This window comes from Streptomyces sp. IBSNAI002 (genome assembly GCF_052244475.1).
Lineage (GTDB): Bacteria > Actinomycetota > Actinomycetes > Streptomycetales > Streptomycetaceae > Streptomyces.
This window is the reverse complement of record NZ_JBQPXG010000002.1, coordinates 1799220-2253593: the sequence shown is the minus strand read 5'-3', so window position 1 is coordinate 2253593 and position 454374 is coordinate 1799220. Positions and strand designations below refer to the sequence as shown.

The following is a 454374-nucleotide window of genomic DNA, read 5'->3' as shown; positions in this document are numbered from 1 at the left end:
TCTCCAGCGAGCACTTCACGTACACGGTGGCCGAGCGGCCGCGCGCGGACGTGCTGGTGATCGCGGAGGAGGGCGCCAAGGCCCAGCACGCCGCCGGCTACGTCGACGCCCTGCGCGCCAACGGCAGGTCGGCGGCGGTCTGGGACGTGGCCACCCAGGGCGCGCCGCACCACCTCGGGGTGCTGTCCCACTTCCGTACGGCCGTCCACTACACCGGGGCCAAGACCCCGGGCGGGGACACCCAGCTGGCGGTCCGCGACTTCCTGAACGAGGGCGGCAAGCTGATCGAGGCCGGTGAGCTGGCGGGCGGAAACGCCCAGGTCGGCCGCGCCGTGACCAACGACTTCAGCCAGTACTGGCTCGGCGCCTACGGACGTACGAGCGTCAGCGGCGCCACCGGGTTCACCGGAGCCGGATTCCTGAACGGCGCCAAGGGCGGCCTCGGCGACGCCGCGGGCAACCCGCTCAACGCCCCCGGCTCCTACACGGTGACCTCCGACACCCTGGCACCCGCGCAGTTCCCGCAGTTCAAGAGCGCGCAGGCCGGCCAGTTCGGCGGGGTCGTCAACCCGTACGCCCCCTACGCCGGCAGCCAGATGGCCTCCGCCCTCCACACGGACGACGACTGGAAGCGGCTGACCCGCACGATCGACCTCACCAAGGTCACCGCCGCGGACCAGCCGCAGCTGAAGCTCGCGATGAGCTGGAACGTCGAGGAGGGCTACGACCACGCCGCGCTGGAGGCCCGCACCGCCGGCGGGGACGACTGGACCACCCTGCCCGACACGGGCGGTCTGAGCAGCAGCACCGTTCCCGAGGAGTGCGGCGCCGGGTTCTTCGTGAACGGCCACCCGTTCCTGCGCCGCTACCTCACCCTCGAGGGCGGCGGCTGCGCCGCCCACGGCACCAGCGGGGCGTGGAACAGCTTCACGGCGTCCTCGGGGGGCTGGAAGCAGGTCTCCTTCGACCTGAGCGCCTACGCGGGCAGGACCGTCGAGGTCTCGCTCTCCTACATCACCGACGGGGCCTCGGGCGGCCGCGGCGTCTTCGCGGACCAGGCGCGCCTGAACGTCGGCGGCGCGGACCAGGCGGTCGAGGGCTTCGAGACCTCCTTCGGCGACTGGACCGCCCAGGGGGCACCTGCCGGAAGCCCTGAAGTTCCGGGCGATTGGTCCCGGTCGGGCGAGCTGTTCAAGTCCTACGCGGCGGTGACTACGCGTGACACCGTCCTGCTGGGCTTCGGCCTGGAGCACGTGCCGGCGGCGGCTGACCGTGCCGTACTCGTCGGTAAGGCCCTCCGGGCACTGAACCGCTGATCAGCGGCCCTCCGGGGACTCACGCTGAGTAACGGGGGAGAAAGTCCCCGAGGTCCCGTGCCGGGCAACCGGTACGGGGCCTCGGGGCGTGTCAGGCTCCGGCCGATGTCACTCAAAAGCTCACGGAGAGGTAGGGTCGTAAGCGGTCGGGGACATCCCATACAGCTCGCCGGCGCACTTACCGGCGCACCAACGAGGAGATCGGTTCGTGACGATCCGCGTAGGCATCAACGGTTTTGGCCGAATTGGCCGCAACTACTTCCGGGCGCTCCTGGAGCAGGGAGCGGACATCGAGATCGTCGGTGTCAACGACCTGACTGACAACGCCACCCTGGTGCACCTTCTCAAGTACGACACCATCCTGGGCCGCCTCAAGGCCGAGGTTTCCCACACCGCCGACACCATCACCGTGGGCGGCAACACCTTCAAGACCTTCGCCGAGCGCGACCCCGCGAACCTGCCCTGGGGCGAGCTGGGCGCCGATATCGTCATCGAGTCGACCGGCATCTTCACGAAGAAGGCCGACGCCGCCAAGCACATCGCGGCCGGCGCGAAGAAGGTCCTCATCTCGGCTCCGGCCAAGGACGAGGACATCACCATCGTGATGGGCGTTAACCAGGACAAGTACGACGCGGCCAACCACCACGTCATCTCCAACGCCTCCTGCACCACCAACTGCGTGGCGCCGATGGCCAAGGTTCTCCTCGAGAACTTCGGCATCGTCAAGGGCATGATGACCACGGTCCACGCGTACACGAACGACCAGCGCATCCTGGACTTCCCGCACTCGGACCTGCGCCGCGCCCGCGCCGCCGCCGAGAACATCATCCCGACCACCACCGGTGCCGCCAAGGCCACCGCGCTGGTGATCCCGGAGCTGGCGGGCAAGCTCGACGGCATCGCGATGCGCGTCCCGGTCCCCACCGGCTCCGTGACCGACCTGGTCATCGAGCTGGAGCGCGAGGTGACCAAGGACGAGGTCAACACCGCGTTCCAGAAGGCCGCCGAGGGCCAGCTGAAGGGCATCCTCGACTACACCGAGGACGCGATCGTCTCTTCCGACATCGTGAACTGGCCGGCGTCCTGCACCTTCGACTCCTCCCTGACCATGGTCCAGGGCAAGAACGTCAAGGTCATCGGCTGGTACGACAATGAGTGGGGCTACTCCAACCGTCTCGTGGACCTCACGGTCTTCGTCGGTGGCCAGCTCTGAGGTCACCCGGTTCTAAGGTAGGCACCACGATGTGAGCAACAGGGTCCGGGCTGCGCGACGAAGCGCCGCACGGGCCCTGTCGCTTGTCTCGTTCTCCCTTCCTCGCCCTTCGCGAGAAGGGCCCAAAGGAGTAGAAACACATGAAGACGATCGACGAACTGCTCGCCGAGGGCGTCAAGGGCAAGCGGGTCTTCGTCCGCGCCGACCTCAACGTCCCGCTGGACCAGGGCCGCATCACCGACGACGGCCGCATCCGCGCCGTCCAGCCCACGATCGCGAAGCTCGCCGCCTCCGGCGCCCGCGTCATCGTGGCCTCGCACCTGGGCCGCCCCAAGGGCGCCCCGGACCCGGCCTTCTCGCTCGCCCCGGCCGCCGCGCGCCTCGGCGAACTGCTCGGTGCGGACGTCGCGTTCGCCACCGACACCGTCGGCGCCTCCGCCAAGGAGACCGTCGCGGCCCTCACCGACGGCCAGGTGGCCGTCATCGAGAACCTGCGCTTCAACCCCGGTGAGACGGCGAAGGACGACGCCGAGCGCGGCGCCTTCGCCGACCAGCTCGCGGAGCTCGCCGACGTCTATGTCGGCGACGGCTTCGGCGCCGTCCACCGCAAGCACGCCTCGGTCTTCGACCTCCCCGCGCGCCTCCCGCACGCGGCCGGCTACCTCATCGCCACCGAGGTCGGCGTCCTGAAGAAGCTGACCGACGAGGTCAAGCGCCCCTACGTCGTGGTCCTCGGCGGCGCCAAGGTCTCCGACAAGCTCGCCGTCATCGACGAGCTGCTCGGCAAGGCCGACCGCATCCTCATCGGCGGCGGCATGGCCTACACCTTCCTCAAGGCCCTCGGCCACGAGGTCGGCATCTCCCTCCTCCAGGAGGACCAGATCCCGAAGGTGACCGAGTACATGCAGCGCGCGAAGGACACCGGCGTCGAGCTGGTCCTCCCGGTCGACGTGCTGGTCTCCAAGGAATTCCCCGACCTCAAGGGCAAGACCCCGGCCGACTTCGAGACCGTCGCCGCGGACAAGATCCCCGCGGACAAGGAGGGCCTGGACATCGGCCCCAAGACGCGTGAGCTGTACGCGTCGAAGATCACCGATGCCGAGACCGTGTTCTGGAACGGCCCGGTCGGCGTCTTCGAGCACCCCGACTACGCGGGCGGCACCACCGCCATCGCGCAGGCCCTCGTCGACAGCAACGCCTTCACCGTGGTCGGCGGTGGCGACAGCGCCGCCGCGGTCCGCATCCTGGGCTTCGACGAGAATGCCTTCGGCCACATTTCCACCGGTGGCGGCGCCTCCCTCGAATACCTCGAGGGCAAGACGCTCCCCGGTCTCGCCGCCCTGGAGGGCTGACCCGTAATGACCGCAGTCGAAAACGGCCGTACCCCGCTGATGGCGGGCAACTGGAAGATGAACCTCAACCACCTCGAGGCCATCGCCCACGTCCAGAAGCTCGCCTTCGCACTCGCCGACAAGGACTACGACGCCGTCGAGGTCGCGGTCCTGCCGCCCTTCGTCGACCTCCGCTCGGTCCAGACCCTGGTCGACGGCGACAAGCTGAAGATCAAGTACGGCGCCCAGGACATCTCCGCGCAGGACTCCGGTGCCTACACCGGCGAGATCTCCGGCTCGATGCTCTCGAAGCTGAAGTGCGCGTACGTGGCCGTCGGCCACAGCGAGCGTCGCCAGTACCACGCCGAGAGCGACGAGGTCTGCAACGCCAAGGTCAAGGCCGCCTACCGGCACGGGATCACCCCGATCCTCTGCGTCGGCGAGGGCCTGGAGATCCGCAAGGCCGGCCAGCAGGTCCAGTACACCCTGGCCCAGGTCGACGGCGGCCTCAAGGACGTCCCGGCCGAGCAGGTCGAGTCCATCGTGATCGCGTACGAGCCCGTCTGGGCCATCGGCACCGGCGAGGTCGCCACCCCCGAGGACGCCCAGGAGGTCTGCGGGGCGATCCGCGGCCGCCTCGCGGAGCTGTACTCGCAGGAGCTGGCCGACAAGGTCCGCATCCAGTACGGCGGCTCGGTGAAGTCCGGGAACATCGCGGCGATCATGGCCCAGCCCGACGTCGACGGCGCCCTCATCGGCGGCGCGGCGCTGGACGCGGACGAGTTCGTCAAGATCGTCCGGTTCCGCGACCAGTAGACCGGCAGCGAGTATGCGGTAGGACGGATCCGTCGTACCCTTGCGGGGGCCAGCAGGCTGTACACAGCCACTGGCCCCCGCGCGCACATCCCGCACAGCCGGAAAGCCAGAAAAGCCAGAAAGTAGGAATCAGCCGTGATTATGGGGTTCTCGATCGCCCTGATCGTCTTCAGCGGCCTGCTGATGCTGCTCGTGCTGATGCACAAGGGCAAGGGCGGCGGCCTTTCCGACATGTTCGGCGGCGGTATGCAGTCGTCGGTCGGCGGCTCCTCCGTCGCGGAGCGCAACCTGGACCGCATCACGGTCGTGGTCGGTCTGCTGTGGTTCGCCTGCATCCTCACGCTCGGCCTCCTGATGAAGTCGAGCGGCTGACCGTTCTGGCCATCCGGCAGTCCGGTCGGCGGAGCCCGGCCTATCATGAGGCTCTGCACCCTGGTTACGGAACGAGTTATTCTGCTCCCCGCACCTGACGGGGATGGTCCCTCCGCACGCTGGACGTGAGTTGGGCTTTTACGTACCGGGGTGCCTTGAGCAGACAGACCTCATGCTTGGCGGCACCATCACGCAGGGGAGTTACGACCGTGGCAAGTGGCAACGCGATCCGTGGTAGCCGGGTCGGAGCGGGGCCGATGGGTGAGGCCGAGCGCGGCGAGTCCGCGCCCCGCCTGCGCATCTCCTTCTGGTGCTCGAACGGGCACGAGACGCAGCCGAGCTTCGCCAGCGACGCACAGGTGCCGGACACCTGGGACTGCCCGCGCTGCGGGTTCCCGGCCGGCCAGGACCGGGACAACCCGCCCGCGCCGCCGCGCACCGAGCCGTACAAGACGCACCTGGCGTACGTACGGGAGCGGCGCACGGACGCCGACGGCGAGGCGATCCTCGCCGAGGCCCTCGCCAAGCTCCGCGGCGAGATCTGAACGACGCGCACGACATGTGACACGAGGCCCGGCCCCGTTGGAGACATCTCCGGCGGGGCCGGGCCTCTTTGTGTGCGTTGGTCCGCTTCGGATCCCTTAAGTTGGAGCTCGGCGGGGCACGACAGGACGGAAGAAGTGGGTTGATGTCCGAGATGAACGCAGACAGTCGCACGAAGCTCAACCGGATGCCGGAGTGGCTGGCACTCGGCAAGCACCGGGAGGAGTTCGGCCAGACGCATCTGCGGGAGCTGTTCGAGGAGAATCCGGGCCGGGGCGCCGGCTACACCCTGCGGGTCGGGGACCTGCACATCGACTACTCGAAGCACCTCGTGACGGACGAGACGCTGACGCTGCTGCGCGAACTGGCCGCGGCGACGGGCGTGGCCGAGCTGCGTGAGGCGATGTTCCGCGGCGAGAAGATCAACACGACCGAGGACCGGGCGGTCCTGCACACCGCGCTGCGCGCGCCGGCGGACGCCGTCGTCGAGGTCGACGGCGAGAACGTCGTCCCCGCGGTGCACGCGGTCCTGGACAAGATGGCGGACTTCTCCGGCCGGGTCAGGTCGGGGGAGTGGACCGGTTCCACCGGACAGCGCATCAGGAACGTCGTCAACATCGGCATCGGCGGCTCCGACCTGGGTCCCGCGATGGCCTACGAGGCCCTGCGGGCCTTCACCGACCGCGGTCTGACGGTGCGCTTCGTGTCCAACGTGGACGGCGCGGACCTGCACGAGGCCGTGCACGGCCTGGACCCGGCCGAGACGCTGTTCATCATCGCCTCCAAGACCTTCACCACCATCGAGACCATCACCAACGCGACCTCGGCGCGCGAGTGGCTGCTGGCGGGACTCGGCGGCGACGCGGCGGCCGTGGCACGGCACTTCGTGGCGCTGTCGACCAACGCCGAGAAGGTCACGGAGTTCGGCATCGATCCCGCCAACATGTTCGAGTTCTGGGACTGGGTCGGCGGCCGGTACTCCTTCGACTCGGCCATCGGGCTCTCGCTGATGATCGCGATCGGCCCGGACGCCTTCCGCGAGATGCTCGGCGGCTTCCACGCCATGGACACGCACTTCCGGACCGCGCCGCCCGAGGAGAACGCCCCGCTGCTGCTGGGGCTGTTGGGCATCTGGTACGGAGCGTTCTTCGACGCGCAGTCGCACGCGGTGCTCCCGTACAGCCACTACCTCTCCCGGTTCACCGCCTACTTGCAGCAGCTGGACATGGAGTCCAACGGCAAGTCGGTGGACCGCGACGGGAATCCGGTGGAGTGGCAGACCGGTCCGGTGGTGTGGGGCACGCCCGGCACCAACGGGCAGCACGCCTACTACCAGCTGATCCACCAGGGCACGAAGCTGATCCCCGCGGACTTCATCGGCTTCGCGCGGCCGGTGGCGGAGCTGGAGCCCTCCTTCGCGGCCCAGCACGACCTGCTGATGGCGAACTTCTTCGCGCAGACCCAGGCGCTGGCCTTCGGCAAGACGGCGCAGGAGGTGCGGGCGGAGGGCGCGCCCGAATCGCTGGTCCCGCACAAGACGTTCCACGGCAACCACCCGACGACCACGATCCTGGCGCCCGAGCTGACCCCGGCGGTGCTGGGACAGCTGATCGCCCTGTACGAGCACAAGGTGTTCGTACAGGGCGCGGTGTGGAACATCGACTCGTTCGACCAGTGGGGCGTGGAGCTCGGCAAGGTCCTCGCCAAGCGGGTCGAGCCCGCCCTGACGCAGGGCGCGGACGTGCCCGGTCTGGACGCCTCCACCAAGGCCCTGGTGGCCGCCTACCGCGAGCTGCGCGGGCGCGGCTGAGCCGCGCCGGCCGGGGTGTGCCCGCCGGCCCGCTCAGGAGGCGGGCGGGTACATCCCGGACGGCAGGTGCGCGGCAGCCGCGCGGTCGAGGAGCCACAGGGTGCGGGAACGGCCGTAGGCCGCCGCCGCCGGGGCCTGGACCTCGCCGGCGCCGCCCAGGGCGATGGACACGGCACTGGCCTTGTCCTCGCCCGCCGCGAGCAGCCAGACCTCGCGGGCCGCGCGGATCGCCGGGAGGGTGAGCGAGATCCGGGTGGGCGGGGGCTTCGGGGCGCCGTGCACCCCGACCACCGTGCGCTCGGTCTCGCGGGTCGCCGGGTGCTCCGGGAAGAGCGAGGCCACGTGGGTGTCGGGGCCCACGCCCAGCATCAGCACGTCGAAGGTGGGGACCGGGCCGTGGTCCTCCGGGCCGGCGGCCTTGGCCAGCTCGGAGGCGTACGACGCGGCCGCCGCGTCCACGTCGGCCCCGTACGGGCCGTCCGAGGCGGGCATGACGTGCACGCGGGCGGGGTCCACCGGGACGGAGTCCAGCAGCGCCTCGCGGGCCTGGGTGTGGTTGCGCTCGGGGTCGTCGGCGGGGACGTAGCGCTCGTCGCCCCACCACAGGTCCAGCCGGGACCAGTCGACGGCGTCCTTGGCCGGGGCGGCGGCCAGCGCCGCGAGCAGGCCGTTGCCGTTGCGGCCGCCGGTGAGGACCACGGAGGCCGTGCCGCGGGCCGCCTGTGCGTCCACGATCCTGGTGATGAGCCGGGCCGCCGTGGCCTGGGCCATCAGGTCCTTGTCCCGGTGGACGACGACCTGGGGAGTCGTCATACCCATGTGCTGCCGCCTTGTCGGTTGTGCGGGTGGGTCTGCGTCTGCCGGGGCCCGGTCCCGGACCTCCAGCCCCGAACGCCGGCCGGGCTGAGGATTCAGCCCGGCCGGCGTTCGAGGACCGGGGGTGTTACTTGGCCGCGGGCTTCTTCGACGGCTTGCCCGCCGGTTTGGCCGCCCGCTTCGGTTCCGCCTTGGCCGGCGCCTCGGCCTCGGCGGGGGCGGCCGCCTTGGCCGGGGCCCCGGACTTGGCAGGCGCCTCGGCCGGGGGAGCCGACGAGTCCAGCTTCGCCACGCCGAACTTCAGCGAGGCCTCGTACGTGTTGTCCGGGTCCAGCCGGCGCAGCTCCTCCGCCAGGAGCTCGGCCGTGTCGCGGCGCTTGAGCGCCACCGCACGGTCGGGCTGCCCCGGCATGCACAGCGTGGCCAGCGCCCCGTCCGCCCGGTCCAGGACGATCGCGCCGTCCTTGGTCTCCAGACGTACGGCCGTCAGGCCCGGCCCCGCCGACGGCGTGCGCCGGACGGGGACCCCCAGCCGGTCCGCCAGCCACATGGCCAGCAGTTCGCAGCTCGGGTTGTCCGACTCGCCCTCGACGGTCGCCGAGCCGACCGACAGGACCTGCTGGTCCAGGGCGGCCGCCAGCATCGAGCGCCACGGGGTGACCCGGGTCCACGAGAGGTCCGTGTCCCCGGGCGCGTAGGCCGCGGCCCGGGTGCCGAGCGCCCCGATCGGGTCCTCGCTGGAGTACGTGTCCGTGATCCGGCGCTGCCCCAGCGCCCCCAGCGGGTCGCCCGCCAGGTCCGCGGGTGCGCCCTCCGGCCACCAGACGACCACGGGGGCGTCGGGCAGCAGGAGCGGCAGCACCACGGACTGGGCGTGGTCGACCAGTTCGCCGTGCAGGCGGAGGACGACCGTCTCGCCGGTGCCGGAGTCCGCCCCGACGCGGACTTCCGCGTCGAGACGGGCGCCCTGGCGGCTGCGCGGCGAGCGGCTGACCCGCTTGATGACGACGACGATCCGCGAGGGGTGTTCGTGGGACGCGTCGTTCGCCGACTTGAGCGCGTCGTACGCGTTCTCCTCGTCGGTCACGATCACCAGCGTGAGGACCATGCCGATGGCGGGCGTGCCGATGTCCCGGCGTGCCTTGACCAGTGCGGCATTGATCTTGCTGGAGTTGGTCTCCGTGAGGTCGATCTTCATGGCCGGCGCCAGCTCCGTCCGTCTCGTGCGAGCATCTCGTCCGCCTCGACCGGCCCCCAGGTGCCCGCCGGGTACTGCGCGGGCTTGCCGTGCTTGTCCCAGTACTCCTCGATCGGGTCGAGGATGTTCCAGGACAGTTCGACCTCCTGGTGGCGCGGGAAGAGGTTCGCGTCGCCCAGCAGGACGTCGAGGATGAGCCGCTCGTACGCCTCGGGGCTCGACTCCGTGAAGGACTCGCCGTACGCGAAGTCCATCGTCACGTCCCGGACCTCCATGGAGGTGCCCGGAACCTTGGAGCCGAAGCGGACCGTGACGCCCTCGTCCGGCTGGACCCGGATGACCAGGGCGTTCTGCCCCAGCTCCTCGGTCGCGCCCGACTCGAACGGCAGGTAGGGGGCCCGCTTGAAGACCACCGCGATCTCGGTCACCCGGCGGCCCAGGCGCTTGCCGGTCCGCAGGTAGAACGGGACGCCCGCCCACCGGCGGTTGTTGATCTCCAGACGGACGGCCGCGTAGGTGTCGGTCTTCGACTTGGGGTCGATACCGTCCTCTTCGAGGTACCCGACGACCTTCTCGCCACCCTGCCACGCGGCCGAGTACTGGCCGCGCACGGTGTGCTTGCCCAGGTCCTCGGGGAGCTCGACGGCCGTGAGGACCTTGAGCTTCTCCGCCACCAGCGCCTTGGGGTGGAAGGAGCCGGGCTCCTCCATCGCGGTCAGCGCGAGCAGCTGGAGCAGGTGGTTCTGGATGACGTCGCGGGCCGCGCCGATGCCGTCGTAGTACCCGGCCCGGCCGCCGATGCCGATGTCCTCGGCCATGGTGATCTGCACGTGGTCGACGTACGACCGGTTCCAGATCGGCTCGAACATCGTGTTGGCGAAGCGGAGCGCCAGGATGTTCTGGACGGTCTCCTTGCCGAGGTAGTGGTCGATCCGGAAGACCTCGTCCCGCGGGAAGACCTCGTGGACGACCTTGTTGAGCTCCTCGGCACTCTTCAGGTCGTGACCGAAGGGCTTCTCGATGACGGCGCGCCGCCAGGAGCCTTCCTTCTGCGCCAGATTGTGGTCCTTGAGCTGCTGGACCACCTTGGGGAAGAACTTCGGCGGGACGGACAGGTAGAAGGCGAAGTTGCCGCCCGTGCCCTGCGCCTTGTCGAGCTCGTCGATCGTCGCCTTCAGGGTCTCGAAGGCCGCGTCGTCGTCGAAGTCGCCCTGGACGAAGCGGCAGCCCTGCACCAGCTGCTGCCAGACCTCCTCCCGGAACGGGGTGCGCGAGTGCTCCTTGACGGCCTCGTACACCTCCTGGGCGAAGTCCTCGTGCTCCCATTCCCTGCGGGCGAAGCCGATGAGGGAGAAGCCCGGCGGGAGCAGGCCGCGGTTGGCCAGGTCGTAGACGGCAGGCATCAGCTTCTTGCGCGACAGGTCACCCGTAACGCCGAAAATGACCAGACCCGACGGCCCCGCGATGCGCGGGAGCCGCCGGTCCTGTGCGTCACGAAGCGGGTTCGCTCCGTTCACAGACAAAGTGTTCAGGCCTCCGTGGGGGCGAGGCGCGCGAGCTCCGCCTCGGTCGACTTCAGCAGGTCGTTCCAGGACACCGCGAACTTCTCGACGCCCTGGTCCTCAAGCAGCTGGACCACATCGTCGTACGAAATGCCCAGCTTCGCGACCGCGTCGAGCTCGGCACGGGCCTGCTCGTAGGTGCCGCGCACCGTGTCACCGGTGATCTGCCCGTGGTCGGCCGTGGCCTCCAGGGTGGCCTCCGGCATGGTGTTCACCGTGTTCGGGGCGACCAGCTCGTCCACGTACAGGGTGTCCTTGTACGCCGGGTCCTTGACGCCCGTCGAGGCCCACAGCGCACGCTGCTTGTTGGCTCCGACGCGCTCCAGGGCGGTCCAGCGGTCCGAGGAGAAGACCTCCTCGTAGGCCTGGTAGGCCAGACGGGCGTTGGCGAGCGCCGCCTTGCCCTTGAGGGCCTTGGCCTCGTCGGTGCCGACGGCGTCCAGGCGCTTGTCGATCTCGCTGTCCACGCGGGACACGAAGAAGGAGGCGACCGAGTGGATCAGGGAGATGTCCAGGCCGGCGGCCTTGGCCTTCTCCAGACCCGCCAGGTACGCGTCCATGACCTCGCGGTAGCGCTCCAGCGAGAAGATCAGCGTGACGTTGACGCTGATGCCCTTGCCGATGACCTCGGTGATCGCCGGCAGGCCGGCCTTGGTCGCCGGGATCTTGATGAGCGTGTTCGGCCGGTCCACCAGCCAGGCCAGCTGCTTGGCCTCGGCGATCGTCGCCGGGGTGTTGTGGGCCAGACGGGGGTCGACCTCGATCGACACGCGGCCGTCCTGGCCATCGGTGCGGTCGTAGACCGGGCGCAGGATGTCGGCGGCGTCGCGGACGTCCGCCGTCGTGATCATGCGCAGGGCCTCCTCCACGGTCACCTTGCGGGTGGCGAGGTCGGTGAGCTGCTGCTCGTAGCCCTCGCCGCCGCTGATGGCCTTCTGGAAGATCGCCGGGTTGGTGGTGACACCGACCACGTGCGACTGGTCGATCAGCTCGGCCAGGTTGCCGGACGTGATGCGCTTGCGGGACAGGTCGTCCAGCCAGATCGCCACGCCCTCGTCGGAGAGGCGCTTGAGTGCGTCTGTCATGGGAATTGCATCTCCTACTGTCTTGTACCGGCGTCAGCGCGCGGCGTCGGCGAGGGACTCGTGGGCGGCGGCCGCGACACGCTCGGGGGTGAATCCGAACTCGCGGAACAGCACCTTCGCGTCGGCCGAGGCACCGAAGTGCTCCAGCGACACGATCCGGCCCGCGTCGCCGACGTAGCGGTGCCAGGTCAGGCCGATGCCCGCCTCGACCGCGACGCGCGCCTTGACGGAGGGCGGCAGGACGCTGTCCTTGTACGCCTGGTCCTGCTCCTCGAACCACTCGACGGACGGCATCGAGACGACGCGGGTGGGGATGCCCTCGGCCTGGAGCCGCTCGCGCGCCTCCACGGCCAGGTGCACCTCGGAGCCGGTGCCGATGAGGACGACCTGCGGTTCGCCGCCGGTGGCCTCGAACATCACGTAACCGCCCTTGGCGGCGTCCTCGTTGCGCTCGTAGGTCGGCACGCCCTGGCGGGTGAGCGCCAGACCGTGCGGGGCGCCCTTGCCGAACACCTTGGTGTGCCGGCGCAGGATCTCGCGCCAGGCGATGGCGGTCTCGTTGGCGTCGGCCGGGCGGACCACGTTCAGGCCCGGGATGGCGCGCAGCGAGGCCAGGTGCTCGACCGGCTGGTGGGTCGGGCCGTCCTCGCCGAGGCCGATGGAGTCGTGCGTCCACACGTAGGTGACCGGCACGTGCATCAGCGCGGAGAGGCGGACGGCGTTGCGCATGTAGTCGGAGAACACCAGGAAGGTGCCGCCGTAGATGCGGGTGTGGCCGTGCAGGGCGATGCCGTTCATGGCCGCGGCCATGGCGTGCTCGCGGATGCCGAAGTGGATGGTGCGGCCGTACGGGTCGGCCTCCGGCAGCGGGTTGCCCACCGGCAGGAACGAGGAGTCCTTGTCGATGGTGGTGTTGTTGGAGCCGGCGAGGTCGGCCGAGCCGCCCCACAGCTCCGGGATGACCGCGCCGAGGGCCTGGAGCACCTTGCCGGAGGCGGCGCGGGTGGCGACGCCCTTGCCGGTCTCGAAGGAGGGGAGCCGGTCCTCCCAGCCCGCGGGCAGCTCGTTGGCCTGGATGCGGTCGAACTCGGCGGCGCGCTCCGGGTTGGCCGTGCGCCAGGCGGAGAAGTCCTTCTCCCACTCGGCCTTGGCCTCGCGGCCGCGGTCCAGTGCCTTGCGGGTGTGGGCGATGACCTCGTCGGAGACCTCGAAGGTCTGCTCCGGGTCGAAGCCGAGCACGCGCTTGGTGGCCGCGACCTCGTCGTCGCCGAGCGCCGAGCCGTGCGCGGCCTCGGTGTTCTGGGCGTGCGGGGCGGGCCAGGCGATGATCGAGCGGGCCGCGATGAAGGACGGCTTGCCGGTCTCGGCCTTGGCGGCCTGGAGGGCCGCGTACAGCGCCTTCGGGTCGAGGTCGCCGTTCTCCTGCTGCTCGACGCGCTGGACGTGCCAGCCGTACGCCGCGTAGCGCTCGAGGGTGTTCTCGGAGACGGCCGTCTCGGTGTCGCCCTCGATGGAGATGTGGTTGTCGTCCCACAGCAGCACCAGGTTGCCGAGCTTCTGGTGGCCCGCCAGCGCGGACGCCTCGTGGGAGATGCCCTCCTGGAGGCAGCCGTCGCCCGCGATCGCGTAGACCATGTGGTCGAACGGGGAGGCGCCCTGGGCGGCCTCCGGGTCGAACAGGCCGCGCTCGTAGCGGGAGGCCATGGCCATGCCCACCGCGTTGGCGATGCCCTGGCCGAGGGGGCCGGTCGTGGTCTCGACGCCGGCCGTGTGGCCGTACTCCGGGTGGCCCGGGGTCTTGGAGCCCCAGGTGCGGAACGCCTTCAGGTCGTCCAGCTCGAGGCCGAAGCCGCCCAGGTACAGCTGCGTGTACAGGGTGAGGGACGAGTGCCCCGCGGAGAGCACGAAGCGGTCGCGGCCCACCCACTCGGGGTCCGCCGGATCGTGCCGCATCACCTTCTGGAAGAGGGTGTACGCGGCGGGGGCCAGGCTCATCGCCGTACCGGGGTGGCCGTTTCCGACCTTCTGGACCGCGTCAGCGGCCAGAACGCGGGCGGTGTCGACGGCCCGCTGGTCCAGTTCGGTCCACTCGAGCTCTGTGGTGGTCGGCTTGGTGCTCACCGTGGGTCAGGGCTCCTCTCCACATGTCTGTTCCCGGTGACGGACGGTCGCACCGGCGCGATTCCGAGCCTACCCCCGCAACGGCGTGCAGCTATTCGAGTGTCCGCACACCGTCACCGTGCCGTCACCGGGATGTCAGCTCCGTTCGGACCAACACGACGCGACCCCCGCGCAGGGCGACGTATGACCAACGTCTACAGTGGCGTGGTACGTGCAAGCCCTTGTGGTGCTTGCTGGTTTCTTTCTCAGGGGTGTGCGTGACGGCCGTCGAATCCCGTCCAGCGGGGGTGCTCGGGGCGAGCGCCGGTCACCGGCCGTTCGGGGCCCGGGCCATGGCTTTCGTGGCATTGACCAAGCCGCGGATCATCGAACTTCTGCTGATCACCACAGTGCCGGTCATGTTCCTCGCGGAGCAGGGCGTGCCCTCGCTCTGGCTGGTCCTCGCCACCTGCTTCGGCGGCTACCTGTCCGCGGGCGGCGCCAACGCGCTGAACATGTACATCGACCGCGACATCGACGCGCTGATGGACCGGACCTCCCAGCGCCCGCTGGTGACCGGCATGGTCAGCCCGCGCGAGTGCCTGGTCTTCGGCATCACCCTCGGCGTGGTCTCGACCCTGTTCTTCGGCCTGCTGATCAACTGGCTGTCGGCCGCCCTCGCGCTCGGCGCGCTCCTCTTCTACGTCGTGGTCTACACGATGCTGCTGAAGCGGCGCACCACCCAGAACATCGTCTGGGGCGGCATCGCGGGCTGCATGCCGGTGCTCATCGGCTGGTCCGCCGTCAAGAACGAGGTCTCCTGGGCCGCGGTCATCCTCTTCCTCGTCATCTTCTTCTGGACGCCGCCGCACTACTGGCCGCTGTCGATGAAGGTGAAGGACGACTACGCGCGCGTCGGCGTGCCGATGCTCCCCGTCGTGGCGGGCAACAGGGTCGTGGCCCGTCAGATCGTCCTCTACAGCTGGGTGATGGTGGCGGTCTCGCTGCTGCTCACCCCGCTGGGGTACACCGGGTGGTTCTACACGGCGGTCGCGCTGGTGTCGGGCGGCTGGTGGCTGTGGGAGGCGCACGCGCTGCACGCGCGGGCCAAGGCCGGGGTGACGGGCGCGAAGCTCAAGGAGATGCGCCTGTTCCACTGGTCGATCACCTACGTGTCGCTGCTGTTCGTGGCGGTGGCCGTGGATCCCTTCCTCCGCTGATGCTTCCTCCGTTCATTACCCGCCGGTAGCATGCCGTCCATGGCAGACACCGCAGACACCACCGCAGCGATCGCGGACAAGAAGCAGGACCGTACGGCGGCGAAGCTCGCCAAGCAGATCGGCGCGTTCGCCAGGCAGCACGGCGGCGCCGAGGGCCACCTCGCCCACATCGGCCAGGCCGGCACCCGCATCGTTCTCGTGGGCACGGACGGCGAGTGGGGCGACCTGGTGGCCCCGGCCCACGCGGTGGCGGAGCTGGCCGTCGAGAAGGCCGGGCTGACCCTTCACGAGGAGTTCGACGGGGAGTTCGCGGCGCGCGTGCGCACCGGCCCGTACGAGTGGTCCCGGATGGCGGGCATCCAGCTGGGCGGTCCCGCCAACCCGGCGGCCTGATCCTCCACCGGACTCCGTCCGGGGGACACCGGGCGGAGTGCGGTGTGGCCGCTCGGTCAACAGCGCGAGCAACACCTCACACCCCGCTCACCCGTTAGGACGTGTGGAAGCCGCTTCCTCACGTCCGCAACGGGATGCCCGGATGATCGAAACGCCGCCCCTGGTGGACCAGTACTGCCACGGAGTACTCCGTACGGAGCTGGGCCTGGGCACCTTCGAGGCCGAGCTGATCCGCTCGGCCGGCCCGCCCGCCGCGGGCACCACCTTCTTCGACACGCAGACCGGCTTCGCGGTGCGCCGCTGGTGCCCGCCCCTGCTCGGGCTGGAGCCGTACGCCGCCCCCGCCCGCTATCTGGCCCGCCGGCGGGAGCTGGGCGCGGCCGAGTCCGCGCGGCTGCTGCTGCGGGGCTCCGGGGTCGCGGCCTACGTGGTCGCCGCCGGTGAGGCCGGGGACCTGACCGGCCCCAAGGAGCTGGCCCTCGCGGGGGACGCCGAGGCCTTCGAGGCGGTGCGGCTGGAGCCGCTGGCCGAACAGGTCGCCGACACCTCCGGGACCGTGGCCGCCTTCCTCGCCAATCTCGCCGGGGCCGTGCACCACTCCGCCACCGGGGCCGTGGCCTTCAGCTGCGGTGCGGCCGCCGGTCATCCGGCCGTGCTGGCCGGCGCGCCGGAGCCGCCCGGTCCCGGCGAGGTGCGCGGAGCGGCCGGGCGGTGGCTGGAGCGGCGCGGCAGGGGCGGGACCGTGCGCGACCCCGTGCTGCTGCGGCACCTGGTGTGGAGCGCGGTCGCCTCCGGGCTGCCCCTGCAACTGCACACCGGAGCCGCGGACCCGGCGCCGCTGACCGGGTTCGTACGGGCCACCGCGGGCCTGGGCACCCGGCTGGTCCTGCTCGGCGGATACCCGTACCACCGGCAGGCGGCGCAGCTGGCCGCGGCCTTCCCGCACGTCTACGCGGACGCCGGCGCGGCCCTCGGGCAGACCGGGGCGCGGGCCGCGGCGGTCCTGGCCGAGCTGCTCGAGGTCGCGCCGTTCGGGAAGGTGCTCTTCTCCAGCGGCGCGCGGCGCCTGCCCGAGCTGCACGCGGTGGGCGCCCTGGTGTTCCGGGAGGCGCTGGGCCGGGTGCTGGGCGGCTGGGTCGCCGACGGGTCCTGGTCCTGGACGGACGCGGGCCGGGTGGCGGCCATGGTCGCGGCGGGCAACGCCCGCCGCGTCTACCGGCTGGACGAGCGGGGCTGAGCCCCCGGTCTCAGACGGAGGAGAGCTGCGGGTCGCCCTGGGCCGGGATCTCCGCCTGCGCCAGAGGCCGCTCGCGCAGGCTCAGCGCGACCCGGAGCACCGCGATCCACACCAGACATGAGCCGAGCATGTGGGCGGCGACGAGCAGCTCGGGCAGCTCGGTGAAGAACTGCACGTAGCCGATGCCGCCCTGCGCGAGGAGCACGATCAGCAGGTCACGGGCGCGCGCCCGGGTGTCGGTGGGGGCGTCGACCACGCGCAGCACCAGCCACATCGCGACGGCCAGCGCGCACACCAGCCAGGCGGCGATCGCGTGCACGTGGGCGGTGGCGGCCCAGTCGAAGGGCATCCGCCGGATCTCGCTGCTGTCGCCGGCGTGCGGGCCGGAACCGGTGACGACGGTGCCCGCCGCGATCAGCACGAGGGTCGTCGCGATCAGCGCCCACGACAGCTTGCGCACCGGGCCGGGCACGCGGGGCCGGGGGGCGGTGTCGCCCTCGGCGGTGCGCTGCCAGCTGACGGTGGTCACCGCGATCAGCGAGGTGGCGAGCAGGAAGTGCCCGGCGACGCTGTACGGGTTGAGGCCGGTCATGACGGTGATGCCGCCGAGTACGGCGTTGGCCATCACGATGAAGAACTGGACCCAGCCGAGCCGGGTCAGCGAGCGCCGCCAGGGCTTCGCCGAGCGGGCCGCGAGGATGTACCAGCCGACGGCCCCGGAGAGCACGTACGTCAGCATCCGGTTGCCGAACTCGATGGCTCCGTGGAAGCCCTGCGCCTGCGTCGCGATCAGGCTGTCGTCCGTGCACTTGGGCCAGGTGTCGCAGCCGAGTCCGGAACCGGTGAGCCGCACCGCGCCGCCGGTGACGACGATGGCCACGCTCATGACGAGCGCGGCGAGCGCGGCGCGCCGGACGATCCGGGGTGACGGAGTCCAGCGACGGGCGATGAAGGCGAATGGGTTCAACACGGCCCCTATCGTAGGCGGAGCCTTGTGCAAAGTTTCACGAGGGGGTGCCCGGTGGTGCGTCGAGCCCGGCGGCCAGCCGGAACCTGGCGCCCGCCGGGTCGCCCTCCTCGTGCCACCACACGTGGATGCGCCACGGGACGCCGGCGCCGGGATGGTCCGCCGAGGCCTCGAACCCCCGTACCAGTTCAGCCCCTATGTCCTCTGCTGTCCTGTTCCTCACCTCTGTGGCGCTGTGCCAGGGATGGTCGAGTACGTTCCACAGTCCGTCAGGACCGCGCACCTCGACCCGCCACACGGCGAGCCAGTGGGTGACCTCCAGCATCGTGCGCACCTGTTCGGCGTCCAGGCCCAGCCGGGCCGCGATCCCGGACTCCGGCACTCCCTGGACGCGGGCGGCCACCACGGCCTGGGGCAGCAGCCGTTCGGGCAGCAGCCCCTTGGCGCGCAGACCCGCCAGCGAAGCGAACGACAGGTAGCGCAGGCGCAGTTCCAGCTGGTGGCCGATGTGGTCCAGGGCCGCCTCGGCCTCCGCGGACTCCTCCGAGCCGTGGTCCGCGAGCAGCAGCTGCCGGAAGTCCGACTCGGCGTCCACGGCCCAGGCCACCGCGTCCTCGGCCGAACCGAGCTCCGCCAGGCGGTCCCCGAGGAACACCTTCGCCTGGGCCAGCCCGCGGCGGTTGACCGGGTCCCGCTGGTCCAGGCCCGCCCACACCGCGACCGCGGCCCGGGTCAGATCACGGGCCCGCTCCCCGGCGGCCCGCTCCATGGCGGACGGCCCCCGCTCGGCGCCCGGTCCCAGCGGATGCCTCGGCAGCCGGTCGCCGTCGCTCAGCGGCCAGGCCAGCCACACCCCGTGGTTGATCAGCCCGCGGGCGTACCAGCGGGCGTACTCGGGTGCGTACGGCGCCGCGCGCTCGGAGCTGCGCAGCCCCTCCTCGATCAGCGCGAGAGCGGAGGCGCGGTCCCCTTCGGCGAAGCGCAGCGTGGCGCGGTCGGAGAGGCGAAGGCCCAGCAGCGCGACGCACTCGGGGTCGTCCGGGTGGGTCCGCAGGGCCCCGATCAGCTCGTCGAGCAGCCGCTCGCGCTCCCGGGGTTCCGCGTGCGCCGCCCCCGACCGCACCCGCGCCCACTGCTCGTCCAGCCGTAGAACGGCCTCCCGCTGCACCATGTCCGCCCCCCGGCTTCATGTGTGGAGGCGTCCATCCTCCCGGGAATGCCGCCGGGAGGGGAAGGGATTCACTCCCAGCGGAACCACCGTGCGGCCGCCCCGAGGCCCAGCACGGCCCAGGCCGCCAGCACGGCCGCGTCGCCCCACGGCAGCGCGGCTCCGTGCTGGAGCACCGCGCGCAGACCGTCGGACAGGGCCGCGATGGGCAGCAGGCCCAGGACCGACTGGACGGCGTCCGGGAACTTGTCCAGCGGCACGATCACTCCGCCGCCGACCAGCAGCAGCAGGAACACCAGGTTGGCGGCGGCCAGGGTCATCTCGGCCTTGAGGGTGCCCGCCATCAGCAGGCCGAGCCCGGAGAACGCGGCGGTGCCCAGCAGGATCAGCGCGGCCACCGACAGCGGGTTCCCGTGCGGGGACCAGCCCAGCGCGAAGGCGATCGCCGTCAGCAGGGCGATCTGGAGCACCTCGGTGACCAGCACGGACAGGGTCTTGGCGGCCATCAGGGCCCAGCGCGGCAGCGGCGAGGCGCCGAGCCGCTTGAGGACCCCGTACCTGCGGTCGAAGCCGGTGGCGATGGCCTGGCCTGTGAAGGCGGTGGACATCACGGCGAGCGCCAGGATGCCGGGGGCGAGGAAGTCCACGGACTTCCCGGAGCCCCCCTCTTGAACAGGCACGGTGACGATGTCCACGGCGGAGAACAGGGTCAGCAGCAACGCCGGGATGATCACGGTCAGCAGCAGCTGCTCCCCGTTGCGCAGCAGCATCCGGGTCTCCAGTGCCGTCTGCGCGAGGATCATCCGGGAGACGGGCGCCGCGCCCGGGTTGGGGGTGAACGTGCCGGCGCTCATGAACGCAGCTCCTTGCCCGTGAGCTCGAGGAAGACGTCCTCCAGGGTGTGCCGCTCCACCGAGAGGCTGTCCGGCATGACGCCGTGCTGCGCGCACCAGGAGGCGACGGTGGCGAGCAGCTGGGGGTGGACCTCGCCGGTGACCCGGTAGACGCCGGGGGTGAGCTCGGCGGCCTGGGTGCCGTCGGGCAGCGCCTTCAGCAGGGAGGCGAGGTCGAGGGAGGGGCGGCCGGTGAAGCGCAGGGTGTTCTCGGCGCCGCCCCGGCACAGCAGCTCGGGGCTGCCGTGGGCGATGACCCGGCCCGCGTCCACGATGGCGACCTCGTCGGCGAGCTGCTCCGCCTCGTCCATGTGGTGGGTGGTGAGGACGACGGTGACCCCGTCGGCGCGCAGCTCCCGTACGAGGTCCCAGGTCGCCCGCCGGGCCTGCGGGTCGAGGCCGGCGGTGGGTTCGTCGAGGAAGACCAGCTCGGGGCGGCCGACGACGGCCATGGCGAGGGCGAGGCGCTGCTGCTGGCCGCCGGAGAGCCGGCGGTAGGGGGTGCGGCCGCAGCCGCCGAGGCCGAGGCGCTCCACCAGGGGGCCGATCTCGAGCGGGTCGGCGTAGAGCTTGGCCATGTGGCTGAGCATCTCGACGGCGCGGGCTCCGGAGTAGACGCCTCCGGACTGGAGCATCACGCCGGTCCGCGGGCGCAGCGCCTCGGCCTGGGCGACCGGGTCGAGGCCGAGGACGCGGACGGTTCCGGCGTCGGGGCGGCGGTAGCCCTCGCAGGTTTCCACAGTGGTCGTCTTGCCCGCGCCGTTGGGACCGAGGACCGCGGTGACGGAGGCCCCGGGGACGGTGAGGTCCAGGCCGTCCACCGCGCGCTTGGCGCCGTACCTTTTCACCAGTCCGCGGATCTCCACGGCGGGGTCGTTGCTCATGGGGGGTGAGTCTACGGAGCCCGGGGAGGGGTCCTAGGTCCCGGGGTCGGGGGGTGACGGGCCCGCGCATTCATGACTTTTTCGCGGCGTCCGGGGCCCGTCGGCGGCCTAGCGTCGAATGGTGAACAGCATCGCTGAGAACGTCGAAGCCACCTCGGGGCAGGCCGAGCACAAGGCCCACGACCTGGGGCATCCGCCGCGCTACTTCGTCTCGGCGATGCTCGCGGGGGCGTACATCGGGGTCGGCGAGGTGCTGCTGCTCGTGGCGATCTCGCCGTTCGTGGCCCGGGGCTCGGCGGCGGTGAAGCTGCTGGAGGGTGCGGTCTTCCCGATCGCGCTGACCATCGTGATGTTCGCCGGTGCCCAGCTGTTCACCAGCAACGTCATGGTGATGCTGGTCGGCGCGCTGTCCGGCCGGACCGGCGTGCGGGACCTGGTCTCGTCCTGGTGCCTCTCGCTGGGCGGGAACCTGGCCGGGGCCTTCGCCTTCGGCGGCATGGTGCACGCGTCGGGCGTGACCTCCTCGCCGTCCGCGCGGGCGATGCTCACCGAGATGGTGCACGGGAAGACGGCGCTGGGTGGCGGGCAGCTGTTCTGGCGGGCGGTGCTGTGCAACATGCTCGTCTGCCTGGCGATCTGGATGTTCACGCGGGCGCGCGGCGACGCGGCGAAAATATTCGTCCTGTGGCTGCCGGTGGCGGTTTTCGTCGCCGTCGGATTCGAACACTGTGTTGCGAACATGGCTGTTTTCAGCTTGGCGATCCTGGATGGCTCAGCGTCGTTCAGTGATCTTTTCCGAAATCTGATGTTCACGGTTCCCGGCAACGTCGTGGGCGGGGGATTGCTGGTGGGAGCCGTGTACTGGTTCGCCGGAGGGGCCCGGAGGGACCGCGGAGCGTCCCCCTCCGAATAACTCTGCGTCGACAAATTAGGTAACCCTTAGTGATGGAGGCCACCAGGAGTGGCCTCCATCACGGCTTGTCCGCGCTCGGTTAATTACGCAACAATGGCGTTGTGAAAAACGGCGAACGGCAGAACGAGGCCCCCCAGGGGGAGCTCGCGACCGGGGAGCGGTCCACCCGCAACCGGGTGGCGCGGTCCATCCTGGACCACGGCCCGTCCACCGTCGCCGACCTCGCCCAGCGCCTGGGCCTCACCCAGGCCGCCGTCCGCCGCCACCTCGACACGCTCGTCGCCGACGACGTGGTCGAAGCCCGTGAGCAGCGCGTGTACGGCGCACGGACCCGGGGCCGGCCCGCCAAGGTCTTCGCGCTCACCGACTGCGGGCGCGACGCCTTCGACCAGTCCTACGACGCCCTCGCCGCGGACGCCCTGCGCTGGATCGCGCAGTCCGTCGGCGGCGGGGAACAAGGCGAGGCGGCCATCGCCGCCTTCGCCCGGGCACGGATGGAAGCGCAGGCACAGACTTACCGGGAAGCCGTCGAGGCGGTGGCCCCGGAGGGCCGGGCGGAGGCCCTTGCGAGGGCATTGACCGCAGACGGGTACGCTGCTACGGCGAAGAGCGCTCCCGGTCCGCACAGCGGTGAACAGCTCTGCCAGCACCACTGCCCGGTCGCCCATGTAGCCGAGCAGTTCCCGCAGCTCTGCGAGGCGGAGACCGAGGTCTTCTCCCGCCTGCTCGGGACGCATGTGCAGCGCCTCGCCACGATCGCCCACGGCGACGGAGTGTGCACGACGTTCATTCCGCGCAGCGCGAGCGCCACACAGACCGACACATCAGTATCTGCAAGTACGGCCGGGAGGAACCCCGCATGACCACGGAGACTGCTCACCCTGAGCTCGATGGCCTGGGCACCTACGAATACGGCTGGGCCGACTCCGACGCGGCCGGCGCCGCCGCCAAGCGGGGTCTGTCCGAGGAAGTCGTCCGCGACATCTCGGCGAAGAAGTCCGAGCCGGAGTGGATGCTGAACCTCCGCCTCAAGGGCCTCAAGCTGTTCGACCGCAAGCCCATGCCGAACTGGGGTTCCGACCTCTCGGGCATCGACTTCAACAACATCAAGTACTTCGTGCGTTCCACCGAGAAGCAGGCCGCTTCCTGGGAGGACCTGCCCGAGGACATCAAGAACACGTACGACAAGCTCGGCATCCCGGAGGCGGAGAAGCAGCGCCTCGTCGCCGGTGTCGCGGCCCAGTACGAGTCCGAGGTCGTCTACCACCAGATCCGTGAGGACCTGGAGGAGCAGGGCGTGATCTTCCTCGACACGGACACCGCGCTCAAGGAGCACCCGGAGCTCTTCCAGGAGTACTTCGGCACGGTCATCCCGGTCGGCGACAACAAGTTCGCGTCGCTGAACACCGCGGTGTGGTCCGGCGGCTCCTTCATCTACGTCCCCAAGGGCGTGAAGGTCGACATCCCGCTCCAGGCCTACTTCCGTATCAACACGGAGAACATGGGCCAGTTCGAGCGGACGCTGATCATCGTCGACGAGGACGCCTACGTCCACTACGTCGAGGGCTGCACCGCCCCGATCTACTCCTCGGACTCGCTGCACAGCGCCGTGGTCGAGATCATCGTGAAGAAGGGCGGCCGCTGCCGCTACACGACCATCCAGAACTGGTCGAACAACGTCTACAACCTGGTCACCAAGCGCGCCGTGGCGTACGAGGGCGCGACCATGGAGTGGATCGACGGCAACATCGGTTCCAAGGTCACCATGAAGTACCCGGCCGTCTACCTGATGGGCGAGCACGCCAAGGGCGAGACCCTGTCCATCGCCTTCGCGGGCGAGGGCCAGCACCAGGACGCCGGATCCAAGATGGTCCACATGGCGCCGCACACCTCCTCCAACATCGTCTCCAAGTCGGTGGCACGAGGCGGCGGCCGCACCTCCTACCGCGGCCTGGTCGAGATCGGCGAGGGTGCCCACGGCTCGAAGTCCAACGTGCTGTGCGACGCGCTCCTGGTCGACACGATCTCCCGCTCCGACACGTACCCCTACGTGGACGTCCGCGAGGACGACGTGTCCATGGGCCACGAGGCGACCGTCTCCAAGGTCTCCGACGACCAGCTCTTCTACCTGATGAGCCGCGGTCTGACCGAGTTCGAGGCCATGGCCATGATCGTGCGCGGCTTCGTCGAGCCGATCGCGCGCGAGCTGCCGATGGAGTACGCGCTGGAGCTGAACCGGCTGATCGAGCTGCAGATGGAGGGCTCGGTCGGTTAGTCCCGGCCGCCCGAGTCCCGCAGACATTCTTCGACGTAGACGTGTGTTTCAAAGAGAGTGAGCACGAAGACAGCCATGGCTGAGGCTCAGAACATTCCGGCGGGTTCGACCACCGCCGGCGCGATCGCGGTGGCCGCCGAGTCGACCGTCGCCACCCGGATGAGTGCCCCCCCGTCCTTCGACGTGGCGGACTTCCCCGTGCCCCACGGCCGCGAGGAGGAGTGGCGCTTCACGCCGCTCGCCCGCCTCAAGGGCCTGCACGACGGCACCGCGGTCGCCAACGGCACCATGAAGGCCCAGATCGACGCGCCCGAGGGCGTCACCGTCGAGTCGGTGGAGCGCGGCGACGCGCGCATCGGCAAGGCCGGCACCCCGGTGGACCGGATCGCCGCCCAGGCGTTCTCGTCCTTCGCCAAGGCCACGGTCGTGACCGTGCCCAAGGAGGCCGTCCTGACCGAGCCGGTGCGCGTCTCGCTGCACGGCGAGGGCGGCACCACCTTCGGCCACACCGTCTTCGACGTGCAGGCCTTCGCCGAGGCCGTCATCGTCATCGACCACACCGGCGACGGCGTGCGCGCGGCCAACGTCGACTTCGTCGTCGGCGACGGCGCCAAGCTCACCGTCGTGTCGGTGCAGGACTGGGACGACACCGCCGTCCACGTCTCCCAGCACAACGCGCTGGTCGGCCGCGACGCGAGCTTCAAGTCGATCGTCGTCACCTTCGGCGGCGACCTCGTACGCCTGCACCCCCGCGTGACCTACGCGGGCCCCGGCGGCGAGGCCGAGCTGCTCGGCCTGTACTTCACGGACGCCGGCCAGCACCAGGAGCACCGCCTCCTGGTCGACCACAAGGCCCCGCACTGCAAGTCGAACGTGGTCTACAAGGGCGCGCTGCAGGGCCAGGACGCCCACGCCGTCTGGATCGGTGACGTCCTCATCGAGAAGACCGCCGAGGGTACCGACACCTACGAGATGAACCGCAACCTCGTCCTCACGGACGGCGCGCGGGTCGACTCGGTGCCGAACCTGGAGATCGAGACCGGCGAGATCGTCGGCGCCGGCCACGCCTCCGCGACCGGCCGTTTCGACGACGAGCAGCTCTTCTACCTGCAGGCCCGCGGCATCCCCGCCGACGAGGCCCGCCGGCTGGTCGTGCGCGGCTTCTTCGCCGAGCTCGTCCAGCAGATCGGTGTCCCGGACATCGAGGAGCGCCTGCTCGCCAAGATCGAGACCGAGCTCCAGGGTTCCGTCTGATGAATTACGTCAAGGCCTGCACGCTGAGCGAGCTGGAAGAGAACACCCCCAAGCGGGTGGAACTCGACGGCACGCCGGTGTCCATCGTCTCCACCGAGGGCGAGGTGTTCGCGATCAACGACATCTGCTCGCACGCGAACGTCTCGCTCTCGGAGGGCGAGGTCGAGGACTGCATGATCGAGTGCTGGCTGCACGGGTCGGCCTTCGACCTGCGGACCGGCAAGCCCTCGGGTCTGCCCGCGACGCGTCCTGTACCCGTATACCCCGTAAAGATCGAAGGGGACGACGTGCTCGTCTCCCTCACCCAGGAGTCCTGAGGTATCCATGGCAACGCTTGAAATCCACGACCTGCACGTCTCCGTCGAGACCGGCGACTCGGCGAGTGGCTCCCGCGAGATCCTCAAGGGCGTCGACCTCACCGTCAAGCAGGGTGAGACGCACGCCATCATGGGTCCGAACGGCTCCGGCAAGTCCACCCTGGCGTACTCGCTCGCCGGTCACCCGAAGTACACCATCACCGGTGGCACCGTGACCCTCGACGGCGAAGACGTCCTGGAGATGTCCGTCGACGAGCGCGCCCGCGCCGGCGTCTTCCTCGCCATGCAGTACCCGGTCGAGGTCCCCGGCGTCTCGGTCTCCAACTTCCTGCGCACCTCCGCCACCGCCATCCGCGGCGAGGCCCCGAAGCTGCGCACCTGGGTGAAGGAGGTCAAGTCCGCGATGGAGCAGCTCCAGATGGACCCGGCCTTCGCCGAGCGCAACGTCAACGAGGGCTTCTCCGGCGGTGAGAAGAAGCGCCACGAGATCCTCCAGCTGGAGCTCCTCAAGCCGAAGATCGCGATCCTCGACGAGACCGACTCCGGCCTCGACGTCGACGCCCTGCGCATCGTCTCCGAGGGCGTCAACCGCGTCCGCGAGACGGGTGAGGTCGGCACCCTGCTGATCACGCACTACACCCGCATCCTGCGCTACATCAAGCCCGACTTCGTGCACGTGTTCGCCAACGGCCGCATCGCCGAGTCCGGCGGCGCCGAGCTGGCCGACCAGCTGGAGGCCGAGGGTTACGACAAGTACGTGAAGGGTGGCGCGACCGCGTGACACAGCTGCCTGGCCTCCTCGACATCGAGGCGATCCGCAAGGACTTCCCCCTGCTGGATCGTGTGGTCCACGACGGGAAGAAGATCGTTTACCTGGACAACGCGGCGACTTCGCAGAAGCCGCGCCAGGTGCTCGACGCGCTGAGCGAGTACTACGAGCAGCACAACGCCAACGTCCACCGCGGCGTGCACGTGCTCGCCGAGGAGGCCACGGCGCTGTACGAGGGTGCCCGCGACAAGGTCGCCACCTTCATCAACGCACCGAGCCGCGACGAGGTGATCTTCACCAAGAACGCCTCGGAGTCGCTCAACCTGGTCGCGAACATGCTCGGCTGGGCGGACGAGCCCTACCGGGTCGACCGCGAGACCGAGATCGCCATCACGGAGATGGAGCACCACTCCAACATCGTGCCGTGGCAGCTGCTCTCGCAGCGAACCGGTGCGAAGCTGAAGTGGTTCGGCCTCACCGACGACGGCCGGCTCGACCTGTCCAACATCGAAGAGATCATCACGGAGAAGACGAAGATCGTCTCCTTCACGCTGGTCTCCAACATCATGGGCACGGTCAACCCGGTCGAGGCGATCGTCCGGCGCGCCCAGGACGTCGGCGCGCTCGTGCTGATCGACGCCTCCCAGGCCGCTCCGCACATGCCGCTGGACGTCCAGGCGCTCGGCGCCGACTTCGTGGCCTTCACCGGCCACAAGATGTGCGGCCCGACCGGCATCGGCGTCCTCTGGGGCCGCCAGGAGCTGCTGGAGGACCTGCCCCCGTTCCTCGGCGGCGGCGAGATGATCGAGACCGTGTCGATGCACGCCTCGACTTACGCCCCGGCGCCGCACAAGTTCGAGGCGGGTACGCCCCCGATCGCCCAGGCCGTCGGCCTCGGCGCGGCCGTGGACTACCTGACCGCGATCGGCATGGACAAGATCGCCGCGCACGAGCACGCGATCACCGAGTACGCGATCAAGCGCCTCGCCGAGGTGCCCGACCTGCGGATCATCGGCCCCACCACGGCCGAGGACCGCGGCGCCGCGATCTCCTTCGTGCTCGGCGACATCCACCCGCACGACGTCGGCCAGGTGCTGGACGAGCAGGGCATCGCGGTCCGCGTGGGACACCACTGCGCGCGCCCGGTGTGCCTGCGGTACGGAATTCCTGCCACCACCAGGGCGTCTTTCTACCTGTACTCCTCTCCGGCCGACGTCGACGCACTAGTCGACGGGCTGGAGCACGTACGGAACTTCTTCGGCTGAGCCAGGGCGACGAGGACGAGGACGCTGTGAAGCTGGATTCGATGTACCAGGAACTGATCCTGGACCACTACAAGCACCCGCACGGGCGTGGCCTGCGCGACGGCGACGCCGAGGTGCACCACGTCAACCCGACGTGCGGGGACGAGATCACGCTGCGCGTGAAGTACGACGGCGAGACGCTCACCGACGTCTCGTACGAGGGCCAGGGCTGCTCCATCAGCCAGGCCAGCGCGTCCGTACTGAACGAGCTGCTCGTCGGCAAGCAGCTGGCCGAGGCGCAGAAGATCCAGGGCGTGTTCCTGGAGCTGATGCAGTCCAAGGGCAAGCTGGAGCCGACCGAGGAGATGGAGGAGGTGCTGGAGGACGCGGTCGCGTTCGTCGGCGTCTCCAAGTACCCGGCGCGTGTGAAATGTGCTCTGCTGAGCTGGATGGCGTGGAAGGACGCGACGGCCCAGGCACTGGGCGACGCGGAGAGGAAGACGGCATGACCGAGAACGCGACGCCCGAGGCGTCGACCAAGCCGGCCACCGAGGCGTCGACCAAGCCGGCCACCGAGGTGTCGACCAAGCCGGCCACCGAGGTGTCGACCAAGCCGGCCACCGAGGAAGAGGTCCGCGAGGCCCTCTACGACGTGGTCGACCCCGAGCTGGGCATCGACGTCGTCAACCTGGGCCTGATCTACGGCATCCACATCGACGACGCGAACATCGCCACCCTCGACATGACGCTCACCTCGGCGGCCTGCCCGCTGACGGACGTTATCGAGGACCAGGCGAAGTCGGCGACGGACGGCATCGTCAACGAACTGCGCATCAACTGGGTCTGGATGCCCCCGTGGGGCCCCGACAAGATCACGGACGATGGCCGCGAGCAGCTGCGCGCGCTCGGCTTCAACGTCTGATCGCCCGCGTGTGAGGGCCCCCGGCACGGTCGTGCCGGGGGCCCTCCCTGTTTTCCGGGGTTCTCCGGGCGGACGGGTGACGTGCACGTGGAGTTGGCCGCCGTGCCCGAGCCTTCTCGACGGCCGTCACGCCGTGACGCAGCAGCACCCGAGGAGACACTCCGTGACCGTTCGTTTCGCCGCCGGGACCGCCGGCGCCGCCGCCCTGCTCCTCGCCGGGCTGACCGCTCCCGCCCAGGCGGTGACGTACGGGACGCCCACCATCGCGCTCTCCGCCTCCTATCTGTCCGGCGCCGTCGGCGCGGTCGGGGACCCGGTCGTGAACGTGACCGTCGGGCAGAGCGGGGCCGACGTGTCCGCGCTGACGGTCGCGGCCTCGGCGTCGAGCAAGGCCTCCGTCGCCGGGACCGGGGACGTGACCGTCACCGGCGCCGGGGCGGTACGACAGCTCGCGGTCACCGCGCGGGGCCGCGGCTACACCAACCTCACCGTCAAGGTGACCGGGCTCGGCGGCAAGACCGCCACCAAGACCCTGTACTACGCGGCTTCGGCCGCCGTGCAGAACCCGGCCGACGCGCGCTACCTCACCGGCTCCGCGGACGCCTCGGCGGCCGTGGACGTGGGCGGCGGCTACGCGGTCGTCGCCGACGACGAGTCGAACGTGCTGCGCCTGTACGACCGTTCCCGCTCGGGCGCCCCGGTGAAGACATGGGACTTCAGCTCCCAGCTCGGTGTCAGCAAGGAGGTGGACATCGAGGGGGCGACCCGGATCGGCAACACCATCTACTGGACCGGTTCGCTGGGCAACAACAAGGACGGCGAGTACAAGGCTCCCCGGAACACGGTCTTCACCACCACCGTGAGCGGCTCCGGCTCGGGCGCGCAGCTGGCGTACGGGCGCTCGTACAAGAAGCTCCGTGACGACCTGGTGGCCTGGGACAAGGCGAACGGGAACAAGTACGGCTTCGCGGCGGGCACCGCGGAGGGGGAGGCGCCGAAGCAGATCGACGGGTTCAACGTGGAGGGGCTGGAGTTCGCGCCCGGCTCCACGACCACCACCGCCTACCTGGGCTTCCGGGCCCCGCTGGCGCCCGTGGTGCCCGGCGGCAAGGCGCTGGTCGTGCCGGTCACCAACTTCGACCGGGTGCTGGCGAGCGGGGCCAAGGCGGTCTTCGGCGCGGGCATCGAGCTGGACCTGGGCGGGCTGTCCGTCCGCGACCTCCGAAGGAACGCGGCCGGGCAGTACCTGATCCTGGCCGGGTCCTGGGCCGCCGACGACAACTCCGACCCGTACGCGCTCTACCAGTGGGACGGCGTCGCGGGCCACGCGCCGGTCAAGCGGGCCGACCTGCCGACCACCGACCCGGGCGGCTGGGAGGCCATCGTGGAGGTGCCGGACCTGTCGGCGCCGGGCGCGCGCGTACAGCTGGTGACGGACAGCGGGTCGGCGGACCTGTACGGGGACGGGGCCGAGGCCAAGGACCTGACGCACCCGGAGTGGAAGAAGGCCCGGGCGGCCTGGTTCACCCTCGGCTGACCCCGGGGCGGGTCGCGAAGACCCCGGCACGGTGCTCGCGGCGCAGCCGCCGGTCCGCGTAGAGCAGGCCGGTGGCCAGCCGGGGCACGGGCAGCAGCAGGGCCGGGGCGAGCAGCGCACCCGGCAGGCCGAAGCCCGGGTAGAGGGCGTACGCGGCCACCGGCAGCAGGACTCCGGCCGGCGCGGTGACCGCGAACGTCTGCCACCAGGCGCCGCGCACCAGCGCGGCCGACCGGCGCAGCGCCGCCGGCGGGGCGAGCCCCTCGTAGCCGGCGGCGGTGGGAGCCAGCGCGAACAGCACGCCCAGCCAGAGCGCGACCGGGGCGAGGGGGAGCAGGGCGAGCGGCGGCAGGCCCGAGGCGAGCGCGGCCGCACCCGGACCGGCGGCGGCCGTCAGGGCCAGCAGCCGGGCGCCCAGCACCGCCGGGATCCGGGGCACGGCGGCTCGCAGCAGCCCGGGCACGGTCACGGCCCGGCCGAGCAGGGCGGGCCGCAGCAGCGCCGTGGCCAGGGCGGTCGCCAGGGCGCCCGCGAACAGCAGGAACAGCACGGCGGCGGGGACGAGGGTGTGGACGAACACCCGGCTCCCGGCGGTGCGGGTGACCGAGGCCAGGGTGGCCGCCCCGGCCACGGCGGCGACCGGCAGCAGCCCGGCCGAGAGACCGAGGAACAGGGCGCCGAGCAGCCGGCCGCCGTACCGGCCCAGGGTCGTGAGGACCCCGCCGAGGAGCTCGCGCCGCCCCAGCGGGCGCAGGGGCACCACGCCGGGCCGCGGCGAGCGAGGGGGCAGCCAGCCGCCGCCCCGGTGGGTCCAGTGCTGCGCCATGCGAGAGCCCCCAGTCGCCGAAGGCGGACAGGGTAGCGCCGCGGGCCGCAGGAGTCCCGGGTGCTGCACGCCGCGGCTGTGTGCGGGGCCTGGATGTGTACGCCCGTACGCATCGCTGTGTACCCTTGTACACATGCCATACGTACTGCTCGCCGCGGCCATCGCCGCCGAGGTCGCCGGGACCACCGCCATGAAGTACAGCGAAGGCTTCACCCGGCTGTGGCCCTCGCTGGGCACGCTGCTGGGCTACGTCATCGCCTTCACCCTGCTCGCGCAGACGCTGAAGTCGATGTCGGTGGGCACGGCGTACGCGATATGGGCCGGGGTGGGGACCGCCGCGATCGCCGCCATAGGCATGGTCTTCCTGGGGGAGGCGGCCACCGCCGCGAAGATCGCCGGCATCGTGCTGGTGATCGCGGGTGTGGTGCTGCTGAATCTGGGCGGTGCGCACTGATGGCCCCCGGCGTGCGCAGGTACGACCCCGAACGGCGCCAGCGGATCATCGACGCGGCGATCCGGGTGGTGGGGGCCAAGGGCATCGCGGGGCTGAGCCACCGCAGCGCCGCCGCCGAGGCCGACGTACCGCTCGGGTCGACCACGTACCACTTCAAGACCCTGGACGACCTGCTGGTCGCGGCCCTGCGGCAGGCCAACGAGGGCTTCGCGCGGGCAGTGTCCCGCTCGCCGGCGCTGGCCGATCCGGAGGCGGACCTCGCGGGGGCGCTGGCCCGGCTGCTGGGGGAGTTCCTGGCGGTGGACCGGGCGCGGGTGGAGCTGGAGTACGAGCTCTACCTCGCCGCTCTGCGGCGCCCGCCGCTGCGGGCGGTGGCGGCCGAGTGGGGCGAGGCGATGGCGGCGGCCCTGATCCCGCGCACGGACCCGGTGACGGCCCGCGCGCTGGTCGCGGTCATGGACGGCGTGAGCCTCCAGGTCCTGCTGACGGACGCGGAGTACGACGAACCGTACGCGCGCGAGATCCTCGGCCGGGTGCTGCGGCCGGCCCGTCCGGCCTAGGCCGGACGTTCGGAGCCGTCGGAGCCGTCGGAGCCGTCGGAGCCGTCGGAGCCGTCGGGCCCGGCCGAGCGGACGGCGGTCAGGGCCGCCCGGACGCTCGCCTCGATGTCCTGGACCGGGTAGAACACCTCGCGCACCGTGCGGTCCCGGTCGAGGACCAGGGTCAGCCGCTTGAGCCGGGTCACGCCCGCCGCGCGGAACGTCGGCAGCCGCAGCGCCGCCGTCAGGGCCAGCTCCGCGTCCGACAGGAGCGGGAAGCGCAGCCGCTCCTGCTCCGCGAACTCCCGCTGCTCGTCCGGGCGCTGGGTCGACACCCCGTGCACGGTGGCGCCCGCCGCGGTGAACTCCGCGAGCTGGTCCCGGTAGGTGCACGACTCGAAGGTGCAGCCCTTGGCGCCCGGGATCCCGGCCCAGCCCGGCGGATAGGACTCGGCGCGCGCGTAGGCGCCCGGGAAGCAGTACAGGACCGTGGCCGCGGTGTCCGCCACCGGGTCGCGCAGCTCACCGAAACGGTCCGGCAGCAGCAGCTCCGGCAGCCGGGTGCCGCGCAGTGCGTGGACCCGTTCCGCCTCCCGCGAGGCCTCGGTGGTCGTCGCCGTCATCTCTCCCTCACCCAGGATCCAGCTGTCCCCCCAGTCCTGGAGGGCCACCAGCACCGGCAGCAGCCCCCGGCCGCGCGGGGTCAGCCGGTACTCGTGCCGCACCGGGCGTTCCCGGTACGGCTCGCGCGTCAGCACCCCGGCCTCGACCAGCAGCTTCAGCCGCTCCGCCAGCACCTTGCGGGACATCCCCAGCTCGCGCTGGAGCTCGTCGAAGCGGTGCAGACCGCGCGCGGTGTCGCGCACGATCAGCAGCGTCCACCAGTCGCCCACCACGTCGAGGGCCTGGGCGATCGAGCAGTCCGCGTCGCCGAGCTGTGTGCGCTGGGCCATGGCACTCCTTTGTCCGTTGACCCAAGGCTGTCATGCTGACATAGTCCGTTCCCAAAAGGAACTCACTAGTTCGGGGTGCGGGGGACACGGGTGTGCCGCAGGGATTCAGGGACCTACCGAGAACCGTGTGGCTGCTGGCCGCGGGGGTCTTCGTCAACGCAGTCGTCAGCTGCACGTTCGTCTTCGTCTTCGTCTGGCTGACCGGCCCGCGCGGCCTCGGGGCCGCGCAGGCGGGCCTGATCGTCGGCATCGGCGGAATCGGCCTGGTCGCCGGGAACTTCACCGGCGGCTGGTACGGCGACCGCTTCGGCCACCGCCGGGTGCTGCTCACCGCGTCCGCCCTCGGCGGACTCGTCCTCGTGACGCTTCCGGTGCTCTCCACCGCGCTGCTCTGCGCGGCCCTGCCGGCCGCCCAGTACGCCTCGGGGGTGGTCCGGGCCGCCAACTCCGCGCTGGTCGCCGTCACCGTGCCCGACGGATCCCGGCGCCAGGCCTTCGCCGTCATCCGCTGCCTCTCCAACGGCGGCTTCACGCTGGGCACTCCGCTCGGGGCCCTGGTCGCCACCGGGCTCTCGTACGACTGGCTCTTCGTCGCGGAGGGCCTCGGCACGCTGTTCTTCGCCCTCTGGACCGCCCGGGTCGTTCCTGCCCGGGCCGGCGCGGCCCCCTCCGCGGCCCTCTCCGGGGAACCCTCCGCGGCCCCGGACGGGGGCCGGGGCCGCGGAGGGCTGTGGCGGGAGCTGCGCGCGCGGCCCGCCCTGCTCGTCCTGCTCGGCGCGATCGCCGTCGCCGACGTCGTCTACCGGCAGCACTACACGACCTTCCCCGCCGCCCTCGCCGACCACGGCCTGGACACCCGCGCGTACGGACTGCTCATCGCGATCAACGGCGGCGTCATCCTCCTCCTGGAGATCCCCGCCGCCCTCGCCCTGCGCCGGCGCTCGCCGCTGCACCTCGTCGGCACCGGGCTGGTGCTGGTGGGCGGCGGGTACGCGGTGCTCATGCTCGGCGTGGGCCTCGCCGCCGCCGTCGCCATGATGGTGCTGCTCACCCTCGGGGAGATCCTCTACAAGACCACGGCCACCGCGTACGTGGCGGACGAGGCGCCGGCGCACGCCGTCGGCCGGTTCCAGAGCCTGTACGCGGGCGTCTCCGTCAGCGGTGTGGTGCTCGCCGGTCCGCTCGGCGGAGCCCTGTACGCGGCCGCGCCGGGCCTGCTGTGGCCGCTGTGCGCGGTGCTCGCGGCGGGGGCGGGCGGGGCGGTGCTGTGGACGGGCCGACACGCGGTGAGACCGGCACATGAGACCGGTTCGCACCCTCGGGCCGTCGCCGGTTAGGTTTCTGGCATGACTGCTACGCGTACCACCGGCGCCGTCGCCGCCGGACTTGCCACCATCACCGCTGACGGCACCGTCCTCGACACCTGGTTCCCCGCCCCCGAGCTGGTCGCCGAACCCGGCCCGGCCGGCACCGAGCGCCTCACCGCCGACCAGGCCGTGGAGCTCCTCGGCGCGGCCGCGGCGAAGGCCATCCGCTCGGACGCGGTCCGTGGCGTCGAGGTCGTAGCCGTCCGCACCGCCATCGCCTCCCTGGAGGACAAGCCGCTGGACGCGCACGACGCGTACCTGCGCCTGCACCTGCTCAGCCACCGCCTGGTCAAGCCGCACGGCCAGAACCTGGACGGCGTCTTCGGCCTGCTGACGAACGTCGCCTGGACCTCCCTGGGCCCGGTCGCCGTCGACCAGGTCGAGACCGTCCGCCTGAACGCCCGCGCCGAGGGCCTGCACCTCCAGGTCACCTCGATCGACAAGTTCCCCCGGATGACGGACTACGTCGCCCCCAAGGGCGTGCGCATCGCCGACGCGGACCGCGTCCGCCTCGGCGCGCACCTCGCCGAGGGCACCACCGTCATGCACGAGGGCTTCGTCAACTTCAACGCCGGCACCCTGGGCACCTCCATGGTCGAGGGCCGCATCTCCGCGGGCGTCGTGGTCGGCGACGGCTCCGACATCGGCGGCGGCGCCTCCACGATGGGCACCCTCTCGGGCGGCGGCAAGCAGATCATCTCGATCGGCGCGCGCACCCTGATCGGCGCCGAGGCGGGCGTGGGCATCGCGCTCGGCGACGAGTGCGTCGTCGAGGCCGGCCTCTACGTCACCGCGGGCACCCGCGTCACCCTCCCGGACGGCCAGATCGTCAAGGCCCTGGAGCTCTCCGGCGCCAACAACATCCTCTTCCGCCGCAACTCGGTCACCGGCGCCGTCGAGGCCCGCCCGTACAAGGCGACCTGGGGCGGCCTGAACGAGGTCCTCCACAGCCACAACTGACCCGCACCGGGCCGGTACGCCAAGACGCCCTCCACCCCCCCGGCCGGGGGGGAGGGCGTCTTCGTGCGGTCGGGGCCGGTGCGGGGCCGCGGTCGGGGCCGGGGCCGTCGGCCGGGTCAGTGCAGGGGGATCGTGCGGACCAGGCCCGCGAAGGCCTGCTGCTCCGCCTCGGTCAGCTCCACCGACTCCAGCGGGTGCGAGGCCGCGCTGCGCTGGGCCGGGATCACCGGGAGGCCTTCGAAGGCCGCCGGCTCCGGGTGGTGGAAGCGGCTGTCCCACAGCATGTGGCCGAGGCCGGTCACCCAGACGAGCGCGGCCACGAACAGGACGGCGAGGCCGATTTCCTGGGCGAGGGTGATGGAGGGGAACACGCGGTCCTCCAGGAGTGCGGGGTACAAGGCGGTACAAGATCGGGCGTGTGGACACTCAACACCACGGGCGCTCGATTCGGTAGAGATGTGTCGAGCGTCACGCCAGGGCCGAAAGTCCCCCACTTGTCCGGCCGTGGTCCTCCCGGGACCGGGTCCGGAGCGTGGCAGAGGGCCCGGACGGGACGGCGTCCGGGCCCTCTGCGGTCGTGGGGGCTACGGCTTGAAGCGCAGCACCTGCGGGTCGTGGTCGCTGTTCTGGGCCGCGAACTCCGCGTTGATGTGCACGCTGTCGTACGTGAACTTCTTGATCGCCGGGCTGGTCAGGATCTGGTCCAGCACCTGGGCGTTGCCCTGGAAGACGTACGAGTAGCGCTCCGCCTTCGGCAGCGACTTGATCGCCGGGTACAGCGCCCCGCCGTCGGCCAGCGCGTCCGTCGTCGCCGAGAACTCGAAGTCGTTGATGTCGCCGAGGACCAGGACGTTGGCGTTCTTGTCCGCCGCGAGGATCTCCTTGACGAAGCCGTTCACGGCCTGCGCCTGGAGCAGCCGCTTGGCCTCCGAGGAGCGCACCGGCGGCTGGTGGTGCGAGGTCAGGCCCTCGTCGCCGCCCTTGGAGCCGAAGTGGTTGGCGATCACGAAGACGGTCTTGCCGCGGAAGGCGAACTCGCCCGCCAGGGGCTTGCGGCTGTCGGCCCACGCCGGGTTCGCCGGGTCGACGCGGCCCGGGGAGTGCGTCAGGGCGGCCTTGCCGTTCTCCTTGACCACGCCGGTCGCCGTCACCGCGTCACCCGGGGCGCGCTCGGTGAAGGAGACCCGCGCCGGGTTGAAGAGGAACACCTGGCGGATGTTGCCGCCGGGCTCGCCGCCGTCCTTCTTGTCCTCCGGGTTGACGGTCCGCCACTGGTAGGCCGGGCCGCCCGCCGCCGCGATCGCGGCCGCGAACTTCGTCAGGGTCTGCTCGGCCGAGACGGTGCCGTCGTTCTTGGCGCCGTTGTCGTCCTGGATCTCCTCCAGGGCGAGGACGTCGGGGGAGGCCAGGTTCTCGACGACCGCCTTGGCGAGGGCGTCGAACTTCTCCTGCGGGTCGGTCGGGTCGAGGTTCTCGACGTTGTACGTGGCCACCGCGAGCTCGTGGTCGGCCTGCGCCTTGGTCTTCTCGGGGGCGAGGGTGCCCGCCTTGACGGTGCCGAGGGTGCGCGCCACCAGGGTGTAGCCGCCGAACTGGTTGAAGTCCAGCGGGCCCTCGGTGGTGCCCGTCAGCTTGTCGCCGACGTTGGCCACCGGGAAGGGCTGCTGCGCGATGGGCGCGAGCTGCTGGATCTGGAGGCGGCCGGTGTTCTGGGACTCGTAGGAGCCGTACAGCGTGCCGCCGCGCTTGGTGGGGTTCTCCCAGCCCTTCACGCTGACCCACAGCTCGGAGTACGGGTCGGTGGCGCCGACCACGCGCGAGGTGCCGATCTTGACGTTCATGCCCTCGAGGGACTCGTAGTAGTCCAGGGCGTAGCGCGAGGGCTCCAGGGCCAGGCCGTTGATGCTGCCGGCGGCGGCCGGGTCGCCGGCCGGGGCGTACTCGGCGGGCACCGAGTACTCGTTGATCGCGGTGGCCTCGGGCAGCGCGTTGCCCGAGGAGACGACCGTGACGACCGGCTTGGATATCTGGGTCACCGACTGGTTGCCCGAGCCGGTGCCGCCGGGGATGTACTCGCCGACCAGGCCGGAGACCTTGACCGCGTCGCCGACGGCGACGGTCGGGACCGAGTTCGTGAAGACGAACACGCCTTCGCTGGTGGCCTCGTTGTCGTCGGCGTCCGGGTCCTGGATCCAGAAGCCGCGCGAACCGTACGTCCGCACGCCCGTCACGATGCCCTCGACGTCGGTGACCTGCTGGCCGGCGAGGGGGGATATCCGGGTGGTGCCCTGGATGTCGTGAACGCGTACCGGGCCTTCGGCCGCGGAGCCTTCGGCCGCGCCGGCGGAGCCCGCCAGCAGGCCGGTGGCCAGGGCGGTGGCGACGAGGGCCGCGACGGCGGCTGAGCGGGGATGCGAGGAGCGCATGAGCGGGAACTCCGGGTGTGGGATGAGGGAGACGGCAGGGATGGACGGACGGATTGCGGCAGGAGGTCTGCGGGAGGTTTGCGCTCCCGAAACATCTACGCGCGTCAATTTCCTGTGTGGCCAGCAAAGTTGTCAAGGGCTCCAGGGAATACGGCAGCTGACTGTGGGATGAACCAAAGGGGATGACCCGCCGGAGCCGCCCGAATTGCGTCTACGCTGGGGCGCCGGGCAGGCCGTTCGGCACCCGTCCCACCGCGTCCGCGATCCGCGAGGAGAAACGCCCCATGTCCGCAGAGCCGCACTCCACGTTGCCGCCGGCACGGCTGCACTCCGATGCGGAACTGGCCCGCGACGCCCTCGTCGCCCCGCTGTTCGCCCGCGCCGTACGGCTCGCCCGCTGGGCCGGGCCCGCCACCCGTGTCGACACCGGCGGCGAACTCGTCGCCGAGCAGCTCCCCGAGGCGGCCGAGGCGCTGGGCCTCGACACGGCCGACGAGGATTCCGTCGTGTACGTGAGCCAGGCCTGGCGGGTCGCCGTGGACACCGGCCTGGTGGACGTCACCGAGCCGGAGGAGGACGGAGCCGCGGGAGGCGGGGCCGAAACCGCGGCGGGCGGCGGCGCGGAGGGCGGGGCGGACCGGGTGGACGGGGCGGACGGGGCGCAGTTCGGCACCGCCGCGCCCGGTGAGGACCTCGCGCTGGTGACGGGCGGTGCGCCCGGTGACGTACTCGACCTGTGGCTGGCGGCCCTGGACACCGTACTGGCCGACGCGGCCGTGCCCGACCTGGGCGACCTCGTCGACGCGCTGGACGCGGGCGGGGACATCGACTTCGACCAGCTGGACTGGAACCCGCGGCGCGAGGCGGACTTCCTGGACGGGGTCCTCGCCAACCTCTACCTGCTCACCGTCACCGAGGGCGGGGCGGCGGACCGGCCGGTTCCGCTGCCCGTGCTCGCCGCCTCCATGGTGGTGCCCGAGGACATGGGAGAGCCGACCGACGCCGTGCTGGAGCAGGTCTCGGACGCGATGATGCGCCTCGACGACCAGTTCCGGCAGCTGGAGCCCATCGGGCTGGTCGAGTTCCGGCCCGTCGACGAGGAGCTGATGGCGGAGGCGGACGACGAGCAGATCGCCTCCGGCGGCGCCGACGACGACGAGGACGTCTCCCGCTACGGCATGGTCCGCCTGACCCCGCTCGGCCTGTACGGGATCCGCGCCCGGCTGCTGGAGGCGGGGGTCGAGGCGCCCGCCGTGGGCGAACTGGCCGGCAAGGGCGCGGACGCGCTGCTCGACGCCGTCTCCCACTACCCCGAGAGCGCCGCCCAGGCCGAGATCGAGGCCTGGCTGGCCGGCCGGGAAGTGCCCGTGGCCGTCGCCGAACTGCTCGCGGCCGCCCGCGGTGACGACGAGGGCGCCCCGCTGCGCCGGCTGCGCTGCCAGCAGGCCCTCGCACCGGCCGGTCCGGAGGCCGAGCCCGCGGTCCGCGCGGTGCTCGACGACGGGGAGCTGGGCGGGCTCGCCCGGGTCTGGCTGGCCGAGCGCGGTGCGGCCGACGTACCGGCGCCGGATGCGACGATGGTGTTCTGGCTGACGGTCGACACGATCGCGGCGCAGCTCGCCGCCGACGGCGAGACCGAGGAGCTGCCGCTGCTGATGGAGACCCTGACCGCCCATCACGCCGGGTTCTTCGAGCAGGTGTGGCGGGTGGAGCACCCGGCGACCGCGTACGTCCTGGAGGCGATGGGGCGGCTGCACCCGGACAAGAAGGCGGCGAAGGAGGCCCGCAAGGCCGCGTTCAAGGCGCGCTCGCGGCAGTCCTGAGCAACCGCGCGCCGCGGGCGGCGGGGGACACGGGGCGGGGGTACGGGGCGGGGGTACGGGCAGCGCGGCGGGCGCGGGATGCCCGGTCCGGGCATCGACAATGCGTCATTTCATGGCCGGAGTTGGCCATTCCTGCCACGAGCAAGGGGTCGGTTCCTCTTACCGGGTAGTTCAGCCGCCGTTCACGTGCGGGCGGGAGCGTGTGCGCCGACGACTGCACGACAGGCGCACCACTCCCCACCCCTGGAGACCCGATGCCGCTCAGCCGCAGAGACTTCACCGCCCGTACCGTCATCGCCGGGGCGGGCGTCGCGCTCACCGGGACGGTCGGCGCCCTCGCCACCGCCCCGGGCGCCCTGGCAGCCGACGACAGCACGGCCCGCGACGAGCACGGACGGCCCTGCGAGCCCGGCTACGGCCCGCTCGTCCCCGACCCGGCCGGCATCCTCGCCCTTCCCGCCGGGTTCAGGTACCGCGTCATCACGCACAGCGGCGTCACCACCCTGGAGTCGGGCGAGAGCACCCCGTCCAACCACGACGGCACGGCCGCCTTCGAGGGGCGCCGCGGGGTCACCCTCCTCGTCAACAACCACGAGCTCAAGGGCATCCGGGACAACTGGGAGCACCCCGTTCCGCTCGCCGAGGGCCTCGTCTACGACCCGGCCGCGGCCGGCGGGTGCACGGTCGTCGAGGTCCGGCGGGGCGGTGAGGTCGCCGAATGGGTGGGCATCGCCGGTACGTCGACCAACTGCGCGGGCGGCTCCACCCCCTGGGACACCTGGCTCACCTGCGAGGAGAACTCCGACCTCGCGGGCAAGAACGGCATGACCAAGGACCACGGCTACGTCTTCGAGGTCGATCCCCACGACCGCCGCGCCAACCGCGACCCGAAGCCGGTGAAGGCCTTCGGGCGGTATGACCACGAGGCCGTGGTCATCGACCCGCGGCAGGGCCACGCCTACCTGACCGAGGACGCCTCCGGCCCCAACGGGCTGCTCTACCGCTGGACCCCGCCCCGCGGCTTCCACCACGGGCGCGGCAGGCTGCGCACGCTCGCGGCCGACGCGGGCGTGCTCCAGGCCGCCAAGTGCATCGACAGCTCGGGCCGGTTCGTCGACGACCTCTCGCGCGCCACGAAGATCGGCACCGTGTACGGGGTCGACTGGGTGGACGTACCGGACCGCGACGCGCGGACCGTGCCCGTGCGCAAGCAGTTCGCCGACGGCGTCGTGACGCGGGGGCGCAAGCTCGAGGGCATGTGGTGGGCCGACGGCGGCGCGTACTTCGTGTCCTCGTACGCCCGCGACGAGAGCCCGGGCGCGGCGCACGACGGGCAGGTGTGGTTCTACAACCCCAAGCGGCGCACGATCCGGCTGACCGTGCTGATCGGGGTCAACGCGGACCCGTCGACGGACGGCGGCTACGACGGCCCGGACAACATCACCGTGTCGCCGTACGGAGGCCTGGTCATCGCCGAGGACGGCTCGGGTCTCCAGCACCTGTTCGGCGCGACCGAGTCGGGCCGCACCTATCCGCTGGCACGCAACGAGCTGAACCTCGGGTCGGCCGAGGAGCCGGAGTACTCCGAGTTCACCGGCGCCTGCTTCTCCCCGGACGGGCGCACGCTGTACGCCAACATCCAGGACCCGGGCATCATGCTGGCCATCACCGGGCCGTGGCGGCGCGCGCACTGACGGCGGCCGCGGGGCGCGCGCGAGCGGCCGCCGGCGGGCCCGGGCCTACGGGGCCGCGGAAACCTCCGCCTGGGAGGCCGCGGCCCACTCGGTGAGCAGGAACTCATACGCCTCCGAGGGCCACTCGCCGTCCACCCGGGTCTCGACAAGGTGCCGTATCGCCTCGTTCGCCTCTGCGGCGGACGGGCGGGCGGGCCCCGCGGGAATGACTGACTTGTGCATGAGTCCAAGGCTACGGGCGGGCACTGACAGCCACCTCCGGATTACGCGTGGCATCCATCACCCGGAAGGGTGCCCCGGGTGGCGCCGGACGGCTTCCTGTGCCCGCCCACCTGCTCAGAGTGCCTGCGAGGCCGGCTTGACCATGCCGCGCACTGTGCGGGACTTCACAAAGTCGCCCATGGCCGTCATCTCCCACTCGCCGCTGAACTGCTTGATGAGCTTCGCCATCATGACCCCGGTCTGCGGTTCGGCGGAGGTGAGGTCGAAGCGCACCAGCTCCTCACCGCTCGCCGCGTCGATCAGACGGCAGTAGGCCTTGGCGACCTCGGTGAACTTCTGGCCGGAGAAGGAATTGACCGTGAAGACCAGGCCGGTGGCGTCGGCGGGGATCCGGCCGAGGTCCACGACGATCACCTCGTCGTCGCCCGCGCCCTCGCCCGTCAGGTTGTCGCCCGAGTGCTTGATGGCCCCGTTGAGGATCGACAGCTTGCCGAAGTAGCAGCTGTCGATGTGGTTGCGCTGGGGGCCGTACACGATGACGGAGGCGTCGAGGTCGATGTCCCGGCCGCGGAACGCGGGCTCCCAGCCGAGGCCCATCTTGACCTGGGAGAGCAGCGGGCGGCCGCCCTTGACCAGGGAGACGGTCTGGTTCTTCTGGAGGCTGACCCGGCCCTTGTCGAGGTTGATCTTTCCGCTGCCGGCGGCCTGCGGGGCCGGGGGCGCGGGGGGTGCGGGCGGAACGGGGGCGACGGGCGTCGTGGGCGCCGTACCGCCGAGCCAGGGGGAGGGCGGGTACGAGACGGGGGCGGCCGGGGGAGCCGGGGGCGCGGGCGGGGCGACGGGGGCGGGGGCGGCCTGAGCGGCGGCGGGCTCCTCGTCAACGGAGACGCCGAAGTCGGTGGCGATGCCGGCGAGGCCGTTCGCGTACCCCTGGCCGACCGCGCGGATCTTCCACACGCCGCCGCGCTGGTACACCTCGACGACGACCAGCGCCGTCTCGGCGCCCAGCTGCGGCGGGGTGAAGCTGGCGATCACCGCTCCGCCGTCCGCGTTGCGCACGGTGGCGGTGGGCTCGACGCCCTGGAAGCTCTGTCCGGCGGCATCCGGGCTGGCCGTGACCACGATCCGCTCGATCCCGGGCGGCAGCGCGGAGGTGTCCACGGTGATCGAGTCAGGCGCCGCTCCACCCCCCGACCGGTAGCTGACACCGGGCCCGGAGGGCTGGTTGTAGAAGATGAAGTCGGCGTCGGAGCGCACCTTGCCGTCCGCCGTCAGGAGCAGTCCGGATACGTCGAGCCGTACCGGCGCGGCCACGTCCACCGTCACACGGACGGCATTGAGCGGCAGGTTGGATCCAGGGGTCATAGCGGTCATGCCCGGAGAACGACCGGAGGTGCTTTGCCGTTCCCTTACCCTCGCGGCAGATTTCAGCGCCGGTTGCGGGGGTGGTTCTTCGCCATGCGCTCGTTGCCGAACTTGTACGCGCCGGTCCAGCGGGCCATCACCAGCTGGGCGTCGCCGGACTCCACCTCGGTCAGGAACTTCTCCGCCCGGTTCCCGCGCAGGGTCGCGGCGGTACGGCCCTGGTGGGTGATGACGACGGAATGGTCACGGTGGCGTTCGTACGAGAATCCCTGCGGTTTCGGCATGCGCCGCAGCCTGCCCCGGCGGGTGCGGGGCAGGCAACGGAATATCGGCGTTCCGGTAGGCCGGGGCGGGGGCCGGATGGGGTCGGGGCAGGCCGGTGCCGGTCCCGGCAGGCCCGTCAGTTTCCGGCGGGTCCCGTCACGCGGCGCGGCAGTCCGAGCGGGTTGGCCTCGCGCAATTCGGGCGGAAGCAGCGCGTCCGGCACCGACTGGTAGGCCACCGGGCGCAGCCAGCGCTCGATGGCCGTGCCGCCGACCGAGGTGGAGTGCGAGGTAGCCGCCGGGTACGGGCCGCCGTGGTGCTGGGCCGGGGCCACGGCCACCCCGGTCGGCCATCCGTTGACCACGATCCGGCCCGCCAGCCCCGTGACCTGCCCGATCAGCTCGGTGGCCGGGCCCGGCGCGCCCTCGCTCTCGGCGGCCGACAACTGGAGGGTCGCGCTCAGGTTGCCGCCCAGCCGGCCGAGCACCGCGCTCGCCTCGCCCTGGTCGGCGTACCGCACGACGACGGTGACGGGACCGAAGCACTCCTCCAGCAGCACGTCGTACTCCCCGCCCGGGGCGCTGCCGAGGAGGCGGGCGGCCGGCACGCTCAGGTAACCGGCGCCGACGGTGTGCTCGCCGCCCGAGCCCGGGGTGACGGGTGCGTCGACACCCGGCAGCGCGGCCCGCTCGCGCACCCCGGCGACGAAGTTCTCCCGCATCCGGTGGTCGAGCAGCACGCCCGGCTCGGTCTCCCCGAGGGCCTTGGTGAGCGCGCCGGTGACGCGGTCGCCCGCCGCGCCCACCGGGACCAGGACGAGGCCCGGCTTCACGCAGAACTGGCCCAAGCCGAGGGTGACCGAGCCGGCGAGCCCGCTGCCGATCTCCTCGGCGCGCTCGCCGGCCGCGGCCGGCGTGACCACGACGGGGTTGAGCGAGCCCAGCTCGCCGTGGAAGGGGATGGGCACGGGCCGGGCGGCGGCCGCGTCGAACAGGGCGCGCCCGCCCCGGATGGAACCGGTGAATCCGGCGGCGGACACCAGCGGGTGGCGGATCAGCGTCAGGCCGGCGTCGAACCCGTGCACCACGGAGACCACTTCGGCCGGGAGCCCCGAGGCCACGGCCGCCCGGCGCAGCAGCGAGGCGCACAGCTCCGAGGTGGCGGGGTGGTCGGGGTGCGCCTTGACGACCACCGGACAGCCGGCCGCGAGCGCGCTCGCGGTGTCCCCGCCGGGGACGGAGAAGGCGAGCGGGAAATTGGAGGCGGCGTAGACCGCGACCACGCCCAGCGGCACCTTGTAGCGGCGCAGTTCGGGGCGCGGAGGGCTGAGGGAGGGGTCGGCGCGGTCGATCCGGACGTCGAGGTGCGAGCCGTCCTCCACGGCGTCGGCGAAGGCGCGCAGCTGGCCGGTGGTGCGGGCGAGCTCGCCCGTGAGCCGGCCCGGGCCCAGCGCGGTCTCGGCGTCGGCCGCCTCGACGACGTGCGCGGCGGCTTCGTCGAGGAGGTCGGCGGCTGCGCGCAGGAAGGCGGCGCGGGCGGCGGTGTCGGCGAGCGCGCCCCGGGCGGCGTGGGCGTTCCGTACGGCTTCGTCCACCTCCCGGGGTGTGGCCTCGACCGCAACCTGTTCGCGCTGCTTCCCGGTGCGGGGGTCCACACTCCAGACTGGTGTCGTTGTCATGGCCCACTGCCTCCTGGATCGTTCAGTATTCTGAACGCCGTTCCGGTGGATGAATGATCACATCTGCCGTGGACTCTATTTCCGCGTCCTCGGCGTGACAAGAGGCGGCCAGAGGGGAAGCAGGCGCATGACGACGACCGAATCGGGAAGCACGGTCCCGGCGTCACCGGTCAAATCGGCGGTACGGACGGTCCTGTTGCTGGAGCACTTCGCGGCGCGGCCGGGGCTGCACAGCCTCGCCGACATCCAGAACGACCTCTCGCTGCCCAAGTCCAGCCTGTACATGCTGCTGCGCACGCTGGTGAACCTGGGGTGGGTGGAGACGGACGCGACGGGCACCCGCTACGGCATCGGCGTCCGGGCACTGCTCGTCGGCAGCTCGTACATCGACGGCGACGAGGTGGTCGCGGCGGCCCGGCCCACGCTGGACCGGCTCTCCGACGACACGACGGAGACCATCCACCTGGCCCGGATGGACGGGACGAGCGTGGTGTACCTCGCGACCCGCCCGTCCCGGCACTACCTGAGGCCCTTCACCCGGGTGGGGCGGCGGCTGCCGGTGCACTCCACGGCGCTGGGCAAGGCGCTGCTCGCCACGCACACGGACGAGGAGGTGCGGGGCCTGCTGCCGCGGCGGCTGGAGGCCGTCACCGAGCACACCGTCACCGACCGGGAACGGCTCATCGAGGAACTGGCGCTGGTGCGGGAGCAGGGCTACGCGGTGGACCGGGAGGAGAACACGCTTGGGCTGCGCTGCTTCGGGGTGGCGGTGCCGTACCGGACGCCCGCGCGGGACGCGGTGAGCTGCTCGGTGCCGGTGGCGCGGCTGACGGCGGAGCACGAGCAGGTCATCAAGGCGGCGCTGTTCGAGGCGCGGGACCGGCTGTCGGTGGTGACGCGGCGGATGTGACGCTGCGGAGGGGCTGGCTCCTCCCCCGGCCGGGGGAGGAGGTTCCCCTGTGAGGGGGAGGTGGCGGGGCGGAGCGGGCGGGACCGTTGGGTCATGAGCACACGAGCCGTTCACGAGACGCACACGCACGAGACGCACAAGACGCACGGGATGTATGCGACGTACGAGATGTATGCGGCGCACGGGACGTACACGACGCACGAGGCGTACGCCACGCCGCCGTCGGCCCCCGGCCTGGGGACCGGACGGCGGATCGTGCGCGTGGTGGCGCTGGCCGCCACCGTGCCCTATCTGGCGCTCAACGGCGCCTGGCTGGCCGGGAGCCGGATCGGCATACCGGCCGGCAGCGTGCTGAACGAGCCCGGGCTGTTCTTCACCGTGACCAACTCCGTCACCCTGGCCGTGGACGCCTGCGTGATCCTGCTCGTGCTGGTGCTCACCCGGCCCTGGGGCATACGGGTGCCGTCCTGGCTGCTGACCGTCCCGGTCTTCTTCGCGACGGGCCTGCTGACCCCGATCCTCCTCGGGTTCACGGGCCAACTGCTCATACGGCTGCTCGGATTCGGGGCCGCGCCGGATGCGGCGGGCGGGCCGGAGCCCTTCCTGGAACCCTGGGTCTTCAACGTCGTATACACCGGCTTCACGGTCCAAGGAATCGCCCTGGCCGGTCTGTTCGTGCCCTACGCGCGCGAGCGCTGGGGCCGAGGTCGGCCGGGCGGGCCGGGCGGGCCGGTCTCCCCGGACGGAGCCCGGGGGAGCGCGCCGTCGTCCACGGGGGTGGCGGCGGCCTCGGTGGCAGCCGGCCTGGCGGTCGCGGCGGCGCACGCGTACTGGGCCTTCGGCGGCACGGCCTGGCTGAGTGCCGAGCAGGCGGCCTCGTACACGGCGGAGGCGGGCGTGGCACCGGCCGTCCATGCGATCTGCGCGCTGGCCGCGGGGGCGGGAGCCGTCCTGCTGGCCCGTGGCGGGCGGGCCCCGGCGAGGTGGCCGCGGTGGGCTCTCGGCGCCGCCTGGACCGGCTCGGGTGCGACGCTGAGCTGGGGGACCTGGATGCTGGTCGCCTCGCTGGGGCCGCAGTTGGACGGGGGGCGAAGGCCCCGGCGGAGCGGCCCTGTTGGCCTACGCTGGGCAGATGATCACCGGACTGCTCTCGGCCGCCGTCCTCATACGGTTCCTCACGGCCCGCCGGGTCACGTGAACCGGCTGTTCGGGGCCCGGGCCAGGCTGCGCTGGGTCCACCAGATACTCGGCGGGGCGCTGCTGATGCCGTACTTCCTCCTCGCTCAGGTGGGGGTCGGCGTGGCGGCCGGCGGGGTCAACGCCCTCAGCTCCTTCCCGCTCGCCCTCGCCGCCTACGGGGCAGCCCTGCCGCTGGCCGCGGTGACCGCCGTGTACGGGCTGGTCCGGCCGCTGTCCGTGGCCGCGGTCCGGTCCATGTGCGCGGTCCCGGGGGAGCGGCTCGCGGAGGGGCCGGCGCGGTCCTGGGCCGCGCGGGGCCGGACCTCGGCCTGGTGGACCCTGCACCTGGGGGCCGGCGCGCTGGTCAGCGGGATGATCCTCGCCGTCCCGCCCATGGCGGTGGTGCTGATCGCGCTGCCGTTCTCGAGCGGGCTGTGGGAGTCCGGGCTCGGGCTGGGCTGGTTCAGCACCGGGGCCGGCCCGTACGTGGCCCCGCTGCTCGGGACCGGCCTGCTCATCGGGCTCGCGCTGTGCGCCGCCGGAGCCGGGGCGCTGGCCCGGCTCCGGCGCCCGTACTGCTCGGCCCGGCTGCGGCGGACCGGCTGGCCGCCGCCGAGGAGGGGGCCGCCGACCTGGCGGTGCGGGGCCGGCTGGCCCGGGAGCTGCACGACGCGGTCGGGCACGCCCTGAGCGCCGTCACCCCCTCAAACGGGCCGACCCCGACGAGCTGATCGGCGCCGTGCGCCTCGTCGCGCGCGGGGACTCGCTGCTCTCCCCGGCCGCCGTCCGCTCCCTCGCCGCCGCGCACAGGGCCGACGCCGCGCCCGACGCGCCCTGGGCGGCCCGGCTCACCGACCGGGAGGCCGGCGTACTGCGGCTGATGGCCTCCGGGCTGTCGAACCACGAGATGAGCGAGCGTCTGGGCGTTGGACCGCAGACGGTCAAGACCCACGTCGCCTCGGTCCTCGCCAAGACCGGAGCCCGCGACCGGACCCAGGCGGTCATCGCCGCGTACGAGGGCGGCTTCATGAAGAAAAGCTGAGAACTCCGCCACAATCGGGGCAGAGCGGAACGGCTGGGGCCGTTGGTGCGTCCTTCTGGGGGATGAACAAGACGATCAGGCGTGCGTCGGTCTTCTGTCTGCTCCTGGTGCTGGCCCTGCTGGTCCGCGTCACCTGGGTGCAGGCGTACCAAGGCCAGGCCCTCGCAGACGACAAGCACAACCGGCGCAACCTCATCGGGCAGTACGAGAACCCGCTGGGCAACATCATCGTGGGCGGGGAGGCGATCACGGGCTCGACGAAGACGGGCGGCAGGGACTTCGGGTACAAGCGGACGTACACCAACGGTCCGCTCTACGCGCCGATCACCGGCTTCAGCTCCCAGGCCTACGGCGTGAGCATGCTGGAGGGTATCTACAAGGGCATCCTCAACGGCTCCGACAGCCGGCTGAAGACCATGATGGACATGCTCACCGACAAGCGGGCCGACCCGGGCAACGTCCTGACCACCATCGACCCGGACGTGCAGAAGGCCGGGTACGACGCGCTCGAGGGCAAGCAGGGCGCCGCCGTCGCCATCGACCCGGCGACGGGCCGGATCCTCGGCGTCGTCAACAACCCCTCCTACGACCCGGGCCGGTTCGCGGGCGCCGACAAGGACGCCGAAGCGGCGTGGAACGAACTCAACGCCGACAAGGGCAAGGCGATGGAGAACACGGCCCTGCGCAAGCCGCAGGCCCCCGGTTCCACCTTCAAGCTGGTCACCCTCGCCGCGGCGATCGAGAACGGTCTGGTCACCGACATCGACCAGCCGACCGGCATCCCCGACCCGTACACGATCCCCGGCACCCGCACCCCGCTGCCCAGCGAGGCGCGCACGCCCGCCTGCGACAACGTTTCTCCCCGCACCGCCCTGCGGCTCTCCTGCAACAACGTCTTCGCGGAGCTGGCGTACAAGCTGGGCCAGGACAAGATGCTCGCGATGGCCGAGAAGCTCGGCTTCAACACGAAGATCGACACCCCGGTCCGCACCAACCCGCCCAGCAAGTACCCCTCGAAGAAGATGTCGATCGACCAGGTCGCGCAGACGGGCATCGGCCAGTTCGACGTACAGGCCACCCTGCTGCAGATGGCGATGGTGACGGCCGCGATCGAGAACGACGGCAAGCTCGTCGCCCCGCACATGGTCTCCGAAGTCACCGACTCCAACGGCAACGTGCTGGAGAGCTTCAAGGACCCCAAGTCCCAGCAGGTGATGAAGGAGAAGACCGCCTCGATGCTCCGCGACGCCATGCGGACGGTCGCCACCGAGGGCGGGGGAAGGGATGCTCGGGTGGACGGGGCCGAGGTGGGCGGCAAGTCCGGTACCGCGCAGCGCGGTGTGAACAACAGCCTGTCCCCGCTGGCCTGGTTCACCTCGTACGGAAAGCTGGGCGGCAAGCAGATCGCCGTGGCGATCGTGGTCGAGAACTCCGACACCGACCGCTCCGAGATCGGAGGCGGCAAGCTGGCCGCCCCCGTCGCGAAGGCGATGATGGCGGCCTGGCTCAAGAAGTAGCCCGGCCGGGCGCGCGGCGCGCGGCCCACGGCGCGCGGCGCGCGGCGCACGGCTGCGCGGCGGACGCGCCGGGAACCGACACGGTTCCCGGCGCGTTTCCCTTCCCATGATCAGGACCGCGCGACCCGCAGACCTCGACGCCATAACCGCCCTCCACACCCGGGCCCGGGCCACCTACTACCGGGGGCGGGTCCCCGAGGAGACGTACGCCGGCGAGCTCCACCTCGCCCACGCCCGCGAGGCCTGGTCCCGTGCCGTCGCGCGCCCCGCCGCCGAGGGCGGGGTGCTGTGCGCGGAACAGGACGGCCGGGTCACCGGTGTCGCCGCCTTCCTCACCGCGGACGGCGAGACCACCCTCACCCAGCTCCACGTCGACCCGGTCCACTGGCGCCGGGGCACCGGCGCCGCCCTCCACGCGGCCTGCCTCGACGCCTGGCGCCGCGCCGGAATCGAGCGCGTACGCCTGGAGGTCTACGTACACAACCTCCGCGCCCAGGCCTTCTACGCCACCCACGGCTGGCTCCCGGACCCCCGCCCCGCCCACTCCGGCTCCCACCTCACCCTCTGGCTCACGGTGTTCGGGGAATGAGACGGGCCCCCGGGTCGTTGAAGGGGAAACTGTCTGTTCACCGACCCGGAGAGAAGAAGGAACATGCGCGTCGAGATCTGGAGCGACATCGCCTGCCCGTGGTGCTACATCGGCAAGGCCCGTTTCGCCGAGGGGCTGGCCGGGTTCGCGCACCGGGACGAGGTGGAGGTCGTCTTCCGGTCCTTCGAGCTCGACCCGAACGGCGCCAAGGGCGTCACCGCGCCGGTCCTGGAGATGCTGGCCAAGAAGTACGGCCGCACCCTCGACGAGGCGCGCGCCATGGAGGAGCACGTCGCGGCCACTGCCCGCGCCGAGGGTCTGGTGTACCGGACCGACGGGCGCGACCACGGGAACACCTTCGACATCCACCGCCTGCTGCACCTGGCCGCCGACCGCGGCCGTCAGGAGGAGCTGCTCGACCTGGCCTACCGGGCCAACTTCGGCGAGGAGCGGTCCGTCTTCGACCCCGAGGTGCTGGTCGACCTCGCCGTGGAGGCCGGGCTGGACGAGGCCGAGGCGCGCGCCGTCCTCGCCGACGACTCCGCCTACGCCGCCGAGGTCCGCGCCGACGAGCGCGAGGCCGCCGAGCTCGGTGCGAACGCCGTGCCCTTCTTCGTGCTGGACCGCCGCTACGGGATCTCGGGCGGCCAGCCGGCCGAGGTGTTCACCCGCGCCCTGGAGCAGGCGTGGGCAGGCCGCGAGATCGAGGAGCCGGCGGCGGGCGCCGAGGCGTGCGAGCCCGACGGGGCGTGCGCCGTCCCGCAGGTATAAGCATTCCTTGAGGGTGGCGTGCAAACCTAGGCAATGGACTTTGGGTCGCTCGCGGCGCAGAGTGGACCCATGGATCTTCCCATCGCCGAAGCGGTCCGGGCGGAGTTCGCCCATTCCACCGTCTACCTCAACACCGCCACCTGCGGGATCCTCCCGCGTTCCGCCGTCGCGGCCGTACGTGAGCTGGCCGACGCGGCGGGCGCCGGAATCCCCTCCGGATTCGGCGACTTCGACCGCGTGAACCGGGTCCGGGCGGCCTTCGCCCGGCTGGTCGGGGTCGACGTCGAGCGGGTGGCCGTCGGCTCGGCCGTGGCCACCCACGTCGGGCTGGTCGCCGCGTCCCTCCCGGCCGGGGCCGAAGTGCTCTGTCCGGAGGGTGAGTTCGCGTCCGTCATCAACCCCTTCGTGGTGCGCGGCGACCTCAAGGTGCGTTTCGCACCGCTGGAGTCCCTCGCCGAGGCCGTCGGTCCGGACACCGCGCTGGCCGCGCTGAGCGTCGTGCAGTCCGCCGACGGGCGGACGGCCGACCTGGCCGCGGTCCGCGCCGCCACCGCCGCGCACGGTGCCCGCATGCTGGTGGACGCGACGCAGGCGGTGGGGTGGCTCCCCTTCGACGCCTCACCGTACGAGTACACGGTCACGGCCAGCTACAAATGGCTGCTCGGCGCCCGCGGGGCCTCGTACCTGACCGTGTCGCACGAGGCCCAGCACACCCTGACCCCGCTGCACGCAGGATGGGTGGCGGCCGAGGCCATGTGGGACGCCACGTACGGCCCGATGCCGGAACTGGCCCACGGAGCCCGGCGGTTCGACGAGTCCCCGGCCTTCCTCGCCTACCACGCGGCCGAGGCCTCGCTGGACCTGCTGGAGCGGATCGGCGTCGGTTCCGTCCACGCCCACAACACGGCCCTGGCCGACCGCTACCGGGCCGGTCTCGCCGCCCTCGGCCACGAGCCCGTGCCCGGCGGGGCCGCCATCGTGTCGGTGCCCGGCCTCGCCGGCCGGCAGGAGGCCCTGCAGGCGGCCGGCGTCGCCACCGCCGCCCGCGCGGGCGCCCTGCGCGCCTCGTTCCACCTCTACAACACCGAGGCGGACGTCGACCGACTGCTGGACGTCCTGTCCTGAGCCCGCGGCGGCGGTCGCCGCGGCGGCGACCGCCCGGGGCCGTCGCCGCCGGGTCAGCCGAGGCTCGCCGCCCAGGCCGCCCCCGCCGCGGCGACCGCCGCCGCAGGCCCGGCGCCCAGGGCCGTCGCGAGGGCCGTGAGCGCGGCCCGGACGACGGGCAGCGAGGCCGCGGTCCCGTAGTGGTTGACCCGGAGCATCTCCCGGGCCAGCGCCCCGCCGCCCGCGGCGAGCGGGGCCGCAGGGTCCGCGGCCAGCGCCTTGGCCACCACCGGCGAGGCGTCCGCGACCCGCAAGGTCGTGGCCACCGGCGCGGCCTCCGCCACCCGGCCCACGTACGGGGCCAGCCCGAGCTCGGCCGCGCCCGCGCGGGTCGCGGCCGCCGCGGCCGTGTGGCGGGCCGTCACCGAGGACAGCCCCTCCTGCGCGATGCGGTCGAGGCAGGCCTCCAGCGCCAGCATCTCCAGCTGAGCCGGAGCGTGCGGCAGGGCCTTGCGCCCGGCGTCGATCCAGCGCTCCTTCCAGTCCAGCAGCGACAGGTAGGAGCGGCGCGGGGCCGCCGGGTTCTCCGCGAACCGGGCCCACGCCCGCTCCGAGACGGACACCGCGGACACGCCCGCCGGGCCGCCCATCGCCTTCTGCGCCCCGATCACGCACAGGTCCACGCCCCACGCGTCCGGCAGCAGCGGCTCCGCGCCCACCGAAGCCACCGCGTCCAGCATGAACAGCGCCCCGTGCGCCCGTACGGCCTCGCCGATCTCCGCGACGGGGTTCGTGTTGCCGGTCGCCGCCTCCGCGTGGACCAGCGAGACGAAGTCGATCTCCGGGCGCCCGGCCAGCGCCCGCGCCACCTGATCGGCCGTCACCGCCGTGTCGAAGGGAACCTCCAGGTCCACCACCGTCGCACCGGAGTCGCGCAGCCAGTTGCCGAAGGTGGTCCCGTACGGTCCGGTGACCACGTTGAGCGCCGTCGACCCGGGCCGCGCGCCCGACCGGATGCACCCCTCCAGCGGCAGCAGCGCCTCGCCCTGCGTGATCACCACGTCCTGCCGGGTGGCGAGGAGGTCCGCGACCCCCCTCTCGATCGACGCGAAACGCGCGGCGGTGAGCGGCGGAAGGTCCAGCAGGGGGTGGGGCGCGGGGTGGGACAGGGGGTGGGTCACGGTGGTGCTCTCTTCGTCCGGGGTTACCGGCAGAGCGTATCCAGCACGCACGTACAGTGCCGACATGAGCGACGTGAGCGATGTGAGCGACGTGACCGCCACGGGCGGCGTGCTGCACGTGAAGGGGCGGGTGCTGGTCGGGCCCCACGAGGTCCGCGACGAACTCTGGGTGGTCGGGGGCCGGATCTCCTACGAGCGCCCGCGCGGCGCCCGGGAGGTCACCACGGTGGCCGGCTGGGCCCTGCCGGGGCTGGTCGACGCGCACTGCCACGTAGGTCTGGACGCCCACGGCCCGGTCGACGCCGAGACCGCCGAACGCCAGGCCCTGACCGACCGCGACGCCGGGACCCTCCTCATCCGCGATGCCGGGTCCCCTTCCGACACCCGCTGGATCGACGACCGCGAGGACCTGCCGAAGATCATCCGGGCGGGCCGGCACATCGCGCGCACCCGCCGCTACATCCGCAACTACGCCCACGAGATCGAGCCCGCCGACCTCGTCGCCTACGTCGGCCGCGAGGCGCTGCGCGGTGACGGCTGGGTCAAGCTCGTCGGCGACTGGATCGACCGCGAGGCCGGGGACCTCGCGGCCTGCTGGCCGCGCGCCGAGGTGGAGGCGGCCATCGCCGAGGCGCACCGGCTGGGCGCCCGGGTCACCGCGCACTGCTTCGCCGAGGACTCGCTGCGCGATCTGGTCGAGGCGGGCATCGACTGCGTCGAGCACGCCACCGGCCTCACCGAGGACACCATCCCGCTGTTCGCGGAGCGCGGGGTCGCGATCGTGCCGACGCTCGTGAACATCGCCACCTTCCCGAAGATGGCGGCGGGCGGCGAGGCGAAGTTCCCGCGCTGGTCGGCGCATATGCGAAGGCTCCACGAGCGGAGGTACGACACCGTCCGCGCCGCCTGGGACGCGGGCATCCAGGTGTACGTCGGCACCGACGCGGGAGGCTCCCTGCCGCACGGCCTCGTCGCGGCGGAGGTCGGGGAGCTGGTGAAGGCCGGGATCCCGGCGCTGGACGCGCTGTCGGCGACCGCCTGGGCGGCACGCGAGTGGCTCGGCCGGCCCGGGCTCACCGAGGGGGCGCCCGCGGACCTCGTGGTCTACGCCGCCGACCCGCGGGCCGACGTACGGGCGCTCGCGCAGCCCCTGCGGGTCGTGGTGAACGGCACGGTCCGGGCCTGAGGGGGAAGTCGGCGGGGTGTTGACGCCGCGTGACGTCTCCGGCCGGGCCGTCGTTGTATGTGCTCGCGCCCGCCGCCCGGCTGCGACAGGAGGGAACTCGCGTTCTTTCTGAGGCGTGGAAATTCGAATGTATGCGTGGAAACCACCCTTTGGGGTGAACTCACGTCAGGTGGCTGCCCGTTCACTCACAGTGCGTAAAGATTCCGGGGACGAGGCCGTCGGCGCGCGCGATGTCCCCCATGGCGGCGCGACGGCACCCATCTCCCCGGGGGTTCCACCACCTTGAACAGCAACACCTTCCGCATGCCCGCGGCCGTCCTGCTCGCCACGGGAGCGGCGGCCCTGCTCACGGCTCCGCCCGCCGCCGCCACGGGAGGCGGCGGAGCCGGGGGCGAGGGCAAGGCCGGCGCGGTCGTCCTGCGCACCGGACTGGACGTGAGCCTGCTCAACAAGACCGCGCACATCCCGATGAAGGCGACCCTCAACGAGGTCAGCGCCCCGGCGACGGCCGAGAAGACGGCGCTGACGGTCACCCTGGACGGCGTCGAGGGCGGCCGGCCGGTCAGTGTGCTCCGCGCCGACGTGGCCACCTCGAAGGCGACGGCCGACAAGACCCGGGCCGAGGCGGAGGCCAACCTAGCCAAGGCCCGGGTGCACGTGCCGGGCCTGCCGGCGCTCTCGCTGATCGAGGTCGAGAAGGTCACCTCCAAGGCCGTCTGCGAGGCGGGCAAGCAGCCGGTGGCCACTTCGAACGTCCTCGGGACGGTCACCGCGCTCGGCAAGAAGGTCACCCTGTCGGCGGGCGGCCCCACCAAGGTCGAGGTGCCGGGCGTGGGCCTGGTCAGCCTGGAGCTGTCCGCCACCAAGACCACCTCTACGACGGCCGCCGCGGCAGCGCTCCGCCTGAAGGTGTCGGTGAACCCGCTGAACCTGAACGTGGCCGAGGTGGAGGGCGAGATCGTGCTCGCCGAGGCCCACTGCGAGTCCCCGGCCCCGGCCGCCGAGCCCGACGCCAAGCCCGACGTCAAGCCGCAGACCGCGACGGGCGCCGGGTCCGGGACCGGGGCGGCCGTCACCACCGACGCCAACCTGGCCGAGACCGGCGGCGGTTCGCTGACCCCGTACGTCACGGGCGGCGCGCTGGTCCTGCTCGCGATCGGCGGGGGCGCGCTCGTCGTGACCCGCCGGGGCCGGGCCTCGTAGCGCGCTGCCGCCGCAGGGCGCGCCGCCCGCGGAGCATCCGGAGGGGAGTGCTCGGCGGGCGGTGCGCTCGGTGGGAGGGATGCCCTGCGGGAGGGATGCCCTGCGGGCGGGCTGCTCAGCGGGTGGCGTGCTCCAGGCCCTGGCCGGCCGCGCCGCGGGACAGCACGGCCTCGGTGACCTGCTCGTCGATCCGGGCGTACTCGCTCCGCTTGGCCGCGGGCAGCGTGGCGTCGGAGGCCGCGCAGGAGGCGCAGACGACGCGGAACGGCGGGCCCATGTCCGAGTACTGGGTGAGGAACTCGGCCTTCACCACCTCCCAGCGGCCCGCGTGGGCCGCCGCCGGGGCGAAGGTGAACCGGGGGACCGACGACTGGTTGCCGCGCAGTTTGCCGGCCGGCACGAAGCTGGCCACCTGGTCGCCCATGCCGAAGACCACCCAGGTGCCGTTGATCTTCTCGTAGGGCTGCGGCACGTGGTTGTGGGTACCGAGGACCAGGTCGATGTCGGGGAGTCCGTCGGGCCCGCGGGAGGCGGTCAGCTCCTGGGCCAGCTCGCGCTGCTGCTCGTCGGGCGCGGCCTGCCACTCGGTGCCCCAGTGGACGCTGAGCACCACCACGTTCGCGCCGCCGGCCCGGGCGGCGCGGGCATCGGCCAGGATCCGGTCCTTGTCGATCAGGTTGACGGCCCAGGGCTTGCCCTCGGGGAGGGGGATGCCGTTCGTGCCGTACGTGTAGTCCAGCTGGGCGACCCTCGCGCCGCCGGCCGACATCAGGGCCGGGGCCTTCGCCTCCTCCGGACCGCGGGCGGAGCCGACGTGCGCTATGCCGACCCGGTCGAGGTGCTCGAGGGTGCGCGCGAGGCCTTCGTAGCCGTCGTCCAGCGTGTGGTTCGAGGCGGTGGAGCAGCTGTCGTACCCGGCGTCCTTCAGGGCGTCGGCCAGTTGGTGCGGGGCCTTGAACAGCGGGTAGCCGGTGTAGGGGCCGCCGGGGCGCCCGTACGGTATCTCGTGGTGGCACACCGCCAGGTCGGCGGCGGAGACCAGCGGTTTGACCCCGGCGAGTATCTTGCGGAAGTCGTACTCGCCGGCCTTGGCGGCATCGTCCGCCGACCGCTGGACTATCGACGGGTACGGGATGATGTCGCCGGTCGCCACCAGCGTGAACGGTCCGTGCCCCGGCCCTGGCCGGGTGGGAGCGGGGGACGTGGCGCCCCTCGCCGGGTCGGGCCGCTCCTGGAGCCGCTGCTCCGGCGCAGCCCTGCCGCCGCCGTCGAGGAGCCGGGGCCCGACGAGGACCCCACCGCCCACGACGGCCAACCCGGCCACGGCAGCGGCCGCGCGCGCGGATGTCCTCATCGCTACCCCCTGTAGGCGAGCGCACCGGGGCGCTCGTGCGGCCGCCCCCGAGGCGCCATCGTAGGTGCGCGGGGCCGTGCGCGCCTTTCGAGCACCCCGCTCGGGACACCCGGCCCGGCCGGATGCCCGCTCAGCGCGCGGCCAGCGCCAGGGCGTGGTCCAGCGCCTGGAGCAGCCGGCCCGTCGTCGCCCGGTCCCTGACCGCCAGCCGCAGCCAGGACCCGTCCAGCCCCGGGAAGGTGTCCCCGCGGCGCACGGCGAAGCCCAGCGCGCGCAGCCGGGTGCGGACCTCCGCGCCGCCCGCCACCCGGATCAGGACGAACGGCCCCTGCGCCGCCCCCACCACCGTGACCTCGTCGAACTCCGCGAGACCGGCCAGCAGATGGGCCCGGTCCACCGCGATCCGCCGCGCGGCCTCCTCCGCCTCGGCCAGCGCCGCCGGAGCCACACAGGCCTCGGCCGCCACCAGCGCGGGCGTCGACACCGGCCACAGCGGCTGCGCCGCGGCCAGCTTCGCGATCACCTCCGGCTCGGCCAGTACGTAGCCGATCCGCAGCCCCGCCAGCCCCCACGTCTTCGTCAGGCTCCGCAGCACCACCAGCCCCGGCAGGTCCGTCCGTCCGGCCAGAGCCTCCCGTTCGCCCGGGACCGCGTCCATGAACGCCTCGTCCACCACCAGGATCCGGCCCGGCCGGGCCAGCGCGGCCAGCGAGGCCGCCGGGTGCAGGACCGACGTCGGGTTGGTCGGGTTGCCGACCACCACCAGGTCCGCCTCCTCGGGCACCGCCGACGGGTCCAGCCGGAACCCGTCCGCCGCGGCCAGCACCACCCGCTCCACCCGGTGGCCCGCGTCCCGCAGCGCCGCCTCCGGCTCGGTGAACTGCGGATGCACCACGACCGGGCGCACGGCGTCCAGCGCCCGCGCGATCAGTACGAACGCCTCTGCGGCCCCGGCCGTCAGCAGCACCCGCTCGACCGGCAGCCCGTGCCGGTCCGCCACCGCCGCGCGCGCGGCCCGGCCGTCGGGGTAGGCGGACAGCTCCCCCAGGGAGGCGGCGAGCCGCTGCTTGAGCCACTCCGGGGGCGTGTCCGCCCGGACGTTGACCGCGAGGTCCACCAGGCCGGAGCCCGCGTCGACGACCTCGGCGTCGCCGTGGTGGCGCAGGTCGTGCGACCGCACCGTGGCCACCGCGCAGGTCGCGGCCACCGACCGGCGCTTGGGCACGAGCAGTTCACCGCCGCCCGCGAGGGCCGCGGCCTCCGCCACCGAGGGAGCGCCGGTCGCGCTGCGCACCGCCTCCGACGGATGCGGCACGGTGATCGCGGCCAGCTGCGCGGCCGGATAGCCGATGAGCGGTACGCCGAAACGTTCCGCCGCGCCCGTCAGCCCCGCCTCCGCCGCCTTCGACTCCACCGTGGCCAGCGCCGTCACCGCCGCCGAGGCCAGCCCGGCCCCCCGCAGCGTCTCCTCGACCAGGGCGCAGACCTCCGCCACGGAAACCCCCGCACGTCCGCCGACCCCGACCACCAGCTGTGTCACGTACTCGCCCACCGGGGCCCTCCCTGCGTAGTCATCGTCAACAGTCCGCCGCCCGCCACCCGGACGCGGAAGTGCGCGCGGGCCCGGGACTCGGTATTCAGGGGCACATGGCCGTGATCGTGGCACTGGGCGCTTTCCTGATGACCCTGGCGGGCGGATGGACGGCGCAGCGCGTCACCGACCGCCGCCACCTCGTGCTGGGACTGGCGGGCGGGCTGATGCTCGGCGTCGTCGGCCTCGACCTGCTCCCCGAGGCCCTGCACGCGGCGGGCCGGGAGGTGTTCGGCGTCCCGCTCGCCCTGCTGCTCTTCGTGGCCGGGTTCCTCGTCGCGCACGTCGTGGAACGCCTCCTCGCCGTACGCCAGGCCGCACACGGGGCGGAGGACGGCGCCCGGGTCCCGCAGGTCGGCCTCACCGCGGCCGCCGCGATGGTCGGCCACAGCCTCGCCGACGGAGTGGCCCTGGGGGCCGCCTTCCAGGTCGGGGGCGGCATGGGCGTGGCCGTGGCGCTGGCCGTCATCACCCACGACTTCGCCGACGGGTTCAACACGTACACACTGACCAGGCTGTACGGGAACGCCCGCCGCAAGGCGCTGATGATGCTCTTCGCGGACGCCGCGGCCCCCGTCGTGGGCGCCGCGTCCACTCTGCTGTTCACCCTTCCGGAGGAACCGCTCGGCGCGTACCTCGGCTTCTTCGGCGGGGTCCTGCTGTACCTGGCGGCGGCCGAGATCCTGCCCGAGGCGCACCACGAACACCCCGCCCTGTCCACGCTGATGTGCACGGTGGGCGGGGTGGCCGGGATCTGGCTCGTGGTGGGCATCGCGGAGTGATCTCACGGCCGGGCAGCCGCCGCCCCGGCGAAGCGCAGGGCTACGGACGGCTCCGCCGCCCAGTGCGTGTGCAGGTAGCTGGCGTGCACGCCCTGCCGTACGAATCCCTCGACGCGGCGCTCCGGGTGCATGAACCCCCACGCGGGCGTCGTACCGGAGCCGGGCTCGACCACCGTCCGGTGGAACTCGTGCCCGCGCAGCCGGGTTCCGGCCGCCGCCAGGGCGCTGTCCGAGACCGCCACCGCCTCGCGGTACCCCAGGGTGAGGCGCTCCGACATCCGGGCTTCGGCGTCGAGCACCCCGCACATGGGCTTCCCGTCCAGCGACCGCGCGAGGTACAGCAGCCCGGCGCACTCCGCTGCCACGGGTCCGCCCCCCGCGGCGAACGCGGCCACGGCCCCGCGCAGCGGCTCGTTCGCCGACAGCTCGGGCGCGTACACCTCGGGGAACCCGCCGCCGATCACCAGGCCGGAGGTTCCCTCGGGCAGGGCCTCGTCCCGCAGCGGGTCGAAGGCGACCACGTCCGCCCCGGCGGCGGTCAGCAGCTCCGCGTGCTCGGCGTAGGAGAACGTGAACGCCGCCCCGCCCGCGACGGCGACGACGGGCCGCCGGCCGGTGGCTGAGCCGAGGCTCCCCGGAGCGAGTGCACCGGCCGTTTCCAGCCCGTCCGGCGTGTGACGGGCGGGGTCCGGGGCGGGGCCCCCGCCGCGCGCCAGCGCGGTCACCGCGGACCACGGCTCGCAGTCCAGGGCCGGGGCCGTGCGGGCCAGGGCCATCAGGGCGTCCAGGTCGCAGCCGGCCCGGACCTGCTCGGCCAGCGCCGCGACCGCGGCCAGCGCGTCGGCCCGCCGCTCGGCGACCGGCACCAGACCCAGGTGCCGCGAGGGAGCGGCCACCTGCGGAGCCCGCCGCAGCACGCCGAGCACCGGCATGCCGGCCTCCTCCAGGGCCTCCCGCAGCATCACCTCGTGCCGGTCGGAGCCGACCTTGTTCAGGATCACGCCGCCCAGCCGCACCTGCGGATCGAAGGAGGCGAAGCCGTGCACCAGAGCCGCCACCGACCGCGACTGCGACGAGGCGTCGACGACCAGCACCACCGGCGCCCGCAGCAGCTTCGCCACCTGCGCGGTCGACGCCAGTTCACCCCGGCCAGCGGCCCCGTCGTAGAGGCCCATCACGCCCTCCACCACCGCCAGGTCGCACCCCGCCGCCCCGTGCGCGAACAGCGGAGCGACCAGCTCCGGCCCGCACATGAAGGCGTCGAGGTTGCGGCCCGGACGGCTGGTGGCCAGCGCGTGGTAGCCGGGGTCGATGTAGTCGGGGCCGGCCTTGTGCGGGGACACGGCGAGGCCGCGCTCCGAGAAGGCCGCCATCAGACCCGTGGCCACGGTGGTCTTGCCGCTGCCGGACGACGGCGCGGCCACGACCAGCCGGGGCACGTTCACGGACGTCACCACTCGATGCCTCTCTGGCCCTTCTGACCGGCGTCCATCGGATGCTTGACCTTCGTCATCTCGGTGACGAGATCCGCGAACTCCAGCAGCTTCTCCGGCGCGTTGCGGCCGGTGATCACCACGTGCTGGGTGCCGGGGCGGCCGCGCAGCACCTCGATGACCTCGTCGACGTCGATCCAGCCCCAGTGCATCGGGTACGCGAACTCGTCGAGCACGTACAGCTTGTGGGTCTCGGCCGCCAGATCCCGCTTGACCTGCTCCCAGCCCTCCTTGGCCGCCTGCTCGTTGTCGAGCTGCGCGTCCCGCTGCACCCAGGACCAGCCCTCGCCCATCTTGTGCCAGACCACGGAGCCGCCCTCGCCGGAGGCGCCGAGCACCTTCAGCGCGTTCTCCTCGCCGACCTTCCACTTCGCCGACTTGACGAACTGGAACACCCCGATCGGCCAGCCCTGGTTCCAGGCGCGCAGCGCCAGCCCGAAGGCCGCCGTGGACTTGCCCTTGCCGGGGCCGGTGTGGACGAAGACGAGCGGACGGTTGCGGCGCTGGCGCGTCGTGAGCCCGTCGTCCGGAACGACGGTCGGCTGTCCCTGCGGCATTACGCGGCCCTCCTGTTGCTGTCGGAAGCGGAAGATGACACTGCGGTACGTACGTTCTTCACGAGCCCGGCCAGCGAGTCGGCCCGCAGCCCGTCGAGGGTCACGGCGGGCCCGCCCAGATCGCCGGCCAGCACCCCCGCCAGCCCCAGCCGGACCGGCCCGGACTCGCAGTCCACGACCACGGACGCCACTCCCGCGGCCCGCAGCAGCCGCGCACTGCGCCCGGACAGCTCGCGCGGATCGCCGCCGACCGCGCCGGCCGAGGTGGCCCGACCGTCGGTGACGACCACGAGCAGCGGCCGTCGCGAGGGATCCCGCAGACGCTCGATCCGCAGCACCTCGTGGGCCTTCAGCAGCCCGGCGGCCAGCGGGGTGCGGCCGCCGGTCGGCAGCTGCTCCAGCCGCGCCGCGGCCGCGTCCACCGAGGAGGTGGGGGGCAGCGCCAGCTCCGCCGTCGCCCCGCGGAAGGTGATCAGGCCGACCTTGTCCCGGCGCTGGTAGGCGTCCAGGAGCAGCGACAGCACGGCGCCCTTGACGGCGCTCATCCGCTGCCGCGCGGCCATCGAGCCCGAGGCGTCGACGACGAAGAGGACGAGGTTGCCCTCGCGGCCCTCCCGCCTGGCCTGGCGCAGGTCGTCCTTGCGGATCACCAGGCCGCGCCCGTCGCGCCCGCGCGCCTTCTGGTGCGGGGCGGCCGCGTGCACCGTGGCCGCCAGGTGCAGCTTGGTGAGCTGACCGGCGGGGCGCTGGGCGCCGGTGGTCCGGCCGTGGGCGGTACGGGCGCGCGAACGCCGCCCGGCGGCGCCCTCGCCGAGGCCGGGCACGCTCAGCATCTTGGTCCGGAACGGCTCCGCGGCCCGTACGGCGGCCTGTTCGGGCCCGCCGGCGTCCTGGGCGGAGGGCTGCGGGGCCTCGGGGGCGTCCGCGGGCGCGCTCTCGGTGGACTCGGGCGGGGCGTCGCCGGAGGTCTGGGGGCCGTTGCCCTGCGGGGGCACCCCGCCGCCGTCGGGGCCGCCGCCGTTGTCGTCCGGGCCGTGGTCGTCCGGGCCGCTGCCGTCCGGACCCTCCGGCTCCGGGTCGGGCTCGTTGTCCGGCTCCTCGTCCTCGAACCGGTCCAGGATCTCGTCCAGCTTGTCCTCGTCCAGGCCCGGCGCGTCGAAGGGGTTGCGCCGCCGCCGGTGCGGGAGCGCCAGCAGCGCGGCCTGCCGCACGTCCTCCTTCAGCACCTCGGTCCGGCCGGCCCAGGCGGCCAGCGCGGTCGCGGTCCGGGCCATCACGATGTCCGCCCGCATGCCGTCGACCTCGAAGCCCGCGCAGGTCGCCGCGATCCGCAGCAGCGCGGTGTCCCCGAGCCGGACCTGCGGGAGCAGGGCCCGCGCCGCCACCACCCGGGCGCGGACCTCGTGTTCGTCATCGGCCCAGCGCGTCGCGAAACCGGCCGGGTCGTCCTCGTACGCCAGCCTGCGGCGCACGACCTCGACGCGCTGGGCCGGCTCGCGGGAGGCGGCGACCTCGACGGTGAGCCCGAAGCGGTCCAGGAGCTGCGGGCGCAGCTCGCCCTCCTCGGGGTTCATGGTGCCGACGAGCAGGAACCGTGCGGCGTGCCGGACGGAGACGCCCTCGCGTTCGACGTACGAGGCCCCCATCGCGGCGGCGTCCAAGAGGACGTCGACCAGATGATCGTGAAGCAGGTTGACCTCGTCGACGTACAGGATGCCGCGGTGCGCGTCGGCGAGCAGGCCGGGCTCGAAGGCCTTCACGCCCTCCGCCAGGGCCCGCTCGATGTCGAGGGCCCCGACGAGGCGGTCCTCGGAGGCCCCGACGGGCAGCTCCACCATGCGGGCGGGCCGCGCCCGGCCGGGGCCGGGGTCGTGCGGGCCGTCCGGGCAGGCCGGGTCGGGCGCGGCCGGCGCGCACGAGAACCGGCAGCCGGGGACCACGTCCACCTGCGGCAGCAGCGCCGACAGCGCGCGCACGGCGGTCGACTTGGCGGTCCCCTTCTCGCCGCGCACCAGTACACCGCCCACAGCCGGGCTCACTGCGTTCAGCAGCAGTGCCAGTCGCAGGTCGTCCTGGCCCACCACGGCCGTGAACGGGAAGTGGGTGGTGCTCATCCGCTGATCACTCCTTCGAGTGGACCGCGCCCGGTGCACGTGGCGCCCGGGCCGTCCTCGGTCATGCTGGTCGTCTGCTCCCCGCCGTGGAGGGGATGGCCCGCTGCTGCACGAGCACGTGATCGAACTGTTCCTCTGCTCCCTGCCCCTGCGGGGATCGACGGGCTCACGGGGCGCCCGGCGGGAGGAAGGGCAGGCCCGCCGGGGCTCCGGTCTCGATCAGCCGCAGCAGGGCGTCCGTGTCCGCGTGTTCCTCGATCAGGTCGCCCAGCAGGTCCAGCTGTGCCTCCCGCAGGGAGGCGAACGAGGTGTCCGGGGCGGGGACGAAGCGCCGCCCGGCCGCGGCGGCCACCTCCCGCAGGAACGCCCGGCGGAAGCCGTCCGACTCCAGCGAGCCGTGCCAGTGGGTGCCCCACACCGATCCGACCCGGCAGCCGTCCAGGAAGGGCGTACCGCCCAGGACTTCCGCCACGCCGTGGTGGATCTCGTACCCCTCCACGGGCTCGCCCAGCGCCGATCCCACCGGCCGCGCCAGGGTCTTCTCCCGCTCGAAGCGGACCCGTACGGGCAGCAGCCCGAGGCCGTCGACCGAGCCCGCCCGCGATTCCACCTCGTCCTCGATGTGCTCGCCCAGCACCTGGAACCCGCCGCAGATCCCGAGCACCGGCCGCCCCTCGGCGGCCCGCCGGACCAGGGCGTCCGCCAGCCCGCGCTCGCGCAGCCAGGCGAGGGCCTTCACCGTGCCCCGGGTGCCCGGCACGACGACCAGGTCCGCGTCGGCCAGTTCCTCGGCCCGGTCCACGAACCGGACCACGACCCCCGGCTCGGCCGCGAGCGCGTCCACGTCCGTGAAGTTCGACATCAGCGGCACCGCGCACACCGCGACGCGCAGCACGTCCGCGCCCACCGGCGGCGCCACCACGGACTCCCGTACCGCTCCCCGCAGGGAGACCCGGAGCCCGTCCTCCTCGTCGATGCCCAGCCCGTGCCGGAAGGGCAGGACCCCGTACGTGGCCCGCCCGGTCAGGCCGCGCAGCATCTCCATGCCCGGCTCCAGCAGCGAGACGTCGCCGCGGAACTTGTTGACCAGGTATCCGGCGATCAGCGACTGGTCCTCCGCCGACAGCAGGGCCGTCGTGCCGAAGAAGGAGGCGAAGACCCCGCCCCGGTCGATGTCCCCGACCACGACCACCGGGAACCGCGCGGCCCGCGCGATGCCCATGTTCACGATGTCGGTCCGGCGCAGGTTGATCTCGGCCGGACTGCCCGCCCCCTCGCAGATCACGGCGTCATACGTGCCCCGCAGCTGCTCCAGGCAGTCCGTGACGATGCCGAGCAGCTGCTCCTGCCTGCCGCCGTGGTAGCCGCGGGCGCTCATCTCGCCCACCGGCTTGCCCAGCAGCACCACCTGGCTGCTGCGGTCGCTGCCGGGCTTGAGCAGGACCGGGTTCATCAGCGCGGTCGGCTCCACGCCGGCCGCCTGCGCCTGCATCGCCTGCGCGCGGCCGATCTCGGCGCCCTCCCGGGTGACGAAGGAGTTCAGCGACATGTTCTGCGCTTTGAAGGGCGCCACCTTCACGCCCTGCCGGGACAGCCAGCGGCAGATGCCCGCCGTGACCACGCTCTTGCCCGCGTCCGATGTGGTTCCGGCGACCAGCAGTCCGCCGCCGCGCTTCGCGCCGTTCATGCGCGCCCCCTCCGTGATGTACGCGAGACCAGCATGCGGGCCGCGACGCAGGTCCCCAGCGCCAGCCAGGTCACCCGCCGCGACAGCCGTACCGCCCGCTCGATGTCCGCGACCTCCACGGGCCGCCCCGCCCCGCCGTTGAGGACCGCCCGGTGCTCGACCCGGCCGCCGTACGCCAGGGTGCCCCCCAGCCGTACGCCGAGCGCCCCCGCGAAGGAGGCCTCCACCGGCCCGGCGTTCGGGCTCGGGTGTCCGGCGGCGTCCGCGCGCCAGGCCCGTACGGCTCCCCGCCGGTCGGGTCCGGCCACCACGGCGGCCAGCGCGGTCAGCCGGGCCCCCGGCCAGCCCGCCAGGTCGTCGAGCCGGGCGGAGGCCCAGCCGTAGCGCAGGTAGCGGGGGGACTTGTGGCCGACCATCGCGTCCAGGGTGTTCACGGCGCGGAAGGCCAGCAGCCCGGGGACGCCGGCGACGGCGCCCCACACCAGGGCCCCGACCACCGCGTCGGAGGTGTTCTCCGCGACCGACTCCACGACGGCTCGGGCCATCTGCTGCTCGTCCAGGGCCTCCGGATCGCGCCCGCACAGGTGCGGCAGCCGCTCGCGGGCCACCTCGGCGTCGCCGGCGGCGAGCGCGCCGCCGATGGCGCGGGCCTCCCGGCCCAGCGAGGTGCCGCCCACGACGGCCCAGGTGGCGGCGGCGGTCAGGGCTATACGGGCCGCCGCGGGCCGGGAGCGCACGGCGCGGGCGCCCAGCGCGCCGACGGCGGCCGCGCCCCCGGCGCAGACCAGGGTGTGCAGGAGGCCCCGGGCGCGGTCGTCGCGCCACAGGGCGCGCTCGACGGCGGCGGCGGCTCGTCCGAAGGCGGCCACGGGGTGCCCTCGGCGCGGATCCCCGAGAATCCGGTCGCCGATCAGGCCCGCCGTGACGCCGTACGCGAAGACGCGATCGGCACGCATGGTGGCAGGTATGTCCTCACTCAGGGTCCGCGCCCTGGTTCGACGTGTCCGGCGGCGAGAGTTCCTGGCTTCCGGGTCGCACTCGGCCGAGTGCCCCGGTGACAGTGGCGGGACCGCGCCGGATTCGCACCGGACTTCCTCTCCATGCCGCCGTATTGGCTCGGGCAGTCCACCACGCACCGCGAAGGCCCGTCAACTCGCCGTTGACCTGCGGCGGGGCAGCGGCGGGGCAGCGGTGGGAAGGGGGGCGGGGGAGGGGGCGGGGGTACACGAAGGCTCCCCCCGGGGAACCCGGGGGGAGCCTTCACACGTGACGTGTCAGACGACGATCAGGTAGATCCCGTAGGACACGGCCGCCGCGCAGAGCGCGAAGCAGGCGTAGGCGCCGCTGCGGGCCAGGGTGGCCGCGCCGCCCCGCTCGGTGGCGGCCTCGTGCTTGGACAGGCCCACCAGGCCGAGGGTGAACAGGGCCACGAGGGCGACGGTGGCGGAGAGGCTGACCCCGAACACGGAGCCGAGTGCTTCCCAGTCGATCTTCATACCGCTGATTCCTCTGTCGTTCTCGGGGTCAGACCGCCGCGGCCGGAGCCGCAGGCGTCGCGGTCGAGGCCGGGATGGTGGCCTTGAGGTCCTCGTCCGTCACCGCGGCGGTGGTACCGGCGGCGGCGGTGGTCGGCGGGACGGTGACGGCCGCGATCGCCGTGGTGACGACACCCGCCTCCGCGGTGGCGTCCGCCGGCGCGTCGTCTACCTCGTTGACGTTGGTGTGGTCGACGACCTGACGGCGCGAGACGAGCCAGATGGCGAGGCAGGAGCCGATCAGGAACACCGTGACGGCGGCGATGCCGATGTCACCGGTGCGCATGACCAGCTCGGCGCCCGCGGAGACGAGGGCCGCGGCCGGCAGGGTCAGGCCCCAGGCGATGAACATGCGGGTCGCGGTGGACCAGCGGACCACACCGCCCTTGCGGCCCAGGCCCGCACCCATGACCGCGCCGGAGCACGAGTGGGTGGTGGAGAGCGAGAAGCCGAGGTTCGAGGAGGCCAGGATGACGGTGGCGGCCGAGGTCTGGGCGGCGAAGCCCTGCTGCGGCTGCAGGTCGGTCAGGCCCTTGCCCATGGTGCGGATGATGCGCCAGCCGCCCAGGTAGGTGCCGAGCGCGATCGCGACACCGGCGGAGAGGATGACCCACACCGGCGGGTTCGCGTCGGGCGCGATCGCGCCGCCGGCGATGAGCGCCAGGGTGATGATGCCCATCGTCTTCTGCGCGTCGTTGGTGCCGTGCGCGAGGGAGACGAGTCCGGCCGAGGCGATCTGGCCGGCGCGGTAGCCCTTGGCCGAGGTCTTCTCGCCGACCTTGTTGCCGAACTTGTAGGTGACCTTCGTGGCCAGCATCGCCGCGAGACCGGCGACGAGCGGGGCCGCGATCGCCGGGATGAGCACCTTGGTGACGAGCGTGTCGCCGTTGACCGCGCCGAGGCCGGCCGAGGCGACCGCGGCACCGATCAGGCCGCCCATCAGGGCGTGCGAGGAGCTGGAGGGCAGGCCGACCAGCCAGGTCAGGAGGTTCCAGAGGATCGCGCCGACCAGGGCGGCGAAGATCACCTCTGGCTGGATGCCTTCCTCGTTGACCAGTCCCTTGGAGATCGTCTTGGCGACCTCCACGGACATGAAAGCGCCGACGAGGTTGAGCACGGCGGACATGGCCACCGCCGTCTTGGGCTTGAGGGCGCCAGTGGAGATGGTGGTGGCCATCGCATTGGCTGTGTCGTGGAAACCGTTCGTGAAGTCGAACACGAGAGCGGTGATGATCACGATCCCGAGGAGAAGCGTTATGTGCTCCATTTACCCAGGCTTCTGTTTGACGTCAGTGGCTCGGCGACCGTAGGCAACCTGGATGAACGGAAGGTGAACTGACGCGGACCTAATGGTGTCCCCGCGCCGGGCATGATCGGGTCATTCATCCCGATTCTGACGTAAGAGTCTCGATAAATGCACGTCAAAGCGGGGTGAACGAACCCCTCCGCGAGGGAGCTCAGGCAGGTCGGCCGACCCGCCCGGGGTGCCGAAAGAGAGCTAGATCACCTCCCTGCCGGTCCCTGCCGGCCGTGGTCGGAACGATCGCCTCCGGTGGCCCGCCGAAGCCCGCGCCTCGACACTGGAGCCGTGCGTACCGCGACAGCGACGGCAGCGGCCGTCACCACGAGCCTCCTGGGCGCCGGCGTGGCCGCGGTCGCGGCCGGCCGGTACGCCGCCGGCGCGGCCCTGCGGCCCGAGCCCGGGCACCCGCTGCCGGGCAGCCCGCGCCTGAGCGTCCACTCCGCCGACGCCGGCCGGGTCGTGCTGACCCTCCCCCGGCCCCCGGCCGGGGGCGCCCCCGGGCTCGGCGCCCTGCGCCCCGGTACGTACGGACTCGACGCCCCCGGCGTGCACGCCGTCGTCGGGTCCGTGCTCCCCGACGCCGAGCACGACCCGGACACCGTCGTACGCCGCCTCCTCGCCGTCACCCACGGCAGCCTCCACCCCGGCACCCGCGTCACCCTGACCCCCCAGGTCCACCTCGGGAACCCGCGCACCGCCCTCGGGCTCGAGCACGCCGACGTGGACGTCCCCGGGGAGCTCGGCGCGCTGCCCGCCTGGTTCGTGCCCGGGGCCCGCGACACCTGGGTCATCACCGTGCACGGGCTCGGCTCCGGCCGGGAGCACCCGATGGTGGTCATGCCCTTCCTGCACCGGCACCGGCTGCCCGTCCTGGACCTCGCCTACCGCGGTGACCTCGGCGCCCCCGCCTCCCCGGACGGCCTCGGCCACCTCGGCGAGTCGGAGTGGCGGGACCTGGACGCCGCCATCCGCTACGCCCTGCGCTACGGCGCCCGCCGCGTGATCCTGCACGGCTGGTCCACCGGGGCCACCATGGCCCTGCGCGCCGCCGAACGCTCGGCGCTGGCCGGCCGGATCTCCGGGCTGGTGCTGGACTCGCCCGTGCTCGACTGGCACGCGACCCTGCGCGCGCTCGCCGCGGCACGCCACACCCCGGGCCCGGTGCTCCCGCTCGCGGTACGGGCCGCCGAGAGCCGCGCGGGACTGCGCGCCGACCACCGGCCGCCCCTGGCCGACCCGGGCGCGCTGCGCGTCCCCGTCCTGGTCTTCCACGGCCCGGACGACACCCTCGCCCCCTGGGAACCCTCGCTGCGGCTCGCCGCCGCCCGTCCCGACCTCGTCACCCTGCACACCGTGCGCGAGGCGGGCCACGGCGCCATGTGGAACGCCGACCAGGCCGGTTACGAGGAGGCCCTGCGCCGCTTCCTCACCCCCCTCATGTGACGCCTCGGGTCACCTCTCATACGACCGCTCGTGTGACCGCTCCTCCGGCCCTTCTTCCGGCCTTTCGCACGGCCGTTCATGTGAAGGGGATGTGGCGACCGGAGACCTGCGGGTGAGTTGCCCCGGTCTGCACCTCGGGGCTGCCTTGGAAACGGCTGGTTCCGTTTGGGCTTTCGGCCAGTGACGGGCGAGACTGCTTCCGTGACGTCCCGAAAGCCTGATGAGCAGTTGGCTCGCGACTCCAGACTCCGCCTCGTCTACCCGAGGTCCGTCAGTACGGCACGCAAGGCGGTGACGGACCGGCGCACCCGGCCCGCCCCGAGGCCCCCGGCGGGCACCCCCGCCACGGCCGACCTCGCGAACCGGGCACGGGCCTCGCTCGCCGACGCCGTACGCCTGACCCGCTGGGCCGAGCTCAACCTCGGCGCCGGCGACGGGGGCAGCCCCGCCCCCACCGGCGCCCTCCGCCCGCAGGACGTGGAACGCGCCGCCGGGGAACTGAACCTGACGCACGGCCAGATCAGGGTCGGCTGGGACCGCGCCCGCCTCGCCGGTCTCGTCGAGGTGCACGGCGGCCACGCCCGGCCCGGCTGGCGCCTGCGCGCCTGGGACCGCGACGACACCGCCGTACTGCGCGGCTGGGTCGCCCTCTTCGACGCCTGGTCCCTCGTGCACCCCGCCCCCGCCGACATCGCCCCCGCGGCCGTCGCCGAGGTCGTCGAGGCGATGCCCCAACTGCTGTCCCTGCTCCAGCTCTCCGCCGGACCGGTGACCGTCCCCGACCTCCTCGACCTCCTCGGGCAGCGCGTCACCGAACTGCGCGACGAGCGGTGCGAGGTCCCCTACGACACGGAGCCCGCGGCCGCCCGGACGGACGAGCCGGGCACCTCCGCCGCCGCTCCCGCCCCGGCCCCGCTGGCCCGGCTGCTGCGCTGGGCGCTCGGCGGACTCGCCGCCGTGGACGCCGTCACCCTCGGACCCGCACGGGCCGCGCTCACCCCGCTCGGCAGCTGGGCGGTCTGGGTCAAGCTGGAGCAGATCTGCGTGGCCGCGCAGAGCCCCGCCGGGAACATCGAGCAGTCCGCCGCCGCGATGCTGCACGGCTGCGCCCGGCTCACCCCGGGCCCGGCCCGCGCCGAGTACCAGGCCTGGCTCGCGGCCCGGCCCGTCCGGCACGCCGTCAGCGAGCTCCTGCACGCCGCCCGCGGCGAGGACGCCCTGCTGCGCGGCCTCGCCTTCGAGGCGCTGCGCGTGGTCGGCGCCCCCGCCGAACCCGAGGTGCGCGCCGCCGTACGGGAGCCCGCCCTGCGCCCCTACGCCCTGCTCTGGCTCGCCGAGCACGACGGGGTCGATCCCGACGAGGCGCAGGACGTCCTCACCGCCGAGGAGTCGACCTGGCTCTGGGTGGACACCGCGGCCGCCATCGCCGACCACGGCGAAGCCGACCTGCTGGCCCGCCACCTCGACTCGGCCGTCCGCACCACCGTGCCCAGGCTGCTGGACGAGGTCCGCGCGGTCGGCCACCCGCGCACCGTGCAGGTCCTGGTCGCACTGGCGGCCGCCCATCCCGACCCCGCCCTCGCCAAGGCGGTCCGCCGGGCCGCCTTCCAGGTCCACACCGGCGGCGCGTAGCCCCGTACGGCCGGGGGGACGTACCCGCCGCGGGTCTCAGACCTGCGGCGCGTACGTCCCGAAGCTCCAGATGTTGCCCCCGCCGTCCCGGGCCATGTAGTCGCGGGAGCCGTAGTCCTGGTCGGTGGGCTCCATCAGGATCTCCGCACCGTGCTCGACGGCCCGGCGGTGGTGGGCGTCCACGTCCTCGACGACGACGTAGACCCCCGAGGGCCCGGCCTCGCCCATGGCCTTGTCGAAGACCCCGCCGGTGCCCTTGCTGCCGAGCATCACGACGCCGTTGCCGTAGGCCAGCTCGGCGTGCACCACGGCGCCGTTCTCACCCTCGTACACCGCGACCTGGCTGAAGCCGAAGGCCTCGGTCAGCAGCTTGATGGCCGCCTTCGCGTCGCGGTAGACCAGCGTGGGGCAGATGGACGGAACGCCTGCCATGACGATCACTCCCTCTCGTGACGGTGACCCACGTCACAGCATGGCAGGCCTCGCCGACAGTCAGCGGAAGGTGTTGCACTGGGCCATGTCGCCGGTGCGGTAGCCCTGGTAGAACCACTGCTGGCGCTGCTCGGCCGACCCGTGCGTCCAGGACTCGGGGGTCACCCGGCCCTGGACCTTCTCCTGGATCCGGTCGTCGCCGACCGCCGCCGCCGCGTCGAGGCCGTCCCGGATGTCCTCGTCGGTGAGCTGGGTGATCAGCGGCCGGCCGGTGGACTCGTCCGGGGTGCGGGTCGCGTTGTGCGCCCACACCCCGGCGTAGCAGTCGGCCTGGAGCTCGACCTTGACGGCGTTGCTGGCCGCGCCCTGCCGCCCGTCCTGGGCCCGCTGGAGCGTCCCGGTCAGGTTCTGGATGTGGTGCCCGTACTCGTGGGCGATCACGTACGCCTGCGCGAAGGGGCCGCCGCTCGCGCCGAACTTCGTCCGCAGGTCGTTGTAGAACGCCAGGTCCAGGTAGACCCGGCGGTCGGCGGGGCAGTAGAAGGGGCCGACGGCCGAGGTCGCCGCCCCGCAGGCGGTGTTCACGCGGTCCTTGAAGAAGAACGTGGTCGCGGGGGTGTAGGTGCCGCCGCGCCGGGTGAACTCCTGCCGCCAGAAGTCCTGGGTGCTGTTGACGACGGCGACCAGCCGGCAGTCCTCCCGGGCGTTCGCGTCCCGCCCCTTCTTGCAGGTCTGCTCCACCTGGCTGACGGAGGACGCGGCGGGCGCCGGCTCCGTATCGCCGGAGGACAGCCCCAGCTGCTCGGGCCCCACCCCGAAAAGGAGGCCCATGACGAGCGCGATCAGCCCGACGATGCCGCCGCCGATCGTGGCCCTCCCGCCCGGGACGCGGCTGCCGCGCACGTCCTTGACCTCGGAAGTGTCCAGATTGGCGTCGTCGTCGAACTGCATGCCGCACCGCCCTCCACTCGTGGGACCAGCCAGCGGGGCCGCGTGGCCTCCCCTGCGGCGAGTATCAACCCATTCATCCCGTTGTGCGTCCCGGCCCGCCGGTGCGCCCCATGGGCCGTACGGGGGACACCGGGGAGGGGGCCCGCGGCGCCCATCGGCCCGGAAACCAGTTGCACAGCCCCGGTAGAATGACTCCCATGGCAAATCTCCTCGCGGATTAGCGGCGTCGAAGTCTCGCGTCCTGCCCCCCTTCCGCCGTCCCGACCGCCCTGGAGCATTTCCGTGATCACCGCCACCGGTATCGAGCTGCGCGCCGGCGCCCGCATCCTCATCGAGTCCGCTTCCTTCCGCATCGCCAAGGGCGACCGCATCGGCCTGGTCGGCCGCAACGGAGCGGGCAAGACCACCCTCACCAAGTGCCTCGCGGGCGAGGGCCAGCCCGCGGCCGGCACCATCACCCGCTCGGGCGAGGTCGGCTACCTCCCGCAGGACCCGCGCACCGGCGACCTCGACGTCCTGGCCCGCGACCGGATCCTGTCCGCCCGCGGTCTCGACGTCCTGATCAAGAAGATGCGCATGAACGAGGAGCGCATCGCCACCGGCGCCGGCGCCACCCGGGAGAAGGCGCTCAAGCAGTACGAGCGCCAGGAGACCGAGTTCCTCACCAAGGGCGGGTACGCCGCCGAGTCCGAGGCCGCGACCATCTCGGCCGCCCTCAGCCTCCCGGACCGGGTCCTCGGCCAGCCGCTGCACACCCTCTCCGGCGGTCAGCGCCGCCGCGTCGAGCTCGCCCGGATCCTCTTCTCGGACGCCGACACCCTGCTCCTCGACGAGCCCACCAACCACCTCGACGCCGACTCGATCGTCTGGCTGCGCGACTACCTGAAGAACTACCGCGGCGGCTTCGTCGTGATCTCCCACGACGTCGACCTGGTCGAGACCGTCGTGAACAAGGTCTTCTACCTGGACGCCAACCGGTCCCAGATCGACGTCTACAACATGGGCTGGAAGCTCTACCAGCAGCAGCGCGAGGCCGACGAGAAGCGCCGCAAGCGCGAGCGCCAGAACGCGGAGAAGAAGGCCGCGGCCCTGAACTCGCAGGCCGACAAGATGCGCGCCAAGGCCACCAAGACCGTCGCCGCGCAGAACATGGCCAAGCGCGCCGACCGGCTGCTCGCGGGCCTGGAGGCCGTCCGCGTCTCCGACAAGGTCGCCAAGCTGCGCTTCCCGGACCCCGCGCCCTGCGGCAAGACCCCGCTGACCGCCGAGGGCCTGTCGAAGTCCTACGGCTCGCTGGAGATCTTCACCGACGTCGACCTGGCCATCGACAAGGGCTCCCGCGTGGTCATCCTCGGCCTCAACGGCGCCGGCAAGACCACCCTGCTGCGCCTGCTGTCGGGCACCGAGAAGCCCGACACCGGCACGGTCGTCCCCGGTCACGGCCTCAAGCTCGGGTACTACGCCCAGGAACACGAGACCCTCGACCCCGAGCGCACGGTCCTGGAGAACATGCGCTCCTCCGCGCCCGACCTCGACCTGGTCGCCGTACGCAAGACCCTCGGCTCCTTCCTCTTCTCCGGGGACGACGTGGACAAGCCCGCCGGGGTGCTCTCCGGCGGTGAGAAGACCCGTCTGGCCCTGGCGACGCTGGTCGTCTCCTCGGCGAACGTGCTGCTGCTCGACGAGCCCACGAACAACCTCGACCCGGCCAGCCGCGAGGAGATCCTGGGCGCGCTGCGCACCTACAAGGGCGCGGTCATCCTGGTCACGCACGACGAGGGCGCCGTCGAGGCGCTGGAGCCGGAGCGGATCATCCTGCTGCCGGACGGCGTCGAGGACCTGTGGGGTCCGGATTACCGGGACCTGGTCGCCCTCGCCTGATCCACCTCGCCTGATCCAATTCCTTATGGATCATTCGGCTCAGGGGTGATCCATCATCTGAGTGAGACGGTCTCGTACCGCTGCGCGTCGTACGACGGCCCCGGCCGCGCTCGCATGAGTGCGCGACCGGGGCCGTTCGTCTGCTCGGCTCCCGCCCCTGACCTGGCGATTCCCCATGAGGGCGGCGGAGTGTGACGGAGGTCATGCGGCGGAAGAGAAGATTCCGTTCTGCTCGGGTGTCCACCCCTCGAGAAATGCGGTCGTACCGACCTTGCGGAATGGGTGGCCAGGAAGCGTGGGAGGGGTGATCATGAGAAGTCCAGAGCGCACTTCCCACGAGGAGGCACGGGTGGCCGAGACTCTGAAGAAGGGCAGCCGGGTAACCGGCGCCGCGCGCGACAAGCTCGCGGCAGACCTGAAGAAGAAGTACGACTCCGGTGCGAGTATCCGGGCGCTGGCCGAAGAGACCGGCCGGTCCTACGGATTCGTCCACCGGATGCTCAGTGAGTCCGGGGTTTCGCTGCGCGGTCGCGGTGGCGCGACGCGGGGCAAGAAGGCGGCTACGGCCTGACCCCGGACCCAACGGTTCCGACGCTCGAACGTTCCACAGGCTCCACATGGTCCGACGTTTCCTCCGGTGACCCCCGGTCGACCGCCCGGTCGACTGGGTGGTTACTGTGCAGTCACTTAGGCCGGCTTTGCGGCCGACTGCACACCGGAGGCATACAGATGACTCTGCTCGACAAGGACGGCGTACGACTCACCGTCGACGACTCGCTCGCCACGGTGACACTGACCAATCCGGCCAAGCGAAACGCCCAGTCCCCCGCGCTCTGGCGGGCTTTGGCGGAGGCCGGAAGGTCGTTGCCGGGCACCGTCCGGGTCGTCGTGCTGCGCGGCGAGGGCAAGTCCTTCTCCGCCGGGCTCGACCGGCAGGCGTTCACCCCCGAGGGTTTCGAGGGCGAGCCGTCCTTCCTCGACCTGGCACGCGGTTCGGACGAACTGCTCGACTCCACGATCGCCGAATACCAGGAGGCGTTCACCTGGTGGCGGCGTAACGACATCATCTCCGTCGCTGCGGTGCAGGGGCACGCGATCGGCGCCGGCTTCCAGCTCGCGCTCGCGTGCGACCTGCGCGTGGTCGCCGACGACGTGCAGTTCGCCATGCGCGAGACCAGCCTGGGTCTGGTGCCCGACCTGGCCGGCACCCAACCGCTGACCTCGCTGGTCGGCTATGCCCGTGCGCTGGAGATCTGCGCCACGGGCCGCTTCGTGCACGCCGAGGAGGCCGAGCGGGTGGGCCTGGCCAACCTCGTGGTCCCCGCCGACGAGCTCGACGCCGCCGTCCAGGACCTCGCCACCGCACTGCTGGCACCGCCGCGGGACGCCGTCATCGAGACCAAGGCGCTGCTCCGCGCCGCCCAGTCCCGGCCGTACGACGACCAGCGCGCCGCCGAGCGCGCCGCCCAGGCCCGCCGGCTGCGCGACCTGGCCGGGCTCTCGGACTGACCGCGCCGCCGTCGCCGGGGGCGCTGCCCCCGGCGCGGGGCGGAGCCCCGGATCCTTGCGCCTCGTCGGCGTCGTCCTGCGGCGGGGGCGGCCCCGCGCGCTTACCGTGGTGCGGAGTGAGTGTCCGTACGCGCGAAGGGACATGCGATGACCGAATCCGCATCGGGCGGCCCCGGCAAGGCTCCCGCCGACCGGGGCCGAACCTCCATCGCCGACGGAGTGGTCGAGAAGATCGCCGGACTGGCCGCGCGCGAGGTGGTCGGCGTACACGCCATGGGCAGCGGCAGCGGGCTCTCCCGTACCTTCGGCGCCGTCCGGGACCGCGTCCCCGGCGGCGCGAAGGCCTCCGTCAGCCGTGGGGTCAAGGCTGAGGTCGGCGAGGTCCAGACCGCCCTCGACCTGGAGATCGTCGTCGACTACGGCGTGTCGATCAGGGACGTCGCCCGGGCGGTCCGGGAGAACGTCATCTCGGCGGTCGAGCGGATGACCGGCCTGGAGGTCGTCGAGGTCAACATCGCGGTCAGCGACGTCAAGCTGCCCGACGAGCCCGACGACGAGCCGGAGTCCCGGCTCCAGTAGCCGAGAGGAGCCACGCAATGAGCATGGCGGTCGCAGGCCTGTTCGCCGGCATGGCCCTGGCCTTCGCCGGGTACTTCGGCGGCTTCGGAGCCTTCCTGCTGGTGGCGGCGCTCGGCACCATCGGCTTCGTCGCCGGCCGGTTCCTCGACGGGGACCTGGAACCCGGGGACCTGTTCCGGCGCCGCGACGACCGGCGCGGGTGAGGCGCCGATGAGCGGCATCCCGCCCAAGGCCGGCCCGCCCGCGCCCGGCCGCCGCGACGCCACCCCGTCCACGGCCGCTCCGCCCACGGCCGCCCCGCCCCGGGCCACCGCGCCCCGGGTGGACCCCGCCGACCGGGGGGCCACGCGCATCGCCGACCGGGTCGTCGCCAAGATCGCGGCCCAGGCCGCCCGGGAGGCACTCGCCGAGCCGCCGCCGGGCCGGGCCGCGGCCCCGCACGCCACCGTCACCGTGCACCACGACATCGCCCGGGTACGGGTGAGCCTGGAGCTGGACTACCCCTCGGACCTCGGCGCCCAGTGCGCGGCCGTACGCCAGCAGGTCGCCCAGCGGATCGAGCAGTGTGCGGCGATGTCCGTACCCGAGGTGGACATCGACATCGAGCACCTGCACTCCACGCACGTCCGGCCCGTCGCCGGACGGGACCGGCGGCTGCGGTGACGGATACCACCTCCCGGGCGCCCGACGCCCCCCGGACCCCGTACGCACCCCGCGCCCGCCGGTTCCGCTCCGCCCGCCGCGTGCCGGCCGCGCTCACCGCGCTCGCCGTCCTGGGGGTGGCGGGGCTCTTCCTGTACGACCTGGCCGCCGTGCGCGCCGGCCGGCCCGGCATGGGCTGGCGGCGCGAGCTCGCCCGGCAGCTGGACCGGCAGACTCCGGCGGACCTGGGCGTGCTGTTGGGCGGCGGGGTCCTGGCCGTCGCCGGGGCGCTGCTCCTGCTGCTGGCGCTCGCTCCCGGACTGCGCGGGATCCTGCCGATGCGGACCCCGGACACGGACAAGGACGCGGACGCGGGCGCCGGCGACGCGGGCGCGGACACCGGGCTGCGCGCCGGCATCGGGCGCAAGGACGCGGCGCAGGTGCTGCGGGACCGGGCCATGGAGGTGTCCGGGGTGCGGTCGGTCCGGGTGAAGGTGGGCCGCTCCCACGTCGGGGTCCGGGCCACCTCGCACTTCCGCGAACTGGACGACGTACGGGCCGACCTGGACGCCGTGCTCGCCGTCGGCATCGGGGAACTCGGCCTCGCGCACCCGCCGCACCGGCGCGTCCGGGTCAGGAGGTGACGGGATGCTCGGGGTGGTGAACCGGATCCTGCTGGCCGTCTCGGGCCTGGTCCTGCTCGCGGCCGGTGCCTCGGTGCTCGCGGCCGCCTGGCCGCTGGCCGGCCGTCACGCGCCGCTGCTCACCGAGGAGGCCCGGCGCAGGTACTGGCACGCCGAGGGCTGGTGGTGGTGGGCGGTGATCGCCGGCCTCGGCCTGGGCGTGCTGCTGTCGCTGTGGTGGCTGCTGTCCCAGCTCAGGCGCGCGAGGCTGCGGGCCGTGGAGGTCGGCACCGGGGACGGGGCGTTCGCCCTGCTGCGGGGGCGGGCCCTGGAGGAGGCGGTGGCCGCGGAGGCCGGCGCCCTGGACGGGGTCGCCCGCTGCCGGGTCGTGCTCCGCGGCCGCCGGGGGTCGCCCGCCCTGCGCATCGCCCTGGAGCTGGAGCCCCACGCCGTCCCGGCCGATGTGCTGGCCGCCCTCGCGGGCCCGGTCCTGACCCACGCCCGGGCCTCGGCGGGCCTCGCCGGACTGCCGGCGGAGGCCCGCCTGAAGGTGACGACCCACAAGGCCCAGCGCGTCACCTAGCCCGGGTAGGCCGAGGAGACCGGGTAGCCCGTGGAGGCCGGGCAGGCCGCGCGTCGCCAGGCCCCCCGGGTCAGAAGCCGTGCCGGGAGCCGCCGTCGACCGGGAGCATGACGCCCGTCAGGTACGAGGCCGCCGGGGAGAGCAGGAAGGCCGCCGTACGGCCGAACTCCTCCGGGGCGCCGTAGCGCCGCAGCGGGATCCGGGACTCGTTCCCGGCGCGGGCCGCCGCCGCGTCCCCGGACAGCGCGTCGAGCTCCCGCACCCGGTCGGTGTCGATCCGCGCCGGGAGCAGACCCACGACCCGGATCCCGCGCGGGCCGAGCTCCACCGAGAGGGACTTCGCGAAGCCGGCCAGGCCCGGGCGCAGGCCGTTGGAGATGGTGAGGCCCGGGATCGGCTCGTGGACCGAGCCCGACAGGACGAAGCCGATGACCCCGCCCTCGCCCAGCTCGGCGGCGGCCGCCCGGGCGAGGCGGACCGCGCCCAGGAAGACCGACTCGAAGGCCGCCGTCCACTGTTCGTCGGTGTTGTCCAGCGCGGAGCCCGGGGCGGGGCCGCCGACGCTGATGAGGATGCCGTCGAGGCGTCCGAAGCGCTCGCGCGCGGTCGCGATGAGCCGTCCGGCCGCCGCCGGGTCGGCGTTGTCGGCGGCCACCGCGACCACGTCCGGGCCGAGTTCGGCCGCGGCGGCGGCCGTCCGCTGCTCGTCGCGGCCCGTCAGGACGACGCGCGCGCCGTCGGCGGTCAGTTCCCGGGCGGCCGCGAAGCCGAGTCCGCGCGTGGCCCCGGTGACGATGTAGACACGGTCCTTCAGTCCAAGATCCATGCCGACACGCTACGCCGTCGCGGGCTCCCGTTCGCCGTCGGATCCGGATACGGATCCGGATCCGGCCGCCTGTTCCTCGCGCTCGCGCTTCTCGCGCCGTACGAGGACCACCCAGCCGACCGGGACCGCGGACGCGAACAGCCACCACTGGACGGCGTACGCCATGTGCGCGCCGATCGAGTCGTGGTCGGGCTCCGCCACCGGCTGGGGGCTGCCGTCGGCCGGGGCCGGTGAGGTGAGTTCCAGGTAGCCGCCGAGTACGGGCCTGCCCAGGTACTGCGCCTGCTGGGTGCTGTTGATCAGCATGACCTGGCGGTCCGGCAGGCCCTTGCGGTCCTTGATGCCGCTGCTGCCGCTGGTCTCGTCGGCCTTCAGGCGGCCGGTGACCGTGACCTCGCCCCCGGGGGCGGCCGGCACCGGCGGGTACGCGCGGGGGTCGTCGCCGCCGGGGACCCAGCCCCGGTTGACGAGCACGGCCCGGCCGTCGCCCAGGACGAGCGGGGTCAGGACGTGGAAGCCGACCTTGTCGTCGTTGTCGGTCCTCATCCGGACGACCACCTCGTGCGCGGTGTCGTACGTGCCGGTCGCGGTGACCGCCCGCCAGAAGTCCGCGCGGGGGACCCGGTGGCCGGGGGAGGTGACCTCCGTCATGGGGACCGGCTTCGCCCGCAGGTTCCGCTCGATCAGCCCGTTCTGCGCGACCCGGTGCTCATGGCGGTGGAACTGCCAGAACCCCAGCTTGATCATCACGGGGATGAGGACGAGGGCGATGAGGGTGAGGCACACCCACTGCCGGGTCAGCACAAAGCGGTACACGCCCACGACGGTACCCCCAGCGGATCGGCCCCGGGCGGCCGGGTGGCCGTCCGGGGCCGGGTGGGCGGCGGGTCCGGGGGCGGAGGGTGCGGGACGCGGTGTCAGACGTGGTCCTTGACGCCCACCTTCCCTTCCGCACGGGCGCAGTGCGCCCCGCAGAACCACTGCCCCTCGACCTCGACGCCCTGTCCGATGATCTGGACCCGGCAGTGCTCGCAGATGGGCGCCATGCGGTGAATGGCGCAGGAGAAGCAGTCGAAGACGTGCACGGCGCCCTGCGCGTGCACCTCGAACGACATGCCGTAATCGTTTCCGCAGACCTCACAACGTGCCATGCGCCGCATGCTGCGCACGGCGGCGGACAGGAACAAGATCCACCGGGGTGAGTCGCCGCGCCGGCACCCGCCCGGAGCAACCGGACTCAGTCCGCGGTGCGGTCCGCCGTGCGGTCCGTGGTGCCGGACGGGGCGCCGTCCTCCGCCGCTGCCGCCACGTCCCGCAGCAGCTGGGTGAAGGCGGCCTCGTCGACGACCGGCGTGCCGAAGGACTTCGCCTTGACCGTCTTGGAGGTCGCCGAGTCCGGGTCGTTCGTCACCAGCAGGCTGGTGAGCCGCGACACGCTCGTCGCGATGTGCAGGCCCGCCTCGACCGCGCGGTCCTCCAGCAGCTCCCGGTCCACGGAGGTGTCGCCCGAGAAGGCGATCCGCATGCCCTGCTTCAGCGGACTGCCGTCCTCGTAGCGCCCCGGGTTCGGGTGCGGGCACGGCGGCCGCTTGCGCGAGGGCCGCCAGCCGCCGCCCCGGTAGGAGGCCTGGTAGCCGACCCGCGGGGTGGCGGGGGAGTCGGACCACTCCGTCAGCGGCCGGCATTCCAGCAGGGGCAGCCGTACGCCGTCCCGCGCGGCCGCGTGCAGCGACGGACGGAACGCCTCCGCCAGCACCCGGGCGTCGTCGAGCGCGTGGTGCGCGCGCTGCTGGACCACGCCGAAGTGCGCGGCGAGCGACTCCAGCTTGTGGTTGGGCAGCGGGAGGTTCAGTTCCTTCGACAGGGCGATGGTGCACAGCCGCTGACGGACCGGCGCGGTCTCGGCGGCCCGCGCGTACTCCCGGGCGATCATCTGCCAGTCGAAGATGGCGTTGTGCGCGACCAGCACCCGGTCGGCGAGCCGGCCCGCGAACTCCTCGGCGATGTCCTTGAACAGCGGTGCGTCGCCGAGCATGTCGCTGGTGATCCCGTGGATCCACACCGGCCCGGGATCGCGCTGCGGGTTGACCAGCGTGTACCAGTGGTCCTCCACATTGCCCTGTGCGTCGAGCCGGTAGACGGCGGCGGAGACTATCCGGTCGTCGCGAGCGAGTCCGGTGGTCTCCACGTCGACGACCGCGTACCCCTGCGGGTAGGCGGTCGGCCACGTCGTCTCTGCGGTCGTACGGTCGTCGAGCATGGTCACAGAGGATATCGGCCCCGACCGACAGCCGTGGCCGCGATGCCCCCGCCCCGACCGGGTCCCTAGCGCGGCGCCCGGCGCGGCACCTCGCGCACCGGCGGTGCGAGCAGGGCGCGGACCAGGGCCTGTACGGAGAAGAGGAACAGCCGTTCCGGGTCGGCCGGGCGGGCCAGCGCGCGGGCGAGCGCCGGATCGTGGGGGGCGTCCACCGGGTCCCAGAGCTCGCTCTCGGCGGGGGACTGGGCCGGTGCGCGCTCGCGATTGCGCTCGACGAGGAGGAAGCCGACGATCTGGAACTGGATCGCGCGCACCGCGTCGGCCGCCCGGGTGCCGCGCAGTCCCGCCGCGTGCACCTCGTGCACCAGGGCCTGCTGCGCCGGCAGGAACATCCGCTCGGTGAGCCCGCGTTCGTGGACCATCGCGATCAGGTGCGGGCGCTCGCGCAGTTCGTGGCGCAGGGTCCGCGCCACCGACAGGATCCGGTCGGCCGGGGTGCGGCCGGCGGGCCGTATCGCGCCCATCTCCTCGACGGTCCGCCGTACGAGGGCGTCGAGCAGCGATTCGCGGTTGCCGACGTGCCAGTAGATGGAGGTCACCGCGGTGCCCAGCTCGGCTGCCAGTTTGCGCATGGTGAGGGCGGCCGGGCCGTGCTGCTTGACCAGGGACGCGGCGGCGTCCAGCACCTCGTCGCGGGTCAGCGTGCTTCTGCCCATGGATCCGGCCACCCATCTGTCGATCCGTCAGTTCTGGTGCGTGCAGGGGTCTTTACCCTTCATCGTCGGCGGTGTAACTGTGTTACAGAACCGAACGAGAGGTGGTGCGGGACATGGCACGCGTACGGTACGGAGCGCGCACCGAGGCCGAGATCGCGGCGTCGCGCGAGAAGAGTTCCAAGCTCCCCGACATCTGGTCCACCGGTGTGGTGGCCGTCTGGGAGAGCGACCCGGACGTGGTGGCGGCGGTCCTGCCCCCGCCGCTCAAGCCGGCCGACCGCCCGCTCGTCCGGGCCAACATCAGCAAGGTCGACCTCCCCGGCTACCCCCTCGGCGCCGGCTCGGTGGCCGTCGCCGCCCGGCACGACGGGGTCCAGGGCTGGTACCCGCTGGTCATGCCGATGACCCACGAGCGCGCCCTGGTCGGCGGCCGCGAGGTCTTCGGGGAACCGAAGAAGCTGGGCGAGGTCACCGTCGAGCGCGAGGGTCTGGTGGTGCGGGCCGCACTCGCCCGGCACGGCATCGCCTTCGTCGAGGTGCGCGGGGCCGTCGACCGGGAACTGCCGCTGCCCGAGCCCACCCGGAAGACCGACTTCTACTTCAAGTTCCTGCCCGCCGTGGACGGTTCGGGGTTCGACGCCGACCCGGTGCTCGTGCACTGCACCCGGAACGAGAAGGTCCGCAAGCTGGAGCACATCACCGGTGACGTGGTGCTCCGCGAGTCCATGTTCGATCCCGTCGCCGACCTCGCCGTCCGCCGGCTCGTGGAGATCACCATCGGCGAGAAGACCACCGATCAGCACGGCCGGGTCGTCGAGCGGGTCAGCGCCCAGGCCCTGCTCCCGTACATCCACCAGCGCTACGACGACCCGATGCAGATCCTGGACGGGCCGCCCGAGGGGAGTGTGTGACATGCGACTCGAACCGGGACAGGTGGCCGTCGTCACCGGAGCCGCCGGCGGGATCGGCCTCGCCATGGCCCGCCGCTTCGCCGCCGAGGGACTGAAGGTCGTCCTCGCCGACGTGGAGGAGGGCGCCCTGCGCAAGGCCGCCGACGACCTCGTCGCGGACGGGGCCGAGGTGCTCGCCAGGCTCGTCGACGTCAGCGACCGCGACTCCGTGGTCTCCCTCGCCGACGCGGCGTACGAGGCCTTCGGCGCGGTCCACGTGCTCTGCAACAACGCGGGCGTCGGCTCGGGCGCCGAGGGCCGGATGTGGGAGCACGAGCCCAACGACTGGAAGTGGGCCTTCTCCGTCAACGTGTGGGGCGTCTTCCACGGCATCCAGGCCTTCGTCCCCCGCATGATCGCCGCCGGCGGGCCGGGACACGTCGTCAACACCTCCTCCGGGGACGGCGGCATCGCCCCGCTCCCCACCGCCTCCGTCTACGCCGTCACCAAGGCGGCCGTGGTCACCATGACCGAGTCCCTGTACGCCCACCTCAGGGCGGAGGGCGCGGCCGTCGGAGCCTCCGTCCTGTTCCCCGGACCGCACATGCTGCGCACCGGACTCTGGGAGTCCCACCGCAACCGGCCCGAGCGGTACGCGAAGCAGCGCCCGCGCAAGACCCCGTACCGCAGCCTCGACCAGTACGAGGCCGCGATGAAGCAGGCCGGCCACGAGGTGAAGTTCACCCCGGTCGAGGAGGTCGCCGAGCACGTCGTCGACGGCATCCGGGCCGACCGCTTCTGGATGCTCCCGGCCGGCGAGCACAGCGACCGGCAGATCCGCGCCCGGTCGCAGTCGATGCTCGACCGCGCCAACCCCGCCTACCTGGAGAGCTTCATCCTCGACTGAGGAGCGTCTGACGTGAGTGACACCCCGTACGAAGACCCGTACCTGATCATCTCCTCCGACTGCCACGCGGGCTTGCCCACCGAGCGGTACCGCCCGTACCTCGACTCCCGCTTCCACCCCCAGTTCGACGAGTTCCTCGGCCAGCGCGACGCGCGCCGCGAGGAGGCCACCCGGCTCGGCGTCCGCAACGAGGCCTTCGCCGAGAAGTGGTTCCACGACCACGAGGAAGGGCTCAAGGGCGGCTGGGACTCCACCCAGCGGCTCAAGGAGCTGGACGGCGACGGCGTGGCCGCCGAGGTCGTCTTCCCCGACGCGGACGCCGTCGACAGCCAGACCGCGGCCCCCTTCGGGGTGGGCCTGGGCCTCTCCGGCGACCAGGACCCCGAACTGGGCATGGCGGGCGCGCAGGCGCACAACCGCTGGCTCGCTGAGTTCGTCGGGCAGAACCCCGAGAGGCACTGCGGGGTCGCGCTCCTCCCCATCACCGGGGAGCCGGACAAGGTCGTCGCCGAGATCCACCGGGCCAAGGAGTCCGGGCTGGGCGCGCTGATGATCCCCTCCATGTGGGTGGACAAGGCTCCCTACCACGACCGCCGCTACGACCCGGTCTGGGCGGCCGCCGCCGAGACGGCGATGCCCATCGTGACCCACTCGGGGGCCGCGCCCCGCCACGAGTACGGCGACCACCTCGGCATCTACGTCTCCGAGGTCACCTGGTGGCCCGCCCGGCCGCTGTGGTTCCTGCTCTGGTCCGGGGTCTTCGAGCGGCACCCGGGCCTGAAGTTCGGCGTGGCCGAGTCGGGCTGCTGGTGGCTGCCGAACCAGCTGTGGTTCATGGACCGCCTCTACCTCGGCGCCCACGGCGGCAAGAAGCTCTCGCCCTTCGCGGAGCTGAAGCGCCCGCCGAGCGAGTACCTGGACCGGCAGGTCTTCGTCTGCGCGACGAACACCAAGCGCCGGGAACTGGCCCAGCGCTACGAGATCGGCGTGGACAACATCCTGTGGGGCTCGGACTTCCCGCACCCCGAGGGCACCTGGCCCGACACCCGGAACTGGCTGCGCAAGACCTTCCACGACATTCCGGTGGCCGAGACCCGCCGGATGCTCGGGCTGGCCGCCGCCGAGGTCTTCGGCTTCGACACGGACAAGCTCGCACCCGTCGCCCGCCGGATCGGCCCCACCCCGGCCGAGCTGGGCCAGTCCCCGGACCAGGCGGCGGTGGAGGCCTCCTGGGCCCGCTCCCGCGAGGTGGGCCGCCACTGGCTGACCGACAACGAGTTCCCGGTGCTGGGGGTGTCGCGGTGACGGAGGACCGCTACACGGTCATCTCGGCGGACTGCCACGCGGGTGCCGACCTGCTCGACTACAAGCCGTACCTCGAGAAGCGCTACCACGACGAGTTCGACGCCTGGGCCGCCACGTACGTGAACCCGTACGAGGACCTCCTCGCGGACACCGCCGACCGGAACTGGAACTCGGCGCGGCGGCTGGCGGAACTGGAGGCCGACGGCATCGTCGCCGAGGTCGTCTTCCCCAACACCATCCCGCCGTTCTTCCCCAAGGCCTCCTTGATGGCCCAGCCTCCGACGGCCGCGGAGTACGAGATGCGCTGGGCGGGCCTCCAGGCCCACAACCGCTGGCTGGCGGACTTCTGCGCGGACGCGCCGGGCCGGCGGGCGGGCGTGGTGCAGATCCTGCTCAACGACGTGGACGCGGCGGTGCGGGAGATCCGCCGCACGAAGGAGGCCGGCCTCACCGGCGGCATCCTGCTGCCCGGCGTCCCGCCCGGCTCCACCGTCCCGGAGCTGTACTCGGCGGTGTACGACCCGATCTGGGCGGTGTGCGCGGAACTGGACGTGCCGGTCAACCACCACGGCGGGTCGGCCTCGCCGCCCCTGGGGGACGAACCGGCCGCCCGCGCGGTGTTCATGGTGGAGACCACCTGGTTCTCGCACCGCGCCCTGTGGCACCTCATCTTCGGCGGCGCCTTCCGCCGCAACCCGGGCCTCAGGCTGGTCCTGACGGAGCAGGGCTCGGGCTGGATCCCCGGGGTGCTGGAGATGCTGGACTACTACCACGGCCGGCTGGTCGCGGCCTCCGCGACGGCCGAGTCCAAGTTCGGGGCGGGCCTGGCCGATTCGATGGGCAAGGGCCCGGGCCAGGTCTGGCGCGACAACTGCTTCGTGGGGGCGAGCTTCATGCGCCCCCACGAGGTCCCGCTGCGGGAGCGGATCGGCCTCGACAAGATCATGTGGGGCGCCGACTACCCCCACGACGAGGGCACCACCCCCTTCTCCCGCGAAGGCCTCCGCATCGCCTACGCGGGCCTCCCGCGGGCCGAGGTCGCCGCGATGGTGGGCGGCAACGCGGCCCGCGTCTACGGCTTCGACCTCCCGCTGCTGGACGCACTGGCGGCGAAGCACGGTCCCCTGGTCACGGAGATCGCCGAGCCCCTGGCCCGGATCCCACCCGAAGCCACCAGCCCGGCCTTCGCCAAGGGGGGATCGGTCCGGGTCTGGTGACGTGTCCCGGCGGGGAGGCTTCGGGTCCGGCCGGACCCGAAGCCTCCCCGCGCCGGCGAACCATCGGTAACCCCGACGGATACCGATCGGTAACAACCCCTAGCGGCATCCCTGAGACCGCCTCTATGGTGCGCACATGCCGAACCTGCCCGATGTCGTGCTGTGGTCCATACCCGCCTTCGTGCTGCTCACCGTCATCGAGGTGGTCAGCTACCGGCTCCATCCCGACGAGGACGCCGCCGGGTACGACACCAAGGACGCCGCCACGAGCATCACCATGGGGCTCGGCAGCATCGGGTTCGACCTGCTCTGGAAGATCCCGGTCGTCGCGGTGTTCACCGCCGTCTACGAACTCACCCCGCTGCGGGTGCCGTTCCTGTGGTGGACCGCCCTGCTGATGCTGCTCGTGCAGGACTTCCTCTACTACTGGCAGCACCGCCTCCACCACGTCATCCGCATCCTGTGGGCCTGCCACGTGGTCCACCACAGCAGCCGGCGGTTCAACCTGACCACCGCCCTGCGCCAGCCCTGGACCAGCGCCACCACCTGGTGGTTCTACCTGCCGATGGTGGCCCTCGGGGTGCATCCCGCGGCGATCCCCTTCTGCTACGGGATCAACCTGCTGTACCAGTTCTGGGTGCACACCGAGCGCATCGGGAAGCTGCCCCGCGCCTACGAGTACGTGTTCAACACCCCCTCCCACCACCGCGTCCACCACGCCTCCCAGGGCGGGTACCTGGACCGCAACTTCGGCGGGATCCTGATCGTCTGGGACCGGATGTTCGGGTCCTGGGTGGGGGAGACGGAACGGCCCGTCTACGGGCTCACCAAGAACATCGGCACGCACAACCCGCTGCGCGTGGCCACCCACGAGTACGCGGCCATCGCGCGCGACGTCCGCGCCGCGAGCAGCTGGCGCGAGCGCGCCGGGCGGGTGTTCCGCGGACCCGGCTGGCAGCCCGCCCCGCAGGCCGCCGCCCCGCAGGCCGCCGCCCCGCAGGCCGCCGCCCCGCAGGCCGCCGCCCCGCAGGCCGCCGCCGCGCCGGCTCCCGCCGCGTCCGCCCCCGCCGCCCCGGAGTCGGAGCACGCCGCGTGAGCGCCGCCGAGTCCCGTACGCCGTCCTGGGCGCGCCCCGTACCCGCGGGGGGCGCCGCCGCCTCCCGGGTGCTGCTGGGCGCCCTCGCCGCGGCGGCCGCCGTCGACCTCGGTTCGCTCCTCGCCGACTGGCACCTCGGGCACGTCCTCGCCAAGCCGCTGCTGATGCCGCTGCTGGTGGCGTACGTGATCACCCGCGGGGCGCCCGGCCTGCTGGTCGCGGCCCTGCTGTTCGGCTGGGGCGGGGACCTCGCCCTGCTCTTCGACGCCGAGGCGGCCTTCCTGGTCGGCATGGGCTCCTTCGCCGTCGGGCACGTCTGCTACCTCGTGCTCTTCGGCCGGCGCGCCGCCAATCCGCTGCTCGGCGGCGCGTACCTGCTCGCGCTCCTCGGCACCGTCGGCCTGATCTGGCCGGACCTCCCCGCCGACCTGCGCATCCCCGTCGCCGGCTACAGCCTGCTCCTCACCGCGATGGCCTTCCGCTCCAGCGCCCTCGGGCTGCGGGCCGGGATCGGCGGAGCGCTGTTCCTGATCTCCGACACGCTCATCGCGACCGGGGTCGCCGACTGGCCGCAGCTGCCCCGGCCCGACTTCTGGATCATGGCGACGTACCTGGCCGCCCAGTACCTGCTGGCCACGGGCGCGCTCGCCGCGGCGCAGGCGTACCGTAGGCAGGTCATACAAGACTGAACGATCTAGCCGGAGGACAGCACCACCATGCGCGTCACCGTCATCCACGCCCCGCACGACATCCGCGTGGAGGAGGTGCCCGACGCTGCGATCCAGCGCCCCGAGGACGCCGTCGTCCGCGTCCTGCGCGCCTGCATCTGCGGCAGCGACCTGTGGGCCTACCGCGGCGAAGCCGCCCGCCAGCCCGGCCAGCGGATCGGCCACGAGTTCCTCGGCGTCGTCGAGGAGACCGGCTCCGCCGTCTCGGGGCTGCGCGCCGGGGACCTGGTCGTCGCGCCCTTCATGTGGTCCGACGGCACCTGCGACTACTGCTCCGAAGGCCTGTACACCTCCTGCGTGCACGGCGGCTTCTGGGGCTCGGTCGGCCACGACGGCGGCCAGGGCGAGGCCGTCCGCGTCCCGCACGCCGACGGCACCCTGGTGAAGCTGCCCGCCGAGGCCGTCTCCGACGACCACCTGCTGACCGGGCTGCTCGCGCTCTCCGACGTGATGGGCACCGGCCACCACGCCGCGCTGGGCGCGGGCGTGCGCAAGGGCTCCACGGTCGCCGTCGTCGGTGACGGCGCCGTCGGGCTGTGCGGAGTCCTCGCCGCCAAGCGCCTCGGGGCCGAGCGGATCATCGCCCTGGGCCGGCACACCGCCCGTACGGACATAGCCAGGCTCTTCGGGGCCACCGACGTCGTCGCCGAGCGCGGGGAGGCCGCCGAGGCGGCCGTCCGCGAGCTCACCGGCGGCCAGGGCGCGCACGCCGTGATCGAGGCGGTCGGCACGGAGCAGTCCATGCGCACCGCCGTGAACATCACCCGCGACGGCGGGGCCGTCGGCTACGTCGGCGTGCCGCACGGCAGCGGCACCGGTCTCGACCTCGGCGTCATGTTCGACCGCAACATCACCCTGCGCGGCGGCGTGGCCCCGGTGCGCGCCTACATCCCGGAGCTGCTCGAGGACGTGCTCAGCGGCGCCATCGACCCGTCGCCGGTCTTCGACCGGGCCGTGTCCCTGGGCGAGGTCCCGGAGGGCTACCGCGCCATGGACGACCGCAGCGCGCTCAAGGTGCTGATCAAGCCCTGACGGCCGGTACGGAGAAGGGCCGGACGGGATGGTCTCCGCCCGGCCCTTCCACGCATCAGCAGCCGGCCTGCCGGCCGGTGTGCCGACCGGTTACTTGACGGCCTTCAGCGCGTCGACCACGCCGTAGCCGTAGTAGCCCGTCTGGCCCCACTTGCTCTCGCAGGTGGTGGCGTCGATCAGGGTGCCCGCGGCGTCGTAGATCTGCGCCGGGCAGGACGCCTTCGTGGCCTGGCTCTTGAGCATCGCCTGGATCTGCGAGGGCGTTGCCGACGGGTGGGCGCTCTTGATCAGCGCCGCGACGCCCGCGACGTGCGGGGCGGCCATCGAGGTGCCCTGCTTGTAGCCGTACCCGCCGCCCGGGACGGTGGACAGCACGCGGCCGTTGGCGTCCGGCGTGGCCGGCACCTGCCACTTGTCGCCGCCCGGTCCGGCGACGTCCACGACGCCGAGGCCGTAGCTGGAGTAGTACGAGCGCAGACCCTGGTCACCGGTGGCCGAGACCGTGACCACGCCCGGCAGCTGGGTGGGCAGGTCCAGGCAGACCTTGGGGTCGATGGTGCGCGGCACCGGGGTGGTGTCGTTCGGGCTGGTGTCGTCCAGGATCGAGTCCCCGGCGAGGTCGTGGTCGGAGTTGCCGGCCGAGGCGATGTGGAGCGTGCCCTTGCGCTCGGCGTACTTGGTGGCCCGCCCGATGGCCTCCACCAGCGCCTTCTGGTCGTCGTCCGCCTTGCAGTTGTAGAGCCAGGGGTCGACGTAGTAGCTGTTGTTGGTCACCTCGATCCCCTTCTCGGCGGCGAACATGAAGCCGCAGACGACCGCCTCGGTGTAGAAGAGGCTGGTCCCGGGCTCGCTCACCTTGATCGCGGCGACCTTGACGCCGGGCGCGACGCCGCTGACGCCGATGCCGTTGCGCGGGGCCGCGATGGTGCCGGCCACGTGCGTGCCGTGGTCGCTGCCGTCCACGTAGGGACGCCAGGCGCCCTCGGAGGTGTCGGCGACGCCGCCGACGCAGTTGGCCGACTGCTCCTTGGAGAAGTTCGGCGCGAGATCGGGGTGAGTGTCGTCGACACCAGTGTCGATGACGCCCACGGTGACGTTCCGGCTGCCATCGTTGATCTTGTGAGCCTGATCGGCCTTGATCGTCCGCAGATCCCACTGGTTGGGTTCCAGCGGTTCCTGACCCTCCTGGGCCACCGCTGCCGCCTTGGCGGCGTCCGCCGCGCTCAGCTGCTGGGTCGCGCCCTCCTCGGTGGTCTGCACCGCCGAGAGGGGGGCCGTACGGGTGGCGCCGACCGAGACGAACAGGCCTCGGTTGGCGCGCAGCTGCTTGGCGAAGTCGGGGTTCTGGGAGTGCGCGACGATGACCCCGATCTGCTCATAGGCCGTCACCACCGTTCCGCCGGCCCGCTCGATGGCCTTCTTCGCCGCCTTCACCGTGGCATAGGCGTTGAGGTTCGCCACGTACGACAGCTTGGGGCCGTTGGTCTCGACCCTCGAAGCCGCGGCCGCGTCCGCCGTGTTGCCGAGCGGAGCGGCTGACGCCGAGACCGCGGGCAGGAAGGCGAGCGACGCGGTGAGCGCCAGGCCGACCGGTACGGCGAGAGCGCGCCGGCGGCCGGATCCCAGATGAGCCATGGGTTCTCCACATCATCCTTGAAAAGAAGCCCGTCCGGACGTGGTCACGGCGGACGGGTTCATGACATGGGGAACCTAGTGCCGGTGTTCCCCATTCCGCCATCAGTTCGAGAAATCAGTTCCCAAAGAAGCGCCAGGTGTTGAACCGTCCCGACGCGCCGGCCGTGCCGTTGACAGGGGGCGTCAGCACCACCGTCCCCCCACACGGAGGCTGTTTTGTCCGTCGTCCCGACCGCACCCGCGTCACAAGGAGAACCCCCCGTGACCACCGAAGCAGCGCCGCCGCCCGGCAGCACGGGAACGCCCCAGGCGACTCCCGGCCCCACGGCCGAAGCGTTCGCAACCGTCCAGCAGAGTGCCGAGTTCGCCGAACTGCGCCGCTCCTACCGGTCCTTCGCCTTCCCCCTCACCGTGGCCTTCGTCGCCTGGTACCTGCTCTACGTACTGCTGTCCAGCTACGCGGGCGGCTTCATGGGGACCAAGCTCTTCGGCAACGTCAACGTCGCCCTCGTGCTCGGGCTCGCCCAGTTCGCGACGACCTTCCTGATCGCCTGGCTGTACTCGCGGCACGCCGCCGCCAAGCTCGACCCCAAGGCCTCGGCCATCAAGGCCCGGATGGAGGCCGGGGAATGAGCGGCACGCTCCACCTGACCACGGTCGCCGCCGGAGCCTCCGAGCACCGCCCGCTGATCATCACCCTGTTCGGCCTGTTCGTCGTCGCCACCCTGATCATCACGATCTGGGCCGGCCGCCAGACCAAGGACGCCGCCGACTTCTACGCCGGCGGCCGCCAGTTCACCGGCTTCCAGAACGGCCTCGCCATCTCCGGCGACTACATGTCCGCCGCGTCCTTCCTCGGCATCGCCGGAGCCATCGCCCTCTTCGGCTACGACGGCTTCCTCTACTCCATCGGCTTCCTCGTCGCCTGGCTGGTCGCGCTGCTGCTCGTCGCCGAACCGCTGCGCAACTCCGGCCGCTACACGATGGGTGACGTCCTCGCCTACCGGATGCGCCAGCGGCCCGTCCGCACCGCCGCGGGCACCTCCACCATCGTGGTCTCGATCTTCTACCTGCTCGCCCAGATGGCCGGCGCCGGCGTGCTCGTCTCGCTGCTCCTCGGCATCACCAGCGACGGCGGCAAGGTCGCGGTCGTCGCGCTGGTCGGCGTCCTGATGATCGTCTACGTGACGATCGGCGGCATGAAGGGCACCACCTGGGTCCAGATGATCAAGGCCGTCCTGCTCATCGCGGGCGCCCTGCTGATCACCCTCCTGGTGCTGGTGAAGTTCAACTTCAACATCTCCGCGCTGCTCGGACAGGCCGCCGAGAACAGCGGCCAGGGCACCAAGTTCCTGGAACCGGGGCTCAAGTACGGCAAGGACTCGCTCAGCAAGCTGGACTTCATCTCGCTGGGCCTGGCCCTGGTGCTCGGCACCGCCGGCCTGCCCCACATCCTGATCCGCTTCTACACCGTGCCCACGGCCAAGGCCGCCCGCAAGTCCGTGAACTGGGCCATCGGCATCATCGGCGCCTTCTACCTGATGACCATCGCCCTCGGCTTCGGCGCCGCCGCGCTGCTCAGCCGGGACGACATCCTGGCCTCGAACAAGGCGGGCAACACCGCGGCCCCGCTGCTCGCCCAGGAGATCGGCGGCGGCGCGGGCTCCACCGGCGGGGCGATCCTGCTCGCCGTGATCTCCGCGGTCGCCTTCGCCACCATCCTCGCCGTGGTCGCGGGCCTGACCCTGGCCTCGTCCTCGTCCTTCGCGCACGACCTGTACGTCAACGTCATCCGCAAGGGCAAGGCCACCGAGAAGGAGGAGGTGCGCGCGGCCCGCTGGTCCACCGTGGTCATCGGCGCCGTCGCCATCGGCCTGGGCGCCCTCGCCCGCGACCTGAACGTCGCCGGCCTCGTCGCCCTCGCGTTCGCGGTCGCCGCGTCCGCCAACCTCCCGACGATCCTCTACAGCCTCTTCTGGAAGCGCTTCAGCACCCAGGGCGCGCTCTGGTCCATCTACGGCGGCCTGATCTCGGCGGTCGGCCTGGTGCTCTTCTCCCCGGTCGTCTCCGGCAAGCCCACCTCGATGTTCAAGGACGCCGACTTCTACTGGTTCCCGCTGGAGAACCCCGGCATCATCTCCATCCCGCTCGGCTTCCTGCTGGGCTGGCTGGGGACGGTCCTGTCGAAGGAGAAGGCGGACCCGCAGAAGTTCGCCGAGCTGGAGGTCCGCTCCCTCACCGGAACAGGCGCTCACTGAGATCGTCCGAACACCCAGCGTGGCCGCGTCGTACTTCCATACGACGCGGCCACGCTGCCTCTCGTCCATTCGGGCACCACTGGATGTAACAGGCGTCGCGTAGGCTCGAAGACATCGAACCTCTACAGATCCGGACAGGGGAGGGGGCCCACAGTGCTTCTCGACACCTACGGCCGCGTGGCCACTGACCTGCGCGTCTCGCTCACCGACCGGTGCAATCTCCGCTGTACCTACTGCATGCCCGAAGAGGGGCTGCAGTGGCTCGGCAAGTCCGATCTGCTCAGCGACGACGAAATCGTCCGGCTGATCCGCATCGCCGTCACCCGGCTCGGCATCACCGAGGTCCGCTTCACCGGCGGCGAACCGCTGCTCCGCCCCGGCCTCGTCGGGATCGTCGAGCAGTGCGCGGCCCTGGAGCCCCGCCCCCAGATGTCCCTGACCACCAACGGCATCGGCCTCAAGCGCACCGCGCAGGCCCTGAAGGCCGCCGGTCTCGACCGAGTGAACGTTTCGCTGGACACCCTGCGGCCCGAGGTCTTCAAGACCCTCACCCGCCGCGACCGGCACAAGGACGTCATCGAGGGCATGGCCGCGGCCCGCGACGCCGGCCTCACCCCCGTCAAGGTCAACGCCGTGCTGATGCCCGGGCTGAACGACGACGAGGCCCCCGACCTGCTGGCCTGGGCCGTGGAGAACGAGTACGAGCTCCGCTTCATCGAGCAGATGCCCCTCGACGCCCAGCACGGCTGGAAGCGCGAGGGCATGATCACCGCCGGCGACATCCTCCAGTCGCTGCGGACCCGCTTCACGCTCACCGAGGAGGGCTCCGACGAACGCGGCTCCGCCCCGGCCGAGCGCTGGGTGGTCGACGGCGGCCCGGCCACCGTCGGCGTCATCGCCTCGGTCACCCGCCCCTTCTGCGGAGCCTGCGACCGTACGCGGCTCACGGCCGACGGCCAGGTCCGCACGTGCCTGTTCGCCACCGAGGAGTCGGACCTGAGGGCCGCGCTGCGCTCGGGCGCCCCGGACGAGGAGATCGCCCGGCTGTGGAAGGTGGCGATGTGGGGCAAGAAGGCCGGATCCGGCCTTGACGACCCGTCCTTCCTCCAGCCCGACCGCCCCATGTCGGCGATCGGCGGCTAGGACCGCGGCCGGGGGCCGGCGCGCGCCCGGCCGCTCAGCGGGCGCGCTCGGAGCCCTCCGGCTGCACCCACTCGCCGAGCTTCACCACGTCCTTGAGGAAGCCGCGGACACCCAGGAACTGGGAGAGGTGTTCGCGGTGCTCCTCGCACGCCAGCCAGGTCTTGCGGCGCTCGGGCGTGTGCAGCGTCGGGTTGTTCCACGCCAGCACCCAGACGGCCGCGTCGCGGCAGCCCTTGGCGGAACAGGTCGGGGTGTCGGTTTCAGGGGAGGTCACGGCTCAACCCTACAAACCGCCGGGGCGGAAAGGCGACGCCGAGCAGCCACGGGGGGAGCTGCCCGGCGTCGGTCCGTCGCTCCGACGGGGGATGCGGAGCGCGTAGGCAGTATGTCACGCAGGACCCGGTACGGTGCACCGGAACTTCACGATTGATCTGAGCTTTTCGTGAGGTTTCCCGCTTCCAGCGCGGGGAGTACGGGCGCCGGGATGAAGTGCGACGGCAGGGAGGGTGCGGACTCGCGCCCCGCGTTCGCGATGACCACGGCGACGTAGGGCAGCAGGGCCCCCGCGACCAGCGTCACGATCGCCACCGGCCGCTGCACGTTCCACAACACCACCGTCGCGATGACCGACAGCGTCCTGATCACCATCGAGATCACGTAGCGGCGCTGACGGCCCCGGACGTCCTCGTCGAGACCCATCCGGGCGCCGGTGATCCGGAAGACCTCGGCACCGTTCCGCTTCTGTCGCTTCGTCCGCTCCACCGCTCCACCACCCGATCACCCGCCGGACGCTCCCCGGTCCGGACCCTCCCACGGTACGCCGCCTCCCGGGCCGCGAGGAGAGGGGGTTCCCCCGAACGGTGCCGCCCGAAATGCGCGGTACGCCGAACGGACCGAGACTGGGCCCACGTGCGCACAACGCGCCAGGAGGAGGCTCGACATGCACTGGTTGTGGGCGATCATCGTCGGTTTCGTGCTGGGCCTGATAGCCAGGGCGATCCTGCCGGGCAAGCAGCACCAGCCCCTCTGGCTGACCACGCTCATGGGCATCGTCGGCGGTGTCCTCGGCAACGCCGTCGCCACCTGGATCGGGGTCGCGGACACCCGGGGCATCGACTGGACCCGCCACCTGCTCCAACTGGTCGGCGCGGTCGTTCTCGTCGCGCTCGGCGAGATGGTCTACAAGGCGATGCGGGGCGGCAAGCGCGAGATGACCTAGCGGCGCGTCCCGGAACGCGGCGGAGGGACCGGCCGGACCACACGTCCGTACCGGCCCCTCCGCCGCGTTCCGTCCCGGGCGTCCGCCCCGGAGCCGTCAGGCTCCGGTGACCTCGACCGCCGCCAGGTTCTTCTTGCCGCGCCGCAGCACCAGCCAGCGACCGTGCAGCAGGTCCTCCTTGGCGGGAACCGCGTCCTCGGCCGTCACCTTCGCGTTGTTCACGTAGGCGCCGCCCTCCTTCACGGTCCGCCGGCCGGCCGACTTGCTCGCGACCAGACCGGTCTCCGCCAGCAGGTCCACCACCTGGCCGAGCTCCGCCACCCGGACGTGCGGCAGCTCCGACAGGGCCGCGGCCAGCGTGGCCTCGTTCAGCTCCGCCAGGTCGCCCTGCCCGAACAGCGCCTTCGACGCGGCGATCACGGCCGCGCACTGGTCGGCGCCGTGCACCAGCGTGGTCAGCTCCTCCGCCAGCGCCCGCTGCGCGGCGCGCGCCTGCGGCCGCTCGGCGGTCTGCGCCTCCAGTGCCTCCAGCTCCTCACGGCTCTGGAAGGACAGGATCCGCATGTAGGTGGAGATGTCCCGGTCGTCCACGTTCAGCCAGAACTGGTAGAACGCGTACGGCGTGGTCATCTCCGGGTCCAGCCAGACGGCCCCGCCCTCGGTCTTGCCGAACTTGGTGCCGTCCGCCTTGACCATCAGCGGGGTCGCCATCGCGTGCACGACCGCACCCGGCTCGACCCGGTGGATCAGGTCGAGGCCGGCCGTCAGGTTGCCCCACTGGTCGGAGCCGCCCTGCTGGAGCACGCAGCCGTGGCGCCGGTACAGCTCCAGGAAGTCCATGCCCTGGAGCAGCTGGTAGCTGAACTCCGTGTAGCTGATGCCCTGGTCCGACTCGAGCCGTTTGGCCACCGAGTCCTTCGTCAGCATCTTGTTGACGCGGAAGTGCTTGCCGATGTCCCGCAGGAACTCGATGGCGGACATGCCCGCCGTCCAGTCCAGGTTGTTGACCAGGACCGCCGCGTTCTCGCCCTCGAAGGACAGGAACGGCTCGATCTGCGACCGCAGCCGGTTCACCCACTCCGCGATCACCGAAGGATCGTTCAGGGTGCGCTCGGCGGTCGGGCGCGGGTCGCCGATCTGGCCGGTGGCCCCGCCGACCAGCGCCAGCGGCCGGTTCCCGGCCAGCTGGAGCCGGCGCATGGTGAGCACCTGGACGAGGTGACCCACGTGCAGCGAGGCCGCGGTCGGGTCGTAGCCGCAATAGAACGTGACGGGACCGTCCGCGAAGGCCTTGCGCAGCGCTTCTTCATCGGTGGACTGGGCGAACAGCCCGCGCCACTTCAGTTCGTCGACGATGTCCGTCACGGTCTCTCGACTCCTTACGTTTTGTGGAAATGCCGTGCCCAGTCTAGGTGGGTCAGACGCCCTTGCTCACCGAACTCATGTTGAAGTCCGGGATGCGGACAGCGGGCATCGCGGCGCGCGTGAACCAGTCGCCCCACTCGCGCGGCAGCGTCTTCTCGGTCCGGCCCGCCTCGGTGGCCCGCGACAGCAGGTCCACGGGCGACTCGTTGAACCGGAAGTTGTTCACCTCGCCCACCACCTGCCCGTCCTCCACCAGGTAGACGCCGTCCCGGGTCAGGCCCGTGAGCAGCAGGGTGGCCGGATCGACCTCGCGGATGTACCAGAGACAGGTCAGCAGCAGGCCCCGCCCGGTACCGGCGACCATCTCCTCCAGCGACTTGTCGCCGCCGCCGTCCAGGATCAGGTTGCCGAAGGCCGGGGACAGCGGCAGCTCCGTCAGCGCGGCGCTGTGCCGGGTCGTGGTCAGCCGGGCCAGCTCGCCGTCGCGGATCCACTCGGTCGCCGGGACCGGCAGGCCGTTGTCGAACACCGAGGCGTCGTCCCCGGAGCTGTGCGCGATGACGAACGGCGCGGACTCCAGGCCCGGCGCGTTCGGGTCGCTGCGCAGCGTCAGCGGCAGCCCGGAGAGCCGCTCGCCGATCCGGGTGCCGCCGCCGGGCTTGGAGAAGACCGTCCGGCCCTCCACCGCGTCCCGGGCCGCCGCCGACCACATCTGGTAGATCAGCAGGTCCGCCACGGCCGTCGGCGGCAGCAGCGTCTCGTACCGCCCGGCCGGCAGCTCGATCTTCCGCTCGGCCCAGCCGAGCCGCACGGCGAGCTCCGCGTCCAGGACGGTCGGGTCCACGTCCTTGAAGTCGCGGGTGGCGCGTCCGGCCCAGGCGGAGCGCTGCCGGTCCGGGGACTTGGCGTTGAGCTCCAGCGTGCCCTTGGGCTGGTCGTGGCGCAGCCGCAGGCCCGTGGAGGTGCCGACGTACGTGGAGACCAGCTCGTGGTTGGCGAAGCCGTACAGCTCGCGGCCGCCCGCGCGGGCCCGGGCGAAGGACTCGCCGAGCGCCGGGGCGAAGTCCGCGAACACCGCCGAGGAGGTCTCGGCGGGGGCGTCGGTGAAGTCCGGCGAGGCCGGGGTCCCGGTCACCAGCGGCTGGGCGTCCTCGGCGGGACCGGCCCCGCGCGCGGCCGCCTCGGCGGCGCGCACCAGCGGCTCCAGGTCCGCGGCGGTGACGGCGGTGCGCGAGACGACCCCCGAGGCCGTCCCCTCCTTGCCGTCGACCGTGGCGATGACCGTCAGGGTCCGGCCGCGGGTGACGCCGTTGGTGGTGAGCGCGTTGCCCGCCCAGCGCAGGTTGGCGGTGGACTGCTCGTCCGCGATGACGACGCACCCGTCGGCGGTGGACAGCTCCAGGGCCCGCTCGACGATCTCGTGGGGCTTGGTCGATCGAATCGATGAGGTCATCGTCCGGCCTCCTGCGTGGTGTTCAGGATGTTCACGTCGCGGAAGAGGGCGGACGGGCAGCCGTGGGAGACCGCCGCGACCTGGCCCGGCTGGGCCTTCCCGCAGTTGAAGGCGCCGCCCAGGACATAGGTCTGCGGGCCGCCGACCTTCTCCATCGAGCCCCAGAAGTCGGTGGTCGTGGCCTGGTAGGCGACGTCGCGCAGCTGCCCGGCCAGCCTGCCGTTCTCGATGCGGAAGAACCGCTGCCCGGTGAACTGGAAGTTGTAGCGCTGCATGTCGATCGACCAGGAGCGGTCGCCGACCACGTAGATCCCGCGCTCCACCCCGCCGATCAGGTCCTCGGTGGACAGGCCGCCGGGATCCGGCTGGAGCGACACGTTCGCCATGCGCTGGACGGGCACGTGCCCGGGGGAGTCGGCGTAGGCGCAGCCGTTGGAGCGGCCGAGGCCGGTCAGCTTCGCGATCCGCCGGTCCAGCTGGTAGCCGACCAGGGTGCCGTCCTTGACCAGGTCCCAGCTCTGCGCCTCGACGCCCTCGTCGTCGAAGCCGATGGTGGCCAGGCCGTGCTCGGCGGTGCGGTCACCCGTCACGTTCATGATCGGGGAGCCGTACCTGAGCTTGCCCAGCTGGTCGAAGGTGGCGAAGGAGGTGCCCGCGTACGCCGCCTCGTAGCCCAGCGCCCGGTCGAGCTCGGTGGCGTGGCCGATGGACTCGTGGATGGTGAGCCACAGGTTGGACGGGTCCACCACCAGGTCGTAGCGACCGGCCCGCACGCTCGGCGCCTTCATCTTCTCGGCGAGCAGGCCGGGGATCTGCTCCAGCTCCGATTCCCAGTCCCAGCCGGTGCCGGTGAGGTACTCCCAGCCGCGGCCGGCGGGCGGGGCGATGGTGCGCATCGAGTCGAACTCGCCGGTGGTGGCGTTGACGGCGACCGCCGTGAACTGCGGGTGGATGCGGACCCGCTGCTGCGTGGTCGTGGTGCCCGCGGTGTCGGCGTAGAACTTGTTCTCGTGCACGGCGAGCAGCGAGGCGTCCACGTGCGCGACCCCGTCGGCCGCCAGCAGCCGTGCGCTCCAGTCGGCGAGCAGCGCCGCCTTCTCCGCGTCCGCGACCTCGAACGGGTTCACGTCGTAGGCGGAGATCCAGGTCCGGTCCGCGTGCACCGGCTCCTCGGCCAGCTCCACCCGCTCGTCGGAACCGGCGGCCTTGATCACCTGGGCGGACAGCTTCGCCATGGCCACGGCCTGCGAGGCCACCTTGGCGGCGGCGTCCATGGTCAGGTCCACACCGGAGGCGAACCCCCAGCTGCCCCCGTGCACCACCCGGACCGCGTAGCCGAGGTCGGTGGTGTCGGAACCTCCGGACGGCTTGGCGTCGCGCAGGCGCCAGGAGGCGCTGCGGATCCGCTCCAGCCGGAAGTCGGCATGGTCGGCGCCCAGCGCGCGGGCCCGGGCGAGGGCCGCGTCGGCGAGCGCCCGCGAGGGAAGCGCGGTGAAGGCCGCGTCGATGGAATGGGGCACGGAATTCCTCCCGAAGTCGGGGCCGGTCTCCCCGATCATGTCGCGACCGGGGCTGTCGTGCCTACACCTTTCTGTAGGGATTCGACAGAGCCCGTCGCAAGGCCCTGTCGGAGCTCGATTCTCCGTACGAGGGGTGCGACCGATAGGTTTTCGGTATTCAGACCGCTAGCGAAAGGGTGATCCGTTGAGCCGCTCGGTTCTCGTCACCGGAGGTAACCGAGGCATCGGCCTCGCCATCGCCCGCGCCTTCGCGGAGGCCGGAGACAAGGTCGCGATCACGTACCGGTCGGGAGAGCCGCCGGAGGCGCTCACCTCCGCCGGCGTTCTGGCGGTCCGCTGCGACATCACCGACTCCGAGCAGGTGGAGCAGGCCTACAAGCAGATCGAGGAAGCGCACGGTCCGGTCGAGGTGCTGGTGGCCAACGCCGGCATCACCAAGGACACGCTGCTGATGCGGATGACGGAGGAGGACTTCTCCTCGGTCGTCGACACCAACCTCACCGGCACCTTCCGCGTGGTCAAGCGCGCGAACCGGGGCATGCTCCGGGCCAAGAAGGGCCGGGTCGTCCTGATCTCCTCGGTCGTCGGACTGCTGGGTTCGGCGGGTCAGGCCAACTACGCCGCCTCCAAGGCCGCGCTGGTCGGCTTCGCCCGGTCGCTCGCCCGCGAGCTCGGCTCCCGCAACATCACCTTCAACGTGGTCGCCCCCGGCTTCGTCGACACGGACATGACCAAGGTCCTCACCGACGAGCAGCGTGCGGGCATCGTGGGCCAGGTGCCGCTCGGCCGCTACGCGCAGCCCGAGGAGATCGCGGCGGCCGTTCGCTTCCTGGCGTCCGACGACGCCGCGTACATCACCGGAGCCGTCATTCCCGTTGACGGCGGATTGGGCATGGGTCACTGATCACCATGAGCGGAATTCTCGAGGGCAAGCGCATCCTCATCACCGGCGTGCTGATGGAGTCCTCCATCGCGTTCCACGCCGCCAAGCTCGCCCAGGAGCAGGGCGCCGAGGTCATCCTCACGGCGTTCCCGCGGCCGACGCTGACCGAGCGCATCGCCCGCAAGCTGCCCAAGCCCGCCAAGGTGATCGAGCTCGACGTCACCAACCAGGAGCACCTGGACCGGCTGGAGACGCTCGTCCGCGACGAGCTCGGCGGCCTCGACGGCGTCGTCCACTCCATCGGCTTCGCGCCGCAGGACGCCCTGGGCGGCAACTTCCTGAACACGCCGTTCGAGTCGGTCGCCACCGCCATGCACGTCTCGGCGTTCTCGCTGAAGTCGCTGACCATGGCCTGCAAGCCGCTCTTCCCGCACGAGGGGGCGGCCGTCGTCGGCCTCACCTTCGACGCGCAGTTCGCCTGGCCGCAGTACGACTGGATGGGCCCGGCCAAGGCCGCACTGGAGGCCACCAGCCGCTACCTCGCCCGTGACCTGGGCAAGGAGAACATCCGCTGCAACCTGGTCTCGGCCGGACCGATCGGCTCCATGGCCGCGAAGTCCATCCCGGGCTTCGGTGAGCTGGCGGACGTCTGGAACTCCCGCTCGATGCTGGAGTGGGACATGAGCGACCCGGAGCCGGCGGGCCGCGGCGTCGTCGCGCTGCTGTCGGACTGGTTCCCGAAGACCACCGGCGAGATCGTCCACGTGGACGGCGGCCTGCACGCGATGGGTGCCTGACGGCACCCGCGTCCGTACGGCGGCGGCCGCGCCTCCCCTCCGGGAGGCGCGGCCGCCGCCGTTTTCGCGCGTTCGACCGGATGTTCACCGGCTGATCGGATCTTCCCGAGTCGAAAACCGGGACAGATGCCTGCAAACTGACCCAGTCGGGATCTTCTCGGCTGCTGTGGGGAGGAGGTAGGGGATTGCGCGCGAGATCGAGCGGAGCGCTATCGCTGCTGGTCACCTCGGTGGTCCTGACCGCACTCCTGGGTCCGGGCGCCCTCGCGCAGACCGCGCCCGACGAGCCCGCCCCCGAGGCCGTCGCCCCCGCCGTCGTGGACCTCGCCGAGATCCCCGCCGAGCCGCCCGCGCAGCCCGCGCGGACCGCGGCCCGGGACCTCTTCGGCGCCGACTGCGACACCGAGATCAGCGGCTCGACCGTGACGGCGTACTGCCACAACCGCTACCCGCAGACCGACCTGGTGCGGCTGCACGTCGAGTGCGACCGCTGGTGGGACGTGGACGGCGACGGCGCCGCCGTGGCCGTCGGCCCGGCCGGGCGGGTCGAGCTCGCCGGCCGCTGCTGGAAAGAGGTGCGGTCGGCCTGGGTCAGCCACCAGCGGCCGTGAACGGATCTCAGCCGGTGCCCTTGCCGAGGCAGGCGAAGGGATAGCCGGCCGCCTCCGAGGCGGCCGCGTCCCCGTCCCCGCGCCGGATCGCCTCGATCAGCCGGGCGTGGTCCATGTGCGCGGAGGGGTGCAGCTCGGTGCCGACGTCCGTCCGCAGCCAGTCCGCGATCAGATCGCCGAGGTCCGCGTACAGCTCGATCAGCACGTCGTTGTGCGAAGCCGTCACCACCGCCATGTGCAGGCTCACGTCCGCCGCCACGAACACCTCCGCGTCCCCGCCCGCCCAGGCCTCCTCGCGCCGCGCGAGGAGCGCGTCCAGCTGTACGAGGTCCCGCCCGGTGCGCCGCTCCGCCGCCAGCCGGGCCGCCGAGGACTCCAGCGTCGAGCGCAGCTCCGCGATGTGCCGCGGCTCCGCCCCCGCGAAGCGACGGTGCATCACACCGGCCAGCTCGCTCGTGGCGATCACATAGGTGCCCGAGCCCTGCCGGATGTCGAGCAGGCCGTTGTGCGCCAGCGCCCGTACGGCCTCGCGCACCGTGTTGCGGGCGACGCCGAGCAGCTCCACCAGCTCCGGCTCGGTCGGGATGCGGGAGCCGACCGGCCACTCGCCGGAGGTGATCTGGTTGCGCAGTTCGGCGATCACCTGGTCGACGAGCGCGGAGCGCCGGGGCGAGGTCAGCGGCATGGGTCTCCCTCGGGAACGACTGGACAACCAATCATCCCATGATTCTATGATGGTCGAATGTCCGACGATGAAATCAAGATCCTCGACCGCCCCGCCGCGGGCCGCAAGCCCGCACGGCCGGCCGCCGGCGGGGCCGCCGCCCTCCCGGCCCCGGGCCCGGGCGCGCAGCCGGCCTGGCTCGGTCCGGTCCTCATCGTCGGCATCGTGCTCGCCGCCCTCAACCTGCGGCCCGCCATCACCAGCCTCGGCGCCCTTTTCGAGGAGACCCGCACCGGCCTCGGCATGAGCGGCACCGTCGCAGGGCTGATCACCTCCGTCCCCGCCCTCTGCTTCGCCGTCTTCGGCGTCACCGCGCCCCGGCTCTCCCGCCGCTTCGGCCCCGCCGCCGTCGTCTGCGCCGGCATGGCCGCCGTCGCCGCGGGCCTGCTGATCCGCCCCTTCGCGGACGGCGCCGCCGCCTTCCTCGCCGCCAGCGCCCTGTCCCTGGCCGGCATAGCCCTGACCAACGTCCTGCTCCCGGTGATCGTCAAGCGCTACTTCCCGGACCGGGTCGGCAGCATGACCGGCCTGTACTCCATGGCGCTGGCCGCCGGCACCTCCCTGGCCGCCGCCGCGACCGTCCCGCTGACCGACGCCCTCGGCGGCAGCTGGCGCACCGGCCTGCTGATCTGGGCCCTGCTCGCCCTGGCCGCCGTACTGCCCTGGCTGCCCATCGCCCGCGCCTCCCGGCGCGCCGCCCGCGCCGCGGCCGCCGCCTCCGGCGAAGGCGCCGGGGCCGGCGCACGGGCCGATACCGGCCCCCGGATCGTCCGCAGCCGTACCGCCTGGGCCCTGGCCTGCTACTTCGGCCTCCAGGCCACCGGTGCGTACATCACCATGGGCTGGCTCCCGCAGATCTTCCGCGACGCCGGGGTCTCCGCCTCCACCGCCGGAGTGCTGCTCGCCGTCACCATGGTCATGGGCGTCCCGCTCGCCTTCGTCATCCCCGGCCTCGCCGGCCGGATGAAGAACCAGGGCCTCATGGCCGCCGTCCTCGGCCTCTTCGGCCTCACCGGCTACCTCGGCCTCTACCTCGCACCCGCCGCCGGCGCCTGGGCCTGGGCGCTCCTGCTCGGCGTCTCCAACTGCGCCTTCCCCCTGGTCATCACCCTGATCGGGCTGCGCGCCAAGTCCCCGGCCGGAGTCGTCAAGCTCTCCGCCTTCGCCCAGAGCACCGGCTACCTCATCTCCATCCCCGGCCCTCTTGTCATCGGCACGCTCTACCAGCACAGCGGCGGCTGGGACCTGCCGCTGGCCCTGATGGCCGGACTGCTCGTCCCGCAGATCGCCCTCGGGATCCTGGCGGGCCGGGACCGCACGATCGAGGACGAATGCGGCATGCGAGACTGACCGGCATGTCGCCCGTACTTGAACCGAACCCGCAGAACGGCCGCAAGAAGCTCGGCCTCGTCTTCGGCGCGATGATCGCCGTGACCGTGATCATCGCCGTCATCGCGACGATCGCCTCCCCCTGACGGACCCCCGGGGCTCCCCGGGGGTGGGGATAACCCCACCACCCCTAGGGGGTCAGGGTCAGGGTGAACTGGGGTGTGACCCCGATGGGAACCGACCCTTCGAATCCATAGATTCAAAGGAGCGAGCCAGTCCCGTCAGCATCCCGGAGGCGGCCATGTCGGCCCCCACGCACACCCGCTCCCTCCCGCCCGGCGCCCGAGCCGCCGGCGGCCCCCGTACCGTCGCCCGGACCCGTGCCGTCACCCGGGCCGCGGCCGGCGCCCGGCACGGCGCCGACGCCCGCCTGCACTGGTGGGCGCTGGCCCTGCCCGCGCTCGCCTTCGGCCTGCTCCTGCTCCTCCTCGCCGGATCCGCCGAGGCCCACGCCGCCGCCGGCGAGGCCACCGGACTGCTCCACGTCACCCAGCAGCTGCTGCGCGCCGTCGGCTGACCGGGCGTGCGCCGGGGTGCGCCGGGCCGTGCCTCACCACCGGACGCGGGCCCTCAACACCCTGCGCCCCGTGGCCCGTTTCATGCGAAGCTGGGAGCCATGAGCGCCGACACACCCCGCAGGATCGCCCTCCTCCGGCACGCCAAGGCCGACTGGCCACAGGTGTCCGACCACGACCGCCCGCTGGCGGAACGCGGCCGCGCGGAGGCGGCGGCCGTCGGTCTGAAGCTGGCCGAAACCGGCATCACCTTCGACCTGGCCCTCTGCTCCACCGCCGCCCGCACCCGCGAGACCTGGAAGGTCGCCGTCCAGGAACTGCCGCACCGGCCGAAGACCCACTACGAAGAGCGGCTCTACGAGGCCTCGCCGGGCGAGCTCATCGCCCTGCTGAACGAGACCCCCGACGAGGTCGACGACCTCCTGCTGATCGGTCACAACCCCGGCATGCACGCCCTCGCCGACATCCTGTCCAGCCGCGCCCAGGACGGCACCCTGGCCCGGATGACCCGGAGCGGCTTCCCGACCGCCGCCCTCGCGGTCGTCTCCTTCGCCGGCCCGTGGAAGTCCCTGGAACCCGGAGCCGGAACCCTGCTCGACTTCTGGACCCCCCAGGAACACTGAGCCTGCCCCCGGAACACCGAGCGGGGAGCGCGTACGGGAGGGCCCCGGCAGCCGATCCGGCCGCCGGGGCCCTCCCACGTCGTACGGACAGGGGCGCTCAGGCCAGGTCGGCGGCCTCGATCTCCTCACGGGTGATCCCGAGCAGGTACAGCACCGCGTCCAGGAACGGCACGTTCACCGCCGTGTGCGCGGCCTCGCGGACCACCGGCTTGGCGTTGAAGGCCACGCCCAGCCCGGCCGCGTTCAGCATGTCCAGGTCGTTCGCACCGTCGCCGATCGCCACCGTCTGGGACAGCGGCACCTCGGCCTCCGCGGCGAAGCGGCGCAGCAGCCGCGCCTTGCCCGCCCGGTCCACGATCTCGCCGGTCACCTTGCCGGTCAGCTTTCCGTCGACGATCTCCAGGGTGTTGGCGGAGGCGAAGTCCAGCCCCAGCCGCTCCCGCAGATCGTCCGTCACCTGGGTGAACCCGCCGGAGACCACGCCCACCTGGTAGCCGAGCCGCTTGAGCGTGCGGATCAGCGTCCGGGCACCCGGGGTCAGCCGCACCTCGGAGCGGACCTTGTCCACGACGGACGCGTCCAGACCCGCCAGCAGCGCCACCCGGGCGTGCAGCGACTGCTCGAAGTCCAGCTCGCCGCGCATGGCCCGCTCGGTGACCTCCGCGACCTCGTCCTCGCACCCGGCGTGCGCCGCGAACAGCTCGATGACCTCGTCCTGGATGAGCGTCGAGTCCACGTCCATGACGACGAGCCGCTGGGCCCGGCGGTGCAGCCCCGCCGAAACGACGGCCACGTCCACGCCGATGTGCGCGGCGGCCGTGGCCAGCGCGGTGCGCAGCGGCTCGGTCTCGCAGCCGGAGACGGCGAACTCCACTGCCGTCACCGGGTACTTGGCGAGCCGGAAGATACGGTCGATGTTGCCGCCGGTCGCGGTGATCCGGGCGGCGATGGCCGCCGTGGACTCGGAGGTGAGCGGGTGCCCGAGCACGGTGACGTGCGACCGGCCGCTGCCGCGCGGACGGTTGTCACCGGTGCCGGACAGGATCTCGGCCTGGAGCTTGAGCGATCCGGCCCAGCTGTGGACGGTGGCCCGCAGCTCGCCCTCGGTGCCGACGGACGGCTTGGTGACGAGGGCGCACAGGACGATGCGGCCACGGGTGACGACCTGCTCGATGTCGACGACGTCGACGGAGTAGGCGGCGAGGGTGTCGAACAGCCCGGCGGTGATCCCGGGACGGTCCTTGCCGAAGATCTTGACGAGGAGGGTGGGGACGTCGGAGGTCTGCGATGCGCTCATGGTGCCCTCACCGTATCTTCCCGTCCCGGAAGGCAGGACCCCCGTCCCACCCTTCAGACGGCGCCGGCGGTCAGCGCGGCTTCGGCGGCGGCGGGCTGCCCGGCGGGGGAGGCGGGGTGAACGGCGGCCGCCGCGGCGGCTTCGGCGGCCGGGGCGGCCGCGGCGGGATGCCGGTCACCGTCACGTCCCAGGACCCGTCCGGCCCCTGGTGCGGATCGGGCCGGCGGCCCGGCGGCGGGACCTGGCCGTACGAGGCCGTCGGCGCGTCGGGGTCGGGCCGGCCCGGGCCGCCGCCCGCCGCCCCGGATCCGCGCCCGGCCCCCGGCCCCTCGCCCCGGCGGGCATCGGGCCACCGGTCACCGGCACCGGCTGCGGGCCACGCGGGCCGGCCGGCCGGGCCGGGTCCGGGGCCGGGTCCGGCCCCCGGGCGGGCCCCGCGCGGGTCGGGCCACCCGGGGCCCGCGGCCGCACCGGGACCCGTCCGCGGCAGCGGGGCGCGGCGGTGGCGGGCCAGGAGGGCGCCGAGGGCGCCGGCCACCGCGCCCCACACCGCCCCCAGCGTCAGGGCCAGCGGAACGGACCCCCGCAGCTCCACCCCGGCGTCGACCACGTCCACCCCCAGCACCGCGAGGGACGCGTCCGCCGACAGGGCCGTCAGCCACACCAGCGCGGCCAGCGCCACCCCGGTCGCCGCCGACAGCCGCGCCGCGCACCCGGTGATCCCACGCCCCGGAGTCCGTACGGCGGCCAGCACGCCCGCGTAGAGCAGCAGCAGCCCGGCCCCCGCCGCCAGCAGCCACACCCGCCCGTCGTACTCCGCGAGGCGCGCCACCGTCACCGGCTCCCGCGCGGCGCCCGTCAGCAGCTCGTCCAGCGGATCCGGCAGCAGCCGGGCCGGCTCACCGCCGACCCGGCCGTCCAGCGGGACGAACAGTCCCAGCAGCACCCCCGCCCAGCTGCCGTTCGGCGCACCCAGCAGGGCCGCGCCCAGTACCCGCCCGGGCCGCTCCTCGCCCAGCGCCGCCCACACCGCCGCGGCCAGTCCCGCCGCGACCGCCGCCAGCAGCATCGCCACCACCGCCGAGGCGGCCGGCCGCAGCCGCGCGAAGGCCGCGGGCCCGCGCCGCGAGACGAGCAGGGCCAGCGCGAGCACCACCGCGGCCCACACCCCCGCGGCCCGCAGGGTCGGCCCCGGTTCCACCGAGAACCCCACCCGGGTCCGCGTCTCGATCAGGTCCCCGATGCGGTCCGGGAGCAGCCCGCCGACGTCCCCGATCCCCGGCACCTCGATCCGGGCCGGGGTCCTCGGCAGCGCCGCCCCGTCGAGGGTGACCACGTCGTGCCCGGCCCACGCCAGCACCCCCGCCGCCGCGACGAACAGCGCCACGACCACCACCGCCCGCGCCAGGAGCTCCGCGACGGGGGCGCCCGCCCGCAGGGAACGCAGGAACAGGTGCGCCAGCACCAGGGCCCCGGCCAGCCCCACCCCCAACGGCATCACGTCCAGCGAGGCTTCGGCACCCGCACCGCCCGCACCGCCCGCGAGCCCCGCCCCGAAGACCGACACGTCACCCGAGGGGGTCACGGTTCCGCCCACGGCCAGGACGACCGCCGCCGCGGTCATCGCCCCCAGCGAGCCCCCCGCCGCGTCGGCCCCCAGCAGGTGCAGCCCGAGCGCGGCGACCCCGGCCATCGCCGCCAGCGACCAGCCCGCGGCGGCGACGGCGGACACCAGGACGTCTCCCCAACGGATGCGGCGCATGAGCGGTCCCCCGATGCGAGCGGAGCGGGAATGCCGGGCGAGAAGTCCCGTATCTCACTCTCCGGGTGACTTTCGCCCCCGTCAACGGGCAGACGTAGACGCCCCGGCACCGCCCCGATTCCACATGTGGCCCCAGGCCTGAAATAGTTCCCCCGGATGTTCGCCATCCCTAGACTCCCTGACGTCATGGGGGATTCTCGGGGGACTTAAGTGGGGCTGGAGTGCCGGAACTCGTACTGGAATTGAATGGAAGGACCTGGACGCTCGATCCGTCCAGGTCGTACTCGCTGGGGCGCGACCCCCAGGGAGACGTGGTGATCGACGATGCCCGGGTGTCGTGGCGACACGCCACCATCAGCTGGAACGGCCGTGGTTGGGGCATCGAGGACCACGGCAGCACCAACGGCACCTACGTGCACGGCGCCCGGGTGCAGCAGGCCGAGCTCGTGCCGGGCACGCCGGTCCACCTGGGCAACGCCACCGACGGGCCGCGGCTGAATCCCGTCGCTGCCGCGGCGCCCCAACCGGCCGTGGCCCAGCAGGCCCCGGCCCAGGCCTACGCCCAGCCGCAGGCCCCGGCCTACCAGGCCCCGCAGCAGCAGCCCCAGCCCGGGGCCTGGGAGCAGCAGCCGCACGTCCCGCAGCCGCACGTCCCGCAGCAGCAGGGCGCCGGCCAGGCCGCGGCCCGCCCGGCGCAGGGGGCCGCTCCCCATCACGGGGGCGACCGCAGCCCGACGACGTTCCACCAGCTCTCGCTGGGGCACGTCATGCGCATCGGCCGTGCGCTGGAGAACGAGCTGGTGGTCTCCGACCTCCAGGTCTCCCGCCATCACGCCGAGTTCCGCTCCATGCCCGGCGGCCGCTTCGAGATCCACGACCTCGGCAGCCACAACGGCACCTACGTCAACGGTCAGCCGCTGGCCAAGTCCGGCACCGCGCTGCTCGGCCCGAACGACATCGTCGGCGTCGGCCACTCGACGTTCCGGATCGTCGGCGACCGCCTCGAGGAGTTCGTCGACACCGGCGAGGTCTCCTTCTCGGCCCGCCACCTGACGGTCACCGTCGACGGCGGCAAGCAGATCCTCAAGGACGTCACCTTCGGCGTCCCGGAGAAGTCGCTGATCGGCGTCATCGGCCCGTCCGGCTCCGGAAAGTCGACCCTCCTCAAGGCGCTGACCGGCTACCGGCCCGCCGACCAGGGCGACGTCCTCTACGACAACCGCAACCTGTACAAGCAGTTCGCGGAGCTCCGCCAGCGCATCGGCCTGGTACCGCAGGACGACATCCTGCACAAGGAGCTGAAGGTCAGCACCGCCCTGAAGTACGCGGCCAAGCTGCGCTTCCCCGGCGACACCGCCGAGTCCGAGCGCGAGGCACGCATCAACGAGGTGCTGCGCGAGCTCAAGCTCGACATCCACAAGGACAAGAAGATCACCTCGCTCTCGGGTGGTCAGCGCAAGCGCGTGTCCGTGGCCCTGGAGCTCCTCACCAAGCCGTCGCTGATCTTCCTGGACGAGCCGACCTCCGGCCTCGACCCGGGCATGGACCGCGACGTCATGCAGCTGCTGCGCGGCCTCGCCGACGACGGCCGTACGGTCCTCGTCGTCACCCACTCCGTCGCCGAGCTGGCCATCTGCGACAAGCTGCTGGTCATGGCCCCGGGCGGGTCGGTCGCGTACTTCGGCCCGCCGGACGAGGCGCTGAACTTCTTCGGCTACACCACGTGGGCCGACGTCTTCTCTTCCTTCGAGAACTACCGCGACTACGACTGGGCCGGCCGCTGGAAGGGCTCGCAGCACTACCAGCTGTACGCCGCCGACATCGACGCGGTCGCCCCGCAGTCCGTCGCGATGCCCCCGGTCCAGCAGATGCGCCCGCCGAAGCCGCAGGGCTGGGGCTCGCAGCTGTGGACGCTGATCCGCCGCTACGTGTCGGTGATCGCCTCCGACCGCGGCTTCCTCGGCCTGATGCTGATCCTGCCCGCGGTCCTCGGCGTCGTCTCGACGGTCATCCCCGCGACCTTCGGCCTCGCGCCGCCGACGCCGCCGTCCCAGTTCAACGGCGACGCGGGCACGATCATGCTGATCCTCGCGGTCGGCATGTGCTTCTCCGGCGCCGCGAACTCGGTCCGCGAGCTGATCAAGGAACGCGTGATCTACGAGCGTGAGCGCGCGACGGGCCTGTCCCGGTCGGCGTACCTCATGTCGAAGGTGATCGTCCTCGGCGTCATCACGGCCGTCCAGGGCGTGATCATCTGCGGGATCGGCTTCGCCCCCCGCGACCTGCCCGTCGAGGGCCTGCTGATGCCGCCGGCCGTCGAGCTCTGCGTATCGGTCATCGCGCTCGGCTTCACCTCGATGATGTTCGGCCTGGTGATCTCCTCGCTGGTGAAGACCTCCGAGAAGACCATGCCGCTGCTCGTCATGTTCGCGATCGTCCAGGTCGTCTTCACCGGCATCCTCTTCCAGGTCTACGACTCCCCGGGCCTGGAGCAGTTCGCCTGGCTGATGCCGTCCCGCTGGGCCGTCGCCGCCGCCGGCACCACGCTGAACCTCGGCCAGCTCATGCCGCCGTGGGACCGCGACAACCCGACCAACACCGACCCGCTCTGGGACGCCACGGTCGGCCAGTGGAGCCTCGACATCACCATCCTGCTGCTCCTCGGCATCGCCTGCGGCTTCGCGGTGCAGCGTCTGCTGCGCCGCCACGAGCCCGAGGTCATGCGCGCCGGCAAGTAGTCCCGGCCCGCGCGCCACGCCAAAACGCCTGAGGGCGGCACCCGGAGATCCGGGTGCCGCCCTCAGGCGCATGGGGGGTCTTGATGCCGTGGGCGTGCGTCGGCGTCCTAGTAGGCGCTGTTGACGTTGTCCATCGAGCCGTAGCGGTCGGCCGCGTAGTTGCAGGCGGCGACGATGTTGGCGACCGGGTCGTACTGGTCGAACTTGGTGCCCTTGACGTGGTACGTCTTGAAGGTCGGGTAGATGACCTGGAGCAGACCCTTGCTGGGGATGCCGTTCTGGGCGTTGATGTCCCAGTTGTTGATCGCCATCGGGTTACCGCTGGACTCGCGCATGATGTTCTTGTGGATTCCGGCGTACGAGCCCGGAATGCCCTCCCGCTTCATGATGAAGAGGGCTTCCTTGATCCAGCCGTCCAGGTTGTTCGCGAAGACGGGGGTGCGGGCGGCGGACCGGCTCGCGGCCTCCTGCTGCTCGCGCTCCTTCTTGGCCTTGGCGGCGGCCTCGGCGTCGGCCTTGGCCTTGGCCGCGTCCTTCGCCGCCTTGTTCGCGACGACCAGCTGGGCGGAGAGGTGCTGCTGCACGGCCTGCGTCTGGGCGCCGTCGACGACCTTGGTCCAGGCGACGGGGGCGGCGGAGACCGTGTCGCCCTCCGCGGCACCGGCCGGGACGAGGGAGAAGGCGAGCGCGGCGGCACCGAGGGTGGCGACACCGGCAAAGGACAGCTTGTGTGCCTTCGTCAGACGACTGTGACCGGGAGTGCTGGAAGCAGACATGGCGGGGCAACCTCTTCGAATCGCGGGAGCCGCAGGAAGGCGTCGCGGGGATCCGGGGATCCGCGGCGCTGTGCGACGGGAGCAATTCTTAGCGGCGGCAAAATCCTGTGGCAAAGGTGTGACGTACGATCCCGCTTAGTGGATCAGGGGCGCGCACCGAGGCCCGGTTTCCGGCCCCGGTGCTACGCACGCCCGTGCTGACAGGGTCTTTACCTGTCCACTAGGGAGCTTCGTAAGTGATGTGGGTCCTATGTGCGGGCTCACATCAGGCACGTAACAGTTTCACCATGCGTTGCTGAAGCAACGCACTCCGTGACCGGTCTCATCCTTGAGTAGCAGATGACCGCCCCCGAACTCCCCCCGGAGGCAGAGCCGGACCGCCGCCTCCGCCTGCCCCGGCCGTACGGGGTCCCGCTCCCGCCCCCGCTGCCGTGCCGGCGCCCGGGCCGCACGACATGGAGGAATGTCCCTTATATACAGTCCCTCCTCCTATATGCAGTCCCGCCGCGAGGCGACCGGCCGCGAGCCCTACCCCCACCCGTCCGCTGGACCTACGACCGCGGCCCGATCCCGCAGGTCACACCCCCGAGTACGGTGAGCGCATGCAGACCGGACCCCGCAGCGGCCTGGCAGCCGTCAGTACGGCGCTGCTCGCCATGAGCCGCCGCCTGGAGGTCCGCGACGTCCTGCGCACGATCGTCGTCTCGGCCCGCGAGCTCCTGGACGCCGAATACGCGGCCCTGGGCGTCCCGGACGACCACGGCGGCTTCGCCCAGTTCGTCGTGGACGGCATCAGCGCCGAACAGTGGCGCAGCATCGGCCCGCTGCCCCGCCAGCACGGCATCCTCGCCGCGATGCTCCACCAGGACGGCCCCGAGCGGCTGGCCGACGTACGCGAGGACCCGCGCTTCGAGGGCTGGCCGGCCGCGCACCCCGAGATGTCCGACTTCCTCGGCCTGCCCGTCCGGGACGGCGAGGAGACCCTCGGCTGCCTCTTCCTCGCCAACAAGCGCGGCGCCCCGGGCCAGGGGCACGGCTTCACCGACGAGGACGAGGAACTCCTCTCCCTCCTCGCCCAGCACGCGGCGATCGCGCTCACCAACGCCCGGCTGTACGAGCGCAGCCGCGAGCTCACCATCGCCGAGGAGCGCTCCCGGCTCGCCCACGAGCTGCACGACGCCGTCAGCCAGAAGCTCTTCTCGCTCCGCCTCACCGCCCAGGCCGCCGCCGCCCTCGTGGACCGCGACCCGGCCCGCGCCAAGGAGGAGCTCCAGCAGGTCGCCGCCCTGGCCGCCGAGGCCGCCGACGAACTGCGCGCCGCCGTCACCGAGCTCCGGCCGGCCGCACTGGACGAGGACGGCCTGGTCGCCACCCTGCGCACACAGGTCCAGGTGCTCGACCGCGCCCACACCGCGCACGTCACCTTCACCTGTGACGGAGTACGGGCACTGCCCGCGACCCAGGAGGAAGCACTCCTGCGGGTGGCCCAGGAAGCCCTCCACAACGCCCTGCGCCACTCGGGCGCCGACCGCGTCGAGGTGACCCTGGCCGCGACCGCGCCGGGGGAGCGGTCCTGAAGGTCGCCGACTCCGGCAAGGGATTCGACCCCGGTACCGTCCGCCGCGCGGGCCGCCACCTGGGACTGGTCTCCATGCGGGACCGGGCGAGCGGCGTCGGAGGCCGGCTCGCCGTGCACTCGGAGCCCGGCAAGGGCACCACGATCGAGATGGAGGTCCCCGGTGGCTGACAGCACCGGCCGGAGCGGCAGCCGCATCCGGGTACTGCTGGTGGACGACCACCAGGTGGTCAGGCGGGGCCTGCGCACCTTCCTGGAGGTCCAGGAGGACATCGAGGTGGTCGGCGAGGCGTCCGAGGGCGAGGAGGGCATCGCCCGCGCCGAGGAGCTGCGGCCCGACGTCATCCTCATGGACATCAAGATGCCGGGCACCGACGGCATCGAGGCGCTGCGCAGGCTGCGCGGGCTGGCGAACCCGGCGCGGGTGCTGATCGTCACCAGCTTCACCGAGCAGCGCACCGTGGTCCCCGCCCTGCGCGCGGGCGCGGCCGGATACGTCTACAAGGACATCGACCCCGACGCCCTGGCCGGAGCCATCCGCTCGGTCCACGCCGGACACGTCCTCCTCCAGCCCGAGGTGGCGGAGGTGCTGCTCGCGCAGGAGGACCAGAGCGCGTCCTCGGGCCGGCCGGGCTCGCTGACCGACCGCGAGCGCGAGGTCCTCGGCCTGGTCGCGGACGGCCGGTCCAACCGGGAGATCGCCCGTGCGCTCGTCCTCTCCGAGAAGACGGTCAAGACGCACGTCTCGAACATCCTGATGAAGCTGGACCTCTCGGACCGGACGCAGGCCGCGTTGTGGGCGGTCAGGCACGGAATCGCCGAGTGACCGGCGAATATCGGATCGTCTCGTTCCGGACTGAGATTCATACGGTCGGGTGTAAGTAGCCCACATGGCGTATCCCGATCGCCGGGTGACCGTTCTCCATGGCGTGCCGCGACGGCTGGTCGCGGTCGACGTACTGGAGGACGAGAACGTGAAGAACATCAAGAAGGCCGCAGCCGTCACCATGATCGCGGGCGGCCTCGTCGCCGCCGGCGCGGGTGTCTCCTCGGCGCACGGCGGTGCGTCGGCGGAGGGCGAGGCCCTGAACTCGCCCGGCGTGGCCTCCGGGAACCTGCTCCAGGTCCCGGTCCACGTCCCCGTGAACGTGGTCGGCAACACCGCCACCGTGATCGGCCTGCTCAACGGCGTCTGGGGCAACACGGGCGTCAACGCCTGACCCCGCTCCCGGGAGCCGACGGCCCCGCTTCCCCCCTCTCCCCGGGAAGCGGGGCCGAGCCGTCCCCAGCCCCGCCGGCGATTGAGGCGCGGGGTCTGGGGCGCGGGGTCTGGGGCGGAGCCCCAGGAGCTCGGGCACAGCCGGCCCGCGCACACCGCCGAGCCCAGGCGCAGCCGCCTAGGCGTTGCGCTCGCGGTCCTCCACCGCCGCGTTGTACGCCGCGACCAGCGCCCGCCGGGCCACCCGCTCCACCGGCCGCAAGGCCTCGGCCCGCGCCGCCATCTCCGAGGCCGCGACCGCGCCCCCGTGCCCCTTCTCGTACGCCAGGGACACCAGCAGGTCCACCCGCTGCGCCAGCGCCAGCACCCGTACCGCCCGCTGCGGGTACCCCGGCGACAGCAGCTCCCGCCCGGCCCCCTCAGCCCGCGCCCGGTACGCCGACACCGCGGCCTCCGCCACCGGCCCCGACCCCGCCACGTCCAGCCGGGTCAGCACCACGGTCGCCTCGCGCAGCGCCTCCGCCAGCTCCCGCTCCGCCTCGCCGAGAGAAGGCACGTCCGCCGGCGGGGCCTCCCGCACCGGCAGGCAGTGCCAGGTCACCGAGACGTGCACGTCACCGGCGGGCCCGGCCTCGGCCACCTCCGGCACCAGGCCCAGCGCAGCGCCCACGCACACCACCGCCTCCTCCGCGTCCAGCGCCCGCGCGTTGAACTCCGCCGGGCCGCTCAGCCCCAGTGGATGCCCCGGCGCCGGCAGCGCCAGCCGCAGCCCGGTCACCCCCAGCGCCCGCAGCCGTCCCAGCGCCAGCGTCAGGCCGACCGGGCCCGGTTCCCCCGGCAGGCCCGACACCCGGTGCACGGCGTCCTCGGCCACGATCGACACAACGGCCTCGTCGGGCGAAACCAGACCGGCCAGCAGAGCGTTCCCCCAGGCGGCCAGCCGCCCTGAACGTGGTTCGAAAAGCATCCCCCAACTCTACGGACCCGCGCCCAGGCCCGGCCCCGGCCCCGCACTCCTTCCCGAGTGGCGTAGGTTTTCCCCTGGGGCTGCGCCTAAAGGCGCACAGACGAACCGACACTGCAAGGGGAGACAACGCGCTCATGAGCGATGTTCTGGAACTGGTGGACGTATCCGTGGTCCGCGAGGGCCGGGCTCTGGTGGACCAGGTCTCCTGGTCGGTGAAGGAGGGGGAGCGCTGGGTGATCCTCGGCCCCAACGGCGCCGGCAAGACCACGCTGCTGAACCTCGCCTCCAGCTACCTCTTCCCCACCAAGGGCGCCGCCTCCATCCTCGGCAGCACCCTCGGCAAGGTGGACGTCTTCGAGCTGCGCCCCCGCATCGGCGTCGCCGGCATCGCCATGGCCGACAAGCTGCCCAAGCGCCAGACCGTCCTGCAGACCGTCCTCACCGCCGCGTACGGCATGACGGCGACCTGGCAGGAGGAGTACGAGGACGTCGACGAGCAGCGCGCCCGCGCCTTCCTCGACCGCCTCGGCATGACGGACTACCTCGACCGGAAGTTCGGCACCCTCTCCGAGGGCGAGCGCAAGCGCACGCTGATCGCCCGCGCCCTGATGACCGACCCCGAGCTGCTGCTCCTCGACGAGCCCGCCGCCGGCCTGGACCTCGGCGGCCGCGAGGACCTCGTACGCCGCCTCGGCCGGCTCGCCCGCGACCCGCTCGCGCCCTCCATGGTCATGGTCACGCACCACGTCGAGGAGATCGCCCCCGGCTTCACCCACGTCCTGATGATCCGTCAGGGCAAGGTCGTCACCGCGGGCCCGATCGACCTCGAACTCACCTCGCGCAACCTCTCGCTCTGCTTCGGCCTGCCGCTGGTGGTCGAGCGCAACGGGAACGACCGCTGGACCGCCCAGGGCCTCCCGCTCGGCTAGGACGGCCCACGCACCACGCACCCTGTCCCGACCGCGCCCACCCGACTTACCATGACCATGTGGACATCGACGCATGGGTGTGGTGGCTCATCGGCGCGGTCGGACTGGGCATCCCCCTCGTCCTCACCGCGATGCCGGAGTTCGGCATGTTCGCCGCCGGGGCGGTGGCGGCAGCCGTCACGGCGGCCCTCGGCGGGGGAGTGGTGGCCCAAGTCCTCGTCTTCGCGGCCGTCTCGGTCGCGCTCATCGCCGTCGTACGGCCGATCGCCAACCGGCACCGCGACCAACGGCCCCAACACCGCAGCGGCATCGACGCGTTGAAGGGCCGCAGCGCCGTCGTCCTCGAACGCGTCGACGGCAGCGGCGGCCGCATCAAGCTCGCCGGCGAGATCTGGTCCGCGCGCACCCTCGACGCGGACACCAGCTTCGAACCAGGCCAGTCGGTCGACGTCGTCGAGATCGACGGGGCGACCGCCGTCGTGATGTGACAAGCAGCCTGCTCGCGGGCCCCGGGTCTGCGAGACTCCGCTCAACGGGGCAGCACAGACAGCCGGAAGGGCACGGGGAACCGCATGCAACCGATCATCATCGTCCTGATCATTCTGGTGGTTCTGGTCTTCATCGCACTGGTCAAGACGATCCAGGTGATCCCGCAGGCCAGCGCCGCCATCGTCGAGCGGTTCGGCCGCTACACCCGCACCCTCAACGCGGGCCTCAACATCGTCGTCCCGTTCATCGACTCGATCCGCAACCGGATCGACCTCCGCGAACAGGTCGTCCCCTTCCCGCCGCAGCCGGTGATCACCCAGGACAACCTGGTCGTCAACATCGACACCGTCATCTACTACCAGGTGACCGACGCCCGCGCCGCGACGTACGAAGTGGCGAGCTACATCCAGGCCATCGAGCAGCTCACCGTGACCACCCTGCGCAACATCATCGGCGGCATGGACCTGGAACGGACCCTCACCTCCCGCGAGGAGATCAACGCCGCCCTGCGCGGGGTCCTCGACGAGGCCACCGGCAAGTGGGGCATCCGCGTCAACCGCGTCGAGCTCAAGGCCATCGAGCCGCCGACCTCCATCCAGGACTCGATGGAGAAGCAGATGCGCGCCGACCGCGACAAGCGCGCCGCCATCCTCCAGGCCGAGGGCGTCCGGCAGTCCGAGATCCTGCGCGCCGAAGGCGAGAAGCAGTCCTCCATCCTCCGCGCCGAGGGCGAGGCAAAGGCCGCAGCCCTGCGCGCCGAGGGCGAGGCCCAGGCCATCCGCACCGTCTTCGAGTCCATCCACGCCGGCGACGCCGACCAGAAGCTCCTCGCCTACCAGTACCTCCAGATGCTCCCCAAGATCGCCGAAGGCGACGCCAACAAGCTCTGGATCGTGCCCAGCGAGATCGGAGACGCACTCAAGGGCCTCTCGGGAGCCATGGGCAACTTCGGCCCGATGGGCGGCGGCTCCGGCTTCAACCCGCAGAACTCCGGCAAGGGCGGCTCCGGTACGGCCGACAAGGCCGGCGCCGACCGCCGCGAACAGCCCCCGATCGACTAGGACGCGCCCGGGGCAGGGCCCGACCGGCCCCGCCCCCTCCACCCCGGCCCGCCTCGTGCTGCATGATCGGTGAGGCCCCTCGACCTTCATGGCGGGGAGGCGACCACCTGATGCAAAGGGAATGGCCCCGTCCATGTCCATGTTCTCGATGTCCGTCTGGGAATCACTCGCGGTCTTCGCCGCCGGCATCGGCGCCGGCACCATCAACACCATCGTCGGTTCCGGCACCCTGATCACCTTCCCGGTGCTGCTCGCCACCGGCCTGCCGCCGGTCACCGCCAACGTGTCCAACACCCTCGGCCTGGTGCCCGGTTCCATCAGCGGAGCCATCGGCTACCGCAAGGAGCTCCAAGGCCAGCGCGCCCGCATCATCCGGCTCGGCGCCGTGTCCCTCGTCGGCGGACTCGCGGGCGCCGTCCTGCTCCTCACCCTGCCGTCCGACTCCTTCGACACGATCGTGCCCGTCCTCATCGGACTGGCCCTCCTGCTCGTCGTCCTCCAGCCCCGGCTCGCCGCGGCCCTCCGCCGCCGCCAGGAGGCCGCGGGAGCAGACCCCGGCCACCCCGACGGCGGCCCCGTACTGCTCTCCGGCATGCTGCTCTCCAGCGCCTACGGGGGCTACTTCGGGGCCGCCCATGGCGTGCTCTACGTCGGCCTGATGGGCCTGCTGCTCCGCGAGGACCTGCAACGGATCAACGCCGCGAAGAACGTCATCGCGGCCATGGTGAACGGCATCGCGGCCGTCGTCTTCCTCTTCGTCGCGACCTTCGACTGGACGGCCGTGCTCCTCATCGCCGTCGGCTCCACCATCGGCGGCCAGATCGGCGCCAAGGTCGGCCGCCGCCTCTCGCCCACCGTGCTGCGCGGAGTCATCGTCACGGTAGGCGTCATCGCCATCGTCCAGCTGCTGCTCCGCTGAGCGACGTAGCAGAGTTACGTCGCCCAGCGGGCCCGACTACGCGGCGGACGGGGCATACGAGGAACCGGAACGCTCCAGCCACTCCGGCAGGGCCTCCCGCCCCGTCACCCCCAGAGCCAGCAGCATCGCGTCCGCCGGAGACGGCACGAACGGCTTCCGCAGCAGCGGCATCCCCGCCTCCTCCGGAGTCCGCGCCGCTTTGCGGTGGTTGTCCTCGGCGCACGAGGCCACCGTGTTCAGCCAGGTGTCCCCGCCCCCCTGCGCCCTGGGCAGCACGTGGTCCACGGTCGTCGCGCGCTTCCCGCAGTACGCGCACCGGTGTTGGTCCCGGACCAACACCCCCCTCCGTGACCAGGGAGCATGTCTTCGGAACGGCACCCGGACGTACCGGCAGAGTCTGATCACACGGGGCATCGGAAGATCCATGGTGGCGGCGCGCACGCGCAGCTCGGGATGCGACTGTTCGACCACGGCCTTGTCCTGGAGCACCAGGACCACGGCCCGGTTCAAGGTCACCGTCGACAGCGGCTCGAAGCTCGCATTCAGCACCAGCGTGTCCCGCATCTCGCCCACCTCCCGTGTGCAGGCCCGCGACCACCTGTGTGGCAGGGCCCGCAACCACTCTGGCCGCGGGCGCCACGCGGGACAACGCAATAAAAATGCCCGGTCCTGGTCGTCTTTAGACCAGGACCGGGCAAACGCTCGGGGAACTGTCAGCCGGCGGGTGCCTCGTACTCACCGATCAGCTGGGCGCGCCCCAGCGTGTGGAAACGCAGATTGAACCCGACCACCGCCGGAGACACGTCGCCGCCGGGCCCGAGCTTCTCCTGATCCACCGCGTACACGGTGAACACGTACCGGTGCCGCTCCCCGGCCGGGGGAGCGGCGCCGCCGAAGTCCTTCGTCCCGTAGTCGTTCCGTACGTGCACGGCCCCCGCGGGCAGCCCCTCGAACTTCCCGCTGCCCGCCCCGGCCGGCAGCTCGGTGACCGAGACCGGCAGGTCGAAGAGCACCCAGTGCCAGAACCCGCTGCCCGTGGGCGCGTCCGGGTCGAAGCACGTCACGGCGAAGCTCTTCGTCCCCTCCGGGAACCCCTCCCACCGCAGCTGCGGCGACACGTTCCCGCCCTCGAGCACCTGGGCGTCACCCAGATCGGCGCCCGGCGAGAGATCCGCACTCGTCACCGTGAAGGCGTGCACCTCGGGGTGGAACTCGTGCGGAAGGGGCGCCCTGCTCTGCTCGGTCACTGCTGTACCTCCTGCTCGGATACGTGTACGGGCCCGAGCCTAGAACCAGTTGCGCTGCGAACCGACCGACGCGATCCACTGGTTCAGGTACGCCGCCCAGTCCGTCTCCTGGTACGACTGCAGCCCCACCTGGAAGCAGCGGTAGGTGTCACTGCCCTCGCTGAACAGCCCCGGCTTCTTGTCCATCTCCAGGACGACGTCCATCTCCCGGCCGTCCGTGACGAAGGTCAGCTCGACCTGGTTCAGCCCCCGGTACTGCGACGGCGGCAGGAACTCGATCTCCTGGTAGAAGGGCAGCGTCTGCCGCGTCCCCCGGATGTGCCCGCGCTCCATGTCCGCACTGCGGAAGGTGAAGCCCAGCTGACGGAAGGCGTCGAGGATCGCCTGCTGCGCCTGAACCGGGTGCACGTTGATCGGGTCGAGGTCGCCCGCGTCGACCGCACGCGCGATCTCCAGCTCGGTGCTCACCCCGATGTTCATCCCGTGCAGGTGCTGGCCCCCGAAGTGGGTGATGGGCGTCTCCCAGGGGATCTCCAGCGCGAAGGGCACCACGTGCACCGCGCCGGCCTGCACCTGGAAGGCACCGCCGAGACGCTGCTTGGTGAAGACGACGTCCTGCTTGTACTCCTGGTCACCGCCCTCGACCTCGACACGCGCCTGCAGCCCGACGGACAGCCCCTCGATCTGCTGCTCCACGGATCCGCCCTGGATCCGGACCTCGCCCTGGACGACCCCGCCCGGTGCCACGTTCGGCTCGGTGATGATCGTGTCCACCGAAGCACCACCGGCACCCAGGCTCGCGAACAGCTTCTTGAACCCCATGCTCTGACTCCCCTTGAAGGCTTGTGCGACTACCCCTTACCAACGCGGAACCTTAGGCCCCGGTTGCAGCGGTACGCGTTCCACTACGCTCGACCGGATGAGCGCGCGCCCCGACCGTACGCCCCTTCCCCGGTCCTTCTTCGACCGCCCGGTCCTCACCGTGGCCCCGGACCTCCTCGGCCGCACCCTGGTCCGCCGCGGCCCGGACGGCCCGATCGAACTGCGCATCACGGAGGTGGAGGCGTACGAGGGCGAGTCCGACCCGGGCTCCCACGCCTACCGCGGCCGCACGGCCCGCAACGCATCGATGTTCGGTCCTCCCGGACACGCGTACGTCTACTTCATCTACGGCATGTGGTTCAGCCTCAACCTGGTGTGCGGCCCGCCGGGCCACGCGAGCGGCGTACTCCTGCGCGCGGGTGAGATCACGGTGGGCGCCGACCTGGCATCCAAACGCCGACTTTCCGCCAGATACCCGAGAGAACTAGCCAAAGGCCCGGCCCGGCTCGCCACCGCACTGGACGTGGACCGCTCCCTCGACGGCACGGACCTCTGCGGCGGCCCCGATTCCGCCCTGTCCCTCCTCGAAGGCACCGCCACCTCACCCGACCTGGTGAGCAGCGGGCCGCGCACCGGAGTCGGCGGCGCCGGCGCGACCCATCCGTACCGCTTCTGGATCACCCACGACCCGACGGTGAGCCCGTACCGCGCCCACGCGCCACGCCGCCGTTCAACTTGACTCGGCTCTGCCGGACGCCTAACGTAGCCCGAGCCGCTTGAACGGGGCACTGCCATCGGCAGACCCCCGGAGCGGCCAACCCACTACCTACGACTTACCCCTGGCGGGGTCCTATTCGGCATGCCCGAATTCCTTCGCCGGTCACTCGATTATGAATGACAAGGGATAAGCGCTAATGTAGCGGAGCGCCGCAAGGCACAGACCCCCAACGGTCACCGAATTCAAATCCAAGCCGGAAACGGCGAAGGAAATGATCTGGTAGAGTTGGAAACGCAAGAACGACAGAACGAAAGCCCGGAGGAAAGCCCCAGTAAGTGTTACTGAGGGTGAGTACAAAGGAAGCGTCCGTTCCTTGAGAACTCAACAGCGTGCCAAAAATCAACGCCAGAAGTTGATACCCCGTTCCACTTCGGTGGATCGAGGTTCCTTTGAAAAAGACCTGTGAGGCTTCCTTGTGGAGTGCTTGCAGGCAATTACACAGCGAGGACGCAGTGGACGGTCGGTCTTATTCCGACATGATCGTCCCGCTCTACGTGATGTGTGCACCCGATTACGGGCTAAACATTCATGGAGAGTTTGATCCTGGCTCAGGACGAACGCTGGCGGCGTGCTTAACACATGCAAGTCGAACGATGAAGCCCTTCGGGGTGGATTAGTGGCGAACGGGTGAGTAACACGTGGGCAATCTGCCCTTCACTCTGGGACAAGCCCTGGAAACGGGGTCTAATACCGGATACCACTCCTGCCTGCATGGGCGGGGGTTGAAAGCTCCGGCGGTGAAGGATGAGCCCGCGGCCTATCAGCTTGTTGGTGGGGTAATGGCCCACCAAGGCGACGACGGGTAGCCGGCCTGAGAGGGCGACCGGCCACACTGGGACTGAGACACGGCCCAGACTCCTACGGGAGGCAGCAGTGGGGAATATTGCACAATGGGCGAAAGCCTGATGCAGCGACGCCGCGTGAGGGATGACGGCCTTCGGGTTGTAAACCTCTTTCAGCAGGGAAGAAGCGAAAGTGACGGTACCTGCAGAAGAAGCGCCGGCTAACTACGTGCCAGCAGCCGCGGTAATACGTAGGGCGCAAGCGTTGTCCGGAATTATTGGGCGTAAAGAGCTCGTAGGCGGCTTGTCACGTCGGATGTGAAAGCCCGAGGCTTAACCTCGGGTCTGCATTCGATACGGGCTAGCTAGAGTGTGGTAGGGGAGATCGGAATTCCTGGTGTAGCGGTGAAATGCGCAGATATCAGGAGGAACACCGGTGGCGAAGGCGGATCTCTGGGCCATTACTGACGCTGAGGAGCGAAAGCGTGGGGAGCGAACAGGATTAGATACCCTGGTAGTCCACGCCGTAAACGTTGGGAACTAGGTGTTGGCGACATTCCACGTCGTCGGTGCCGCAGCTAACGCATTAAGTTCCCCGCCTGGGGAGTACGGCCGCAAGGCTAAAACTCAAAGGAATTGACGGGGGCCCGCACAAGCAGCGGAGCATGTGGCTTAATTCGACGCAACGCGAAGAACCTTACCAAGGCTTGACATATACCGGAAAGCATTAGAGATAGTGCCCCCCTTGTGGTCGGTATACAGGTGGTGCATGGCTGTCGTCAGCTCGTGTCGTGAGATGTTGGGTTAAGTCCCGCAACGAGCGCAACCCTTGTCCTGTGTTGCCAGCATGCCCTTCGGGGTGATGGGGACTCACAGGAGACCGCCGGGGTCAACTCGGAGGAAGGTGGGGACGACGTCAAGTCATCATGCCCCTTATGTCTTGGGCTGCACACGTGCTACAATGGCCGGTACAATGAGCTGCGATACCGCAAGGTGGAGCGAATCTCAAAAAGCCGGTCTCAGTTCGGATTGGGGTCTGCAACTCGACCCCATGAAGTCGGAGTTGCTAGTAATCGCAGATCAGCATTGCTGCGGTGAATACGTTCCCGGGCCTTGTACACACCGCCCGTCACGTCACGAAAGTCGGTAACACCCGAAGCCGGTGGCCCAACCCGTAAGGGAGGGAGCTGTCGAAGGTGGGACTGGCGATTGGGACGAAGTCGTAACAAGGTAGCCGTACCGGAAGGTGCGGCTGGATCACCTCCTTTCTAAGGAGCACAGTACCGATTGCAGGCAAATGTTCTGCACGGTCAGCTCATGGGTGGAACGTTGATTAGTTGGCATCTTCGGCCTGATGGTTCTCGAGTACTGCTTCGGCGTGGAAAGAGGAGATGGACGAACGAAGATGCTTGGCACGTTGTTGGGTCCTGAAGGTACGGCCGTATGGTCATGTCTTCAGTGCCGGCCCCAGTGAACTTGTTCTCTTCGGAGTGCAGGGTGATGGGTGGCTGGTCGTTGTTTGAGAACTACACAGTGGACGCGAGCATCTGTGGCCAAGTTTTTAAGGGCGCACGGTGGATGCCTTGGCACCAGGAACCGATGAAGGACGTGAGAGGCCGCGATAGGCCCCGGGGAGCTGCCAACTGAGCTTTGATCCGGGGGTGTCCGAATGGGGAAACCCGGCAGTCGTCATGGGCTGTCACCCACTGCTGAACACATAGGCAGTGTGGAGGGAACGAGGGGAAGTGAAACATCTCAGTACCCTCAGGAAGAGAAAACAACCGTGATTCCGGGAGTAGTGGCGAGCGAAACCGGATGAGGCCAAACCGTATGCGTGTGATACCCGGCAGGGGTTGCGCATGCGGGGTTGTGGGAATTCTTTTGATCGGTCTGCCGGCCGGTCGGCGAGTCAGAAACCGTTGATGTAGTCGAAGGACATGCGAAAGGTCCGGCGTAGAGGGTAAGACCCCCGTAGACGAAACATCAGCGGCTTGCTTAAGAATCTCCCAAGTAGCACGGGGCCCGAGAAATCCCGTGTGAATCTGGCGGGACCACCCGCTAAGCCTAAATATTCCCTGGTGACCGATAGCGGATAGTACCGTGAGGGAATGGTGAAAAGTACCGCGGGAGCGGAGTGAAATAGTACCTGAAACCGTGTGCCTACAAGCCGTGGGAGCGTCGCGTTGCATGCTTGCATGCAACGTCGTGACTGCGTGCCTTTTGAAGAATGAGCCTGCGAGTTAGCGGTGTGTAGCGAGGTTAACCCGTGTGGGGAAGCCGTAGCGAAAGCGAGTCCGAATAGGGCGATTGAGTTGCACGCTCTAGACCCGAAGCGGAGTGATCTAGCCATGGGCAGGTTGAAGCGGAGGTAAGACTTCGTGGAGGACCGAACCCACCAGGGTTGAAAACCTGGGGGATGACCTGTGGTTAGGGGTGAAAGGCCAATCAAACTCCGTGATAGCTGGTTCTCCCCGAAATGCATTTAGGTGCAGCGTCGTGTGTTTCTTGCCGGAGGTAGAGCACTGGATAGGCGATGGGCCCTACCGGGTTACTGACCTTAGCCAAACTCCGAATGCCGGTAAGTGAGAGCACGGCAGTGAGACTGTGGGGGATAAGCTCCATGGTCGAGAGGGAAACAGCCCAGAGCATCGACTAAGGCCCCTAAGCGTACGCTAAGTGGGAAAGGATGTGGAGTCGCAGAGACAACCAGGAGGTTGGCTTAGAAGCAGCCACCCTTGAAAGAGTGCGTAATAGCTCACTGGTCAAGTGATTCCGCGCCGACAATGTAGCGGGGCTCAAGCGTACCGCCGAAGTCGTGTCATTGCAGCAATAGGGCCAACGCCTGCTGTGATGGGTAGGGGAGCGTCGTGTGCCGGGTGAAGCAGCAGCGGAAGCTAGTTGTGGACGGTTCACGAGTGAGAATGCAGGCATGAGTAGCGATACACACGTGAGAAACGTGTGCGCCGATTGACTAAGGGTTCCTGGGTCAAGCTGATCTGCCCAGGGTAAGTCGGGACCTAAGGCGAGGCCGACAGGCGTAGTCGATGGACAACCGGTTGATATTCCGGTACCCGCTTTGAAACGCCCAATATCGAATCAGGCGATGCTAAGTCCGTGAAGCCGTTCCGGACCCTTCGGGGAAAGGAAAGTGGTGGAGCCGACGAACCAGACTTGTAGTAGGTAAGCGATGGGGTGACGCAGGAAGGTAGTCCAGCCCGGGCGGTGGTTGTCCCGGGGTAAGGGTGTAGGCCGAGGGGTAGGCAAATCCGTCCCTCATATAAGGCTGAGACCTGATGCCGAGCCGATTGTGGTGAAGTGGATGATCCTATGCTGTCGAGAAAAGCCTCTAGCGAGTTTCATGGCGGCCCGTACCCTAAACCGACTCAGGTGGTCAGGTAGAGAATACCGAGGCGTTCGGGTGAACTATGGTTAAGGAACTCGGCAAAATGCCCCCGTAACTTCGGGAGAAGGGGGGCCATCACTGGTGATCGGACTTGCTCCGTGAGCTGGGGGTGGCCGCAGAGACCAGCGAGAAGCGACTGTTTACTAAAAACACAGGTCCGTGCGAAGCCGTAAGGCGATGTATACGGACTGACGCCTGCCCGGTGCTGGAACGTTAAGGGGACCGGTTAGTGCGCTTTCGGGCGTGCGAAGCTGAGAACTTAAGCGCCAGTAAACGGCGGTGGTAACTATAACCATCCTAAGGTAGCGAAATTCCTTGTCGGGTAAGTTCCGACCTGCACGAATGGCGTAACGACTTCTCGACTGTCTCAACCATAGGCCCGGTGAAATTGCACTACGAGTAAAGATGCTCGTTTCGCGCAGCAGGACGGAAAGACCCCGGGACCTTTACTACAGTTTGATATTGGTGTTCGGTTCGGCTTGTGTAGGATAGGTGGGAGACTTTGAAGCAGCCACGCCAGTGGTTGTGGAGTCGCCGTTGAAATACCACTCTGGTCGTGCTGGATGTCTAACCTCGGTCCGTGATCCGGATCAGGGACAGTGTCTGATGGGTAGTTTAACTGGGGCGGTTGCCTCCCAAAGGGTAACGGAGGCGCCCAAAGGTTCCCTCAGCCTGGTTGGCAATCAGGTGTTGAGTGTAAGTGCACAAGGGAGCTTGACTGTGAGACCGACGGGTCGAGCAGGGACGAAAGTCGGGACTAGTGATCCGGCGGTGGCTTGTGGAAGCGCCGTCGCTCAACGGATAAAAGGTACCCCGGGGATAACAGGCTGATCTTCCCCAAGAGTCCATATCGACGGGATGGTTTGGCACCTCGATGTCGGCTCGTCGCATCCTGGGGCTGGAGTCGGTCCCAAGGGTTGGGCTGTTCGCCCATTAAAGCGGTACGCGAGCTGGGTTTAGAACGTCGTGAGACAGTTCGGTCCCTATCCGCTGTGCGCGTAGGAATATTGAGAAGGGCTGTCCCTAGTACGAGAGGACCGGGACGGACGAACCTCTGGTGTGCCAGTTGTCCTGCCAAGGGCATGGCTGGTTGGCTACGTTCGGGAGGGATAACCGCTGAAAGCATCTAAGCGGGAAGCCTGCTTCAAGATGAGTATTCCCACCTCCTTGAGAGGGTAAGGCTCCCAGTAGACGACTGGGTTGATAGGCCAGATGTGGAAGCCCGGTAACGGGTGAAGCTGACTGGTACTAATAGGCCGAGGGCTTGTCCTCAGTTGCTCGCGTCCACTGTGTTAGTTCTGAAGCAACGAACAGTTGCTGGTTTCTAGAGCTAGAACATAACTACAAAGTGTGCTTGTTCGCTCGAAACCGATAGGGTTTCGGTGGTCATAGCGTTAGGGAAACGCCCGGTTACATTCCGAACCCGGAAGCTAAGCCTTTCAGCGCCGATGGTACTGCAGGGGGGACCCTGTGGGAGAGTAGGACGCCGCCGAACAATCTTTCAAAGGACCCTTGGTCCAGCGTTCAACGCTGGACCAAGGGTCCTTTTTGTTTTTCACCTCTTTACGCCGAAGCGCGGCCATGGGTTGGTTGCGCAAGAATGACTAGCGGTACCCCGAAGACAGGAGTCACACCCATGTCCAACTCTCCCGACGATCGTCCGGAGCGCGAGCCTCGGCGCAACGACGGCGGTGACAGGGGCGGCTACCGCGGGGGCCGTGACGACCGTGGTGGCGACCGTCCCCCGTTCCGTCGTGACGACCGTGGTGGCCGGCCGGCCGGCGGTGGCGTCGGCGGCGGTGGCGGTTTCCGGCGTGACGACCGTGGCGGTCGTCCCGCTTCCGGTGGTGGCGGCGGTTTCCGTCGTGACGACCGTGGTGGGGACCGTCCGAGCTACCCCCGTCGTGATGACGACCGCGGTGGGTTCCGCGGCGGCCGCGACGACCGTGGTGGGGACCGCCCGTCCTACCCGCGCCGCGACGACCGCGGTGGCGACCGTCCCACCGGTGGCGGCTTCCGCCGTGACGACCGCGGCGACCGTCCCACCGGCGGTGGCGGCGGCGGTTTCCGTCGGGACAACGACCGTCCCAGCTTCCCGCGCCGCGACGACCGGGGTGGAGACCGTCCCCCGTTCCGCCGCGATGACCGCGGTGACCGTCCCTCGGGCGGTAGCGGCGGTTTCCGTCGTGACGACCGTGGTGGGGACCGTCCGAGCTACCCCCGTCGTGATGACGACCGCGGTGGGTTCCGCGGCGGCCGCGACGACCGTGGTGGCGACCGTCCGTCCTACCCGCGCCGTGATGACGACCGTGGCGGGCGTCCCTCGTACCCGCGCCGGGACGATGACCGTGGTGGGTTCCGTGGCGGCCGTGATGACCGTGGTGGGGACCGTCCGTCCTACCCGCGTCGTGACGACCGGGGCGGCGACCGTCCGGCCGGTGGCGGCTTCCGCCGCGACGACCGCGGTGGCGACCGTCCGTCCTACCCCCGTCGTGATGACGACCGTGGCGGGCGTCCCTCGTACCCGCGCCGGGACGATGACCGTGGTGGGTTCCGTGGCGGCCGTGATGACCGTGGTGGGGACCGTCCGTCCTACCCGCGTCGTGACGACCGGGGCGGCGACCGTCCGGCCGGTGGCGGCTTCCGTCGTGATGACCGCGGTGACCGTCCGTCCTATCCGCGCCGTGATGACGACCGTGGTGGGTTCCGTGGCGGCCGTGATGACCGTGGTGGGGACCGTCCGTCCTACCCCCGTCGTGACGACCGGGGCGGCGACCGTCCGGCCGGTGGCGGCTTCCGTCGTGATGACCGCGGTGACCGTCCGTCCTATCCGCGCCGTGATGACGACCGTGGTGGGTTCCGTGGCGGCCGCGACGACCGTGGTGGCGACCGTCCGTCCTACCCCCGTCGCGACGACCGCGGGGGCGACCGTCCGGCCGGTGGCGGCTTCCGCCGCGACGACCGCGGTGGCGACCGTCCGTCCTACCCCCGTCGTGACGACCGGGGCGGCGACCGTGGCGGGTTCCGCGGTGGCCGTGACGATCGCGGTGGTGACCGCGGTGGCTACCGTGGCCGCGATGACCGCGGCGGCGACCGCGACTACCGCGGGGACCGCGACCGGGACCCGGTCAAGCGCCTTCCGATCGACGAGGACGTCACCGGTCTCGAGATCGACGCCGACGTGCGTCAGGAGCTGCTGAGCCTGCCCAAGGGCCTGGCCGAGGAAGTCTCCAAGAACCTCGTCATGGTCGCCCGGCTGATCGACGAGGACCCCGAGCAGGCGTACGCGTACTCGCGCATCGCCCTGCGACTGGCCTCCCGTGTCGCCGCCGTCCGCGAGGCCGCCGGCTTCGCCGCGTACGCCACGCAGAAGTACAGCGAGGCGCTCGCGGAGTTCCGGGCCGCCAAGCGCATGACCGGTTCCGTCGAGCTGTGGCCCGTGATGGCCGACTGCGAGCGCGGCCTCGGCCGCCCCGAGCGGGCGCTGGCCATGGCCGGCGAGCCCGAGGTGCAGAAGCTGGACAAGGCCGGCCAGGTCGAGATGCGGCTGGTGGCCGCCGGTGCCCGGCGCGACCAGGGGCAGCTCGAAGCCGCCATCGTGACCCTCCAGAGCCCGGAGCTGGCGTCCAACGCCGTCCAGCCCTGGACCGCGCGCCTGCGGTACGCCTACGCCGACGCCCTGCTGGCGGCCGGTCGTGAGGACGAGGCGCGCGAGTGGTTCGCCAAGACCCTCGAGGCGGACAAGGACGGGGCCACCGACGCCTCCGACCGTCTCGCCGAGCTCGACGGCGTCGAGTTCGTCGACGCCTCGGCGGACCTCGCCGACGACCTGGTCGAGGACGAGGCGGACGACATGGACGACGAGGACGACGAACAGGACCCGGCCGAGGTCGCCGCCGCCGAGCGGGCCTCCGACGTCGCCGAGTACTACGACGAGGACGACGAGGAGTACGAGCCGCTCGAGCAGCCCGAGGCCGACTTCGACCCCACCGACGAGATCGTGGACGTCGAGGACGACGAGCGGGACGCGGGCCGCGACAAGGCGTGAGCGCCTCGAAGTGAAGTGAAGAAGGGCGGTACCCCGTTCGGGGTACCGCCCTTCCGCATGTCCGGGGTGGGTCAGTCCAGGCCGCGCAGGACCAGACCGGTGGCCGGCTTCGGGCCGAAGGAGGTGGATTTGCGGGGCATGGTGACGCCCTGGCGGGCCAGGTCGCGTACGACTTCCTCGCGTACCGGGTGCATCAGGACCGCGGTGCCCCCGTGGCGCTCGGCCATGTCCACGGTGGCCGCCGCGTCGTGGATGTAGGTGATCTGGTCGGGGGCGTCCGGGATGCCCCACAGGGCGTCGAGCAGGGTCGCGTGCAGGACCGTGGCGTCCAGCCGGCGCCAGGCCTCGGGGCGGTCGCGGCGGACCGTGCGGTCGAGGAGGGCCAGATCGGGGTCGGTGACCAGGTGGAAGCCGCCGTCGCCGGTGAGGAGGAAGGCGTTGCCGCGTTCCGCGGCGTCCGCGAGGACCTCCAGGGCCAGCGGGAGCGGTCCGTCCACGGGGCGGACATGGAAGTGGCCGTGCAGGGCGGCGAGGGCGTCGCGGACCGGGAGGCGGCGCAGCATCCGGTGGATGGCGCGGACCTGGAGCGGGTAGCGGACGGTGTCCACGAGGAGGACCAGGCCGAAGTCCCAGGGGGTCGGGGAGCCGTGTTCCTCCTGGAGGCGCAGGTACGTCGCCCAGCGGTGGTGGCCGTCGGCGATGAGGGCCTGGCGGTGGCTGAGGTCGGTGGTGACGGTGGCCAGCTCGGCCGGGTCCGTGATGGCCCAGAGGCGGTGCTGGAAGCCGTCCTCGGTGGTCGTCGACAGCAGCGGCACGCGCCGCGCCGTCCGCTCGACGACGGCCGCCGCGCCCGCGCCGGGGTCGTCGCCCTGGTAGGTGAGGAGGAGCGGCTCGAGATTGGCCGAGGTGGCCCGCATCAGACCGGCCCGGTCGGTGACCACGTCGGGCATGACGTCCTCGTGGGGCAGGACGATGCCGGCGTCGGCGGTGGACAGGGCGAGCGCGCCGATGATGCCACGCTGGAGCAGCCCGGCCCGGCGCTGTTCGTAGACGTAGAGCGCGGGTTCCGGGTCGGCGCTGAGGATGCCCTCGGCCAGCCAGTCGTGCAGGGTGCGTGCGGCCTGTTCGTTGCGCGCGGCGGGGGTGCCGGCCTGCGGGAGGATCAGCCGGACGATGTTGTGCGGGTCGGCGGATTCGAGGTGGTCGACTCCGTCGGGGCGCACGACCACGTCGTACGGCGGTGACGTGACGGCGGCGAGGCTGCCGACACGCTCCGGGACATAGCGCAGGCCGTGGAACGGGATCAGGCGCAGCCCTCGGTCCGCGGTACCAGATGTGGTCATTGGTGCATGGTAAGACCCGTCTCGGGATGCGGGATGATCGGGGGAGTTCGGATCCGGACAAGATCGGTCGTGCGAAACGTATGAGGAGCGGACAGATGACCCGGCAGAGCAGGACCAGCCCCGCGTCGAGCGAGCGGAGCCTCCACCAGGCTTACGACACGGCTCTGCTGGACCTCGACGGAGTGGTCTACGCGGGCGGGGAGGCCATCGCGTACGCGGTCGAGTCCCTCGCCGCGGCCCGGGCCGACGGGATGCACCTCGCGTACGTCACGAACAACGCGCTGCGGACTCCGGACGCCGTCGCCGAGCACCTGGGCGAGCTGGGCATCCCGACCGAGGCGGGCGAGGTCATCACTTCGGCGCAGGCGGTGGCGCGGCTGATCGCGGAGCAGGTGGCTCCGGGGTCCAAGGTGCTGGTGATCGGCGGGGAGGGGCTGCGGGTCGCGCTGCGCGAGCGCGGGCTGGTGCCGGTGGACTCGGCCGAGGAGGAGGGGCTCGCGGCGGTCGTCCAGGGGTACGGGGGCCCGGACCTGGCCTGGGGGCGGTTCGCGGAGGCCTCGTACGCGATCAACCGGGGGGTGCCGTGGTACGCCTCCAACACCGACCTGACGATTCCGGGGGCGCGGGGGATCGCGCCGGGCAACGGAGCCGCCGTGGAGGTGGTGCGGATCGCGACGGGAGCCGAGCCGCAGGTCGCGGGCAAGCCGCTGCCCCCGATGCACCGGGAGACGGTGCTGCGGACCGGGGCGGAGCGGCCGCTGGTGGTCGGGGACCGGCTGGACACCGACATCGAGGGCGCCTTCAACGGGGAGGTGGACTCGTTGCTGGTGCTGACCGGGGTGACGGACGCGGAGCAGCTGCTGCGGGCCGAGCCCAGGCACCGGCCGACGTACGTGGACCGGGATCTGCGGGGGCTGCTGACCGGGCAGCCCGAAGTGGCGGCGGACGGGGTGGGGTTCCGCTGCGGGGGGTGGACCGCGGTCGCGCGGGACGGCGTGCTGGAACTGCGCGGCGAGGACGGGGATCCGGTCGACGGGCTGCGGGCGCTGTGCGCGGCGGCGTGGACGGCGGCCGGGGACGGGGTCTGCGGGCTGGACGCGGAGAAGGCGCTGGTCCGGCTGGGGCTGTAGGCCGGTCGGGTGATCCGGGCAGGGGGCAAGGTAGGTTAGCCTAACCTGCGTGTTGGTCGAGAGTCCCGAAAGTCCCCCCGAACAGAGCGCGGCGCCGGTCGCCGCCGCACGTTCACGTCATGGCGCGCGTGCCGCAGGTCTGCTGGGCGCCCTCGTGCTGCTCGCGCTGATCGCGGTGGTGAGCATCGCCGTCGGCGCGAAGCAGATGCCCCTCGACGAGGTCTGGCACGGCCTGTTCGACTACTCGGGGACCCCCTCCGACGTGGTGGTGCGCGACCTGCGGGTGCCGCGCACCCTGCTCGGGCTGCTGGTCGGGCTCGGCCTCGGCCTGTCCGGTGCGGTCATGCAGGCCCTGACGCGCAATCCGCTGGCGGAGCCCGGCATCCTCGGCGTCAACGCCGGTGCCGCGGCCGCCGTGGTCTCCGCGATCAGCTTCCTGGGCGCGAGCTCCCTGAGCGAGTTCGTGTGGTGGGCCTTCCTCGGCGCCGCCGTCGTCTCCGTCGTCGTCTACGTACTCGGCGGCAGCCGCAGCGCGACCCCGGTGCGCCTGGCGCTCGCGGGTACGGCGGCCAGCGCGGCCCTGGTCGGCTACATCAACGCCGTGCAGCTGATGGACAGCAAGGCGCTGGACAAGCTGCGCTTCTGGACGGTCGGCTCGCTGGCCTCCGCCAACATGGACACCGTCCGCCAGGTCGCTCCGTTCCTGCTGATCGGCGCGGTGCTCGCGCTGTCGCTGGGCCGGCCGCTCAATGCGATGGCCATGGGCGACGACACCGCCCGGTCGCTCGGCGCGAACCTGACGCGGACCCGGGTCTGCGCGATGCTCGCCATCACCCTGCTGTGCGGTGCGGCCACCGCCGCCTGCGGGCCCATCGTCTTCATCGGGCTGATGATCCCGCACCTGGTGCGGGCCTTCACCGGACCCGACATGCGCTGGGTGCTCGCGTACTCGGCCGTCCTGTCGCCGGTGCTGCTGCTCGGCGCGGACGTGGTCGGCCGGGTCGTGACGCGGCCCGCCGAGCTCCAGGTCGGCATCGTCACCGCCCTCGTCGGCGGCCCCGTCTTCATCTACCTGGTTCGGCGCAAGAGGATGGCCCAGCTGTGAGCGCGACCGCCACATCACGTCCCGTGCGGCTTCCGGGAGGGATCTCGCTGCGGATCGAGCGGCGCGCCCTGGCCGTCGGCGGGCTGCTCGTCCTCGCCGCGTTCGTCATGGCCGTCCTGCTGGTCGGCACCGGCGATTTCGACATCGCGCCGTGGGACGTCGTACAGACCCTGCTGGGCAACGGCACCCCCGCCAACGCCTTCATCGTCAACGAACTGCGTCTGCCGCGGGTGCTGGTCGCCCTGCTGGTCGGCGCCGCGCTGGGGATGGCCGGAGCCGTCTTCCAGTCGGTGACCCGCAATCCGCTCGGCTCGCCGGACCTGCTCGGCTTCTCGTACGGGTCAGCGGTGGGCGCCCTCACCGTCATCATCCTGCTGAAGGGCTCCGCGACGGAGGTGGCCGTCGGTTCGCTGCTCGGTGGGCTGCTGGCCGGCGCGGGGGTCTACCTGCTGGCGTACAAGCGGGGCATCCACGGCTACCGGCTCGTCCTGGTGGGCATCGGCGCCTCCGCGATGCTGCTGGCCGCCATCCAGTACCTGATCACCAAGGCCCAGCTGGTGGAGGCCTCCCGGGCGATGGTCTGGCTGACGGGCTCGCTGGCGGGGCGGGACTGGGCGCAGGTGTGGCCGCTGCTGGTGACCTGCGCGGTGCTGTTCCCGCTGGTGCTGGGGCAGAGCCGGGCCCTGCGGATGATCGAGATGGGTGACGACGCCGCGTACGCGGTGGGGGTGCGGGTGGAGCGCACGCGGATGCTGCTGATGCTGGCCGCGATCCTGCTCACCACCGCGGCGAGCGCCGCGGCGGGGCCGATCAGCTTCGTCGCGCTGGCCGCGCCGCAGCTGGCGCGGCGGCTGACCCGCTCGCCCGGCGCCAATCTGCTGACGGCGGCCCTCATGGGCTCGTTCGTGCTGCTGCTTTCGGACTGGGCCTCGCAGCGGGCCTTCGGCGCGGACCAGCTGCCGGTGGGCGTGGTGACCGGGCTGGTCGGCGGTGTCTATCTGCTCTGGCTGCTCGTCACCGAGCGCAAGGCGGGACGTATATGAACCTCAGGAGTACCCAAGTGCAGCGGCTGACCGCGGAGAACGTGACCCTCGGCTACGACCAGCGGGTCATCGCCGAGAACCTGTCGGTGGAGATACCCGACAACTCCTTCACGGTGATCGTCGGCCCCAACGCCTGCGGCAAGTCCACCCTGCTGCGGGCCCTGTCGCGGATGCTGAAACCGTCCGCCGGGCGGGTGCTGCTCGACGGGCAGGCCATCGGGTCGATGCCGGCGAAGAAGGTGGCCAAGACGCTCGGCCTGCTCCCGCAGTCCTCGATCGCGCCCGACGGCATCACGGTGGCCGACCTGGTCTCGCGCGGGCGGTACCCGCACCAGGGGCTGCTGCGCCAGTGGTCGTCGGAGGACGAGCGGATCGTCGCGGAGTCGATGGCCGCGACCGGGGTCGCCGAGCTCGCCGACCGGGCCGTGGACGAGCTGTCGGGCGGTCAGCGGCAGCGGGTGTGGATCGCGATGTCGCTGGCGCAGCAGACCCCGCTGCTGCTGCTCGACGAGCCGACGACGTATCTGGACATCCAGCACCAGATCGACGTGCTCGACCTGTGTGCGGAGCTGCACGAGACGCAGGGGCGGACGCTGGTGGCGGTTCTGCACGACCTGAACCACGCGGCCCGTTACGCGACGCACCTGATCGCGATGCGGGACGGGGAGGTCGTGGCGGAGGGGCCGCCGGGGGTGGTGGTCACCGCGGAGTTGGTGGAGCGGGTGTTCGGGCTGCGGTGTCAGGTGATTCCCGATCCGGAGACGGGGACGCCGTTGGTGATCCCGGCCGCGCGGAAGTCCCGTGCGGGGGCCGGCGCGGTGTAGCGGGGCGGGGCCCACGCGCCTCAGGCGCCGGCCGGGCTGGAGCGTGGCTAGAGCAGGCTTTTCAGGCGGAGGAGGTCGCGGAAGCCGGCTTCCAGCCTGACGCGGCCCGAGGCCCAGGCCTTGGCGAATTTGAGCTCGCCCGCCACCAGTGCGAGCAGGTCGTCGCCGGTCATCGCGAGCCTGATCTCGGCCTTCGTCGCGGGCGGGCCCGCCGTGAGGGTGTCCACCCGGATCCGGCCGTCGTCGAGGCGGCCGGTGAAGGTCTGGTCCAGGTCCGTGATGTGGCAGCTGAGCGAGCGGTCGAGCGCGGCCGCGCCGCGCACGCCGCCGTCCGCCCCGGCCAGGTTGTCGGAGAGTCGGTCGAGTGCGTCTCGGCACTCCTGAATCGTAGCCATCGTGATCACGACCGTACCGCAGAGCCGTTGCGTGGTCGCGGGGCGCTTCGGGGTAGCGTCGGGGCATGACCGACGAAGCTGCCGAGCCCACGGCCGAGTCCGCCGCCGGGCCCGCGGCGCTGGGCATCGTACGCACGCCCACCGGGCACGACGCCGTGGACGCGCACCTGGCGCGGCTGGCGGACGCCGACCACCTCGGGGCGGACGGACACGTCGCGGTGTACGAGGATGTCCACCGGGGGCTGCGCGAGGCGCTGACCGCGCTGGACGCACCGCCCGTCCCCGGACCGCACGAAAACAGGAGCTGAACCGAACGTGGCAGGAGTGGCACGCCGCCGCCTGGACGCCGAACTGGTGCGCCGCAGCATGGCCCGCTCGCGCGAGCACGCCGCGCAGCTGATCGCCGCGGGCCGGGTGACCGTGGGCGGTACCACCGCGACCAAGGCCGCCACCCAGGTGGAGACGAGTGCGGCGCTGGTCGTCCTCAAGGACGAGAGCGATCCCGACTACGTCTCGCGGGGCGGCCACAAGCTCGCGGGCGCGCTCGCGGCCTTCCAGCCGCAGGGGCTGCGGGTCGAGGGCCGGCGGGCGCTGGACGCCGGGGCCTCCACGGGCGGGTTCACCGATGTGCTGCTGCGCGCGGGCGTCGCCCACGTGGTGGCCGTCGACGTGGGCTACGGGCAGCTCGCCTGGTCCCTGCAGAGCGACGACCGGGTCACGGTCAAGGACCGTACGAACGTCCGTGAACTCACGGTGGAGCTGATCGACGGGATTCCGGCCGACCTGGTCGTGGGTGACCTTTCCTTCATTTCGATCGGGCTGGTGCTGCCCGCGCTCGTCCGCTGCTGCGCGCCGGACGCGGACCTGGTGCTGATGGTCAAGCCGCAGTTCGAGGTGGGCAAGGACCGGCTGGGCAGCGGCGGCGTGGTGCGCAGTCCCGAGCTGCGGGCCGAGGCGGTGCGCGAGGTGGCGGCGCAGGCGGCGAAGCTGGGGCTGGGGGTCCTCGGGGTGACGGCCAGTCCGCTGCCGGGGCCTTCGGGGAACGTCGAGTACTTTCTGTGGCTGCGGGCGGGGGCACCGGCACTCGACCCGGCGGATGTTGACCGTGCAGTGGCGGAGGGGCCGCAGTGACAGATTCAGCGGGTTCTGGTTCAGGGGCGGGTTCGGGTTCGGCGACGGGGCGAACCGTCTTCCTGCTCGCGCACACCGGACGGCCGGCGGCCATCCGGAGCGCCGAGCTGGTGGTGAAGGGGCTGCTGCGCTGCGGGCTGGGCGTACGGGTCTTCGCGCACGAGGCGGCGGACCTGCCGCTGCCGCCCGAGGTGGAGCTGGTCACCGAGTCCACCCCGGGCGTGCTCGACGGCTGTGAGCTGCTCGTGGTGCTGGGCGGTGACGGGACCCTGCTGCGGGGCGCGGAGCTGGCGCGTGCCTCGGGGGTGCCGATGCTGGGCGTCAACCTGGGGCGGGTGGGGTTCCTCGCCGAGGCGGAGCGCGACGACCTGGACAAGGTCGTCGACCGGGTGGTGACGCGCGAGTACGAGGTCGAGGAGCGGATGACGCTCGATGTGACCGTGCGCACGAACGGCGACGTGGTCCACGAGGACTGGGCGCTGAACGAGGCCGCGGTGCAGAAGGTCTCGCCGGAGCGGATGCTCGAGGTGGTCCTGGAGATCGACGGGCGTCCGGTGACCGGTTTCGGCTGCGACGGGATCGTCTGCGCGACCCCGACCGGTTCGACGGCGTACGCCTTCTCGGCGGGCGGGCCGGTGGTCTGGCCGGAGGTGGAGGCGCTGCTGATGGTGCCGATCAGCGCGCACGCGCTGTTCGCGAAGCCGCTGGTGACCTCGCCGGACTCGGTGCTGGCGGTCGAGGTGCAGAACGGTACCCCGCACGGGGTGCTCTGGTGCGACGGCCGGCGGATGCTGGACCTGCCGTCCGGGGCCCGGGTGGAGGTCCGGCGGGGTGCGGTGCCGGTGCGGCTCGCCCGGCTGCACCACGCCTCGTTCACGGACCGGCTCGTCGCGAAGTTCGCGCTGCCGGTGTCGGGGTGGCGCGGGGCGCCGCACTGAGCCGGTCCCGTACGGACCGACCGTCCGCCTTAATAGCACGTTCGTTCGGAGAACTTCGAGCGGGTGAGGTCACATGGCACAGGTGAAACCTCGGTATCGTCGTCCCGTGCTTGAGGAGATGCGGATACGGTCGCTCGGGGTCATCGACGACGCGGTGGTCGAGCTGTCGCCCGGTTTCACCGCGGTGACCGGCGAGACCGGCGCGGGCAAGACGATGGTCGTCACCAGCCTCGGGCTGCTGCTCGGCGGGCGCGCCGACCCGGCCCTGGTACGGATCGGGGCCAAGGCCGCGGTCGTCGAGGGCCGCATCGTCATGCGCCCGGACGCGCCCGCCGCCGTGCGCGCCGAGGAAGCGGGGGCCGAGCTCGACGACGGCGCCCTGCTGATCAGCCGGACGGTGTCCGCCGAGGGCCGCTCGCGCGCCCACGTCGGCGGCCGCTCCGTGCCCGTCGGCCTGCTCGGCGAGCTCGCCGACGACCTGGTCGCCGTACACGGGCAGACCGACCAGCAGGGCCTGCTGCGCCCCGCCCGGCAACGGCAGGCGCTCGACCGGTACGCCGGGGACGCCGTCGCCGTCCCACTGGAGAAGTACGGCTCGGCCTACCGGCGGCTGCGCGCGGTCGCCGTCGAGCTCGAGGAGATCACCACCCGGGCCCGGGAACGCGCCCAGGAGGCCGATCTGCTGCGCTTCGGGCTGGAGGAGATCGCCGCCGTGGAGCCGGCCGCGGGCGAGGACGCCGAACTGGCGGCGGAGGCCGAGCGGCTCGGGCACGCCGAATCGCTCTCCTCGGCCGCCCAGCTGGCGCACGCCGCGCTGGCCGGCAACCCGGAGGACCCGGAGGGCATCGACGCCAACACCCTCGTCGCGGGCGCCCACCGCGCCCTGGAGTCCGTACGCTCGCACGACCCGGTCCTCGGTGCGCTCGCCGAGCGGATCGGCGAACTGGGCATCCTGCTGGCCGACGTGGCCGGGGAGCTGGCCGGCTACGCCGACGACCTGGACGCCGATCCGCTGCGGCTGGCCGCGGTGGAGGAGCGCCGGGCGGCCCTGACCCAGCTGACCCGCAAGTACGGCTCCGAAGGCACCGTGGACGCGGTGCTGGAGTGGGCCGAGCGGGGCTCCGCACGGCTGCTGGAGCTCGACGGCGACGACGAGCGGATCACCGAGCTGACCGCGGAGCGGGACGGGCTGCGCTCCGAACTGTCGGCCCTGGCACAGGGGCTGACGGACGCGCGCGTGGAGGCGGCGACCCGGTTCGCCTCGGCCGTGACGCAGGAGCTGGCCTCGCTGGCGATGCCGCACGCCCGGGTGACCATCGACGTCCGGCAGACCGAGGACCCCGAAGGGGTGGAGGTGGACGGCCGCCCGGTCGTCTACGGACCCTCGGGCGCGGACGAGGTGGAACTGCTGCTGGCCCCGCACCCCGGGGCCCAGCCGCGGCCGATCGCCAAGGGCGCGTCCGGCGGTGAGCTCTCCCGGGTGATGCTGGCCGTGGAGGTCGTCTTCGCCGGCTCCGACCCGGTGCCCACCTACCTCTTCGACGAGGTCGACGCGGGCGTCGGCGGCAAGGCGGCGGTCGAGGTGGGCCGGCGGCTGGCGAAGCTCGCCAAGTCGGCCCAGGTGGTGGTCGTCACGCACCTGCCGCAGGTGGCCGCGTTCGCCGACCGGCAGCTGCTCGTGGAGAAGACCAACGACGGATCGGTCACGCGCAGCGGTGTCACCGTCCTGGAGGGCGAGGACCGGATCCGCGAGCTGTCGCGCATGCTGGCGGGCCACGAGGACTCCGTCTCGGCGCGTGCGCACGCCGAGGAACTCCTCGCGGCGGCGCGCGCGGACGGCGGCCGGGGTTGACGCGGCACTAGCCCGTGTGGGTGAGGCTGGGGGGTGTCCGGCGGTATCTCTCACGGGATCCGCACCCGTATGGTCCCGGAACGCGCGTGCGGACTGGCATCCTGGGCGACGTCTCTGACTCCCTCACCCTGGAGCTTCGGCCCGTGAGCAGCTCCCCGGTCTCCCCGTCCGCCCCGGCACAGCCCTACGGGCGTCCGCCGCTGCGTACCGTCCAAGTGCTCGGCGGCGGTGCGGGGGCGGGCAGCAGCGCGCACGTACGCTCGCTCGCCACCGGGCTCGCCGCGCGCGGGGTACGGGTCACGGTGTGCGCGCCCGTCGAGGCGGAGGGCGAGTACGACTTCACCGGCGCCGGCGCGCAGTTCTCACCCGACGCGGTGAACGCGCTGCGGGCCGCCTGCGCCGGGGCCGACGTCGTGCACGCGCACGGGGTGCGGGCCGGGATGCGGGCCATGCTGGCCCTGCGGGGGCGGCGGGTGCCGCTGGTCGTGAGCTGGCACGGAGACGGCCCGGCCGCCGCCGGTGCGGCGGGCGCCGCGCTCGGGCGGCTGAGCCGGGTCCTGGAACGGCACGTGGCGCGGGCCGCGGCGGTCGTGCTCGGCGCCTCCTCGGACCTCGTGGACCGGGCCCGGCTGCGGGGTGCGCGGGACGCGCGGCTGGCCCCGGTGGCCGTGCCGGCGGCCGAGCCGGGCACGGAGCCCGGGAAGGTGCGGGCGGAACTGGGGGCGGTGGGAAGGCCGTTGCTGATCGCGGTCGGGAGCCTGGTGGAGCACCGCGGGTACGCCGACCTGCTCGACGCGGCCCGGGAGTGGCGGACGCTGGACCCCCTGCCCCTGCTGGTGATCGCGGGGGAGGGGCCGCTGCGGACGGAACTGGCCCGGCGGATCGTGGAAGAGGGGCTTCCGGTACGGCTGCTGGGGCGGCGCCGGGATGCCGCGCAGCTGCTCGCGGCGGCGGACCTGGCGGTGCTGCCGAGCCGCTGGGAGGAACGGGCCCTGCTGGCGCAGGAGGCACTGCGGGCGGGGGTGCCGCTGGTGGCCACGGCGGTGGGGGGAGTGCCGGAGCTGGTGGGCGCGGGCGCGGTGCTGGTCCCGCCGGGGGACGCGGCGGCCTTCGCCTCGGCCGTGACCGGGCTGCTGGCGGATGCCGGACACCGGGCCGAGCTGGTCGCCGCGGGGCGGGCGCAGGCCGCGACCTGGCCCTCCGAGGACGACACGGTCGCGCAGGTCCTGTCCGTCTACGACGAACTGATGGAACGCCGCCGGGGCTAGGGCCTGTCGTCAAACTCCCGTCTGCCCTCCGGGCGACGACGGGAGTTTGACGACAGGCCCTAGGTATGAAACTGCCGGACGTTGGTTACACATGGGTCTCCGAGTAGACGGAGGTCTGCCGTGCCCCCTTCACCTCAACAGCAGCAGGACCGTCAGGCCCAGCACCGCCTTGCGGTCCTGCGACACGCCGAAGAAGTCACGGGGAACGTCGCGCTGACCTGCCGGTACTACGGCATCAGCCGCACTTGCTTCTATAAGTGGCAGCGCCGTTACCAGGACGAAGGCCTCGACGGCCTGCGGGACCGGTCCAGCAAGCCGCACCACTGTCCTCACGCCACCGAGGCCGACGTCGTGAACAAGATCGTCTACCTGCGGCGGCACTACTACTTCGGTCCGATGAAGATCAAGATGTACCTCAAGCGGTACCACGACATCGACATCGCCTGTTCAGCCGTCTACCGCATCCTCAAGAAGCTCGGGCTGAACCGGCTGCCGGCCTCCCAGCGCTACAAACGCCACGACAAGCGCTACACCCGCTACGAGAAGCAGTTGCCCGGCAACCGCGTCCAGATCGACGTCAAATTCATCGAGCCGATCGGCCTCCCTGCGCAGGCTCCTGCGGCAGCGCCGGTGACCGGGCCCCTTCCGAAACGGCGGCGCCGGGCGAAGTACTACCAGTTCACCGCCATCGACGACTGCACCAGGCTGCGGGTGCTGCGGATCTACCCGCGGTGCGACCAGAAGACCGCCGTCCAGTTCCTCGACTACGTCCTCGAGCGCCTGCCGTTCCGCATCGAGGTCATCCAGACCGACAACGGCGCGGAGTTCCAGTCAGCCTTCCACTGGAACGTTCTCGACAAGGGCATCGCCCACACCTACATCAAACCCGCATCACCGCACCTCAACGGCAAAGTCGAACGCTCCCATCGCATCGACGCCGAGGAGTTCTACCGCATGCTCGACGGCCTCGTCATCGACGACACAGGCGTCTTCAACGACAAGCTGCGAGAGTGGGAGGACTACTACAACTACCACCGCCCCCACGGCGCCCTCGGCGGCCAGACACCCTACGAACGCCTCAAGCAGAAGACCGAGGCCCCGGTGTAATCAAGCACCAGCAGTCGCACACCTAGGCCGTCTCTTCGGACGGGCTAGGAGAGGTCCACCGGGCCGGCCGGGTCACGAGGCGGTGTGGCGGCGGGCTCGGAGGGCCAGGCTGAGGGAGAGGACCGTCTCGGGGTCGTCCAGGTCCGTGCCCAGGAGCTCCGAGATGCGGGCCAGCCGGTTGTACAGGGTCTGGCGGTTCAGGTGCAGCTCGCGGGCCGTCTCCGCCTTGCGGCCCGCGTGGGCCAGGTACGTCTCCAGCGTGGGCAGCAGCGGCGGCCGCGAGGCCGCGTCATGGGTGCGCAGCGGCCCGATCGCACGGTCCACGAACGCCGCCAGGTCGGGATGTTCGCGCAGCCTCCACAGCAGCAGGTCGATGTCGAGGCGCCGGGCGTCGTACCAGGGGCGGGCCGGCAGCCCGTGGGCCGCCGTCGCGGTCTCCGCCGCGTGCCGCAGGCCCGCCGAGGCCGCCGCCCAGCCGCCCGCGACCCCGACCACCACGGCCGGCGGGGCCGAGGCCCGGTCCAGGCCCGCGCGTTCCACGCCCGCGCGCAGCGCCGCGGCCACCCGGTCGGCCACCGCCGTACGCTCGGACTCCGCGCGCAGCGAGACCAGCAGGGGCACCCGCCCCTCCACCGGGCGGACGCCCAGCAGCACCGGGACCCCGACCGACGACAGCTCCTCCAGGACCGCGCGGGCCAGGACGGCCCAGTTGCCGGACGGGCCCAGGTCCGTCGACAGGCGCATCACGATCGGCAGCAGAGGTCCCGCGCCCGGCCGGAAGCCCAGGACGCGGGCCTGCGCGGGGGCGTCCTCGGCGCAGATGCGGCCCTCGGCGAGGTCCGTCAGGAAGTCCCCGCGGCCGCGCGCCGCCAGCTCGTCCTCCTGCCGCGCCTGCATGAGGACGACGGCCAGGACCCCCGCCGTACGCTCCGCCGCCATCCGGTGCACCGGCAGCAGCGGCGCCGAGACGCCGACCAGCACCACCCGGGCCCGGACCGAGCCCGTGCCGTGGCCGCCGCCGGGTACGTCGATCACCACCGTGTTCGCCGACGGTTCGGCCTCGCGCTGGCCCCGCAGGCCCTCCCACACCTGGAGCGGGTCGGCGCCCGCGTCACCGCCCGAGCTGTCGGCCGCGTACAGCAGCTGCCCGTCGGGCGTCTCCAGGAAGACCGGGTTGCCCGTGAAGTCGGCCACGATCCGCAGTACCTGGGGGATGCCACCGCCGCCCAGGAGGGCCTCCGTACATCGCCGGTGGACCTCCTCGGCCCGTTGGAGCAGCGCGTAGTGGTGGTTGACGATCTCGGTGTGGACTTCTTCGGTGACGGTGACGAAGGGGACCTCGCGGTGGAGCTGGACGAGCGGGAGGCCCGCCGCGCGGGCCGTCTCCACGAGGGTCGCGGGGAGCCGGGTGAACCGCGGGCCCAGCTCGACCACCAGCGCGGCGATCCCCCGGTCCGCGAGGCGGCGTACGAAGGCACGCTGCTCGGCGGGCCGGGTGCCGAGGCCCAGCCCCGTGGTCAGCAGCAGCTCGCCGCCCTTGAGCAGCGAGGCGATGTTCGGGACCTCGCCCGCGTGCACCCAGCGGACGGTCCGGCCCAGCCGGTCGGCGCAGGCCACCACCTCCGGGAGCCCGCTGCGCAGCCCCGGAAGTTCCAGTGCCCGCTGAACCGTGATTCCGCCTTGATCGTCCATATCGCGGGACGGTACCGGCCGTCCTGTTCCGATCGCATCACCCGTGGGTCACGAATGCGTCAGGCGGGCCGGATGTTGTGGTTGAAGCGGAAGACGTTGTCGGGGTCGTACTCCCGTTTGACCTGCCCCAGCCGCCGCATGTTGTCCGCTCCGAGCCCCGAGACGACCCGGTCCGAGCCCTCGTCGCCGAGGAAGTTCAGGTACACGGCGCCCGTGCTCCACGGCTGGACGTCCGCGCGGACGTCCTTGACCCACTGGCGGCACCGCTCGTCGTCGGCCGTGTCCTCCCAGATCCCGAACGGGTGCACCGCCCAGGGCGAGTCCCGGTACGGCACCGGGTAGTCGGCCGGGCCCGAGGCGATCGCGCCGCCCTGCGGGAACAGGATGTGCTGCGTGCCGGTCGGCACCGGCATCGAGCCGGCCCGCGCGCAGAACACGTCGACGAAAGCGTCCGGAGCCCCGGTCAGGTACTCCGCCGACCAGTAGTTCCGCAGCCCCGGCGGGTCGTCGATCATGCACTGCAGATCGGCGTACGGGATCGCGGTGACCATCGCCGCCTCGTGCGGCAGCGCCAGCAGCGGGCCGGCCAGCTCGCGCAACCGGTCCTCCGGGCCCGCGTACGTGACCAGCGCCGCGCAGATCAGCCTTCCGGCCAGATGGGGCGGTACGAACTCGTCGTCGGGCGGGCCGGTGAGGTAGATCACGCCCCCGCCCGCCTCCACCGGGCCGCCCTCGATGAGGTCCCGGTAGGTCCGCACCACCTCGGGTCCGTTCTCCGGCAGGTAGAGCAGGAACGCGATCGACATGGCGGGCAGTTCGTGCAGCCGCAGGGTGAGCGCGGTGGCCACGCCGAAGTTCCCCCCGCCGCCGTGCAGGGCCCAGAACAGCTCCGGGTGCTCCTCGGCGGTGGTCTCCACGACCGTGCCGTCGGCCGTCACCAGTTCCACGCCCAGCAGGTTGTCCACGGCCAGCCCGCAGGTGCGGTCCAGCCAGCCGCTGCCGCCGCCCAGGACGAAGCCGCCCACGCCGGTGGTGGAGGCCCGGCCGCCGGTGGTGGCCAGCCCGTAGGGGGCACAGGCCCGGTCCAGGTGGCTCATGGTCGCCCCGCCCTCGACCCGAACGGCGCGGGCTCCCGGGTGGACGGTGACCCCGTGCATCCGCCGCAGGTCCACCACCAGGGCGCCGTCGCCGAGGGCGGAGCCGGAGACGCTGTGGCCGCCGCCGCGGACCGCGATCTTCAGGTCCAGATCGCGGGCGAACCGTACCGCGGTCACCACGTCGGCCGGGCTCGCGCACTGGGCGATGACGGCGGGCCTGCGGTCGATCATCGAGTTGAAGACGGTCCGGGCCTCGTCGTAGCCCGGGTCGTCCGGGGCGAAGACGTCGCCGGCCAGATCCTCGCGGAGCGCGGCGAGCGCCGTGCCCGCCTTCGACAGGGGCGCCATGGCCTCCCCCTTCCGAGAAGGGCATAGGACCCTTCCAGGGTAGGCGGAGGCGATCACCGGGGCGCGGGGGGAGGACGCACGTCCTCGGCGCAGCCTCCTCCCGTACGCCCCCGCCCGCGGCTATCCCCCGTAGGCCCCGCTCGCGGTCAGCCGCAGCGCCGTGTCGATCAGCGGAACGTGGCTGAAGGCCTGCGGGAAGTTCCCGACCTGGCGCTGGAGCCGCGGATCCCACTCCTCCGCCAGCAGCCCGAGGTCGTTGCGCAGGGACAGCAGCCTCTCGAACAGCCGGCGGGCCTCGTCCACCCGCCCGATCATCGCCAGGTCGTCGGCCATCCAGAACGAGCACGCGAGGAAGGCCCCCTCGTCGCCCTCCAGGCCGTCCACACCGGCCTCCTCGCCCGCCGTCGGGTAGCGCAGGATGAAGCCGTCGGGCGTGGACAGCTCGCGCTGGATCGCCTCGATGGTGCCGATGACCCGCTTGTCGTCCGGCGGCAGGAAGCCCATCTGCGGGATCAGCAGCAGGGAGGCGTCCAGCTCCTTCGACCCGTACGACTGGGTGAAGGTGTTGCGCTCCTTGTCGTAGCCCTTCTCGCACACGTCCTGGTGGATCTCGTCGCGCAGCTCGCGCCAGCGCTCCAGCGGCCCGTCCGCGTCCCCGCTCTCGATCAGCTTGATCGTGCGGTCCACGGCCACCCAGGCCATCACCTTCGAGTGCACGAAGTGCCGGCGCGGGCCGCGCACCTCCCAGATGCCCTCGTCGGGCTGGTCCCAGTGGGTCTCCAGGTAGCGGATCAGCTTGAGCTGGAGCAGCGAGGCGTAGTCGCTGCGGGCGAGGCCGGTCATGTGGCCCAGGTGCAGGGCCTCGGTGACCTCGCCGTAGACGTCGAGCTGGAGCTGGCCCGCCGCGCCGTTGCCCACGCGGACCGGGCGGGAGTTCTCGTAGCCCGGCAGCCAGTCCAGCTCGGTCTCGCCGAGCTCCCGCTCGCCGGCGATCCCGTACATGATCTGGAGGTTCTCCGGGTCGCCGGCCACCGCGCGCAGCAGCCACTCGCGCCAGGCGCGGGCCTCCTCGCGGTAGCCGGTGCGCAGCAGCGAGGACAGGGTGATGGCGGCGTCGCGCAGCCAGGTGTAGCGGTAGTCCCAGTTGCGGACCCCGCCGATCTCCTCCGGCAGGGAGGTGGTCGGCGCGGCGACGATCCCGCCGGTGGGGCCGTACGTGAGGGCCTTGAGGGTGATCAGGGAGCGGACCACCGCCTCCCGGTAGGGCCCGTGGTAGGTGCACTGCTCCACCCACTCGCGCCAGAACTCGGTGGTGGAGTCGAGGGCCGCCTCGGCGTCGGGGGCCTCCGGCGCGCCGCGGTGCGAGGGCTGCCAGCTGATGCTGAACGCCATCCGGTCGCCGGGGCCGACGGTGAAGTCGGAGTACGTCGTCAGGTCCTTGCCGTACGTCTGCGCCTCGGTGTCCAGCCAGACGGAGTCGGGTCCGGCGACGGCGACCGTGCGCCCGTCGACCTTGTGCACCCAGGGCACGACCCGCCCGTAGCTGAAGCGCATGCGCAGCGCGGAGCGCATCTTGACGCGTCCGCTGACGCCCTCGACGATCCGGATCAGCTGGGGCGCGTGGCCCTCGCGGGGCGGCATGAAGTCGATCACGCGGACGGTTCCGCGCGGGGTGTCCCACTCCGACTCCAGGACCAGCGAGTCACCGCGGTAGCGGCGCCGGGTGGCCCTCGGCGGTTCGTTGTCGGGAGGGAAGGCGGGCCCGATCCGCCAGAATCCGTGATCCTCGGTGCCGAGAATGCTCGCGAACACGGCATGGGAGTCGAAACGTGGCAGACACAACCAGTCCACTGCCCCGTCCCGGCAGACCAACGCGGCGGTCTGCATGTCCCCGATCAGTGCGTAATCCTCGATGCGCCCGGACACGTTGCATCTCCAGTCGAACGGCCACGTCCGCCCCGAAGGGCGCTTGCATTGCGCGGTTGCGCGGTCTCCTGTGGGTGGGGATCTCCGCGTCGAGCCCATGATTCCGTATATCGGCTCGGTGAGGCCGTGCGACGGACTGCTCGGCGGTGATGTGTGCGGTATCCGAGCAGGATATGACGGCACCCTAGTGATCTCCTTAAGCCGCGGAAGAATGCGACTGGGCCAAACGGGTGACCTGCCGGGACGTCGCCGCCCCGCCCCTCCCGCGCTTGCGTACGGGACCCCCGCGCCGCGTGCCCGGAGGCGGACGGGTCCGGGCGCTGATAGGCTGGTACCCCGTGGACCGGTGGTCTGCCTGTGCGAATCAGGAGCCCCGAAACCGCAGCTTCGGCGCCCCCTGAGAGCCTCCGGTTCGATGGTGGCCGGCGCCGGAAGCACCGCACCTCACTTCGCGACCACGGGAGCCCCCTCTTGGCGAGCACAGCCATGACGACCAAGCACATCTTCGTCACCGGGGGTGTCGCCTCCTCCCTCGGCAAGGGCCTGACGGCCTCCAGCCTGGGTGCGCTGCTGAAGGCGCGCGGTCTCCGGGTCACGATGCAGAAGCTCGACCCGTACCTCAACGTCGACCCCGGCACGATGAACCCGTTCCAGCACGGTGAGGTGTTCGTCACCAACGACGGCGCCGAGACCGACCTCGACATCGGCCACTACGAGCGCTTCCTCGACGTCGACCTCGACGGCTCGGCCAACGTCACCACCGGCCAGGTCTACTCGCAGGTCATCGCCAAGGAGCGGCGCGGCGAGTACCTCGGTGACACCGTGCAGGTCATCCCGCACATCACCAACGAGATCAAGCACCGCATCCGCCGCATGGCGACCGAGGACGTCGACGTCGTCATCACCGAGGTCGGCGGCACGGTCGGCGACATCGAGTCGCTGCCCTTCCTGGAGACCGTCCGCCAGGTCCGCCACGAGGTCGGCCGCGACAACGTCTTCGTCGTGCACATCTCGCTGCTGCCCTACATCGGCCCCTCCGGCGAGCTCAAGACCAAGCCCACCCAGCACTCGGTCGCGGCCCTGCGCAACATCGGCATCCAGCCCGACGCGATCGTGCTGCGCGCCGACCGCGACGTGCCGACGTCCATCAAGCGCAAGATCTCGCTGATGTGCGACGTCGACGAGGCCGCGGTGGTCGCCGCGATCGACGCCAAGTCGATCTACGACATCCCGAAGGTGCTGCACACCGAGGGCCTGGACGCGTACGTCGTGCGCAAGCTCGACCTGCCGTTCCGCGACGTGGACTGGACCGTCTGGGAGGACCTGCTGGACCGGGTCCACAACCCCGACCACGAGGTCAAGGTCGCGCTCGTCGGCAAGTACATCGACCTGCCCGACGCCTACCTGTCGGTGACCGAGGCGCTGCGCGCCGGCGGTTTCGCCAACAAGGCCCGCGTCCAGATCAAGTGGGTCACCTCCGACGACTGCAAGACCCCGGCCGGCGCCGCCGCGGTGCTCGGCGACGTGGACGCGATCTGCGTGCCCGGCGGCTTCGGCGACCGCGGCGTCAACGGCAAGGTCGGCGCGATCACCTACGCCCGCGAGAACAGGATCCCGCTGCTCGGCCTGTGCCTGGGCCTGCAGTGCGTGGTCATCGAGGCCGCGCGCAACCTCGCGGGCATCGAGGACGCCAACTCCACCGAGTTCGACGCCTCCACCCCGCACCCGGTCATCTCGACCATGGAGGAGCAGCTGGCCTTCGTCGAGGGCGCGGGCGACCTGGGCGGCACCATGCGCCTGGGCATGTACCCGGCGAAGCTCGCCGAGGGCTCCATCGTCCGCGAGGTCTACGGCGACCAGGCGTACGTGGACGAGCGCCACCGCCACCGCTACGAGGTCAACAACGCCTACCGCGGCGAGCTGGAGAAGAAGGCGGGCATCGTCTTCTCCGGCACCTCCCCGGACAACAAGCTCGTCGAGTACGTCGAGTACCCGCGCGAGGTGCACCCCTACCTGGTGGCCACCCAGGCCCACCCGGAGCTGCGCTCGCGCCCGACGCGCCCGCACCCGCTGTTCGCCGGTCTGGTCAAGGCGGCCGTGGAGCGGCAGCAGTCCGCGAAGTGATCGCCTGACGGCATAACGTAGACAGCCGGGGTACGGATCTGCCGTACCCCGGCTGTCGCGCGTTGTGGAGGGTCGGGGCATGAACGTCAAGGACACGTGGGAATCCTGGGAGACACGGTCGAGCCGGCGGCCGTTCCAGGGCGCCAAGACGGCGGTGAACTCCGACGAGGTCCGGATGCCGGACGGATCGACGGCCCGCCGCGACTACCAGGTGCACCCGGGCTCGGTGTGCGTGCTGGCCCTGGACGAGGCCGGCCGGGTGCTGGTCCTCAGCCAGTACCGGCACCCGGTGCGGCGCCGGCTGTGGGAGCTGCCGGCCGGGCTGCTCGACGTACCGGGGGAGAACCCGCTGCTCGGCGCCCAGCGCGAGCTGTACGAGGAGGCGCACGTCAAGGCCGAGGACTGGCGGGTGCTGGCCGACTTCTACGCCTCGCCGGGCGGGTCGGACGAGGCGGTCCGCGTCTTCCTCGCGCAGGGAGTCTCCGACGCCGACGGCGAGCGGTACGCCGAGACCGGGTCGGAGGAGGCGGACATGGAGCTGGCGTGGGTGCCGCTGGCCGACCTGGTACGGGGCGTCCTGGCGGGCGAACTGGGCAACGCGGCCCTGGTGACCGGGGTACTCGCCCTGTCCGCCGCGCTGGCCGGCGAGGGCCTCGACGCGCTGCGCCCGGCCACGGCCCCCTGGCTGGCCCGCCCGTACGACGCGTAGCCGCCGCGCCCGCGTCCCGGCGCGCCCGCGTCCCGGCGCGCCCGCGTCCTGGCGGGGCCGGCCGGCCCCGCCAGGACGCAGCGCGGGGCCCCGCGGACCGAAAAGCGGACCATCCGCTGATCCGATCAGGGGATATGCCCGCCGCGCTCCACCCAGGTCGTCGCTCTGCGTGAACTACGCTCGCAATCCGAAGGCAGGGAGAGGAGCGGATCCGTGACGGATTTCGTCGGGCGGCGGCGTGAGCTCAAGGAGCTGCGCGAGGACATCGCACGGACCGGGCTCGACACCCTCTCGGGCCGCAAGGCCAAGGCCCCCCGCGCCCGCGTGCTGCTGGTCGCCGGGCGGCCGGGGTCCGGACGGACCGCACTCGCCGAGGCGTTCGTCCGCGAGATCGCGGACCAGTACCCCGACGGGCTGCTCCGGACCCGCCTGACCGCGCCCGGCGGGGAGACCCTGGCCACCGAGCGCGCCGTCCGCGGCCTGCTGGAGGGGCTCGGACAGGCCACCCCGCCCGGAGCCGGCGAGGACGAGCTCAGCTCGGCCCTGCGCACCGCGCTCGACGGGCGCCGCGTGGTCATCCTGGTCGACGACGCCGCCGACCCGCACCAGGTCGACGCCCTGCTGCCGGACACCCCCGAGTGCCTCGTCGTGGTCACGGCCGAGGGACCGCTCACCGGCATCCCCGACGTGCGGCCCTGCACCCTCGGCGGACTCGACACCCCCGCCGCCGTGGAGATGCTGGCGCAGCGCATCGGCGACACCCGGGTCACCGCCGACCCGCGCGCCGCCGAGACCCTCGCCGAGGAGTGCGGAGGCCAGCCCGCCGCGCTCGCCCTCGTCGGCGGCTGGCTCGCCGCCCACCCCAAGGCCTCCGTCGCCGACGTCGCCAAGCAGCTGCACGACATGCCCGCCGGTGTCGGCGGTCCCCTGCACCGCGGCTTCCGCCTCGTCTACGAGTCGCTGCCGCAGCCCGCCCAGCGCACCCTGCGGCTGCTGCCGCTGGCCCCCGCCGGGATCGTCGACTCGCACACCGCCTCCGCCCTCGCAGGCTGCTCGGTGGCCGCGGCCCAGTCCACGCTGGACGACTTCGCCGGGCTGGGTCTGCTGCACCCCGCCCACAACGGCCTGTTCCTGCTGCCCGGCTGCCTCGCGCCGCTGCTCCAGGCCCTGCTCGAAGCCAAGGAGCGCCCGGCCGAGGTCCAGCTCGCCCGGGCCCGGATGCTGGAGCGCACCGTACGGCTGCTGCATTCCTGCCGGGCCATGGCCGAAACGGACGAGGGCGGCGGGGTCGGCGGGGACGGCCTGCGGGAGAAGCTCGACGGGGTGCCGCGCGCCCTGCGCTTCCCCGACCGGCGGGCCGCCGCCACCTGGCTGGACACCCGGCTGCCCGCCCTCTCGTCGGCCGCGGCCCTGGCCGTGGCCGACGGGGAGCTGGACACCCTGGCCCGGCGGCTGATCGCCGCGCTCGTCCGGGCCCTCGCCGAGCACCGCGGCACAGCCGAGGCGGCGCCCGAGCTGTACGGGCTGCACCGGCTGGTCCTGGACGTGGCCGAGCGGCGCGCGCTGCACCGGGAGCAGGCGGCCGCCCTGCTGAACCTGGCCGACCTGGACGCCGAGACCGGCCGGACCCAGGAGGCCCTCGACCGCTACCGGGCCGCGCTGGACGCGGGACGGGCGGCGAACGATCCGTACGCGACCGGCCGCGCGATGGAATCCGTAGGGGGCGCCTACCAGGAACTGGCGGACTGGCACCGGGCCTCCGACTGGTTCGGCCGGGCGCTCGCGCAGGCCCTGGCGCGCGGGGAGCGCGCGGACGAGGCGCGGCTGTACGGGCGGCTCGGCAACGTCCACACGTACGCGGGCCGGTACGGGGACGCGCTGCGCAGCTGGCGGGCCGCCGCCGGGGGCTACCGGAGGCTGGCCGATGTGCCGGGCCAGGCCAAGGCGTTGAGCGAGATGGCCCGGGTCCAGGAGTACGCCGGCCGCCCCGAGGAATCGCTGCACACCTGCCGGGAGGCGGTGGAGCTGGCGCGCCGTGCCGGGGACCAGCGGCTGCAGGCCGCGCTCCAGGTCCGGCTGGCCGACACGCTCGACCGGCTGGGGGACCCGGCAGCGGCGAGGCTGCACCGGTCAGCGGCCGACAGATTGCTGGGAGACGACCCTGCGGCCTGCGAAATCCGTAGTGGATCCGACTAAGATTATTTGTTTGCAAGGCTAGACACGCGTTAATCCTTCATTAAACTGGCTTCACCACGTCATCCCGTGGTGCATCCCGTTGCGCGTTCTTGTGGGCGGGTATGTATGGAAGTGCCCCGTATTTTCCCCTGAGCCAAGGACCGTGATCGACGATGAAGGTCGGCATCCCCCGCGAGGTCAAGAACAACGAGTTCCGGGTCGCCATCACGCCCGCCGGTGTGCATGAGCTGGTCCGCAACGGCCACCAGGTCTTCATCGAGCAGAACGCCGGTGTCGGCTCCTCGATCACGGACGCGGAGTACGTCGCGGCCGGCGCCGAGATCCTCGGCACCGCGGACGAGGTCTGGGCGACCGCGGACCTGCTGCTGAAGGTCAAGGAGCCCATCGCGGAGGAGTACCACCGCCTCCGCAAGGACCAGACGCTCTTCACCTACCTGCACCTGGCGGCCTCCCGCGAGTGCACGGACGCCCTGCTGGAGTCCGGCACCACCGCCATCGCGTACGAGACGGTCGAGCTCGCCAACCGCGCGCTCCCGCTGCTCGCCCCGATGTCCGAGGTCGCGGGCCGTCTGGCCCCGCAGGTCGGCGCGTACCACCTGATGCGCTCGGCCGGCGGCCGCGGCGTGCTCCCGGGCGGCGTCCCCGGCACCCACGCCGGCGAGTGCGTGGTCATCGGCGGCGGCGTCTCCGGCTGGAACGCGGCGCAGATCGCCATCGGCATGGGCTTCCACGTGACCCTGCTCGACCGCGACATCAACAAGCTCCGCGAGGCCGACAAGATCTTCGGCACGAAGATCAAGACGATCGTCTCCAACGCCTTCGAGCTGGAGAAGGCCGTCGTCGAGGCCGACCTCGTCATCGGCGCCGTGCTGATCCCGGGTGCGAAGGCCCCGAAGCTGGTCACCAACGAGCTCGTCGCCAAGATGAAGCCCGGAAGTGTCCTTGTCGACATTGCGATCGACCAGGGCGGCTGCTTCGAGGACTCCCGTCCGACCACCCACGCCGAGCCGACCTTCCAGGTCCACAACTCGGTCTTCTACTGCGTCGCCAACATGCCGGGCGCGGTGCCGAACACCTCCACCTACGCGCTGACCAACGCCACGCTGCCCTACATCGTGCAGCTCGCGAACCTCGGCTGGGTCGAGGCGCTGCGTCGTGACCCGGCGCTCGGACTGGGCCTCAACACCCATGACGGCCAGGTCGTTTACGGTCCGGTGGCCGAGGCCCACGGCCTCGAGACCCTCGAGCTGAGCACGCTGCTCGGCTGATACGTCAACGACTGACGTCAATCTCACGTATCCGGCCGGACCTTGCCCGCAAGGTCCGGCCGGACGCGTTTGCGGGGTGCGCCGGAGAGCCGCTCAACTCGCCTCGAACGTAACCCTTTAACCCTTTCGCACACCCGCGAAACTTCGCGGTGACAGCTCGTGCGCCCTTGACAGAGTGGTGTTCGGTTGCCGACACATCGTGCCGGGTCCGGCGGATTGTGTTGCCGCTGAGCGGTGACACGCCATAGAGTCGCCAACCGTCGGCATGGTGCCACGCTGACCTATCGATAAGTGTCCTGGTCACGTCCGAGGAGGTAAGACGACTTGTGAATGAGTCGACATTTGCTCCTGGGGGTGGTCGAGCAGGCGTGCCGGAGCGGGGCCAGAACCCCGCCGGGCTCGAGGCTGTCGGCTCCGTCGCAGTCCGCACCTTCGCAAACCACCAGCACATGACGACGCCCCAAAAGAGCATGGACGGCCTAGACGTGAACTCCAGGGCCGGCGACCTGAGCGGCGAAAAGCCCGTGGGTTTCGCCGACTACGAAAACGTGCCCGAAGGGCACTTCTACGACCCCGACGCGGAGTACGAACCGGACCCCGAGTACGCGGCCACCCTCGCCCCCGACGCTGCCCGCCAGCGCCGTGAGCGGATCGGCCCCACCGGACGCCCGCTCCCGTACTTCCCGATCCCGGGTCCGCTGACCGACCACGGTCCGGCGAAGATCATCGCGATGTGCAACCAGAAGGGCGGCGTGGGCAAGACCACGTCGACCATCAACCTGGGTGCCGCCCTCGCCGAGTACGGGCGCCGCGTGCTGCTCGTCGACTTCGACCCGCAGGGCGCGCTGTCCGTGGGCCTCGGCGTGAACCCGATGGAACTCGACCTGACGGTCTACAACCTGCTCATGGAGCGGGGCATGTCGGCCGACGAGGTGCTGCTCAAGACGGCGGTCCCCAACATGGACCTGCTGCCGAGCAACATCGACCTGTCCGCTGCCGAAGTGCAGTTGGTCAGCGAGGTCGCGCGCGAGTCCACCCTGCAGCGGGCCCTGAAGCCCCTGATGGCGGACTACGACTACATCGTGATCGACTGTCAGCCCTCGCTCGGTCTGCTGACCGTGAACGCCCTGACGGCGGCTCACAAGGTCATCGTCCCGCTGGAGTGCGAGTTCTTCGCGCTGCGCGGCGTGGCGCTGCTGACCGAGACCATCGAGAAGGTGCAGGAGCGGCTCAACCCGGAGCTGGAGCTCGACGGCATCCTCGCCACGATGTACGACTCCCGTACGGTGCACAGCCGCGAGGTGCTGGCGCGCGTCGTCGAGGCCTTCGACGACCACGTCTACCACACGGTCATCGGCCGCACGGTGCGCTTCCCGGAGACCACGGTCGCCGGCGAGCCCATCACGACGTACGCCTCCAACTCCGTCGGCGCCGCCGCGTATCGCCAGCTCGCCAGGGAGGTGCTCGCCCGGTGTCACGCCGAGTGAGTCTGCCCGGAGCCGACGAACTGTTCCGTACGACCGGCGGGATGGCCCTCCAGTCCTCCTCGCCGAGGCGGGGCGCCGACGAGGCGCCCGCCGCCGAGCACGCGGCCTCCTCGGCCGAGGGCGCGGCGGGGGAGGGCCGGAGCCGGGAGGCCGAGGCGGGCACGGAATCCGTGGTGGGAGCACCCCGACGGTCGCAGGAAGGTTCTGTCAACGGAGCCCCCGCGGCCCCGGGGGCGGGCGGACGCGGCAAGGGCCAGGGCCGGGGCGCGAACCGGCGGCCCAGCGGGCGCGAGCGGCACGACGAGAAGATCACGGTCTACGTCTCCGCCGAGGAGCTCATGGACCTGGAACACGCGCGGCTGGTGCTGCGCGGGGAGCACGGTCTGGCGGTCGACCGGGGCCGCATCGTCCGCGAGGCGGTGGCGGTCGTCCTGGCCGACCTGGAATCCCGCGGCGACGCCAGCATCCTCGTCCGCCGCCTGCGCGGCCGCTGACCCTCCGGATCCCCCGGCCCCGCGGCGCGGCCCCGCCGCCCGGCGCATCGGCCGCGGGACGCTCCGGGCCGGTCCGGCGGGACGGGAGGGACGCACCCTAGGGTGGGGGCACGCCGTGGCCGGTGGCCGCCGCGTCGTCCCCTCCGTACGACCATGGACCGCGATGCCCCTCCCCGCCGAACCCGGCCGACCCGCCCGCCGCCTCCTGGGACGCGGCCCCGGTGTGCCGGAAGGGGCCCCCGAGGCGCCCGCTGAGGGCCCCGGAGCGTCCGGACCCGGGGACGACCCCGAACACGCCCCCGCACCGCCTGAGGCCCCCGCGGAGGGCCGCGAAGGCCCCTCCGGCCCGGCCCCGGCCCCTCTCGCCGCCCCGGACACGGCCGCGGCCGCCCCCGAAGCCGCGTCCGCCGGCCCCGCCGGAGGCGACGGGCGGTTCACGCTGCGGCTCGCGAACTTCGAGGGGCCGTTCGATCTGCTGCTTCAGTTGATCTCGCGGCACAAGCTCGACGTGACCGAGGTCGCGCTGTCCAAGGTCACCGATGAGTTCATGGCCCACATCCGGGCCATGGGTCCCGACTGGGACCTCGATCAGACGACCGAGTTCCTCGTCGTCGCCGCCACCCTGCTCGACCTCAAGGCCGCCCGGCTGCTGCCCGCCGCCGAGGTGGAGGACGAGGCCGACCTCGCGCTGCTGGAGGCCAGGGACCTGCTGTTCGCCCGGCTCCTCCAATACCGGGCGTACAAGCAGATCGCCACGATCTTCGAGGACCGCGCGGAGGCCGAGGGGCGCCGCTACCCCCGCACCGTCGGCCTGGAGCCGCACCACGCCGACCTGCTGCCCGAGGTCGTCATCACCATCGGCCCGGAGGGCTTCGCCCGCCTCGCCGTCAAGGCCATGCAGCCCAAGGCCAAGCCCCAGGTGTACGTGGAGCACATCCACGCACCGCTGGTCAGCGTGCGCGAGCAGGCGGCGCTCGTCGTGCGGATGCTGAAGGCCCGCGGCGAGGCCACCTTCCAGGAGCTCACCGAGGACGCGGGGGACACCCTGACCGTCGTCGCCCGCTTCCTGGCCCTCCTGGAGCTCTACCGCGAGAAGGCGGTGGTCCTGGACCAGGAGGAGGCCCTGAAGACCCTCACCGTGCGCTGGAGCGGCGGGGACGGCGACGGCATGCCGACCGTGACCGACGAGTTCGACCAGATCGTGGAGGCCAAGGAATGAGGGCCGAGGAATGAGTACCGACGTGGCCGGGCTGGAGCTGAAGCCGGCGCTGGAGGCCGTACTCATGGTCGTGGACGAGCCCGCGACCGAGGCGCACCTCGCCAAGGTGCTGGAGCGCACCCCGCGGGAGGTCGCGGACGCGCTGCGCGAGCTCGCCGACGAGTACACGCTCCAGGGCCGCGGGTTCGAGCTGCGCCTGGTCGCCGGGGGGTGGCGGTTCTACACCCGGGCCGAGTTCGCCCCGGCCGTCGAGGGCTTCGTGCTGGACGGCCAGCAGGCCCGTCTCACCCAGGCGGCGCTGGAGACCCTGGCGGTCGTCGCGTACCGCCAGCCGGTGAGCCGTTCCCGGGTGTCGGCGGTCCGCGGAGTCAACTGCGACGGGGTCATGCGGACCCTCCTCCAGCGGGGTCTGGTGGAGGAGGCGGGGACGGAACCCGAAACAGGTGCGATCCTGTACAGGACGACGAACCACTTTTTGGAGCGGATGGGCCTGCGCGGCCTGGACGAGCTCCCGGAGCTCGCGCCCTTCCTCCCCGAGGCGGACGCGATCGAAGCCGAGACGCAAGAAGGTGTGCCGTCGTTCGATCCGGACGCACCGGACACTGATGAAGACGACGACAAGACGACGGACATTTGATGCGAAGCAACGGCAACGGCGGCGGCAACAGGAACAGCGGCGGCGGCGGTGGTGGCGGACGCGGTAACTCCCGCGGCGGCAGCTCCTCCGGCAGCGGCTCCTCCCGGGGCGGCGGCTCCTCCTCGGGCGGTGGCTACCGCGGTGGCGGCGGCTCCTCCTCCGGCGGTGGCTACCGCGGCGGCAGCGGCTCCTCCTCCGGTGGTGGTGGCTCCTCCTCCGGCGGTGGCTACCGCGGCGGCTCCTCCGGCGGAGGGGGCGGCTACCGCGGCGGCTCCTCCGGCGGCGGCTACCAGGGCGGCGGCTCCGGCCCGCGCGACCGTGACCGCGACCGCGACCAGGCCCCCCAGCGCCCCCGCAACCCCCGCCCCGAGGAGCGTCGCTACGACGTGGGCCCCGAGGGCGAGCGCTCCGGCCGCAGCGGCCCCAAGGCCGGCGGCGGCGGTGCCCGCGGCGCGGCGGCGCGCGGTGGCGCCAAGGGCGGTCCCCGGACCTCCAGGACCCCCGGCATCGGCGGCGCGGGCGGCCCGCGCAGCGGCCCCGGCAGCCGCAGCGGCCAGTCACGTCCGCGAGAGCTGGACGCGCGGATCGAGGAGCGCGTGCGCGACCGGTACGCGGACAAGCCGGTCATCAAGACCCCCAAGACCTTCCCGGGCGCCGAGGAGGAGGGTGAGCGCCTGCAGAAGGTGCTCGCCCGCGCCGGCATGGGTTCGCGCCGCGCCTGCGAGGAGCTCATCGAGCAGGCCCGCGTCGAGGTCAACGGCGAGATCGTGCTGGAACAGGGCAAGCGCGTCCAGCCGAAGGACGAGATCAAGGTCGACGGCCTGACGGTCGCCACCCAGTCGTACCTGTTCTTCGCGCTGAACAAGCCGGCCGGAGTCGTCTCCACCATGGAGGACCCGGACGGCCGCCAGTGCCTCGGCGACTACGTCACCAACCGGGAGACGCGTCTCTTCCACGTCGGCCGGCTCGACACCGAGACCGAGGGCATCATCCTGCTCACCAACCACGGTGAGCTGGCCCACCGCCTCACGCACCCGAAGTACGGCGTGAAGAAGACGTACGTCGCGGCGATCACCGGCCCGCTGCCGCGCGAGATCGGCAAGCGCCTCAAGGACGGCATCGAGCTGGAGGACGGCTACGCCCGCGCCGACCACTTCCGCGTCGTCGACCAGGTCGGCAAGAACTACCTGGTCGAGGTCACCCTCCACGAGGGCCGCAAGCACATCGTCCGCCGCATGATGGCCGAGGCCGGCTTCCCGGTCGAGAAGCTCGTGCGCACCTCCTTCGGGCCGATCGAGCTCGGCGACCAGAAGTCCGGCTGGCTGCGCCGCCTGACCAACACCGAGGTCGGCATGCTGATGCGCGAGGTCGGTCTGTAGCACCCCGCGGTACCCCCGGGTACCCGCAACACCCCGATACCGGGTCGAAGAGCCCGCAGTGCCCCGGCGCTGCGGGCTCTTCGCTTGCCCGGCCACCCCTGCTGCGTTTATAGTCAACCTGACTATTAAGGGAGTGGGGGCTCGTCATGAGCTGGACCGAGGTACTCGGATTCGCCACTGGTGCCCTGTGCGTGTGGCTCGTGGCCCGCCAGCACATCGCCAACTGGCCGATCGGCATCGCCAACAACGTCTTCTTCATCGTTCTCTTCGCCCAGGCCGGCCTCTACGCCGACGCCGGGCTGCAGATCGTCTTCATCGCCCTCGCCGCGTACGGCTGGTGGTCCTGGACCCACGGGGGTGGCCCTGGAACCGCCGACGCCCTGCCGGTGCGCCGCACCACGCGCACCGAATGGGTCCGGCTGGCCGCGGCGGGGGCGGTGGGGGTGCTCGCCCTCACCCTGCTGCTGAGCCGCGCCACCGACTCCACCGTCCCGTTCTGGGACGCCCTGACGACCGGGCTCTCGCTCGCCGCCACGTACGGCCAGTGCCGCAAGCTCCTCGAGTCCTGGTGGCTGTGGATCGCCGCCGACCTCGTGTACATCCCGCTGTACGCCCACAAGGGCCTCTACCTGACCGCCGCCCTCTACGTCGGCTTCCTCGCGCTCTGCGTGGCCGGGCTGGCCGGCTGGCGCCGCACGCTCCCCGCGCCGGGCGCCCGTACGGCCCTGGGGGCGACGGCGTGAAGCGCTACGGGCACGGGCTGGTGCTGGGCAAGTTCTACCCGCCGCACGCCGGGCACCACCACCTGGTGCGCACCGCGCAGGACCGCTGCGACCGGCTGACCGTACTGGTCTGCGCGGCCTCCGTGGAGTCGGTTCCGCTCGCCGACCGGGTCGCCTGGATGCGCGAGGAGCACCCCCGCGCGGACGTCGTCGGCGCGGTCGACGACATCCCGGTCGACCTGACGGACCCCGCGGTCTGGGAGGCCCACATGACGGTCTTCCGGGAAGCGGTCGGCAGGCCCGTCGACGCCGTCTTCACCTCGGAGGCGTACGGGGCCGAACTCGCGCGCAGGTTCGGCGCCGAGGAGGTCTGCGTGGATCCGGCCAGAACGCTGTTCCCGGTCTCCGGGACGGCGGTACGGGCCGACCCCGTGGGCTGCTGGGACTTCCTGGGGCCCGCCGTACGGGCCTCCCTGGTCCGGCGGGTCGTCGTACTCGGCGCCGAGTCCACCGGCACGACCACGCTGTCGCGGGCGCTGGCCGAGCACTACCGGCGGCGCGGCGGCGTCTGGGCCGGGACGGGCTGGGTCGCCGAGTACGGGCGCCGCTACAGCGAGGAGAAGCTGGCGGCCGCGCGCACCGCCGACCCCGCGGCCACCTGGGCGGACATCACCTTCACCTCGGAGGAGTTCCCGGTCATCGCGCGGCGCCAGGACGCGCAGGAGGAGCGGGCCGCCCGGCTGGGCTCGCCGGTGCTGTTCTGCGACACCGACTCCTTCGCCACCGGCATCTGGCACGAGCGGTACACGGGCGGGCGCAGCGAGGAGGTCGAGAAGACCGCCTCCCTCACCACGCGCGACCTGTACCTGCTGACGGACCACGCGGACGTCCCGTTCGAGGACGACGGACTGCGCGACGGCCCGCACCTGCGGCCCTGGATGACCGGGCGGTTCAAGGAGGAACTGGAACGCACCGGCAGACGTTTCCTCCTCGTACGGGGCGACCGCGAGCAGCGGCTGGCGGCCGCGGTGGCGGCCGTCGACGAACTGCTCGCCGAAGGACGGCACTTCGCCGACCCCCTGCCGGAGACCCGATGAGCGGGGTGCCGCCCGAGGGCTACGAACCCTCCGCCTTCGTGCCGTTCGCGGTGACCGTCGACCTCGCCGTCCTCACCGTGCGCGCCGGGCTGCTGCACGTACTGCTGATCCGGCGCGGGCAGCAGCCGTACCAGGGCGACTGGGCGCTCCCCGGCGGCTTCGTCCTGCCGCGGGAGTCCGCGGAGAGCGCCGCCCGGCGCGAGCTGGCCGAGGAGACCGGGCTGGCGCCGGACCTGGTGGCCGCCCTGCACCTGGAGCAGCTGCGCACCTACAGCGAGCCGGACCGGGACCCCCGGATGCGGGTGGTCTCGGTGGCCTTCGCCGCGCTCGTCGCCGACCTGCCGGAACCGGCGGCGGAGGGCGGCGGGGACGCGGCCCACGCCCGCTGGGTGCCCGTGACCGGGGTCGGACCGCTCGCCTTCGACCACGCCGTGATCCTGGCGGACGCGCGCGAACGGGTCGGCTCGAAGCTGGAGTACACCTGCCTGGCCACCGCCTTCTGCCCGCCCGAGTTCACCCTCGGGGAGCTCCAGGCCGTCTACGAGACGGTCTGGGACACCGCCTTGGACCGCCCCAACTTCCGCCGCAAGGTCCTGGCCACCCCCGGCTTCGTCGAGGCCGTACCGGGAGCCGCCCGGCTGACCGGAGGCCGCGGCAAACCCGCCGCGCTGTACCGGCCCGGTCCGGCGACCGCCCTGCACCCGCCCCTGCTCCGCCCCTCGGAAGGACGCACACGATGACGACGCACACGGTGGCGACGAACCCCAAGCGCGCGGCGACCGGCGCGCTGATCGGCCTCGCCCTGGGGGACGCCCTGGGCTTTCCCACCGAGTTCAACGACGTGCCGTCGATCCTCGCCAAGACCGGCCCCTGGCGCGAGATGAAGCTGCCCCGGCCGGCGATCGTCACGGACGACACCCAGATGACGCTCGCCCTGGCGCGGGGCATGCGGACCGCGGCCGACCGGGGCCGGGTGGGCCCGCTGCGCCTCGCCCGGCCGGTCCGGGAGGAGTTCGTCGACTGGTACCACTCGCCCGAGAACAACCGGGCGCCGGGCCGCACCTGCATGACCGCCTGCTCGCTGCTCAACGATCCCGAGCGGGACTGGCGGGACGCCAGCCGGACCGGCTCCAAGGGCTGCGGCGCGAACATGCGGGTGGCGCCCGTGGGGCTGGTCCCCGGCTGGACCGAGGAGGAGCGGGCGGGCGCGGCGCAGCTCCAGTCGGCCCTCACCCACGGCCACCCGACGGCCCTGGCCGCCTCCGACCTCACCGCCCGGGCCGTGTACCTGCTCGCGCAGGGCACCGAGGTGACGGGCCTGGTCGGACGGCTGCGCTCGTACGCCCTGGAGAACCGCACCCGCTACCACGAGCGCTGGCTCGGCGACCTCTGGACGCGCACGGCGGCCGACGCCTCCCCGGAGTCCTACATGGCGCGCGGCTGGGACGACTGCCTGGCGGTCCTGGAGCGGCTCGCGGCGGCCCTGCGCACCCCGTCCCCGGAAACGGACCCCTGCCTGACCACGGGCGAGGGCTGGATCGCCGAAGAGGCCCTCGCCACGGCCCTGCAGTGCTTCCTGCTCTTCCCGCAGGAGCCGCTCCTGGCCCTGCGCCGCGCCGCCTGCACCGCGGGCGACTCGGACTCCCTGGCCTGCCTGGCCGGCGCCTTCGCGGGCGCCCACCTCGGCGCGGACGCCTGGCCCCGCGACTGGGAGGGCCGCATCGAGTACCGCGACGAACTCCTGGCCTTCGGCGCGCTCTGGGACTAGGAGACCGACGAGGCGCGGCGGGTGCGGACGAGGAAGTCCTCGACGCGGGCGCGGTCCGGGTCCTCGGGGAGGCGGGTCGTGGTCAGGGCCGCGTCGGTTTCGGCGGTCAGGCGGGACATCCAGCCGTCGACCTCGGCCCAGCTGAGCTCGCCGCGGCGGACGGCCAGGAGGCGGTCGCGGTGGGGGCCCGCGTCGAGCGTCAGACGGCCCGTGCGCAGCAGGTCGCGGCAGGACAGCAGCAGGCGCAGCAGGTGCATGGCGTGCTTCCAGCGCGGGGCGCCGTGGACGCGGACGTCCGCGAGGAGCTTGCCGTGCTGGGAGGCCGCGTACCGGCTGAAGCTGGTGTGCGCCCGGCGGGAGAGGAAGGCCTCGCGGAGGGAGAGGAGTTCCTCGCCGACCGGGGTGACCTGCTCGACCAGCGGGGAGTGCAGGCACTCCAGGATGTTCGGATTGGCGCGCAGGGCCAGCTCGCAGAAGCGCTCCAGCTCCCACGAGAACTCCTCGTCCCGCGGGCCCTCCACGTGCGTGGGGGGCTTCTCGAACCGCCAGAAGAGCGGCGTCGGGGCGAGGTAGACACCGCGCCGGTCGGTGTCGCTCGCCTCCGTCGCCAGTCCGAAGGCCCGGGATCCCATCACGCACCGGTAGACCGTGTGTTCCCGCACCAGCGTCAGTTCGTCCATCCGGGGAGCCTAGGCACCCGGGCCGCCGCTAGGCGAGCGAGATACCGCCGTCCGCCGCGACCTTGATCTCCTTCTCCGCGAGCCCGCTGGTCGCCGGGCCCTTGGTCGGCGCTCCCCCCGTGGCCTCGAACGTGCTCATGTGGCAGGGGCAGAGAATGCTGTTGTTCTCCACCTTGTTCACGAGGCAGCCCTGGTGGGTGCAGACCGCCGAGAAGCAGCGGAAGGACCCGGCGGTGGGCTGGGTGATCACCAGCTTCTCGTCCTTCAGGATCTTGCCGCCGCCCACCGGCACCTCGGCCGCCATGGCGATGACCTTCTCGGCCGCCGCGGGCTCCTGGGACGTGGCCGGCCGGGACGCGGACGCGGCGGGCTCGGACGCCGATCCGTTCGCCGGCGTCTTGTCGCCGTCACCGCCGCCGCACGCGGTGAGCGCGCCGCCTGCCAGGGCGGCCGCGCCGGCCGTCAGTACCGTACGCCGGGCGGTGTGCGTGGGGTCGCTCATGGTTTCTCCTCGCTTCGGGGCCGGATCGGGCGAGAGCATCCTGGCCTGCGGCGGGCCTCAGGAGAAGCCCGCCGCGCCGTTTCGGTGGCCCGGCTCCCACGGTGCCAGTGAGGCAGGGGTGCCGGGTGTGCGTACGACCTCCCACACGCGAACCACGGCCTCGCGGTTCAACGGGCCGTGGACATGCGGGTAGCGGCCGCCGGATTCACTCTCGCGGCGGACCTCGGCGGTCAGGGCGGCTTCGTCGAGTTCCACCGCGAGCAGGATCCCCGGTACCGCGCGGTAGTGCGCGTCGGCGATCGCGAGGGCCGTGGGCCCGTCGGCCGAACAGTGCACGAAACCCTCCGAGTCGAGCGAGGGCGGGGCGTACGGCCGCTCGGGTGCGGCGGTCCAGTCGGCGAGCGGGACGAGATGGAGGATCATGCCGATCGTTCTACCGCAGCCTCCGGTGGCGTGTGCGCCAAGTGGCGGCCATGCCCGGCTTGGGTGACATTGTCCGTGTCTTGAAGCCGGGTACGCCGCTTTCGTGCGGCCCGGTCCCTCTGCGAAAGGCAGGACCATGGCGGGTAACGACCTCGGCTCCCTTCTCGGCGGCCTCCTCGGCGGCGGCCAAGGCGGCGGTGCCGGCGGCGGAGGAAACATTCTCGGCTCGCTGCTCGGCGCACTCATGGGCGGCGCGGGCGGTGCGCAGGCGGCCGGAGGCGCCGCGAACAACCCGCTCGCCGGCCTGCTGGAGATGCTCACCAAGTCCGGCCTCGTCGACCAGGCGCAGTCCTGGGTGGGCACCGGCACGAACCAGCCGGTCAGCGCCGACCAGATCAAGGAGGCGCTGCCGGACGACACGCTCCAGAAGGTCGCCGAGCAGGCGGGCGTCACCCCCGACGCCGCCGCGGCCGAGATCGCGCACGCGCTGCCGACGGCCGTCGACAAGCTGACGCCCAACGGCTCGGTCCCGTCCGGTTCGCTGGAGGACATCATCAAGGCGCAGCAGCTCTGACACGGCTGCCCGCCGGGGCCCGGCCGCCGTCCCACTGGGCGGGCGCCGGGCCCTCGCGGCGTCCGGGCTGGCTACCCTGGCCCGACAGCCCGTCACCTCGCCGAACGCAACCCTGGAGTGCCCCGTGAGAACCGCCGTCGTCATCGGAACCGGACTGATCGGCACCTCCGCGGCGCTCGCGCTGACCAGCCGCGGCATCACCGTCCACCTCGTCGACCACGACCCGGCCCAGGCCCACACCGCGGCCGCGCTCGGGGCCGGCACGGACGAGGCCCCCGAGGGCAGGGTCGACCTCGCGATCGTCGCCGTGCCCCCGGCCCACGTGGCGGCGACGCTCGCCGACGCGATCGGCCGCGGGGCCGCGCGCGCGTACGTGGACGTGGCCAGCGTCAAGGGCGGGCCGCGCCGGGAGCTGGAGGCGCTCGGCGTCGACGTGACGGAGTACATCGGCACGCACCCGATGGCGGGCAAGGAGAGGTCGGGGCCGCTGGCCGCCACCGCGGACCTCTTCGAGGGCCGCCCCTGGGTGCTGACCCCGACCCGGGACACGGACCACGAGGTGCTGAACCTCGCCCTGGAGCTGGTGTCGCTGTGCCGGGCCGTACCCGTCGTCATGGACGCGGACGCCCACGACCGGGCGGTGGCGCTGGTCTCCCACACCCCGCAGCTGGTGTCGAGCATGGTCGCCGCGCGGCTGGAGGAGGCCGACGAGACGGCCGTCCGGCTGTGCGGGCAGGGCATCCGGGACGTCACCCGCATCGCGGCCTCCGACCCGCGGATGTGGGTGGAGATCCTCTCGGCGAACCCGGGGCCCGTCGCCGACGTCCTGGCCGGGATCGCGGCCGACCTGGAGGAGACCGTCGAGGCGCTGCGCGGGCTCCAGTCGGCCGACGTGGAGAAGCGGCGGGGCGGCGCGGCCGGGATCGAGGACGTGCTGCGGCGCGGGAACGCGGGGCGGGTGCGGGTGCCGGGCAAGCACGGCGCGGCGCCGACGCCGTACGAGACGGTGGCCGTGCTGATCTCGGACCAGCCGGGCGAGCTGGCGCGGATCTTCGCGGACGCGGGGCGGGCCGGGGTCAACATCGAGGACGTGCGGATCGAGCACGCGACGGGGCAGCAGGCCGGTCTGGTGCAGCTGATGGTCGAGCCGCGCGCCGTCGCCGGCCTGACGGCCGAGCTGCGCGAGCGGGGCTGGGCGCTGCGGCAGCAGTAGCCCCTGCGGGCGGGGCCGGATCGACTGGGGCCGGGGGGTCCCGGGGCCCGGTAACCTGGAGGAGGGGCGTTTTCGTGCGCCCGGACACGTACGCGCAACCAGGAAGGTGCCCGCACCGTGGAAACCGCAGCTCCGGCAGCCGTGATCGTCGCCATCGACGGTCCCTCCGGCACGGGCAAGTCCAGCACCTCCAAGGCCGTGGCCGCCAAGCTCGGGCTGCGCTACCTCGACACCGGCGCCCAGTACCGGGCCATCACCTGGTGGATGATCTCCAACGGCGTCGACACCGACGACCCGCACGCCATCGCCGTGGCCGCGGGCAAGCCCTCGATCGTGTCCGGTACCGATCCGGCCGCCCCCACGATCACCGTGGACGGCCTCGACGCCGCCGGTCCCATCCGCACCCAGGAGGTCACCTCCAAGGTCAGCGCCGTCAGCGCCGTCCCCGAGGTGCGCACCCTGATCACCGAGCTGCAGCGGTCCATCGCCGCCACGGCCGCCGCGGAGGCCGACGGCATCGTCGTCGAGGGCCGCGACATCGGCACCACCGTGCTGCCCGACGCGGACCTCAAGGTCTTCCTGACCGCCTCCGCCGAGGCCCGCGCCGCCCGGCGCAGCGGCGAGCTCCGCGGCAAGGACGCCGCCGACCTCGCGGCCACCAAGGCGGCGCTGATCAAGCGCGACGCCGCGGACTCCGGCCGCACGACCTCCCCGCTGGCCAAGGCCGGCGACGCCGTCGAGGTGGACACCACCGAGCTCACGCTCGAGCAGGTCATCGAGTGCGTCGTGACCCTGGTCGAAGAGAAGCGGGCGGTCCGCAAGTGAGCGAAGCGCCCTCCCTCAAGGGTGCGGCGGTCGGCAGGCGCATCGGCATCGGGCTCATGTACGGGCTCTGGAAGCCCCGCGTGCTCGGCGCCTGGAAGGTGCCCGCCTCCGGCCCCGTCATCCTCGCCGTGAACCACTCGCACAACATAGACGGCCCGATGGTCATGGGCACCGCGCCCCGGCCCCTGCACTTCCTGATCAAGAAGGAAGCGTACGTGGGCCCGCTCGGCCCCTTCCTCGAAGGGATCGGGCAGGTCAAGGTCGACCGCTCCGGCACCGACCGGACGGCGATCACCCGTGCCCTCGGCGTGCTCGACAATGGAGGGGCCCTCGGCATCTTCCCCGAGGGCACCCGGGGCGAGGGCGACTTCGCCTCGCTGCGCGCCGGACTCGCGTACTTCGCGGTCCGCAGCGGCGCGCCCATCGTGCCGGTGGCCGTGCTCGGCAGCGGCGACACCAGGGGCCGGCTCGCCAAGGGCCTGCCCGCCCTGGGGAGCCGGGTCGACGTCGTCTTCGGCTCGGCCTTCGACGCCGGGGACGGCAGTGGCCGCCGTACCCGCACCGCGCTGGACGAGGCCACCGTACGCATCCAGGACCGGCTGACCGCCCACCTGGCCGACGCCAAGCGCCTCACCGGGCGCTGAGCGAGACTTGACCTAGTAGTGGAACCGCGCTGCGCGGGCACCACCGATCACCACGAACGACGAGGAACGGACTTCATGAACGACCAGCACGACCACGGAGCACTTGGCGACGCCGAGTACGCGGAGTTCATGGAGCTCGCCGCGGAAGAGGGCTTCGACATCGAGGACGTCGAGGGTGCCCTCGAGGAGGCATCCGCCGGCCCCCTCCCCGTCCTCGCCGTCGTCGGCCGGCCGAATGTCGGCAAGTCGACCCTGGTGAACCGCATCATCGGCCGCCGCGAGGCGGTCGTCGAGGACAAGCCGGGCGTCACCCGCGACCGCGTCACGTACGAGGCCGAGTGGGCCGGCCGCCGCTTCAAGGTCGTCGACACCGGCGGCTGGGAGCAGGACGTCCTCGGCATCGACGCCTCCGTCGCCGCCCAGGCCGAATACGCCATCGAGGCCGCCGACGCGGTCGTCTTCGTCGTCGACGCCAAGGTCGGCGCCACCGACACCGACGAGGCCGTCGTCCGCCTGCTGCGCAAGGCCGGCAAGCCCGTCGTGCTGTGCGCCAACAAGGTCGACGGCCAGAGCGGCGAGTCCGACGCGGCCTCCCTGTGGTCCTTGGGCCTCGGCATGCCGCACCCGGTCTCCTCCCTGCACGGGCGCGGCACCGGCGACATGCTGGACGCGGTGCTCGATGCCCTCCCGGAGGCCCCCGAGCAGACCTTCGGCGGCTCCGCCCCCGGCGGTCCGCGCCGCATCGCGCTGATCGGCCGCCCGAACGTGGGCAAGTCCTCGCTGCTCAACAAGGTGGCGAAGGAGGACCGTGTCGTCGTCAACGAGCTGGCCGGCACCACCCGCGACCCGGTCGACGAGCTGATCGAGCTCGGCGGCATCACCTGGAAGTTCGTCGACACCGCCGGCATCCGCAAGAAGGTCCACCTCCAGCAGGGCGCCGACTACTACGCCTCCCTGCGCACGGCCGCCGCCGTCGAGAAGGCGGAGGTCGCCGTCATCCTGATCGACACCACCGAGACGATCAGCGTCCAGGACCAGCGCATCATCACCATGGCCGTCGAGGCCGGCCGTGCCATCGTCATCGCCTACAACAAGTGGGACGAGCTCGACGAGGAGCGCCGCTACTACCTCGAGCGCGAGATCGAGACCGAGATGCAGCAGGTCTCCTGGGCGCCCCGGGTGAACGTCTCGGCGCTCACCGGCCGCCACATGGAGAAGCTGGTCCCGGCGATCGAGACCGCCCTCGCGGGCTGGGAGACGCGCGTCCCCACCGGCCGCCTGAACGCCTTCCTCGGCGAGGTCGTCGCGGCCCACCCGCACCCGATCCGCGGCGGCAAGCAGCCCCGCATCCTGTTCGGCACCCAGGCGGGCAGCAAGCCGCCGCGGTTCGTCCTCTTCGCCTCCGGCTTCCTGGAGCACGGCTACCGGCGCTTCATCGAGCGCCGGCTGCGCGAGGAGTTCGGATTCGAGGGCACCCCGATCCACATCTCGGTGCGGGTGCGCGAGAAGCGCGGCGCCCAGTACAAGAAGAAGAAGTAGTACGGGCGGTACGGATTCCCGGGGTCAGTAGCCCCGGCGCGGAGCGGGCGGCAGGGCCGCCGGGATGGGCGTCATCCCGGTCTGGCGCGGCCGCCCGTCGGCGTATCCGGAGCCGCCGGCGTACGAGTACGCGGGCTGGGGCAGCGGCTGCGCCACGTACGTGGGCTGCCAGCCGTCGGTGCGCTGCCACGGGGAACCGTTCCAGCCGCTGTCGTACGTGCCGCCCGCGCCCGTGTACCCGCCCCCGTACGAGAAGGCCGTGAACCCGAGGTCCTCCTCGCCCGTACGGTCGCCCGGCAGCGCCCGGAAGGCCCGCAGGTACTCCGAGTACAGGGCGTCGTAGATCGGGGTGTGCGAGACGGGGCTCGTACGGGACGGGGCGCGGGAGGAGTCGTATGGATGCACGTATCAGCCAACGAAACCGGGGCCCTGCGGATGCGGGGTGGCGGGCGGAAAACGCAGATCGCCGCCGGGGCCACCCCGGCGGCGATCGGAGCCGCGTCCGTCAGGCGCCCGGCGTGCCGGCCAGGGGCATCGAGGCCGCCACGAGCTTGCCCGAGGCGGCGGCCTTGTCCAGGGCGTCGCGCAGCAGGTCCTCACGGGGCTGCTGGCCGATGGACCCGACCGGGGCGGCGTAGATGAGCACGCGCTGGGTCTTGTTGACGGCGCTGCGCCAGCCGTCGGTGACCGACAGCGCCTGGTGCGCCTGCCACCAGGCGACCGGGCGGCCGCCGTCGGGGCCCGGCTGGAGGACGGCGTGGAGCTGGCCGGCGGCGAGCAGGACCGACCAGCCGCTCAGCGCGGTGGGGAGCTGGGCGGTGTCCATGACCGGGATGAAGCCCTGCTCGATGAGGAGCGGGAGGAAGTCGTCGCCGGGGCCGTCGCTGCCGGGGCGGGCGATCGGCGCGGTCGGCTCGACCACCAGGGCGGGGTGCAGCTCCCCGCCGATCAGGACCAGGCCGCTGGTGATGCCGAGGACGGCCTGGCCGCCGGGCACGTTCTGCGGGCCCCCGCCGGCGGACGCGGCCGGGCTGTCACCGGTGATGCTGGCGACGGCGCCCTGGAGCTGCTCCTCGGACACCTTCACCACCTGGGAGGGGATGCAGGTGGCGTGGGCGAAGGCGAGGACGGCGGTCTCCTCGCCGACGAACAGCACCGTGCTGGTGCGGTCGTTCTCGGGGTCGCCCGGGGTGCGGCAGGAGGTGCAGTCGTAACTGCGCGGCGCGTCCTCGCCGACGAGCAGCCTGTCGGCTTCTTCGTCACCGATCTCGGCACGTACCTCATCACTGACGTCGAGCATGCGCGGCACGGGGTGGCTCCTCGGCATAGGTGCGGGCCGGGTGGTTCCCGGCTCGCCGGGCTCAACGGGGGAGCGGCGGCCGGGGTCACGCCATTGGAGGGAACGGATTCGAACCGGGCCCCCGTACGAGTGAACCGCCCGGCGGAGGCTTCGTTTCGTGCCAACTGTTTTCTGATTGTGCGCAGTTGATGGCCGTGATTGGCCGTTTGGGGGAGGGGGCGGGGTCGGCCGACCGGGTGGGGCGCGGAACGCGCGGGGCGCGCCGGGCCCGGAGGGCCGTGGGCGCTGCGTAGCGTGACGCGATGCCCAACCTCCGGATCCGTCGCCGGCGGGCCAGGTCCCTTCCGGGCGCCGCTGCCGTCGCCGTCGTGCTGGCTCTCGTACTCCCTGCCGGTGCGGCGGCGGCCCAGGCCCCGCCGCCGCCCGCGCCCGGCCCTGCCGGTGCGGCGCACCCCGGCTCGCCGGGGGTGATCGGCACGGGGCCGGGGGACTGCGGGCCGGGCCAGGAGTGGCCCTGGGACTGCGTCGCCGACTGTGAGAGCGGCGGGCGCTGGGCCGTCAACACCGGGAACGGCTTCTACGGCGGGCTGCAGTTCTGGCAGCCGACCTGGGAGGACCACGGGGGGCTGGTGTTCGCGGCGCGCGCCGACCTGGCGACCCGGGTCCAGCAGATCCGGGTGGCGGAGGACGTGCTGGGCGCGCAGGGCTGGGACGCCTGGCCGACGTGCTCGAAGCGGTACGGGCTGGCCGGGCGGATGCACGTGGTGAGGAGCGGGGACACGCTGGTGTCGATCGCGCGGAAGCACCGGGTCCGGGGCGGGTGGCAGGCGCTGTACGAGGCCAACCGGACGGTGGTGGGGGACCGGCCGGGGGCGCTGGTCGTGGGCACGCTGCTGGTCCTCCCGGAGCGGGAGCCGGCCCGCCCGCCGCGCCCGGTGGACCCGCCGGCCCCGGTATCGCCGCCGGCTCCGGCTCCGGCTCCGGCTCCGGCTCCGGCTCCGGCTCCGGCTCCGGCTCCGGCCCCGGCCCCTGCCCCGGCTCCGACGCCGACGCCGGGTCCGGCGGTCCCGGCGGTTCCGGCCGGTCCGGCGCCTGTTCCGGCCGCGGCTCCGTAGGCTGCTGCGAGGCCCGTGCGCTGAACGTGCCCGCCGCCGCGCGCAGTCCGTGGAGCAGGCCTCCCACGCACAGCAGTGCTCGGGCCGCAACCGCAGGGCCGGGCCGGTGCGTCCGTTTCCGACCCCGATTGCACTCCGCGCCGAAGGCGTCGACCCTGGAAGCATCGAGCCGAACGGCTCTTTCGGACACCGGCGGTGAGCCAGATGGACCTGGGCAGACACCCTCGCATCGGAGTGTGGGCGGCGGCAGCCGTGCTGGCCGCGGTGCCCGCCCTCGGGGCCGGCTCCGCCGCCGCGGGCGAGAACGGGAGCGGTACGACGGCCTCCGCGGGTGCGCCGGCCGTCCCCGGCGCACCCGCCGTCGACGGCCCGGCGGATCCGGCCAAGGCCAAGGCCGAGGTCGAGAAGAACTGGACGGCCTTCTTCGACTCCAAGGTCTCCGTCGAGGAGAAGGCCAAGGTCCTGGAGAACGGCGAGTTCCTCGAGCCGCTGCTCGGCGGCTTCGCGGGCAACACCGACGCCTCCGTCTCCTCGGCCAAGGTCACGGACGTGGCCTTCACCTCGCCCACCGAGGCGGACGTCACCTACGACCTGCAGGTCGGCGGCTTCCCGGTACTGCCGGGCAGCAAGGGCACCGCGATCCTCGAGGACGGGGTCTGGAAGGTGTCGACCAAGACCCTCTGCGCGCTGATCGAGCTCAGCGGCAACCCGGCGCCGATCTGCTGAGCCCCCGCTCCCCCCGCTCCCCGTGATCCCGCCGTCGCCCCCGCCCGCCGCCCGCCGGCACGCTGGCAGACTTCGGCCATGCTCGAGACCTCCGCACGACTGCTGCGCCTGCTGTCCCTGTTGCAGGCCCACCGCGAATGGACCGGGGCGGACCTCGCCGACCGGCTCGGGGTGACGCCGCGCACCGTACGCCGGGACGTGGACCGGCTGCGGGAGCTGGGGTACCCGGTGAACGCCAGTCCCGGGACGGGCGGCGGCTACCAATTGGGGGCCGGGGCCGAGCTGCCGCCGCTGCTGCTGGACGACGACGAGGCAGTGGCCGTCGCGGTCGGCCTGCGGACGGCCGCCGGGAACGGGGTCGAGGGGATCGGGGAGGCCTCCGTACGGGCCCTCGCCAAGCTGGAGCAGGTGCTGCCGTCGAGGCTGCGGCGCAGGGTGTCCGCGCTCAACGAGTTCACCGTGCCGATGCTGCGCGGGGCCGAGCGCTCCACCGTGGACCCGTCGGTGCTCACCGAACTGGCCTCCGTGTGCCGCGACACCGAGCGGCTGCGCTTCGGGTACCGGGACCACGAGGGCAACGTCAGCCGCCGTACCGTCGAGCCGCACCGGCTGGTGTGCACCGAGCGGCGCTGGTACCTGGTGGCGTGGGACCTGGACCGGGAGGACTGGCGGACCTTCCGGGCCGACCGGATCGAGCCCAGGGCGCCGCACGGACCGCGGTTCACGCCGCGCGAGCCGCCCGCCGGGGACCTCGCCGCGTACGTCTCCCAGGGCGTGGCCCAGCGGGTCTACGCGGCCCGGGCGGTGGTGCGGCTGAAGGTGTCCGCGGAGGAGGCGGCCCGGACCGTCGGGCCGAGCGACGGGGTGCTGGAGCCGGTCGACGGGGAGAGCTGTCTGCTGCGCACCGGAGCGGTCAGTCTGGACGTCCTGGTGATTCACATCATGCTGATCGGCTGTGAGTTCGAAGTGGTCGAGCCGCCCGAGCTGACGGATCGGATCAGGGCCGCGAGGGATCTGCTGGGGCGGGCCGTGGAGCCGCCGAGGTGAAGGAAATGTGGCGGACCTGAGGGGGATTCAACTGGTCTGGTCCAGCGGCCTCGTGGCAATCCCTACCGGAATTCCAGAGCTTCCGCAGGGGGCTTCGGAAAAAATTCCAATGCGTCGGAACGGCGGGCGTGTCGCGGGCCGGAAAACAATTGGGGATTGTCGATATTCTGTGACACAAGCGTGACCCGGGATGGACGAACGTCCTGGCGTGGCGCTGACGGCGGGCGGCGCGGCGCCCCGGCGGCGGGCGCGAACGACGAAGGCGGGCCGGGTCAGTGACCCGGCCCGCCTTCGTCGCGCGGGGAGAGGTGGTGCGTACCGTCCCGCGCGGTGTGGTTCAGCCGCCGGCGACCGGGCGGGCCGCGGCGCTCCGGGCGGCCGCCCGGTCGCCGTGGGCCGGCCTGCGGCTCCCGGCCGGGGTCACCGGGGTCCGCTCGGAGCGGATCAGGTGCGGCCGGCCGGTGATGAGGGGCGCGGGCCGCGGCGCCGGGGTGTGCACGGGCGCGGGGGCCGCGGGAGCGGGCTCCGCGGCGGCCTCCCGGGCGGCGGGCTCGAGCCGCCACTTGCCGCCCGCGGAGAGCAGCGGGGTGAGCGCCGATACGACGGGCGCGGGCATCCGGCCGGTCTCCGCACGGCGGCGCAGCAGCTCGCGCAGGTCGAAGACGTAGGCCTCGGTCCGGGCGATGAGCGGCTCGAACCAGGGCAGTGCCAGCAGGATCAGCAGTCCCGCGGACCAGCCGAGCAGTACGTCGCTGACCCAGTGCGTGCCGAGGTACACGGTGGTGGCGCCGACGCTCAGGGAGACGACCGCCGACACCACGGACAGCACCCGCCGGGTGACCACGGTCGACGCCAGGTAGGCGAGGATTCCCCAGGTCACGACGGCGTTGGCGGTGTGGCCGGAAGGAAATATATCGCCGCCCGCGAAGAGCTCGGCCGAACCGATCTCGGTGGCGTAGTGCGGGCCGAGCCGGCCGAGTCCGAGCTTGACGGACCCGACGGTCACGTTGAGCAGGAGCAGCGCCACGCCCAGCGTGATCAGCGGGCGGAGGGTGTGCTGGCGCCAGGAGCGCCAGCCGAGCCAGGCGGCGACCATGACCGCGGTGGGGCCGCGCTGGCCCAGTACGACGAGGTAGTCGAGGAAGGCGTGCAGCTGCGGCCACTGCTCGTAGGGCCGGAAGAACATGATCTGCCAGTCCAGGCGCACGAGCCAGGACGTGGTCAGCACGGCCACGACGATCGCGAGGTAGAAGGCGAGGGTCGATCCGAGGAGCACGACGCGGTGCCGGCTCATCTGCGGGGTTTGCAGATGAGCCGGTCGCTCTGGTTCCCGGTCCAGGCGGGCGAAGACCCGCTCCAGACGGGTCAGGATTTGATCGGTACGCACTCAATCGACGTTACCGCGCGCTGATGGTCGGCCCGTGCGAATCGCGGGCTTTGTGATGACCATGTGATGTGGAGTTGGTCTCACGCGAGACTTAATTCCCAGCATTTCGGCAATGGTTGGAGCGTTCTTGATCGACTGCCCCGGAAATTGTTTCACATACTTACCCGGGCTTTATTGCCGCAACTCGTTATCCTTTGCCGAACGATGGATCGGAATGATCCATTCCGTTACGGTGGGCCCGAGCCGTTCAGCCAGAACGCCCCGTAGACCGCCGAGAGCAGGGCCGCCGCGCCCAGCACCGCGGCCGCCGTGCGGGTCCGCCACCCGGCCAGCGCCACCGCCACCGGCAGCACCAGCGGAAAGGCCGGCAGCAGCAGCCGGGGCTTGGAGCCGAAGTACCCGGAGGCGCACAGCGCCAGCGCCACCACGATCCCGCCGTACACGAGCAGCGGTACCGGCTGCCGCTGCCGCACGCACCGCCCGTACAGCCACAGCACCAGCACGACCCCCGCGATCAGCCCGAGCCCGGCCGCGAAGGCGGACGAGGCGAGCCGCGCCCCGATGAACCGCGCGAAGGCCCAGCCGCCGTCGAAGCCGTTGCCCCAGCCGGCCTGCACGTCCAGGTACCCGAGCGGCCCGCCGCCCGTCCGTGCGCCGACCCACAGCACGTACGCCCCGGCCCCCAGCGGAGCCAGCAGCGCACCGGCCGCCATCCGCCAGGACCGCTCGCCGCCGCGCCAGGCCAGTACGACGGCCACCCACACCGCCGCGACCACCGCGGCCCCGACCGGGCGGGTCAGCCCGGCCCCGGCCGCGAGCAGGCCGGCCGTCAGCCACCGGCCGCGCAGGGCCCCGTACAGCGCCCAGGCGGCCAGCGCCGTGAACAGCGACTCGCTGTACGCCATGGACTGCACGATCCCGACCGGCAGCGCCGCCCAGACGGCGACGGCCAGCACCCCGGCCCGGCGGCCGTGCAGCAGGTCCGCCACCGCGAAGACCCCCCAGGCCGCGGCGAGCCCCGCCAGCGCGGACACCACCAGGCCCGCCGAGCCGTACGGGAGTCCGGCCGCCGCCGACACCAGCCGCTCCAGCCAGGGCAGCAGCGGGAAGAACGCCAGGTTCGAGTGGACGTCCCCGTTCGGGAGGGCCACCTCGTACCCGTAGCCCTCCGCGGCGATCCGGGCGTACCAGAGCGAGTCCCAGCGCGCCGACAGCAGCGTGTGCGGGCTGCTGCCGGCCACCGCACCCCACACCCCGAGCACGGCCAGCCCGAGCAGCCGGACCGCCGCGAACACGGCGAGCGCCGGTCCGGCCGCGGCGAGCGCGGGCGCGGCCCGGTGCAATCCAAGATCTTTCACGGGCATGATTATCGGTGGCGCACACCCGGGCCCCGGCCGAGAACCACGGGCCGTGAGCGCGCGTGTACGCGGGGGAAGGGGCGGGGTGGGAAAAGTGGCGCACACCACAGGGCGGCCATCATCGGGATGAGAGCTTGACCACGTGTCGGACAGGCGAACTCGCGTACGCTGACCGTTCACTCGCGTGTCGATGCCGGACCCCGTTGGACGCCGCACAGCGCACCACCCCCGTGGCTCCGCAAGACGCTGGTCCGCCGAGCGCGAGGGATCACCTGGGAGGTACATGCATGTCGGGGACGAACGCGGCCGGAGTCCGGACCACTGCCCCCTGGCAGCGGCTCCGCGCGGCCTCCGGCGGGGGCAATCGCTGGGTCGTCCTGGCGGTGCTCTGCGTCAGCCTGGTCCTCGTCGCGCTCGACGCGACGATCCTGCACGTCGCCGTCCCCTCCCTCACCGAAGACCTGCGCCCCGGATCCATCGAGCTCCTCTGGATCGTCGACGCCTACCCCCTGGTCTGCGCCGCGCTGCTGATCCTCTTCGGCACCCTCGGCGACCGGGTCGGCCGCCGCCGCATCCTCCTCCTCGGCTACGGGCTCTTCGGCGCGGCCTCCGCGGTGGCGGCCCTCGCCGACAACGCGCAGATCCTCATCGCCGCCCGTGCGCTGCTCGGCATCGGCGGGGCGATGATCATGCCCGCCACGCTGTCGATCCTGCGCCAGGTCTTTCCCGACCGGCGCGAACGGGCCCTGGCCATCGGCATCTGGACCGCCGTCGCCGCGATCGGGGCCGCCAGCGGTCCCGTGCTCGGCGGTTTCCTCGTCCAGCACTTCTGGTGGGGCTCCGTCTTCCTCATCAACATCCCGCTGATGGCGCTGATCCTGCCGCTGGGGCGCTGGCTGCTCCCCGAGTCGAAGGGCTCCTCCGACGGGCCGTGGGACGTGACCGGCGCGCTGATGGCCGCCGCCGGCGTGCTCGGCTCGGTGCTCGGGATCAAGCGGCTGGGCGCCGAGCGGGCCCTCCTCGACCCCGAGGCGCTGGTGCCGCTGGCGCTCGGCGTGGCGCTGCTGGTGCTGTTCGTACGGCGGCAGAAGCGCCGGCCGCACCCCCTGATCGACATGCGGATGTTCTCCCGCGCCGCCTTCTCGGCCTCCGTCGGCTGCATCGTGCTCGCGATGCTGGCCCTCGTCGGCCTGGAACTGATCGCGGTCCAGTACCTCCAGCTGGTGCTGCACCTCAGCCCGCTGGAGACCGGCCTGCGGCTGCTGCCGCTGACCTTCGCCGCGATGGCGGCCGGCGCCACCGGGTCCTACACCCTGGCCCGGATCGGTCCGCGCACCATGGTCTCGCTGGGCTTCCTGCTCACCGCGTTCGCCGTGCTCGTGCTCACGTTCATGGGCCACGACGACCGGCCCGTGCTGCTCACGGTCGGCTTCATCCTGCTCGGCTTCGGGCTCCAGACCACGCTGTTCGCCGCGTACGAGTCGATGCTGAACGAGGCTCCCGCGGCCACCGCGGGCGGCGCGGCCTCCATCGGCGAGACCTCGTACCAGCTGGGTGCCGGTATGGGCATCGCGCTGCTCGGCAGCGTGATGAACGCCGCGTACGCGCCGGGGCTGGCGGAGGTGCCGGGGGTGTCGGCCGCGGAGGCGGCGGGCGCCGCGCACTCGCTGGGCGAGGCCTACCAGATCGCCGCGCACCTCGGCGGCCCGGCGGGGGAGGCGCTGCACGTCGCGGCGCGGAACTCGTTCGTGTACGGGCTGCACGTGACCTTGCTGGTCAGTGCGGGGCTGTTGGTCGCGGGGGCGGTGATGGCGCTGAAGCTGCCGCGGGCGATGGACTGTGAAGCCGAGGCCGAGGCCGAGGCTGACGGGGCCGGCGGGGGCGGGGACGGCGGGGTTCGGCTGCCGGCGCAGGCCTGTGCGGAGCCGGCTGCGCCGGGGCGGGCCGGGAAGGTGCCGGGCCCTTCGGCGGAGCCGGATCCGGCCGTCGGGCGGATGTCCGGGCGGGCGGGCTGATCCTGCCGGTGCGCGGGTGCGGCGCCGTTGCGGGGGCTCCGCCCCCGGACCCCCGCGCCTCGAATCGCCCGGACTCCGTCCGGGGGGGGACCCCCAGGCGGGGCTGGATTCGGGGCGGGAGGGCGGGAGGCGGGAAGGTGGGGGTGGACGGGTCGGGGATTGGGCGTTTAGCTTCGGCGGGGCGTAAAACTTGCGCCGCCAGGTTCTGAACTCAGGCCGCCGGGAGGCCCAGTGTCCGCGTTCCAGCCCCTTGATCCGCTCGGGATCGACGAGCTCCTCGGGCCCGAGGACCTCGCCGTCCGTGCCACCGTCCGTGACTGGGCCGCCGACCGGGTGCTGCCCCACGTCGCCGGCTGGTACGAGAGCGGCGAGCTCCCCGGGATCCGAGAGCTGGCCCGCGAGCTCGGTTCGATCGGCGCGCTCGGCATGTCCCTGGAGGGGTACGGGTGCGCGGGCGCCAGCGCCGTGCAGTACGGGCTGGCCTGCCTGGAGCTGGAGGCGGCCGACTCCGGCATCCGCTCGCTGGTCTCCGTACAGGGCTCGCTGGCCATGTACGCGATCTGGAAGTACGGCTCCGAGGAGCAGAAGCAGCGCTGGCTGCCCGGCATGGCGGCCGGTGAGCTGATCGGCTGCTTCGGTCTGACCGAGCCCGACGTGGGGTCGGACCCCGCCGCGATGCGGACCTACGCCAAGCGGGACGGCACCGACTGGGTGCTGAGCGGGCGCAAGATGTGGATCACCAACGGATCCGTGGCCGCCGTCGCCGTGGTGTGGGCGCAGACCGACGAGGGGATCAGGGGATTCGCCGTCCCCACCGGAACCGCCGGCTTCTCCGCGCCGGAGATCAAGCACAAGTGGTCGCTGCGGGCCAGCGTGACCAGCGAGCTCGTGATGGACGAGGTACGGCTGCCGGCCGACGCGGTGCTGCCGGGCGTCACCGGTCTCAAGGGGCCGCTCGGCTGTCTCAGCCACGCGCGGTACGGGATCATCTGGGGGTCCATGGGCGCGGCACGCGCCAGCTTCGAGGCGGCGCTCGACTACGCGAAGACCCGGGAGCAGTTCGGAAAGCCGATCGGCGGCTTCCAGCTCACCCAGGCCAAGCTGTCCGACATGGCGCTGGAGCTCCACAAGGGCATCCTGCTCGCCCACCACCTGGGCCGGCGCATGGACGCGGGCACCCTGCGGCCGGAGCAGATCAGCTTCGGCAAGCTCAACAACGTCCGCGAGGCCATCGAGATCTGTCGCACCGCGCGGACCATCCTCGGTGCCAACGGGATCTCGCTCGAATACCCCGTCATGCGGCACGCCACCAACCTCGAATCGGTCCTCACCTACGAGGGCACCGTCGAGATGCACCAGCTGGTGCTGGGCAAGGCGCTCACCGGGCTCGACGCCTTCCGGTGAAAGTCCCCCGGCTGCCGCCGGGAGGTGCCCCCCATGCCTAGCTCTGGTTGAAGAAGTCGCGCGAGCGGCCGCCGGGCTCGCCGCTCACGATCTGGGTGTCGGCCGGGGTCAGCAGGAAGACCCTGGTCGCCACCCGCTCGATCGAGCCGCGCAGCCCGAAGGTCAGGCCGGCCGCGAAGTCGACCACGCGCTTCGCGTCGCCCGGGTCCATCGACGACAGGTTCACGATCACCGGGACACCCTCGCGGAACAGCTCGCCGATGCCCCGCGCGTCACGGAACCCGTCGGGGGTCACCGTCGCGATGCGGCGGCCCTGCTCGACGGCGGACTCGGAGGCCACTCTGACGCGGGGGTCGGTGACCCACTGCTCGCCGGGACCGGCCACCGAACCCTGGGCCGCCTCCGCGTAGTCGTCGTCGTAGTAACGCTCGTCGTCGCTGTCCTCCACGAGACCCAGCCAGGCACTCGCCTTGCGCACCGAACCCATGGACGCCTCCTTTCACCGTGGTCAGTCTGTCTTCTCTCCGCTGCCCCTATGGTCGTCCATGATGCTGACAACGCGCCAAGTGGATAGCCGCCGCGCAGGGGTTTCGTGACGGTACTGGTGCAGAACATCCGTTGCACGGTCAAGGTTCCTGGCAGCTACCACTGCTGACTGAGTGAAAATACGACCGGTGCCGCCGTACGGGTGGCAGGCGGGGACGTACGGGTGAAGGACGCGGGTCGATACGATGCCCGGCAGGCACGCGTACGACACACGGGGGAAGCAGTTGTTCGGCATCGTCAGACCTTGCACGCACAGGCTGGGCGAGCGGTTCAAAACGGAGTGGATGGCTCATCTGTGCGGGCTGTGCCTGGCACTTCGGGGGGACCACGGCCAGTTCGCCAGGATCGTCACCAACTACGACGGGCTGCTGGTCTCCGTCCTGACGGAGGCTCAGTCCGGACCGGCCACCGGTGCCCGGCGCACGGCCGGACCCTGTCCGTTGCGCGGGATGCGGACCGCCCCGGTGGCCAACGGCGAGGGCGCGCGGCTCGCCGCCGCCGTCTCGCTCGTCCTGGCCTCCGCGAAGGTCCGGGACCACGTGGCCGACCGGGACGGCCTGTTGGCCCGGGCGCCCATCGCGGCGGCCGCCCGCAAGGTGGCCCGCGGCTGGGACCGGGCCGGCGCCCGCACCGGCGCCTCGCTCGGCTTCGACACGGCGGTGCTCGTCGACGCCGTGGACCGGCAGGCCGGCATCGAGACGCTGGCCGGACCCGGCACGCCGGTGCTCGTGGTGACCGAGCCGACGGAGACCGCCACGGCGGCCGCCTTCGCGCATACCGCGCAGCTCGCCGGACGGCCAGGCAACGCCCCCGCGCTCGCCGAGGCCGGCCGGTACTTCGGGCGGCTCGCGCACCTGCTGGACGCGGTGGAGGACCAGGCGGCCGACGCCGCGGCGGGCGCCTGGAACCCGCTGACCGCCACCGGGACCTCGCGGGCCGAGGCCCGCCGGCTGTGCGACGACGCCCTGCAGGGCATCAGGCTCGCGCTGCGCGAGGCCGAGTTCGCGGACGCCGGGCTCGCCCACCGGCTGCTGGTGCACGAGCTGCGCACCTCGGTGGACCGCGCCTTCGGGACCAGCGGCTGCGGGCACACGGCGACCGCCTCCACCGGCCCGTACGCGAGCAGCCCCCAGGCGAGCAGTCCGTACCCGAACGGCAATCCCTACGGCGGCAATCCCTACGGCGGCAACCCCTACGCCCCGGGCGTCCCCGCCCCGGGCGGGCCGGGGACGCCCCCGCCCCCCATGGGGCCCGGCGGCGGCGGTGGCGGCGGCCGGCCCCCGCAGAAGCCGCGGCGCGGGCTGCTCGCCGGGTGCGCGGTGGCCCTCGGGCTGTTCTGCACCTGCCAGCTGTGCTGCACCGAGCACGAGGGGCCGTGGTCCCGGGAGAAGAAGGAGCCCTGGTGCAACAACTGCGACTGCGGCAACTGTGACTGCGGCTGCGGCGACTGCTGCTGCTGTCCCTGCGACGGCTGCTGAGCCCCCCTCGGGCTGACGCTCTTTCACCGCGCGCACGTCCGGACGGGGTACCCGATGGTTCCCGGCCGGACCTGCGTGGAAGGGTTGAGCGGCATGAGCGATGACGCAGACGATCCGCCCGCCGACTGGCGGAAATGGCACGAGCGACGGGTGGCCTCCGTGTCCGCCCCGTACGGGCCCCTCGCGCTGACGGGTACCCACTGGCTCGCCGATTGCCCGGAAGGTCGAATTCCGGCCGTTCCGGGGCGCTGGTGCGCGACCGAGGCCTCGGTGGTGCTGGACGCGGCCGCGGAGGACTCCGTTCGGCTCGACGGAGAGCCCTTCACCGGTGAGGTGGCGCTCGCCGCCGACGAGGCGCCGCCCGCGCGCTCCCGGCTCTCCGCCGGGGAGCGGCGGCTCGTCCTGATCCGGCGGGAAGGACAGTGGGCGGTCCGCGTCTTCGACCCGGACTCCGAGGCCCGCCGGGCCTTCGCCGGCCTGGAGGCCTCCCCGTACGATCCGGCCTTCAGCCTGCCCGGGCGGTTCCGCCCGTACGGCGGGGACCGGACCGTCCAGGTGGAGAACGCGGACGGGCGGGCGCGGGGGCTCGGCCTCGGCGGGGAGCTCCGCTTCCCCTTCGAGGGCGTGGAGCACACCCTCCAGGTCGCGGTCGACGAGGACGACGGCAGCCTCTGGGCCGTCTTCGGCGATGCCACCGGCGGACGCTCCAGCTACCGATTCCGTTTCCTGAAACCCGGCACCCCCGCCGAAGACGGCTCGATCACGGTGGATTTCAACCGGGCCCTGCTGCCTCCCTGTGCCTTCGCCGACCACTTCATCTGCCCCTTCCCGCCGCCCGGCAACACGCTGCCCTTCGAAGTGGCGGCAGGGGAGCGGCGGCTGAAAGGCGCCCTTGCCGACCGGTAACCGACGCCACCACACTCCCGACAGTGCTTGTCAGGGGCACGGCACAAAGCACGCGCTTACCGTGACCTGACTGCGCCTCACGGGCTCCGGCACCCCCACGACCGCCGGGCCCCCGACCCTCTCGGAGGACGAGAAGTGAGGATCAAGAGCATCACCCGTACCAGGCTGCTCGCGGCGGCCACCGGCCTGGCCGCCGTCGCAGCGTTCGCCGCCCCCACCGTGGCCAACGCGGAACCGCAGGACGGCGGATTCAGCTCCGCGCAGCTGGCCTCGGCCGGCGCATCCGTCCTGCGCGCCGACGTCGCGGGCACCGCCTGGCACACCGACCCCGCCACCGGGACCCTCGTGGTCACCGCGGACTCCACCGTCTCCGCCGCGGACCTCGCCAGAATCAAGCGCGAGGCCGGATCCGACGCCGGGGCCCTGCGCATCGAGCGCACCCCCGGCAAGCTGACCAAGCTGGCCTCCGGCGGCGACGCGATCTACGCGTCGAGCTGGCGCTGTTCCCTGGGCTTCAACGTGCGCAGCGGCAGCAACTACTACGCGCTGACCGCCGGGCACTGCACCGACGGTGCCGGCACCTGGTGGACCAACTCCGCCCGCACCACCGTGCTCGGCTCCACCACCGGATCCAGCTTCCCGAACAATGACTACGGCCTGATCAAGTACGCCAGCAACTCGCCGGTGCCCCCGGGCACCGTCGGCGGCCAGGACATCACCAGCGCGGTCAACGCCACGGTGAACATGCCCGTGACCCGGCGCGGTTCCACCACCGGCACCCACAGCGGCCGGGTGACCGGCCTCAACGCCACCGTCAACTACGGCGGCGGCGACGTCGTCTACGGCATGATCCGCACCAACGTCTGCGCCGAGCCCGGCGACAGCGGCGGCCCGCTCTACTCGGGCACCCGCGCGGTCGGTCTCACCTCCGGAGGCAGCGGCAACTGCTCGTCCGGCGGAACCACCTTCTTCCAGCCCGTGGTCGAGGCCCTCAACGCCTACGGGGTCAGCGTGTACTGACCTTGCCGGCGGGTAGGAGACCCGCCCGGCCAACGGCACAGCGTGAACCCCCGCCCGGACCGCCGGGCGGGGGTTCGTCTTCGGGGGGAGAGACGGGCATGAGCAGTGCACCTTCAGAGCGGGGACGGACCTTCCCCGACACCCAGCGGCGCATCCGGCGCAACCGCTGGCTGTTCACGGCACCCCTGGTGCTGCTGTGCGTACTGGCCGCCGTCCTCGTCTGGGAGGTCGTGCGCGGCAACGTGTCCGAGACGGGGCGCACCGACTGGCCGTGGCGGCTCCAGCTGATCAGCGCCGAGCCCCTGGCGAGCCTGCTGGCCGTCGCGGCGGGAGCGGTCCTGGCGAGGGCCCAGTACGCCCGTACGGTCCGGCCCGCGCTGGGATGGCGGTCCGAGTTCGTGCCCGGCCTGCTGCCCGGCACCGCGAAGTCCTGGAACGTGGGCATACTCAACGGCGGCCAGCACAACGTGGTGCTGGAGCACGTCGACTACCACCTGGTGATGGCCCGGGACGCGGAGCAGGAGCCGGAGTCCGGCGACGGTGACGGGGAGGGCGGCGACGGCGGTGGCGGCGACGTGCGGTGGACCGGCCTCGCGGACGTCGGCGAGCGGCTGGCCGGGGAGGGCCTGCGGGCCGCCGTCGACTTCCGGATCTCCTCCTTCGGCGCCGGGTACCCGCTGGTGGCGACCGGTACCTACGAGACAGTCGGGGTCGGCGTGTTCTCGAAGCGGTTCATCGACGAGGTACAGGCCTTCTACATGCGCATACGCGTGGTGGACAGCGTCGGGGACACGCACGAGCGGATCATCGAGTGCCTCGCGGGCGCCCGGCAGGCGGTGGGCGCCCCCGTCGAGGAGCAGCCGCCGGTCACAACAGCCAGTCCAGGGCCTCCGGCTGCGCGTACTGAGCCGCGAAGTGACCCGCACCGGGCTTGATCACCGCGGTGCTGTGCTCGATGTGCCCGGCCAGCCACCGGAAGTGGCCCAGCGGTGAGAAGGCGTCCTCCGAACCGCGCCACAGCAGGACCCGGCCGGGGATCGAGCCCGGGTCGAAGCCCCAGGGCCGGCAGAACGCCAGGCTGTCGTCCAGCCAGCCGTACACGGAAGTGCGCAGCGCCTCGCGGTAGTTGTCCAGTATCACCTGGTGCACCTGACGGTCCGAGAGGACCGGCAGGTCGGCTTCGTCGAGGTCCGCCCGCAGCTCCTCGAGCAGCCGGCCCGGATCGCGGCAGATCGCCTCCGCGCGGGGCGTGAGCCGCCGCTCCAGCGCCGCGGGATCGCGGACCGCCAGCGCGTAGTGCTCCGCGTTGTGGGGGGTCATACCGGCGAACCAGTCGAGCCCGGCTCCGTCCCACGGCGCCAGGCTGACCAGGGCGGCCGTCCCCGTCACCCGCTCCGGGAGCAGCGCCGCGCAGGCCAGGGCGTGCGGACCGCCGCCGGAGCGGCCGACGACGGCGAAGGTGTCCACGCCCAGGGCGTCCGCGACGGCCGCGGAGTCGTGGGCGGCGTCGGCCACCGTACGCCCCGGACACCGCTCGGAGTCCCCGTAGCCGGGCCGGTCGTACGCGAAGAAGCGGATGTCCGGGTAGTGCTCCGTGATGTCGCGCAGCGCGGTCCCCAGCCTGCTCCCCGGGGTCCCGTGGTGCAGCAGCACCGGAAGCCCGTGCGGCGCTCCCCAGACCTCGGCCACGAGCAAGCGGCCGTCTCCCGCCTTCACCTCGACCCGCACGGCGCCTCCGCGGTCTTTCGGCTGCCTACAGATATCTCTAGTCTCATGACGACAGCTCACCTGATGGAAACACAGCCACGACCCTGAGGGGGGAACCGTGACGACCACCCAGAAGCAGCAGCCCGCCGCCGCACCGGCGCGGCCGGAGCACGGCAGCCGTGCCAGCCTGTCCTCGCTCACCGCCCGCGGGACGGACGCCGACCTGCGCATCGCCCGGGTGCTGCCCGGCGCGGCCGCTCCCGGCGACGTGCGGACGGTCACCTTCAACTCCTCGCTCTGAACACGGGCCCGCCCGCCGCGATGGAGGCCGCCGGAGCCGCTGCCGTACCGCTCGTCCCCTTCCGCGAGTTCGTGGTCAAGGTGCACAGCAGATGCGATCTCGCATGCGACCACTGCTACATCTACGAGCACGCGGACCAGAGCTGGCGGCGCCGGCCCGCGGTCGTCTCCGACGCGGTGGCGGAGCGGTTCGCGCGGCGGCTGGCCGAGCACGCGGCCACCCACCGCCTGCCCTCGGTGACCGTCATCCTGCTCGGCGGCGAGCCGCTGCTGGCCGGACCCGAGCGGCTGCGGACGCTGTGCGCGGCGCTCACCCGGGCCCTCGACGGGGTGAGCGCACTCGACCTGCGCATCCACACCAACGGGCTGCGGCTGAACACCGCCTTCCTCGACCTGTTCGACGCGTACGGGGTCAAGGTCGGGGTGTCCCTCGACGGGGACCGCGCGGCCAACGACCGGCACCGCCGCTTCGCGAACGGCCGGACCAGCCACCCGCGGGTCCTGGCGGCGCTCGCACTGCTCGGGCAGGACCGCTACCGGCACCTCTACCAGGGCCTGCTCTGCACGGTGGACGTGGAGAACGACCCCCTCGCGGTGTTCGACGCGCTCATCGCGCTCGAACCGCCGCGCATCGACTTCCTGCTGCCGCACGCCACCTGGGAGACGCCCCCGGCCAGGCCCGGCGGCCGCCCCGAGGCGTACGCCCGCTGGCTCCTGCGGGTCTTCGACCGGTGGGAGGCCCGGGGCAGGCCGGTGCCCGTCCGGATGTTCGACTCCCTGCTGAGCACCCTGCGGGGCGGGCCGAGCCTGACCGAATCGCTCGGCCTGGCGCCCACGGACCTGGTCGTCGTCGAGACCGACGGCACCCTGGAACAGGCCGACTCGCTGAAGACCGCTCACGAAGGCGCGGCCGCCACCGGCTTCGACCTCTTCACCCACACCTTCGACGAGGTCGCGGCCCATCCCGGCATCCGGGCCCGCCAGGCGGGCCTCGCGGGCGTCAGTGCCGCCTGCCGCCGCTGCCCCGTGGTGCGCTCCTGCGGAGGCGGCCTCTACGCACACCGCTACCGGGCCGGGAGCGGCTTCGACAATCCCTCCGTCTACTGCACCGACCTGCGGGAACTGGTCGACGGGGTCGAGGCGCGCACCGCCCGGACGGCCGTCGCGCCCGAGAGCGCCGACCCCGCCGTGCGGGCGGCCTCCCAGCAGGAGCTGACGCGGGTGCTGCTGGCCCGGCTGCACGCCGACCTCGGCCTGACCGGGGCGGCGGGCGAGGACTGGCACCGCTCGTGGGAGCTGCTCACCGCCGTCGAGGCCGCCGCGCCCGAGGCCCTGGACGCCGTACTCGCGCATCCGTACACCCGCACCTGGCTGCTGTCGGACCTGGACTCCCTGGGCCGGGGGCGGCCCCCGGGCACGGCGCCCGCCCGGCGGCTGTCGGCGCTGGCGGCGGCGGCCCTGGTGCGGGGAGGGGGGAGGCCGGAGGCCGTCGCGACCGTGGTGCACCGGGGCGGCGAGCTGTACCTGCCGACGCTAGGACTGCTGCGCACGGACGGGCTTCGGGACGCGGATGCGGATGCGGATGCGGATACGGAGGGCGGCGCGGGCCGGGCCGAGATCAGGGCCACCGGGACCGGGTTCCGCGTACGGGAAGGCCGCACCGAGCGGGGCTTCGGGCTGTCCGAGGAGGGTCCGCGCTGGCAGCCCGTACGGCGGTGGCCCGGGGGCGGGCAGGGGGCGCCGCCGATGGCCGTCGAGGACCTCGACCCGTTGCGCGACTGCTTCTCCCGGCCGCCCCGGCCGAGGCTGACGGAAGCGGAGGCGGCGCACTGGCAGCGCAGGGTCGGGGCCGCGTGGGAACTGCTCCACCGCACGGTGCCGGGCCTGGCCCGGGAGACCGCGGCCGGCCTGGGCACGCTCACACCGCTCGGGGACGCCGGCGCCGCGGCGGGCGCGGCGGGCGCGGGGGGTGCGGCGGGTGCGGGGAGGTGCGGGCCCGGGGTGCTGGGCGTGCCGTACGCGGCGGACGTACGCGGGACCGCGCTCGCGCTGCTGACCGGGCGGCGGCGCGCTGAGCTGCGCGAGCTGACCGAGGTGGCGGACCTGTACGCGCTGGACGGGGAGTGGCTGCACGCGTCCCCGTGGCGGGAGCGGCCGGTGCCGGTGTCGGAGCTGCTGGCCGAGGTGTACGTGCGGGTGGCGGCCGAGCGGTACCGGCGGTCGGAGGGGCGGGGCGGCGGTGGTGGCGACGGCGCGGGCGACGGCGCGGCGATCGAGCGGGCGCTGGACCGGGTTTCCGGAGCGGCGGAGCTGACGGTGAGCGGGAGGGCGGTCGTGGCCCGAATGCGCCGGGAGTTCGAGTCGGGTTGGTGAATCGGGCCGGCCTGGAGCCGGAATCCGGAATCCGGAATGCGGGAAGGTAAGCGGCGAAATTCTTGTGAAAGTTTTCACAAGCGCGCATAGGTCTTTTGGCCTTCGTTGTTTTCGCAGGTCAGATGGCATTCATCGGAGCAGTGAACGGGTGTGAACGGTCCTTCGGCCTGCCAGGAGAGGGCTTTATCGGCCCGCCGGCTTCCGCCTCCGGGTGTCGAATTGAGGCATCAGGTTCGCGCCAGGTCGAAATGAAGGAGTTCCTGCCATGCAGGCCAACGAGATGGTGGACGGACTGGTCCAGGGGGCGCTCAAGGCGCTCGGCCGGTTCGAATCGTTCAACCAGGAGCAGGTCGACCACATCGTCAAGAAGGCCTCGCTGGCGGCCCTGAGCCGGCACGGTGAACTCGCGAAGCTCGCCGTAGAGGAGACCGGCCGCGGCCTCTTCGAGGACAAGGCCGTCAAGAACCTGTTCGCCTGCGAGCACGTCGTCAACTCGATGCGCGGGCTGAAGACCGCGGGCGTCATCCGCCGCGACGAGCTGAACGGCATCACCGAGATCGCCGAGCCCGTCGGCGTCGTGTGTGCGATGACCCCGGTCACCAACCCGACCTCGACCACGGTCTTCAAGGCGCTGATCGCCCTCAAGACCCGCAACCCGATCATCTTCGCCTTCCACCCCTCCGCGCAGAACTGCTCCGCCGAGGCCGCCCGCATCGTCCGCGACGCCGCCGTCGCCGCCGGAGCCCCCGAGGACTGCGTGCAGTGGGTGACCGTCCCCTCCATGGAGGCCACCGGCGCGCTCATGAACCACCCGGGCGTCTCCACCATCCTGGCCACCGGCGGAAACGCCATGGTCAAGGCCGCCTACTCCTGTGGGAAGCCGGCCCTGGGCGTCGGCGCCGGCAACGTCCCGGCGTACGTCCACAAGAGCGCCAAGCTGGCCCGCGCGATCCACGACATCGTGCTCTCCAAGGCCTTCGACAACGGCATGATCTGCGCCTCCGAGCAGGCCGTCATCCTGGACCAGGAGATCTACGAGCAGGGTCTCGCCGAGTTCAGGCGGCTCGGCGCCCACGTGGTCACCGCCGCCGAGAAGACCAAGCTGGAGCAGTTCGTCTTCGGTACGACGGCTTACGCGGCCGACTGCTCGGGAGCCAAGCTGAACCCGGCGGTCGTCGGCAAGTCCCCGCAGTGGATCGCCGAACAGGCCGGCTTCACCGTCCCCGAGGGCACCTCCATCCTCCTCGCCGAATGCGACGAGGTCGGCGACGGCGAGCCGCTGACCCGCGAGAAGCTCTCCCCGGTGCTGGCCGCCCTGAAGGCCTCCGACACCGAGCACGGCCTCGAACTGGCCGCCGCGATGGTCGAGTTCCACGGACTGGGGCACAGCGCCGCCATCCACGCCGAGGACGAGGCCCTCGTCGAGGAGTTCGGCAGGAAGGTCAAGGCGGTCCGGGTCATCGCCAACTCGCCCTCCACCTTCGGCGGCATCGGCGACGTCTACAACGCGTTCCTCCCCTCACTCACCCTCGGCTGCGGCTCGTACGGCCACAACTCGGTGTCGAACAACGTCACCGCGGTCAACCTGATCAACGTCAAGCGGATCGGACGGCGCAACAACAACATGCAGTGGTTCAAGGTCCCGCCGAAGATCTACTTCGAGCGCAACTCCATCCGGTACCTCGGTGAGATGGAGGGCATCAGCCGCGTCTCGATCGTCACCGACAAGACGATGGTCGCCCTCGGCTTCGTCCAGAAGGTCACCGACATCCTCCAGGCCCGCGAGGGCTCGGTGGCCGTCCAGGTCATCGACAACGTCGAGCCCAACCCGGAGCTGTCGACCGTGCAGGCCGGAGCCGCGATGATGCGCGAGTTCGAGCCCGACACGATCATCGGCCTCGGCGGCGGCTCGCCGATGGACGCCGCGAAGATCATGTGGCTGATGTACGAGCGCCCGGAGGTGGAGTTCGGGGACACGAAGGAGAAGTTCTTCGACGTCCGCAAGCGCGCCTACACGTTCCCCTCGCTCGGCGAGAAGGCGAAGATGGTGGCCATCCCGACCACGTCCGGCACCGGCTCCGAGGTCACCCCGTTCGCCGTCATCTCCGACCCGGCCGCGGCCCAGAAGTACCCGCTCGCCGACTACGCGCTGACCCCGAACGTGGCCATCGTCGACCCGGTCCTGCCGATGGGGCTGCCGGCCACGGTGACCGCGGACTCCGGCTTCGACGCCCTGACGCACGCCACCGAGGCCTACGTCTCCGCGTACGCGAACGACTACACCGACGGCCTCTGCCTCCAGGCGATCAAGCTGATCTTCGAGAACCTCCAGCGCTGTGTCGTCGACGGGCCGAACGACCCCGAGGCCCGCGAGAAGATGCACAACGCCTCCACGGTGGCGGGCATGGCGTTCGCGAACGCCTTCCTCGGCCTGGTGCACGCGATGGCGCACACCCTGGGCAACACCTTCAAGGTGGCCCACGGCCGCACCAACGCGATCCTGCTGCCGCACGTGATCCGGCACAACGGCACGGTCTCGCACAAGGCCACGCCGTGGCCGAAGGCCGAGGTCTACCGGGCCCCGGAGCGCTTCCAGGAGATCGCCAAGATGCTGGGCCTGCCGGCCGCCACCCCGGCCGAGGGCGTCGAGTCCTACGCGGCGGCCGTCGAGGAACTGCGCACCAAGTGCGGCATCCCGGCCTCGTTCGCCGAGGAGGGGGTGGACGAGGCGGCCTTCGTCGAGGCCCTCCCGGTCCAGGCCATGAACGCTTACGCCGACCAGTGCGCCCCCGCCAACCCGCGGATGCCGATGATCGACGACATGCAGCAGCTCATGCGGCAGGCGTACTACGGCAACGCGGAAGGGGCTCCGGCCGGCGGGAACTGACACCCGCGACCGTCCCCGAGGGGGGACGCGCGCACGGCCCGCCCGGGCCACGGGACCCGGGCGGGCCGTTCCGCGTTACGCGGGCGGGACCAGGGCCGCGGCCGCCGAGCGGGCCCGTTCCAGGGCCAGCGGGCGGTCCGAGCCCGGTTGGCCCAGCACCACGCGGGTGCTCAGTCCGTCCAGCAGGGCCAGCAGCTCCGAGGCCCGGCCGGGGACGTCCAGACCGGCGGCGAAGCGGCCCTGGGCGACGCCCTTGGCCAGCAGGCTCTCCAGATCGCGCTGCCAGCCGTCGTCGATCTCCTGCTGGGCGGCGCGCAACGGTTCGTTGGACGCCGTACGGGCCCACAGTTCGATCCACAGGGTCCAGCGCGGGTCGCGCGGGCCGCGCGGCAGGTACAGCTCGACGAAGAGCGCCAGCTTGCGCCCGGCGGTGACCCGGCGGCTCATCAACTCGGACCGTTCCACGGTCAGTTGCGCCTCGCTCCAGCGCAGCGCCTCCAGCAGGAGCCGGTCCTTGCTGCCGAAGTAGTACAGGATGTGGCCGCCGCTGGTGCCGAGCCGCTCGGCGAGCGCGGACATCGTGAGCGCCGCCAGCCCGTCCTCGGCGATCGCCGCCATGGCCTCTTCCAGCATCCGCTCCTGGGCGACCTGCCCGTCGCGCCGCCGCGCCGCTCCCGCCACCGGTCCGCCCTCCTGATCTTCGTGGCCCGACCTTATCCCGGACAGGGTCTTGACGCCGTCCCGGTCCAGCGCGCATCTTGAATGCCATTCAAGAACTTAGAACGGCATTCAAGATTCATTCACGCTTCACCGGTCGAGGATCAGGGGTACGGCGCATGGCACAGCAGGAGACGACGGCCGACGTCGACGAGGTGTTCCGGGTAGAGACCCACGGCATCGACCCCATCCCCGACGCGGAACGCCACGGCAGCGCCAAGGACCTCTTCTGGCTCTGGTTCGGCTCCAACCTCACCTTCACCTACGTGATCAACGGCGCCCTGGCCGTGGCCTTCGGCCTCTCCTTCTGGCAGGCCACCGCCGTGGTCGTGATCAGCGGACTGTCGTTCTTCGCCATCAGCGCCGCCGGACTCGGCGGCATCCGCACCGGCACCGCCACCCTGGTCATCTCCCGCGCCGCCTTCGGGGTCCGCGGCAACTTCCCGGCCGGGGTCCTCAACTGGGTGGTGAGCATCGGCTACACCATCGTCAACACCGTGGTCGGGACGCTCGCGCTGGAGGTCTTCTTCGCCGAGGTAGGCCTGGGCGCCGGGCACCTGGTGCGGGGCCTCGCGCTCGGCATCACCCTCGCGCTCACCTTCGCCGTCGCCATGTGGGGACACGCCACCGTGCAGTTCGCCGAGCGCTGGATGGCCTACGTACTCGCCGCCGGCTTCGGCGTGCTGCTCGTCTTCGTCCTGCCCGGAGCCGACACCTCCGCCCCCGCCGACGCCCCCGGGCTGTCCGGCTGGAGCCTGGCCTTCGTGGTCATGCTCGCCGGACCCTTCTCCTACCTGCCGATGCCCGCCGACTACACCCGCTACCTGCCCCGCACCACCTCCCTGAAGTCGATCACGTGGATGGGCGCCCTCGGCGGCTTCGCCTCCTCAGTGGCCCTCGGCGTCGCGGGCGTCGCCGCCGCCACCCAGACCGACATGACCGACGCGGTCGCGGGGGCCGAGGGCCTGCTGCCCGGCTGGTTCCAGCCGCTGTTCCTGGCCCTCGTACTCGGCGGCTCGGTCACCAACTCGATCATCACGCTCTACTCCTCGAGCCTGAACCTGCAGGTCCTCGGCATCCCGTGGAGCCGCGCCCGGGCCATCGTGATCAGCGCCGCCGTCACCGCGCTCGGCTCGCTCGCCGCGCTCTTCCTCACCGACTTCACCACCTCGCTGCTCTCCTTCCTGTCCCTCCTGATCATCGTGTTCGCGCCCTGGGGCGGGGTCTTCCTCGCCGACATGCTGCTGCGCAGCTGCCGCTACGACTCCGACGCGCTGCACGCCGGGAGCGCGGGCTCCTACTGGTACCGCGCCGGCTACCACCCCGCCGGGATGGCCGCCCTGCTCGCCGGCATGGCCTTCGCCACCCTGACCTGCGACTCCGAGCTGTGGACCGGGCCGCTGGTGGCCCCGCTCGGCGGCGCCGACCTCACCCTCCTCGGCTCGGTCGTCTCCGGGCTCACCTACTGGGCACTGGCCCGGCGGGCGCCGACGCCCGTCCCGGCCGCCGCCACGGCCGCCCCGGTGGCCTGACCGGTTCTCCGTTCCTCGCCTCCCGCCCTCCCGCCCCCCGGCCTCCCGTCCCGCGTCGTAATGGAGCACCTTCACATGGCACGCCGACCCTTCCCCGCCGACCTGCTGCTCACCGGAGCCCGCATCCACACCGTGGACCCGGCGCTGCCCGAGGCCGAAGCCCTGGCCGTGCACGACGGCCGCATCGTCTGGCTCGGCCCGGACGCCGAGGCCGCCGCCTGGGCCGGGCCGGACACCGAGCGGATCGACGCGGGCGGCAAGCTGGTCCTGCCCGGCTTCATCGACGCGCACAACCACGTCCGGCTCGGCTCCGACGACGCCTGTGTGCAGCTCGCCGGGGTGCGGACGCTGGAGGGCATCCACGAGCGGATCCTGGCCTGGCGGCAGGCCAACCCGGACGCCGAGTGGATCGAGGCGGAGGCCTTCGACTACTCGGCCGTCCCGGGCGGCCGGATGCCGGACGCGGCCGACCTCGACCCGGTCACCGGGGACATCCCGGCGCTGGTGCTCTCGTACGACGTGCACACGGCCTGGCTGAACACGGCGGCCATGCGGCGGCTCGGCGTCACCCGGGACCGTACGGACCTGCCCTTCGGGACGGCGGCGGTGGACCCCGAGACCGGCGAGCCCACCGGCTTCGTCAAGGACTTCGCGGTCAAGGGGCTCTCCCGGGACGGCCACCGGGCGCTGCGCGACCTGGGTGTGCCGTGGGCCTCGCCGGACCGGCAGTACGGGCGGCTCGCGAAGAGCCTCGACGACGCGATCGGCTTCGGCATCACCACGGTGGTCGAGCCGCAGAACTCGCTCGACGACCTGGAGCTCTACGAGCGCGCCCGGGCCGAGGGCCGGCTCCGCTCGCGGATCGTCGCGGCGCTGTTCCACCCGCGCGGGACGGGTGAGGCCGACCTGGCCTCGTTCGAGGAGGCGGCCCGCCGGTTCGCCGGGGACCGGCTGCGGGTGGGCCCGCTCAAGCTGTACATCGACGACGTGGTGGAGCCTCGTACGGCCGCGCTGCTGGAGCCGTACGCGGGCTGCGGGCACCACCGGGGCGAGACCTTCTACCCGGCGGAGGAGTTCGCGGAGCTCCTGGCCGGGCTGGACGCGCGGGGCTTCCAGTGCTTCGTGCACGCCACCGGTGACCGGGGCATCCGGACCGTCCTGGACGCGGTGGAGCACGCGCGCTCGGTGAACGGCCCGCGCGACGCACGCCACCAGGTGGTGCACGTGGAGTGCCTGGACCCGGCGGACGTGGCGCGCTTCGCGGAGCTGGGCGTGGTCGCCTGCATGCAGCCGAGGCACTGCGCGCCGGAGATCGCGGGCCCCGGGCAGGACTGGGCCGAGAACGTGGGCCCGGACCGCTGGCACAAGGCCTGGCCGATGCGGAGCCTGCACGAGGCGGGGGCGGTCCTGGCGTTCTCCAGCGACTGGAACGTGGCGGAGATGGACCCGATGGTCGGCATCTACACGGCGGTGACGCGTCGCCCGCTGGGCGGCGGCGAGCCGTGGCAGCCGGGCGAGACGGTGGACGTGGCGACGGCGGTGCACGGCTACACGATGGGCTCGGCGTACGCCAACTTCCTGGAGGACGAGCGGGGCTCCCTGACGGTGGGCAAGGCGGCGGACTTCGTGATCCTGTCCCGGAACATCTTCGAGATCCCGGCCGAGTCCATCCCGGGCACGATCGCCGAAGCGGTGGTGGTGGCGGGCGAAACGGTCCACCGGGCGCGCTGACGCGCGGGCCGGGGCGGAGGGGGCGGCGGGCTCAGCGCTGGGGCCAGTGCCACAGGGGTTCGTCCAGGGGGCCCTCGCGGCCCGCCACCTCCGTGCGGCCGAACTCCTTGAGCAGGGTGATCGTGCGCAGGTCCACCCGGTGGTGGCGGGTGCCCGCCTCCAGGGCGTCCGTCAGGGGGGCCGCGTGGGTGACCACCACCGTCTGGGTGTCGCGGCTCACAGTGAGGATCAGGTCCGCCAGCGGGGCCAGGAGGTCCGGGTGGAGGCTGGTCTCCGGCTCGTTGAGCACCATCAGCGCCGGCGGGCGGGGCGTCAGCAGGGCCGCCGTCCACAGCAGGTAGCGCAGCGTCCCGTCGGAGAGCTCGGCCGCGCCCAGCGGCCGCAGCAGGCCCTGCTGGTGGAGTTCCAGCTCGAACCGGCCGTCCCGGTCGGTGACCGAGACCCGGGTCCCGGGGAAGGCCGCGTCGACGGCGGCGTCCAGCGCGGCGTGGTCGCCGATCTCCCGGATCGTCTGGAGCGCGGCCGGCAGGTCGGAGCCGTCGGCGCCGAGCACCGGCGTGCGGGTGCCTATCCGCGGGATCCGGGCGGGGGCGCCGGCGTCGGTGCGGACGTGGTCGTAGAACCGCCAGGACCGCATCCGCTCCCGCAGGGCCAGCAGGTCGGGGGCCAGCTGGGGGTCCGCGAGCTCGCTGAGCATCGAGTCGTACGGGCGCAGGGCGTTCTGCGTGCGGTGCCAGCCGCCGTCCGCGGTCCGCGTCCGTACGGCGGGCCCCGCACGGTCGGACAGCAGCGCCGCCGGGCGCAGCACCGGGCCGGCCCAGGTGCACTCGCGCTTGATCTCCGGGTCCAGGGCGAAGAGGGAGTCCGGGACCGGCGCCGGATGGCCGAAGTCCACCGCGTAGCCGAACTCGTCCCCGGCGAAGCCCAGCCGGAGGCTGACCGGTTCGGTACGGACCGTGCCCTGGAGCGGATGGTGCCCCTCGCGCACCGCCCGCCCGAGCTTCTCCGGCCCCGCCCACAGCGTCGACGGCAGCCCGCCCTCCCGGGCCAGCGCCGCGATCGCGCCGCCCCGCGCGGAGTCGGCGAGCAGGCGCAGGGAGCGGTAGAGGCTGGACTTGCCCGTGCCGTTCGCGCCGGTGACGACGGTGAGCCGGCCCAGCGGGACGATCAGCTTGCGCAGGGAGCGGTAGTTCTCCACCGCCAGAGTGGTGATCATCCCTCGATGATGCCGCCGTTCACGTCTCCGGGTGGTCCTCGGGGGCCAGGAACCGGCCCATCGGGAGGACCTGGCGGCCCCAGGTGCTGGCCATGATCTGGCCGGCGAGGAGGTACGTCGCGCCGAGCGCGGCCAGCAGCCCGCTCCAGCCGGTGATCCGGTTCCAGACCACCGATCCGGTGAACCCGCTGATGGTCATCGCCACGAAGACGACGAGGACGCAGGTGAAGGTGGACAGCAGCACCAGATGGATCCGGAAGCTGCCGATCCACAGGACGAACACCACGAACACCCAGGGGAGCGTGAACAGCCCGCTGACGTCCCCGCGCAGCGCTGGATCGGTGGCCGGCAGCACCCACTGGAGCAGGCAGGCCTTGGCCATCCAGAAGAGGCCGAAGCCGCCGAAGACGGTGGCGTGCCAGGTGTCGCCGCGCTGGGCCTGGAAGAGCCCGGCGAGCAGCTGGGCCAGCCCGCCGATGAAGAAGCCGACCACCGGCAGCACCGAGTGGCCGAGTTTCTCGGGGAAGATGCCCGCGTCGATGCCGGTGGCGATGACGGTGACCACGATGAAGCCGGTGAGGCCCAGCGCGCCCAGCTGGGCCTGCGCGCTGGGCTCCATCCGCTTGACGGAGACGGCCTGTTCGGCCGGCCCCTGCCGGTTGCGGAAGCCGGGAAGGCCCGGGGTGTTCACCGGGCCTCGGTTCCCTCGCCCGCGAACCGGGGCACCGACGGCGAGTCGTCGGGGAGGCCGCTGCCCACGGCGGCTCCCGGCCGGCCCCCGCGGAAGAGCGCGCAGGCGATCGTGATCGCCGAGCCGGCCACCGCCCAGGCGGCCAGCACCAGCATCGGCCCGGTCGCGCCGTTGCCCTTGAAGTACGCGATGGAGCGCGCGGCGTACGTACCGGCGCCCGGCGGCAGGGCCGGGCCGATCGCCTTCCAGAACGGCGGCAGCAGCGGGTACGGATAGGCGCCGCCCGCACTCGGGTTGCCGAACACCACGACCAGCAGGATCGCGAGACCGATGCCGACCACCCCCGCCAGACCCTGGAAGGCGAGGGTGATCGCGCCCACCGCGAAGACGACCAGGGTGCCCAGCCCCCACAGGCCCATGAGCGAACCGGGCAGCGCGTCCAGGACCGGGCCGGCGATGACCGCGCCGAGCAGTCCGGCGGCGATCGCGTACGCGAGCAGCGCACCGAGCCGGATGACGGCGCGGGCGGAGTTCGCGGGCCGGGCGCCGGCGCTGATGGCGAGGATCGCGGCGCACAGGTAGCCGCCCACGCACCAGCCGATGACCAGGTAGAAGGAGCTCAGGCCGCGGCTGTCGCCCCGGTAGGCCGGAGCCACGTCGGTGACCTGGACGGTCCGGCCCTGGGACCGCTCCACCGCGCCGACGATCTCCTCGAGGGCCTGCGAGAGGGAGGCCCCGGCGCCGGAGGCGACCAGCAGCCTGTCGGTCCGCCCGGCCGGGTCGACGATCAGTGCGCCGTCCACGTCCCGGTTCTCGATCAGGCGGATCGCGGCGGCCTCGTCCTCGGCCGTACGGGGGTCGAGCGGCTTGCCGGGCAGGGCCGCGAGCCGCTGTACGGACTGCTCGGCGACCGGTGCGGCCGGGGCGGCCACGGCGATCGGGATCTCGCTGGGCTTCGGGTGGTGGAAGGCACCGATGTACGAGGTGATGAAAGCGAGCTGGAGGGCCAGCACCCCCAGGACCAGCAGCGCTGCCCGGGTGGTCACGGCGTCCTTGATCTCGGCGAGGAAGCCGCCGGACGGACCTGCGTCGGTGCTCTCGGTGGGCTGGGTCATGCCCCCCACGCTCGGCGCACGGGGGACGGGGCGCAGCAGGGGTGGGCCCAATGGGTGATCGAACAAGTGTTTCGCACGGGCATTCGAATTGCTCTAGAGTGGAGAGGGGGAGACAGAAGGAACGGGGGCAACGAGCGAAGCAGGAGGCCGCGGGTGCCAGGTTTTACGCATCTGCACACCGTGTCGGGGTTCTCCATGCGCTACGGAGGCTCCCACCCGGAACGGCTGGCGGAACGTGCCGCCGACCGGGGCATGGACGCCCTCGCCCTGACCGACCGCGACACCCTGGCGGGCGCGGTGCGGTTCGCGAAGGCCTCCGCGAAGGCCGGGATCCGGCCCCTGTTCGGGGTGGACCTCGCCGTGTCTCCGCCGCCGGGGCCGGCCGGGCCGGGGGGACCGGCCGGCTCCGGCGAGGTCTCGTACCGGCGGCGCAACCCCGTCAAGGGCGGCGCCTTCGTCGACGAGTCCGCCGCGCGGGCCGTCTTCCTGGCCCGCGACGGGGCCGCCGGATGGGCCGAGCTGTGCCGGATGACCACCGCCGCGCACGCGGGCGACACCGCCGGGCGGCAGCCGCTGCTGCCCTGGGACGCCCTGCGCGGAGAGGGCGTCCTCGTCCTGCTCGGGCCCGGCTCCGAGGTGGGCCGGGCGCTCGCCGCGGGCCGCCCCGACCGGGCCGCCCGGCTGCTCGCGCCCTGGCGGGAGGTCTTCGGCGGCTCCCTGCGCCTGGAGGCCGTCCATCACGGCCGGACCGGCACTGGCCCCGGTTCGCTCCGGCTGGCCGCCCGCACCGTCGGCTTCGCCGCCGAGCAGGGCGTCCCGGCGGTGCTGACCAATGCCGTCCGCTACGCCGACCCCGGCCAGGGCCCGGTCGCCGACATCCTCGACGCGGCCCGCCGCCTGGTCCCCATCGACCCCCGCGGCCCCCTCGACAGCGGCGAACGCTGGCTCAAGGACCCGGCCGCCATGGCCGAGGCCGCCGACCGGATCGCCCAGGCCGCCGGCCTGCGCCCCGCCGACGCCCGGCGCCTCCTCGCCGAGACCCGGCACACCGCCGAGGCCTGCGCGGTGGACCCCGAGGACGACCTCGGCATGGGATCCGTGCACTTCCCCGAGGCACGCCTCGTCGGCGCCGCCCACCGCAGCGCCCAGCGGGTCCTCGCCTCGCGCGCCTCGGCGGGCATGGTGCTGCGCGGCTACGCGGACGACCCCGCGTACTGGCGGCGGATGCACCAAGAGCTCGACGTCATCGCCTACCACGGCTACGCCTCGTACTTCCTGACGGTCGCCCGAGTGGTCGACGACGTACGGGAGATGGGCATCCGGGTGGCCGCCCGCGGATCCGGTGCCGGCTCCCTCGTCAACCACCTGCTCGGCATCGCGCACGCCGACCCCGTCGCGCAGGGCCTGCTGATGGAGCGCTTCCTGTCCAAGCGCCGGCGCGTCCTGCCCGACATCGACATCGACGTGGAGTCCGCCCGCCGGCTGGAGGTCTACCGGCGGATCATCGGCCGGTTCGGCACCGAGCGCGTCGCCACCGTCTCCATGCCCGAGACCTACCGGGTCCGGTACGCCATCCGCGATGTCGGCGCCGCCCTGTCCATGGACCCGGCCGTCACCGACCGGCTCGCCAAGGCCTTTCCGCACATCCGGGCCCGCGACGCCCGGGCCGCGCTGCGGGAGCTGCCGGAGCTGCGCGACGTACGCGGGGAGTCGTACGGGCGGCTGTGGGAGCTCGTCGAATCGCTCGACGCGCTGCCGCGCGGGACCGCCATGCACCCGTGCGGGGTGCTGCTCTCCGACGCCTCCCTGCTCGCCCGTACGCCGGTGGTGCCCACCAGTGGCGAGGGGTTCCCGATGTCCCAGTTCGACAAGGACGACGTGGAGGAGCTCGGGCTGCTCAAGCTCGACGTGCTCGGCGTGCGGATGCAGTCCGCGATGGCGCACGCGGTCGCCGAGATCCGGCGCGGCACGGGGCGCGAGCTCGACCTGGACGACCCGGCGCAGGTGCCGCCGGGGGACCGGGCCACCTACGAGCTGATCCGCTCGGCCGAGACGCTCGGCTGCTTCCAGATCGAATCCCCGGGCCAGCGCGACCTGGTGGGGCGGCTCCAGCCGTCGACCTTCCATGACCTGGTGGTCGACATCTCGCTGTTCCGGCCGGGGCCGGTGGCCGCGGACATGGTGCGGCCGTTCATCGAGGCCCGGCACGGGCGGACGCCGGTGCGCTTCCCGCACCCCGACCTGGCGGACGCGCTGCGCGACACGTACGGGGTGGTGGTCTTCCACGAGCAGATCATCGAGATCGTGCACGTCATGACGGGCTGCGGGCGGGACGAGGCGGACCGGGTGCGGCGCGGGCTGTCCGATCCGGAGTCGCAGGGGCGGATCAAGGTCTGGTTCGCGGTGAAGGCGGGCGAGCGCGGCTACCCGGCGGAGGTGATCGCCCGTACCTGGGAGATCGTGGAGGCCTTCGGCTCGTACGGCTTCTGCAAGGCGCACGCCGTGGCCTTCGCGGTGCCCACGTACCAGTCGGCGTGGCTGAAGGCGCACCATCCGGCGGCCTTCTACGCGGGGCTGCTGACCCACGATCCGGGGATGTACCCGAAGCGGCTGCTGCTGGCGGACGCGCGCAGGCGGGGCGTGGCGGTGCTGCCGCTGGACGTGAACCGGTCGGCGGCCGCCCATCGGATCGAACTGGTGTCCGAAGTGGGTGATGTGTGGGGACTGCGGCTCGGGCTGTCCGACGTCCACGGCATCAGCGAGGCCGAGGCGGGCCGCATCGAGACCGGGCAGCCGTACGCCTCCCTGCGCGACTTCTGGGACCGGGCGCATCCGGGCCGCCCGGTCGCCGAACGGCTCGCCCAGGTAGGCGCGTTGGACGCCTTCGGCGCCAACCGGCGCGACCTGCTGCTGCACTTGACGGAGCTGCACGGCGCGCAGCGGGCGGCGGGCGCACGCGGCCCCCAACTCCCCCTGGAGGGCGGCCGGTCCACGGCGTCCGTCGGGCTGCCCGACCTGACCGACGCGGAACGGCTCAGCGCCGAGCTGGGCGTCCTCGGCATGGACGCCTCGCGGCACCTGATGGGCGACCACCACGCCTTCCTGGCCGAACTGGGAGTGATCCCGGCGAGCCGGCTGCGCGGCACCGAGCACGGGCAGACCGTGCTCGTCGCGGGAGCCAAGGCGGCCACCCAGACCCCGCCGATCCGGTCCGGGAAGCGGGTCATCTTCACGACGCTGGACGACGGGACGGGCCTGGTCGACCTGGCCTTCTTCGACGACAGCCACGAGCGGTGCGCGCACACCGTCTTCCACTCCTTCCTGCTGCTGGTGCGCGGCGTCGTGCAGCGGCGGGGCCCGCAGAGCCTGAGCGTGGTCGGGGCGGCGGCGTGGAACCTGGCGGAACTGGTGGAACTGCGGGCGACGGGCGGCCTGGAGGCGGTCGCGACCCGGCTGGCCTCCGGCGACGCGTCCGGCGGGGAGCCGGCCGCGAAGGGGCCCGGGCGCACGATCCGCATGTCCACGGGGTACGAGATGAACCCGTGGGCCGACCTCCAGCCCCCGGGCGCCGGCCCCGCCACCGGACGCAAGCTGTGGCACTCCAGCCCGGGGAGCGCGGGATGAGCGCGGGTACGGGGGCGGGTACGGGTACGGGTGCGGGCTCGGACTCCGGTGCGGTCGTGGTGTGTCTGCGGATGGGTTCCGCCGACGGCGGGCCGCTCGGGGGTGCGGAGTACGCCGGGGTGCTGGCACTGCTCGGCGGCATCACACCGGCCGTGCAGGCCCTGCCGCCCGACGGGGCCCTCGCCGATGTCGGTGCCGCGCTGCGCTACTTCGGCTGCGACGCCGGCCGGCTGGCCGCCGTGATCCGGGTGCGGGCCCTCGCCCTGTACGGCGTGGACTGCACCGCCGGCGTGGCCGGCAACCCCATGCTGGCCCGGGCCGCGGCCCGCGAGGCCCGGCCCGGGGGGACCCTGGTGATCCCCGGCGATCCCGCCGCCGTCCGTGCGTTCCTGGCCGGCAAACCCGTCACCGCCCTGGACGGGGTCGGCCCCAAGGCCGCCCGCACCCTGTGCTCCTACGGCCTCGACTCCGTCGGCCGGGTTGCCGCCGCCCCGCCCGCCGCCCTGCGGCGCATCCTCGGCGCCCGGCTCGGCCGCGAGGTGCGCGAGCGCGCCCTCGGCATCGACCGGACCCCCGTCCGGCCCGGCGCGGCCGCCCACGCCATCGCCGCCGAGCGGGCCTTCGACCGGGACGAGCTGGATCCCGTACGGCACCGGCGGGCGCTGCTCTCGCTGGCCGACGAACTCGGCACGAAGCTCCGTACGGTTCGTACACAAGAGGAGGAGGGCCGGGGCCGGGTCTGCCGCACCCTCTCGCTCACCGTCCGCTGCGCCGACCGCACGACGCTCACCCGGACCCGCACCCTGCCCGAACCCACCGCGCACTGCGCCACCCTGACCGCCACGGCCTACGCCCTCTACGAGGGCCTCGGCCTGCAACGGGCCCGCGTCCGCGCGCTGTCCCTGCGCGCCGAGGGACTGACCCCGGCCGCACGCGCCGCGCGGCAGCTCAGCCTGGACCCCGAGGACGAGAAGGCCCGCCGCCTGGAGGCCGTCACGGACCGCGTCCGCGCCCGGTTCGGGCCGCAGGCCATCGCCCGGGGCACGCTCGCCGCCTGAGCGCGGGTCGAACATCGCAAGACACGCGAGTTTTTACCGACGCGTAACTTCCCTGTCTTGCTACTCACCCGTAATTTAGCGGCAGCAGCGCCCCCATGTGATCCGGATCACGGGACGAATCCCCACGCTCCATCCCCTTGAGTCGACCGCAAGGAGATCACACGATGCTGCCCTGGCGACGCCTGCTCCGTCCGCTGGCCGTCCTCGCCCTCACCGCCGCCGCACTCGTCGCCCCCACCGGCGCCGCACAGGCCGCGTCCGCCCCCAGCAGCGGCTGGAACAACTGGTCCTGCAAGCCGTCCGCCGCCCATCCGCGCCCCGTCGTCCTCGTCCACGGAACCTTCGGCAACTCCGTGGACAACTGGCTGGGCCTCGCGCCGTACCTCGTGCACCGCGGCTACTGCGTCTACTCGCTCGACTACGGGCAACTGCCCGGCGTGCCCTTCTTCCACGGGCTCGGACCCATCGACAAGTCCGCCGAACAGCTCGACGTCTTCGTCGACAAGGTGCTCGCCGCCACCGGCTCCGCCAAGACCGACATCATCGGGCACTCGCAGGGCGGCATGATGCCGCGCTACTACCTGAAGTTCCTCGGCGGCGCCCAGAAGGTCAACGCGCTGGTCGGGCTCGCCCCCGACAACCACGGCACCACCCTGCTCGGCTTCACCAAGCTCCTCCCGTACTTCCCCGGAGCCGAGGACCTGATCAGCACCGCGACCCCGGGCCTCGCCGACCAGATCGCCGGATCCGCCTTCCTGCAGAAGCTGAACGCGGGCGGGGACACCGTGCCCGGGGTGAAGTACACGGTGATCGCCACCAAGTACGACGAGGTGGTCACGCCGTACCGGAGCGGCTTCCTGGACGGGGCGAACGTCAGGAACGTCGTCCTGCAGGACCTGTGCGTCCTGGACCTCTCCGAGCACGTCGCCATCGGGCTCACCGACCGGATCGCCTGGCACGAGGCCCTGAACGCCCTCGACCCGGCCAACGCCGAACGGACCACGTGCGCATCGGTCTTCGACTGACGCACACGCGGCCCGCGACCGCTCCTCCGACCGTAGGGGGGCCGTATGAGGACCGGATGAGCTAGCGGCCGTGCCGGCCGGTCGTCGCACGACGGCGGGCCAGCCCGAACAGCACGGCCGCACCGACGGCCAGCACACCGGCGCCACCGATCGCGATCGCGGGGGTGGCGCTGCTGCCGCCCGTCTCCGCGAGGTTGCCGCCCTGCCCGGCCGCGGCCGGGGCCGAGGACACCGGGGCCGCGGCCGCGTTCCCGTTCGTCTTCGGGTCGTTGTCGCCGTGGCCGTTGTGCTCCACGCTGGACTTGCCGGATCCGTCGGAGATCTGCTGCTCCGTCGGGGCCGAGGGGGCGTCGGACGGCGCCTCGGAGGGCTTGGCGTCGCCGGGCTTGGCACTCGGCTTGGTGCTGGGCTTGCCGCTCGGCTTGGGGGCCGAACCGCCGCTGTCCTTACCGAAGACCACGTCCGAGCAGGTGTAGAAGGCCTCCGGGCTGTCCGAGCGCTGCCAGATGCCGTAGATCAGGTGGCGGCCGGACTTGCCGGGTACGGTCCCGGAGAACACGTAGTCGCCGTTCTGCATCCCCGGGTCCGTGACCTTCGCGAACGGGGCGGGCTCCAGGTCCGACCACGCCAGCGGCTTCGCCGGGTCGTAGCCGTCCTTCGTCACGTACAGCTCGAAGGAACCCTTGTGCGGGGCGGTTCCCTTGTACCGGAAGGTGTGCGCGCCCGCCGTCATCGGGCTCGCGGGCCAGTCGGCGCGCGCCAGGTCCAGGCCCTGGTACTTGTCGTTGCCGGCCGAGCAGAGCTGGCCGTTCGGGATGAGCGCGCGGTGGTTGCCGGCCGCGTTGGCGATGTTCACCGCGTTCCAGTCGTAGAACGCCTGCGCCCCGCTCGCCGCGACCGCCGCCTTGCACGCCGCGGACCGCGGGGACTCCGGACCCTCCGCGTAGCACGTCGCCACCCGGCTGACCGGGTCCGTCATCGAGCCGTGGGCGGCCGCGGGAGCGGCGGCGTACGCGGCCACCGCGAGCGGCGCGAGGGCCGCGGAGGCGATACGGGTCAGCGTCACGGTACGGCGGCGTGCGGACATGGTGGATCTCCTTCGGGCACAAGGCAGGGGTGCGCCAGCGGAACCGGAATCGAGCTCTGCGGCGCCGCCCCCCGGCGGCGCCACACAGGGCCCTTCCTGTCCTGACCACGCCAAGCTAGCCCCCCGGACCACGGGTTTCGCCCGGATCCGGCCCCACGAGGTGATCCTTAGGATCCGCTTAAGGAAGCGCTAAGCGGGGCCTACAGAAACCCCCGTCCGGAGTCCTCGGGACCGGAGTTCTCAGGAGAGGGGTGCTCAGGAGAGGGGTCCTCAGGAGAGGGGTCCTCAGGAGAGGAGGGCCGGGAGGCCCGCCGGGGTCCTGGCCTGGTCGTCCAGGGCGTCGAGGGCGCGTATCGCCTGCGCGGCGGCCTCCGGGTCGCTCGTGGTGAGGCCGCTCTCGGCGAACTCGTCCTCGTCCAGCCGCAGTACGGAGGACCCGTCCGCCGACACCCACAGGTCGAGGTCCAGGTCCTCGACGAGGATCTCCCCGCTGCGCACCAGGGCCGGGCGGGTGACGTCGCAGTACCAGCCCTTCAGGACGCCGTCGCCGCTCCACACCTCCTTGACCGCGTACCAGCGGGTCCGCCAGAAGTGCTCGACGAACACGTCGCCCGGCTCGAAGCGCACGAAGCCGAAGTCGCGCACGCCCTCGGCCGCCCAGGGGGCCCGCACCGAGATGCGGTCTCCGTCGTCGGCGACCCGCGCCGCCGGATAGCGGATCTTGGTCCGGCCGGCCTTGGTCAGGACGACGGTCAGCTGCTCGGTCACGCTGTCTCCAGTTTCCTCGTGTAGCGCGTCTCGCTCGCGCAGATCTCGTACCCGAACCACTCGTTGACGGCGAGCATCGGAGCGTTGCCCGCGTCGTTGCCGGTGAACGCCTCGGTGTACCCGGCCGCGCGGGCCCGGTGCAGGGAAGCCGTCTTGGCGAGCTTGGCCAGGCCGCGGCCGCGGAAGGCCCGGCGGGTGCCGGTCATCGCCGTGGCGTAGCGGGTGCCGCCGTCGGTACGGGCGGCCGTGAAGGCCGCGACCGCGCCGTCGACGAGGACGACGGCGGTCAGCTCCTTGTCGAGGTCCGGGCTGTTCCAGGTGTGGGCGAGCCACTCCTCGTAGTCGTCGAACTCGGCCGCCACGTCCCCCGGTTCGTCGGCGGTCGTCTCCGCGTCGGCCTCGAAGAGCGGACGCGGATCGGCGGCGAAGGCCGTGGCGGGGCGCAGCTCGACCCCCGCCGGGAGGGTCTCCGGGAGCGGGGGCAGGGTGCCCGCCGCCAGGTCCAGGCGCAGGAAGTGCGCGGACCGGCTGGGGCGGTAGCCGCGCCGTTCGGCGAAGGCCCGGTGGGCGGGACCGTCGAGGACCCAGGCGTACGCGTCCACCGCGCCGTGGGCGGCGAGGTGCTCCTCGGCCGTGCGGAGCAGCAGGCTGCCGGCGCCGAGGCCGCGGTGCGCGGGGTCGACGTACGCGTTGACGTACGACTGGCCCGGCTCGGGGCTGTCGTGGACGATGCCGGCCTGGGCGGTGCCGATGACGAGGCCCTCGGCCGTGTGGGCGACCAGGAGGCGGAAGCGGGCGTCGGGGTGGGACGAGCCGGCCTCGAAGGCGACGCCCTCGGGGGTGGCGATCAGGAACGGCAGGGCCGCGCGGCGCACCCGTACGACGGACTCCGCGTCCGAGCGGTCGTTCGGGCGGAGGTCGCGGATGAGAACGGTCATGTGGCCGACGCTACGGGCGGACGCGCGCCCGGCGCCTCCCAATTATCCGGTGACGCGCGGCGATGGGGGACAATCGGGCCCGTGACCTCGACGAACCTGAAGATCACCATCAACGCGGCGGCGGGCTCTGCCGCGCCGTACGAACAGCTCCGCGCGCAGATCGCCGACCGGGCCCGGTCCGGCAGGCTGCCGGCCGGCTTCAAGCTGCCGACGGTGCGGGGGCTGGCCGAGGAGCTGGGGCTCGCGGCCAACACCGTGGCGAAGGCGTACCGGGCGCTGGAGGCGGACGGGGTGATCGAGACGCGCGGCCGGAACGGGACGTTCGTCGCCGCGGGGGAGGGGGAGTCGCGCGAGGCGGTGGCCGCGGCGCAGGCGTTCGCGGACCGGGTGCGGAGGCTGGGGCTGACCGAGGCGGAGGCGGTGGCGGCCGCCACCGAAGCCCTACGGGCCCGCTACGCCGCCACCGACTAGGGGTGTCTAACGGATGCCCGTGGGGTAGGAGTGGCGTCCGGTGCGGCGAGAGTGCGTGCCGGGCGTCGCGACGCCGCGGGCATCCGTCAGACACCCCCTAGGCCGGGCCGCCGTCTACAGGTAGAGGCCCGCCTCCGAGGTGTGCGGCTGCGGCGGCAGGACCGCCGCCGGCCCCGTGCCCCGCCGGAGGGCGAAGAGTTCGGCCAGGCTCGCCCCCTCGCGGGACACGCCCTCGTCGGTGCCCAGCCAGTCCACCGCCTCGCGATGGGTCAGCCGGCCCACCTCGATGCGGGCCAGGCAGCGCCCCGGCCGGACCACCGCCGGGTGGAGCCGCTCGAGGTCCTCGTTCGTCGTCACGCCGACCAGGACGTTGCGGCCCTGCCCCAGCAGACCGTCCGTCAGGTTCAGCAGCCGGGAGAGGGCCTGGCCCGCCGTGTGCCGGGCCTCGCCGCGGATCAGCTCGTCGCAGTCCTCCAGGAGCAGCAGTCGCCAGCGGCCCTTCGCCGTGCCCTCCTCCTCGCCGATCGCGATGTCCATCAGATAGCCCACGTCGTTGAACAGCCGCTCCGGGTCCAGCACGCAGTCCACCTGGCACCAGTCCCGCCAGGACCGGGCCAGCGTGCGCAGCGCCGAGGTCTTGCCCGTGCCCGGCGGGCCGTGCAGCAGGAGCAGCCGGCCCGCGATGTCGTCCGGGGTCACCTTCATCAGCCGGTCCATCGCCGAGGCCACCGGCGCCGTGTAGTTGGGCCGGACCTCCGCCCAGGTCCCGGCCGCGATCTGGCGGGTCGTCCGGTACGGGCCGCGCCGCGGGGAGACGTACCAGAACCCCATCGTGACGTTCTCCGGCTGCGGTTCGGGGTCGTCCTGGGCCCCTTCCGTGGCCCGGCCGAGCACCCCGGCGGCGAGTTCGTCGCTGATGGCCGTCACCGTGACGTCCGCTCCCCGGCTCCAGCGCGAGACGAGCATGGTCCAGCCCTCGCCCTCGGCGAGCGTGGCGCTGCGGTCGCTGTCGCGCGCCGAGCGCAACACGGTGGCCTCGGGCGGCAGCAGGCCGGCGTCCGGCCTGACCCGGTCGATCGACACGCTGTGCGAGAACGGCTGCTCGCCGGACGCGAACCGGCCGAGGAACAGCGCATCGACGACGTCCGAGGGCGAATCGCTGTCGTCGACATTGAGCCGGATCGGCAGCGCGTCATGCGGGTTGGCTGGCATGGCGCCCATGATCCGGCACACAGTGCCCTCGTGCACCCGTGTTTCGCCGGATCGAGTGGCCGGGTTCCCTCTTCAAACACCCCGGTGGTGAAGATTCGGAAGGCAACTCTGCGCCGAAAATTCTTGGCATGAACACTTCCAGCCAACCCCGGCTCCTTGTACCACGGACTCAGGAGTAACCCCCACAAGGAGCCGCACACATGAGCATGAAGATGCCACGTTTCGCCGCGCTCGCCTCCACCCTGTTACTGGCCGCCGGCGCCGCCCTGTTCGGTGCGGGCCAAGCGGCGGCCGCCGCCCAGGCCGACTTCGGCTACGTCGCCCTCGGCGACTCGTACTCCTCCGGCGTCGGCGCCGGCAACTACGACAGCGGGAGCGGGGCCTGCAAGCGCACCCCCCGCGCCTATCCGGCCCTGTGGGCCGCGTCCCACGCCCCGCAGACCTTCTCCTTCGTCGCATGCTCGGGCGCCCGCACCAACGACGTCCTCGCCAACCAGCTCACCCCGCTGAACTCCGGCACCGACCTGGTCAGCATCACCATCGGGGGCAACGACGCCGGATTCTCCGACGTCATGACGACCTGTGTGCTCCAGTCCGAGTCCACCTGCGTCAGCCGCGTCAACGAGGCCAAGGCGTACGTGAACTCCACCCTCCCCGGCCGCCTCGACCAGGTCTACAACGCGATCGACAGCCGCTCCCCGAACGCCCGGGTCGTCGTCCTCGGCTATCCCCGCTTCTACAAGCTGAACGGCACCTGCACCACCGGCCTGACCGAGGGCGAGCGCGCCGCCATCAACGGCGCGGCCGACCACCTCAACGCCGCCATCGCCAAGCGCGCCGCCGACCATGGGTTCGCCTTCGCCTCGGTCGCCGGAGCCTTCACGGGCCACGAGATCTGCTCCGGCAGCGCGTGGCTGCACAGCGTCAACTGGCTCAACATCGGAGAGTCGTACCACCCCACCGCCGCCGGCCAGTCCAGCGGCTACCTGCCCGTCTTCACCAACGCCGCCTGACGGGCCGCGGTTCCGCCGGCCGGCGCGCCGGTGGACGGTTCCGCCGTCGGCTCGGCCTGCGGGCTCGGTGACGCACTCGCGCCAGGGGAGGGGGCCCCGCTCGTCGGGGTCTCCTCCTCGCACGTCACGGACGTGGCGACCCACTGCGTGGCCACCTCGGCCGGCCCCCGCACCTCCAGCCGGACCGCGTCCTCGTACCCCGCGCCCGGCGCGTGCGTCAGCTCGGCGTGGTCCAGCCGTCTGCTCCTCGGCCCGCCCTCCTCGTACGTGAGGGGCCGCCAGTCCGGGCCGGAGGTCTTCCCGCTGCGCGTGGCCCAGCGGTACTCCAGAGTGACCGGAAGCCGCTCCACCTCCACCGTCGCGGTGAACGCGGGCGCGCGCTCCGCGGGCGGCGGGCAGCTGCCGCGGTACGAGGCGCGCACGGTGTCCACGTACACCGAGACGTGCTGCGCCGGGCCGGCGGAAGCCGAAGCCGGGGCGGAGGAAGTGGCCGAGGGAGCCGCCGAGGCGGACGGGGACGCGGAGACCGGGGTGGTGGCGGCGTGGGCGGTGGTCGCCGAGCCCGTCGGGCCGGCTCCGCCGCTGCCGCCCTCCTCGTCCCCGAGGTCCTTCAGCAGCAGCCACCCCAGCAGGGCCAGCGCCACCAGCATCACCAGGATCCCGACGGTGAGCACCGTCCCGGCCCGGCCCTCGCGCGGCGGCTGCCCGGGCCCGGGCGTGGCCGGAGGCGGGATGTGCGCCCCGTACGGCTGCCCGTTCGACGGTCCGGGCGATGCCCCGTACGGGGCGGTCCGCGGCTCCTGCCGGTGGTGCTGCGCGACGGCCGTCGGCGAGTCCGGGCCCGACACCGGCCCGCCGGAGGCCCGTACGGCCCCGCCCGCGCCCACCACCCGCAGCATCCGGGCCGCCTCCGCCGCGGGCAGCCGCTCGGCCGGGTCCTTCCGCAGCAGCCCCTCCAGTACGGGCGTCAGCGCCCCGGCCCGGCGCGGCGGCGGCAACTCCGCGTCCACCACGGCCCGCAGCGTGTCCACCGGGGTCCCCTGCCGGAACGGGGTGGTCCCCTCGACGGCCGCGTACAGCATGATCCCGAGCGACCACAGATCGGACTCGGCTCCCGGGTCCCGTCCCAACGCCCGCTCGGGAGCGAGGAATTCGGGGGAGCCGACCACCTCGCCCGTCATCGTGATCGCCGACGAGCCCTCCAGGCTGGCGATCCCGAAATCGCTCAGTACCACCCGGCCGTCGTTGGCGATCAGCACGTTCCCGGGTTTCACGTCCCGGTGCAGCACCCCCGCCTCGTGCGCCGAGCGCAGCGCCGCCAGCACCTGCTCCCCGAGGTGCGCGGCGTGCTGCGGGGACATCGGCCCCTCGGCCTCCAGTACGTCGGCCAGCGAGAGCCCGCGCACCAGCTCCATCACGATCCAGGGCCGGCCGTCCTCGGAGGCCACGTCGTAGACCGTGACGACCCCGCGGTGCGAGACCCGGGCCGCGGCCCAGGCCTCCCGCTCCAGCCGCCGGTACAGCCGCTGGAGTTCGGCGGGCTCCAGCCCGGCGGGCGCCCGTACCTCCTTGACCGCGACCTCGCGGGCCAGCACCTCGTCCCGGGCCCGCCACACGATGCCCATCCCGCCGCGGCCGAGGGGATCCAGCAGGCGGTACCGGCCCGCGATGACACGATCGGGGTTCGATTCCCCGTCCACATCGGCCACATTACGACTCACACGAGCCCCCATGGGTCACCAGTCGATCACTCCAAGTTAGCGCAGAGTGCCCGAAGTGACCCCTGTCGTGACGTGACGCGCATCGGCGTCCTCCGAAATCGGCGCGCCTGTGCGGAGAGTGACCGTCGGCTCCGCTGAGTAATCGTCAACTCCCCGTACCGATAGGGGTAATTCACACCACCGGGATACCCGGGGGCGACGCGGGGACGATAGGGTTAACCTGCCCGGGCCGGGTGCCCTCGTACGGGTGGGGAGAGAACATGGAACAGATAGCAATGCGCAGCAGGCCGCCTCGCGTGCCTGCCATCACCTGCGGCAGCAGCGCGACCAGCTCGCGCCTCGACCGCCATCTCGCCGTGCTGGGCGGACCTGCCGTCCCGCACCGGGAGACCGCCGAGGCGACGCTGCTGATGCGCGAGCTCACCTCCCGCGACCACACGCACCGCCTGCGGAGCCGGAGCGCGCGCGTCTCGCTCTTCGCGCCGCTGCGCCGTCTGCGTCGCACGCTCTTCGGCAGCCGCCGCTCGTAACGGTCCCCGTACCGCGGCCTTCCCTTCGGCTCGGCTCCGGCTCACCCGGCCCTACGCCACGACACCCTCCCGGCGCAGTTCCGAGATCTGCGCGCCCGTCATCCCCAGGGCGCGCAGCAGGGTCTCGGTGTGTTCACCCAGCGCGGGCACCGCACCCATGTGCGGTGCCGCGCCGCCCGGCAGTCCGATCGGCGGGAGCAGGGCCCGCAGCGGACCGGCCGGTGACCCCACCTCCCGCCAGCGGTCGCGGGCGGCCAGCTGCGGATGGCCCGCCAGCTGGGCCACCGAGTTCAGCCGCGCGCACGCGATGCCCGCCGCCTCCAGCCGCCCGATCGCCTCGTCCGCGCCCAGCCGGCCCAGGGCCTGCGCCACCACGGCGTCGGTCTTCTCCCGGTTGTCCGTGCGCGCCGCGTTCGTCGCGAACCCCGGATCGTCCGCCAGCTCCGGCCGTTCCAGCACCTGTTGCGCGAGGCGCCGCCACTCCCGGTCGTTCTGCACCGACAGCAGCACCCGGTCCCCGTCGGCCGTCGCGTAGGCGTCGTACGGAGCGATCACCGCGTGCGCGAGACCGGTCCGTACGGGCTGCTCGCCGCCGTGCATGGTGTGGTGCAGCGGGTGCCCCATCCACTCGGCCAGCGCGTCCAGCATGGACACTTCCACCCGGCCCCCGCGCCCGGTGACACCGCGGCGCAGCAGGGCCGCGAGCACCCCCGAGAAGGCGTACATGGCCGCGGCGATGTCGGCTGCCGGGATGCCCGCCTTGACGGGCCGCTCCGGGGTGCCGGTCACCGAGACCAGGCCCGCCTCGCACTGCACGAGCATGTCGTAGGCGCGCTTGTGGGCGTACGGTCCCCCGGCGCCGTAGCCGGAGACGTCCACGGCGACCAGGCGCGGGTACCGCGCGCACAGGGCGGCCGAGTCGAGCCCGAGGCGGGCCGCCGCGCCCTGTGCGAGGTTCTGTACGAAGACGTCGGCGCCGGCCAGCAGCCCGTGCAGGACCTCCCGGCCGCGCGGGTCCTTCAGGTCGAGCGCGAGCGACTCCTTGCCGCGGTTGGCCCACACGAAGTGCGAGGCGAGCCCGTGCGCGGTGGTGTCGTAGGCGCGCGCGAAGTCGCCGCCGTCGGGGCGCTCGACCTTGATCACCCGGGCGCCGAGGTCGGCGAGCTGGCGGGTGGCGAAGGGGGCCGAGACGGCCTGTTCGACGGCGACGACGGTGATGCCGGCGAGGGGGAGGGGCTCGGGCTCGGGTGTGGGCGCGGCGCTTTCGGTGTCCATGGCACCGATCCCTATCCCGTCCGGCCCCGTCCTGTCACCCCCCTGCGCCGCGGCGGTCAGCCGGCGAGCCCGCGCGCGAACCGGCGCGTGGCCAGCGGGACGAAGAGCGCGAGCAGGGCGAGCGACCAGACGACGGCCCCGGCGACCGGGTGGGCGGCGGGCCAGGCGGCGCCCGCCGCGGCCTCGGCCCCGGAGTTCCCGCACAGCTCGCGGACGGCGGTGGCCACCGCGCTGATCGGGTTCCACTCGGCGACCGTACGCAGCCACCCGGGGAGCCCGGCGGTCGGCAGGTACGCGCTGGACAGCATCGGCAGGACGAAGGTGGCGCCGCCGAGCTGGCCGGCCGCCTCCTCGTTCCTGCTCAGCAGGCCGAGGTACGTCCCGACCCACGCGGTGGCGAAGCGGAACAGCAGCAGCAGACCGAAGGCCCCCAGCGCGCCCGGCACCCCGTTCTCGACGCGCCAGCCCATCGCCAGCCCCACCAGCATCAGCGGCACCATCGAGACCGCGGTGGTGAGCAGATCCGCGGCGGTCTGCCCGAGCGGGACGGCGCTCCGGCTCATCGGCAGCGTCCGGAACCGGTCCATCACCCCGCGGTGGGCGTCCTGCGCGGCGGTGAACAGCCCGGTCATCAGCCCGTTCGCGGCGGTCGCGGCGAGCAGTCCGGGAACCAGGAACTCCCGGTACTCGGCGCCCGGCATCGCGAGCGCGCTGCCGAAGACGTAGCCGAAGAACAGCAGCATGGTGACCGGCATGGTCTGGGTCAGGATCAGCAGCGCGGGGGCGTGCCGGGCCTTCTGGAGCTGGCGGGTGAGGACGGCTCCGCCGTCGGACAGCAGGGTGCTCATGCCGCGTTCTCCTCGAGGCTCGGGTTCTGCTTCAGGGCCGCCGGGCTCCGGGTGAGGCGCAGGAACACCTCGTCGAGGGTGGGCGGGCGCAGGGTCGCGTCGGTCACCGGGACGCCGCGGGTGTCGAGCTCGCGGATGATCCGGGGCAGGGTCAGACCCGGGTCGAGCACGGTGGCGCCGACCGTCAGCAGCTCCTCGTCGAGCGCCGGCCGGCCGCCGGTGAGCTGGTCCAGTACGACGGCCGCGCCCGCGAGCGCCTCGCGCGCGGGGACGGTGACCTCGGCGTACGCGCCGATCCGGGCCTTGAGGCCGGCGGGGGTGCCGTGCGCGACGGCCCTGCCCCGGTCGACGACCACGATGTCGTCGGCGAGCCGGTCGGCCTCCTCCAGGTACTGGGTGGTCAGCAGCACGGTGGTGCCCTCGTCGGCGAGCGTCCGTACCGCGGTCCAGATGTGCTCCCGGGCGGCCGGATCGAGGCCGGTCGTCGGCTCGTCGAGGAAGAGCACGCGGGGGCCGGTGATCAGCCCCGCGGCGAGGTCCAGCCGCCGCTTCATGCCGCCCGACCAGGTACCCGCGACCCGGTCCGCCGCCTCGTCGAGGCCGAAGCGCTCCAGCAGTCCGTCGGCGCGGTCCCGGGCGGCGGAGCCGCGCAGTCCGGCGAGGCGGGCGAAGAGCCGCAGGTTCTCCCGGCCCGTCAGGTCCCCGTCGACGGAGGCGTACTGGCCGGTGACCCCGATGGCGCGGCGGACGGCCGCGGGCTCGCGGGCGACGTCGTGTCCGGCCACGAGGGCGCGGCCGCCGGTGGGCGCGGTGAGGGTGGTGAGGATCCGGACGGCCGTGGTCTTGCCCGCGCCGTTGGGGCCGAGGAGACCGCAGACCGTGCCCGCGGGTACGGCGAGGTCCAGCCCGCGCAGGGCGGGGACCTGCCCGTAGTTCTTCTCCAGACCTTCACTAAGTACAGCGTACGTAGTCGTCATATGCGACACCGTACCTCACTGCGTACGCCGTACGTAACTAAGATGGTGGCGAGACGACGAGGTGATCTGAGCGATGACAGCCGGCGGGCGACCCGCTGAACCCGAAGTGATCTGGTCCCGCCCCCAGCGGGCGGGCCGCGGACCCAGGCCCGCGCACAGCCGCGATTCGATCGCCGCCGAGGCGGTGCGGATCGCCGACGCGGAGGGGATCGAGGCCGTCTCCATGCGGCGCGTGGCGGCCGGGATCGGCGCGGGGACCATGTCCCTCTACAACTACGTGCCGCGCAAGGAGGACCTGTACGAGCTGATGGTCGACGCGGTCAGCGGCGAGTACGCCCTCTCCGCGCCGGCCGGCGACTGGCGCGCCGACATGCTCGCGCTGGCCCGCCAGACGCGCGACCTGATGCACCGCCACCCGTGGCTGCCGCGCCTGCTGAGCCCCGTCCACGGCTTCAGTCCGAACGCCCTGCGCTACCTGGAGCACAGCCTCGACTGCCTGGCGCCGCTGGACGTGCCGGACGCCGAGAAGCTGGAGCTGATCGCGGCGGTCAACGGAGCCGTCGCGACGTACGTGGCGGGCGAACTGGCGCTGGCCGAGCGGGCCCGGTCGCTGCCCTGGAGCGAGGCCCAGGAGCAGGGCGTACGGACGGCCTGGCTCGGCTCACGGCTGGCCACCGGGCAGTACCCGCGCCTGGCCGCGGCCGTCACGGGCGGCGGCCCGGTCACCGGCCCGGTCCCCGGCGCGGGACTGGACATGGCCGCCGTCTTCGACCGCTCGGTGTCGCGGCTGCTGGGGGCGTGGGGGGCGTAGGGAGGCGCTGCCGGGCGGGTGCGGTGGCCTCGCCGCGGTGCCCAGCCGCTGCCCAGCCGCTGCCCCGTCGTTGCCCAGCCGCTGCCCCCGTCGCTGCCCCGCCGTTGTCCCGCCGTTGTCCCGCCCTTGCCCCGTCGTTGCCTCAGAGCAGTGCGAACTGCCCGCCCGGACCCTCCTCCTGATGGTCCAGCACCGACGCCGGGCGCCTGGCCCAGCGCGGCGGCGGCAGCACTCCGGCCGCGCGCAGCTCGCCCACGGGCAGGGCGGGGCCGGGCTCGAACGCGGCCCGTTCCGGGGCCAGATCGGCCAGCAGCGCCAAGGTCGTGACCAGGGCCAGCAGCTCCGAGGTCCAGGCCTGCGGCCACTCGGCCGGACCCATGGCCTCCAGCCCGTCGGCGGCCGGGTCGCGGTGCGTGCCGCGGGCGGCGAACCAGGCCTCCAGTACCCGCACGCCCTGCGCCTCGTACTCCCACGCGCCGGGCGGTACGGGCGACACGGTCCCGCCGCCGAGGCTCAGCGTCTCGCTCGCCGCGTCGTACGCGACCTCGTGCGGCCACGCCGTCACCGCCGAGCGCACGTACGGACGGCGCCCGCCGGGCAGTCGCGGCGGCTCGCCCCCGCGCGCCCCGCGCAGCTGGACCGTGAGCAGCCGGTGCCCCAGCTCCAGCCCCGCCCGCCAGCGGCCGGGATCGGCGGCGAGCGGGACCTCGTACCCGCGTGGTCCGGGGCGGCCCGCCGCGAGGACCCAGCACAGCACGTCCTCCGGGGTGACCCAGCCGCCGTACCGCTCGCCCAGCAGTGGCAGCAGGCCGGGCGCGAGGTTCGGCTCGGCGCCGCCGGGGCGCCGGTGCAGCGGGCGGATCCGGCCGAGCCGGCCGGCCGGGAGGTGCGCGGTGACCAGCGGGTCCGGGGTCTCCACGAGGAACAGCTGGTGCTCGTCCAGGACCCGCCACAATTCCGGCCGGGCCGTGTCGATGAGCCGCTGGTCGGGCAGCAGCCACTGCTCGTCGAAGGGCTCGCGGAGCACCCGTACGGGGTCCGGGAACGGGCCGGGCTCATCGGTGAAACGGGCCGTCGCCGCCGAGCGCTGGCCGGGCAGTGCGGCGGCCCCGGCGGCGGGGGTACGGCTACGGCTCGGGCGGAACAGCCGGTCCCGCTCGGCTCCTTCGGCGCTGGTCAGGGCCGCCCACCGGGAGCGCAGGGCCGCCGGATCGGGCGCGGCCACCCAGTCCCGGCCCAGGCGCAGGCCGCCCACGGCCCAGGGCATCAGATCGTCCAGCAGCAGGTCCGGCAGCGGGGTGTCAGCGCTCACGCCGCCGATGGTAGCGACGGGATCCGGCGGCCGGGCTGTGTCCAGGCCGAAGCGCTACGCTCCTTATGTACGCATACGCTCACATCTGCGCACCGGACCGAGGAGACGGTCATGAGCCAGTACGACGAATACTCGACTCCTTCGCAGGCCGAGGGCGAGCGGCTCGACGAGGACATGGACGAGACCCAGCGCAAGCAGCAGCACCCCCAGACGATGCGGACCACGCCGTCGCAGGCGGAGGGGGAGCGCGGCAGGGAAGACGACGAGAACTGAGCCGGCCGCCCGGTGGTCAGTGCGCGTCGACCGTCACCGTGAACGAGAACCGGTCGCCCCGGTAGCGGATGCGCGCCACGTCCACCACCCGGCCGTCCTCGTCGTAGGTGACGCCCGTGTAGTGCAGGATCGGGCTCAGTAGCGGCACCTGGAGCAGCTCGGCCGTCTCCGGGTCGGCGAGCCGCGCCTCGACCGTGTCGGTGATCCGGCTGATGCGCACCCCGACGACGTCCCGCAGGACCTTCGTCATCGGCCACCGTTCGAGATCGGCGAGCTCGACCGCCTCGGCGAACTCCGGGAGCACCGCGTTCTCGGCCCAGTTGGTCGGCTCGCCGCTCGCGGGATCGTGGCGCAGCCGGCGGTAGGCGACCACCTCCGGCGTGTCCGGGAAGTGCTCCAGCAGCTCCCCGGACACCGCCGTGCGCCCGTGGCCGAGAATCGTCGTGCGATCACCCGACTGCTGGGCCACGATCGCGTCGACCGACCCCAGCAGCCGCACCGGCGCCCCGCGTCGCGCGCCCGGTTCGATGAAGGTGCCGCGCCGCCGGTGGCGGCTGATCAGGCCCTCGCCCTCCAGTTCCTTGAGCGCCTGCCTCATGGTCAGCACGCTCACGCCGTAGTGCTCGGCGAGCTGCTCCTCGGTGGGCAGGCGCAGCGAGGCGTCCGGGGTGCGCCCCAGTATCGAGGCGCGCAACGACTGTGACACCTGGTACCAGAGGGGCAGCTTCCGGTTCAGGACCAGGGAGTCGGGGGCGAAGGCGGTCACGGGTGGTTCTCCGTACGGCTGGACGTCGACACTGCGCGGCGCAGGCGCGGTACGCAGGGTATGCAGTGCAGGTCAGGCGCGGAAGTGGCGCTGCAGGCCCTGCCACACGTCGTCGTACGCGCGCTGGAGGTGGTCCGCGCCGGCCGCCTGGGCGGTCGCGTTGATCGGCCAGCGGGTCTCGAACATGAAGGCCAGGCCGTCGTCGATCTTCTGCGGCTTCAGCTCGGCGGCGCTGGCCCGGTCGAAGGTCTCCCGGTCCGGGCCGTGCGCGGACATCATGTTGTGCAGCGAGCCGCCGCCCGGCACGAACCCCTCGGCCTTGGCGTCGTAGGCGCCCTCGATCAGGCCCATGTACTCGCTCATCACGTTGCGGTGGAAGTACGGCGGGCGGAAGGTGTCCTCGCCGACCAGCCAGCGCGGGGCGAAGACCACGAAGTCCACGCCCGCCAGCCCCGGGGTGTCGGAGGGCGAGGTCAGGACCGTGAAGATCGACGGGTCGGGGTGGTCGTAGCTGATCGAGCCGAGCACGTTGAAGCGGCGCAGGTCGTAGACGTACGGGACGTGGGTGCCGTGCCAGGCGACGACGTCGAGCGGCGAGTGGTCGTAGGTGGCGGACCACAGGTTGCCGCAGAACTTGTTGATCACCTGCGTCGGACGGTCGAGGAGCTCGGGGGTCTCGTACGCGGCCACCGGCGCCCGGAAGTCCCGGGACGCGGCGAGGCCGTTGGCGCCGATCGGGCCCAGGTTCGGCAGTTCGAAGGGCTGGCCGTAGTTCTCGCAGACGTAGCCGCGGGCGGCGGCGCGGCCGGTGCCGGAGCCGGTCGGGGAGTCGCTCGCGCCCTCGCTGCCGCTGCCGCTGTCGGTGTCCAGGAGCTCGACGCGGAAGCGGACGCCGCGCGGGATCAGGGCGACCTCGCCCGGCCGGACGGCGAGCAGGCCGAGCTCGGTGCGCAGCAGCAGCCCGCCGCGCTCGGGGACGATCAGCAGCTCGCCGTCGGAGTCGCTGAACACGCGGTCGTGCATGGAGGCGTTGGCCGTGTAGAGGTGGACGGCCATGCCGGTGCGCTGGGCGGCGTCGCCGTTGCCGCCGAGGGTCCACAGGCCGGCCAGGAAGTCGGTGCCGGGGGCCGGGTCGGGCAGCGGGTTCCAGCGGAGCCGGTTCGGGTCCGCCGGCATCTCGGTGAAGGGGCCGGTGCGCAGGGCCCCGTTGTCGATCCGGGTGAAGGAGGGGTGCGCGGCCGAGGGGCGGATCCGGTAGAGCCACGAGCGGCGGTTGTGGGTGCGCGGCTCGGTGAAGGCCGAACCGCTGAGCTGCTCGGCGTACAGGCCCAGGGGTGCGCGCTGGGGCGAGTTCCGGCCGATCGGCAGGGCGCCGGGGACGGCCTCCGAGCTGTGCTCGTTGCCGAAGCCGGTGAGGTATTCCAGCCCCGCCGCCGTCTTCCTGGCCTGCTCGCTCATGTGCCGCTCCGCTCCGTCGAAGTAATCCTATGTTCGACAGTAGGATTCCGCGGCCCGCACGTCAACGGCGCCCCGGACCCGGCGGCTGTCTTCCGGTCCGCCGCTGACGGATTCGCGCAGAGGGGGATCACAAAAGATGAACATTGCTCTACTCTCTCGCGCATGTCGTGGACCCGCAGGTTCCCTGCCGTGCCGGCGGCGCTCCTGGCCGCCCTCCTCGCCCTCCTGGCCCTCTTCGCCGCCGCGCCCGCCGCCCGCGCGCACGAGGAGCGCCCCGTCACCCTCCCGGACGGCTCCGGATCGGTACCCGAGTACCGCAAGGCCGAGCCCGACCTCCTCGTCTGCAAGACCGGCCGCCCCGACTTCGAACGCCGGATATCCGCCTTCCCGGAGGACCTCAGACAACGCAACCTCGCGCTGTACGACCGCTGCGAGAAGAGCGGCTACCGCCACCTCCAGGAGGCCGTCGACGCCGTCGACCGGCCCGGCATGAACATCGCGATCCTCCCCGGCCTCTACGAGGAGGAGCCATCCCTGGGCAAGCCCGTGGGGGAGTGCGCGAACCTGAAGGCCCCGGACTCCTCGCTCGGCTACCAGATCCTCAGCTACGAGCAGCAGGTGGCCTGCCGCCACAACCAGAACCTCGTCGCCATCCTCGGCAAGACGAACCTCCAGATCGAGGGCACCGGCGCCTCACGCCTCGACGTGGTGATCGACGCCAAGTACCAGAAGCTGAACGCCCTGCGCGCCGACAAGTCCAACGGCATCTACTTCCGCAACTTCACCGCCCAGCGCACCACCTTCAACTCGCTGTACGTGCTGGCGGGCGACGGGTTCGTCATCGACGACGTGCTGACCCGGTGGAACGACGAGTACGGCTTCCTCACCTTCGCCAGCGACCACGGGCTCTACAAGAACTGCGAGTCGTACGGCAACGGCGACTCCGGCATCTACCCCGGCAGCGCCTCCGACATCAACGACGGCCGGGGCTACGACGTGCCCCGCTACTCCATCGAGATCACCGGCTGCCGCAGCCACCACAACATGGTCGGCTACTCCGGCACGGCGGGCGACTCGGTGTGGGTGCACGACAACGAGTTCGACCAGAACATGGGCGGCGCCTCGATGGACAGCGCCTTCCCCGGACATCCCGGACTCCCGCAGAACCACGCCAAGTTCGAACGCAACCTGATCCACGACAACAACCAGGACTACTACCGGTACGTCGCCGACGGCACCTGCGCCAAGCCGCCCGCCGAGCGCGGCTACGAGCGCGGCGTCGTCTGCCCGCAGATCTCCATGCCCCCGGGCACCGGCATCATCACCGCGGGCGGCAACTGGAACCTGTACGAGGACAACTGGGTGTACGGGCACCGGCGCGCGGGCTTCTACCTCAGCGCGGTCCCCGCCTTCATCCGCGGCGAGGAGGCGTGGTCGAAGCAGGCCGACACCTCCCACCACAACCGGTACGCCGGGAACACCCTCGGCAAGGACAAGTCCGGCGCCTCCCGCCCCAACGGCATGGACGTGTGGTGGGACGGCCAGGGCCGTGCCAACTGCTGGCAGGACGGCCCCGACGGTTCCACCCCGGGCACCGTGCCCCAGTGCGGCGAGGCCCGAGGCGATGTCACCGGCGCCTCGGCCCGCCTGATCGGCGAACCGGTGAAGCTGGTCCAGCTGCTCGTCTGCGCTGACTACAACGTCCAGGCGCGCAGGCTCCCGGCGGGCTGCGACTGGTACGGCGCCGCCGGTCTGGAACGGGTCGAGACCCAGATCGCCCTGGCCGTGGCGGGCGTCCTGCTCCTGGTGGGCGGCGTGCTGTGGTGGCGCCGCCTGCGCGGCTCGCGCCTGGGCACGGTCGCCTCGCTGCTGGGCCTGGCGGGCCTGGCCCTGGACGTGGCCGGCTCCACGACCGGGCTGGTCTCCACCTTCGTGCCGGCCCTGGCCCTCCTCCTCCTCGGACTGTGGTGGACGGGAGCCGGGCTGGCCCTGCGCCCGACCCGCCCCTGGCTGGCCCGCCTGACCCTGCTCCTCGCCGGGCTGACCCTGCTGGACGCCTTCGACAAGGCCGTCCTGATGATCCCCTGGACCCCGCTGAGCCCCGCCTGGGCCCGGGCACTGCTCGCACTGGTCTGGGTCCTGTGGGCGGTGATCGCCTCGGCCCGCCCCCACCCCACCACCCCCGCGGCCGACACCGACACCGCCACCGCCACCGCCACCGCCACCGCCACTGGCACCGCTCCCGAGGCCACCGAACCCCCACCCACCCCAGCCCCGAACTCCCCGACCCCACCCACGGGCCCCCGCCGATGACCGCCCACCCGGCCCCGGGAAGGCCGACCGGGCGTCTTCGCCCCGCCCGCGGCGCCGTGTTGCTCGGGCTGGTCCTGTTGCTCGTCTGCACGGCGGCGACGGGCTGTGGCGGGCGGGCCACGACCCACCACAAGCCCGGTACCACCCACGAGCAGGCCTCCGGGAACACGGGCACCCTGCTCACCGCCGACGATGGCGCCGGCCACCGGCTCCGCGAGGTCCCGGCGGAGGGCGCGCCGGAGGTCCGGCTCACCGCCCGCCCGGACTCGGAGGACGGCTGGAACCTCCAACTGGCGGTGAAGAACTTCCGCTTCACCCCCGACAGCGCCGGCGGCGCCGCCCTCCCGGGCGCGGGCCACGCCCACCTGGAGCTCGACGGCCGCAAACTGGCCCGGCTGTACGGCCCCTGGTTCCACCTGTCCGCCGCACAGGTCCCCGAGGGCACGCACACCCTGACCGTCCGCCTGTACGCCGACGACCACACCGCCTGGGCGGTGTCCGGCAAGCCGGTCGAGGGCACGACCCCGCTCACCGCCACGGCCGCCGCCCCGGGCCTGCCCGGCGGCCACGACCACGGCAGCACCCCGCCGGAGCAGGCCGACCGGACAGTGACCATCACCGTCCGGGACGGCAAGGTCAGCCCCGCCCCCGCCCGCACGGAGCTGCGACGCGGGGAACGGGTCGCCCTGCGCGTCACCAGCGACCGCGCAGACACCCTGCACGTCCACGGCTACGACAAGGAACTCGCCCTGCCCGCAGGCCAGGAGGCCACCCTGCTCCTGACGGTCGACCGCACGGGCCTCTTCGAGGTCGAGACCCACGAGTCCGCCCTCGTCCTGACCCAGCTCCTCGTCCGATGACCGCGCCGACGCCGACACCCCTGCCGACGGAGCCGGCCGTCCCCTCCCCGGCACCCCGCGAAGCCGAGGCCTGCCCGACCCCCGGCCGATCGCGCCGCCCCGAGCCCGCCGCCCCCGGCCCCGCCCAGACGGGGTTCCGCCCGGCCGCCCAGACCGCCCGTCGGCCAAGGAGCCGGCCAGGGCTCCCGTCGAGGCCCCAGCCAGGGCTCCGCCCCGAGGTCAAGGCGCGGCGGTGGTGACCCCCGGCGGTGTGGGGCCTGGGCCTGGGGTGGGTTCCGTTCCGGGCGTCGGTGGTGGCGGGGTCGGTCCGGTCGTGGTCCCGTACCGGGCCGACGACCCGCTCACCACACTCGCGCATGGGATCGGGTCCCAGCACGACCTGCCGATCTCTCCCTTCTACGCCTTCGGCGGAGCCTTCGCCGCACTCTTCGTCTCCTTCCTCGCGCTGGGCCTGCTCTGGTCCACCTCCCGGTTCCGCGGCGACAGCTCGGGCTGCCCCCTGCCCGCCGCCCTCCAACGGGTCGCGGACGCCCCCGCAACCCGCACCGCTCTGCGCGGACTCGGCCTCACCGCCGCCCTCGGCGTCCTCCTTCACCTCCTCCTCGGTCCCGACGACCCCGCACGCAACCCCGCTCCCGGCGCCGTCTACGTCCTCATCTGGGTCGGACTCGTCCCCGCCTCCCTCCTCCTCGGCCCGGTCTGGCGTCTGCTCAACCCGCTCCGCACCCTGCACCGCCTGCTCACCCGGGCCCGCCACCACCTCCGCCGCCGAGCCGCCCGCAACCAAGACCCAGACCGCCCCCTTCCCGACCACCCCCTCCCCGTTCTCCCCGGCCGCCTGGGCCAATGGCCCGCCGCCGCCGGACTGTTCGCCTTCACGTGGCTCGAACTCGTCTCTCCCGATCCCGCGTCGACCACCGCCCTCCTCATCGCCCTCACCGCCTACGCCACCGCCCACCTGCTGCTCGCCGCCCGCTTCGGCGAGCGCTGGTTCGACCAGGCGGACGCCTTCGAGGTGTACTCCGCCCTCCTCGCCCGGCTCTCCCCCCTCGGCCGTCGCAGCGACGGCCGGCTGGTTCTCCGTAACCCCTTCCACGGACTCGACGCGACGCCCGAGCGGCCCGGACTCGTCGCCACCGTCTGCGTCCTGCTCGGCTCCACCGCCTACGACGGCTTCTCCGACAACCCCTCCTGGATCAACCTCCTCCAGACCTCCGCCCTCGGCCGCACCCCCACGGCCACGCTCGGACTGCTCGCTTCCGTCGCCCTCGTCGCCACCCTCTACTGCCTGTGCGCGGCGGCCACCCGCCTGGTCAGCGGTCCGCACCCGGGCCCGCTCACCGCCTTCGCGCACTCACTCGTGCCGATCGCACTCGGCTATCTCGTCGCCCATTACTTCTCCCTTCTCGTAACCGAAGGACCACGCACAGTGAGCATGGCACTCGGCACTGACAACGCACCCGAACCGTCCTCACCCCTGGGCCCCGGGGGGCTCGCCGCCCTCCAGGTCCTCGCCGTGGTCACCGGCCACGTGCTCGGCGTCGTCGCAGCTCACGACCGGTCCGTACGCCTCTTCCCGCCTGCGAAGGCGGTGGCCGGCCAGCTTCCGCTGCTCGCGCTGATGATCACGTACACCATCGGCGGGCTGAGCCTCCTGCTGAACTGAGACCCCGCTCCTGCTGAACTCAGCCCCGCTCGACACAGAAGCGAGGACCGGCATGATGGACCCCGTGCCTCCCGCCCACTCCCTGCGCCGCACCCCGATCCAGCAGCGCAGCGCCGACCGGCTCGCCCGGATCCTCGACGCCTGCGCCGAACTGCTCGACGAGACCGGGTACGAGAACCTCAGCACCCGGGCCGTCGCGCTGCGTGCCGGCGTGCCGATCGGCTCGGTCTACCGCTTCTTCGGCAACAAGCGGGCCATGGCCATCGCCCTCGCCCACCGCAACCTGGACCGCTACGCCGACGGCATCGCGGACCGGCTCGCAGGCCTCCCCACCACCGACTGGGAGCCCGTGGTCGACGCCATCCTGGACGAGTACCTGGTCATGAAGCGGAACGTTCCCGGCTTCGCCCTCGTCGACTTCGGCGTGCCCGCGCCGCCGCCCGAGGGTCCGGAGGCCGACCCCAACGACCTGGTCGCCGCCCGCCTCACCGAACTGCTCTGCGGACACCTCGGTCTGACCCCCGACGCCACGCTGCGGCGGGCCGTCCTCGTCGCCGTCGAAGCCACGGACGCGCTGATCCAGCTGGCCTTCCGGGCCGACCCGGCGGGCGATCCCGGCATCGTCGCCGAGACCCGCGCGATGATGCACGCCTACCTGGCCCGCGTACTGGACTGACTGACTCCGCAGCCTCGCACTCGGGCCCGGCCCGGGGCCGCCCGTTCCGCCGTCGCCACCCCGCACCGCCCCCCGCCGCTCCGCACCGGACCCCGCAGACCCCTCCCGCCCGTCCCAACCGGTCGGTATGCTCGGTGCGCCCGCATGCCCGTGCCGCAGCCTGCCGCCCCTGGGAGGGCCCATGCCCCGCACCGCCCTGCGCATCTGCCCCCTGTGCGAAGCCACCTGCGGCCTCACCCTCACCATCGACGGCACCGCGGTCACCGGCGCCCGCGGCGACCGCGAGGACGTCTTCAGCCGCGGCTTCATCTGCCCCAAGGGCGCCGCTTTCGGAGGGCTCGATTCCGACCCCGACCGGCTGCGCGCCCCGCTCGTCCGGCGCGACGGCCGGCTCCAGGAGGCCACCTGGGAGGAGGCCTTCGACGCCATCGCCGCCGCCGCTCCCGCCCTGGTCCGTGAGCACGGGCCCCAGGCGGTCGGCGTCGTCCTCGGCAACCCGAACGTCCACACCATGGCAGGCGCCCTCTACCCGCCGCTGCTCCTCAAGGCCCTCGGGACCCGCAACCTCTTCACCGCCAGCACGCTCGACCAGATGCCCAAGCACGTCTCCAGCGGGCTGCTCTTCGGCGACCCCTTCGCCATCCCGGTCCCCGACCTCGACCGCACCGACTTCCTGTTGCTCCTCGGCGCCAACCCGGTCGAGTCCAACGGCTCGCTGTGCACCGCCCCCGACTTCCCGGGCCGGCTCAAGGCCCTGCGCGCCCGCGGCGGCACCCTCGTCGTCGTCGACCCGCGCCGCACCCGCACGGCCGCGCTCGCCGACCGCCACCTCGCGCCGCGTCCCGGCAGCGACGCGCTGCTGCTCGCCGCCCTCGCGCACACCCTGCTCGAGGAGAAGCTCGCGGCTCCCGGCGCGCTCGAGGAACTCACCGAGGGAATCGGGGAACTCGCCGCCGCGCTCGGGAGTTTCACTCCTGAGGCCGTAGCCCCCGCCTGCGACCTCACGGCCGCCGAGATCCGCACCCTCGCCCGCGAGCTCGCGGCCGCACCCAGCGCTGCCGTCTACGCACGGATCGGCAGCTGCACCGTCGAACACGGCACGCTCGCCAGCTGGCTGGTCGACGTGTTGAACATCCTCACCGGCAACCTCGACCGCCCGGGCGGAGCCCTCTTCCCGCTCTCCGCGACGGCCCCCGCGCCGAGGCCCGCCGGCCCCGGCAGGGGGTTCGCCCTCGGGCGCTGGGCGAGCAGGGTCAGCGGCCACCCCGAGGCCAAGGGCGAGCTCCCCACCGCCGCGCTCGCGGAGGAGATCGAGGCCCCGGGGGACGGGCAGATCCGGATGCTGCTCGCCATCGCCGCCAACCCCGTCCTGTCCGCACCCGACGGCGACCGGCTCGACCGGGCGCTGGCCGGGCTCGACTTCATGGTCTCCGTCGACCCGTACCTGAACGAGACCTCGCGCCACGCTCACGTCGTGCTGCCCCCGCCGCCGCCCTCCCAGAGCGGGCACTTCGACTTCGCCTTCAACGGGTTCGCCATATGCAACCAGGCGCGCTACTCGCCCGCCGCGGTGCCGCTGGAGGAGGGGCGGATGGACGAGTGCGAGATCCACGCGCGCCTGATCCTCGCCGTCTCAGGCCTGCACGGCACCGCCGACCCGGCAGGCGTCGACGAACTGGCCATCCAGTCGGCCCTCGCCAGGGAGACCGCCGCTCCGCACTCCCCGCTGCACGGGCAGGATCCGGCCCGGCTCGCAGGCCTGCTCACGGGCGGGAGCGGCCCCGAGCGGCGGCTCGACCTGATGCTCCGACTCGGGCCGTACGGAGACCGGTTCGGCGCCGCGGCTGCCCGTTCCGAGGCCCATTCCGAGGCCCGTTCCGACGCCCAGCCCGCCGCCCGGCCCGAAGCCGCCCCTGCCGGTGGCGGCACAGCCGGCTCCGCTGCCGCCTTCCCGGCCGCCGGCCCCGCGGCGCAAGGGCTCAGCCTGGAGCGACTGCTCGCGTACCCGCACGGAATCGACCTGGGTCCGCTGGGGCCCCGGCTCCCGGGCGTGCTGAAGACCCGCAGCGGCAGGATCGAACTGTTCCCGGACCCGATCGCGGCCGAGCTCCCCAGGCTGCGGACGGCGTTCGCCGAACGCCCCGCCGCCCTGGTGCTCGTGGGCCGCCGCCATCTGCGGTCCAGCAACAGCTGGTTGCACAACGTCCCGGCCCTCACCGGAGGTTCCAACCGGTGCACCCTCCAGGTCCACCCGCAGGACGCGGACCGGCTGGGGCTCACCGACGGGGGCCGGGCCCGGATCACCGCCGACGGCGGCAGTCTGGAGGTTCCCGTGGAGATCACGGACACCCTGCGCACCGGAGTGGTGAGCCTTCCGCACGGCTGGGGCCACGACCGTGCCGGGGCCCGGCTCTCGGTGGCCGCGGCCACGCCCGGGGCCAACGTCAACCAGCTGCTCGACGGCACCCGGCTCGACCCGCTCTCGGGGACGGCCGTGCTCAACGGTTTCCCCGTCGTCCTGGCGCCCCTGCCCTGAGCTGGGCTTTTGCTCGTATTGCTCACGCGTTGACGTCTTGTTGACGTGACGACGCGGCACCTACGTTCCCAGCATGCTGACCATCCTCGGCTTCACCATGATCGCGACCTTCCTGGTCCTGATCATGCTGAAGAAAATGTCGCCCATCGCGGCGCTCGTCCTCATCCCCGCGCTCTTCTGCGTGTTCGCAGGAAAGGGCGCCCACCTCGGCGACTACGTCATCGACGGCGTCGGCAAACTCGCCCCGACCGCCGCCATGCTGATGTTCGCCATCGTCTACTTCGGCGTGATGATCGACGTCGGCCTGTTCGATCCGATCGTGCGAGGGATCCTGCGCTTCTGCAAGGCGGACCCGATGCGCGTGGTCGTCGGCACCGCCGTCCTGGCGGCGATCGTCTCGCTCGACGGCGACGGATCGACCACCTTCATGATCACCGTCTCGGCGATGTACCCGCTGTACAAGCGGCTCGGCCTGAGCCTGGTGGTCATGACCGGCGTCGCGGCCACCGCCAACGGCGTCATGAACACCCTGCCCTGGGGCGGCCCCACGGCCCGCGCCGCGACCGCTCTCAAGCTCGACGCCGCCGACATCTTCGTCCCGATGATCCCGGCCCTCGCGGCCGGCCTGGTCTTCGTGTTCCTCCTGGCCTACGTCCTCGGCCTGAAGGAGCGCCGCCGGGTCGGCGTCCTGGCCCTGCCCGAGGGCGAGGCCGTCACCTCCGCGGCCACCGTCGTCGAGCAGGCCCCGGAGACCGCCCCCGCCCTGGTCGGCGCCGGTGCGGGCGGCTCCGCCGAGGCCCCCGCGGACCAGGCCGGTCCGGCAGGCCGCGGCGGTACGAAACCCACCGCGACCGGCGGCTCCGAGCCCGCGGCCCCGACCCCGGCGACCCCTGCCCCTGCCGCGGCCCCCGCCGCTCCCGACGCCCCCGAGGACGGGTTCCAGGGCCTCGACCCGCACCGCGCCACCCTGCGCCCGCGCCTGTACTGGTTCAACGCCGGCCTCACCATCGCCCTGCTCACCGCGATGATCATGGAGCTGCTGCCCATCCCGGTGCTGTTCCTGCTCGGCGCCGCCCTCGCCCTCACCGTCAACTACCCCCACATGCCCGACCAGAAGGCGCGGATCGCCGCCCACGCCGAGAACGTCCTCAACGTCGCCGGCATGGTCTTCGCCGCCGCCGTGTTCACGGGCGTCCTCTCCGGAACCGGCATGGTCAAGCACATGGCCGACTGGCTGGTCGGCGCCATCCCCGAGGGCATGGGCCCGCACATGGCGCTGGTCACCGGCCTGCTCAGCCTGCCGCTGACCTACTTCATGTCCAACGACGGCTTCTACTTCGGCGTGCTGCCCGTCCTCGCCGAGGCCGGCGCCGCCCACGGGGTCTCCCCCCTCGAGATCGCCCGCGCCTCCCTGGTCGGGCAGGCGCTGCACATGTCGAGCCCGCTGGTTCCGGCCGTCTACGTCCTCGTCGGCATGGCCAAGGTCGAGTTCGGCGACCACACCCGGTTCACCGTCAAATGGGCGGCCCTGACCTCCCTGGTGGTCCTCGCGGCAGGGATGCTTTTCGGCATCATCTGATCCCGGCCGCCCCTGGCGCGCCGAAAACTACCGACGCTAGTTTGTAGGGTGTTCGCGAGGTCAGGTCTACGCGCTCGTGCGTGCTCGGGAGGAATGCCATGAAGGCCCACGACGGGATGTACATCGGCGGCGCGTGGCGGCCCGCCGCCGGACGCGACCGCATCGAGGTCGTCAACCCGGCCGACGAGACGGTCATCGGCGCGGTTCCGGCCGGCACCGCGGAGGACGTGGACGCCGCCGTACGGGCGGCCCGCGCGGCCTTCCCGGGCTGGGCGGCGACGGCTCCGGCCGAGCGGGCGGCGCTGATCGGCGCCCTGCGCGACGTGCTGGCCGCCCGTAAGGGCGAGATCGCCGAGACCATCACCGCGGAACTCGGCTCCCCGCTCGGTTTCGCGGAGATGGTCCACGTCGGGGCGCCGCTCGCGGTGGCCTCCTCGTACGCCGAGCTGGCGGCCTCGTACTCCTTCGAGGAACGGCTCGGGAACTCCACCGTGCTGCTCGAGCCGATCGGTGTGGTCGGGGCCATCACGCCCTGGAACTATCCCCTGCACCAAGTCGTTGCAAAGGTGGCGCCCGCTCTCGCCGCCGGCTGCACCCTCGTCCTCAAGCCGGCCGAGGACACCCCGCTGACCGCACAGCTCTTCGCCGAAGCAGTGCACGAGGCGGGCATCCCGGCCGGAGTCTTCAACCTGGTGACCGGGACCGGCCCGGTCGCCGGGCAGGCCCTCGCCGCGCACGAGGGAGTCGACCTCGTCTCCTTCACCGGCTCGACCGCTGTCGGCAGGCAGATCGGCGCCACCGCCGGCGCCGCCATCAAGCGGGTCGCCCTCGAGCTGGGCGGAAAATCGGCCAATGTCATCCTGCCCGGAGCCGACCTGGCCAAGGCCGTCTCCGCCGGCGTGGGCCACGTCATGAACAACACCGGCCAGAGCTGCAACGCGCTCACCCGCATGCTCGTCCACCGGGACCAGTACGAGGAGGCCGTCTCGCTCGCGGCCGCCGCCGTCGCCACCTACCCCACCGGCGACCCGACCGACCCGGCCACCCGCCTGGGCCCGGTCATCAACGCCAAGCAGCACGAACGCGTGCGCGGGTACATCGCCAAGGGTGTCGAGGAGGGGGCTCGCCTCGTCGCCGGCGGCGCCGAGGCACCGTACGAGCGGGGGTACTTCGTCGCGCCCACCGTGTTCGCCGACGTCACCCCCGACATGACCATCGCCCAGGAGGAGATCTTCGGCCCCGTGCTGTCGATCCTCGCCTACGAGGACGAGGAGGACGCCCTGCGCATCGCCAACGGCACGGTCTACGGGCTGGGCGGCGCGGTCTGGGCCGCGGACGACGAGACGGCCGTGGCCTTCGCCCGCCGCATGGACACCGGGCAGGTGGACATCAACGGCGGCCGCTTCAACGTGCTCGCGCCCTTCGGCGGCTACAAGCAGTCGGGCGTCGGCCGCGAGCTGGGCCCGCACGGTCTGACGGAGTACCTCCAGACCAAGTCCCTCCAGTTCTAGCCCGGCCCAGGCCAGCCCGGCCCAGGCCAGCCCGGCCCAGGCCAGCCCCGTCCCGCACTGCCCGCCTGCCCGCCAAATTCCGAGCCGCCCCCTATCCGGAGAAGACGACCATGGTCCGCGCCGCCATCCTGCCCGCCGTCGGAGCCCCGCTCGAGATACGGGAGATCGTGCTGCCCGATCCCGGGCCGGGTCAGGTCAGGGTCCGGCTGGCCGCAGCCGGGGTCTGCCACTCCGACCTGTCCCTCACCAACGGCACCATGCGCGTGCCCGTGCCCGCCGTCCTCGGTCACGAGGGCGCGGGTACGGTCCTCGCCGTCGGGGAGGGCGTGACCCACGTCGCCCCCGGCGACGGGGTGGTGCTCAACTGGGCCCCGTCCTGCGGGCAGTGCCACCACTGCTCGATCGGCGAGGTCTGGCTGTGCGCGCAGGCGCTGACGGGCGTCGGGGCCGTCTACGCGCACGACGCGCAGGGCGCCGAGCTGCACCCAGGGCTGAACGTGGCCGCGTTCGCCGAGGAGACCGTCGTCGCGGCCAACTGCGTGCTGCCCGCGCCCGCCGGGATCCCGCTCGCCGAGGCCGCCCTGCTCGGCTGCGCGGTCCTCACCGGCTACGGCGCCGTGCACCACAGCGCCCAGGTCCGCCCCGGCGAGTCGGTGGCCGTGTTCGGGGTCGGCGGGGTCGGCCTGGCCGCCCTGCAGGCCGCCCGGATCGCCGAGGCGGGCCCCATCGTGGCCGTCGACGTCTCCCCAGCCAAGGAGGAGCTGGCGCGGGCGGCGGGAGCCACCGAGTTCGTGCTCGCCTCCGACACCACCGCCAAGCAGATCCGCGCCCTGACCGGCGGCCAGGGCGCGGACGTCGCCGTCGAGTGCGTCGGCCGGGCGCAGAGCATCCGCGCGGCCTGGGATTCCACCCGCCGGGGCGGCCGGACCACGGTGGTCGGGATCGGCGGGAAGGACCAGGAGGTCACCTTCCACGCGCTGGAGATCTTCCACTTCGCCCGCACCCTCACCGGCTGCGTCTACGGCAACAGCGACCCCGCCCGTGACCTCCCGGTCATCGCCGAACACGTCCGCGCGGGCCGCCTCGACCTCGGCGCCCTCGTCACCGACCGCATCACCCTCGACGGCATCCCGGCAGCGTTCGACGCCATGCTGGCGGGCAAGGGCGGCCGCTCCCTCGTCGTCTTCTAGGACCTGCCGCAACCCCGGTGCCCCGGTGCCCCGCAACCCCGGTGCCCCGGTGCCCCGGTGCCCCGGTGCCCCGGTGCGCCGGACCAGGCTCGGACGGGCAGGGGGGGCGATGGCCGGGCCTGGACGGGCCCTGCGCGGTCACGCTGACGCGCGCATCGCCTCGTACTGGAGGGCCAGTCCGTCCAGCAGGGCCGCCAGCCCGGTTGCGAAGGCGCCCTCGTCCACCTCGTGCTGGTGCTCGGCCAGCAGGTGGGCCTGGCCCAGGTGGGGGTAGTCAGACGGGTCGTATGCCGTCTCGTCGTCCACGAAACCCCGGGCGAAGGAGGCCATGGCCGAGCCCAGGATGAAGTACCGCATCAGCGCGCCGATCCGGGTCGCCTGCGCCGGGGGCCAGCCGGCCTCCGTCATCGCGCCGAAGACCGCGTCCGCCAGCCGCAGGCCCGCCGGCCGGCGCCCCGGGCCCCGCGCCAGCACCGGGACGATGTTCGGATGGTCGGACAGAGCGTCCCGGTACGAGTGGGCCCAGGTGTGCAGGGCCTCCCGCCAGTCCAGGCGGCGGGCGGGATCGAACATCGACAAGTCGACCCGTGCGCTCACCGAGTCCGCGACCGCGTCCAGGATCTCGTCCTTCGTCCGGAAGTGGTTGTACAGGGACGGCCCGCTGACCCCGAGCGCGGCCGCCAGCCGCCGCGTCGACACCGCCTCCAGCCCCTCCGCGTCCACCAGTGCACCCGCCGCCTCGACGATGCGGGCTCTGCTGAGAAGGGGCTTGCGCGGTCTGGCCATGCGCCACATAGTAGGGCCTGCCCGCCATAAACTACCGGTGCTAGTTAAAGCCCCGGACCAGACGCCCGGAGGTGCCCGGTGAACCTGGAGCTGAGCGAGGAGCAGAGCGCCGTACGCCGGCTCGCCCGCGAGTTCACCGAGCGCGAGGTGGTCCCGTACGCCGCCGCCTGGGACCGCGCCGAGAGCGTCGACCGGGGCATCGTGAAGAAGCTCGGCGCTCTCGGTTTCCTCGGCCTGACCGTCCCCGAGGAGTACGGCGGCTCCGGCGGCGACCACCTCGCGTACGTCCTGGTCACCGAGGAGCTCGGCCGGGGCGACTCCGCCGTGCGCGGCATCGTCTCCGTCTCCCTCGGCTTGGTCGCCAAGACCATCGCGGCGTGGGGGACCGAGGAGCAGAAGCGCGCCTGGCTGCCCCGCCTCTGCTCCGGGGACGCGCTCGGCTGCTTCGGCCTGACCGAGCCCGGCACCGGCTCCGACGCCGGGAGCCTCACCACCCGCGCCGTGCGCGAGGGGGACTCGTACCGCCTGAGCGGCAGCAAGATGTTCATCACCAACGGCACCTGGGCCGACGTCGTGCTGCTCTTCGCCCGCACCGGTGACGAGCCCGGCCACCGCGGGGTCTCCGCCTTCCTGGTCCCCGCCGACGCCCCCGGCCTCACCCGCCGCGAGATCCACGGCAAGCTCGGCGTGCGCGGCCAGGCCACCGCCGAGCTCACCCTCGACGGGGTCCGCGTCCCCGCCTCGGCCATGCTCGGCCCCGAGGGCAAGGGCTTCTCGGTCGCCATGTCCGCGCTGGCCAAGGGGCGGATGTCGGTCGCCGCCGGCTGCGTCGGCATCGCCCAGGCGGCCTTGGACGCGGCCGTCTCGTACGCCGCCCAGCGCGAGCAGTTCGGCAAGCCGATCGCCCAGCACCAGCTGGTCCAGGAGCTGATCGCCGACATCTCGGTCGACGTGGACGCCGCCCGCCTGCTGACCTGGCGGGTCGCGGACCTGATCGACCGCGGGCAGCCCTTCGCCACCGAGTCCTCCACCGCGAAGCTCTTCGCCTCCGAGGCCGCCGTCCGCGCCGCGAGCAACGCCCTCCAGGTGCACGGCGGTTACGGGTACATCGACGAGTACCCGGCCGGGAAGCTGCTGCGCGACGCCCGGGTGATGACCCTCTACGAGGGCACCAGCCAGATCCAGAAGCTGCTCATCGGCCGCGCTCGCACGGGGGTTTCCGCCTTCTGACCGGATGGGCGGCGCGCGGGCTGGCTAAGCGCTTGCTCACCCTCCGGTAAGGTGTCACTCCCATACGGCGAAGAGGGTGAGTGAGCGATGGACAGCGCGGCGGAGACGGCCGGCGGCTACCAGCCGTGGTCCGAGGTCAGTCCCGACGCGGCGCGGCGGCTGCTCATCGCAGCCGTCGAGGCCTTCGCCGAGCGCGGGTACCACGCGACCACCACACGTGACATCGCGGGCCGCGCCGGGATGAGCCCGGCCGCCCTCTACATCCACTACAAGACCAAGGAAGAGCTGCTCCACCGGATCAGCCGGATCGGCCACGACAAGGCCCTGGAGATCCTCACCACCGCGGCCGACGGCCCGGGCGGCGCCTCCGAGCGGCTCGACGCCGCCGTGCGCTCCTTCGTGCGGTGGCACGCCGCGCACCACACCACCGCGCGCGTGGTCCAGTACGAGCTCGATGCTCTCGCTCCGGAGCACCGCTCCGAAATCGTGGCACTGCGCCGCCAGAGCGACGCCGCGGTGCGCCGCATCCTGGCCGACGGCGTAGAGGCGGGGGAGTTCGCCGTCCCGGACGTACCCGGCACCACCCTCGCCGTGCTGTCGCTCTGCATCGACGTGGCCCGCTGGTTCAGCGTCACCGGAACCCGCACGCCCGACGAGGTCGGCGCGCTCTACGCCGACCTCGTGCTCCGCATGGTGGGCGCGCGGCCCCGCGACTAGCAGCCGGTCGGCGGCCGTGTCCGGCCGCCGGTCAGAAGTAGTAGCGCGACACCGACTCCGCCACGCACACCGGCTTGTCGCCGCCCTCGCGCTCCACCGTGACGGTGGCCGCGACCTGGACGCCGCCCCCGGCCTCCGTGACCTCCGTGATCACGGCGGTCGCGCGCAGCCGCGAGCCGACCGGCACCGGCGCCGGGAAACGCACCTTGTTCACCCCGTAGTTGATGCCCATCTTCATGCCCTCGACCCGCATGATCTGCGGTACCAGGCTCGGCAGCAGGGACAGGGTCAGGTAGCCGTGCGCGATCGTGGCGCCGAAGGGTCCGGCCGCGGCCCGCTCCGGGTCCACGTGGATCCACTGGTGGTCGCCCGTGGCATCCGCGAAGAGGTCGATCCGCTTCTGGTCCACCTCCAGCCACCCGCTGGGCCCGAGCGGCTCGCCCGTCCCGGCGTGCAGCTCCTCGGCGGACGTGAAGATCCTCGGCTCGGCCATGCCCTGCTCCTGCCTCTCACTCGCGGATGCGCCGGGGCGAACAAGCGCTTGCTCAGCATGCTGGGACCGTATGTGTATGTCAACGGACCGCCCTGTGTACGCCAGCGGACCGCCGACTACCCTCGACCGCGTGCCGCCCGAGAAGGTCCACGAACTCACCGTCGGCCAGCTGTCCGCCCGCAGCGGGGCCGCCGTCTCAGCGCTCCACTTCTACGAGGCCAAGGGCCTGATCAGCAGCCGCCGCACCTCCGGCAACCAGCGCCGCTACACCCGCGACGCCCTGCGCCGGGTCGCCTTCGTACGCGCCGCCCAGCGCGTGGGCATCCCGCTCGCCAGCATCCGCGACGCTCTGGCCCGGCTTCCCGAGGAGCGCACCCCCACCCGCGAGGACCGGGCCCGCCTCTCCGAGGCCTGGCGCACCGAGCTCGACCAGCGGATCAGCCAACTCGGGCGGCTGCGCGACCACCTGACCGACTGCATCGGCTGCGGCTGCCTCTCCCTGGAGACCTGCGCGCTGTCCAACCCGGACGACGTCTTCGGCGAACGGATCACCGGCTCGCGGCTGTAACGGCCGAGTGCCGCGCCAGCAGCTCCCGGGCCGCCGCCACCAGTTCGGCGTTCGACCGCGCAGGCCGGCCGTCCGGCAGGCGCAGCACCTCGCCCACGCCGGTCCGCGTGCCCGTCCCGCAGCGCGCGGCCAGCCGCAGCACCGGCCAGGCGGCCGCCTCCCGCCCGAACAGCACCACCGCCACCGGCGGCAGCCCGCGCAACCCGGCCACCAGGGCCGGATCGGCCGAGGCGAGCTCCGCCACCAGCCGCACCAGGCCGGGCGTCCGCACCGGCCAGGCCAGGAACCGGGCCATCGGCTCAGGCCCGGCCGGTCCGCCCAGCGGAACCAGCGCGTCCACCGCGACCCCCCGGTCCAGCAGCGCCTGCGCCAACGCCGCGGCCCCCGGCTCCGCGAAGCGCACCTCCGCCCGGTCCGGCAGCACGGCCCAGGACCGGACCCGCTCCAGGCGCCCCGCCGGATCGGGCTCGGCGGCCACGCTCACCGGCACCGCCAGCGGTACGGAGACCCCTGTGCCCCGCAGCGCCTCCAGCACCGGCCCGACCACCCGCGGCGACAGGCTCTGCCGCCCGCACGGCGTCCGCGGGCTCACCAGCACCTCCCCGGCCCCCGCCGCGACCGCCGCCGCCGCGGCCTCCGCCAGATCCCGGGGCGACATCGGAACGGCCGCCCCCTCGGCGGCCCCCCGGGCCCCGTTCAGCGACACCGCCGGAGCCGCCGGAGCCGCCGATGCGTGCCGCGGTGCCTCGGATCTCATGCCGCCCCCGCCGCCGGCGTGTCCGTCAGCGCCGGTCTCGGCACCACGATCCCGCAGCCCGCGCACACCGGACCGTCCCAGGCCCACGCCTGCTCCCAGGAGCCGACGGCGGGCACGGCCGGCCAGCGCAGCTCCTCGTCCCCGCAGACCGGGCACGCCGTCCCCGGCGCCGACTCCAGCGCCCTCACCAGCCGACGCAGCACCTCGCCCAGCGCCCCCTCCGGCCGCACCCCCGGATCCGCGCACCGCACCACCGCGTCTCCGCTCCCGCCCCACGTCCACTCCGGCCGGCGCAGCCCGTCGTGTTTCTCCCGCCGGCGCCGCTCCGCGAACTGGCGCTCGTACTCCAGCCAGACCGCCCGCGCGTCCTCCAGCTCCTCCAGCGCGGCGACCAGCCGCAGGGGGTCGGCCCCCCGGTCCTCCGGGGCGATGCCGTGCCGGTCGCACAGGTGCCACCACGTGGCCCGGTGCCCGTACGGAGCGAACCGCTCCAGACAGCGGCGCAGGGAATGGCGCCGCAAGGCCCGGTCGTTGCGTGCGTCACGCACCTGGTATGCCAGACTCCGGAATCCCGCCATCGCACCTTCACCTCCGCCGATGTGCCCAACATGCCCTGCGGGTGCCGGGCGCATGCGGGGGCGGTCGAGGCGTGCGGGTGGCACATGGCCGGAACTCAGCGCCCCATGCGCCCCGCCGCAACCACCAGCCGGGCCAGTTCCGCATGGCAGATGTCGCTGTGCGCCCCCGAGGGGGCGCCGCCGCGCCGCACCACCGAGCCCGCGTCCACACTGACGCAGCCCGTCGCCGGCACCCCCTCGCGCAGGGCCGTGTCCAGCGTCAGCCGGGGCGCACCCGCCACCGCCCGCACCCCGTCGTGCCCGATCGCGCCCCAGCGTTCGTCGAGGCCCAGCAGTCCGGCCGAATCGCCCGCCATCCGGGAGGCCAGCGGGTAGAACACCCGCAGGGAGGTGTCGTGCGGGGAATGGCAGGCCACCACCGGTCCGTCGACCTTGCGCTGGAGGCCGCCCAGGGCGCCGGCGCGGTTCCTGTCGTGCGGCAGCCGGTCCGCGAACACGTAGTGGGAGAAGGCCCCCTGGAGCAGGGTCAGGGAGCCGATGTGCCGGGCGCCGTCCGGCACGGCGCGCAGGGAGAACGACACCAGCCGCGCCCCGAAACTGTGCCCGATCAGATGGATCCGCAGGCCGGGCCGCCGGTGCGCCAGCTCGGTCAGCACCGGGCCGAGGCCGCGCTCGCCGACCACCCCCGCCCGCTTCTTCATCTTGTAGTACGTGGCCTGCCGCAGCAGCTCCTTCGCGCCGTTCCACAGCGGGCGCAGCCCGCCGCCGAACGCGAGAGCCCCCTCGCCGGCGCCCCCGCCCGGTCCGCCCGCCTCGCCCAGCGCTTCGGCCAGCGCCCGGCAGACCTCCAGGACGTCCTCCGCGAAAACGGCCGGTACGGGCGCCGCCGAAGGCGTGGCGACCGCGGCGGGGACGGCGGAGACCGCATCCGCCGTGTCCGTCACGTCCGCCGTGTCCGTCACGTCCATCACATCGACCACGTCGACCACGTCCACACCGGCGAGTTCCCGTACGAGCGCGCCGAACTCGATGAAGGCCGCCTCCGCCTCCGGCCGCTCCTCCAGCAGTTCGGCCACCCGGTCCAGCTCCGCCTCCCGCCCGGGCCAGATCTCCCCGAGCGCCCGCCGGGTCCCGGGGTCCAGCGCGGTCCCGAAGCCGGGCGCCGCGAGTGCGCCCCGCTCCTCGAAGTCCGGTATCGGCTCGTCGGAGAAGCGCATCGAGGGCCATACGACGCCCACGTACCCCAGCCGTACCCCCGGCCCCACCAGACCCGGGAACGGGGCGAAGAACCGTTCGTACAGCCGGGTCGCCGTGGAGCGGTCGCTGTTCCAGCCGTGGGCGAAGACCAGCAGGTCCGTGGCTTCGATCCGGGCCACCGCCGCCAGCGAGCCCCGGTCCACGTCACCCTCGGAGTCGAAGGTCAGCTCCGCGTACGGCCCGACCCCGATCCCGACCCCGATCCCGACCCCGAACCCGCCTCCGCCATCCGCCATGACCCGTCCCCCTCCACCCCGCGCGCCCGGTGGATCCAGCATCCTGCGGGTACGCCCGCCCGGCCAGACCCCCGACGCCACCGGCTCACCCGTAGAGCAGGTACTCCGCGCGCACCGCCTCGAACCGGGCCAGCCCCGCCGCCCAGTCGCCGGCGATCTCCTCCACCCCGGCCCCCGCGTCCACCAGCTTCCGTACCCGGTCCGAACCCGTCAGCCTGTCGATCCAGTGGTCCGTGCGCCAGGCGAAGCCGCTCCACGACCGCCGGGCCGTGACCAGCAGACCGATCCCGGCCCGCACCGGATCGAAGGCCTCCCGGTCGTGCACGATCAGCCGGACCCCGCCGCACACCTTCCCCACGTGCTTGGAGAAGGACGGCGTGAAGTACGCCTCCCGGAACCACACACCGGGCAGGTCCAGGGCGTTCGCGGCCTCCGCCCACCGCCGGTCCACGCCCTCCGCTCCCAGCACCTCGAAGGGGGTGGTCGTCCCGCGGCCCTCGGACAGGTTCGTCCCCTCGAACAGGCAGGTGCCGGCGTACGCGAGAGCCGTGTCCGGGGTCGGCATGTTCGGGCTGGGCGGCACCCAGGGCAGCCCCGTCTCCCCGAAGAACGACCCCCGCCGCCAGCCGGTCATCTGCACCGTCCGCAGCCTGACCGCCTTCTCGGGCAGCCGGGACAGGAACTCGCCGTTGAACAGCAGGGCCAGCTCGGCCGCCGTCATCCCGTGCGCGAGCGCGATCGGTTCCCGGCCCACGAAGCTCGCGTACGGGGTCTCCAGCACCGGCCCCGCGGCCCGCCGGCCGCCCACCGGGTTGGGCCGGTCCAGCACCACCACCGCCTTGCCGGCGAGGGCGGCCGCGCGCATGCAGTCGTAGAGCGTCCAGATGTAGGTGTAGAACCGTGCCCCGACGTCCTGGATGTCGAAGACGACGGTGTCGACACCGGCCGCCGTGAACACGTCCGCGAGCCGCTGCCCGCTCTTGTCGTACGTGTCGTACACGGGCAGCCCGGTCGCCGGATCCCGGGACGCCCCCTCGGAGCCGCCCGCCTGCGCCGTCCCGCGGAAGCCGTGTTCCGGGCCGAACACCGCGACCAGGTCCACCCGTTCGTCCGCGTGCAGGACGTCGACCAGATGGCGGGCGTCGGCGGTGATCCCGGTGGGGTTGGTGACCACCCCGACCTTCTGCCCGGCGAGTACGGCGTACCCGTCCGCGGCCAGGCACGTGAAGCCGGTCCGCACCTGCCCCGCCCGTGCGGCGGCCGCCCCGCCCACCGCCGGAGGCGAACCCACCGCATCGGCAGCCCCCACGGCCCCCGCCGCCCCCATGGCCCCCGCCAGTCCCAGCACCCCGCGTCGCGAGAGAGTCATCCCGCCACGCTAGGGCGCAACCCCCTTCCGCCCCGACATACCGACTGGTTAGTCTGCCCACGATCCGCGGTCTCCCGTCCGCCGTCGGCCACACCCGTGAGCCCTGCCGGAAATCCCCCGCCGTTCCTCCCGAAAGGTGATCCCCCGTGAGCACGAGCGCGTACCAGGACCAGCGAGTCGTCGTCACCGGCGCGGGCGGCGGGATCGGCGCCGCCCTCGCCCACCGCTTCGCCGCCGAGGGCGCCACGGTGGTCGTCAACGACCTCGACGCGGCCAAGTCGGCGGCCGTGGCGGGCGCGATCGGCGCCCGCGCGATCTCCGTCCCCGGTGACGCGTCGGCGATCGTCGCCGAGGCCCGGGAGGCCCTCGGCGGCGGGATCGACGTCTACTGCGCCAACGCCGGACTGGCCTCCGGCGGCGACGCCTTCGCCGACGAGGCCGTCTGGGAGGCGGCCTGGGACACCAACGTCATGGCCCACGTCCGCGCGGCCCGGCTGCTCCTGCCGGACTGGCTGGAGCGGGGGAGCGGCCGCTTCGTGTCCACCGTCTCCGCCGCCGGACTGCTGACCATGATCGGAGCGGCGCCGTACAGTGTCACCAAGCACGGTGCGCTCGCCTTCGCCGAATGGCTCTCGCTGACCTACCGCCACCGCGGCGTCCAGGTCCACGCCATCTGCCCGCAGGGGGTGCGCACCGACATGCTGACGGCCGCGGGATCGGCGGGTGAGCTCGTCCTCGCACCGACCGCGATCGAGCCGGCAGCGGTCGCTGACGCACTGTTCGACGGCATGGAGAAGGGCCGGTTCTTGATCCTCCCGCACCCCGAGGTCGCGGACTTCTACGCCGCCCGCGCCACCGACCCGGACCGCTGGCTGAGCGGCATGAACCACCTCCAGCGCACGTGGGAGACGCCGTGACCCCCGTGTCCTCCCCGTACGCCGCCAAGCCGTGGCTCGGCCTGCTCAGCCCGGCCCAGCGGGCGCCCGTCGCCCCGCCGCCGACCGTGCTGCACGCCTTCCGCGAGGCCGTGGCCAAGGCCCCCGGGCGGACCGCGCTCGCCTACTTCGACGGCCGCACCGGCTACGCCGAGGCCGATGCGCTCTCCGACTCGGTGGCCGGGCACCTCGCGGCGCGCGGCATCGGCCGCGGGGACCGGGTCGCGGTCATGCTGCAGAACACGCCGCACTTCGTGCTGGCCGTCCTCGCCGCCTGGAAGGCCGGGGCGGTCGTGGTCCCCCTCAACCCCATGTACAAGTCCGGCGAGGTCGGGCACATCCTGCGCGATTCCGGGGCCGCCGCGCTGGTCTGCGAGGGCCGCGCCTGGTCGGCGTACCTGCGCGAGGCCGCCGGGGGCACGGCCGTACGGACCGTCCTGACCGCCTCCGACCGGGAGTTCCAGACCCGCGACGACCCGCGCGTCCTCGGCCCCGCGCCTGCCGCGCCTCCCCTGCCCCGGCAGCAGGCCGCCCCCGGCCCGGGGGACCGCGCGGCCGCACCGCACGAGCGGGCCGTCCCGCCGGCGGCGGCCCTCCACGTCGGCGACCTGTACACCGTGGCCCACGGAAGGCGCCCCGCGCCGCAGGACCCGCTGCTCACCGCCGCCGACACCGCCCTCATCAGCTACACCTCCGGCACCAGCGGCACCCCCAAGGGCGCGATGAACCCGCACGGCGCCCTGACGTACAACGCCGTCCGCCAGGTCACCGGCCACCCGCTCCCCGAGGGCGCCACCTACTTCGCCCTCGCGCCGCTCTTCCACATCACCGGCATGGTCTGCGAGCTCGCCGCCTGCTTCGCCAACGCCGGCACCCTCGTCCTCGCCCACCGGTTCGACGCCGCGGTCGTGCTCGACGCCTTCCTGGAGCACCGGCCCGCCTACACCGTCGGCCCGGCCACCGCCTTCATGGCCCTGGCCGCCCGTCCGGAGGCGACCCGGGAGCACTTCGCCTCGTTCCGGGTGATCTCCTCGGGCGGAGCCCCGCTGCCTCCCGCGCTCGTTGAGCGGCTGCGCGGAGCCTTCGGCTTCTACCTGCGCAACGGCTACGGCCTCACCGAGTGCACCGCCCCCTGCGCCAGCGTCCCCGCGCACCTCGAAGCCCCCGTCGACCCGGCCTCCGGCACCCTCTCCGTGGGAGTCCCCGGCGCCGACACCGTCGTACGGATCCTCGACGAGCGGGGCGCCGAGGTGCCCTTCGGCGAGACCGGCGAGATAGCCGTCCGCGGTCCGCAGGTCGTGCCCGGCTACTGGGGCCTGCCCGAGGACACCGCCAAGGCCTTTCCGGACGGCGAACTGCGCACCGGAGACGTCGGTTTCATGGATCCGGACGGCTGGCTCTACGTCGTCGACCGCAAGAAGGACATGATCAACGCCTCCGGCTTCAAGGTGTGGCCGCGCGAGGTCGAGGACGTGCTCTACACGCACCCGGCGGTGCGCGAGGCGGCCGTGGTCGGCGTCCCGGACCCCTACCGTGGGGAGAGCGTGAAGGCCTACGTCAGCCTCCGGCCCGGCGCCCGCGCGGAACCGGCCGAACTGTCCGCCTACTGCGCCGAACGCATCGCCGCGTACAAGTACCCACGTCAGGTGGAGATCCTGGCTGTTCTGCCGAAGACCACCAGTGGCAAGATCCTTCGACGGGAACTGCGCGATCGCGGCTGAAAACAGTCGGATGGTCGTACAGCTGGAATGGGAAGGGAAGGTCGGAGCCATGGCTGCCAGGACCACGGAACCCGAAGGCGCGCACGAGGCCCCGGTACCGCAGCGGCTGCTGGCCGTCGCCACCCGGCTGTTCGCCGAACGCGGCTACGACCGCACCTCCGTACAGGAGATCGTCGAGGCGGCCGGGGTCACCAAGGGCGCGCTCTACCACTACTTCGGGTCCAAGGACGACCTGCTGCACGAGGTGTACGCGCGCATGCTGCGCCGCCAGCAGCAGCGGCTCGACGCGGTGGCCGGATCCGACGCGCCGGTCGAGGACCGGCTGCGGACGGCCGCCGCCGACGTGGTGGTCACGACCATCGAGAACCTCGACGACGCGATGATCTTCTTCCGGTCGATGCACCAGCTCAGCCCGGAGAAGTTCAAGCAGGTGCGGGCGGAGCGCCGGCGCTACCACGAGCGCTTCCGCGCGCTCGTCGAGGAGGGCCAGCGCAGCGGCGTGTTCTCCACGGCCACCCCCGCCGACCTGGTGGTGGACTACCACTTCGGGTCCGTGCACCACCTGTCGACCTGGTACCGCGCGGACGGGCCGCTCACCCCGCAGCAGGTCGCCGACCACCTCGCCGACCTGCTGCTGCGCGCGCTGCGACCCTGAGCTCAGCCCAGCGGGAGGACCTTGCGGCCCCAGGTCTCCTCGGTCACCACGGCGAACGAGATGTACCAGGCGATGCCCGCGCAGAGCAGGCCGAGGCAGCCGCCGACGTGGCCGAGGGCCGCCACCTGGGACAGGTCGCCCAGCGCCAGGAACAGGAAGGTCAGTGCCAGTACGCCGAACAGCAGCCGGTGCGCCAGGTCGAGCTTCATGGCGGCGACGGACATGTAGGCCGTGAAGACGAACCAGGCGACGAGGAACCAGCCGGTGGCGATGTGCGCCTGGCCGGCCGGCAGCGTCGGCACGACGAACTTCACGTAGCCCGCGAAGGCCATCCAGAAGGCGCCGTACGAGACGAAGGCCGTGGTCGCGAAGGTGTTGCCGCGCCGGAACTCCATCACGCCGGCCGCGAACTGCGCGATGCCGCCGTAGAAGAGCGCGAGCGGCAGCACGACGGCGCTGAGGGCCGCGTTCGCGATCAGGCCCGAGTTGAAGAGGCTGAGCACGAAGGTGGTCAGGGCGAACGCGGCCAGGCCGAGCGGCCCGGGGTTCGCGACCGTGGCCCGCGGCGCGGGGGAAGCCTCGGGGAGGTGAGCGGCCGGGGCCTGCGGCGCGGGGGCCAGGGTGGAGCTGGGCATGGCGAAGGGCACTTTCGGTGGGGGGAGAACTCGAATATATCGGACTCCCCGACTGGTCTGGACCACCGAAGGTCCACCCGCCGGGGGCGGAGGTCCCGAACCCCGCCCCCTCCGGCCCGCCCGCCGCTACATGTACCGCTTCAGCTCGCGCCGGGCCAGCGAGCGCTGGTGCACCTCGTCCGGGCCGTCCGCCAGCCTCAGCGTCCGCGCCGCCGCCCACAGCTCCGCGAGCGGGAAGTCCTGGCTCACCCCGCCCGCGCCGTACAGCTGCACCGCGTCGTCCAGGATCCCCACCACCGCCCGCGGGGTCGCGATCTTGATGGCCTGGATCTCGGTGTGCGCGCCCCGGTTGCCGGCCGTGTCCATCAGCCAGGCCGTCTTCAGCACCAGCAGCCGCAGCTGCTCCACCGTGACCCGGGCGTCCGCGATCCAGTTCTGTACGACGCCCTGCGCGGCCAGCGGCTTGCCGAAGGCGGTGCGGTCCACGGCGCGCCGGCACATCAGCTCGATCGCCCGCTCCGCCATGCCGATCAGCCGCATGCAGTGGTGGATGCGGCCCGGCCCGAGCCGTGCCTGGGCGATGGCGAAGCCGGTGCCCTCCTCGTCGATCAGGTTCGCCGCCGGGACCCGCGCCCCGTCGAAGACCACCTCGGCGTGCCCGCCGTGGTCGTGGTCCTCGTACCCGTACACCGTCATGGCCCGCCGCACCTCGACCCCCGGGGTGTCGCGCGGCACGAGGATCATCGACTGCTGACGGCGCGGATCGGCGCCCTCCGGGTCGGTCTTGCCCATCACGATGAAGATCTTGCAGTCCGGGTTCATCGCCCCGGAGATGAACCACTTGCGGCCCGTGACCACGTACTCGTCACCCGCCCGTTCGATCCGGGTCTCGATGTTGGTCGCGTCCGACGACGCCACCTCGGGCTCGGTCATCGCGAACGCGGAGCGGATCTCCCCGGCCAGCAGGGGCTCCAGCCACTGCTTCTTGTGCTCCTCGGAGCCGAACTGCGCGAGCAGCTCCATGTTCCCGGTGTCCGGGGCCGCGCAGTTGGTCGCCATCGGGGCCAGGTGCGGGCTGCGGCCGGTGATCTCGGCGAGCGGGGCGTACTGGAGGTTGGTCAGCCCGGCGCCGTACGCGGCGTCCGGCAGGAATAGGTTCCACAGCCCCTGGCGGCGCGCCTCGGCCTTCAGTTCACCGAAGACGGCCGGGGTGTCCCAGGGCGAGGCCAGCCGTGCGCGCTGCCCGGCGGCGACGGCCTCCGCCGGGTAGACGTACTCCTCCATGAACGCGAGCAGCCGCTCGCGGAGTTCCTCGGTCCGGGCGTCGAATGCGAAGTCCATCGGTTGTGTGCCTCAGCCTTCGTGGCGGTGTCAGCGTGTGTGGGGGCCCTGGGGGCCCTGGAGGGTCGTCAGACCGTGCTCGATGAAGACCGGGACGAGCTCGCCGATCCGGTCGAAGCCCGCGCCGACGGTCTGCCCGAGCGTGTAGCGGTAGTGGATCCCCTCGAGGATCACCGCGAGCTTGAACCAGGCGAACGCCGTGTACCAGGCGATCGCGCCGGTGTCCCGGCCGGAGCGTGCCGCGTACCGTTCGACCAGCTCGGCGGGGGCCGGATGGCCCGGAGCCCCGCTGGTCGTGCTGACCGGGGACTCGGTCAGGCCCAGGTCCGAGCTGTACATCACCAGCAGACCGAGATCGGTGAGCGGATCGCCCAGCGTGGACATCTCCCAGTCCAGCACCGCCCGGATCCGGTCGTCCGGACCGCCGATCAGTACGTTGTCCAGCCGGAAGTCCCCGTGCACCACGGTCGGCGCCGGGGAGACGGGCAGCGCCCGGCCGAGCGCGCCGTGCAGTTCGTCGATCCCGGCGAGCTCCCGGCCCCGGGAGGCCGCGAGCTGCTTGCCCCAGCGCCGCAGCTGCCGGTCCAGGAAGCCCGCGGGGCGGCCGAAGTCGCCCAGGCCGACGGCCTCGGGGTCCACCGCGTGCAGGTCGACCAGGGTGTCCACCAGGCCGAGCACCGCCCGCCGGGTCCGCTCGGGGCCGATCGCGGCGAGCTCGCCCGCCGTCCGGTAGGGCACCCCCTCCACGTATTCCATGACGTAGAACGGCGCGCCCAGCACGGACTCGTCCTCGCACAGCAGCACCGGCTCCGGGACCGGTACGGCCGTCCCGTGCAGGGCGGCGATGACCCGGTGCTCGCGCCGCATGTCGTGCGCGGTGTCCAGGACGTGGCCGAGCGGGGGGCGGCGCACCACCCAGCGGCCGGAGCCGTCGGTGACCTCGTACGTGAGGTTCGACCGGCCCCCTTCGATCAGCCGGGCGCTCAGCGCCCCGGCCGCGAGCCCGGGCCGCGCGGCGTCGAGGTGGCAGCGCAGCCGTTCCAGATCGAGGCCTCGCGGACCGTCCGGTGCTGGGGTCATGGGTGGGCACCTCCGTACGCAGTTCGACGGTGACTGTTCACTCGGAGGCCATCATGCCGACCAGTCGGTATGTAGTCCAGAGCGCGGGCCGAAGAACTCGCCAGGGGTGCTCAGGCGTGGCAGAGGATCGGCGTCCCGCCGTTCATCACCGTCATGTCCTTCAGCACGGTCAGGATGTCCAGCGGGACGCCCTCCGGCTCCCCGGCCAGCTCCGCGTACGCCCGGTGCAGGTTCGCCACCAGCCGCTCGCTCTCCCGCCAGGCCGCGAACTCGCCGAGATCGGCCCGGAGGGCCGTCTCCAGCGGGGTCAGGCCCTCCGCCCGCCCCTCCCGGGCCAGTTCGGCCACGTACCGCAGGTAGCGCTCGGTGGCGTCGTAGGCCGACGCGTCGGTCAGCGGCCCGTGCCCCGGTACGACGGTCTCCGCGTCCAGCGAGCGCAGCAGCTCCAGCGCCCGCAGCGAGCCGGCCAGGGAGCCCATGGCGAGGAAGGGCGTGCCCTCGGCGAAGACCAGGTCGCCGGTGAACACGACCCGCTGCCGGGGCAGCCACACGATCGAGTCCCCGGTGGTGTGCGCGACGCCCGGGTGGATGACCCGCACCTCCGTCCCGCCGACGTGCAGGGTCATCCGGTCGCTGTAAGTGAGGTCGGGTGCGGTGATCTCTATCGAGCCGAAGTCGGTCGCGGGCCAGATCATCTCGAGCTGGTGCCCGGCGGCGAGCTGCTCGGACCGCGCGTTGTCGTGCCCGAGGACCAGCGCCTCGGGTGTGAACACGCCGTTGCCGTAGGTGTGGTCGCCGTGGTGGTGGGTGTTCACGACCGTGCGGGGGAGCGGTACGCCGGTGGCCGTGACGGCCTCGCGCAGGGCCAGGGCGCGCCGCTCGGTGGCGGCGGTGTCGACGAGCAGGGTCCGGCCGCCGTCGCTGACGAACCCGGCGTTGTTGAGGCACCAGCCGCCGTCCGGCTGGACGTAGGCGTACACCCCCGGCGCGGGCTGGACGAGGTACGGCTTGTCGACGGTCGCGGCCATCTGCGCTCTCCCCGGGTCGCTTTGACTGGTGGTCGGCATCCTGCCAGTCGTCGCGGCGCCGGGGGAGGGCGGGTGGTGCGGCCGGTGGCCGCGTGCCTCGGTGGCCGCGTGCCTCAGTGCTCGCGTGCCTCAGTGGTCGTCGTAGTGCCCGTCGTGCTCGGCGTGCCGGTGGCCGTCGTGCACGTAGTCCACGTGGTCCCCGTGCCGGACCGACGCGTGGCCGCAGTCGGCGCCGTGCACGTGGGTGTGGCCGTCGTGGGCGGTGTGGCCCTCGCTCTCGCACTCGTCCCAGTGTCCGGAGTGCTCCCGGTGCAGGTGGCCGTCGTGTGCGTAGTCGAGGTGGTCGCCGTGCGAGACGGCCTGGTGCCCGCAGTCGGGGCCGTGGGCGTGGGTGTGCGTGGGGTGTTCCATGTGCTGGGTGGTCATGGGGCCGAGGCTAGTGCGGATCGCCCTGGATCGCCCGTTCTGTCCGATGAGTCTCCGGATGCTACGGGAAAGGCGGATCAACGGATCGTCGCCTCAGATGATCAGGGCCACCGCGAACACCGCCAGCGCCAGCGTGCAGGCCACCACCCCCAGTGCCGCGCGCGGGGCCAGCCCTGGCGGCCGGCCGGCCGCCAGCGCCCGGATCCGCCGGTGCGCGACCCCCAGGAACGCCAGCCAGACCAGCGCGGTCACCGCCGCCCCGGCCACCTCCAGCGGCCGCCCGGACCCGCGCACCGCCTGCCGCAGCGCCAGGACCGCGACCACGGACGAGGCCAGCGTCGTACGCCGCCAGGCGAGCCGGGTCCGTTCGGGCTGGAGTCCCGCGTCGCGCACGTCGCCGTCCGGGGAAGGGTTCACCGCCCCGACGTCCAGCCCAGCGCCACGACCACCACCATCGCCACCGCGACCAGTCCGACCCCCAGGCTCAGCACCACCGGGAACCGCGACACCGGCAGGTCCTCGCCGCGCCGCATGGCCCGCTCGCACCGCACCCAGTGGTTCACCGCGCGCAGCGCGCACGCCGCCCCCACCGCCAGCAGCGCGAAGGACATCCCGACCCGGACCCCCCACCGGAGGTCGGGCAGGAACTGGTCGACGGCGAAACCGCCTCCCACCAGCGCCAGCGCGGTCCGGATCCATGCGAGGAAGGTCCGCTCGTTGGCCAGCGAGAAGCGGTAGTCGGGGGTCTCGCCCTCGTCCTGGAGGCCCTGCGGCGCGAACCAGAGGCGGACGTCTTTGACGAAGTCGATCACACAGGCAATCTACGGCGGAACTCCCGCAGCCGCCGGTGGGCCTCCAGCCCGTCCGGCACCCAGGCCCACTCCCCGCCGGCGACGCGCCGGTCCAGCTCCTCCGGCGAGAGGTGGGTGTGCCACTCCACCTCGGACTCCTGCGGAGCCACCGGCAACTCGCACCGCACCTCGTGCACGTACGACCACCAGGCCCCGCCCGGCCCCTCGTACAGGAACTTGAACAGCGGCACCGGCTGGGGCAGCCCGCTCACCCCGAGCTCCTCCTCGGCCTCCCGCAGCGCGGCCGAGGCGTAGCTCTCCCCGGCGCCCAGCACCCCGCCCACGAACATGTCGTAGTACGAGGGGAACACCAGCTTCGAGGCCGTGCGCCGGTGCACGAAGATCCTCCCCCGCGCGTCCACGGCCTGTACGAACACGCAGCGGTGGATCAGCCCCCGCGCGTACACCTCGCCCCGCGGGGCCTGCCCGACGACCCGGTCGTCCCGGTCCACCACGTCCAGTACTTCATCAGCGGCACTCACGGGTTCATCCAACCACCGCTGTTGACTGGTTACCGCTCCGTAGCCAAGGATCTGCCCCACCACCGACGGAGGACGGGTATACGCATGACGGCGTACGACGCAGACGTGATCGTGATCGGCGCCGGGCTGGCCGGGCTCGCGGCCACCGCCGAACTCGTCGACGCGGGCCGCAAGGTCATCCTGCTCGACCAGGAGCCCGAGCAGTCCATCGGCGGCCAGGCCCACTGGTCCTTCGGCGGGCTGTTCCTCGTGGACTCGCCCGAGCAGCGCCGGATGCGGATCAAGGACAGCCGCGACCTCGCCCTGCAGGACTGGCTGGGCACCGCCGGCTTCGACCGCGAGGAGGACGGCTGGCCGCGCCGCTGGGCCGAGGCCTACGTGGACTTCGCCGCCGGCGAGAAGCGGCCCTGGCTGCACGCGCAGGGCGTCCGCTTCTTCCCGGTGGTCGGCTGGGCCGAGCGCGGCGGCTACGACGCCGAGGGCCACGGCAACTCCGTCCCCCGCTTCCACATCACCTGGGGCACCGGCCCCGGCCTGGTCGAACCCTTCGAGCGCCGGGTCCGGGCCGGAGTGGCCCGCGGCCTGGTCCAGCTGCGGTTCCGCCACCGGGTGACCGGACTCTCCCGCACCGCGGGCGCGGTCGACACCGTGACCGGCGAGATCCTGGAGCCCTCCGCCGCCGTACGGGGGACCGCGAGCGGCCGCGAGGCCACCGGGGCCTTCTCGCTCCGGGCCCAGGCCGTGATCGTGACCAGCGGCGGCATCGGCGGCAACCACGACCTCGTACGCGCCCAGTGGCCCGCGCGGCTCGGCACCCCGCCCGAGAGGATGCTGTCCGGGGTCCCCGCGCACGTGGACGGCCTGATGCTGGGGATCGCCGAGGAGGCGGGCGCCAGCCACATCAACAAGGACCGGATGTGGCACTACACCGAGGGCATCGCGAACTGGGACCCGATCTGGGCCCGGCACGGCATCCGCATCCTGCCCGGCCCCTCCTCGCTCTGGCTGGACGCGACGGGCCGGCGGCTGCCCGTACCGCTCTTCCCGGGCTTCGACACCCTCGGCACCCTCGACCACATCATGAAGACCGGCCACGACCACACCTGGTTCGTCCTCAACCAGCGCATCATCGGCAAGGAGTTCGCCCTCTCCGGCTCCGAGCAGAATCCGGACCTCACCGGCAAGTCGGTCCGCGACGTCATCAACCGGGCCCGGCAGGCGGTCCCGGGGCCGGTGAAGGCGTTCATGGACAACGGGGCCGACTTCGTCGTCGAGCGGGACCTCGCGGCCCTGGTGCGCGGGATGAACGCCGTCACCAAGGAGGACCTGATCGACGAGGCCGAACTGCGCCGGGTGATCACCGCCCGGGACCGGGAGATCGCCAACCCGTTCAGCAAGGACCTCCAGGTCACGGCCATTCACGGGGCCCGCAAGTACCTCGGCGACAAGCTGATCCGTACGGCCGCGCCGCACCGGATCCTGGACCCCGGGGCCGGGCCGCTGATCGCCGTGCGGCTGTCGATCCTGACCCGCAAGTCCCTGGGCGGCCTGGAGACCGACCTCTCCTCGCGCGTCCTGGCGGCGGACGGCGAGCCGCTGCCCGGCGTCTACGCGGCGGGCGAGGCGGCCGGCTTCGGCGGCGGCGGGGTGCACGGCTACCGGGCCCTGGAGGGCACCTTCCTGGGCGGCTGCATCTTCTCGGGGCGGGCGGCGGGCCGGGCGGCGGCCGAGGCGGTCGGCTGACCCCTTCGGGCTCAGCCCGGCCGCTCGACGATCCGGAACCGCTCCGTCACCACCGGAGTGTCATCGTCCGCGGTGAACTCCGGATCGCCGAGCAGCTCGCGCAGCTCCGGCGCGTGCCAGAGCCGCTCGTGGGAGGAGCGCCATTCGGCCACGGTCGTGTATCCCTCGCCCTCGGCCACCGCGTGCTCCAGGTCCACCTCCCCGACCCGCACCACGCGTACGTCCGTCACCTCGAGGACGGCCACCGGACACCCGGCGGAGTCCAGCAGCGCCGTCCGCTGCCCCGCCACGGGCGGCGCCTCGCCCTCCGCCTCGTACCCCGCGAGCAACCCCGTCGGCGCGGTCTTCTCCCCGCTCAGCACGGCCGCGACCAGCCGGTCGCGCAGCGGTCCGGGGAAGCCCAGCAGGTACGGGGGAGATCGTCGCAGGTCGTCATGAACCGAGCCTGGACGAGAGGGCGAACGCGTTCCCGAACCGGCACATCCACCCCAACTCACACCATCGTCACACCAGTTGAAACCCGCCACGCAGTGGACTGGACCTTGACTCGGAGCTGTGCGTACCGCTTTGCTGTCAGTGATCACCGGTTCGCTCACCGGCACGATCCGCACACCACACGGCCGCACCACCCACATGCATCATGCATGTTTCCGGCCACCGCTCGTCAGTACCCCTCGTCCGCCCGCGTCCTGGAGGGAAACCCGCGGATGTCCCCGCCTCCGCCGCCCCTCGGCCGCGCCCGCAAGCGCGACGCCCAGCTCTTCGATCCGGCCCTCTGTGACGCCGAACTCGTCGACGTCCGCACCCAGTTCACCCAGGGCCGCTGGTCCAAGGCCCGCTCCCTGCTCGTCGGCACCGGCGACGACTGGGACCGCCGCGGCCACCGCGTCGTCGTGCTCGCCGAGACCCCGGCGGCCACCGCCTGGGCCCGCGAATGGCTGCTCGCCGAACCCGAGAGCGCCGACGCCGCCACCCTCCTCGCCTGCGCCGCCGTCTTCACCGCCCTGCGCCGCAAGGGCACCCCGGCCGCGGCCGAGGAGGCCTGCCGCCGGGCCGCCGCCCTGCTGCCCGCCGACCCCACCCCCTGGCTCGGCCTGCTCCTGCTGTCCCGGGCCTTCGGCACCGAGGAGGAGTTCAGCCGCCACTTCGACCAGGTCCGGGCCCGGCACCGGGAGCACCACCACGCCCACCACCTGATGGTCGCCAGGCTGGCCGAGCGGACTCCCGCCTCCGGGCACGACCCGCTCCACGAGGTGTACGACTTCGCGGCCTGGGCCGCCGAGGAGTCCCCGGCCGACTCCCCGCTCGCCGTGCTCCCCGTCATCGCCCACGCCGAGCGCTACCGCGTGCTCGCCGCCACGCACGGGCACACCTTCGGCAACGCCGCCCAGCACTGGTCCGGCCGCCGGGCCCGCCAGGTGCTGCGCTCCGCCTTCGACTGGTGGCTGGAGTGGGAGCGCGAGGACCACCCCCGCAACCGCGTCGACCTCAACTTCCTCGCCCACGCCAAGCTCTGCGAGGGCCGCCCCGCCGAGGCCGCCGCCCTGTTCCAGCGGATCGGCAGCCACGCCACCCCCGCCCCGTGGTCCTATCCGGACCTCGACCCGCACAAGGCCTTCCTCGCCGCGCGCCGCGCCGCGCTCGGCACCGCATGACCGCGGCCTGACCGCCGCCCGACCAGCCCCGGGCCCCGGGACCACCCCCGAACCAGCCCCAGCCCAGACGAAAGGACGGACCCGCCATGCCGACGGGCAGATCCACCACGCTCCAGGACCCGGCCGAGATCCGCACGTACAAGGGTCAGGACCGGGCCCTGCGCGCCGACCGCCTCGGCACGGCCGGCCTGCTGCTCTCCGTACTCGCCGCCAGCGCGCCCCTCATGGTCGTCGCCGGTGTGATGCCCACCACCTTCGGCGTCATGGGCATCGTGGGCCAGCCGCTGCTCTTCGTCATCCTCGGCATCGTCCTCGCGCTCTTCAGCATCGGCTACGCCGAGATGAGCCGGCACGTCCACAACGCCGGCGCCTTCTACGCCTACATCGCCAGGGGCCTCGGCCCCACCGCCGGCGCCGGGGCCTCCCTGGTCGCCCTCGTCGCGTACAGCGCCATGCAGGTCGGCGTCTACGGCATCCTCGGCTTCGAGATATCCGGCCTCTTCGCCACCTACCTCGGGATCGAACTCGCCTGGTGGATCCCGGCCCTGCTCGCCGTCGCCGCCACCGGCGCGCTCGGCTGGCTGAAGATCGACCTCAACGCCAAGGTCCTCGGCGTCCTGCTCCTCATCGAGTGCGCCCTCGTCGTCGTCTTCGACCTGGCCGCCCTCGGCAAGCCCGGAGCCGAGGGCCTCTCGCTGAGCGCCTTCAACCCGGAGACCCTCAGCGGTCCCGGCCTCGGCACGGCCCTGTGCTTCTGCATCGCCGCCTTCGTCGGCTTCGAGCAGTCCCCGGTGTACGCCGAGGAGACCAGCAAGCCGCACATCGTCGTCTCCCGGGTGATGTTCCTCGCCGTCGGCTTCGTCGCCCTCTTCTTCGCCCTGAGCGCCTGGGCCCTCACCGTCGCCACCGGCCCCTCCGAGGTCGTCAAGACCTCCGCCGAAGCCGGCCCCGGCCTGCTCTTCCAGCTCACCGAGGCCCGCCTCGGCACCGCCTTCACCGACGTCCTGCACGTCCTCTTCGTGACCGGCATGTTCGCGGCCATGCTCAGCTTCCACAACGTCGTCGCCCGCTACGCCTTCGCGATGGGCCGCGAGGGCCTGCTCCCGGCCGCCTTCGGCCGGACCAACAGCGGCACCGGAGCCCCCGCCACCGGCTCCCTGCTGCAGACCGGCATAGCCACCCTCGTCGTGATCGCCTTCGCCGTCACCGACGACATGCCCACCGGCGACCCGACCGCCCCCGTGCTCCACCTGTTCACGTGGATGGGCAGCGTCGGCGCCCTGGGCGTGACCCTCCTCATGGCCGCCGCCTCCTTCGCCGTCATCGCCTTCTTCGTCCGCCGCGGCACCGCAGGCGCCCAGGTCTGGCGGCTCGTCGCGGCCGGCGCCGCCGGGCTCGCGCTGCTCGCCATCGCCCTCTACACCGTCAAGGACTTCGGCGTCCTGGTCGGCGCCGCGGAGGGCTCCGCCCTCAGCTGGGTCCTGCCCGGCATCATCGGCGCGGCCGTCGTGACCGGCCTGCTCTACGGGGCCTTCCTGCGCCGCAACCGCCCCGAGGTGCACGCCCGCATCGGCCTGGGCAACGAGGCCTTCCGCCTCGACCAGGCGGCGGAGGCCACCTCCAGAGACTGACCCAGAACCTGGCTTTCCAGCTTCCACGAAGCCCCCGACGCCCCTTTCCAAGGTCGTCGGGGGCTTCGACGCGCTGGGCCGATTTTGGCGGGTGGCGGACCCCCATGGTCTCCTGGGGCGATCAAAACGACCGGACCGCAGCACAGGGGACACCACCCAGCTCCCCTGCGCGGCGGTCCGGGCCTGCCTGTCCGACCCCCACGAAGGCGAAGTCATTTATGAGTGACCGCACCTTGACCGAGGCCCCCGCCCCGGCGTCTTCCCGCCACGTCGACGCCGGTGACGAGGGCTACAGCAAGGACCTCAAGTCCCGCCACATCAACATGATCGCGATCGGCGGGGCGATAGGCACCGGCCTGTTCCTCGGCGCCGGCGGCCGCCTCGCCGGGGCCGGCCCCTCGCTGGCGATCGCCTACGCGGTGTGCGGTGTCTTCGCCTTCTTCGTCGTCCGGGCCCTCGGCGAGCTCGTGCTCTACCGCCCCTCCTCCGGCGCCTTCGTCTCGTACGCGCGCGAGTTCATGGGAGAGAAGGGTGCCTACACGGCAGGCTGGCTCTACTTCCTCAACTGGTCCACGACCACTGTGGCCGACATCACCGCCGCCGCGACCTACGCCCACTTCTGGTCGCTGTTCACCGACGTGCCCCAGTGGGTCCTCGCCTTCATCGCCCTCGCCGTGGTCCTCACCGCGAACCTGATCTCGGTCAAGTACTTCGGTGAGATGGAGTTCTGGTTCTCCCTGGTCAAGGTCGCCGCCCTGGTCATCTTCCTGATCGTCGGCATCTGGCTCGTCGCCACCAGCCACGAGATCGGCGGCCACACCCCGGGCCTGGCCACCATCACCGACAACGGCGGCCTCTTCCCGTCCGGGGTCCTGCCGATGCTCCTGGTGATCCAGGGCGTGGTCTTCGCGTACGCCTCCGTCGAGCTCTGCGGCGTCGCCGCCGGCGAGACCGAGAACCCCGAGAAGATCATGCCGAAGGCGATCAACTCGATCATGTGGCGCGTGGGCCTCTTCTACGTCGGCTCCGTGGTCCTGCTCGCCCTGCTGCTCCCGTACACGGCGTACTCCTCCGACCAGAGCCCCTTCGTCACCGTCTTCGACAAGCTGGGCGTCCCCGGCGCCGCGGGCATCATGAACCTGGTCGTGCTGACGGCGGCGCTCTCCAGCCTGAACTCCGGCCTCTACTCCACCGGCCGCATCCTGCGCTCGATGTCGCTGTCCGGCTCCGCCCCCAAGTTCACCGGCGTCATGAACAAGGGCAAGGTCCCCTACGGCGGCGTCCTCTTCACCGCCGCCTTCGGCGTCGCGGGCGTCGGCCTGAACTACTTCATGGAGGAGGAGGCCTTCGAGATCGTCCTGAACTTCGCCTCGCTGGGCATCCTCGGCACCTGGGCGATGGTCATGATCTGCTCGCTGCACTTCTGGCGCCGCGCCCGGCAGGGCCGCGTCGAACGCCCCGCCTACCGCCTGCCCTGGGCCCCGTACACCCAGCTCGTGACGCTGGTCTTCCTCCTCACGGTGCTGGTCCTGATGTGGTGCGACGGAGGCGTGGGCCGCACCACGGTCATGTTCGTCCCGGCCATCGGCGCCGCCCTGGTCGGCGGCTGGTTCCTGGTCCGCCGCCGGGTCGCGGAGATCGCCGCCGCCCGCGACTGACCTCCCGGCCCGCCGTCGCTCACGGGGCCCCTCGCCGGGGCCCCGTGAGCGGTTTCCGGCGTCCGCACGCCCGGGAACGACGAAAAGGACCCCGCCGAAGCGGGGTCCTTCTTTTGTGTCCGAGGGGGGACTTGAACCCCCACGCCCGATAAAGGGCACTAGCACCTCAAGCTAGCGCGTCTGCCATTCCGCCACCCGGACAAGGTGTCTGTCTCGCGTCCCTCGCGGGCCGTTCCGACGTGGAAAACATTACCAAACATTCCGGGGTCCTCGATCACACCCCCCTGTGGCCAGGGAGTGCCCTTGGGGAGAACGGTTCCGAGCGGGAGGATGGGTGCAGTTCGGTACCGATCAGTGGGAGGAAGCAGCGTGAGCGAGTCGAGCGCGGGCAGGACCGTTTCCGGCGAGGACGAGGTCGTCGACCTCTGCCGGGATCTCATCCGGATCGACACCAGCAACTACGGGGACCACTCGGGTCCCGGCGAGCGCAAGGCCGCCGAGTGGGTGGCCGAGAAGCTCGCCGAGGTCGGGCTGGAGCCGCAGATCTTCGAGTCGCACAAGGGGCGGGCCTCGACCGTCGCGCGCATCGAGGGGGAGGACCCCTCGCGGCCGGCCCTGCTGATCCACGGGCACACCGACGTGGTCCCGGCCAACGCGGCCGACTGGACGTACGACCCCTTCGCGGGCGAGATCGCCGACGGCTGCGTGTGGGGCCGCGGCGCCGTCGACATGAAGGACATGGACGCGATGACGCTGGCCGTCGTACGCGACCGCATGCGCAGCGGCCGCAAGCCCCCGCGCGACATCGTGCTCGCCTTCCTCGCCGACGAGGAGGCCGGCGGGGTGTACGGGGCACGGCACCTGGTCGACAAGCACCCGGAGCTCTTCGAGGGCGTCACCGAGGCGATCGGCGAGGTCGGCGGCTTCTCCTTCACCGTGAACGAGAACCTGCGGCTCTACCTCGTGGAGACCGCCCAGAAGGGCATGCACTGGATGCGGCTCACGGTGGAGGGCACCGCGGGCCACGGCTCCATGACCAACAACGACAACGCCATCACGGAGCTCTGTGAGGCCGTGGGGCGGCTCGGGCGCCACCAGTGGCCGGTGCGGGTGACCAAGACCGTTCGGAGCTTCCTCGACGAGCTCTCGGACGCGCTCGGAACCCCGCTCGACCCGGACAACATGGACGCCACGCTCGCCAAGCTCGGCGGCATCGCCAAGATGGTCGGCGCGACCCTGCGCAATTCCGCCGCCCCGACGATGCTCGGCGCCGGCTACAAGGTCAACGTGATCCCCGGCCAGGCCACGGCCCACGTCGACGGCCGCTTCCTGCCGGGCTACGAGGACGAGTTCTTCGCCGACCTGGACCGCATCCTCGGTCCCCGGGTCAAGCGGGAGGACGTGCACGGGGACAAGGCACTGGAGACCGACTTCGACGGCCGCCTGGTCGACGCGATGCAGGGCGCCCTGAAGGCCGAGGACCCCATCGCGCGGGCCGTCCCGTACATGCTCTCGGGCGGCACGGACGCCAAGTCCTTCGACGACCTCGGCATCCGCTGCTTCGGCTTCGCGCCGCTGCAGCTGCCGCCTGAGCTGGACTTCGCCGGCATGTTCCACGGCGTGGACGAGCGGGTGCCGGTCGACGGGCTGAAGTTCGGCGTGCGCGTCCTGGACCGATTCATCGACAACGCCTGAGAATCGCAGAGGTGTGCGCATTCCACTGAGAAGAGTGAATGCACTCATACGCTCGTAGCCCTGGTGATCCCTCCTCGTTACAGGTGGTGCGGTCCGCGGCTGGGACCGCAATTGCCTACTAGGAGGAACAATGATCAAGAAGGTTGTCGCCGCTGCGGCTGCCACCGGTGGCCTGGTTCTCGCGGGTGCGGGTCTGGCTGTCGCCGACGCGGGTGCCCAGGGTGCGGCCATCGGCTCCCCGGGTGTCCTGTCCGGCAACGTCGTCCAGGTCCCGGTTCACATCCCCGTGAACGTCTGCGGCAACACGGTCAACGTGATCGGCCTGCTGAACCCGGCCTTCGGCAACACCTGCGTCAACGCCTGACGCGTCTGAAGTCTTTGGCCCCGGAGCGCATTCCAGCGCTCCGGGGCCACCGGGCTTTTCCGGCCCGGTTTCTCATTTTCGGCGGTCCGGGCGGGGGAGCCCGGACGCACACACCAGGGGACGAGTACAGATGCGACGACCGGCACATGCCACCAGGAAGACCCTGATCACCATGGCTGCCGCGGGGGGTGTCCTCGCGTTGGGCGGGGGGTACGCGCAAGCGGACTCCGGGGCCTCGGGGCATGCCGCGAACTCTCCGGGACTGCTGTCCGGGAACAGCGTGCAGGTGCCCGTGGACGCGCCCGTGAACGCCTGCGGGAACACGGTGAACGTGGTCGGGGGCCTCAACCCGGCCTTCGGCAACCACTGCTTCAACGGCTCGGGCCACCACGGCAGGCCGGGCCACCCGAACCTTCCCGACACACCTGACCTCCCGGGCCACCCGGGCAGCCCCGGCCACCCGGGACACGACGACGAAGAGTGCGACGACCACCCGGGCACACCGGGCAACGGGAACCCCGGGAACGGGAACCCGGGCAACGGGAACCCCGGTTCCGGCAACCCGGGCAACGGTAACCCCGGTTCCGGGAACCCCGGGAACGGGAACCCGGGCAATGGGAACCCCGGTTCCGGAAACCCGGGCAACGGTAACCCCGGTTCCGGTAACCCCGGTTCCGGTAACCCCGGGAACGGGAACCCCGGGAACGGGAACCCGGGCAACGGTAACCCCGGTTCCGGTAACCCCGGGAACGGGAACCCGGGCAACGGGAACCCCGGCTCCGGTAACCCCGGCAACGGCACCCCGGGCGGCCAGACCCCGGGCACGCCCGGTACGCCCGGTACGGGCACCGGTCCGGCCTCGGGCCCGGTCACGCCGGTCACCCCGGCCACGGAGACCGGTCTCGCCGCCACCGGCTCCGGTGACGTCCTGACCGCCGGCCTCCCGCTCGCCGGCGGCCTCCTGCTGGGCGGCGCCCTGCTCTACCGGCGGGCCCGCACGGCCGCCTGACGGCCGTTCACGACGCGGGCCCCGGATCCGGGGCCCGCGTCACCAGGTCGCGCGGACCTGGCGGATGATCCGGCGGCGCAGCCGCACACGGCGGCTGCCGTCCCGGTGCAGGGACAGGCGGTCGAGCTCCCAGTTCCCGTACTCGGCATGATCGGTCAGCAGGCGGGTCGCCTCCTTGCGGGGAACCCCGCGAGGCACGTACACGTCGACAAATTCGTATTCCGGCATCGCATCTATTGTGCGGGCAGAGCCCTGCTACGGATAGCGTCTGCTCTATGTCTGATGCCGCTCTGCCCACTGCTGCCGAGGTACGCGCCGCCGCCGAGGCGGTCAAGGAAGCGCTCGACCGGCACCTCGCCGCGGTCGAGCGCAGGACCGGGGACGAGGACCCCGACGTCTACGCCGCCTTCAACGAACTCGCCGCCGCGGCCGAGGAGTACGACGAACTCCTCTACGACCGCTACGACGAGGTCACCCCCTTCGAGATCCCCACCCCCGAGGACGGCGTCCCGTACACCGGTCCCGCCGAGCCCGCCGCGTTCAGCGTGTTCATCCGCCGCGACTACGCCGTGGCCGAACCGCCGCGGCTGATCGCCCAGGCCGAGCGGGTCGCCGCGCACGACCGGGACGCGGAACTGGTCCACGACGGGGGCACGGCGGGCGCGCTGGGTGTCCTCTTCGGGGAGTACGAGCCCGACGAGATCGCCTCCCGCTACAAGGAGTTCGGGCTCGAGGAGGGCGACTCCACGCTGTGGATCGCGGCCTCGGAGGAGATGGCCGAGCCGGGTGAGTGGCTCAACTCGCCCTTCGGGCACACCGATCCGGAGGACGTCATGCACCGGTTCGACGTCAGCTCCGTCTTCGACGAGGAGACCGACGAGTTCGGTGAGGACACGGACGTGGACGCCGACGAGCACACGGACGAGGAAGAGCCCGCACGGCCGGGGCTGACCCCGGCCTGAGCGGCACGGACCGGAGCCTGAACGGAAGAGAAGCGGCCCCCGCACCGACGGCGGGGGCCGCTTCGTCTCACTCCGGCTGTTCGCCCGCCGCCGCGAGGGCCGTCAGCAGGCCCGTCAGCCGGGTCGTACGCGGCTTCGGCAGCACCTCGGCCACCGCACGCGGCAGCGCCTGGTCCACGCCGTGCACCACGGACAGGTGCCGCTCGGCCCGTCCGAAGGCCGTGTACACCCAGTCCCGGGACAGGGCCTGCGCCGCGTCCCCCGGCAGTACGACGACCACCGCAGGCCAGCGGGCGCCCGCCGCCTGGTGCGCGGTCACCGCCCAGCCGTGCCGCACCCGGGACTCCACCAGCTCCTTCGGTACGACGACCGGCTCGCCCGCGCGTTCCAGGTGCAGCCCCTGCGCGTCGGCCGACACCACATGCGCCGGCAGGGCCCGCCCGGGGGAGGGCACGTGGACCACCCGGTCGCCGGGATCGAAGCCGCCGAACCGGCCGGGACCGGGGTTCAGCCGCTCCTTGAGGGCGGCGTTCAGCGCCCGGGTGCCCGCCGGACCGCCGTGGCCCGGGGTGATCACCTGCACGCTGTCCGCCGGGATCCCGAAGGCCCGCGGCACCGACTCGGCCACCAGCTGCACGGTCCGGTGCACGGCCTCCCCGGCGTCGCGCACCGGGACGATGACGACCTCCTTGCCGGGGGCGTCGACCTGGTTCAGCTCCCCGATGCCCACCCCCGAGACGAGCTCCCCCAGGGGACCGGGGTCCGGGACGCGGGAGACCACCTGGGGGCAGGTACGGGCGGCCAGCAGATCGGCGAAGACCCGCCCGGCTCCGGCGGACCCGAGCACCGCGGGGTCCCCGGACAGCACCAGACGGGCCCCGTCGGGGACGGACTCCACCAGCGCGGCCGCGGTGTCCACGTCCAGCTGGGGCGCGTCCAGGACCACCAGCAGGTCCAGCGCGAACTGCCCGTCGGCGTCCCGGCCCGGCCCCTCGGCCCCCGTGAGGAGCCCGGCCACGGTGACCCCGTCGGCCGGGGCCGCGTGCGCGGCCAGGCAGGCCCGCAGGCCGGACTCCCGGGCGGCGGCCAGCAGGGCGAGCGGTTCGGCGCGGGCGGCCTCGCCGCCGGTGTGGGTGACCAGGCCGTGGCCCGCGACGGTACGGATCAGCTCGGCGCCCGGTCCGGTGGCGGCCTTCTCCCAGTCCGCCGGGGCGTCGAAGGTGCCGGCGATCCGGGCCAGGCCGTCGGCCAGGCTCTCCTCGGACATCGCCGCGCCCTCCAGGCCCACCAGCACCCGGACCGGCTGCTCCTCGTCCTCCGCGACCGGCGGGCCCAGCGGCTCGTGGAAAACCAGCACCGAGCCCTCGCCGATGGCGGCTTCGAGGGCCTCGTCGGGGTCCGGAACGCCGTACTGGGCGAGTGCCGACCGCAGGACCGGGGCCTCCAGCGCGGTGTGTCCCTTGAGCCCGGCCTGCGCCAGCAGCCAGCCGACCAGGGCGGAGGTGCGGCGCTCGTCGCCCGGCCCGGCCTCGGCGCCCAGCAGGGCGCGGGCGAAGCCGTCGGCCTGGGCCGGACGGACGGCGGGGGCCGACAGCAGCAGCCAGGGGTTCTCGGCGAGCCGCTCGGCGGCGCCGTCGCCGAGGGCCGCGGCGGCCGCGGCGGCCAGTGCCTCGGGGGCGCCGCCGCGGGCCAGGACGGCCCGTACGGCGTCGGTGTCCGCGGGGGCGGCTGCGGCGGCCGGCGCCTGCGGCGCCCTGCGGGGCGGCGGCGGGGGAGCGGGGGCCGCCTTGCGCGGCGCGGCCGGGGCCTCGTCGAAGTACACGGACGGGGGCTTCGCCCCGCCCTCCACGGCCCGGACGGCGGCCAGCAGGTCGGCGGCCTTCCCGCTGAGCTTGGCCCCGGCCTCGACGGGCGCATCCCGCTCGGCCTTGCGCCGGGCGATCCGCTCCCGCTCGACCTTCTGCGCCGCCAGCTCGGCCTGCGCCTCGGAGAGCGCGGGCGCCGTGTCGCCTGCGGCGGCCTCGGCAGGTTTCACCCCGTCGGCGTCGGCGTCGGCGTCGGGTGCGGCCTCGGGCTCGGTGCCCGCGGCGGGTTCGGCGGCGGGCGTGGCCTCGGCCGACACGGGCTCGTGCGGGTCTTCCTCGGCTGCGGACGGCTCGGCCTGCGGGGCGGCCGGGTCCTCCGCGGCAGCGGTTTCGGCCTGAGGGTCCGTACTCACAGCGTGCTCCAGTCCTGATCGGGATAGCGGTGCACGGGCGCCGACACATCGTCCAGCGCCCGGCAGATCTCCTCGGGAAGACTAAGGGCCTCCACTGACAGAGCCGCCTCCAGCTGCCCCGCCGTCCGCGCGCCGACGATGGGCGCGACCACCCCCGGCCGGTCCCGGATCCACGCCAGGGCCACCTGGAGCGGGGTCACCGCCAGCCCCTGGGCCGCCGTCACCACCGCGTCCACGATCCGGCCCGCGGCCTCGTCCAGGTACGGGTCCACCAGGGCGGCCAGCGACTCCGAGGCGCCCCGCGAGTCCGCCGGGGTGCCGCCCCGGTACTTGGCCGTCAGCACCCCGCGCCCCAGCGGGGACGAGGGGAGGAGGCCGACGCCCAGGTCCAGGGCGGCCGGCAGCACCTCGCGCTCGACCCCGCGCTGGAGCAGCGAGTACTCCATCTGCGTCGAGGCCAGCCGGGTCCGCACACCGGGGGCCGCGAGCTGCCAGGTCGCCGCCTTCGCCAACTGCCAGCCGCAGAAGCCCGCCACCCCGGCGTACCGGGCGCGGCCGCTGCTCACGGCCAGGTCCAGCGCCTGGAGGGTCTCCTCCAGCGGGGTCACCGGGTCGAACGCGTGCAGCTGCCAGAGGTCGACGTAATCGGTGCCGAGCCGGTCGAGCGAGTCGTCGAGCGCGGCCAGCAGGTGCCCCCGCGAGCCGTCGAACCGCCGGTCCGGATCGGGCACGCTGCCCGCCTTCGTCGCGATCACCAGGTCCCGGCGCGGGACGAGCCCCGCCAGCAGCCGGCCGAGGAGGTACTCGGCCTCCCCGCCGCCGTAGACGTCGGCCGTGTCGACGAGGGTGCCGCCCGCCTCCCAGAACGTCTTCACCTGCTCGGCGGCGGCTTCCTCGCCGGTGTCGCGGCCCCAGGTGAGGGTGCCGAGGCCGATCCGGGATACGCGCAGTCCGGTGCGGCCGAGATGCCTCTGCTCCATGAGCGCTGAGACTACTGGGGCACTGACGGAAGGGCCCCGGGCGCGCTAGAGTCCCCGCACACGCACGTTACTGATCGGTAAATTCGGTAAGGGGACGACACATGCGGCTCGGCATCAATCTCGGCTACTGGGGTGCGGGCATGGACGCCGACAACCTCGCCGTCGCACAGGAGGCCGACCGCCTCGGCTACGACGTCTGCTGGGCCGCCGAGGCCTACGGCTCCGATGCCCCGACCGTCCTCGCCTGGGTCGCCGCCCAGACCGAGCGGATCGACGTCGGCTCGGCGATCCTCCAGATCCCGGCCCGCCAGCCCGCCATGACGGCGATGACCGCCGCCACCCTGGACTCCCTCACCAAGGGCCGCTTCCGGCTCGGCCTGGGCGTCTCCGGCCCGCAGGTCTCCGAGGGCTGGTACGGCGTCAAGTTCGACAAGCCGCTCGCGCGGACCCGGGAGTACGTGGAGATCGTCCGCAAGGCCATGAGCCGCGAGCGCCTCTCGTACGAGGGCGAGCACTGGACCCTGCCGCTGCCCGACGGCCCCGGCAAGCCGATCAAGCTGACCGTGCACCCCGAGCGCGAGCACATCCCGCTCTACATCGCCGCGATCGGCCCCAAGAACCTGGAGCAGACCGGCGAGATCGCCGACGGCGCGCTGCTGATCTTCCCGGCCGCCGAGCACCTGGAGGCCACCGCGCTCACCCACATCCGGGCGGGCCGCGAGAAGGCCGGGCTGACCATGGACGGCTTCGACGTCTGCCCGACCGTGCCGCTGGCCCTCGGCGGGGACGTGACCGCGCTCGCCGACATGTTCCGCCCGTACACCGCCCTGTACGTGGGCGGCATGGGCAGCCGGAAGCAGAACTTCTACAACCAGCTGGCCCAGCGCATGGGGTACGAGAAGGAAGCCGCCGAGATCCAGGACAAGTACCTGGCCGGCGACAAGACCGGCGCGGCCGCGGCCGTCCCGCACTCCCTGATCGACTCGACCACGCTGCTCGGCCCGGTCGAGCGGATCGCGGACGGCATGAAGGCCTACGCGGAGGCCGGGGTCACCACACTCACCCTGGCCCCGGCCGGCTTCACGCTCGACGAGCGGATCGCCGCCCTGCGGGCCGGCACCGAGGCCATGGAACGCGCCGGCCTGGCCTGATCCCCGGGAGGGAGCCTGCGGCCGTGGTGGGGGCTCGGGGGGTCTTCCCCGCCACGGCCGACACAGCCAACAACGCGCGGGGCGCCCGCCGGGTTACGCACTCCCGCCCAACCCGCGGTTTCGTTCATTCGGGCGAGTGGCCCCGCGCTTCGGTTGCCGCCCCCGGCGACCGGCGTTTGACTCGGTGCATGCTCTCTGCCCGCAGCCTGTTCCAGGAGATCGTCGACAACGACGACTCCTTCCAGCTGTTCTGCTCCATCGCCGCCAGCGGGGAGACCCAGGGCGGCTGGGAGAACGCCCGCATCGCGGCCCTGGTGCCGGACGGCATGCGCGGCCTGGCACCGAAGATCACCCGGCACGGCGCCGACGAGGACAAGCACGGGCGGATCTTCAACGCCCTGCTCCGCAAGCGCGGTCTGCCGCCCGTCCCGGTACCCCCCGAGACCGACTACACGATGCTGCTGGAGCGGCGCGGCATCGGCCTCGCGCACGAGAAGCTGCGCCGCGAGGAGCCGCTGACCGAGCGCGACATCGTCGTCTACCTGGCGCACAGCCGCGTCACCGAACAGCGGGCCGCCGACCAGATGGACATGCTGGTCGGCCACTTCGGCGACCACCCCGAGCTCGGCAGGGCCATCCGCATGATCAGCCACGACGAGGACAACCACCTCGCCTACTGCCACGAGGAGTTGCTGCGCCTCGCCCGCGAAGGGCACGGCCGCACCATCCACCGGGTACTGCGCGAGAGCGCGCTCGCCGAGATCGGCATCTACCGCGACGTGAGCCTCGCCGTCATGGACCACATGGGACGGCTGCTGCACTGGCCCGCGCCGAAGGCGGCCGCGCTCGCCGCCGGGATCCGCGGGATGTACGCGTACGAGCGGTTCAGCGGCTGGCACCGGATGGTGAGCCTGCGCATGCCCCAGCGGCGCGACGCCCTCGGCGGCGTCCCGGTCACCGCCCCCGAGTTCGCATGAGTCCCCCGGCCGGGGGGCGGGGGCGGGCTACAGCCAGCCCCGGCGCTTGAACAGCCGGTGCAGGCCCAGGCACGCGCCCACCATGACCAGCACCACCGCCGGATATCCCAGGCCCCACGTCAGCTCGGGCATGTGCTCGAAGTTCATCCCGTAGATCCCCGCCACCATCGTGGGCACGGCCGCCATCGCCGCCCAGGCCGAGATCTTGCGCATGTCGTCGTTCTGCCGCACCCCCATCTGCGCCAGGTGCGCGGCGAGGGCGTCCGACAGCAGCCGGTCCAGGCCCTCGACGTACTCGTTCGCCTTGGTCAGGTGGTCGGCCACGTCGCGGAAGAACGGCCGGGCGTGATCGTGGACGAAGGGCACCCGCCCGAAAGCGAGCCGCTCCATCGGCTGGAGGAGCGGGCTCGTCGCCCGGCGGAACTCCAGCACCTGCCGCTTGAAGGCGTAGATCCGGGAGGCGGTGTTCTTGGTGTCCGAGGCGTTCGGGGCGAAGACCTCGGCCTCCAGCTCCTCCAGGTCCGACTGGAGTTCGGCCGCCACGTCGATGTAGTGGTCCACCACCGCGTCGGAGACCGCGTACAGCACGGCGGTGGGGCCGTGCTTCAGGACGTTCGGCTCGTGCTCCAGCCGGCGCCGTACGGCGGCCAGCGCGGCCCCCTCGCCGTGCCGGACGGTGACCACGAACGAGTCCCCGATGAACACCATCAGCTCGCCGGTGGTCACGATGTCGGTGTGGTCGTCGTAGAGCACCGGCTTCAGGACCACGAACAGCGAGTCGTCGTACACCTCCAGCTTCGGGCGCTGGTGCGCGGTCAGGGCGTCCTCCACCGCCAGCGGGTGCAGGCCGAACTCGGTCCGCACGTGCTCGAATTCCTTCTCCGTCGGTTCGTGCATGCCGACCCAGAGAAAGGCGTCCCCGGTGGCCCGTGCGGCGTCCAGGGCGTCCGAGAAATCCGCCGGACCCTCGGTGCGGCGGCCGTTCCGGTAGAGCGCGCAGTCCACAATCACGCGCGTATTCTCCTCCGCCCTCGCCCGGCCCGCACCTCGCGGCACCGCTTAGGCTGGCGGCATGGCCACGCTGATCCTCGTACGACACGGGCGGTCCACCGCCAACACCGCTGGGCTGCTCGCCGGATGGACCCCGGGAGTCGCCCTCGACGAGCGCGGCCTAGAGCAGGCCGCCGCGCTCCCCGGGCGGCTGGCGGGCGTACCGCTCGCCGCCGTCGTCACCAGCCCGCTCCAGCGCTGCCGGGAGACCCTGGCCCCGCTGCTGGCGGCCCGGCCGGAACTGGAGCCGCACACCGACGAGCGGATCGGCGAGTGCCACTACGGCGACTGGTCGGGCCGCAAACTCGCCGAACTGGCCGACGAACCCCTGATGAGGATCGTCCAGCAGCACCCCTCGGCGGCCGCCTTCCCCGGCGGCGAGTCCCTGCGCGCCATGCAGGCGCGCGCCGTGGACGCCGTACGGGACTGGAACGCGCGGGTCGAGGAGGAACACGGCCCCGACGCCGTCTTCCTGATGTGCTCCCACGGCGACGTCATCAAGTCCCTCGTGGCGGACGCCCTGGGGATGCACCTGGACCTCTTCCAGCGCATCCACGTCGACCCCTGCTCGGTGACCGCCGTCCGCTACACGCCGACCCGCCCGTTCGTGTTCCGGCTCGGCGACACCGGGGACCTCGGCTCGCTCGTACCGCGCGCGGCCGCACCGGACAAAGCCGTGGAAGACGGCGGGAACGCCGTCGTCGGGGGCGGTGCGGGCGCGGTGTGATCGAACGGCGCAGTAGGGTGGACTGGCCCGTTAATGAGCGCTGCCACCGAGACTTGGAGACTGGACGTGCCCCGTCAGGTGTTCCTCTACGACCCGCCGGACCGCTTCGTCGCCGGCACGGTCGGTCTGCCGGGACGCCGTACGTTCTTCCTGCAGGCCTCGTCCGGCCCCCGCGTCACCAGCGTCTCCCTGGAGAAGACCCAGGTCGCGGCGCTGGCCGAGCGGATGGACGAGCTGCTGGACGAGGTCGTACGGCGCACCGGGGGAAACGCCCCGGTCCCGGCCGTGGCCCCGGCCGAGGCCGCCGACACCGCGCCGCTGGACGTCCCGGTCGACGAGGAGTTCCGCGTCGGCACCATGGCCCTCGCCTGGGACGGCGAGGAACAGCGCATGATCGTCGAGGCTCAGGCCCTGGTCGAACTCGACGCCGACTCGGACGAGGATCTCGCCGAGGCCGAGGAACGGCTGCTCCAGGACGAGGAGAACGGCCCGCCCATGCTGCGGGTCCGCCTCACCGGAGCCCAGGCCCGGGCCTTCGCCAAGCGGGCCCTGGACGTGGTCAACGCGGGCCGGCCGCCGTGCCCGCTGTGCAGCCTCCCACTGGACCCGGAGGGGCACGTCTGCCCCCGCCAGAACGGCTACCGGCGCCAGGTGTGACCGTCATGGGGGAGCGGGAGAAGTACGAGCAACTCCTCACCAAGGGGGAGCTGACCGTCGTCGGCCGGATCCGCGAGGCGTCCAACGCCGTGCTGCTCTGCAAGGTCCGCTACGGAGACGCGAGCACCGACTGCGTGTACAAGCCGGTGAAGGGCGAGCGCCCGCTGTGGGACTTCCCCGACGGGAACCTCGCCCAGCGCGAGGTCGCCTCCTACCTGGTCTCCGAGGCCACCGGCTGGGGCCTGGTGCCCACCACCGTGCTGCGCGACGGACCGTACGGGGAGGGCATGGTCCAGCGGTGGATCGAGGCACCCGGGGGCGAGACCCCCGGAGCCGAGCTCCTCGCGCTGGTGGACGGCGAGGACGCGGGGGACGGCTGGAAGCCGGTCGCCTTCGCCGACGTGGGCGAGGGCCGCACCGCCCTGCTCGTCCACGCGGACGACCCCCGGCTGCGCCGGCTCGCCGTGCTCGACGCCGTGATCAACAACGGCGACCGCAAGGGCGGCCACCTGCTGCCCGCGCCCGACGGACGGCTCTACGGGATCGACCACGGCGTGACCTTCCACGCGGAGGACAAACTGCGCACACTCCTGTGGGGGTGGGCCGGGGAGCCCCTGACGGACGAGGCGCGCACCGTGCTCGCCGCGCTGACCGCCGCACTGGCGGACGGGGCCCCGCTGGCCACCCGGCTGGCCGAACTGGTCACGGTGGCCGAGCTGGCCGCCGTACGGGGCCGGGTGGCGCAGCTGCTGCACACCGGGACGCACCCGGAGCCGTCCGGTCAGTGGCCGTCGATCCCGTGGCCACCGGTCTGAACCGGCCACTCGGTACACGCACAGTTTCGGCCAGACCGCAAGAGTGCCGATCAAGACAACAGTGCAGGTCCGGTTCGTTTCAGGAACATCCGTCCGGTTAGGCTCGAGACATGCATGCCTGGCCCGCTTCCGAGGTCCCCGCCCTTCCTGGCAAGGGCCGCGACCTCGAGATCCACGACACCGCGACCCAGGGGACGATCACCCTCGCCCCCGGTCCCGTCGCCCGTATCTACGTCTGCGGAATCACCCCGTACGACGCGACCCACATCGGTCACGCGGCGACCTACAACGCGTTCGACCTCGTGCAGCGCGTGTGGCTCGACACCAAGCGGCAGGTTCACTACGTCCAGAACGTCACGGACGTGGATGATCCGCTCCTGGAGCGGGCCCTGCGCGACGGCCAGGACTGGACGGAGCTCGCCGAGCGCGAGACCGCCCTCTTCCGCGAGGACATGACCGCCCTGCGCATGCTGCCGCCGCAGCACTACATCGGCGCCGTCGAGGCCATACCCGGCATCGTGCCGCTGGTCGAGCGGCTGCGGGACGCGGGCGCGGCGTACGAGCTGGACGGGGACGTCTACTTCTCCGTCGAGTCCGACCCGCACTTCGGCGGCGTCTCGAACCTCGACGCGGAGGCGATGCGGCTGCTGTCGGCGGAGCGGGGCGGTGACCCGGACCGGCCGGGCAAGAAGAACCCGCTCGACCCGATGCTGTGGATGGCCGCGCGTCCGGGCGAGCCGAGCTGGGACGGCGGCTCACTGGGCCGCGGCCGTCCGGGCTGGCACATCGAGTGCGTGGCCATCGCCCTGGACCACCTGGGCATGGGCTTCGACATCCAGGGCGGCGGGTCCGACCTGGCCTTCCCGCACCACGAGATGGGCGCCTCGCACGCGCAGGCACTGACGGGCGAGTTCCCGATGGCCCAGGCGTACGTCCACGCCGGCATGGTCGCCCTGAACGGCGAGAAGATGTCGAAGTCGAAGGGCAACCTCGTCTTCGTGTCCGCGCTGCGGCGGGCCGGCGTCGACCCGGCGGCGATCCGCCTGGCGCTGCTGTCGCACCACTACCGGGCCGACTGGGAGTGGACGGACGAGGTCCTCGCCGACGCCGTGGCCCGGCTGGAGCGGTGGCGGGCGGCCGTGTCCCGGCCGGACGGGCTGCCGGCGGACGCCCTGGTCGAGGAGGTCCGCGAGGCCCTGGCGAACGACCTGGACGCCCCTGCCGCGCTGGCGGCCGTGGACCGCTGGGTCGAGCGGCAGATCGCCACCGACGGCGACGACGAGTCCGCCCCCGGCCTGGTCTCCCGTACGGTCGACGCCCTCCTCGGCGTGGCCCTGTAACCCGCCGGGGCGGGCAGCCGCTGCGCGGAGCCGTCCCCTACCCGCCCTTCCACCGTTCCCCGGGCTCTGCCCGGACCCGGTCCTCAAACGCCGGACGGGCTGGAAAATCCAGCCTCGCCGGCGTTTGAGGCGCCGCGCGGGTCACGTCTCGGGGGTGTCGTCCCCCGGCTCCTCCGGAGGAGCCGCGGGCGGCTCCTCCCCGGAAGGGTCCGGTTTGCGCTTCGGCGGACGCGTCAGACCGCTTGACGTGTCGCGGAGGTACGATCCGTCGCTCGGTTCCGCGGCAGGGCCCGCAGCGGGGTCACGCCGGCGCAGGTACCGCTCGAACTCCCGGGCGATGGCGTCGCCCGACGCCTCCGGCAGGTCGGCCGTGTCCCGCGCCTCCTCCAGCGTCTGGACGTACTCCGCCACCTCGCTGTCCTCCGCGGCCAGTTGGTCCACGCCCAGCTGCCACGCCCGCGCGTCCTCCGGGAGTTCGCCCAGCGGGATCCGGATGTCGATCAGATCCTCGAGCCGGTTCAGCAGGGCCAGCGTGGCCTTGGGGTTCGGCGGCTGGGAGACGTAGTGGGGGACCGCCGCCCACAGCGAGACCGCCGGGACGCCCGCGTGCGTACAGGCCTCCTGGAGGATGCCCACGATGCCGGTCGGGCCCTCGTACTTCGTCTCCTCCAGGTCCATCGTCCGCGCCAGGTCCGCGTCCGAGGTGACCCCGCTCACCGGAACCGGCCGCGTGTGCGGGGTGTCCCCCAGCAGTGCCCCCAGGATGACCACCATCTCCACGCCCAGTTCGTGCGCGAAGCCGAGGATCTCGTTGCAGAACGACCGCCACCGCATGGACGGTTCGATCCCGCGCACCAGGACCAGGTCCCGCGGCTTCGCGCCGCCGATCCGGACCACCGACAGCCGCGTCGTCGGCCAGGTGATCTTCCGTACCCCGTTGTCCAGCCACACCGTCGGCCGGTTGACCTGGAAGTCGTAGTAGTCCTCGGCGTCGAGCGCCGCGAACACCTCGCCCTTCCACTCCCGGTCCAGGTGTGCGACCGCACCGGATGCCGCGTCACCCGCGTCGTTCCAGCCCTCGAACGCGGCCACCATGACCGGGTCGATCAGCTCGGGCACGCCCTCAAGCTCGATCACCCAGGTCTCCTTCCGAAGTTCCCTTGTGTACGTGGGTCAGCCTAAGCCTTGATGAGGCACGGGCCACAGCCCACGACAGAGGGGCGGTTCCCCTCGGAACCGCCCCTCTTCCCCACCTGCGGGACAGCTATGCCTCGGCTATGCCTTGTGGCTCAGCATCTCCTCGACCCGGGCGCGCACGGAGGCGTCGTCCAAGCCGCGGATCGTGACCGTCGTACGCCGGCGCAGCACGTCGTCGGCGGTCTGCGCCCACTCGTTGTCACGGGCGTAGGCGACCTGCGCCCAGATCTCCGGACCGTCCGGGTGGATGCGCTCGGCCAGCGCCGGGTCCTCGTTCGCCAGGCGCGCGATGTCGAAGGCCAGCGAACCGTAGTGCGAGGCCAGGTGGCGCGCGGTGAGCGGGTCCATCCGCGTGCCGGGCTCACGGTCCACCAGCAGCCGGTGCGCGACCGCGTTCGGGTTGGCGACACCGGGCAGCGGCACCCGGCGCACGAGGGACTTCACCGGCTCCATGTCCTCGGTCAGCGGGCTGCCGGGAAGCTTGGCCAGCTTGTCCATGACCACGCGGCCGATGTGGCGGTACGTGGTCCACTTGCCGCCGGCCACCGACAGCATGCCGCCCGCGCCCTCGGAGACGACCGTCTCGCGCTTGGCCTTCTCGACCCCGCCCGGGCCGCCGGGCAGCACCCGCAGGCCCGCGAAGGCGTACGTCATCAGCGAGCGGTCCAGGTCCGCGTCCTTCACGGAGAAGGCCGCCTCGTCCAGGATCTGCTGGATGTCGGACTCGGTGGCGCGCACGTCACCCGGGTCGCCCTCGTACACCTCGTCGGTCGTACCGAGGAGCAGCTGGTCCTCCCACGGGAGGGCGAAGGTGATGCGGTACTTGTCGATCGGGGTGGCCATGGCGGCCTTCCACGGCGACTTGCGCTTCATCACGATGTGGGCGCCCTTGGACAGGCGGATGGACGGCAGGGAGTGCTTGTCTTCCATGCGCCGCAGGTGGTCCACCCACGGGCCGGTGGCGTTGAGCACGACGCGCGCGTCCACCCCGAACTCGGTCCCGTCCAGACGGTCCTTGAGCTCGGCACCGGTGACCCGGCCGCGCGTCATGCGCAGCCCGGTGACCTCGGCGTGGTTGAGGACGACCGCGCCCGACTCGACGGCCGCGCGGACCGTCATGACGGCGACGCGGGAGTCGTTCATCTGGTGGTCGTAGTAGACCGCGACGGCCTTGAGGTTGTCCGTCTTCAGGCCCGGGTTGTCGGCGGCGGCACGGGCCGGCGAGATGACCTTGCCGATGCCGTCACCGAAGGCCGAGAGCGCCGAGTACGCGAACACGCCCGCGCCCAGCTTCGCCGCGCCGACCGGCCCGCCCTTGTACACGGGCAGGTAGAAGGTGAGCGGGTTCACCAGGTGCGGGGCCACGTCCTTGGCCAGTACCCGGCGCTCGTGGTGGTTCTCGGCCACCAGCTTGACCGCGCCGGTCTGCAGGTAGCGCAAGCCGCCGTGGACGAGCTTGGAGGAGGCGGAGGAGGTGGCGCCGGCGAAGTCGCCGGCGTCCACCATGGCGACCCGCAGACCCGACTGCGCGGCGTGCCAGGCCACCGAGGTGCCCAGGATTCCACCGCCGATGACCAGCAGGTCGTACGTGGCCTTGGCCAGCTGCTCACGGGTCTCGGCGCGGCTCGGGTTCGAGCCGGCGGTCGGGTGCGTACCCAGGGTGGGAACGCTCTGCAGGGTGCTCATATCTCTTTCAGCTCCTCGTCGATTGACTCAGCTGGTGCGGTCAGCTGGCGTCTTCGTCGTCGACCCAGCCCATGGACCGCTCCACGGCCTTGAGCCAGCTCTTGTACTCGCGGTCCCGCTGCTCGGCGGGCATCCGCGGGGTCCACTCCGCCGCGCGGCGCCAGTTGGCGCGCAGGGCGTCGGTGTCGGGCCAGAAGCCGACGGCCAGGCCGGCGGCGTAGGCGGCGCCGAGGCAGGTGGTCTCGGCGACCATCGGACGGACCACGGGGGCGTCCAGGAAGTCCGAGAGCGTCTGCATCAGCAGGTTGTTGGAGGTCATGCCGCCGTCGACCTTGAGGGCCGCGAGCTCGACGCCCGAGTCCTTGGTCATGGCGTCGGTGATCTCGCGGGTCTGCCAGGCGGTGGCCTCCAGGACGGCACGGGCGATGTGCGCCTTGGTGACGTACCGGGTGAGGCCGGCGATCACACCGCGGGCGTCGGAGCGCCAGTACGGGGCGAACAGGCCGGAGAAGGCCGGTACGAAGTAGGCGCCGCCGTTGTCCTCGACGGAGGAGGCCAGGGTCTCGATCTCGGCCGCGGACTTGATCAGGCCCATCTGGTCGCGCATCCACTGGACGAGCGAGCCGGTGACGGCGATGGAGCCCTCCAGCGCGTAGACCGGCTTCTGGTCGCCGATCTGGTAGCCGACCGTGGTCAGCAGGCCGCTGTAGGAGTTGATGATCTTGTCGCCGGTGTTCATCAGCATGAACGTGCCGGTGCCGTACGTGGACTTCGCCTCGCCCTCGGCGAAACAGGTCTGGCCGAACAGGGCGGCCTGCTGGTCACCGAGCGCCGAGGCGACCGGGACACCGGCGAGGACGCCGTCCTTGACGTGGCCGTAGACCTCGGCGGAGGACTTGATCTCCGGGAGGACGTTGAGCGGGACGCCCATGGACTCGGCGATCTTCTCGTCCCAGGCCAGGGTGTGCAGGTTCATCAGCATGGTGCGCGAGGCGTTGGTGACGTCGGTGACGTGCACGCCGCCCTGGGCGCCGCCCGTGAGGTTCCAGATGACCCACGAGTCCATGGTGCCGAAGAGGATGTCGCCGGCCTCGGCGCGCTCGCGCAGGCCCTCGACGTTGTCGAGCAGCCAGCGGACCTTGGGGCCGGCGAAGTAGCTGGCCAGGGGCAGGCCCGTCTCGCGGCGGAAGCGGTCCTGGCCGACGTTGCGGCCGAGCTCCTTGCACAGGGCGTCGGTGCGGGTGTCCTGCCAGACCAGGGCGTTGTGCACCGGCTCGCCGGTGTTCTTGTCCCACAGGAGCGTGGTCTCGCGCTGGTTGGTGATGCCGACGGCCTTGACGTCGGCGGCGGTGATCTCGGCCTTGGCGATGGCCCCGGCGACGACCTCCTGGACGTTGGTCCAGATCTCGGTGGCGTCGTGCTCGACCCAGCCCGGCTTCGGGAAGATCTGCTCGTGCTCCTTCTGGTCGACGGCGACGATGCGGCCGTCGCGGTCGAAGACGATGCAGCGGGAGGAGGTGGTGCCCTGGTCGATCGCGGCGATGAAGGGGCCGGTGCTGGTGGTCATGGTGGCTGCTCCTGGGAAGTCCGGTGGGCGAACGACTTAGACGAACGCGAGGTTGTAGATACCCGCGGCGAGGGCGCCGCCGATCAGCGGGCCGACGACGGGGATCCAGGCGTACCCCCAGTCGGAGCCGCCCTTGTTCGGCAGCGGCAGCAGTGCGTGGACGATGCGCGGGCCCAGGTCGCGGGCCGGGTTGATCGCGTAGCCGGTCGGACCGCCGAGCGAGAGGCCGATGCTGACGACGGTCAGGGCGACGATGAGGCCGCCGAGGGTGCCGAGGCCCTTGCCTTCGTCGTTGAGGCCGAAGGCGAGGATGGCGAGCACGAGGACGAGGGTGCCGATGATCTCGGTCGCGAGGTTCTGCCAGACGTTGCGGACCTCGGGACCGGTGGCGAAGACGCCGAGCACCGGGCCGGCGTCCGGCTCCGTCTTCTGGTCGACCAGCCCGGCGTGCTCGGACTTGGTGGCGACGATCTCGGGGTCGGTGAGGTGGGCCCGGAACTGGCCGTAGTACGCCACCCAGGCGAGCGTGGCACCGATCATGGCGCCGAGCAGCTGGCCGGCGAAGTAGACCGGGACGTTGCCCCAGTCGCCGTCCTTGATCGCGATGCCGACCGTGACGGCGGGGTTGAGGTGGGCGCCGGACAGGGTGCCCGTCATGTAGACGGCGGTCATGACCGCGAAACCCCACCCGAAGGTGATCGCCAGCCAGCCCGCGTTCTGCGCCTTCGAGCGCTTGAGCACGACGGCGGCGACCACGCCGGCGCCGAGCAGGATGAGGACGGCGGTTCCGATGGTCTCGCCGATGAAGATGTCGGAGCTGGACACCCGCGACTCCTTACGTACGTCCAGGGGTGGGCGGACACCGGGTCCCTCCGGTGGTTCCGCGCACTCGGTGAGTGCTGCACCGGTCCTTGGCCTTGCCACACCCTAACGCGTATTGCCGGTAGGTGTTCGACATTGCCGACCGATGAACGGCAGTTTTCCGCCTGTGTGAAGAACCCGTCAAGGCCTGGCCAGGTCAAAGAACCGGATCGTTACCACTCGGTTCGATCGACCAAATCAGGCCAATTCATGATCAGTAAATGACAAAACCCACCCAAATGCAGCTCGAAGCCGCCTCGGGTGGGTGGGATGGGTCAGGTCAAGCTCAGAACCGGCCTGCTCCGAGGTCGCGTGAAACCGACCGGGCGCAGTCCCGTACGGAGGCCACCAGGGCCGCCCGGGGCTCGCCGGACTCCCCGCAGACCCGTTCCACGGCCCCCGCCACGGCGACCGCGCCGACCGGCATCCTGCGCCGGTCGTGGATGGGCGCGGCGACCGAGGCGATGCCCTCCCAGGTCTCCTCGACGTCGGCGGCCCAGCCGCGCGCCCGGGTGAGTCCGAGGACCTCCTCGAACCCGGCCGCGTCGGTGACCGTGCGCGGGGTGAAAGCCTCGCGCTCCACTTCCACCACCTGGGTGTGCGCCACCGGGTCGTACGCGGACAGCACCTTGCCCAGAGCGGTGGAGTGCAGCGGCTGCATGGCCCCCACCTCCAGCACCTGGCGGCTGTCGTCGGGCCGGAACACGTGGTGCATGATCAGCACCCCGCTCTTGTGCAGCACGCCCACGTACACGCTCTCGCCGCTCGCCCGGGCCAGGTCGTCCGTCCACACCAGGGCGCGGGCGCGCAGCTCGTGCACGTCCAGGTAGCTGTTGCCCAGGCGCAGCAGCTCCGCGCCCAGCTGGTAGCGGCCCGAAGCCGGGTCCTGCTCGACGAAGCCCTCCGCCTGGAGGGTGCGCAGGATGCCGTGCGCCGTCCCCTTCGCCAGGCCCAGGGAGGACGCCACGTCCGACAGCCCCAGCCGGCGCTCGCCACCCGCCAGGAGTCGCAGCATCGCAGCGGCTCGTTCGAGCGACTGGATGTTCCGTGCCATGGCGAAGCCTCCTGCTGACGTAGTTCGACAATGCTGAACACTATCGGTCGATGCCGACTTTTTGCATGGTGAGGGGTTCCGCACGCACGTTTGTATCGCCACACTCGCACCGACACACCCGAGCGGACGTACCGCGCACAGAATGCAGTCCGCCACGTGGGACACCCTCACCGGGTCCGGTTCCACGCGGTTACCCTGGCCGCGTGCACCCTTGACACAGAGGGGGTGCAAAGCCGACAGCCGTCGCATCCCAGGGAGCTCAACCATGGCCTCGTTGCCGAACCCGCCCGCAGACATCCAGACCCGGGCCGATGCCCTCCGGGAGGCGCTCGCGACCCGTGTGGTCGTCGCCGACGGGGCCATGGGGACGATGCTTCAGGCGCAGGATCCCTCGATGGAGGATTTCCAGCAGCTGGAGGGTTGTAACGAGGTTCTCAACGTCACCCGCCCCGACATTGTGCGCACCGTTCACGAGGCGTACTTCGCGGTGGGTGTGGACTGTGTGGAGACGAACACCTTCGGGACGAACTTCGCCGCGCTCGCCGAGTACGACATCGCGGAGCGGAATTTCGAGCTGTCGGAGGCGGGTGCGCGCATCGCGCGTGAGGTCGCCGACGAGTTCACCGCCTCGACCGGGCAGCAGCGCTGGGTGCTGGGCTCGATGGGCCCGGGCACCAAGCTGCCGACGCTCGGCCACATCACGTACGGCAAGATCCGCGACGCGTACCAGATCAACGCGGAGGGCCTGTTGTCCGGCGGGGCGGACGCGTTGCTGGTGGAGACCACGCAGGACCTGCTCCAGACGAAGTCCTCGATCATCGGTGCCCGGCGGGCGATGGAGGCGCTGGGTGTTTGCGTGCCGCTGATCTGCTCGGTGACGGTGGAGACGACCGGCACGATGCTGCTGGGTTCGGAGATCGGTGCGGCGCTGACGGCGCTGGAGCCGCTGGGCATCGACATGATCGGCCTGAACTGCGCGACCGGTCCCGCCGAGATGAGCGAGCACCTGCGCTACCTCGCCCGCAACGCCCGCATCCCGCTCTCCTGCATGCCCAACGCCGGTCTGCCCGTCCTGACCAAGGAGGGCGCGCACTACCCGCTCAGCGCGGCGGAGCTCGCTGACGCGCAGGAGACGTTCGTCCGCGAGTACGGTCTCTCGCTGGTCGGCGGCTGCTGTGGTACGACCCCCGAGCACCTGCGGCAGGTGGTGGAGCGGGTCCGGGGCACGGCGGTTGCCGGGCGCACCCCGCAGCCGGAGCCCGGGGCCGCCTCGCTCTATCAGACGGTGCCGTTCCGCCAGGACACCTCGTATATGGCGATCGGCGAGCGGACCAACGCCAACGGGTCGAAGAAGTTCCGCGAGGCCATGCTGGAGGCCCGCTGGGACGACTGTGTGGAGATGGCCCGCGACCAGATCCGCGAGGGCGCGCACATGCTCGACCTCTGCGTCGACTATGTGGGCCGTGACGGTGTCGCGGACATGGAGGAGCTGGCGGGGCGGTTCGCGACGGCTTCGACGCTGCCGATCGTGCTGGACTCGACCGAGGTGCCGGTGATCCAGGCGGGTCTGGAGAAGCTCGGCGGCCGTGCGGTCATCAACTCGGTGAACTTCGAGGACGGTGACGGGCCGGAGTCGCGGTTCGCGAAGGTCACCGCGCTGGCGCGGGAGCACGGTGCCGCGCTGATCGCGCTGACCATCGACGAGGAGGGCCAGGCCCGCACCGTCGAGCACAAGGTCGCCATCGCCGAACGCCTGATCGGTGATCTGACGGCCAACTGGGGGATCCGCGAGTCGGACATCCTCATCGACACCCTGACCTTCACGATCTGCACGGGTCAGGAGGAGTCCCGGGGCGACGGCATCGCCACGATCGAGGCGATCCGTGAGCTGAAGCGGCGTCACCCGGACGTCCAGACCACCCTCGGCCTGTCGAACATCTCCTTCGGGCTGAACCCGGCGGCCCGTGTGCTGCTGAACTCGGTCTTCCTGGACGAGTGTGTGAAGGCCGGCCTGGATTCGGCGATCGTGCACGCGTCGAAGATCCTGCCGATCGCCCGGTTCGACGAGGAGCAGGTCACCACCGCCCTGGACCTGATCTACGACCGGCGTGCGGAGGGCTATGACCCGCTGCAGAAGCTGATGGCGTTGTTCGAGGGCGTCAACACCAAGTCGCTCAAGGCCGGCCGGGCCGAGGAGCTCCTCGCGCTGCCGCTCGACGAACGGCTCCAGCGGCGGATCATCGACGGCGAGAAGAACGGCCTGGAGGCCGATCTCGACGAGGCGCTCACGGCGCGTCCGGCGCTGGAGATCGTCAACGACACCCTCCTGGAGGGTATGAAGGTCGTTGGCGAGCTGTTCGGTTCCGGGCAGATGCAGCTGCCGTTCGTGCTCCAGTCGGCCGAGGTGATGAAGACGGCCGTGGCCTACCTCGAACCGCACATGGAGAAGACCGACGACGAGGGCAAGGGCACGATCGTGCTGGCCACCGTCCGTGGTGACGTCCACGACATCGGCAAGAACCTCGTCGACATCATCCTCACCAACAACGGCTACAACGTCGTGAACATCGGGATCAAGCAGCCGGTCTCGGCGATCCTGGAGGCCGCGCAGGAGCACAAGGCCGACGTCATCGGCATGTCGGGCCTGCTCGTGAAGTCGACCGTGATCATGAAGGAGAACCTGGAGGAGCTCAACCAGCGCAAGCTGGCCGCCGACTACCCGGTCATCCTCGGCGGAGCCGCCCTCACCCGCGCCTACGTCGAACAGGACCTCCACGAGATCTACGAGGGCGAAGTCCGCTACGCCCGCGACGCCTTCGAAGGCCTGCGCCTCATGGACGCCCTGATCGCCGTCAAGCGCGGCGTGCCGGGCGCCAGCCTCCCCGCGCTCAAGCAGCGCCGCGTCGCCAAGCGGGACGCGCCCGTCCTCCAGGCGGACGAGCCGGAGGAGCCCGGCGGCCGCTCGGACGTCTCCGTCGACAACCCGGTGCCCGCCCCGCCGTTCTGGGGCACCCGCGTGGTCAAGGGCATCCCGCTCAAGGACTACGCCTCCTGGCTCGACGAGGGCGCCCTGTTCAAGGGCCAGTGGGGCCTCAAGCAGGCCCGTGCCGGCGGTGCCACGTACGAGGAGCTCGTCGAGAGCGAGGGCCGTCCGCGACTGCGCGGCCTGCTGGAGAAGCTGCACACGGACAACCTCCTGGAGGCGGCCGTCGTCTACGGCTACTTCCCGTGCGTGTCCAAGGGAGAGGACCTGATCATCCTCGACGAGCAGGGCAACGAGCGGACCCGCTTCACCTTCCCGCGCCAGCGCCGCGGCCGCCGCCTGTGCCTCGCCGACTACTTCCGCCCCGAGGAGTCCGGCGAGACCGACGTGGTCGGCCTCCAGGTCGTCACCGTGGGCTCGAAGATCGGCGAGGCCACGGCCAAGCTGTTCGAGTCCGACTCCTACCGCGAGTACCTGGAGCTGCACGGACTCTCCGTCCAGCTGGCCGAGGCCATGGCCGAGTACTGGCACGCCCGTGTCCGCGCCGAGCTCGGATTCGGCGGCGAGGACCCGGACCAGGTCGAGGACATGTTCGACCTCAAGTACCGCGGTGCCCGCTTCTCCCTCGGCTACGGCGCCTGCCCCGACCTCGAGGACCGGGCGAAGATCGCCGACCTCCTCCAGCCGGAGCGGATCGGCGTCCACCTGTCCGAGGAGTTCCAGCTGCACCCGGAGCAGTCCACCGACGCGATCGTGATCCACCACCCCGAAGCGAAGTATTTCAACGCACGCTGAGGCGGACCGGCGTACACTGGTCGGTCCCATACAGGCCGGTCACCTGTTCCCGAGGGCACGTCCCCGCGGACGAGGTGACCGGCCTTCTCGTCCCCTGAGAGAGGCGTGCGCATGACCAGCACCGTTCCCGTCCCCGTGGTCCGTACGGCCGACGGGCACGCCCTTCAGGCGGTACTGCTGGACATGGACGGGACCCTCGTCGACACCGAGGGGTTCTGGTGGGAGATCGAAGAGGAGATCTTCAGGGAGCTCGGACACCGGCTCGAGGAGTCCTGGAGGGACGTCGTCGTCGGCGGGCCGATGAGCCGCAGCGCCGCCTTCCTGATCGAGGCCACCGGCGCCGCCATCGGCATCGCCGAGCTGAGCGTGCTCCTCAACGAGCGGTTCGAAGCCCGCATCGCCGACACGGTCCCGCTGATGCCCGGTGCCGAGCGGCTCCTGACCGAGCTGGCCCGGCACAACGTGCCGACCGCCCTGGTCTCCGCCTCGCACCGACGCGTCATCGACCAGGTCCTGCGCACCCTCGGCCGGGACCGCTTCACGATGACGGTCGCCGGGGACGAGGTGCCCCGTACCAAGCCGCACCCCGACCCGTACCTGTTCGCCGCCGGCGCCCTGGGCGCGCACCCCTCCCGGTGCGCGGTCATCGAGGACACCGCCACGGGCGTGGCCGCCGCCGAGGCCGCGGGCTGCCGGGTCGTGGCCATCCCCTCGGTCGGCCGCATCGAGGCGGCCCCCGGCCGGACGATCGTGCGCTCGCTCGAAGAGGTCGACCTGCCGTTCCTGCGGTCCCTCATCAGCCCGCTGAACTGAGCGCGCCCACCTGGCCGGGCTGACGCACCGGTACCCCTCGCATACGCTCTGTGCCGAACAGAACTCCGCAGGACCAAGGTCCCACGAGAGGATCTTCCGCGGACCACCCCGGAGGCTGAAATTCCATCCCTTCCGGGGCGGTTGTCCCAGGTGACCTTTGTCACCCGTCTGGCCCCCGAGACACCTGTCCGGGGGCCTCTTCCGCTTCCCTTGTGTCCGGATTGATCAGCTCCTGACCGAATCTGCGCGGACCTCCACATGGACAACCAGTCCGCTCCCATCACCGTGCGATTACGCCCCAAGTCCGGCCAGTTCCAGCCATCCCGTCCCGGGCCACTAGTGTCAAGCCGGGCACCGCGCCGCACCTCGGCTTCCCGGACACACACCCCTGTTCCAGGACGCAGTGGACCGATCGTCATACCACCGGCCCGATCGTTCCGCCCTGAACGGGCGACCGCCGCTACGTGCCCTTTACACCGCTTTGACGAAGTGCCGGGTACAGGGAGTTCTTCCAGCATGAACCGCAAGACCATGGTGCTGACGGCCGCGGCCGGACTGCTCACGCCCACGCTCGCCGCCTGCGGCAGCGCCAGCGGCACGGGAGCGGGATCCGGGGCGATCGTCGTCGGGACCACCGACCGGTTCGAGGCCGCCGAGACCGCCCCCGCCCCGTTCGACCCGGCGTACGCGTACGACGCCGGCGCCTGGAACGTCCTGCGCCAGACCGTCCAGACCCTGATGCACACCCCGCGCGGCGGCGGCCAGCCCGTCCCCGAAGCGGCCTCCGACTGCCGCTTCACCGATGCCGGCAACGAGAGCTACCGCTGCACCCTGCGCCCCGGTCTGAAGTTCGCGAGCGGCGACCCGCTCACCGCCAAGGACGTCAAGTTCTCCATCGACCGCGTCCTCGCCATCAAGGACGAGAACGGCCCCTCCTCGCTGCTCTCCACCCTCGACAGCGTCGAGGCCAAGAGCGCCGACACCGTCGTCTTCCACCTGAAGACCCCGGACGCCACCTTCCCGTACAAGCTCTCCACCCCGGCCACCGGCATCGTCAGCGAGAAGAACTACGACGCCAAGAAGCTCCGCGAGGGCTTCGAGGTCGACGGCTCCGGCCCGTACACGATGAAGGCCGAGGTCAAGGACCACCACCTGGTCCGCGCCGTCTTCAGCAAGAACCCGCACTACAAGGGCGACCTCAAGCTCCAGAACGACAAGGTCGAACTGCGGGCCTTCGAAGACTCCGGCGCCATGGGCAAGGCACTCACCGACGGCAAGATCCACATGGTTTCCCGGACCCTGTCGCCCGCCCAGATCACCGAGTTCGCGGCCAAGCCCCCCAAGGGCGTCAAGCTCGTCCCCATGCCCGGCCTGGAGATCCGCTACCTCGGCTTCAACACCGAGGCCCCGGTCGTCAAGGACAAGGCCGTGCGCCAGGCGCTCGCCGCCGCCGTCGACCGCGACGCCGTCATCTCCAAGGTCTACGGCAAGTCCGCGCAGCCGCTCTACTCGCTGGTCCCCACCACCGTGACCGGCCACGTCAACTCCTTCTTCAGCAAGTACGGCGAGGCCAACACCGCCAAGGCCGCCACCCTGCTGAAGGACGCCGGGACCAAGACCCCGGTCAAGCTGACGCTGCACTACACCAACGACCACTACGGCGACGGAACGGCAGCCGAGTTCGAGGCCCTCAAGGCCCAGCTGAACTCCACCCAGCTGTTCGACATCACCGTCCAGGGCAGCGACTGGGCCGACTTCCGGCCCGCGCAGAAGAACGGCGAACACGCCGCCTACGGGCTCGGCTGGTTCCCCGACTACCCGGACGCCGACAACTTCCTCGCCCCGTTCCTGGAGCAGGACAACTTCCTGGGCACGCCGTACGCCAACAGCACGGTGCGCACCAGGCTCATCCCCGAATCCCGGCGCGCCGTCGACCGCAACGTCGCCGTCCCCGCGATCACCGAGATGCAGGACATCGTCGCCGAGGACGTACCCGTCCTGCCCCTGTGGCAGGGCAAGCAGTACGTCGCCGCACGCGACGGGATCACCGGAGTGGAGTGGTCGGTCAACGCCATCTCCGACCTCCAGCTGTGGGAGCTCGGCCGCGGCGTAAGCGGCTGAACAACGGCAACGACCGGCAGCGGGTGTCGCGGGCCGGAGCAACGAAACAGTTCGACTGTGAAGGACGAATCCGTGAATCGACGTAACCAGTGGCTGGCGGCCCCGCTCGGCGCAGCCACCGCCGCCGCGCTGCTCAGCGGTTGCGGTTCGACCGATGGCTCCAACGCCGGCAGCGGCAAGGGCGTGGTCATGGGCATATCCGACAAGGTGAAGTCGGTCGACCCCGCATCGGGCTACGACCCGGGCTCCTGGCTGCTGTTCAACAACGTCTTCCAGTCGCTGCTGAGCTTCCCCAAGGGCGGCACCACCCCCGAGCCGGACGCCGCCGAGAGCTGCGGTTTCGAGGGCGGCGACAGCAAGCTGTACAAGTGCGTCCTGCGCACCGGCCTGAAGTTCAGCAACGGCCACTCCCTCACCTCGAAGGACGTCAAGTTCTCCTTCGAGCGCACCCTGAAGATCAACGACGAGAACGGCCCGGCCGTGATGCTCTCGTCCATCGCCGGAATCGACGCGCCCGACGACAGGACCGTCGTCTTCCGCCTCAAGACCTCCGACGCGACCTTCCCCAGCAAGATCGCCTCCGGCGCCGGCTCCATCGTCGACCACAGCGAGTACCCGGCCGACAAGCTGCGCACCGACAACAAGGCGATCGGCTCCGGCGTCTACAAGCTCGACTCCTTCAGCGACAAGAGCGCGAGCTTCTCGGTCAACGAGAAGTACACCGGCAAGGCCAAGGCCAAGAACACCGGCGTCACCCTGAAGTTCTTCAACGGCGACCAGGCCGGCCTCAAGTCGGTCCTGGAAAGCGGTGACGTGGACTTCGCCTTCCGCGGCCTCGCCGCCAAGGACGTCGCCGCCCTCGCCTCGGTCAAGACCGGCGACAACAAGATCGACGTCGTCCAGGGCGCCGGCGCCGAGGTCGAGCACATGGTCTTCAACGTCAACGACCCCGTCGTCGGCAAGCTGCCCGTCCGCAAGGCCATCGCCTACCTCGTGGACCGCGAGGCGCTCGTCCGCGACGTGTACGCGGGCACCGCCACCCCGCTGTACTCCATCGTCCCGGCCGGCATCGCCGGACACACCACGCCGTTCTTCGACCGCTACGGCGGCAGCCCGCAGCCCGAGAAGGCCAAGGCCGTCCTCAAGGCCGCCGGCATCAACGGCAAGGTCAAGGTCACCCTGTACTCCACCCCGTCCCGCTACGGTCCCTCCACCGACCAGCAGTTCGAGGTCATCGCCAAGCAGCTCAACGACAGCGGCCTGTTCGAGGCCGAGATGAAGTCCGTCGAGTACGAGCAGTACGAGAAGGACATCCACGACGGCAAGTACGGCATCTACGTGAAGGGCTGGGTCCCGGACTACCCGGACGCCGACAACTTCACCCAGCCGTTCTTCGGCCCGGGCAACGTCCTCGGCAACAACTACGACAACAAGGAGATCAGCGGGACCATCATCCCGTCGACCTCCGCGAAGTCCGACCGCACCGCTGCCAACACGGACTACGACCGCCTCCAGGACATCGTCGCCGACGAGGTCCCGATCCTCCCGCTCTGGCAGGGCAAGCAGTACGCCGTCACCCGCCAGAACGTGACCGGCCTCCAGTGGTCCCTCGACGCCTCGACCGTCTTCCGCTTCTGGGAGATCAGCAAGGGCTGACCGGCCCCCGAGGCCACGCACCACGGGCCGGCGACCGCACCACGCGGTTGCCGGCCCGTTCGCGCGAGGCCTTCCCCTGCGGCCCCGTCCCGCTACTGCGCGCCGGGACGGACCAGACCGCTCTCGTACGCGTACACCGCCGCCTGCACCCGGTCGCGCAGACCCAGCTTCGTCAGCACGTGCCCCACGTGCGTCTTGACCGTGGTCTCACTGACGAACAGGTCCGCCGCGATCTCCGCGTTCGACAGCCCGCGGGCCACCAGCTTCAGCACCTCCACCTCGCGCTCGGTCAGCGTCCCCAACGCGTTCGGCAGGCTCTCATCGCCCGACGGCAGATGCCCCGCGTACTTGTCCAGCAGCCGGCGCGTGATGCTCGGCGCGAGCATCGCCTCGCCCGCCGCCACCACCCGGATCGCCTGCACCAGCTCATTGGCCGGCGCGTCCTTCAGCAAGAAACCGCTGGCCCCCGCCCGCAGCGCCTCCACCACGTACTCGTCCAGGTCGAACGTGGTCAGTACGAGCACCTTCGCTGGGCCGTCCCGGCCCGGACCGGTGATCTGCCGGGTCGCCTCCACCCCGTCCATCCGCGGCATCCGGATGTCCATCAGCACCACGTCCGGCTGCAGCGCGCGCACCTGGTCCAGCGCCTGCAGACCGTCCCCGGCCTCGCCGACCACCGCCAGGTCACCCTCCGCCTCCAGGATCATCCGGAAACCGGTGCGCAGCAGGGGCTGGTCGTCGACCAGCAGGACGCGGATCGCCACGGGGTCTACCTCTATTCGTCGGACGGCTTCGGCGGACCCCGCCCATTGTGCCCTGAGGGAACGATCAGGAATCCGCCGGGCGGACCTCCGCCCCGGCCCGCGGCACGATCGTCAGCGGATAGACCGGGGGAGTACCCCCGAACTCCGGACACACCGCCTGGTGATCGCACCAGCCGCACAGCTTCGTCGGCCGCGGCCGCCAGTCGCCGCTCTCCGTCGCCTCCCGGATCGCGTCCCACAGCGCCAGCAGCTTGCGCTCCACCCGCTCCAGATCGGCCACCACCGGGTCGTACGTCAGCACGTCCCCACTGCCCAGGTACACCAGCTGGAGCCGCTGCGGCACCACCTGCCTCAGCCGCCACACCACCAGCGCGTAGAACTTCATCTGGAACAGGGCGCCCTCCGCGTACTGCGGCCGCGGCGCCTTGCCCGTCTTGTAGTCGACGATCCGCACCTCACCCGTCGGCGCGACATCCACCCGGTCGATGATCCCGCGCAGCCGCAGCCCCGACTCCAGCTCCGTCTCCACGAAGAACTCCCGCTCCACCGGCTCCAGCCGCGTCGGGTCCTCCAGCGTGAACCACCGGTCCACCAGCGCCTCGGCCTCCGACAGCCACCGCGCCAGCCCCTCCCCCTCGTCCCCCTCCGGGAACAGCTCCGTCAGCTCCGGCTTCGACTCCAGCAGCCGGTCCCACTGCCCCGGAATCAGCGCCTTCGCCCGCGGCGCCGTCCGCTCCTGCGCCGGATGGTCGAAGAGCCGCTCCAGCACGGCGTGCACCAGCGTCCCGCGGGTGGCGGCCGCACTCGGCTTCTCCGGCAGCTTGTCGATCACCCGGAACCGGTACAGCAGCGGGCACTGCATGAAATCGCTCGCCCGCGAAGGGGAGAGCGAAGTGGGCCGTGCGGCGCCGGGCGCCACCTCGACCGGACCGTCACCGGAGCTCGTCGTCATGCACAAAACCCTACGACCCACCACGGACAGCACGCGCATACCATCGACGCAAAGGCCCCTCGCACTGCATGATCGAGGCATCACACCGCGCCACAGCACGACGCGAGCCGCCCGCAAAGACACCCCCGGACACCCTCCGAGGCCCCGAGAACGAAGGACAGACGTGGCAGACACCGACGAAACCGGCGAGCGCGCAGGACGGCGCTCCGGACCGGGCGGCGGACTCCTCATGGGCCGCCCCTTCGGCGTACCCGTCTACGTCTCGCCCAGCTGGTTCCTCGTCGCCGCCCTCATCACCTGGGTCTTCGGCGACCAGCTCGACCGGATCCTCCCCGACCTCGGCCCCGTCCGCTACCTCGTCTCCCTCTTCTTCGCGGTCGCCTTCTACGCCTCCGTCCTCGTCCACGAGCTCGCCCACACCGTCGCCGCCCTCCGCTTCAAGCTCCCCGTGCGCCGCATCCAGCTCCAGTTCTTCGGCGGAGTCTCCGAGATCGAGAAGGAATCCGAGACCCCCGGCCGCGAATTCGTCCTCGCCTTCGTCGGCCCCCTGCTCTCCCTCCTGCTCGCCGGAGCCTTCTACCTCGGCATGAAGGCCGTCGACCCCGCCACCGTCCCCGGCGTCCTCCTCGCGGGCCTGATGATCTCCAACCTGCTCGTCGCCGCCTTCAACCTGCTCCCCGGCCTCCCCCTCGACGGCGGCCGCATGCTCCGCGCCGTCATCTGGGGCATCACCGGCAAGCCCATGACCGGCACCATCGCCGCCGCCTGGATCGGCCGCGCCCTCGCCGTCGCCGTCCTCCTCGGCCTGCCCCTCCTCACCCACACCGGGATCGTCGGCAACCGCACCACCGAAATCGGCGGCATCGACACCGTCATGGACGCCCTGCTCGCCGCGATCCTCGCCGCCATCATCTGGACCGGCGCCGGCAACAGCCTGCGCATGGCCCGCCTGCGCGAACACCTCCCCGGACTGCGCGCCCGCACCCTCACCCGCCGCGCCATCCCCGTCGAGAGCGCCACCCCCCTCTCCGAAGCCCTGCGCCGCGCCACCGAAGCCGGCGCCCGCGCCCTCGTCGTCGTCGACGGCCACGGAGACCCCACCGCCATCGTCCGCGAGACCGCCATCGCCTCCGTCCCCGAACACCGCCGCCCCTGGGTCGCCGTCAGCGGCCTCGCCCAGGACCTCACCAACGGCATGAAGGTTTCCGCGGACCTCACCGGCGAACAGCTCCTCGACCACCTCCGCGCCACCCCCGCCACCGAGTACCTCGTCCTCGAACCCACCGGCGAGATCTACGGCGTCCTGTCCACCGCCGACGTCGAAAGGGCCTTCGTGAAGGCCATGGCACGGCCCCAGTCCTGAAGCCAATACACTGGTCACATGTCCGAACCGACCGGTGCCGCCCGCCGACGCGGGCCCTTCGAGGTCGGGGACCAGGTACAGCTCACCGACCCCAAGGGCCGCCACTACACGTTCACGCTCGAAGCAGGGAAGAATTTCCACACCCACAAGGGTTCCTTCCCGCACGACGAGCTGATCGGTGCTCCCGAAGGCAGTGTTGTCCGCACCACGGGGAACGTCGCCTACCTCGCGCTGCGCCCCCTGCTCCCCGACTATGTCCTGTCCATGCCCCGCGGCGCCGCCGTGGTCTACCCCAAGGACGCGGGCCAGATCCTGGCCTTCGCCGACATCTTCCCCGGCGCACGCGTCGTGGAAGCAGGAGTGGGCTCCGGCTCCCTGAGCAGCTTCCTGCTGCGCGCCATCGGCGACCAGGGCATGCTCCACAGCTACGAGCGCCGCGCGGACTTCGCCGAGATCGCCACCGCCAACGTCGAGCGCTACTTCGGCGGCCCGCACCCCGCGTGGCAGCTGACCGTCGGCGACCTCCAGGACAACCTGTCCGACACCGACGTCGACCGCGTCATCCTCGACATGCTCGCCCCCTGGGAGTGCCTCGAGGCCGTCTCCAAGGCCCTGGTCCCCGGCGGCATCCTCTGCTGCTACGTGGCCACCACCACCCAGCTGTCCAAGACCGTCGAGTCCATCCGCGAGATCGGCTGCTTCGCCGAGCCGCAGCCGTGGGAATCGATGATCCGCAACTGGCACGTCGAAGGCCTCGCCGTCCGACCCGACCACCGCATGATCGGCCACACCGGCTTCCTCGTCACCGCCCGCCGCCTCGCGGACGGCGTCGAGCCCCCCATGCGCCGCCGCCGCCCCGCCAAGGGCGCCTACGGCGAGGACTACGACGGCCCCGGCAGCGACCGCTCCGCATAGCTGCCGATCCGAGCCCGCCCGCCCAACACGAAGGCGCTGTGACGCAGTTCCCCCGACCATCCGGGAACTGCGCCACAGCGCCTTTTCGTTGTTGCGGGTACCGGCACCGGACCCGCCCGTTCCACCTCAGTGTGAGGTGTGGCACGATGCTGGCTCCCCGTCACCCTTCGCACAGGAGACACCCCGCGTGCTGCACAGCCCCGCAGAGCTGGAGCCGACGACCCCGGAAACCCTGGCGCACAGCCACGCCCGGCCCGTCCACTGGCTCGCCACGGCCACCGCCATGGCCGCCGTCATAGCCACCGCGGGACTCGTCCAGCCGGCCACCGGCACCCCGGCGGCCCCCGCGGAGCCCCAGGCGAACGGCCCGCAGGCCACCGCACCCGACGCCGCCGCGGTCACCTACCCGCTCGACTGCAAGGGCGCCCCCCAGACCGTCACCGCCACCGCCCAGGGCGACCTCGACGGCGACGGCCGCCCCGAGACCGTGGCCGCCGTCCGCTGCGAGGCGGGCTCCGGGACCCCGCCCCACGCCATCTACGTGCTCACCCAGGCGGCACCCGGCAAGGCCGCCCCCGACGCGGCCGGACCCCGCGTCGTGGCCACCCTCCTCGATGCCGGACAGCGGCAGAACGCCACCGACCTCACCGTGCGCGACGGCGTCGTCACCGCCACCCTCCTCGGCTACTCCTCGCCCGAGGTCCCGCGCTACAGCCCCGACGTGAAGAAGCTCGCCAAGTGGCGCTGGACCGGCGGAAAATTCCGCCAGGAGCTGACGGACTCGACCGCCAGGAGTGTTTGAAGCGTCACTCGGCGTCGGGGCCGAAGACTTCCACCCTGTCCGAAACGCGCCTTACGTGAATACAGTCACCCGGACATTCCTTCGCCGAGTCCACCACGTCCTGGAGCAGCGTCAGCGGAACCGGAGTGGTCGCCCCCGCCTCCTGCAGCAGCTCGTCCTCCGGGCTCTTCACGTACGCCAGACCATCGATGTCCAGCTCGAACACCTCCGGCGCGTACTGCGCGCAGATCCCGTCCCCGGTGCAGAGGTCCTGGTCGATCCAGACCTCCAGCGGCTCCCCGGCCTCGCCGGTACCGCCCGTCGGAGCCTCCTGCTGCACGGTCATATCTCCTGCCGTTCCCTGCGCTCAGTGATCCATCCCGCTCACTCCTCGCGGCAAGTCGCGCGAGCTCTGACGGGTGTTGAACACTTCGACCTTACAACCGGCCGCTTTCAGATGTTCATGGGTGGGTATTTCCTTGGCGAGAGGGAGTACGCAAGGGTGAAGATCGGACACACCCCTACCGTCTTTGTGATCTAGGGGTTTCAATCACCACCAGCCCAGGTAGGGTCAGGAAGCGTCCAGCTCCCCTTGGAGGAGGTGAGGACCGTGGCAGCCCACGACGACGACATCAACCGCGGCATCCGGCCCGGGCGAGGGTCTGAGGACCCCGCCGGCCAGGTTGCCTATCTCGAGCAGGAAATCGCCGTCCTGCGACGCAAGCTCGCCGACTCTCCGCGACACACGAGGATTCTCGAAGAGCGGATCATCGAGCTCCAGACGAATCTGGCCGGCGTCTCCGCGCAAAACGAACGACTGGCGAACACCCTCCGTGAGGCCCGCGACCAAATCGTGGCCCTCAAGGAAGAAGTCGACCGGCTCGCACAGCCGCCGGCCGGCTTCGGTGTCTTCCTGCAGGCCAACGAGGACGGCACCGTCGACATCTTCACCGGAGGCCGAAAGCTCCGCGTGAACGTCAGTCCCAGCGTCGAACCGGAAGACCTCCGGCGCGGCCAGGAGGTCATGCTCAACGAAGCGCTCAACGTGGTCGAGGCCATGGAATTCGAGCGGGCCGGGGACATCGTCACCCTCAAGGAGATCCTTGAGGACGGCGAGCGCGCCCTGGTGGTCGGGCACACCGACGAGGAAAGGGTGGTGAGGCTCGCCGAGCCGCTCCTGGACATCACCATCCGCCCCGGCGACGCCCTGCTGCTCGAACCCCGCTCCGGCTACGTCTACGAGGTCGTCCCCAAGAGCGAGGTCGAAGACCTCGTCCTCGAAGAGGTCCCCGACATCGACTACGAGAAGATCGGCGGCCTGGGCGACCAGATCGAGCTGATCCGCGACGCGGTCGAGCTCCCGTACCTCTACCCCGACCTCTTCAAGGAACACGAACTGCGGCCCCCGAAGGGCATCCTGCTCTACGGCCCGCCCGGCTGCGGCAAGACGCTCATCGCCAAGGCCGTCGCCAACTCCCTTGCCAAGAAGGTCGCCGAAGTGACCGGACAGGCAGCCGGGAAGTCGTACTTCCTGAACATCAAGGGACCCGAACTCCTCAACAAGTACGTCGGCGAGACCGAGCGGCACATCCGCCTCGTCTTCCAGCGTGCCCGTGAGAAGGCCAGCGAGGGCACCCCCGTCATCGTCTTCTTCGACGAGATGGAGTCCCTCTTCCGCACCCGCGGATCCGGCGTCAGCTCGGACGTGGAGAACACCATCGTCCCGCAGCTCCTCGCCGAGATCGACGGTGTGGAAGGCCTGGAGAACGTCATCGTCATCGGCGCCTCCAACCGCGAGGACATGATCGACCCGGCCATCCTGCGCCCCGGACGCCTCGACGTGAAGATCAAGATCGAGCGCCCGGACGCCGAGGCCGCGAAGGACATCTTCGCGAAGTACCTCAAGGCCTCGCTGCCCCTGCACACGGACGACCTGTCCGAACACCAGGGCTCCACGGCGAGCACCGTCCACAGCATGATCCAGACCGTCGTCGAGCAGATGTACGCCGAAACCGAGGAGAACCGCTTCCTCGAGGTCACGTACGCCAACGGCGACAAGGAAGTCCTCTACTTCAAGGACTTCAACTCGGGCGCCATGATCCAGAACATCGTGGACCGTGCGAAGAAGATGGCCATCAAGGCCTTCCTCGAGCACAACCAGAAGGGCCTGCGCGTCTCCCACCTCCTCCAGGCATGCGTGGACGAGTTCAAGGAGAACGAGGACCTGCCCAACACCACCAACCCCGACGACTGGGCCCGGATCTCCGGAAAGAAGGGCGAGCGGATCGTATTCATCCGCACGCTCGTCACCGGAAAGCAGGGCGCGGACACCGGACGCTCCATCGACACGGTGGCGAACACCGGTCAGTACCTCTGATCGAGCGGAGCGGCTGCGGATGCCCTCCCCGGGCATCCGCAGCCGACTGCTTTGCCGACTGATTTTCAGCCGGTGACGAGGCGAATCCAATGACGGAAATGATCTCCCCACGAGCGCGGAGTGGTTCTAGGCTCTTCCGTACCGCCCGACGCGCAGTGCGGGGACGGGCACCGCACCAGAAGACGCAACGGAGCACCAGCGGTACTTGAGCGCCGCTCCCGAAGGGGAACGCCGCCGGGCAAGGAGGGCCGCATGACCGTACGGCGAGTAATGGGGATCGAGACGGAGTACGGGATCTCCGTCCCGGGGCACCCGAACGCCAATGCCATGCTCACCTCGTCCCAGATCGTCAACGCCTACGCGGCGGCGATGCACCGGGCGCGCCGCGCCCGCTGGGACTTCGAGGAGGAGAACCCGCTGCGGGACGCCCGCGGCTTCGACCTCGCCCGCGAGGCCGCCGACACCAGCCAGCTGACCGACGAGGACATCGGCCTCGCCAACGTCATCCTCACGAACGGCGCACGCCTCTACGTCGACCACGCACACCCCGAATACAGCTCGCCGGAGATCACCAATCCGCTCGACGCCGTGCTCTGGGACAAGGCCGGCGAACGGATCATGGCCGAGGCCGCCGTCAGGGCCGCCCAGCTCCCCGGCGCCCAGCCGATCCACCTCTACAAGAACAACACCGACAACAAGGGCGCCTCCTACGGCACCCACGAGAACTACCTGATGAAGCGGGAGACCCCCTTCTCGGAGATCGTGCGCCACCTGACCCCCTTCTTCGTCTCCCGCCAGGTCGTGACCGGCGCGGGACGCGTCGGGATCGGCCAGGACGGCCGCGAACACGGCTTCCAGATCAGCCAGCGCGCCGACTACTTCGAAGTCGAGGTCGGCCTGGAGACCACCCTGAAGCGGCCCATCATCAACACCCGCGACGAACCGCACTCGGACGCCGAGAAGTACCGCCGCCTGCACGTGATCATCGGCGACGCGAACCTGTCCGAGATCTCCACGTACCTCAAGCTCGGCACCACCGCCCTGGTCCTGTCCATGATCGAGGACGGGTTCATCACCGCCGACCTCGCCATCGACCAGCCGGTGCGCACCCTCCACCAGGTCTCGCACGACCCGGACCTGAAGCACCTCATCACGCTGCGCAGCGGCCGGACGCTGACCGCCGTACAACTCCAGATGGAGTACTTCGAGCTGGCCAGGAAGTACGTGGAGGAACGGTTCGGGTCGGACGTGGACGACCAGACCGCGGACGTGCTGACCCGCTGGGAGGACGTGCTGGGCCGGCTGGAGACCGACCCGATGAGCCTGTCGGGTGAGCTCGACTGGATCGCCAAACGAGAGATCCTGGAGGGCTACCGGCGCCGGGACGGGCTGGGCTGGGACGCGGCGCGGCTGCACCTGGTGGACCTCCAGTACTCGGACGTACGCCCGGAGAAGGGCCTGTACAACCGCCTGGTGGCCCGCGGCAAGATGCAGCGGCTGGTGACCGAGCCGGACGTGGAGCGGGCCCGGAGCAAGCCGCCGGAGGACACCAGGGCGTACTTCCGCGGGCGCTGCCTGGAGCAGTACGCGGACGACGTGGCCGCGGCCTCCTGGGACTCGGTGATCTTCGACCTCCCGGGCCACGACTCGCTCCAGCGGGTCCCGACGCTGGAGCCCCTGCGGGGGACCCGGGCGCACGTGAAGGAGCTCCTGGACCGGTGCCGCACGGCGGAGGATCTGGTGCGGGTGCTTTCGGGGCGCTGAGCGGGGCCTGAAAGGCCTCCGGTCCGGGAATCATGAAGACAGCCGGACGTTGTGAAAGTACGAGGACGAATGTCAGACCCTCCTTGTAGGGTCGGACGTAGGGTCTGATCTTGAGGGATCCCGAATTCCCGGGGTCCCTCGACGTGAGCGTGCGAACCGAGCGGGGTGAGGTAGACATGGCGACCAAGGACACCGGCGGCGGACAGCAGAAGGCGACGCGCTCGACCGAGGAGGTCGAGGAGGCGGCGGTCGAGGAATCGACCGACCTCAAGGAGCGCCAGGAAAAGCTCTCCGACGACGTCGACTCCGTACTTGACGAGATTGACGATGTACTCGAGGAAAATGCCGAGGACTTCGTTCGGAGTTTCGTACAAAAAGGCGGCGAGTAGCCTTCGAATCTAAGGTGAACTCGCCAGCATTGGCTCCATGTCCAATGGAACGAAGTGGTGTCGCGGCTGTAGCCGGGACGTGCCGCTGAGCGGATTCGCCCTTGACCGGAATCGCGGCGACGGCCTTCAGCCGAGGTGCCGGGAGTGCGTGGCGGAGTACAGCGCCGCGCACTACCGGCGCCGTCAGGCGGCCAGAGGCAAGGTCGTCAAAGAGAAAGTGGATGTCCCGGCCGGCCACAAGCTCTGCCGGCAGTGTGGTGAGGTCAAGCCTCACAGCGAGTGGCACAAGAACGCGTCGGCGTCTGACGGCTTATCCACTCGGTGCAAGGCGTGCAGGGCAATCCAGGGCCGGGCAGGCCACTTGAAGCGTTCGTACGGCATCACCGAGGCTCAGCGCGACGAGATGATCGTCGCTCAGGGCGGAGTCTGCGTGATCTGTCAGATGGCTCCGGCCGAGCACGTTGATCACGATCATCAGACGGGTAAGGTCCGAGGCGTACTGTGCTTCAGCTGTAACGCAGCCTTGGGGCAGTTCAAGGATCGGCCGGACGTCATACGGCGTGCAGCCGCTTACGTGGAAGGAAACCTGTGGAACCCAACACTCGTAGCACAGGGCGTCTACCGGCAGCCTTCCTGACGCCGGGGTCGTCGTCCTTCATGGACTTCCTGGGCGCGCACTCGCCCGAGATGCTGCCCGGCAACCGCAAGCTGCCGGAGGGCGTGGTCGAGGCGCCGCACGGGACGACCATCGTGGCCGCCACCTTCCCCGGCGGGGTCGTCCTCGCCGGTGACCGGCGGGCGACCATGGGGAACATGATCGCGCAGCGGGACATCGAGAAGGTGTTCCCGGCCGACGAGTACTCCGCCGTCGGCATCGCCGGTACGGCCGGCCTGGCCGTGGAGATGGTGAAGCTGTTCCAGCTCGAGCTGGAGCACTTCGAGAAGGTGGAGGGGACGACCCTCTCGCTGGAGGGCAAGGCGAACCGCCTGTCCACCATGATCCGGAGCAATCTGGGCATGGCCATGCAGGGACTGGCCGTCGTACCGCTCTTCGCGGGGTACGACGAGGCCAAGGAGAAGGGCCGGATCTTCTCCTACGACGTGACGGGCGGTCGCTCCGAGGAGCACGGCTACGCCGCCACCGGGTCGGGGTCGATCTTCGCCCGCGGTTCGATGAAGAAGCTCTTCCGCCCGGATCTGACGGAGGAGCAGGCCACCACGCTGGTCGTGCAGGCGCTGTACGACGCCGCCGACGACGACTCGGCGACCGGTGGGCCGGACCTGTACCGCCACATCTATCCGATCGTCACCGTCATCACGGACGAGGGATTCCGCAGGCTGACGGACGAGGAGTCGCAGGAACTCGCCCGTACGGTCACCAACCGCCGTCTCGAGCAGCCCGACGGCCCGCGCGCCGCCCTGCTCTGACCATCCGTCTCCCTGTAGGAGCCCAGAAGAAAGGGACGGACAGCCGGTGTCGACTCCGTTCTATGTGTCACCCCAGCAGGCCATGGCCGACCGGGCGGAATACGCCCGGAAGGGCATCGCGCGCGGCCGCAGCCTCGTCGTGCTGCAGTACGCCGACGGCATCGTGTTCGTCGGCGAGAACCCGTCCCGTGCGCTGCACAAGTTCAGCGAGATCTACGACCGGATCGGCTTCGCGGCCGCCGGCAAGTACAACGAGTACGAGAACCTGCGGATCGGCGGTGTGCGCTACGCGGATCTGCGCGGCTACACCTACGACCGTGACGACGTGACGGCCCGTGGGCTGGCGAACGTGTACGCGCAGACGCTCGGCACGATCTTCTCCAGTGCCGGGGAGAAGCCGTACGAGGTGGAGCTGGTGGTGGCCGAGGTCGGTGCGACCGCGGCCGGGGACCAGATCTACCGGCTTCCGCACGACGGGTCGATCGTGGACGAGCACGGTTCGGTCGCGGTCGGCGGCAACGCGGAGCAGATCAGCACCTTCCTGGACCAGCGGCACCAGGACGGGATGACCCTGTCGGAGGCGCTGAAGCTGGCGGTGCAGGCGTTGTCCAGCCAGGCCAACGGCGCGGACAAGGCGATTCCGGCGGAGCGGCTGGAGGTCGCGGTGCTGGACCGGACGCGGTCGCAGCAGCGGAAGTTCAAGCGGATCCGGGGCCGGCAGCTGTCGAGGCTGCTGGAGGCGGACGTTCCGGCGGCGGCGCAGGCCGATGCCGTGTCGAACGACGAGGCTCCGGAGGACGAGGCGGAGTAGTAGCCGCCGGTTCGTGTGAGGCCCCGGTTCGCCCCTTGCGGGCGGGCCGGGGCTTCGTCGTGTTCAGGGGGAGGGAGCGGCGGCGGGGGCGGGGCCGGAGGAGTCGCGGACGACGAGGTGGACGGGGATGTCGGGGGCGGTCCAGGGGGTGCCGTCGAGGACGGCGAGGAGGGCGCTCATGCCCTGTTCTCCGACGCGTTCGGCGGGGAGGTGGACGGTGGTGAGCTCGGGTTCGACGGCGGTGGCCAGGGCGAGGTCGTCGAAGCCGGTGACGGAGAGGTCGGCGGGGACGTGCAGGCCGAGGCGGCGGGCGGCCTTGCAGGCGCCGGCGGCGAGGATGTCGTCGTCGCAGACGACGGCGGTGGGCCGGTCTCCGGGGGCCGCGAGGGCCGCTTCCATGGCCGTACGGGCGCCGTCCACGCTGAGCGGGGCCCGTACGGTGCGCAGCTCGGCGTGGGGGCGCAGCCGGGCGCTGAGGGCTTCGGCCCGGATGTCGAAGGTCCAGGAGTCGACGGCGGAGGCGAGGTGGAGGAAGCGGCGGTGGCCGAGGGCGAGGAGGTGTTCGGTGACCTGGCGTACGCCGTCGGCCATGGCGAGGTTGACGTGGGCCGCGGCAGTGGTGGCGGTGGGGTCGCTGTCGAGCATGACGAGGGGGAGGCCGTCGCCGCCGAGGGCGTCGAGGGCGTGGGGGGCCATGGAGGAGGCGATGACGCCGTCGAGGGCGGCGCGGGCGGAGGCGAAGGGGTCGCGGGCGGGGCCGGTGCCGTCGGGGGAGGGGTAGAGGACGACGCCGAAGCCGTGTTCGGCGGCGATGCGGGCGGCGCCGGTGTAGACGCGGGCGAAGAACTCGTTGGTGAGGGCGGGGACGACGAGGAGGGCGGTGCGGGTGGTGCCGAGGCGGAGGTTGCGGGCGGCGAGGTTGGGGCGGTAGCCGAGCCGGGCGGCCGTTTCGCGGACGTGGTCGGCGGTGCGGGGGGAGACGCGGCCGTGCCATTTGTCGCCGAGGACGAGGGAGACGGTGGCCTGGGAGACCCCGGCGGCGGTGGCGACGTCGCGGCTGGTGGGTCTCGTCACACGGGCTCCTGGAGTGCGTGGGTCGGTGGGGGTGGCGGGGTGGCCGCGGGTGGGGCGGGGTGGACCCGTGAGCTGTGGACATGGTACGTATGACGGGTAACGTTATACGTATTACTTGGTGTACTCCCGGCTGGTTCCGGGCGGAAGAGGGGGCGTTCATGGCCGCGGGATACGCGGAGCTGCTCAGGACCCGGCATGCGGCGCGGCTGCTGGTGGGCACGCTCATAGGGCGGCTGCCCAACGCCACGGCGCCCATCGCGATCGTGCTGTTCACGCGGGCCGAGGGCGGCAGCTACAGCCTGGCGGGGGCGCTGGCCGCCGTGTACGGGGTGGCGAACGCGGTGGGCCAGCCGCTGCTGGGGCGGGCCGTGGACCTGTACGGGCAGCCGCGCGTCCAGCTGCCGGCCGCGGTGCTCTCCGCGCTGGGCATGGTGTGGCTGGCGGCGGCAGGTACCTCGCCGGTGGCGGCAGCGTACGCGGCGGTGGTCGTCGCGGGGCTGTTCACGCCTCCGCTGGAGGGCGGGCTGCGGGCGCTGTGGCCGGGGGTGCTGGGCGGCAGGCAGGAGCGCGTGCACGCCGCCTACGCGATGGACGCGGTGGCCCAGGAGGTCATGTTCACGGTCGGTCCGCTGCTGGTGACGCTGTTCGTGGCGGTGTGGTCGCCGGCCGGGGCGCTGCTCGCGCTGAACGCGATCGGGGTGCTGGGCGCGCTGTCGGTGGTGGTGAGCGAGCCTTCCCGTACGTGGCGTTCGGAGCCGCGTGAGGCGCACTGGCTGGGGGCGCTGCGCTCGCGGGGCCTGCTGGCCCTGCTGGGTGCGTTCTTCTTCGTGGGGACGGCCCTGGGGTCGATCACGGTGGCGGGCGTGGCGTACGCGGACGACCACGGGAACCAGGCGGTCTACGGGTGGCTGATGGCGGCGCTGGGGCTGGGTGCGCTGATCGGCGGTGTGTTCTACGGGGCCCGCGAGTGGGCGGGTGCTCCGGAGCGGCGGCTGCGGATGCTGGTGGCGCTGCTGGCGGTGTGCTATCTGCCGCTGATGCTGACGCCCGGGCCGGTGGCGATGACGGGGCTGGCGGCGCTGGCGGGTGTGTTCCTGGCGCCGGCGCTGGCGTGTGCGTTCATCGTGGTGGACCGGCACGCGCCGGCGGGGACGGTGACGGAGGCGTTCTCCTGGCTGGTGACGTTCTTCGGCGTGGGTGCGGCGATCGGCACCGCGGCGGCCGGGCCGGCGGTGGAGCTGGGCGGTACGGCGGCGGGCTTCGCGGTGGCGAGCGTGGCCGGGTTCGCGGCGCTGGTGGTGCTGATGGCGACTCAGCGGGCGCTGGCAACTGCGGGCCGGAGCCGTGCGGTGGCGGGGTCGTCTGAGGCCGCGTCCGGGGACGCGGCCCAGGAGCCGTCGGGGGTGCGGGCGGAGGGCTGATCGGGGGCCGGTCCGGCGGCCGGATGGCCGGGTGTGTCGGGGCGGTCAGCGGAAACTGATCGAAACGGCGCTCTCGAACCCGGTTTCAGAAGAGGGCAGAAGGCGTAATGTTCAGTCATGGACCGCCGCATTTTCGGGCTGGAGAACGAGTACGGCGTCACGTGCACGTTCAGGGGACAGCGCCGACTGTCTCCTGACGAAGTGGCGCGCTACCTCTTCCGCCGTGTTGTGTCATGGGGCCGCAGCAGCAATGTCTTCCTGCGGAACGGCGCCCGTCTGTACCTTGACGTGGGTTCGCATCCGGAATATGCAACTCCCGAATGCGACAACGTGACCGAGTTGGTCACGCACGACAAGGCGGGCGAGCGCATTCTCGAAGGACTGCTCGTCGATGCCGAACGCCGCCTGCACGAGGAGGGAATCGCGGGCGACGTCTACCTCTTCAAGAACAACACCGACTCGGCGGGCAACTCGTACGGCTGCCACGAGAACTACCTGGTGGCCCGGCACGGGGAATTCTCCCGCCTGGCGGACATTCTCATTCCCTTCCTCGTCACGCGGCAGCTGATCTGCGGTGCGGGCAAGGTGCTCCAGACCCCTCGGGGCGCGGTGTACTGCGTGAGCCAGCGGGCCGAGCACATCTGGGAGGGCGTCAGCTCCGCGACGACCCGTTCGCGGCCGATCATCAACACCCGGGACGAGCCGCACGCGGATGCCGAGCGCTACCGCCGGCTGCACGTGATCGTGGGCGACTCGAACATGTCCGAGACGACCATGCTGCTCAAGGTCGGGGCCACCGACCTGGTGCTGCGCATGATCGAGGCGGGCACGGTGATGCGGGACCTGACCCTGGAGAACCCGATCCGGGCGATCCGCGAGGTCAGCCATGACATCACCGGTCAGCGCAAGGTGCGCCTGGCGAGCGGCCGGGAGGCCTCGGCGCTGGAGATCCAGCGGGAGTACTACGACAAGGCCGTGGACTTCGCCGAGCGCCGGGGCATCCGCACCGGTGTGGTGGACCAGGTGCTGGAGCTGTGGGGCCGCACGCTGGACGCGATCGACGCGGAGGACCTGGACCGGATCGGGACCGAGATCGACTGGGTCATGAAGTACCAGCTGATCGAGCGGTACCGGGCCAAGCACAACATGACCATGTCGAATCCGCGGGTGGCCCAGATAGACCTCGCGTATCACGACATCCACCGCCGGCGCGGGCTGTACTACCTGCTGGAGCGCAAGGGGCAGGCGGCGCGGATCTGCAACGACCTCAAGATCTTCGAGGGCAAGTCGGTGCCTCCGCAGACGACGCGGGCGCGGCTGCGCGGCGACTTCATCCGGCGGGCGCAGGAGCAGCGGCGGGACTTCACGGTGGACTGGGTCCACCTGAAGCTGAACGATCAGGCGCAGCGGACGGTGCTGTGCAAGGACCCGTTCCGGTCGGTGGACGACCGGGTGGAGAAGCTGATCGCCGGTATGTGAGTGCGTGGTGTGACATAACACCGATCTTGGGCAGGGCCTCGTGCGGTCTCGTACGGGGCCCTGCTCACGGCTTAGAGTGGCGGGCGACCGCCTTGCCGTCTGAGATCTGAGGAACACGTGCGCCGAATTGCCGGCCTGCTGGTCGTACCCCTGCTGCTGCTGTCGACAGCGGCGTGTGGCGACGACAGCGGCTCCGACTCCGCCCAGATGAAGAACGGGGTGCCCGCGATCACCAAGGGCGCCAAGTTCGGGGAGACGCCCACCCTGGCCAAGGGGCAGGGCGAACCGCCGAAGGAACTGAAGGTGGAGACCCTCAGCGAGGGCGACGGCCCGGCGCTGAAGAAGGGCGACATCGCCCAGGTGAACTACCTCGGGCAGGTGTGGGACGGCAAGGAGCCGTTCGACGCCAGCTTCGGCAAGGGCAAGCCCTTCGACGTGACCATCGGCGCGGGCATGGTCATCAAGGGCTGGGACCAGGGCCTGGAGGGCCAGAAGGTCGGCAGCCGCGTCGAGCTGGTCATCCCGCCGGCGCTCGGCTACGGCGAGCAGGGCTCGGGCGACAAGATCAAGCCGAACGCCACGCTGGTCTTCGTCGTGGACATCGTCAAGGGCACCTCCGTCCCGGCCTCGGCCACGGGCAAGGATGTCGCCCAGGACAACAAGGACCTGCCCAAGGTCGGCACGAACACGGACGGCAAGGAAGTCTCCGTGACCGTCCCGAAGGACAGCGCCGAGCCGACCAAGCTGGTCTCGAACTACGTCCTCGAGGGCGACGGTGCCGTGGTGAAGGACACCGACAACGTCGTGGTCAAGTTCAACGGCAAGACGTGGAAGGACGACAAGACCTTCGAGAGCACGTACGCCACCGACACGACGGTCACCTGGCCGATGGAGCAGCTGTCCGTCAAGGGTCTGAAGGAAGGCCTGCTCGGCAAGAAGGTCGGCAGCCGCATCCTGCTGGTCATCCCGCCGGACCTGGCCTTCGGCGACAAGGAGCAGGGGACCATCCCGGCGAAGTCGACGCTGGTCTTCAGCCTCGACATCCTCGCGGTGATGTAAGACTGTTCCGGTTGGGCCCCCGTTCGTACGTATGAGGAGCAGTTCCGTGAGCGACAAGCTCGAGAAGCCCGAGATCGACTTCTACGAGGGCGGCGTTCCGGCCGACCTGGTGATCAAGGAGATCTGGGAGGGCGACGGCGCCGAGGCCAAGGCCGGCGACTTCGTCAAGGTCCACTATGTGGGTGTGGCCCTCTCCACCGGCGAGGAGTTCGACGCCTCCTGGAACCGCGGCCAGCCGCTGGACTTCAAGCTCGGCGCCGGCCAGGTCATCTCGGGCTGGGACCAGGGCATCCAGGGCATGAAGGTCGGCGGCCGCCGGCAGCTGGTCATCCCCGCGCACCTCGCCTACGGTGACCGCGGCGCCGGCGGCGGTGTGATCGCCCCGGGCGAGACGCTGATCTTCGTCTGCGACCTGATCGCCGTCTGATCCCGAGGACGCGCACGCTGTGGGCCCCTGCCGTGAGGCGGGGGCCCTCGCTTTTGCCCCGGACCGCCGGGACGGTACGGTCAGCGCTCACGAGTGTGTGTCGAGAACGGGGGACCGGCGTCGATGGCGATTGCCAAGGCCGAGCGGCTGATGAATCTGGCGCTGTGCCTTCTGGGGACCCGACGGCCGCTGAGCAAGCGGGAGTTGCGCGGTTCCATCGAGGCCTACCTGGAAGCCGGCAACGACGAGTCCTTCAACCGCATGTTCGAGCGGGACAAGGACGACCTGCGGGAACTCGGCCTCGTCATCGAGACGGTGGAGAACCTGGAGGGCGAGATCGGCTACCTCGCCCGCCGGGACAGCAACCGGCTGCCCCCCGTCTCCCTGGACGCCGAGGAGGCCGCGGCCCTGGGCCTGGCCGCGAAGGTCTGGCAGCAGGCCCGGCTCGCCGGGGCCGCCAGCGGAGCCCTGCAGAAGCTGCGCGCCGGCGGCATGCCGGAGGCGGGGGACCCGTACGAGGGGCAGCACAGTGCCATCGAACCGCGCATCCCGGTCCACGAGGCGGCCTTCGAACCGCTGATGCTGGCCTGCCGGGACCGGCGGCCGGTGGTTTTCGACTACCGCAAGTCCACCGCCGCCGCGCCGGGGACCCGGCAGGTGGAGCCCTGGGCGCTGGAGTGCTGGCGCGGGCACTGGTACCTGGCCGGGTTCGACCGCGACCGCGGGGCGGAGCGGGTGTTCCGGCTCTCGCGGATCACCGGCAAGGTGCGGTCCCGCGCGGGCAGGTACACCGCCGAGGTGCCGGACGTGGTGACCGTGCGGGAGACCGTGGCGAGCTGGGCCGGGGAGAGCGCGGAGCGTTCCGCGCTGATCCGGCTGCGCGCCGGGGCGGGCTACCCGCTGCGGGCCAAGGCCACTGCGGTGCGCGAGGGCGGGGACGGCTGGGACGAGCTGGAGATCCCGTACGGGCACGGGCTCGACGCCTGGCTCGTGGAGTTCGGCCCGGACGTGGTGGTCGTGGAACCGGCCGATCTGCGGGCGGACGTGGTGGACCGGCTGCGCGCCGTCGCCCAGGGCTGACCCGGAACACCTGTGAGCTACGCCCTGAGGGGGAGACGTACCAGCATGGCTGCCAACGCCATCGACCAGACCCGCCGGATGCTGTCCCTGGTGACGTATCTGCGCGAGCGCCCGGGCGCGCACGTCGCCGACGTCGCGCGCGCCTTCGGGATCACCGAGGACGAGCTGATCTCGGACCTCGACGTGCTGCCCATGTGCGGTACCAGCTTCCGCGGCGGGGACCTGCTCGACATCGACACCGACGGCGAGCGGATCTGGTGGCGCAATCCCGACGCCTCGGGCGAGTCCACCGCCGAGCCGCTGCGGCTGGCCGCCGACGAGGCGACCGCGCTGCTGGTCGCCGCCCGTGCGGTGGCCACCCTGCCGGGGCTGCGCGAGGGCGACCGGGACGCGCTGCTGCGGGCCACCGCCAAGCTGGAGGCCGCCGCGGGCGAGGCCGCCGGGGCCAGCTCCCGGCTGTCGGTGACCTTCGAGTCGGAGGGCGGGGTCTTCGCGGACGTCGACCGGGCGATCGCGGAGCGCCGGCGGCTGTGGCTGCGCTACTACTCTCCGGCGCGCGACGAGCTCACCGAGCGCAAGGTCGACCCGATCCGGCTCTTCGCCGTCGGGCACACGTACATGGAGGGCTGGTGCCACCTCTCCGAGGCCCGGCGCACCTTCCGTCTCGACCGGGTCGCGGAGATCCGGCTGCTGGACGAGCGGGCCGAGCCGCCCGCCATCGAGCCGCGCGACCTGTCCGAGGGGCTGGTCCAGCCGGCCGCCGAGGACCCGGAGGTGGTGGTCGAGGTCGGGCCCGGCGGGCGCTGGGTGGCCGAGTACTACCCGCACGACAGCGCGGAGGAGCTGCCCGGGGGCGGTCTGCGGATCACGCTGCGCAGCCCGGACCCGGCCTCGCTGCGCAGGCTCGCGCTGCGGCTGGGCCGCGAGGGGCGGATCGTGGCCCCGGTGGAGCTGGCGGACAGTGCGCGCAGCGCGGCCCGGGAGGCGCTCGCGGGGTACGGGGAACAGGTCTGAGGGGAGCGGCGGTCGATGTCGGCTACGTCAGTGTCATCAGGGTCTGTCTCTTTCAAGGCGGCGTGTCCCGACTGCCGCGCCCGCTTCGAGCTGGACGCGGGAGCCCTGCGGCTGGTCATCGGCGGCAGCCGGCGGACCACCTTCTACTCCTTCACCTGCCCGCGGTGCGCCGCGTCCGTCCGCAAGCCGGCGGGCGAGCGCATCGTGGAACTGCTGACCGGCGGAGGCGTGAGCACCCTGCGCAGCGTCTGAGCCGCCCGGTGGCCTAGGCTCGTCCCATGCTGTGGCCGATGTTCGCAATTGCCCTGGGCTTCCTCGGGATCGCCGTCCTCGCCGTGCCCGCCGTACGGGTCTTCACGGAGGTCCGCCGGCTCTCCGGGCAGGTCGCGACGGCCAGCCGGCGGATCGCGGAAGCGTCGGAGGACCTCGAGCGGGCTTCGGCCGATCTTGCCCGGGCGGGTCGTGGCGTGCGGCCGTAAAGCGGGATGAACCGGTGCGAACGGGGTGTGAACAATGGTCCCGCGCGCAAGCGGGGATACCCCGGGGGATTGCCGTGCGTTTACCCCCGGGGGTTACGATCCTTGCCTGAGCGGTTACCGGATCTGTGTCCGAACCGTCCACAGCCACCACAACCAGCCGTTTCGGTGAGAAGGAAGACACACATGATCGGCAATCTGAAGCCCCTTGAGATCCTTCTGATCATCGCTGTCATCGTGCTGCTGTTCGGCGCCAAGAAGCTCCCCGAGATGGCCCGTTCCCTCGGCAAGTCGGCCCGCATCCTCAAGAGCGAGGCCAAGGCCATGAAGAAGGACGGCGAAGCGGAGGACGCGGCCACCGCCGCCCCGGCCGCCGACCAGGCCGCGCAGCAGCCCGTCGCCCCGCGCACCATCCAGGCCGCGCCCGGTGACGTCACCAGCTCCCGGCCCGTCAACGAGCCGAACCGCACCACCCAGGGCTGACGCGAACCGGACACGCCAGTCATCTGCAACGAGACAAGGGACGTGGGTTGCTCAAGTCTGCCCGCAAGCAGGAGAAGCAAGGACGACAGGCCAAGGACGCCGAAGGGCGCATGCCTCTCGTCGAGCACCTGCGTGAGCTGAGAAACCGCCTGCTGAAGTCGGTCCTGGCGATCCTCGTGATCACCGTGGTGGCGGCCTTCTTCTACAAGGACCTCATCGACTTCATGCTGAGGCCGATGCTCGATTCCGTCGGCTGCACCGACGGGGTGGTCTCGCAGCGCAACGGCAAGCCCTGCGCCGACATGACCGTGAACGGCCTCATCGCACCGTTCTCGATCGCCTTGAAGGTCTCCCTCACCGCCGGTGTGGTGCTCTCCGCGCCGGTGTGGCTGTACCAGCTGTGGGCGTTCACGGCCCCCGGCCTGCACAGCCATGAGAAGAAGTACGCGATGAGCTTCGTCGCGGTCGGTGCCCCGCTGTTCGGCGCCGGCGCCGTGCTCGCGTACAAGATCCTCCCGCAGACCGCGACGATCCTGCTCGAGTTCACCCCCGAGCACGCGCGCAACCTGCTCCCGGTCGACGACTACCTCGACCTGATCACGCGCATGGTCGTCGTCTTCGGCCTCGCCTTCGAGCTGCCGCTGCTGCTGATCCTGCTGAACTTCACCGGGGTGCTCACCGCGAAGCGGCTGGCGGGCTGGTGGCGCGCCATGGTCCTGGGCATCACCGTGTTCTCCGCGTTCGCGACGCCCACCGGTGATCCGCTCACCATGCTGTCGCTGGCCGCCCCGATCGTGGCCCTCTACTTCATCGCGCTCGGCATCTGCCTGGTCAACGACCGCAGGCGCCGGCGCAACGACCCCGACGCGGGCCTCGACGACGACGAAGCCGCCGAGCTGGACCTCACCCCGGCGCCGATCGGCGAGATGGACGCGGTCCCCGCGCCCGCGGCGCTGCCCGGACAGGCGGACGGCGGCCGTCAGCGGATCAACGGCTACGACGACGCGACCTGAGGGGTACGCCCCCGGCTCCCGCTGGGAGGTGCCCCCGCCCGCGGTGGCTTCCGAGATCACCCCCTTCGTCCATCCCACCGCGGGACGCGGCCGGGGCGCGCACGCCGCGCAACCGGCCGCTTCCGCGTTGCGCGCCGGGCCTTCGGCTGCTCACTTAAATGATCGCGACTGTTGTCAGACCCGGCGGGTAGGCTCGATCTCAAGATGACCGAAGAACTCTCACCGGCCGAGCGGTACGCCGCTGCCCGGATCCGCGCCGCCGAAGAGGCCAGCGCACTGGCGCCCTTCCGCGAGATGTACGCATTCGACCTGGATCCGTACCAGGTCGAGGCCTGCAAGGCCCTGGAGGCGGGCAAGGGCGTCCTGGTGGCCGCCCCGACCGGCTCGGGCAAGACCATCGTCGGCGAGTTCGCCGTGCACCTGGCCCTCCAGCAGGGCCGCAAGTGCTTCTACACGACGCCCATCAAGGCCCTGTCGAACCAGAAGTACGCCGACCTCGTCAAGCGCTACGGCGCCGACAAGGTGGGCCTGCTGACCGGCGACAACAGCGTCAACTCCGAGGCACCGGTGGTCGTGATGACCACCGAGGTGCTCCGCAACATGCTGTACGCGGGCTCCCAGTCGCTGCGCGGCCTCGGATACGTCGTGATGGACGAGGTGCACTACCTCTCCGACCGGTTCCGCGGAGCCGTCTGGGAGGAAGTGATCATCCACCTCCCCGAGTCGGTGACCCTGGTGTCGCTGTCGGCGACCGTCTCCAACGCCGAGGAGTTCGGCGACTGGCTGGACACCGTGCGCGGCGACACCGAGGTGATCGTCTCGGAGGAGCGGCCCGTACCGCTGTGGCAGCACGTGATGGCCGGCCGCCGGATCTTCGACCTCTTCGAGGAGGAGTCCGACCACGGAGGCCGCGGCTCCGCCCGCCGCGAGGTCAATCCCGACCTGCTGCGGATGGCGCGCGAGGAGAACAGCCGCACCTACAGTCCCAAGGACCGGCGGCGCGGAAAGATGGTCCGCGAGGCGGACCGCGAGCGCGAGCGGCGCTCCCGCGGCCGGATCTGGACCCCCTCCCGGCCCGAGGTCATCGCCCGCCTCGACGGCGACGGCCTGCTGCCCGCCATCAACTTCATCTTCAGCCGGGCCGGCTGTGAGGCCGCGGTCCAGCAGTGCCTGTACGCGGGTCTGCGGCTCAACGACGACTCCGCCCGCCTGCGGGTCCGCGAGATCGTCGAGGCGCGGACCGCCTCCATCCCCAACGAGGACCTGCACGTCCTGGGCTACTACGAGTGGCTCGAAGGCCTGGAGCGGGGCATCGCCGCGCACCACGCGGGCATGCTGCCCACCTTCAAGGAGGTCGTGGAGGAGCTCTTCGTACGGGGCCTGGTCAAGGCCGTCTTCGCCACCGAGACCCTGGCCCTGGGCATCAACATGCCCGCGCGCACGGTCATCCTGGAGAAGCTGGTCAAGTGGAACGGCGAGCAGCACGCCGACATCACCCCCGGCGAGTACACGCAGCTGACCGGCCGGGCCGGGCGGCGCGGGATCGACGTCGAGGGCCACGCGGTGGTGCTCTGGCAGCGGGGCATGGACCCGGTGGCGCTCGCCGGGCTCGCGGGTACCCGTACGTATCCGCTGCGCTCCAGCTTCAAGCCGTCCTACAACATGGCCGTGAACCTGGTCAGCCAGTTCGGGCGGCACCGCTCGCGCGAGCTGCTGGAGACCTCCTTCGCGCAGTTCCAGGCCGACCGCTCGGTCGTCGGGATCTCCCGGCAGGTGCAGCGCAACGAGGAGGGCCTGGACGGCTACCGGGAGGGCATGACCTGCCACCTCGGGGACTTCGAGGAGTACGCGCAGCTGCGCCGGGACCTCAAGGACCGCGAGACCGAGCTGGCCAAGCAGGGCGCGGCGCAGCGGCGGGTGCAGGCGGCCAGTTCGCTGGAGAAGCTGAAGCCGGGTGACATCATCCACGTGCCGACGGGCAAGTTCGCCGGGCTCGCGCTCGTCCTGGACCCGGGCGTGCCGGCCGGGCGGGTCAACGGGCACCGCGGGTACGAGTACGCGGAGGGCCCGCGCCCGCTCGTGCTCACCGCCGAGCGGCAGGTCAAGCGGCTCGCCGCGATCGACTTCCCGGTTCCGGTGGAGGCGCTCGACCGGATGCGGATCCCCAAGACCTTCAACGCCCGCTCCCCGCAGTCCCGTCGGGACCTGGCCTCCCAACTGCGCTCCAAGGCCGGGCACATCGCGCCGGAACGGCGTGGGCGCGGCCGGGCCGCGGCGGCCGACGACCGCGAGATCGCCCGGCTCCGGGCGGAGTTGCGGGCGCACCCCTGCCACGGCTGTGACGAGCGCGAGGACCACGCCCGCTGGGCGGAGCGCTACCACCGGCTCAAGCGGGACACCCAGCAGCTGGAGCGGCGGATCGAGGGGCGGACGAACACCATCGCCCGCACCTTCGACCGGATCCACGCGCTCCTGACCGAGCTGGACTACCTGCGCGAGGACGAGGTCACCGTGCACGGCAAGCGGCTCGCCCGGCTCTACGGCGAGCTGGACCTGCTGGCCTCCGAATGCCTGCGCGCGGGCGTCTGGGAGGGCCTGAGCCCGGCCGAACTGGCCGCGTGCGTCTCGGCGCTGGTCTTCGAGGCGCGGCAGGCCGATGACGCGGTCGCGCCGAAGGTGCCGGGCGGCGCGGCGAAGGCTGCGCTCGGCGAGATGGTCCGCATCTGGGGCCGGCTCGACGCCCTGGAGGAGGAGCACCGCATCAACCAGACGGAGGGCGTGGGCCAGCGCGAGCCGGACCTCGGCTTCGCGTGGGCGGCCTACCAGTGGGCCTCCGACAAGAGCCTGGACGAGGTGCTGCGCGAGGCGGAGATGCCGGCCGGCGACTTCGTGCGCTGGTGCAAGCAGGTCATCGACGTGCTGGGGCAGGTCGCCGCCGCGGCTCCGTCGGCGTCGGGCGACAGCGGGAGCACGGTGGCCCGCAATGCCCGCAAGGCCGTCGACGCGCTGCTGCGGGGTGTGGTGGCCTACAGCTCCGTCGGCTAGCCGCTGTTGGGGCTTCCTCTGAGAGCGGGGATGGCGCGATCTGATCTCTTGCCATGATCGAATCGGCGTGCCGTGTGCGACGATCGGCGCATGAGTGGGGGAACGGGGGACGGGCCGAGACGGGTCGGTCGGCCACGTGCCGACCGGCTGAGGCCGCGCAGCGGCCGGCCGCCGCGCGAGGAGCTCCTCTGCGCGGCGGCCGAGCTGTTCACCGCCCGGGGGTACGCGGCGACCACCACACGGGCGGTCGCCGAACGGGCCGGAATGCGGCAGGCCACGATGTACCACTACTTCGGCGGCAAGGAGGACCTCCTCGCCGAGCTGCTGGAGTCCACTGTCGCGCCCTCGCTGGTGCTGGCCCGGCAGCTGCTCGCCGACGGCGGACGGCCCGCCGCGCGGCGGCTGTGGGAGCTGTGCCGCTCCGACGTGCTGCTGCTGTGCGGGGGCCCGTACAACCTGGGGGCGCTCTACCTGCTGCCCGAGGTGGCGGGCGCCCGCTTCGAGCGGTTCCGCCGGATGCGCGGTGAACTCAAGGACGCCTACCGGGTGTTGCTCGCCGGGACCGGCGCGGGCGCGGAACTGGCCGGGGACGGACCCGCCCTGGCGCTGCGCAACGACCTCGTCTTCGGGCTGATCGAGGGCGTCATGCTGATCCACCGCGCGGATCCGGAGCGGCCGGTCGCCGTCTTCGCCGAGGCCACCGCCGACGCGGCGCTGCGCATCGCGGGGACCGGGGGCGCGGGGCCGGGGCCGGAGCCGGGGCCGGGGCCGGACCCGCTCCGCGACGACACCCCCTAGTCGCCGTCCCGGTCCGGGCCGGTTTCCCAGGCGGTGCGGTCGTGCCAGGCCTGGAGGGTGCGGCCGCTCTCGAAGCGGTGGCCGATGCCGGTGACCGGGTCGGTGAACTCCAGTACGCGGGCCAGGAGTTGCAGCGGCCGGCGGTAGTCGTCCGGAGCGGGGTCGGTGACCCGCGGATACACCGGGTCGCCCAGGATGGGCAGACCGAGGCTGTTCATGTGCACGCGCAGCTGGTGGGTGCGCCCCGTGTGCGGGGTCAGCCGGTAGCGGCCCAGCCCTTCGCGGGCTTCTGCCAGCTCCACCAGGCTCTCCGCGTTGGGCTCCGCGCCGGGCACCTCCGTCGCCGCGATGACCCCGCGGGTCTTCTCGATGCGGCTGCGGACCGTGCGGGGGAGGACGAGCGCCGGGTCGTGGGCCGCCAGCGCCTCGTACTCCTTGTGCACGCGGCGCTGCTGGAACAGGAGCTGGTACGCCCCGCGGTCCTCGGGCCGGACGCTGAACAGCACCAGCCCGGCCGTCAGCCGGTCCAGCCGGTGCGCCGGGCTGAGGGCGGGCAGGTCCAGCTCCGCGCGGAGCCGGGCGAGGGCGGTCTGGGTGACGTGGCTGCCGCGCGGGGTGGTCGCGAGGAAGTGCGGCTTGTCCACGACCAGCAGGTGCGCGTCGCGGTACACGACGCGGACCGCGAAGGGGACGGGCGCCTCCACCGGCAGGTCGCGGTGGAACCACAGGTGGCCGCCCGGCTCGTACGGGTCGTTCGCGTGCAGGACGCGGCCGCCGGGGCCCAGCACCCGGCCGGCGGCCAGCAGCCGGGCGACGGCCCCGGCGCCGGGACCGCCCGCGTAGTGCGCGGCGAGGTAGCTGCCGAGGTCCGGCCAGGCGCCGTCCGCGTCGGGGGGCAGCCGCAGCCGGACCGGGTCGATGCCGGCGCGCTGGGGGAGGGGGGAGGGGGGCGGCTGGGCTCTGCGTCTCATCGGGGACAGGCTATGCGGACACCGCTACTGCTCGGTGAAGGTGCCCAGGTGCTCCGCGTCGAGGTACTCGACGCGGAGCCTGCCGTCGGAGAAGGTCACCCCGGTGCGGCCGGTCGCGTACTCGCCCGTGGTCTCGAAGCTGAAGGTGTCGCCGTCGTAGTGGGCGAGCGGGAAGCGCAGCGGCTTCGGTCCGAGGGACAGGGTGAGCGCGCCCTCGGCGTCCGCGGTGACGGTGGCCTTGCCGTAGTAGGGGCTGACGTAGGTGCCGGTGTACGCGGCGCTGTCCTGGGCGGTCCGGGCGGAGGCGGGCGGGTCCGAGTAGTCGGTGGGGGAGCGGGTCGAGTCCCGCATCTGCTGGTAGACGGAGCCGGTCAGGCCCAGCCAGTCGGCGGTGGCCTTGCCGTGCTCGGCGAAGTCGAAGAAGTCGAGCGCGACGGCGTCGGCCAGGCCGACCGGTGCGCCGTTGGTCAGGACGACGATGCCGAGCCGCTCCAGCGGGAGCATGGTGACGTTGGTGTTGGCGCCGAGCTCGAAGCCCCCGGAGTGGCTCAGGCGCAGTCGGCCGGCGGCGTCGTAGGAGACGTTCCAGCCGAGGCCGTAGAAGCCGGTGCGGGCGGTGGGGTTCGCGGGCGGCTGCGAGACGATCTCGGGGACGTACGTGCGGGCCAGGGTGTCGGCGGGGATGATCCGCTTTCCGTCGAGCGTGCCGCCGGCGAGCTGGAGGCGCAGCCAGCGGGACATGTCGCGGGCCGTGGAACTGACGCCGCCGGCCGGGGCCTGGGCGTCCGCGTTGCGGACGAAGCGGGGGCTCCAGGTGCCGTCCGGGTTCTTGACGTGGGTGGAGGCGCGGTCGGGGGCGTTCGCGTAGGCGGAGAACTCGGTGCTCGTACTGGTCATGCCGGCGGGCCTGAAGAGGGTGTCGGCGCAGAGCTTCTCCCAGGTGGTGCCCTTGGCGCGGGCGATGGCCTCGGCGGCGGCGGTGAGGCCGAAGTTGGTGTAGGCGTAGCTCGCGCGGAACGGGGTCAGCGGTTCCAGGCGCAGGTGGTCGAAGATGTACGACTGGTCGTAGCCGAGGTCCTCGAGGAGGTCGCCGGCGTGGTCGGGGAGGCCGCTGCGGTGGGAGAACAGGTCGGCGGCCGTGACGTGCCCGGTGACCCAGGGGTCCTTCAGGGAGAACCCGGGGACCGTGACGTGCCGGTCCCACTCGGCGGGGTCGGTGAACGCGCCGGCCACGACGCTGGAGGACACCGGCTTGGAGACCGAGGCGAGCTGGAAGACGGTGTCGGGGCCGACGGCCGCGCGTCCGCCGGTGCGGCGGACGCCGAAGCCCTTGAGGTGGACGACCTCGTCGTCGTGGACGACGGCCACGGAGACGCCGGGGACGCCGGTGCGGCGCATCAGGTCCTCGACGGTGCGGTCCAGGCGGTCCACGGCCTTGGCCACGGCCTCGTCGGTGAGGGCGGGCTTGGGGGCGGGTGGGGGGCTGGGCGCCGTCGTCCCTGCGGTGGCCAGCAGGCTGCCGGCCACTGCGGTCGCGAGCGCGGCCCCGGCCATTGCGCGGCGCGTACGCATGAGGTGATTATCCCGCCGGGCGGGTGAATCCGCGCGGGCTGGCTCCGCCCGTACCCGTCCGCGTGCCCGCCTGGGTGCGGCGCCGTTGCCGGGGCGCCGCCCCCGGACCCCCGCGCCTCAAACGCCGGCGGGGCTGGGTTTGGTGGGGCTGCCCCTGGCCCTCGCGCCGCAAGCCCTGGCGGGGGTGGGTTTGGTGGGGGCTTGCGGCGCCGCAGGCGGTAGCGCGGCGCCGCAGGGGGTTACGCGGCTGTGGCGTGGTCCTGTTCGGCTTCCACTGCCGCGTTCCAGTCGCGCTTGATCGCGCGCCAGCCCTCGTCCGTTTCGCCCAGGCGCCAGTAGCCGGAGATCGACAGGCGTTCGCGGGCGACGCCGCGTTCCAGGCGGAGGTGGCGGCGCAGTTCCTTCACGAAGCCCGCCTCGCCGTGGACGAAGGCGTGGACGTCCGTGGAGGGGAACTCCAGGGCCATGACGGCCTCCACCAGGGCTTCGCCGATCGGGCGGTCGCCGCGGTGCAGCCAGACCGGGACGACCCCGTCCGGTGTGGCGACCTTCTGCTCGGCCGAGGGGCCGTCGATCTCCACGAAGGCGTGGACCCGCGCACCCGCCGGCATCCGCTCCATCGCCGCCGCGATCGCCGGCAGCGCGCTCTCGTCGCCGACCAGCAGGTGCCAGCCGGCCGTCGGGTCCGGGGCGTACGCGCCGCCCGGGCCGAGGAACCGTACGGCCTCACCCGGCTGGACCCGCGCCGCCCACGGGCCGGCCAGGCCCTCGTCGCCGTGCACGACGAAGTCGAGCGTCAGCTCGTGGTGCACGGCGTCCCAGTTCCGTACGGTGTAGGCGCGCTGCCTCGGCCACTGCGCCCGCGGGAAGTGGGCGCGGATCAGCTCCAGGTCCCACGGCTCGGGGTACGTGACCCCCAGCGGGGGGAACAGGATCTTGATGTAGTGGTCGGTGAACTCGCCCGCGCCGAATCCGGCCAGCCCGTCACCGCCCAGCACGATGCGCACCATGTGCGGTGTGAGCCGCTTGGTGCGTACGACGACGGCGGTGCCGACGGAACGGGCGCGTCCTTCTGCCACGGTGTCTCCCCTGACTCCCCTGAATCAACTTAGGATTACCTAAGTTAGCACCTCATGGCCGGAGCGCGCTGCTGAGCCGCGACACGGCTCCACCCAGACCCCACCGATGGGCGAGGGCGTCGACGAGTTCGGGCTGTGCCGGAGTGGCCGGAAGGGCCGCGTCGAACGGCGGGAGCGGGACGTCGGCGGCCACCTGGACCACCTTGGGAGCCACCGCCAGATAGGGGCGGGACTCGTCCAGCCGCTTGCGCTGTGTGGGTGTCAGCTTCGACTTCGGGTCGTCGACCGCCGCGATGATCCCGGCGAGCGAGCCGTAGGCGTCGAGGAGCTTCGCCGCCGTCTTCTCCCCGATGCCGGGGACGCCCGGCAGGCCGTCGCTCGGGTCTCCGCGCAGCAGGGCGAGGTCCGCGTACCCGGGGCCGTCCACCCCGTACTTCTCGCGCAGCCACGCCTCGTCGGTCACCTGGAGGGTGCCCACGCCCTTGAGCGGGTAGAGCACGCGCCGCTGCTTGGCGTCGTCCACCAGCTGGTACAGGTCACGGTCGCCCGTGACGATGTCCACCGGGCCGCTCGCGCGGGCGGTGAGGGTGCCGATCACGTCGTCCGCCTCGTAGCCGGCCACGCCCACGCGGGCGATGCCGAACGCGTCCAGCGCCGCCTCGATGATCGGGACCTGCGGGGCCAGCGTGTCGGGGGTCTCCTCCACGTCCGGCCCGGTCTCGGTCTCCACCGCGACCCGGTGGGCCTTGTACGAGGGGATCAGCTCCACCCGCCAGTGCGGCCGCCAGTCCGCGTCCATGCAGGCCACGAGGTCGTCGGGACGGTGGTCCTGGACCAGCCGGCCGATGAAGTCGAGCAGCCCGCGCACGGCGTTGACCGGAGTGCCGTCGGGGGCCTTCACGGAGTCCGGCACGCCGAAGTAGGCCCGGTAGTAGAGGGAGGCGGTGTCCAGGAGCATCAGGCGTCGTGTCGTCACGCAGATGATGATGCCGCAACGCCGCCGGCGGCCCCGCCGGGCGGCCACGGACCGTGAGCGATCCGGTACGGGAACGCCCGTGCACGCGAAACGGGGGGCGGTTGCTGCGTAAGGTGCTTACAGCACACCGATGTGCGACGGACAAGGGGAGGGCAGCCCCGAAATGAACGGCAGGGACGGCACGGACGGCCTGGACGACAAGAGCCCCGAGGACACGGCCATGGACAGGGACAAGGAAAAGGACAAGGACGGCAAGGAGCCGCTCCGGGTGGGCGTGGCCGTGCGCAAGCGGCGCCGCGCGCTCCATCTGACCCTTGCCGCCGTGTCGGCGCGCAGCGGGCTGTCGGTCCCGTTCCTGAGCCAGATAGAGAACGAGCGGGCCCGGCCCAGCATGCGGTCCCTTGAACGGGTCGCCGACGCGCTGGAGACCACCGCCGTCGAGCTGCTCGCCGCGTCCGACACCGCGCGCACGGTGGACCTCGTACGGGCCGGTGACGAATCCGGGCTCACACCGCTGCCGGGCGTACGGCCCCTGGTGCGCGGGCACCACCAGCTGCACGCCCTGGAGTTCACCGGGGACCAGGACGCCGGGCGCGAGTACCAGCACCGCAACGACGAGCTGATGTACGTGGTCGCGGGCGCCTGCCAGGTGGAGGCGGAGGGGCGGGCGTACCGGCTGGAGAGCGGCGACGCGCTGTTCCTGTCGGGAGGCGTACGGCACCGCTGGCGGGCCGTCACCGAGGACACCCGGATCCTGGTGGTGGCGGTGGGCGACCACATCCACGCGACCTCCGAGCCGCCGTCCCCGGGGCACTGAGCGGCGTGCGGCGGGTCGTCTCGCTGGTGCCGTCCCTGACCGAGGCGGTGGCCGGGAGCGCGCCGGGTCTGCTGGTCGGGGTCACGGACTGGTGCACCCACCCCGGGGACCTCGGGGGCGCCGTACGGATCGGGGGGACGAAGAACCCCGACGTACGCGCGATCACGGAGCTGCGCCCGGACCTGGTGATCGCCAACGAGGAGGAGAACCGGGCCCCGGACCTGGCGGCGCTCCGGGCGGCCGGGGTGGAGGTGCTGGTCACCGAGGTGCGCGACCTGCCGCAGGCCCTGCGCGAGCTCGACCGGCTGCTGGTGGGGGTGCTGGGGCTGGCGAGGCCGGGGTGGCTCGCGGACGCCGAGGCCGCGTGGGCCCGGGTGGAGCCGGCCGCCGGGCTCAGGGCCTTCGTACCGGTGTGGCGGCGGCCGTGGATGGTGCTGGGCCGGGACACCTTCGCGGGCGATCTGCTCGCCCGGCTGGGCGTGCGCAACGTCTACGCCGGGCACCGCGAGCGGTATCCGAGGATTCCGGTGGAGGAGCTCGCGGCCGCGGGCTGCGATCTGGTGGTGCTCCCGGACGAGCCGTACCGCTTCACGGCGCAGGACGGCCCGGAGGCCTTCCCCGGCCTGCCGGCGGCCCTGGTCAGCGGACGGCACCTGACCTGGTACGGACCCTCTCTGGCCGAGGCGGCGCAGGTGCTGGCGGACGCCGTGCGGGCGGCGCGCTGAGCGGCCGAGCGCCGCTGTGCGATCCCGGCCGGACGGCCCGTGGTCTTCCCGCTGCTCAACCTAGCGGGCGGCGAGCAGGCGGCCTGAGAAGAGGCCGCGCAGGGTGTGGGTGGCGGCCAGGAGCCAGGCGGTCAGCAGGCCGAGGAACAGGGCCGCGGCGAGCCAGGAGAAGGCGGTCAGGCCGGTGTGGCGGGCCAGTCCGGCGGCGCCGGTGACACAGGTGCCGACGGGGAAGGTCAGGGCCCACCAGGTCATCGCGAAGCCCATGCCGCCCCGGGCGGCCCGCACCAGCATGGCCGCGGCGAGGGCCAGCCACAGCAGGGCGAAGCCCATCACGGGGACCCCGTAGACGACCGCGAAGGCACCGAGGGCGCCGGCGTAGGGGGCGCCGATCGACCGGGGGGCCATGTCGGCGAGCTGGTTCACGGCGGTGGTGGACTGGCCGAGGGGGCCGAGCACCAGGAACAGGGTGGGGGTCAGGGCCAGGGGGAGGGGGCCGCCCACGATCAGCCGGCCGAAGACCAGGGGGAGCATCAGCAGGGTGGCGAGCAGGCTGATGCCGAACATGGCGTAGCAGGCGAGCAGCATGGCCTCGCGGGGCTGGCCGGCGGGCAGGTGGGGTATCAGCAGGGGGCCGAGGGCCGCGGAGACCATGGGGGCGACCAGGGGGAGCAGCCAGACGGGGGTCGCCTGCCTGGCCTCGACCTTGTGGCGGACCACCATCAGGTAGGGCACCACCACGGCCATGACCAGGCCGATCGCGGTGCCGCCGGTGAACAGCACGGCGTCGACGGCCACGGCCGCGCCGGTCCCGATCAGGTCCTTGCCGACGATGAGGGTGCCGCCGCCGACGGCCAGCAGGGCCATCGAGAGGCACCCGTAGAAGGGGGCCACGGCGGGGTCGAGGAGATGGGCGCGGGCCTGGTCGCGGTGGTGGAGCCAGTGTCCGGCGCGGGCGGTGAGCAGCACGGCGAGTGCGGCGGCGGACAGCGCCCAGACGAGCTGGCAGGCCACGCGCTGGCCGGGGAGCTGGTACGGGAGGGTGGCGCCGGCGTTGGCGATGATGGCCGTGCCCATGACCGAGGCGTACCAGTTGGGGCCGAGGTGGCGCAGCGCGGGGGCCTTGTGGGTCCGGGGCGCGAGGTTGATGACGGTGCGGGGTCGCACGGTGGTGGTGGCCATGGGTCCAGCGTCCCGTCGTCCAGGGCCGGACGGCAGAGGCCGCACGTCTATAAGGCCATAAACTGATGTTATGGGTAACGAGGAGACGGTTCCGCTCGCACACCGCGTGCCGGACCTGGGGGCGCTGGAGCTGCTGCTCGCGGTGGCGCGCGTGGGGAGCCTGAGCGGTGCGGCCCGGCGGCTGGGGATCACGCAGCCCGCGGCCAGCAGCCGGATCCGGGCGATGGAGACCCGGCTCGGCGTGGCCCTGGTGGACCGCTCCCCGCGCGGCTCCACGCTCACGGCGGAGGGGGCGCTCGTCACGGACTGGGCGCGGCGGGTGGTGGAGGCCGCCGAGGCCTTCGACGCGGGGGCGCAGGCGCTGCGCGGGAAGCGGGATTCGCGGCTCCGGGTGGCGGCCAGCATGACCATCGCCGAGTACCTGCTGCCCGGCTGGCTGATCGCCCTGCGCGGGGAGCGCCCCGACACGGCGGTGTCCCTGCACGCCGGGAATTCGGCGGACGTGGCCCAGCGGGTCCTGGCGCACGAGGCCGACCTCGGGTTCGTGGAGGGGATGGGCGTTCCCGACGGGCTGGACTCCGCCGTCATCGCGCAGGACCGGCTGGTGGTGGCGGTGGCCCCCTCGCACCCCTGGGCCCGGCGCTCGAAGGGGGTGGAGGCGGCGGAACTCGCCGGGAGCCCGCTGATCCTGCGCGAACGCGGCTCGGGCACGCGGCAGGTCCTGGACGCCGCGCTGGCCGCGTCCGGGGGACTGGCGCAGCCGCTGCTGGAGCTGGCCTCGACCACCGCCGTCAAGGCGGCGGCGCTGAGCGGGGCCGGGCCGTGCGTCCTGTCGGAGCTGGCCCTGGTGGACGAGCTGGCGGCCCGCCGGCTGGTGGAGGTGCCCGTCCCGGGCGCCGCCCTGGCCCGCGCCCTGCGCGCCGTCTGGCCGACGGGCTCCCGCCCGGCGGGCCCGGCGCGGGACCTGCTGTCGCTGACCCGGCGGCGGGCGTAGGCGGCCTGGGCCGATCGGGCGAGGGCTGATCCCTCCAGGAGTACGGGGCGCCGGGGCGCGAGGCAGGCCCGCCGGCGGCGGCAGCGGCAGAGAGGCCCGCCCGGGCTCCCGGCCCCCGGCGGCGCGGGCGCGGACCACGCCCGGGCACCGGACGGTGCGCCGCAGGGCGGAGACGGCTGGTCTGGGGGACGCTGCTTCCCCCTCTGTACGGGCGGCATCGGCACGGCACGGACCGGCCGCGGGACCCGGAGCCCGGAAGGGCTCGGGGCGCCGCGGCCGGTGGTGCGTCAGGGAGCGGACACGGGGACCGGGACGTGCTCCAGACGGAGCGCTCCGGCCGCCGCGATGAACGAGGCCATCACCCGGGTGTCCTTGTCCCGCTCCGGGTGCCACTGGACGCCTACCACCCAGCGGGAGCGGTCGGGGTCCTCGATCGCCTCCACCGTGCCGTCGTCCGCGTACGCCGAGACCACCAGGTCCCGGCCCAGCCGGTCCACCGCCTGGTGGTGGTACGTCGGGACCTCCGCCTTCTCGGGGACCAGCTCCGCGTACCGGGTGCCCGGCACGGGGCTGACCGGGTGCCAGGAGGTGACGCCCGGGGTGTGGACGTGGCCGTCGATGTGCTGGATCAGCGTGCCGCCGAGGACCACGTTCAGCGCCTGCATGCCCCGGCAGATCCCCAGCACCGGGGTGCCCGCCTCCAGGGCCGCGTCGATCAGCGCGAGCTCCCACTCGTCGCGCACGGTCGCGGCGGGGCCCGTGCGGGGGTCGCGCGGGGCGCCGTAGCGGATCGGGTCCACGTCCGGGCCGCCCGCGACGACCAGGCCGTCCACCCGGCTCAGCACCTCCGCCGCCCGCTCCGGTTCGTCCGGCGGCAGCAGTACGGCCGCGCCGCCCGCCGCCTGGACCAACTCGTAGTACCCGGAGGGGACGAGGGACGTGGGCAGGTCCCACACGTTGTAGCGGGTGGATTCCTCCACATAGGTGGTGATGCCGATGAGCGGCCGTGGCACGGGCTTTACCTCCGTGGGGCGGGAAGCGGGAAGAGGGATGTACGGCAGGAGTCAGTCGCGGGTCAGTTCCGCCTCGGCCTTCGCCAGCGCCGCGAACTCCTCCTCGGGAGCCGAGGCTACGAGGTGGTGCCGACTGTAGAGCGCGAAATAGGCCAGGGCGACGCCGTACACGGCCAGTGCGATGAATGCCGCGTCCTTGTCCACCAGGAAGGTGGCGACCAGGGCCGACAGGGCGAGCGCGAAGGCCACCGACGAGGTCAGGACGCCGCCGGGGGTGCGGTACGGCCGCTCCAGGTGCGGCTCCCGGCGGCGGAGCACGATGTGCGAGAGGGCCATCAGGGCGTAGGAGATGGTCGCGCCGAACACCGCGATGTTGAGCATGCGGGCGCCGTTGCCGGTGGCCGCGGCGAGCGCGAAGCCGATCGCGCCGGGGATGACCAGGCCCAGGTACGGGGCCTTGCGGCTGGAGGTCAGCGACAGGAAGCGGGGCAGGTAGCCGGCCCGGGAGAGGGCGAAGAGCTGGCGCGAGCCCGCGTAGATGAGGGAGAAGAAGGAGGCCACCAGGCCGGCGAGGCCCGCGTAGTTCACGAAGCGGCTCAGGGCGGTCGGGCCGCCGTCGCCTTCCAGCGCGACGACGAGCGGGTTGCCGGCGGACTTGACCGCGTCCGCGCCCTGCGCGCCGGTCGCCGCGAAGAAGGTGATCAGGGCCAGCAGGGCGAGGACGCCCATGGAGATGGCCAGGGCCTTGGGCATGGAGCGGACCGGGTCCTTGGCCTCCTCGGCCGCCAGCGGTACGCCCTCCACGCCCAGGAAGAACCACATGCCGAACGGGAACGCGGCCCAGATGCCCAGGACGCCCAGCGGCAGCCAGGAGTTCGAGCCGAAGGCGCTCGCGTCGACCGGGATGTCGTTCAGGCGGTCGGCGCTGAACTCGGTGAAGGCGCCCACGGCGAAGATCAGCAGCGCGGCGACGGCGATCGCGGTGACGACGAGGCTGAAGCGCAGGGCTTCGCCGACGCCCCAGAGGTGGACGCCGATGAAGATCACGAAGCAGCCGAGGTAGACCGGCCAGCCGGAGGTGAGGCCGAAGAGGCCGAGGGACTCGACGTAGTCGCCGATGAAGATGACGATCGCGGCCGGGGCCAGGATGTACTCGATCAGGATGGCGGTGCCGGTGAGGAAGCCGCCCCAGGGGCCGAGGGCGCGGCGGGCGAAGCCGTAGCCGCCGCCCGCCGTGGGCAGGATGGTGGAGAGCTCCGCCAGGGAGAAGACCAGGCAGGCGTACATGGCGCCCATCAGGACGGTGGCGATGGCGAGACCGCCGAAGCCGCCCTTGTCGAGGCCGACGTTCCAGCCGGAGAAGTCGCCGGAGACCACGTAGGCGACGCCGAGGCCGGTCAGCAGCAGCCAGCCGGCGCTGCCGCGGCGCAGCGTGCGGCGTTCCAGGTAGTCGTCCGCGCCTGCGTCGCCGCCCTCGGTGGACTTGGTGGGTGCGGGTACGGCGCTCAGCCGTGCCTCGATGTCGTCGGCCATCGTGCGCTCCTGCCTCAGGGCAATGGTTGTGGGGCGTACCTTTGCCGCAGAGCGGTGGAGAGCGCAAGACCTCTGCGTTAAACAGAAGTTACGAAACCCTCGCGACGGGGCCGCCGGGCCGGCCGGGTCACGCGAGGAACCCCCGCAGCAGCGCCGCCGTGCCGCAGCAGTGCTCGCGCATCGTCTCGCGGGCCCCGGCCGCGTCCCGCTCCAGTACGGACTCCACCAGTGCGGTGTGCTGCTGCTGCGAGTGCTCCAGGTTGCGCACCAGCAGCGGGATGCAGTCCAGCAGGTCGTTGACCGTGGCCCGGACGGCGGCGTACTGGGCCGTCAGGGTGGCGGATCCGGCCAGTTCGCACAAGGTCAGGTGGAAGAGGGTGTCCTGGCGGCGGTAGTCGGCCAGCGGGGCGTCGTGGGTGGCTGCCAGCGCGCCGAGCAGCCGTTCGGCGCCCTCCTCGGCCAGCCCCTGCGAGGCGCACAGGCCGGCCGCCCCCACCTCCAGGACCTCGCGGAAGCGCAGCACGTCCTCGATGTCCACCCCCGCGACACGCCGGCGCAGCTCCTCCTCGGCGCCGCCCGCCGGGGTGTCCGGCCGGGGCAGCACGAACGTTCCGCCGTACCGGCCGCGCCGCGCCTCCACCAGCCCCTGGTCCTGCAGGACCTTCAGCACCTCGCGCAGGGTGACCCGGCTGATCCCCATCCGTTCGGCCAACTCACGCTCGGGCGGCAGCCGTTCGCCGCCCGGCACCAGGCCCAGCCGGACCACCTGGAGGATCTGCTCGAGCGCCTCCTCGAAACCGTTGCCCGCGCGCACCTGCCGCAGCACGGGATTCAGCCGCGCGATCGCGCCACCCTCGCTCGCCGTGTCGGTCATCTTGGCTCCTCCCCTTCCCAAGCAATGGTTCTATTCAATACCTTAGGCCTCCTCGGCTCACCGAAGGAGAGATTCCCGTGGTAGACCGCAAGCCGCCGCTGACGATCGAGGAGCTCCGCTCCCTGGTCGCCGGCGGTGAGATCGACACAGTCGTCCTGGCCTTCCCCGACATGCAGGGGCGCCTCCAGGGCAAGCGGTTCGCCGCACAGTTCTTCCTCGACGAGGTCCTCGCGCACGGCACCGAGGGCTGCAACTACCTCCTCGCCGTCGACACGGACATGAACACCGTCGACGGATTCGAGATGTCCTCCTGGGACCGGGGCTACGGCGACTTCGCCATGCACCCCGACCCCGCCACCCTGCGCCGCATCCCCTGGAACCCCGGCAGTGTCTTCCTCCTCGCCGACCTCGCCTGGCACGACGGCACGCCCGTCGTCGCGGGCCCCCGCCAGATCCTGCGCCGCCAGCTCGAGCGCCTGGCCGAGCACGGGTACACCGCGATGGTCGGCACCGAGCTGGAGTTCATGGTCTTCCAGGACACCTACGAACAGGCCTGGAACGCCAACTACCGCGGCCTGACCCCCGCCAACCAGTACAACATCGACTACTCCGTCCTCGGCACCGGCCGCATCGAACCCCTGCTGCGCCGCATCCGCAACGAGATGCAGGCCGCGGGCCTGATCGTCGAGTCGGCGAAGGGGGAGTGCAACCTCGGCCAGCACGAGATCGCCTTCCGCTACGACGAGGCGCTGACCACCTGCGACCAGCACGCCGTCTACAAGACCGGAGCGAAGGAGATCGCCGCCCAGGAGGGCGTCTCGCTCACCTTCATGGCCAAGTACGACGAGCGCGAGGGCAACTCCTGCCACATCCACCTCTCCCTGGCCGACGCCGACGGACGCAACGCGATGGCCGCCCGGGACGGGGACGGCGATGACCAGGGACTCGGCATGTCACCGGTCATGCGGCACTTCCTGGCCGGACAGCTCGCCGCGCTGCGCGACTTCTCCCTTCTCTACGCCCCGAACATCAACTCGTACAAGCGTTTCCGGCCGGGATCCTTCGCGCCGACCGCCGTCGCCTGGGGCGTGGACAACCGGACCTGCGCCCTGCGCGTCGTCGGCCACGGCCGCTCCATGCGCTTCGAGAACCGCCTGCCCGGCGGCGACGTCAACCCCTACCTCGCCGTCGCGGGCCTGGTCGCGGCCGGCATCCACGGCATCGAGAACCGCCTGGAACTGCCCGAGGTGTGCACGGGCAACGCCTACACCGCCGACTACGCGCACGTCCCGGCGACCCTGCGCGAGGCCGCCGAACTGTGGGAGAACAGCGAGATCGCCAAGGCCGCCTTCGGCCCCGAGGTCGTCGCCCACTACCGGAACATGGCCCGCGTGGAACTCGACGCGTACGACTCCGCGGTCACCGACTGGGAGCTGCGCCGCTCCTTCGAACGCCTGTAACCCACCGAACCGACCGAACGTCTGTGAGGCACCACGTGTCCGATGTGCTGGCCCCCCTCCCCCTAGAGGTGCTGAATCCGGCCACCGAGGAAATCGTCGCCATCGTCCCGGCCGCCACACGGGACGACGTCGACGCCGCCGTCGCCAGAGCCGCCGCGGCCCAGCGCGGCTGGGCGGCGGCGGCCCCCGCCGAACGGGCCCGGGTGCTGCGCCGCTTCGCCGCCGTCGTCGACGGCCACATCGAGGAACTGGCCGCGCTGGAGGTCCGCGAAGCCGGGCACACCATCGGCAACGCCCGCTGGGAGGCCGGCAACGTACGCGACCTGCTCGACTTCGCCGCCGGGGGAGTGGAACGGCTCTCCGGCCGCCAGATCCCCGTCGCCGGCGGCATCGACGTCACGTTCCTCGAACCCCTCGGCGTCATCGGCGTGATCGCCCCCTGGAACTTCCCGATGCCCATCGCGGCCTGGGGCCTGGCCCCGGCCCTCGCCGCGGGCAACGCCGTCATCCTCAAGCCCGCGGAGACCACCCCGCTCACCGCGCTGCGCCTCGCCGAACTCGCCCTCGAAGCCGGGATCCCCGAGCACCTCTTCCAGGTGCTCCCCGGCCACGGGGCGGTCGCGGGCGACGCACTCGTCGAGCACCCCGGCGTAGCCAAGATCGTCTTCACCGGATCCACCCGCGTAGGCAAGCAGATCATGGCCAAGTGCGCCGACCGGGTGAAGCGCGTCACCCTCGAACTCGGCGGCAAGAGCCCCAACATCGTCTTCGCCGACGCAGACCTGGAAGCCGCCGCGGCCGCCGCGCCCATGGCCTTCCTCGACAACACCGGCCAGGACTGCTGCGCCCGCACCCGGATCCTCGTCCAGCGCTCCGTCTACGACCGCTTCCTGGAACTCGTCGCCCCCGGCATCGAATCCGTGGCCGTCGGAGACCCCCTCGACGAGAAGACCCAGATGGGCCCGCTCATCTCGCGCACCCAGCTGGAGCGCGTCCGGTCCTACGTCACCGCCGACCTGACCGCGATCCGCGGCAAGGCCCCCGAGGGCCCCGGCTTCTGGTACCCGCCGACCCTGGTCACCGACGTCGCCCCCACCGCGCCCGTCGCCGCCGAGGAGGTCTTCGGACCGGTCGCCGTCGTCCTGCCCTTCGAGGACGAGGAGGACGCCGTACGCCTCGCCAACGCGACCGAGTACGGCCTCTCCGGCTCCCTCTGGACCCGCGACATCGGCCGCGCGCTGCGCGTCTCGCGGGCCGTCGCCGCCGGCAACCTGTCCGTCAACTCCCACAGCAGCGTCCGCTACTGGACCCCCTTCGGCGGCTACAAGCAGTCCGGCCTCGGCCGGGAGCTCGGACCCGACGCCCTCACCGCTTTCACCGAGACCAAGAACGTCTTCATCAGCACGGAGGCCTGAACCATGACCAGCCAGAGCACTGAAGAGATCGTCTGCCGCCGCCTGGTCGGCCGTACCGCCGTCATCACCGGAGCCGGCAGCGGCATCGGCCTCGCCACCGCCCGCCGGCTGGCCTCCGAGGGCGCCAACGTCGTCTGCGGCGACATCGACGAGACGGCCGGCAAGGCCGCGGCGGAGGAGGTCGGCGGCACCTTCGTGAAGGTCGACGTGACCAGCCCCGAGGAGGTCGAGGCCCTCTTCAAGGCGGCGTTCGACACCTACGGCTCCGTCGACATCGCCTTCAACAACGCGGGCATCTCGCCGCCGGACGACGACTCGATCCTCACCACCGGCCTGGAGGCCTGGAAGCGCGTCCAGGACGTCAACCTCACCTCCGTCTACCTGTGCTGCAAGGCCGCCCTCCCCTACATGCAGCGCCAGGGCCGCGGCTCCATCATCAACACCGCCTCCTTCGTCGCCATCATGGGCGCCGCCACCTCGCAGATCTCCTACACCGCCTCCAAGGGCGGCGTGCTGGCCATGTCCCGCGAGCTCGGCGTGCAGTTCGCCCGCGAGGGAATCCGCGTCAACGCGCTCTGCCCGGGGCCGGTCAACACCCCGCTCCTCCAGGAACTGTTCGCCAAGGACCCGGAGCGCGCCGCCCGCCGGCTCGTGCACATCCCGCTGGGCCGGTTCGCCGAGCCCACCGAGATCGCCGCCGCCGTCGCCTTCCTCGCCAGCGACGACTCCTCCTTCATCAACGCGACCGACTTCCTGGTCGACGGCGGCATCTCCGGCGCGTACGTCACCCCGCTGTAGCCCGCCCGGCCACCCGCCCACCCGGCCGCAGCCCGCCCAGCACAGCCGGGCACCGCGAGGTGCCCGGCTGTCCCGTTTCCCGATGCCCGTGTCCCGAAGTACGCGAAGCACCCGAAGCACCCGAAGACACCGAGGAGCAGCATGCACAGAAGATGGGCGGCCCCCCTCGCCCTCGTGGCCGCCACCGGCTCCGGACTCCTCCTGGCACCACCCGCCCACGCCGGACAGGCCGCCTGCCCCCGGGTGACGATCGGCGCCGGCTGGTACGGGGACAACCAGGCCCGCCTCCAGCGGCTCGTCGACCGGTACGGCCGCTGCTCCCCCCACCGCACCGGCGGCCACACCAAGCCCGTCGCCGTCTTCGACTGGGACAACACCGTCGTCAAGAACGACGTCGGTGACGCGACCATGTTCTGGCTGCTGCGCAACGGCAGGATCCGCCAGCCCGCCCGCGGGGACTGGACCACCACCAGCCGCTTCCTCACCCCCGCCGCCGCCACGGCGCTGGCCGCCGCCTGCGGACCGCTCGCCCGCCCCGGCACACCGCTGCCCACGGGCACCCCCGGCGGCGCGCCCTGCGCCGACGAGATCAACAGCGTGTACGGCGCCGCCGCCACCCGGACCGGGGCCGCCGCGTTCGCCGGCTGGGACCGCCGCACGACCGAGCCCTCGTACGCCTGGCTGCCGCAGCTGATGCAGGGCTGGACCGCCCGCGAGGTCCGCGGCTTCGCCGCCGCCGCCCGCACCGACAACCTCGCCGCGCCCGTCGGCGCCGTGCAGAAGGTCGGCAGCGGCACCGCCACCGGCTGGGTCCGCTACTACGACCAGCAGAAGGACCTGGTGCGCGGCCTCCAGAAGGCCGGTTTCGACGTCTGGATCAGCTCGGCCTCGCCCCAGCCGGTCGTGGAGGTGTGGGCCGAGGGCGTCGGCATCGACGCGGACCACGTGATCGGCGTACGCAACACCATCGGGCGGGACGGGAAGTTCACCGCCCGCCTCCAGGGCTGCGGATCGGTCCGGGACGGCGCCGACACGATGATCACGTACATCGACGGCAAGCGCTGCTGGATCAACAAGGAGATCTTCGGCGTGCGCGGCGCCGCCGCCGAGCGGGTCCAGCCCGCCGCCCGCCGGCAGGTGTTCGCCGCGGGCGACTCCGACACGGACATCTCGTTCCTGCGCGACGCCACCGCCCTGCGGCTCGTCGTCAACCGCAACAAGAACGAGCTGATGTGCCGGGCGTACGACAACGCCGACGGCCGCTGGATCGTCAACCCCATGTTCATCGAGCCGAAGAAGCAGAAGGCCACCCCGTACCCGTGCGCCACGACCGGCTACGTCGACCGCGACGGCGCCGCCGGCCCGGTCCTGCGGGACGACGCGAGCGTCGTCCCGGACCAGGCGGACTCGGTCTTCTAGAGGAAGGTGCGGCCCTCGCCCCGGTAGGTCGGGGCGGCCGCCGTCACCCGGTCGCCCTCCACCAGGTGCAGGGTGTCGAAGCGCTCGCACAGCTCGCCCGCCTTCGCGTGGCGGAACCAGACCCGGTCGCCGATCAGCAGATCGTCGGCCGGGCTGCCGAGCAGCGGTGTCTGCACCTCGCCGGCGCCCTCCTGCGCGTCGTAGCGCAGCCCCTGCGGCAGGTACGGGACCGGCAGCCGGTCCGCGCCGGGCGCGCCCGAGGCGGGGTAACCGCCGCCGAGCACGGTCACCACGCCCACCCCGGGCCTGCGCACCACAGGCTGCGCGAACAGCGCCGCGGGCCGCCCGCTGAACGAGGTGTAGTTGTCGAACAGCCGCGGCAGGAACAGCCCCGACCCGGCGGCGATCTCGGTCACCGCCTCCTCGGCGGCCGTCTGCGCGACACTGCCCGTCCCGCCGCCGTTGACGAACTCCAGGTCCGGCACCACCTCCCGCACGGCCCGCACCACCTCGGCCCGCCGCGCCGCCAGCTCCTTGCGGGCCGCGCCCTGCATCAGCCGGATCGCCCGCGACCGCACCGGCCGCCCGGCCAGCGCGTCCCCGACCCCGGCGACGTGACCCTCGTAGGCCATCAGCCCGACGACCCGGAACCCGGGCCGGGCGGCGACCGCACGGGCCAGCTCCGCCAGCTGTGCGGGCTCCCGCAACGGCGACCGGCGCGCCCCGACCCGCACCCGCCCGCCCAGCAGCCGCAGCGAGGTGTCCAGCTCCAGACAGACCCGGATCTCCTGCGCACCGCCGTCCCGCGACCGGTCGATGAGGTCCAGCTGCGCCACGTCGTCCACCATGACGGTGACCGCGGCGGCCGGCTTCGGATCGCCCGCCAGCTCGGCGAACCCGCCGCGGTCGGCGGACGGATAGGCGAGCAGTACGTCCTCGAACCCGGACCGGGCCAGCCACAGCGACTCGGCGAGGGTGTACGACATGATCCCGGCGAACCCGGGACGCGCCAGGACCCGTTCGAGCAGCGCGCGGCAGCGGACGGACTTGCTGGCCACGCGGACGGGCTTGCCGCCGGCCCGGCGCACGAGGTCGTCGGCGTTGGCGTCGAACGCCTCGAGGTCCACGATGGCCAGCGGAGCGTCCAGGTGCGCGGTCGCCCGGTCGTAGCGGGCGCGATCGGCGGCGGGGGAGTTCATGGCGGGAGCTTGCCAGACGCGTCTACCGATGGGTAGGGGTCCGGGACCGCCCGGCCGCCGCCCCCTCGGGGCTCCGCCGGGCCGCGAGGACCGTAGAGTACGGGCAGGCAGCCGTACGGAACGGGGGGCGGAGCCGCACGATGACCACCACGACACCGCGGACCGCGGTCCTGGGCGAGCCCGACCCGCCCCCGGAACCCGGCCAGAGACCGCCCCTCCTCCCCGCACCGCCGCGCCGCCGCCCCGGACGGGTCCTCGCCGCCGCGCTGTGCGCCCTCCTCGGCCTCGGGCTCGCCGGCGGTGCCGCAGCCGACGCCTGGCTCGAACACCGTGCGGCGCACCGTCCGTTGTCCGCCGCCGCCGTCTACCGCGAGGCCGGGTCGCTGTGGCGGTCCGCCCCCGTGGACACCCTCTTCCCGCCGGTCCTCGCCGGCCCCGCGGCCGGCCCCGGCGGATCGAACCGCATCTGGACCCGGATCGCGGTCGCCCCGGACGCCGACTGCGCGGCCGCCCTCGCCCCGGACTGGCAGGGCCTGCTCGCCCCCACCGGCTGCACGCGCGTGCTGCGCGCCACCTACACCGACGCCACCCGCAGCTCCCTGATCACCGCCGGCATGGTCTTCACCCCCGCCGACGCCCCCGCGATGGCCGCCCTCACCGGCCGGTTCACCGCCCCGCCCGCGTACGGGTTCACCGACGGCCAGCGCGCCGCCTGGACCGCGTCCGTCATCGACAAGGCCCCCGTGGTCGTCTACGCCGTCTCCTCCTTCGCCGACGGCCGCCTCCAGGACGCGCCCCGCCCCGCGGAGGACGTCATGAAGAAGGACGCCACCGGAGCCGTGGCCCAGGCCGGGCTCGGGCATGAGGCCAAGGCCGTCGCCGACCGCATCGGCAACGGCGTGGCCCTGCTCGCCGACCCGCCCGCCCCGCCCTCCCCGGAGGCCTCCCGATGACCTCCCGCCGGGCGCTCGTCCGGGGCGCCGCCGCCCTGGCCGCCGCCGCCGTCCTGACGGCCGCCACCGCCTCCCCGGCCGCCGCCGACGCCATCCGCGACCGCCAGTGGGGGCTCCTGGCCCTGCGCGCCGAAGAGGCCTGGGGCACCACCCGCGGCGACGGGGTCACCGTCGCCGTACTGGACACCGGAGTGGACGGCTCCCACCCCGACCTGTCCGGACAGGTCCTCGAGGGCACCGACCTCATCGGCATGGGCGCTGGCCGCGGCGACCGCTCCTGGGCCCGCCACGGCACCGCCATGGCCAGCATCATCGCCGGGCACGGCCACGGCTCCGGCCGCGACCAGGGCGTCCTCGGCATCGCCCCGCAGGCCAAGATCCTGCCGGTCCGGGTGATCCTGGAAGAGGGCGACCCGGGCCGCGCCCAGGCCCGCGACAGCAAGGGCGGCGCGCTGGCCGAAGGCATCCGCTGGGCCGCCGACCACGGTGCCGACGTCATCAACCTGTCCCTCGGCGACGACAGCGACTCCGCCCACCACGAGGCGGGGGAGGACGAGGCCGTCCAGTACGCCCTCTCCAAGGGCGTGGTCGTCGTCGCCTCCGCGGGCAACGGCGGCGAGAGCGGCGACCGCGTCTCCTACCCGGCCGCCTACCCCGGGGTCATCGCCGTCGCCGCCGTCGACCGGCGCGGCCGGAAGGCCAAGTTCTCCACCCGCAACTGGTACGCCACCGTCAGCGCCCCCGGTGTCGACGTGGTCATCGCCGACCCCGACCGCTCGTACTACGAGGGCTGGGGCACCAGCGCCGCGGCGGCCTTCGTCTCCGGCGCCGTCGCCCTCGTCAAGGCCGCCCACCCGGACCTCTCCCCGGCCCAGATCAAGAAGCTGCTGGAGGACACCGCCTCCGACAGCCCGGCCGGCGGCCGCGACGACGCCCGCGGCCACGGCATGGCCGACCCCGTCGCCGCCCTCCAGGTCGCCGAGGCCATGCTGCCGGAGCCGCCGGTCCCCGCGCCCGCCGCACCCGAGAAGCCGTACTTCGGCCCCGGGCCCGAACCGGTCCGCCCGCCCGAGCGCGAAGCCCGCCTCGGCGCCCCGGAGGCCGCGGCCGCCGGTGCCGTGCTCCTCGTACTGGCCGCCGTACTGGCCCGCCGGCCGCGGCGCGGGACCCGGTCCAGGCGCGGCCGGCACCCCTGACCCCGCCGTCGCGCCCGGCACAGTAGGGTCGGGTAACTGTGGCGAACATGGCGAACAAGAACATTCCCGACCCGGGCTTCTCCGACGACGACGGCTCGGCCGACCCCCGGCTGAGCGCGGCCCTGGCCGCGTGGTCCGAGGACCGGTCGCACGAGCCGGAGGTGCTGGCGGCCCTGAAGGACGCCCGCCTGCTGGTCCCCGTCGTCGCCGTCCTCGGCGAGGTGGAGACCGACCCGGAGACCGGGCTGAGGCGCGAGAAGACCAGCGACATGGCCGTCCCGACGCTGCGCGCGGGCGACCGGCGGGCGCTGCCCGCCTTCACCTCCATCGCCTCGCTCGCCCTGTGGGACCCGGCGGCCCGGCCCGTGGCGGTACCGCTGCACCAGGCGCTGGCCGCCGCCGCGCACGAGAAGGCCGACACGGTGGTCCTGGACCTGGCCGGCCCGGTCACCTACCAGCTCACCGGCTCCGCCCTCCTCGCGCTGGCCGAGGGCCGTACGCAGGCGGGACCGCTGGCCGATCCGGCCGTACGGGAGGCGGTACGGGCCGCCGTGGCGGCGGAGGGAGCCGTCCTGCGCGCCTACCTCGGCCCCGGCGGGGCGGACTCCGACGGCACGCTCGCGATCGTCCCGGCCGAGGCCGGCCAGGCCCAGCCGGTGGCCCGCCGGGTCGCCGAGGCCCTGGCGGCGGACGTGACCCTGCGGGCCCGGCTGGTGCGCGGACTGGACCTGGCCCTGCTGCCGCCGGACGCCCCGGCCCCGCCCGGCGAGGCGCTGTTCACCCGCTGAGCCGCCGCGGCACGACGTACGCCGTGCGTCGTACGACGAAAGCGGCGGGGGTCCCGGGAACGCGTCCCGGAACCCCCGCCCCTCGGCGTACGGCGGGTGGGCTCAGCCGAAGACGGGGCCCGTGAACTTCTCGCCCGGCCCCTGGCCCGGCTCGTCCGGGACGAGCGAGGCCTCGCGGAAGGCGAGCTGGAGCGACTTCAGGCCGTCCCGCAGCGGGGCGGCGTGGAAGGAGCTGATCTCGGTGGCGCTCGCGGTGACCAGGCCGGCCAGGGCCGTGATCAGCTTGCGGGCCTCGTCGAGGTCCTTGTGCTCGGAGTCGGGCTTGTCCAGGCCCAGGTTGACGGCCGCGGCGCTCAGCAGGTGCACGGCCACCGTGGTGATGACCTCGACGGCGGGGACGTCCGCGATGTCGCGGGTCATGGCGTCGTAGTCGGGCGATCCGGGTGCGGTGTCGGCGGAGGTGTCGGCGGGGAGGCTCGCGTCAGTCATGCTCCACACGATAAGCCGGGCGCCGCGGACCCCCGACCGGAGCACCAGGTGAGCGGCTCTGGCGCGGAATGCTATATTGGGCTACGACCGGCCGGAGACCTACGTCCCCGGCCCACAAGTGGAGGCTCCGATCTCCCACCCGACCACCCTCCGGGGCGGCGGGTCACCGGTCAGGCGGCATCCATCGTTCCGTACGGACGATGGAAAGCTGCCCGAGTCTGCGCCCCGCGGTTCGCACGCGGCGGTGCTCCGGTCGTTTTTGGAGCCCCTGCCTGTGCCCGGCGGGGCTTTTTTCATTCTCCCGCCGCGGTCGGTCTGACGGAAATACACGTCAGCGGCTGTCTGCCAGGCAGCCGTGTGGTGCTACCGAGGAGGATCCATCAGCACCGAGCCCCGCATCAACGACCGGATTCGCGTTCCCGAGGTACGACTCGTCGGTCCCAGCGGCGAGCAGGTCGGCATCGTGCCGCTTGCCAAGGCGCTTGAGCTCGCGCAGGAGTACGACCTCGACCTGGTCGAGGTCGCGGCGTCCGCACGCCCGCCGGTCTGCAAGCTCATGGACTACGGCAAGTTCAAGTACGAGTCGGCCATGAAGGCCCGTGAGGCGCGCAAGAACCAGGCGCACACGGTCATCAAGGAAATGAAGCTCCGGCCGAAGATCGACCCGCACGACTATGACACCAAGAAGGGTCACGTCGTTCGGTTCCTCAAGCAGGGCGACAAGGTCAAGATCACGATCATGTTCCGTGGTCGCGAGCAGTCCCGGCCGGAGCTCGGCTACCGACTGCTGCAGCGCCTGGCTTCGGACGTCGAGGACCTCGGGTTCATCGAGTCGAACCCGAAGCAGGACGGCCGAAACATGATCATGGTCCTCGGTCCGCACAAGAAGAAGACCGAGGCGATGGCCGAAGCCCGCGAGGCGCAGGCCGCCCGCAAGGCGGAGCGCCAGGGTGTAGCCGCCACCGACGAGGAGGCTCCTTCCGAGGGGACCGCCGAGGCCGAGGCGACCACCGAGGATGCCGACGTCACCGAGGCCGCCGCCGACGAGGCGAACGCCGAGGCCTGATTCCGGGGCAGCCTGTCCCAGATCACCGACACAACATGACGCTCCCGCCGCCGGTCCCGAACCGGGCCGGTGGGAGCGCCACCGACGAGGAGATAACGGCGCTATGCCGAAGAACAAGACGCACAGCGGGACCAAGAAGCGCTTCAAGATCACCGGCTCCGGCAAGGTGCTCCGCGAGCGCGCCGGCAAGCGCCACCTGCTCGAGCACAAGTCGTCCCGCGTCACCCGTCGCCTCACCGGCAACGCGGAGATGGCCCCCGGCGACGCCGCGAAGATCAAGAAGCTTCTCGGCAAGTGATGTTCTCCGCTCCCGCGCCGGGAGCGGATGAGCGTCAAGACCGGGACCCCATCGAATTCGGGCCGTGTGAAGACAACCACGGCCCCGCTACAAGGAGTTAAAAAGTGGCACGCGTCAAGCGGGCAGTAAACGCCCACAAGAAGCGCCGGGCAATCCTCGAGGCGGCCTCCGGCTACCGCGGTCAGCGTTCGCGCCTGTACCGCAAGGCCAAGGAGCAGGTCACCCACTCGCTGGTCTACAACTTCAACGACCGCAAGAAGCGCAAGGGCGACTTCCGTCAGCTGTGGATCCAGCGCATCAACGCCGCTGCCCGCCAGAACGGCATGACGTACAACCGCCTCATCCAGGGTCTGAAGGCCGCCAACATCGAGGTGGACCGCAAGATCCTCGCCGAGCTGGCCGTCAACGACGCCAACGCGTTCGCCGCGCTGGTCGAGGTCGCCCAGAAGGCCCTCCCGGCCGACGTCAACGCCCCCAAGGCTGCTGCGTAAGGCCAGGCCGGCCGCGTAACAGCAGTCGGCACCCTCGGACCCGCAGGCGATTCGCCTGCGGGTCCGAGTGCTTTCCCCGCACCGTCCGCGCCCCGCGCGCCCCGCACCCCGAGAGAGAACCGCAGAGACCATGGCTGACCTGGGTCATCCCGAGCTGATCTCCCCCCGATCCCCGCGGGTGGCCGCCGCCAGGCGACTGGCGCGGCGCAACTTCCGCACCAAGGAGCGCCGGTTCATCGCCGAAGGCCCCCAGGCGGTCCGCGAGGCCGTCGAGCACCGCGGGGCCGAGGGGACGTCGACCCTGATCGAGCTGTTCGCCACCGTCGAGGCCGCCGAGCGCTACACCGAGATCATCGACGCCGCGCTGGCCGCCGGCGCCCGGGTGCACTACGCCTCCGACGAGGTGCTCGCCGAGGTCTCGCAGACCGTCACCCCGCAGGGCCTCGTCGGGGTCTGCCACTTCCTCGACTCCCCCTTCGAGGGCATCCTGGCGGCCCGCCCCAAGCTCGTCGCCGTCCTCGCGCACGTCCGCGACCCCGGCAACGCCGGTACCGTGCTGCGCTGCGCGGACGCCGCCGGAGCCGACGCCGTCGTGCTGACCGACGCCTCCGTGGACTTGTACAACCCCAAGTCCGTACGCGCCTCCGTGGGCTCCCTCTTCCACCTCCCGGTCGCGGTCGGCGTCCCGGTCGAGCAGGCCGTCGAGGGGCTGCGCGCGGCGGGCGTACGGATCCTCGCGGCCGACGGGGCCGGCCAGGACGACCTCGACGCCGAGCTGGACGCGGGCACCATGGGCGGCCCGTCCGCCTGGGTCTTCGGCAACGAGGCCTGGGGCCTGCCCGAGGAGACCCGGGCCCTCGCGGACGCCGTCGTACGGGTCCCGATCCACGGCAAGGCCGAGAGCCTGAACCTGGCCACGGCCGCCGCGGTGTGCCTGTACGCCTCCGCGCGAGCACAGCGGGCGCCCGGAGGGTGCCGCTCTGTGACCCCCAGCTAGTAATGTGGCGGCCCGGGGGCCCACTGCGCTACTCGGAGATGTGGGGTACGGGGACATGACCGTCGGTACGAACAGCTCACCGGGGGCCGCGGGGGCCGCGCACGCGGCCGAGGCGCGGTACCGGGGCGCCCCCGAGCCCCCGGCCACCGTCGCAGGGCTGCCCGGCGTACCGCCACAGGCGGCTCCGCCCGCCGCGGGCGCCGACCGCGCACCGACGCAGCCCGCCCTGGCCGCAGACCGCGCCCCGGCACCGCCCGCTCCCTCGCCGCCGCCCGCCTCTCCGGCGCCCTCCGCCCGACCGGCACCGGCTTCTCCTCCGCCCGGCCCCGGCTCCGCCCACGGTGCCCCCGGCGAAGGCTTCGGCTTCGGCGTGGACCCCGACGAGCTGCCCGACGGGCTCGTCGTCGCCGACGACACCGGGACGGTGATCTGTTTCAACGCCGCCGCCGCCCGGATCACCGCACTCGCCGCCGGCCAGGCGCTCGGCACCCGCATCGACAGCGCGCTGCCCCTCGAGGACCTCGAAGGCCGCCGCTGGTGGACGCTGACCGACCCCTACGGGGGCCTCGCCACCCGCCGCGGGCAGCCCGAGCGGAACCTGCTGCTCCCCGGCGGCCGCGAGGTGCTCGTCTCCGCCAGCTACATCCGCACGCACCCCACCGGCCCCCTGCGCCGCCTCGTCGTCACCCTGCGCGGCACCGAGGCCCGGCGCCGCACCGAGCGCAGCCACGCCGAGCTGATCGCCACCGTGGCGCACGAGCTGCGCTCCCCGCTGACCTCCGTCAAGGGGTTCACCGCGACCCTGCTCGCCAAGTGGGAGCGGTTCACCGACGACCAGAAGCGGCTGATGCTGGAGACCGTCGACGCCGACGCCAACCGCGTCACCCGGCTCATCGCCGAGCTCCTCGACATCTCCCGCATCGACTCCGGACGGCTCGAGGTGCGCCGCCAGCCGGTGGACATCGCCACCGCCGTCGCCCGGCACGTCCAGGCGCTCACCGCGAACGGCCAGGCCCCCGAGCGGTTCCTCGTACGGGTGAGCCGGCCCCTCCCCGATCTGTGGGCCGATCCCGACAAGATCGACCAGATCCTCGGCAACCTCCTCGAAAATGCGGTGCGCCACGGAGACGGAACGGTCACCATCGACGTATCGCCGCATGAGAAGGGAACCGCCGTCACCGTGACCGACGAAGGCCCCGGAATCCCCGAGGAGTCGATGGGCCGTGTCTTCACCCGCTTCTGGCGGGGGAGCAAGCGCGGCGGCACCGGCCTGGGCCTGTACATCGTCAAGGGCATCGTCGAGGCCCACGGCGGCACCATCGCGGTCGGCCGCGGCCCCGGCGGCGGCGCCGAATTCCGATTTATCCTGCCCGTGAGCGCCCCGGCCTACCTCACGCAGTAGCACTGCGGAGCGTCTTGCCAGGCGGCCCACGGGCTCCTTCACCCCCGGCGACCTTTAGACTCGTCCTTTGGCACCTTTGTGTCTCTGTGTCGATCGGCCCGATCGTGCCGTACGGGGACCACCAGCCAGCCATCGGAAGTACGGGAAGAGATGTCGGCACCGAACAAGTCGTACGACCCTGTCGAGGTCGAGGCACTGAAACCGGAAGAGATCGAGCGCATGCGGGACGAGGCGCTCGCCGCCTTCGCGTCCGCCGGCGACCTCGACGCGCTGCGCGAGGCGAAGACCGCGCACATGGGCGACCGCTCGCCCCTGGCGCTCGCCAACCGCGAGATCGGCGCCCTGCCCCCGCAGGCCAAGGCCGAGGCGGGCAAGCGCGTGGGCCAGGCCCGCGGCGCCGTGAACAAGGCCTTCGGAGCCCGCACGGTCGCCCTGGAGGCCGAGCGGGACGAGCGGGTGCTGGTCGAGGAGGCGGTGGACGTCACGCTGCCCTACGACCGCGTCCCCGCCGGCGCCCGGCACCCCCTGACCACGCTGATGGACCGCATCGCGGACATCTTCACGGCCATGGGGTACGAGGTCGCCGAGGGTCCCGAGGTCGAGGCGGAGTGGTTCAACTTCGACGCCCTCAACTTCACGCCCGACCACCCGGCGCGCCAGATGCAGGACACCTTCTTCGTCCAGGGGCCGGAAGGCACCGAGGGCGACGAGTCCGGCGTCGTGCTGCGCACCCACACCTCCCCGGTGCAGGCGCGCTCGCTCCTGGAGCGCAAGCCCCCCGTCTACATCGTCTGCCCCGGCCGCGTGTACCGCACCGACGAGCTCGACGCGACGCACACCCCGGTCTTCCACCAGGTCGAGCTGCTCGCCGTGGACGAGGGCCTGACCATGGCCGACCTCAAGGGCACCATGGACCACATGGTCCAGGAGCTGTTCGGCGAGGGCACCACCACGCGCCTGCGCCCGCACTTCTTCCCGTTCACCGAGCCGTCCGCCGAGATGGACATGCAGTGCTACGTGTGCCGCGGCGAGTCGGTGGGCAACCCCGACCGCCCGTGCCGTACCTGCTCCAGCGAGGGCTGGATCGAGCTCGGCGGCTGCGGCATGGTCAACCCCAAGGTGCTCGTCGCCTGCGGCGTCGACCCCGAGAAGTACAGCGGGTTCGCCTTCGGCTTCGGCATCGAGCGGATGCTGATGTTCCGCCACAACGTAGAAGACATGCGAGACATGGTCGAGGGTGACATCCGTTTCACCCGGCCGTTCGGGATGGAGATCTGATGCGGGTCCCGCTTTCTTGGCTGCGGGAGTACGTCGACCTCCCCGCGGGTGCGACCGGCCGTGACGTGGCCGCCAAGCTCGTCGACGCCGGCCTCGAGGTCGAGACGGTCGAGCAGCTCGGCGGCGGGCTCAAGGGCCCGCTCGTCGTCGGCCAGGTGCTGACCATCGAGGAGCTCGAGGGCTTCCGCAAGCCGATCCGGTTCTGCACGGTCGACGTCGGCCAGGCCAACGGCACCGGCGAGCCGCAGGAGATCGTCTGCGGCGCCCGGAACTTCTCCGTGGGCGACAAGGTCGTCGTGGTCCTGCCCGGCGCGGTGCTGCCCGGCGACTTCGCGATCGCCGCGCGCAAGACGTACGGCCGCACCTCGCACGGCATGATCTGCTCCGGCGACGAGCTGGGCATGGGCGACGACGGCACGCACGGCATCATCGTGCTGCCGCCCGAGCACGAGGTCGGCACCGACGCGATCGAGCTCCTCGAGCTCGTCGACGAGGTCCTCGACATCGACATCACCCCGGACCGCGGCTACTGCATGTCCCTGCGCGGTGTCGCCCGCGAGGCGGCCACCGCGTACGGCCTGCCGCTGCGCGACCCGGCGCTGCTCGACGTCCCGGTGCCGAACTCCTACGGCTACCCGGTCAAGGTCGACGACCCGGCCGGCTGCGACCGCTTCACCGCCCGCACGGTGACCGGCCTCGACCCCGACGCGCGCTCCCCGATCTGGCTCACCCGCCGCCTGCAGAAGGCGGGCATGCGCCCGATCTCGCTCGCCGTCGACATCACCAACTACGTGATGCTCGAGCTCGGCCAGCCGCTGCACGCCTACGACCGCTCCCGGATCGACGGCGCCATCGGTGTCCGCCGCGCCGAGCAGGGCGAGAAGTTCACCACCCTCGACGGGGTCAAGCGCACGCTCGACTCCGAGGACCTGGTGATCACCGACAACAGCGGGCCGATCGGCCTGGCCGGTGTCATGGGCGGCGCCAACACCGAGATCGCCGACTCCGTCACCGACCCGGAGACGGGCGTCGTCACCGGCACCACGGACGTGGTCGTCGAGGCCGCGCACTTCGACTCCGTGTCGATCTCGCGCACCGCCCGCCGCCTGAAGCTCTCCTCCGAGGCCTCCAAGCGCTTCGAGCGGGGCGTCGACCCGCTGGCCGCCGCCGCGGCCACCCAGCGGACCGTCGACCTGCTCGTGCTCCTCGCGGGCGGCACCGCCGAGGCAGGCGTCACCGAGGTCCTCGCCCCCGGCGCCCCGCGCACCATCGCGATGCGCGCGGACCACCCGGACCGGGTCGCGGGCATGGAGTACGGCCGCGAGACCGTCGTACGCCGCCTCCAGGAGGTCGGCTGCGACGTCTACGGCCAGGACGAGCTCGTCGTCACCGTCCCCTCGTGGCGGCCCGACCTCGCCGCGCCCAACGACCTTGCCGAAGAGGTCATCCGGCTCGAGGGTTACGGGAACCTCCCGTCGACCCTGCCGCAGGTGCCCTCCGGCCGCGGTCTCACCCCCCGGCAGCAGCTCCACCGCCGGGCCGGCCGGGCGCTGGCCGGCGCGGGCTACGTGGAGGCGCTGAGCTACCCGTTCATCGGCGAGCAGGTCTTCGACCAGCTCCAGCTCCCCGCGCACGACGCCGCGCGCCAGGTCGTCAAGCTCGTCAACCCGATCTCCGACGAGGAGCCGGCGCTGCGCACCACGCTGCTGCCGGGCCTGCTCGGCGCACTGCGCCGCAACGACAGCCGCGGCAGCCACGACCTCGCGCTCTTCGAGACCGGTTCGGTCTTCCTGGCCGGCGCCCGGCCGGGCGTGGCCGTACGGCTGCCCGTCGACCGCCGTCCCACGGACGAGGAGATCGCCACCCTGGACGCGGCCCTGCCCGCGCAGCCGCGCTACGCCGCGGTCGTGCTGGCCGGTGCCCGCGAGCAGGCCGGCTGGTGGGGCAAGGGCCGGCCGGCCGACTGGGCGGACGCGGTCCAGGCCGCGCGTGCGCTGGCCGTCGAGGCCGGTGCGGAGCTCGTCGTCCGCCAGGGCCAGTACGGCCCCTGGCACCCGGGCCGCTGCGCCGAGCTGGTCGTCACCCTCGACGGCGTCGAGCAGGTCATCGGCCACGCCGGTGAGCTGCACCCCCGGGTGGTCAAGGCGCTGGGCCTGCCGGCCCGCACCAGCGCGATGGAGCTCGACCTCGACCGCCTCGCGGCAGCCGGCGGCGAGGCCCTCCAGGCGCCCCGGATCTCCTCCTTCCCGGTGGCGACCCAGGACGTCGCGCTGATCGTGGACGCGTCGGTCCCGGCCTCGGACGTGGAGGCCGCGCTGCGCAAGGGCGCCGGCGAACTCCTCGAGTCGCTCCGGCTGTTCGACGTGTTCACCGGCGAGCAGGTCGGCGAGGGCAAGAAGTCCCTGGCGTACGCGCTGCGCTTCCGCGCGGCCGACCGGACGCTGACCGCCGAGGAGTCCACGGCCGCGCGCGACGCGGCGGTGGCGCTCGCGGGCGAGCGGACCGGGGCGGTGCTGCGCGGCGCGTAGCCGCATGCGGGGGGCCCCTCGGGAGCCTGCTTCACGCCCTGGTGAGGGGCACCTCCGGAACGCCGGAGGTGCCCCTCACTCATTCGGGTGAGAAGGCCGGTGGCCCGTGTCCGGGGCGCCGGGTGGTCGGCACAATCGTTGCGGCCGAGGGGAGGCCGTGATGATCGGGGAGATGCCCCAGGTACGCCGGGTGTGCGTCTTCGCGTGGGGCGGCGCCGCGGTGTCCTGGGAGCTGTCCACCCCCGGGCGGCTCGTGCCCAGCCTGGCCACCTGTGCGGCGTTCCTGCTGCTGGCGACGGGCTGCGCGCTGCACATCCGGCGCGGGCTGGTCGTGGAGCTGCGGCGTTCGCAGGAGATCGCGGGGGCCGCGCAGCGGGCACTGCTGCGGCCGATGCCGAGACGGATGGACGGGCTGACGCTGGCCGCCGCCCAGCTGTCGGCGAGCCGGGGCGCGGCGGTGGGCGGGGACCTGTACGAGGCCGTGCCGACGGTGCACGGGGTGCGGGTGGTCATCGGGGACGTACGGGGGCACGGACTGCCGGCGCTGGGGGCGGCCGCGGCGGTCCTCGGAGCCTTCCGCGAAGCGGCGTACGACGAGCTGTCGCTGGGCGGAGTCCTGGTGCGGATGGAGCGGGCGCTGGGCCGGCACGTGCGCGACCGGGCACGGTCCGAGCATCCCGCGGCCTGTCCGGCCGAGCCGCAGTCGCCGTCGGCCGAGGAGTTCGTGACGGTCCTGCTCCTCCAGATCGCCCCGGACGGCACCCTGCTGGCCCTGAACTGCGGCCACCCGTGGCCCTACCTGCTGCGCGGCTGCGGCTCCGCCCCGGCCCCGGCGCGGCGCCCGACCCGGGTGGACCTGCTCGACGGCGGCGAGACCATGCCCCCGCTCGGCGTGGTCCCCGTACCGGTGGACGCCGAGCCGCACGCGTGCGGTGAACTCCGCCCCGGGGAGACCCTGTTCCTGCACACCGACGGCGCCGAAGAGGCCCGCGACGCCGCCGGCGCGTTCTTCCCCCTGCGCAGCGTCCTGGCAGCGGCCACGGCACCGCTGACGCCCGCGCGGCTGGTCGCGGGCGTGCACGCGGCCCTGCTCCGGCACACCGGCGGGCGCCTCGCCGACGACGTCGCCCTGCTGGTGCTCCGCGACGACCGGGCCTGACCGGCCGGCCCTGAACCGGCCGGCCCTGAACCGGCCCCCGCCAGGCCGGCCCCGCCGGGCCCGGCGACCAACCGGGCTCCGGCGGAACCGGCACGCCGCCCGCCTGCCGTGGAGTGTCGGGCAGACAGCAGAACGGGCGGCGCGGTGACGGGTCGTCGCACTGTACGAGGGGGAGCCGACGACCCGGGCTGCCTCTTGGCGAGGCCCTTAAGTGAAGCGCCCTCCGGCCCTCTGGCGGCAGAGTGCGTATCGCATTTATGCGCGTACGTGGTTCACACCCCGTGTGAACCACGTACCCACTAGCCTGAGACCGACGAGCCCTGGGAGCGGCCCATGCAGCCCAACGTCCTGCTCGACGCCCTCCTCGCCGAGGCGGGCATGTCACACGCCGGACTCGCCGCGTACGTGAACCAGGCGGGCCGCACCCGCGGACTCGCCCTGCGCTACGAACACACCGCCGTGACCCGGTGGCTGAAGGGCCAGCGGCCCCGCGGCCAGGTCCCCGACCTGATCTGCGAGGTGCTCGGCGGCCGGCTGCGGCGGCCCCTCGGGCTGGACGACATCGGCCTCGGCGTACCGGGTCTGCCCGCCTCCCCGCACGCCTCCCCGCTCAGCGGCTTCGTGGACCGGGCCGCCGCTCTGTGGCGGGCCGACGGCCAGTCCCGGCCCCAGCTGCTCACGGCGCAGGCCGTCACCGGGACCCCCGCCGTCATCCCGGTCTGGGAGTGGGAGAACCCGCCCGAGGACGCCGATGTCTCCCGCGAGGGGCCGGACAGGATCGGGCCCGAGCACATCGAGATCCTGCGGGCCGCGCGCGCCCACTACGAGCTGATGTACCGCCGGGCGGGCGGGGTGGCCACCCGGGACCGGATCGTCCGCTTCCTTGGCAGTGAGACGGCGCCCATGCTGCGCGGCAGCTACCCCGACGCCCTCGGCCGGCGGCTGCACCGGGCCACCGGGTCCCTGGTGGCCGTGGCGGGGATCTGCGCGTACGACTCGGACGCCCACGGGCTCGCCCAGCGCTACTTCCACCAGGCCCTGCGCCTGGCCAAGGCGAGCGGGGACCGCGGGCTCGGGGCGTACGTCATCGCGCTGCTCGTCAACCAGTCCCTGCACCTGCGCGAGTACCGCCAGGCGGTGGCCTTCGCCGAGGCCGCGCTGCGCGCCGCGGGCCCGCACACCACCCCGGCGCTGGCGGCCGACCTGTACGCGATGCAGGCCAAGGCCTACGCCCGACTCGGCGACACCCGGGCCGCGCTGGCCTGCATCCGCAACGCGGAGGCGGCGGCCGAGCGGATCAGCCCGGGCGCCGAACCGGACGAGACCGGCTACGTGCAGCCGGGGCTGGTCAACGTCCAGGTCGCCGAGGCGCTGATCGGGCTCGGGGACCTCGCCGCCGCGCACGAGCAGGCGACCGCGGCCGTCGGCACGCCCGCGCACGACCGCGGCCGGGTGCACCGGCTGGCGATGCTGTGCGAGATCCAGCTGCGGCAGGGAGAGGCGGACCGGGCGGTGGCGGCCGCGGCCGAAATGGCCGAGCGGGCCAAGGGGATGGAGTCGCTGAGGCTGCGCGACCGGTTGCGCGCGGTCCGCGAACGGCTGCTGACCAGCGGTTGTTCGGACGCGGAGGAGACGGCCCAGCTCATCGACGGGGCGCTGCGCGTTCCCCTGTGACGGCTGTAACTGCTGCCATGTTGCCACCGATCCGAACGGAAGGCGGCAGAACCGTGCAGTGGATGAACCTGAGTGAGCAGACCGTGTACAAGAACCGCTGGTTCGATGTGAACCTCGCCGATGTGGAACTCCCCGACGGCCGGCACCTGGACCACTTCGTGATCCGGCTGCGCCCGGTCGCCGTCGCCACGGCCGTCAACGAGGCCAACGAGGTGCTCCTGCTGTGGCGGCACCGCTTCATCACCGACAGCTGGGGCTGGGAGCTGCCCGCCGGGGTGGTGGAGGACGGGGAGTCCGTCGAGTGCGCGGCGGCGCGGGAGATGGAGGAGGAGTCGGGCTGGCGGCCCGGCCCGCTCCGGCACCTGATGACCGTGGAGCCGTCCAACGGCCTGACCGACGCCCGCCACCACCTCTACTGGGCGGACGGGGCCACCTACATCGGCCACCCGGAGGACGGGTTCGAGTCCTCGCGCCGGGAGTGGGTCCCGCTCAAGCTGGTGCCCGACATGATCGCGCGCGGGGAGATCCCGGCCGCCAACATGGCGGCCGGGCTGCTCCTGCTGCACCACCTCAGGCTCGGGCAGTAGGGGTCATCCGTACGGGTAGAAGCCCGAGCCCGTCTTGCGGCCCAGGCGGCCCGCGTCGACCATCCGCTGGAGCAGCGGGGGAGCGGCGTACAGCGGCTCCTTGTACTCGGCGTACATGCTGTCGGCCACCGAGGCCACGGTGTCCAGGCCGATCAGGTCCGCCAGCTTCAGCGGGCCCATCGGGTGGGCGCAGCCCAGCTCCATGCCGTTGTCGATGTCCTCGCGGCTCGCGATGCCCGACTCGAACATCCGGATCGCGGACAGCAGGTACGGGATGAGGAGCGCGTTGACCACGAAGCCGGACCGGTCCTGGGCGCGGATCGCGTGCTTGTCCAGCACGTCCCGCACCAGGGCCTCGGCGCGCTTGACGGTCTCCTCGCCCGTGGTCAGCGCCGGGATCAGCTCGACGAGCTGCTGCACCGGGGCCGGGTTGAAGAAGTGGATGCCGATGACCTGGTCGGGGCGCGAGGTGGCGACGGCCAGCTTGACCAGCGGAATGGAGGAGGTGTTGGAGGCCAGGATCGCGTCCGGGCGGGTGATCACCTGGTCGAGGACCTGGAAGATCTCCGTCTTGACCTGCTCGTTCTCGACGACGGCCTCGATCACCAGATCGCGGTCGGCGAATTCGCCGAGGTCGGTGGTGAAGCTGAGGCGGGCCAGGGTGGCGTCCCGCTCCTCCTCGCTGATCTTGCCGCGTTCGGCGGCCTTGGTCAGGGAGTTGTGCAGCCGGGTGCGTCCGATCTCCAGGGCCTCGCCCGTGGTCTCGGCGACCCTCACCTCAAGACCGCTGCGGGCACACACCTCGGCGATGCCCGCGCCCATCTGGCCGCAGCCCACTACGCCGACGCGGGTGATGTCGGCCGGGAGGGTAGAGAGGTCCGTCACTTCGTGCCTTTCGCTGCTCATCCATCGCGGGTCCCCCGGGCCGGCAGTGGTAACTGCGTTCCGGCGCCCGCCACGCCCCCCGACGTTACCCCCGACGTTGGCTCCGGTGGCGGGCCGGGGCGGGCATGCTGGGCGCACACAACGGATTGTCACGGAACGGAACGGAGTCGTCACATGGCGTACATCGGGCGTCGGGGACTGCTGGCGGGAGCCGCGTGGGTGGTGGCCGCGGCCATGGGCGGGGCGGCTCCCGCCCGGGCGGCGGCCGCGCCGCCCTCCGGGCGTGCCGCGACCACCGAGTTCCGGGGCATGTGGATCGCCACCGTGTCGAACGTGGACTGGCCCTCCCGGAGTGGGCTGTCGGCCGCGGAGCAGCGCAGGCAGCTGATCGGCCTCCTCGACACCGCCGTGCGCCGGCGGCTGAACGCGGTCGTGCTCCAGGTCCGGCCGGCGGCGGACGCGCTGTGGCCCTCGCCGCTGGAGCCGTGGTCGCAGTGGCTGACGGGGGAGCAGGGGGTGGATCCGGGCTGGGACCCGCTGGGGACGGCCGTCGCCGAAGCGCACGCCCGCGGGCTGGAACTGCACGCCTGGTTCAACCCGTACCGCGTGGCCAACCACGCCGACCTCGACCGGCTGGTGCCCGAGCACCCGGCGCGGCAGGACGGCTGGACGGTCGAGTACGGGGGGAAGCTGTACTACAACCCCGGGGTGCCGGAGGTGCGGCGGTTCGTCCAGGAGGCGATGCTCGACGCGGTCACCCGGTACCCGCTGGACGCGGTCCACTGGGACGACTACTTCTACCCCTACCCGGTGCAGGGGGAGCACTTCGACGACGACGCGGCCTACGAGGAGCACGGCGCGGGGTTCTCCTCACGGGCGGCGTGGCGCCGGCACAACACCGACACGCTGGTGCGCGAGATGTCCGAGCGGCTGCGGGCGTCGAGGCCGGCGGTCCGGTTCGGTGTGAGCCCGTTCGGGATCTGGCGCAACTCCGACCGGGACCCGGCCGGCTCCGAGACCCGCGGGCTCGCGACGTACGACGACCTGTACGCGGACACCCGCAAGTGGATCAAGGAGGGCTGGATCGACTACGTCGTGCCGCAGGCCTACTGGCACATCGGGCACCCGACGGCCGACTACGCGGCCCTCGTGCCCTGGTGGGCCCGGACCGTCGAGGGCACCGACGTGGACCTGTACGTCGGAGAGGCGCTGTACCGCTGCGAGGCGGACAGCCCCACCGAGGCCTGGCGCGATCCTGCCGAGCTGTCGGAGCACGTGCGCTTCGCCCGCGCATACCCGCGGGTCCGCGGCCACGTGTGGTTCTCCGCGAAACACGTGGCCGCGGACCCCAACGGAGCGATGGCCCGCGTGGTCGCCGACCACTACGGAACGGCGGCGGTACCGCGCTGAGTCAGTGATCGGACTCCGCGGGGTGGCGGACCACGCAGTCGGGCCCGGGCGCCATCAGGGCCTCGTGCCCGTCCTGGAAGCGGACCCGGTACGGGGGGGTTCCGTTCTCACCCAGCACCTGGGTGATCTCGCCCACCTTGTCGTTCTGTCCGACGATCCTGCCGTGCTGCACCAGCTGGTCGCCCTCGGTCGCGCGCATACTGACCTCCTCGGTGGCGGTCCGATCCGGTGCTAGCAGTTTAGGTCGTTCCGGGGCTATTTGACCCGTTGGGTGACGGCAATGCAGACGAGCACCGCGCAGGCCGCCACCGGGGCGGCGGGCGACAGCCGCTCGCCGAGCAGGGCCACCGACCACACCAGGGTCAGCAGGGGCTGGGCGAGCTGGAGCTGGCTCGCCCGCGGAGCGCCGATCTCGGCCATGCCGCGGTACCAGACGTACAGGCCGAGGAAGGTGGAGCCGGCCGCGGCCCAGGCCAGACCGGCCAGGCCGTGCCCGGTGAGGTGCACCGGCTCGTACGCGAGACCCAGTGCGGAGCCGGCCAGGCTGAGCGGCAGGCACAGCACCAGAGCCCAGCCGACCACCTGCCAGCCGGGCAGCGCCCGGGCGAGCCGGCCGCCCTCGGTGTATCCGGCGGCGCACACCAGCAGGGCGCCGAACAGGTAGGCGTCCCCGGCCGAGAGCGAACCGCCGCTCTGGGCCGCGGTGAAGGCGAGGACCACCGCGGCCCCGGCCAGCGCCGCGGCCCAGAACCGGCGCGAGGGGCGGACCCCGGTGCGCAGCGCGGAGAGCGCGGCCGTGGTCAGCGGCAGCAGCCCGACGACCACGGCCGCGTGCGAGGTGGTGGAGGTGGTCAGCGCGAGGGTGGTCAGCAGCGGGAACCCGACGACCACCCCGGCGGCGACCACGGCCAGCCCCGCCCAGTGCTCACGGGCCGGCAGCGGGACCCGGCGGGCCAGCAGGAAGGCGCCGGCGATGGCGGCCGCCAGCACGCTGCGCAGGGCGACCAGCGACCACGGGCCGAAGCTCTCCAGTCCCCAGGCGGTCGCGGGGAAGGTGAGCGAGAAGGCGATCACGCCGAGGGAGGCGAGGACGGTACCGGTCGCGGCGCCGCGGGCGGATCCCGTCACCGCTATCGTGGTCGGCAGAGTAGCGCTATTCTGTGCTGTCATGTACGAGCGTAGCAGTGTGGTGGAACTGGCAGAATCCCTTAGAGGTGAACTCAACCGCTACTCGGTAGGTGGAAAGCTCCCGTCGAGCCGGGCCCTGGTCGAGCACTACCGGGTCAGCCCCGTCACCGTCTCGCGGGCCCTCGCGCAGCTCGCCGCCGAAGGCCTCGTCGTCACCCGGCCCGGCGCCGGGGTCTTCCGCGCCCGGCCGCGCACCTCCGCCCCCGCGCCCGGGGACACCTCCTGGCAGGAGGTCGCCCTCAGTGCCGAGGGGGCCGGGGACATCGTCCCGCGCTCGGTGGACGCCACCGGGGTCCTGGGCTCGCTGACCACCCCGCCACCCGGGGTCGTCGAGCTCAACGGCGGCTACCTGCACCCCTCCCTCCAGCCCGAGCGGGCCATGGCGGCAGCGCTGGCCCGGGCCGGGCGGCGGCCCGGGGCGTGGGGGCGGCCGCCCGTCGAGGGGCTGCCCGAACTGCGGGACTGGTTCGCGCGGGAGATCGGCGGCCCGGTCGTGGCCGCCGACGTCCTGGTCACCGCGGGCGGACAGAGCGCCCTGGCCACCGCCCTGCGGGCGCTCGCCCCGCCCGGAGCGCCGATCCTCGTGGAGTCGCCCACCTACCCCGGACTGCTGGCCATCGCCCGCGCCTCCGGCTGCCGTCCCGTGCCGGTCCCGGTGGACGCGGAGGGGGTCCGGCCCGAGCTGCTCGCCGCCGCCTTCGAAGCCACCGGGGCGCGGGTCTTCGTATGCCAGCCGCTGTTCCAGAACCCGACCGGGGCGGTACTGGCGCCCGGGCGGCGGGCCGAGGTGCTGCGGATCGCCCGTGCCGCCGGCGCCTTCGTCGTCGAGGACGACTACGCCCGCGCCCTGGCCCACGAGGACTCCGGTCCGCTGCCCGCCACCCTGGCCGCCGAGGACGCCGACGGGGTGGTGGTCCACGTCCGGTCCCTGACCAAGGCCACCTCGCCCAGCCTGCGGGTGGGCGCCCTCGCCGCCCGGGGCCCGGTCGTGGACCGGCTGCGCGCCATCCAGGTCGTCGACAGCTTCTTCGTGCCCCGGCCGCTCCAGGAAGCCGCGCTGGAGCTGGTCGGCGCACCCGCCTGGCCCCGCCACCTGCGGACAGTGTCCGCCGAGCTCCGCCACCGCCGGGACGTCCTCGCCGGGGCGCTGCGGCGGGAGCTGCCGGAGCTGGAACTGCCCCATCTGCCGTCCGGCGGCTACCAGTTGTGGGTGCGGCCGGGCGGCGGCGGTGACGACGCCGGCTTCGCGGCGGCCGCCCTGCGCGCCGGGGTCGCGGTCGCGCCCGGCCGCCCGTACTTCTGCGCGGAGCCGCCCGGTCCGCACGTCCGGCTGAGCTTCGCCGGGGTGTCCGGGCCGGGAGAGCTGGTGGAGGCGGTCCAGCGGCTGCGGGCGGGGCTGGCACCGTGACCGGAGGGGTCGCCGGGGCCGGGGCCGGCCCGGCCGGTCACGACATCGGCACGGACGCTTGACCCCGTGCGGCGCGCGGCCCACCATCGCCGCATGCATGTTCGGGTTTCGCTCGTTGCCGCAGCCCGTAGTTCCCCGCTGCTCACCGAGCGCTTCGACGACGACCGCCCGCTCGACGGGGCGGGCTGGCACGCCGTGGAGTCCGCCGCGCCCGGGCTGGTCCCGCTGGGCGCCGCCGAACTGCGCTACTGCTCGCCCACCCCGCGCAGCAGGGCCACCGGCGAGGCCCTCGGGTACGCGCCCCTGGCCCAGCCCGCGCTCCGCGCGTGCGACATGGGCCGCTGGCGGGGGCTGACCCTCGCCGAGGTGACCGCCCGGGAGCCGGGCGCGGTGGACCTCTGGCTCACCGACCCGTGCGCCGCCCCGCACGGCGGCGAGTCGCTGCTCGCCTTCATCTCGCGGATCGGCGGCTGGCTCGACACCAGGCCCGCCGACGACGGGGGCGCGATCGTGGCCGTGGCGGAGCCTTCGGTGGTCCGGGCGGCCCTGGTCTACGCCTTGAAGGCGCCGCCGCTGACGTACTGGAACGTGGACGTGCGGCCGCTGTCCACGATGACCCTCACGGGCTGGGCGGGCCGCTGGCACCTCTCCCTGCAGGCCCCGGTGTAAAGCGGTTGAGCTCCTTCCGCCCCCGGTCCTAGCCTGCCGGGATGAACGGCATACGGATCACCACACTGGCGGAGCGGCCCGAACTCGCGGACCGGCTCTGGGACATGAAGGACTCGTGGCCCGAGTTCGCCCAGCACGACGCGCTGGCCTGGCTGCTGTACCCGCGGATGGTGACCGAGCTCCCGCAGTACGTACTGGTCGCCACGGACGGCGACGCGGTGGTCGCCCGGGGGTTCAGCGTGCCCTTCGCCCAGCACGCGCCGGGCCGCGCCGGGGCGCTGCCCGCGCAGGGCTGGGACAGGATCCTGATGTGGGCCTTCTCCGACCTCCGGCGCGGGACCGCGCCGGACACGGTGAGCGCGATCGAAATCACCGTCGCCACGGACCGGCAGGGCCGGGGCCTGTCGGGCCGGATGCTGGCCGCGATGCGGGAGAACGCCCGCGCCCGCGGCTTCGCCGAGGTCGTGGCCCCGGTCCGCCCGAGCGGGAAGCCGGCCGAGCCGGACACGCCGATCCACGCGTACGCGTACCGGACCCGCGAGGACGGCCTCCCGTACGACCCGTGGCTGCGCGTCCACGTCCGCGCCGGCGGCGTGATCGACTCCGTGGCCCCCCTCTCCATGACGATCACCGGCTCGCTGCCCCAGTGGCGCGAGTGGACCGGCCTCCCGTTCGACACCCCGGGCCCGGTCCGCGTCCCGGGCGCCCTCGCCCCGGTGCACTGCGCCCCGGAGGAGGGCTACGCGGTCTACGTCGAGCCGAACGTCTGGGTCCGGCACGCCCTGACCGGCTGAACCGGCCGGGGCGGCGCACGGCCCGGGCCCCCGCCTACCCGCCGGTTCGGCCCCCGTGACCGCGGCCGGCGTGGGACCCTTCGTACGGAGTGCCGGGCCCCCTGGAGCGCATTGCATAAACCTGCGTAGCTACGTATAGTCATGCCATCGACGAGGAGGGTCCGATGGCGGTACGTGTAGCGGTGGCCGGTGCGAGCGGGTACGCGGGCGGTGAAGTCCTGCGCCTGCTGCTCTCGCACCCCGAAGTCGAGATCGGCGCCCTGACCGGCCACTCCAACGCCGGAGAGCTCCTCGGCAACCTGCAGCCGCACCTCGTGCCGCTCGCGGGCCGGACCCTGGAGGCCACCACCCCCGAGGTCCTGGCCGGGCACGACGTCGTGTTCCTCGCGCTCCCGCACGGCCAGTCCGCCGCCGTCGCCGCCCGGCTCGGCGAGGAGGTGCTCGTCGTCGACATGGGCGCCGACCACCGGCTCAAGGACTCGGCCGACTGGGACAAGTTCTACGGGGCCCCGCACGCCGGCACCTGGCCGTACGGGCTGCCCGAACTGCCCGGCGGGCGCGCCGCGCTCGAAGGGACCAAGCGCATCGCCGTCCCGGGCTGCTTCCCCACGGCCGTCTCCCTCGCGCTGTTCCCGGCCTACCAGGCGCAGCTGGCCGAGCCGGAGGCCGTGATCGTCGCCGCCACCGGGACCTCCGGCGCGGGCAAGGCGCTCAAGACGCACCTGCTCGGCGCCGAGGTGATGGGCAGCGTCACGCCGTACGGAGTGGGCGGGGCCCACCGGCACACGCCGGAGATGGTGCAGAACCTGTCCCCGCTCGCGGGCACCAGGGTCTCCGTCTCCTTCACCCCGAACCTAGTGCCCATGCCCCGCGGCATCCTCGCCACCTGCTCGGCCAAGGCCCTGCCCGGCACCACGGCCGACTCGCTCCGCGCCGCCTACGAGAAGGCGTTCGCGGACGAGCCGTTCGTCCAGCTGCTGCCCGAGGGCCGGTGGCCGTCCACCAAGTCGGTGCACGGCTCCAACGCCGTCCACGTCCAGGTCGCCTACGACGAGTCCGCCGGGCGGATCATCGCCGTCAGCGCCATCGACAACCTGACCAAGGGCACCGCCGGCGGCGCGGTGCAGAGCATGAACATCGCCCTCGGCCTGCCCGAGAGCCTGGGACTTTCCACGATCGGAGTCGCACCGTGAGCGTCACGGCAGCACAGGGGTTCACGGCTGCGGGCATCGCCGCCGGGATCAAGGCCAACGGCAACCCCGACCTGGCCCTGGTGGTCAACAACGGGCCGCGTCTGGCCGCCGCGGGCGTCTTCACCTCCAACCGCGTCAAGGCCGCACCCGTGCACTGGTCCGAGCAGGTCCTGCGCGGTGCCACCGTCAGCGCGGTCGTCCTGAACTCCGGCGGCGCCAACGCCTGCACCGGCCCCAAGGGCTTCCAGGACACGCACGCCACCGCGGAGAAGGTCGCGGAGGTGCTCGGCGGCGACGTGAACGCCGGCGAGGTCGCGGTCGCCTCCACCGGCCTGATCGGCGTCCTGCTCCCCATGGACAAGCTGCTGCCGGGCATCGAGACCGCCGCCGCGGCCCTGTCCGAGGACGGCGGCGAGGACGCGGCCGTCGCCATCAAGACCACCGACACCGTGCACAAGACGGCCACGGTCTCGCAGGACGGCTGGACCGTCGGCGGCATGGCCAAGGGCGCGGGCATGCTCGCCCCCGGCCTGGCCACCATGCTCGTCGTCCTCACCACCGACGCCGACCTGGACAGCGCCACCCTCGACCGGGCACTGCGCGCCGCCACCCGCACCACCTTCGACCGGGTCGACTCCGACGGCTGCATGTCCACCAACGACACGGTGCTGCTGCTGGCCTCCGGCGCCTCCGGCACGGCGCCCGCGTACGAGGTGTTCGCCGAGGCCGTACGGACCGTCTGCGACGACCTGGCCCGCCAGCTGATCGGCGACGCCGAGGGCGCCAGCAAGGACATCCGCATCGAGGTCATCGGCGCGGCCAGCGAGGACGACGCGGTCGAGGTCGGCCGGTCCATCGCCCGCAACAACCTGCTCAAGTGCGCCATCCACGGCGAGGACCCGAACTGGGGCCGGGTGCTCTCCGCGATCGGCACCACTCAGGCCGGCTTCGACCCGGACCGGCTGAACGTGGCCATCAACGGCGTGTGGGTCTGCAAGAACGGTTCGGTCGGCGAGGACCGCGACCTGGTCTCGATGAAGGACCGCGAGGTACGCATCACCGCCGACCTCTCCAACGGCAGCGAATCGGCCGTCATCTGGGCCAACGACCTGACCGCCGACTACGTCCACGAGAACAGCGCGTACTCCTCATGAGCGACGAGAAGGCCGGGCAGCCCGGCACCGGAACGGCGCGCAAGCACACCGCGCTGCCCAAGGCGCAGATCCTCATCGAGGCGCTGCCCTGGCTGACCCGCCACAACGGCAAGATCGTCGTCATCAAGTTCGGCGGCAACGCCATGATCGACGAGGACCTCAAGGCCGCCTTCGCCCAGGACGTGGTCTTCCTGCGGCAGGCCGGACTCAAGCCCGTCGTGGTGCACGGCGGCGGCCCGCAGATCAACGCCCAGCTCGACAAGCAGGGCCTGGTCAGCGAGTTCAAGGCGGGCCTGCGGGTCACCACCCCGGAGGCGATGGACGTCGTACGGATGGTCCTGGCGGGCCAGGTCCAGCGCGAGCTGGTCGGGCTGCTCAACGAGCACGGGCCGCTCGCCGTCGGCATGACCGGCGAGGACGCCCACACCATCACCGCCACCAAGCACACGCCCGAGATCGAGGGCGAGCTCGTGGACATCGGACGGGTCGGCGAGATCACCGCGATCGACACCGGCGCGATCGAGGCGCTGCTGGCGGACGGCCGGATCCCGGTGATCTCCTCCATCGCCCGCAGCGCCGACGACCATCACGTGTACAACGTGAACGCGGACACGGCGGCGGCGGCCCTGGCCGCCGCGCTCGGCGCCGAGACCCTGATGGTCCTCACCGACGTCGAGGGCCTCTACGCGGACTGGCCGAACAGCGACGAGGTGATCAGCCGGCTCACCGTCGGCCAGCTGGAGAAGCTGCTGCCCGAGCTGTCCAGCGGCATGGTTCCCAAGATGGAGGGCTGCCTGCACGCCGTCCGCAACGGCGTCACCACCGCCCGCGTGATCGACGGGCGGGTCCAGCACTCGATCCTGCTGGAGATCTTCACGGACGAGGGAATCGGCACGATGGTCGTGCCCGACGCACAGGGAGGAGAGCCCCGGTGAGCACCGGCAACGAGGAGTACCGCGCCCGCTGGAAGGGCGCGCTGACCGACAACTACGGCACCCCCGAGCTGGCCCTCGTCCGCGGTCAGGGCGCACAGGTCTGGGACGCCGACGGCAAGCAGTACACCGACTTCGTCGGCGGCATCGCGGTCAACGCCCTCGGCCACGCCCACCCGGCGGTCGTCGAGGCCGTCACCGGCCAGATCCGGACCCTGGGGCACGTCTCCAACCTCTACGCCTCCGAGCCGGTCATCGCGCTCGGCGAGCGGCTGCTCCACCTCTTCGGCCGGCCCGGCAAGGTGTTCTTCTGCAACTCCGGCGCCGAGGCCCTGGAAGCCGCCTTCAAGATCGGCCGGCTGACCGGGCGGACCCACATGGTCGCCACCACGGGCGGCTTCCACGGCCGCACCATGGGCGCCCTCGCGCTCACCGGGCAGCCGAAGAAGCAGGACCCGTTCCTGCCCCTGCCCGGTGACGTCACGCACGTCCCGTACGGGGACGCCGAGGCGCTGCGGGCCGCCGTGACCGAGCGGACGGCGCTCGTGGTCATCGAACCGGTCCAGGGCGAGAACGGCGTCGTCGTCCCGCCCGCCGGGTACCTGACGGCCGCCCGTGAGATCACCCGCGCCACCGGCACCCTGCTGGTCCTCGACGAGGTGCAGACCGGCATCGGCCGGTGCGGCCAGTGGTTCGAGCACCAGGCGCACGAGGGCGTCGAGCCGGACCTGGTCGCGCTCGCCAAGGGGCTGGGCGGCGGTCTGCCCATCGGCGCCGTGGCCGCCTTCGGCGCCGCGGCCGACCTGCTCCGGCCGGGCCAGCACGGCACCACCTTCGGCGGGAACCCGGTCGCCTGCGCCGCCGGACTCGCCGTCATCGACACCATCGCCGCCGAGGGCCTGCTCGAGCAGGTCAAGGCGCGGGGCGAGCGGCTGCGCTCCGGAATCGAGGCCTCCGGTCATCCGCTGGTCTCCCACGTCCGTGGGGCCGGTCTGCTGCTGGGTATCGTGCTGACCGAGCCCCTCGCACCTCAGGTGCAACAGGCGGCTCAGGATGCCGGTTACCTGGTCAACGCGCCCGCCCCCGACGTCGTACGACTGATGCCGCCGTACGTCCTGTCCCAGGGCGAGGCGGACGCGTTCCTCCGGGACCTGCCCGGCATCCTCGACGCGGCCAACGGGGACGGATCCGGAGAATGAGACGACGATGAGTCAGGCGCAGGACAACGAGCACGGGGGGCAGGCCGTCCCGCAGACCCGCACCGCCCGCCACCGCCGGATCGTGGACATCCTCAACCGGCAGCCGGTCCGCTCGCAGAGCCAGCTGGCCAAACTGCTCGCCGACGACGGCCTGAGCGTCACCCAGGCGACGCTCTCCCGGGACCTCGACGAGCTCGGCGCGGTGAAGATCCGCAACACCGGCGGAGAGCTGATCTACGCGGTGCCCAGCGAGGGCGGCTTCCGCACCCCGCAGGCCCCGCTCGGCGAGTCGGCGAAGGAGGAGCGCATGCGGCGCCTCTCCGGAGAGCTGCTGATCTCGGCGGAGGCCTCCGCGAACCTCGTGGTCCTGCGCACCCCGCCGGGCGCCGCGCAGTTCCTCGCCTCGGCGATCGACCAGGCCGAACTGCGGGAGATCCTCGGCACGATCGCGGGCGACGACACGCTGATGCTGATCAGCCGCGACCCGGCGGGCGGCCAGGCCCTGGCCGATCACCTGCTGCGCCTCGCCCAGAAGGAGGGCTAGGGGTGTCTGACGGGCGTCGCGACGCCACGGACATCCGTCAGACACCCCCTAGGCCGGCTCGGCCGCAGGTGCCTAGTACCGGGTGACCGCCAGGGTCCCGGACTCGGTGCCGATCGCGATGTGGGGGCGGCGGGCCGGGTCCGCCCAGCGGAGGATCTCGCGCATCGCCTCGCGGGGTACGGACACGCAACCGGCCGTCGCGCCCTTGCCGTTGACGTGCAGGAAGATCCCGGCGCCCCGGCCACGCACCGGCTCGGCGTAGTTGAAGCCGATGACCAGCGCGTGGGCGTACTGGGCCTCGTAGGTCACCAGGTGCTCCGCCTCGCCCGGCGCGCAGTGCGCCGGCAGCGGCTCCACCCAGCGGTTGTAGGCGGCCGACGCGTTGTCCTGGCACCACCACGAGTCGCCGGTCACCCGCCGGTAGCCGTACTCGGTGCCGGCCGGCGCCCGCCGGATCCCGAAGGCGTACGGGAGGCCGTACAGCCCGGCCGGGGTGGTGTTCGTGCCCTGGGTGCGGGTCGAGCCCTCGGTCAGGCCCTTCGCCCCGAAGCGGGCGTCCGCGCTCCCGGCCTCGTACCACCGCCCCGCCCGCCGGTCCCACCACGTCAGCCGCCCGGTCGTGGAACCGGGCGCGGGCGCGACGGCGGTGATCAGCTGGCTTCCGCCGCCGGTGTCGGCGAGCCGGGCGGGCAGCGGGGCATGGCTCTGGGAGCCCTGCGGGAGCAGGGTGGTGACGATCAGTGAGCCCGTGACGAGAGCGGTACGCAGCACACGTCAGACGGTACGGGGCGGAAGGGGCAGCGGCAGCGCAGGCAGGCCGTCGAGGCTCGTTCCGATGTGGTCCTTCTTCTCGCAGTAGGCGGCGAACTCCTCGTCCGTCTTGCGGGCGAAGTACTCCGCGTGGAGGGTGCGCTCGCCCTCGTACTCCATGAAGGGGACGGCGTACCCGCACGTGTCGGAGATCCGCTGGGCGTGGACCAGGATGATGGCCCGCGCGGACGGCCCGTCGGCGTCCCCGAACCCGCCGATCAGCCCGGCCCAGCGGGGGTCGTCGCGGAAGACCGCCTCGCCCTCGCCGTGCACGCGCACGATGTTGGGCGGACCGGTGAAGGCGCACCACATCAGGGTGATCCGGCCGTTCTCGCGGACGTGCGCGATGGTCTCGGCGCCGCTGCCGCCGAAGTCGAGGTAGGCGAGCGTCTGCTCGTCGATGACGACGAGGGTCCCGGCGCGGCCCTTGGGGGACAGGTTGACGTGGCCGTCCCCGGCGAGCGGTGCGGTGGCCGTGAAGAAGACCGGCTGCTCCTCGATGAACGTGCGAAGCCGGCCGTCTATGCGTGTGTAGAGCTTTCCCATGTAGATGATTATCCGATCGATCCCTGGGGTGCGCGCGGAATTCCGAGCTGCGAACGCATCCGCCCCATGACGTAGTCGCTGAACAGCCCGGTGCAGCGGTCCAGCAAGGCGCCGACCTCGGAATCCCCGAGCGGCAGCGTGGGCGGCCGGTAGGGGGACCACAGGCTCTGCACGCGTTGCGCGGCGATCCGCCGCAGCCCCGGACTGGGGTCCGTCAGCAGCTCCACGGAGGCCCGCAGCGCGTCGACGCCCCCGCGCGCGTACAGCACCCGGTACGCGGCCCGGCGGGTGTGCGGCGGGAGCCCGGGCGCGATCCGGGCCGCCAGCCACTCGACGTCCAGCTGCCCGGCCAGCGGGACCAGGCTGAGCGAGGCCTCGCGGGCGACGGCGGGCGAGGGGTCGTCGAGCAGGGGCAGCAGCAGCCCCGCGTCGTCGGCGTCCAGCGTGCGCAGCCCCGTGACGGCGGCGGCCCGCAGGGCGCCGGAGCCCTGACCGGGTGGCTCCAGCAGCGCGCGCAGCAGTGGTGCGTCCGCGTGCCGGGCGCACTCGGCGAAGCCGGCGACGGCGTACGGGGTCACCCGCTCCGGGTCCTCGACCAGCGTGCGGCACAGGGCGTACGGGTCCCGGCCGTCCTGCCGGACCAGCCACCGGGCGCAGGCCCTGACCAGTCCCGAGCGGTCGGCCAGGTGCTGCGCGGCCTCGGCGGCGCGTCCGGCCCGGCGCAGGGCGGTGACCCCGCCGGCGCGGACCATCGGGATGTGCCCGTGCAGCAGGCTGTCGACGGCCTCGTCGTCCGGACCGTCGGCGGCGAGCGCGGCCAGCGCGGCGTCCGCCCAGACCAGCGCCGTCGCCGGGTCCCGTTCCTCGCCGGCCCGCCGGGCGAGCTCCCGTACGCCGAACAGGCCGGAGTCCAGGGTGATGCGGGTGGCGAACCGGCGGGTCGGCAGGTCGCCGCTGCGGCGCAGCCAGCCCAGGACGGTGTCGGGCTCCTCGCCGGTCATCGTGCGCGCGGCGCGGGCGGGCCGCCACCACTGTCCGGCGCGCGCGGGACGCCACCAGGGGGCCGGCACCGGGTCCCCGCGGAGCGCTGCCTCGAACAGGTCGCGCGCCCAGCCGCCCTGCTCGCGCCGGGCCAGCCGCAGGACGAGCGGGGTGAGGCCGATCAGGGCGTGCGCCGGGTCGGCGGCAAGGGCCCCGGCGAGCACCTGCCGGGCGCGCTCGCGCACCGCGGGGGCCCAGTCGGTGCACCGGATCACGACCAGCGGGAGCGGCGCGCGCGGTGCGGCGAGCGCCGCCTCGCGGACCCGGCCGTCGGGGTGGCACAGGCGGATCTCGATCGGGTCGGCGGCGCGGGGCCCCGGGTGCCAGGGGGAGTGGCCGTGCCGGACCTCCGCGTCGAAGGCGATCCAGGACTGGGGCAGGGTCGGGTGGCGGACGCCGCCGAGCCCGGTGCGCCCGCCCCGCATCAGGGCCGCGGCCGCGGCCCGGCCCTCTGCCGCCTGCCGCTGTTTCTCGGCTCCCACATGTCCTCCCCGATCGGCGTGGACTGCCGATCGTAGGCGTCGGCCGGCCCGGGCGCCCCTGATATCCGCCCTGGTCAGGCAGGTGGGCTTGGAGGTCGATTGACGAATCATACGGAAGAGTGCATAGTTATGCCTGTCGTTGCATGCACCGAGAGGTGACCCGCACGCCCGTAAGGAGAAGCCCGTGACCGAGCGCGTCGTACTCGCCTACTCAGGCGGACTGGACACCTCCGTCGCCATCGGCTGGATCGCCGAGGAGACGGGCGCGGAGGTCATCGCCGTCGCGGTGGACGTCTGCCAGGGCGGCGAGGACCTGGACGTCATCCGCAAGCGCGCGCTCGCCTGCGGTGCGGTGGAAGCCGAGGTGGCGGACGCCAAGGACGAGTTCGCCGACGAGTACTGCCTCCCGGCGATCAAGGCGAACGCCCTCTACATGGACCGCTATCCGCTGGTCTCCGCCCTCTCCCGGCCGGCCGGCGCTGGGGCGAGCTGGTCTACGACGGCCTGTGGTTCTCCCCGCTCAAGCGGGCCCTGGACGGCTTCGTCGAGGAGGCCAACCGGCACGTCACCGGTGACATCCGGATGACCCTGCACGGCGGCCGCGCCGTCGTCACCGGCCGGAAGTCGGACGAGTCCCTGTACGACTTCAACCTGGCGACCTACGACTCGGGCGACACCTTCGACCAGTCCAAGGCCCAGGGCTTCATCGAGATCTTCGGCCTTTCCTCGAAGATCGCCGCGCGCCGCGACCTCGCCTGAGGCGCACGCACAGCCGAACGGACCGCCTCCCGTTACCTCCGCGACCGGGCGGCGGTTGCACATTCCCCACCATGCAGTCTTGAGGAGCAGTAGCTGTGAGCAGCAACAACGGTGACGTCCGGCTCTGGGGCGGCCGCTTCGCCGACGGGCCCGCCGAGGCCCTCGCGAAGCTGTCCGCGTCGGTCCACTTCGACTGGCGCCTCGCGCCGTACGACATCGCGGGCTCCCGGGCCCACGCCCGGGTGCTGCACAAGGCCGGGCTGCTCACGGCCGACGAGCTCGAGCGCATGATCGACGGGCTCGACCGGCTCGAAGCCGACGTGGCCGCGGGCACCTTCACCGGCACCATCGCCGACGAGGACGTGCACACCGCGCTGGAGCGCGGCCTGCTGGAGCGGCTCGGCGCCGACCTGGGCGGCAAGCTGCGGGCCGGCCGGTCCCGCAACGACCAGGTGGCCACCCTCTTCAGGATGTACCTGCGCGACCACGCCCGGATCATCGGCGGGCTCGTCGCCGACCTCCAGGACGCGCTGGTCGGCCTCGCCGAGACGCACGCGGACGTGGCCATGCCCGGCCGCACCCACCTCCAGCACGCCCAGCCGGTGCTCTTCGCCCACCACGTACTGGCCCACGTGCAGTCCCTGTCCCGGGACGCCGAGCGGCTGCGCCAGTGGGACACCCGGACCGCGGTCTCCCCGTACGGCTCGGGCGCGCTGGCCGGCTCCTCGCTCGGCCTGGACCCGGAGGCGGTCGCCGCCGACCTCGGCTTCGAACGCGGCTCGGTCGGCAACTCCATCGACGGCACGGCCTCGCGGGACTTCGTGGCCGAGTTCGCCTTCGTCACCGCGATGATCGGGATCAACCTGTCCCGGATCGCGGAGGAGATCATCATCTGGAACACGAAGGAGTTCTCCTTCGTGACCCTGCACGACGCCTTCTCCACCGGCTCGTCGATCATGCCGCAGAAGAAGAACCCGGACATCGCGGAGCTGGCGCGCGGCAAGTCGGGCCGCCTCATCGGCAATCTGACGGGCCTCCTCGCGACCCTCAAGGCGCTGCCCCTGGCCTACAACCGGGACCTCCAGGAGGACAAGGAGCCGGTCTTCGACTCCTGCGACACCCTCGAGGTCCTGCTGCCGGCCTTCACCGGCATGATGGCCACCCTCACGGTCAACCGGGAGCGGATGGAGGAGCTGGCTCCGGCCGGCTTCTCGCTCGCCACCGACATCGCGGAGTGGCTGGTCAAGCAGGGCGTGCCGTTCCGCGTCGCCCACGAGGTGGCCGGCGAGTGCGTCAAGGAGTGCGAGGCGCTCGGCATCGAGCTGGACGGGCTCACGGACGAGCAGTTCGCGAAGATCTCGGAGCACCTGACCCCCGAGGTCCGCTCCGTCCTCAACGTGCCCGGCGCGCTGGCCTCCCGCAACGGCCGCGGCGGCACCGCCCCTTCGGCGGTCGCCGTCCAGCTGACCGAGCTCAAGGCGGACCTGGTCATCCAGCACGCCTGGGCCGTGCACAAGCAGTAGCGGCTCCGGGGCCTCCCGTTGGCGGGGAACCGTCCGGCCCGCACCGAGCGTGTCGGACGGTGTCCTGATCATGGGAGACGAGGAGACGATCGTGGAAACCTCAGGAGCCGGCCCGTCCCGGCGCGCGGTCCTGGCGCTCGGTGCCGGGACCGCGCTGTTCACCGGCCTGGCCGCGGCCGCCGGCGGCCCCGCGTACGCCTCGGAACCGGCGGGCGCGGTGGTCCGGCGGCTGCGGGAGCTGGAGCGGCGGCACTCCGCCCGGCTGGGGGTGTTCGCCCGCCACACGGCCACGGGCCGGACGGTGGCGTACCGGGCGGACGAGCTGTTCCCGATGTGCTCGGTCTTCAAGGGGCTCGCCGCCGCGGCCGTGCTGCGCGACCTCGACGAGGACGGCGAGTTCCTCGCCCGGCGGATCCGGTACACGCGGGAGTACGTCGAAAAGTCCGGGTACGGCCCGGAGACCGGCAAGCCCGGGAACGTGGCCGACGGCATGACGGTCGAGGCCCTGTGCGCCGCGTCCGTCAGCCTGAGCGACAACGCCGCGGCCAACCTGCTCCTCGAAGAGCTCGGCGGCCCCACCGCGGTCACCCGCTTCAGCCGGTCGCTGGGGGACCGGACCACCCGGCTGGACCGCTGGGAACCCGAACTGAACTCCGCCGAGCCCGGGCGGGTCACCGACACCACCAGCCCCCGGGCCATCGGGACCACGTACGGGCGGCTGCTGCTCGGCGACGCGCTGCCGCCCCGGGACCGCGCGCTGCTGACCGGCTGGCTGGTCGCCAACACGACGAACACCGGCCGGTTCAAGGCGGGCCTGCCCGCGGACTGGGTCCTGGCGGACAAGACCGGCGGCGGGAGCGAGTACGGGGTGGCCAACGACGTGGGCGTGGTGTGGCCGCCGGACGGCGCTCCGCTCGTCATGGCGGTCCTGACGACCAAGCCGGGCTCACCGGCCGGCCCCAGGGACGACGAGCTCGTCGCGGAGACCGCCCGGCTGCTGGCTTCGGTCCTCACCTGATCCCCGCGCCGCCCAGTCGCGCAGCGCGTCGAAGTCCGCCCGGGTCAGGCCGATCCGCTCGTCGACGCGCATCAGCAGCGCGTGAACGGGATGCTGCCGGCCGACGTACTCGCGGTCCATGGCGGTGATGTCGTCGTCGATCCACGCGAAGGGCCGGGCGCCCGCGTATTCGAGGATGTACTGGGTCTTCCAGAACGTCCCGCGCGGGGCCCGGCCGTGCATCACCGGCCAGTCGATGAAGGGCAGTCTCGGCAGGCCCAGGTGCGGGCCTATCCACTCGTTGGCCTCGTCCTTCCACGTGGTGGCCCAGACGAGCTCGTACGCCTCCGCCAGCGCGAGCAGCTCCGCGCCGTGGCCGTGGTTCAGCCAAACCCGCAGGGGCTTCGCGCTCTCGGCCCCCGTCCAGCCCGTCGGCCGCATCCGGTGGGTGGTGTAGCCCTCGGGGCGGCGCTGCGGCTTGGCCGCGTAGGGGTTCAGCGGCCCGTCGACGTCGATCAGCAGCAGTGGCTTCATCTGCGCAGGATTCCTCTCAGGCTGCCGGACGGCAGCTCATTTTCGGCTGAATGAGACGTGCACGTCTCATTCGGGGTACACTTGTCTCATGGCCATGGATCGTGACCAGGTGCTCCGTGATGCGGCGGCCCTGCTCTCCCGCAAATCGACCGCCACGATGGACGAGGTCGCCCGCGCCGCAGGGATCGGGCGCGCGACCCTCCACCGGCACTTCGCCGGGCGCGACGCGCTCGTACGGGCCCTCGAAGAACTCGGCATCCGGGAGTTCGAGGTGGCGTTCGACAATGCCCGCCTCGACGAGGGCACGGCCGTGGACGCCCTGAAGCGGCTCGTCGCCGAGGCAGAGCCCAACGCCCAGCTGCTGGCCTTCCTCGTTACCGAGAACCAGCTCTTCGAGGGCGACCAGGTCAACGAGGGATGGGCCCGCCTCGACGCCCGCGTCGCCGCGCTCTTCCGGCGCGGCCAGGCCGAGGGCGACATCCGGATCGACCTGAGCACCGCCTGGCTCACCGAGGCCCTCTACGGCCTCATCGGCACCTGCGCCTGGGCCGTCATGGACGGCCGGGTCGCCGCCAAGGACTTTCAGTACATGATCATCGAGTTGCTGCTCGGTGGCGCAAGACGGAGTGTGGAGAAATGACCGGAACCGAGCAGCTGAGCCTGACGAAGGGGATGGAGGCCAAGAGCCCCGGGCGCTGGCTCGCGCTGTCCGTGCTCGTCCTGGCCGTGCTGCTGGTCGCGGTGGACGCGACCGTACTCGGCCTGGCCACGCCCTCCCTCAGCGAAGACCTGAAGCCGTCCGGCACCCAGCTGCTGTGGATCGGCGACATCTACTCCTTCGTCATCGCCGGACTGCTCGTCTCGATGGGCTCCCTCGGCGACCGGATAGGCCGCAAGAAGCTGCTGCTGGTCGGCGCGACCGCCTTCGGTGCCGTCTCCGTCCTCAACGCCTACGCGACCAGCCCCGAGATGATGATCGTCGCCCGGGCCCTGCTCGGCGTGGCCGGCGCGACCCTGATGCCGTCCACCCTCGCGCTGATCCGCAACATCTTCCACGACCCCAAGGAGCGCAGCCTCGCCATCGGCATCTGGGGCGCCACCGCCTCGGCCGGCGCGGCCGTCGGCCCGGTCGTCGGCGGAGCCCTGCTCCAGCACTTCTGGTGGGGCTCGGTCTTCCTCATCAACCTCCCCGTGATGATCGCCCTGGTCGCCGTCGGGATCAAGCTGCTGCCCGAGTCCAAGAACCCGGTCGCGGGTCCCTGGGACCTGTTCAGCGTCGGCCTCTCCCTCGTCGGTGTCATCGGCGTCGTCTACGCCGTCAAGGAAGTCGCGACCCACGGCATGACCTGGGGCGTCTGGGCCGCCGCCGTCATCGGCGCCGCCAGCCTGTACGCCTTCGTCCGCCGCCAGTTCAGCCTGCCGTCCCCGCTGCTCGACATGCGGCTCTTCCAGCACCGCGGCTTCTCCGGCGCGGTCCTCGCCGACCTGCTCACCGTCTTCGGGCTGTCCGGACTGGTCTTCTTCCTCTCCCAGTTCCTCCAGCTCGTCCAGGGCCGCGACCCCCTGGAAGCGGGCCTGGCCGAACTGCCCGCCGCCATCGGCGCGGTGGTCACCGGCCTGGTCGCGGGCCGCTACGCCCGCCGCTACTCGGTGCGCTCCGTCGTCGCCGGCGGACTGGCCGCGATCGGCCTGGCCCTCGCCGTGCTCACCGTGGTCCACAAGGAGACCGGCTACCCGCTGCTGGGCGCGGCCCTCCTCCTGGTCGGCCTCGGCGCCGGATTCTCCTTCACCGTCACCGCCGACGTCATCCTTTCCAGCGTGCCCAAGGAGCAGGCCGGTTCGGCCTCGGCCGTCTCCGAGACGGCCTACGAACTCGGCGCGGCCCTCGGCATAGCCCTGCTCGGCTCCATCGTGACCGGCGTGTACCAGGGCTTCACGGCCCCCGCCTCGGTCTCCGGGCCCGTCGCCGACGCCGCGCACGAATCCCTCGGCGGGGCCGTCGAGGCCGCCAAGACGCTGGACCCGCAGACCGCCGGACAGCTGGTGACATCGGCCCAGGAGGCCTTCACGGACGGGCTGCGGCTGGCCTCCGGCGTGGGCGCGGCCGTCCTGCTGGCCACCGCCGCGGCCGCCTGGTTCCTGCTCAAGGGCCAGAAGCTCCAGGACGGCATCGAGCACTGACGTCACGCCAAAGGGTGGTGTCCCCGGCCGAGTTGACAGTCCGTCGGCCCGCGGGACACCATCCCGGCGATGGAGATCAACGACCTGACCCCGGCCGAGCGCCGCATCTGGGACGCCTTCCCGCGCGGCGAGCGGGTCGACTTCCGGTCACACCCCGGCGAGGACGCGGCCGCCGCCGACGGCCACGCCTGGGGACCCGAGCGGACCGTACGGGCCGAGGTGCTCACCCACCTCCTGCTGAACGGATCGAGCTCCCGCGGGCTGGTCGCCGGCCTCAACGTCCGGGGCGTCCGGATCACCGGCAAGCTCAACCTCAAGTACGCCGTGGTCGAGCACGCGATCCGGCTGCGCGGCTGCTGGTTCGAGCGCAAGCCCCTCATCTACGGGGCCCAGCTGCGGGCCCTCGTGCTGACCGACTCGACCCTGCCCGGCCTCACCGCCACCTCCGTCAGCATCGACGTGGCACTGCGCATGCCCTGCTGCCGGATCAGCGGCCCGGTGCGGCTCTCCGGAGCCCGGATAGCCGGCGGCCTCTTCCTGCAGCAGGCGGTCATCGGGACACCCGGGGCAGCCGCCGAGGCGTCCGCGGCGGGCGAGGAGGCGCCGCTCCAGGTCAACCACGCCGACATCGGCACCGACGTGATCGCCTTCGGGCTCACCGTCCACGGCCAGACCCGCCTCAACGGCGCCACCGTCGGCGGTCAGGTCAACCTCGACGACGCCCGCCTGCTGGCCCCCGGCTCCACCGCCCTGCACGCCGAGAACCTGTCCGTCGGCACCGACCTGCGGGCCCTGCGGATGGAGGCCCACGGGCGGGTCAACCTCACCGGCTCCCGCATCCCGGGCCAGCTCCAGTTCGGCTACGCCCGCTTCGTCAACCCCGGCGGCGTCGCCCTGCGCGCCTCCAGCTGCGTGATCGGCGAGGTGTGGCTGCGGTCCTGCGAGACCGTCCAGGGCGCGGTGAACCTGCGGCGCTCCCAGTTCGACATCCTGCACATGCCCAGTGAGACCTGGCCCGACCGGATCCGCATCGACGGGCTGACCTACCGCACCCTCGCCCCGCACCTGCCCGCCGAGCAGCGGCTGCCCGCCCTGGAGCGCGCCGAGTCCGGCTACCTCCCGTACGCCTACGAACAGCTCGCCGCGGCCTACCGTACGGCGGGCGACGAGGCCGCAGCCCGGACCGTCCAGCTCGCCAAGCTGCGCCGTCACCGCGGCACCCTGCCCCGGCACGCTCGGCTGTGGGGGAAGCTCCAGGACGTCACCGTCGGCTACGGCTTCCGGCCGCTGCGGGCGGTCGGCTGGCTGCTGGCCCTGCTGCTGACCGGCTCCGTCACGTACGCGGTCCGGCCGCCGCGGCCCCTCAAGGCGGGCGAGGCACCGGACTTCAACCCGGTGTTCTACACGATCGACCTGCTGGTCCCGATCATCAGCTTCGGGCAGGAGTCCGCCTACGCCCCGAGCGGCTGGTACCAGTGGCTGTCGTACCTGCTGATCGTGACCGGCTGGATCCTCGCCACCACCACGGCGGCGGGCGTCAGCCGGTCCCTCCAGCGGCAGTAGGTCAGGCGGCCTTCGCCTTGGTCGCGTACATGTCCACGTACTCCTGGCCCGACAGGCGCATGACCTCGGCCATCACCGAGTCGGTGACCGCGCGCAGCACGTACCGGTCGCGGTCCATGCCCTCGTAGCGGGAGAACTCCATCGGCTCGCCGAAGCGCACGGTGACCCGGCCCGGGCGCGGCATGCCGGCGCCGCCGGGCTGCAGCTTGTCGGTGCCGATCATCGCGAACGGGACCACCGGGGCGCCCGTCATCAGGGTCAGGCGGGCGATGCCGGTGCGGCCGCGGTAGAGCCGGCCGTCGGGGGAGCGGGTGCCCTCCGGGTAGATGCCGAAGATCTTGCCCTCTTCGAGGATCCGGCGGCCGGTCATCAGCGCCGCGACCCCGCCGTTCGCCCCGTCGCGGTCGACGGGGATCATGCCGGAGCCGGTGAAGAACCAGGCCATCGCGCGGCCCTTGATCCCCTTGCCCGTCACGTACTCGTCCTTGCCGATGAAGTGGACCGTGCGGTCGCACACCAGCGGAAGGATCATGGAGTCGATGAACGTGAGGTGGTTGCCCGCCAGAATCACCGGCCCGGTCCCCGGGATGTTCTCGATGCCCTCCACACGGGTGCGGAACATCAGGCGCATGACCGGTCCGACAGTGGCTTTGATGAGGCGCGTACGGAACAACGTGGGCCCTCCGGCATCGAAAAGCGGTTCTCGCACCCACCACGTGGCGGTAGTGCAGGTGAGGACGATACTCGCGGGTCAGCTCTGATCGCACATCGGGTTCACACATCGGATACGCAGTGTTGACGCACGTTTCCGCCGTGTTCCGACGGGACACCCTCGCCCGAAACCCCTCCCCGCCTACGATCGGCACGCCGATTCGGGCGTTTTCGCGATGGGGAGTGGCGTTCATGACACAGGGTGGGGCAGCACGGCGCACGGTCCTCGGCGCGGCCGTACTGGCGGCGGGCACCGGCATGGCCGGACTCGCGGCGGGACCGGCCGCCGCCTCCGCCGCGGGCGGCGGGCACGGCGAGGGCGGCTTCCGGGACCTCCCGTACCCGACGGTGATCGGCCACCGCGGAGCCAGCGGCTACCGGCCCGAGCACACGCTCGGCTCCTACCAGCTCGCACTCGACATGGGCGCCGACGTCATCGAGCAGGACCTCGTCCCCACCAAGGACGGGCACCTGGTGTGCCGCCACGAGAACGAGATAGGCGGCACCACGGACGTCGCCGACCACCAGGAGTTCGCGGGTCGCCGGACCACCAAGTCCGTCGACGGGGTCTCCGTCACCGGCTGGTTCACCGAGGACTTCACCCTCGCCGAGCTGAAGACCCTGCGCGCGAAGGAGCGCATCCCCGCCGTCCGGCAGCGCAACACCCTCTACGACGGCCAGTGGGCGGTGCCCACCTTCGAGGAGGTCCTGCGCTGGGCCAACCGGGAGAGCCGCCGCCGCGACAAGCAGGTCTGGCTGCACGTGGAGACCAAGCACCCCAGCTACTTCCGGTCGCTCGGCCTGGGCCTGGAGGAGCCGCTCGCCAAGCTGCTGCGCCGGTACGGGCGCGACCGCCGGGATTCGGCCGTCTTCCTCCAGTCCTTCGAGCCCTCCAGCATCCAGCGGCTCTCCCGGCTGGTCTCCGCACCGCGCGTCGTCCTGCTCTCCGCGGCGGGCACCCGCCCCTGGGACTTCGAACTGGCCAAGGACCCGCGCACCGTCGCGGACCTGGTCAAGCCCGAGGGCCTGCGGTGGATCGCCGGCTTCGCCCAGGGCATCGGCCCGACCATGGACCTGATCCTCCCGCGCGACGCGGCCGGCAAGCTCGGCACCCCGACCACCCTGGTCAAGGACGCCCACGCCCAGGGGCTGCTGCTGCACCCCTACACCGCGCGCAACGAGAACAGCTTCCTGCCGGCCGACTTCCGCAAGGGCACGGACCCGGCCGCGTACGGAGACGCCTTCGCCGCCTTCCGGACCTACTTCGAACAGGGCATCGACGGCATCTTCACCGACAACCCGGACACCGGACTCCTCGCCGCCGAAGCCTTCCGCCCGGGCCGGCGCCCCGTCAACCGCTGACCGGAGCTTCACGTACGAGTGGGACGCGCCCGGCGCGGAAACCGCCGGGCGCGCGGCGCTCGTCCCGCCCGGCATGGACCTGCTGAAGGCTGACCTCTTTGAGAAGCTCGGCCCGCTGCTCTCGGCCGAGGCGGCGGCGGAGGCTCCGGGCGCCGGAGTCGAGGCGGCCGACCTGGAACAAGCCGTCTGGGTCAGGCTGCTGGAGAGCGGCCCGCGCGACCCCGACCCCACCGGCCGCGCACGCTGGCTGCGCCGGGCCGTGCGCGCCGAGGCCCGGCTCGCCCGGCGGCGGGCGCGCCGCGAGATCCCGTACGACTACCGCCACCGCTCGGCCGGCGCGGCCCCCGCGGACGCCGGCGGCGCACCGGAGGACGACCTGCTGAACGGCGAGGAGACCCGGGCGCTCCGATCGGCGGTCGCCCGACTGCCCGGACGCTGTCCGGAGCTGATGAAGGCACTTCTTTCGCCCAGAGACCTCACTTACCGTGAAATCGCAGGAGAGTTGGGTATCTCACAAGGAAGTTTGGGGCCCGTCCGTTCCCGTTGCCTGGGATGTCTGCGCAGAATGCTGGCTGCAGAGGTTGCGGCTCCTGGCCTGCGGGGAAAGGAGCGGTAGACCAACGGGCTACCAGGTGAGCGGGAGGCATGCGCACATGGGCATGAGCGTGACCATTTCGGCGGCGGCTGCCGAGGACGCTGAGCAGATCTTCAAACTGCAGTACCTGGCCTTCCAGCGCGAGGCCGAGTTGTACGGCAACTACCTCATCCAGCCGCTCACCCAGTCCCTGGACTCCCTCAAGGCGGAGCTCGCGGCGGACACCGTACTGGTGGCCCGGCTCGGCGACGAGGTCGTCGGCACCGTGCGCGGCAGCGTGGACGAGGAGGGCACCGGGAAGATCGCCAAGCTCTGCGTCCACCCGCGGCTGCAGGGTCACGGTCTGGGGGCCCGTCTGCTGCGCGCCGTCGAGGAGGCCCTCGCCGGACACGGCGCCACCACCCGCTTCCGGCTGCACACCGGGCACAAGAGCGAGTCCAACCTGCGGCTCTACCGCAAGGCGGGCTACACGAAGGTCGGCGGCCGCACCGCCTCGGACGGCGTGCAGCTGGTGATCCTGGAGAAGGAAGCCAAGGACGCCACCGACTTCGCGGTCAGCGCCTGACCGGCACTGCCCGCCCTGATCAGCGCTTCTTGCGGAGCCAGAGCATCCCGGTGACCGGCAGGATCACCGGGATGAACAGGTAGCCCATCCCGAACTGCGACCACACGGTCGCGTCGGGGAAGGAGTCGGGCCGCACCAGGGTCCACGTGCCGACGGCCAGGACGCCCGCCAGCTCGGCGGCGCAGCAGACCAGCGCCGCCTTGCGGGCCGTCTCCCCGCCGCGCACCAGCGAGTACGTGATGAACGCGTAGGCCAGCGCCGCCGCGGCGGACAGCGAGTACGCCAGCGGCGCCCGGCCGAACTCGGTGGAGATCTGGTAGGCCGACCGCGATACGGCGCCGACCACCATCACCCCGTACAGCCACACCAGGAGCAGGCCCGGCCCGGAGACGAGCCGAGTGCGCCCGGCGGCTGTGGCGGTCGTCGTATCAGGCACCGGTGGTTCCCCAGATGTCGTAGAGCCGTACTTCGAGGACGGCGAGGACGACCGCGCCCGCGGCCACCGTCACCGAACCCCACTTGGTCCGCTCGGTCAGCGAGAGCATCCCGGCGGCCGGTACCGCCGCGAAGGCGCCCAGCAGGTACGCCACGAAGATCACCGTGCCCTCGTCGGGCTTCTCGCCCTGGGCCAGCTTGACCAGGCCGATCACCAGCTGGGCCAGGACCAGCACCGTCACCACGGCCATGCCGATGAAGTGCCAGTCCTTGGTCGGCTGGTCCCGCCATGCGGCGTGGCCGCACCAGGCGGCGAGGGCGAGTGCGGCCACACCGATGGCGACCGTCAGGGCGTCGAGCATGCAGCGAGGGTATTACGGGCCGAAAGACCCGATGCGCTCACCCCTGGGCGGGCGCTTTGCTGGAAGCATGAACCTGCACGCCGAAGCCCTGCTGTTCGACAACGACGGCACGCTCGTGTCCTCCATGGAATCGGTGCACCGCTGCTGGACCCGGTGGGCCCGCGAGTACGAGATATCCGAGGAGGAGTTCGCCCGCGTGGAGCTGCACGGGCGGCCCGCCGCGGAGATCATCGCCGAGCTGCTGCCCGCCGGAGTGCGGGCCGAGGCCCTCGCCCGGATCGAGACCCTGGAGGTCGAGGACGTGGCGGGCGGAGTGGTGCTGCTCCCCGGCACCAAGGACCTGCTCTCCGCGCTGCCCGCCGGCCGCTGGGCCGTGGTCACCTCCGCCACCCGGCCGCTGGCCGAGGCCCGGCTGCGCGAGGCCGGCATCGACTTCCCCGAGATGGTCGCCGCCGAGGACATCACCCGAGGCAAGCCCGACCCCGAGCCCTTCCTGCTCGCCGCCCGCCGCCTCGGCGTCGACCCGGCCCGCTGTGTGGTCTTCGAGGACGCTCCGGCCGGGCTGGCGGCGGGTCGTGCGGCCGGCATGCGGACCGTGGCCTTGACCACAACGCACGCCGCCGCCGACCTCGACGCGGACGTGGTCGTACGGGACCTTTCGGCCGTGTCGGTGCAGGTCGAAGACGGGGGTCTGACCATCGGGACGGACGGCTGACGGCGACCGGTCTTGTCCGGTATGCGGCCGCTTTCCGTCCGCTATGCGGACATCGTTGATCGGTGAAGGGCCATGTCTGGTTTACTGGGGCCCATGACCACGACGAGCAGCCGCACCCTTGCGACCGAGGCGACGATGACGCCCGGTGCTCGTTGTATGTGTCGAATGCGCGCCTTCTGAGGGCCCCTTCCGCACGCCTCGCGCCCCGAAGCGAGACCGGCCGAGCCCGTCCGTGCATCCCTGGACCGCTCCTGCCCCGCGCACGCGTCGACACCATCCTTTTTCCCACGGTTCGACCCGTATCGCGTCCCCAGATGTTTGCCCCGTGCCCGGCACCCGCAGCGCCGTGCACTCGACAGCGACGGAAATCCTGTGATCACCACATCGGGCCTCACGAAGGTCTACCAGTCCCGTGGCCGCGAGGTCACCGCCCTGGACGGCGTGGACCTCCACGTCCGCGAGGGCGAGGTCTACGGCGTCATCGGCCAGAGCGGCGCCGGCAAGTCCTCCCTGATCCGCTGCGTGAACCTGCTCGAGCGCCCCACCACCGGCACCGTGAGCGTCGACGGCGTCGACCTCACCGCGCTCGCCGGCCGCGGTCGGCGAGCCGGCAAGGAACTGCGCGAGGCCCGCAGCCGCATCGGAATGGTCTTCCAGCACTTCAACCTGCTGTCCTCGCGCACCGTCCAGGGCAACATCGAGCTGCCCCTGGAGATCCTCGGCGTCTCCGGCCGCGAGCGCTCCCGCAAGGCCCTGGAACTCCTCGACCTGGTCGGCCTCGGCGACAAGGCCAAGGCCTACCCCACCCAGCTCTCCGGCGGCCAGAAGCAGCGCGTCGGCATCGCCCGCGCCCTGGCCGGCGACCCCAAGGTGCTCCTCTCCGACGAGGCCACCAGCGCCCTGGACCCCGAGACCACCCGCTCCATCCTCCAGCTGCTGCGCGACCTCAACCAGCAGCTCGGCCTCACCGTGCTGCTCATCACGCACGAGATGGACGTGGTCAAGTCGGTCTGCGACTCGGCCGCCCTGATGAAGCGCGGCAAGATCGTCGAGTCCGGCACCGTCGCCGAGCTGCTCTCCACCCCCGGCTCCGAGCTCGCGGGCGAACTGTTCCCCGTCACCGGCGCCGCCACCGGCCCCGACCGCACGGTCGTCGACGTCACCTTCCACGGCGAGGCCGCCGCCCAGCCGGTCATCTCGCAGCTCTCGCGCACCTACAACATCGACATCTCGATCCTCGGCGCCGCGATGGACACCGTCGCCGGCCGCCAGATCGGCCGGATGCGCATCGAGCTGCCCGGCCGCTTCGAGGACAACGTCGTACCCGTCGGCTTCCTGCGCGAGCAGGGCCTCCAGGTCGACGTCGTCGACGGGGAAGACACCGGCGGCACGGCCGACACGATCGACAACGAACTGGCCGCGCTGGTCGAGGATGGTGCGAAGTGACCTGGTCCGAGATGCAGCCCCTGCTCACCCAGGGGACCTACGACACCCTCTACATGGTGCTGTGGTCGACCCTGGTGACCGTCCTGGGCGGACTGCCCATCGGCATCCTGCTCGTCCTCACCGACAAGGGCGGCCTGCTGCAGAACCAGCCGCTCAACAAGGTGCTCGGCGTGATCGTGAACATAGGCCGCTCGCTGCCGTTCATCATCCTGCTGATCTTCCTGATCCCGGTCACCACCGCGGTCGTGGGCACCTTCATCGGCCCCACCGCCATGATCGTCCCGCTCGCCATCGGCGCCATCCCCTTCTTCGCCCGGCTCGTCGAGACCGCCGTCCGCGAGGTGGACCACGGCCTGATCGAGGCCGTCGAGTCCATGGGCGGCGGCATCCCGACCCTCGTCGGCAAGGTGCTCCTGCCGCAGGCCCTGCCCTCCCTGGTCGCCGGTGTCACCACCACCGTCATCACCCTGGTCGGCTACTCCGCCATGGCCGGTGCCGTCGGCGGCGAAGGCCTCGGGTCCAAGGCCATCACGTACGGCTTCCAGCGCTTCGAGACCGGATTCATGGTCGCCACCGTCGTCGTCCTGATCGCCATCGTCACGGTGATCCAGCTCATCGGCGACGGCGTGGTCCGCCTGCTGGCCCGCCGCGGCCGGACAGCCTGAACGACCCGGGCTGACAAGACCTCCCACCCCTGAAAGCCCGCACTTGTCGTGCTTGGGCCACCACCCCGAAATGCAAGAAAGGCACTCTTCGTGCGTAAGAACATCAAGCTCACCGCCCTCGCCGCCACCGCCACCGCGCTCGCCCTCGGCCTCACCGCCTGCGGCAGCTCCTCGGACCCGTCCTCCACCAAGGCCGACGGCGGCAAGACCGACGAGAGCAAGCCGCTCGTCATCGCGGCCTCCCCGAGCCCCCACGCCGACATCCTGAACTTCGTGAAGGACAAGCTCGCGCCGAAGGAGGGCCTCAAGCTGGAGGTCAAGGAGTTCACGGACTACGTCCTGCCGAACACCGCCACCCAGCAGGGCCAGGTCGACGGCAACTACTTCCAGCACAAGCCGTACCTCGACGACTTCAACAAGAAGAACAACACGACCATCGTGCCCGTCGTGAACGTGCACCTGGAGCCCCTCGGCCTCTACTCCAAGAAGGTCAAGACCCTCGCGGACATCAAGGCCGGCCAGACGATCGCCGTCCCCAACGACACCACCAACGAGGGCCGCGCGCTCCAGCTGCTCGCCGCGAACAACCTGATCACCCTCAAGGAGGGGGTCGGCACCGGCGCCAAGCTGTCCGACATCACCGACAAGAAGGGCCTGGAGTTCAAGGAGCTGGAGGCCGCCACGGTCCCGCGCGCCCTGAACGACGTGGACGCCGCCGTCATCAACGGCAACTACGCCATCGAGGCCGACCTCTCGCCCGCCAAGGACGCGCTGGTCCTGGAGAAGGCCGAGGGCAACCCCTACGCCAACTTCCTCGCGGTCAAGGACGGCAACCAGAACGACCCGCGGATCCAGAAGCTCGTCAAGCTCCTGAACTCCGACGAGGTCAAGAAGTTCATCGAGGAGAAGTACCAGGGCTCGGTCATACCGGCCTTCGGCACCCCCGCCTCCTGACCCCGGCGGTCAGCCATTTCGGCCCCGCACGCCGCTGTCGGCGCGCGGGGCCGAGCTCTGCCCGCTTCCGGGCAACCCCGGCCCTGCACTTCCCCGGGCCCATGCTGCATGCTGTGGCCTACGACCCGCACAAACGGTCCCGCACCACGGTCTCAGGCATGGAGCTGCGCATGACTACCACCTTCCCGGACGTCACCATCAGCACGGACCGGCTGGTGCTGCGCCCCTTCGAGGAAGAGGACGTCACCGCGCTCACCGAGATGATGAACGACGAGGGCGTCACCGCCTGGACCTCGGTACCGCACCCCTACACCCGGGCCGACGCCCGGGCCTGGGCCACCCGCCTCTCGCACGCCGAGCGCACCGAGGGCCGCGGGATCGTCTTCGCCGTCACCGAGTTCCTCACCCAGCGCCTCGTCGGCATCGTCCACCTCCAGAACACCGACTGGCGCACCCGCGCCACCGAGGTCGGATACGTCACCGCCCCCTGGGCCCGCGGCGAGGGCTACGCCAGCGAATCCGTACTCGCCGTGACCCGCTGGCTCTTCCGCCACCAGGGCTTCGAACGCCTCGAACTGCGCACCCCCGCCGACAACACCGCCTCCCAGCAGGTGGCCCAGAAGATCGGCTGCATCAGCGAGGGGGTCCTGCGCAACGCCTGGATAGTGCGCACCCAGTCGGCCGACGGCAGCTGGACCGACACCCGCACCGACCTCATCGTCTGGAGCCTCGTCCCCGAAGACCTCGACGACGCGGACGACTACGACGACTACGACGGTTATGACGGCTATGACGGGTACGACGCCTACTCCGTCGACCGGGCCGACGGCGCCGACCGGGAACTGACCCGATGACCAGGTAGTCTCACCGTGCCCGACCCCCTCGACGAAGCTTCGCCCTCCCCCCGGTCACCCACCCGGGGCCCCTCCCACACAGGAGACTGACGACGATGGCCGACCGGGTCACGGTGATCGGCTGGGACGGCTCCTCCCTGACCGCGGCCGCCCGGTCCGCGCTCTCCGCCGCGACCCTGGTGGCCGGCGCCGCCCACCACCTCGCACTCCCCGAGGTCCCGCCCGCCGCGGAGCGCATCCGCCTCGGCAGCCTCGGCCTCGCCGCCCGCCGCATCGCCGGACACCGCGGCACCGCCGTGGTCTTCGCCGACGGCGACCCCGGCTTCTTCGGCGTCGTACGCACCCTGCGCGCCCCGGAGCACGGCCTGGAGGTCGAGGTCGTCCCGGCCGTCTCCTCCGTCGCCGCCGCCTTCGCGCGCGCCGGCATGCCCTGGGACGACGCCCAGGTCGTCGTCGCCCACCCCCGCACCCTGCGCCGCGCCGTCAACGTCATCCGCGCCCACGGCAAGGTCGCCGTCCTCACCTCGCCCGGCGCCGGCCCCGCCGAACTCGCCCTGCTCCTCGACGGGGTCCACCGCACGTTCGTCATCTGCGAGGAACTGGGCACCGACCGGGAGCAGGTGAGCGTCCTCACCTCCGACAAGGCCGCCGACCACACCTGGCGCGACCCGAACGTCGTCATCGTCATCGGCGGCGGTGGCACCGGAGGGGCCCTGGCCGCCGCACCCGGCTGGCTGCTCGGCCAGAGCCCGGACCGGCTCCGCTCCGGCGACCGCGGCTGGGCCCGCCCCCAGGCGGACACCGGGGAAGGGGAGTCCGCACAGCTCCGGGCGGCGCAGCTCGCCCGCCTCGGCCCGCGCACCGGCGACCTCGTCTGGGACATCGGAGCGGGCTCCGGCGCCGTCGCCGTGGACGCCGCGGTACTCGGCGCGGCCGTCATCGCCGTCGACGCCGACCCGCAGGCCTGCGCACGGGTAACTGCCGCGGCCCGCACGCGCGGAGTACAGCTCCAGGTCGTCACCGGGCGCGCGCCCCACGTACTGGAGAACCTGCCCGAGCCCGACGTCGTACGCGTGGGCGGCGGGGGAGCCGCGGTCGTCGCGGCCGTCGCCGACCGCCGCCCCGAACGGATCGTCAGCCACGCCTCCACCCGCGACGAGGCCGAGGCCATCGGCCGGGCCCTCACCGAACACGGGTACGCCGTCGAGTGCGCACTGCTCCAGTCCGTGGGCCTGGACACCCGCACCTGGACCGAACAGGAGCGCTCCGTCGTGTTCCTACTGGCCGCCGAGCGCCCCAGGACCCGATGAGGGCAGGGCCGGGGTAGGCTGGCCGATCGTCGTACTGCCCCGGACGTTTCGGGCATCGCGGCACCGGACGACGCGCGACGTGGCGCAGTCCACAGTGGACCGCGGCGGTTATGGCCGCCGCGGTGGCGAACGGGCGCGACAATGCTTAGTGGTTGTCGCGCAGGCGCACGTGCGGCAAGGGCGCCGCAGGGCAACCCCGCACGGGACATCCGTTGGGGCGGCCTCGTGGGCGACCGGGCGATCGAAGAGGCAAAACCGATGGGCGAGGGGTACGCATGACTGACACCGGCCAGGTCCCGGGCGAGGGTCACCCGGACAACGCGGGCATGGTGGATCAGCAGGGCATCCCCGCTCCGGTCCAGCTCCCGCCGCCGCTTCCCGCCGGCTACGCCTTCCAGGACCTCGTGGACGACCCGGCCGGGCCGGAGGACGAGGAACTGCTGCTGATGCCCAGCGGCCAGGGCGCCTGGAGCGACCCGCAGGTGGTCCCGCCGGCCCCCGCCTTCCCCGTCGAGCCCCCTCTCTACGCGGACGCGCCGTACGGCGCCGAGCCCTCGTACCAGGAGGCCCCGGTCTACAACGAGCCGGCCGCCTACCCCGAGTTCCCGTCCTACGGTGCGGGCGCCCACGAGACCGGCGGCCGCGACTCCGGTGCGCTCGACCTCGGCGGGCTCGTCGCCCCCTCCCCGTCCCCGTCCCCGTCCCCGGACGCGGTCCGCGAGTACCCCCACCCCCAGCCCGCCACCCCGCTGCAGGCCGCCGCCCCGGCCGCTCCGGTCCGGCGTCCGCTGCACATGGGCCCGCCCGTGCCCGAGGCCACCGGCGGAGTCGTACGGTCCCTCGCGGACCGGGGTCCCGCCGCGGCGCCCGCCCCGCTGCGCCGCTCGGGCCCGCCGACCACGGGCCCGGAGTACCTCGACGTCCCGGCGGCCCCCGCGCCGCAGCCGGGCGACATCCCGCCGCAGGCCGGCGCCCCCTGGACCCCGGCCCCGGTGGCCGTCGAGGTCCCCGCGGCGGCCGCCGGGCCCGAGGCCCTGCCCGAACCCGAGCCCCAGCCGCAGCCCGAGCCGGCCGCCGCGATCGCGCCGGAGCCGGTCGTGGCGGCGGCGCCCGAGCCCGCCGTCGTGCCCGAGCCCGTCGTGGCCGTCGTGCCCGAGCCCGCAGTGGCGGCTGCGCCCGAGCCCGTCGTGGCGCACGCGCCGGAGCCCGAGCCGGTCGCCGGGCCGGAGCCCGAGCCGGCCCTGGCGGCCGTGCCCGCGCCGGAGGCAGCGCCCGCGCCGGAGGCCGTGCCCGCGCCCGTCGCCGAACCGGAGCCCGTCCCGGCCCCCGTCCTGGCCGAGGCCGTCGCTCCGGAGCCCCAGCCCGAGCCGGAGTTCGTACCGGTGGCCGCCCCCGCAGAAACGGCGGCCCTGGCTCCGGAGCACGCCCAGCCCCTCGCCGAGCAGGAGCCCGCCCCGGCCGTCCAGCCCGAGCCGGCCGCCGCCGAGCCCGTCGTGCTCGTGACGCCCGCGCCCGTACCGGCCCAGTCCGAGCCGCTGCCCGCGGAGCCGCTGCCCGCGGCCGCCGAGCCCGCCCCGGCGGAGCCCGTCGTAGCCGCCCCGGCCGAGCCCGCGCCCGTCCCGGAGCCCGTTCACGCGCAGGCCCTGCCGGTGGAGGCCGGGCCGGCGCAGGCCGAGCCGTCGGCGCCCGAGGCCGAAGCCGAGCCCGAGGCGCAGCCCGAGCCGCTGCCCGCCGAGCCCGCCACGGGCGACCCCGCTCCCGCCTACGACGACGCCGAGCGCGAGGCCGTCCTGCGCGTCATGCGCGAGCGCCGTGACATCCGCAAGGGGTTCCGGACCGACCCGATCCCGCACGAGGTGCTGCTCCGCGTCCTGGAGGCGGCCCACACCGCGCCCAGCGTCGGCCACTCCCAGCCCTGGGACTTCGTCGTCATCCGCTCCGCGGAAACCCGCCGGACGATGCACGAGCTCGCCCAGCGCCAGCGCGAGGCCTACGCGAACTCGCTGCCCAAGGCCCGGGCGAAGCAGTTCAAGGAACTCAAGATCGAGGCCATCCTCGACACCCCGGTGAACATCGTCGTCACCGCCGACCCCACCCGCGGCGGCCGCCACACCCTCGGCCGGCACACCCAGCCGCAGATGGCCCCGTACTCCTCGGCCCTCGCCGTCGAGAACCTCTGGCTCGCCGCGCGCGCCGAAGGCCTCGGGGTCGGCTGGGTCAGCTTCTTCGACGAGCGCGAGATGGTCCGCGCGCTCGGCCTGCCGGAGCACCTGGAGGTCGTCGCCTACCTGTGCGTCGGCTACGTCGACGAGTTCCCCGAGGAGCCCGAGCTCGCACAGGCCGGCTGGTCCCAGCGCCGCCCGCTGTCCTGGGTCGTCCACGAGGAGACGTACGGGCGCCGCGCGCTGCCCGGCGAAGAGCCGCACGACCTGCTCTCCGAGACCGTCGCGAGCATCCGCCCGCTCGACGCGAAGGCGCTCGGCGAGGCGTGGGAGCGGCAGAAGCGCATGACCAAGCCCGCCGGGGCCCTGGGCATGCTCGAAATCATCTCGGCCCAGCTCAGCGGCCTCTCCCGGGTCTGCCCGCCGCCGATCCCGGAGCCGGCCGCGGTCGCGATCTTCGCCGGTGACCACGGCGTGCACGCCCAGGGCGTCACCCCGTGGCCCCAGGAGGTCACCACGCAGATGGTCGCCAACTTCCTGGGCGGCGGGGCGGTCTGCAACGCCTTCGCCAACCAGGTCGGCGCCGAGGTCTGCGTGATCGACGTGGGCGTCGCGGGCGACCTGCCCGCCACCCCCGGCCTGCTCCCGCGCAAGGTCCGCCCGGGCACGGCCGACCTCTCCGTCGGCCCGGCGATGACCCGCGAGGAAGCCGTCGCGGCCATCGAGGTCGGCATCGAGACCGCCCGCGACCTGGTCGCGGCGGGCAACAAGGCCCTGCTCACCGGCGAGATGGGCATCGCGAACACCACGGTCTCCGCCGCGCTGATCTCGGTCTTCACCGGGGTCGACCCGGCCGAGGTGACCGGCCGCGGCACGGGCATCAACGACGAGACGCACGCCCGCAAGGTCGACGTCGTACGCCGCGCCCTCGACCTCCACCAGCCCGACCCGGCGGACCCGATCGGCGTCCTGGCGGCCATCGGCGGCCTGGAGCACGCGGCGATCGTCGGCCTCCTGCTCGGCGGAGCCTCCCTGCGCACGCCGGTCATCCTGGACGGCGTGAGCGCGGGCGCGGCCGCCCTGGTGGCCCGGGCCATCGCCCCCGAGGCCCTCTCCGCCTGCATCGCGGGCCACCGCAGCGCCGAGCCCGGCCACGTGGCGGCCCTGAACAAGCTCGGCCTGCGCCCCCTGGTCGACCTCGACCTCCGCCTCGGTGAGGGCACGGGCGCCCTGCTGGCCCTCCCCCTGGTCCAGAGCGCGGCCCGCGCGATGCACGAGGTCGCCACGTTCGACTCCGCGGGAGTCACGGAAAAGTAGCCCCGGCGGGGCTGTGGGGGTGCGGCGCCGTTGCCGGGGGCGCCGCCCCTCGGACCCCCGGCTCCTCGACCGCCGGAGAGGCTGGATCTGCCGCTGCGCGGCACCCCGGTAGCCCGGGCGCAGCCCGCCCCGCGCCCCCGCCCCCGCCGGGTCGTATGGTGGACCCGCACCAAGAAAGCCGCACGTCAGCACCCCGCACACGCACACCGCCGCTCCAAAGCCGCAGCGGCAGGACAGACCCACCGCCGCACCAGGAGCCGCACCGCCATGGCTGAACACCCCGCGTACCCCGTCGGCCTGAGACTCGCCAGCCGCCGCGTCGTCGTCATCGGCGGGGGCCAGGTCGCCCAGCGCCGCCTCCCCGCGCTCATCGCGGCCGGCGCCGAGATCGTCCTGATCTCGCCGTCCGCCACGCCCTCCGTGGACGCCATGGCAGAGACCGGCGAGATCCGCTGGGAGCGCCGGCGCTACGAGGACGGCGACCTCGCCGCGGCCTGGTACGCACTCATCGCCACCCGGGACCGCGAGGCCAACGACCGCGCCTCCGCCGAAGCCGAGCGCGAGCGGATCTGGTGCGTCCGCGCGGACGACGCCGAGGCCGCCACCGCCTGGACCCCGGCCACCGGCCGCGTGGAGGGCGTCACCGTCGCCGTGCTCAGCGGCAACGACCCGCGCCGCTCCGCGGCCGTCCGCGACGCGGTCGTCGAAGGGCTGCGCGACGGCTCCCTCACCGCGGCCCGCCCGCACACCCCGGGTGTCTCCCTCGTCGGCGGCGGACCGGGCGACCCCGACCTGATCACCGTGCGCGGCCGCCGCCTCCTCGCCGAGGCGGACGTCGTCATCGCCGACCGGCTCGGCCCCCGCGACCTGCTCGACGAGCTCCCCCCGCACGTCGAGGTCATCGACGCCGCGAAGATCCCGTACGGCCGGTACATGGCCCAGGAGGCCATCAACAACGCCCTGATCGAGCACGCCAAGGCCGGCAAGGCCGTGGTCCGGCTCAAGGGCGGGGACCCGTACGTCTTCGGCCGCGGCATGGAGGAGCTCCAGGCGCTCGCCGAGGCCGGTATCACCTGCACCGTCGTCCCCGGCATCTCCAGCTCCATCTCCGTGCCGGGCGCCGTCGGCATCCCGGTCACCCACCGGGGAGTGGCCCACGAGTTCACCGTGGTCAGCGGCCACGTCGGCCCCGACGACCCGCGTTCCCTGGTGGACTGGGCCTCCCTCGCCAAGCTCACCGGCACCCTCGTCGTCCTGATGGGCGTCGACAAGATCGGCTCGATCGCCGAGGCCCTCGTCCGGCACGGAAAGCCCGCCGGGACCCCGGTGGCCGTGGTCCAGGAGGGCACCACCGCCGCGCAGCGCCGGGTGGACGCCACCCTCGCCACCGTCGGGGAGACGGTCCGCGCCGAAGAGGTCCGCCCGCCCGCCGTCATCGTCATCGGAGAGGTCGTCACCGTCCTCGACCCCGGCGCCCGCCCCGGCACCGGCGCCTGACAGGCCGTTGGCACCGCACCCAGGACAAGGCAGTATCACCCTGTGGCTGATCTCATCACCGTCGAGGACCCCGACGACCCGCGCCTGCGCGACTACACGGGCCTGACCGACGTCGAACTCCGGCGCAGGCGCGAGCCCGCGGAAGGCCTTTTCATCGCCGAGGGCGAGAAGGTCATCAGACGTGCCAAGGACGCCGGGTACGAGATGCGCTCGATGCTGCTCTCCGCCAAGTGGGTCGACGTCATGCGCGACGTCATCGACGAACTCCCGGCACCGGTCTACGCCGTCAGCCCGGAGCTCGCCGAACGCGTCACCGGCTACCACGTGCACCGCGGCGCCCTCGCCTCCATGCAGCGCAAGCCGCTGCCGACGGCCGAGGAACTCCTCACCACCACCCGCCGCGTCGTCATCATGGAAGCGGTCAACGACCACACCAACATCGGGGCCATCTTCCGCAGCGCCGCCGCCCTCGGCATGGACGCGGTCCTGCTGTCGCCCGACTGCGCGGACCCGCTCTACCGCCGCTCGGTGAAGGTCTCCATGGGCGCGGTGTTCTCCGTCCCGTACGCCCGCCTGGACGTCTGGCCCAAGGGCCTGGACTCGGTCCGCGGGGCCGGCTTCAAGCTGCTGGCCCTCACCCCGCACCAGAAGGCCTCGCCCATCGACGTGGCCGCGCCCCAGTCCCTGGACCGGGTCGCGCTGATGCTCGGCGCCGAAGGGGACGGCCTGTCCACGCAGGCGCTGGTCGCCGCCGACGAATGGGTGCGCATCCCCATGGCGCACGGCGTGGACTCGCTGAACGTGGGTGCCGCCGCCGCGGTGGCCTTCTACGCCGTGGCCCAGGGCCGCGACGGCGCGTAGCCGCACCCCGGGCCCTGCGGGCCCGGGGCCTTCGTCAGAACTTCTGGGCCGCCGCGATGCCCAGGGCCACGATCAGCGTGACCACGACGAACACGATCAGCCGCTGGCGCATCAGCTTCGGGTCCGGCCGCGAAGGACGCCGGCCCGTCCCCGTCGTGCGGGGAGCCGGCCGGCCGCCCGTACGCCCCGCGGTCGGCCGGGAGGACGGGCCGCCCGGGGTGCGCGGGTTGCGGGGGGACGAGGGACGCGACTGCGGTCCGCCCTGCGGCCGGGGCGCGGTCGAGCCGCCGGTACGGCGCTCCGTGCGCTGGTCGGCGTACTCCTCGGCGAGCCGGCCGGTCGGCCGCTCCACGCGGGCGCGCTGCGCCGGTGGACGCCCGTCGGACAGGCCCTGCGCCTCACGGGCCGCGATCTCCTTGAGCCGCATCGACAGCTGGAGCGTGCTGGGCCGCTCCTCGGGGTCCTTCGCCAGGCAGGCCCGAACCAGCGGGGCGAGCGCGTCCGGGACCCCGACGAGGTGCGGCTCCTCGTGCACCACCCGGTACAGCATGACCTCGGAACTGCCGTGCCCGAAGGGCGAGTCCGCCGTCGCCGCGTAGGCGAGGGTGGCGCCGAGGGAGAAGACGTCCGTGGCGGGGGTGACGGCGGCGCCGCGCACCTGTTCGGGCGCGAGGAAGCCGGGGGAGCCGACGGCCGTGCCCACGTGGGTCAGGGTGCTCGCCCCGGTGGCCCAGGCGATCCCGAAGTCGATGATCCGCGGGCCCTTGGGGGAGAGGAGGATGTTCGAGGGCTTGAGGTCGCGGTGGACCACGCCCGCCTCGTGCACGGCGACCAGGCCCTCGGAGAGCGCGGCACCGATGGCGGCGATCTGCGCGGCCGTCAGGGGGCCCTCCTCGGCCACCTTGTCGTGCAGGGAGGGGCCGGGGACGTACTGGGTGGCGAACCACGGCCGCTCGGCCTCCAGGTCCGCCGCCACCAGGCGGGCGGTGCAGCCGCCCCGGATGCGGCGGGCGGCGGACACCTCGCGCGCGAACCGGGAGCGGAACTCCTGGTCCTCGGCGAGATCCGGCCGGATGACCTTGAGCGCGACGCGCTGCCCGCGCCGGTCCGACCCCAGATAGACCACGCCCATGCCGCCGGCGCCGAGCCGTCGGTGCAGTCTGAACGAGCCGACGACACGCGGGTCCTCGCGCCGGAGCCGCATCATCGCCATGTCCACCCCGCTGACCGGTCGTCCTGTTGACGTGGCACAGCTTACGGACCATCCGGCATGTGCGCTCAGAGGCCGCGCCCTCGCCGGGGGATTCGATTGTCAGTGCGCAGCAGCACACTTGAGGGGCCCTCAAGGATTCGCGCCGGTCGGAGCCCCGGGGCGGCCGGGCGGATCAATCCGGGCCGTGGGCAAGGGGGTTGGGCGATCATGGAGCTCCGGGCCCGGTCCGTCCGCGTCCGTACGGCGCGCACCCGCGAGCCGGTCGTGCCGGTGCCTCACCGGCGGACGCGCATCAACAGGGAGTGACGGAAGTGAGCGAAGTCACCACCCTGCGCTGACCCCCTCCGGGAAGACCCCGACGCCGGGGGAGCGGTCTCCACCCAGGGGAGTACACCGACCTGTCCCCGTCATCCTCCCGGAGGCCCGGGAATGGGTACGAGGGCATGAGGCCGGGAACCCTCCGCGCGCCTAGTGTTGAAGACAAGCGGCGGGTGGCGCACTCGTCCCCCGAGGTCAAAAGCCCGCCGCTGTCAACGACAGGGAGAGGACCATGGCGGACATCGCACGGCAGGGACGCAAGGCATTCGCGTTCAACGGCCATGAGTCCGGTACGCGGCACCCGTTGGTGGCCGCCGCGATGGTGCTCCCCCTGGCCGCCCTCCTGCTCTTCCTCTTCGGAGGCTTCGACCAGGTGGCGGCACAGGCGTCGTCCGTGGGCGCGATGCTGGGGCGCTGAGCGGCGCCACAGCCCGGGAGAGCGGCCCGGGAATCGGCCTGTCACACCCCGTGGGGACGGGGGCGTGGCGACGGACGGCAGGTGAAGGGTGCTGCCCGTACGACTGGGGAGTCGGACGGGCAGCACCCTTTTTCGCGCGTCCCGGCCCCTCCACCCCTCCGTCCCCCACCCCTCCGTCCCCGACCGCCGTACGCTCCCTCTCGGAAGCGGCGGCACACCGACGGCGAGGAGGCCTGGTCCCCCTGGAGCGACGAACCGGCCGGCACACGGGCGGCCCCGCACTGCCCGCCGCCCTCGCGGCCTGGGCCTCGGACGGCCGCCGCCGCGCGTACGAACTGCTCGCCGACCGGCACGACGGGACCGTGGTGCGCTGCGGGGCCGCGGTGGCCAAGGCGCACGCCGAGGACGCCGACCGGGAGGCCCTCGCCGTACGGCTGGGGATCGCCGGGCATCCGGCCCTCACCGGGGTGCTGCTGCCGCCCCTGCGCCCCGGTACCGGATCCGTGCACGGCAGGCCCGCCTCCCTCTGGCCCTACGGTGCTCCGGTCGATCCGGAGCGGCCCGCGGACGCGCCCTGGGAGGAGGCCGGCCGGCTGCTGGCCGCCCTGCACCGGACCCCGCCCGACGGGCTCCCGGGGCCGGTCCCGCCGATGCGCGGACCGGCCAAGCTCGCCCGCGCGCTGGACCGCCTGGCGCGGGCGGAGCCCCTGGGGACCGAGGCCGCGGCCACGCGCGCCGTACGGGCCGCCGCCCGGTCCCTGCCCGCCTGGGTCCGCGGAGAGGCGCCGCCGCCGCCCGGCGGGGCCCTGTGCCACGGGGACCTGCACCTGGGGCAGTTGGTGCGGCATCCCGCCCCGGCGGGCGCCTGGCTGCTCATCGACGTGGACGACCTCGGTCTCGGCACGCCCGCCTGGGACCTGGCCCGCCCGGCCGCCTGGTACGCCGCCGGGCTGCTCGACACCGCGACCTGGCTGCGCTTCCTCGACGCCTACCGGTCCGCCGGCGGCCCGGCCGCCGGCCCGCCAGGCAGCGACCCCTGGCCGGAACTCGACCTCGCCGCCCGGGCGCTCACCGTGCAGACGGCGGCCCTGGCCCTGGCCAAAGCGGCGGAAACCGGCCGCCGACTCGACGACGAGGAGCGGCTGATGACGGACGCCTGCGCCCGAATCGCCGTCCTCCCGGCCGACTTGGACTCCGAGCCTCCGCCGTAGGGTGAACATCCCGCCATCGGGCATGCATCCGATGGCGACGTCCACGGCGAGGAGTTGATCGGTCCATGCAGTGCCCGAAGTGTCACGCCATGATGCACACCTACAACCGCAACGGTGTCCAGATAGAGCAGTGCAGCGGATGCCGCGGCATCTTCCTCGACTACGGCGAGCTGGAGGCGCTGACCCGCCTGGAGTCCCAGTACACCGCCCAGCAGTACGGCCAGGTCCCGCCGCCCGCCGCACCCCCGGCCCCCTACCCGGCCCCGCACGCGGCACCGGCCCCGGCCTGGGGCGCCCCGCAGCACGGCGGACACGGCCACGGCCATCACGGCCACCGCAAGGGCGGCTTCGGCCGGATGCTCTTCTCCTCCTGAAGCCGGGCAACGCGGAAGCCCCGGCCGTCGAGACGGCCGGGGCTTCCGGATGGTGCGCGATACTGGGATTGAACCAGTGACCTCTTCCGTGTCAGGGAAGCGCTCTCCCGCTGAGCTAATCGCGCGGGAACGGCATGGAGCCGCAGGTGGAACACGTACTGCGTGCGCGATACTGGGATTGAACCAGTGACCTCTTCCGTGTCAGGGAAGCGCTCTCCCGCTGAGCTAATCGCGCGGGGATCCTTGCGGATCAGTGGACGATACTGGGATTGAACCAGTGACCTCTTCCGTGTCAGGGAAGCGCTCTCCCGCTGAGCTAATCGTCCTTGGAGGTGGAGACGGGATTTGAACCCGTGTAGACGGCTTTGCAGGCCGTTGCCTCGCCTCTCGGCCACTCCACCATGGAGCTGCGGGGGTCCTCGGGAAGAAAGCCCCCACTTCGAGCGGACGACGAGACTCGAACTCGCGACATCCACCTTGGCAAGGTGGTGCTCTACCAACTGAGCTACGTCCGCAGGTCACCGTGTTCGCTCCGGGGTTTGGGCCCCTTCGCTCCCTGGCGACGTGTTGAACTCTAGCGGATTCCCGGGCCAGCTCAAAAACGCGTTTCCGCAGCGTGCTGCCGCTCGATCACCGGCGGTCACCCCGCCGTCACCTCACCGGCGCCGTCGCGTCACCGGTCATAGACTCGCAGCCGTGCACGACCTGCCTCCCATGGCCCGCTTCGGCGGCCTCCTCGCGACCGACCTCCGGGACGTGACCAGCGATCCCGCCGCCCTGGACTCCGCCGGCTTCTGGGCGGTGACCGCCGACTTCGAAGGCCGGCTCGTCTGCGCGCGCTTCGGAGACATACGCCCCGACCCCGTCCCCACGCCGCGACCCGGCGCCTGGCGGGGCCCCGAAGCCGGCCAGTGGTCCAGCTCGCTCGACCGCGCCGCGTACGTCGCCGGCGTCCGCCGCATCCGCGAGTACATCGCGGCCGGCGAGGTCTACCAGGCCAACCTCTGCCGCGTGATGTCCGCGCCGCTGCCCGACCCGGCCGGTGCGGACGTCGACGCCCTCACCGCGCTGCTCGCCCGCGGCAACCCCGCCCCCTACGCAGGAACGATTCGGCTGCCCGCCCACGGCGTGGAGATCGCGACCGCCTCCCCGGAGCTCTTCGTGCGCCGCACCGGCCGCCGCATCGAATCGGGCCCCATCAAGGGCACCGGCCGCACCGTCGACGACCTGCTCCCCAAGGACCACGCCGAGAACGTGATGATCGTCGACCTGGTCCGCAACGACCTGGGCCGCGTCTGCGCCACCGGATCCGTCACCGTCCCCGAGCTGTGCGCCGTGGAGGAGCACCCGGGCCTGGTCCACCTCGTCTCCACGGTGAGCGGTGAGCTCGCCGACGGCGCCGGCTGGCCCCAGCTCCTCTCCGCCGCCTTCCCGCCCGGCTCCGTCACCGGGGCGCCCAAGTCCTCCGCCCTGCGGATCATCGAGGAACTGGAGACCGTCCCGCGCGGCCCGTACTGCGGGGGCATCGGCTGGGTCGACGCCGACCGGGGCACCGCCGAGCTCGCCGTCGGCATCCGGACCTTCTGGATCGACCGGGCGGCCCCCGGCGGCCCCCGCCTGCTGTTCGGCACCGGCGCAGGCATCACCTGGGGCTCCGACCCCGACCGGGAGTGGGCGGAGACCGAACTCAAGGCCGCCCGCCTGCTGCGGGTAGCGTCAGGTGCGTACCAGGCAGGACGAACGGGATGAACAGGATCGACGGGACTTCGAGAGGGGTCGTGCGGTGAGAATCTGGCTCGACGGAGCGCTGCGGGACGTGGACGACGCGAAGGTGTCGGTCTTCGACCACGGGCTGACCGTGGGTGACGGCGTGTTCGAGACCCTCAAGGCCGAGGGCGGCCGGGCCTTCGCGCTCACCCGCCACCTCGAGCGGCTGACCCGCTCGGCGCGCGGTCTCGGCCTCCCGGATCCCGACCTCGACGAGGTGCGCCGTGCCTGCGCGGCCGTACTGGAAGCCAACCCGATGCCCCTCGCGCGCCTGCGGGTGACCTACACCGGCGGCCTCTCCCCGCTCGGCTCGGACCGCGGGAACGCCGCGCCCACCCTGGTCGCCGCCGTCGCGGAATCCGTCCGGCGGCCGGACACCACCGCCGTCCTGCGGGTGGACTGGGTCCGCAACGAGCGATCCGCCGTGGCCGGCCTGAAGACCACCTCGTACGCCGAGAACGTCGTCGCCCTGGCCGCCGCCCACCGGGCCGGCGCGTCCGAGGCGCTCCTCGCCAACACCGTGGGGCGGCTGTGCGAGGGCACCGGCTCCAACGTCTTCGTCGTACTCGACGGGGAACTGCACACCCCGCCGCTGTCCTCAGGCTGCCTGGCGGGCATCACGCGCGCCCTGGTCGTCGAGTGGGCCGGGGCCAAGGAGACCGACCTGCCCTTCGAGGTCCTCGAACAGGCCGAGGAGGTCTTCCTGACCTCCTCGCTGCGCGACGTCCAGTCGGTGCTGCGGGTGGACGGCCGGGAGCTCGGATCCGCCCCCGGCCCGGTCACCGCCGAGGCCGTGCGGATCTTCGACGCGAAGGCCGGGGCGGACCTCGATCCGTGAACCCGGTGTACGCGCGGCCGCCGGGCAGGTACAACACGAGGTGATGACCACCACCCTGCGGCCCGCGCAGCCGCTCCAGCAGCACAGTGACGGAACCCGCTCGCGGACGTACGCGGTGCGGGTCAACAGCCGGCACGTCGGCAGCCTCGAGCTCGCCACCCGCTCCGGCGCACAGCCGGAGGTCGGGGTGATCCGGGGCCTGTGGATCGACGAGCCGGACCGCGGGCGCGGTCGGGGCACGGTGGCCGCGCTCGCCGCCGAGGAGGTGCTGCGCTCCTGGCGCTGTACGAGCATCGCCGTCTCGGTGCCGGCCGACGCGGCGCGCGCCCTGCGGCTGGCGACGGCCCTCGGCTACCAGGTGACCGGCCGGATCATGGCCAAGGACCTGCCGGAAGGGCCGCCCGCCCTCCCGGCGGGCAGTACCGGCCGCCCGATGACGGAGGCCGAGTTCGCGGCCTGGCTCGAGCCCGGCATCGTGGAGTACGGCCGTCGCCTCGTCGCTCCGGGCATGACCGAGGAGCAGGGCCTGGCCGCCTCCCGCGCCGAGCACGCCCGGATGCTGCCGTCCGGGCGGGAGACGCCCGGTACGACGTTCCTCGTCCTGGAGGCCGCCGGCGCCGCCGTGGGCACCCTGTGGGTGGGCGAGCGCGACCTGCCCGGCCTCGGCGGGGTCGTCCCGTACGTCTACGACGTGGAGGTCGACGCGGGGCACCGCGGGCGGGGGCACGGCCGCACCCTCATGCGGCTGGCCGAGCACACGGCGCTGGCCGCCGGCTCCGGCACCCTGGCCCTGCACGTCGTCGAGGACAACACCCCGGCCCGGCGGCTCTACGCATCGCTCGGCTACCGGGACATCGCCGTCAACGCGATCAAGCCCCTCGTCTGACGCGGGTCGGGAAGCCGGAGCCCGGGGAGCCCGGGCAGGCCGAGGTGGTCAGGAGGCTGCGAGCAGCCGGTCCGCGATCTCCTCGATGCGGGCGCGCAGGCCCTCCTGGCTCTTGCCGCCGTCCAGGCGCTCGCCGCCGATCACGTACGTCGGGGTGCCGGTGACACCGATCGCCTTGCCCTCGGCCTGGTCGGCGTCGACGATCAGGATGTGCCGCCCGTCGATCAGGGCGGTGTCGAACTCCTCGGTGTCCAGACCGAGTTCACGCGCCACGTCCAGCAGGACCGGCTCGCCGCGCTCGCCCAGCTCCGCGCTGCGCGCCAGTACGGCCTCCGCGTACGGCCAGCCCTTGCCCTGCTCCACGGCCTCCTCGGCGGCCTGCGCCGCGGCGAAGGCGTGCTTGTGCTTCTCCAGGGGGAAGTGGCGCAGCCGGATGTCCAGCCGGTCGCCGTAGCGGGCCCGCAGGGCGCGCACGTCGTCCAGTGCGCTGTGGCAGTCCGAACACTGGAGTTCGCACCAGACGTCGAGGATCACGGAATCGGTCATGTGCACAGTCTCCCAGCCCCCGCGCACCCCGCTCGACCCGGCGGTGCACCCCCTGGGGAGGAGGGCCGACCCGGAGATGACCCCGAGATCCGTCCGGAGGAGGCCGCGGACCTGGCCCGTACCACCGCGGGCGGGGCAGGATGGATAGGGACAGACCGCCCACACCTGGAGGACCGCATGCTCGCCGAGACCATTTGTTCCGCGGTGTCCGCGGCGGGCCTGGGCATCGCCGCGATCACCGCCTACCGCAGGCGCTTCCTGGCCGCCGCGCGGATCGCGGCGTACGCGCTGGTGCCGGTCGGGCTCGTGCTGACCGGTGTCGTGGAGTGGGTGTCCGGAATGGTGTTCAAGCCGACCGTCTGGGCCGGCTTCGGGCTGCTGGGGCTGGCCTGGCTGCTCTTCATGACCACCCGCGCGGTCGAGCGCCGCAGGCTCGGCGGCGCGGAGAAGCCGGCCAAGGCCGCCAAGGCCGCCAAGGGCGGCCGGGCCCCGGAGGCCGTCGCCCCCGCGGCCTCCGCGCCCTCGCTCGGCTCCGGTGCCCGCCCGCAGCCCACCGCGCGCAAGAACCCGCAGGCCGCCGCCCCGGCGGACGACTTCTCCGACATCGAGGCGATCCTCAAGAAGCACGGGATCTGACCGGCCGGACCGGGCCGGAACCGCCGAGGTCCACGAGATCGGGCGAACTCCCGCGCGGAAAATGGCGTGTTGAAGGACGGAAGGCGGCGTGCTGCGCCATCATCGCCCCGACATGCTCGAAACATCACAGAGTGAGCCCTCGGTGCCCTCACCGGCACCCGCCCCTGTCGCCGACGAGCCGCGAGGATGCCTCTTCGCGCTCTCCCAGCCGCCCTTGATGATCTTTCTAGGCGTGATCGGCGTCTTGCTGCTGCTGGCCGCCGTGCACGATCTCTTCCTGCTCTGAGTGCCCCGCGCCGGCCTCCTTGCGCCGCGCCCGGTACGCCGCCACGTGCAGCCGGTTCCCGCAGGTCCGGCTGTCGCAGTAGCGCCGCGAGCGGTTGCGGGACAGGTCCACGAAGGCGCGCCGGCAGTCCGGGGCCTCGCAGCGGCGCAGCCGTTCCTGCTCCCCGGAGACCACGATGAAGGCCAGCGCCATGCCGCCGTCGGCCGCGAGGTGGTCGCCCACCGAGGCGCCCGGCGCGAAGTAGTGCACGTGCCAGTCGTAGCCGTCGTGGTCCGTGAGCTGCGGGGTGGTGCCGGCCGTCGCCACCAGCTCGTTGATCAGCACGGACGCCGCACGGGCGTTCGGTGAGGCGAAGACCTGGGCGAACTTTCCGCGGACCGTGCGGACCCCGGCCAGATCGCGGGCGCCGAGCTCGCCGACGTCGCTGATCGAGTACTCGTGGACGAAGCCGCGCAGCGCGCCGATGTCCGAGAGCCCGTCGGGCTGGTCCGGCTCGGCCGCGGTGTTCACCAGCGCGACGACGACGTCGAGCGCGCGACGGGTGTCGTGGGGGATCTGCACGGGGTCTCCCTCAAGGGCCGGGCCTGCGGCGACGGGCTGCTGCCGCCGCTGGTGGCCGACTCTAGCGGGTACGCGCTCGGGGGCGTCTTGAACGCACACCGGCGCCGGCCCCGCGGATGGGTCCCGCGTGGACGGCGCCGGCCTTGCGTATGTGGTTGTCCGGCACGCACCGTCGCCCCGAGTCGGACGGTGTCGCGCGGCGGTGGGCCTGGCTCAGCTTTCGGCCAGGATGTGGGAGAGCTCCTTGTCGAGGTCGAAGTGCCGGTGCTCGGTCCCCGGCGGGACCGCGGCGTCCGTCCGCTTGAGGAACGACTCGAGTGCTCGTGCTGGTGCTTCGAGCAGCGCTTCTCCCTCCGGTGAGCTCAGGGCGATGCAGACGACGCCCTGACCGTGGCTGCGGGACGGCCAGACGCGGACGTCGCCGGTACCGGTGGGCCGGTGCAGGCCCTCTGCGAGGAGGTCGCGGGCGAATACCCATTCGACCGTCTCCTCGGCGCCGGTGTGGAAGGTGGCGTGCACGGCGTAGGGGTCGGCCGTGTCATACCGCAGGCCCGCGGGAACAGGCAGTGAGGACTCGCTCGACACAACGAGGCGCAGGTGCAGCTCGCAGCTGACCGTGGTGTTCATAAGCGCCAGGGCCTTTCGCTCAGTGTGCGCTCGGGGATTCGCACGTCGGCGAAATCGACATGCCACCTACGGTGCCGTTGTAAACCCCTCTGACCGTTTTGCGGACCTCTGGGTCCCTCGTACGGCGGATCCAAACGACCGTTCACGTGTGCTTCCGGCTCCGGTAGATTCGACCCATGAATACGGGGAGTGACCGCGACACCAATGAGTCCGCGAGCAGTGAGCCGGCCGCCGAACACGTGCACGTCTCGAAGGCGCCCGCCTTCATCAAGGCCCGCAAGAGCCTGCACCTGAGCTGGCAGGTCGGCGTCTTCATCGTCGGCCTGGCCGTCATCGGGGCGGGCGTCGCCATGCTCGTCCTGCCCGGGCCGGGCTGGGTCGCGATCTTCGCGGGCCTGGCGATCTGGGCCACCGAGTTCGCGTGGGCGCACCTGGTGCTGCGCTGGACCAAGCGCAAGGTCACCGAGGCTGCCCAGAAGGCGCTCGACCCCAAGGTCCGCCGCCGCAACATCATCCTGACCACCGTGGGCCTCGTGATCGCGGCCGCGCTGATCGGCTTCTACCTGTGGAAGTACGGGCTCGTGCTGCCCTGGGACCTCAAGGACCAGTGACCGCGCGACGGTGGTCATGGAGCACCGCTGACATGCGGTAATGTTTGCGGTGCGTCCGGGCGATTAGCTCAGTGGGAGAGCACTTCGTTCACACCGAAGGGGTCACTGGTTCGAACCCAGTATCGCCCACCCGGACCAGAGGCCCGGAGACTTTCACCGTCTCCGGGCCTCTGGCGTTTCCGCCCCCAGTCGCCCCCCGACGCCCTCCCGGCCGGTTACCCGAGCCGCCCGATCGCGTCCCTCAGGCGGCGGGCGTCGCGCAGCCGCTTCTCGTACGTCGCGCCCACCGCCAGCAGCAGCAGGCCCGCCAGGGCCGGCGCCACCCAGCGCGGGAGGGCACCCGCGAGCTGCACCACGTACGGGGCCAGCTCGTGCAGCGCCACCGCCGCCAGCGCCGCGCCGCCCAGCAGGAGCGGAGCCTGGAGCCGCCGCTGGGCGCCCGCCAGGGTCACCGCCAGCGCGGCGAGCCCCAGCAGCAGCGGGCGCAGCCAGCTCGCGGTCCCCGCCTGGGGGCCGGCCAGGACGGTCAGCAGGCTCGGCAGCAGGGTCGCCGCCAGCCCCGGCCCGTACGCCGTCCACGAGGACGCCGCCAGGTCCCCGCGGCGCCGCAGGAAGCCGAGCACGAGGGCGGGCGCCGTCACCGGCAGCGTGTACGCCTCGGGGGCCGTGACCCCGGCCTCAGCCAGCCGGACCCAGGTCGCGGCCGCGAACAGGGCGCCGGCGGCCCAGCCCAGCGCCCGCCGGTCCGCCCGCACCGCGGCGCCGGAGCAGATCACCCCGGCCAGGGCCAGGGTCAGCGCCAGGGTCCCCGCGCGGCCCGCCGACAGGGCGACCGCCAGGGCGCCGGCCGCTCCCGCCGCGATCTCGGCCGGCACCCGCACGGCGCCGAGCCGCGGCCCGAGCGCCGCCACCGCCGCCGGGACGGCGAGCACCGGGAGCGCCCACCAGACCACCGCCAGATCCGTCAGCGCGGCCGCCGCCGCCACCAGCCCCGTGGCATACCCGACGGCGCACACCGCCGCCCCCGCCCGCAGCGGCCGCGCCGCGGGCGCGTACGCCGCCCCAGCCGCGCAGCCTGCGCCCAGCAGTCCCCAGACCGCGAAGGTGGCCGCGCGGCCGTCCAGCGCCCCCAGGGACACGCTCACGGCCCCGAGCAGCGCGCACCCGGCGGCCGCGAGCGCGACCGCGCGCCCCGGGGTGCGCAGGGCGAGCACGCCCGCCGCGCCCGTCACCACGGCCTGGACGGCGAACACCGCCGCCACCGGCAGGCCGAGCAGCTCCGGAGCCGCGAACAGCCCCGCCCAGGCCAGGACCGCCGCCGCCGGCGCGGCCACCGTCGCCGCCTCCGGCCGCGCCGACACCCGCGACAGCCACCCGGCGGCCCTCGCCGCCACCAGCAGCGTCACCGGCACTGCCGCACCCGGCCAGAAGGGATCCCGGGCCGGGTCCGCCGCCGCCCACACCTCGCCCAGCACCAGGGCCCGGGCCGACAGGAGCGGAGCCACCGCCGCCGCGGCCGCCGCGGCGGCCAGGCCGGCCGCCACCACACCGGCCCCGGCCAGCCCGCGCCGTACCGGCGCCGGCAGGGCGCGGACCCGTACGGCCGCCAGCAGCGGCAGCGCCGCCAGCAGGTGCGCGGGCACCGCCCAGGCGGGATCCAGCGCCGGCCGCGCAGTCCCGCCCAGCGCGACCACGACCGCCAGGCCGCCCGCCAGTGCCGCGGGCCACGCGCGCGGCTCCCGCCACGCCGCCGCCGTGCCCAGCGCCGCAGCCGCGAGCAGCAGCCCCGCCGGGGCCAGCGCGTCGCCGGGCGAAGCCGCCGTCCAGCAGCCGGTCGCGCCGATCAGCAGCGCGCCCGCCCCCAGCACCGCCGCCGGGACGGCCGCCGCCCGGGCCCGCAGCGCGAGGGCCGCGTCCAGCGCGGCCGTCGCCAGCAGCGCCCAGCCGAGCCCGGACGGACCCGCCTGCGCGGCCAGCGCGGCCAGCGGCAGCGGGAACTGCGCCGCAAGCACCGCGGCGGGCAGCGGGATCCGCAGCCCGCGCAGGGCCAGGCCGTACCCGGCCCACACCGCGGCCAGCGCCGCCGCCGCCCCGGCCGCGTACGCCGTGCCGTCCGTGCCCGGCAGCCCGACCGCGTACAGCGCGTACGCGTCCAGCACGGTCAGCAGCAGACCCACCGCCGCCACCGACTCCGCCGTCGAGGCCAGACCGCGGCGCAGCAGCACCGCGGGCGCGGCCAGCGCCGCCGCCGTCACCCCGGCCAGCACCGCCGAGCGCCCGGCGATCCCGAGCGACCCCCAGCTGAGCAGCGTGAAGGCCAGCGCGGCCACGGCCAGGAGCACCGCGCCCAGGGTGAGCAGCACGTTCTGGGCGCCCGGGGCCGAGGCCTCCTGGGGCCGCGCGGGCGCGGCGGGGGTCCGGACGAGAGGGGTCGGCAGCCGCAGCAGCCAGTCCCGGCGGGCCAGCAAGTACAGGCGCCGGGCATCGAGTTGAGCCAGCTCACGGTCGATGAGCACCAGCTCTTCGGCCGGCGGCAGGGGGGTGTTCATGGTTCGCAGTGTGGCGCCCGTCACGCGGCCGGGACATGGGTGTGCGTACTCAGATCCGCGCTGAGTACGCACGGTCCGCCCGGGTCCGCCGGAAGCGGTTTGAACCAGCCCCAAGGCTTCTGTATTGTTCAGTCCGTTCCCGGGCGATTAGCTCAGCGGGAGAGCACTTCGTTCACACCGAAGGGGTCACTGGTTCGATCCCAGTATCGCCCACCGGGAGAGGCCGGTCCGTCATCTTACGGACCGGCCTTCCGCATGTCCGGCACGTACGCGGCATGTTGTCCGGGCGGCCGCGGCCGCGCTTCCGCTTCCGGCTACGCCGCCGTCGACAGGCCCGGCCGCAGCGGCCAGTGCGGATCCACCGGCTCCGGCGTCCCCTGCCGTGCGAACCACGCCTGGAGCCCCCGGGCCTGCGCCGCGTGCCACACCGCCTGCAGCGTGTGCAGCTCGGCGGGCGACAGCCGCTCCAGCCTGGCCGCGAACCGGCGCCCCACCGCACGGACCAGCTCCAGCGAGGCCAGCGCGTCCGCCGCCGCGTCGTGCGCGCCCTCCAGCTCTATCCCGTAGTGCGCGCACAGGTCCGTCAGGGTCCGGCGGCCCTTGCGGTAGCGGTCCAGGTGCTTGTCCAGCACCCGCGGATCCAGCACCGTCAGCGGCCGGTTGTCCAGATACCGCGTCAGCGAGGACGCCCGGTGCCGGCGCAACTCCCGGTCCAGCAGCGTCAGGTCGAACGGCGCGTTCATCACCACCACCGGCCGGCCCGCCACCTGCTGCTCCCCGAGCGCGCGCGCTATCTCCTCCACGACCGGCGCCGGCCACCGCCCGTGGCGCTGGAGGTGCTCGTCGGTCAGCCCGTGCACTTCCGTGGCGCCCGGGGGCACCGGGACGCCGGGATTGACCAGCCAGCGCGTCGTGCGCACCCGTCCGCCCGCGCACTCCTGCACGACGAGCGCGGCGGACACGATCCGGTCCTCCTCGACGTCCACCCCGGTCGTCTCCGTGTCGAATGCGGCCAGCGGGCCCTCGTACCAGCGTGTCATGGCGAACTCCTCGTCCCCGGTCGGCAGATGGGGCGCACCCGGGCGCCGCCGCCCGGAACGTGCCACCCTTGCCCGCATCGGTGATACCCGGGCTGTTTGCCCCGTACGCCGTTTGCGGGGACCCGGGTGCGGAGACAACATCCATGGGGGGCCGTGCGCATGACCGGTCGTCACCCCACCCACCACCCACGGCAGAGCCCGGAAGGCATGGGGAGCCGGCCATGGCGCTCGCACAGCCCGAACAGGGCGGGGTGCTGGCGGGGCGGATCGATCCGCGCACCGGCACGCCGGGCGAGGCGCGGAGCGGACCGCTGCGCGGCACACTCGCCACCACCGCCTGCATGGAGACCCTTCAGGTGGGATACCTGCACGCCGTCGCCGCCGCGGCCGGCTGCTCGCTGTCCCAGCCCTTTCCGGACAACGGCATCGACTGGCACGTCAGCCACGGCGCCCCCGAGCACGTCGTCGACGACGAGGTCACCGTCAAGGTGCAGCTGAAGGCGACCTACCAGATACCGCCGCGGCCGGCCGGGCCCACCTTCGGCTTCACCCTGGACAACGAGCACCTGGTGAAACTGGCCCGCACCCCGGTCGCCGTCCACAAGATCCTCGTCGTGATGATCGTCCCGCGGGAGCGCGACCAGTGGCTCGCCGCCGGACACGACCGGCTCGACCTGCGGCACTGCTGCTACTGGACCAACCTCGCCGGACACCCCGTGACCGGCCGGCGCCGGACCACCGTACGGATCCCGACCTCGCGGATCTTCGACGACCGTGCGCTGTGCGAGATCATGACCCGGGTCGGGTCGGGAGGGACACCTTGATGAACTGGCACGCACCCCGCCTCGAACCGCTCTCGCCCCCGGAGTTCGCCTCCGGTGCGCCCGACCCCGCGCACGTGGACCCGGCCGTGCTGGGCGCGCTGCTGCACCGGCACGGCTGGCTGCGGCGCGGCGGGGCCGCCGGACGCTACGGGCGCTGGACCCCGCCCGCCGCCCAGGCCTCGGCCACCGGGGGCACCAGCCTGCTCGTCCCCGAGAGCCGTGCCTTCCCCGACTGCGCGGACCTGCTGGAGGAGGCGCTGACCGCGCTCTCGCGCAGCTCGCTGCCGTCGGCGCGGGAGGTGCTGTACGGCCTGGGCGTGCCGAGCGACGAGGTCCGCTGGGAGCGGGAGATCCCCGAGGGGGCGTACGGGCTGCGGGGCGAGGCCGACTGGACGGTGCAGGAGCAGCTGCGCTCGGCCGCCCGTCGGCTCCTGCTGGCAGGGGCCCTGGCCGAGCGGGAACGGGCCGGGTACTACGGGGCCCGGCACCGGGCGCAGGCCGAACGGGCGCTGGACGGGGTCCTGGTGGGGCCGTCCCCCGGCGGGCGGCGGCTCACGGCTTTCGTGCCGGTGGACGGCGGGCGGGGGACCGTGACCCGGCTGCACCACGCGCTGCACGCGGCCCGCGAGGCGGTGGACTACCAGCGGGCGACGGGCGGTATGGAGGCCTTCGACGCGGCCGTGCGGGCCGGGGTCAGCCGCGAGCTCGCCGATGCGCTGATCGCGCTGGTCCGCGGCTCCGAGGGGGCCCGGGTCGCGCTGGCCTGGGCGCCGGCGGCGGGGGTCCCCGCGGGATGCGCGGCCCGCCCGGAGCCGGTGGAGTTCTCGCCCGGCGACCTGCCCGTGCTCCGCGAGGCGGCCGCCCGCTACACGCGGACCGAGCCGGCCGTACAGGTCCGGATCGCGGGCGCGGTGGTACGGATGCGGCGCTCGGCGGCGGGCGGCGGGGGCACGGTCCGGCTGCGGGTCCTGGCGGGGGCGGAGATCCCGTACGTCCGGGCCGCCCTGGACGAGGAGTCGTACCGGGTGGCGGGCCACGCGCACCTGGTCGGTCTGCCGGTCCGGGTCAGCGGGCGGCTCCAGCGGCGGGGCGGGTTCCGCCGGCTGTCGGACGTCACGGATGTGACCCCGGTCCCGCTGGACGAGGTGGAGCGGGACCGGCTGATGAAGTCGCTGGACGACGCGTTCGACCCCGCGGACGTGCTGCCGGGGGACGAGGACTAGGGCCAGTCGTCAAACTCCCGTCTGCCCTGCGGGCGACGACGGGAGTTTGACGACAGGCCCTAGGACGCCCCGGCCCGGCTGAGACGGAACGACGCCATGGTCAGGCCCGGGGCGGGGGAGAAGTCCCGGCCGCGGGTGAAGCCCATGCGGGTGTACAGGGTCACGGCGGGGTGGTTGGACGCACCCGTGGTGACGGTGACGTCGAGGCCGGGGGAGAGGTCCGTCACGGCGTGACGGAGCAGGCGGGACGCGATGCCCCGGCGGAACCGGGCGGGGTCCACGCACAGCCGGTCGATGCCGATGCCCCCGCCCTGCTCCTCCCAGGCCAGGAAACCGGCGAGCTCGCCGTCCCCGGAGACCGCTCCGACCCAGTTCAGGCCGTGCGCCCGCATCTGCGCCAGGCTCTCGCCCAGCGCCGGGATGCCGTCGAAGCCGATCAGCTGCGCCTCCACCGCGTACGCCGCCCGCCCGATCCGGTGCACGGCCGCCGCGGTGGCGTCGTCGGTCAGGTCCAGCGGAAGGATCGGCATACGGCCCAGGCTACCCACGGCGACGCCGCGGCCCCGCCCTCCGGGTGGGGGCGCGGACGCACCCGGCGGGCCGGGCGGGTAACCGTTTAGCGGCGCGGCCACTCCGCTCGGTACGATTCACGCGCGCAGTGTTCGCTCGCGCACCCCCAGAGTTCAGGAGAGACCGGTGTCAGACGTCCGTGTGATCATCCAACGCGATTCCGAGCGGGACGAGCGCGTGGTGGCCACGGGCACTACGGCGGCGGAGCTCTTCGCCGGCGAGCGCACCATCGTCGCCGCGCGGGTCGCGGGCGAGCTCAAGGACCTTGCGTACGAGGTGAAGGACGGCGAGACCGTCGAGCCGGTGGAGATCTCCTCCGAGGACGGTCTGAACATCCTGCGCCACTCGACCGCGCACGTCATGGCGCAGGCCGTGCAGGAGCTGTTCCCCGAGGCCAAGCTCGGGATCGGCCCGCCGGTCCAGAACGGCTTCTACTACGACTTCGACGTGGCCCGGCCCTTCACCCCGGAGGACCTGAAGGCCATCGAGAAGAAGATGCAGGAGATCCAGAAGCGCGGCCAGCGCTTCTCCCGCCGCGTGGTCACCGACGAGGCGGCCCGCGAGGAGCTCGCCGACGAGCCGTACAAGCTGGAACTCATCGGCATCAAGGGCTCCGCCTCCACCGACGACGGCGCGAACGTCGAGGTGGGCGGCGGCGAGCTGACCATCTACGACAACCTGGACGCGAAGACCGGCGACCTGTGCTGGAAGGACCTCTGCCGCGGTCCCCACCTGCCCACCACCCGCAACATCCCGGCCTTCAAGCTCATGCGCAACGCGGCCGCCTACTGGCGCGGCAGCGAGAAGAACCCGATGCTCCAGCGCATCTACGGCACCGCCTGGCCGTCGAAGGAAGAGCTGAAGGCCCACCTCGACTTCCTCGCCGAGGCCGAGAAGCGCGACCACCGCAAGCTCGGCAACGAGCTCGACCTCTTCTCCATCCCGGACGAGATCGGCTCCGGCCTCGCGGTCTTCCACCCGCGCGGCGGCATCATCCGCCGGACCCTGGAGGACTACTCGCGCCGCCGGCACGAGGAGGAGGGCTACGAGTTCGTCTACTCCCCGCACGCCACCAAGGGCGCCCTCTTCGAGAAGAGCGGCCACCTGGACTGGTACGCGGAGGGCATGTACCCCCCCATGCAGCTCGACGGTGGTACCGACTACTACCTCAAGCCCATGAACTGCCCGATGCACAACCTGATCTTCGACGCGCGCGGCCGCTCCTACCGCGAACTGCCGCTGCGCCTCTTCGAGTTCGGCACCGTGTACCGGTACGAGAAGTCGGGCGTGGTGCACGGCCTGACCCGCGCCCGGGGCTTCACCCAGGACGACGCGCACATCTACTGCACCCGTGAGCAGATGGCGGAGGAGCTCGACCGCGCCCTCACCTTCGTGCTGGACCTGCTGCGCGACTACGGCCTGACCGACTTCTACCTGGAGCTGTCCACCAAGGACCCGGTGAAGTTCGTCGGCTCGGACGAGGCCTGGGAGGAGGCGACCGCGGTCCTCGCGCAGGTCGCCGAGAAGCAGGGCCTCCCGCTGGTCCCGGACCCGGGCGGCGCCGCCTTCTACGGTCCGAAGATCTCGGTGCAGTGCAAGGACGCCATCGGCCGTACCTGGCAGATGTCGACCGTGCAGCTCGACTTCAACCTGCCGGAGCGGTTCAACCTGGAGTACACCGCCCCGGACGGCTCGCGCCAGCGCCCGGTCATGATCCACCGTGCGCTGTTCGGCTCGATCGAGCGGTTCTTCGCCGTGCTGCTGGAGCACTACGCGGGCGCCATGCCGCCGTGGCTGGCCCCGGTCCAGGCGGTCGGCATCCCGATCGGCGACGGGCACGTCGAGTACCTCCAGGAGTTCGCCGCCGCGGCGAAGAAGCAGGGCCTGCGGGTCGAGGTGGACGCCTCCTCGGACCGGATGCAGAAGAAGATCCGCAACCACCAGAAGCTCAAGGTCCCGTTCATGATCATCGTCGGTGACGAGGACATGGCCGCGGGCACCGTCTCCTTCCGCTACCGCGACGGTTCGCAGGAGAACGGCATCGCCAAGGACGAGGCGCTGGCCAAGCTGGCCAAGGTCGTCGCCGACCGCGTCCAGGTCTGACCGGCGGTCGGCGGGCCCCCGGAAAGTGATCACTTTCCGGGGGCCTTCCTCGTACGCGCAGGCGAGGTCATATGCTTGCCGCCATGACGACTGAGCCGGAGCAGCAGATCGGTGTGGGCACGCAGGACGCGTTCCAGCGTCTGTGGACGCCCCACCGGATGGCCTACATCCAGGGGGAGAACAAGCCGACCGGCCCGGAGGCCGGGGACGGCTGTCCCTTCTGCGGGATTCCGGAGATGTCGGACGTGGACGGCCTGGTCGTCGCCCGCGGCAAGCGCGTCTACGCGGTGCTGAACCTGTACCCGTACAACGGCGGCCACCTGATGGTCGTCCCCTACCGGCACGTCGCCGACTACACCGAGCTCGACGGGCCCGAGACGGCCGAGCTCGCCGACCTCACCAAGCGGGCCATGGTGGCGCTGCGCAAGGCGTCCGGGGCGCACGGGTTCAACATCGGCATGAACCAGGGCGCGGCCGCCGGGGCCGGCATCGCCGCGCACCTGCACCAGCACATCGTGCCCCGCTGGGGCGGGGACACGAACTTCATGCCGGTCGTCGGGCACACCAAGGTGCTGCCCCAACTCCTCGCGGACACCCGCCAGATGCTCGCCGAGGCCTGGCCCACCGACTGACGGCCGCTACGTGGCGCGGGCCTCGCGCCACGTGCGCAGCACGTCCTCGACGTCGAACTCGGCGAGGCCCAGCGGCGGTCCCTGCGGCGGCATGCGCAGGGCCGCGCGGATCTTCTCGTTGACCGCGGTGAGGATCTCCCGCGCCTGGCGCTCGGAACGGGCCGCCAGGGCCGCCTCCCGCGCGTCCTCGGCCTCCTTGCGCAGCGCGAGCGACGGAGGCAGGGCGGAGAACCCCTCGCGGTGCAGCTTCCCCCTGATCCACCACAGCTCGTCATAGGGGGCGTCGAGCGAGGCCAGCGGCTTGCCCCAGCCCGGCAGGTTCTCGAAGTCGCCGCGGTCGGCGGCTTCCCTGATCTGCCGGTCCACCCAGGACTCGATGTCGACACCAGGCGGTTTGCGCTCGGTCATGGTCGCTCGCTCCTCCGGTTCCGCGGCTGGCTCGGCCCCGCCTTCAGCCTACCTACGCGTCGTACACGTCCGCCTTGCGCGGGGCCGGCTCCTGGATCAGACCGCTCATGATCGAGGAGCGGTTGGTGAAGCGTTCGGTGTCGACGCCGTTCTCCTCCAGGACCTTGAAGGTCGCGGCGTGCACGGACCTCAGCACCGGGGCCACGGTGCGGATCGCGTCGTCGGCCATGAACCGGTGGCGCCACATCGACCCCGCCCACACGTGCCGCAGGCCGAAGGGCTCGGGCAGGACCAGCTTGCCGCCGAAGAAGTCGAGGATCGGCGGGTACCAGGTCAGCGGGGCCCGCACGGCGAGGCGTACCACCTCCTGCGCGTCCACCAGCGGCAGCGGCCGCTCCACGGTCTCCCAGAAGCGGATGCTCTTGGGCACCTCCACCACCGGCGCCTTGGACTTCGTCGTGAACAGGCCGTGTACGGGGCCCAGCGCGTGCGCGGTGACGTCCACGCGCAGCGTCTTGTAGAGCACGGTGACGGTCACCAGCATCGTGATGACCAGCTGGCCGTCCCACAGCGGGTACTGGATGCCCAGGTAGTGCCGGTTGCCGGCGCTGAACTGCTGCTCGTTGCAGATCCGGGTGATCTCGTGCGGCTTGATGAGGAAGGTGTCGACGTTCTCGCCCGTCGGGCGGGCCACCTCGCCGGCGCCCTCGCCGATCGGAGTGACGATCCAGTGCTGTATCGCGGCCTGCGGGAAGCCGCCCGTGTGCAGCGGGCCGCGCTCCAGCTTGCGGAGCTGGGTGTCGATCGCGCGTATGACGTCCCAGCTGCGGAAGGGGTGGATCTCGGCGCCCTCGGTCTTGGGGGTGAGCTCCTCGGCCATCTGCCAGCTGCCCCAGCGGGTGCCCATGCCCAGGATCCCCTTGGGGCCCGCGTAGAAGACGTGGTTGCTGCGGTCCTCCGCGGTCAGCTTGGCCAGCTGGTGGCGCAGGTCCTCGCGCGCCTTCTCGTCGGGGTTGCCCGGCACGGCCTCCGGGATCTTCGCGCCGATCCCGTCGCCGGCCAGCAGCCCGTCCCAGCGGGAGCGCAGGTCGGCGGCGGTGGACTCGCACAGCCGGCGGGCGAGCAGCCAGCCCAGGACCGGGGCGATGATCATGCCGCGCAGGTAGATGCCCAGGAAGCCGGTGAACGGCAGCCTGAACATCAGCACGGCCGCCACGATCGCCACGCCGACCAGCAGCGCCGTGCCGATCCAGGAGGCGCGCTTGCCCTCGCCGGAGGCCAGGGACTTGCGGAGCTGGAACAGGCCCAGCCACAGCAGCAGGCCCGGGAGGAACACCACGCCGCAGACGAGCATGATCAGGCGGAGCTTCTGGTCGCGCTCCTTGCGGATGCGGGAGGCGGCCAGGCAGTGCTCGACGACGGTCTGGGGATCGGCGCCGAAGGACTGGATCAGCGGTTTGCGGCCGGGGGCGAGGGTGCGGGCCTCGACGGCCCGGCAGAAGGCCTCGCCGAGGCTGGGCTCGAAGAGGGAGATCTTCGGGGGCTTGACCGTGGCGGGGTGGTTCTCGCTGTTGGCCCCGAGCACGAGGTCCAGCCCGCTGTCCTTGGCGCCGTCCCGGTACGCGGCGGAGGCCAGCGCGTTGGTCGCCGCCGTCTGCCCGCCGCCGCCCTGCAGCGGAATCTGCGCCCCGGGCCTGAAGTCGAATCCGTCGTCCGCCACCGCTGCCCCCATCGCTGTGCGTTCGTGCTCTTTGGTGCGCCGATGAGCCTATCGGGCGATCTCACCCCATGGTCATGGGACAGGGAAATGCCGTCCACCGCAACAGGGTTGGGCGGACGGTGTCTCCCGACGTCACGTCAGTTACGTTCCCCTCTCCGTCTGTTCGCGCACCTTGTCCGCGACCTGGGGCGGCATGGGTTCGTGGCGGGCGTAACTCCGGGCGAAGCGGCCCGTGCCGTGCGAGACCGAGCGCAGCTCGACGGCGTAGCGGCCGATCTCGATCTCGGGGATCTCGGCGCGCACCCGGGTGCGCCCCGCCCCGGCCTGTTCGCTGCCGACGACCCGCCCGCGGCGGCCCGCGAGGTCGCTCATGACGGGGCCGACGTACTCGTCGGGGATCACGACGGCGAGCTCGGCGACGGGTTCCAGGAGATGGATGCCCGCCTCGGCGGCGGCCTCGCGCAGGGCCAGGGCGCCCGCGGTCTGGAAGGCGGCGTCGGAGGAGTCCACCGAGTGCGCCTTGCCGTCGAGGAGGGTGATGCGCACGTCGACCAGCGGATACCCGGCGACGACCCCGCGGGCGGCCTGGGCGCGTACGCCCTTCTCCACGGACGGGATGAACTGGCGCGGCACGGCCCCGCCGACGACCTTGTCGACGAACTCGATCCCGCTGCCGGGCGGCAGGGGCTCCACCTCGATCTCGCAGATGGCGAACTGGCCGTGGCCGCCGGACTGTTTGACGTGCCTGCCGCGCCCCGCCGCCTTCGCCCCGAAGGTCTCGCGCAGGCTCACCTTGTGGGGCACCGGGTCGACCTGGACGCCGTAGCGGCTGCGCAGCCGCTCCAGCGCGAGGTCCTGGTGCGCCTCGCCGAGGCACCACAGGACGACCTGGTGGGTGTGCGGGTTCTGCTCCAGCCGCATGGTCGGGTCCTCGGCGACGAGCCGGGACAGGCCCTGCGAGAGCTTGTCCTCGTCGGCCTTGCTGTGGGCCTCGATGGCGAGGGGGAGCAGCGGATCGGGCATGGCCCAGGGTTCCATCAGGAGCGGGGAGTCCTTGGCGGAGAGGGTGTCGCCGGTCTCCGCGCGGGTCAGCTTGGCCACGCAGGCCAGATCGCCCGCGATGCACCGGGTGAGGGTGCGCTGCTGTTTGCCGAAGGGGGAGCTGAGGGCGCCGATCCGCTCGTCCGTCTCCCTGAGGGCGCGGTCGGCGCGGTCCTCGTATCCGCCCTCGCCGCGCTCGGCGAGGCCGTGGCCCGAGACGTGGACGGTCTCCTCGGGGTGCAGGGTGCCGGAGAACACCCGTACGAGGGAGACGCGGCCGACGTACGGGTCGGAGGAGGTCTTGACGACCTCGGCGAGGAGGGGGCCGGCCGGGTCGCAGGTGAGGGCGGGTCGCGGGGAGCCGTCCGGGGCGGTGACGGTGAGGGCGGCGCGCTCCAGGGGGGTGGGGAAGCCGCCGGTGACCAGTTCGAGGAGTTCCACGGTGCCCAGGCCCTGCCGGGCGCCCTCGGCGGCGGGCGCCGCCATCAGGACGGGGTGGAAGGTGCCGCGGGCCACGGCCCGCTCCAGGTCGTCCACGAGGGTCCGCAGGTCGATGTCCTCGCCGCCGAGGTAGCGGTCCATGAGGCCCTCGTCCTCGCTCTCGGCGATGATCCCCTCGATGAGGCGGGAGCGGGCGCCGGAGATGAGGGCGAGCTCGGCGGGGTCCGGATCGCGCTCGACGCGCTCCCCGGAGGAGTACTCGTACACGCGCTGGGAGAGCAGGCCGAGGAGGCCGGTCACCGGGGCGTGGCCGTCGGGGGCGGCGGGGCCGTGGAGGGGCAGGTAGAGCGGGATGACCGCGTCCGGGTCGTCGGCGCCGAAGATCTCGCCGCAGACGTTCGCCATCTGCGCGTAGTCGGCGCGGGCGGCCTCCAGGTGGGTGACGACGATGGCGCGGGGCATGCCGACGGCCTCGCACTCGTCCCAGACCATGCGGGTGGCGCCGTCGATGCCGTCGGAGGCCGAGACGACGAAAAGGGCCGCGTCCGCGGCGCGCAGACCGGCCCTGAGCTCTCCGACGAAGTCGGCGTATCCGGGGGTGTCCAGGATGTTGATCTTGATTCCGCCCCATTCGACGGGGACGAGGGACAGCTGGACGGAGCGTTGTCGGCGGTGCTCGGTCTCGTCGTAGTCGGAGACCGTGGCACCGTCCTCGACCCGGCCCGCCCGGTTGACCGCTCCGGCGGTCAGGGCGAGGGCTTCGACCAGCGTGGTCTTGCCGGATCCGCTGTGGCCGACCAGCACGACGTTCCGTACGGAGGAGGGGCGGTCGGCCGTCAGTGCCCTGCCGGCGGCTCCGGTGTGGTGTGAGGTGGCTCCCATGATTCTCGTGCCTCCCGGTGGTGACGGTGAGGAGGGTGGATTCCCGCGAGTGCCTTCGCATGCCTTCGAGGAGGGAAAGGGGGCCCTTCGAGCTTTGCACCGGTGTCACACCGCGTCCATACGTCGTACCGGCCACGTACCGGGGGCGTACGCGCGCCGTACGGCCGCCGTGCCGGAGGGGCCCGGGAGCCGGTCCGCGACGTGACGTATGTCTTACGCGGCGCGAACCGGTGGGTGCGCGGCGTGTGGGGGGCGGGGTGCTGGCTACGATGGGCCAGCCGGTGGCCGTGGTGGCCGTGCGGCCCAGCGACCCTCCGGGAAGGCCATGCTGAACAAGTACGCGCGTGCATTCTTCACGCGTGTTCTCACGCCGTTCGCCGCGTTTCTGCTCCGGCGGGGGGTGAGTCCGGACGCGGTCACCCTGATCGGCACGGCCGGAGTGGTGGCGGGAGCGCTGGTCTTCTTCCCCCGGGGCGAGTTCTTCTGGGGCACGATCACCATCACCCTCTTCGTCTTCTCCGACCTGGTGGACGGGAACATGGCCCGCCAGGCCGGCGTCTCCAGCCGGTGGGGCGCCTTCCTCGACTCCACCCTCGACCGGGTGGCGGACGCGGCGATCTTCGGCGGACTCGCCCTCTGGTACGCGGGCTCCGGCAACGACAACGCGCTCTGCGCGGTGGCGATCTTCTGCCTGGCCAGCGGCCAGGTGGTCTCCTACACCAAGGCCCGCGGCGAGTCGATCGGCCTGCCGGTCGCCGTCAACGGACTGATCGAGCGCGCCGAGCGGCTGGTGATCTCGCTGGTCGCGGCCGGCCTGTCCGGGCTGCAGACCTTCGGCGTGCCGTCCTGGATCGGGGTGCTGCTGCCGATCGCGCTGTGGATCGTGGCGGCCGGCTCGCTCGTCACGCTGATCCAGCGCGTGGTCACCGTACGCCGCGAGTCCGCCGAGGCGGACGCCGCCGCGGCCGCCGCCGAGGGCGGCGCTGCCTGATGGGCGCGGCGCGGGACAAGCTGGTCGACGGACTGTACGGGCTCGGCTGGGCCGGAGTGAAGAAGCTCCCGGAACCGGCCGCGGTGGCCCTGGGCCGCAAGATCGCGGACGTGGCGTGGAAGCGGCGCGGCAAGAGCGTGCTGCGGCTGGAGTCCAACCTGGCCCGGGTGGTGCCGGACGCGACGCCGGAGCGGCTGCGCGAGCTGTCGCACGCGGGCATGCGCTCGTACATGCGGTACTGGATGGAATCCTTCCGGCTGCCGGCCATGGACCCCACGCGGTTCGGCTCGGACGTCGAGATGAAGGACGACCACATCCTCCGGGAGGCCCTCGCCTCCGGACGCGGGGTCGTCGTGGCCCTGCCGCACCTGGCCAACTGGGACCTCGCGGGCGCCTGGGCCATCGGCCACATCGGCGTGCCGTTCACCACGGTCGCCGAGCGCCTCAAGCCCGAGAGCCTCTACGACCGCTTCGTGGCCTACCGCGAGAGCCTCGGCATGGAGGTCCTGCCGCACAGCGGGGGCGCCGCCTTCGGCACCCTCGCGCGCAGGCTGCGCGCCGGCGGCCTGGTCTGCCTGGTCGCCGACCGTGACCTGTCGGCCTCCGGGGTCGAGGTGGACTTCTTCGGCGCCAAGGCCCGCATGCCGGCCGGGCCGGCGCTGCTGGCACAGCAGACGGGGGCGGTACTGCTCCCGGCGACCCTCTACTACGGGGACTCGCCGAAGATGTACGGCCGGATCCACCCCGAGGTGGAGGTGCCCGGGACCGGAACGCGGATCGAGAAGACCGCCGCCATGACCCAGGCCGTGGCGGACGCCTTCGCGTGGGGCATCGCCGAGCACCCGGAGGACTGGCACATGCTGCAGCGGCTGTGGCTGGACGATCTGACCGACCAGGGGGAGCGCCCGTAGTGAAGATCGGCATCGTGTGCCCGTATTCGTGGGACGTCCCGGGCGGGGTCCAGTTCCACATCCGGGACCTCGCCGAGCACCTGATCCGCCTCGGCCACGACGTGTCGGTCCTGGCCCCGGCGGACGACGAGACCCCGCTGCCGCCGTACGTGATCTCGGCGGGCCGCGCCGTGCCGGTGCCCTACAACGGCTCCGTCGCCCGCCTCAACTTCGGCTTCCTCTCCGCCGCCCGGGTGCGGCGCTGGCTGCACGACGGCACCTTCGACGTGATCCACATCCACGAGCCGGCCTCGCCCTCGCTGGGGCTGCTGTCCTGCTGGGCCGCGCAGGGCCCGATCGTGGCGACCTTCCACACCTCGAACCCGCGCTCGCGGGCGATGATCGCGGCGTACCCGATCCTCCAGCCGGCCCTGGAGAAGATCAGCGCCCGGATCGCGGTGAGCGAGTACGCCCGGCGCACGCTCGTGGAGCACCTGGGCGGCGACGCGGTGGTCATCCCCAACGGCGTCGACGTGGACTTCTTCGCGGCCGCGGAGCCCCGTCCGGACTGGTCCGGGCAGACCCTCGGCTTCATCGGCCGCATCGACGAGCCGCGCAAGGGCCTGCCCGTGCTGATGGCGGCCTTCCCGAAGATCGTGGCGGCCTGCCCGGACGTACGGCTCCTCGTCGCGGGCCGCGGCGACGAGGAGGAGGCGGTGGCCTCCCTGCCGGCCGAGCTCCGCTCCCGGGTCGAGTTCCTGGGCATGGTCTCGGACGAGGACAAGGCGCGGCTGCTGCGCAGCGTCGACGTGTACGTGGCGCCGAACACCGGCGGCGAGAGCTTCGGCATCATCCTGGTCGAGGCCCTGTCGGCGGGCGCGACGGTGCTGGCGTCCGACCTGGACGCCTTCGCCCAGGTCCTGGACCAGGGCGGGGCGGGAGACCTCTTCACGAACGAGAACGCCGACGCCCTCGCGGCCGGCGCGATCGCCCTGCTGCGCGACCCGGCCCGCCGCGCGGAGCTGAGCGCCCGCGGCTCGGCGCACGTCCGCCGCTTCGACTGGTCCACGGTCGGCGCGGACATCCTCGCCGTCTACGAGACGGTCACGGACGGTGCGGCGGCGGTGGCCACGGACGAACGGGTCCCCCTCCGCACCCGGCTGGGCTTCTCGAAGGACACCACCGCCTCCTGACGGCCCCACGCCCGGCTCGCACGTACGGGCCGGGCCCGATGGGGGCCGGGGGCACGCTGAGCGGTAGGGTCGCGCAGCGTGATCGAAACCCTTGTCTGGATTGCCCTCGCGCTCGGTGCCGTCGGGGTCTACCTCAGCTGGACCGCCGGGCGGCTCGACCGGCTGCACTCGCGGATGGACGCCGCGCGGGCCGCGCTCGACGCGCAGCTCGTGCGGCGGGCCTCCGTGGTGGTGGAGGTGGCCACCTCGGGAGTGCTCGACCCCGCGTCCTCGCTCGTGCTGTACGAGTCCGCGCATGCCGCGCGGCAGGCCGAGGAGGAGCACCGGGAGGTCGCCGAGAGCGAGCTCAGCCAGGCGCTGCGCGCCGTGTTCACCGACGCCGACCAGGTCGAGGTGCTGAAGGCCGCGCCGGGCGGGGCGGAGGCCGCCGAGGAGCTGGCGGCGGCCGTGCGGCGGGTGCCCATGGCGCGCAGGTTCCACAACGACGCCGTACGGGCCGCACGGGCCCTGCGCAGGCACCGCAAGGTCCGCTGGTTCCGGCTGGCCGGGCACGCGCCCTTCCCGCTGGCCTTCGAAATGGACGACGAGCCTCCGGCGGACCTCGCGGAGCGGCCGGTCTGAGCGACACGACACCCCGCCAGGGCCGCGAGGGACAATTGCGGGGGCCACTGGCTCCATATTGGCCCTTGTAGTGGACTGGTCCGTGGGGTTTGCTCGGCGGAGTAGTACCAGTAGCACCCGTCTTCCTTTCGAGTTCCTTTCGAGTGAGGTCAATCCGTGAGCACGCTTCCCACCACTCCCCAGTCCGCTGAGTCGGCCATCGGCACCTCGCGCGTCAAGCGCGGCATGGCCGAGCAGCTCAAGGGCGGCGTGATCATGGACGTGGTCAACGCCGAGCAGGCGAAGATCGCCGAAGACGCCGGCGCCGTGGCCGTCATGGCCCTCGAGCGGGTCCCCGCCGACATCCGCAAGGACGGCGGCGTGGCGCGCATGTCGGACCCGAACATGATCGAAGAGATCATCGAGGCCGTGTCCATCCCGGTCATGGCGAAGTCCCGCATCGGCCACTTCGTCGAGGCCCAGGTCCTTCAGTCCCTCGGCGTCGACTACATCGACGAGTCCGAGGTCCTGACCCCGGCCGACGAGGTCAACCACTCCGACAAGTGGGCCTTCACCACCCCCTTCGTCTGTGGCGCCACCAACCTGGGCGAGGCCCTGCGCCGCATCGCCGAGGGCGCGGCCATGATCCGCTCGAAGGGCGAGGCCGGCACCGGCAACGTCGTCGAGGCCGTCCGCCACCTGCGCCAGATCAAGAACGAGATCGCCCGCCTGCGCGGCTACGACAACAACGAGCTGTTCGCCGCCGCCAAGGAGCTGCGCGCCCCGTACGAGCTCGTCAAGGAGGTCGCCGAGCTCGGCAAGCTCCCGGTCGTCCTGTTCTCCGCCGGTGGCGTCGCCACCCCCGCCGACGCCGCGCTGATGCGCCAGCTCGGCGCCGAGGGCGTCTTCGTCGGCTCCGGCATCTTCAAGTCGGGCGACCCGGCCAAGCGCGCCGCCGCCATCGTGAAGGCCACCACCTTCTACGACGACCCGAAGATCATCGCGGACGCGTCCCGCAACCTGGGCGAGGCCATGGTCGGCATCAACTGCGACACCCTCCCCGAGGCCGAGCGCTACGCCAACCGCGGCTGGTAGTACCGACATGACGAATCCCCCCGTGATCGGTGTCCTGGCTCTCCAGGGCGACGTCCGGGAGCACCTGATCGCCCTGGCCGCGGCGGACGCCGTGGCCAGGCCGGTCCGGCGTCCCGAGGAGCTCGCCGAGGTCGACGCCCTGGTGATCCCGGGCGGCGAGTCCACGACCATGTCGAAGCTCGCCGTGCTGTTCGGCATGCTGGAGCCGCTGCGCGAGCGCGTGGCCGCCGGCATGCCGGTGTACGGCACCTGCGCCGGCATGATCATGCTCGCGGGCAAGCTCCTGGACGGCCGTGAGGACCAGGAGACCCTGGGCGGCATCGACATGATCGTGCGCCGCAACGCCTTCGGCCGCCAGAACGAGTCCTTCGAGGCGAAGATCGACTTCGCGGGCATCGAGGGCGGCCCGGTGCAGGGCGTCTTCATCCGCGCCCCGTGGGTCGAGTCCGTCGGCGCCGCCGCGGAGGTGCTCGCCACGTACGACGGCCACACCGTCGCCGTCCGGCAGGGCAACGTCCTCGCGACCTCGTTCCACCCCGAGCTGACCGGCGACGACCGAGTCCACGCGTACTTCGTCGACATGGTGCGCGCGGGGCTGTAATCAGGTCCCGGTAGGATCGGACACGAACACTGTTGGTGACGCGAAGGAGACAGGCGGATGTCCGGCCACTCTAAATGGGCTACGACGAAGCACAAGAAGGCCGTGATCGATGCCAAGCGCGGCAAGCTCTTCGCGAAGCTGATCAAGAACATCGAGGTCGCGGCCCGTATGGGCGGCGCCGACATCGACGGCAACCCGACGCTGTTCGACGCCATCCAGAAGGCCAAGAAGAGCTCGGTCCCGAACAAGAACATCGACTCCGCGGTCAAGCGCGGCGGTGGTCTCGAGGCCGGCGGCGCCGACTACGAAACGATCATGTATGAGGGCTACGGCCCGAACGGCGTCGCGGTGCTCATCGAGTGCCTCACCGACAACCGCAACCGTGCCGCCTCCGACGTGCGGGTCGCCATGACCCGCAACGGCGGTTCGATGGCCGACCCCGGCTCGGTCTCGTACCTGTTCAACCGCAAGGGCGTCGTCGTACTGCCCAAGGGTGAACTGTCCGAGGACGACGTCCTGGAGTCGGTGCTCGAGGCCGGCGCCGAAGAGGTCAACGACATCGGTGAGTCCTTCGAGGTCATCAGCGAGGCCACCGACCTGGTCGCGGTCCGTACCGCGCTCCAGGACGCCGGCATCGACTACGACTCGGCCGAGGCCAGCTTCGTCCCCTCGATGCAGGTCGAGCTGGACGAAGAGGGCGCGCGCAAGATCTTCAAGCTGATCGACGCGCTGGAGGACAGCGACGACGTGCAGAACGTCTTCGCCAACTTCGACGTCTCGGACGAGGTCATGGAGAAGGTCGACGCCTGAGCAGGGCAGCGATTGCGACGACGGGCCGACAGGACACATCCTGTCGGCCCGTCGCTTTGGCCTCTTTGTCAGTGGGTCCCGATACCCTGCACGAACACGGACATGTGATCGAGGATGGGGGCGGGATGCGCGTACTCGGCGTGGACCCGGGACTGACGCGATGCGGCATCGGCGTCGTCGAAGGGGTCGCCGGCCGTCCCATGGCCATGCTCGGGGTCGGCGTCGTACGCACGCCCGTGGATGCGGAGTTGGGCGACCGGCTCGTCGCCATCGAGCAGGGCATCGAGGAATGGCTCGATACGCACCGGCCCGAAGTCGTCGCCGTGGAGCGGGTGTTCAGCCAGCACAACGTGAGCACCGTGATGGGCACCGCCCAGGCGAGTGCCGTCGCCATGCTGTGCGCGGCCCGGCGCGGAATACCGGTCGCCCTGCACACGCCGAGCGAGGTCAAGGCCGCCGTCACCGGCAGCGGCCGGGCCGACAAGGCCCAGGTCGGGGCCATGGTGACCCGCCTGCTCAGGCTGGACGCACCGCCGAAGCCGGCCGACGCCGCCGACGCCCTCGCCCTGGCCATCTGCCACATCTGGCGGGCCCCCGCCCAGAACCGCCTCCAGCAGGCGGTCGCCCTGCACGCCTCAGGCTCGAAAGGCCGTACCCGATGATCGCCTTCGTCAGCGGCCCCGTCGCCGCGCTCGCCCCCACCCTGGCCGTGATCGAGGTCGGGGGAGTGGGCATGGCCGTGCACTGCACGCCGAACACGATCGCCGGCCTGCGGACGGGCGAACAGGCCCGGCTGGCCACCTCACTGGTCGTACGGGAGGACTCGCTCACGCTGTACGGCTTCGCCGACGACGACGAGCGGCAGGTCTTCGAACTGCTCCAGACCGCGAGCGGCGTCGGCCCGCGACTCGCGCAGGCGATGCTCGGGGTGCACAGCCCGGACGCGCTGCGGGTCGCCGTCTCGACGGGTGACGAGAAGGCGCTGACGGCGGTGCCGGGGATCGGCAAGAAGGGCGCGCAGAAGCTGCTGCTGGAGCTGAAGGACAAACTGGGCGCGCCGCTCGGCTCCAGCGGTCTGGTGGGGGCGCAGAGGGCCGCCGCCTCGGGTCCGGCGCCGTGGACGGAGCAGCTGGCCGCGGCGCTCATCGGGCTGGGCTATGCCTCCCGAGAGGCCGAGGAGGCCGTCTCCGCGGTGGCGCCGCAGGCCGAGGCCGCCATCGCCGCCGGCGGTTCCGCGCCCGTTCCCCAGCTGCTGCGCGCGGCCCTCCAGTCCCTGAACCGAGCCCGCTGACCGGCGCGGCGCCGCCGCCGGGGCGGAGCCCCGGCAGCGGGCCGCACCCGACGACGCACCGTACGAACCGAGAAGGCAGACTGACACCGTGAACTGGGACGACGAGAGCGACCGCATTGTCGCGCCGGCAGCAGACGGGGAAGACACCGCCGTCGAGGCGGCGCTGCGTCCCAAGGACCTCGAGGAGTTCGTCGGCCAGGAGAAGGTCCGCCAGCAGCTGGACCTCGTCCTCAAGGCGGCCAGGCAGCGCGGCGCCACCGCCGACCACGTCCTGCTCTCCGGCGCCCCCGGCCTCGGCAAGACCACCCTGTCGATGATCATCGCGGCGGAGATGGGCGCGCCCATCCGCATCACCTCCGGCCCCGCCATCCAGCACGCCGGCGACCTCGCCGCGATCCTCTCCTCCCTCCAGGAGGGCGAGGTGCTCTTCCTCGACGAGATCCACCGCATGTCCCGGCCCGCCGAGGAGATGCTCTACATGGCCATGGAGGACTTCCGGGTCGACGTGATCGTCGGCAAGGGTCCAGGGGCCACCGCGATCCCGCTGGAGCTGCCGCCGTTCACCCTGGTCGGGGCTACCACCCGGGCCGGCCTGCTGCCGCCCCCGCTGCGCGACCGGTTCGGCTTCACCGGGCACATGGAGTTCTACGCCCCCGAGGAGCTGGAACGCGTCATCCACCGCTCCGCCCGCCTCCTCGACGTCGAGATCGACACCGCCGGCGCCGCCGAGATCGCCGGCCGCTCCCGCGGCACGCCCCGCATCGCGAACCGCCTGCTGCGCCGCGTCCGGGACTACGCCCAGGTCCGGGCCGACGGCGTGATCAACCGCGAGGTGGCCGGTACCGCCCTCCAGGTGTACGAGGTGGACGCGCGCGGGCTCGACCGGCTCGACCGGGCCGTGCTGGAGGCGCTGCTCAAGCTCTTCGGCGGCGGGCCCGTGGGCCTGTCCACGCTCGCCGTCGCCGTCGGCGAGGAGCGGGAGACCGTCGAGGAGGTCGCCGAGCCCTTCCTCGTCCGCGAGGGCCTGCTCGCCCGCACCCCCAGGGGCCGCGTCGCGACGCCCGCCGCCTGGTCCCACCTGGGGCTCGTGCCGCCGCAGCAGCACGGCAGCGGATCAAGCGGACAACAGGGCTTGTTCGGGGCCTGACGGCGCGGAGGTTCGCACCCTCAGGAACTGCGGTGCCATGCTGGGCGTTGTTCCATCGGTGCGGACTCGCCTAGACTCCGCCGATGCCGCCCTTTCGGGTCGGCATGCCCACCCCCGTAGAAAAGGCCGCCGTCCCGCGTGCGGTCGTGCGAAGGATCTCCGTCCCGTGAATCTCGTGACACTCCTCCCGTTCATCGTGCTCATCGGGGCGATGTTCCTGATGACCCGCTCCGCGAAGAAGAAGCAGCAGGCTGCCGCGCAGATGCGCGACCAGATGACGCCCGGCACCGGGGTCCGCACCATTGGCGGCATGTACGCCACGGTGAAGGAGATCGGTGACGACACCGTCACCCTCGAGGTGGCTCCCGGCGTCCACGCGATCTTCGCGAAGAACGCCATCGGCGCCGTCCTCGAAGACGCGGAATACAACCGCATCGTCCACGGCACCACCGATGATCTGACCATCGACACGCCGGTCGTCCCCGACGACGCCTCCTCCCTCACCGGGAAGGACGAGGACGCGGCCCCCAAGCTCGACCTCGGCAAGAAGGACGAGCCGAAGGACGAGGAGCCCAAGGGCGACGAGCCCAAGGACGGAAAGCCGGACGGCGAGCCCGGCGCGAAGTAGCGCACGGGCCGGGGACCGCGAAGCCGCCTGACCGGTGGCCGTCGCGGTCCCGGGCAGTGACCCACTTCTGCGGGGGGCAGGGGTCCCCACCACACATTTCGTGGCCGTCCGCGCGCTGACCCGGCGCGGGGCGGTTGGACAGGGAGAAACGACAAGGTGGCAGCACCGAAGAAGGGCCGGCGGCCCACGGGGGCTCAGGGGAGGCCGGGGCGCGCCCTGGCGATCATCCTGATCGCGATGGTGGCGCTCACCGCGGGGATGTTCCTCTCTCATCAGACGACTCCCCGGCTGGGCATCGACCTCGCCGGCGGCACGAGCATCACGCTCAAGGCCAAGAGCGAGCCCGGCAAGCCGGACGCGATCAACGAGACCAACATGAACACGGCGGTCGGCATCATCGAGCGCCGCGTCAACGGTCTCGGCGTATCGGAGGCCGAGGTCCAGACCCAGGGCCGCGACCACATCATCGTGAACATCCCCAAGGGGACGAACGAGCAGCAGGCGCGCGAGCAGGTCGGTACCACCGCCCAGCTGTACTTCCGTCCGGTCCTCGCCTTCGCCGACGGCGCCCCCGCCGCGCCCGAGGGCAACCAGAGCCCGAGCCCCTCCGCGAGCGGCTCCGGCGCCCCCAAGGCCGATGACGGCAAGTCCCCGTCGGCCACCCCGTCGTCCAGCGCCACTTCCCAGGGCCGTGCGCTCAGCGAGGCCCTCAAGGCCCCGAACGCCCCCACTCCCACCCCCTCGGGTAGCGAGTCGAAGAAGGCAGACGACAACAAGGCCACGCCGACCCCGTCGGGCTCGGCGTCGGGCGCTCCGTCGCCCTCCACGCCCCCGGCGGCGGAGGACACCGCGGCCGCCGGCCTGCAGGAGGCCTTCGCCAAGCTGGACTGCACCAACGAGGAGCAGCGCGCGGCCGCCGGCAAGGGCGTCAAGCCCGAGGACCCGATGGTCGCCTGTGGCCAGCGCGGCGCCGCCTGGGGCAAGTGGATCCTCGGCCCGGCCCAGGTCGACGGCCAGGACGTCAAGGACGCCAAGGGTCAGATCGACCCGCAGCGCGGCATGTGGATCGTCACGATGCAGTTCACCGACAAGGGCGCCGACAAGTTCGCCAAGATCACCGGTGAGCTCGCCACCAAGCAGGCCCCGCAGAACCAGTTCGCCATCGTCCTCGACGGCCAGGTCATCTCCGACCCGTCCGTCAGTCAGGCGCTGACCGGCGGCAACGCGGAGATCTCGGGCGGCTTCACCCAGCAGTCCGCGCAGGACCTGGGCAACATGCTCTCGTACGGCGCCCTGCCGCTCTCCTTCAGCGAGGACAGCGTCACCACCGTCACCGCCGCGCTCGGCGGCGAGCAGCTGAAGGCCGGCCTGATCGCCGGCGCCATCGGCCTGCTGCTCGTGGTGATCTACCTGCTGGTGTACTACCGGGGCCTGGCGTTCGTCGCCATCATCAGCCTCCTGGTCTCCGCCATCCTCACCTACACGATCATGGCGCTGCTCGGAAAGGGCATCGGCTTCGCGCTGAACCTGCCCGCCGTCTGCGGTGCGATCGTCGCGATTGGCATCACGGCGGACTCGTTCATCGTGTACTTCGAACGCATCCGCGACGAGATCCGCGAGGGCCGCACCTTGCGTCCGGCCGTCGAGCGCGCCTGGCCGCGGGCCCGGCGCACCATCCTGGTCTCCGACTTCGTGTCGTTCCTGGCGGCCGCGGTGCTGTTCATCGTCACGGTCGGCAAGGTGCAGGGCTTCGCCTTCACGCTGGGTCTCACCACCCTGCTCGACGTGGTCGTGGTGTTCCTCTTCACCAAGCCGATCATGACGCTGCTGGCGCGTACGAAGTTCTTCGCCAGCGGTCACCCGTGGTCCGGGCTGGACCCGGAGCGGCTCGGTGCCAAGCCGCCGCTGCGCCGGTCCCGCCGTACCGCCGCACCCGCCCCCGTCGACGCAAAGGAGGCGTGAGAGATGTCGAAGCTGGGAGATCTCGGCGCCAGGCTGTACCGCGGTGAGGTCGGCTACGACTTCGTCGGCAAGCGCTTCATCTGGTACGGCGTTTCCATCCTGATCACCATCACGGCGATCGCGGCCCTGGCCATTCAGGGCCTCAACATGGGCATCGAGTTCAAGGGCGGTGCCGTCTTCACCACCCCGAAGACGGCCGTCTCCGTCGCCAAGGCGACCGAGGACGCGGAGAAGGCCTCGGGCCACGACGCGATCGTCCAGGAACTCGGCACCGGCGGCCTGCGGATCCAGATCTCCGGTCTGGACACCGACGCCGCCACCGCGGTGAAGAAGCAGCTCGCCACCGACCTGAAGGTCACCGAGGCCGACATCAACGCGGACCTGGTCGGTCCCAGCTGGGGCGAGCAGATCGCGAACAAGGCCTGGACCGGCCTCGGGATCTTCATGGTCCTCGTGGTGATCTACCTGGCCATCGCCTTCGAGTGGCGGATGGCGGTCGCGGCGCTGATCGCCCTGATCCACGACCTCACGATCACGGTGGGCATCTACGCGCTGGTCGGCTTCGAGGTCACGCCGGGTACGGTCATCGGTCTGCTGACGATCCTCGGTTACTCGCTCTACGACACCGTCGTCGTCTTCGACGGTCTCAAGGAGGGGTCGAAGGACATCACCAAGCAGACCCGCTTCACGTACAGCGAGATCGCCAACCGCAGCATCAACGGCACGCTGGTCCGCTCGATCAACACCACGGTCGTGGCGCTGCTCCCGGTCGCGGCCCTGCTGTTCATCGGTGGCGGTCTGCTGGACGCCGGCATGCTGAACGACATCTCGCTGTCGCTGTTCGTCGGCCTCGCGGCCGGTGCGTACTCCTCGATCTTCATCGCGACCCCGCTGGTCGTGGACCTCAAGGAGCGCGAGCCGGCGATGAAGGCCCTGAAGAAGCGGGTGCTCGCGAAGCGCGCGTCCGCGGCGGCCAAGGGCGAGTCCGCGGACGGTGAGGTCTCCGCCGCGGACGAGCCGGAGGTCGTGGCGCGGGCGCAGGCACAGGGCCGTCAGCCGGGGCGGCGCCGGTGACGGCGTCGCCGCTGTCCGAGGACGTGCGCGAGCTGCTGCTCGGCCGGATCAGGGACGTGGCGGACTACCCGAAGCCGGGCGTGATGTTCAAGGACATCACCCCGCTGCTGGCGGACGCGAAGGCGTTCGCGGCGCTGACGGACGCGCTGGTCGCGCTGGCCGGGCAGTACGGGGCGACGAAGATCGTCGGGCTGGAGGCACGCGGGTTCATCCTGGCGGCTCCGGTGGCCGTGCAGGCCGGGATCGGCTTCATTCCGGTGCGCAAGGCCGGGAAGCTGCCGGGAGCGACGCTGGCGCAGTCGTACGAGCTGGAGTACGGGACCGCGGAGATCGAGGTCCACGCGGAGGATCTGTCGGCCGGTGACCGGGTCATGGTCATCGACGACGTCCTGGCCACCGGCGGCACCGCCGAGGCCTCGCTCTCGCTGATCCGGCGGGCCGGGGCGGAGGTCGCCGGCGTGGCGGTCCTGATGGAGCTGTCGTTCCTGCCGGGGCGCCTGCGGCTGGCCGACGCACTGGGCGGGGCTCCGCTCGATGCGCTGATCGTGGTCTGACCTTCTCGCTCGCCGAGCGGCGGGTATCCGGGACATCCCGGGTGCCCGCCGTTCGCGTGTCCGGCGCCGCTGCCGGGGGCCGGCCCCCGGCAGCGGACCCGCGGGGGACGGAGGCCCGGGGAACGAGGGGGGCCAACCCTCGCTACGATGGGTTATCCGGACCGGACACGGGCACCGGATCCTCCCCCACCCTTCGTACGGGGGGACCCCCAGAGGAGCGCTCTTGCCAGACGAGGTCCAGCCACTCCCCGCCGCGCAGCCCGACCCGCAGGCCGAGCAGGCCGCGGCGCCCGCCGCCACGCCCCCGCCGGCCCCGCCGGTCAAGCCCGCGCCGGCGAAGTCGGCCGGGTCCTCCAACCGGGTGCGCGCCCGGCTCGCCCGGCTGGGCGTCCAGCGCTCCAACCCGTACAACCCGGTACTGGAGCCGCTGCTCCGCATAGTCCGCAGCAACGACCCGAAGATCGAGACGGCGACGCTGCGCCAGCTGGAACAGGCCTACCAGGTCGCCGAGCGCTGGCACCGCGGCCAGAAGCGCAAGAGCGGCGACCCGTACATCACCCACCCGCTCGCGGTCACGACCATCCTCGCCGAGCTCGGCATGGACCCCGCCACCCTGATGGCGGGTCTGCTGCACGACACCGTCGAGGACACCGAGTACGGCCTCGAAGACCTGCGCCGCGACTTCGGCGACGCGGTGGCCCTCCTCGTCGACGGCGTCACCAAGCTCGACCGGGTCAAGTTCGGCGAGGCCGCGCAGGCCGAGACCGTCCGCAAGATGGTCGTGGCGATGGCCAAGGACCCGCGGGTCCTGGTGATCAAGCTCGCCGACCGCCTGCACAACATGCGCACCATGCGCTACCTCAAGCGGGAGAAGCAGGAGAAGAAGGCCCGCGAGACCCTCGAGATCTACGCCCCGCTGGCGCACCGGCTGGGCATGAACACGATCAAGTGGGAGCTCGAAGACCTCTCCTTCGCGATCCTCTACCCGAAGATGTACGACGAGATCGTGCGCCTGGTCGCCGAGCGCGCGCCCAAGCGCGACGAATACCTCGCCGTCGTCACCGACGAGGTGCAGACCGACCTCAGGGCGGCCCGCATCAAGGCCACCGTCACCGGCCGGCCCAAGCACTACTACAGCGTCTACCAGAAGATGATCGTCCGAGGCCGTGACTTCGCGGAGATCTACGACCTGGTGGGCATCCGCGTCCTCGTCGACACCGTCCGGGACTGCTACGCGGCCCTCGGCACCGTGCACGCGCGCTGGAATCCGGTTCCCGGCCGGTTCAAGGACTACATCGCGATGCCCAAGTTCAACATGTACCAGTCGCTCCACACGACGGTCATCGGGCCCAGCGGCAAGCCGGTCGAGCTCCAGATCCGCACCTTCGACATGCACCGCCGCGCCGAGTACGGCATCGCCGCCCACTGGAAGTACAAGCAGCAGACCGTCGCCGGCACCTCCAAGGTCCGCACCGACGTCCCGCAGGCCGCCAAGGGCAGCGCCGGGCAGGACACCGTCAACGACATGGCCTGGCTGCGCCAGCTGCTCGACTGGCAGAAGGAGACCGAGGACCCGGGCGAGTTCCTCGACTCGCTGCGCTTCGACCTCTCCCGCAACGAGGTCTTCGTCTTCACGCCCAAGGGCGACGTCATCGCGCTGCCGGCCGGAGCCACGCCCGTGGACTTCGCGTACGCCGTCCACACCGAGGTCGGCCACCGGACCATAGGGGCCCGGGTCAACGGCCGCCTCGTCCCGCTGGAGTCCACGCTCGACAACGGCGACCTCGTCGAGGTCTTCACCTCCAAGGCCGAGGGGGCGGGCCCGTCCCGCGACTGGCTCGGCTTCGTCAAGTCCCCGCGGGCCCGTAACAAGATCCGCGCCTGGTTCTCCAAGGAGCGCCGCGACGAGGCCATCGAGCACGGCAAGGACGCCATCGCGCGGGCCATGCGCAAGCAGAACCTGCCGATCCAGCGCATCCTGACCGGCGACTCCCTGGTCACCCTCGCGCACGAGATGCGCTACCCCGACATCTCCTCCCTGTACGCGGCGATCGGCGAGGGCCACGTGGCCGCGCAGGGCGTCGTGCAGAAGCTCGTACAGGCCCTCGGCGGCGAGGAAGCCGCCAACGAGGACATCGAGGAGTCCATCCCGCCGGCGCGCGCCCGCAACAAGCGGCGCAGCAACGCCGACCCGGGCGTCGTGGTCAAGGGCGTCGACGACGTGTGGGTCAAGCTGGCCCGCTGCTGCACCCCGGTGCCGGGCGACCCGATCATCGGGTTCGTCACGCGCGGCAGCGGCGTATCGGTTCACCGCGCGGACTGCGTCAACGTCGACTCGCTCTCCCAGCAGCCCGAGCGGATGCTGGAGGTCGAGTGGGCGCCCACCCAGTCCTCGGTCTTCCTGGTCGCCATCCAGGTCGAGGCCCTGGACCGGTCCCGCCTGCTCTCGGACGTCACCCGCGTCCTGTCGGACCAGCACGTGAACATCCTCTCGGCCGCCGTCCAGACCTCCCGCGACCGCGTGGCCACCTCCCGCTTCACCTTCGAGATGGGCGACCCCAAGCACCTGGGCCACGTCCTGAAGGCCGTACGGGGCGTGGAGGGCGTGTACGACGTCTACCGCGTGACCTCGGCCCGCCGGCCGTAGCCACACGCACGAGGGCCCCGGTACGGATCATCCGTACCGGGGCCCTCGTGCGTGCTCGGGGAGCCGGCTCAGCCGCCGAACTCCTCCAGGCCCTTCAGCGCCTGGTCCAGCAGGGCCTGGCGGCCCTCCAGCTCGCGCGAGAGCTTGTCGGCCTTCGCGTTGTTGCCCGCCGCGCGCGCCGCGTCGATCTGCTCACGCAGCTTGTCGACGGCCGCCTGGAGCTGACCCGTCAGACCGGCCGCACGCGCCCGCGCCTCCGGGTTCGTACGGCGCCACTCGCCCTCCTCGGCCTCCTGGATGGCCCGCTCCACGGTGTGCATCCGGCCCTCGACCTTCGGCCGGGCGTCCCGCGGCACGTGGCCGATGGCCTCCCAGCGCTCGTTGAGGGAGCGGAACGCGGCACGGGCCGCCTTCAGGTCGGTGATCGGGACGAGCTTCTCGGCCTCGTCGGCCAGCTCCTCCTTGAGCTTCAGGTTCTCCACCTGCTCGGCGTCGCGCTCGGCGAAGACCTCGCTGCGCGCCGCGAAGAACACGTCCTGCGCGCCGCGGAAGCGGTTCCACAGGTCGTCCTCGGCCTCGCGCTGCGCCCGGCCCGCCGCCTTCCAGTCCGCCATCAGCTCGCGGTAGCGGGCGGCCGTCGGACCCCAGTCGGCCGACTTCGACAGCGACTCGGCCTCGGCGACCAGCTTCTCCTTGACCTTGCGGGCATCCTCGCGCTGCGCGTCCAGCGAGGCGAAGTGCGCCTTGCGGCGCTTGGAGAACGCGGAGCGGGCGTGCGAGAAGCGGTGCCACAGCTCGTCGTCCGACTTGCGGTCCAGCCGCGGCAGACCCTTCCAGATGTCCACCAGGGCGCGCAGCCGCTCGCCGGCACTGCGCCACTGGTCGCTCTGCGCCAGCTGCTCGGCCTCGACGACCAGCGCGTCCTTGGCGGCGCGGGCCTCGTCGGTCTGCTTGGCCTTCTGGGCCTTGCGCTCCTCGCGCCGCGACTCGACGGTCTCGACCAGCTTGTCCAGCCGCACGCGCAGCGCGCCGAGGTCACCCACGGCGTGGTGCTCGTCCACCTGCGTGCGCAGGTGGTCGATCGCCGTCTGCGCGTCCTTGGCGGACAGATCGGTGGTCCGCACCCGCTTTTCGAGGAGGCCGATCTCCACCACAAGGCCCTCGTACTTGCGCTCGAAATAGGCCAGGGCCTCCTCAGGGGTGCCCGCCTGCCACGAACCGACGACCTGCTCGCCCTCGGCAGTACGCACGTACACGGTGCCCGTCTCGTCGACTCGGCCCCACGGGTCGCTGCTCACAGCGCCTCCTCCACCTGATGCCCTGCGAGGGGTTCACCCCCTGGGCATCGTCCACAGTTTCCTGGGGCGGGCCGCGCCCGCCCTGCACAACGCCAACATAGGCGACCGCCGGGCCGGCTGTCCGCATCCCGCACGACGGAATATCGACGTACGCGCGGTAAGGGGCCGCCGGGCCCGCGGCAGCTGCTTCCGGTCAGTTCTGGGTGACGGTGCCCTTCTCGATCTTGACCTCGTTCTTCGGCGCCCCGTCCGAGCCGCCGTCGGCGGCGCCCGCCTTCGCGATCTCCTCCAGGACCTTCAGGCCCGCCGCGTCGATCTTGCCGAACGGCGTGTACGAGGGCGCCAGCGGGCTGTCCTTGTAGACCAGGAAGAACTGGCTGCCGCCCGAGCCGGGCTGGCCGGTGTTGGCCATCGCGACCGTGCCGGCCGGGTAGACGACCTGGCCCTTGTCGTTCGCCTTGCCGAGCGAGTCCAGGTTCTCGTCCGGGATGTTGTAGCCGGGGCCGCCCATGCCGGTGCCCTCGGGGTCTCCGCACTGGAGCACGAAGATCCCGCTCGACGTCAGCCGGTGGCACTTGGTGTTGTCGAAGTAGCCCTTGTCGGCCAGCGACTTGAACGAGTTCACGGTCTGCGGGGTCTTCGACGCGTCCATGGTGAAGCCGATGTCGCCCGCGCTCGTCTTCAGGGCGAAGGTGTACTTCGCCTTCTGGTCGATGGCCATCTCGGGCGAGGGGGACTGCTTCGGGGACGGCGAGGCCGACGGGCTCGCGGCCGGGTCGGCCGCCTGGTCCTTCGTGTCCTTGTCGAAGACGCCGCCCACGATGAGGCCGACCAGCGCCGCGACCACCACGGCCACCGCCGCGCCGATCACCGCCCCCCGTCGGCGTGACTTCTGGCGGGCCTCGGCCCGGCGCTTCTGCTGGCGCTCGTACTTCTCCCTGGCGAGCTGTCGCCGCCGCTGATCGCTCGTGACCACCGGGTCGTCTCCTTGTGCGTCTCTGGTACCACTGTCCGGGCTGGGTTAGGCCGTACCGTATATGGGTTCGCTGTGTGATGAGGGGCGCCGGTAGGCTCTGAGCAGCAGCATTCCGATCTGCAGCCTCCCGCCGGACGACGATTGAGGACGAACGTGCTGATTGCCGGGTTCCCCGCCGGGGCCTGGGGGACCAACTGTTACCTGGTCGCCCCCGCCGCCGGTGAGGAGTGCGTGATCATCGACCCGGGCCACCAGGCCGTCCAGGGTGTCGAGGAGACGCTGAAGAAGCATCGGCTCAAGCCCGTCGCGGTCGTGCTGACCCACGGCCACATCGATCATGTGGCCTCGGTGGTCCCGGTGTGCGGAGCACACGACGTTCCGGCCTGGATCCACCCCGAGGACCGCTACATGATGAGCGACCCGGAGAAGGCCCTCGGCCGCTCCATCGGGATGCCGCTCATGGGCGAGCTGACCGTGGGCGAGCCGGACGACGTCCGCGAGCTGACCGACGGCGCCGCCCTGAAGCTGGCCGGAATGGACTTCTCCGTGGCGCACGCGCCGGGGCATACCAAGGGGTCGGTGACCTTCCGGATGCCGGAGTCCCCGGACGTCCCGTCCGTGTTCTTCTCCGGCGACCTGCTCTTCGCCGGCTCCATCGGACGCACCGACCTGCCCGGCGGCTCCCACGCCGAGATGCTCCGGTCGCTTGGCCGCGTGTGCCTGCCGCTCGACGACTCGACCGTGGTGCTGTCCGGCCACGGTCCCCAGACGACCATCGGCCGCGAGCGCGCGACCAACCCGTACCTGCGGGAGGTCGCGGCCGGCCTGGCAGCGGACCCGACAGCCGCTCCACGACGAGGAATGTGACGAGAGTTTCGTGAGCACCTTCAAGGCCCCCAAGGGCACGTACGACCTGATCCCGCCGGTCTCCGTGAAGTACCTGGCCGTGCGCGAGGCCATCTCGGCCCCCCTGCGCAACTCCGGCTACGGCTACATCGAGACCCCCGGCTTCGAGGACGTCGGCCTCTTCGCCCGCGGTGTGGGCGAGTCCACCGACATCGTCTCCAAGGAGATGTACGCGTTCGAGACCAAGGGCGGCGACCAGCTCGCCCTGCGCCCCGAGGGCACGGCCTCGGTGCTGCGCGCGGCGCTGGAGGCGAGCCTGCACAAGCAGGGCAACCTGCCGGTCAAGCTCTGGTACTCGGGCTCGTACTACCGCTACGAGCGCCCGCAGAAGGGCCGCTACCGCCACTTCTCGCAGGTCGGTGCCGAGGCGATCGGTGCCGAGGACCCGGCCCTGGACGCCGAGCTGATCATCCTGGCCGACCAGGCGTACCGCTCGCTGGGTCTGCGCGACTTCCGGATCCTGCTGAACTCGCTGGGCGACAAGGAGTGCCGCCCGGTGTACCGGGAGGCCCTGCAGTCCTTCCTGCGCGGCCTCGACCTGGACGCGGAGACCATCCGCCGGGCCGAGATCAACCCGCTGCGCGTGCTCGACGACAAGCGGGCCGACGTACAGAAGCAGCTGGTCGGCGCTCCGATGCTGCGGGACTACCTGTGTGACGCGTGCAAGGCGTACCACGAGGAGGTGCGGGCCCTGATCACGGCGGCCGGCGTCGCCTTCGAGGACGACGAGAAGCTGGTGCGCGGGCTCGACTACTACACGCGGACCACCTTCGAGTTCGTCCACGACGGTCTGGGCTCGCAGTCCGCGGTGGGCGGCGGCGGCCGCTACGACGGCCTGTCCGAGATGATCGGCGGCCCCGCGCTGCCGTCCGTGGGCTGGGCCCTGGGCGTGGACCGTACGGTGCTGGCGCTCGAGGCCGAGGGCATCGAGCTGGACCTCCCGGCGGCGACGTCGGTGTTCGCCGTGGCCCTGGGCGAGGCCAAGCCGGTCCTGTTCGGGCTGGTGACCCGGCTGCGCAAGGCGGGCATCGCCGCCGACATGTCCTACGGGGGCAAGGGCCTCAAGGGCGCCATGAAGGACGCGAACCGCAGCGGCGCGCGCTTCGCGGTCGTCGCGGGCGACCGCGACCTCGCCGAGGGCGTCGTCCAGCTCAAGGACATGGAGTCCGGCGAGCAGGCCGCCGTGCCGGTGGCCGAGCTGCTCACCGTGATCCAGGCCCGCCTGGGCTGACGCGGCCGCCCGCCGAGGGGCGGGGCCGGGGAGCGCCCCGGCCCCGCCCCTTCCGCGTTTCCCGGGTCCTTATCCCCGTCGAACGGTGGACGCACGGTCCCGTACGGCACAATGGCCCTGCTTGATGACCTTGGGAATGCGGAGCGGGCGGGATCGGTATCGGTATGACGACACGAAGCGCGGACGCGGACACCACTCCCGGGACGACCGGGGGCAGCCGGGCGCTGGCCCTGCTGCTGGTGATCACGGGGGCCGCGGGTCTGCTCGCCGCCTGGATCATCACGCTCGACAAGTTCAAGCTGCTGGAGGACCCGAACTTCAAGCCGGCCTGCAGCCTGAACCCGATCGTCTCCTGCGGCAACATCATGAAGAGCGACCAGGCGTCGGCGTTCGGCTTCCCGAACCCCATGCTCGGGCTCGTCGCCTACGGCATCGTGATCTGCGTCGGCATGAGCCTGCTGGCCGGGGCGCGCTTCCGCCCCTGGTACTGGCTGACGCTCAACGCGGGCACCCTCTTCGGCGTCGTCTTCTGCGCCTGGCTGACCTACCAGTCGCTGTACAACATCAACTCGCTCTGCCTGTGGTGCTGCCTGGCCTGGGTCGCCACGATCCTGATGTTCTGGTACGTCACCTCGCACAACGTCCGTCAGGGCCTGCTGCCCGCGCCGGGCTGGCTGAAGGGCTTCCTCGACGAGTTCACCTGGGTGCTCCCGGTCCTGCACATCGGGATCATCGGCATGCTGATCCTGACGCGCTGGTGGGACTTCTGGACCTCCTGACCGGAGGCGGCGGGACTGTCGGTGGCCTCGCATAGGCTTCCCGTGTGGAACCAGACCTGTTCACCGCCGCTGCCGAAGACCGCCGGGAGAAGGACCCCTCGACCTCTCCACTCGCCGTCCGGATGCGCCCGCGCACCCTGGACGAGGTCGTCGGCCAGCAGCACCTGCTGAAGCCCGGATCACCGCTGCGGCGGCTGGTCGGAGACGGGGCCGGGGGCCCCGCCGGTGCCTCCTCGGTGATCCTCTGGGGGCCGCCGGGCATCGGGAAGACGACCCTGGCCTACGTGGTCAGCCAGGCCACGCAGAAGCGGTTCGTGGAGCTGTCCGCGATCACCGCGGGGGTCAAGGAGGTACGCGCGGTCATCGAGGGCGCGAAGCGCGCGGCCGGCGGGTACGGCAAGGACACCGTCCTCTTCCTCGACGAGATCCACCGCTTCAGCAAGGCGCAGCAGGACTCGCTGCTCCCGGCCGTCGAGAACCGCTGGGTGACACTGATCGCGGCCACCACCGAGAACCCGTACTTCTCGATCATCTCCCCGCTGCTGTCGCGCTCCCTGCTGCTGACGCTGGAGCCGCTGACGGACGAGGACCTGAGCGCGCTGATGCGGCGGGCGCTGACGGAGGAGCGCGGCCTGGGCGGGGCGGTCGCCCTGCCCGCGGACGCCGAGGCGCACCTGCTGCGGATCGCCGGAGGCGACGCCCGGCGGGCGCTCACCGCGCTGGAGGCGGGGGCCGGGGCGGCCATCGCCAAGGGCGAGGCGGAGATCACCCTCCAGACGGTGGAGGAGGCGGTCGACCGCGCCGCCGTCCGCTACGACCGGGACGGCGACCAGCACTACGACGTGGCGAGCGCGCTGATCAAGTCGATCCGCGGGTCGGACGTGGACGCGGCGCTGCACTACCTGGCCCGGATGATCGACGCGGGGGAGGACCCGCGGTTCATCGCGCGGCGCCTGATGATCTCGGCGAGCGAGGACATCGGCCTGGCCGACCCGACGGCCCTGCCGCTCGCGGTGGCCGCGGCCCAGGCGGTGGCGATGATCGGCTTCCCGGAGGCCGCGCTGACCCTCTCGCACGCCACGATCGCGCTGGCGCTGGCCCCGAAGTCCAACACGGCCACCACCGCGATCGGGGCGGCGCTGGCGGACGTACGGGCCGGACTGGCCGGGTCCGTGCCGGCGCACCTGCGGGACGGGCACTACAAGGGCGCGGCGAAGCTGGGGCACGCGGTGGGGTACGTGTACCCGCACGACGTGCCGGGCGCCATCGCGGCGCAGCAGTACGCGCCGGACGAGATCCACGGCAAGCGGTACTACGAGCCGACGCGGTACGGGGCGGAGGCGCGGTACGCGGACGTGGTGGAGAAGGTGCGGGAGCGGCTGCGCGGCGGGTCCTGACCTGCGGCGCCGTCGCGGCGCCGTGCCCCCGGGCGGGGCCCTGGGTATGGGATGCTCCGTCGCATGGGACCCCGTGTGCCGGCCGTCGTGCCGGTCGTCGCCGTGACGGCGGCGCTGCTGCTCGGCGCATGCCACCACGAGGAACCCGCGCAGGGCGAGGTCCGGGCGCTGGTGGCCCAGGTGCCGCTCGCCGGCGCCGGGTTTCCGCCGGCCGCGGCCACCGCCCGGACGCAGCTGGCGGGGCTGAAGGTCGAGTGGGGCAGGAACTGGGAGACGTACAAGCGGGAGAACTTCGGCCGGTACTGGTCGGACGAGACCGACGGCATCGGCGGGCGCAACGGGTGTGACACCCGGGACGACGTGCTGCGCCGGGACCTCAAGGAGCTCCGCGAGGGCGACCGGAACCCCTGCGTCGTGATCTCCGGGGTGCTGCACGACCCGTACACCGGCAAGGAGCTCCCCTACTCCTACCGGCGCGCCTCGCAGATCCAGACCGACCACGTCGTCGCGCTGGGCGCCGCCTGGCGGGGCGGCGCGTACGCCTGGACCCCGCAGCGCAGGCTCGAGTACGCCAACGACCTCGACGTGCTGCTCGCCGTCGACAAGCAGACGAACTACGAGAAGAGCAGCAAGACCGCCGACAAGTGGAAGCCGCCCCTCACGACGTACTGGTGCGAGTACGCGCGCCGCTACACCGGGATCAAGGCCAAGTACCGGCTGTCGGTGACGCCGCCCGAGAAGCTCGCGCTCCAGGAGATGCTCGCCACCTGCCCTCAGTGACCGGCCGCGGCGAACAGCGTCCGCATCGCACGGCGCAGCCCGCAGATGTCCGCCACGGGCTCGGGGAAGTCGAACCGGGCGTCGAAGGAGCCGGCCGCGCCCCCGGTGAAGCGCACGCGCAGGCCGAGGCGGTCCAGGGCGAGCGGGGTCGCGGCCATGCCGTCCGCCTCCCGCGCGCCGAGCAGCCCGCACAGCTCCCCGATCCGGTCGGAGTGTGCGGAGGCCAGGTGCTGGAGGAGCTCCGCCTCGTGGGCGACCATCGGGTCGGGCGCCGCCGCGGCCATGTCGTCCGGGTCCACGTGCTCGGCGCCCCACAGGTCGTCCACCGAGATCTCGCCGACCTCCAGACGGAGCATGACCCACGCGGGGCGGCCCGACATCCCCAGCAGCTCGCCCACCGGCTGCCGCTCCGCGAGCAGTGCCGCGCAGGCCGCGCGCTCCGCCCCGCGCACCGCCGTCAGCCAGCCCGCCAGCCACGCGCGGCCTCGGATACGATGAGCCACGGACACCGGCGCCACATCCGTGATCTCGATCACGGCGGTGAGGTCGTCGTCCTGGGCGTGAGCGGCTGCCCTGGCAGCCGCGGACTCCGCGGAAACAAGGAGAATCACGTCCCCGTCCGGGGTGACGGTCCGAGCGGCCGGCATCCCTGCCCCGAACTCGTCGGGCCCGTGACTGTCACGAGCACCCGGCAGGGTGAGGGATACTGAGGCGTTGGACTCTACGAGGGTTCGTACGCGTTCGGCTCCGGTGAGCTGCCGAACGCCTTCCCTGGGACGCGGCTGACCTTGCCTATCGTTGTCGAAAGCGGATTCCGTTGTGTTGGAATCCGAACTCCGATGCGCACTGGGCAGGGGGATCCCATGTGGTCGAGACATTACGTCCTCCTCGCTAAGGTAAGCCTCACCTAACTTACATGGAGGTAGGTTCCACGTGAACCAGAAGCGACCCAAGGTCAAGAAGTCGCGTGCCCTCGGCATTGCGCTGACCCCGAAGGCCGTCAAGTACTTCGAGGCCCGCCCCTACCCGCCGGGCGAGCACGGCCGTGGCCGCAAGCAGAACTCGGACTACAAGGTCCGTCTGCTGGAGAAGCAGCGTCTGCGCGCTCAGTACGACATCTCTGAGCGTCAGATGGCCCGCGCGTACGACCGCGCCAAGAAGGCCGAGGGCAAGACGGGCGAGGCGCTGGTCGTCGAGCTCGAGCGTCGCCTCGACGCCCTGGTCCTGCGTTCGGGCATCGCCCGCACCATCTACCAGGCCCGCCAGATGGTCGTTCACGGCCACATCGAGGTCAACGGTGGCAAGGTCGACAAGCCGTCGTTCCGTGTCCGCCCGGACGACGTCGTCACCGTGCGCGAGCGCAGCCGCGAGAAGGTTCCGTTCCAGGTTGCCCGTGAGGGTGGCTACGCAGGCGAGGGCGAGACCCCGCGCTACCTGCAGGTCAACCTGAAGGCCCTGGCCTTCCGCCTGGACCGCGACCCGAACCGCAAGGAAATCCCGGTCATCTGCGACGAGCAGCTCGTCGTCGAGTACTACGCCCGCTGACGCAGGCGCAGGCCTCACAGGCTGGTGGAAACCCGCCGTCCCCTTCGGGGGCGGCGGGTTTTCCCGTCCTCCGGGCCCGCGGGGCCGTACCGCGCCCGCACCACCACGGCCTCCCGGCTCAGCCCCCGCCCCTCGGCCGCGTACGCCGCGTAGCGCTCGGCGCCCAGCAGCTCACCCGCCCGCTCCTGGCACATCAGCCGCGGCGCGTTGAAGTACCCCGAGCCGAACAGCTGGAGGCCCACCCCGGCCCACATCGGCTCCGCCGCCCCCTGGAGCACCGCCGCCTCCGCCGGATCGCCCTCCGCGACCGCGACCAGCGCGAGCAGCTCCAGCGCCAGCACCAGCCCCACCAGGTCGTGGAAGGCGTGGTTGATGGCCACGCACTCGGTCAGCAGCTGCCGCGCCTCGTCCGCCGCCCCCGCGTCCAGCGCCGCGTAGGCGAGGACGTAGAGGGCGTACGCCTTCGTCCACCGCTCCCCGCGCTCCTCGCAGATCTCCCGGACCTCCTGGCACAGCGACAGCGCCCCGGCCGGCTCCCCCTGGAAGGCCAGCGCCATCGCCAGCTCCACCTGGCACATCAGCACGTTGCTGTTCAGCTCCCCGGCGTCCCGGTACCGCTCCAGCGCCTGGCCCAGCAGCTCCGCCGCCCGCGCCATGTCGTCCGAGACCAGCGCCAGGCAGCCCAGCCGGTGCACCGCGTACGCAGCCGCCACCGGGTTTCCGCCGCGCGCCGCCGCGTCCCGGCACTCGTACAGCGCGCTCATGGCGGCCACCGCGTCGCCCTGGAGGACCGCGACGTACCCCAGCACCCACAGCGCCTTCAGCCGGGAGTTCTCGTATTCCGCCGGCTGGTCCGCGTCCTCCAGGGCCCGGTCCAGCCAGTGCCGGCCCTCCGTCAGCCGGCCGCAGCCCGCCCAGTAGAACCACAGCGTCCCCGCCAGGTACTGGGCCAGGTGCGCCTCGTCCGGCTCGTCCAGCGAGCACTCCATCGCGAGGCGCAGATTCGGCAGCTCCGTCTCCACCAGCGCCGCCACCTCGACCTGCCGCGGGCTGAACCAGTCCAGCTCGCACCAGGTCGCCAGGCCCACGTACCAGTCCCGGTGCCGCCGCCGCAGCCGGCCCGCGTCACCCAGCGACTCCAGCCAGCCCGCCCCGTACGCACGTACGGTCTCCAGCATCCGGTAGCGCACCCCGGCCGCCGTCTCCTCCCGGAACAGGACGGACTGGGCCAGGAGCTCCCCGACCAGGTCCAGCACGTTCTCCACCGGCAGGTCCGGCCCCGCGCACACGTACTCCGCTGCATCGAGGTCGAAGGGACCGGCGAACACCGACAGCCGCGCCCACAGCAGCCGCTCCGCGGCCGTGCACAGCTCGTGGCTCCAGCCGATCGCCGTACGCAGGGCCCGGTGCCGGGGGAGCGCCCCGCGCGAGCCGCCCGTCAGCAGGGCGAACCGGTCGTCCAGGCGGGCCAGCACCTGCGCGGGGGACAGCGCCCGCAGCCGCCCCGCCGCCAGCTCCAGGGCCAGCGGGATCCCGTCGAGGCGGGCGCACAGCTCGGTCAGCTCGGCCCGGTTCGCCGCGGTCACCGCGAAGGCCGGGTCGGCGGCGCGGGCCCGGGCCGCCAGCAGGGCCAGCGCCTCCTCCGGGGAGGGCGGCGCCAGCGGGAGGACCAGCTCTCCGTCCAGGTCCAGTGGCCGCCGGCCCGCCGCCAGCACCCGCAGGCCGGGGCAGCCGCGCAGCAGCTCCCGCACCAGCCCGGCCACCTCCTCGACCAGCTGCTCGAAGCCGTCCAGGACCAGCAGCATCCGCCGCCCGGCCAGGTGCTCGGCCAGGACGGTCCGCGGGGCCCGGAGGGTGTGGTCGGTCAGCCCGAGGGCCTCCGTGACGGCCAGTTCCAGCAGATCGGGATCCCGTACGGGCGACAGCTCGACCAGCCATGCACCGTCGCAGTAGCGTTCCTGCTCGCCGTCCGCCCGCTCGCCCGCCGCGGCGAGCACCAGCCGGGACTTGCCCACCCCGCCCGCACCGGTCACCGTCACCAGCCGTGAGGACTCCAGGAGCCGCCCCACCTCGGCGAGTTCGGCACCCCGCCCGACGAAGCCGCTCAGCTCCGAGGGAAGATTGCCGTTGGTCCTCTGTCGCATGGGACACGGAGGGTACTGGTCCGGACGCGCTGCGTACAAGGCGGGCGTCTCGACCTCGTAATTCGGGTACGGCAGCGGATCCCCGGCGCGATAGGGTCGGGGGAGACTTTTCTTTGTGGATTTCTAGGCTCAGGGAGCGGTGCAACGTGTCCGGTGGAGAGGTGGCCGGGATCCTCGTGGCCGTCTTCTGGGCCATCCTGGTCTCCTTCCTCGCCGTGGCGCTGGCGAGGCTGGCGCAGGTGCTCAAGGCGACCACCAAGCTGGTGGCCGACGTGACCGAGCAGGCCGTCCCGCTGCTGGCGGACGCCTCCACGACCGTCCGCTCCGCGCGCACCCAGCTGGACCGGGTCGACGCCATCGCGAGCGACGTCCAGGAGGTCACCTCCAACGCCTCCGCGCTCTCCTCCACCGTGGCCTCCGCCTTCGGGGGGCCGCTGGTCAAGGTCGCGGCCTTCGGCTACGGCGTCCGCCGGGCGCTGGGCCGCACGGACGAGTCGCCCGCGAAGACCACCCGGCGAACCGTGATCGTCGGCCGTACCGTGCCGGCGGCCCGCCGTCGGAAGCAGAAGGGCTGAGACCGCAGATGTTCCGCCGAGCCTTCTGGTTCACCGCAGGCGCCGCCGCCGGTGTGTGGGCCACCACCAAGGTCAACCGTCAGCTCAAGAAGCTGACACCGGAGAGCCTCGCCGCCCAGGCCGCAGACAAGGCCGTGGAGGCGGGCCACCGGCTCAAGGACTTCGCCCTCGACGTCAAGGCGGGAATGACGCAGCGCGAGGACGAGCTGAACGATGCACTGGGGCTGAACAGCGACCCCGACCGGCCCGACAACGTCACGGCCCTCCCCGGGCCCCGGCGGCTGCGGGCCATCGAGCACGACAAGACCACCCACCGAACGAACCGCCCAGCGGTTACGTACAACCGGAATGAGGACCACTGATGGAGTCGGCTGAAATCCGCCGCCGCTGGCTGAGCTTCTTCGAGGAGCGCGGTCACGCCGTTGTCCCTTCGGCGTCGCTCATCGCGGACGACCCGACTCTGCTGCTGGTCAACGCGGGCATGGTCCCGTTCAAGCCGTACTTCCTCGGTGAGACCAAGCCCCCGGCCCCCCGCGCCACCAGCGTGCAGAAGTGCGTCCGTACGCCGGACATCGAAGAGGTCGGCAAGACCACCCGCCACGGCACGTTCTTCCAGATGTGCGGCAACTTCTCCTTCGGCGACTACTTCAAGGAAGGCGCCATCAAGTACGCCTGGGAGCTGCTCACCGGCTCCGTGGCGGACGGCGGCTACGGCCTGGAGCCGGAGAAGCTCTGGATCACGGTCTACCTCGACGACGACGAGGCCGAGCAGATCTGGCGCGAGAAGATCGGTGTGCCCGCAGAGCGCATCCAGCGCCTGGGCAAGAAGGACAACTTCTGGTCCATGGGCGTCCCCGGCCCCTGCGGCCCGTGCTCGGAGATCAACTACGACCGCGGCCCCGAGTTCGGCGTCGAGGGCGGCCCGGCCGTCAACGACGAGCGCTACGTGGAGATCTGGAACCTGGTCTTCATGCAGTACGAGCGCGGCGCCGGCGACGGGAAGGAAGACTTCCCGATCCTCGGCGACCTGCCGTCGAAGAACATCGACACGGGTCTGGGCCTCGAGCGTCTCGCCATGATCCTGCAGGGCGTGCAGAACATGTACGAGACCGACACCCTGCGCGTGGTCATGGACAAGGCCACCGAGCTGACCGGCGTCCAGTACGGCGCCGCTCAGGGTACCGACGTGTCGATGCGCGTGGTCGCCGACCACATCCGCACCTCCGTCATGCTCATCGGCGACGGCGTCACCCCCGGCAACGAGGGCCGCGGTTACGTGCTGCGCCGCATCATGCGCCGCGCCATCCGCAACATGCGCCTCATGGGCGCCACCGGTCCCGTCGTCCAGGACCTCGTCGACGTCGTGATCAACACGATGGGGCAGCAGTACCCGGAGCTCGTCACCGACCGCAAGCGCATCGAGACCGTCGCGCTCGCCGAAGAGGCCGCCTTCCTCAAGGCCGTCAAGGGCGGCACGAACATCCTCGACACCGCCGTCACCGAGACCAAGGCCGCCGGCGGCACGGTCCTCTCCGGCGACAAGGCGTTCCTGCTCCACGACACCTGGGGCTTCCCGATCGACCTCACCCTGGAGATGGCCGCCGAGCAGGGCCTCTCCGTGGACGAGCCCGGCTTCCGCCGCCTGATGCAGGAGCAGCGCGACCGCGCCAAGGCCGACGCCAAGGCCAAGAAGACCGGCCACGCGGACATGTCCGCCTACCGGGAGATCGCCGACGGCTCCGGCGCCACCGAGTTCACCGGCTACGCCACCACCCAGGGCGAGTCCACCATCGTCGGCCTGCTGGTCAACGGCGTCTCCGCGCCCGCCGCCTCCGAGGGCGACGAGGTCGAGGTCGTCCTCGACCGCACCCCCTTCTACGCCGAGGGCGGCGGCCAGCTCGCCGACCAGGGCCGCATCAGGCTCGACTCGGGCGCCGTCATCGTCGTCCGCGACGTGCAGCAGCCGGTCCCGGGCGTCTCCGTGCACAAGGGATCCGTCCAGGTCGGCGAAGTGACGGTGGGCGCCTCCGCGTACGCCGCCATCGACGTGACCCGCCGCCGGGCCATCGCCCGCGCCCACTCGGCCACGCACCTGACCCACCAGGCCCTGCGCGACGCGCTGGGCCCGACAGCCGCCCAGGCCGGCTCCGAGAACAGCCCCGGCCGCTTCCGCTTCGACTTCGGCTCGCCGAACGCCGTCCCCGGCTCGGTCCTCACCGACGTCGAGCAGAAGATCAACGACGTGCTCTCCCGCGAGCTCGACGTCACCGCCGAGGTCATGAGCATCGACGAGGCGAAGAAGCAGGGCGCCATCGCCGAGTTCGGCGAGAAGTACGGCGAGCGCGTGCGCGTCGTCACCATCGGCGACTTCTCCAAGGAGCTGTGCGGCGGCACGCACGTCGGCAACACCGCCCAGCTGGGCCTGGTGAAGCTGCTCGGCGAGTCCTCCATCGGCTCCGGTGTACGCCGCGTCGAGGCCCTCGTCGGCGTGGACGCGTACAACTTCCTGGCCAAGGAGCACACGGTCGTCGCCCAGCTCCAGGAGCTGGTCAAGGGCCGTCCGGAGGAGCTGCCGGAGAAGATCGCCTCCATGCTCGGCAAGCTGAAGGACGCCGAGAAGGAGATCGAGAAGTTCCGCGCGGAGAAGGTCCTCCAGGCCGCCGCCGGGCTCGCACAGAACGCCCAGGACATCCACGGCGTCGCCCTCGTCGTAGGCCAGGTGCCGGACGGCACGGGCGCCGACGACCTGCGCAAGCTGGTCCTCGACGTCCGGGGCCGCATCCAGGGCGACCGCCCGGCCGTCGTGGCCCTGTTCACCGTGGCGAACGACCGCCCGCTGACCGTCATCGCCACCAACGAGGCCGCCCGCGAGCGCGGTCTCAAGGCCGGCGACCTGGTCCGTACGGCCGCCAAGACCCTCGGTGGCGGCGGTGGCGGCAAGCCGGACGTCGCCCAGGGCGGCGGCCAGAACGCGGGCGCCGTCCCGGAGGCCATCAGCGCCGTCGAGCGCCTCGTCGCAGAGACGGCCTGACGATGACCCTGCGCCGCGGCCGCCGGCTGGCGATCGATGTAGGGGACGCCCGGATCGGGGTCGCCTCCTGCGACCCCGACGGGGTCCTGGCCACTCCGGTGGAAACCGTCCCGGGCCGGGACATCCCGTTCGCCCACCGGCGGCTGCGGCAGCTCGTCGAGGAGTACGAGCCCCTCGAAGTCGTGGTCGGCCTGCCCCGTTCGCTCAGCGGGCGGGAGGGGCCGGCCGCGGCCAAGGTGCGCGTCTTCGCGAACGAACTGGCGAAGGGCATCAAGCCGGTGACGGTCCGTCTGGTGGACGAGCGGATGACCACGGTCACCGCCGCCCAGGGGCTGCGCGCCTCCGGGAAGAACGCGAAGAAGGGCAGATCGGTCATCGACCAGGCGGCCGCTGTGGTGATCCTTCAGAACGCTCTTGAGACCGAACGGGTATCAGGTAATCCGCCCGGCGAGTGCGTCGAAGTGGTTGTCTGATCGCGATACGGTAACGTTCCGCGCGATGAGACGGCATTCGAACAAGCCGTCGCCTTCGTCTCGCGGCTCTAGGGGACCGATGACTGAGTATGGCCGGGGCCGTGGCCCCGAACCGTGGCACCCGGAGGACCCGCTGTACGCGGACCAGGGGTGGACCGGGCACCAGACCCAGCAGGGCCAGGCGCCGTACGCCGATCCGCAGCAGGGGTATCCGCAGGAGCAGCAGTACCAGCAGCAGTACCCCGAGCAGCAGCAGTACGCGCAGCAGCAGTACCCGGAGCAGCAGCAGTACGAGCAGTACCCGCAGCAGGGACAGCACCCGCAGTACCCCGAGCAGGGGCACCCGGAGCAGCAGTACCGGCAGCAGGGGCAGTTCCCGCAGTACGCCCAGCAGCAGGCCTATGCCCCGCAGGTCCCGCAGGCGCCCCAGCAGCCGGTGTACGACTCCCAGGGCTGGGACACCGGCCAGGCCCCGTATGCGGAGCCCGCACCGGCGGACCCGTACGCGGGCGCGGACCCGTACGCCCAGCAGGCCGTCGCCGGCTACCCCGGCGAGGCGCCCGACCTGTACTCCACGGACGAGGCCTACCCGCCGCCGCAGCCTCCCGGCCGGCGCCACCTGGAGCCGGAGCGGGCGGAGCAGGAGGACGAGGACTCCGAGAGCGCGTCCGACGCCGGCGACGGCCGTGACGGTGACGAGCCGGCCGGCGGCGGTCGCCGGGGCGGCCGCTCGAAGGGCGGCAAGGGCGGCAAGTCCAAGGAGCGCAGCGGCGCCGCGTGCCTGGTGGCCTCCCTCGTCATCGTGGCGGTGCTCGGCGGTGGCGGCTACTACGGCTACACGTACCTCAAGGACCGGTTCGCCACGGCCGAGGACTACGCGGGCGAGGGCACCGGCGAGTCGGTCGACGTGGAGATCCCCAAGGGCTCCTCCCTGGCCGCGATGGGCAACATCCTCAAGAAGCACGGCATCGTCGCGAGCGTGGAGGCCTTCACCACCGCGGCGAACGTCAACCCCAAGGGCAAGTCGATCCAGCCGGGCGTCTACCCCCTCAAGAAGAAGATGTCGGCGGCGGCCGCCGTCGCGTTCATGACCGACCCGACGAAGCTGAACGTGATCACGGTTCCCGAGGGCAAGCGGAACGTCGAGGTCTACAAGGCCATCGACAACCGTCTCGGCAAGCCGGCCGGCACCACCGAGGAGATCGCCAAGCGCGAGGCCAAGAACCTGGGCCTGCCGGCCTGGGCGGGCAACAACCCGAAGCTCATCGACCCCCTCGAAGGCTTCCTCTACCCGGCGCGCTACGACATCAGCAAGGACAGCACGCCCGAGTCGCTGCTCAAGCAGATGGTCAAGCACGCGTCGGACAAGTACGCCGATCTGGGCATCGAGGGCAAGGCCAAGGAGCTGGGCCTCGAGAACCCGCTCCAGGTGGTCACGGTCGCCAGCCTCGTCAACGCCGAGGGCAAGAACCACGAGGACTTCCGCAAGATGTCCGAGGTCGTCTACAACCGTCTGAAGAAGACCAACGACGTCACCAACCAGAAGCTCGAATTCGATTCGACCTTCAACTACATCAAGGGCACGAGCGAGATCAACTTCTCCATGAAGGAGGCGAGGGCGCTCGACAACCCCTACAACACGCACTTCGTGAAGGGTCTGCCGCCCGGCCCCATCGGGAATCCCGGAGCGGACGCCCTGAGCGCTACGCTCAACCCCGACCACGGCGGCTGGATGTTCTTCGTGTCGGTCGACGGCGTCACGACGACCTTCACCCAGACCTACGAAGAGCACCAGACGCTGGTCGCGGAATTCCTCGAGCGGCAGAAGAAGAACGGCGGTTAGGCAAGGCATGTCACGCATAAGGGCCGCGGTGCTGGGTTCGCCCATCGAGCACTCCCTCTCACCGGTGCTGCACCGCGCCGCCTACCAGGAGCTCGGCCTCGCCGACTGGTCGTACGACCGCTTCGACGTCGACGAGGCCGCGCTCCCGGGGTTCATCGCCGGCCTCGGCCCCGAATGGGCCGGGCTGTCCCTGACGATGCCGCTGAAGCGCGCGGTCATCCCGCTGCTCGACGCCGTCAGCGACACCGCCGCCTCGGTCGAGGCGGTCAACACGGTCGTCTTCACCGAGGACGGCCGCCGGCTCGGCGACAACACCGACATCCCGGGCATCGTCGCCGCCCTGCACGAACGCGGCATCGAGAAGGTGCCGTCCGCCGCCATCCTCGGCGCCGGGGCCACCGCCTCCTCGGCCCTGGCCGCGCTCTCCAGGATCTGCACCGGCGAGGTCACGGCGTACGTCCGCTCGCGGGCCCGCGCCCACGAGATGCGGCAGTGGGGCGAGCGGCTCGGCGTCCCCGTCCGTACGGCCGACTGGTCCGAGGCGGCCGGGGCGCTGGCCGCGCCGCTCGTCGTCGCGACCACCCCGGCCGGGGCCACCGACGCACTGGCCGCAGCCGTACCCGAGGCCCCGGGCACGCTCTTCGACGTCCTGTACGACCCCTGGCCGACCCCCCTCGCGGCGTCCTGGTCGCAGCGGGGCGGCACGGTCATCGGCGGGCTGGACCTGCTGGTCCACCAGGCCGTGCTCCAGGTCGAGCAGATGACGGGCCGCGACCGGGGGCCGCTGGCGGCCATACGCGCCGCCGCGGAACGGGCGCTCGCCGCCCGTTAGGCTTTCCTGCTCGGCACCCTCGCCGTCCGGACGGCCGTCACCCGGGTCCGGCAGCGCCGCAGCCGGGTCGGCTGACGGACAAGCCGTCCGATAGCTGGACTCGAGGCCGGTATCCCCGTCCGGACATGGGAGGATCGGGTGAGGCGGGTCCGGGGCCGCGCACCCGGGGCGCGCCGTGCTGAACCAGGCGCGAGCATGAGGAGCATCGTTGAGCAGGTTGCGTTGGCTGACCGCCGGGGAGTCCCACGGACCGGCACTGGTGGCGACGCTGGAGGGACTTCCCGCCGGCGTCCCGGTCACCACCGAGCTGGTGGCCGACCACCTGGCCCGGCGCCGGCTCGGCTACGGCCGCGGTGCCCGGATGAAGTTCGAGCAGGACGAGATCACTTTCATCGGCGGGGTCCGGCACGGGCTGTCGCTGGGTTCCCCCGTGGCCGTGATGGTCGGCAACAGCGAGTGGCCCAAGTGGGAGACCGTCATGTCGGCCGACCCGGTCGACCCCTCGCTGCTCAAGGACACCGGCCGCAACGCGCCGCTGACCCGTCCGCGGCCCGGCCACGCCGACCTCGCGGGCATGCAGAAGTACGGCTTCGACGAGGCCCGGCCGATCCTGGAGCGCGCCAGCGCCCGCGAGACCGCCGCCCGAGTCGCCCTCGGAGCCATCGCCCGGTCCTTCATCAAGGAGGTCGCGGGCATCGAGATCGTCTCGCACGTGGTGGAACTGGCCGCGGCCAAGGCCCCGTACGGCATCTACCCGACCCCCGCCGACGTCGAGAAGCTCGACGCCGACCCGGTGCGCTGCCTCGACGCCGACGCCAGCAAGGCGATGGTCGCGGAGATCGACCAGGCCCACAAGGACGGCGACACCCTCGGCGGCGTCGTCGAGGTGCTCGCCTACGGAGTCCCCGTCGGCCTCGGCTCGCACGTCCACTGGGACCGCCGCCTCGACGCCCGCCTCGCGGCGGCGCTCATGGGCATCCAGGCCATCAAGGGCGTCGAGGTCGGCGACGGCTTCGAGCTGGCCCGCGTGCCCGGCTCCCAGGCGCACGACGAGATCGTCTCCACCCCCGAGGGCCTCAAGCGCACCTCCGGCCGCTCCGGCGGCACCGAGGGCGGTCTGACCACCGGTGAGCTGCTGCGCGTACGGGCCGCCATGAAGCCCATCGCGACCGTGCCGCGCGCGCTCGCGACCGTGGACGTGGCCACCGGAGAGGCGACGGTGGCCCACCACCAGCGCTCCGACGTGTGCGCCGTCCCCGCCGCCGGCATCGTGGCCGAGGCCATGGTCGCCCTCGTGCTGGCCGACGCCGTGGTCGAGAAGTTCGGCGGCGACTCCGTGCCCGAGACGCGCCGCAACGTCCAGGCGTACCTCGACAACCTGCAGATCCGGTGACGGGCGGACCCAGCACCCCGAGCGCGCCGGCCGTCGTCCTCGTCGGGCCCCCGGGCTCCGGCAAGTCCACGGTGGGGGAGCTGATCGCCCAGCGGCTCGGCGTCGCCTACCGGGACACGGACGCGGACATCGTCGCGGCCCAGGGCCGGGAGATCTCCGACATCTTCGTCGACGAGGGCGAGCCGTACTTCCGTGAGCTGGAGCGGCAGGCGGTCGCCGCCGCAGTCGCCGAGCACACCGGGGTCCTCTCCCTGGGCGGCGGCGCGATCCTCGACCCGGGCACCCGCGGACTGCTCGCCGGGCTGCCCGTCGCCTACCTGTCGATGGAGGTCGAGTCGGCCGTGCGGCGCGCGGGCCTCGGCGCCGCCCGCCCGCTGCTGGCCGTCAACCCGCGCCGCCAGTGGCGCGAGCTGATGGACGCCCGCCGCCCCCTGTACACCGAAGTCGCGCGCGTCGTGGTGGCCACCGACGACCGCACCCCCGAAGAGGTCGCCCAGGCGGTCCTCGACGCTCTGGAGTTGAAGGACGTATGACGGACCAGGTGACGCGGATCCAGGTCGGTGCCGACGCCGGCCACGACGCGTACGAGGTGCTCGTCGGGCACCAGCTGCTCGGCGAGCTGGGCAGCATGATCGGCGGCAAGGCCCAGCGGGTCGCCGTGATCCACCCCGAGGCCCTGGCCTCCACGGGTGAGGCGCTGCGTTACGACCTCGCCGAACAGGGCTACGAGGCGGTCGCCATCCAGGTGCCGAACGCCGAGGAGGCCAAGACGGCCGAGGTGGCCGCGTACTGCTGGAAGGCACTCGGCCAGTCCGGTTTCACCCGCACCGACGTCGTCGTCGGCGTCGGCGGGGGCTCCACCACCGACCTCGCGGGCTTCGTCGCGGCCACCTGGCTGCGCGGAGTGCGCTGGATCGCCGTACCGACCACCGTCCTCGCGATGGTCGACGCGGCGGTCGGCGGCAAGACCGGCATCAACACCGCCGAGGGCAAGAACCTCGTCGGCGCCTTCCACCCGCCGGCCGGTGTGCTGTGCGACCTGGCGGCGCTGGACTCGCTGCCGGTCAACGACTACGTCAGCGGCCTCGCCGAGGTCATCAAGGCCGGTTTCATCTCCGACCCGGTGATCCTCGACCTGATCGAGGCGGACCCGCAGGGGGCCCGGACGCCCACCGGCCCGCACACCACCGAGCTCATCGTGCGGTCGATCCAGGTCAAGGCCGACGTGGTCTCCAGCGACCTCAAGGAGACCGGCCTCCGCGAGTTCCTCAACTACGGCCACACCCTCGGGCACGCCATCGAGAAGAACGAGCGCTACAAGTGGCGGCACGGCGCGGCCGTCTCCGTCGGCATGGTCTTCGCGGCGGAACTCGGCCGCCTCGCGGGCCGCCTCGACGACGCCACGGCCGACCGGCACCGCTCGGTGCTCGCCTCGGTGGGCCTGCCGCTCACCTACCGCGGCGACCAGTGGCCCAAGCTGCTCCAGACCATGCAGCTCGACAAGAAGTCGCGGGGCAACCTGCTGCGCTTCGTCGTCCTCGACGGCCTGGGCAAGCCCACCGTGCTGGAAGGCCCCGACCCGGCGCACCTGATCGCCGCCTACGGCGAGGTGTCCGCGTGAGCCGTCACGTGCTCGTGCTGAACGGCCCGAACCTGGGCCGGCTCGGCTCGCGCGAGCCCGATGTGTACGGGGCCACCTCGTACGCGGGCCTGGTGGAGAGCTGCCGCACGCTGGGCGCGGAACTCGGTTTCGACGTCGAGGTCCGCGAGACCAACGACGAGGGGCAGATCGTGCGCTGGCTGCACGAGGCGGCCGACGGGAAGATCCCCGTGGTCATCAACCCGGGCGCCTTCACGCACTACTCGTACGCCATGCGGGACGCGGCGGCGCAGCGCACCGCGCCGCTCATCGAGGTGCACATCTCGAACCCGTACGCGCGCGAGGAGTTCCGGCACACCTCGGTCATCGCCCCCGTGGCGACCGGGACCGTCGCGGGCTTCGGCATCGGGTCGTACCGGCTGGCGCTGAGGGCGCTGGCGGACGAGGTCGCCGAGGTCATATAACGTTCTCGCATCAGTCGCCGGAACGAGACGGAGTTGCACCGGATGCAGCAAGGAGTGGGGAGCGGGGGCGCGGGCTGGGGGCAGTCGGGACAGCACCCGGCAGCGCCGCCGCAGCCGCCGATACCCCCTGCGCAGGGCTGGCCGGGGTCCCCTCCGCCGGCATCGCACCAGGCGCGCCCCGCGCACCCCGCGGGGATGCCGCCGGTGCCGGAGGCCACCGGGCACATACCGCTGCCGCCCGCGGTGGCGGGCACCGGAGCGCACACCCTCGCGGTGCTGCTGATCGGCCCGGCCGGGGCGGGCAAGACCACCGTGGCCCGGCACTGGGCGAGCACCCGGCCGGTGGCCACCGCCCACATCAGCCTGGACGACGTCCGGGAGTGGGTCTGCTCGGGCTTCGCGGACCCGCAGGCGGGCTGGAACGAGCACTCCGAGGCCCAGTACCGCCTCGCCCGCCGCACCTGCGGGTTCGCCGCCCGCAACTACCTGGCCAACGGGATCTCCTGCATCCTCGACGACGCCGTCTTCCCGGACCGGCCGGTCGTCGGCCTGGGCGGCTGGAAGCGGCACGTGGGCCCCGCGCTGCTGCCGGTGGTGCTGCTGCCGGGCCTGGAGATCGTCCTGGAGCGCAACGCGGCCCGCGCCGGCAACCGCAGGCTCTCCGACGAGGAGGTCGCGCGCATCCACGGCAGGATGGCGGGCTGGTACGGCTCCGGCCTGCCGATCATCGACAACTCCCACCTCGACGTCGAAGGCACGGCAAGGGCCCTCGACGAGGCCCTGGCCCGCGCGCTGGCCTAGGGCCTGTCGTCAAACTCCCGTCGTCGCCCGGAGGGCGGCCCTGCGGCGAGAGCGCGTGCCAGGCGTCGCGGGGCAGACGGGAGTTTGACGACAGGCCCTGGGGGGTGTCTGACGGATGCCCCGGCAGCGGCGGCGCACGTCCGGACGCGCTCGCCAGGCCGGAGGAGCGCGGCGCTCGTACGCTCGAAGACATGTCAGACGTGTACGCCGCCCGCCGGGGCACGCTTCGCGACCGCTGCGCCGCCGCGGGGAACGCCGCCGCGCTGATCACGCGTCCGGCGAACGTCCGCTATCTCTCCGGGGCGTCCCCGCTGGGCGCCGTCCTCCTGGTGGGGCCGTCCGAGGACGTGATGTTCTGCGTCAACGCGCCCACCGGCGAGGCCGACGAGGGCCGCCTCGACGAGCACCTCAAGGTGTCCGTGCTGGCGAGCCCCGGCGGGGATCCGGCCGTCGCGGCCGGAGACCTCGCGGCCGCCGTCCGCGCGGACTCGCTGGCGGTGGAGGAGCACCACCTCACCGTGGCCCGGCACCGGGCCCTGCGCTCCGTCGCACCGTCGCTGCGCCTGTCCGACCTCGGCAACGCCGTGGAGCAGCAGCGCCTGGTCAAGGACGAGGAGGAGATCGCCTGCCTGCGGATCGCCGCCGAGATCGCCGACCAGGCCCTGGGCGAACTGCTGGAGTCCATCCTCGTCGGACGCACCGAACGCCACCTCGCGCTGGAGCTGGAGCGGCGGCTCGTCGACCACGGGGCCGACGGACCGGCGTTCCCGACCTCCGTCGGGACGGGCCCGCACTCCGGCCGCTCCCGGCACCGGCCCTCCGACCGCCGGGTGGAGGAGGGCGACTTCCTGACCGTCTGCCTCGGCGCCGGCTACCGCGGCTACCGCTGCGAGATCGGCCGCACCTTCGTGATCGGCACCACCCCCGCGGACTGGCAGATCCAGCTGTACGACCTGGTCTTCGCCGCGCAGCGGGCCGGGCGGGAGGCCCTCGTCCCGGGCGCCGCGTACCGGGACGTGGACCACGCCGCCCGCTCCGTACTGGACGCCGCGGGCCACGGGGAAGCCCTCGCGCCGTGGACCGGACACGGTGTCGGTCTCGAAATCGACGAGGACCCGCAGCTAGCACCTACGGCAATGGGTAAACTGGACGCTTGCGTGCCGGTCACCGTCGAACCGGGGGTTCACCTCCCGGGCCGGGGAGGTGTCCGGATCGATGACACGCTCGTCGTGCGCCCCGAGGCGGACGGCGGTCCCGAGCTACTCACCATTACGACCAAGGAGCTGCTCGCGCTCTAGCCCGTCGCCGGGCTGTGCGCGCACCCGTGGTCTTCCAGTGCAGGAGATTCCGCAACCGTGGCTTCCACGAACGACCTCAAGAACGGCATGGTGCTCAAGCTCGACGGTGGCCAGCTCTGGTCCGTCGTCGAGTTCCAGCACGTCAAGCCCGGCAAGGGCCCGGCCTTCGTGCGCACCAAGCTCAAGCACGTGCTCTCCGGCAAGGTCGTCGACAAGACCTTCAACGCCGGCACGAAGGTCGAGACCGCCACGATCGACCGGCGTGACATGCAGTTCTCGTACATGGACGGCGAGTACTTCGTCTTCATGGACATGCAGACCTACGACCAGCTGATGGTCGACCGGAAGGCCGTCGGCGACGCCGCCAACTTCCTGATTGAGGGCTTCACCGCCTCGGTCGCCCAGCACGAGGGCGAGGTGCTCTACGTCGAGCTCCCGGCCGCCGTCGAGCTGGTCATCGAGCACACCGACCCGGGCGTCCAGGGCGACCGCTCCACCGGCGGCACCAAGCCGGCGCGCCTGGAGACCGGTCACGAGATCCAGGTCCCGCTCTTCGTCACCACCGGAGAGAAGATCAAGGTCGACACCCGCACCAGCGACTACCTCGGCCGGGTGAACAGCTAACCGTGGCTGCCCGGAGCAACGCGCGCAAGCGCGCTTTCCAGATCCTGTTCGAGGCCGACCAGCGCGGGGTGCCCGTGCGCGAGGTCCTCGCGGACTGGATCCGCCACGCCCGGTCGGACGACCGGCAGCCGCCGGTCAGCGCCTTCACGATGGACCTCGTCGAGGGCTACGCCGACAAGGTGAACCGGATCGACGACCTGATCGTCACCTACGCCGTGGACTGGGAGCTCGACCGCATGCCGGTCGTGGACCGCAACATCCTGCGGCTCGGTGCCTACGAGCTGATCTGGGTGGACGACACCCCGGACGCCGTGGCGATCGACGAGGCCGTCCAGCTGGCCAAGGAGTTCTCGACGGACGACTCCCCGTCGTTCGTGAACGGGCTGCTGGCCCGCTTCAAGGACCTGAAGCCGAATCTCCGCCGCCAGTAGTCTCCGGCGGATTCGGTTGAGCGGAGGGGCCGCAGCGGGCGCTGCGGCCCCTCCGCTGTGCGCGGGGCGGCCCCGAGGCGGGGCCGCCGTCCGCGGGCGCAACGCGAAACGGCGGGTGCCGGGAGCCTCCTGGGCTCCCGGCACCCGCCGGTAAACGTTTCTGCTGATACGGAAGAGGACTAGATGTCCTCGTGCGCCACGGCGCGACGGGCATCCGCGTCCAGCACGCCCCAGCTGATCAGCTGCTCGGTCAGGACCGAGGGGGACTGGTCGTAGATGACGGCGAGGGTGCGCAGGTCGTCCTGGCGGATCGACAGCACCTTGCCGTTGTAGTCACCGCGCTGGCTCTGGATCGTCGCCGCGTAACGCTGGAGCGGGCCGGCCTTCTCGGCGGGCACGCCCGCCAGGCGCTCCAGGTCGAGACGCAGCTTCGGCGGCGGCTCGGCCGCTCCGCCCGGAGTCGTGCCCGGCAGGAGCTCCTGCACCGGCACCCCGTAGAAGTCCGCCAGCTCGGCAAGGCGCTGGACGGTCACCGCGCGGTCTCCGCGCTCGTAAGAACCGACCACCACGGCCTTCCACCGGCCCTGGGACTTCTCCTCGACACCATGGAGGGAAAGGCCCTGCTGGGTGCGGATGGCACGGAGCTTGGCCCCGAGCTGTTTGGCGTATTCGCTGGACATAACGCTCCCGGACGCTGTGACGCTGTGACGGCTTGGACACTGCGACTACGTAACTACGTGCGGCTCCGCCGCGCGGCTGGTAACTCACTGTGAGGTTACGCAGCGTTACTTGGATGCGTCAAGCCGAATGGTCTCCATCGCCCCCTCAAGAGCGTTCCCCACGGCCTTTCCCGGACCTCCCGCGCACCCACCCGGTACGGTCGACCGGCGAGCCCCTGGTACCGTGGGACACGTACATCAGACGTCCTTTAAGGTCCGTCCCGTGAGGCGGAGAAGGAGGTCCTTTTCATGGACGCTCAGAACGCTCAGGCCCAGCCCGGTCAGAACGCCGACGCGGCGCGCCCCGTACTCGAGGCGCAGGACATCGCCCGGGTCCTGACCCGCATCGCCCACGAGATCGTCGAACGCGCCAAGGGCGCCGACGACGTGGTGCTCCTCGGCATCCCCACCCGCGGTGTGTACCTCGCCCGCCGTCTGGCCGCCAAGCTCGAAGAGATCACCGGCACGAAGATCCCGGTCGGTTCCCTCGACATCACCATGTACCGCGACGACCTGCGCATGAAGCCCGCCCGCGCGATCGGCCGCACCGAGATCCCCGGCGACGACCTCGACGGCCGTCTCGTCGTCCTCGTCGACGACGTGCTCTTCTCCGGCCGCACCATCCGCGCCGCCCTCGACGCCCTCGGCGACCTCGGCCGGCCGCGCGCCGTGCAGCTGGCCGTCCTCGTCGACCGCGGACACCGCGAGCTTCCCATCCGCGCCGACTACGTCGGCAAGAACCTCCCCACGTCGCTGCGGGAGACCGTCAAGGTCCAGCTCCAGGAGGAGGACGGCCGTGACGCCGTACTGCTCGGCCAGCGGACCGCCCAGGCAGCCGGGCTGTAGCCCTTTCGAGTGAGACGGGCCTCCACGGGGGTCCGCGCCGAAGCCTGCCCTGCCCCGACCTCCGCCTGCCCTCCTGACCTACGGAGCACCCAGATGAAGCGCCACCTCATCTCGGCCGCCGATCTCACGCGCGACGACGCCGTCCTGATCCTCGACACCGCCGAGGAGATGGCCCGCGTCGCGGACCGGCCGATCAAGAAGCTGCCCACCCTGCGCGGCCTCACGGTCGTCAACCTCTTCTTCGAGGACTCGACCCGCACCCGGATCTCCTTCGAGGCGGCCGCCAAGCGGCTCTCCGCCGACGTCATCAACTTCTCCGCGAAGGGTTCCTCGGTTTCCAAGGGCGAATCCCTGAAGGACACCGCGCTGACCCTCGAGGCCATGGGCGCGGACGCCGTCGTCATCCGCCACCACGCCTCCGGCGCCCCCTACCGGCTCGCGACCTCCGGCTGGATCGACTCCGCCGTGGTCAACGCCGGCGACGGCACCCACGAGCACCCCACCCAGGCCCTGCTGGACGCCTTCACCATGCGCCGCCGCCTGGTCGGCCGTGACGCGGGCCTCGGCAAGGACCTGAACGGCCGGCGCATCACCATCGTCGGCGACGTCCTGCACAGCCGGGTCGCCCGCTCCAACGTCCAGCTGCTCCACACCCTCGGCGCCGAGGTCACCGTCGTGGCCCCGCCGACGCTGGTCCCGATCGGCGTCGAGAGCTGGCCGTGCGAGGTCTCGTACAACCTGGACGAGGTGCTGCCGAAGTCCGATGCGGTGATGATGCTGCGTGTGCAGCGCGAACGCATGAACGCCGCCTTCTTCCCGACCGAGCGCGAGTACTCCCGCCGGTACGGGCTCGACGGCGACCGCATGGCGAAGATGCCCGAGCACGCCATCGTGATGCACCCCGGCCCGATGAACCGCGGCATGGAGATCACCGCCGCGGTCGCCGACTCCGACCGCTGCACGGCCGTCGAGCAGGTCGCCAACGGCGTGTCCACCCGGATGGCCGTCCTGTACCTGCTGCTCGGAGGCTCCGAGCCCGCCGTCACCACCACCCCCGCCGCCGCCCGTACCGAGGAGACCAAGTAACCATGAGCAAGATCCTTATCCGTGGCGCGAAGGTACTCGGCGGCGAGGCGCAGGACGTCCTGATCGACGGCGAGACCATCGCCGAGGTCGGGCAGAACCTGTCCGCCGAGGGCGCGACCGTCATCGAGGCCGCGGGCCAGGTCCTCCTCCCCGGCCTCGTCGACCTGCACACCCACCTGCGCGAGCCCGGCCGCGAGGACTCCGAGACCGTCCTGACCGGCACCCGCGCCGCCGCCTCCGGCGGATACACCGCCGTCTTCGCCATGGCGAACACCTTCCCGGTCGCCGACACCGCCGGCGTCGTCGAGCAGGTCTGGCGCCTGGGCAAGGAGTCCGGCTACTGCGACGTGCAGCCCATCGGCGCCGTCACCGTCGGCCTGGAGGGCAAGCAGCTCTCCGAGCTGGGCGCCATGCACGAGTCCGCCGCCCGCGTCACCGTCTTCTCCGACGACGGCAAGTGCGTGGACGACGCGGTGATCATGCGCCGCGCCCTGGAGTACGTGAAGGCCTTCGGCGGCGTCGTCGCCCAGCACGCCCAGGAGCCCCGGCTGACCGAGGGCGCCCAGATGAACGAGGGCGTCGTCTCCGCCGAGCTGGGCCTCGGCGGCTGGCCGGCCGTCGCCGAGGAGTCGATCATCGCCCGCGACGTCCTGCTCGCCGAGCACGTCGGCTCCCGCGTCCACATCTGCCACCTCTCCACGGCCGGCTCCGTCGAGATCGTCCGCTGGGCCAAGTCCCGCGGCATCGACGTCACCGCCGAGGTCACCCCGCACCACCTCCTGCTCACCGACGAGCTGGTCCGCTCCTACAACGCGGTCTACAAGGTCAACCCGCCGCTGCGCACCGAGCGCGACGTCACGGCCCTGCGCGAGGCGCTCGCCGACGGCACGATCGACATCGTCGCCACCGACCACGCCCCGCACCCGCACGAGGACAAGGACTGCGAGTGGGCCGCCGCCGCCATGGGCATGGTCGGCCTGGAGACCGCGCTCTCCGTCGTCCAGCAGACGATGGTGGAGACCGGACTGCTCGACTGGGCGGGCGTCGCCGAGCGGATGTCCTTCGCCCCGGCGCGCATCGGCAGCCTGGAGAACCACGGCCGCCCCGTCTCGGCAGGTGAACCCGCGAACCTGACCTTGGTCGATACCTCGTACCGTGGTGTCGTGGACCCCGCACACTTCGCCTCCCGCAGCCGCAACACGCCTTACGAGGGCCGTGAGCTGCCGGGTCGCGTCACTCACACCTTCCTGCGGGGCCGGGCAACGGTCGTGGACGGGAAACTGGCGTGACACCTGCAGTAATCCAACTGGCCGCCGAGGCTGCCGAACGACAGTCGGCGGAGGTGACCAGCGTCGGCGCCCGCGTCGCGTGGGTGATCGGCCTGGCCGTCTTCATCGCGTTCGTGTACTGGCTGATGCGGCAGGGCTGGAAATGGCGCGGCGCTCTGCAGAACGATCTGCCGGAGCTGCCCGCCGCGCCCGACGGTCTCCCCGCGCACCGGCTGGCCCTGACCGGCCGGTACCACGGGTCCACCACCGCCGGGCAGTGGCTCGACCGGATCGTCGCCCACGGGCTGGGCCTGCGCAGCCGGGTCGAGCTCACGCTCACCGACGCGGGCCTCGACGTGGTCCGTCCGGGGGCCGGCGACTTCTTCGTACCGGCCGCGCAGCTGCGCGGCGCCCGCCTCGACAAGGGAATCGCGGGCAAGGTACTCACCGAGGGCGGTCTGCTCGTCGTCACCTGGGCGCACGGTGACAAGCTGATCGACTCCGGATTCCGCTCCGACCGCGCGGCCGAGCACGCCGCCTGGGTCGAGGCGATCAACCTCATGAACTCATCCGACTCATCCATCACGACGGAAGGCGCCGAACGATGACGACCTCCACCAGGGGAGCAGCCAAAACTCCCGCCGTACTTGTCCTGGAGGACGGTCGGATCTTCCGCGGCCGCGCCTACGGCGCCCACGGGGAGACCTTCGGCGAGGCCGTGTTCTCCACCGGCATGACCGGCTACCAGGAGACCCTCACCGACCCGTCGTACCACCGCCAGGTCGTGGTGATGACCGCCCCGCACGTGGGCAACACCGGCGTCAACGACGAGGACCCCGAGTCCTCCCGCATCTGGGTGTCCGGCTACGTGGTGCGCGACCCCGCCCGCGTCCCCTCCAACTGGCGCTCCCAGCGGTCGCTGGACGAGGAGCTGGTCGCGCAGGGCGTCGTCGGCATCTCCGGCGTCGACACCCGCGCCCTGACCCGCCACCTGCGCGAGCGCGGCGCCATGCGCGTCGGCATCTTCTCGGGCAACGCGGTCGCCGAGGACGGGCTGCTGCTCGCCAAGGTCCGCCAGGCCCCCGAGATGAGCGGCGCCGACCTCTCCGCCGAGGTCGCCACCAAGGAGACGTACGTCGTCCCCGCCATCGGCGAGAAGAAGTTCACCGTGGCCGCCGTGGACCTCGGCATCAAGGGCATGACCCCGCACCGGATGGCCCAGCGCGGCATCGAGGTGCACGTGCTGCCCGCCACCGCCACCCTCGAGGACGTGTACGCGGTCGACCCGGACGGCGTGTTCTTCTCCAACGGCCCCGGCGACCCGGCCACCGCCGACCACGCGGTCTCCGTCATGCAGGGCGTCCTCGCCCGCAAGACGCCGCTCTTCGGCATCTGCTTCGGCAACCAGATCCTGGGCCGCGCGCTCGGCTTCGGCACCTACAAGCTGAAGTACGGCCACCGCGGCATCAACCAGCCGGTGCAGGACCGCACGACCGGCAAGGTCGAGGTCACCGCGCACAACCACGGCTTCGCCGTCGACGCGCCCCTCGACAAGGTCTCCGAGACCCCCTACGGCCGCGCCGAGGTCTCCCACGTCTGCCTGAACGACAACGTCGTGGAAGGCCTCCAGCTGCTCGACCAGCCGGCCTTCAGCGTCCAGTACCACCCCGAGGCCGCCGCGGGCCCGCACGACGCCGCGTACCTCTTCGACCGTTTCACGTCTTTGATGGACACCGCCCTGATGGAGGCCGAGCGTGCCTAAGCGCACCGATATCCAGTCCGTCCTGGTCATCGGCTCCGGCCCGATCGTCATCGGCCAGGCCGCCGAGTTCGACTACTCCGGCACCCAGGCCTGCCGCATCCTCAAGGCCGAGGGCCTGCGGGTCATCCTGGTGAACTCCAACCCGGCGACGATCATGACCGACCCGGAGATCGCCGACGCCACGTACGTCGAGCCGATCACTCCCGAGTTCGTCGAGAAGATCATCGCGAAGGAGCGCCCCGACGCGCTGCTTCCCACGCTCGGCGGCCAGACCGCGCTCAACACCGCCATCTCCATGCACGAGCAGGGTGTGCTGGAGAAGTACGGCGTCGAGCTCATCGGCGCCAACGTCGAGGCCATCAACAAGGGCGAGGACCGCGACCTCTTCAAGGGCGTCGTGGAGGCCGTGAAGGCCAAGATCGGCTACGGCGAGTCCGCGCGCTCGGTGATCTGCCACTCGATGGACGACGTCATCGCGGGTGTCGACACCCTCGGCGGCTACCCCGTCGTCGTGCGCCCCTCCTTCACCATGGGCGGCGCCGGTTCCGGCTTCGCCCACGACGAGGACGAGCTGCGCCGCATCGCCGGCCAGGGCCTGACGCTCTCCCCGACCACCGAGGTGCTCCTGGAGGAGTCCATCCTCGGCTGGAAGGAGTACGAGCTGGAGCTGATGCGCGACACCAAGGACAACGTGGTCGTCGTCTGCTCCATCGAGAACTTCGACCCGATGGGCGTCCACACCGGCGACTCGATCACCGTCGCCCCGGCGATGACGCTGACCGACCGCGAGTACCAGCGGCTGCGCGACATCGGCATCGCGATCATCCGCGAGGTCGGCGTCGACACCGGCGGCTGCAACATCCAGTTCGCGATCGACCCGGCCGACGGCCGCGTCATCGTCATCGAGATGAACCCGCGCGTCTCGCGCTCCTCGGCGCTGGCCTCGAAGGCGACCGGCTTCCCGATCGCCAAGATCGCCGCCAAGCTGGCCATCGGGTACACCCTCGACGAGGTCCCCAACGACATCACCGAGAAGACCCCGGCCTCCTTCGAGCCGTCCCTCGACTACGTCGTCGTCAAGGCCCCGCGCTTCGCGTTCGAGAAGTTCCCGCTCGCCGACGCGACCCTCACCACCACCATGAAGTCGGTGGGCGAGGCCATGGCCATCGGCCGCAACTTCACCGAGGCGCTCCAAAAGGCCCTGCGCTCCCTGGAGAAGAAGGGCTCGCAGTTCACCTTCGTCGGCGAGCCCGGCGACAAGGCCGAGCTCCTCGCCACCGCCGTGCGCCCCACCGACGGCCGCATCAACACCGTCATGCAGGCCATCCGCGCGGGCGCCACCCAGGAGGAGGTCTTCGAGTCCACGAGGATCGACCCCTGGTTCGTCGACCAGCTCTTCCTCATCAAGGAGATCGCCGACGAGCTCGCCGCCGCCGAGAAGCTCGAGCCCGAGCTGCTCGCGGAGGCCAAGCGCCACGGCTTCTCCGACGCCCAGATCGCCGAGATCCGCGGCCTGCGCGAGGACGTCGTCCGCGAGGTCCGCCACGCGCTCGGCGTCCGCCCGGTCTACAAGACGGTCGACACCTGCGCCGCCGAGTTCGCCGCGAAGACCCCGTACTTCTACTCCTCCTACGACGAGGAGTGCGAGGTCGCCCCGCGCGAGAAGCCCGCGGTCATCATCCTGGGCTCCGGCCCGAACCGCATCGGCCAGGGCATCGAGTTCGACTACTCCTGCGTCCACGCCTCCTTCGCGCTCAGCGACGCGGGCTACGAGACCGTGATGGTCAACTGCAACCCGGAGACCGTCTCCACCGACTACGACACCTCCGACCGCCTGTACTTCGAGCCGCTGACGCTCGAGGACGTGCTGGAGATCGTCCACGCCGAGACGCTGGCCGGCCCCATCGCCGGTGTCATCGTCCAGCTCGGCGGCCAGACCCCGCTCGGTCTCGCCCAGGCGCTCAAGGACAACGGCGTGCCCGTCGTCGGCACCTCCCCGGAGGCCATCCACGCCGCCGAGGACCGCGGCGCCTTCGGCCAGGTCCTCGCCGACGCCGGACTGCCCGCACCCAAGCACGGCACCGCCACCACCTTCACGGGTGCGAAGGCCATCGCCGACGAGATCGGCTACCCGGTCCTGGTCCGCCCCTCGTACGTGCTCGGCGGCCGCGGCATGGAGATCGTCTACGACGAGACCCGGCTCGAGGCGTACATCGCCGAGTCCACCGAGATCTCCCCGACCCGCCCCGTACTGGTCGACCGCTTCCTCGACGACGCGATCGAGATCGACGTCGACGCCCTCTACGACGGCACCGAGCTCTACCTCGGCGGCGTCATGGAGCACATCGAGGAAGCCGGCATCCACTCCGGCGACTCGGCCTGCGCCCTGCCCCCGATCACCCTCGGCGGCTTCGACATCAAGCGCCTGCGCGCCTCCACCGAGGCCATCGCCAAGGGCGTCGGCGTACGCGGTCTGATCAACATCCAGTTCGCGATGGCGGGTGACATCCTCTACGTCCTGGAGGCCAACCCCCGCGCCTCCCGGACCGTCCCCTTCACCTCGAAGGCGACCGCCGTCCCGCTCGCCAAGGCCGCCGCCCGCATCTCGCTCGGCACCACCATCGCCGAGCTGCGCGCCGAGGGCCTGCTGCCCAGGACCGGCGACGGCGGCACCCTGCCGATCGACGCGCCGATCTCCGTCAAGGAGGCCGTGATGCCGTGGTCGCGCTTCCGCGACATCCACGGCCGCGGCGTGGACACCGTCCTGGGACCCGAGATGCGCTCCACGGGCGAGGTCATGGGCATCGACGCCGTCTTCGGCACCGCCTACGCCAAGTCCCAGGCCGGCGCCTACGGCCCGCTGCCCACCAAGGGCCGCGCCTTCATCTCCGTCGCCAACCGCGACAAGCGCTCGATGATCTTCCCGGCCCGCGAGCTCGTCGCCCACGGCTTCGAGCTGATGGCCACCTCCGGCACGGCCGAGGTCCTGCGCCGCAACGGCATCAACGCCACCGTCGTGCGCAAGCTCAGCGAGGGCGAGGGCCCCGACGGGGAGAAGACCATCGTCCAGCTGATCCACGACGGGCAGGTCGACCTGATCGTCAACACCCCGTACGGCACCGGCGGCCGCCTCGACGGCTACGAGATCCGCACGGCGGCCGTGGCACGCGGCGTCCCGTGCCTGACCACGGTCCAGGCCCTCGCCGCTGCCGTCCAGGGCATCGAGGCACTGGGCCACGGCGGCGTGGGCGTCCGCTCCCTCCAGGAGCACGCGGAGCACCTCACCGCCGCCCGCGACTGACAGCCCGGACAGCCCGGATGACACGGGGAGGGGGACACCGGTTTCACGACGGTGTCCCCCTTTCCATGAGCGCAGAGGGATCCTCTCGACGATGTACAAACTCTTCTTCAACCTGGTCTTCAAGCGCATGGACCCGGAGCGGGCCCACTACATGGCCTTCCGCTGGATCCGCCTCACCGCCCGCACGCCGGTGCTGCGCACCTTCGCGGCTGCCTGGCTCGCCCCCCGCCACAAGGAGCTGCGCACCGAGGCCCTGGGCCTGCGGATGCACGGTCCCTTCGGCCTCGCGGCCGGCTTCGACAAGAACGCCGTCGCCATCGACGGGATGTCGATGCTCGGCTTCGACCACATCGAGATCGGCACCGTCACCGCCGAGGCGCAGCCGGGCAACCCGAAGAAGCGGCTGTTCCGGCTGGTCCCGGACCGCGCGCTGATCAACCGGATGGGCTTCAACAACGAGGGCTCGGCGGCCGTCGCCGCCCGCCTGGCCGCCCGTACGCCCGTCTTCAAGACGGTCGTCGGCGTCAACATCGGCAAGACCAAGGTCGTGCCCGAGGAGGAGGCGGTGGCGGACTACGTGGCCTCGACCGAGCGCCTCGCCCGGCACGCCGACTACCTCGTCGTGAACGTCTCCTCGCCGAACACCCCCGGACTGCGCAACCTCCAGGCCACGGAGTCGCTGCGCCCGCTGCTGTCGGCCGTGCGCGAGGCCGCGGACCGGGCGGTCGCGGACCGCCGGGTCCCGCTGCTGGTCAAGATCGCCCCGGACCTCGCGGACGAGGACGTCGACGCGGTCGCCGACCTGGCCCTGGAGCTCGGCCTGGACGGCATCATCGCGACGAACACCACGATCGCCCGCGAGGGCCTCGGGCTGACCTCCTCGCCCGAGCTGGTCAAGGAGACCGGCGGGCTGTCCGGCGCCCCGGTCAAGGAGCGCTCCCTGGAGGTCCTGCGCCGCCTGTACGCCCGCGTGGGGGACCGGCTGGTCCTCGTCGGCGTCGGGGGCATCGAGAACGCCGAGGACGCCTGGCAGCGGATCCTGGCGGGCGCGACGCTGATCCAGGGCTACAGCGCCTTCATCTACGAGGGCCCGTTCTACGCCCGGTCCCTCCACAAGGGCCTGGCGGCGCGCCTGGCCAACAGCCCGTACGCGACGCTCGCCGAAGCGGTGGGCGCCGAGACCCGAAAGGCCGCCAAGTGAGCACTGTGACCCCGTTCGGCACCCGCCTCCGCGAGGCGATGGACTCCCGCGGCCCGCTGTGCGTGGGCATCGACCCGCACGCGGCGCTGCTGGCCCAGTGGGGCCTGGACGACGACGTGGCGGGCCTGGAGCGCTTCTCGCGGACGGTCGTCGAGGCGCTGGCGGACTCGGTGGCGGTCTTCAAGCCGCAGGCGGCCTTCTTCGAGCGGTTCGGCTCGCGGGGTGTCGCGGTGCTGGAGCAGACGGTCGCGGACGCCCGCGCCGCGGGCGCGCTGGTCGTGATGGACGCGAAGCGCGGGGACATCGGCTCGACCATGGCCGCGTACGCCTCCGCCTTCCTGGACCCCGCCTCCCCGCTCTTCTCCGACGCGCTGACGGTCTCCCCGTACCTGGGTTACGGCTCGCTGGAGCCCGCAGTGGCGCTGGCGCGCCGCTCGGGGGCGGGGCTCTTCGTGCTGGCCCTGACCTCGAACCCGGAGGGCGCCGAGGTCCAGCGAGCGGTCCGCGCGGACGGCCGGTCGGTGGGGGCGACGATGCTGGCGCACCTGGCGGCCGAGAACGAGGGCGCCGGGCCGATGGGTTCCTTCGGGGCCGTGGTCGGCGCCACGCTGGGCGACCTGTCCTCCTTCGACCTGGACATCAACGGGCCGCTGCTGGCGCCGGGGATCGGCGCGCAGGGCGCGACGGCGGCGGACCTGCCGGCGGTGTTCGGCAAGGCCGTGCGCAACGTCGTGCCGAACGTGTCGCGGGGCGTGCTGAAGCACGGTCCGGACGTCGCGGCCCTGCGGGCGAGTGCGGGCGCTTTCGCGGAGGAGATCCGCGCCGCGGTGTCCGCCTGAGAGCGTGACGTGCATCACTGACATCACCGCGCGCACGGGGAACTCCGGAAGCTTTGACGAAATTCGAACGGCTTTCACCGGACAAAACAGGGGTGTTTTGTCCGTGATGTACGGTTCAGTGGAGGCTGACCAGGACTTTTCGTCCGTTCTCGCTGACTGGAGCGGTCATGGCCGCTAGTCTCCGAGCAGAGTGAACGAGCAGCGAACGAGCAATACCGCTGTTCGGGACCTCGCCAGGTGTGGTGCCCTTGGGCTTCCACACCGGTCCGTATCCGACAGTTCGACATCCGAGGTGACGTAGGCGTGGCTCTTCCGCCCCTTACCCCTGAACAGCGCGCAGCCGCGCTCGAAAAGGCCGCCGCGGCTCGCCGGGAGCGGGCCGAGGTGAAGAATCGACTCAAGCACTCCGGCGCCTCCCTCCAGGAGGTCATCAAGACGGGCCAGGAGAACGACGTCATCGGAAAGATGAAGGTCTCCGCCCTGCTGGAGTCCCTGCCTGGCGTGGGCAAGGTGCGCGCCAAGCAGATCATGGAGCGCCTCGGCATCTCCGAGTCCCGGCGTGTCCGAGGTCTCGGCTCCAACCAGATCGCCTCTCTGGAGCGTGAGTTCGGCACTCCTGCCGGCTGACGCGTCGCCCGGAGTTCTTCCGGCGTTCTCAGGCAGTCTCTGGAACCTGGATAATCGCTCTATGGCAGCAGAGGTTCGTCCGCGGCTGACCGTGCTCTCCGGCCCTTCGGGTGTCGGTAAGAGCACGGTCGTCGCGCATATGCGCAAGGTTCACCCCGAGGTCTGGCTCTCGGTGTCGGCCACCACCCGCAAGCCGCGGCCCGGTGAGCGACACGGAGTCCACTACTTCTTCGTCAACGACGACGAGTTCGACAAGCTGATCGCCAACGGCGAGCTGCTGGAGTGGGCCGAGTTCGCGGGCAACCGCTACGGCACACCGCGCGGC

General features: G+C 72.3%; 419 protein-coding genes, 8 tRNA genes, 3 rRNA genes, 5 pseudogenes and 1 riboswitch (2 of these 436 running past the window's edge). Of the genes and pseudogenes, 289 read left to right on the top strand and 146 right to left on the bottom strand.

Going from position 1 to position 454374, the window contains the following annotated elements; translation table 11 throughout:
• From ACTVZO_RS10965 to pgi, 7 genes are all read left to right on the top strand, one after another.
• A protein-coding gene (locus tag ACTVZO_RS10965) for a M14 family zinc carboxypeptidase (RefSeq protein ID WP_443298192.1) crosses the window boundary here: on the top strand, positions 1–1316 show its 3' portion. Its footprint begins 1663 nt before the window's first position; only the last 1316 of its 2979 coding nucleotides appear in the window; its start codon lies off the left edge, out of view; its stop codon occupies positions 1314–1316.
• 208 nt (positions 1317–1524) lie between these two features.
• Positions 1525–2529, top strand: a complete 1005-nt coding sequence (gap, locus tag ACTVZO_RS10960) for a type I glyceraldehyde-3-phosphate dehydrogenase (RefSeq protein WP_266577867.1) — start codon at positions 1525–1527, stop codon at positions 2527–2529.
• A gap of 140 nt (positions 2530–2669) precedes the next feature.
• On the top strand, positions 2670–3881 hold the full coding sequence (locus tag ACTVZO_RS10955; protein ID WP_443298191.1) for a phosphoglycerate kinase: 1212 nt from the start codon (positions 2670–2672) through the stop codon (positions 3879–3881).
• A gap of 6 nt (positions 3882–3887) precedes the next feature.
• Positions 3888–4676, top strand: a complete 789-nt coding sequence (gene tpiA / locus ACTVZO_RS10950) for a triose-phosphate isomerase (RefSeq protein ID WP_443298190.1) — start codon at positions 3888–3890, stop codon at positions 4674–4676.
• 141 nt (positions 4677–4817) lie between these two features.
• Positions 4818–5048: a preprotein translocase subunit SecG gene (gene secG / locus ACTVZO_RS10945; protein ID WP_443303116.1), complete on the top strand. Its 231-nt coding sequence runs from the start codon at positions 4818–4820 to the stop codon at positions 5046–5048.
• Positions 5049–5305: 257 nt separating this feature from the next.
• Positions 5306–5593, top strand: a complete 288-nt coding sequence (locus tag ACTVZO_RS10940) for an RNA polymerase-binding protein RbpA (protein ID WP_030197743.1) — start codon at positions 5306–5308, stop codon at positions 5591–5593.
• A gap of 152 nt (positions 5594–5745) precedes the next feature.
• Positions 5746–7401, top strand: coding sequence for a glucose-6-phosphate isomerase (gene pgi, locus ACTVZO_RS10935; protein ID WP_443298189.1), 1656 nt, complete (start codon positions 5746–5748; stop codon positions 7399–7401).
• Positions 7402–7434: 33 nt separating this feature from the next.
• Here the strand turns inward: pgi and pgl are convergent, their stop codons facing one another.
• The 5 genes from pgl to tkt all read right to left on the bottom strand — a co-directional run bounded on the left by pgl (position 7435) and on the right by tkt (position 14183).
• Positions 7435–8214 carry a 6-phosphogluconolactonase gene (gene pgl, locus ACTVZO_RS10930; protein WP_443298188.1) on the bottom strand — a complete coding sequence of 260 codons (780 nt, stop codon included), beginning with the start codon at positions 8212–8214 and terminating at the stop codon, positions 7435–7437.
• A gap of 130 nt (positions 8215–8344) precedes the next feature.
• Positions 8345–9415 (bottom strand): glucose-6-phosphate dehydrogenase assembly protein OpcA, encoded by a 1071-nt coding sequence (opcA, locus tag ACTVZO_RS10925; RefSeq protein ID WP_443298187.1) that lies wholly within the window; start codon positions 9413–9415, stop codon positions 8345–8347.
• Complete coding sequence (gene zwf / locus ACTVZO_RS10920) at positions 9412–10938, bottom strand: glucose-6-phosphate dehydrogenase (RefSeq protein WP_443298186.1); 1527 nt, start codon at positions 10936–10938, stop codon at positions 9412–9414. The genes opcA and zwf overlap by 4 nt, the downstream gene beginning before the upstream one ends.
• Before the next feature lie 5 nt (positions 10939–10943).
• The gene (tal, locus tag ACTVZO_RS10915) at positions 10944–12062 is read right to left on the bottom strand and encodes a transaldolase (protein ID WP_443298185.1); all 1119 of its coding nucleotides are present in this window, start codon (positions 12060–12062) and stop codon (positions 10944–10946) included.
• 33 nt (positions 12063–12095) lie between these two features.
• A complete protein-coding gene (gene tkt / locus ACTVZO_RS10910; protein ID WP_443298184.1) occupies positions 12096–14183 on the bottom strand; it encodes a transketolase in 2088 nt (695 codons plus the stop codon).
• A 251-nt stretch (positions 14184–14434) separates the two neighbouring features.
• Between tkt and ACTVZO_RS10905 the strand changes: the two genes are divergently transcribed.
• The 3 genes from ACTVZO_RS10905 (at position 14435) to ACTVZO_RS10895 (ending at position 17012) form a co-directional block, all read left to right on the top strand.
• Positions 14435–15382 carry a heme o synthase gene (locus tag ACTVZO_RS10905; RefSeq protein ID WP_443298183.1) on the top strand — a complete coding sequence of 316 codons (948 nt, stop codon included), beginning with the start codon at positions 14435–14437 and terminating at the stop codon, positions 15380–15382.
• A gap of 30 nt (positions 15383–15412) precedes the next feature.
• Positions 15413–15775, top strand: a complete 363-nt coding sequence (locus ACTVZO_RS10900) for a hypothetical protein (RefSeq protein ID WP_443298182.1) — start codon at positions 15413–15415, stop codon at positions 15773–15775.
• Positions 15776–15917: 142 nt separating this feature from the next.
• Positions 15918–17012: an amidohydrolase family protein gene (locus ACTVZO_RS10895; protein WP_443298181.1), complete on the top strand. Its 1095-nt coding sequence runs from the start codon at positions 15918–15920 to the stop codon at positions 17010–17012.
• Positions 17013–17022: 10 nt separating this feature from the next.
• Here ACTVZO_RS10895 and ACTVZO_RS10890 read toward each other — a convergent pair whose 3' ends face one another.
• The 4 genes from ACTVZO_RS10890 to ACTVZO_RS10875 all read right to left on the bottom strand — a co-directional run bounded on the left by ACTVZO_RS10890 (position 17023) and on the right by ACTVZO_RS10875 (position 20924).
• On the bottom strand, positions 17023–18012 hold the full coding sequence (locus ACTVZO_RS10890) for a COX15/CtaA family protein (RefSeq protein WP_443298180.1): 990 nt from the start codon (positions 18010–18012) through the stop codon (positions 17023–17025).
• A 4-nt stretch (positions 18013–18016) separates the two neighbouring features.
• Positions 18017–19150 carry a hypothetical protein gene (locus tag ACTVZO_RS10885; RefSeq protein ID WP_443298179.1) on the bottom strand — a complete coding sequence of 378 codons (1134 nt, stop codon included), beginning with the start codon at positions 19148–19150 and terminating at the stop codon, positions 18017–18019.
• Between the two features lie 68 nt (positions 19151–19218).
• Positions 19219–20001, bottom strand: a complete 783-nt coding sequence (locus ACTVZO_RS10880; protein ID WP_443298178.1) for an ABC transporter permease — start codon at positions 19999–20001, stop codon at positions 19219–19221.
• On the bottom strand, positions 19998–20924 hold the full coding sequence (locus tag ACTVZO_RS10875) for an ABC transporter ATP-binding protein (protein WP_443298177.1): 927 nt from the start codon (positions 20922–20924) through the stop codon (positions 19998–20000). The genes ACTVZO_RS10880 and ACTVZO_RS10875 overlap by 4 nt, the downstream gene beginning before the upstream one ends.
• A gap of 121 nt (positions 20925–21045) precedes the next feature.
• Here ACTVZO_RS10875 and ACTVZO_RS10870 point away from each other — a divergent pair, with 121 nt between their 5' ends.
• The 10 genes from ACTVZO_RS10870 to ACTVZO_RS10825 all read left to right on the top strand — a co-directional run bounded on the left by ACTVZO_RS10870 (position 21046) and on the right by ACTVZO_RS10825 (position 30155).
• Positions 21046–21837: a formate/nitrite transporter family protein gene (locus ACTVZO_RS10870; protein WP_443298176.1), complete on the top strand. Its 792-nt coding sequence runs from the start codon at positions 21046–21048 to the stop codon at positions 21835–21837.
• 101 nt (positions 21838–21938) lie between these two features.
• Complete coding sequence (locus tag ACTVZO_RS10865) at positions 21939–22700, top strand: helix-turn-helix transcriptional regulator (protein ID WP_443298175.1); 762 nt, start codon at positions 21939–21941, stop codon at positions 22698–22700.
• Complete coding sequence (gene sufB / locus ACTVZO_RS10860; RefSeq protein WP_443298174.1) at positions 22697–24112, top strand: Fe-S cluster assembly protein SufB; 1416 nt, start codon at positions 22697–22699, stop codon at positions 24110–24112. The genes ACTVZO_RS10865 and sufB overlap by 4 nt, the downstream gene beginning before the upstream one ends.
• Before the next feature lie 75 nt (positions 24113–24187).
• Positions 24188–25366: a Fe-S cluster assembly protein SufD gene (sufD, locus tag ACTVZO_RS10855; protein ID WP_443298173.1), complete on the top strand. Its 1179-nt coding sequence runs from the start codon at positions 24188–24190 to the stop codon at positions 25364–25366.
• Positions 25366–25683: a bifunctional 3-phenylpropionate/cinnamic acid dioxygenase ferredoxin subunit gene (locus ACTVZO_RS10850; RefSeq protein WP_362302161.1), complete on the top strand. Its 318-nt coding sequence runs from the start codon at positions 25366–25368 to the stop codon at positions 25681–25683. The genes sufD and ACTVZO_RS10850 overlap by 1 nt, the downstream gene beginning before the upstream one ends.
• Before the next feature lie 7 nt (positions 25684–25690).
• Positions 25691–26464, top strand: coding sequence for a Fe-S cluster assembly ATPase SufC (sufC, locus tag ACTVZO_RS10845; RefSeq protein WP_443298172.1), 774 nt, complete (start codon positions 25691–25693; stop codon positions 26462–26464).
• A complete protein-coding gene (locus ACTVZO_RS10840; protein WP_443298171.1) occupies positions 26461–27717 on the top strand; it encodes a cysteine desulfurase in 1257 nt (418 codons plus the stop codon). Before sufC ends, ACTVZO_RS10840 begins: the two co-directional genes overlap by 4 nt.
• A 26-nt stretch (positions 27718–27743) precedes the next feature.
• A complete protein-coding gene (sufU, locus tag ACTVZO_RS10835) occupies positions 27744–28205 on the top strand; it encodes a Fe-S cluster assembly sulfur transfer protein SufU (protein WP_362389978.1) in 462 nt (153 codons plus the stop codon).
• Positions 28202–28618: a metal-sulfur cluster assembly factor gene (locus tag ACTVZO_RS10830; RefSeq protein ID WP_443298170.1), complete on the top strand. Its 417-nt coding sequence runs from the start codon at positions 28202–28204 to the stop codon at positions 28616–28618. The genes sufU and ACTVZO_RS10830 overlap by 4 nt, the downstream gene beginning before the upstream one ends.
• Positions 28619–28823: 205 nt before the next feature.
• A complete protein-coding gene (locus ACTVZO_RS10825) occupies positions 28824–30155 on the top strand; it encodes a hypothetical protein (RefSeq protein WP_443303115.1) in 1332 nt (443 codons plus the stop codon).
• Here the strand turns inward: ACTVZO_RS10825 and ACTVZO_RS10820 are convergent.
• On the bottom strand, positions 30142–30981 hold the full coding sequence (locus ACTVZO_RS10820) for a hypothetical protein (protein ID WP_443298169.1): 840 nt from the start codon (positions 30979–30981) through the stop codon (positions 30142–30144). The two genes, ACTVZO_RS10825 and ACTVZO_RS10820, sit on opposite strands and share 14 nt — an antisense overlap.
• A gap of 133 nt (positions 30982–31114) precedes the next feature.
• On the opposite strand from ACTVZO_RS10820, the gene ACTVZO_RS10815 reads away from it, so the two are divergent.
• On the top strand, positions 31115–31435 hold the full coding sequence (locus ACTVZO_RS10815) for a DMT family transporter (RefSeq protein ID WP_443298168.1): 321 nt from the start codon (positions 31115–31117) through the stop codon (positions 31433–31435).
• Positions 31435–31995, top strand: coding sequence for a TetR/AcrR family transcriptional regulator (locus ACTVZO_RS10810; RefSeq protein WP_443298167.1), 561 nt, complete (start codon positions 31435–31437; stop codon positions 31993–31995). Before ACTVZO_RS10815 ends, ACTVZO_RS10810 begins: the two co-directional genes overlap by 1 nt.
• On the opposite strand, the gene ACTVZO_RS10805 is transcribed toward ACTVZO_RS10810, so the two are convergent.
• Complete coding sequence (locus ACTVZO_RS10805; protein ID WP_443298166.1) at positions 31992–32927, bottom strand: winged helix-turn-helix transcriptional regulator; 936 nt, start codon at positions 32925–32927, stop codon at positions 31992–31994. The two genes, ACTVZO_RS10810 and ACTVZO_RS10805, sit on opposite strands and share 4 nt — an antisense overlap.
• Before the next feature lie 125 nt (positions 32928–33052).
• Between ACTVZO_RS10805 and ACTVZO_RS10800 the strand changes: the two genes are divergently transcribed.
• Complete coding sequence (locus tag ACTVZO_RS10800) at positions 33053–34264, top strand: MFS transporter (protein WP_443298165.1); 1212 nt, start codon at positions 33053–33055, stop codon at positions 34262–34264.
• A 9-nt stretch (positions 34265–34273) separates the two neighbouring features.
• Positions 34274–35254 (top strand): 2,3,4,5-tetrahydropyridine-2,6-dicarboxylate N-succinyltransferase, encoded by a 981-nt coding sequence (gene dapD / locus ACTVZO_RS10795; protein WP_443298164.1) that lies wholly within the window; start codon positions 34274–34276, stop codon positions 35252–35254.
• A gap of 116 nt (positions 35255–35370) precedes the next feature.
• Here the strand turns inward: dapD and ACTVZO_RS10790 are convergent, their stop codons facing one another.
• Positions 35371–35652, bottom strand: a complete 282-nt coding sequence (locus ACTVZO_RS10790) for a hypothetical protein (protein ID WP_443298163.1) — start codon at positions 35650–35652, stop codon at positions 35371–35373.
• A 186-nt stretch (positions 35653–35838) separates the two neighbouring features.
• On the bottom strand, positions 35839–37680 hold the full coding sequence (locus tag ACTVZO_RS10785; RefSeq protein WP_443298162.1) for an endonuclease/exonuclease/phosphatase family protein: 1842 nt from the start codon (positions 37678–37680) through the stop codon (positions 35839–35841).
• A gap of 284 nt (positions 37681–37964) precedes the next feature.
• On the opposite strand from ACTVZO_RS10785, the gene ACTVZO_RS10780 reads away from it, so the two are divergent.
• Positions 37965–39503 carry a hypothetical protein gene (locus tag ACTVZO_RS10780; protein ID WP_443298161.1) on the top strand — a complete coding sequence of 513 codons (1539 nt, stop codon included), beginning with the start codon at positions 37965–37967 and terminating at the stop codon, positions 39501–39503.
• A gap of 254 nt (positions 39504–39757) precedes the next feature.
• The gene (locus tag ACTVZO_RS10775) at positions 39758–41197 is read left to right on the top strand and encodes an alkaline phosphatase PhoX (RefSeq protein WP_443298160.1); all 1440 of its coding nucleotides are present in this window, start codon (positions 39758–39760) and stop codon (positions 41195–41197) included.
• Positions 41198–41242: 45 nt separating this feature from the next.
• Here ACTVZO_RS10775 and ACTVZO_RS10770 read toward each other — a convergent pair whose 3' ends face one another.
• The 4 genes from ACTVZO_RS10770 to ACTVZO_RS10755 form a co-directional block, all read right to left on the bottom strand.
• Positions 41243–41419, bottom strand: a complete 177-nt coding sequence (locus ACTVZO_RS10770) for a hypothetical protein (protein ID WP_384220831.1) — start codon at positions 41417–41419, stop codon at positions 41243–41245.
• A 114-nt stretch (positions 41420–41533) separates the two neighbouring features.
• Positions 41534–42784, bottom strand: a complete 1251-nt coding sequence (locus ACTVZO_RS10765; RefSeq protein WP_443298159.1) for a TerD family protein — start codon at positions 42782–42784, stop codon at positions 41534–41536.
• 62 nt (positions 42785–42846) lie between these two features.
• Positions 42847–43068 (bottom strand): hypothetical protein, encoded by a 222-nt coding sequence (locus ACTVZO_RS10760; RefSeq protein ID WP_069919745.1) that lies wholly within the window; start codon positions 43066–43068, stop codon positions 42847–42849.
• Positions 43069–43184: 116 nt separating this feature from the next.
• Positions 43185–44726: an aldehyde dehydrogenase (NADP(+)) gene (locus ACTVZO_RS10755; protein WP_443298158.1), complete on the bottom strand. Its 1542-nt coding sequence runs from the start codon at positions 44724–44726 to the stop codon at positions 43185–43187.
• A 127-nt stretch (positions 44727–44853) separates the two neighbouring features.
• On the opposite strand from ACTVZO_RS10755, the gene ACTVZO_RS10750 reads away from it, so the two are divergent.
• From ACTVZO_RS10750 to ACTVZO_RS10715, 8 genes and pseudogenes are all read left to right on the top strand, one after another.
• On the top strand, positions 44854–45636 hold the full coding sequence (locus tag ACTVZO_RS10750; protein ID WP_215139889.1) for an IclR family transcriptional regulator: 783 nt from the start codon (positions 44854–44856) through the stop codon (positions 45634–45636).
• 93 nt (positions 45637–45729) lie between these two features.
• A complete protein-coding gene (locus ACTVZO_RS10745) occupies positions 45730–47505 on the top strand; it encodes a hypothetical protein (protein ID WP_443298157.1) in 1776 nt (591 codons plus the stop codon).
• Complete coding sequence (locus tag ACTVZO_RS10740; protein WP_443303114.1) at positions 47478–47546, top strand: hypothetical protein; 69 nt, start codon at positions 47478–47480, stop codon at positions 47544–47546. The genes ACTVZO_RS10745 and ACTVZO_RS10740 overlap by 28 nt, the downstream gene beginning before the upstream one ends.
• A pseudogene (locus tag ACTVZO_RS10735) lies at positions 47519–47857 on the top strand (response regulator transcription factor); the annotation flags it as partial. The gene ACTVZO_RS10740 and the pseudogene ACTVZO_RS10735, both read left to right, overlap by 28 nt.
• Positions 47858–47919: 62 nt before the next feature.
• Entirely contained in the window at positions 47920–49374 is a 1455-nt protein-coding gene (locus ACTVZO_RS10730; RefSeq protein WP_443298156.1) for a penicillin-binding transpeptidase domain-containing protein, read from the top strand.
• 106 nt (positions 49375–49480) lie between these two features.
• Positions 49481–49963, top strand: coding sequence for a GNAT family N-acetyltransferase (locus ACTVZO_RS10725; protein WP_443298155.1), 483 nt, complete (start codon positions 49481–49483; stop codon positions 49961–49963).
• Positions 49964–50026: 63 nt separating this feature from the next.
• Positions 50027–50734, top strand: a complete 708-nt coding sequence (locus tag ACTVZO_RS10720; RefSeq protein WP_443298154.1) for a DsbA family oxidoreductase — start codon at positions 50027–50029, stop codon at positions 50732–50734.
• Between the two features lie 69 nt (positions 50735–50803).
• Entirely contained in the window at positions 50804–51859 is a 1056-nt protein-coding gene (locus ACTVZO_RS10715; RefSeq protein WP_443298153.1) for an aminotransferase class V-fold PLP-dependent enzyme, read from the top strand.
• Positions 51860–51912: 53 nt separating this feature from the next.
• Here the strand turns inward: ACTVZO_RS10715 and ACTVZO_RS10710 are convergent, their stop codons facing one another.
• Positions 51913–53019 carry an aminotransferase class V-fold PLP-dependent enzyme gene (locus tag ACTVZO_RS10710; RefSeq protein WP_443298152.1) on the bottom strand — a complete coding sequence of 369 codons (1107 nt, stop codon included), beginning with the start codon at positions 53017–53019 and terminating at the stop codon, positions 51913–51915.
• A gap of 64 nt (positions 53020–53083) precedes the next feature.
• Here ACTVZO_RS10710 and ACTVZO_RS10705 point away from each other — a divergent pair, with 64 nt between their 5' ends.
• Both ACTVZO_RS10705 and ACTVZO_RS10700 read left to right on the top strand, forming a co-directional pair.
• Complete coding sequence (locus tag ACTVZO_RS10705; protein WP_443298151.1) at positions 53084–54205, top strand: amidohydrolase family protein; 1122 nt, start codon at positions 53084–53086, stop codon at positions 54203–54205.
• Positions 54206–54487: 282 nt separating this feature from the next.
• Positions 54488–55408 carry an SCO1860 family LAETG-anchored protein gene (locus tag ACTVZO_RS10700; RefSeq protein WP_443298150.1) on the top strand — a complete coding sequence of 307 codons (921 nt, stop codon included), beginning with the start codon at positions 54488–54490 and terminating at the stop codon, positions 55406–55408.
• 115 nt (positions 55409–55523) lie between these two features.
• Here the strand turns inward: ACTVZO_RS10700 and ACTVZO_RS10695 are convergent, their stop codons facing one another.
• Together ACTVZO_RS10695 and cobC are read right to left on the bottom strand one after the other, a co-directional pair.
• Positions 55524–56762 (bottom strand): CapA family protein, encoded by a 1239-nt coding sequence (locus tag ACTVZO_RS10695; protein ID WP_443298149.1) that lies wholly within the window; start codon positions 56760–56762, stop codon positions 55524–55526.
• 130 nt (positions 56763–56892) lie between these two features.
• Complete coding sequence (cobC, locus tag ACTVZO_RS10690; protein WP_443298148.1) at positions 56893–58314, bottom strand: Rv2231c family pyridoxal phosphate-dependent protein CobC; 1422 nt, start codon at positions 58312–58314, stop codon at positions 56893–56895.
• A gap of 95 nt (positions 58315–58409) precedes the next feature.
• On the opposite strand from cobC, the gene ACTVZO_RS10685 reads away from it, so the two are divergent.
• Positions 58410–59135, top strand: a complete 726-nt coding sequence (locus ACTVZO_RS10685) for a ZIP family metal transporter (protein ID WP_384220864.1) — start codon at positions 58410–58412, stop codon at positions 59133–59135.
• A 2-nt stretch (positions 59136–59137) separates the two neighbouring features.
• Here ACTVZO_RS10685 and ACTVZO_RS10680 read toward each other — a convergent pair whose 3' ends face one another.
• The 7 genes from ACTVZO_RS10680 to ACTVZO_RS10650 form a co-directional block, all read right to left on the bottom strand.
• Positions 59138–60580, bottom strand: a complete 1443-nt coding sequence (locus ACTVZO_RS10680; RefSeq protein WP_443298147.1) for a cobyrinate a,c-diamide synthase — start codon at positions 60578–60580, stop codon at positions 59138–59140.
• A gap of 5 nt (positions 60581–60585) precedes the next feature.
• On the bottom strand, positions 60586–61185 hold the full coding sequence (gene cobO / locus ACTVZO_RS10675) for a cob(I)yrinic acid a,c-diamide adenosyltransferase (protein ID WP_443298146.1): 600 nt from the start codon (positions 61183–61185) through the stop codon (positions 60586–60588).
• The gene (locus ACTVZO_RS10670; protein WP_443298145.1) at positions 61185–63299 is read right to left on the bottom strand and encodes a putative cobaltochelatase; all 2115 of its coding nucleotides are present in this window, start codon (positions 63297–63299) and stop codon (positions 61185–61187) included. The genes cobO and ACTVZO_RS10670 overlap by 1 nt, the downstream gene beginning before the upstream one ends.
• 166 nt (positions 63300–63465) lie before the next feature.
• Positions 63466–64986, bottom strand: a complete 1521-nt coding sequence (locus ACTVZO_RS10665; RefSeq protein ID WP_443298144.1) for a cobyric acid synthase — start codon at positions 64984–64986, stop codon at positions 63466–63468.
• On the bottom strand, positions 64983–65942 hold the full coding sequence (locus tag ACTVZO_RS10660; protein ID WP_443298143.1) for a cobalamin biosynthesis protein: 960 nt from the start codon (positions 65940–65942) through the stop codon (positions 64983–64985). Before ACTVZO_RS10660 ends, ACTVZO_RS10665 begins: the two co-directional genes overlap by 4 nt.
• Positions 65943–65979: 37 nt before the next feature.
• Positions 65980–66130: riboswitch (cobalamin riboswitch) on the bottom strand.
• Between the two features lie 130 nt (positions 66131–66260).
• On the bottom strand, positions 66261–66482 hold the full coding sequence (locus ACTVZO_RS10655) for a hypothetical protein (RefSeq protein ID WP_384220875.1): 222 nt from the start codon (positions 66480–66482) through the stop codon (positions 66261–66263).
• A gap of 28 nt (positions 66483–66510) precedes the next feature.
• Positions 66511–67788 (bottom strand): inorganic phosphate transporter, encoded by a 1278-nt coding sequence (locus ACTVZO_RS10650; protein WP_443298142.1) that lies wholly within the window; start codon positions 67786–67788, stop codon positions 66511–66513.
• A 321-nt stretch (positions 67789–68109) separates the two neighbouring features.
• Between ACTVZO_RS10650 and ACTVZO_RS10645 the strand changes: the two genes are divergently transcribed.
• Positions 68110–69267, top strand: coding sequence for an alpha/beta hydrolase family protein (locus tag ACTVZO_RS10645; RefSeq protein ID WP_443298141.1), 1158 nt, complete (start codon positions 68110–68112; stop codon positions 69265–69267).
• Between the two features lie 201 nt (positions 69268–69468).
• Complete coding sequence (locus ACTVZO_RS10640; RefSeq protein WP_443298140.1) at positions 69469–70899, top strand: hypothetical protein; 1431 nt, start codon at positions 69469–69471, stop codon at positions 70897–70899.
• Between the two features lie 36 nt (positions 70900–70935).
• Here ACTVZO_RS10640 and ACTVZO_RS10635 read toward each other — a convergent pair whose 3' ends face one another.
• Together ACTVZO_RS10635 and ypfJ are read right to left on the bottom strand one after the other, a co-directional pair.
• Positions 70936–71331: a VOC family protein gene (locus ACTVZO_RS10635; RefSeq protein ID WP_443298139.1), complete on the bottom strand. Its 396-nt coding sequence runs from the start codon at positions 71329–71331 to the stop codon at positions 70936–70938.
• Between the two features lie 60 nt (positions 71332–71391).
• Entirely contained in the window at positions 71392–72282 is an 891-nt protein-coding gene (ypfJ, locus tag ACTVZO_RS10630) for a KPN_02809 family neutral zinc metallopeptidase (RefSeq protein WP_443298138.1), read from the bottom strand.
• A gap of 282 nt (positions 72283–72564) precedes the next feature.
• Here ypfJ and ACTVZO_RS10625 point away from each other — a divergent pair, with 282 nt between their 5' ends.
• The 8 genes from ACTVZO_RS10625 to amaP all read left to right on the top strand — a co-directional run bounded on the left by ACTVZO_RS10625 (position 72565) and on the right by amaP (position 78099).
• On the top strand, positions 72565–74163 hold the full coding sequence (locus ACTVZO_RS10625; protein ID WP_385066646.1) for an ABC-F family ATP-binding cassette domain-containing protein: 1599 nt from the start codon (positions 72565–72567) through the stop codon (positions 74161–74163).
• 349 nt (positions 74164–74512) lie between these two features.
• Positions 74513–74734: a helix-turn-helix domain-containing protein gene (locus tag ACTVZO_RS10620; protein WP_030010789.1), complete on the top strand. Its 222-nt coding sequence runs from the start codon at positions 74513–74515 to the stop codon at positions 74732–74734.
• 158 nt (positions 74735–74892) lie between these two features.
• The gene (locus ACTVZO_RS10615; RefSeq protein ID WP_443298137.1) at positions 74893–75672 is read left to right on the top strand and encodes an enoyl-CoA hydratase/isomerase family protein; all 780 of its coding nucleotides are present in this window, start codon (positions 74893–74895) and stop codon (positions 75670–75672) included.
• A gap of 147 nt (positions 75673–75819) precedes the next feature.
• The gene (locus ACTVZO_RS10610) at positions 75820–76251 is read left to right on the top strand and encodes an Asp23/Gls24 family envelope stress response protein (RefSeq protein ID WP_443298136.1); all 432 of its coding nucleotides are present in this window, start codon (positions 75820–75822) and stop codon (positions 76249–76251) included.
• A 17-nt stretch (positions 76252–76268) separates the two neighbouring features.
• On the top strand, positions 76269–76454 hold the full coding sequence (locus ACTVZO_RS10605) for a hypothetical protein (RefSeq protein ID WP_384220896.1): 186 nt from the start codon (positions 76269–76271) through the stop codon (positions 76452–76454).
• Between the two features lie 7 nt (positions 76455–76461).
• On the top strand, positions 76462–76914 hold the full coding sequence (locus ACTVZO_RS10600; RefSeq protein WP_443298135.1) for a hypothetical protein: 453 nt from the start codon (positions 76462–76464) through the stop codon (positions 76912–76914).
• The gene (locus tag ACTVZO_RS10595; RefSeq protein WP_443298134.1) at positions 76911–77537 is read left to right on the top strand and encodes a DUF6286 domain-containing protein; all 627 of its coding nucleotides are present in this window, start codon (positions 76911–76913) and stop codon (positions 77535–77537) included. Before ACTVZO_RS10600 ends, ACTVZO_RS10595 begins: the two co-directional genes overlap by 4 nt.
• 4 nt (positions 77538–77541) lie before the next feature.
• Positions 77542–78099 (top strand): alkaline shock response membrane anchor protein AmaP, encoded by a 558-nt coding sequence (gene amaP, locus ACTVZO_RS10590; RefSeq protein WP_443298133.1) that lies wholly within the window; start codon positions 77542–77544, stop codon positions 78097–78099.
• Positions 78100–78169: 70 nt separating this feature from the next.
• On the opposite strand, the gene ACTVZO_RS10585 is transcribed toward amaP, so the two are convergent.
• The 5 genes from ACTVZO_RS10585 to ACTVZO_RS10565 form a co-directional block, all read right to left on the bottom strand.
• Positions 78170–78925, bottom strand: a complete 756-nt coding sequence (locus ACTVZO_RS10585; RefSeq protein WP_443298132.1) for an SDR family oxidoreductase — start codon at positions 78923–78925, stop codon at positions 78170–78172.
• A gap of 9 nt (positions 78926–78934) precedes the next feature.
• A complete protein-coding gene (locus ACTVZO_RS10580; RefSeq protein WP_443298131.1) occupies positions 78935–79741 on the bottom strand; it encodes an SURF1 family cytochrome oxidase biogenesis protein in 807 nt (268 codons plus the stop codon).
• A 101-nt stretch (positions 79742–79842) separates the two neighbouring features.
• Positions 79843–80076 (bottom strand): hypothetical protein, encoded by a 234-nt coding sequence (locus ACTVZO_RS10575; protein WP_362302298.1) that lies wholly within the window; start codon positions 80074–80076, stop codon positions 79843–79845.
• Between the two features lie 86 nt (positions 80077–80162).
• Positions 80163–81191, bottom strand: a complete 1029-nt coding sequence (locus ACTVZO_RS10570; protein ID WP_443298130.1) for a DEDDh family exonuclease — start codon at positions 81189–81191, stop codon at positions 80163–80165.
• Between the two features lie 59 nt (positions 81192–81250).
• Entirely contained in the window at positions 81251–81901 is a 651-nt protein-coding gene (locus ACTVZO_RS10565) for a TetR/AcrR family transcriptional regulator (protein ID WP_443298129.1), read from the bottom strand.
• 113 nt (positions 81902–82014) lie between these two features.
• Here ACTVZO_RS10565 and ACTVZO_RS10560 point away from each other — a divergent pair, with 113 nt between their 5' ends.
• The 7 genes from ACTVZO_RS10560 to ACTVZO_RS10530 all read left to right on the top strand — a co-directional run bounded on the left by ACTVZO_RS10560 (position 82015) and on the right by ACTVZO_RS10530 (position 89076).
• The gene (locus ACTVZO_RS10560; RefSeq protein WP_443298128.1) at positions 82015–82812 is read left to right on the top strand and encodes an acetoacetate decarboxylase family protein; all 798 of its coding nucleotides are present in this window, start codon (positions 82015–82017) and stop codon (positions 82810–82812) included.
• A gap of 1 nt (position 82813) precedes the next feature.
• Positions 82814–83698, top strand: coding sequence for an SDR family NAD(P)-dependent oxidoreductase (locus ACTVZO_RS10555; protein ID WP_443298127.1), 885 nt, complete (start codon positions 82814–82816; stop codon positions 83696–83698).
• 12 nt (positions 83699–83710) lie between these two features.
• Complete coding sequence (locus tag ACTVZO_RS10550; RefSeq protein ID WP_443298126.1) at positions 83711–85003, top strand: amidohydrolase family protein; 1293 nt, start codon at positions 83711–83713, stop codon at positions 85001–85003.
• A complete protein-coding gene (locus tag ACTVZO_RS10545) occupies positions 85000–86220 on the top strand; it encodes an amidohydrolase family protein (RefSeq protein ID WP_443298125.1) in 1221 nt (406 codons plus the stop codon). Before ACTVZO_RS10550 ends, ACTVZO_RS10545 begins: the two co-directional genes overlap by 4 nt.
• Positions 86221–86356: 136 nt before the next feature.
• Complete coding sequence (locus tag ACTVZO_RS10540; protein ID WP_443298124.1) at positions 86357–87316, top strand: sterol desaturase family protein; 960 nt, start codon at positions 86357–86359, stop codon at positions 87314–87316.
• Positions 87313–88005, top strand: coding sequence for a lysoplasmalogenase (locus tag ACTVZO_RS10535; protein WP_443298123.1), 693 nt, complete (start codon positions 87313–87315; stop codon positions 88003–88005). The genes ACTVZO_RS10540 and ACTVZO_RS10535 overlap by 4 nt, the downstream gene beginning before the upstream one ends.
• Before the next feature lie 27 nt (positions 88006–88032).
• Positions 88033–89076: a zinc-dependent alcohol dehydrogenase family protein gene (locus ACTVZO_RS10530; RefSeq protein ID WP_443298122.1), complete on the top strand. Its 1044-nt coding sequence runs from the start codon at positions 88033–88035 to the stop codon at positions 89074–89076.
• 90 nt (positions 89077–89166) lie between these two features.
• Here the strand turns inward: ACTVZO_RS10530 and ACTVZO_RS10525 are convergent, their stop codons facing one another.
• Positions 89167–90711 (bottom strand): S8 family serine peptidase, encoded by a 1545-nt coding sequence (locus ACTVZO_RS10525; protein ID WP_443298121.1) that lies wholly within the window; start codon positions 90709–90711, stop codon positions 89167–89169.
• Between the two features lie 261 nt (positions 90712–90972).
• Between ACTVZO_RS10525 and ACTVZO_RS10520 the strand changes: the two genes are divergently transcribed.
• The 3 genes from ACTVZO_RS10520 (at position 90973) to moaA (ending at position 94112) form a co-directional block, all read left to right on the top strand.
• Positions 90973–91344 carry a DUF485 domain-containing protein gene (locus ACTVZO_RS10520; protein ID WP_443298120.1) on the top strand — a complete coding sequence of 124 codons (372 nt, stop codon included), beginning with the start codon at positions 90973–90975 and terminating at the stop codon, positions 91342–91344.
• The gene (locus ACTVZO_RS10515) at positions 91341–92969 is read left to right on the top strand and encodes a solute symporter family protein (RefSeq protein WP_443298119.1); all 1629 of its coding nucleotides are present in this window, start codon (positions 91341–91343) and stop codon (positions 92967–92969) included. The genes ACTVZO_RS10520 and ACTVZO_RS10515 overlap by 4 nt, the downstream gene beginning before the upstream one ends.
• A 153-nt stretch (positions 92970–93122) precedes the next feature.
• Positions 93123–94112, top strand: coding sequence for a GTP 3',8-cyclase MoaA (moaA, locus tag ACTVZO_RS10510; protein WP_443298118.1), 990 nt, complete (start codon positions 93123–93125; stop codon positions 94110–94112).
• Positions 94113–94146: 34 nt separating this feature from the next.
• Here moaA and ACTVZO_RS10505 read toward each other — a convergent pair whose 3' ends face one another.
• Entirely contained in the window at positions 94147–94386 is a 240-nt protein-coding gene (locus ACTVZO_RS10505; protein ID WP_443298117.1) for a hypothetical protein, read from the bottom strand.
• A 146-nt stretch (positions 94387–94532) separates the two neighbouring features.
• Entirely contained in the window at positions 94533–94811 is a 279-nt protein-coding gene (locus ACTVZO_RS10500) for a DUF3099 domain-containing protein (protein ID WP_443303113.1), read from the bottom strand.
• Positions 94812–95052: 241 nt separating this feature from the next.
• Between ACTVZO_RS10500 and ACTVZO_RS10495 the strand changes: the two genes are divergently transcribed.
• Positions 95053–95331: a GlsB/YeaQ/YmgE family stress response membrane protein gene (locus tag ACTVZO_RS10495; protein ID WP_443298116.1), complete on the top strand. Its 279-nt coding sequence runs from the start codon at positions 95053–95055 to the stop codon at positions 95329–95331.
• 96 nt (positions 95332–95427) lie between these two features.
• On the opposite strand, the gene tyrS is transcribed toward ACTVZO_RS10495, so the two are convergent.
• From tyrS to ACTVZO_RS10480, 3 genes are read right to left on the bottom strand one after another with little or no spacing between them, the layout of a single operon-like run.
• Positions 95428–96696, bottom strand: coding sequence for a tyrosine--tRNA ligase (tyrS, locus tag ACTVZO_RS10490; protein WP_443298115.1), 1269 nt, complete (start codon positions 96694–96696; stop codon positions 95428–95430).
• Positions 96697–96748: 52 nt separating this feature from the next.
• Entirely contained in the window at positions 96749–98149 is a 1401-nt protein-coding gene (locus ACTVZO_RS10485) for a metallopeptidase TldD-related protein (RefSeq protein ID WP_443298114.1), read from the bottom strand.
• Positions 98146–99708, bottom strand: a complete 1563-nt coding sequence (locus tag ACTVZO_RS10480; RefSeq protein ID WP_443298113.1) for a TldD/PmbA family protein — start codon at positions 99706–99708, stop codon at positions 98146–98148. The genes ACTVZO_RS10485 and ACTVZO_RS10480 overlap by 4 nt, the downstream gene beginning before the upstream one ends.
• Positions 99709–99853: 145 nt before the next feature.
• On the opposite strand from ACTVZO_RS10480, the gene fabG reads away from it, so the two are divergent.
• From fabG to ACTVZO_RS10465, 3 genes are all read left to right on the top strand, one after another.
• A complete protein-coding gene (fabG, locus tag ACTVZO_RS10475; RefSeq protein ID WP_443298112.1) occupies positions 99854–100573 on the top strand; it encodes a 3-oxoacyl-[acyl-carrier-protein] reductase in 720 nt (239 codons plus the stop codon).
• Positions 100574–100578: 5 nt separating this feature from the next.
• Positions 100579–101349: an enoyl-ACP reductase FabI gene (gene fabI, locus ACTVZO_RS10470; RefSeq protein ID WP_384230256.1), complete on the top strand. Its 771-nt coding sequence runs from the start codon at positions 100579–100581 to the stop codon at positions 101347–101349.
• A 185-nt stretch (positions 101350–101534) separates the two neighbouring features.
• Positions 101535–101960, top strand: a complete 426-nt coding sequence (locus ACTVZO_RS10465) for a hypothetical protein (RefSeq protein ID WP_443298111.1) — start codon at positions 101535–101537, stop codon at positions 101958–101960.
• A gap of 7 nt (positions 101961–101967) precedes the next feature.
• On the opposite strand, the gene ACTVZO_RS10460 is transcribed toward ACTVZO_RS10465, so the two are convergent.
• Positions 101968–102645: a FadR/GntR family transcriptional regulator gene (locus tag ACTVZO_RS10460; protein ID WP_443298110.1), complete on the bottom strand. Its 678-nt coding sequence runs from the start codon at positions 102643–102645 to the stop codon at positions 101968–101970.
• 57 nt (positions 102646–102702) lie between these two features.
• Here ACTVZO_RS10460 and ACTVZO_RS10455 point away from each other — a divergent pair, with 57 nt between their 5' ends.
• From ACTVZO_RS10455 to ACTVZO_RS10440, 4 genes are all read left to right on the top strand, one after another.
• On the top strand, positions 102703–104034 hold the full coding sequence (locus tag ACTVZO_RS10455; RefSeq protein WP_443298109.1) for a CynX/NimT family MFS transporter: 1332 nt from the start codon (positions 102703–102705) through the stop codon (positions 104032–104034).
• A gap of 5 nt (positions 104035–104039) precedes the next feature.
• Positions 104040–104159: an SGM_5486 family transporter-associated protein gene (locus tag ACTVZO_RS10450; protein WP_279628666.1), complete on the top strand. Its 120-nt coding sequence runs from the start codon at positions 104040–104042 to the stop codon at positions 104157–104159.
• Between the two features lie 155 nt (positions 104160–104314).
• Positions 104315–104590: a hypothetical protein gene (locus ACTVZO_RS10445; RefSeq protein ID WP_443298108.1), complete on the top strand. Its 276-nt coding sequence runs from the start codon at positions 104315–104317 to the stop codon at positions 104588–104590.
• Between the two features lie 99 nt (positions 104591–104689).
• Positions 104690–105211: a SixA phosphatase family protein gene (locus tag ACTVZO_RS10440; protein ID WP_443298107.1), complete on the top strand. Its 522-nt coding sequence runs from the start codon at positions 104690–104692 to the stop codon at positions 105209–105211.
• 97 nt (positions 105212–105308) lie between these two features.
• On the opposite strand, the gene serB is transcribed toward ACTVZO_RS10440, so the two are convergent.
• On the bottom strand, positions 105309–106508 hold the full coding sequence (gene serB, locus ACTVZO_RS10435; protein ID WP_443298106.1) for a phosphoserine phosphatase SerB: 1200 nt from the start codon (positions 106506–106508) through the stop codon (positions 105309–105311).
• Between the two features lie 70 nt (positions 106509–106578).
• Positions 106579–108270, bottom strand: coding sequence for a streptophobe family protein (locus tag ACTVZO_RS10430; RefSeq protein WP_443298105.1), 1692 nt, complete (start codon positions 108268–108270; stop codon positions 106579–106581).
• 221 nt (positions 108271–108491) lie between these two features.
• Between ACTVZO_RS10430 and ACTVZO_RS10425 the strand changes: the two genes are divergently transcribed.
• Positions 108492–111008 carry an FHA domain-containing protein gene (locus ACTVZO_RS10425; RefSeq protein WP_443298104.1) on the top strand — a complete coding sequence of 839 codons (2517 nt, stop codon included), beginning with the start codon at positions 108492–108494 and terminating at the stop codon, positions 111006–111008.
• Positions 111009–111115: 107 nt separating this feature from the next.
• On the opposite strand, the gene ACTVZO_RS10420 is transcribed toward ACTVZO_RS10425, so the two are convergent.
• On the bottom strand, positions 111116–111784 hold the full coding sequence (locus ACTVZO_RS10420; protein WP_443298103.1) for a transglycosylase SLT domain-containing protein: 669 nt from the start codon (positions 111782–111784) through the stop codon (positions 111116–111118).
• 602 nt (positions 111785–112386) lie between these two features.
• Between ACTVZO_RS10420 and ACTVZO_RS10415 the strand changes: the two are divergent.
• From ACTVZO_RS10415 to ACTVZO_RS10405, 3 genes and pseudogenes are all read left to right on the top strand, one after another.
• Positions 112387–113531: pseudogene (locus tag ACTVZO_RS10415) on the top strand (GAF domain-containing sensor histidine kinase).
• The gene (locus tag ACTVZO_RS10410; RefSeq protein ID WP_443298102.1) at positions 113524–114186 is read left to right on the top strand and encodes a response regulator; all 663 of its coding nucleotides are present in this window, start codon (positions 113524–113526) and stop codon (positions 114184–114186) included. The pseudogene ACTVZO_RS10415 and the gene ACTVZO_RS10410 overlap by 8 nt, the downstream one beginning before the upstream one ends.
• A gap of 148 nt (positions 114187–114334) precedes the next feature.
• The gene (locus ACTVZO_RS10405; RefSeq protein ID WP_443303112.1) at positions 114335–114580 is read left to right on the top strand and encodes a chaplin; all 246 of its coding nucleotides are present in this window, start codon (positions 114335–114337) and stop codon (positions 114578–114580) included.
• Between the two features lie 177 nt (positions 114581–114757).
• On the opposite strand, the gene ACTVZO_RS10400 is transcribed toward ACTVZO_RS10405, so the two are convergent.
• Entirely contained in the window at positions 114758–115546 is a 789-nt protein-coding gene (locus ACTVZO_RS10400; RefSeq protein WP_443298101.1) for a hypothetical protein, read from the bottom strand.
• A gap of 134 nt (positions 115547–115680) precedes the next feature.
• Here ACTVZO_RS10400 and ACTVZO_RS10395 point away from each other — a divergent pair, with 134 nt between their 5' ends.
• The 4 genes from ACTVZO_RS10395 to ACTVZO_RS10380 all read left to right on the top strand — a co-directional run bounded on the left by ACTVZO_RS10395 (position 115681) and on the right by ACTVZO_RS10380 (position 118944).
• A complete protein-coding gene (locus ACTVZO_RS10395; protein WP_443298100.1) occupies positions 115681–116475 on the top strand; it encodes an ABC transporter ATP-binding protein in 795 nt (264 codons plus the stop codon).
• A 59-nt stretch (positions 116476–116534) separates the two neighbouring features.
• Complete coding sequence (locus ACTVZO_RS10390; protein WP_362583903.1) at positions 116535–116963, top strand: NfeD family protein; 429 nt, start codon at positions 116535–116537, stop codon at positions 116961–116963.
• A gap of 84 nt (positions 116964–117047) precedes the next feature.
• Positions 117048–118025: an SPFH domain-containing protein gene (locus tag ACTVZO_RS10385; RefSeq protein WP_443298099.1), complete on the top strand. Its 978-nt coding sequence runs from the start codon at positions 117048–117050 to the stop codon at positions 118023–118025.
• A gap of 148 nt (positions 118026–118173) precedes the next feature.
• Positions 118174–118944, top strand: a complete 771-nt coding sequence (locus tag ACTVZO_RS10380) for a sulfite exporter TauE/SafE family protein (protein WP_443303111.1) — start codon at positions 118174–118176, stop codon at positions 118942–118944.
• A 36-nt stretch (positions 118945–118980) separates the two neighbouring features.
• Here the strand turns inward: ACTVZO_RS10380 and ACTVZO_RS10375 are convergent, their stop codons facing one another.
• The 3 genes from ACTVZO_RS10375 to ACTVZO_RS10365 form a co-directional block, all read right to left on the bottom strand.
• Positions 118981–119508 carry an HNH endonuclease gene (locus tag ACTVZO_RS10375; RefSeq protein ID WP_384231694.1) on the bottom strand — a complete coding sequence of 176 codons (528 nt, stop codon included), beginning with the start codon at positions 119506–119508 and terminating at the stop codon, positions 118981–118983.
• Positions 119509–119657: 149 nt separating this feature from the next.
• The gene (locus ACTVZO_RS10370; protein ID WP_443298098.1) at positions 119658–120191 is read right to left on the bottom strand and encodes a YbhB/YbcL family Raf kinase inhibitor-like protein; all 534 of its coding nucleotides are present in this window, start codon (positions 120189–120191) and stop codon (positions 119658–119660) included.
• Positions 120192–120230: 39 nt separating this feature from the next.
• Positions 120231–121013 carry a sporulation protein gene (locus ACTVZO_RS10365; RefSeq protein WP_443298097.1) on the bottom strand — a complete coding sequence of 261 codons (783 nt, stop codon included), beginning with the start codon at positions 121011–121013 and terminating at the stop codon, positions 120231–120233.
• 97 nt (positions 121014–121110) lie between these two features.
• Here ACTVZO_RS10365 and ACTVZO_RS10360 point away from each other — a divergent pair, with 97 nt between their 5' ends.
• The 6 genes and pseudogenes from ACTVZO_RS10360 (at position 121111) to ACTVZO_RS10335 (ending at position 130024) form a co-directional block, all read left to right on the top strand.
• The gene (locus ACTVZO_RS10360) at positions 121111–121752 is read left to right on the top strand and encodes a DNA-3-methyladenine glycosylase (RefSeq protein ID WP_443298096.1); all 642 of its coding nucleotides are present in this window, start codon (positions 121111–121113) and stop codon (positions 121750–121752) included.
• Positions 121753–122316: 564 nt separating this feature from the next.
• Positions 122317–123841 (top strand): 16S ribosomal RNA (locus ACTVZO_RS10355).
• 283 nt (positions 123842–124124) lie between these two features.
• Positions 124125–127248, top strand: a 23S ribosomal RNA gene (locus ACTVZO_RS10350).
• Positions 127249–127354: 106 nt separating this feature from the next.
• A 5S ribosomal RNA gene (rrf, locus tag ACTVZO_RS10345) occupies positions 127355–127471 on the top strand.
• Together the 16S, 23S and 5S rRNA genes form the textbook arrangement of a ribosomal RNA operon.
• 417 nt (positions 127472–127888) lie before the next feature.
• Positions 127889–128740 (top strand): annotated as a pseudogene (locus ACTVZO_RS10340) (hypothetical protein); the annotation flags it as partial.
• A gap of 417 nt (positions 128741–129157) precedes the next feature.
• A complete protein-coding gene (locus tag ACTVZO_RS10335) occupies positions 129158–130024 on the top strand; it encodes a hypothetical protein (RefSeq protein WP_443303110.1) in 867 nt (288 codons plus the stop codon).
• A gap of 71 nt (positions 130025–130095) precedes the next feature.
• Here the strand turns inward: ACTVZO_RS10335 and ACTVZO_RS10330 are convergent, their stop codons facing one another.
• Entirely contained in the window at positions 130096–131367 is a 1272-nt protein-coding gene (locus ACTVZO_RS10330) for a DUF1015 family protein (RefSeq protein ID WP_443298095.1), read from the bottom strand.
• 95 nt (positions 131368–131462) lie between these two features.
• Between ACTVZO_RS10330 and ACTVZO_RS10325 the strand changes: the two genes are divergently transcribed.
• Genes ACTVZO_RS10325 through ACTVZO_RS10310 form a run of 4 tightly spaced genes read left to right on the top strand, consistent with a single transcriptional unit; the run spans position 131463 to position 135469 of the window.
• Complete coding sequence (locus tag ACTVZO_RS10325) at positions 131463–132497, top strand: HAD-IIA family hydrolase (protein WP_443298094.1); 1035 nt, start codon at positions 131463–131465, stop codon at positions 132495–132497.
• A 49-nt stretch (positions 132498–132546) separates the two neighbouring features.
• Complete coding sequence (locus ACTVZO_RS10320) at positions 132547–133602, top strand: FecCD family ABC transporter permease (protein WP_443298093.1); 1056 nt, start codon at positions 132547–132549, stop codon at positions 133600–133602.
• Positions 133599–134645, top strand: a complete 1047-nt coding sequence (locus tag ACTVZO_RS10315; protein WP_443298092.1) for a FecCD family ABC transporter permease — start codon at positions 133599–133601, stop codon at positions 134643–134645. The genes ACTVZO_RS10320 and ACTVZO_RS10315 overlap by 4 nt, the downstream gene beginning before the upstream one ends.
• Positions 134642–135469, top strand: coding sequence for an ABC transporter ATP-binding protein (locus tag ACTVZO_RS10310; RefSeq protein ID WP_443298091.1), 828 nt, complete (start codon positions 134642–134644; stop codon positions 135467–135469). The genes ACTVZO_RS10315 and ACTVZO_RS10310 overlap by 4 nt, the downstream gene beginning before the upstream one ends.
• A gap of 47 nt (positions 135470–135516) precedes the next feature.
• Here the strand turns inward: ACTVZO_RS10310 and ACTVZO_RS10305 are convergent, their stop codons facing one another.
• Positions 135517–135864 (bottom strand): SCP2 sterol-binding domain-containing protein, encoded by a 348-nt coding sequence (locus ACTVZO_RS10305; protein WP_443298090.1) that lies wholly within the window; start codon positions 135862–135864, stop codon positions 135517–135519.
• A gap of 65 nt (positions 135865–135929) precedes the next feature.
• On the opposite strand from ACTVZO_RS10305, the gene ACTVZO_RS10300 reads away from it, so the two are divergent.
• From ACTVZO_RS10300 to ACTVZO_RS10275, 6 genes are all read left to right on the top strand, one after another.
• Complete coding sequence (locus ACTVZO_RS10300) at positions 135930–136172, top strand: hypothetical protein (protein WP_443298089.1); 243 nt, start codon at positions 135930–135932, stop codon at positions 136170–136172.
• A gap of 7 nt (positions 136173–136179) precedes the next feature.
• Positions 136180–136995 (top strand): TlyA family RNA methyltransferase, encoded by an 816-nt coding sequence (locus ACTVZO_RS10295; protein WP_443298088.1) that lies wholly within the window; start codon positions 136180–136182, stop codon positions 136993–136995.
• On the top strand, positions 136992–137933 hold the full coding sequence (locus ACTVZO_RS10290) for an NAD kinase (RefSeq protein ID WP_443298087.1): 942 nt from the start codon (positions 136992–136994) through the stop codon (positions 137931–137933). Before ACTVZO_RS10295 ends, ACTVZO_RS10290 begins: the two co-directional genes overlap by 4 nt.
• A gap of 118 nt (positions 137934–138051) precedes the next feature.
• Positions 138052–139785 carry a DNA repair protein RecN gene (gene recN, locus ACTVZO_RS10285; RefSeq protein ID WP_443303109.1) on the top strand — a complete coding sequence of 578 codons (1734 nt, stop codon included), beginning with the start codon at positions 138052–138054 and terminating at the stop codon, positions 139783–139785.
• 143 nt (positions 139786–139928) lie between these two features.
• Positions 139929–141053, top strand: a complete 1125-nt coding sequence (locus tag ACTVZO_RS10280) for a glycosyltransferase family 4 protein (RefSeq protein WP_443298086.1) — start codon at positions 139929–139931, stop codon at positions 141051–141053.
• Positions 141054–141173: 120 nt separating this feature from the next.
• A complete protein-coding gene (locus ACTVZO_RS10275) occupies positions 141174–142160 on the top strand; it encodes an IS481 family transposase (RefSeq protein WP_443298085.1) in 987 nt (328 codons plus the stop codon).
• Between the two features lie 72 nt (positions 142161–142232).
• Here the strand turns inward: ACTVZO_RS10275 and ACTVZO_RS10270 are convergent, their stop codons facing one another.
• The 3 genes from ACTVZO_RS10270 to ACTVZO_RS10260 form a co-directional block, all read right to left on the bottom strand.
• Positions 142233–143852 (bottom strand): PucR family transcriptional regulator, encoded by a 1620-nt coding sequence (locus ACTVZO_RS10270; protein ID WP_443298084.1) that lies wholly within the window; start codon positions 143850–143852, stop codon positions 142233–142235.
• Positions 143853–143911: 59 nt separating this feature from the next.
• Complete coding sequence (locus ACTVZO_RS10265) at positions 143912–145297, bottom strand: FAD-binding protein (RefSeq protein WP_443298083.1); 1386 nt, start codon at positions 145295–145297, stop codon at positions 143912–143914.
• Positions 145298–145417: 120 nt separating this feature from the next.
• The gene (locus ACTVZO_RS10260) at positions 145418–147184 is read right to left on the bottom strand and encodes a glycoside hydrolase family 15 protein (RefSeq protein ID WP_443303108.1); all 1767 of its coding nucleotides are present in this window, start codon (positions 147182–147184) and stop codon (positions 145418–145420) included.
• Positions 147185–147709: 525 nt separating this feature from the next.
• Between ACTVZO_RS10260 and ACTVZO_RS10255 the strand changes: the two genes are divergently transcribed.
• The 13 genes from ACTVZO_RS10255 (at position 147710) to ACTVZO_RS10195 (ending at position 162323) form a co-directional block, all read left to right on the top strand.
• The gene (locus ACTVZO_RS10255; RefSeq protein WP_443303107.1) at positions 147710–149347 is read left to right on the top strand and encodes a CTP synthase; all 1638 of its coding nucleotides are present in this window, start codon (positions 147710–147712) and stop codon (positions 149345–149347) included.
• A 79-nt stretch (positions 149348–149426) separates the two neighbouring features.
• Positions 149427–150056 carry an NUDIX domain-containing protein gene (locus ACTVZO_RS10250; RefSeq protein ID WP_443298082.1) on the top strand — a complete coding sequence of 210 codons (630 nt, stop codon included), beginning with the start codon at positions 149427–149429 and terminating at the stop codon, positions 150054–150056.
• A gap of 165 nt (positions 150057–150221) precedes the next feature.
• A complete protein-coding gene (locus tag ACTVZO_RS10245; protein ID WP_443303106.1) occupies positions 150222–152252 on the top strand; it encodes a tetratricopeptide repeat protein in 2031 nt (676 codons plus the stop codon).
• 152 nt (positions 152253–152404) lie between these two features.
• Positions 152405–153520: an alanine dehydrogenase gene (gene ald / locus ACTVZO_RS10240; RefSeq protein ID WP_443298081.1), complete on the top strand. Its 1116-nt coding sequence runs from the start codon at positions 152405–152407 to the stop codon at positions 153518–153520.
• A 368-nt stretch (positions 153521–153888) separates the two neighbouring features.
• A complete protein-coding gene (locus ACTVZO_RS10235) occupies positions 153889–155007 on the top strand; it encodes a ParA family protein (protein ID WP_384228341.1) in 1119 nt (372 codons plus the stop codon).
• Positions 154992–155501, top strand: coding sequence for a hypothetical protein (locus ACTVZO_RS10230; RefSeq protein WP_384228339.1), 510 nt, complete (start codon positions 154992–154994; stop codon positions 155499–155501). The genes ACTVZO_RS10235 and ACTVZO_RS10230 overlap by 16 nt, the downstream gene beginning before the upstream one ends.
• 163 nt (positions 155502–155664) lie before the next feature.
• Entirely contained in the window at positions 155665–156720 is a 1056-nt protein-coding gene (locus ACTVZO_RS10225) for a segregation and condensation protein A (RefSeq protein WP_443298080.1), read from the top strand.
• 10 nt (positions 156721–156730) lie between these two features.
• A complete protein-coding gene (gene scpB, locus ACTVZO_RS10220) occupies positions 156731–157357 on the top strand; it encodes an SMC-Scp complex subunit ScpB (RefSeq protein WP_443298079.1) in 627 nt (208 codons plus the stop codon).
• On the top strand, positions 157357–158736 hold the full coding sequence (locus ACTVZO_RS10215; RefSeq protein ID WP_443298078.1) for a pseudouridine synthase: 1380 nt from the start codon (positions 157357–157359) through the stop codon (positions 158734–158736). The genes scpB and ACTVZO_RS10215 overlap by 1 nt, the downstream gene beginning before the upstream one ends.
• A 146-nt stretch (positions 158737–158882) precedes the next feature.
• Positions 158883–159479, top strand: coding sequence for a nicotinamide riboside transporter PnuC (pnuC, locus tag ACTVZO_RS10210; RefSeq protein WP_443298077.1), 597 nt, complete (start codon positions 158883–158885; stop codon positions 159477–159479).
• The gene (locus ACTVZO_RS10205) at positions 159476–160555 is read left to right on the top strand and encodes an AAA family ATPase (protein WP_443298076.1); all 1080 of its coding nucleotides are present in this window, start codon (positions 159476–159478) and stop codon (positions 160553–160555) included. Before pnuC ends, ACTVZO_RS10205 begins: the two co-directional genes overlap by 4 nt.
• Positions 160552–161295 carry an NUDIX hydrolase gene (locus ACTVZO_RS10200; protein ID WP_443298075.1) on the top strand — a complete coding sequence of 248 codons (744 nt, stop codon included), beginning with the start codon at positions 160552–160554 and terminating at the stop codon, positions 161293–161295. The genes ACTVZO_RS10205 and ACTVZO_RS10200 overlap by 4 nt, the downstream gene beginning before the upstream one ends.
• Entirely contained in the window at positions 161292–162323 is a 1032-nt protein-coding gene (locus tag ACTVZO_RS10195) for an ADP-ribosylglycohydrolase family protein (protein WP_443298074.1), read from the top strand. The genes ACTVZO_RS10200 and ACTVZO_RS10195 overlap by 4 nt, the downstream gene beginning before the upstream one ends.
• On the opposite strand, the gene ACTVZO_RS10190 is transcribed toward ACTVZO_RS10195, so the two are convergent.
• From ACTVZO_RS10190 to ACTVZO_RS10180, 3 genes are read right to left on the bottom strand one after another with little or no spacing between them, the layout of a single operon-like run.
• Positions 162320–163003 (bottom strand): nucleotidyltransferase domain-containing protein, encoded by a 684-nt coding sequence (locus tag ACTVZO_RS10190; protein WP_443298073.1) that lies wholly within the window; start codon positions 163001–163003, stop codon positions 162320–162322. The genes ACTVZO_RS10195 and ACTVZO_RS10190 overlap by 4 nt on opposite strands.
• A gap of 28 nt (positions 163004–163031) precedes the next feature.
• On the bottom strand, positions 163032–163505 hold the full coding sequence (locus ACTVZO_RS10185; protein WP_443298072.1) for a Rieske (2Fe-2S) protein: 474 nt from the start codon (positions 163503–163505) through the stop codon (positions 163032–163034).
• A gap of 57 nt (positions 163506–163562) precedes the next feature.
• Positions 163563–163928, bottom strand: coding sequence for a DUF952 domain-containing protein (locus ACTVZO_RS10180; RefSeq protein WP_443298071.1), 366 nt, complete (start codon positions 163926–163928; stop codon positions 163563–163565).
• Between the two features lie 136 nt (positions 163929–164064).
• Here ACTVZO_RS10180 and ACTVZO_RS10175 point away from each other — a divergent pair, with 136 nt between their 5' ends.
• The 5 genes from ACTVZO_RS10175 to der all read left to right on the top strand — a co-directional run bounded on the left by ACTVZO_RS10175 (position 164065) and on the right by der (position 168723).
• The gene (locus ACTVZO_RS10175) at positions 164065–164502 is read left to right on the top strand and encodes a YidB family protein (RefSeq protein WP_443298070.1); all 438 of its coding nucleotides are present in this window, start codon (positions 164065–164067) and stop codon (positions 164500–164502) included.
• Positions 164503–164614: 112 nt separating this feature from the next.
• The gene (locus ACTVZO_RS10170; protein ID WP_443303105.1) at positions 164615–165715 is read left to right on the top strand and encodes a prephenate dehydrogenase; all 1101 of its coding nucleotides are present in this window, start codon (positions 164615–164617) and stop codon (positions 165713–165715) included.
• 117 nt (positions 165716–165832) lie between these two features.
• Entirely contained in the window at positions 165833–166540 is a 708-nt protein-coding gene (cmk, locus tag ACTVZO_RS10165; RefSeq protein ID WP_443298069.1) for a (d)CMP kinase, read from the top strand.
• Positions 166495–167184, top strand: a complete 690-nt coding sequence (locus ACTVZO_RS10160) for a lysophospholipid acyltransferase family protein (protein ID WP_443298068.1) — start codon at positions 166495–166497, stop codon at positions 167182–167184. The genes cmk and ACTVZO_RS10160 overlap by 46 nt, the downstream gene beginning before the upstream one ends.
• 75 nt (positions 167185–167259) lie before the next feature.
• Entirely contained in the window at positions 167260–168723 is a 1464-nt protein-coding gene (gene der, locus ACTVZO_RS10155) for a ribosome biogenesis GTPase Der (protein ID WP_443298067.1), read from the top strand.
• Between the two features lie 24 nt (positions 168724–168747).
• Here the strand turns inward: der and ACTVZO_RS10150 are convergent, their stop codons facing one another.
• Both ACTVZO_RS10150 and ACTVZO_RS10145 read right to left on the bottom strand, forming a co-directional pair.
• A complete protein-coding gene (locus ACTVZO_RS10150) occupies positions 168748–169128 on the bottom strand; it encodes a hypothetical protein (RefSeq protein ID WP_443298066.1) in 381 nt (126 codons plus the stop codon).
• A 100-nt stretch (positions 169129–169228) separates the two neighbouring features.
• The gene (locus ACTVZO_RS10145; RefSeq protein WP_443298065.1) at positions 169229–170032 is read right to left on the bottom strand and encodes a hypothetical protein; all 804 of its coding nucleotides are present in this window, start codon (positions 170030–170032) and stop codon (positions 169229–169231) included.
• Between the two features lie 293 nt (positions 170033–170325).
• On the opposite strand from ACTVZO_RS10145, the gene ACTVZO_RS10140 reads away from it, so the two are divergent.
• The 3 genes from ACTVZO_RS10140 to ACTVZO_RS10130 all read left to right on the top strand — a co-directional run bounded on the left by ACTVZO_RS10140 (position 170326) and on the right by ACTVZO_RS10130 (position 172911).
• Positions 170326–171138 carry a LysM peptidoglycan-binding domain-containing protein gene (locus ACTVZO_RS10140; protein WP_443298064.1) on the top strand — a complete coding sequence of 271 codons (813 nt, stop codon included), beginning with the start codon at positions 170326–170328 and terminating at the stop codon, positions 171136–171138.
• A 204-nt stretch (positions 171139–171342) separates the two neighbouring features.
• Positions 171343–171864 (top strand): hypothetical protein, encoded by a 522-nt coding sequence (locus ACTVZO_RS10135; protein ID WP_443298063.1) that lies wholly within the window; start codon positions 171343–171345, stop codon positions 171862–171864.
• A gap of 78 nt (positions 171865–171942) precedes the next feature.
• Positions 171943–172911 carry a helix-turn-helix transcriptional regulator gene (locus ACTVZO_RS10130; protein ID WP_443298062.1) on the top strand — a complete coding sequence of 323 codons (969 nt, stop codon included), beginning with the start codon at positions 171943–171945 and terminating at the stop codon, positions 172909–172911.
• Positions 172912–173248: 337 nt separating this feature from the next.
• On the opposite strand, the gene ACTVZO_RS10125 is transcribed toward ACTVZO_RS10130, so the two are convergent.
• Together ACTVZO_RS10125 and ACTVZO_RS10120 are read right to left on the bottom strand one after the other, a co-directional pair.
• Complete coding sequence (locus ACTVZO_RS10125; RefSeq protein ID WP_443298061.1) at positions 173249–174298, bottom strand: phosphatase PAP2 family protein; 1050 nt, start codon at positions 174296–174298, stop codon at positions 173249–173251.
• A 227-nt stretch (positions 174299–174525) separates the two neighbouring features.
• Positions 174526–175662 (bottom strand): hypothetical protein, encoded by a 1137-nt coding sequence (locus ACTVZO_RS10120; RefSeq protein ID WP_443298060.1) that lies wholly within the window; start codon positions 175660–175662, stop codon positions 174526–174528.
• A 281-nt stretch (positions 175663–175943) separates the two neighbouring features.
• Here ACTVZO_RS10120 and ACTVZO_RS10115 point away from each other — a divergent pair, with 281 nt between their 5' ends.
• Together ACTVZO_RS10115 and ACTVZO_RS10110 are read left to right on the top strand one after the other, a co-directional pair.
• The gene (locus ACTVZO_RS10115) at positions 175944–177671 is read left to right on the top strand and encodes an MFS transporter (protein ID WP_443298059.1); all 1728 of its coding nucleotides are present in this window, start codon (positions 175944–175946) and stop codon (positions 177669–177671) included.
• A 231-nt stretch (positions 177672–177902) separates the two neighbouring features.
• Positions 177903–179075, top strand: coding sequence for an acyl-CoA dehydrogenase family protein (locus ACTVZO_RS10110; protein WP_443298058.1), 1173 nt, complete (start codon positions 177903–177905; stop codon positions 179073–179075).
• A gap of 37 nt (positions 179076–179112) precedes the next feature.
• Here the strand turns inward: ACTVZO_RS10110 and ACTVZO_RS10105 are convergent, their stop codons facing one another.
• Positions 179113–179562 carry a cell division protein SepF gene (locus tag ACTVZO_RS10105; protein ID WP_069919643.1) on the bottom strand — a complete coding sequence of 150 codons (450 nt, stop codon included), beginning with the start codon at positions 179560–179562 and terminating at the stop codon, positions 179113–179115.
• Between the two features lie 283 nt (positions 179563–179845).
• On the opposite strand from ACTVZO_RS10105, the gene ACTVZO_RS10100 reads away from it, so the two are divergent.
• The 4 genes from ACTVZO_RS10100 to ACTVZO_RS10085 all read left to right on the top strand — a co-directional run bounded on the left by ACTVZO_RS10100 (position 179846) and on the right by ACTVZO_RS10085 (position 183960).
• Positions 179846–181099, top strand: coding sequence for a DUF5685 family protein (locus ACTVZO_RS10100; protein ID WP_443303104.1), 1254 nt, complete (start codon positions 179846–179848; stop codon positions 181097–181099).
• 93 nt (positions 181100–181192) lie between these two features.
• Positions 181193–182005 carry a DUF1684 domain-containing protein gene (locus tag ACTVZO_RS10095; protein ID WP_443298057.1) on the top strand — a complete coding sequence of 271 codons (813 nt, stop codon included), beginning with the start codon at positions 181193–181195 and terminating at the stop codon, positions 182003–182005.
• 135 nt (positions 182006–182140) lie between these two features.
• On the top strand, positions 182141–183025 hold the full coding sequence (locus ACTVZO_RS10090; RefSeq protein ID WP_443298056.1) for a S1 family peptidase: 885 nt from the start codon (positions 182141–182143) through the stop codon (positions 183023–183025).
• Between the two features lie 98 nt (positions 183026–183123).
• Positions 183124–183960 (top strand): hypothetical protein, encoded by an 837-nt coding sequence (locus ACTVZO_RS10085; RefSeq protein ID WP_443298055.1) that lies wholly within the window; start codon positions 183124–183126, stop codon positions 183958–183960.
• Here ACTVZO_RS10085 and ACTVZO_RS10080 read toward each other — a convergent pair.
• A complete protein-coding gene (locus ACTVZO_RS10080) occupies positions 183893–184753 on the bottom strand; it encodes an alpha/beta fold hydrolase (protein WP_443298054.1) in 861 nt (286 codons plus the stop codon). The two genes, ACTVZO_RS10085 and ACTVZO_RS10080, sit on opposite strands and share 68 nt — an antisense overlap.
• Before the next feature lie 97 nt (positions 184754–184850).
• On the opposite strand from ACTVZO_RS10080, the gene ACTVZO_RS10075 reads away from it, so the two are divergent.
• The 3 genes from ACTVZO_RS10075 to adhE all read left to right on the top strand — a co-directional run bounded on the left by ACTVZO_RS10075 (position 184851) and on the right by adhE (position 190292).
• The gene (locus ACTVZO_RS10075) at positions 184851–185033 is read left to right on the top strand and encodes a hypothetical protein (RefSeq protein ID WP_443298053.1); all 183 of its coding nucleotides are present in this window, start codon (positions 184851–184853) and stop codon (positions 185031–185033) included.
• Between the two features lie 20 nt (positions 185034–185053).
• On the top strand, positions 185054–187405 hold the full coding sequence (fxsBH, locus tag ACTVZO_RS10070) for a radical SAM/SPASM protein FxsBH, inactivated beta-hydroxylase extension form (RefSeq protein WP_443298052.1): 2352 nt from the start codon (positions 185054–185056) through the stop codon (positions 187403–187405).
• Between the two features lie 265 nt (positions 187406–187670).
• Positions 187671–190292, top strand: coding sequence for a bifunctional acetaldehyde-CoA/alcohol dehydrogenase (gene adhE / locus ACTVZO_RS10065; RefSeq protein WP_443298051.1), 2622 nt, complete (start codon positions 187671–187673; stop codon positions 190290–190292).
• A gap of 75 nt (positions 190293–190367) precedes the next feature.
• Here the strand turns inward: adhE and ACTVZO_RS10060 are convergent, their stop codons facing one another.
• The gene (locus ACTVZO_RS10060; protein ID WP_443298050.1) at positions 190368–190973 is read right to left on the bottom strand and encodes a TetR/AcrR family transcriptional regulator; all 606 of its coding nucleotides are present in this window, start codon (positions 190971–190973) and stop codon (positions 190368–190370) included.
• Between the two features lie 155 nt (positions 190974–191128).
• Here ACTVZO_RS10060 and ACTVZO_RS10055 point away from each other — a divergent pair, with 155 nt between their 5' ends.
• Positions 191129–192541, top strand: a complete 1413-nt coding sequence (locus ACTVZO_RS10055; protein WP_443298049.1) for a purine-cytosine permease family protein — start codon at positions 191129–191131, stop codon at positions 192539–192541.
• Between the two features lie 75 nt (positions 192542–192616).
• Positions 192617–194272: an amidohydrolase gene (locus ACTVZO_RS10050; protein ID WP_443298048.1), complete on the top strand. Its 1656-nt coding sequence runs from the start codon at positions 192617–192619 to the stop codon at positions 194270–194272.
• 31 nt (positions 194273–194303) lie between these two features.
• Here the strand turns inward: ACTVZO_RS10050 and ACTVZO_RS10045 are convergent, their stop codons facing one another.
• From ACTVZO_RS10045 to ACTVZO_RS10035, 3 genes are read right to left on the bottom strand one after another with little or no spacing between them, the layout of a single operon-like run.
• Positions 194304–195488 carry an AAA family ATPase gene (locus tag ACTVZO_RS10045; RefSeq protein WP_443298047.1) on the bottom strand — a complete coding sequence of 395 codons (1185 nt, stop codon included), beginning with the start codon at positions 195486–195488 and terminating at the stop codon, positions 194304–194306.
• Between the two features lie 19 nt (positions 195489–195507).
• Entirely contained in the window at positions 195508–196179 is a 672-nt protein-coding gene (locus ACTVZO_RS10040) for an acetate uptake transporter (protein ID WP_443298046.1), read from the bottom strand.
• Positions 196176–197294 (bottom strand): DUF3533 domain-containing protein, encoded by a 1119-nt coding sequence (locus ACTVZO_RS10035; protein WP_443298045.1) that lies wholly within the window; start codon positions 197292–197294, stop codon positions 196176–196178. Before ACTVZO_RS10035 ends, ACTVZO_RS10040 begins: the two co-directional genes overlap by 4 nt.
• 153 nt (positions 197295–197447) lie before the next feature.
• Between ACTVZO_RS10035 and ACTVZO_RS10030 the strand changes: the two genes are divergently transcribed.
• The 3 genes from ACTVZO_RS10030 (at position 197448) to ACTVZO_RS10020 (ending at position 203001) form a co-directional block, all read left to right on the top strand.
• Positions 197448–200918, top strand: coding sequence for a DNA polymerase III subunit alpha (locus ACTVZO_RS10030; protein ID WP_443298044.1), 3471 nt, complete (start codon positions 197448–197450; stop codon positions 200916–200918).
• Positions 200915–201976, top strand: coding sequence for a DinB/UmuC family translesion DNA polymerase (locus tag ACTVZO_RS10025; RefSeq protein ID WP_443298043.1), 1062 nt, complete (start codon positions 200915–200917; stop codon positions 201974–201976). Before ACTVZO_RS10030 ends, ACTVZO_RS10025 begins: the two co-directional genes overlap by 4 nt.
• Before the next feature lie 164 nt (positions 201977–202140).
• Positions 202141–203001 carry an esterase/lipase family protein gene (locus ACTVZO_RS10020; RefSeq protein ID WP_443298042.1) on the top strand — a complete coding sequence of 287 codons (861 nt, stop codon included), beginning with the start codon at positions 202141–202143 and terminating at the stop codon, positions 202999–203001.
• 61 nt (positions 203002–203062) lie between these two features.
• Here the strand turns inward: ACTVZO_RS10020 and ACTVZO_RS10015 are convergent, their stop codons facing one another.
• The 3 genes from ACTVZO_RS10015 to ACTVZO_RS10005 form a co-directional block, all read right to left on the bottom strand.
• Positions 203063–204088, bottom strand: a complete 1026-nt coding sequence (locus ACTVZO_RS10015) for a lytic polysaccharide monooxygenase (protein WP_443298041.1) — start codon at positions 204086–204088, stop codon at positions 203063–203065.
• Positions 204089–204373: 285 nt separating this feature from the next.
• Positions 204374–204856, bottom strand: a complete 483-nt coding sequence (locus ACTVZO_RS10010; protein WP_443298040.1) for a DUF402 domain-containing protein — start codon at positions 204854–204856, stop codon at positions 204374–204376.
• A complete protein-coding gene (locus tag ACTVZO_RS10005; RefSeq protein ID WP_443298039.1) occupies positions 204853–205794 on the bottom strand; it encodes a GNAT family N-acetyltransferase in 942 nt (313 codons plus the stop codon). The genes ACTVZO_RS10010 and ACTVZO_RS10005 overlap by 4 nt, the downstream gene beginning before the upstream one ends.
• Positions 205795–205875: 81 nt before the next feature.
• On the opposite strand from ACTVZO_RS10005, the gene ACTVZO_RS10000 reads away from it, so the two are divergent.
• Positions 205876–206265 carry a GntR family transcriptional regulator gene (locus ACTVZO_RS10000; RefSeq protein ID WP_443298038.1) on the top strand — a complete coding sequence of 130 codons (390 nt, stop codon included), beginning with the start codon at positions 205876–205878 and terminating at the stop codon, positions 206263–206265.
• Between the two features lie 114 nt (positions 206266–206379).
• Here the strand turns inward: ACTVZO_RS10000 and ACTVZO_RS09995 are convergent, their stop codons facing one another.
• Complete coding sequence (locus ACTVZO_RS09995) at positions 206380–207513, bottom strand: DUF5925 domain-containing protein (protein WP_443298037.1); 1134 nt, start codon at positions 207511–207513, stop codon at positions 206380–206382.
• Positions 207514–207683: 170 nt separating this feature from the next.
• Here ACTVZO_RS09995 and ACTVZO_RS09990 point away from each other — a divergent pair, with 170 nt between their 5' ends.
• Positions 207684–208490 carry an SGNH/GDSL hydrolase family protein gene (locus ACTVZO_RS09990; protein ID WP_443303103.1) on the top strand — a complete coding sequence of 269 codons (807 nt, stop codon included), beginning with the start codon at positions 207684–207686 and terminating at the stop codon, positions 208488–208490.
• On the opposite strand, the gene ACTVZO_RS09985 is transcribed toward ACTVZO_RS09990, so the two are convergent.
• Positions 208460–210223 (bottom strand): protein kinase domain-containing protein, encoded by a 1764-nt coding sequence (locus tag ACTVZO_RS09985; protein ID WP_443298036.1) that lies wholly within the window; start codon positions 210221–210223, stop codon positions 208460–208462. The two genes, ACTVZO_RS09990 and ACTVZO_RS09985, sit on opposite strands and share 31 nt — an antisense overlap.
• 248 nt (positions 210224–210471) lie before the next feature.
• On the opposite strand from ACTVZO_RS09985, the gene ACTVZO_RS09980 reads away from it, so the two are divergent.
• Entirely contained in the window at positions 210472–210741 is a 270-nt protein-coding gene (locus ACTVZO_RS09980; RefSeq protein ID WP_076046471.1) for a hypothetical protein, read from the top strand.
• 51 nt (positions 210742–210792) lie between these two features.
• Here ACTVZO_RS09980 and ACTVZO_RS09975 read toward each other — a convergent pair whose 3' ends face one another.
• Genes ACTVZO_RS09975 through ACTVZO_RS09965 form a run of 3 tightly spaced genes read right to left on the bottom strand, consistent with a single transcriptional unit; the run spans position 210793 to position 213841 of the window.
• On the bottom strand, positions 210793–212016 hold the full coding sequence (locus tag ACTVZO_RS09975) for a CaiB/BaiF CoA transferase family protein (protein ID WP_443298035.1): 1224 nt from the start codon (positions 212014–212016) through the stop codon (positions 210793–210795).
• A 56-nt stretch (positions 212017–212072) separates the two neighbouring features.
• Entirely contained in the window at positions 212073–212864 is a 792-nt protein-coding gene (locus ACTVZO_RS09970; protein ID WP_443298034.1) for an ABC transporter permease, read from the bottom strand.
• Entirely contained in the window at positions 212861–213841 is a 981-nt protein-coding gene (locus ACTVZO_RS09965) for an ATP-binding cassette domain-containing protein (protein ID WP_443298033.1), read from the bottom strand. The genes ACTVZO_RS09970 and ACTVZO_RS09965 overlap by 4 nt, the downstream gene beginning before the upstream one ends.
• Positions 213842–213914: 73 nt before the next feature.
• Between ACTVZO_RS09965 and ACTVZO_RS09960 the strand changes: the two genes are divergently transcribed.
• Entirely contained in the window at positions 213915–214652 is a 738-nt protein-coding gene (locus ACTVZO_RS09960; RefSeq protein WP_443298032.1) for a TetR/AcrR family transcriptional regulator, read from the top strand.
• Between the two features lie 142 nt (positions 214653–214794).
• On the opposite strand, the gene ACTVZO_RS09955 is transcribed toward ACTVZO_RS09960, so the two are convergent.
• Positions 214795–215919, bottom strand: a complete 1125-nt coding sequence (locus tag ACTVZO_RS09955; protein WP_443303102.1) for a type ISP restriction/modification enzyme — start codon at positions 215917–215919, stop codon at positions 214795–214797.
• A 156-nt stretch (positions 215920–216075) separates the two neighbouring features.
• Here ACTVZO_RS09955 and ACTVZO_RS09950 point away from each other — a divergent pair, with 156 nt between their 5' ends.
• Positions 216076–216237, top strand: coding sequence for a hypothetical protein (locus ACTVZO_RS09950; protein WP_443298031.1), 162 nt, complete (start codon positions 216076–216078; stop codon positions 216235–216237).
• A 16-nt stretch (positions 216238–216253) separates the two neighbouring features.
• Here the strand turns inward: ACTVZO_RS09950 and ACTVZO_RS09945 are convergent, their stop codons facing one another.
• On the bottom strand, positions 216254–217003 hold the full coding sequence (locus tag ACTVZO_RS09945) for a GntR family transcriptional regulator (RefSeq protein WP_443298030.1): 750 nt from the start codon (positions 217001–217003) through the stop codon (positions 216254–216256).
• Positions 217004–217075: 72 nt separating this feature from the next.
• Complete coding sequence (locus ACTVZO_RS09940; RefSeq protein WP_443298029.1) at positions 217076–218461, bottom strand: homogentisate 1,2-dioxygenase; 1386 nt, start codon at positions 218459–218461, stop codon at positions 217076–217078.
• A gap of 162 nt (positions 218462–218623) precedes the next feature.
• On the opposite strand from ACTVZO_RS09940, the gene ACTVZO_RS09935 reads away from it, so the two are divergent.
• From ACTVZO_RS09935 to ACTVZO_RS09900, 8 genes are all read left to right on the top strand, one after another.
• Positions 218624–220774: a right-handed parallel beta-helix repeat-containing protein gene (locus ACTVZO_RS09935; RefSeq protein ID WP_443298028.1), complete on the top strand. Its 2151-nt coding sequence runs from the start codon at positions 218624–218626 to the stop codon at positions 220772–220774.
• Positions 220771–221634, top strand: a complete 864-nt coding sequence (locus ACTVZO_RS09930) for a hypothetical protein (RefSeq protein ID WP_443298027.1) — start codon at positions 220771–220773, stop codon at positions 221632–221634. Before ACTVZO_RS09935 ends, ACTVZO_RS09930 begins: the two co-directional genes overlap by 4 nt.
• Positions 221635–221947: 313 nt before the next feature.
• The gene (locus tag ACTVZO_RS09925) at positions 221948–223300 is read left to right on the top strand and encodes a hypothetical protein (protein ID WP_443303101.1); all 1353 of its coding nucleotides are present in this window, start codon (positions 221948–221950) and stop codon (positions 223298–223300) included.
• Positions 223301–223355: 55 nt separating this feature from the next.
• The gene (locus tag ACTVZO_RS09920) at positions 223356–223976 is read left to right on the top strand and encodes a TetR family transcriptional regulator (protein WP_443303100.1); all 621 of its coding nucleotides are present in this window, start codon (positions 223356–223358) and stop codon (positions 223974–223976) included.
• Between the two features lie 181 nt (positions 223977–224157).
• Entirely contained in the window at positions 224158–226512 is a 2355-nt protein-coding gene (locus ACTVZO_RS09915) for a molybdopterin oxidoreductase family protein (RefSeq protein ID WP_443298026.1), read from the top strand.
• Positions 226513–226585: 73 nt separating this feature from the next.
• Complete coding sequence (locus tag ACTVZO_RS09910; RefSeq protein ID WP_443298025.1) at positions 226586–228091, top strand: CitMHS family transporter; 1506 nt, start codon at positions 226586–226588, stop codon at positions 228089–228091.
• Positions 228092–228189: 98 nt separating this feature from the next.
• Positions 228190–229602 carry an aldehyde dehydrogenase family protein gene (locus tag ACTVZO_RS09905; protein WP_443298024.1) on the top strand — a complete coding sequence of 471 codons (1413 nt, stop codon included), beginning with the start codon at positions 228190–228192 and terminating at the stop codon, positions 229600–229602.
• Between the two features lie 110 nt (positions 229603–229712).
• Entirely contained in the window at positions 229713–230792 is a 1080-nt protein-coding gene (locus tag ACTVZO_RS09900; RefSeq protein ID WP_443298023.1) for a Zn-dependent alcohol dehydrogenase, read from the top strand.
• A gap of 138 nt (positions 230793–230930) precedes the next feature.
• On the opposite strand, the gene ACTVZO_RS09895 is transcribed toward ACTVZO_RS09900, so the two are convergent.
• Positions 230931–231578, bottom strand: a complete 648-nt coding sequence (locus ACTVZO_RS09895; RefSeq protein WP_443298022.1) for a TetR/AcrR family transcriptional regulator — start codon at positions 231576–231578, stop codon at positions 230931–230933.
• 78 nt (positions 231579–231656) lie between these two features.
• On the opposite strand from ACTVZO_RS09895, the gene ACTVZO_RS09890 reads away from it, so the two are divergent.
• Both ACTVZO_RS09890 and ACTVZO_RS09885 read left to right on the top strand, forming a co-directional pair.
• Positions 231657–232808 carry an acyl-CoA dehydrogenase family protein gene (locus tag ACTVZO_RS09890; protein ID WP_443298021.1) on the top strand — a complete coding sequence of 384 codons (1152 nt, stop codon included), beginning with the start codon at positions 231657–231659 and terminating at the stop codon, positions 232806–232808.
• An 87-nt stretch (positions 232809–232895) separates the two neighbouring features.
• The gene (locus ACTVZO_RS09885) at positions 232896–233525 is read left to right on the top strand and encodes a TetR/AcrR family transcriptional regulator (RefSeq protein ID WP_443298020.1); all 630 of its coding nucleotides are present in this window, start codon (positions 232896–232898) and stop codon (positions 233523–233525) included.
• A 31-nt stretch (positions 233526–233556) separates the two neighbouring features.
• Here the strand turns inward: ACTVZO_RS09885 and ACTVZO_RS09880 are convergent, their stop codons facing one another.
• Positions 233557–234018: a MaoC family dehydratase gene (locus ACTVZO_RS09880; protein WP_443298019.1), complete on the bottom strand. Its 462-nt coding sequence runs from the start codon at positions 234016–234018 to the stop codon at positions 233557–233559.
• Between the two features lie 76 nt (positions 234019–234094).
• On the opposite strand from ACTVZO_RS09880, the gene soxR reads away from it, so the two are divergent.
• Entirely contained in the window at positions 234095–234586 is a 492-nt protein-coding gene (gene soxR, locus ACTVZO_RS09875) for a redox-sensitive transcriptional activator SoxR (RefSeq protein WP_443298018.1), read from the top strand.
• On the opposite strand, the gene ACTVZO_RS09870 is transcribed toward soxR, so the two are convergent.
• From ACTVZO_RS09870 to ACTVZO_RS09855, 4 genes are all read right to left on the bottom strand, one after another.
• Positions 234567–235244 (bottom strand): 3-keto-5-aminohexanoate cleavage protein, encoded by a 678-nt coding sequence (locus ACTVZO_RS09870; protein ID WP_443298017.1) that lies wholly within the window; start codon positions 235242–235244, stop codon positions 234567–234569. The two genes, soxR and ACTVZO_RS09870, sit on opposite strands and share 20 nt — an antisense overlap.
• 95 nt (positions 235245–235339) lie before the next feature.
• Complete coding sequence (locus tag ACTVZO_RS09865) at positions 235340–235921, bottom strand: hypothetical protein (RefSeq protein ID WP_443298016.1); 582 nt, start codon at positions 235919–235921, stop codon at positions 235340–235342.
• 95 nt (positions 235922–236016) lie between these two features.
• The gene (locus ACTVZO_RS09860; RefSeq protein ID WP_443298015.1) at positions 236017–237414 is read right to left on the bottom strand and encodes a serine-threonine protein kinase; all 1398 of its coding nucleotides are present in this window, start codon (positions 237412–237414) and stop codon (positions 236017–236019) included.
• Positions 237415–237499: 85 nt separating this feature from the next.
• Positions 237500–238783 carry an exo-beta-N-acetylmuramidase NamZ family protein gene (locus ACTVZO_RS09855; protein ID WP_443298014.1) on the bottom strand — a complete coding sequence of 428 codons (1284 nt, stop codon included), beginning with the start codon at positions 238781–238783 and terminating at the stop codon, positions 237500–237502.
• Positions 238784–238929: 146 nt separating this feature from the next.
• Between ACTVZO_RS09855 and ACTVZO_RS09850 the strand changes: the two genes are divergently transcribed.
• From ACTVZO_RS09850 to ACTVZO_RS09840, 3 genes are read left to right on the top strand one after another with little or no spacing between them, the layout of a single operon-like run.
• Complete coding sequence (locus ACTVZO_RS09850; RefSeq protein WP_443298013.1) at positions 238930–239700, top strand: SDR family oxidoreductase; 771 nt, start codon at positions 238930–238932, stop codon at positions 239698–239700.
• Positions 239697–241439, top strand: coding sequence for a class I adenylate-forming enzyme family protein (locus ACTVZO_RS09845; protein ID WP_443298012.1), 1743 nt, complete (start codon positions 239697–239699; stop codon positions 241437–241439). The genes ACTVZO_RS09850 and ACTVZO_RS09845 overlap by 4 nt, the downstream gene beginning before the upstream one ends.
• 49 nt (positions 241440–241488) lie before the next feature.
• On the top strand, positions 241489–242094 hold the full coding sequence (locus ACTVZO_RS09840) for a TetR/AcrR family transcriptional regulator (RefSeq protein ID WP_443298011.1): 606 nt from the start codon (positions 241489–241491) through the stop codon (positions 242092–242094).
• Positions 242095–242096: 2 nt separating this feature from the next.
• Here the strand turns inward: ACTVZO_RS09840 and ACTVZO_RS09835 are convergent, their stop codons facing one another.
• The 8 genes from ACTVZO_RS09835 to ACTVZO_RS09800 all read right to left on the bottom strand — a co-directional run bounded on the left by ACTVZO_RS09835 (position 242097) and on the right by ACTVZO_RS09800 (position 247937).
• On the bottom strand, positions 242097–242729 hold the full coding sequence (locus ACTVZO_RS09835; RefSeq protein ID WP_443298010.1) for an acetate uptake transporter: 633 nt from the start codon (positions 242727–242729) through the stop codon (positions 242097–242099).
• A 126-nt stretch (positions 242730–242855) separates the two neighbouring features.
• On the bottom strand, positions 242856–244070 hold the full coding sequence (locus ACTVZO_RS09830) for an acyl-CoA dehydrogenase family protein (RefSeq protein ID WP_443298009.1): 1215 nt from the start codon (positions 244068–244070) through the stop codon (positions 242856–242858).
• 30 nt (positions 244071–244100) lie between these two features.
• Positions 244101–245150 (bottom strand): phosphotransferase family protein, encoded by a 1050-nt coding sequence (locus tag ACTVZO_RS09825; protein ID WP_443298008.1) that lies wholly within the window; start codon positions 245148–245150, stop codon positions 244101–244103.
• Between the two features lie 110 nt (positions 245151–245260).
• Entirely contained in the window at positions 245261–246178 is a 918-nt protein-coding gene (locus tag ACTVZO_RS09820; protein ID WP_443298007.1) for an MBL fold metallo-hydrolase, read from the bottom strand.
• A 129-nt stretch (positions 246179–246307) separates the two neighbouring features.
• Positions 246308–246604 (bottom strand): hypothetical protein, encoded by a 297-nt coding sequence (locus tag ACTVZO_RS09815; protein ID WP_443298006.1) that lies wholly within the window; start codon positions 246602–246604, stop codon positions 246308–246310.
• Positions 246605–246697: 93 nt separating this feature from the next.
• Positions 246698–247021 carry a DUF202 domain-containing protein gene (locus tag ACTVZO_RS09810; protein ID WP_443298005.1) on the bottom strand — a complete coding sequence of 108 codons (324 nt, stop codon included), beginning with the start codon at positions 247019–247021 and terminating at the stop codon, positions 246698–246700.
• Positions 247018–247416, bottom strand: coding sequence for a YidH family protein (locus ACTVZO_RS09805; protein WP_443298004.1), 399 nt, complete (start codon positions 247414–247416; stop codon positions 247018–247020). The genes ACTVZO_RS09810 and ACTVZO_RS09805 overlap by 4 nt, the downstream gene beginning before the upstream one ends.
• Positions 247413–247937 carry an NUDIX hydrolase gene (locus tag ACTVZO_RS09800; protein WP_443298003.1) on the bottom strand — a complete coding sequence of 175 codons (525 nt, stop codon included), beginning with the start codon at positions 247935–247937 and terminating at the stop codon, positions 247413–247415. Before ACTVZO_RS09800 ends, ACTVZO_RS09805 begins: the two co-directional genes overlap by 4 nt.
• An 84-nt stretch (positions 247938–248021) precedes the next feature.
• On the opposite strand from ACTVZO_RS09800, the gene ACTVZO_RS09795 reads away from it, so the two are divergent.
• Entirely contained in the window at positions 248022–249680 is a 1659-nt protein-coding gene (locus ACTVZO_RS09795) for an FAD-binding dehydrogenase (RefSeq protein ID WP_443298002.1), read from the top strand.
• Between the two features lie 11 nt (positions 249681–249691).
• On the opposite strand, the gene ACTVZO_RS09790 is transcribed toward ACTVZO_RS09795, so the two are convergent.
• Positions 249692–250108: an ASCH domain-containing protein gene (locus ACTVZO_RS09790; protein WP_443303099.1), complete on the bottom strand. Its 417-nt coding sequence runs from the start codon at positions 250106–250108 to the stop codon at positions 249692–249694.
• 279 nt (positions 250109–250387) lie between these two features.
• Between ACTVZO_RS09790 and ACTVZO_RS09785 the strand changes: the two genes are divergently transcribed.
• The 3 genes from ACTVZO_RS09785 (at position 250388) to ACTVZO_RS09775 (ending at position 254624) form a co-directional block, all read left to right on the top strand.
• Positions 250388–251335 carry a hypothetical protein gene (locus ACTVZO_RS09785; protein ID WP_384224838.1) on the top strand — a complete coding sequence of 316 codons (948 nt, stop codon included), beginning with the start codon at positions 250388–250390 and terminating at the stop codon, positions 251333–251335.
• Positions 251336–251421: 86 nt separating this feature from the next.
• A complete protein-coding gene (locus ACTVZO_RS09780) occupies positions 251422–252966 on the top strand; it encodes an APC family permease (RefSeq protein WP_443298001.1) in 1545 nt (514 codons plus the stop codon).
• A 218-nt stretch (positions 252967–253184) separates the two neighbouring features.
• Positions 253185–254624 (top strand): amino acid permease, encoded by a 1440-nt coding sequence (locus ACTVZO_RS09775; RefSeq protein ID WP_443298000.1) that lies wholly within the window; start codon positions 253185–253187, stop codon positions 254622–254624.
• 116 nt (positions 254625–254740) lie between these two features.
• On the opposite strand, the gene ACTVZO_RS09770 is transcribed toward ACTVZO_RS09775, so the two are convergent.
• Positions 254741–254825 (bottom strand) — tRNA-Leu (locus ACTVZO_RS09770).
• A 168-nt stretch (positions 254826–254993) separates the two neighbouring features.
• Between ACTVZO_RS09770 and ACTVZO_RS09765 the strand changes: the two genes are divergently transcribed.
• The 3 genes from ACTVZO_RS09765 (at position 254994) to ACTVZO_RS09755 (ending at position 257692) form a co-directional block, all read left to right on the top strand.
• The gene (locus ACTVZO_RS09765; protein WP_443297999.1) at positions 254994–256319 is read left to right on the top strand and encodes a M20/M25/M40 family metallo-hydrolase; all 1326 of its coding nucleotides are present in this window, start codon (positions 254994–254996) and stop codon (positions 256317–256319) included.
• 130 nt (positions 256320–256449) lie between these two features.
• The gene (chpH, locus tag ACTVZO_RS09760; RefSeq protein WP_069919593.1) at positions 256450–256683 is read left to right on the top strand and encodes a chaplin ChpH; all 234 of its coding nucleotides are present in this window, start codon (positions 256450–256452) and stop codon (positions 256681–256683) included.
• 172 nt (positions 256684–256855) lie between these two features.
• A complete protein-coding gene (locus ACTVZO_RS09755) occupies positions 256856–257692 on the top strand; it encodes a chaplin (protein WP_443297998.1) in 837 nt (278 codons plus the stop codon).
• A gap of 39 nt (positions 257693–257731) precedes the next feature.
• On the opposite strand, the gene ACTVZO_RS09750 is transcribed toward ACTVZO_RS09755, so the two are convergent.
• Complete coding sequence (locus ACTVZO_RS09750; RefSeq protein WP_073774709.1) at positions 257732–257920, bottom strand: DUF5703 family protein; 189 nt, start codon at positions 257918–257920, stop codon at positions 257732–257734.
• A 47-nt stretch (positions 257921–257967) separates the two neighbouring features.
• Here ACTVZO_RS09750 and ACTVZO_RS09745 point away from each other — a divergent pair, with 47 nt between their 5' ends.
• Entirely contained in the window at positions 257968–258654 is a 687-nt protein-coding gene (locus tag ACTVZO_RS09745) for a hypothetical protein (protein WP_443297997.1), read from the top strand.
• A gap of 67 nt (positions 258655–258721) precedes the next feature.
• Here the strand turns inward: ACTVZO_RS09745 and ACTVZO_RS09740 are convergent, their stop codons facing one another.
• Together ACTVZO_RS09740 and ACTVZO_RS09735 are read right to left on the bottom strand one after the other, a co-directional pair.
• Entirely contained in the window at positions 258722–260872 is a 2151-nt protein-coding gene (locus ACTVZO_RS09740; RefSeq protein ID WP_443297996.1) for an ATP-binding domain-containing protein, read from the bottom strand.
• Positions 260869–261852, bottom strand: a complete 984-nt coding sequence (locus ACTVZO_RS09735) for an aldo/keto reductase (protein WP_443297995.1) — start codon at positions 261850–261852, stop codon at positions 260869–260871. Before ACTVZO_RS09735 ends, ACTVZO_RS09740 begins: the two co-directional genes overlap by 4 nt.
• Before the next feature lie 101 nt (positions 261853–261953).
• Here ACTVZO_RS09735 and ACTVZO_RS09730 point away from each other — a divergent pair, with 101 nt between their 5' ends.
• Both ACTVZO_RS09730 and ACTVZO_RS09725 read left to right on the top strand, forming a co-directional pair.
• A complete protein-coding gene (locus ACTVZO_RS09730; RefSeq protein WP_443297994.1) occupies positions 261954–263003 on the top strand; it encodes an LLM class F420-dependent oxidoreductase in 1050 nt (349 codons plus the stop codon).
• A gap of 188 nt (positions 263004–263191) precedes the next feature.
• Entirely contained in the window at positions 263192–263980 is a 789-nt protein-coding gene (locus ACTVZO_RS09725; protein ID WP_443297993.1) for a ferritin-like domain-containing protein, read from the top strand.
• A gap of 27 nt (positions 263981–264007) precedes the next feature.
• Here the strand turns inward: ACTVZO_RS09725 and corA are convergent, their stop codons facing one another.
• Entirely contained in the window at positions 264008–264991 is a 984-nt protein-coding gene (gene corA / locus ACTVZO_RS09720) for a magnesium/cobalt transporter CorA (RefSeq protein WP_443297992.1), read from the bottom strand.
• A gap of 61 nt (positions 264992–265052) precedes the next feature.
• Between corA and ACTVZO_RS09715 the strand changes: the two genes are divergently transcribed.
• The 4 genes from ACTVZO_RS09715 to mshC all read left to right on the top strand — a co-directional run bounded on the left by ACTVZO_RS09715 (position 265053) and on the right by mshC (position 268569).
• Positions 265053–265757 (top strand): histidine phosphatase family protein, encoded by a 705-nt coding sequence (locus tag ACTVZO_RS09715; protein WP_443297991.1) that lies wholly within the window; start codon positions 265053–265055, stop codon positions 265755–265757.
• Positions 265758–265823: 66 nt separating this feature from the next.
• Positions 265824–266414 carry a DUF3090 domain-containing protein gene (locus tag ACTVZO_RS09710; protein WP_150256714.1) on the top strand — a complete coding sequence of 197 codons (591 nt, stop codon included), beginning with the start codon at positions 265824–265826 and terminating at the stop codon, positions 266412–266414.
• Positions 266378–267229: an SCO1664 family protein gene (locus ACTVZO_RS09705; RefSeq protein WP_443303098.1), complete on the top strand. Its 852-nt coding sequence runs from the start codon at positions 266378–266380 to the stop codon at positions 267227–267229. Before ACTVZO_RS09710 ends, ACTVZO_RS09705 begins: the two co-directional genes overlap by 37 nt.
• 110 nt (positions 267230–267339) lie before the next feature.
• Positions 267340–268569 (top strand): cysteine--1-D-myo-inosityl 2-amino-2-deoxy-alpha-D-glucopyranoside ligase, encoded by a 1230-nt coding sequence (gene mshC / locus ACTVZO_RS09700; protein WP_443297990.1) that lies wholly within the window; start codon positions 267340–267342, stop codon positions 268567–268569.
• A gap of 141 nt (positions 268570–268710) precedes the next feature.
• On the opposite strand, the gene ACTVZO_RS09695 is transcribed toward mshC, so the two are convergent.
• The 5 genes from ACTVZO_RS09695 to ACTVZO_RS09675 form a co-directional block, all read right to left on the bottom strand.
• Positions 268711–269706, bottom strand: a complete 996-nt coding sequence (locus tag ACTVZO_RS09695; RefSeq protein ID WP_443297989.1) for a PAC2 family protein — start codon at positions 269704–269706, stop codon at positions 268711–268713.
• Positions 269707–269844: 138 nt separating this feature from the next.
• Positions 269845–271452, bottom strand: coding sequence for an FAD-dependent oxidoreductase (locus ACTVZO_RS09690; protein WP_443297988.1), 1608 nt, complete (start codon positions 271450–271452; stop codon positions 269845–269847).
• Positions 271453–271492: 40 nt separating this feature from the next.
• Entirely contained in the window at positions 271493–273019 is a 1527-nt protein-coding gene (gene glpK, locus ACTVZO_RS09685) for a glycerol kinase GlpK (RefSeq protein ID WP_412078479.1), read from the bottom strand.
• A 36-nt stretch (positions 273020–273055) separates the two neighbouring features.
• Complete coding sequence (locus tag ACTVZO_RS09680; RefSeq protein ID WP_443297987.1) at positions 273056–273844, bottom strand: MIP/aquaporin family protein; 789 nt, start codon at positions 273842–273844, stop codon at positions 273056–273058.
• Between the two features lie 322 nt (positions 273845–274166).
• The gene (locus tag ACTVZO_RS09675; RefSeq protein WP_384224798.1) at positions 274167–274934 is read right to left on the bottom strand and encodes an IclR family transcriptional regulator; all 768 of its coding nucleotides are present in this window, start codon (positions 274932–274934) and stop codon (positions 274167–274169) included.
• Positions 274935–275199: 265 nt separating this feature from the next.
• Between ACTVZO_RS09675 and metH the strand changes: the two genes are divergently transcribed.
• From metH to ACTVZO_RS09655, 4 genes are all read left to right on the top strand, one after another.
• Entirely contained in the window at positions 275200–278712 is a 3513-nt protein-coding gene (gene metH, locus ACTVZO_RS09670; protein WP_443297986.1) for a methionine synthase, read from the top strand.
• A 111-nt stretch (positions 278713–278823) separates the two neighbouring features.
• Positions 278824–279525: an HAD family hydrolase gene (locus ACTVZO_RS09665; RefSeq protein WP_443297985.1), complete on the top strand. Its 702-nt coding sequence runs from the start codon at positions 278824–278826 to the stop codon at positions 279523–279525.
• A gap of 516 nt (positions 279526–280041) precedes the next feature.
• Positions 280042–281646 (top strand): ABC transporter substrate-binding protein, encoded by a 1605-nt coding sequence (locus tag ACTVZO_RS09660; RefSeq protein WP_443297984.1) that lies wholly within the window; start codon positions 280042–280044, stop codon positions 281644–281646.
• Positions 281647–281718: 72 nt separating this feature from the next.
• Positions 281719–283302 carry an ABC transporter substrate-binding protein gene (locus ACTVZO_RS09655; RefSeq protein ID WP_443297983.1) on the top strand — a complete coding sequence of 528 codons (1584 nt, stop codon included), beginning with the start codon at positions 281719–281721 and terminating at the stop codon, positions 283300–283302.
• Positions 283303–283394: 92 nt separating this feature from the next.
• Here the strand turns inward: ACTVZO_RS09655 and ACTVZO_RS09650 are convergent, their stop codons facing one another.
• On the bottom strand, positions 283395–284066 hold the full coding sequence (locus ACTVZO_RS09650) for a response regulator (protein ID WP_443297982.1): 672 nt from the start codon (positions 284064–284066) through the stop codon (positions 283395–283397).
• Positions 284067–284130: 64 nt separating this feature from the next.
• Complete coding sequence (locus ACTVZO_RS09645) at positions 284131–285018, bottom strand: RecB family exonuclease (protein WP_443297981.1); 888 nt, start codon at positions 285016–285018, stop codon at positions 284131–284133.
• 163 nt (positions 285019–285181) lie between these two features.
• Here ACTVZO_RS09645 and ACTVZO_RS09640 point away from each other — a divergent pair, with 163 nt between their 5' ends.
• The 3 genes from ACTVZO_RS09640 (at position 285182) to ACTVZO_RS09630 (ending at position 288098) form a co-directional block, all read left to right on the top strand.
• Positions 285182–286381 carry a site-2 protease family protein gene (locus ACTVZO_RS09640; protein WP_443297980.1) on the top strand — a complete coding sequence of 400 codons (1200 nt, stop codon included), beginning with the start codon at positions 285182–285184 and terminating at the stop codon, positions 286379–286381.
• An 18-nt stretch (positions 286382–286399) separates the two neighbouring features.
• Positions 286400–287296 carry a tRNA (adenine-N1)-methyltransferase gene (locus tag ACTVZO_RS09635; protein WP_030016358.1) on the top strand — a complete coding sequence of 299 codons (897 nt, stop codon included), beginning with the start codon at positions 286400–286402 and terminating at the stop codon, positions 287294–287296.
• Between the two features lie 208 nt (positions 287297–287504).
• Complete coding sequence (locus ACTVZO_RS09630; RefSeq protein ID WP_443303097.1) at positions 287505–288098, top strand: hypothetical protein; 594 nt, start codon at positions 287505–287507, stop codon at positions 288096–288098.
• A gap of 4 nt (positions 288099–288102) precedes the next feature.
• Here ACTVZO_RS09630 and ACTVZO_RS09625 read toward each other — a convergent pair whose 3' ends face one another.
• The gene (locus ACTVZO_RS09625) at positions 288103–288423 is read right to left on the bottom strand and encodes a ferredoxin (RefSeq protein ID WP_384227875.1); all 321 of its coding nucleotides are present in this window, start codon (positions 288421–288423) and stop codon (positions 288103–288105) included.
• A 264-nt stretch (positions 288424–288687) separates the two neighbouring features.
• Between ACTVZO_RS09625 and arc the strand changes: the two genes are divergently transcribed.
• From arc to prcA, 6 genes are all read left to right on the top strand, one after another.
• Positions 288688–290454 carry a proteasome ATPase gene (arc, locus tag ACTVZO_RS09620; protein ID WP_384227878.1) on the top strand — a complete coding sequence of 589 codons (1767 nt, stop codon included), beginning with the start codon at positions 288688–288690 and terminating at the stop codon, positions 290452–290454.
• Between the two features lie 252 nt (positions 290455–290706).
• Entirely contained in the window at positions 290707–292218 is a 1512-nt protein-coding gene (gene dop / locus ACTVZO_RS09615; RefSeq protein WP_443297979.1) for a depupylase/deamidase Dop, read from the top strand.
• Between the two features lie 176 nt (positions 292219–292394).
• Positions 292395–292607 carry a ubiquitin-like protein Pup gene (locus ACTVZO_RS09610; RefSeq protein WP_030233608.1) on the top strand — a complete coding sequence of 71 codons (213 nt, stop codon included), beginning with the start codon at positions 292395–292397 and terminating at the stop codon, positions 292605–292607.
• Positions 292608–292644: 37 nt separating this feature from the next.
• Positions 292645–293244 (top strand): endonuclease VII domain-containing protein, encoded by a 600-nt coding sequence (locus ACTVZO_RS09605; RefSeq protein ID WP_443297978.1) that lies wholly within the window; start codon positions 292645–292647, stop codon positions 293242–293244.
• Entirely contained in the window at positions 293196–294035 is an 840-nt protein-coding gene (gene prcB / locus ACTVZO_RS09600; protein ID WP_150256696.1) for a proteasome subunit beta, read from the top strand. Before ACTVZO_RS09605 ends, prcB begins: the two co-directional genes overlap by 49 nt.
• A 46-nt stretch (positions 294036–294081) precedes the next feature.
• Positions 294082–294846, top strand: a complete 765-nt coding sequence (gene prcA / locus ACTVZO_RS09595; RefSeq protein WP_384227884.1) for a proteasome subunit alpha — start codon at positions 294082–294084, stop codon at positions 294844–294846.
• 63 nt (positions 294847–294909) lie between these two features.
• Here the strand turns inward: prcA and ACTVZO_RS09590 are convergent, their stop codons facing one another.
• Positions 294910–295920, bottom strand: a complete 1011-nt coding sequence (locus tag ACTVZO_RS09590; RefSeq protein WP_443297977.1) for a LacI family DNA-binding transcriptional regulator — start codon at positions 295918–295920, stop codon at positions 294910–294912.
• A 158-nt stretch (positions 295921–296078) separates the two neighbouring features.
• Here ACTVZO_RS09590 and ACTVZO_RS09585 point away from each other — a divergent pair, with 158 nt between their 5' ends.
• From ACTVZO_RS09585 to ACTVZO_RS09525, 13 genes and pseudogenes are all read left to right on the top strand, one after another.
• The gene (locus ACTVZO_RS09585) at positions 296079–297341 is read left to right on the top strand and encodes an MFS transporter (RefSeq protein WP_443297976.1); all 1263 of its coding nucleotides are present in this window, start codon (positions 296079–296081) and stop codon (positions 297339–297341) included.
• A 117-nt stretch (positions 297342–297458) separates the two neighbouring features.
• On the top strand, positions 297459–298820 hold the full coding sequence (gene pafA, locus ACTVZO_RS09580; RefSeq protein WP_030016332.1) for a Pup--protein ligase: 1362 nt from the start codon (positions 297459–297461) through the stop codon (positions 298818–298820).
• Between the two features lie 117 nt (positions 298821–298937).
• Positions 298938–299879 carry an FKBP-type peptidyl-prolyl cis-trans isomerase gene (locus tag ACTVZO_RS09575; protein ID WP_443297975.1) on the top strand — a complete coding sequence of 314 codons (942 nt, stop codon included), beginning with the start codon at positions 298938–298940 and terminating at the stop codon, positions 299877–299879.
• 31 nt (positions 299880–299910) lie between these two features.
• Positions 299911–300306 carry an FKBP-type peptidyl-prolyl cis-trans isomerase gene (locus ACTVZO_RS09570; RefSeq protein ID WP_443297974.1) on the top strand — a complete coding sequence of 132 codons (396 nt, stop codon included), beginning with the start codon at positions 299911–299913 and terminating at the stop codon, positions 300304–300306.
• Positions 300307–300429: 123 nt separating this feature from the next.
• Positions 300430–301386, top strand: a complete 957-nt coding sequence (locus ACTVZO_RS09565) for a helix-turn-helix transcriptional regulator (protein WP_443297973.1) — start codon at positions 300430–300432, stop codon at positions 301384–301386.
• A gap of 45 nt (positions 301387–301431) precedes the next feature.
• Positions 301432–302400: a helix-turn-helix transcriptional regulator gene (locus ACTVZO_RS09560; protein ID WP_443297972.1), complete on the top strand. Its 969-nt coding sequence runs from the start codon at positions 301432–301434 to the stop codon at positions 302398–302400.
• Between the two features lie 15 nt (positions 302401–302415).
• A complete protein-coding gene (locus ACTVZO_RS09555; RefSeq protein WP_384227906.1) occupies positions 302416–302652 on the top strand; it encodes a hypothetical protein in 237 nt (78 codons plus the stop codon).
• A gap of 26 nt (positions 302653–302678) precedes the next feature.
• On the top strand, positions 302679–302879 hold the full coding sequence (locus ACTVZO_RS09550; RefSeq protein ID WP_443297971.1) for a hypothetical protein: 201 nt from the start codon (positions 302679–302681) through the stop codon (positions 302877–302879).
• Positions 302880–303062: 183 nt separating this feature from the next.
• On the top strand, positions 303063–303359 hold the full coding sequence (gene tatA, locus ACTVZO_RS09545) for a Sec-independent protein translocase subunit TatA (RefSeq protein ID WP_384227911.1): 297 nt from the start codon (positions 303063–303065) through the stop codon (positions 303357–303359).
• Between the two features lie 47 nt (positions 303360–303406).
• On the top strand, positions 303407–304372 hold the full coding sequence (tatC, locus tag ACTVZO_RS09540) for a twin-arginine translocase subunit TatC (protein ID WP_443297970.1): 966 nt from the start codon (positions 303407–303409) through the stop codon (positions 304370–304372).
• Positions 304373–304415: 43 nt separating this feature from the next.
• Positions 304416–304505, top strand: a pseudogene (locus tag ACTVZO_RS09535) (sphingosine kinase); the annotation flags it as partial.
• A 71-nt stretch (positions 304506–304576) separates the two neighbouring features.
• Positions 304577–307417: a DEAD/DEAH box helicase gene (locus tag ACTVZO_RS09530; protein WP_443297969.1), complete on the top strand. Its 2841-nt coding sequence runs from the start codon at positions 304577–304579 to the stop codon at positions 307415–307417.
• Positions 307418–307507: 90 nt separating this feature from the next.
• A complete protein-coding gene (locus ACTVZO_RS09525) occupies positions 307508–308215 on the top strand; it encodes a TetR/AcrR family transcriptional regulator (RefSeq protein ID WP_443297968.1) in 708 nt (235 codons plus the stop codon).
• Here ACTVZO_RS09525 and ACTVZO_RS09520 read toward each other — a convergent pair.
• The 4 genes from ACTVZO_RS09520 to ACTVZO_RS09505 form a co-directional block, all read right to left on the bottom strand.
• Positions 308212–309186 (bottom strand): RluA family pseudouridine synthase, encoded by a 975-nt coding sequence (locus ACTVZO_RS09520; RefSeq protein WP_443297967.1) that lies wholly within the window; start codon positions 309184–309186, stop codon positions 308212–308214. The genes ACTVZO_RS09525 and ACTVZO_RS09520 overlap by 4 nt on opposite strands.
• 24 nt (positions 309187–309210) lie before the next feature.
• Positions 309211–310758 carry a serine hydrolase gene (locus ACTVZO_RS09515; RefSeq protein ID WP_443297966.1) on the bottom strand — a complete coding sequence of 516 codons (1548 nt, stop codon included), beginning with the start codon at positions 310756–310758 and terminating at the stop codon, positions 309211–309213.
• Between the two features lie 239 nt (positions 310759–310997).
• Positions 310998–311837 carry a siderophore-interacting protein gene (locus ACTVZO_RS09510; RefSeq protein ID WP_443297965.1) on the bottom strand — a complete coding sequence of 280 codons (840 nt, stop codon included), beginning with the start codon at positions 311835–311837 and terminating at the stop codon, positions 310998–311000.
• Between the two features lie 52 nt (positions 311838–311889).
• Positions 311890–312795, bottom strand: coding sequence for a 5'-3' exonuclease (locus tag ACTVZO_RS09505; protein ID WP_443303096.1), 906 nt, complete (start codon positions 312793–312795; stop codon positions 311890–311892).
• Between the two features lie 238 nt (positions 312796–313033).
• Here ACTVZO_RS09505 and ACTVZO_RS09500 point away from each other — a divergent pair, with 238 nt between their 5' ends.
• Both ACTVZO_RS09500 and ACTVZO_RS09495 read left to right on the top strand, forming a co-directional pair.
• Positions 313034–313630, top strand: a complete 597-nt coding sequence (locus ACTVZO_RS09500) for a helix-turn-helix domain-containing protein (RefSeq protein WP_443303095.1) — start codon at positions 313034–313036, stop codon at positions 313628–313630.
• A gap of 5 nt (positions 313631–313635) precedes the next feature.
• Positions 313636–314355, top strand: coding sequence for a helical backbone metal receptor (locus ACTVZO_RS09495; protein ID WP_443297964.1), 720 nt, complete (start codon positions 313636–313638; stop codon positions 314353–314355).
• 60 nt (positions 314356–314415) lie between these two features.
• Here ACTVZO_RS09495 and ACTVZO_RS09490 read toward each other — a convergent pair whose 3' ends face one another.
• Positions 314416–315537 (bottom strand): TDT family transporter, encoded by a 1122-nt coding sequence (locus ACTVZO_RS09490; RefSeq protein WP_443297963.1) that lies wholly within the window; start codon positions 315535–315537, stop codon positions 314416–314418.
• A 70-nt stretch (positions 315538–315607) separates the two neighbouring features.
• Between ACTVZO_RS09490 and ACTVZO_RS09485 the strand changes: the two genes are divergently transcribed.
• Positions 315608–316531, top strand: a complete 924-nt coding sequence (locus ACTVZO_RS09485; RefSeq protein WP_443297962.1) for a LysR family transcriptional regulator — start codon at positions 315608–315610, stop codon at positions 316529–316531.
• A 287-nt stretch (positions 316532–316818) separates the two neighbouring features.
• Here ACTVZO_RS09485 and ACTVZO_RS09480 read toward each other — a convergent pair whose 3' ends face one another.
• From ACTVZO_RS09480 to ACTVZO_RS09470, 3 genes are all read right to left on the bottom strand, one after another.
• Positions 316819–317544, bottom strand: a complete 726-nt coding sequence (locus ACTVZO_RS09480) for a gamma-glutamyl-gamma-aminobutyrate hydrolase family protein (protein WP_443297961.1) — start codon at positions 317542–317544, stop codon at positions 316819–316821.
• A 51-nt stretch (positions 317545–317595) separates the two neighbouring features.
• Positions 317596–319077, bottom strand: a complete 1482-nt coding sequence (gene eat, locus ACTVZO_RS09475; RefSeq protein WP_443297960.1) for an ethanolamine permease — start codon at positions 319075–319077, stop codon at positions 317596–317598.
• 127 nt (positions 319078–319204) lie between these two features.
• Positions 319205–319951, bottom strand: a complete 747-nt coding sequence (locus tag ACTVZO_RS09470; protein ID WP_443297959.1) for a FadR/GntR family transcriptional regulator — start codon at positions 319949–319951, stop codon at positions 319205–319207.
• Positions 319952–320028: 77 nt separating this feature from the next.
• Here ACTVZO_RS09470 and ACTVZO_RS09465 point away from each other — a divergent pair, with 77 nt between their 5' ends.
• The 4 genes from ACTVZO_RS09465 to ACTVZO_RS09450 all read left to right on the top strand — a co-directional run bounded on the left by ACTVZO_RS09465 (position 320029) and on the right by ACTVZO_RS09450 (position 325043).
• Positions 320029–321411: a glutamine synthetase family protein gene (locus ACTVZO_RS09465; protein ID WP_443297958.1), complete on the top strand. Its 1383-nt coding sequence runs from the start codon at positions 320029–320031 to the stop codon at positions 321409–321411.
• Positions 321412–321434: 23 nt separating this feature from the next.
• Positions 321435–322826 carry an aldehyde dehydrogenase family protein gene (locus ACTVZO_RS09460; RefSeq protein WP_443297957.1) on the top strand — a complete coding sequence of 464 codons (1392 nt, stop codon included), beginning with the start codon at positions 321435–321437 and terminating at the stop codon, positions 322824–322826.
• A gap of 3 nt (positions 322827–322829) precedes the next feature.
• Entirely contained in the window at positions 322830–323624 is a 795-nt protein-coding gene (locus ACTVZO_RS09455; protein WP_443297956.1) for a 3-oxoacyl-ACP reductase, read from the top strand.
• 141 nt (positions 323625–323765) lie between these two features.
• Positions 323766–325043 (top strand): haloacid dehalogenase-like hydrolase, encoded by a 1278-nt coding sequence (locus ACTVZO_RS09450; RefSeq protein WP_443297955.1) that lies wholly within the window; start codon positions 323766–323768, stop codon positions 325041–325043.
• Here the strand turns inward: ACTVZO_RS09450 and ACTVZO_RS09445 are convergent.
• Positions 325040–326242 (bottom strand): amino acid deaminase/aldolase, encoded by a 1203-nt coding sequence (locus ACTVZO_RS09445; RefSeq protein WP_443297954.1) that lies wholly within the window; start codon positions 326240–326242, stop codon positions 325040–325042. The genes ACTVZO_RS09450 and ACTVZO_RS09445 overlap by 4 nt on opposite strands.
• A gap of 140 nt (positions 326243–326382) precedes the next feature.
• Between ACTVZO_RS09445 and ACTVZO_RS09440 the strand changes: the two genes are divergently transcribed.
• Genes ACTVZO_RS09440 through ACTVZO_RS09430 form a run of 3 tightly spaced genes read left to right on the top strand, consistent with a single transcriptional unit; the run spans position 326383 to position 329179 of the window.
• Positions 326383–327195: a hypothetical protein gene (locus ACTVZO_RS09440; RefSeq protein WP_443297953.1), complete on the top strand. Its 813-nt coding sequence runs from the start codon at positions 326383–326385 to the stop codon at positions 327193–327195.
• Positions 327192–328391: a type VII secretion-associated serine protease mycosin gene (gene mycP, locus ACTVZO_RS09435; RefSeq protein ID WP_443297952.1), complete on the top strand. Its 1200-nt coding sequence runs from the start codon at positions 327192–327194 to the stop codon at positions 328389–328391. Before ACTVZO_RS09440 ends, mycP begins: the two co-directional genes overlap by 4 nt.
• A gap of 47 nt (positions 328392–328438) precedes the next feature.
• Positions 328439–329179 carry an SseB family protein gene (locus tag ACTVZO_RS09430; RefSeq protein WP_443297951.1) on the top strand — a complete coding sequence of 247 codons (741 nt, stop codon included), beginning with the start codon at positions 328439–328441 and terminating at the stop codon, positions 329177–329179.
• A gap of 102 nt (positions 329180–329281) precedes the next feature.
• Here ACTVZO_RS09430 and ACTVZO_RS09425 read toward each other — a convergent pair whose 3' ends face one another.
• Complete coding sequence (locus ACTVZO_RS09425) at positions 329282–329668, bottom strand: DUF1844 domain-containing protein (protein ID WP_443297950.1); 387 nt, start codon at positions 329666–329668, stop codon at positions 329282–329284.
• 355 nt (positions 329669–330023) lie between these two features.
• Between ACTVZO_RS09425 and infC the strand changes: the two genes are divergently transcribed.
• The 10 genes from infC (at position 330024) to ACTVZO_RS09375 (ending at position 341148) form a co-directional block, all read left to right on the top strand.
• Entirely contained in the window at positions 330024–330734 is a 711-nt protein-coding gene (gene infC / locus ACTVZO_RS09420) for a translation initiation factor IF-3 (RefSeq protein ID WP_443297949.1), read from the top strand.
• 103 nt (positions 330735–330837) lie between these two features.
• Complete coding sequence (gene rpmI / locus ACTVZO_RS09415) at positions 330838–331032, top strand: 50S ribosomal protein L35 (protein ID WP_054226107.1); 195 nt, start codon at positions 330838–330840, stop codon at positions 331030–331032.
• 104 nt (positions 331033–331136) lie between these two features.
• Entirely contained in the window at positions 331137–331523 is a 387-nt protein-coding gene (gene rplT, locus ACTVZO_RS09410) for a 50S ribosomal protein L20 (RefSeq protein WP_007263143.1), read from the top strand.
• A 139-nt stretch (positions 331524–331662) separates the two neighbouring features.
• Complete coding sequence (locus tag ACTVZO_RS09405) at positions 331663–332520, top strand: TrmH family RNA methyltransferase (protein ID WP_443303094.1); 858 nt, start codon at positions 331663–331665, stop codon at positions 332518–332520.
• 55 nt (positions 332521–332575) lie between these two features.
• Positions 332576–333922 (top strand): sensor histidine kinase, encoded by a 1347-nt coding sequence (locus tag ACTVZO_RS09400; protein ID WP_443297948.1) that lies wholly within the window; start codon positions 332576–332578, stop codon positions 333920–333922.
• A gap of 150 nt (positions 333923–334072) precedes the next feature.
• Positions 334073–335200 carry a phenylalanine--tRNA ligase subunit alpha gene (gene pheS, locus ACTVZO_RS09395; protein WP_443297947.1) on the top strand — a complete coding sequence of 376 codons (1128 nt, stop codon included), beginning with the start codon at positions 334073–334075 and terminating at the stop codon, positions 335198–335200.
• On the top strand, positions 335200–337728 hold the full coding sequence (gene pheT, locus ACTVZO_RS09390; RefSeq protein WP_443297946.1) for a phenylalanine--tRNA ligase subunit beta: 2529 nt from the start codon (positions 335200–335202) through the stop codon (positions 337726–337728). The genes pheS and pheT overlap by 1 nt, the downstream gene beginning before the upstream one ends.
• Before the next feature lie 172 nt (positions 337729–337900).
• Positions 337901–338887: a PP2C family protein-serine/threonine phosphatase gene (locus ACTVZO_RS09385; RefSeq protein WP_443297945.1), complete on the top strand. Its 987-nt coding sequence runs from the start codon at positions 337901–337903 to the stop codon at positions 338885–338887.
• Positions 338888–339220: 333 nt separating this feature from the next.
• Positions 339221–340561 carry a transcriptional regulator gene (locus tag ACTVZO_RS09380; RefSeq protein WP_443297944.1) on the top strand — a complete coding sequence of 447 codons (1341 nt, stop codon included), beginning with the start codon at positions 339221–339223 and terminating at the stop codon, positions 340559–340561.
• Positions 340562–340623: 62 nt separating this feature from the next.
• Positions 340624–341148, top strand: a complete 525-nt coding sequence (locus tag ACTVZO_RS09375) for an NUDIX hydrolase (protein WP_443297943.1) — start codon at positions 340624–340626, stop codon at positions 341146–341148.
• A gap of 3 nt (positions 341149–341151) precedes the next feature.
• Here ACTVZO_RS09375 and ACTVZO_RS09370 read toward each other — a convergent pair whose 3' ends face one another.
• On the bottom strand, positions 341152–342054 hold the full coding sequence (locus ACTVZO_RS09370; RefSeq protein WP_443297942.1) for a 3-hydroxybutyryl-CoA dehydrogenase: 903 nt from the start codon (positions 342052–342054) through the stop codon (positions 341152–341154).
• A gap of 153 nt (positions 342055–342207) precedes the next feature.
• Between ACTVZO_RS09370 and ACTVZO_RS09365 the strand changes: the two genes are divergently transcribed.
• Positions 342208–343443: a glycoside hydrolase family 10 protein gene (locus ACTVZO_RS09365; protein ID WP_443297941.1), complete on the top strand. Its 1236-nt coding sequence runs from the start codon at positions 342208–342210 to the stop codon at positions 343441–343443.
• Position 343444: 1 nt separating this feature from the next.
• Here ACTVZO_RS09365 and ACTVZO_RS09360 read toward each other — a convergent pair whose 3' ends face one another.
• Together ACTVZO_RS09360 and ACTVZO_RS09355 are read right to left on the bottom strand one after the other, a co-directional pair.
• The gene (locus ACTVZO_RS09360; protein WP_443297940.1) at positions 343445–343642 is read right to left on the bottom strand and encodes a DUF1918 domain-containing protein; all 198 of its coding nucleotides are present in this window, start codon (positions 343640–343642) and stop codon (positions 343445–343447) included.
• Positions 343643–343698: 56 nt separating this feature from the next.
• Positions 343699–344613: a DMT family transporter gene (locus ACTVZO_RS09355; protein ID WP_443297939.1), complete on the bottom strand. Its 915-nt coding sequence runs from the start codon at positions 344611–344613 to the stop codon at positions 343699–343701.
• Here ACTVZO_RS09355 and ACTVZO_RS09350 point away from each other — a divergent pair.
• The 8 genes from ACTVZO_RS09350 to ACTVZO_RS09315 all read left to right on the top strand — a co-directional run bounded on the left by ACTVZO_RS09350 (position 344612) and on the right by ACTVZO_RS09315 (position 352524).
• Positions 344612–346039, top strand: coding sequence for an aminotransferase-like domain-containing protein (locus tag ACTVZO_RS09350; RefSeq protein WP_443297938.1), 1428 nt, complete (start codon positions 344612–344614; stop codon positions 346037–346039). The genes ACTVZO_RS09355 and ACTVZO_RS09350 overlap by 2 nt on opposite strands.
• 93 nt (positions 346040–346132) lie before the next feature.
• A complete protein-coding gene (locus ACTVZO_RS09345) occupies positions 346133–346708 on the top strand; it encodes a histidine phosphatase family protein (RefSeq protein WP_443297937.1) in 576 nt (191 codons plus the stop codon).
• A 41-nt stretch (positions 346709–346749) separates the two neighbouring features.
• Complete coding sequence (locus ACTVZO_RS09340; protein ID WP_443297936.1) at positions 346750–347502, top strand: N-acetyltransferase; 753 nt, start codon at positions 346750–346752, stop codon at positions 347500–347502.
• Between the two features lie 164 nt (positions 347503–347666).
• Entirely contained in the window at positions 347667–348695 is a 1029-nt protein-coding gene (argC, locus tag ACTVZO_RS09335) for an N-acetyl-gamma-glutamyl-phosphate reductase (RefSeq protein WP_443297935.1), read from the top strand.
• On the top strand, positions 348692–349849 hold the full coding sequence (argJ, locus tag ACTVZO_RS09330) for a bifunctional glutamate N-acetyltransferase/amino-acid acetyltransferase ArgJ (protein WP_443297934.1): 1158 nt from the start codon (positions 348692–348694) through the stop codon (positions 349847–349849). Before argC ends, argJ begins: the two co-directional genes overlap by 4 nt.
• On the top strand, positions 349846–350784 hold the full coding sequence (argB, locus tag ACTVZO_RS09325; RefSeq protein WP_443297933.1) for an acetylglutamate kinase: 939 nt from the start codon (positions 349846–349848) through the stop codon (positions 350782–350784). The genes argJ and argB overlap by 4 nt, the downstream gene beginning before the upstream one ends.
• Positions 350781–351980, top strand: coding sequence for an acetylornithine transaminase (locus ACTVZO_RS09320; RefSeq protein ID WP_443297932.1), 1200 nt, complete (start codon positions 350781–350783; stop codon positions 351978–351980). Before argB ends, ACTVZO_RS09320 begins: the two co-directional genes overlap by 4 nt.
• A gap of 7 nt (positions 351981–351987) precedes the next feature.
• The gene (locus ACTVZO_RS09315) at positions 351988–352524 is read left to right on the top strand and encodes an arginine repressor (RefSeq protein WP_030027366.1); all 537 of its coding nucleotides are present in this window, start codon (positions 351988–351990) and stop codon (positions 352522–352524) included.
• A 72-nt stretch (positions 352525–352596) separates the two neighbouring features.
• Here ACTVZO_RS09315 and ACTVZO_RS09310 read toward each other — a convergent pair whose 3' ends face one another.
• Genes ACTVZO_RS09310 through ACTVZO_RS09300 form a run of 3 tightly spaced genes read right to left on the bottom strand, consistent with a single transcriptional unit; the run spans position 352597 to position 355403 of the window.
• The gene (locus ACTVZO_RS09310; protein ID WP_443303093.1) at positions 352597–353292 is read right to left on the bottom strand and encodes a L,D-transpeptidase family protein; all 696 of its coding nucleotides are present in this window, start codon (positions 353290–353292) and stop codon (positions 352597–352599) included.
• 6 nt (positions 353293–353298) lie between these two features.
• Positions 353299–353880, bottom strand: a complete 582-nt coding sequence (locus tag ACTVZO_RS09305) for a pyridoxamine 5'-phosphate oxidase family protein (protein WP_443297931.1) — start codon at positions 353878–353880, stop codon at positions 353299–353301.
• 8 nt (positions 353881–353888) lie between these two features.
• A complete protein-coding gene (locus tag ACTVZO_RS09300; RefSeq protein WP_443297930.1) occupies positions 353889–355403 on the bottom strand; it encodes a hypothetical protein in 1515 nt (504 codons plus the stop codon).
• Positions 355404–355587: 184 nt separating this feature from the next.
• Here ACTVZO_RS09300 and ACTVZO_RS09295 point away from each other — a divergent pair.
• From ACTVZO_RS09295 to bla, 3 genes and pseudogenes are all read left to right on the top strand, one after another.
• Positions 355588–356162 (top strand): annotated as a pseudogene (locus ACTVZO_RS09295) (argininosuccinate synthase domain-containing protein).
• Between the two features lie 95 nt (positions 356163–356257).
• On the top strand, positions 356258–357685 hold the full coding sequence (gene argH / locus ACTVZO_RS09290) for an argininosuccinate lyase (RefSeq protein WP_443297929.1): 1428 nt from the start codon (positions 356258–356260) through the stop codon (positions 357683–357685).
• Between the two features lie 91 nt (positions 357686–357776).
• Complete coding sequence (gene bla / locus ACTVZO_RS09285; protein WP_443297928.1) at positions 357777–358703, top strand: class A beta-lactamase; 927 nt, start codon at positions 357777–357779, stop codon at positions 358701–358703.
• On the opposite strand, the gene ACTVZO_RS09280 is transcribed toward bla, so the two are convergent.
• Complete coding sequence (locus ACTVZO_RS09280; RefSeq protein ID WP_443297927.1) at positions 358632–359216, bottom strand: HAD domain-containing protein; 585 nt, start codon at positions 359214–359216, stop codon at positions 358632–358634. The genes bla and ACTVZO_RS09280 overlap by 72 nt on opposite strands.
• Positions 359217–359304: 88 nt before the next feature.
• Between ACTVZO_RS09280 and ACTVZO_RS09275 the strand changes: the two genes are divergently transcribed.
• From ACTVZO_RS09275 to ACTVZO_RS09265, 3 genes are all read left to right on the top strand, one after another.
• Positions 359305–359856, top strand: a complete 552-nt coding sequence (locus tag ACTVZO_RS09275; protein WP_443297926.1) for a TetR/AcrR family transcriptional regulator — start codon at positions 359305–359307, stop codon at positions 359854–359856.
• Positions 359853–361397 (top strand): MFS transporter, encoded by a 1545-nt coding sequence (locus ACTVZO_RS09270; protein ID WP_443297925.1) that lies wholly within the window; start codon positions 359853–359855, stop codon positions 361395–361397. Before ACTVZO_RS09275 ends, ACTVZO_RS09270 begins: the two co-directional genes overlap by 4 nt.
• Positions 361398–361466: 69 nt before the next feature.
• Complete coding sequence (locus ACTVZO_RS09265) at positions 361467–362960, top strand: membrane-associated oxidoreductase (protein WP_443297924.1); 1494 nt, start codon at positions 361467–361469, stop codon at positions 362958–362960.
• Between the two features lies 1 nt (position 362961).
• On the opposite strand, the gene ACTVZO_RS09260 is transcribed toward ACTVZO_RS09265, so the two are convergent.
• Positions 362962–363591 (bottom strand): lysophospholipid acyltransferase family protein, encoded by a 630-nt coding sequence (locus ACTVZO_RS09260; RefSeq protein ID WP_362297797.1) that lies wholly within the window; start codon positions 363589–363591, stop codon positions 362962–362964.
• A gap of 272 nt (positions 363592–363863) precedes the next feature.
• Between ACTVZO_RS09260 and ACTVZO_RS09255 the strand changes: the two genes are divergently transcribed.
• From ACTVZO_RS09255 to ACTVZO_RS09245, 3 genes are all read left to right on the top strand, one after another.
• A complete protein-coding gene (locus ACTVZO_RS09255; protein ID WP_443297923.1) occupies positions 363864–365033 on the top strand; it encodes a glycerophosphodiester phosphodiesterase in 1170 nt (389 codons plus the stop codon).
• Positions 365034–365106: 73 nt separating this feature from the next.
• A complete protein-coding gene (locus ACTVZO_RS09250; RefSeq protein ID WP_443297922.1) occupies positions 365107–365649 on the top strand; it encodes a sigma-70 family RNA polymerase sigma factor in 543 nt (180 codons plus the stop codon).
• A 37-nt stretch (positions 365650–365686) separates the two neighbouring features.
• A complete protein-coding gene (locus ACTVZO_RS09245; RefSeq protein ID WP_443297921.1) occupies positions 365687–366193 on the top strand; it encodes a GNAT family N-acetyltransferase in 507 nt (168 codons plus the stop codon).
• Between the two features lie 19 nt (positions 366194–366212).
• Here ACTVZO_RS09245 and ACTVZO_RS09240 read toward each other — a convergent pair whose 3' ends face one another.
• Together ACTVZO_RS09240 and ACTVZO_RS09235 are read right to left on the bottom strand one after the other, a co-directional pair.
• On the bottom strand, positions 366213–366629 hold the full coding sequence (locus ACTVZO_RS09240; RefSeq protein WP_443297920.1) for a hypothetical protein: 417 nt from the start codon (positions 366627–366629) through the stop codon (positions 366213–366215).
• Positions 366622–366990 carry a hypothetical protein gene (locus tag ACTVZO_RS09235; protein WP_384224477.1) on the bottom strand — a complete coding sequence of 123 codons (369 nt, stop codon included), beginning with the start codon at positions 366988–366990 and terminating at the stop codon, positions 366622–366624. The genes ACTVZO_RS09240 and ACTVZO_RS09235 overlap by 8 nt, the downstream gene beginning before the upstream one ends.
• 67 nt (positions 366991–367057) lie before the next feature.
• On the opposite strand from ACTVZO_RS09235, the gene ACTVZO_RS09230 reads away from it, so the two are divergent.
• The 9 genes from ACTVZO_RS09230 (at position 367058) to ACTVZO_RS09190 (ending at position 378771) form a co-directional block, all read left to right on the top strand.
• Positions 367058–367705: an HAD-IA family hydrolase gene (locus ACTVZO_RS09230; RefSeq protein ID WP_443297919.1), complete on the top strand. Its 648-nt coding sequence runs from the start codon at positions 367058–367060 to the stop codon at positions 367703–367705.
• A 372-nt stretch (positions 367706–368077) separates the two neighbouring features.
• On the top strand, positions 368078–369151 hold the full coding sequence (locus tag ACTVZO_RS09225; RefSeq protein WP_443297918.1) for a methionine ABC transporter ATP-binding protein: 1074 nt from the start codon (positions 368078–368080) through the stop codon (positions 369149–369151).
• On the top strand, positions 369148–369816 hold the full coding sequence (locus ACTVZO_RS09220; RefSeq protein ID WP_384224472.1) for a methionine ABC transporter permease: 669 nt from the start codon (positions 369148–369150) through the stop codon (positions 369814–369816). Before ACTVZO_RS09225 ends, ACTVZO_RS09220 begins: the two co-directional genes overlap by 4 nt.
• A 90-nt stretch (positions 369817–369906) precedes the next feature.
• Positions 369907–370770 (top strand): MetQ/NlpA family ABC transporter substrate-binding protein, encoded by an 864-nt coding sequence (locus ACTVZO_RS09215; RefSeq protein WP_443297917.1) that lies wholly within the window; start codon positions 369907–369909, stop codon positions 370768–370770.
• 170 nt (positions 370771–370940) lie between these two features.
• Positions 370941–371624, top strand: a complete 684-nt coding sequence (locus ACTVZO_RS09210; RefSeq protein WP_443297916.1) for a GNAT family N-acetyltransferase — start codon at positions 370941–370943, stop codon at positions 371622–371624.
• Between the two features lie 95 nt (positions 371625–371719).
• The gene (cbiE, locus tag ACTVZO_RS09205) at positions 371720–372934 is read left to right on the top strand and encodes a precorrin-6y C5,15-methyltransferase (decarboxylating) subunit CbiE (protein WP_443297915.1); all 1215 of its coding nucleotides are present in this window, start codon (positions 371720–371722) and stop codon (positions 372932–372934) included.
• Positions 372935–373209: 275 nt separating this feature from the next.
• Complete coding sequence (gene cobT, locus ACTVZO_RS09200; RefSeq protein WP_443297914.1) at positions 373210–376413, top strand: nicotinate-nucleotide--dimethylbenzimidazole phosphoribosyltransferase; 3204 nt, start codon at positions 373210–373212, stop codon at positions 376411–376413.
• Positions 376414–376680: 267 nt separating this feature from the next.
• Positions 376681–377910: a uroporphyrinogen-III C-methyltransferase gene (gene cobA / locus ACTVZO_RS09195; protein WP_443297913.1), complete on the top strand. Its 1230-nt coding sequence runs from the start codon at positions 376681–376683 to the stop codon at positions 377908–377910.
• A 42-nt stretch (positions 377911–377952) separates the two neighbouring features.
• Positions 377953–378771 carry a TrmH family RNA methyltransferase gene (locus ACTVZO_RS09190; protein WP_443297912.1) on the top strand — a complete coding sequence of 273 codons (819 nt, stop codon included), beginning with the start codon at positions 377953–377955 and terminating at the stop codon, positions 378769–378771.
• Between the two features lie 34 nt (positions 378772–378805).
• Here ACTVZO_RS09190 and ACTVZO_RS09185 read toward each other — a convergent pair whose 3' ends face one another.
• Positions 378806–379984, bottom strand: coding sequence for a serine/threonine-protein kinase (locus ACTVZO_RS09185; protein WP_443297911.1), 1179 nt, complete (start codon positions 379982–379984; stop codon positions 378806–378808).
• 550 nt (positions 379985–380534) lie between these two features.
• Between ACTVZO_RS09185 and ACTVZO_RS09180 the strand changes: the two genes are divergently transcribed.
• From ACTVZO_RS09180 to ACTVZO_RS09170, 3 genes are all read left to right on the top strand, one after another.
• Complete coding sequence (locus ACTVZO_RS09180; protein WP_361760868.1) at positions 380535–380720, top strand: hypothetical protein; 186 nt, start codon at positions 380535–380537, stop codon at positions 380718–380720.
• A gap of 281 nt (positions 380721–381001) precedes the next feature.
• Entirely contained in the window at positions 381002–381931 is a 930-nt protein-coding gene (locus ACTVZO_RS09175; protein WP_443303092.1) for a phosphotransferase family protein, read from the top strand.
• Positions 381932–381996: 65 nt separating this feature from the next.
• The gene (locus ACTVZO_RS09170; protein WP_384220929.1) at positions 381997–382305 is read left to right on the top strand and encodes a TFIIB-type zinc ribbon-containing protein; all 309 of its coding nucleotides are present in this window, start codon (positions 381997–381999) and stop codon (positions 382303–382305) included.
• Positions 382306–382355: 50 nt separating this feature from the next.
• Here ACTVZO_RS09170 and ACTVZO_RS09165 read toward each other — a convergent pair.
• The 5 genes from ACTVZO_RS09165 to ACTVZO_RS09145 form a co-directional block, all read right to left on the bottom strand.
• Positions 382356–382430, bottom strand: a tRNA-Val gene (locus ACTVZO_RS09165).
• Between the two features lie 38 nt (positions 382431–382468).
• Positions 382469–382540: transfer RNA gene (locus tag ACTVZO_RS09160), tRNA-Val, on the bottom strand.
• Between the two features lie 19 nt (positions 382541–382559).
• Positions 382560–382631: transfer RNA gene (locus tag ACTVZO_RS09155), tRNA-Val, on the bottom strand.
• Between the two features lies 1 nt (position 382632).
• Positions 382633–382706: transfer RNA gene (locus ACTVZO_RS09150), tRNA-Cys, on the bottom strand.
• A gap of 41 nt (positions 382707–382747) precedes the next feature.
• Positions 382748–382820 (bottom strand) — tRNA-Gly (locus tag ACTVZO_RS09145).
• Between the two features lie 181 nt (positions 382821–383001).
• Between ACTVZO_RS09145 and ACTVZO_RS09140 the strand changes: the two genes are divergently transcribed.
• The 3 genes from ACTVZO_RS09140 to ACTVZO_RS09130 are packed head-to-tail and all read left to right on the top strand — an operon-like array spanning position 383002 to position 385796.
• Positions 383002–384054 carry a chorismate-binding protein gene (locus tag ACTVZO_RS09140; RefSeq protein WP_443297910.1) on the top strand — a complete coding sequence of 351 codons (1053 nt, stop codon included), beginning with the start codon at positions 383002–383004 and terminating at the stop codon, positions 384052–384054.
• A gap of 34 nt (positions 384055–384088) precedes the next feature.
• Positions 384089–384910, top strand: coding sequence for an aminotransferase class IV (locus tag ACTVZO_RS09135; protein WP_443297909.1), 822 nt, complete (start codon positions 384089–384091; stop codon positions 384908–384910).
• A gap of 43 nt (positions 384911–384953) precedes the next feature.
• Positions 384954–385796 carry a GNAT family N-acetyltransferase gene (locus tag ACTVZO_RS09130; protein ID WP_443297908.1) on the top strand — a complete coding sequence of 281 codons (843 nt, stop codon included), beginning with the start codon at positions 384954–384956 and terminating at the stop codon, positions 385794–385796.
• Positions 385797–385844: 48 nt separating this feature from the next.
• Here ACTVZO_RS09130 and ACTVZO_RS09125 read toward each other — a convergent pair whose 3' ends face one another.
• Positions 385845–386342 (bottom strand): DsbA family protein, encoded by a 498-nt coding sequence (locus ACTVZO_RS09125; protein WP_443297907.1) that lies wholly within the window; start codon positions 386340–386342, stop codon positions 385845–385847.
• A 177-nt stretch (positions 386343–386519) separates the two neighbouring features.
• Between ACTVZO_RS09125 and ACTVZO_RS09120 the strand changes: the two genes are divergently transcribed.
• Complete coding sequence (locus tag ACTVZO_RS09120; RefSeq protein ID WP_443297906.1) at positions 386520–386978, top strand: hypothetical protein; 459 nt, start codon at positions 386520–386522, stop codon at positions 386976–386978.
• A gap of 226 nt (positions 386979–387204) precedes the next feature.
• Here ACTVZO_RS09120 and ACTVZO_RS09115 read toward each other — a convergent pair whose 3' ends face one another.
• A complete protein-coding gene (locus tag ACTVZO_RS09115) occupies positions 387205–387825 on the bottom strand; it encodes a CGNR zinc finger domain-containing protein (RefSeq protein ID WP_443297905.1) in 621 nt (206 codons plus the stop codon).
• 213 nt (positions 387826–388038) lie between these two features.
• Entirely contained in the window at positions 388039–388452 is a 414-nt protein-coding gene (locus tag ACTVZO_RS09110) for an SsgA family sporulation/cell division regulator (protein ID WP_030011909.1), read from the bottom strand.
• 176 nt (positions 388453–388628) lie between these two features.
• Between ACTVZO_RS09110 and ACTVZO_RS09105 the strand changes: the two genes are divergently transcribed.
• The gene (locus ACTVZO_RS09105) at positions 388629–389063 is read left to right on the top strand and encodes a TIGR02611 family protein (protein ID WP_443297904.1); all 435 of its coding nucleotides are present in this window, start codon (positions 388629–388631) and stop codon (positions 389061–389063) included.
• A gap of 57 nt (positions 389064–389120) precedes the next feature.
• Positions 389121–389192, top strand: a tRNA-Val gene (locus tag ACTVZO_RS09100).
• Positions 389193–389278: 86 nt separating this feature from the next.
• Here the strand turns inward: ACTVZO_RS09100 and ACTVZO_RS09095 are convergent.
• Complete coding sequence (locus ACTVZO_RS09095; RefSeq protein WP_443297903.1) at positions 389279–391612, bottom strand: SCO7613 C-terminal domain-containing membrane protein; 2334 nt, start codon at positions 391610–391612, stop codon at positions 389279–389281.
• A 141-nt stretch (positions 391613–391753) separates the two neighbouring features.
• Here ACTVZO_RS09095 and ACTVZO_RS09090 point away from each other — a divergent pair.
• A tRNA-Val gene (locus tag ACTVZO_RS09090) sits at positions 391754–391825 on the top strand.
• Positions 391826–391926: 101 nt separating this feature from the next.
• Here the strand turns inward: ACTVZO_RS09090 and ACTVZO_RS09085 are convergent.
• The gene (locus ACTVZO_RS09085) at positions 391927–392652 is read right to left on the bottom strand and encodes a 3'-5' exonuclease (RefSeq protein ID WP_384220951.1); all 726 of its coding nucleotides are present in this window, start codon (positions 392650–392652) and stop codon (positions 391927–391929) included.
• 221 nt (positions 392653–392873) lie between these two features.
• Here ACTVZO_RS09085 and ACTVZO_RS09080 point away from each other — a divergent pair, with 221 nt between their 5' ends.
• On the top strand, positions 392874–393476 hold the full coding sequence (locus tag ACTVZO_RS09080; RefSeq protein ID WP_443297902.1) for a DUF4365 domain-containing protein: 603 nt from the start codon (positions 392874–392876) through the stop codon (positions 393474–393476).
• Positions 393476–394699 (top strand): hypothetical protein, encoded by a 1224-nt coding sequence (locus tag ACTVZO_RS09075; protein ID WP_443297901.1) that lies wholly within the window; start codon positions 393476–393478, stop codon positions 394697–394699. Before ACTVZO_RS09080 ends, ACTVZO_RS09075 begins: the two co-directional genes overlap by 1 nt.
• A 59-nt stretch (positions 394700–394758) precedes the next feature.
• Here the strand turns inward: ACTVZO_RS09075 and ACTVZO_RS09070 are convergent, their stop codons facing one another.
• Entirely contained in the window at positions 394759–395229 is a 471-nt protein-coding gene (locus ACTVZO_RS09070; protein WP_443297900.1) for a GNAT family N-acetyltransferase, read from the bottom strand.
• A gap of 166 nt (positions 395230–395395) precedes the next feature.
• Between ACTVZO_RS09070 and thrS the strand changes: the two genes are divergently transcribed.
• Both thrS and ACTVZO_RS09060 read left to right on the top strand, forming a co-directional pair.
• Positions 395396–397372 (top strand): threonine--tRNA ligase, encoded by a 1977-nt coding sequence (thrS, locus tag ACTVZO_RS09065; RefSeq protein WP_443297899.1) that lies wholly within the window; start codon positions 395396–395398, stop codon positions 397370–397372.
• A 71-nt stretch (positions 397373–397443) separates the two neighbouring features.
• The gene (locus ACTVZO_RS09060; protein WP_443297898.1) at positions 397444–398004 is read left to right on the top strand and encodes an HIT family protein; all 561 of its coding nucleotides are present in this window, start codon (positions 397444–397446) and stop codon (positions 398002–398004) included.
• A 6-nt stretch (positions 398005–398010) separates the two neighbouring features.
• Here ACTVZO_RS09060 and ACTVZO_RS09055 read toward each other — a convergent pair whose 3' ends face one another.
• The 3 genes from ACTVZO_RS09055 to ACTVZO_RS09045 all read right to left on the bottom strand — a co-directional run bounded on the left by ACTVZO_RS09055 (position 398011) and on the right by ACTVZO_RS09045 (position 402496).
• On the bottom strand, positions 398011–398412 hold the full coding sequence (locus ACTVZO_RS09055) for a J-domain-containing protein (RefSeq protein ID WP_443297897.1): 402 nt from the start codon (positions 398410–398412) through the stop codon (positions 398011–398013).
• 52 nt (positions 398413–398464) lie between these two features.
• A complete protein-coding gene (locus tag ACTVZO_RS09050; protein ID WP_443297896.1) occupies positions 398465–400132 on the bottom strand; it encodes a hypothetical protein in 1668 nt (555 codons plus the stop codon).
• 141 nt (positions 400133–400273) lie between these two features.
• The gene (locus ACTVZO_RS09045; protein WP_443297895.1) at positions 400274–402496 is read right to left on the bottom strand and encodes an elongation factor G-like protein EF-G2; all 2223 of its coding nucleotides are present in this window, start codon (positions 402494–402496) and stop codon (positions 400274–400276) included.
• Positions 402497–402821: 325 nt separating this feature from the next.
• Between ACTVZO_RS09045 and pgsA the strand changes: the two genes are divergently transcribed.
• From pgsA to ACTVZO_RS08970, 15 genes are all read left to right on the top strand, one after another.
• Complete coding sequence (pgsA, locus tag ACTVZO_RS09040; protein WP_362297895.1) at positions 402822–403487, top strand: phosphatidylinositol phosphate synthase; 666 nt, start codon at positions 402822–402824, stop codon at positions 403485–403487.
• Complete coding sequence (locus ACTVZO_RS09035; protein WP_443297894.1) at positions 403487–404398, top strand: phosphatidylinositol mannoside acyltransferase; 912 nt, start codon at positions 403487–403489, stop codon at positions 404396–404398. Before pgsA ends, ACTVZO_RS09035 begins: the two co-directional genes overlap by 1 nt.
• A complete protein-coding gene (locus ACTVZO_RS09030) occupies positions 404398–405570 on the top strand; it encodes a glycosyltransferase family 4 protein (protein ID WP_443297893.1) in 1173 nt (390 codons plus the stop codon). Before ACTVZO_RS09035 ends, ACTVZO_RS09030 begins: the two co-directional genes overlap by 1 nt.
• A gap of 78 nt (positions 405571–405648) precedes the next feature.
• Positions 405649–406191, top strand: coding sequence for a hypothetical protein (locus ACTVZO_RS09025; RefSeq protein ID WP_443297892.1), 543 nt, complete (start codon positions 405649–405651; stop codon positions 406189–406191).
• A gap of 156 nt (positions 406192–406347) precedes the next feature.
• A complete protein-coding gene (gene pdxS / locus ACTVZO_RS09020) occupies positions 406348–407265 on the top strand; it encodes a pyridoxal 5'-phosphate synthase lyase subunit PdxS (protein ID WP_215144360.1) in 918 nt (305 codons plus the stop codon).
• Between the two features lie 7 nt (positions 407266–407272).
• Positions 407273–407866 (top strand): pyridoxal 5'-phosphate synthase glutaminase subunit PdxT, encoded by a 594-nt coding sequence (gene pdxT, locus ACTVZO_RS09015; protein WP_443297891.1) that lies wholly within the window; start codon positions 407273–407275, stop codon positions 407864–407866.
• A gap of 57 nt (positions 407867–407923) precedes the next feature.
• Positions 407924–408676, top strand: a complete 753-nt coding sequence (locus tag ACTVZO_RS09010; RefSeq protein ID WP_069919476.1) for a YebC/PmpR family DNA-binding transcriptional regulator — start codon at positions 407924–407926, stop codon at positions 408674–408676.
• Between the two features lie 125 nt (positions 408677–408801).
• Positions 408802–409338 carry a crossover junction endodeoxyribonuclease RuvC gene (ruvC, locus tag ACTVZO_RS09005; RefSeq protein WP_443297890.1) on the top strand — a complete coding sequence of 179 codons (537 nt, stop codon included), beginning with the start codon at positions 408802–408804 and terminating at the stop codon, positions 409336–409338.
• Positions 409335–409967, top strand: coding sequence for a Holliday junction branch migration protein RuvA (ruvA, locus tag ACTVZO_RS09000; protein ID WP_443297889.1), 633 nt, complete (start codon positions 409335–409337; stop codon positions 409965–409967). The genes ruvC and ruvA overlap by 4 nt, the downstream gene beginning before the upstream one ends.
• 88 nt (positions 409968–410055) lie before the next feature.
• Positions 410056–411114: a Holliday junction branch migration DNA helicase RuvB gene (ruvB, locus tag ACTVZO_RS08995; RefSeq protein ID WP_443297888.1), complete on the top strand. Its 1059-nt coding sequence runs from the start codon at positions 410056–410058 to the stop codon at positions 411112–411114.
• 166 nt (positions 411115–411280) lie between these two features.
• Entirely contained in the window at positions 411281–411742 is a 462-nt protein-coding gene (gene yajC / locus ACTVZO_RS08990; protein ID WP_443297887.1) for a preprotein translocase subunit YajC, read from the top strand.
• A 156-nt stretch (positions 411743–411898) separates the two neighbouring features.
• Positions 411899–413704: a protein translocase subunit SecD gene (gene secD / locus ACTVZO_RS08985; RefSeq protein WP_443297886.1), complete on the top strand. Its 1806-nt coding sequence runs from the start codon at positions 411899–411901 to the stop codon at positions 413702–413704.
• A 3-nt stretch (positions 413705–413707) separates the two neighbouring features.
• On the top strand, positions 413708–414778 hold the full coding sequence (gene secF / locus ACTVZO_RS08980; protein ID WP_443297885.1) for a protein translocase subunit SecF: 1071 nt from the start codon (positions 413708–413710) through the stop codon (positions 414776–414778).
• Positions 414779–414789: 11 nt separating this feature from the next.
• Positions 414790–415332 (top strand): adenine phosphoribosyltransferase, encoded by a 543-nt coding sequence (locus tag ACTVZO_RS08975; protein ID WP_443303091.1) that lies wholly within the window; start codon positions 414790–414792, stop codon positions 415330–415332.
• Positions 415333–415555: 223 nt separating this feature from the next.
• A complete protein-coding gene (locus tag ACTVZO_RS08970; protein WP_443297884.1) occupies positions 415556–417979 on the top strand; it encodes a RelA/SpoT family protein in 2424 nt (807 codons plus the stop codon).
• A 68-nt stretch (positions 417980–418047) separates the two neighbouring features.
• Here the strand turns inward: ACTVZO_RS08970 and ACTVZO_RS08965 are convergent, their stop codons facing one another.
• Positions 418048–419277: a DUF349 domain-containing protein gene (locus ACTVZO_RS08965; RefSeq protein ID WP_443297883.1), complete on the bottom strand. Its 1230-nt coding sequence runs from the start codon at positions 419275–419277 to the stop codon at positions 418048–418050.
• A 193-nt stretch (positions 419278–419470) separates the two neighbouring features.
• A complete protein-coding gene (locus tag ACTVZO_RS08960) occupies positions 419471–420253 on the bottom strand; it encodes a peptidylprolyl isomerase (protein ID WP_443297882.1) in 783 nt (260 codons plus the stop codon).
• A gap of 153 nt (positions 420254–420406) precedes the next feature.
• Between ACTVZO_RS08960 and ACTVZO_RS08955 the strand changes: the two genes are divergently transcribed.
• The 5 genes from ACTVZO_RS08955 (at position 420407) to ACTVZO_RS08935 (ending at position 425346) form a co-directional block, all read left to right on the top strand.
• Entirely contained in the window at positions 420407–421120 is a 714-nt protein-coding gene (locus ACTVZO_RS08955; RefSeq protein ID WP_443297881.1) for an MBL fold metallo-hydrolase, read from the top strand.
• A 10-nt stretch (positions 421121–421130) separates the two neighbouring features.
• Positions 421131–422390 carry a histidine--tRNA ligase gene (hisS, locus tag ACTVZO_RS08950; protein ID WP_443297880.1) on the top strand — a complete coding sequence of 420 codons (1260 nt, stop codon included), beginning with the start codon at positions 421131–421133 and terminating at the stop codon, positions 422388–422390.
• A gap of 164 nt (positions 422391–422554) precedes the next feature.
• Positions 422555–423169, top strand: a complete 615-nt coding sequence (locus tag ACTVZO_RS08945) for a vitamin K epoxide reductase family protein (protein ID WP_443297879.1) — start codon at positions 422555–422557, stop codon at positions 423167–423169.
• Between the two features lie 44 nt (positions 423170–423213).
• Positions 423214–424566 carry a replication-associated recombination protein A gene (locus ACTVZO_RS08940; protein ID WP_443297878.1) on the top strand — a complete coding sequence of 451 codons (1353 nt, stop codon included), beginning with the start codon at positions 423214–423216 and terminating at the stop codon, positions 424564–424566.
• 63 nt (positions 424567–424629) lie between these two features.
• The gene (locus ACTVZO_RS08935) at positions 424630–425346 is read left to right on the top strand and encodes an HNH endonuclease family protein (RefSeq protein WP_443297877.1); all 717 of its coding nucleotides are present in this window, start codon (positions 424630–424632) and stop codon (positions 425344–425346) included.
• Here the strand turns inward: ACTVZO_RS08935 and ACTVZO_RS08930 are convergent.
• A complete protein-coding gene (locus tag ACTVZO_RS08930) occupies positions 425340–426224 on the bottom strand; it encodes a DUF2470 domain-containing protein (RefSeq protein ID WP_443297876.1) in 885 nt (294 codons plus the stop codon). The two genes, ACTVZO_RS08935 and ACTVZO_RS08930, sit on opposite strands and share 7 nt — an antisense overlap.
• Before the next feature lie 55 nt (positions 426225–426279).
• Here ACTVZO_RS08930 and rpsD point away from each other — a divergent pair, with 55 nt between their 5' ends.
• Positions 426280–426891: a 30S ribosomal protein S4 gene (rpsD, locus tag ACTVZO_RS08925; protein ID WP_150520470.1), complete on the top strand. Its 612-nt coding sequence runs from the start codon at positions 426280–426282 to the stop codon at positions 426889–426891.
• Positions 426892–426905: 14 nt separating this feature from the next.
• Here the strand turns inward: rpsD and ACTVZO_RS08920 are convergent, their stop codons facing one another.
• Positions 426906–429035: an ATP-binding protein gene (locus ACTVZO_RS08920; protein WP_443297875.1), complete on the bottom strand. Its 2130-nt coding sequence runs from the start codon at positions 429033–429035 to the stop codon at positions 426906–426908.
• 146 nt (positions 429036–429181) lie between these two features.
• Between ACTVZO_RS08920 and ACTVZO_RS08915 the strand changes: the two genes are divergently transcribed.
• The 14 genes from ACTVZO_RS08915 to nusB all read left to right on the top strand — a co-directional run bounded on the left by ACTVZO_RS08915 (position 429182) and on the right by nusB (position 442400).
• A complete protein-coding gene (locus tag ACTVZO_RS08915; RefSeq protein ID WP_443297874.1) occupies positions 429182–429610 on the top strand; it encodes a DUF948 domain-containing protein in 429 nt (142 codons plus the stop codon).
• 8 nt (positions 429611–429618) lie between these two features.
• On the top strand, positions 429619–429972 hold the full coding sequence (locus tag ACTVZO_RS08910) for a DUF6167 family protein (RefSeq protein ID WP_443297873.1): 354 nt from the start codon (positions 429619–429621) through the stop codon (positions 429970–429972).
• Positions 429972–432641: an alanine--tRNA ligase gene (alaS, locus tag ACTVZO_RS08905; protein WP_443297872.1), complete on the top strand. Its 2670-nt coding sequence runs from the start codon at positions 429972–429974 to the stop codon at positions 432639–432641. The genes ACTVZO_RS08910 and alaS overlap by 1 nt, the downstream gene beginning before the upstream one ends.
• A 2-nt stretch (positions 432642–432643) precedes the next feature.
• A complete protein-coding gene (gene ruvX, locus ACTVZO_RS08900; RefSeq protein ID WP_030387206.1) occupies positions 432644–433114 on the top strand; it encodes a Holliday junction resolvase RuvX in 471 nt (156 codons plus the stop codon).
• 79 nt (positions 433115–433193) lie between these two features.
• Entirely contained in the window at positions 433194–434957 is a 1764-nt protein-coding gene (gene mltG, locus ACTVZO_RS08895) for an endolytic transglycosylase MltG (protein WP_443297871.1), read from the top strand.
• 7 nt (positions 434958–434964) lie between these two features.
• Positions 434965–435789, top strand: a complete 825-nt coding sequence (locus tag ACTVZO_RS08890) for a shikimate dehydrogenase (protein WP_443297870.1) — start codon at positions 434965–434967, stop codon at positions 435787–435789.
• Between the two features lie 208 nt (positions 435790–435997).
• A complete protein-coding gene (aroC, locus tag ACTVZO_RS08885) occupies positions 435998–437182 on the top strand; it encodes a chorismate synthase (RefSeq protein WP_443297869.1) in 1185 nt (394 codons plus the stop codon).
• Positions 437179–437715, top strand: coding sequence for a shikimate kinase (locus ACTVZO_RS08880; protein ID WP_443297868.1), 537 nt, complete (start codon positions 437179–437181; stop codon positions 437713–437715). Before aroC ends, ACTVZO_RS08880 begins: the two co-directional genes overlap by 4 nt.
• Positions 437712–438803 (top strand): 3-dehydroquinate synthase, encoded by a 1092-nt coding sequence (gene aroB / locus ACTVZO_RS08875; RefSeq protein WP_443297867.1) that lies wholly within the window; start codon positions 437712–437714, stop codon positions 438801–438803. Before ACTVZO_RS08880 ends, aroB begins: the two co-directional genes overlap by 4 nt.
• Entirely contained in the window at positions 438800–439246 is a 447-nt protein-coding gene (gene aroQ, locus ACTVZO_RS08870; RefSeq protein WP_443297866.1) for a type II 3-dehydroquinate dehydratase, read from the top strand. Before aroB ends, aroQ begins: the two co-directional genes overlap by 4 nt.
• Before the next feature lie 42 nt (positions 439247–439288).
• Complete coding sequence (locus tag ACTVZO_RS08865) at positions 439289–440047, top strand: AAA family ATPase (RefSeq protein ID WP_443297865.1); 759 nt, start codon at positions 439289–439291, stop codon at positions 440045–440047.
• A 191-nt stretch (positions 440048–440238) separates the two neighbouring features.
• Complete coding sequence (locus ACTVZO_RS08860) at positions 440239–441345, top strand: aminopeptidase P family protein (protein WP_443297864.1); 1107 nt, start codon at positions 440239–440241, stop codon at positions 441343–441345.
• A 57-nt stretch (positions 441346–441402) separates the two neighbouring features.
• Complete coding sequence (efp, locus tag ACTVZO_RS08855) at positions 441403–441969, top strand: elongation factor P (protein WP_383349833.1); 567 nt, start codon at positions 441403–441405, stop codon at positions 441967–441969.
• A gap of 2 nt (positions 441970–441971) precedes the next feature.
• Complete coding sequence (gene nusB, locus ACTVZO_RS08850; RefSeq protein WP_443297863.1) at positions 441972–442400, top strand: transcription antitermination factor NusB; 429 nt, start codon at positions 441972–441974, stop codon at positions 442398–442400.
• A gap of 179 nt (positions 442401–442579) precedes the next feature.
• On the opposite strand, the gene bldD is transcribed toward nusB, so the two are convergent.
• A complete protein-coding gene (bldD, locus tag ACTVZO_RS08845) occupies positions 442580–443080 on the bottom strand; it encodes a transcriptional regulator BldD (RefSeq protein ID WP_007263032.1) in 501 nt (166 codons plus the stop codon).
• A 288-nt stretch (positions 443081–443368) separates the two neighbouring features.
• Here bldD and pyrR point away from each other — a divergent pair, with 288 nt between their 5' ends.
• From pyrR to gmk, 10 genes are all read left to right on the top strand, one after another.
• Complete coding sequence (gene pyrR / locus ACTVZO_RS08840; protein ID WP_443297862.1) at positions 443369–443965, top strand: bifunctional pyr operon transcriptional regulator/uracil phosphoribosyltransferase PyrR; 597 nt, start codon at positions 443369–443371, stop codon at positions 443963–443965.
• A gap of 93 nt (positions 443966–444058) precedes the next feature.
• On the top strand, positions 444059–445051 hold the full coding sequence (locus ACTVZO_RS08835; RefSeq protein WP_443297861.1) for an aspartate carbamoyltransferase catalytic subunit: 993 nt from the start codon (positions 444059–444061) through the stop codon (positions 445049–445051).
• A 2-nt stretch (positions 445052–445053) separates the two neighbouring features.
• Entirely contained in the window at positions 445054–446340 is a 1287-nt protein-coding gene (locus tag ACTVZO_RS08830; protein ID WP_443297860.1) for a dihydroorotase, read from the top strand.
• Positions 446337–446927, top strand: a complete 591-nt coding sequence (locus ACTVZO_RS08825; RefSeq protein ID WP_361764789.1) for a PH-like domain-containing protein — start codon at positions 446337–446339, stop codon at positions 446925–446927. The genes ACTVZO_RS08830 and ACTVZO_RS08825 overlap by 4 nt, the downstream gene beginning before the upstream one ends.
• On the top strand, positions 446924–448081 hold the full coding sequence (gene carA, locus ACTVZO_RS08820; protein ID WP_443297859.1) for a glutamine-hydrolyzing carbamoyl-phosphate synthase small subunit: 1158 nt from the start codon (positions 446924–446926) through the stop codon (positions 448079–448081). Before ACTVZO_RS08825 ends, carA begins: the two co-directional genes overlap by 4 nt.
• Positions 448074–451382, top strand: a complete 3309-nt coding sequence (gene carB / locus ACTVZO_RS08815) for a carbamoyl-phosphate synthase large subunit (RefSeq protein WP_443297858.1) — start codon at positions 448074–448076, stop codon at positions 451380–451382. The genes carA and carB overlap by 8 nt, the downstream gene beginning before the upstream one ends.
• Positions 451383–451473: 91 nt before the next feature.
• Positions 451474–452583: a quinone-dependent dihydroorotate dehydrogenase gene (locus ACTVZO_RS08810; RefSeq protein ID WP_443297857.1), complete on the top strand. Its 1110-nt coding sequence runs from the start codon at positions 451474–451476 to the stop codon at positions 452581–452583.
• Positions 452580–453422 (top strand): orotidine-5'-phosphate decarboxylase, encoded by an 843-nt coding sequence (pyrF, locus tag ACTVZO_RS08805; protein WP_443297856.1) that lies wholly within the window; start codon positions 452580–452582, stop codon positions 453420–453422. The genes ACTVZO_RS08810 and pyrF overlap by 4 nt, the downstream gene beginning before the upstream one ends.
• 303 nt (positions 453423–453725) lie before the next feature.
• On the top strand, positions 453726–454049 hold the full coding sequence (locus ACTVZO_RS08800; RefSeq protein ID WP_008740406.1) for an integration host factor: 324 nt from the start codon (positions 453726–453728) through the stop codon (positions 454047–454049).
• Between the two features lie 61 nt (positions 454050–454110).
• Positions 454111–454374, top strand: the start of a protein-coding gene (gene gmk, locus ACTVZO_RS08795) for a guanylate kinase (RefSeq protein ID WP_443297855.1). Its footprint extends 300 nt past the window's final position; only the first 264 of its 564 coding nucleotides appear in the window; its start codon is at positions 454111–454113; the stop codon falls past the right edge of the window.

Bases quoted from the DNA above. Each gene is read 5' to 3' on its own strand.
- ACTVZO_RS09820 (WP_443298007.1), bottom strand. From the start codon at position 246,178: ATGGCCGCGACCGTCGACAAGCCGTACCTCGTCCAGCCCGCGCCGGGG.
- ACTVZO_RS09355 (WP_443297939.1), bottom strand. From the start codon at position 344,613: ATGACAGCACAGAATAGCGCTACTCTGCCGACCACGATAGCGGTGACG.
- ruvC (WP_443297890.1), top strand. From the start codon at position 408,802: ATGCGCGTACTCGGCGTGGACCCGGGACTGACGCGATGCGGCATCGGC.
- ACTVZO_RS10745 (WP_443298157.1), top strand. From the start codon at position 45,730: ATGAGCACACGAGCCGTTCACGAGACGCACACGCACGAGACGCACAAG.
- ACTVZO_RS10215 (WP_443298078.1), top strand. From the start codon at position 157,357: ATGCGAAGCAACGGCAACGGCGGCGGCAACAGGAACAGCGGCGGCGGC.
- ACTVZO_RS10565 (WP_443298129.1), bottom strand. From the start codon at position 81,901: ATGGGCAGAAGCACGCTGACCCGCGACGAGGTGCTGGACGCCGCCGCG.
- pgsA (WP_362297895.1), top strand. From the start codon at position 402,822: ATGCTGAACAAGTACGCGCGTGCATTCTTCACGCGTGTTCTCACGCCG.
- ACTVZO_RS09380 (WP_443297944.1), top strand. From the start codon at position 339,221: ATGCAGCCCAACGTCCTGCTCGACGCCCTCCTCGCCGAGGCGGGCATG.
- ACTVZO_RS08945 (WP_443297879.1), top strand. From the start codon at position 422,555: ATGACGACACGAAGCGCGGACGCGGACACCACTCCCGGGACGACCGGG.
- ACTVZO_RS09270 (WP_443297925.1), top strand. From the start codon at position 359,853: ATGACCGGAACCGAGCAGCTGAGCCTGACGAAGGGGATGGAGGCCAAG.
- ACTVZO_RS10720 (WP_443298154.1), top strand. From the start codon at position 50,027: ATGCGCGTCGAGATCTGGAGCGACATCGCCTGCCCGTGGTGCTACATC.
- ACTVZO_RS10135 (WP_443298063.1), top strand. From the start codon at position 171,343: ATGGACCTGGGCAGACACCCTCGCATCGGAGTGTGGGCGGCGGCAGCC.
- ACTVZO_RS09360 (WP_443297940.1), bottom strand. From the start codon at position 343,642: ATGCGCGCGACCGAGGGCGACCAGCTGGTGCAGCACGGCAGGATCGTC.
- ACTVZO_RS09665 (WP_443297985.1), top strand. From the start codon at position 278,824: ATGACCAGCACCGTTCCCGTCCCCGTGGTCCGTACGGCCGACGGGCAC.
- ACTVZO_RS10830 (WP_443298170.1), top strand. From the start codon at position 28,202: ATGACCGAGAACGCGACGCCCGAGGCGTCGACCAAGCCGGCCACCGAG.
- ACTVZO_RS09950 (WP_443298031.1), top strand. From the start codon at position 216,076: ATGAGCCAGTACGACGAATACTCGACTCCTTCGCAGGCCGAGGGCGAG.
- ACTVZO_RS10560 (WP_443298128.1), top strand. From the start codon at position 82,015: ATGGCACGCGTACGGTACGGAGCGCGCACCGAGGCCGAGATCGCGGCG.
- ACTVZO_RS09605 (WP_443297978.1), top strand. From the start codon at position 292,645: ATGTCCAATGGAACGAAGTGGTGTCGCGGCTGTAGCCGGGACGTGCCG.
- cobA (WP_443297913.1), top strand. From the start codon at position 376,681: ATGGCTGAACACCCCGCGTACCCCGTCGGCCTGAGACTCGCCAGCCGC.
- ACTVZO_RS10460 (WP_443298110.1), bottom strand. From the start codon at position 102,645: ATGCCGCTGACCTCGCCCCGGCGCTCCGCGCTCGTCGACCAGGTGATC.
- ACTVZO_RS09235 (WP_384224477.1), bottom strand. From the start codon at position 366,990: ATGCTCGACGCCCTGACGGTCGCCATCGGTGTGGCCGCACTCGCCCTC.
- ACTVZO_RS09250 (WP_443297922.1), top strand. From the start codon at position 365,107: ATGGACCTGCTGAAGGCTGACCTCTTTGAGAAGCTCGGCCCGCTGCTC.
- ACTVZO_RS10660 (WP_443298143.1), bottom strand. From the start codon at position 65,942: ATGCGTGCCGATCGCGTCTTCGCGTACGGCGTCACGGCGGGCCTGATC.
- tatA (WP_384227911.1), top strand. From the start codon at position 303,063: ATGATCGGCAATCTGAAGCCCCTTGAGATCCTTCTGATCATCGCTGTC.
- tpiA (WP_443298190.1), top strand. From the start codon at position 3,888: ATGACCGCAGTCGAAAACGGCCGTACCCCGCTGATGGCGGGCAACTGG.
- ACTVZO_RS09305 (WP_443297931.1), bottom strand. From the start codon at position 353,880: ATGGGAAAGCTCTACACACGCATAGACGGCCGGCTTCGCACGTTCATC.
- ACTVZO_RS10615 (WP_443298137.1), top strand. From the start codon at position 74,893: ATGACTCTGCTCGACAAGGACGGCGTACGACTCACCGTCGACGACTCG.
- ACTVZO_RS09010 (WP_069919476.1), top strand. From the start codon at position 407,924: ATGTCCGGCCACTCTAAATGGGCTACGACGAAGCACAAGAAGGCCGTG.
- ACTVZO_RS10485 (WP_443298114.1), bottom strand. From the start codon at position 98,149: ATGACCTCATCGATTCGATCGACCAAGCCCCACGAGATCGTCGAGCGG.
- ACTVZO_RS10540 (WP_443298124.1), top strand. From the start codon at position 86,357: ATGCCGAACCTGCCCGATGTCGTGCTGTGGTCCATACCCGCCTTCGTG.
- ACTVZO_RS10300 (WP_443298089.1), top strand. From the start codon at position 135,930: ATGACCGACGAAGCTGCCGAGCCCACGGCCGAGTCCGCCGCCGGGCCC.
- ACTVZO_RS09840 (WP_443298011.1), top strand. From the start codon at position 241,489: ATGGCTGCCAGGACCACGGAACCCGAAGGCGCGCACGAGGCCCCGGTA.
- aroB (WP_443297867.1), top strand. From the start codon at position 437,712: ATGACGGACCAGGTGACGCGGATCCAGGTCGGTGCCGACGCCGGCCAC.
- mshC (WP_443297990.1), top strand. From the start codon at position 267,340: ATGCATGCCTGGCCCGCTTCCGAGGTCCCCGCCCTTCCTGGCAAGGGC.
- ACTVZO_RS10730 (WP_443298156.1), top strand. From the start codon at position 47,920: ATGAACAAGACGATCAGGCGTGCGTCGGTCTTCTGTCTGCTCCTGGTG.
- ACTVZO_RS10325 (WP_443298094.1), top strand. From the start codon at position 131,463: ATGACCCGGCAGAGCAGGACCAGCCCCGCGTCGAGCGAGCGGAGCCTC.
- ACTVZO_RS10305 (WP_443298090.1), bottom strand. From the start codon at position 135,864: ATGGCTACGATTCAGGAGTGCCGAGACGCACTCGACCGACTCTCCGAC.
- ACTVZO_RS10895 (WP_443298181.1), top strand. From the start codon at position 15,918: ATGATCGAAACGCCGCCCCTGGTGGACCAGTACTGCCACGGAGTACTC.
- ACTVZO_RS10455 (WP_443298109.1), top strand. From the start codon at position 102,703: ATGTCCGACGATGAAATCAAGATCCTCGACCGCCCCGCCGCGGGCCGC.
- carA (WP_443297859.1), top strand. From the start codon at position 446,924: ATGACGACCTCCACCAGGGGAGCAGCCAAAACTCCCGCCGTACTTGTC.
- ACTVZO_RS09980 (WP_076046471.1), top strand. From the start codon at position 210,472: ATGGAACAGATAGCAATGCGCAGCAGGCCGCCTCGCGTGCCTGCCATC.
- ACTVZO_RS09725 (WP_443297993.1), top strand. From the start codon at position 263,192: ATGCTCTCTGCCCGCAGCCTGTTCCAGGAGATCGTCGACAACGACGAC.
- ACTVZO_RS10260 (WP_443303108.1), bottom strand. From the start codon at position 147,184: ATGCAGACCGCCGCGTTGGTCTGCCGGGACGGGGCAGTGGACTGGTTG.
- ACTVZO_RS10850 (WP_362302161.1), top strand. From the start codon at position 25,366: ATGAATTACGTCAAGGCCTGCACGCTGAGCGAGCTGGAAGAGAACACC.
- mycP (WP_443297952.1), top strand. From the start codon at position 327,192: ATGACCTCCCGCCGGGCGCTCGTCCGGGGCGCCGCCGCCCTGGCCGCC.
- chpH (WP_069919593.1), top strand. From the start codon at position 256,450: ATGATCAAGAAGGTTGTCGCCGCTGCGGCTGCCACCGGTGGCCTGGTT.
- ACTVZO_RS09315 (WP_030027366.1), top strand. From the start codon at position 351,988: ATGAGTCAGGCGCAGGACAACGAGCACGGGGGGCAGGCCGTCCCGCAG.
- ACTVZO_RS09280 (WP_443297927.1), bottom strand. From the start codon at position 359,216: ATGAAGCCACTGCTGCTGATCGACGTCGACGGGCCGCTGAACCCCTAC.
- ACTVZO_RS09105 (WP_443297904.1), top strand. From the start codon at position 388,629: ATGAATACGGGGAGTGACCGCGACACCAATGAGTCCGCGAGCAGTGAG.
- ACTVZO_RS10885 (WP_443298179.1), bottom strand. From the start codon at position 19,150: ATGGTGCAGCGGGAGGCCGTTCTACGGCTGGACGAGCAGTGGGCGCGG.
- ACTVZO_RS09910 (WP_443298025.1), top strand. From the start codon at position 226,586: ATGCTGACCATCCTCGGCTTCACCATGATCGCGACCTTCCTGGTCCTG.
- ACTVZO_RS10195 (WP_443298074.1), top strand. From the start codon at position 161,292: ATGACGACGCACACGGTGGCGACGAACCCCAAGCGCGCGGCGACCGGC.
- ACTVZO_RS10450 (WP_279628666.1), top strand. From the start codon at position 104,040: ATGTCGCCCGTACTTGAACCGAACCCGCAGAACGGCCGCAAGAAGCTC.
- ACTVZO_RS10105 (WP_069919643.1), bottom strand. From the start codon at position 179,562: ATGGGTTCGGTGCGCAAGGCGAGTGCCTGGCTGGGTCTCGTGGAGGAC.
- pafA (WP_030016332.1), top strand. From the start codon at position 297,459: ATGGACCGCCGCATTTTCGGGCTGGAGAACGAGTACGGCGTCACGTGC.
- ACTVZO_RS09450 (WP_443297955.1), top strand. From the start codon at position 323,766: ATGCACAGAAGATGGGCGGCCCCCCTCGCCCTCGTGGCCGCCACCGGC.
- ACTVZO_RS08810 (WP_443297857.1), top strand. From the start codon at position 451,474: ATGTACAAACTCTTCTTCAACCTGGTCTTCAAGCGCATGGACCCGGAG.
- ACTVZO_RS09920 (WP_443303100.1), top strand. From the start codon at position 223,356: ATGGACCCCGTGCCTCCCGCCCACTCCCTGCGCCGCACCCCGATCCAG.
- der (WP_443298067.1), top strand. From the start codon at position 167,260: ATGAACGACCAGCACGACCACGGAGCACTTGGCGACGCCGAGTACGCG.
- cobO (WP_443298146.1), bottom strand. From the start codon at position 61,185: ATGCCGCAGGGACAGCCGACCGTCGTTCCGGACGACGGGCTCACGACG.
- ACTVZO_RS10055 (WP_443298049.1), top strand. From the start codon at position 191,129: ATGGCACAGCAGGAGACGACGGCCGACGTCGACGAGGTGTTCCGGGTA.
- ACTVZO_RS09745 (WP_443297997.1), top strand. From the start codon at position 257,968: ATGTCTGATGCCGCTCTGCCCACTGCTGCCGAGGTACGCGCCGCCGCC.
- ACTVZO_RS10685 (WP_384220864.1), top strand. From the start codon at position 58,410: ATGGCCGTGATCGTGGCACTGGGCGCTTTCCTGATGACCCTGGCGGGC.
- ACTVZO_RS09955 (WP_443303102.1), bottom strand. From the start codon at position 215,919: ATGCCCTGGGCCGTGGGCGGCCTGCGCCTGGGCCGGGACTGGGTGGCC.
- ACTVZO_RS10635 (WP_443298139.1), bottom strand. From the start codon at position 71,331: ATGGCAGGCGTTCCGTCCATCTGCCCCACGCTGGTCTACCGCGACGCG.
- ACTVZO_RS10610 (WP_443298136.1), top strand. From the start codon at position 75,820: ATGACCGAATCCGCATCGGGCGGCCCCGGCAAGGCTCCCGCCGACCGG.
- ACTVZO_RS09930 (WP_443298027.1), top strand. From the start codon at position 220,771: ATGACCGCCCACCCGGCCCCGGGAAGGCCGACCGGGCGTCTTCGCCCC.
- ACTVZO_RS10115 (WP_443298059.1), top strand. From the start codon at position 175,944: ATGTCGGGGACGAACGCGGCCGGAGTCCGGACCACTGCCCCCTGGCAG.
- ACTVZO_RS10225 (WP_443298080.1), top strand. From the start codon at position 155,665: ATGCCCCTCCCCGCCGAACCCGGCCGACCCGCCCGCCGCCTCCTGGGA.
- ACTVZO_RS10310 (WP_443298091.1), top strand. From the start codon at position 134,642: ATGAACCTCAGGAGTACCCAAGTGCAGCGGCTGACCGCGGAGAACGTG.
- ACTVZO_RS10605 (WP_384220896.1), top strand. From the start codon at position 76,269: ATGAGCATGGCGGTCGCAGGCCTGTTCGCCGGCATGGCCCTGGCCTTC.
- ACTVZO_RS09070 (WP_443297900.1), bottom strand. From the start codon at position 395,229: ATGCCGATCCTTCCGCTGGACCTGACCGACGACGCCACCGCGGCGGCC.
- ACTVZO_RS09185 (WP_443297911.1), bottom strand. From the start codon at position 379,984: ATGGCGATGATGCGGCTCCGGCGCGAGGACCCGCGTGTCGTCGGCTCG.
- ACTVZO_RS10395 (WP_443298100.1), top strand. From the start codon at position 115,681: ATGAGCGATGTTCTGGAACTGGTGGACGTATCCGTGGTCCGCGAGGGC.
- ACTVZO_RS10775 (WP_443298160.1), top strand. From the start codon at position 39,758: ATGCCGCTCAGCCGCAGAGACTTCACCGCCCGTACCGTCATCGCCGGG.
- ACTVZO_RS09500 (WP_443303095.1), top strand. From the start codon at position 313,034: ATGGACAGGGACAAGGAAAAGGACAAGGACGGCAAGGAGCCGCTCCGG.
- cobT (WP_443297914.1), top strand. From the start codon at position 373,210: ATGACTGACACCGGCCAGGTCCCGGGCGAGGGTCACCCGGACAACGCG.
- ACTVZO_RS09825 (WP_443298008.1), bottom strand. From the start codon at position 245,150: ATGACCCCAGCACCGGACGGTCCGCGAGGCCTCGATCTGGAACGGCTG.
- ACTVZO_RS08830 (WP_443297860.1), top strand. From the start codon at position 445,054: ATGAGCAAGATCCTTATCCGTGGCGCGAAGGTACTCGGCGGCGAGGCG.
- ACTVZO_RS09110 (WP_030011909.1), bottom strand. From the start codon at position 388,452: ATGAACACCACGGTCAGCTGCGAGCTGCACCTGCGCCTCGTTGTGTCG.
- ACTVZO_RS08935 (WP_443297877.1), top strand. From the start codon at position 424,630: ATGGGACCCCGTGTGCCGGCCGTCGTGCCGGTCGTCGCCGTGACGGCG.
- ACTVZO_RS10035 (WP_443298045.1), bottom strand. From the start codon at position 197,294: ATGACCCAGCCCACCGAGAGCACCGACGCAGGTCCGTCCGGCGGCTTC.
- ACTVZO_RS09905 (WP_443298024.1), top strand. From the start codon at position 228,190: ATGAAGGCCCACGACGGGATGTACATCGGCGGCGCGTGGCGGCCCGCC.
- ACTVZO_RS09445 (WP_443297954.1), bottom strand. From the start codon at position 326,242: ATGAACTCCCCCGCCGCCGATCGCGCCCGCTACGACCGGGCGACCGCG.
- ACTVZO_RS09375 (WP_443297943.1), top strand. From the start codon at position 340,624: ATGAACCTGAGTGAGCAGACCGTGTACAAGAACCGCTGGTTCGATGTG.
- ACTVZO_RS09550 (WP_443297971.1), top strand. From the start codon at position 302,679: ATGCTGTGGCCGATGTTCGCAATTGCCCTGGGCTTCCTCGGGATCGCC.
- pheS (WP_443297947.1), top strand. From the start codon at position 334,073: ATGTCGGCACCGAACAAGTCGTACGACCCTGTCGAGGTCGAGGCACTG.
- ACTVZO_RS10940 (WP_030197743.1), top strand. From the start codon at position 5,306: ATGGGTGAGGCCGAGCGCGGCGAGTCCGCGCCCCGCCTGCGCATCTCC.
- ACTVZO_RS10780 (WP_443298161.1), top strand. From the start codon at position 37,965: ATGTCCGCAGAGCCGCACTCCACGTTGCCGCCGGCACGGCTGCACTCC.
- ACTVZO_RS10445 (WP_443298108.1), top strand. From the start codon at position 104,315: ATGTCGGCCCCCACGCACACCCGCTCCCTCCCGCCCGGCGCCCGAGCC.
- ACTVZO_RS09245 (WP_443297921.1), top strand. From the start codon at position 365,687: ATGGGCATGAGCGTGACCATTTCGGCGGCGGCTGCCGAGGACGCTGAG.
- ruvX (WP_030387206.1), top strand. From the start codon at position 432,644: ATGACCCTGCGCCGCGGCCGCCGGCTGGCGATCGATGTAGGGGACGCC.
- scpB (WP_443298079.1), top strand. From the start codon at position 156,731: ATGAGTACCGACGTGGCCGGGCTGGAGCTGAAGCCGGCGCTGGAGGCC.
- tal (WP_443298185.1), bottom strand. From the start codon at position 12,062: ATGACAGACGCACTCAAGCGCCTCTCCGACGAGGGCGTGGCGATCTGG.
- recN (WP_443303109.1), top strand. From the start codon at position 138,052: ATGCGGATACGGTCGCTCGGGGTCATCGACGACGCGGTGGTCGAGCTG.
- ACTVZO_RS09345 (WP_443297937.1), top strand. From the start codon at position 346,133: ATGCATGTTCGGGTTTCGCTCGTTGCCGCAGCCCGTAGTTCCCCGCTG.
- pgi (WP_443298189.1), top strand. From the start codon at position 5,746: ATGAACGCAGACAGTCGCACGAAGCTCAACCGGATGCCGGAGTGGCTG.
- ACTVZO_RS10420 (WP_443298103.1), bottom strand. From the start codon at position 111,784: ATGTCTGCTTCCAGCACTCCCGGTCACAGTCGTCTGACGAAGGCACAC.
- ACTVZO_RS10665 (WP_443298144.1), bottom strand. From the start codon at position 64,986: ATGAACGGCGCGAAGCGCGGCGGCGGACTGCTGGTCGCCGGAACCACA.
- ACTVZO_RS09230 (WP_443297919.1), top strand. From the start codon at position 367,058: ATGAACCTGCACGCCGAAGCCCTGCTGTTCGACAACGACGGCACGCTC.
- ACTVZO_RS10585 (WP_443298132.1), bottom strand. From the start codon at position 78,925: ATGGATCTTGGACTGAAGGACCGTGTCTACATCGTCACCGGGGCCACG.
- ACTVZO_RS10400 (WP_443298101.1), bottom strand. From the start codon at position 115,546: ATGCTTTTCGAACCACGTTCAGGGCGGCTGGCCGCCTGGGGGAACGCT.
- ACTVZO_RS10265 (WP_443298083.1), bottom strand. From the start codon at position 145,297: ATGGCGCCCCTGTCGAAGGCGGGCACGGCGCTCGCCGCGCTCCGCGAG.
- ACTVZO_RS08920 (WP_443297875.1), bottom strand. From the start codon at position 429,035: ATGCGACAGAGGACCAACGGCAATCTTCCCTCGGAGCTGAGCGGCTTC.
- ACTVZO_RS10875 (WP_443298177.1), bottom strand. From the start codon at position 20,924: ATGAGCAACGACCCCGCCGTGGAGATCCGCGGACTGGTGAAAAGGTAC.
- ACTVZO_RS09255 (WP_443297923.1), top strand. From the start codon at position 363,864: ATGACACAGGGTGGGGCAGCACGGCGCACGGTCCTCGGCGCGGCCGTA.
- ACTVZO_RS10495 (WP_443298116.1), top strand. From the start codon at position 95,053: ATGCACTGGTTGTGGGCGATCATCGTCGGTTTCGTGCTGGGCCTGATA.
- ACTVZO_RS10655 (WP_384220875.1), bottom strand. From the start codon at position 66,482: ATGAAGATCGACTGGGAAGCACTCGGCTCCGTGTTCGGGGTCAGCCTC.
- soxR (WP_443298018.1), top strand. From the start codon at position 234,095: ATGTCAACGGACCGCCCTGTGTACGCCAGCGGACCGCCGACTACCCTC.
- ACTVZO_RS10050 (WP_443298048.1), top strand. From the start codon at position 192,617: ATGGCACGCCGACCCTTCCCCGCCGACCTGCTGCTCACCGGAGCCCGC.
- ACTVZO_RS09265 (WP_443297924.1), top strand. From the start codon at position 361,467: ATGGAGATCAACGACCTGACCCCGGCCGAGCGCCGCATCTGGGACGCC.
- ACTVZO_RS09080 (WP_443297902.1), top strand. From the start codon at position 392,874: ATGGCGCTCGCACAGCCCGAACAGGGCGGGGTGCTGGCGGGGCGGATC.
- ACTVZO_RS10600 (WP_443298135.1), top strand. From the start codon at position 76,462: ATGAGCGGCATCCCGCCCAAGGCCGGCCCGCCCGCGCCCGGCCGCCGC.
- ACTVZO_RS09830 (WP_443298009.1), bottom strand. From the start codon at position 244,070: ATGGACTTCGCATTCGACGCCCGGACCGAGGAACTCCGCGAGCGGCTG.
- ACTVZO_RS09560 (WP_443297972.1), top strand. From the start codon at position 301,432: ATGGCTGCCAACGCCATCGACCAGACCCGCCGGATGCTGTCCCTGGTG.
- ACTVZO_RS10755 (WP_443298158.1), bottom strand. From the start codon at position 44,726: ATGACAACGACACCAGTCTGGAGTGTGGACCCCCGCACCGGGAAGCAG.
- ACTVZO_RS09965 (WP_443298033.1), bottom strand. From the start codon at position 213,841: ATGACGACTACGTACGCTGTACTTAGTGAAGGTCTGGAGAAGAACTAC.
- ACTVZO_RS10760 (WP_069919745.1), bottom strand. From the start codon at position 43,068: ATGCCGAAACCGCAGGGATTCTCGTACGAACGCCACCGTGACCATTCC.
- ACTVZO_RS08835 (WP_443297861.1), top strand. From the start codon at position 444,059: ATGAAGCGCCACCTCATCTCGGCCGCCGATCTCACGCGCGACGACGCC.
- ACTVZO_RS10015 (WP_443298041.1), bottom strand. From the start codon at position 204,088: ATGTCCGCACGCCGCCGTACCGTGACGCTGACCCGTATCGCCTCCGCG.
- ACTVZO_RS09370 (WP_443297942.1), bottom strand. From the start codon at position 342,054: ATGAGCAGCGAAAGGCACGAAGTGACGGACCTCTCTACCCTCCCGGCC.
- ACTVZO_RS09880 (WP_443298019.1), bottom strand. From the start codon at position 234,018: ATGGCCGAGCCGAGGATCTTCACGTCCGCCGAGGAGCTGCACGCCGGG.
- secG (WP_443303116.1), top strand. From the start codon at position 4,818: ATGGGGTTCTCGATCGCCCTGATCGTCTTCAGCGGCCTGCTGATGCTG.
- ACTVZO_RS09085 (WP_384220951.1), bottom strand. From the start codon at position 392,652: ATGACACGCTGGTACGAGGGCCCGCTGGCCGCATTCGACACGGAGACG.
- ACTVZO_RS10360 (WP_443298096.1), top strand. From the start codon at position 121,111: ATGAGCGCGCGCCCCGACCGTACGCCCCTTCCCCGGTCCTTCTTCGAC.
- ACTVZO_RS09775 (WP_443298000.1), top strand. From the start codon at position 253,185: ATGAGTGACCGCACCTTGACCGAGGCCCCCGCCCCGGCGTCTTCCCGC.
- ACTVZO_RS09440 (WP_443297953.1), top strand. From the start codon at position 326,383: ATGACCACCACGACACCGCGGACCGCGGTCCTGGGCGAGCCCGACCCG.
- ACTVZO_RS10095 (WP_443298057.1), top strand. From the start codon at position 181,193: ATGAGCGATGACGCAGACGATCCGCCCGCCGACTGGCGGAAATGGCAC.
- ACTVZO_RS10750 (WP_215139889.1), top strand. From the start codon at position 44,854: ATGACGACGACCGAATCGGGAAGCACGGTCCCGGCGTCACCGGTCAAA.
- ACTVZO_RS10025 (WP_443298043.1), top strand. From the start codon at position 200,915: ATGAGCGCGGGTACGGGGGCGGGTACGGGTACGGGTGCGGGCTCGGAC.
- ACTVZO_RS10900 (WP_443298182.1), top strand. From the start codon at position 15,413: ATGCCGTCCATGGCAGACACCGCAGACACCACCGCAGCGATCGCGGAC.
- pheT (WP_443297946.1), top strand. From the start codon at position 335,200: ATGCGGGTCCCGCTTTCTTGGCTGCGGGAGTACGTCGACCTCCCCGCG.
- alaS (WP_443297872.1), top strand. From the start codon at position 429,972: ATGGAGTCGGCTGAAATCCGCCGCCGCTGGCTGAGCTTCTTCGAGGAG.
- ACTVZO_RS10805 (WP_443298166.1), bottom strand. From the start codon at position 32,927: ATGGCCCAGCGCACACAGCTCGGCGACGCGGACTGCTCGATCGCCCAG.
- ACTVZO_RS10440 (WP_443298107.1), top strand. From the start codon at position 104,690: ATGAGCGCCGACACACCCCGCAGGATCGCCCTCCTCCGGCACGCCAAG.
- bldD (WP_007263032.1), bottom strand. From the start codon at position 443,080: ATGTCCAGCGAATACGCCAAACAGCTCGGGGCCAAGCTCCGTGCCATC.
- sufB (WP_443298174.1), top strand. From the start codon at position 22,697: ATGACCACGGAGACTGCTCACCCTGAGCTCGATGGCCTGGGCACCTAC.
- ACTVZO_RS09870 (WP_443298017.1), bottom strand. From the start codon at position 235,244: ATGTCGCCCCGGGATCTGGCGGAGGCCGCGGCGGCGGCGGTCGCGGCG.
- ACTVZO_RS10715 (WP_443298153.1), top strand. From the start codon at position 50,804: ATGGATCTTCCCATCGCCGAAGCGGTCCGGGCGGAGTTCGCCCATTCC.
- mltG (WP_443297871.1), top strand. From the start codon at position 433,194: ATGACTGAGTATGGCCGGGGCCGTGGCCCCGAACCGTGGCACCCGGAG.
- secF (WP_443297885.1), top strand. From the start codon at position 413,708: ATGTCGAAGCTGGGAGATCTCGGCGCCAGGCTGTACCGCGGTGAGGTC.
- ACTVZO_RS09520 (WP_443297967.1), bottom strand. From the start codon at position 309,186: ATGAGACGCAGAGCCCAGCCGCCCCCCTCCCCCCTCCCCCAGCGCGCC.
- ACTVZO_RS09530 (WP_443297969.1), top strand. From the start codon at position 304,577: ATGACCGAAGAACTCTCACCGGCCGAGCGGTACGCCGCTGCCCGGATC.
- ACTVZO_RS10555 (WP_443298127.1), top strand. From the start codon at position 82,814: ATGCGACTCGAACCGGGACAGGTGGCCGTCGTCACCGGAGCCGCCGGC.
- ACTVZO_RS09055 (WP_443297897.1), bottom strand. From the start codon at position 398,412: ATGACCGAGCGCAAACCGCCTGGTGTCGACATCGAGTCCTGGGTGGAC.
- ACTVZO_RS09425 (WP_443297950.1), bottom strand. From the start codon at position 329,668: ATGACTGACGCGAGCCTCCCCGCCGACACCTCCGCCGACACCGCACCC.
- ACTVZO_RS09625 (WP_384227875.1), bottom strand. From the start codon at position 288,423: ATGACCGTGCAGCAGGAGGCTCCGACGGGCGGTACCGGCGAGGCCGGG.
- ACTVZO_RS09565 (WP_443297973.1), top strand. From the start codon at position 300,430: ATGGCGATTGCCAAGGCCGAGCGGCTGATGAATCTGGCGCTGTGCCTT.
- ACTVZO_RS09570 (WP_443297974.1), top strand. From the start codon at position 299,911: ATGAGGAGCAGTTCCGTGAGCGACAAGCTCGAGAAGCCCGAGATCGAC.
- ACTVZO_RS10375 (WP_384231694.1), bottom strand. From the start codon at position 119,508: ATGCGGGACACGCTGGTGCTGAATGCGAGCTTCGAGCCGCTGTCGACG.
- ACTVZO_RS09970 (WP_443298034.1), bottom strand. From the start codon at position 212,864: ATGAGCACCCTGCTGTCCGACGGCGGAGCCGTCCTCACCCGCCAGCTC.
- ACTVZO_RS10810 (WP_443298167.1), top strand. From the start codon at position 31,435: ATGGCCCCCGGCGTGCGCAGGTACGACCCCGAACGGCGCCAGCGGATC.
- argC (WP_443297935.1), top strand. From the start codon at position 347,667: ATGGCGGTACGTGTAGCGGTGGCCGGTGCGAGCGGGTACGCGGGCGGT.
- ypfJ (WP_443298138.1), bottom strand. From the start codon at position 72,282: ATGCAGTTCGACGACGACGCCAATCTGGACACTTCCGAGGTCAAGGAC.
- ACTVZO_RS08910 (WP_443297873.1), top strand. From the start codon at position 429,619: ATGTTCCGCCGAGCCTTCTGGTTCACCGCAGGCGCCGCCGCCGGTGTG.
- ruvA (WP_443297889.1), top strand. From the start codon at position 409,335: ATGATCGCCTTCGTCAGCGGCCCCGTCGCCGCGCTCGCCCCCACCCTG.
- ACTVZO_RS09960 (WP_443298032.1), top strand. From the start codon at position 213,915: ATGACAGCCGGCGGGCGACCCGCTGAACCCGAAGTGATCTGGTCCCGC.
- fabI (WP_384230256.1), top strand. From the start codon at position 100,579: ATGAGCGGAATTCTCGAGGGCAAGCGCATCCTCATCACCGGCGTGCTG.
- ACTVZO_RS10955 (WP_443298191.1), top strand. From the start codon at position 2,670: ATGAAGACGATCGACGAACTGCTCGCCGAGGGCGTCAAGGGCAAGCGG.
- glpK (WP_412078479.1), bottom strand. From the start codon at position 273,019: ATGACCACCAGCACCGGCCCCTTCATCGCCGCGATCGACCAGGGCACC.
- ACTVZO_RS10725 (WP_443298155.1), top strand. From the start codon at position 49,481: ATGATCAGGACCGCGCGACCCGCAGACCTCGACGCCATAACCGCCCTC.
- ACTVZO_RS09755 (WP_443297998.1), top strand. From the start codon at position 256,856: ATGGCTGCCGCGGGGGGTGTCCTCGCGTTGGGCGGGGGGTACGCGCAA.
- ACTVZO_RS09785 (WP_384224838.1), top strand. From the start codon at position 250,388: ATGTCCCCGCCTCCGCCGCCCCTCGGCCGCGCCCGCAAGCGCGACGCC.
- ACTVZO_RS10880 (WP_443298178.1), bottom strand. From the start codon at position 20,001: ATGAGCGCCGGCACGTTCACCCCCAACCCGGGCGCGGCGCCCGTCTCC.
- ACTVZO_RS10020 (WP_443298042.1), top strand. From the start codon at position 202,141: ATGCTGCCCTGGCGACGCCTGCTCCGTCCGCTGGCCGTCCTCGCCCTC.
- ACTVZO_RS09350 (WP_443297938.1), top strand. From the start codon at position 344,612: ATGTACGAGCGTAGCAGTGTGGTGGAACTGGCAGAATCCCTTAGAGGT.
- ACTVZO_RS09780 (WP_443298001.1), top strand. From the start codon at position 251,422: ATGCCGACGGGCAGATCCACCACGCTCCAGGACCCGGCCGAGATCCGC.
- fxsBH (WP_443298052.1), top strand. From the start codon at position 185,054: ATGGAGGCCGCCGGAGCCGCTGCCGTACCGCTCGTCCCCTTCCGCGAG.
- ACTVZO_RS10380 (WP_443303111.1), top strand. From the start codon at position 118,174: ATGTCCGTCTGGGAATCACTCGCGGTCTTCGCCGCCGGCATCGGCGCC.
- ACTVZO_RS08865 (WP_443297865.1), top strand. From the start codon at position 439,289: ATGCAGCAAGGAGTGGGGAGCGGGGGCGCGGGCTGGGGGCAGTCGGGA.
- ACTVZO_RS09170 (WP_384220929.1), top strand. From the start codon at position 381,997: ATGCAGTGCCCGAAGTGTCACGCCATGATGCACACCTACAACCGCAAC.
- ACTVZO_RS09885 (WP_443298020.1), top strand. From the start codon at position 232,896: ATGGACAGCGCGGCGGAGACGGCCGGCGGCTACCAGCCGTGGTCCGAG.
- ACTVZO_RS09660 (WP_443297984.1), top strand. From the start codon at position 280,042: ATGAACCGCAAGACCATGGTGCTGACGGCCGCGGCCGGACTGCTCACG.
- ACTVZO_RS09715 (WP_443297991.1), top strand. From the start codon at position 265,053: ATGGCCACGCTGATCCTCGTACGACACGGGCGGTCCACCGCCAACACC.
- ACTVZO_RS10085 (WP_443298055.1), top strand. From the start codon at position 183,124: ATGAGCAGTGCACCTTCAGAGCGGGGACGGACCTTCCCCGACACCCAG.
- ACTVZO_RS10120 (WP_443298060.1), bottom strand. From the start codon at position 175,662: ATGCCCGTGAAAGATCTTGGATTGCACCGGGCCGCGCCCGCGCTCGCC.
- ACTVZO_RS09895 (WP_443298022.1), bottom strand. From the start codon at position 231,578: ATGGCCAGACCGCGCAAGCCCCTTCTCAGCAGAGCCCGCATCGTCGAG.
- argB (WP_443297933.1), top strand. From the start codon at position 349,846: ATGAGCGACGAGAAGGCCGGGCAGCCCGGCACCGGAACGGCGCGCAAG.
- ACTVZO_RS09985 (WP_443298036.1), bottom strand. From the start codon at position 210,223: ATGGGGGCTCGTGTGAGTCGTAATGTGGCCGATGTGGACGGGGAATCG.
- ACTVZO_RS09750 (WP_073774709.1), bottom strand. From the start codon at position 257,920: ATGCCGGAATACGAATTTGTCGACGTGTACGTGCCTCGCGGGGTTCCC.
- ACTVZO_RS09735 (WP_443297995.1), bottom strand. From the start codon at position 261,852: ATGGAGCAGAGGCATCTCGGCCGCACCGGACTGCGCGTATCCCGGATC.
- ACTVZO_RS09130 (WP_443297908.1), top strand. From the start codon at position 384,954: ATGACCACCACCCTGCGGCCCGCGCAGCCGCTCCAGCAGCACAGTGAC.
- ACTVZO_RS09915 (WP_443298026.1), top strand. From the start codon at position 224,158: ATGCCCCGCACCGCCCTGCGCATCTGCCCCCTGTGCGAAGCCACCTGC.
- opcA (WP_443298187.1), bottom strand. From the start codon at position 9,415: ATGAAGATCGACCTCACGGAGACCAACTCCAGCAAGATCAATGCCGCA.
- serB (WP_443298106.1), bottom strand. From the start codon at position 106,508: ATGAGCGCATCGCAGACCTCCGACGTCCCCACCCTCCTCGTCAAGATC.
- ACTVZO_RS09340 (WP_443297936.1), top strand. From the start codon at position 346,750: ATGAACGGCATACGGATCACCACACTGGCGGAGCGGCCCGAACTCGCG.
- ACTVZO_RS09365 (WP_443297941.1), top strand. From the start codon at position 342,208: ATGGCGTACATCGGGCGTCGGGGACTGCTGGCGGGAGCCGCGTGGGTG.
- ACTVZO_RS10430 (WP_443298105.1), bottom strand. From the start codon at position 108,270: ATGCGCCGCATCCGTTGGGGAGACGTCCTGGTGTCCGCCGTCGCCGCC.
- ACTVZO_RS09210 (WP_443297916.1), top strand. From the start codon at position 370,941: ATGACTACCACCTTCCCGGACGTCACCATCAGCACGGACCGGCTGGTG.
- ACTVZO_RS09935 (WP_443298028.1), top strand. From the start codon at position 218,624: ATGTCGTGGACCCGCAGGTTCCCTGCCGTGCCGGCGGCGCTCCTGGCC.
- ACTVZO_RS10670 (WP_443298145.1), bottom strand. From the start codon at position 63,299: ATGAGCACCACCCACTTCCCGTTCACGGCCGTGGTGGGCCAGGACGAC.
- ACTVZO_RS09045 (WP_443297895.1), bottom strand. From the start codon at position 402,496: ATGGGAGCCACCTCACACCACACCGGAGCCGCCGGCAGGGCACTGACG.
- ACTVZO_RS10005 (WP_443298039.1), bottom strand. From the start codon at position 205,794: ATGACCGTTCTCATCCGCGACCTCCGCCCGAACGACCGCTCGGACGCG.
- ACTVZO_RS09585 (WP_443297976.1), top strand. From the start codon at position 296,079: ATGGCCGCGGGATACGCGGAGCTGCTCAGGACCCGGCATGCGGCGCGG.
- ACTVZO_RS09795 (WP_443298002.1), top strand. From the start codon at position 248,022: ATGACGGCGTACGACGCAGACGTGATCGTGATCGGCGCCGGGCTGGCC.
- ACTVZO_RS09275 (WP_443297926.1), top strand. From the start codon at position 359,305: ATGGCCATGGATCGTGACCAGGTGCTCCGTGATGCGGCGGCCCTGCTC.
- ACTVZO_RS09835 (WP_443298010.1), bottom strand. From the start codon at position 242,729: ATGCCCAGCTCCACCCTGGCCCCCGCGCCGCAGGCCCCGGCCGCTCAC.
- ACTVZO_RS09400 (WP_443297948.1), top strand. From the start codon at position 332,576: ATGACCGTCGGTACGAACAGCTCACCGGGGGCCGCGGGGGCCGCGCAC.
- ald (WP_443298081.1), top strand. From the start codon at position 152,405: ATGAAGGTCGGCATCCCCCGCGAGGTCAAGAACAACGAGTTCCGGGTC.
- ACTVZO_RS10525 (WP_443298121.1), bottom strand. From the start codon at position 90,711: ATGGCTCATCTGGGATCCGGCCGCCGGCGCGCTCTCGCCGTACCGGTC.
- ACTVZO_RS09385 (WP_443297945.1), top strand. From the start codon at position 337,901: ATGCCCCAGGTACGCCGGGTGTGCGTCTTCGCGTGGGGCGGCGCCGCG.
- adhE (WP_443298051.1), top strand. From the start codon at position 187,671: ATGCAGGCCAACGAGATGGTGGACGGACTGGTCCAGGGGGCGCTCAAG.
- ACTVZO_RS10500 (WP_443303113.1), bottom strand. From the start codon at position 94,811: ATGGGTCTCGACGAGGACGTCCGGGGCCGTCAGCGCCGCTACGTGATC.
- ACTVZO_RS10180 (WP_443298071.1), bottom strand. From the start codon at position 163,928: ATGATCCTCCATCTCGTCCCGCTCGCCGACTGGACCGCCGCACCCGAG.
- ACTVZO_RS10250 (WP_443298082.1), top strand. From the start codon at position 149,427: ATGAACGTCAAGGACACGTGGGAATCCTGGGAGACACGGTCGAGCCGG.
- eat (WP_443297960.1), bottom strand. From the start codon at position 319,077: ATGGCCGACGACATCGAGGCACGGCTGAGCGCCGTACCCGCACCCACC.
- ACTVZO_RS09900 (WP_443298023.1), top strand. From the start codon at position 229,713: ATGGTCCGCGCCGCCATCCTGCCCGCCGTCGGAGCCCCGCTCGAGATA.
- ACTVZO_RS09635 (WP_030016358.1), top strand. From the start codon at position 286,400: ATGTCCGAACCGACCGGTGCCGCCCGCCGACGCGGGCCCTTCGAGGTC.
- sufC (WP_443298172.1), top strand. From the start codon at position 25,691: ATGGCAACGCTTGAAATCCACGACCTGCACGTCTCCGTCGAGACCGGC.
- ACTVZO_RS09940 (WP_443298029.1), bottom strand. From the start codon at position 218,461: ATGAGCGAGCAGGCCAGGAAGACGGCGGCGGGGCTGGAATACCTCACC.
- ACTVZO_RS09975 (WP_443298035.1), bottom strand. From the start codon at position 212,016: ATGGACACCGAAAGCGCCGCGCCCACACCCGAGCCCGAGCCCCTCCCC.
- ACTVZO_RS10785 (WP_443298162.1), bottom strand. From the start codon at position 37,680: ATGCGCTCCTCGCATCCCCGCTCAGCCGCCGTCGCGGCCCTCGTCGCC.
- ACTVZO_RS08860 (WP_443297864.1), top strand. From the start codon at position 440,239: ATGTCAGACGTGTACGCCGCCCGCCGGGGCACGCTTCGCGACCGCTGC.
- ACTVZO_RS09645 (WP_443297981.1), bottom strand. From the start codon at position 285,018: ATGACGACGAGCTCCGGTGACGGTCCGGTCGAGGTGGCGCCCGGCGCC.
- ACTVZO_RS09555 (WP_384227906.1), top strand. From the start codon at position 302,416: ATGTCGGCTACGTCAGTGTCATCAGGGTCTGTCTCTTTCAAGGCGGCG.
- pgl (WP_443298188.1), bottom strand. From the start codon at position 8,214: ATGACGACTCCCCAGGTCGTCGTCCACCGGGACAAGGACCTGATGGCC.
- ACTVZO_RS10530 (WP_443298122.1), top strand. From the start codon at position 88,033: ATGCGCGTCACCGTCATCCACGCCCCGCACGACATCCGCGTGGAGGAG.
- rpmI (WP_054226107.1), top strand. From the start codon at position 330,838: ATGCCGAAGAACAAGACGCACAGCGGGACCAAGAAGCGCTTCAAGATC.
- ACTVZO_RS10575 (WP_362302298.1), bottom strand. From the start codon at position 80,076: ATGGCACGTTGTGAGGTCTGCGGAAACGATTACGGCATGTCGTTCGAG.
- ACTVZO_RS09075 (WP_443297901.1), top strand. From the start codon at position 393,476: ATGAACTGGCACGCACCCCGCCTCGAACCGCTCTCGCCCCCGGAGTTC.
- ACTVZO_RS10385 (WP_443298099.1), top strand. From the start codon at position 117,048: ATGCAACCGATCATCATCGTCCTGATCATTCTGGTGGTTCTGGTCTTC.
- ACTVZO_RS09095 (WP_443297903.1), bottom strand. From the start codon at position 391,612: ATGAACACCCCCCTGCCGCCGGCCGAAGAGCTGGTGCTCATCGACCGT.
- ACTVZO_RS10175 (WP_443298070.1), top strand. From the start codon at position 164,065: ATGGCGGGTAACGACCTCGGCTCCCTTCTCGGCGGCCTCCTCGGCGGC.
- ACTVZO_RS10130 (WP_443298062.1), top strand. From the start codon at position 171,943: ATGCTCGAGACCTCCGCACGACTGCTGCGCCTGCTGTCCCTGTTGCAG.
- ACTVZO_RS09470 (WP_443297959.1), bottom strand. From the start codon at position 319,951: ATGACCGACACGGCGAGCGAGGGTGGCGCGATCGCGCGGCTGAATCCC.
- ACTVZO_RS10185 (WP_443298072.1), bottom strand. From the start codon at position 163,505: ATGAGCGACCCCACGCACACCGCCCGGCGTACGGTACTGACGGCCGGC.
- ACTVZO_RS09060 (WP_443297898.1), top strand. From the start codon at position 397,444: ATGCTTGCCGCCATGACGACTGAGCCGGAGCAGCAGATCGGTGTGGGC.
- ACTVZO_RS09990 (WP_443303103.1), top strand. From the start codon at position 207,684: ATGAAGATGCCACGTTTCGCCGCGCTCGCCTCCACCCTGTTACTGGCC.
- ACTVZO_RS08930 (WP_443297876.1), bottom strand. From the start codon at position 426,224: ATGTCTCGACCACATGGGATCCCCCTGCCCAGTGCGCATCGGAGTTCG.
- ACTVZO_RS09855 (WP_443298014.1), bottom strand. From the start codon at position 238,783: ATGACTCTCTCGCGACGCGGGGTGCTGGGACTGGCGGGGGCCATGGGG.
- ACTVZO_RS10765 (WP_443298159.1), bottom strand. From the start codon at position 42,784: ATGACCCCTGGATCCAACCTGCCGCTCAATGCCGTCCGTGTGACGGTG.
- ACTVZO_RS10815 (WP_443298168.1), top strand. From the start codon at position 31,115: ATGCCATACGTACTGCTCGCCGCGGCCATCGCCGCCGAGGTCGCCGGG.
- ACTVZO_RS09690 (WP_443297988.1), bottom strand. From the start codon at position 271,452: ATGAGCACCCTGCAGAGCGTTCCCACCCTGGGTACGCACCCGACCGCC.
- ACTVZO_RS09675 (WP_384224798.1), bottom strand. From the start codon at position 274,934: ATGGCACGGAACATCCAGTCGCTCGAACGAGCCGCTGCGATGCTGCGA.
- ACTVZO_RS10820 (WP_443298169.1), bottom strand. From the start codon at position 30,981: ATGGCGCAGCACTGGACCCACCGGGGCGGCGGCTGGCTGCCCCCTCGC.
- ACTVZO_RS10200 (WP_443298075.1), top strand. From the start codon at position 160,552: ATGAGCGGGGTGCCGCCCGAGGGCTACGAACCCTCCGCCTTCGTGCCG.
- amaP (WP_443298133.1), top strand. From the start codon at position 77,542: ATGCTCGGGGTGGTGAACCGGATCCTGCTGGCCGTCTCGGGCCTGGTC.
- ACTVZO_RS09120 (WP_443297906.1), top strand. From the start codon at position 386,520: ATGCTCGCCGAGACCATTTGTTCCGCGGTGTCCGCGGCGGGCCTGGGC.
- metH (WP_443297986.1), top strand. From the start codon at position 275,200: ATGGCCTCGTTGCCGAACCCGCCCGCAGACATCCAGACCCGGGCCGAT.
- pnuC (WP_443298077.1), top strand. From the start codon at position 158,883: ATGAGCTGGACCGAGGTACTCGGATTCGCCACTGGTGCCCTGTGCGTG.
- dop (WP_443297979.1), top strand. From the start codon at position 290,707: ATGACCGTACGGCGAGTAATGGGGATCGAGACGGAGTACGGGATCTCC.
- ACTVZO_RS10770 (WP_384220831.1), bottom strand. From the start codon at position 41,419: ATGCACAAGTCAGTCATTCCCGCGGGGCCCGCCCGCCCGTCCGCCGCA.
- ACTVZO_RS09125 (WP_443297907.1), bottom strand. From the start codon at position 386,342: ATGACCGATTCCGTGATCCTCGACGTCTGGTGCGAACTCCAGTGTTCG.
- ACTVZO_RS10650 (WP_443298142.1), bottom strand. From the start codon at position 67,788: ATGGAGCACATAACGCTTCTCCTCGGGATCGTGATCATCACCGCTCTC.
- ACTVZO_RS10480 (WP_443298113.1), bottom strand. From the start codon at position 99,708: ATGATCGGGGAGACCGGCCCCGACTTCGGGAGGAATTCCGTGCCCCAT.
- ACTVZO_RS10705 (WP_443298151.1), top strand. From the start codon at position 53,084: ATGAGCGACGTGAGCGATGTGAGCGACGTGACCGCCACGGGCGGCGTG.
- ACTVZO_RS09865 (WP_443298016.1), bottom strand. From the start codon at position 235,921: ATGGCGGGATTCCGGAGTCTGGCATACCAGGTGCGTGACGCACGCAAC.
- ACTVZO_RS09260 (WP_362297797.1), bottom strand. From the start codon at position 363,591: ATGCGCCTGATGTTCCGCACCCGTGTGGAGGGCATCGAGAACATCCCG.
- ACTVZO_RS10255 (WP_443303107.1), top strand. From the start codon at position 147,710: ATGACGACCAAGCACATCTTCGTCACCGGGGGTGTCGCCTCCTCCCTC.
- ACTVZO_RS10045 (WP_443298047.1), bottom strand. From the start codon at position 195,488: ATGATCACCACTCTGGCGGTGGAGAACTACCGCTCCCTGCGCAAGCTG.
- ACTVZO_RS09485 (WP_443297962.1), top strand. From the start codon at position 315,608: ATGGGTAACGAGGAGACGGTTCCGCTCGCACACCGCGTGCCGGACCTG.
- ACTVZO_RS09180 (WP_361760868.1), top strand. From the start codon at position 380,535: ATGGCGGACATCGCACGGCAGGGACGCAAGGCATTCGCGTTCAACGGC.
- ACTVZO_RS08890 (WP_443297870.1), top strand. From the start codon at position 434,965: ATGTCACGCATAAGGGCCGCGGTGCTGGGTTCGCCCATCGAGCACTCC.
- cbiE (WP_443297915.1), top strand. From the start codon at position 371,720: ATGGCCGACCGGGTCACGGTGATCGGCTGGGACGGCTCCTCCCTGACC.
- ACTVZO_RS09525 (WP_443297968.1), top strand. From the start codon at position 307,508: ATGAGTGGGGGAACGGGGGACGGGCCGAGACGGGTCGGTCGGCCACGT.
- ACTVZO_RS10190 (WP_443298073.1), bottom strand. From the start codon at position 163,003: ATGGACGAACTGACGCTGGTGCGGGAACACACGGTCTACCGGTGCGTG.
- pyrR (WP_443297862.1), top strand. From the start codon at position 443,369: ATGGACGCTCAGAACGCTCAGGCCCAGCCCGGTCAGAACGCCGACGCG.
- ACTVZO_RS09455 (WP_443297956.1), top strand. From the start codon at position 322,830: ATGACCAGCCAGAGCACTGAAGAGATCGTCTGCCGCCGCCTGGTCGGC.
- ACTVZO_RS10365 (WP_443298097.1), bottom strand. From the start codon at position 121,013: ATGGGGTTCAAGAAGCTGTTCGCGAGCCTGGGTGCCGGTGGTGCTTCG.
- ACTVZO_RS09860 (WP_443298015.1), bottom strand. From the start codon at position 237,414: ATGGCGGATGGCGGAGGCGGGTTCGGGGTCGGGATCGGGGTCGGGATC.
- ACTVZO_RS09815 (WP_443298006.1), bottom strand. From the start codon at position 246,604: ATGACCACCCAGCACATGGAACACCCCACGCACACCCACGCCCACGGC.
- ACTVZO_RS10330 (WP_443298095.1), bottom strand. From the start codon at position 131,367: ATGACCACATCTGGTACCGCGGACCGAGGGCTGCGCCTGATCCCGTTC.
- ACTVZO_RS09490 (WP_443297963.1), bottom strand. From the start codon at position 315,537: ATGGCCACCACCACCGTGCGACCCCGCACCGTCATCAACCTCGCGCCC.
- ACTVZO_RS10695 (WP_443298149.1), bottom strand. From the start codon at position 56,762: ATGAGGACATCCGCGCGCGCGGCCGCTGCCGTGGCCGGGTTGGCCGTC.
- ACTVZO_RS09515 (WP_443297966.1), bottom strand. From the start codon at position 310,758: ATGCGTACGCGCCGCGCAATGGCCGGGGCCGCGCTCGCGACCGCAGTG.
- sufD (WP_443298173.1), top strand. From the start codon at position 24,188: ATGGCTGAGGCTCAGAACATTCCGGCGGGTTCGACCACCGCCGGCGCG.
- dapD (WP_443298164.1), top strand. From the start codon at position 34,274: ATGACTGCTACGCGTACCACCGGCGCCGTCGCCGCCGGACTTGCCACC.
- ACTVZO_RS10140 (WP_443298064.1), top strand. From the start codon at position 170,326: ATGCCCAACCTCCGGATCCGTCGCCGGCGGGCCAGGTCCCTTCCGGGC.
- ACTVZO_RS10270 (WP_443298084.1), bottom strand. From the start codon at position 143,852: ATGGACGATCAAGGCGGAATCACGGTTCAGCGGGCACTGGAACTTCCG.
- ACTVZO_RS09035 (WP_443297894.1), top strand. From the start codon at position 403,487: ATGGGCGCGGCGCGGGACAAGCTGGTCGACGGACTGTACGGGCTCGGC.
- pdxT (WP_443297891.1), top strand. From the start codon at position 407,273: ATGACGAATCCCCCCGTGATCGGTGTCCTGGCTCTCCAGGGCGACGTC.
- ACTVZO_RS09730 (WP_443297994.1), top strand. From the start codon at position 261,954: ATGCGGCTCGGCATCAATCTCGGCTACTGGGGTGCGGGCATGGACGCC.
- ACTVZO_RS09610 (WP_030233608.1), top strand. From the start codon at position 292,395: ATGGCGACCAAGGACACCGGCGGCGGACAGCAGAAGGCGACGCGCTCG.
- ACTVZO_RS10515 (WP_443298119.1), top strand. From the start codon at position 91,341: ATGAGCGGCACGCTCCACCTGACCACGGTCGCCGCCGGAGCCTCCGAG.
- ACTVZO_RS09505 (WP_443303096.1), bottom strand. From the start codon at position 312,795: ATGCTCCTGGACACCGCCTCCCTCTACTACCGGGCCTACTTCGGCGTG.
- ACTVZO_RS09430 (WP_443297951.1), top strand. From the start codon at position 328,439: ATGGCGAACAAGAACATTCCCGACCCGGGCTTCTCCGACGACGACGGC.